Origin of the sequence: Microbacterium proteolyticum (assembly GCF_029639405.1) — a bacterium.
Classification (GTDB): domain Bacteria; phylum Actinomycetota; class Actinomycetes; order Actinomycetales; family Microbacteriaceae; genus Microbacterium.
Genome location: NZ_CP121274.1, coordinates 395,360 through 853,200, shown reverse-complemented (window position 1 = coordinate 853,200; position 457,841 = coordinate 395,360). Strand labels below are relative to the sequence as shown.

Below are 457,841 nucleotides of genomic sequence, written 5' to 3'. Positions count from 1 at the left end.
CGAACATGACGCTCGCAACCGTTCCTCCCCCGGTGGGCCGACGCGGCGAGAGCGCCGCGACGCGGCGGTGGGAGGCGTGGACCTACTGGCCGCTCACCGGCCTCGCCCTGCTGTGGGTGGTCGTCTACACCGCGCAGGTGATCGGCGACATCCGAGGGCGCTGGGAGGGCGTCACCTTCACGTTCATGCTCGCGGTGCAGGTCGTCTTCGCCGGCGACTACCTTGTGCGCCTGCTGTGGGCGCGGCCGCGGGGTGTGTGGTTCCGGGCCCATCTGCTCGATCTCGCCGTGGTGTTCGTGCCGATCCTCCGGCCGGTGCGGCTGCTGGGTGCCCTGACCCGGCTGACGAGCTTCACCCGCACGGCCGGCAGTTCGGTGCGCGCGCAGCTGATCATCTACGGTCTCGGCAGCGTGCTGCTGCTCATCTGGCAGGTCGCCCTCGTGGTGCTCCAGACCGAACGGCACGCCCCGGGGGCGAACATCCGCACGTTCGGCGACGCCCTGTGGTGGGCCGTGTGCACCGTGACCACGGTCGGTTACGGCGACTACGCGCCCGTCACGGTCGTCGGTCGACTCGCCGCCGTCGTGCTCATGGCCGGGGGAGTGGTGCTCGTCGGTCTCATCGTCGCGACGATCTCGTCGTGGGCGAGCGAGCGCGTCGCCCACGCGCACGACCGGCGTCGGGTTCAGCCCGACGACGCGGTCGATCTCGCGCACCCCGACCGGTGAGGGCCCGCGGTCCGCACCGTCGAGCGGGGTCGCGTCGTCAGGCCGGACCGAGCCGCAGCACCGTGGCCGACTCGCCCACGCGCAGGTCGTCCACGACCCGGAGCGTCCGCGCGACGTCGTCGACGGCCGCGATCACGGTGCCGAACCGCTCGCGGTCGGCGCACACGGCGGTGACCGTGACGAAGTGCGCGCCCGTGTCCCACGTGTAGGTCGCGAAGGGAGGCGTGCGCGTATCGGTGGGAAGCGGCATCGCGAGCTTCTCGCCGACCCCGAGGTGCGGGTTGGGGAACGACTCGGTGTCGTCGTACTCCATGGGCATCATCGCGCGCGCGGCGCGCAGCTGCGACGTCGCCTCCTGCAACTGCGCCATGACGACGAGCAGGTCGGGGTCGCTGCGCCACACCCACACCAGCACGCGGCCGGCCGCGCGGCGCATGAGGAGCGGCGCGGCCTGACTCGCCACCCAGGCGAAAAGCCCGCTGCCCGGGCGCTCGGTCGCGCCGACCGCGCGGTTCGCCTGCGTCAGCAGCATCCGGATCGCGGCCTTGCGATGGCGTCTGCCGCGCAGCCCGAGCGAGCCGGTGACGGGCACCCAGAGGTCGGTGGGGGCGTCTGCCTGGAGTCGGGGCATGGCTCCAGCCTACGAGTCCGGATGCCACGATGCCGGGGTCGTCGTACGCCGACGGCGGAAGCGCTCCCGCGATGTCGGAGGTTCGTGCCACTCTTGATCCGCGGTGGTCGTGCCGCCCCGATCGGACTCCCGGAGAACGTCGTGCTCGGAAAGCTCCTCATTCGGTATCTCTCGAGATACCGCTGGCTCCTCGTCGCCATCCTGGCGTTCCAGGCCGCGTCCGCCGTCGCGACGCTGTACCTGCCCCGCCTGAACGCCGACATCATCAACCTCGGCGTCGCCCAGGGCGACACCGGATACATCTGGTCGCGCGGCGCGATCATGCTCGTCATCTCGCTCGGGCAGATCACGGCATCCGTCATCGCCACGTACTTCGCCGCGCGTGCGGCGATGGCCGCCGGGCGCGACATCCGTCGCGACGTCTTCGAGTGCGTGAGCGGATTCTCGGAGCGGGAGCTCTCGCAGTTCGGTGCCGGGTCGCTCATCACGCGCAACACGAACGACGTGCAGCAGGTGCAGATGCTCGCGATGATGGGCGCGACGATGCTCGTCAGCGCCCCGCTCCTCGCGATCGGCGGCATCATCATGGCCCTGCAGCAAGACGTGGGCCTCAGCTGGCTGATCGGCGTCGCGGTGCCGGTGCTGCTGGTCCTGGTCGCGCTGATCATCGCGCGGATGGTGCCGCTCTTCCGGAGCTACCAGACCAAGCTCGACGCGGTGAACCGCATCATGCGCGAGCAGCTCACCGGTGTGCGCGTGGTCCGCGCTTTCGTGCGCGAGCGCATCGAAGAAGAGCGCTTCCGCGGCGCGAACACCGACATCCTCGTCGTGGGTCGCAAGGTCGGCTCGCTCTTCGTCCTGCTGTTCCCGCTCGCGATGCTCTTGCTGAACGTCACCGTGGTCGGGGTCATCTGGTTCGGCGGCATCCAGGTCGACGCCGGCGGGGTCGAGATCGGCACGCTCTTCGCCTTCATCCAGTACGTCGCCCAGATCCTCGGCGGCGTGCTCATGGCCAGCTTCATGACGGTGATGATCCCGCGCGCCGCGGTCTCGGCCGAGCGCATCACCGAGGTGCTCGACAGCGACTCCACCCTCCGTCGTCCCGAGAACCCCGTCGCAGCCTTCCCCGCTCCGGGAGAGGTCGTCTTCGACGACGTGGCGTTCGCGTACCCGGGGGCCGAGGCGCCGGTCGTCTCGGGCATCAGCTTCACCGCGGCTCCCGGCGAGACCGTCGCGATCGTCGGATCGACGGGAGCGGGGAAGACGACGCTCGTCTCGCTCATCCCGCGCCTGTTCGACGTAACCGACGGCGCCGTGCGCGTCGGCGGCGTCGACGTGCGGGAGGCCGACCTCGACGAGCTGTGGCGCGGCATCGGGCTCGTGCCGCAGCGTCCGTTCCTCTTCAGCGGCACGGTCGCCTCGAACCTGCGATTCGGTCGAGAAGAGGCGACCGATGACGAGTTGTGGCGCGCGCTCGAGATCGCGCAGGGCCGCGACTTCGTTCAAGAGATGGAGGGCGGCCTCGAAGCCCGCATCGCCCAGGGCGGCACGAACGTGTCCGGCGGGCAGCGCCAGCGCCTGGCCATCGCCCGCGCGATCGTGCACCGCCCGCGCATCCTGGTCTTCGACGACTCCTTCTCGGCCCTCGACCTCACCACCGACGCGCGATTGCGCAGAGCCCTGTGGGAGGAACTGCCGGACGTGACGAAGATCGTCGTGGCGCAGCGCGTCTCGACGATCACCGGAGCCGACCGCATCGTGGTGCTCGAAGACGGGCGGATGGTCGGGCTCGGCAGCCACGACGAGCTGCTCCAGACCAGTGCCACGTACCGCGAGATCGTCGAATCGCAGCTGGGGGTGGAAGCATGAGCACGCCCGACGCCCTCACCGAGGAAGAACGCGCCGAGCTCGAACTCGCCGAGCAGGCCCGCCAGGGTTCCGGCGACTGGAACAGCGTCGCACCGGGCAAGGCCGCGGCCTTCGGCCCGAGCTTCCGCCGTCTCATCGGTCTGCTGCGGCCCTACGCGTGGGCCTTCGCCTTCGTCTCGTTCCTCGGGGCGATCGGCGTGGTGCTCGCGGTGCTCGCCCCGCGCGTCCTGGGCAACGCCACGAACATCATCTTCGAGGGCGTCGTCTCGAAGTCCCTGGCCCAGGGCTTCCCCGAGGGCACCCCGAAGGACACCGTCGTCGACGCGCTCCGCTCCGCCGGGCAGGGCGACGTCGCCAACATCGTCTCCGCCATGGACAACTTCCAGGTCGGGGCCGGGGTCGACTTCGACGCGCTGCGCGTCGTCATCGTCACCGTCCTCGCGATCTACGTCGGCTCGTCGCTGCTGTCCTGGATCCAGGGCTACGTCATCAACGTGATCATGGTGCGCACCATGTGGCGCCTGCGCGAAGACGTCGAGGCCAAGATCAACCGCCTGCCGCTGTCGTACTTCGACAAGGTGCAGCGCGGCGAGCTCATCTCGCGCGTGACCAACGACATCGACAACATCACGCAGACGATGCAGCAATCGCTCTCTAGCGCCCTCACCTCGGTGCTGACGGTGGTCGGCGTGCTCATCATGATGTTCAGCATCTCGTGGCAGCTGGCCCTCGTCGCCCTCGTCTCGCTGCCGCTCATGGCGGTGATCTTCGGCGTCATCGGACCCCAGTCGCAGAAGGCCTTCGGCGAGCAGTGGAAGAAGGTCGGCCGCCTGAACGCCCGCATCGAGGAGTCGTTCTCGGGCCACGCGCTCGTGAAGGTGTACGGCCGCGAGAAGGACGCGCGCGAGAAGTTCGAGGTCGAGAACGACGAGCTGTTCGAGGCGAGCTTCAAGGCGCAGTTCCTCTCCGGCATGATCATGCCCGGCATGATGTTCGTCGGGAACCTCACCTACGTGGGCATCGCGGTGCTGGGCGGCCTGATGGTCGCCGGCGGACAGATCCGCCTCGGCGACGTGCAGGCCTTCATCCAGTACTCGCAGCAGTTCACCCAGCCGCTGTCGCAGCTGGGCGGCATGGCCGCCGTCGTGCAGTCGGGCACCGCTTCGGCCGAGCGCGTGTTCGCGCTCCTCGACGCCGAAGAGCAGGACCCGGATGCCGACGACGCCCCGGCCCATGTCGAGGGCCGCGGTGTCATCGAGTTCCAGTCGGTGCGGTTCTCGTACACGCCCGACCGGCCGCTCATCCGCGACCTGTCGTTCCGCGTCGAGCCCGGCCAGACGGTGGCGATCGTCGGGCCGACCGGCGCGGGCAAGACCACGCTCGTCAACCTCATCATGCGGTTCTACGAGCTCGACGGAGGCCGCATCCTCCTCGACGGGCAGGACATCGCCGACCTCCGCCGCGACGACGTGCGTTCGCGCACCGGCATGGTGCTGCAGGACCCGTGGCTGTTCGCCGGCACGATCCGCGACAACATCCGGTACGGACGCGAGTCGGCCACCGACGAAGAGATCGTCGAGGCCGCCGTCGCGACGCGCGTCGACCAGTTCGTCCACTCCCTGCCCGAGGGGTACGACACGGTCCTCGACGAGGATGCCGCGAACGTCTCCGCCGGCGAGAAGCAGCTCATCACGATCGCGCGCGCGTTCGTCGCGCGGCCGTCCGTGCTGATCCTCGACGAGGCGACGTCGTCGGTCGACACGCGAACGGAGCTGCTGCTGCAGCAGGCGATGGCGGCCCTCCGGGAGGGGCGCACATCGTTCGTCATCGCGCACCGCCTGTCGACCATCCGCGACGCCGACCTCATCCTCGTGATGGAGCACGGCGACATCGTCGAGCAGGGATCGCACGACGAACTGATCTCCGCGCACGGCGCTTACTGGCGCCTCTACCAGTCGCAGTTCGAGAGCGCGGCCGACGACGGCGCGCCCGTGCTCGACCCGAGCGCCGCGCGCGGCTGACGCCGCCCGCAGCGTTTGGGGCGCGTTCTGCCGTTTGGGGCGAGATTCCCGCGCCCCAAACGGAGGAACCCGCCCCAAACGAAAGGAGCGCGGAACGGGAGCGTGTGGACAGCCGACGGGCCCCGCGCGCGGGCGGCATCCGGGGTCCTCCAAAACCGCTCGGGTACAGTTGTGACGCGCATGCACCGCACCGTGCGACCCGTTCCGCCGCACAGATAGGCCTCACCACCCGTGACCACTCCTGCGACGCCCGCCCCCTCACCCTCGCCCGACCGCCCGCTCAGGGTCCTGATCGGCGCCGACACCTTCCTCCCGCACGTCAACGGCGCGGCGCGCTTCGCCGAGCGGCTCGCCGCCGGTCTCGTGGCGCGCGGACACGACGTCCACGTCATGGCGCCGAGCGACGGGCACCGCAACACCGGTGTGTTCACCGAGGTCATCGAGGGCGAACCGATGACCATGCACCGTCTTCCGTCGTGGCGCTTCCTGCCGCACGACTGGCTGACGTTCGTCCTGCCGTGGCGGGCGAAGCACTACGCCCGACGGGTGCTCGACGACGTGAAGCCCGACGTGGTGCACATCCAGTCGCACATCATCATCGGGCGCGGCCTCGCGCGCGAAGCCAAGAAGCGCGGCATCCCGCTCATCGCCACCAACCACGTGATGGCCGAGAACATCCTCGACTTCACGACGCTGCCCGACTTCCTCGACCGCATCTTCGTCAAGCTCGCCTGGGCCGACGCGAAGCGCACGTTCGCCCTCACCCGCGCGGTGACCACTCCCACGCGCCGTGCGGCGGACTTCCTCGAGTCGACGATCGACATCCACGGCGTCATCCCGGTCTCTTGCGGCATCGACCGGTCGAACTACACCGCCGACCTCGAGCCGCGCGACGCGAACCGCATCCTCTTCGTCGGACGCCTGACGAGCGAGAAGGGCATCGACGTCGTCCTGCACGCGCTCGCGCAACTCGACCCGGCCCTGAACGCCACGTTCGACGTCGTCGGCGGCGGTGACCAGCGCCGCAACCTCGAGCAGCTCGCCGCCCAGCTCGGCGTCGCCGATCGCGTGACGTTCCACGGACACGCGTCCGAGGAAGACCTCCGCTCCCTGTACACGCGGGCGAGCGTGTTCGCGATCGCCTCGATCGCCGAACTCCAGTCGATCGCGACGATGGAGGCGATGGCATCCGGTCTGCCGATCGTTGCGGCCAACGCCGTCGCCCTCCCGCACCTCGTGCACGACGGCGAGAACGGCTACCTCTTCGAGCCGGGTGACGCCGACGAGCTCGCCGCGCGCCTCACCGACGTGCTGACCGCCGAGCCCGACGAGCGTCGCCGCATGCAGCAGGCGTCGCTCGACGGGGTGCGGGTGCACGACATCGGCCGCACGCTCGACACGTTCGAGGCGCTCTACCACGGACGGCCGATCCCGGAGTGACCCCGTGCACGTGGTGATGTTCGCCGACCAGCACGTGGAGTCGCTGGGCGGTGCGCAGGTGTCGATGCGGTTGCAGCGGCGGTTCCTCGAGCGCGCCGGCCACACCGTGACGATCGTCGCGCCTCGGATGCATCGCCCGGCCCCCACCGACGCCGCGTACGTCGACCTCCCGTCGATCCCGGTCACCCTCGACCGCGAGTACGCGCTCTCGTGGCCGGGTCGCCGGACGGATCGTCTCGTGGATGCCGCGCTGGCCGGCCGCGCGCCCGTCGACGTCGTGCACGTGCAGGCGGATTTCTGGGGCGCGTTCATCGGCCACCGGTACGCCGCACGGCAGGGGCTCCCGGTCGTGCACACGATGCACAACCGCGTCGACGTCGGCATCGAGGCGACCGCCCCGTTCCCGGGGCTCGTGATGCGGGTGCTCAACGCGTGGGCGCGCCGGGCGCTTCGGCCCGCGCTGCGCGGCCGGGACGCCCGGCACGAGCCCGACGGCTGGGCCTACCTGCGCCGTCTCGCACGGCTGTCGGCCGCGGTCACGGCGCCGTCGGCGCACTTCGCGCGGCGGCTCGAGGCGCACGGCGCGGTCCCCGGCGACACCGTCCGAGGCGCCGACGACACCGCCCGCGTCGACGTCGTCTGGAACGGCATCGACGACGACATCCTGGATGCCGCGCTCGCGGCGGGATCCGCCGAGCGGCGCCCCGGCCGCCCGAGGTTCGTGTGGATCGGTCGCATGAGCCCGGAGAAGCGGCTCCTGCCCTTCCTCGAGGCCGTGGCGGCAGCGGGCATCGACGCCGAGGTCGAGGTCATCGGCGGGGGAGCGCAGCTGCGCGCGGCCCGTCGCCTCGTGGAGCGCACGCGCCCGGTGGCATCCATCCATTTCGCGGGGAGGATGCCGTACGCCCGGACGCTCGCGCGTCTCGCCGCGGCGGACGCCGTCGTGCAGACCTCGATCGGCTTCGAGACGCAGGGCATGACGGTGTTCGAGGCCGCATCGCTCGGGACTCCCGCCGTCGTCAGCGACCCCGACATCGCCGCGGAGCTCGGCGGGGGCGTCTGGAGCGTCGCGGATGCCACGGTCGCGGCGCTCGCCGAGACTCTGCGCCGCGCGGCGGCCGACATCGCCGCGGGCTCCCCGGTCGCGGTGGATCCGACGATCGGGGAGCGGTTCCGGCAGTCGTCGCGCACGGCGGCGATGGTCGAGGTCTACGCCCGGGCCGTCGCGCCGCGCTGAGCGCGCTGGACGCGGCCGGGGGTCGCGCGCCGCGACGCGTCGGCGGCCTCGGGTGCGGCGGCCCCGGTCGCAGCTGCGGCGGACGCCGCTGAGGCGGACGCGGCGGGCGATGCGGCGTCGTCGCGCGGTGCGCGGAGCTCGCTGCCGCCGGGGAGGCGGCGGGGGTCGGTGGGGACGCGGCGGTAGCCGTCGGTGCGGATCAGCCAGACGGAGGCGCCGATCCCGATCAGGGCGAGGAGGCCGAAAGCGATGAAGTATGCCATGGCAGAGAAACTACGTCTGTACGAATCATGCCTGCGAGTGGCATGATGGACGACGTTCGATGTATTTCTGCCACCCGGAGGATCCATGCGTTCCGTCGCCGTCGTCGTCCAGCCCGGCTTCGCCCCGTTCGAGTTCGGCCTCGCGTGCGAGGCGTTCGGACTCGACCGGAGCGATGACGGCATCCCGAACTTCGACTTCCGCATCGTGAGCCCCGACCCGGGCGTGGTCCCGTCGAACATCGGGTTCTCCATCAACGTCGAGCACGGTCTCGACGCCGCCGACGACGTCGACATCCTCGTCCTGGCCCCGATCCCCCGCGCGCAGTGGGAGGACGTCGACGAACGCGTGATCGACCTCGTGCGCCGTGCCGACGCCCGCGACGCGTGGCTGCTGAGCGTGTGCAGCGGCTCGTTCGTCCTCGCCGCCGCGGGCGTCCTCGACGGGCGTCGCGCCACAACCCACTGGCGCTACGCCCACACGATGGCCCGCATGTATCCCGAGATCGAGGTCGACCCCGACGTGCTGTACGTCCAGTCGGGCAACATCATCACGAGCGCCGGTACCGCGGCGGGGCTCGACGCATGCCTGCACCTGCTCCGGCAGGAACTGGGAGCCGAACTCGCCAACCGCATCGCCCGGCGGATGGTCGTCGCGCCGCAGCGCGACGGCGGGCAGGCGCAGTTCATCGCGGCCCCGATCCCCGTCGACACGTCGCTGTCGCTCGCCCCCGTCACCGAGTGGATGATGCAGAACCTGCACGCCGACCTGTCGGTCGAGCGGCTCGCGGCCCGCGCGCACATGTCGCCGCGGACGTTCGCGCGCCGCTTCAAGGCCGACTTCGGTGCGACGCCGGCCGCGTGGCTGGCGCGGCAGCGGCTGCTGCACGCCCAGCGGCTCCTCGAGGAGACCGACCTCGGCCTCGACCGCATCGCGTCGGAGTGCGGCTTCGGCTCGGCGGCGGTGCTGCGGCAGAACTTCGCCCGCACGATGGGGCTCACCCCCACCGCGTACCGCGCCCGCTTCTCGTGCTCCGACGACGTGGTCGCGCCCCCGCGGGAGGCCGTGCCGGCCTGACCTCGCCGGGCCGTCCCCGCCTCAGGCGTGCGCGGCGACGAAGGCGGCGTGGTCCGCGCGCGACACGTCGGCGTACGCGAACGCCCAGGATGCCAGTGCCTCGGTCACCGCGCGACCGGAGCCGACGTAGCCCGCCACGGCGGCGGCATCCGGAGACTGCGCGTGTGCGCGCGCCAGGGTGACCCCGCACGCCTGGGCGTATCGGCGGAACGGCTGGTCGGCGAGCTCCACCATCTCGATGCCGCCCTTCATGTCGTGGAACTGGCGCACGTAGTAGTCGGCCTCGGCGCCCCGGACGTGCCCGAGGAACGGGTCGGACACGCCCTGGAGGACGCGCTGCAGCGACACGACCCGCGCCCCCTCCCCGTCGGACGCGATGAGCGCGACCAGTGATTCCGGCTGACGGATGCCGCCGAACTGCTGCAGCACGCTGGCGCCGGCCTGTTTCCCCTGGAGGACGAAGGCGTGAGCGTCCCCGTCCTGCAGGAGCAGGAGGTAGCAGCGGGTTCCGACGCTGCCCACGCCCACCACGCGACGCGCGACGTCGGTGATGCTGTACTGCTCGAGGGTCAGGCGCACGTCGACGTTCGCCGACGTCCGGTAGGCGCCGTCGACGGCGAGGACGCGCGCGGCGAGCTCCGCGTCGACGGGGGCCATGAGCGGCGGCTGGTGCACGAACGCGAGGCGTCCCGCCCCCACGTCGGTGGTGAGGCGGCGGACGGCGCGGGCGCCGGTCCGACGTTCCGCGTCGGCCATGGCGTTCTTCAGCACGGCACGGGAGGCGCGGTCCAGCGAGTCGAGGACGTCGCGCGGCCCGAAGTGCTCGAAGTAGCGCTCGATCGGGTCGCGCTGGGCCAGTGCGCGGATCGCGCGGATGTAGGAGCCGATCGTCGCCTCGACGGCATCCCGGACGACGGACTCGTCGCGTCCGGTCTCCGCGCCGGCGAGGACGACGCTGGTGAGGAGCCTCTTGAGGTCCCATTCCCACGGCGCCCAGGCCGCTTCGTCGAAGTCGTTGAGGTCGAAGACGAGGGTGCGCTGCGGTGAGGCGTAGAAGCCGAAGTTCGCCACGTGGGCGTCGCCGCACGAGGCGACGTGGAACGGGGTGGACGGGTCGCGCGCGAGGTCGGCGGCCATGACGGCCGCGGAGCCGCGGTAGAAGGCGAACGGGTTCGCCGACATCCGCTCGATGCGCAACGGCACGAGTTCGGGGATGCGCGTCGCATTCTGCGCATCCAGGATGCCGAGCGGATCGCGGCCCTCGACGGTGAGGCGTGCGAGATCGCGCCGCGGCAATCGCTTCCGCATCTCGCGACCCTGAGCGCGGCGCTCGGTCGACGAGGGCGGCGGGTTCCACGGGATGTCGGGGCGGGGCGCGATGGCCGTACCTGTGCTCACGCGCTCACCATAGACCCGCCGATGCCGCAGCGGTGGGGGGTGTCTCGGCATCCATTGCCCTTCCGACCGGCCACTGCTAAACTTGAGTCAACGCAACTCAAGTTTGCGAAAGATTTCCAGGAGACACCATGAACGCCACACAACAGCCCGGACAGGAGGACGCGCGGAGCGCCCTCGAGCAGTTCGGCATCAACCTCACCGACCGGGCCCGGCAGGGCAAGCTCGACCCCGTCATCGGGCGCGACAGCGAGATCCGCCGGGTCAGCCAGGTGCTGACGCGCCGCACGAAGAACAACCCCGTCCTCATCGGCGAACCCGGCGTCGGCAAGACCGCCGTCGTCGAGGGGCTCGCTCAGCGCATCGTCGCGGGCGACGTCGCCGAGAGCCTCAAGAACAAGGAGCTCGTCGCCCTCGACATCTCGGCGCTCGTCGCCGGCGCGATGTACCGCGGCCAGTTCGAGGAGCGCCTGAAGAGCGTCCTCAAAGAGATCACCGAATCCGACGGCCGCATCATCACCTTCATCGACGAGCTGCACGTGCTCATGGGTGCGGGCGGCGGCGAGGGGTCCGTCGCGGCATCCAACATGCTCAAGCCCATGCTCGCCCGCGGAGAACTGCGCCTGATCGGTGCGACCACCCTCGACGAGTACCGCGAGTTCATCGAGAAGGATGCCGCCCTCGAACGCCGCTTCCAGCAGGTGTACGTCGGCGAGCCCAGCGTCGAAGACACGATCGCGATCCTCCGCGGCCTCAAGGAGCGCTACGAGGCGCACCACAAGGTCGCCATCGCCGACGCGGCGCTGGTGGCCGCGGCATCCCTGTCCAACCGCTACATCCCGTCGCGGCAGCTGCCCGACAAGGCCATCGACCTCATCGACGAAGCCGCGTCGCGCCTGCGCATGGAGATCGACTCGGCCCCGCTCGAGATCGACGAACTGCGTCGACACGTCGACCGCCTCAAGCTCGAAGAGCTCGCGCTGAAGAAAGAGAAGGACGCCGCCTCGAAGGAGCGCCTGGCGACCCTCCGCGAGACCCTCGCGGCCGAGCAGGCGAAGCTCGACGAGCTGCAGGCCCGCTGGGAGCGCGAGCGCGCGTCGCTCAACCGCGTCGGCGACCTGAAGACGCGTCTCGACGCCGCCCGCGTGGATGCCGAGCGCGCGCAGCGCGAGGGCAACCTGGAGCGCGCGTCGCGCCTGCTGTACGCCGACATCCCGGCGCTCGAGCGCGAGCTGATGACCGCGGAGCGCGAGGAGCCCGCGGGCGACCGCATGGTCAACGAGCAGGTCACCGACGAAGACATCGCGGCGGTCATCGCGGCGTGGACCGGCATCCCCGTCGGTCGTCTCCTGCAGGGCGAGACCGAGAAGCTGCTCCACCTCGAGCGCGAGCTCGGCAAGCGCCTGATCGGACAGAAGGATGCCGTGAAGGCGGTGTCCGACGCGGTGCGGCGCTCGCGCGCCGGCATCAGCGACCCGAACCGCCCGGTCGGCTCCTTCCTGTTCCTCGGCCCCACGGGTGTCGGCAAGACCGAGCTCGCGAAGGCGCTCGCCGACTTCCTGTTCGACGACGAGCACGCCATGGTGCGCATCGACATGTCGGAGTACGGCGAGAAGCACTCCGTCGCGCGGCTCGTCGGTGCCCCTCCGGGGTACATCGGCTACGAGCAGGGCGGTCAGCTTACCGAGGCCGTGCGTCGGCGCCCGTACAGCGTCGTGCTGCTCGACGAGGTCGAGAAGGCGCACCCCGAGGTGTTCGACATCCTGCTGCAGGTGATGGACGACGGTCGGCTGACCGACGGTCAGGGCCGCACGGTCGATTTCACCAACGTCATCCTGATCCTGACGTCGAACCTCGGCTCGCCGATCCTCATCGACCCGACGCTGTCGATCGAGACCAAGCGCGAGCAGGTGCAGGCCCTCGTGCGGCAGGCGTTCAAGCCCGAGTTCGTGAACCGCCTCGATGACATCGTCATCTTCCAGGCGCTCACCGAGGACGACCTCGCCCAGATCGTCGAGCTCGCGGTCGACGCGCTGCACAAGCGTCTCCGCGAACGTCGCCTGACGCTCGCGGTCACGCCCGACGCCCGGTCGTGGCTCGCCGAGCGCGGATACGACCCGGTGTACGGCGCACGTCCGCTCCGCCGCCTGATCCAGTCCGAGGTGCAGGACCGCCTCGCGATGGCGATCCTCGCGGGCGGGGTGCACGACGGCGACGTGGTGAAGGTCGACGTCGCGAGCGACGGCGAGTCGCTGGTGCTCTCGAGCGCCGGCCCCGCCGCCGAACCCGTGGCCGACGACGACGACGTGATCGAGGCCGAGATCATCGAGTAACCCGGTAGTGCCGGTCCCGGGTCCCGGGTGCCGGGTGCCGGGACCCTGGCTTCGGCTTCGGCTTCGGCTTCGGCTTCGGCTTCGGCTTCGGCTCTGGCTCCGGCTCCGGCTCTGGCGCCCGGCTCGGGCCCCCGGCTCCGGAATAAACGCGATCCACGCGTAGAAACGCGCTCTCCCCGTGTTTCTCGTCGTGGATCGCGTTTATGCGTGGGGTGGATGCCGGGAGCCGGCACCGCGTGGGGTGGAGGCCGGGAGCCGGTGGCGCGTGGGGTGGGATGCCGGGAGCGGGCGCCGCGTGGGATGCCGCGGCGCCCCGGACCCCCGCCCGCCGCTACCCTGGCCGCATGACGATCGCGACGGCCGACCTCTACGACGAGCGCGGTGAAGACCTCGACTCGCTCGCGCTGCAGCTGCTCGACCTCGGCGGCCGCGTCGCTTTCGCGGGCCCGATCCGCACGGTGCGATGCCACCGCGACAACGCCCTGGTCAAGCAGGTCCTGGCCACGCCGGGCGAGGGTTCGGTGCTGGTGATCGACGGCGGCGGTTCGCTCGAGTCGGCGCTGGTCGGCGACCTCATCGCCGCGTCCGCCGTTGAGAACGGCTGGGCGGGGATCATCGTGAACGGCGCGATCCGCGACCGCACCGCCCTGGCCGGGCTGCCCCTCGGCGTGAAGGCGCTCGGTTCGAATCCGCGCAAGAGCGCGAAGGACGGCGTCGGCGAGATCGACGTGCCCGTGACGATCGCGGGCGTCGTCTTCACCCCCGGCCGGCACGTCTGGGCCGACGCCGACGGCGTGCTCGTCGAGCGCTGAGACGCGGCATCCGGTGCCCGTCTTCTTCCTCGTCGGCATCGCCGTCATCCTGCTGTGGTCGCTGGTCGCGCACCGATTCGAACGGATCGGTGCGCTGGGCCCCGCGTTCCTCGCGCTGGCCGGGGCGGTGCTGGTCTTCGCCGACCCGGACGGCTTCTCGTCGGCTCTGGCGGGGTCGGAGGCCGAGCGCGTGGTCGAACTCGTGTTGGCGGTGCTGCTCTTCGTCGACGCGTGCGACGTCCGCGGTGGCGTGTTCGGCGGGGTGGGGCGTGCGCTCGCGCGGCTCGTGCTGATCGCCCTGCCGCTTGCGTTGATCCTCGCCGTGCTCGCGGGGTTCGCGCTGCTGCCCGATGTGAACGTGCTCGTCCTCGTGGTGATCGCGTGCGTCGTGATGCCCACCGACTTCGCCCCCGCGGCGATGCTGCTGCGCTCACCGCGCATCCCCGAGCGCGTCCGGCGGATCCTCACCGTCGAGAGCGGCTACAACGACGGCGTCGTGTCGCCGATCTTCGGCGTGTTCCTCGCGGCGGCCGTCGCGCTCCCCGCGCTCCTCGCCGCCGCCGAGTCGGGAGCCGACCTCGACGCGCAGCCCGAGCTCGTGAAGAACCTCGAGGACATGTTCGACGCCTTCTTCGGTGCGGCCCCCGCCACGATCGCGGCGATCGTGATCGGCGGGGCCGTCGGTGGTGCGATCGGCATCCTCGCCCGCTGGACCGTCGCGCGGAGATGGGCGGATGCCAGTGGCATCCGGTACGTCATGCTCCTGACGCCGCTGCTCGCCTACGGGATCGCAACCCTCAGCGACATCGCCGCGAACGGCTTCGTCGCCGCGTTCGTGGCGGGCATCGTCTATCGACTCACGCGCGCGAAGGACCTCGAGGGGCGCAACGTCCCCCATGCCGAGACGCTCCTCGTCGAGGAGGCGGGGACCCTCGCGGCCAACATCATCTGGTTCGTCATGGGGGCGGTGCTCACGGTCGTGATCCTCGACGGCGTCGATCTGCGCGTGGTGATCTTCGCGGCGCTCGCCGTCACGGTGCTGCGGGCGATCCCGGTCGGCATCGCCCTGCTGCGCTCGCCGATCTCGTGGCGCGACCGGGCGCTGATCGGGTTCGTCGGTCCGCGCGGGACGGCGACCATCGTGTTCGGGCTTCTCGCGTACAACCGCCTCCCCGAGGACACGGGCGACGTCGTGCTGTCGACCATGGTGTTCACGGTGGTGCTCAGCATCCTGTTCCACGGGGTGGTGACCCCGTTCGCGGTGCGGCGGTTGCTTCCCGAGGTGTCGGGGCGCCAGATCACGTGATGTCGCCGAGGTGACCCGGCGTGTGCGCGCCACGGCGGGTGGCTTCGCCCAGATCACGTGATGTGGCTCCCCCGGGACCCGCCGCAGACGCCTCCGCCCCCGTACCGCGAGTGCGGGTACGGGGGCGGAGGGATGCCGGGGACCGGCGGGGCGTCAGGCGTCGAGCAGCAGCGACTCGGGGACCGGCGGGGCGTCAGGCGTCGAGCAGCAGCGACTCGGCGAGGGGACGGCGCGTGCGGGGCGCGGACTCACGGGCGCGGACGGCCTCGTCGGCGGCATCCGGGTCTCCGAAGGCGCCGACGGCGATCACGGTCACGGGCGTGAAGCGGGCGTCGATGTCGAACGCGGCGCGCAGGTCGTCGGGGGAGAAGCCGCCCATGGTGTGGGTGGCGAGGCCGCGGGCGTGAGCCTCGACCGTGAAGAACGCGGCGGACTGGCCGGCGTCGTAGACGGCCCACGGGCGGGCGTTGCCCTCGTCGTCGACGGTCTCGGCCAGGACGACGAGCAGTGCGCCGGCGGACGGCGCCCAGCCCTGGTTGAACCCGACGAGCGACTCGACGACCTTCGCGTGCGCTTCGGTCCCGCGACGGGCGAGCAGGAAGCGCCACGGCTGGGTGTTGTTGGCCGAGGGCGACCAGCGGGCGGCCTCGAGGGCGGCGCGCAGCGCCTCCTCGTCGATGGGGGCGTCGGCGTCGAAGACGCGGGTGCTCCAGCGCTCGGCCAGGACGTCGAGGATCGGGACGTCGGTCTGCGCGGTGCGGTCGAGAACGTGGGACATGGGGGTACTCCTCGGGGGTGAGAACGATGCCGGGGCTCCGTCGACCCGATCCATGGAACGCGGTCGAGCCGCCGGATGTTCCCGTGTGACGGAGAAAGTCACAGCCCCCAGGACGCCGGGCCGGCCGTGCCCGCCGGGTACTCGTCGAGCGGCACCTGACCGGCGCGCCACGCGTCGATGACCGGCTGCACGATGCGCCAGCACTGCTCGGCGGCGTCGCCGCGCACGGCGAGCATGGCGTCGCCGTCCAGGATGCCGGAGAGCACCTCGCCGTACGCCTTCAGGCCGCCCTCGCCGAGGTCGGCCGCGAGGGTCACGCGTTCGAGCTCGAGCGGGTCGTCGGCGCCGTTGACGTTCAGGCCGAGACTCATCGTGTCGGGGCCGAGCGAGAACGTGAGCACGGAAGGGTCGCTCTCGCCGACGAACCCGTCGGGCAGGTGCCGCACGGGCTGGAAGGTGACGGTCACCGCCGGGTCTCCGGCATCCGGGCCCAGGGCCTTGCCCGACCGCAGCACGATCGGCACGCCCTGCCAGCGGGCGGTGCGCACCTCGACCGTCATCTCGGCGAGGGTCTCGGTCTGCCGCGCGGGGTCGACGCCGGGCTCGTCGGCGTAGGACGTGAAGTGGCGGTCGCCGATCGTGCCCTCGGTGTACCGGGCGCGGCGCGAGCTCTTCACAGGGTCGTCGCCCCACACGTGGGTCGCGCGCAGCACCGCGGAGGTGGCATCCCGGAGGTCGAGCTGGTCGAGGGAGGACGGCGGCTCCATCGTCACGAACGCCATGACCTGCAGCAGATGGCTTTGGATCATGTCGACGAGGGCGCCGGCGTGGTCGTAGTACCCCGCGCGGCCCTCGAGCCCGAGCTTCTCGGGGAAGTCGACCGTGATCGCGGCGATGTCGTCGGCCGACCACACGCTCTCGATGAGCCGGTTGGCGAAGCGGACGCCGAGGAGGTTGAGCACCGTCGACCGGCCGAGGAAGTGGTCGATGCGGAACACCTGGTTCTCGGGGACGAGCTTCGCGACCTGCTGGTTGAGCGCGTGGGCGCTGGCCTCGTCGGTGCCGAACGGCTTCTCGAGCGCGAGGATCGTGCCCTCGGGGATGGTCACGTCGGCCAGGGCCACGCACGCCTTCTCGGCGACGGCCGGCGGGACGGCGAAGTACAGCGCCGGCCGCCCCTCGGCGGCATCCAGGAGCTCCTGCAGATCGGACGCCTTCGTGATGTCGGCCTGGCTGTAGGCGGTCTCGGCGACCTTGTCGAAGGCCTCCTCGGCGCCCATCGTCGCGAACGAGGCGCGCACGGTGTCGCGCCACTTCTCGTCGGTCCAGTCCTCCATGCCCGCGCCGTGCAGCCGCACCGAGCGGTTCGGCTCGCGCGTGAGCAGCTGCCCGAGGGCGGGGAGCAGGAGACGCGAGGTGAGGTCGCCCGAAGCGCCCAGGATGATGAGGGTGGTGTCCGCCGGCATGGGGCCACCGTAGCGCCCCGGTCCGACACCGACGGGTCGCTTGCAGCCGGCCCACGGATGCCACTAGCGAGATGCACGGCCACGATGTCGGCATCCCCTGCCACAATCACGAGGGTGAGCACCGCGATCGAGGACTACGCCGTCCTCAGCAACTGCCGATCCGCCGCCCTGGTGTCCCGCTGGGGAAGCATCGACTGGCTCTGCTTGCCCCGCTACGACAGCGGATCGATGTTCGGAGCGCTGCTGGGCGACGAGTCGCACGGGGCGTGGTCGTTGCGTCCGAGCGATCCGGATGCCACGGTCACCCGCCACTACGACGCCGACACGTTCGTGCTGGTCACGCGCTGGGAGACGCCGACCGGGGTCGCCGAAGTGCACGATGCGATGCCCATCGACGAGGGCGTCGAGGCCGTGGTGCGTCGCGTCGTTGGGATCTCGGGCGAAGTCGACTTCGTCAGCGAGGTGCGCTTCCGGTTCGACTACGCCCGTGCGGTGCCGTGGGTGCGGCAGATCGGTACCGGTCGCGAGCACGCGATCCTCGCGGTGGCGGGCCCGGATGCCGTGGTGCTCCGCGGTCCGCGCCTGATCGCGGTCGACACCGCGCACCGCGCCCTGTGGACCACCGTCGCGGGCGAGAGCGTCGACTCGGTGCTGTCGTGGGGGCCGTCGTGGCAGGAGCCGCCCGCCCCGATCGACGTGGATGCCACCCTGAAACGCACCATCGAATGGTGGGCCTCGTGGGCGGAACGCGTGCAGGCGGCCGGCGAGCACGCGGACCTCGTCACGCGTTCGCTCCTGGTCCTCCGGGCGCTGACGCACGCCGAGACGGGCGGCATCGTCGCCGCGGCCACCACGTCGCTCCCCGAGGCCTTCGGCGGCGAACGCAACTGGGACTACCGGTACGTGTGGCTCCGCGACGCGGCGCTGACCCTCGTCGCGTACATCGACCACGGCTACCTCGACGCCGCGCACCGCTGGCGCACGTGGCTGCTGCGCGCGATCGCCGGAGACCCCGCCGACGTGCAGATCATGTACGGCATCGCGGGGGAGCGCGACCTCCCCGAGCGCGAGATCACGAGCCTCCCCGGGTACGACGGGGCGCGGCCGGTCCGCATCGGCAACGGGGCGGTGGATCAGTACCAGGCCGACGTGATCGGCGAGGTCATGGTCGCGCTCGACGCCGCGCGCACCGCGGGTGTGGCGGAGACCACGTTCTCGTGGGCGTTGCAGCGTGCGCTGCTCGACCAGCTCGTGCAGTGGGTCGACCGTCCCGACAACGGCATCTGGGAGATGCGCGGAGACCCGCACTTCTTCACCCACTCCCGTGCGATGGTGTGGGCGGCGTTCGATCGCGGCATCCGGGCCGTCGAAGAGAACGGTCTCGACGGCGAGGTCGACACGTGGCGGCAGCTGCGCGACCGCGTACGGGCCGATATCGACGCGCACGGCGTGCACGCCGGTGGCTGGTTCACGCAGCACGCCGACACCGACGAGGTCGACGCATCGCTGCTGATCCTGCCCCAGGTCGGGTTCTGCGCCTACGACGACCCGCGCATGCTCGCGACGGTCGAGCGGATGGAGCAGACGCTCATGCCCGACGGGTGGCTCCTGCGGTACCGCACGACGGGCGTCGACGGACTCGCGGGAGACGAGCACCCGTTCCTCGCGTGCTCGTTCTGGCTCGTCGGCCAGTACGCGCGCACGGGTCGCCGCGACGATGCCGTCGCACTGATGCGGCGGCTGACCGCGGTCGCCAACGACGTCGGCCTGTTGTCCGAGGAGTACGACCCGCGCGGCGGGCGGCAGGCCGGCAACACTCCGCAGGCGCTCTCGCACCTCGCCCTCGTGGGGGCCGCCGACGCCCTGGGGGCCACGGCTCGCTGACGACCGCCCCACCCGCCCCCCGGGCGGTTCTAGAGTCGGGGCATGAGCGACGATGACGTCGAGCTGAACCATCTGCGCGAGCGCGTGTACGGCGACACCGCGACTCCGGCGACACCGGCGGAGATCGCGCGCCTCGCCGTCCTCGAGGAGGGTGCCCGCGCGAGTCGTGCGCCGACGCCCGCGCCCGGCGGCGCACCGGCCGTCACCGCGCCGGCCGTCACCGCACCGGCCGTCACCGCGCCGGCCGCCGCCGATCCGTCCGACGCCGTCGAGCACACCCCCGTGGATGCCGTGCCTCCCCGCCACCGCGCCCTCGCGGTCATCGCCGCGGTCACGGCGGCGGGAGTGCTGCTGGGGGCGGGATACGCCGCGGGCGTGGCCTCGCCCGCCTTCGTCGGCGCGTCCGTCACTCCCTCGCCGTCGCCGTCGACGCGGTATCCCGAGCTGGCGTTCCCGCAGACCGAGGACGACGTCATCTCGGCGAGCATCATCGACGACAGCGGAATCGATCCCGCCACGACCCGGTACATCGCCGTCATGCGCGGGTTCCGGGTGTTCCTCGCTCAGGCCGAGCGCGGCGAAGGGGTGTGCGTCGTGACGCTCATCGCGGTGAATGACCAGCCGTGGTCGGCGGGATGCACGACCGGAGGACCCTTCGACGACGGCGCGGTCTTCGGCATCGACCAGCACCTGAGCATCGGCCTCGGCGACACGTCCCGCATGTCGATCCGCGGCGCCCCCGTGCGGCTGTCGGAGTCGGTCACGGCGTACGTCGTCGAGTGAGGCGGCGGCCGCGGGGGCGGCGTGCGCAAGCTCCGCGATCCGCGCAACGTCAGCCGATTTCCGTGGATGCCGCTGACCCGGCGCGGATCGCGGAGGCACGGCCGCCGCGGTGGCGCGTCACGACCCGGCGCTGAGCGCGTGCGACGCGCCTAGAGTCGTGGCATGAGCGACGTCGACGTCGAGCTGGTCCACCTGCGCGAGCGCGTGTACGGCGGACGCGGGAGTGCGCCCACCGAGGCCGAGATCGCGCGGCTCGCCGCCCTCGAGGATCGCGCGCGTGCCGGTGCCGCTCCGGCCGTGCCCGACCCCGACCCCGAGACGCCCGCCGACGACGCGCAGCCCCCGGACGACCCCGCCGTTCCCCGCGCTCCCACCCGCCCCGTCGCCCGCCGGGTGCTCACGGCCCTCGGCGCCGTGGTCCTCATCGGACTGGGCGGCGCGATCGGCTTCGCGCTGGCCCACGTTCCCACCCCGGCCGACTCGTCGGCACCACTCCTCCCCGAGCTCGCTTTCGTCCAGACCTCCGAGGACGTCATCTCCGCCGACATCCTGTCGGACAGCGGCATCGACCCGGCGAGCATCCGCTACATCGCCACCATCCGCGACTTCCGCATCTACCTCGCCGTCCCCGACGACGGCGACGGCCGGTGCATCGCGGTCTTCACCTCCACCGACAACCGGCCGTGGTCGGCGGGGTGCGCCAGCGGCGGGGAGCCCGGCGCCGCGGTGTTCGGGGTGGACGAGAACCTCTCCGTCGCCATCGGCGACCCGGCCGACGACACCGTCGCGGGCACGCCGATCCGACTGTCCGAGAGCGTCACGGCCTACGTGAGGCCGAACTAGAGAAAGGGCACGACCATGTTCCACTCCGACGGGGCGTTCTCCGGGTTCGCCGTCGACGACCTCGACGCCGCCCACCGCTTCTACGCCGACACGCTCGGCATCCGCGTGGAGGTGCTCGAGGGATCCGGCTTCCTCCGCCTCCATCTGGCCTCCGGGGGGAGCGTGCTCGTGTACGGCAAACCGCACCACGTGCCGGCGACGTTCACGGTGCTGAACTTCCCCGTCTCCGACGTCGAGGCCGCCGTCGACGACCTCCGCTCACGCGGTGTCGAGACGAAGATCTACGACGACGCGGACTTCCCCACCGACTCCCGCGGCATCATGCGCGAGGGCGGCCCGTTGATCGCGTGGTTCCGCGATCCCGCCGGCAACGTCCTGGCCGTCCTGGACGAGTGACGGCGTCCCGCGCCCGGACGCGAGAAGCGGGATGGATGCCAGAAGCCGTGGCATCCATCCCGCCGGTGACCGGGCCCGAGCCGGTCAGCCCCGCAGCGCTTCCGCCAGCTTGACGCGGGCCCCCATGCGCAGCAGGGAGTTCTGGTAGATCCGGGCGGCGATCGCGATGGCGGCGACGCAGGATGTCATGAGGATCGCGAGCGAGAGCACGGGCTCCCACCACTGGGCGTCACCGAGGTAGAGGCGCAGCGGCATCCCGACCGGTGCCGAGAACGGCACGTACGACATGATCGTCAGCACGACGGGGTTGTCGTTGAAGAAGATCACGAGGAAGTACGGCGCCATCACCAGCATCGTGATGGGCGTGGTCGTCGCGCCGATGTCCTCCTGGCGCGACACCATCGCCGCGGCAGCGGCGAACAGCGACGCCAGCAGCACGAACCCGAACAGGAAGAAGATCGCGAACCAGGCGATCGGTGCGCCGAGCGCCCCGAGCACGCCCACCTGGTCGGTCACGGCGAGCCCGATCACCGCCACGGCGGCGAGGAGGACGATCTGCGCCATCGCGAGGATCGTGTTGCCCAGCACCTTGCCGGCCAGAAGCGCCCGCACCGGGATCGCCGAGATGAGGATCTCGACGACGCGCGTCTGCTTCTCCTCCACGACGCTCTGGGCGATGGTTCCGCCGAACGTGCTCGCGGCGATGAGGAACACGATGCCGAAGCCCAACGCGATGAAGTAGCGGAGCGCATCCGCCGCCCCCGCACCGGGCTCCATCGTCTCCACCTCGGGCGTCTCGCTGAGCAGCTGCAGCAGCGCCGCCGGCACACGGTCCTTCACCACGACGGTGTAGTCGAACGCGGGGTTCGACGATCCCGACACCAGGGCGGCATCCACCGTCCCGTCCTCGACCAGCGCGCGGGCGGTCGCGTCGGAATCGGCGACGGTCGCGTCGACGCCCTCGACCCCCGACAGCGCCGACTGCGTCTGGCTCGTGACGGCGACCGGGATGCCGCTGCCCCCGGCGTCACGGGCGGCGAAACCGCCCCACAGGACCGACGCGAGGGCGGCGAGCACGAGGATCGCCGTCGAGATGACGAAGACCTTGCTGCGCAGCTTCGAGCCGATCTCGCGCTCGGCCACCAGCCAGATGCTCTGCAGTTCGCTCGGGCCCGAGGCCCGTCGCGTCGTCGCGGTGCTCACTGGATGACCTCCTTGAAGATGTCGGCGAGGGTCGGGCGCTGCGGCGCGAAGCTCGCGACGTCGCCGCGGGCTACCGCCGCGCGCAGAACGGATTGGGCCGCGGCGTCGTCGGCCGCGTCGAACACGGCGTACCCGCCGTCGAAGTCGAGCACCGTGATGCCGGGCTGGTCGCGGAGCCACCCCGCGTCGCCGCCGGAGAGGAGCTCGTAGCGGTGCGTCGCATGCTCGGCGCGGAGCGCGTCGCGACTGCCCGCCGCGCGGATCGTCCCGGCGGCGATGATCACGAGGTCGTCGCACAGTCGCTCGACCACGTCGAGCTGATGCGACGAGAACAGCACCGCCGCGCCGGTCGCGGCCTTCTCCTGGAGGACACCCGCGACGACGTCGACTGCGAGCGGGTCGAGGCCGGAGAACGGTTCGTCGAGGATCAGGACGTCGGGTTCGTGCACGAGCGACGCGGCGATCTGCGCGCGCTGCTGGTTGCCGAGCGAGAGCGTCTCGACGAGATCGTTCAGGCGCTCGCCGAGACCGAGGCGCTCGAGCAGGGCCGTCGCCTTGGCGGTGGCTTCGGCCTTGCCGAAGCCGTGCAGACGGGCGAGGTAGGCGATGTGCTCGACGACCTTCATCTTCGGGTACAGCCCGCGTTCTTCGGGCATGTAGCCGAAGCGACGCCGGTCGGCGGCGGTCAGCTCGGCGCCGTCGAGCGAGACCGTGCCGGCATCCTTCCCGAGCACGCCGAGCGCGATCCGCATGGTCGTGGTCTTCCCCGCGCCGTTGCCGCCGACGAATCCCGTCAGTCGTCCGGGAGCCACGGTGAAGGTCACGTCGTCGAGCACGCGGCGTCCGCCGTAGCTCTTGGTGATGCCGTTCAGTTCGAGCACGGTCCACCCCTTCCTGGTGATGGCGTCCACGCTACGGACCGGGGTGCACGGTGGCATCCGTCCGGGGGAGGGTTCGGGGACTCCGCCGCGCGGGGGAGCTCGGCGGCCACGCGGACACAACGAAGGAGATACATCGGCGGAGCCGGGGGATCCCGCGCAGCCGCGGCCAGCGCTGCTCGAATCTCCTGCGTTGTGTCCGCGTGGTGGCGGCCGATGGCACAGGCGCCGGGACCGCGCGGACCTTAGGTCAGGCCGTGGCGGTGTGCGAGCACGACGGCCTGGACGCGGTCGCGGGCGCCGAGCTTCTGCAGCACGTTGGACACGTGGGTCTTGACCGTGGCCTCGCCGATGAACAGGCGCGCGGCGATCTCGGCGTTGCTCAGGGCCTCGGCGACGAGCCTCAGCACCTCGGCCTCGCGGTCAGTGAGGGGTTCCGCGAGGACGAGTGGCTCCACCGCGGGCGACGGCGCTGCGACATCGCCTCCGCGCCCGGCGAACCGTGAGATGACGCGACGGGTGACCTCCGGCGCAAGGAGCGCATCGCCCGCGCCGACCACCCGCACCGCGCCCACGAGCTCTTCGGGCCCCGCGTTCTTCAGGAGGAACCCGCTCGCCCCCGCCCCGAGCGCGTCGAAGAGGTAGTCGTCGCGGTCGAACGTCGTGACGATGAGCACCGCCGCGTCCGATTTGGGATCGGCGACGATGCGCCGCGTGGCCTCGAGCCCGTCCATGTCGGGCATCTGGACGTCCATGCAGATCACGTCAGGTCGGAGCGCCGCTGCCGCAGCGATCGCCTCGACGCCCGTGCCCGCTTCCCCGACCACCTCGATGTCGTCCTCGAGCGACAGGATCGTGCGGAATCCCGCCCGCATCATGGCGTGGTCGTCGACGAGCAGGACACGCAGGTCAGGCATGCGCCACCTCGACCTCGACCAGCGGAACTCGAACCCGCACGAGATACCCGCCGCGGGAACGCGGACCCATCTCGATGCTGCCGCCGGACACCGCGGCGCGCTCCCGCATTCCGAGCTGCCCGAGCCCCGCGGTCGCTGTCCCGCGCCGGCCGGTGTTGGTCACCTCGAGCTCGACCGACGTGTCGTCGAACCGCACGCGCACATCGGCCGTCGCATCCGGTCCCGCGTGCCGGCGGGCGTTCGTCAGCGCCTCCTGGGCGATGCGGAACAGGTTCACCTGCACCAGCGGCGGCGGCTCGACGGCCGGCTCGCCGATCACGGCGAACGTCGTCGGAAGCCCCGCGGCCGACGCCTCCTCAACGAGGGCCGGGATGGATGCCAGACCGTGAGTCGTCGGGGCGGTATCGGTGCCGGGTGGGTCACCGCCGGCGGCATCCGCGGTTCGAAGGGTCTCGAGCAGCTGCCGGAGCTCGCGCAGGGAGGTGCGCGCGGACTGCTCGATCCCGCTCAGCATCTCGCGGGACTTCGCCGGGTCGCGATCCATCACCGACCGGGCGACTCCGGCCTGGACGCCCATCAGCGAGACGTGGTGCGCGACGACGTCGTGCAGCTCGCGGGCGATGCGCACCCTGTCGAGCGCGACCGCCTGCGACGCGGTGATCTCGCGCTCGGCCTCGAGCTCGGCGGTGCGCTCCTCCAGCGCGATGCGCTGCAGGCGCTGCTGGTGCGAACGCTCGCCGAAGAAGTAGGCCCCGCCGAAGAACAGGGCGTTCAAGCCCAGGCCGAGCAGCTGCGAGGCGACGAAGGGAGAGAACGCGCCCGTGCGGGAGGGGAAGCCTTCCGGCACCTGATCGACCGGCATCGTCGCATCCTGGAACATCACGACGAACAGCCACGCGAACATGCCGAGGATGATCGCCACCCGCACGATCGTGGCCCGGCGCCGGTTCGTGGACCACGCCCCGACCGTGTAGATGGCGATGAACATGGCGATGTTGCCCGCGTAGACCTCGGGGACCCGGAGCGTCACGGCCAAGAAGTACGCCACCGACACGATCACGGCCACGATGGACGGCCACCGGCGCCGGAACGCCAGGGGCACGGCCAGCACCGTGACGTACACGACCGCGAGGATGAATTCGGCCTGCTGGTCGCCGTAGATTCCCGCGACCGCGGAGAGCACGGCGCTGAGCAGTCCGCCGACGAACAGCACCGCGGCGAGCACGATGTCGCTCCGCCACTGCGCGCGCGTGAGGTTCGGCATCCTTCCACGGTAGGGGGACCCCCGACGTTCGGCATCCCCCGTCCGACGGAGTCAACCCCGACGGGGAATAGTCCGCGGAACGCAAAGCTTGCACGTGAATGTATTCGGACGTCTCGGCGTCCCCACGACACAGGAAGGATCATCGTGACCGACCACACCATCGGCTACATCGTCGGAAGCATCTCCAGCACCTCGATCAACCGTCGCCTCGCGAAGGCGCTCGAGAAGGTGGCGCCCGAGGGCGTGACGCTGAAGGAGATCCCGATCAAGGACCTCCCGTTCTACTCGCCCGACTACGACGGGAACTTCCCGCAGGTCGCAACGGACTTCAAGAACGCGATCGAGGATGCCGACGCGGTCTTCATCGTGACCCCCGAGTACAGCCGGTCGATCCCGGGCGTGCTCAAGAACGCGCTGGACTGGTCGGCGCGTCCCTACGGTGAGGCGTCGTTCAACGACAAGCCCACCGCGGTCATCGGCACCTCGCAGGGCGGCATCGCGACCGCTGCCGGTCAGCAGCACCTGCGCTCGGTCCTCCTGCACTACAACGCTCTCGTGCTCGGACAGCCCGAGGGGTACATCCAGTCGACGCCCGGCCTGTTCGACGAGGACGGCACCGTCAACGATGAGGGCACCGCAGCGTTCCTCCGCTCTATCATCGAGGCGCTCGTGACGCTCGCCGAGCGCACCGCTCCCGCGGCGGTTCCGGCGGCCTGACGCACCGTTTCTCGGTTTGGGGCGCGTTTCGTGCGTCGGGGCGTGTATTTTCGCGCCCCCACGTGCAGAACGCGCCCCAAGCCCGTAACACCTGCGCGGAGCCGCCCGCGCGCCGCGCCTCGCGCTGGTTCAGCGACCCAGCGCCTCGGCCTTCCGGCGCAGCAGCGCCGCCTCGCGCGCGTTGCGGGTGAGGCCGGCGGCCTCGACCAGCTGGGCGCGGGCCTCCTCGACGCGGCCCAGGCGCGCGAGCAGTTCGCCGCGCACCGAGGGCAGGAGGTGCGAGCCGCGCAAGGGCGTGGCATCCATCCCGTCGATGACCGCGAGCCCCTCTTCCGGGCCGGATGCCATCGACACGGCGACCGCGCGATTGAGCTCGACCACCGGGTTCGCGGCGATCCGGCCGAGCATCTCGTACAGCAGGACGATGCGGTCCCAGTCGGTGGCCTCGACGCTCGCGGCCTCGGCGTGACACAGCGCGATCGCGGCCTGCAGTTGATACGGGCCGCGGCCCTTGCCGAGGGCGTCGGCCCGGTCGAGGAGCGCGCGGCCGCGGGCGATCGCCGAGTGGTCCCAGCGGCGTCGGTCCTGGTCGGCGAGCAGCACGGCATCCCCGTTCCCGTCGACGCGGGCGGCGAAGCGGGATGCCTGGAACTCCATCAGTGCGGAGAGTCCCAGCACCTCGGGCTCGCGGGGGAGCAGTCGGTCGAGGACCCGGCCGAGGCGCAGCGCCTCGTGCGCCAGCTCGGTGCGGAGGACCGCGTCGCCCGAGCTCGCGACGTAGCCCTCGGTGAAGATCAGGTACACGACGGTGAGCACCGCCGTGCGCCGCGCGGGCCACTCCACCGGCTCGGGGACGGCGAAGGGGACGCGCGCCGCGCTCAGCGCCTTCTTCGCGCGGACGATCCGCTGCTGCATCGTCGGCACCGCGACGAGGAAGAGTCGCGCGATCGCTTCGGTGTCGAGGCCTCCGACGACCTTCAGCGTCAGCGCCACCTGCGCCTCGCGGGAGAGCACGGGGTGACAGGCCGCGAACACCAGCCGCAGGACGTCGTCGTCGATCGGCTCCCACACGTCGTCGGCCACCTCGTCGAGGTCGGCGGCGAGCAGGCGGTACTTCTCGCCGAGGCGCTGCTCGCGCCGCCAGCCGTCGATCGCGCGACGCTTCGCCACCGCCGTCAGCCACGCCCCGGGGTTCCGTGGGACGCCGTCGCGGGCCCACTGCTCGACGGCTTCGACCAGCGCGTCCTGCGCGAGGTCTTCCGCGGTGCCGAGGTCGCCGACCACGCGGGCCAGCGCCGCGACGATCCGGGCGCCCTCGATGCGCCAGATCGCCGCGACGCGGCGCGAGAGGTCGGGGTCGGGGGTCACCGACCGGAGAGCTCCTCGCGCCAGCCCTCCTCCTTCTGGATGTACTCGTTGTCGGCGAACGCCGCGAAGTCGGTCTCGTCGGTCACCCGGCGGACTTCGAGCTTGTTGCCGGCGATGAGCGGTGCGCGACGGGCCCACTCGATCGCCTCGTCGCGCGTGGACACCTCGATGATCCAGAAGCCGTTGAACAGCTCGTGCGTCTCGCCGTAGGGGCCGTCGGTGACCACGGGCTCCTCGCCGCCGAACTCGACGACGAAGTTCTGGCTCATGTCTTCGGCGAGGCCGTCGCCGGCGACGAGCACACCCGCGGTGATCATCGACTCGTTGTACGCGCCCATGTCGTTGATGATCTGCTCGAACGGGATCTGCTTGTACGCCGCGTACGCCTCGTCGGTACCGCGCATGATCAGCATGTACTTCGTCATGGTCTCTTCTCTTCCCTGCTGTCGTTCGTTCCGGGGGAGCGGATGCCTGCCCCTACTATCGCGTCGAACGGCGACGGGCGGAATCGACAGAGCGTCGGAGAAAAGTTCCCGGATGCCGTCAGCCGGATCGGATCAGGTGTCGTCCCGGCTCGAGCCATCATCTTCGGCGGGCTCGTCCTTGGCCGATGTCTCTCGGCGAAGGTGCACGAAGCCCACGGCCATGAGGGCGACGCCGGCGACGAGGATCACGATTCGCAGCACGAGGTTCACGTCGGGGAAGAGCAGGTTCGGGAGGACCAGCACGAACACCGCCGCGACGAAATACCAGACGGCGGTCGATCCCTGCGGATCCCTCGTGGATGCCATGGAGCTCCTCCCTCGCTGATCCGAGCCTACGAGCAGCTCCGACGCCTGCGCCTCCCCCACCTGACGGAGAAGAAGGATGCCGTCAGCCGAAGATCATCGGGAGGTCGTCGTCGTCCTCGCCGTGGGAGAAGTCGAGGTCGGCGACGACGGGCACGTGGTCGCTGGGCGCCTCGCCCTTGCGTTCGTTGCGGTGGATCTCGGCGCCCTGCACGGCGTCGGCGAACGCCGTCGAGCCCAGGATGAAGTCGATGCGGAGCCCCTCGTTGCGGGGGAAGCGCAGCTGCTTGTAGTCCCAGTAGGTGTAACCGGTGGGGATGAGCGGACGCACGACGTCGGTGAGCCCCGAGGACTCGAACGCGGCGAACGCGGCGCGCTCGGGCGGCGAGACGTGCGTGGTCACGCCCTCGATCACCGTGGGGTCGCCGTTGTCGGCATCCGTCGGGGCGATGTTGAAGTCGCCGGTCAGGGCCAGGGGCAGGCCGGGGTTCGCGGTCAGGGTGTCTTCGGTGTGGCGGCGGAGGGCTTCGAGCCAGTCGAGCTTGTAGTGGTAGTGCGGGTCGTCGAGCCCGCGGCCGTTCGGGACGTACAGGCTCCACACCTGCACGCCGTCGATCGTCGCGCCGAGCGCCCGCGCCTCTTTCGGCAGGTCGGGGCCTTCCTTGCCCTTCTCGAACCCGGGCATGCCGGGGAAACCGATCTGGACGTCTTCGATCGGCTCACGGCTGGCGATCGCGACGCCGTTCCACTGGTTCAGCCCGTGTGCGACGACGTGATACCCGGCCTCTTCGAACGCGGCGTACGGGAACTGCTCCGTCTTGCACTTGATCTCCTGCATCGCCAGAACGTCGATGTGCTCGCGCACGGCGAACTCGACGGTGCGGGCGACGCGGGCGCGGACGGAGTTGACGTTCCAGGTGGCCAGGCGCATGGCATCCAGCCTACTTTCGGGCGGGGACATCGCCGTTCGATGAGCTGCAGCGGGGATCCCCTACCATGCCGCGGCGAGCAGCACACCGCCCACTGCCCAGACAAGGGCGAGAGCCCCCATCGCGAACGCCCACCGCTCGCGCGGCCCCCGTTTCCGCGAGAAGGCCCCTCGGACACACAGCCCCCACCAGATCGCCAGGACGGTGATTACAGAGGAGACGGCGATCGCGTGTGCGGACGCCGGTGCGAACGCGGTCGCCGCCGCGCCGAGCGGAAGCGGGGCGGCCGCTGCCCACCACGCGATCCCCGATAAGTTTGGCGCGCTCGGGGGATCCCACGGCGCTGCGCCCAGCCGTCGTGCGACGTCGGCGACGTCTCCGGGCACGGGATCGTCGAACCTCAGGTGCGACCGCTCGGCGAGGACCGATGACGGGTCGTTGCCACCACGCGACAGGATGCTCGCCGCGTACGCATCGCGCTCCGCCTCCGTGGTCACCCCGGGAAGCGGACAGCCCCAGCGGCCCGCCTGGGCGGGGCGATTCCGTCTTCGCGCGTCTTCGACGAGCGCGCGTCGCGCTTCCGGATCGCCGTCGGCACGGACGAGCGCGCGCAGCATCACCCGTCCCTCCTGCGGTCGGCTGTCGAGGAGCTCGAGGGCGCGCCGGGTGGCGAACTCAGGGTCGGGGAGTTCGACCGGACGATCGAAGAGCCGCAGTCCCACGGCAAGCACTCCTCCACTGACGATGACCGTGATCAGTGCGGCGAGAGCGAGTTCGCCGGTGAGAGGTGACGGCGTGGAAAGGAAGGCATTCCACAGCGTGTGGGCTGTGTTCCAGAGAAGGGTGAGAAAGCCGGCGATCAGACCGATGACCGCGATGAGCATGCCAACGCACCCCAGACCCTGCGCGGGCGATCCGTCGCTTGGTCCGCGCTCGACGTACGTCGGTGAAGTGAGGTCGGCGACCACTGACGGAACGGCCTCGCCGTGAGCGAGGCGCAGGCTCTGGCGGACGAAATTGCCCCGGGTCGCCTGGCCGAGTAGCCACAGACGCATGTGGGCGACTTCTCGCGGACGGGTCCAGCCCGGGAAGACGATGCCCCACCGCCCCGCTTGCGCGCGATCTCCGATTTGCCGGTAGTGCTCCGCGAGAGCCAGGCGAAGTTCGGGCGATCGGGATGCCCGTGCCTTGGCTTCCTGGCGCGCGTCTTGCACGTCGGTCCCCGCGCCTTCGGTCGCGAGCAGCGCGACCAGGTCGGGGGTGGGCGTTTGCGGCATGCGCTCATGATGGCGGAGGCTTCGCTTTCCGCGCCGAATAGACTCGACGCCGTGACTGCCGCCTCCACTCCCGAGCTCGAAGCCGACCGCCAGGCCCTCATCGGCCTCATCAACGCCGAGGCGGTGTTCCACGGCGACTTCACGCTCTCGAGCGGCAAGAAGGCGACGTACTACGTCGACATGCGCAAGCTCACGCTCGACCACCGTGCGGCTCCCGCGATCGGTCGTCTCGTGCTCGACCTCGTGAAGGACCTCGACGGTGTCGTCGCCGTCGGCGGGCTCACGCTCGGTGCCGACCCGATCGCCAACGCCGTGATGCACGAGTCGGTGCACGCGGGCCACCCGCTCGACGCCTTCGTCGTGCGCAAGGAGCCCAAGGACCACGGCCGCGGCCGCCAGATCGAGGGCGCCGACGTCAAGGGCAAGCGCGTCGTCGTCGTCGAAGACACCTCGACCACCGGCCAGTCCGCGCTCAAGGCCGTCGAGGCTCTGCGCCGCGAGGGCGCGGAGGTCGTCGCCGTCGCGGTGATCGTCGACCGCAAGACCGGCGCGCAGGCCGCGATCGAGGCCGAGGGCCTGCAGTGGCTGGCATCCATCGACCTCGACGACCTGGGCCTGCAGCCGCAGTAATCCGCTCGCGGCCGTTCCGAGAACAGGCGCCGCGCCGGAAACAGGCCGTTTCGGCGCGGATCGCCCTGTTTCGGAGACATCGCCTGTTTCCACGACACGGACCGGATGCCGCTGCCTCGCGCGTGCGAACCGTCACCGCGCGGCACGACACGCGCCGGATGCCACCCACCCGGCGGCGCGGATCAGCCGCTGACTTCAGGACCGGATGCCATGCATTCCGGCTGAACGGGTCACTCGCCGCCGTCGCCCGGACCGTCGAACGGGTCGCGGCGGTCGCCCTTCCGCGAGCGGCGCCACTGCACGATGAAGGCGACGAGCGTGCCCGCCGTGATCAGGAACGCGGTGAGGAGCCAGAGTGTGCGGTCGTCCATGTGTCGATCCTCCCCGATCAGACCGGGCGTTTGCCCACGGCGGCGTCGGCCACGATCTTCGCGACCCGCGCCTCGCGGGTCTGCGGCCGGACGGCCATCGCGATCTGCGTGAGCCCGAACTTGCGGACCGACGGCGGGAACGCGTCCCAGTTGGCACGGGCGGCGGGCACCGCGTCGAGGGCGGCGGCGAGCTCGGGCGGTTCGATTCCCGCCTCGGGTCCGTCGAGGATCTCCCACGCACCGTTCGCGCGAGCGACCTCCAGCGCGCGGATGCCGGCCGGCCGGAGGCGCCCCTCGGCCTCGAGGCGGGCGATGCGCGCCTTGTTCGTCGCCGCCCAGCCGCTGGTCGCGCGACGCGGCGCGAACCACAGGCCCGAGCTGACCTCGTCGAACACGCGCACCGGCCCGTCGATCCAACCGAAGCACAGCGCCTCGCAGATTGCCTCTTCATACTCGACGTAACGTCCCGCGTCGGCGCCGCGCCCGCGCAGCAGCCACGCGCCCTTCGACACGGTGTGGTTCTCGTCGAGCCAGCGGCCCCACTCGGCGGCGTCGACCGCCGCGACCTTCACCCCGTCGTCGAGCGCGCCCACGTCACAGGCCTTCGGCCAGGCCCTCTTCGCCGTCGGCGAGGTCGGTCTCGACCGGCTCGTCGCGGACGAGGTCGGCGACGGATGCCAGGATCTCGTCGGGCCGGAACGGGTACTTCTCGATCTCGTTCTGATCGCTGATGCCCGTCATCACCAGAACGGTGTGGAGCCCGGCCTCGATGCCGGCCACGATGTCGGTGTCCATGCGGTCGCCGATCATGCCGGTGTTCTCGGAGTGCGCGCCGATCCGGTTGAGGGCGGAGCGGAACATCATCGGGTTGGGCTTGCCGACGATGTAGGGCTCTTTGCCCGTGGCCTTCGTGATGAGGGCGGCGATCGCGCCCGTCGCGGGCAGCACGCCCTCGGTCGAGGGGCCCGTGGCATCCGGGTTCGTGGCGATGAAACGGGCGCCGTCGCGGATGAAGCGGATGGCCTTCGTGATCGCCTCGAACGAGTAGTTGCGCGTCTCGCCGACCACGACGTAGTCGGGGTGAGTCTCGGTCATGATGAAACCGGCCTCGTGCAGAGCTGTCGTGAGCCCGGCCTCGCCGATGACGAAGGCGGAGCCGCCCGGCATCTGCGATCGCAGGAAATCGGCGGTCGCGAGCGCGGAGGTCCAGATCGAGGACTCGGGGACCACGAGCCCCGACGACCGCAGCCGGGCGCTGAGGTCGCGGGGCGTGAAGATCGAGTTGTTCGTCAGAACGAGGAACGGGGTGCCCTCGGCCCGCCACTGCGCCAGCAGTTCGGAGGCGCCGGGGACGGGGGTGTTCTCATGGACGAGCACGCCGTCCATGTCGGTGAGCCAGCACTCCACGTCGCCACGGGTTCGCATGGGTTCAGCCTATCCCCGGGGTCGGACACGGCCACCGGATGAAACGACGCACGGGCCGCCCGCCCGGAGGCTGACGGCCCGTGCGAGCGTCGCGGATTACTTGAACGAGTCCTTGACGTTCTCGCCGGCCTTCTTCGCGTCGGCCTTGACCTGGTCGGCCTTACCCTCGGCGGCGAGCTTGTCGTTGTCGGTGGCGTTGCCGATGGCTTCCTTCGCCTTGCCCACGATGTCCTGAGCGGCGTTCTTGATCTTGTCGTCGAGACCCATGAGGGGTTCCTTCCCTTGAATGAAGACGTCGCGCCGGGTGTTGGCCGCGGCGGAGCCGGTGTGCTCACTACTCAGACGCACCGACAGCGCGATTCGTCACGCCGGGGAGCGAAAAAGTTCACGAGATCGGTATTCCCGATCCGGAATGCACCGGTGACGGGGCCGAGCGATCTCGTTAGGGTCGAAGGGTGGCGCGCGACGAGTGGGACCCCCGGAACCTTCCCGACCTCTCGGGGCGCGCGTACCTCGTCACCGGGGCGACCCGCGGACTCGGCTATTTCGCGTGCGAGCAGCTGGCGGGCGCGGGTGCGCACGTCCTGCTCACCGGCCGCAACCCCAATCGCCTCGTCCTGGCGAAGGAGGCCGTCCGGCGGACGCATCCGGATGCCTCGATCGAGACGCTCCTGCTCGACACCAGCAACCTGGGCTCGGTGCGTGCTGCCGCAGCGACGGTCCGTGCGCGCGGGCGGCTGCACGGCCTGCTGATGAACGCGGGGATCGTGCACCCCCCGAAGACGCGCGAACTGGCGGGCGGCCACGAGAAGGTCTTCGCCACGAACGTGCTCGGACACTTCGCCCTCGCCGGCGAACTCCTGACGCCGCTCGCGACGGCGCGCGGTCGGATGGTCTGGGTGGGCAGCATGTCGACCTCGCTCTGGAAGCACGTCCCCACCGACCCCGAGCTCGTCGAGGGGTACACGCCGTGGCGCGCCTACGTGCAGTCCAAGGCCGCGACCACGATGCTCGCGCTCGAGGCGGACCGACGGCTGAAAGCGCACAGCGTGCCGGTCGAGAGCCTCGTCGCCCACCCCGGATACTCCACGAGCGGCCGGACCCGTGGCATCCGCGGCGTGAACGAACCCACGCGGCTGACGCGCTTCGTCGACAACCTGCAGGCCCCGATCACCCAGTCCAAGGACGAAGGGGCCTGGGCCCTCGTGCGTGCGCTGGTCGATCCGCTCGCCGAGGGCGGCGCGATGTACGGCCCCGCACGGATCGTCCGCGGCACGCCGCGCCGGGCGACTCCCGCCCGTCTCACGCGCGACGGCGGCCTCAGCACCGACCTGTGGCGCGCGTGCGAGACCGCGACGCATGTCCGGTGGCCGTTCGAGCGGGTGCGCCGCACGGCATCCTGAATCCTCCGCCGCGATGTCGCGGCGTGCGCCTACAGTGATCGCATGGAGCCCCCCACCGCCATCGAGACCGTGGCCGACGATCGCGGGCTGACCGAGGCCGAGGTCGCCGAGCGGGTCGCCGCCGGGCAGACGAACGCCTTCGTCGCCGACAGCAGCCGGTCGGCGTGGAACATCGTCCGGGCCAACGTCTTCACGCTGTTCAACGGGATCGTGGGCGCGTGCTTCCTCGTGCTCCTCCTGCTCGGTCGGTGGCAGGACGCGCTGTTCGGCGTCGCGGCGCTCTCCAACGCCGTCATCGGATGCGTGCAGGAGTTCCGTGCGAAAGCCGCGCTCGACCGGCTCGCGCTGCTCAACGCGCCGCGTGCGCGTGTGCGCCGCGACGGTGTCGACGCCGAGATCGCCCCAGCCGAGGTGGTCCGCGACGACCTGCTCGTGCTGCGCGCGGGCGATCAGGTGCCCGCCGACGCCGTCGTGGCCGCGTCGCGCGCGCTGCAGATCGACGAGTCGATGCTGACGGGCGAATCGGATGCCGTCGACAAGAGGCCGGGCGACGAGGCGTTGTCCGGGTCGATCGTCGTCGCCGGCGAGGGGACGGCCCGCGTCACGCGCGTCGGCGCCGAGTCGTACGCCAACGCGTTCGCGGCCGAGGCCAAGCGCTTCCAGCTCGTCTCGAGCGAACTGCGCACCTCGATCGACCGCGTGCTCCGGTGGGTCGGGTGGGGGATCGGGCCGATCGGCCTCCTGGTGCTGAACGCGCAGATGATGGTGGCGGGCGGCTGGGTCGAGGCGTGGCGGCAGGGCACGTGGTCACAGGCCGTCGTCAACACGATCGCGGCGCTGACCGCGATGATCCCGCTCGGCCTCGTGCTCATGACCTCGATCGCCTTCGCCGTCGGAGCCGCCCGGCTCGCGGGCAAGAAGGTGCTCGTCAACGAACTGCCCGCGGTCGAGGGGCTCGCTCGCGTCGACGTCATCTGCCTCGACAAGACGGGCACGCTCACCGCGGGGGAGATCCGCTTCGACGCGGCTCTCGAGATGCAGTCGGCCGATGGCTGGCGCGACGTGCTCGCCTGGTACGGAGCGGCCGACGACGCCAACGCCACCGCCCAATGCCTGCGCGACCCCTTCCCCGTCACGGCGCCGCTGGCGGTGGCGCACCGGATCCCGTTCTCGTCGGCGCGCAAATGGAGCGCCGTGTCGTTCGAGGGCTCCGCGCCCGGAACCTGGGTGCTCGGGGCGCCCGAGATGGTCTTCGGCGATACCGCGGCCGACGCGACGAGCGAACTGGGCGCGGCGGTGACGCGACTGGCCTCGTCCGGCCGCCGCACGCTCGTGCTCGCCCACACCGCCGACCCGCTCGGCGACGGCGACGTCGCCGCCGAACGGTTCCCCGGCGGCGCGGTCCCCGTCGCCGTCCTGACCTTCGTCGAGGCGGTGCGCCCCGACGCCGCCGAGGCGCTCGCCTACTTCCGCGCGCAGGGCGTGGGCGTCCGGGTGATCTCGGGCGACAACCCGCGCACGGTCGCGGCGATCGCCCGCGAGGTCGGCCTCGAGGTCGACGAGGGCTACGACGCGCGGGGCCTCCCCGACGACGACGTCGAGCTCGGACGCATCCTCGAGGACCACACGGTGTTCGGGCGCGTCACCCCCGACCAGAAGAAGCGCATGGTGACGGCCCTCCAGGCGCGCGGACACGTCGTGGCCATGACCGGCGACGGCGTCAACGACGCATTGGCGATCAAGACCGCCGACATCGGCATCGCGATGAACTCGGGGGCCGCGGCGACCAAGGCGGTGGCGCGACTCGTGCTGCTCGACGGACGCTTCTCGCACCTCCCGTCGGTCGTCGCGGAGGGGCGCCAGGTGATCGCCAACATCGAGCGCGTCTCGATGCTCTTCCTCACCAAGACGGTCTACGCCACGGGCCTCGCCGTGCTCTTCGGCGCCCTCGTCATGGAGTTCCCGTTCCTGCCGCGACAGCTGTCGATCACCGACGGCCTGACCATCGGCATCCCGGCCTTCTTCCTCGCGCTGCTGCCGAACACGCAGCGCTACGTGCCCGGGTTCCTCCGTCGGTCGCTGAGCTTCGCGATCCCGGCGGGCCTCGTGATCGCGATCGCGCTCACGCTCTACACGCGTGCGGCGATGGCGATGGGGCTGAGCGTCGAGCAGCTGCGGACCGGGGCCACCATCATCCTCGCGATCGTGGCGATCTGGGTGCTGACGGTGCTCTCCCGCCCCGTGACCCGCGTGAAAGTGCTCGTCATCGGGGCGATGTTCATCGCGCTCACCGCGATCTTCACGATCCCGCCGCTGGGGCAGTTCTTCCAGCTGCAGGACCCGGGCGAAGACGGCGCCTGGCTCATCACCGGGGTCGTGATCGTCGCCGTCGGCGCGATCGAGGTCGTGCGGTTCGCGCATCGGCGCTTCGTGCGGCGGATGCTCCGGATGCCGCCGGCGGGACCCCGCGACGCGCGTCCGACTCAGAGCATCGGCGAGGGCTCCCCCGCGGAGGGCGCCGCGCGGCGGAAGTAGCGTCGCGCCGTCGGGGGGATCCAGATCGCGGCGATCACCGCGAGTGCCGCGAGGAGCGCGGTGATGATCGTGGGATCGAGCTCGGTGAGCGCCAGCGCGATGCCCTGCAGGATGACCAGCAGCGACAGATACGCGGTCAGGAGCGTGCGGGCCAGTCGGCTGCCCCGGGCGAGTGACGATCCGCCGGCCACGGTGAGCAGCCCCAGCAGGATCGTCGCGGCGCCCACCAACGACACCGGCAGCACGTCGTCGGCATCCACCTGATATCGCGACAGCAGGACGAGCACCCCGAGCGCCGTGTTGGCGAACCCGCCCACGTAGACGAGCACGACCGCGACGGTGACGGGGACGGGTCGACGGACCTCGACGGTGCTGGTCATGGCTGCCTCACGCTCGGCGGCTCCGGGAGCCGATGGGGTCAGCGTAACCGGGGAGCGGGTGACGCGGGGCCCGGGTCAGCGCGTGAGCCACACCGAACCGCCGGCGCCCTCGGGCAGCGTCACCTCGACGCCGTCGGCGCGGACGACGTCTTCCGAGACGACCTCGAGCTCGTGGCCCACGTCGATGCGGCGTTCCACCAGGGCGCGCAGGAGCTCCGGGTCGCGGTCGCTCACGCGCAAGACTCGCCCGGAGTGACCGGATGCCGCGTCCCGCAGCAGCACGAAGGGTTCGCGGTGCACCGCACCCGTGGCATCCGGGATCGCATCGCCATGCGGGTCGAACCGCGGACGACCGAGCCGCTCGTCGATGCCCTCGAGGAGCCGGTCGCTGAGCGAATGCTCGAGGACCTCGGCTTCGTCGTGCACCTCGTCCCACGAATAGCGGAACTCGCGCACGAGCCACGTCTCGATCAGGCGGTGCCGGCGGATGACCGATGCCGCCCGCCGTCGGCCCGCGGGCGTCAGCGAGACGGGACCGTACGGGCGGTGGCTCACGAGTCCCTGTGCCGCGAGCTTCTTCACCATCTCGGTGACGCTCGAGGGGGCCAGGCCCAGCACACCGGCGAGCTGCGAGGGCGTGATGGGGTCGTCCTGCCACTCGGTGTGGTGGTAGATCGCCTTGAGATAGTCGTCGGCCACGGGCGATTCCACGGGCTCAGCCTAACCGCCGCTGAACACCAGCCACAGGAGAACGGCGTTCAGCCCGACCAGGAACACGGATGCCGCCACCCCCGCCACCGTCGTGAGGGTGCGATTGCGGTGTAGGCCGAGCACGTCGCGCCGGGCGGTGAGGACCACGAGCGGAATGAGGGCGAACGGGATGCCGAACGACAGCACGACCTGACTCAGGACGAGGGCCAGGGTCGGGTCGATGCCGGCCCCCAGGATCAGCAGGGCCGGGATCAGAGTCACGAGGCGGCGCGCGAGGAGCGGGACGCGGACCCGCAGCAGGCCGTGCATGATCTCGGCGCCCGCATACGCTCCGACCGACGTGGAGGCGAGCCCGCTCGCGAGCAGCCCGATCGCGAAGAGGGTCGCGACGAGAGGGCCGAGTCCGTCGCGCAAGGCCGCATACGCGCCCTCGAGACTGTCCGTGCCCTCGACGCCCGTGAGGTTCGCGGCGGCGAGCAGCAGGATCGCGAGATTCACGGTGCCGGCGACGGCGAGGGCGATCGTCACGTCCCACCGGGTCGCGCGGAGCAGCCGCGGAGTCGAGAGGCCCCGCGCCGCTTCGAGATCGGCGGCGGCGGTCGGCTCGGCGGGGGCGAAGCGGTCGCGGGTCAGCGCGGAGTGGGCGTAGATCGCGTGGGGCATGATCGTGGCGCCGAGGATCGACGCGGCCAGCAGCACCGAGGTGGCCCCGTCGAATCGGGGAACGAGTCCTCCGACCACGGCGGCCGCGTCGGGCGGGGCGAAGAAGAGTCCCGCGGTGAACCCCACCGCGATGATGATGAGGAGGCCGATCACGACGGTCTCGAACGCACGGGCCCCGCGGCGCGACTGCACCAGGAGCACCGCGATCGACACCACCCCCGTGATCGCCCCGCCCCCCAGCAGGGGGATGCCGAACAACAGGTTGAGGGCGACGGCACCGCCGATCACCTCGGCGACGTCGGTGGCCATGGCCACCAGCTCGGCCTGCAGCCAGTAGGCCCGGCGGGCCCAGGGGCGGCGGATCCGCCGGCCGAGCAGCTGGGGCAGGCTCTCGCCGGTCACGATACCGAGCTTCGCCGAGAGGTACTGGATGAGCCACGCCATCACGTTGCCCAGGACCACGACCCACACGAGCAGGTAGCCGAACACCGCCCCGGCCGTCATGTTGCTGGCGACGTTGCCGGGGTCGAGGTAGGCGACCCCCGCGACCATCGCCGGACCGAGGAGCCAGGCCGCGCGGCCGGTGGTGCGGCGCGGGAGCGTGGCATCCAGATTTTTCGGCATGCCGAAACCCTAGCGATATTTCGGGCGACCGAAAACAGCGAACGCCGCTCGAGTCCCGGCGGATAGCCTGGGGGAGTGACCCACGGCGACGCGACCCCCGACCCCCAGGATGCGCCGCCCGTCCCCACGCACGGCGTGGGTCCGTGGCCCGGCGGGCCGGACGCCTGGCCCGACGATCCGCGCTACGACCGCGAACTGCTCGCCGAGGGCGATCGGCGCAACGTCGTCGACCCGTACCGCTACTGGACGATGGACGCCATCGTCGCCGATCTCGACGCCCGGCGGCATCCGTTCCACGTGGCGATCGAGAACTGGCAGCACGACCTCAACATCGGTTCGATCGTCCGCAGCGCCAACGCGTTCCTCGCGGCGGAGGTGCACATCATCGGCAAGCGCCGCTGGAACCGCCGCGGCGCGATGGTGACCGACCGGTACCAGCACGTCCGACACCACGAGGACGTCGCCGCGTTCGTGGAATGGGCGCAGGGAGAGGATCTCCCCGTCCTCGCGATCGACAACGTCGACGGATCGGTGCCCGTCGACCGCGCCGAGCTGCCCGAGGCGTGCGTCCTCCTCTTCGGTCAGGAGGGGCCGGGGCTGTCGCCCGAGGCGCTCGCCGCCGCGACCGGCGTCGTCGAGATCACGCAGTACGGTTCGACGCGATCCATCAACGCCGCGTCGGCCGCGGCCGTGGTCATGTACGAGTGGTGTCGCCGCTGGGCATGAGAGCTTTCTCATCCGGGAGAGGGGGAGAAACGCCCCCGGGTGTCGCAGACTACCCCTGCTGCTCGAACTCCCCCCTTCGACGGATGGATCCCCTCGCCATGTCCGATTCCCCTGAAACGACCCGTTCGCCGCGCGGTGTCGCGCGTCGCTCCGTCCTGAAGGCGGGGGCGTGGTCCGTCCCGGTGGTCGCGGTCGCGGTGGCGGCCCCCGCGGTGAGCGCCAGCACGACGGCGAACCTCGCCCTGCTCCCCCCGCAGTTCGGCAGCGGGGTGCCCCTGTTCACTCCCGCCCTCACCGAACGCTACGTCGCCAGCGAGCCCGTGGGCGTCGTGGTCGGCAACTCGACGGCACAGGTCTACACCGGCCCGGTCATCCTCCGGCTGGAGGTCGATCGCCGACTCTGGGACGTGACCGGTTTCACGTACGACGCCCGCGACGGTGAGGGAGCTCGGAGCGCCGGCTTCAGCGGTCCCTCGGTCACGGGTGACCGGGCCGTCTACACCGCCACGTTCGCCGCGACGGTCGTCCCGAACGCCGATCCGTACACCGGGATCCTCGTTCGTCCGGACCTGACGTTCCTCGGCGACTACCCGGATGACACTCTCGAGCCGGCCGATTCGGTCAGCACCTGGACACTCGTCGAGCCGGCCGACCTCGACGCCTCCGACAACGTCCACGTCAACGGTCCCGGGGCGACGGAGGAGTCCTCACCGTTCGGCGCGACCGTGACGGCGGACTTCGCGCAGGTCACCTCGGGCTCGGGCTCCGCGTATCGACCGACGCAGGCGACCCTGACATCGGTGGGGCCCAATCCCACCGCGGTGGGAGACACCGTCCGCGTCACCTTCGATGCGGCACTCGGCGACCTCGTCTCCCTCGAGGGCGTCGCCCTCAACGGAACGCCCGCGCCCGATCTGGTGTCCGAGCAGAGCAACACCGTCTCCGGCGCCTTCCGGTCGGTGCTGTTCTCACTGACGTCGCCGCTGGCCTCCGGTGACGTCGTCACCTTCGCGCTGTCCTACTCGGATCCCACCGGCGCGACGCCGCAGGTGGGATCGTCGCCGCAGATCGGCTACAGCGCGGCCGTCCCCAACGACCCCGATCAGCGCGCCCTGTCGCGAAGCTACGTCAACGGCCCCCAGAGCTGAGCGAAGGCGACCCGGCATCGGGCTCGACCGCGTCGGAGCGCCCCACGCTCCCGGAGAGCTGCGGGCACTCGTCGACGACGGGCCGGCCGTGGACGCGGCCCGTCCGAAGCAGCAGGAGCGCCGCTCCGAAGAGCACGCCCGCGCTCACCAGCACCGAGACGGCGAGTACCGCGCCCGAGAAGGGTCTGTTGCGGTACACCCACGTCGACGACGCGGCATCCCACGCCTGGTACTCGACGTAGTAATAGCCGCCCGCGCAGAAGATGACCATGGCCACGATCAGCGCGACGGCCACGATCAGCGTTCCCGCCACATGCCCCCGCATGCGACCAGGATAGGGATCGCACGTGTCGGGCGTGTGAAATCGGCGGGAATCAGGTTCCCGCGCGCGGATGCACTTCGTAAACGAACACGGCCTGCGTCGGGGAGTCGACCTGCAGGGTGGCGGAGGTGGTGGCATCCCATCGGAGGGTCGTCGGCGCGGCACCGGGCTCGCCGGGGAGACCGCATGCGACGTCGGTCGACGTGCCGGCGGAGCCGCTGACCTGGACGGTGAGGGGCGCGCCCGTGGCGCTCTCGCATGCGATGACGACATCCCACGATCCGCCGACGGGCTGGAGGTCGACGCTCGCCCCGGCCGATCCGACCTCGCCGGTGCCGCGGGCGACGGCGGTGCTACCGCCGAGACCGTTCTCGGGCAGCGCGGTCGCCGCCCACTGTTCGAGCGTCGCGGCGTCGCTCGGCAGCGCTTCGCCGGGAGACGGTGCCGACGGGGAGAGCGACGGCGTGGAGGGAGGCGGGGTCGACGCCGAGGGAGCGGGCGACGCCGCGTCCGTCGACGTGCATCCCGCGAGCAGGATCAGCGCAGGGAACAGCAGGGCGGGGAGGGCCGCGCGGGCCGGGGGGTTCGACCTCATGACGGCACGGTACGCGCGAGTCCTGGGAGTCGCGTGGGCATCTCAGGCACCCGCGGTCATCCACGCCCTGCCGCGCACGCGGAGTCCCAGCGTCGTGGCGCGGGCCAGCATGTAGACCCCGAAGAACGCGGCGGCGAGCCAGGCCAGACCCGCCGGGCCGCCGCCCGCGAACAGGGCCACGAGCACGAGCGCGGGAACGTACGGCACGAGGTTGAGCAGCCCCGCGATCGCGAGGTAGCGCGCGTCGCCGGCGCCGATCAGGACGCCGTCGAGCACGAACACGAACGACGCGAGCGGCTGCGCGACGGCGAGCACGAGGAGCGCCGGCTGGATGAGGGCGGCGATCTCGGGATCGCCCGTGAACACCAGACCGAGGACCCCGGATGCCGCGGCCACGAGCGCCCCGACCGCGACGCCGAACCACAGGCCCCACGCCACCGTGCGCGAGAGCACGTGCCGCGCCCCGGCGACGTCGCCCGCGCCGAGCGACTTGCCGACGAGCGCCTGCGCCGCGATCGCGAGCGCATCGAGCGCGAAGGCCGCGGTCGAGAAGATCGTGAAGGCGATCTGCCACCCCGCCAGCTCGGCCGACCCGAGGCCGGTGGCCACCGCCACCGTCGCGAGGAACGCGGCGCGCAGGCTCAGCGTGCGCAGGAACAGCCAGCCGCCCGAGCGCGCCGTGCCGCGGAGCCCGCCGGGCTCGGGGCGCAGCGACGCCGCGTGCGTGCGGGCCAGGCGGGTCGCGATGACGACGTAGGCGCCCACCATGCCCCACTGCGCGACGACCGTGCCGATCGCGGAACCGGCGATGCCCCAGCCGAAGCCGTAGATGAAGAGGAAGTTCAGAAGCGCGTTGGCGCCGAAGCCGAGACCGGCGATCCACAGGGGGGTCACGGTGTCCTGCATTCCGCGCAACAGCCCGGTCGCGGCGAACACGACGAGCATCGCGGGGAGTCCCCACATCGAGATCGACAGGTACACGCGGGCGTTCTCGGCCACGTCGGGTGCCGCGCCGAACACGTCGACCAGCGCCGGGGTGGCGAGGACGCCCGCGGCGGCGAGGACGGCGCCGATCGTCAGGGCGAACCACATGCCGTCGATGCCGACGGACACCGCACGACCCAGTTCTCCCGCACCGAACCGGCGCGCCACGGCGGGCGTGGTGGCGTACGCCAGGAACACCATCAGCCCGACCACCGTCTGCAGGACCGCGCTGGCGATCCCCAGCCCGGCGAGCGGCGCCACGCCGAGGTGTCCCACCATGGCGCCGTCGACGATGAGGAACAGCGGCTCGGCGATCAGCGCGCCCAGGGCCGGCACGGCCAACCGCACGATCGCGCGGTTCAGCGTCGCCGGTGCGGGGGTGGTCACCGTTCGAGCCTACGGCCGCCCCCCGACACAACATGCTGAGCCCGCGTGGAGCGGAGGGATTTATCCTGTCTCCATGACCCAGACCCCCCGATCCGGTCTCGCGCTCGACGAACTGAGCGACGAGATCCGCCCCCAGGACGACCTGTTCCGCCACGTGAACGGCCGCTGGCTGGAGCGCACCGAGATCCCCGACGACAAAGCCCGATGGGGCAGCTTCCATCTCATCGCCGAACAGGCGGAGAAGGACGTCCGCACCATCGTGGAGGAGTCGCAGCAGGCCGAGCCGGGCAGCGAAGCCCGCAAGATCGGCGACCTGTTCGCGAGCTTCCTGGACACCGACCGCATCGAGGAGGCGGGAGCGGCGCCGCTGGCGGATCAGCTCGCCCGCGTCGACGCCGTGACCGACGTGCCCGGCTTCCTCCGTCTCGTCGGAGAGCTCGAGCGCGACGGTGTGAGCGGCCTGCTGACCCTGTTCGTCGAGCCCGACCCGGGCGACCCCACCCGCTACGTCCCCGTGATCTACCAGGGCGGCCTGTCGCTCCCTGACGAGAGCTACTACCGGCTCGAGAACTTCGCCGAGACGCGCGCCGCCTACCGCGCGCACATCCAGCGCATGTTCGAGCTGGCCGGGGTCGCCGAGCCGGCGGCATCCGCTGATCGTGTCTTCGCCCTCGAGACCGAGCTCGCGACCCACCACTGGTCGCGCGAAGACAGCCGCGACGCCGTGAAGACCTACAACCTGCGCACGTGGGACGAGATGGTCGGCCTCGCCGGACTCGACCTCGTGCCGTGGCGCGCGGGTGTCGCATCAGGGCACGAGGACGCCTTCGCCGAGGTCGTCGTCTACCAGCCGAGCTTCATCGAGTCCCTCGGCGCACTGCTGGTCGACGAGCGCCTCGAGGACTGGAAGGCGTGGCTGCGGTTCGCCGTCGTGCACTCCGCCGCGGCGTTCCTGTCGGAGGAGTTCGTGGCCGAGAACTTCGCGTTCTACGGCACCCAGCTCACCGGTGTGCCGGTGAACCGCGAGCGTTGGAAGCGCGGCGTCGGCCTGGTCGAGGCGGCGCTCGGCGAAGCCGTCGGCAAGGTGTACGTCGAGCGGCACTTCCCGCCCGCGGCGAAGGATGCCATGGACGTCCTCGTGAAGAACCTGATCGAGGCCTACCGCGAGTCGATCACCGCGCTGGAGTGGATGACGCCCGAGACCCGGGAGCGCGCGCTCGCGAAGCTCGACGCGTTCACGCCCAAGATCGGTTACCCGGTGAAGTGGAAGGACTACTCCGACCTCGAGATCGAGGCCGACGACCTCGTCGGGAACGTCCGTCGCGCTCACGTCTGGGAGCACGACCGGCAGCTCGCGAAGGTCGGTCAGCCGATCGATCGCGACGAGTGGTACATGACCCCGCAGACCGTCAACGCGTACTACAACCCGCTGATGAACGAGATCGTGTTCCCCGCGGCGATCCTGCAGTACCCCTTCTTCGACGCCGACCGCGACGCCGCCGCCAACTACGGCGGGATCGGCGCGGTCATCGGCCACGAGATCGGCCACGGGTTCGACGACCAGGGCAGTCGCTTCGACGGCGACGGGTCGCTGCGCGACTGGTGGACGGATGCCGACCGCTCGGCGTTCGAGGAGCGCACCAAGGCGCTCATCGCCCAGTACGAGGCGCTCGTCCCCGAGGGCCTGAGCGAGGAGCACCACGTCAACGGCGCCCTCACGATCGGCGAGAACATCGGCGACCTCGGGGGCCTGGGCATCGCGCTCCGCGCCTACCGGCTGTCGCTCGGTGCCGACGAGCCCGCCGACGGTCCCGAGGTCGACGGGTACAGCGGCATCCAGAGGCTCCTGCTCAGCTGGGCGCAGATCTGGCAGCAGAAGGGCCGGGATGCCGAGACCATCCGCCTGCTGACGATCGACCCGCACTCGCCGAACGAATTCCGTTGCAACCAGATCGTGCGCAACATCGATGCGTTCTACGACGCGTTCGAGGTCACCGAGGGCGATGCCCTGTGGCTCGACGCGGACCAGCGCGTCACCATTTGGTGAGGTCGCGTTTGTTGCTCTCCTGACCCGGAAGGAGCCACGCTCGTGGGCATGCCACCGGTTCCCGAGCCTGCCGCACCCGAGCCTTCCGGAGGGTCCGTGGAATCGTCGCGACGCGACGCCCCGGCCCTCCGGGGTTCGGCGCGGAAAGGACCCCGACGCCTGCCGCGACGGGCGGCCGCCGGTCGCCGGTCGTTCACGGCGACGCTTCGCGCGCTCGACGAGCTCGCGGCGTCCGGGGCGAAGGTGTCGGTGCGCATCGACGACCTCGACGGCGGCTCCGCGGTGCTCGAGGGCGACGATTTCGTCACGCTGCCGGTCGCCGGACTGGGCGTCGTCCCGCTGCTGGTCGAGGTGGCCGCGGCGATCGAGGCCGGCCGCGTCGAGGCTCTCGAGATCATCGACCGCGCCACGGTCCACACCGCGTCGGCCGGGGGAGTGTGGCAGCACCTGAAGGCCCCGGCGCTGCCGCTGGCGGACGTGGCGGTGCTCGCGGCGTCCGCCGGGGACGCGCTCGCCGCCAACGCTCTGCTGCAGCGCGTCGGGCTGCCCGCGGTCCGCGCGCGCATCGAGCAGCTGGGGCTGCGGCGAACCGCCCTCCTCGACCGCTTCCGCGACGACCGCGGACCCGACGACGCTCCGCACGTCGCGCTGTCCACCGCGCGCGAGATGGCTGCCGTGTTCGCCGGACTCGTCAATTCCACGGTCGTGTCGCCGGGGGTCAGCGCCCAGGTCGCGGAATGGCTGAGCCTGAACCACGACCTGTCGCTGGTGGCATCCGCGACCGGTCTCGACCCGTTCGCCCACGAGAACGACCGCCACGGTCTGCTGTTCGTCAACAAGACCGGCCGATCCGAGGGCGTGCGCGCCGAAGCGGGCGTGCTCGGCGGCCCGCGTGCGGGCGTCGCCTACGCGCTCATCGCGAACTTCGACGACCTCTCGATCGCGCACCGTCTGCGCGCGCACGACGCGTTCCGCGTGCTGGGCGTGGAGCTGATGGAGTACGTGTACTGACGGCGGGTTATCCCGCAACTCGTCCCGGAACGCAATCCCTCCGTGCGCAATGCGGCCCGGTGGGAATCTGGTGCCCCCGAACACCAGAAAGGACTGGGACGATGTCCGACACCACCGCATCCACCGACCCGTTCGCAAACTCCGCCGGCCCCGAGGGGCACTCGATCACCGACTGGACCGACCTCGGTCGCGAGATGTGGTCGTACCTCACCGGCCGCGGCGCCGCGGTCAACTACTCGTTCGTCGACATGACCGTCGAGGTGCCCCGCGACATCGGACCCGACGCCCCCCGCGCGACCTGGAAGCTCAACGGCACCCTCCGCGTCACCACGAGCGACGACACCGCGCCGGGCTCCGACCCGTACCGCGGCAACTGAGAGCGGGCGCCGTCATGGTGCGCCTCGACATCGACCTCGCCTTCTCCGAGGAGGAGACGGGGACGGATGCCGCGCTCCCCCCGTTCGAGGGCACGATCACCGCCGCGGGTTCCGAGGTGCGCGTGACCATCAGCGACCCGTCGCGGCTGCCCGGCAACGGTCGCCGCACGCTCGCTGAGCTCTCCACGGTCGCCGACGCGCTCGCCGCGCGCGGAATATCGGTGCGCGTGGAGGGGCCGGACGGCCCGATCCTGCACCTGGGCGAGGTCAAGAGCAGCCTGCTGCAGCGGGTGGTGACCGGCTCGCCGCACATCCGACTCGGGTCCGTGGCGGCGTTGGCGCCGCTGCTCACCCGCCGCAACGGGGGCCAGGCGCTCACGTTCCCGGTGCCGCCGGGGACGCCGCTGCCGCTCGTGCCGACCGTCAACCGGTTCGTGCCGCGCCGGATCACGACGACGCACTACACCCCCGGATCGGGCCGGCCGCGCCTGATTTTCGCCGTCGGCTCCTCATCGTGGGACGGATCGCGCCCGCGCGAGTTCGACCTGCTCCCGACGAAGACCGTCATCGGGTCCGGCGACGAGGCCGACCTGCGTCTGCCCGGCCTCGCGCCCGTCCACGCCGAGATCCGGCACGAGGGCGACGACGAGTACGTCCTGTACGGATTCGACGTCGTCGGCGGCGGCGGTGCCGCGGTCGAGGGGCGTCGCGGTAACGGCCGCATCCTGCGCACGGGCGCGCGGATCGAGCTCGGCGACTGGCGCCTGGCGTACTTCCGCGCGGAGTGGGCCGATCACGGCCGTCCGTACGGCGGTCGTGTCGGCGGCGAGCTCGCGCGTCAGCGCAAGCAACCGCCGCGGGGAGGCCGCGGGCCGCTCGCGCAGGCCTCCGACCCCGACTGAGCCGGCCCGGGGACGCCGAGACCGCATCCGTCGGACAGTGTCAGGCGGATGCCGTCTCGGCGGGCCCGCTCTCGGGCGCCACCACCCGCCACACGCTCCGCGTCGACGCGGCCACGAGCGTCGCCGCCACGACGAGCGCGGCGCAGGTCCACAGCACCGGGGTCGTTCCGACCGCGTGGGCAGCCGGACCGACGACCGCTTCGCCCAGGGGCACGGCGATGAACGACCCGACCATGTCGTAGGAGTAGACGCGCGAGAGCGCGTCGCGGGGGATGTGTGACTGCAGCGATTGGTCCCAGGCGATCGCGAAGAGCTCGATGGCGAAGCCGCCGAGCGCGAAGCCGACGAGCAGCACGGGCACCACGGGAGCCGCCGCGAGGGTCGCGACCGGAACCGCGGCGAACGCCATCGCGGCGACGCCGATCCCGAGGGCGCGACGGGGCCGCCAGCGCAGCGCGACCACCGCCCCCAGCGCGAGGCCCAGGGTCTGCGCGCCGATGACGAACCCCCACGCCGACCGTCCGATCGTCTCGTCCGCCACGACCGGCCCGAGCACCGCGACCGCACCGGTGAACGCGGCGTTCAGGACGGCGAACTGCAGCACGACGATCCACACCCAGGAGCGGCTCGTGAACTCGCGCCATCCCTCCCGCAGGTCCGCGATCATCGATGTCCGCGGCGCCGCGGCGCGCTCGGGCAGGCGCAGCCGGGAGAAGAACGCGGCCGCGGCCGCGAACGCGGCGGCATCCACGGCCAGTCCCCAGCCCGGTCCCACCGAGGCGATCAGGATGCCACCCGCCGAGGCGCCGAGGATCGTGCCGCCGTTGAGTCCCAGGCGCAGCAGTGCGTTGGCCGAGCGCAGTTGGTCGGGCGGGACGGTGTCGGGCACGAGCGCGGCGGACGCGGGCAGGCTCACGCCGGCGACCGCGCCGTTGAGGATGCTCAACACGATCAACGCGGGCACGGTCGCCGACCCCGTCACGACGAGGGCGGCGACACCGCCCTGCGTGAGTGCCGCCGCGACCGATGTCCCCACGAGCAGGAGGTTGCGGGGGAGGCGGTCGGCGAGGACGCCGCCGAAGAGGAGGACGGCGACGTTCGCGATCGAACGGGCCGCGACGACGAGCCCCAGATCGGCGGCCGAGCCCGTGAGATCGAGCACGGCGAAGGCGAGGGCGATCGGTGCGACGGCGTTGCCCACGATGCTCGTCGTCCGCGCCGCGAGCAGCCACCGGAAGGCGGCGTGGCGCAACGGGCCCCGGCCGCTCACGGGCGCTCCAGTCGGAAGAGCGCCGCCGTCATCGAGACCGGCTGCGTCCCGGGGCTCCGCGGCGGCCGGGCGGCGGCGTGCAGGAGGGCAGAGGCCTCGGCGACGTGGTGCACCACCCGTCGCCACACCTCGGGATCGACCCACAGCTCGGCGTCGGTCGTGACGCCGGGGCCCTCGGCGCGCCGACGTGCGCGGCGCCGCAGCTCGTCGATGAGCGCCTCGACGTAGGACGCCTCGTCCTCGGCGGGGACGCGCGGTGCCGGGGGCGCGTCGGGATCGATCCGGCGCGAGGACGACTCGTGGCGGTAGCGCTTGGCATCCCCGCCCCGGAGGCGCACGGTCTCGACGACGCGGATCAGACCCACCCGCTCGAGCACGCGGAGGTGGTAGCTCGCCGACGCCTGCGAAACGCCGAGCTCCCGCCCGACCTCGGCGGCGCTCATGGCCGCTCCGGTCAGCAGGGACAGCATTCGGAGCCGGAGGGGGTGCGCGGTGGCGCGCAGCTCGTCGATGCGGGTCATGCCCCGATGCTCGCTCGGCGGGGGCCGACCGTCAAATGTCTCTTTGGGGGTCGGTGACCCCGGCCTCAAGACGTGAAGACGATGGTGTGGTTACCGCTGCGGATGATGCGGTCCTCGGCGTGCCACAGCACGGCGCGCGAGAGCACCTGACGCTCGACGTCGGCACCGCGGCGCGCGAGCTCGGCGGCCGAGTCGGCGTGGGTGACGCGGATCGTGTCCTGCTCGATGATCGGCCCCTCGTCGAGGTCGCCCGTGACGTAGTGGGAGGTCGCGCCGATGAGCTTGACGCCGCGTTCCTTGGCCTTCTTGTACGGCTCCGCGCCGATGAAGGCGGGCAGGAAGGAGTGGTGGATGTTGATCACCGGCACCCCGATCTTCTCGAGGAAGTCGGGCGAGAGGATCTGCATGTACCGCGCGAGCACGACGAAGTCGACGTTGCCGACGAGCAGCTCGAGGATGCGGGCCTCGGATGCCGACTTGTCGGGGCCGGGGGTGGAGGGGACGTGGAAGAACGGCACGCCGAACGAGCGGACGTCCTCGGCCGAGGTCGTGTGGTTGGACACGACCATGGGGATGCTCACGGGCAGGTCGCCGCGGCGGTGGCGCCACAGCAGGTCGAGCAGGCAGTGGTCCTGCTTGGACGCGAGGATCGCCATGCGCTTCGGGGTGGCGAGGTCGGTGAGCTTCCACTCGAGCTCGAACCCGTCGCGGAGCGTGCGGTGGAGATCCGCCTGGATCTCGGGCAGGGATGCCGCGAGGTCGGGGCGGTGGAACACCACGCGCTGGAAGTACGCCCCACCGCGCGTGCCGTCGGAGTACTGGTCGAAGGCGACGATGTTGCCGCCCTGCCGGGCGATGAGAGCCGAGACCGCGGCGATGATGCCGGGGGTGTCGCTGCCGTGGACGATGAGACACGCGTGATCGGGCTGCAGGTGGGGGCTCGCGGAGACCATCGGACCATTCTGCCGTGCCCCGGTGACGGCGGTGACCACCGCCTCCGCCCTCAGCCGACCCGCGCGCGGCCGCGCGGACCGCGGTGTCGGCGCCCGCGACTAGCCTGGTGGATGCCGCTGTGTGCGGCATCCCTCCCCTCTTCTCCCAGGAACCACCGTGATCAGCAGCCTCGAACGCCCCGGCTGGCGGACGTGGACGCTGTGGGGCGTGGGCGTCCTCGCTTACGTCGTGTCGATCGTCAACCGCACGTCGCTGTCGGCGGTGGGCGTGGATGCCGCCACCCGGTTCCAGGCCGACGCGTCGGCGCTGTCGATGTTCGCGGTGATCCAGCTGTTCGTCTACGGCGCGATGCAGATCCCCGTCGGACTGCTGCTCGACCGCTTCGGCGCACGACCGATGATCGCGATCGGCATGCTGCTGATGGCGGCGGGCCAGTTGGTCATGGCGTTCGCGGACGCGGTGGGGATCGGCATCCTGGCCCGCGTCCTCATCGGCGCGGGCGACGCGATGATCTTCCCCAGCGTGCTGCGCGTGATCGCGACGTGGTTCCCGGCGCAACGGGCACCGGTGCTCGTGCAGCTGACGGGGATCATCGGTCAGCTCGGCCAGATCGTCGCCGTCGTGCCGCTCGCCGCGCTCCTGCACGCGACGAGCTGGAGCGTCGCCTTCGGCAGCGTCGCGGGGCTCGGCGTGCTGTTCGCCGTCCTCACGTACGCGATCATCCGCAACCGTCCGCCCGAGCGGCGCGACGATGCGGTCGACACGTCGGTCGACACCCAGACCGGCACGATCCGCGTCGTCACCTCGGCGGCCGATCTGCGGCAGGGTTTCCGCGAGTCGTGGGCGCACCCCGGCACACGTCTGGGTTTCTGGTCGCACTTCGCCACGCCCTTCGCCGGCACGGCGTTCATGCTGCTGTGGGGCTTCCCCTTCCTCACCGCCGGTGAGGGGCTGCCTCCCGCGACCGCGTCGGGCATCATGACGCTCTTCGTGCTGTTCGGCATCGTGAGCGGGCCGGTGATCGGAGCCCTGTCCAGTCGGCATCCGCGTCGCCGGTCTCGCTGGCTCGTGCTGCCCACCGTGGTGTTCCAGGCGCTCGTCTGGATCGTCGTCGCGGCCTGGCCGGGACCGGCGCCCCTGTGGCTGCTGATCGTGCTGATGTTCGCTCTCGCGACCGGTGGCCCGGCGTCGATGATCGCGTTCGACCACGCACGCACCTTCACGCCCAGCCATCGCCTGAGCACCGCGACCGGCATCGTGAACGGCGGCGGCTTCCTCGCCGCGCTCCTCGCGATCCTCTTCATCGGTATCGCGATGGACGTGCAGGGTGCCGGCACCCCCGACACCTACTCCCTGGATGCCTTCCGCCTCGCGTTCCTCACGCAGGTGCCGCTGTGGCTGCTCGGGGGGATCGCGATCGTTGTCGAGCGCGGTCGCACGATCCGTCACGTCGGCGGGATGCCCCCGCGCTGACCCGCCGGCTCAGCCCTGCCCGGTGATGCGGCCCCACAGGTCGCCGACGATGGGCGCCAGGTCGGACGCGCGTTCGGCCGACCCGGTGACCACGGCGACCAGCGGGAACGCCGTCACCGCCAGCGCGACCATCACGGCCAGGACGGTCCAGACGATCGCGGTCGCCGTACGGCGGCGGGTCAGGGCAGCGAGGAGGAGTCCCACGCAGACGACGACCCCGGCGAGGGCCACGAGCGTCACGCTCGCCGCCGGGAAGGGGACGAGCCCGACCGTGGATGCCGTGGCCCCGGCGAGGAACCCGACGAGCGGCAGGAACAGTCCCGCCGCGATGACGACGACGAGAACGGTTCCGATCCCCGCCGTCACGAGGACTCCGCGCGGTCGGCGGGCGGTCGTGATGCGTCCGGCTCTCATCGTGTCGTCCTCTCGTCCGGGCCCGGGCGATCCGGGGCTTCACGGATAGGACGGTGTGCGCGGGCGCTTCGTCACGCCGCGGTGCGATCCCGCGTGGCTCGGCGCGGCATCCTCGTCCCACTTCATGCGGGTTTCGGCGTGCGGGAGCAGCAAGAAGGGGGACATGATCCGCCAGAAGTGGGACGAGGGGGGGCGCAGCGTGTTCCGTGGGCAAACGGGGCGAGGCACGCGCGGGCGGCGGATGCCAGACTCGGACCATGAGCACGTCCGGCATCGACATCCGCCCGCTCGACACCCTCGAGGCCATCGTCGCCGGGGCGCAGGTGTTCGACGACGTCTGGGTGGGGGATCGCGCGACGATGCCAGCGAACATCCTGCGGGCGTTGGAGCACTCGGGCAACTACGTCGTCGGCCTGTACGACGGTGACCGGATGATCGGGGCGTCCGCGGCGTTCTTCGGACCGCCCGCGGAGCGCACGATGCACTCGCACATCACCGGCATCCTGCCCGGATACCAGGGGCGCGGTCTCGGGCGTCAACTCAAGGTGCACCAGCGCGAGTGGGCGCTCGAGCGGGGGATCGGCCGCATCACCTGGACGTTCGACCCGCTGATCCGCCGCAACGCGCACTTCAACCTCGCCGTCCTCGGCGCGAGCGCCACCGAGTACCTGGTGAACCAGTACGGCGAGATGCCCGACGACGTCAATCGTGGCGACGAGTCCGACCGGCTGATGGTGTCGTGGGCCGTGGCCGAGCCGCCCGCCCCCACGCCCGCCGGCGATGCGGTGCGGGCGGTCGTCGAGATCCCGGATGACATCGAGGCGCTCCGCCGCAGCGACCCGACCGCAGCCGCCGAGTGGCGGCACCGCGTCCGCGATGAGCTCCGAGGGCACCTGGCATCCGGTCTCCGCATCGGCGGCGTCGGCGGGCGCGGGTACCTGCTCGTTTGAGTCAGTCGCCCGAGACGGGTACGTCCTTCTCTGCGGCGGGGTCGCCCTGCCCGGGGCCGGGACGCACGGCCGCGTCGTCGCGCACGTCGATGCGGGTGACGCCGTCGTGCTTCGTGACGTCGATGCGCGGGGCCGCGTCGGCCTCCGTCGCCTTCGGGGCGCTCGTCAACTGGTCGTGACGGTTCTCTTCGAAGCTCTTCTCGTCGCTCATCGCGTCACTCCTTTCCGGCCGAACGCCACGCGTCCGACTCCATGTGCGATCCCGCCTGCGGGCCCATCTGCAGCATCCCGCCGTCGACGACCCAGCTCGCGCCGGTGACGTACGAACCCGACGGCGACGCGAGGAAACGGATCACGTCGGCGACCTCGTCCGGCTTGCCCGGGCGACCGAGCGGGATGCCGGGACGGTGGATGCGGTCGGCATCCTCGGCATCCATGTCGTTGATGGGGGTGGCGATCTCGCCCGGCGCGACGGCGTTCGCGGTGATGCCGTACTGCCCGAGCTCGAGCGCCATGGTCTTGATCAGGCCGCCGAGCCCGTGCTTCGCCGCCACGTACGGCGCCGAGCCGACGCGCGGCTGGTGCTCGTGCACGCTGGACACGGCGATGAGCCGCCCGCCGTTCCCGGCCGCGACCATGCGCTTCGCGGCGGTGTGCAGGGCGAGGAACGCGCCGTCGAGGTTCAGGGCGATGTCGGTGCGCCACGTGTCGAGGTCGAGGTCGAGGAAGGGCCCGCCGATGCCACCGCCGGCGTTGTTGACGAAGACGTCGAGGCCGCCGAGCTCGTCGGCCATGGCGTTCACCGCGCCGGGGACCGAGCCGAAGTCGGTGGCGTCGAACTGCGCGACGACGGCGCGGCCGCCGCGGGCACGCACGCCCTCGGCCGTCTCCTCGGCACCGTCCTTGTCGGAGTGGTACGTGATGGCGACGTCGAGGCCGGCCTCGGCGAGCGCGAGCGCGGTGGCCGCGCCGATGCCCGAGTCCGAACCGGTGACGATCGCGTGGCGGGGAGTGAAGTCGCTCATGCCCGCGACGCTACGCGCGGGCGCGACGACGGGGAGCGGCCTTGCCAGGCCCGGGCGGGGGCGTTACGGTCGCGCTTCGCCGCCGCGCCCCGTGCCGAACTCCGGAGAAACGTGCGTGTTCGGGCCGTCGGAGGCCCGAGGGGCCGTCGGAACGGCGAATTCTCCGGAGTGCGGCACGCCGCAGGCGCGACACCGGCCCGCCGCCGGCGCGAGCCCGGCACGTTGCGGGCGCGAGCCCGACCCGCACAGCGCCCGATACCCTGCCCTCATGCCGCCCCGCACCTCCGCCGCCCCCGTGACCCTGGATGCCGTGGAGCTTCGCGTCCTGCAGATCCCGCTGGTGTCGCCGTTCACGACGTCCTTCGGCACCGAGACGGTGCGCGAGGTCATCGTCGTCACCACCGAAACCCCCGACGGGCGCGGGTGGGGCGAGGTGGTCACGCAGGCCGAGCCGAGCCGTCGTACTCCAGCGAGTACACGCAGGGCGCGTGGGACGTCCTGACCCGCTTCCTCGCGCCGGCCCTGCTCGGGCGCCGCACGGTCGCGCCGGAGGAGGTCGCCGGCATCCTGGCCCCGGTCGTCGGGCATCGCATGGCCAAGGCCGGGCTCGAACTCGCCGTGATCGACGCGGCGCTGCGCGCCGAGGGCCGCAGCCTCGGGCAGTACCTCGGTGCCGAGAAAGACCGCGTCCCCTCGGGCGTCTCGGTCGGCATCCAGCGCGACCCCGCCGCGCTCGTCGACACCGTCGGCGGGTACCTCGACGAGGGCTACGTCCGCATCAAGATCAAGATCAAGCCCGGACGCGACATCGACGACACCGCCGCCGTGCGGGCGGCGTTCGGCGGCATTCCTCTTCAGGTGGATGCCAACTCCGCCTACACCCTCGCGGATGCCGACACGCTCCAGGGCCTCGACGCCTTCGACCTCCTCCTCATCGAGCAGCCGCTGCAGGAGGACGACCTCGTCGACCACGCGACCCTGGCGAAGCGCCTCACCACACCGGTGTGCCTGGACGAGTCGATCGTGTCGGACAAGGCCGCGGCTGACGCGCTGCAACTCGGTGCCGCGGCGATCATCAACATCAAGGCCGGCCGTGTCGGCGGCTACCTCGAGGCCCTCGCGATCCACGACCGCTGCCGTGCGGCCGGGATCCCCGTGTGGTGCGGCGGCATGCTCGAGACGGGCATCGGGCGGGCCGCCAACGCGGCGCTCGCGGCTCTCCCCGGGTTCTTGCTGCCCGGTGACATCTCGGCATCCGCCCGCTTCTACGACCGCGACATCGTCACCGAGCCCGCGGTAATCGAGGACGGGCACGTGCGCGTCCCGACGGGGCCGGGGCTCGGCGTCGAGATCGACGAGGCGGCACTCGAGGAGTTCACCGTGCACCGCGAGCGGATCACCCGATGAGCAGCGCGCGGTCGGGACTCTCGGAGACCGACCGCGACGACGTGCCCTGGGGGCGGGCGCCCGTCGGGGGCATCCCGATCCCGCCCTTCGCGGATGCCGCGGAGCACCGCACCTACCTTCGTGCCCTCCAGACGTTCCTGCTGCTGCTCGACCGGGGCGAGCCGTCGGCCGCGACGATCGCGCTGGCCGCCGCGCTCGAAGCGGAGCTCCCGCGGACCTCGGGCGAGGCTCCGACGCACCTGTCGCCGCTGGCGCTGCGGGTCAGCCTGTCGACCTTCTTCCCGGCCCCGTGGACGCCCGAGGCGCTCGCGTCGGCGCTCGACGGCTTCGGCTACGGCGTGCCCGTCCGTGGTCGGGGTGGGTGGTCCTGGGGCGGGGATCCCGACTACGCCGCGCGGCCCGCGCAGCGGGGGTGGGAGATCGAGCGGCACGAGCGCGGCTCGTTCAGCCACGCGATGATCGCGCACGAGGGCGATCTCGTGCTGCTGTGGATGGACATGTTCCGCAACCGCTTCCCGTATCCAATCGCGCACGTCGCCGACCCCGCAGCGCCGGCGCTCGACTCCCTCTCGGACGCCGCCCGCGCCACCCTGGCCGCCCACGCCACGAACGTCGCGATGCCCTATCTGCAGAACTGGATCCGCGAGCGCGACGACGCCCGAAACGGCGGGCCCGGCGCGGCGGGATCGCTTCGATAAACTGGATGCCGCGCACTCGCGCTCGCACCCACAGCTTTCCCGACCATTGGAGCCACCGTGGCCGAACAGTCCCGCCTCGACAAGGTCATCTCGCTCGCCCGCCACCGCGGGTTCGTGTTCCAGGCCGGTGAGATCTACGGCGGTTCGCGTTCGGCGTGGGACTACGGCCCCCTCGGCACCGAGCTGAAGGAGAACATCCGTCGCCAGTGGTGGCAGACGTTCGTGCGCGGCCGCGGCGACATGGTGGGCCTCGACTCGAGCATCATCCTGCCCAAGCGCGTGTGGGAGGCGTCGGGCCACGTCGCGACCTTCACCGACCCGCTGGTCGAGTGCCTCCACTGCCACAAGCGCTTCCGCTCCGACAACCTCATCGAGGACTTCGAGGCCCGCAAGGGTCGCAAGGCCGAGAACGGCCTCGCCGACATCCCGTGCCCCAACTGCGGCACCAAGGGTCAGTACACCGAGCCGAAGGCGTTCTCCGGCCTCGTGAAGACGTACCTCGGCGTCGTCGACGACGAGTCGGGCCTGTACTTCCTGCGCCCCGAAACCGCGCAGGGCATCTTCGTGAACTTCTCCAACGTGCTCACGGCATCCCGTCGGAAGCCCCCGTTCGGCGTCGGCCAGGTGGGCAAGGCGTTCCGCAACGAGATCACCCCCGGCAACTTCATCTTCCGCACGCGCGAGTTCGAGCAGATGGAGATCGAGTACTTCACGCCCCCGGCCGAGGCGCAGCAGTGGTTCGAGCACTGGGTCGAGGCGTGCTGGGACTGGTTCGTCGACCTCGGGATCGACCCCGAGAACATGAAGCGGTTCGATGTCCCCGAAGACGACCGCGCGCACTACTCCGCCGGCACGATCGACGTCGAGTACCGCTTCGGCTTCCCGGGCAAGGAGTGGGGCGAGCTCATGGGCGTCGCGAACCGCACCGATTACGACCTGAAGAGCCACTCGGATGCCTCGGGCTCGAGCCTCACGTACTTCGACCAGGCCTCGGGTGAGAAGTACACCCCGTACGTCATCGAGCCGTCTTTCGGTCTCACGCGCGCGATGATGGCCTTCCTCGTCGACGCGTACCGCGAAGAAGAGGTGCCCAACGCGAAGGGCGGCACCGACACCCGCACGGTGCTGAAGCTCGACCCGCGCCTCGCGCCGGTGAAGGCCGCCGTCCTCCCCCTGTCGCGCAACGAGCGTCTGTCGCCGCTGGCGCGCGAGGTCGCCGACACTCTGCGCGCGGCCGGCTGGAACGTCGACTTCGACGACGCCGGGGCGATCGGCCGCCGCTACCGCCGTCAGGACGAGATCGGCACGCCGTACTGCGTCACGATCGACTTCGACTCGCTCGACGACAACGCCGTGACCGTCCGCGACCGCGACACGATGGGCCAGGAGCGCATCCCGCTCGACGGCCTGCACGCCTACCTCTCCGAGCGCCTGCGCGGCGCCTGAGATCGTGACGGGCTCCGACGACTTCGTCGAGATCATCCGGGCGGCAGTCGAGGCCGACCCGGGCAACGTCGGTCTGCGCGTCGACCTCATCGAGCTGCTGCTGCAGGACCGCCTCGACGAGGCTGCGGCCGAGATCGAACAGCTCTCATCGATCGGAGCGAACGCGGCCACCGTGCTCGTGCTGCGGGCCCGGTTGGCGGCGGCGCGTCTGCGGGCGGGTCAGGTTCCGGATGCCGCGGCGCCGGTGTCCGCGGAACCCTCCGCGCCGGAGCGGCCCGCGCCCGCGCCGCCCGCTGCTCCCGCACCGCCCGCGGCATGGCCTCCGCCCGCGGCATCCGTGCCTCCCGCCGCGCACGGGTCCACGGCATCCGCCGCCTCGCCCGACGAACGGGTGGCCGGACCTTCCGCGACCTCGCAGCCCGAAGTTCCGGCCTGGGACGTGGAGCGTCCGTCGGTCACGTTGGCCGATGTCGCCGGCATGGACGAGGTGAAACGGCACCTCGAGGCGTCGTTCCTCGCGCCCATGCGCAACCCGGAACTGGCGAGCATGTTCGGCAAGCGTCCGCGCGGGGCTCTGCTGATGTACGGCCCACCGGGCTGTGGCAAGACCTTCATCGCCCGGGCCATCGCCGGAGAGCTGGAGGCGAACTTCGTCCACGCGACGGTGGCCGACCTGTTCGGCGAGCTGGTGAGTCAGACCACGGGCGCCATCCGGGCGTTGTTCGAGACGGCGCGGGCGTCGCGCCCCTGTGTCATCTTCCTCGACGAGTTCGACGCGATCGGGGGACGCCGCACCTCCGGCGGGTCGAACTCCACCGCCTGGCGGACGATCACGAGTCAGCTGCTCGAAGAGTTCGACGGGGTGGATGCCGCGAACGACGGCGTGTACGTGCTCGCGGCGACGAACCGGCCCTGGGACGTGGATCCCGCGCTGCGTCGCCCGGGACGCCTCGACCGCACCGTACTCATCCTGCCGCCGGATCAGGAGGCTCGCGAGACCATCCTCGAACGGGGCCTGCGGGACAAGCCTGTCACCGCGGTGGACGTGTCCGACATCGCCCGGCGCACGTCGGAGTACTCGGGGGCCGACCTGTCGTACCTGGTCGAGACCGCGGTCGAGACGGCGTTCATGGAATCTCTGCGCGACGGCGTACCGCGCATGATCACCACGGCCGATCTCGAGCGGGCGGCGGCGGCGTCCGTCCCGTCGACGCGGGCGTGGTTCGAGCAGATCAAGCCCGTCCTCGACTACGGGGTCGACGACGGCACGTTCGCGCAGCTCCGCGCCTATCTCAAGAAGCATCGGATCTGACCGTGCCCGAGGTCGAGCCGCTCGAGCGGGCACGGCTCTATCTGCAGGCGGGCCGACCGATCGAGGCCCGGACGCAGCTCCAGGCGATCCTCGCGGAGTCGCCGACCGATGCGCGGGCGCACCTGCTCTCCGCTCGGGCGGAGATCCTGATCGGAGATCCCCCCTCCGCCGAGGCGCATGCGCGTGCGGCGACCGCCGACCCTGACGTGCGGGCGGTGGCGTTCGGCGTCCTCTCCGAAATCGTCGGCCTCGACCCCCTTCGCAAAGCTGAGGCCGTCGACCTTGCCTCCGCCGCCGTGCGCGCCGATCCCGCAGACTGGCAACTGCGCGGCATCCTGGGGAGATCGCTGGCTCGCACCGGCGACCTCGGCAACGCGTGGGCGCAGGCCGAGGAGGGGGTGCGACTCGCGCCAAATGATCCCTCCTCGCGCGCCCGGGCACTCGTCGATCTCGCGCGCGTTCCCCTCGCCGACCGTCGCGGAGGGCAGCGGATGCGCGCGATCATGAGAGATGCTGCGGCTCTCGACCCGACCGACCCCGAGGTCGTCTCAATGCTCGCCGTCGCGCAACTCCACGCCGGACGGCGGCGGGAGGCCATCGCGACGTCGCTCGGGGTGCTTCGATCCTCGCCGACCGACCGATTTCCGGTGGTCGTGGCACGCGTGGCGATGCATGCGATCGTCGCGCGGTTCTCGCTCGTCCTCCTGGGCGTGGGGTTGCTCGCGCCGGTCGCCGCGGGCCTCGTCGCCCGTGGCACCGTGTCGGGGACTCCCGCACGGGTGGGCGGGGCTGTGGGGCTCACGGCGATCGCCGTGGCGGTGACGCTGATGGTGCGCTCGCTCACGCGTGCGATCGATCGCCGTCGCTTGTGGACCCTGGTCCGCCGGCAGGCCGGATTCTGGGTCGGTGTCGCGGCAGTCGCGATCGCCGTTGTCATCTACGCCGTCGGCCTGATCTTCGGAGTCTTCCTGCTGCCCCTGCCCCTGCTGGCGTTCCTCGTCGTCGTGCTCATCTACCGCTGGTCTTCGCCGCGCTGACCACTGATCCTCGCGGCCGTGGCCGGACTCGGAAGCGTCAGCCGCGTCCGTCGGGCGCGAGGTCGTGGGCAACGCCACCCGACACCGCGGCCAGTGCGGCGATCACGCGCGCGGCGCGCCGCTCACTCTCCCACGGCGCGACGAGATCGATCCACCACCGCTCCGCATCGGCCGGGGCATTGTCGCCGAGAAGGCGTCGGACCTCGACCGGTCGGGCGGGGACCGGGTGCACGATCGTCAGCACGGTGGCATCCCCGTCGACGAGCACGATCTGCATTCCGCCCGCATCCATGCGGTACGTCAGCGTCGGCTCGGTGGCGGCCACGGCATGGGCGACCTCGCGCAGGCCGATCACCCGCGGCGTCAGAAGGACGTATTCGTGAGGCATCAGCGGCTCCGCCACTCGTCGATATCGAGGCGGTACCCCGTCAGTTCCGCGACGCGCTCGACCCCGAGGGTCTCGGTGATCTCGACGAGCCGGTTCCACGCGATCTCAGCCGGCTCTCCCGACCGTCGCAGCGGGATCACGAGCGCCGGCGTGCGCGGTCGGCCGGCGATGCGGGCGTTGAATCGCCGACCCCAGGTCGCCGGGTCGAGCGCGAGGTCGCGCACCGCGGGAGCCCCGATCAACAGCGCGAGCGGTCTCGCCGTCGGGGCGACGAACGCCGAGGTCGTCAGGTCGGCACGACCAGGGCGCGTGAAGAGCGCCGCCATGAGGGGCCAGGGGGCGACGGCGAGTTCGTCGAGAGCCTCCACCGCGGCGTCGGCGCGCGCATCGGTAGCCGAGTCGTCCAGGCTGCCGAGCGAGACGAGCGCCTCGGTCACCTCCTCGACCCCGCGCGCCGTGCGGCGGGCGGTAAGCGTCGCGACCACGGGGCGCGCGGAATCCCCGATTGCGATGAGGCGGGTGTCGCTCGGCATCCGGGTTCTCGCGAAAGCGGTGAGGGCATCGCGGTCCCAGGCGTACTCGGCCGGTTCGTTCGGGCCCCACGCGCCAGGAGCGGCCTCGGCCGAGCGGCCCAGGATTTCGAGCGCAGCGCCCAGGCGGGTCGAGGCATCCGCCCGATGACGGACCGAGACCGACGCGACCAACTGCAGCGTGGTGGGCTGCTCGAGTTGGAGGGCGTCGGGGTGCGGGGCGGCGGAAGTGCTGTCGAACGCGGCCGCGAGGTCGTCGAGGGGACGCCACGTGAGTCCGTCGCGCAGCCCGCCGGTGGTGCGTACGACCCAGGGCACGCGGGTGGCCGTGAGGGCCGCGCGCATCGGTTCGGTCAGGCGCGTGCCGTCACCGGTGAGGAAGACGAGCGGATGCCGCGCCATCCCCGCCCGCCGAAGCAGGTCGCTGCGCGTCGCCGTCAGGGGGAGCAGCGGTGCTCGGCTCTCCGATACCGCGATCCCCCCGACGACCTCGTCGATGAGGGCATGGCTCACGATGCGCTGTGCGTCCCTCGACAGATCGACCACGTTTTCTATCATGGTCGAGGGCGAAGGCGGAGGTGGACGATGACAGGATGGCGTGTGTCCCCGGAAGGGGTGCAGCAGGTGCTCACGGGAGTCGACGCAGCAGCGACATCGATCGCGACGGCTCTCACGGGACTCTCGGACCAGCTGTCGGCGGCTGTCGCCGGCACTCGCTCAGCTGAGGTCGCCGAGGCGATGCAGGCGTTCGTCGAAGCTCAGACGGCCGATCTGACTCTCATCGAGCAGCGCATCCCGAGCGCTCGGCAGGCCGTCATCGACGCCACCAACGCGGTCACGGCGGGAGACCTCGAGATGGCGACGACGACGCAGGCGCTCGCCGCGTCGGCCTGGACTCCGGATGCCGGGGCCTTCGTGCGCCACGGCGGATCGGTGCCGTACTGATGTCGCACGGTCTGATCGATCCGGCGAAGCTACCGGGCCTCGACCTCGACCTCGCCGGGGTGGCTCAGGCGGCCACGGACATCGCCTCGCGTGCGGGCTCGATCAGCCAGGCCGGGACCGATGTGGCCTCCTCGTGGTCGGCCTTGCCGGGGTCGTACGAATCGACCGGTGCGGAATCGGTCTACGTCGCGATGAATCCCGTGCGCGACGCCTCCGACCGCGTCGGCAGCGACCTGGCCTCGGTCGCGAGCGCCCTCAGCACCTGGGCGACGACCGTTCAACCGATCCTCTCGCGCGTGGCCGACCTGCGCACGGATGCCGAGGCGTTCGTCTTCGAAGCGAACACCTTCCAGCCGCGCGTCACCGCGACGGGCAACCTCGCCGTGACTTTCCTGCCGGTCCAGGTGGACAACTGGTGGGAAGACCCCGAGATGGTCCAGCGGAACGCGGACCTCGTCGACCAGGGGCACCTCCTCGGCGAGCAGCTGCGCGTCGCGAACGAAGACCTCGCGAACGCGATCCGCCGCGCAGCGGGACTGTCCACCTCCGCGGTCGCCGGCGCCGCGACGACAGCCCCCGACAACCTCCAGACCGACTGGGGCACCGCGTCGCCGCGCGAGGAGTCGTGCGCCGAGAAGACGATCGGCTTCCCGATGCACCTCACCGGTGGCGTGCTCACCGGTGCGTGGGACATGGTCGGCGGGCTCGGGATGCTGCTGGGCGGATACGACTTCAAGAGCTGGCCACCGCCGGCTTGGGCCGTGGCCGGGGAGCTGATGTCGGGCGACCTTCAGGGCGCGATGGACCGTGGCGGTGCCTGGCTCTCGGGTTGGGCACAGTCGTGGGTCGGTCTCGGACATCTCGTGACGGGCGTCTCGATGGGTTTCCTGGCGCCGGTGATGTCGGAGGTCGTTGCCCCCGGGCAGATCGCCGACCTCAAGTCGAAGGGCGTCGACACCGGTTTTCTCGAGTGGCAGCAGCAGTGGACGCGCGACTCGTACCGGTCGTACATCGACCTGTTCGGGAGCTTCGTGGGGTACCACGCGCCGGAGGAGTGGTGGAACGCTTCGCCCGATCAGTGGGGAGAAGGCTGGTCCGATTGGGGTAAGGACCCGGGTGGTACCGCGGGGACCTCGCTCTTCAATGTCGCATCGATCTTCCTTCCCGCCAAAGGTGGCGGCGCACTCCTCGACGGGGTGCGGGTCGGGCGCGGGGCCGAGGGCCTGGGTGACGACGTCGGTCGGGTCGGGGCGGGCGAGCGCAGCCTCGATCTCGGCAGCACCCCTTTCCGCCCTGGCGGCCTCGCCGACGACCTGGCGAAGTTCGGTGGCGCGCAAGATGACCTGACCAGCACTCTCGGCCGCAGCCCGCTCGATGACGGTGGCACCCTGCTCGACGACATCCGCGGCGGAGATCACGTCGTCCGCCTGAACGCGGATTCTCCGCGCGTTCACATCGAGCCGGACGGCGAGAGCCCCGGTCCTGTGCCGACCCCGTCCGACGCGCCGCCTGGAGGGGTCTTCGGTACACACCCCGCCCCCTCCGACTCGGCGAATGCGCAGGCCTCCATGCCGCTCGGCCCGCCCTCCGATCAGGCGCGTGTCTACTCGACCCCCGACGGCGCCTCCGTCAGATCTCACTGGGCCCCGGAGCAGACGGAGGCCTGGCCGTCGGGTATCGATGAGACACGTGCGGCTCTCGAAGGAACCGGCTACACCCTCGACGACTACAACAGGCTCATTCATCAGCCGAGCGGTCCACTCGACCCAGCCGATGCGGCCCTCATCCGTCACGTGCGGGGACAGATTGCCTGGAACGATCAGACGGTCTTCCAAAAGGTCATCCCACCCGGTGAGGCGTCGCAGCGCGCGTTGGGAACGTATGCTTACGCACCCGACTCGCTCGGTGGATACGTGGCTCGTCTGCAAGACGTGACCAATCTCAGTGACTCCAAAGCCGTGTACAGCGGACTTCGTCTTGACTACCCCGACTCACCCTTCCACTCGCTTCTCGACGGGCCGATCCAGATGATCCGTTACCAACGCGCGGACGGGTCGCTGACGATTCCGTTCGACCGACACGTTTCAGGTGGCCCAAGTTCGTTTGCCGACGCCGACCCCTTCACAGGAAAGGGTTACACCTATTCCGGGATTCCTGGGCCCGACGGGAATGTCATTCCCGAGCTATACGCATCGGCGGGAACCAAGATCAAACCTGGCGCTGAGATGTGGGAAGTCACTCCAGGTGGCACGTATCGTATGCTCGCGGTCCTGAACGAGGCCGGTGGATGGACACCGGTGGGCGGGTGGAAGCCGTGATTGCGAGCGGGTTGCATCCACGGGGTCTTTTCGGCCGCATCGAAGGCCACGAGGTCCCTCTTCTCTCCCTGGGCGATGCGGGCCTCTTCGGTGCGCAGGTGGACTGGGTCTCGCTGGATCGGGGGCACCTCCCTCGCGGTGTGGCCACTCTCCCCCACTCCGGGCTTTCGGGGCCATCGACGGTCCTGGTCGCCCGCCAGCTCGTCCAAGACATCCGATCCTGGCATTGGTACGTCTTCTGTGAAGGTGAATGGTGCTGGGTAGGGAACGTCCGAGATGGCGATGTTCTCATCCACACGGACTCAGCGATCCTCGCGTCCTCGGATCCCGCGTGGGAGGGGCATCGAAACGACGGATGGCACCGGTGGGTGGCCGCGGAGGGGCTTCAGATCGAGGCTCGATCCGAGCCCATAGGCGATAGCGTGCACAGGTGACGCCGCTGCAGAAACTGCTCTTCCCGCCGACGGTACGTGCGTACCTCGAGAAGGGGGCGTCTCTGCTCGCTGGGCCGGTAGTGCGCCTCGGCGACGCGACTTCTTGGCGTACGGCCGGCGATGTCCTGCGCGCCTACGGCGTCGAGGACCGCGATGTCCGTTCGGTGGACGTTCTGCGATGCGCCCCGTCGCCGCTAGACCGGGTGGCCATCCCGCAGGCCGGGGACCCGACGACAGTCGCGGGCTACGGGGCCGGATATTTGCGCGCGGGAATGACTCCCGTCTGGGACATCGCAGCCACCGAGGTTCCGCGCGATGCCGAGATTTGGCGCATCTTCGCAGACGGCCATCAGGAACTCATCGGCGCCTACGGTGGTCCAGCGATCGGGTGGCGGGGGTCGTCGGTTTTCGCTCCGCCGACCTCGCTGGTGGGGCCGCGGGCGGTGTGGGGGGGTCGCGAATGGCGAGCCGCGTGGATTGACGACTCCCGTGTCGAGCTCGTGGCACTCAGCGAGGTGCCCCTTGAAGGGTGCGAAGAAACGCGGCCGTGGGTGTTCCGACGAGTGGTCGACGCCGCCTCTTGCGACCGGATCTTCGCATTCGAGTTCTCCGCGCAGTGGCGGGGCCTTCCCTGCGTGCTCCTCCAGAGCAACACCGCTGAGGCGGCCGTCCTGTTGCGTGTCGACCCGGAAGAGGCCGCACAGGTCGGTGCGACAGTCCTCGAGCCCGGCGTGTTCTGGCACCTCGTCCCGAGCGACGAGGTGAGCGACATTCAAGCGATCCAGCGGGAGCTCCCGCGCGGGTGAGACCGCTGCGCGAAGTGTGTGAGGAGTTGAACCATGACTGATGGTCTCGGGCGTCTGCGTGAGATCCCTACTCCGGGAGCACAATGAATTCTTCGCGGTATGTCGACGACGTCGCGATCGCCCTGTACGACTCGATGAGCTCCGAACTCCTCGCGAGTTTCGGGGGCGGCGTGAGTATTGCGAAGTTCCTGGGCGAGCTCGACGACGACGGGGCGCGGCAGTCGTGGTCGACCCGAATCTCGCGGGAGCTCGCCGAACTCCCGCCGAATGCGCTGAACAGCCTCGTCATCCATCAGGGCTCCGCGACGGTGAGCGTGTCGAATGAGGTGGTAGCGAGATTCGGGCTGGGTGAGGTGACGGTGTCTATCTCGGGAGACGATGTCTGGGAGACGGCCTTGCGTCCCGGTTTCAGCGTCGCGATCATCGTCGGTCTCGGCTGGAGCCGCTGGGGGCAACGGTGGGTGGACGAACTTCGACGTGTGGGCCTGAGGCGGGGCCCGATCGTTGATATAGGGGACGGTCGTGCGCTGCACTGGGTCGCTCAGCGTCCCGACGAACCCGGGCCGTGGACCTGTGCGCGTTCTGCGGAGGGCGCGGCTCTCATCAGTGATGCGGAGTCGCTGGGGACCCCGCGCCTGCGGGAAGTGTATGAGGAGTTGAACCGTGACTGATGGTCCTGGGCGTCTGGAAGACGCCCTCGCGAAATTGCCGATCTTCCGCGGTGTGGTGTGGAGGGGGGCGGGCTTCGAGCTGACGACGCCGTTCACCCTGCAGGCGCCTCTTCCCACGTCGAAGGATGCGCGGGTGGCGTCCGAGAACTTCCGCGCTCCCTCCCTTCACGCGATCGTCTCGGTTTCGGGACGCGAGATCGGGCCGCTCTCCCGTCACCCCGCGGAGGCCGAGGTTGCGCTCCTTCCAGGGTCCACGCTCACCCCGGCCACCGGGGTGCATCTCGTCGAGGGGTTCAGCGTGCAAGTCGTGAGGGAGGTGTCCCCGAGCGGGGAAATCGCCCCCATGGTCTCGGACGACGACCTGGCACTCATACTCGAGCCGGCTCGCTTTGCACCTCGGGTCGACATCACGAGCCCGGGCCGCTTCTTCGTCGAGTGAGCCTGCAATGGCCTGCAATGCAAAGGGAATGGGATGAGAGTGCCGGATCTCGGGCCGATGGGGAGGCTTGCTGCCGAGTTCAGTAGAGCACTCACCGCGGTGTTCGAGAAAGATCAAGAGGGGTTGATCTTCCGCGAACTCGTAGAGGGTGAGCGCCCGTCTTTGCGAGCCACATTCGTGCTGTACGACTTCTGGGAGATCGACTTCTCCTCTGAGCGCGGGATCTTCGGCTTCGGTATCCCATTCCGTGACTCCTCCGTGTCTCTGCTTCTCGGCCCCACGGATACTCTGCGACTCGATGACCTCGAGCGCCTCTTCCATGAACTGGATGAGCGAGTGCGGCTCCGAATCCCCGACAAGTACCTCGCGGCGCGCGAGGCGGGTGACGCCCCTCGAATCGACGGCTCGGCGGGAAAGGGTGCGGCAGAACATGCCCACCGGGTCGTGCGCGCCCTGCGTGACATCCTCGGAACACGGGTCAGTCGTCTCACCGTCCAGGACCTCGTGGACAGCGATGGTCACGTCGAGTTCTCGGTCGTCTTCGAGATCTACAACTACTTCCCGGTCCGGTTCAACTACGATCGCGGCAGTTTCGGATTCGCCATCGTCCACGGCGAGCGCGGGGTGTCCATCACACCCGCGGGCGGGCACTGGCCGCCCTTGTCGGAACTCCCCCTCGTGCTGAGACACCTCGACCGAGAGATCAGATCACGCATCCCGTACGGATTCCTCGAATCCCACGGATGGGCGGAGCCGGTGGCATCCGAGATCGTGCTCGATCCGGCCCTGATCACCTTCGCGGCTCAGGCGGGTTACCGCCCTCACCACGACGTCACGTCCCTCACTCTTGCCAACGCGGGCGGCGAGATCAGATACACCGTCGCGGCGGTGCCGGACGGGTACCTCCTTACCCGGGCGGACCGGGCGGGGGAGCCGGAAGAGCTCATGTGGGCGGTGACGTTGAGCTTCGTCGAAGTGTTCCTCGTCGAGCTCATGTCGCCGAGCATCAGGCATCGTCGGTTGCCGCGTATCTCGCTGCCTCACGGTTGGGACGAGGCCGCGGACGGCTTCGAGCCGTTTCGCGCGGAGGGGCGATGGACGGGACTGCGTCGCGACGGGGTCGCGCTTCCGGTGCGCCTCGTCGACCGGGACATCGTGCATCCGGTGATCGGATACTCCCACCTTCTTGGGGGTTCGCTGCGCGAGGTGATCGACTCTTTCTCGGCCCCCGACGGAGCACCCCTGCTCACGGTGTTCGTGAGGACGGCGCCTGTCGAGCGGCCCTGACAGCGTCGTGACAGCACCACCCCCGCCGTGACAGCGGCGCGACAGAGCCCGCGGCGCATCCTGTCGTCATGACCACCTCATCCACCCGCGTTCCCGCGGTGCGAGCCGAAGGGCTCGTCAAGACGTTCGGCTCGAACAGGGCCGTCGACGGCGTCGACCTCGTCGTCGAAGCCGGGACCGTCTACGGCGTTCTCGGCCCCAACGGTGCCGGCAAGACCACCACCATCAGCATGCTGACGACGCTGCTGCGTCCCGACGGCGGGCGGGCCGAGATCTTCGGCCACGACGTCGTCAAGGACGCGCACATCGTGCGGCAGCTCATCGGCCTCACCGGGCAGTTCGCCTCGGTCGACGAGAAACTCTCGGCCACCGAGAACCTCATCATCTTCGCCCGCCTGCTCGGGCTGTCGCGGGCCGATGCCCGCCGCAAGTCCACCGAGCTCCTCGAGGAGTTCGGCCTCACCGAGGCGGCATCCCGTCCGCTGGCGAAGTTCTCCGGCGGCATGCGCCGTCGCCTCGACCTCGCGGCATCCCTCATCGCCCAACCGCCGCTCATCTTCCTCGACGAGCCGACGACGGGCCTCGACCCCCGCACCCGCGGGCAGATGTGGGACACGATCCGGCGGCTGGTCTCGACCGGCTCCACCGTCGTGCTCACGACGCAGTACCTCGACGAGGCCGACCAGCTCGCCGGCCGCATCGCCGTGATCGACCGCGGACGCGTCGTCGCCGAGGGCACGGCGCTCGAGCTCAAGGCATCCGTCGGTCAGGCGTCGCTGGTGCTGCGCCTGCAGCCGGGCTCCGACCTCGAGGTCGCCCGAGCGACCATCGCGCGGGTCCTGAATGCCACGGCCGTCGTTTCTCCAGAGGCGGCGCGCCTCACGGTGCCGATGTCCGACCCCGACGAGGTCACCGATCTGCTGGTGGCCTTCCGCGCGGCCGGCGTGCACCTGAGCGAGTTCAGCGTGCAGCAGCCGACCCTCGACGAGGTGTTCCTCACGCTCACCGGCAGCGGAGTGCCGGCCGACGACGACGCGGCGCGCGAAACCGCCGCCGACCTGGAAGGAGTCCGCTCATGACCGCGATCACGATCGCCCGCGATCTGCCCCGCACCGCGGGGCTGGGTCAAACGTTCCGCAACACCCTCACCATGGCCTGGCGCGGACTGTTGAAGATCCGCCGCACCCCCGAGCAGCTCATCGACGTCACGGTGCAGCCGATCCTGTTCACCCTGATGTTCACGTACATCTTCGGCGGCGCGATCGCCGGCGACGTCGCGAGCTACCTGCCGATCATCATCCCCGGCATCCTCGTGCAGACCGTCATCACGACCTCGGTCGTGACGGGCGTGCAGCTGCGCGAGGACATGGACAAGGGCGTGTTCGACCGGTTCCGGTCGCTGCCGATCGCGCGCATCGCACCGCTGTCGGGAGCGCTGCTCGCCGACACGGTCCGCTACGCGATCGCGACGACGCTGACGTTCACGATGGGCTTCATCATGGGCTTCCGGCCCGCCGGTGGCCTCGGTGCGGTCGTGCTCGCCGGCATCCTGGTCATCGTCTGCTCGTGGGCGATCAGCTGGATCTTCGCGTTCTTCGGCGTGATCGCGCGGACCGCGTCGAGCGTGCAGGGCGTTTCGATCCTGATCCTGTTCCCGCTCACGTTCCTCTCGAACGCCTTCGTGCCCTCGAACACGATGCCCTCGTGGCTGCAGTGGTTCGTCGACATCAACCCGGTGTCGCACGTGGTCACCGCGGTCCGCGATCTCGTGAACTCCGGGACGCTCGGCTCGGACGCCGTCCTGTCGCTGGTCGGCGCGGCCGTCATCGTGGCGGTGTTCGCGCCGCTGACGGTGCGCGCCTACATGCGGAAGGCCTAGTCGAGCAGCGCCAGGAGCACGTCGGCATCCACTTCTCCCAGAGGGATGCCGGGCGCGGATGCCGGAGCCTCTCCGGTGTCCGCGCTCAGGCGTTCGTCGACCCAGCGCCGGAACGGATCGCGTTCGTCCGCCGCGCCGCGGACGGCTTCGGCCCGGGCCAGCGCTTCGCGCGCGACGTCGGGGCGGCCCGACGCGGCGCTCCATCCGGCGACGGCGACGAGGACGGCCGCGACGATCGGGTGGTCGTGCGACCGGACCGCGAGGGGCAGCGCTTCCCGGAGGGCGGCGCGGGCTTCATCGAGGCGGTCGAGGAGGATGAGCGCCTGCGCGCGCTGCGCGCCCGCCCACGCCGTGATCTGGTCGGGGAACCCTGGTTCGAGGCGGATCGCCTGCGACTGGCGCAGAGCCGCCACGCCGTCTCCCGCCGAGATCTCGACCTGGGCCGCGGCCATCCGCGCCTGGGAGAGGGCGCGGACCGAGCCGTCGGCGGCGGCGACCGCCTCCATGTCGGCCGCGCGCGTGCGTGCGTCGTCGAGCCGGCCGAGCCGGAGCAGGATGCCGACGGACTGCGCCCGCATCTGCAGGAGGTCGGACACCGACGACAGGCCGTCCACGATCCGGGCGGCGTCGTCGCTCACGACCAGCGCGTCCTCGAGTCGACCCGCGAGGATGAGCCACTCGGACCGCAGCTGACTGGCGATGCCCGTGCCCCACGGGTCTCCCACCTCGCTGAAGATGCGCAGCGCCCGCTCGCTCTCGACGCCGAGGGCCGCCGCGTCGCCGGCGTTCTGCGCGGCGCCGGCGCGCAGCATGTGGAGCGTCGCGCGCGACCACGGGGGCGCCGACGTGATCTCGTCGTCCGAGACATCGACGTGCCACGCGCGGCCGGCCGGTGAGCCGTGCGCCTGCAGCACGGTCTCGGCGAGGCGGAGGAGCGGGGCCACCAGGACGGTGACCTCGGAGGGATGACGGGATGCCGCCTGTTCGAGCGCGAGGCGCCGGGCCCGGAATCGCGCGGGATCGAACGTCGGAGTCTCGCCCGGTTCGGGGAACGCATCGGAGAACAGCGCCAGCGATTCGATCACGACGCCCGGCTCGTCGTCGAGCGGTGCGTCCGGATCGGCGAAAGCTGCGAGGGCGGGGCGCAGTTCCTCGACGCGTTCGCGCACCGCCCACGCCCAGAGCAGCGCGCGCAGCAGCCGCCGGCCCGGTCGCCGGTCCGGGCCGACCGTGCGCGTGCGCAGCGCGGACGACAGGTTCTCCTCGTTGGCGTCGAACCACGCGAGCCCGGCCCGCAGACCCGGTCCGCGCATCGTGCTCTCGCGCTCGGCGGCGAGGACGGTGAGCACGTCGGCCGCCCGCTCGCGGAACTTGGTCTCGGCGCCCTCGGCGCGCAGCCGGTCGAGCCCGTACTCGCGGACCGTCTCGAGCAGCCGGAACCGTCCGTCGCGCCGCACGAGCAGTGAGCGGTCCACGAGGGCGTCGAACACCGTGGCATCCACCCCGAAGGCGTCGGCGATCGCGTCGGCGTCACCGCTGCCGATCCCGTCGGGGAACACCGACGACGCGCGCAGGGCCACCCGCTCGGCGTCGGTGAGCGTGTCCCAGCTCCAGTCGATGAGGGCGCGGAGCGTGCGGTGACGGCCGGGGCTGAGGCGCGGACCGTTCGCGAGCAGCGCGAAGCGGTCGCTGAGGCCCGCGTCGATCTCGGCGAACGTGAGGGTGCGCGCACGGGCCGCGGCCAACTCGATCGCGAGGGGGAGGCCGTCGAGGCGCTGCACGATGCTCGTCGCTGTCTCGCGCTCGTCGGGGGAGGGCGGGATGCCGCGCGCCGAGCGGACGCGCCGGGCGAACAGCTCGTCGGCGTCGAGGGCGGGCAGGGGGCCGAGGTCGACGAACGCTTCGCCGACGACGCCCAGCGGTTCGCGGCTCGTCGCGAGGATCCGCAGGCCCGGCGTGCGGAGAAGCAGCGTCTGTGCGACTTCGGCGGCCTCGCGGATCACGTGCTCGCAGTTGTCGAGGACGACGACCACGTCGCGCCCGGCGACGGCCTCGAGCACGCGCTCGCGCGGCGACATCGGCGGGGTCGTGGTCGTCTCGTTCAGCCGGATGCCGTGTCCGACAGCGCCCGCGAGGGCAGCCCAGACCTCTCCGGCGGCGGCCGGCGCGAGCTCGACGACCAGGACGTCAGGGGTGGCGCGCACGGTCTTGAGTGCGAGCGTGGTCTTGCCGGCTCCGCCCGGTCCGATGATCGTGACGAGGCGGTCGGTGCCGAGGCGATCGCGGATCGCCCCCAGCTCGGCCGCGCGACCGACGAGCCCGGCGATCGCGGCGGGGACCCTCGCGGCCTCCGGGGCGGGGGGAGGGGATGCCACGACCAGACGTTCCGCGTGTCCGCGGTCCTGCCACAGGTCGCGCACGAGCCAGTCGAAGCCGTCGTGCGGGATCCACGGGTCGCCGGTCCACAGCGCGAGCGCGTCGCGGGCGAGCGCGGGGTCGCCGTCCGCGCGGGCCGCCGCGACGAGATCCTGGAACCGCGTGATGTCGACGGCGTCGCGCGCGAGGTCGAGCCGGTAGCCGCCCGGAACCGACGCGAGCATCCCGTCGGGGAGGGCCCGGCGCAGGCGGGATGCCAGCGACTGCAGAGCTGCGCGGGGATCATCCGGGGAGTCGGAGGGCCACACGTCGTCGGCGAGGGCCCGGTATCCGACGGTGGTCCCGGCGTCGACGGCGAGACGCAGCAGCAGCGCCTGCTGCCCGCGTCCGGGGATCGCTCCCTCGTCCGCGCCCGACGACACGGAGAGGCCGCCGAAGAACCTCACCTGCACGGTGTTCACTCTAGGTCGCGCGGCGTCCCGGCCGCGTGGCGGGGGGTCGGTCGCGGCGCCGGTCGGGGTGCCCGACCCGCGAGACTGCATCCGCGTGACGAACCCACTGCAGCGTGCAGTGGCCTTGTCAGCCGGATGCAGTCTCGGCGATTCGGCGACCGGGACCGCCCGGCGAGGTGCTGTCGCGCACGAGGAGTCGCGGCTGGACGGCGCGGACGCGGTCGTGGGGTTCGGCATCCCACACCTCCGCGAGCAGCGCGACGCAGGTCGCGCCGACGTCGCGGGGCTCGAGGTCGAACGACGTGACGCTGGGTGTGAGCAGTCCGTGCAGGGGCTCGTCGACGTACGCGGCCAGGAGCAGGTCTTCCCCGACGCGCCGGCCCGCGCGCAGGGCGGAGTCCAGGGCCGGAGCCGCAGATCCGCTCGGGACGACGACGACCGCGTCGACCTCCGCGACGGTCAGCAGGTCGTCGACGGCCGCCGTGACCTCGGCCGCCGTGGGGATGAACCCGATGCGGCGCGACAGCGGTTCGTCGCCGCGCCCCGCGGTCCACGCGACGTACGCGTCCGCCACGTCCCGGCTCCACACGGTTCCGTCCGGCGGCAGTACGGCGGCGATCCGGTGCGCGCCGGCGGCGGCGAGATGGTCGAGCAGTCGGGTCGTCGCCGTGACGTGGTCGTAGACGACGCTCCCGCTGACCCGTTCGTCGCCGCCGAGCACGTGCTCGCCGCTCACGACCGGTCGCCCCGCGTCGAGGATGCCCCGGATGCCGGCATCCTCGGTCGTGGCATCCACGACGATGTACCCGTCGACGAAGGCGGTCGGCGGGGAGGCGTCGTCGGTGTCGCGATGGGGCAGCAGGATGACGGAGAGTCCGAGGCGGTCGGCGGCATCCACGACGCCGAAGGCGAACTCGGTGTAGTACGGCAGCCGGGTCGATCCGGGCGGCAGGTACAGCCCGATCGCCCCGTACCGGGAGGTGCGGAGGCTGCGGGCGGGGACGTTGACCGTGTACCCGAGCTCGCGCGCGGCGGCGAGCACCCGGTCCTTCGTCTCGGGCGAGACGCCCGGCTTGTCGCGCAGGGCGAAGGACACCGCCGCGATCGACACGCCCGCGGCAGCGGCCACGTCGTGGAGCGTCGGCTTGCGGGGGGTCACGGGAGCCGACGCTACCCGAACCGGGAAACCCGCCCTTGCGCGATGCGCTACTTAAACGTTTAATGATCTCGAAACACGACGGGCGCGAGAACCGAAACACCCGGTCTCTAGCCTCGGCCTCATCCGGTTGCGATCGACGACGATCCGCCCGGGGCCCCATTCCACTCGCCGGTCTCCCGGCACCCTCGAAAGGTCCTCGTGTCCTCCACCACCCGCGACACCGCGACGACCGTCGCCGTCGGCTCCTCCCGCGTCCCGCTCCGATTCCCCACGGCCGGCTCGACGTTCATCGTCGGCATCGCCGGCTACCTCGGCGTCAACCTGTCGCCGTACATGATCATCGCCGTGCAGACGGGCCTCGGCGCCGACGTGCTCACCGCCAGCTGGCTCGTCACCGGCGCCCTCCTCCTCACCGCCCTCACGGGGCTGGCGGTCGCGCCGCTGTGCGCCGGTCGCTCGCGCCGCACCGTGGCGCGCGCCGGCCTCGCACTCGCGGTCGTCGGCTTCGGCCTGGCGGCGCTCGTTCCCGCGCTGCTCCTCCCCGGTCTGCTGGTCGGGGGAGTCGGCGCGGGTGGGGCGGTCGCCGCCTCCGGTGCCGCGATCGCGGCCTTCCGCAACCCCGACCGCGTCGCGGGCTTCTACGGTCTCGCCAACCGCGGCATCATCACGGTCGTCCTCGCGGTCGTGCCGCTCATCGGACTCGCCCCGATCGACGTCTTCGGCTCGATGGCGGTGTTCAGCCTCGTCGCTCTCGCACTCGTGACGTGGCTGCCCGGCGCCCCGGCGGCCCCCGTGCAAGCGGCAGCCACGGCGGGGGCGGCCGTCCCGCTCGAGGTGCCGGCCACCGGGACGCTCCGTTCGGCCGCCAAGCCCTCCCGCACGGTGACCATCGCGGGCTTCACGCTCCTGATCGTGTTCGCCCTGTGGGCCGCGAGCGAGGACTCGCTGTGGGCGATGGTCGGCGTCATGGGGGCCGACCAGGCGGGTCTCACACCCGAGGGGCTCGGCGTCGCCCTGTCGGGTGCGACGGCCGGCGGCCTGATCGCCTCGGTCGGGCTGATGATCGTCGGTGATCGTCTGGGACGCGGCATCCCGCTCATCGTTCTGCTGGTGCTCGGTGGCATCCTGAAGATCGTGCAGGGATACGTCACCGACCCTACCCTGTTCGTCGTGGTCTTCATCGTTTGGAACACCACCTACGCCCTCGTCTTCGCGTTCTTCGTCTCGACCTCGGCCGCCCTGGACGCGGACGGGCGGTGGTCGGGTCCGCTGCTGGCGACGTATCTGGTGGGGTCGGCGCTCACCCCGGTCATCGGCGCCAACCTCGCGTCCGGGCTCGGATACCAGGGCTTCACGATGACGCTCGCGATCGCGAGCTTCGTACTCGCCGTGCCGGCCGGCATCATCGGTCTGCTCTCGCGGCGGCTCGAGCGCCAGGCGGCCGAGGTGTCGGCATGACCCGCACGCTCTTCCGGGGCGGCCGGATCTTCACGGCCGACACCGACCCCACCCGACAGTGGACGGATGCCCTCACGATCGAGGGCGAGACGATCGTCGCGATCGGCGCCGACGCGGCGGTCGGCGCGGACGAGGTCGTCGACCTCGACGGAGCGCTCGTGCTCCCCGGATTCTCCGATGCGCACACGCACCTGCTCATGATGGGCCAGTCGCTCGGCCAGGTCGCCCTGACCGACGCGCGCACCCTCGACGGCATCCAGGTTCTCCTGCGCGAGGCCCGCGCCGCCGATCCTGACGCCGCGGTGCTCCGCGGACGCGGGTGGCTGTTCGATTCGGTGCCGGGCGGTGCGCCGACCGCGGCGATGATCGACGCCGTCGTCTCCGACGTGCCGGTCTACCTGGATGCCAACGACTACCACTCCTGCTGGGTGAACTCCGCCGCACTGGCCGAGCTCGGCATCACGCGCGACACCCCCGATCCCCTGGGCGGCGAGATCGGCCGCGACGCCGACGGCGAACCGAACGGGATGCTGTTCGAGACGGCGGCGGTGCAGTACGCGTGGGCGCAGCGCGACGCCTCGACCACGGATGCCGAGCGCGACGATGCCGTGGAACGGATGCTCGCCGCGTACGCCGCCGCCGGGGTGACGGGCGTTGTCGACATGGCGTTCGACGAGCACGGTCTCGCCGCGATCGAGCGGGCCGTCGAGCGGCACGGCGGGCGCCTGCCGTTGCGGGTGTCGGCGCACTGGTTGCTGGAGAACACCGGCGAGGTCGAACGCAACCTCGCTCAGCTCGACCGGGTCGTCGAGCTCGCCCGACGCCCCGCCTCGCCGTGGCTGCGGGTCGTGGGCGTGAAGCTCATCCTCGACGGCGTGATCGACGCGTGCACCGCGGCGATGGGCGCGCCGTACGCCGACGGCTCGAACGCCGATCCGATCTGGCCGCTGCGCGATCTCGCGCCGGTCGTGGCCGCCGCCGACGCCGCGGGGCTGCAGATCGCGATGCATGCGATCGGGGATGCCGCGAGCGACGCCGCCCTCACCGCGATCGAGCGGGCGATCGAGGCGAACGGCGACCTCCCGCGTCGGCACCGCCTCGAGCACCTGGAGTACGCGGCGCCCGGCACGGCCGAGCGCATGGCGCGGCTCGGGGTGACGGCATCCCTCCAGCCCGTCCACGCCGACCCGGCGATCTTCGCCAACTGGGCGGCGATGCTCGGCGACGAGCGGGTGGAACGGGCGTTCCCGTGGCCCGAGTACGAGCGGGCGGGGGCGCTCGTGGCGTTCTCGACCGACGCTCCCACCGCCCCCTACGACGCGCTGGCGAACATGTACGTCGCGGCGACGCGGGCCTCGGCCCTCGACCCGTCGGTGCCGGCCGTGCACCCCCAGTACGCGCTGCCGCTCGCCGACGCGATCGGACACGCGACCCGGGATGCCGCGGCCTCGGTCGGCGACGCCGACTGGCGCGGTCGCCTGGCACCCGGCTATGCCGCCGACCTTGTGGTGATCGACACCGACCCGTTCACCGAGGGCGCGGCATCCCTGCTCACCGCCCGACCGGTGAGGACGATGGTGGCAGGACGCGAGACGTTCGCCGCCGCACGAGAGGACACCCGATGACCTGGCGCATGCCGTCCGAGACGGCCCCGCACACCCGCACGTGGATGGCGTTCCCGAGCGAGGGTCCGACCCTCGGCGAGACGGATGCCGAGCGCGAGGCGGGCTACGCCGCGTGGACCGCGGTCGCCCACGCCGTCGCCGACTTCGAGCCGGTGTCGATGCTCGTCGACCCGTCCGAGCTCGCTCGCGCCCGCCGCCTGCTGTCGAGCGAGATCGAGGTGGTGGAGGCGCCGGTCGACGAGTTCTGGATGCGGGACTCCGGTCCGACGTTCGTCGTCGACCCCGAGCGCCCCGGCGCCCTCGGGGCCGTGGACTGGATCTTCAACGGCTGGGGCGACCACGACTGGTCGGTGTGGCAGAAAGCTGCGCACCACGGCCGGATCATCGCTGAGGCCACCGGCGCCGAGCTCGTCCCGTCGCTGCTCGTGAACGAGGGCGGCGGCATCCACGTCGACGGTGAGGGCACCGTCCTGCTCACCGAGACCGTGCAGCTCGACCCGCGCCGCAACCGGTACGCGACCCGGGAGCGGGTCGAGGCCGAGATGCTCCGCACGCTCGGCGCGACGCACGCCGTATGGCTGCCGCGCGGCCTCACCCGCGACTACGGCGACTTCGGCACCAGCGGACACGTCGACATCGTCGCGACGATCCCCTCGCCCGGCGTGGTGCTCCTCCACGACCAGCGCAACGCCGCGCACCCCGACCACGCGGTCACCCGCGAGTTGCGCGCCTTCCTCGAGACGCAGACGGATGCCGCGGGCCGTCCGTTCGACATCCGCGACCTGCCCGCGCCGGCCACCATCCGCGACGCCGAGGGCGACACGGACTGGAGCTACGTGAACCACCTCGTCGTGAACGGCGGCGTGATCGCCTGCGGCTTCGGTGAAGACGAAGCGGATGCCACGGCCCGTGGCATCCTCGAGGAGGTCTACCCGGGTCGCCGGGTCGTGACCGTCGACGCCCGCGAGATCTTCGCGCGCGGCGGCGGCATCCACTGCATCACCCAGCAGCAGCCGGAGGTGTCCGCATGATCGATGTGGTCGAGGCATCCATCGCCGATCTCGCCGCCGCCCTCGCCGAGGGGCGCACCACCGCCGTCGAGCTGGTCGAGGCACACCTCGCGCGCATCGACGCGTACGACGGCCCCGACACCGAGACGAAGCTCAACGCCGTCGTGGTTCGGAACCCCGACGCGCTCGCCGAGGCGCAGGCGTCGGATGCGCGCCGCGCCGCCGGTCACGCGCGGGGGCTGCTCGACGGCATCCCGTACACCGCCAAGGACAGCTACATGGTGCGCGGCCTCACGGTCGCGGCCGGGAGCCCGGCGTTCGCCGACCTCGTCGCGACCGACGACGCGTTCACGATCGCGCGGCTGCGCGAGGCCGGTGCCATCTGCCTGGGACTCACGAACATGCCCCCGATGGCCAACGGCGGCATGCAACGCGGGCAGTACGGCCGGGCCGAGAGCCCGTACAACGCCGACTTCCTGACATCGGCGTTCGCGTCCGGCTCGTCCAACGGCTCGGGCACGGCGACCGCGGCGTCGTTCGGCGTCTTCGGCCTGGGTGAGGAGACGTGGTCGAGCGGCCGCGCGCCCGCGGCCTGCAACGGGCTGTGCGCGTACACGCCGTCGCGGGGCATGATCTCGGTGCGCGGCAACTGGCCGCTCGTGCCGACCATGGACGTCGTCGTGCCGCACACCCGCTCGATGGCCGACCTGCTCGCCGTGCTCGACGTGATCGTCGCCGACGACCCCGAGACGCGCGGCGACTTCTGGCGCGCGCAGCCGTGGGTTGCGCTCCCCACGGTGGACGAGGTGCGGCCGCCGTCGTTCGCCGCGCTCGCCGGCCGCCCGTCGCTGAAGGGCAAGCGCATCGGCATCCCGCGCATGTTCCTCGGCGATGATCCGCTGGCGGGGACCGGAACCCGCGGCGTCGGCGGGCCGACCGGTGAGCCGATCGAGCTGCGCCCGTCGCTGCGCGAGCTGTTCGACATCGCCCGCGCGGATCTCGAAGCCGCGGGCGCGATCGTGGTCGACTGCGACTTCCCGCTCGTGAGCAACTACGAGGGCGATCGTCCCGGTGCGCCGACGATCCGGACGCGGGGTCTGGTGTCGGACGAGTTCCTGCACCGCGAGATCGTCGACCTGTCGGCGTGGGCGTGGGACGACTTCCTTCGCGCCACCGGCCACCCGGGCCTGGCCACGGTGGACGGCGCGGCGATCTTCCCGCACCCCGAGGGAGCGCTGCCCGACCGGTACACCGGTTTCGACGACGACATCCCTCTCTACCCCTCGCACGTTCGCGAGCATCCGGTCGGTTCGTTCTTCGAGATCCCAGCGCTCGCCGAGGGGGTGCGCGGTCTCGAGGAGACCCGGCGTCGCGATCTGGAGGAGTGGATGGATGCCAACGGCTTCGCCGCCGTGGTCTTCCCCACGCTCAGCGACGTGGCGCCCGCCGACGCCGACGTCAACGAGGCGTCGGCCGACATCGCGTGGCGCAACGGCGTGTGGGTCGCGACGGGCAACCTCGCGATCCGCCACTGCGGTGTGCCGACGGTGACCGTGCCGCTCGGGACGATGCCCGACATCGGGATGCCGGCGGGTGTGACGTTCGCGGGCCGCGCGTACGACGATGCGGCGTTGCTGTCGATGGCGGCGGCGTTCGAGGCGCTGCGCCCGCGGCGGACGGTGCCCCCGCGGACTCCGGCGCTGGGGTAGCGGGCTGCGAGGCCGACGCGGGTGTTGGGCGCCGCGTTCGGCGGCGTTGTCGGGGTTTGGGGCGCGATTCGCGCATTGGGGCGTGTATTGCGCGCCCCAATGCGCGGAATGCGCCCCAAACCGCGTGGGCCGCGCCCGCGCGGCGAGCCCCGTGGGTGAAGCTCAGCCCAGGTGGGCCGCCACACCCCCGCGCGCGGCGGCCGCAGCTTCGAGCAACCGCACGCCGATGACGCCCTCGGGCTCCCACGTCACGAAGCAGTCCGTCGACCAGCGGGCGTCGGTGGCCACCTCGACCGCGCCGTAGACCCGGGCGAGTTCCGCGGGGGGCGGCGTCAGTCGGGGGCGGAGGACGGTGAGAACCACGCGCTCGGCCACGACCACCTGAGCGGCTGCGCCGTCGTCGCGGGGGCGGATCTCGACCTCGGTCGCCGCAAGTTCCTCGGGAGTCAGCACCGTCGAGACCGCCTCGGCCAGGGCCTCGATGTCGACCGGTTCGCGCGTGAACGCGACGCTGTTACGGGGCACGGTTGTCTCTCCTCCGTCGGGTCAGCGGCTGGTCCTCGCCGCTCGATGCCGCTGCGGGACCCCGCGCGGCGACCACCTCGCGGGTCGCCTCGTCGACGTCGTCACTCGGCGGCGTGGCGGCAGCCGGTGCGGAAGCAGCGGCCGAGGGTGCCACCTCCCGCGTCGCCTCGTCCACGGCATCCGCCCCACCGGCATCCACCTCAGGCTCCGCCTCCGCCGGCGCGCCCACCGTCGAAGCACCCGCGGCATCACCCTCGCCGGCGACGAAGTTCGCCACCTGTACGAGGGTCGGACGCTCGCCGCGGCGCGCCAGACGGCCACGTCCGGCGATCATCGGCTCGGCATAGAGCTTGGGCAGCAGCGCGCCCTCGGAGCGGTCGCCCGACATGATCAGCGCCGTGCCGCCGGTGTCGCGGATGCCCTGCAGCGCCACGTCGAACATCGCGCGCGAGGCTCCCGCGACCGGGCGGCTCACGACGACGTTCAGCCGCAGGTCGCGCGACGACGCCAGGTACGGCAGGAGCGGGCGCAGCGGCTCGGTGCCGCCGGCGGCGAGGATGTCGAAGTCGTCGGCGATCACGAGGATCCGCGGACCCGCGTCGCGATCGTTCGCGCGCTTCTCGAGCTCGACCGCGATCGATTCGGCCAGCAGCCGCCCCTGCCGACCCGACGACGCGTGACCGCCGAGGTAGGCATCCGGGATCTCCGCCGCCAGCTCGCCGCGCGCGTCCATCAGGGCGACGACCAGCTCTTCCGCCGAATGCCGGTCGATCGCGCCCTGCACGATGCCGCGCAGCAGCGTCGTCTTGCCGCAGCGGCTGTCGCCGAGCACGAGCAGGTGCGGGTCGCGCGTGACGAGGTCGAGCGACACCGGCTGCATCGTGTCCTGACGCAGGCCCAGGGGCACGGCATCCGGTTCGTCGATCGCGTCGGGCAGCTCGGCCGGCGACAGCACCTCGGGCAGCAGCCGGATGGGCGCCGCGCCCTGACCGCCCCAGCGGGCCGCGCTCTCGCGCGCGAGCTGTTCGAGCGCCTCGCCGGTGTCGCCGTCGTCGACCTCTTCGAGCAGCGGCAGCGCGATCTGCGCGAACAGCTTCTCGTCGGTCAGCACGCGACCGGGCTCGTCGGCGCGGAGCGTCTGCGAGAGCTTCCGCGCGATCTGCGAGTCGGCGGGGTCGTTGAGCTTCAGCTCGAGGCGGGTGCCGATGAGTCCCTGCAGGTTCATGCGCAGTTCGTTCCAGCGCGACAGGGCGACGACGACGTGGATGCCGAAGCTGCCGCCGCGTTCGAGCAGCTGCCCAAGCGGTGTCTCGAGGTCTTCGAAGTCCTGCCGCAGCGCCCCGAGCCCGTCGACGAGCAGCACGACGTCGGCGCTCGGCAGGTCGGGGAGGCGGCCGTCGGCGTGCTGGCGGCGCATGTCGGCGAGCGAGTCGAGGCCCTGGTCGCGGAAAACGCGCTCGCGGACGGCGAGCATGCCGGTGAGCTCCTCGAGCAGACGCGTGAGCCGCTCGCGGTTGCCGCGCGTCGCGACGCCACCGACGTGCGGGAACGGCTCGATGCGGGCGAGCCCGCCGCCGGTGAGGTCCATGCCGTAGATGCTCACCTGGCGCGGCGAGTGCGTGAACGACAGGGATGCCGCGAGCGTGCGCAGGAACATCGAGCGCCCCGACTGCGGCGCACCGGTGATCGACACGTGGCCGCCCGAGCGCGTGAGATCGAGCATCCACGGCGACTGCGTCTGCTTCGACGGGTCGTCGAGGAGGCCCATCGGCGCGCGGAGCGTCCCGGCCCCGTCGGCCTGCGGCAGCACGCCGCCGAGGGTCAGCACGGGCGGGAGCGGCGGCAGCCACACCGGACGCGTGCGGGCGATGCCGCGCGCGAGCCTCGAGGTCGCCGCCTGCACGAGCGTGCGACCGGTGGTCGGGGTCTCGGGCTCGGCGCTGTCGAGCTGCTCGGCCTCGGGCGAATCCTCGGGCAGGTCGTACGCGGGCAGGCGCAGCACCGGCGGGGCATCGTCGTGCCGTGGACCGGACTCGACCGGGTCGGGCACCGGGCCCGACACGTACCCGGCGCGGAACCGCGTGTAGACCGACGTGTCGACCTTGAGGTAACCGAACCCGGGGATCGCCGGCAGGTGGAACGCGTCGGGGGTGTCGAGCACCACGGCCGACTCCGACTCGGAGAACGTGCGGAGGCCGATCCGGTACGACAGATACGTGTCGAGTCCGCGGAGGCGTCCGCCCTCGATCCGCTGGCTGGACAGCAGCAGGTGCACGCCGATCGAGCGGCCGATGCGCCCGATCGTCAGCAGCAGCTCCACGAAATCGGGCTCCGCCGTTAGCAGCTCGCCGAACTCGTCGATCACGAGGAACAGGTGCGGCAGCGCCGGCAGCTCGGGGCGATCGCGGCGCATCTGCCGGTAGTGACCGATGGATGCCGCGTTCCCGGCATCCTTCAACAGGCGCTGCCGGCGCACGACCTCGCCCTGGATGCTCGCGCGGGCGCGTTCGGTCAGCTGCGGGTCGTCGGCGAGGTTGTCGATGATGCCCGCGACGTGCGGGAGCCGGGAGAACGGCGCGAACGCCGCACCGCCCTTGTAGTCGACGAGGATCATGCTGAGGTCGTCGGGCGCGTGCGTGAGCGCGAGGCCCAGGATGAGCGTGCGCAGCAGCTCGCTCTTGCCCGAACCGGTCGCGCCGATGCAGATGCCGTGCGGCCCCATGCCGAGCTGCGCGGACTCCTTCAGGTCGAGCAGCACGGGGCCGCCCTGGTCGTCGACGCCGATCGGCACGCGCAGGAACTCCGCGGCACTGCGCGTGCGCCACGCGGCCGAGGTGTCGATGGCATCCACGTCGGCGACGCCGAGGAGCTGCGTCACGTCGGGGGCGAGCGCGGTGCCGGAGTCCTGCGCGGAGGTGCGCGTGAGCCGGAGCCCCGCGAGCGGGCGCGCCACGACGTCGAGCGCGGCGGGCGTCACGGGATCGATCCGGATGCCACTCACCGCCGCCTCACCCGTTCCCGGGGTCTCCACCGTCGCGGTGCCGTTCTCGACGGTCACGCGGACGGCGACCGACGTGGGCTCCTTCAGACGGTCGTCGACGAGGTGCACGACCGTGACGCCGAGGGCGGCGAGGTCGAGGGCGGCATCCAGGCGGGGAACGGGGGACGCGGCGTGATCGGCCTCGTCGACGAAGATCACCAGGCGCCCGGGCTTGGTCTTACGACCCGCGCGGCGCGACGCGGCGGCGGTCGCGACGCGGTCGCGCAACTCGTCGCGCAGCAGCGACAGCAGCTCGGGGAGGCTCGGCGCGATACGTCGGGCGGTGACCGCACCGGCGGGCGGGGTGTCTCCGGAGAGATGGGGCAGCAGATCGAGGCCGTGCCAGTCGTCGCGCTGGCCGGGCGCGATGGCCGCGGCGATGTGCACGTCGTCGGGGGAGTGGAACGCCGCGATCTGCGCCGCGAGGGCACGCGCGACGCGAAGGGTGTCGCCGCGCGCCCCGACGAGCGAGACCTGGCCGCCGCGCTCGAGGTCGACGGTCGCGGGCATGCCCTGCGCGATCCCGGCCAGGCGCACCATGCGCTCGGCGGATTCGCGCATCACGGGGTCGAACGGCTGCACGGGGTTCTGCTCGGGCGGGAGGGCCACCTCGACCGCGCGCAGGTCGCCCGTGCCGATGCGGACGCGGAGGAAATCGGCATCTCCCGGTCGACGCTCCCAGCGCCGGGCGGGGTCCGCGGCGATCTCGACGAGCGTGCCGGGGGAGGGGTGGAGCGCGAGGGCTGCGGTGCGCTGCGCGTCGGCGGTCTCGCGCACGGCCTCGCGTGTCTCCTCGAGGTAGTCGAGGTAGCGCTCGCGCTGCACGCGGCGCTGCCTCGCGGCGTTGCCGCGCTGCGTGAGGGCCATGCCGAGGCCGCCGACGAGCGCGACGACGAGGATGACCGCGCCCACCACGACCATGATCGGGTTGTTGCGCAGCAGCACGATCATCGTGATCGACGACAGGCTGCCGACGATCGGCAGCAGCGACTGCAGCGGGAAGCCCGTCGCGCCCTCGCCGATCGGCGGCGGCGGCGCGAGGATCACGTCGGCCGCGGGCTCGACGGCTTCGCTGATGCGCGCGGGCCGGTGGACGATGCGGACGGTCATGCGGTCCTCCCCGTGGCGGCGCGTGCCCGCGCGGCGCTTCCGCCGGCGGCGACGAGCGCGGCGGCCAGCTGCACGACGGCGAGCTGCGTCGCCGAGCGGCGCGCGTCACCCCCTGCGGCCAGGCCCGCATCGAACGGCACCGCCACGACCGGGTGGTCGGAGCCGGTCGCCAGGGCGCGGGCGACCCCGTCGCCCTCCCGGGCGTGATCCACCAGCGTCAGCACGACGGACGGCGACTCGGGCAGCCCCGCGATCGCGTCCATCACCGAACGTGCGTGCTCGGCCGGGGAACGGCGGGCGTCGCCCACGAGGCAGACGACATCGCACAGGGCGGCGCACGCGGCGAGGTCGACCAGCGGATGCCGCGCCCCGAAGTCGGTGACCGACACGTCGAAGAACCGGGCGATCGGCGCTGCCTCGCCGAGCCACGCGCCCACGGCGTCGTCCGCGTCGCGCGGGCGCAGTGCCACGACACCGTCGCGCACCTCGAGACCGGAGAGCGCCTCCGCCGTCGTCCGAGCCGACGCGCGGGTGTCGTCCGGCGGAACCGACCCGGCGCCGAGTCGCTCGGCGAGACCGGGCGCGCCCGAGGAGACGTCCACCGCGAGCACCGGTTCGCTGCGGCGCGCGGCGACCGCGCGCACCAACTGATGGGCGACCGTGCTCGTCCCGGCGCCGGGCGACAGCGACACCACGCCGACACGGCGCGTCGTCGACAGGCCGCCCCGGATCGCGGCATCCCACGAGGTCAGCTCGGTGCGGGCGTTCGCGCCGCTGCCGAACACCGCGGTCGCGAGCGCCCGCAGGTCGAGCACGGTCACGACCGGCCGCCGAACATCCCGAGCAGCTCGGCGTAGATGCCGAGGGTGCCCACGAGCAGCGGCAGCAGCGCCACCACCGCGAGCGTCTCGAGGACGTTGCCGAGACCCCGCAGGCGCGCGCGCACGTGCGGACGCGGCCGCACCAGCACCATCGTCGCGATCAGCGCGGCGACGACGACCGCGACGCCCGCGCCGATCCAACCACCACCGCCCACGAGCAGCACGGTGAGACCCGCCGCGGCGATCGCGCCGGCCGCCGCCCACAGCAACCAGCCCTGCCAGCGCAGCGGGAACGCCCGGGTGCGGAGCGCCGCGACCAGGAAGAACGCGAGGGCCAGCAGCTCGGTCCAGATCGTCCCCGACAGTGCGAGCACGACACCGGTCACACCCAGGACGGATGCCACCGCCCCCACGCTCCACGTCAACGACGCGTAGGCCTCGTCGATCGCGGCGAACGCCCGCGGCCGGGCGGGCGGCGAACCCGCGGCCGCGCGCTGGTCGAGGTCGGTCAGCCCCGCCGACGACAGGGCGATCCAGGGCAGCGGACCGGTGGCGAACGCGGCGACGACGCCGGCGACGGCCGAGGCCGAGACGGCATCCACCCCCGCCAGGAGAAGCCCGAGGAGGATCGAGGCGAGCACCGCGCCGAGGGCCCCGCCCGCTGCGGCGCCGCGACGGCGGTGCGCGACGCCGACGCCGAGCAGCGCGACGGTGGCTCCGGTCGCGAGGGCTGCGGCGATGCCGGCGAGGATCGACGCGTCGGTGGCGTGACCCGTCGACGACAGGGCGCCGATCGTGGCGCTGCCGACGGGGAGAGCGAGACCGGCAGCAGCCGCCGCCACGCACGTGGACAGACGCCGGAGGCCGCCCAGCCCCAGACCCGTCGCGATCGCGGCGAGCACCACGGCGGTCGCGAGCAGCGCGAACGCCGCGAGGGCCGGCGACGACCACGGCGAGAGCCACCCGGCGACCGCGAACGCCCCGGCGATCCCGGAGGCCCCGGCGATCGTGCGCGCCCGGTCGTCCCAGCGGTCGGGGCGGGCGTCGTGCGCGTCGGCGGCCGCGTCGGTGACGTCGATCACGACGGGCGGCGGGGGCGCGGCATCCAGGCGGACCAGGCGCACCAGCGTGCCGTCGGACAGGTCGAGCTGCTGCGGGGTCAGCGCGATGTCGATCTGCTCGCCGTCGGGCGCGATCACGGCGAGCGGGCGCGCCACCGTGCCGGCGGTCTCGCCGAGGAGGTCGAGCAGACGCGGGATCGCGGCGCCCACGGGCTCGCCGCTCGGGACGACGACCTCGGCCCGGCGTTCGGATCCCGCGACGGTCAGACGGGTGTAGATGCTCACGGGGTCACGGCTCCGGTGGGGGTCTGGACGGTCGAGGTCGTGGCCGCCTGCTGCGCGCGTTCGGTCAGCAGCTGCGAGACGAACGAGACGCCGACGCACGCGGCGCACGCGATTGCGGCGACGACGACCGAGCCCATCAGACGCTTCATGTGGTCGTTGACGGTGCGGCGCTCGCCGATGTGGCCGTAGACGAGCGCGGCGCCCAGGCGCATGCGCTGGATCTTCGCCTGCTCGATGAGGACGGTGTCCCGCTGGTCGGGCATCAGCGCACTCCTTCCGAGACGCGCAGCTGCGCGCGCACGTGCGGGGCGAGGTTCAGCAGCTCGCCGAGGCGTTCGGGGTCGAGGGTCGACAGGACGTCGTTGAGGCGCCCCCACCCGCCGCCGTCCGTCGAACCGAGCGGCAGCAGGACCCCTGGCAGCCGCGGGCTGCCGACCGTGGTGCCGCCGACCTCGTCGATCCACCGCTTCGCGTCGATGCCCAGCGCCCGGATGCCGACGGGCCCGATGAGCAGCGCGAGCGGTTCGGGCTGGGGGGATGCCGTGGCCCGCCGCGCCAGGTCGGGAGCCCCGATCGCGGCGAAGGAGATGCCGATGAGGGGGAGGCCGACGGTCGCGGCGCGGGCCAGGAGTTCGCGCGCCTCCGCCGTGGCCGTCGCCCCGGACTCGCGCCCGACACCCGGCACCGCCGCCCACACGCGCGTGGTCTCTTCCAGACCCTCGCTCGTGCGGCCGACCTGGACGGTCGAGAGCACCGCGCGGTCCCCGCCGCCGACCGCGACCCAGTGGCTGTCGAGCGGGACGCGCCGCCGCGACCGCTCGGTCAGATCGTCGCGGTCCCACGGCGCGAGCAGAGGCTCGACCGCACCCCACGCCGTCGGCTCGGCGCCGCTGAAGAGGGCGACCGCGGCTTCGGCGACGCCGCCGAGGCGGACCGGACGCGTCACCCGGTGCCGCGTCGACACCGTCGCCACGACCTGCAGAGTGGATGCCACCTGCGCCCGGACGAAGAGCGGATGGACGTTGTCGGTGGTCGGCGACACGGCGGTGAGCGCATCGGCGGGGGCGTCCAGGCGAACACCGGTGCGGGCGTCGTACAAGCCGTCGGTGCGCGTGCGCACGACCCAGCGGCCCTGGACGGCCGACAGCACCTGCGCTAGCGGCTGGGTCATGCGCGAGAACTCGCTCGACACGATGATCGGCCGCAGCCCCTGACTCGCGGTCTTGTGCAGGAAGTCGCTCATCGCTGTGGTGAGCGCGACGATCGGCGTACGCGTCTCGGTGCCGGCCCACCCGGGGCCGGCCGCGTCGAGGAGGGGGTGTGCAACGGTGCTCATGCGGCATCCCGGACGGTCAGGGTGCGGTCACCGATCTCGAGGACGACATCGGTGGGCACGGGCGTGCGCTGGTGGGGAAGAAGAGGAGTGGAGGCGCCCGCGCCGCGGACGAACGTGCCGTTGGTCGAGCCGAGGTCGGTGACCCACATCTGGCGTCCGTCCCACTCGAGGCGCACGTGCGACTTCGAAAGCGTGCGCGACATGTCGGCCCAGCGGTACACCTCGGCCGGCGCATCGGCCGGAGCCGACGGGTCGCGGCCGAGGACCAGCGCGGTGTCGAGCGTGAGGCGCTCGCCCGAGTCGAGCAGCAGCGTCGGCACCATGCCGCGGCGCGCGCGGCTCGGCGTCGGGGCTACGGCCTCGGGGAACTGGAACGCCGCGATCGCCGGGGCGAACGGGTCGCGGCCGCGGCGCACGTCGAACATGGCGAGCTTGCCGGATGCCAGGGCCCACAGCGCTCCGGCACCCGCAGCCGCACCGGTCGTGCGGCGGACGATCCGCGCGTCGACGGTGGCCACGCCGACCGTGCGGCCGGTTCGGCCAAGCAGCCACACCGCGACCGCGAGGAGCGCGAGCGCCGCGAGGACGAAGACCCAGCCGAGGGCGGGTTGGCCGGCGACGATGACGATGATCCCGGCCGCCAGCAGCGCCACGGGCATGACGACATCCAGTGCCACGGCTCCGACGATCTGACCTCCGCGGGCGCGCTCGGTGAACACGAGCGGATCGACGTCGGCCAGGCGCAGTGGATCGTGCGTGCTCGTCATCGGGCCCCCTCCCTCGACCTTCCACCCTATGCGGGTCGGTCCGACGGCGCCCGTTCGGGCCCTCTCTTGCGTGGATAACCCGCGGGGCGGCAGAATTATCCGCTCACCGGCGGGTCAGTGGGCTTCTGCCACGTCCGGACGCTGCTGCTGAGCGAAGCCGCGACAGGAAGTTCTCGAGCGCCGGACCTTCCTCCGTCAACTCACGGTGCCCCTGCGGGGGCGGCGAGCACTTCTTCAGGGATCACGGGACCTCCTCGCTCCGGCCGAACTCGGCGCGGATATCCGTCCACGCCAGCTGTGCGATCCAACTGAATCGAGCCGCATCCAGGTCGCTCGCAAAGCGCCAGCGGACTCGCCGGTATGTGTCGGTCAGCATGGGGAGTCGTGTCGTTTCCACTTGCACCCTCTCGACCTCGTCCGGCGACACCAGCGCCGACCATCCGCCGTTCTGATTATCCGTAGGTCCCGCCGCGATCGCGGTCGAAGGCTCGATGCCGTCGTACCGGATCATCACCATTCCACGGCTGAGGCCGCGCCTCATGCGCGCACCCATGATGGAACGGTGATCGATACTCAGTTGCTCGACCAGTGGGCCGCGCGTGCGGGCCTGGCACCTCAATGCCGTCCCGAGGCCCAGATGGCCTGGGGCGATTTCGAAGTCGCTTTCGGGATACGAGAAAAGGGTGACTGCTTCGAGGTCATTTCTGTCAACCGTGGGCATTGGGTCGTGGATGGCGCCACGTCGTCGCGAGACTCCGCCGTCGCGATGCTCCTCGCACGATTCGGTCAGCTCTGGCGATCTTTCGACGGTTTGCATGATCCCTTCCCGGCGGGGCCTGCGGCTGGCTCGCGGGTCAGCCCCGTTGCCGAGGGGCATCTCGCCCAGGTGAACGGGGAACAGGGGGTCTTCCGACGTGAAGAGGATGCCCGCGTCTTCACGCACGTCGCCGATCGACCCCACGACGATATCGCTGCACTGATGACGACCCTCTGACGCCGCGGTCAGCGCTCGCTCCCCGTCAGGCGTGCGATCCGGCCGTCGACGTCGTCGAGCGCGTCGAGGGCTTCGACCGCGGGGCCGAGAATGACCCGCGGGATGCCGTCATCCTCGGTCGAACGGGCGAGGAAGCGAATCGCGACTGCTTCCGCTTCCTCGGCGGTGAGAGGCGGCGTCTTGCCGTCCGGCGTCATACGTCCCCCTCAGTCGATGATTCGGTCGGCGGCTGTTGAGCAGACCAGCCGTGAGCAGCCAGGAACTTGTCCGGGATTCGCAGGCGAGCCGCGGTGAGGAGGTCGTCGACCGCCTTCGCGATCCGGACGCGGCCGTGGTCGAAGTGCACGTCCGTGAGCTTGAGGAGCGAAACGCGGCGAGACCCGTAGTCGACGCTGAAGCCGCCCCATCCACGGTCGTAGAAGAAAGCAACCGGCAAGAAATCGTAGAGATCGAACTCCAACGTGAGCCAGGGGGTCGGGCTGTCCCGGATCTCGGTGACCGCGGCGCCGTCCGCGACATCTCCGCGGGAACGCAACTCCAGGACGAGTCGGCGCGCCAACTGTTCCATGGAATCTCTCGTCTGTCCTTCGTCCATGCCACGTTCCTTTCCGATCCCATCCGCGGTGCGTGCTGTCGGCTCTGTCTATCCGTTGCGCAGCGCACGGAGCGCCGCCGGCGGGACCTCTATCGTTCCCGGAGCGCCGGGATTCACGGCCATCCCCACACTGTCAGCTGCGCCGTGCATCGAGGCACGGGCGGGGATGACGACCGCGGCTCGGCCGGTACTGGATTCTGCCGGGACCCGGTCGGCCGCGGCGCGTCATCGCTTCGAGCTCACGGCGGGGTCGTTGAACGTTCACGCTGTCGGTGCCTCCGCGGACGCGGTGAGCCGGGTGAGTCGCCCCTCACGCACGAGATCACGAATGCCGACCCCGGGCTCGATGACGGAGAAGCGAAGGCCGCCGCCCGGGCGTCCGAACCACGGGGCGACTCGCTGCACCTCGAACCGGATCGTCGTCGCGGTCACGAACTCGTGGAGGGGCTGATTCAGCGCCGACACGGGCAGTGAGCGTGCCTCGAAGGACGTTCCTGCGGGGAAGAGCAGGAAGCCGTCGAGTGCCCCGATGCGGTCGAGGAGGAGACCCGCGGGGGCATCGATCACGAGAGGATTCTCGGCACGCGCCAGCAGGTCGAGCACGTGGGGCGCCGCCCAGTCCAGGAGACGTTCGCGCTCGTCCGCAACGATGACCGTTGCCGGGGGGAGGGGGCTGAGGAGGTACGCGTACAGCGCCGACTGGATCTCCTCAGCAGTTGCACGTGCCAGCAACGGGCGCGCTTGGCCGTAGTCGAGCGTGTCGAGAACCCAGCCGTGCCCGGGAGTCTCGACGACGCGGAGAGCCCCCTCCCACGGCGACGTCTCGTCTCCGGGGAGCACGACGGACTCCGCGGGGATGGCTGCTTCATCGAGCCTCAGACGGACGTGGTGCCAGTCAACGGTCATGGGCGTGCCTCTCGGTCGACAGCGCGAGGTGTTCCGGCGCCGCGGGGGATGATGGATCGATGGACGGTAGCGAGACCCTCGAGATGTGGGCGCGCCGGGCCGGATTCCCCACACCGCTGCGCCCCGGTGAGGCCACACGAGGGTGGTGGAACCCGGAGACCGCGTTGGCGGTTCGCCGCACCGCCGATTCCACGTGGCACGTGGACATCGAGAATCGCGGCTCTCGGACGACGGAGGCGGTCCTCGAAACGGAGGAGGACGCGAATCGTTTCCTCCTCATGCGGTTCGGGGTGCTCTGGCGACTTGAGCAGGGACTCGAGGACTGTTTCCCCGCCCGGGCTGATCCCAGCGTCGTGATCACCGAAGAAGGCTCCGTGTACTCGGTCCGGTGGAACGGTCGGCGCGCCGCGATCGCGGGTAAACGCCAGGCGATCCGATACAGCCATGTCGTCGACGAACCGCTCGCCCTCATCAGCGCACGCCTCATGAGCTAACCGGCTGCGGCGAGGCGAGCCATCTGCGCATCGACGGGTTCTGCGCTCGACAGCGTGAAAACGGCGTCCCCGTTCTTCGGGATCACATAGGGGCCGTTGCCGGCCAGCGCCTGGAAGACATCGCCGTGAACGGCGAACGCCTCGGATTGATAGCCCTGCACCCACCACGCGCCGTAGTCGAGGGTCTCTCCCACGAGGACGCACCGCACGCCGCCGCGGTCTGCGGCGTGACGCAGGGCCTGACGCACGAGCTCACGGGCGGCCTCTGCGTCGATCATCTCAGCCTCGCCTCGTGACGTTCAGACCGGTGCTGGTGTATCGGGGAGTGGATGCCGTGGGATGCGTCCTCAGCGGCGGCGAAGCGGGACATACGTGCGGCTGGCCACCATGTCGAAGATGTCCTGGGCCGCGTCGTCGGAGATCTCCTCCAGATCGGAGTCGAGTGAGAAGCGGATAGCGCGGTCGAGCACCCCCCGGGTGTCGGGAGCCCACGTGTCGACGTCGACGAGGTACTCGTCGACCGTGCCGGTCGAGTCGGTGCGTCGGCGGAAGAGGCGAGCGGGCACGAGCTCGCCATCGATCCGCAGCTCACGCACGAAGTACCGCGGTGAGTCCGCAGGGGGCTGGGCCTGGTGTTCCGCAGCCTTCTTCTGGCGATTCTTCTCGTGCCAGGCGGCCACGCTGTTGAGCGAGCGCAGGCGAGAAAGGAAGTTCTCGAGGGCGGGTTCCTCCGACGAGAACTCGCGGCGTCCGATCGGGGTCGCGCGCTCGTCGGTCGCGAAGACGACCCATCCGTCGGAGGTCCGCTGGATCGCGATGACGTCGGTCTCGTTCGTCGCGTCCTCGAACCAGCGGTATCCGGTCAGACCCTCGGTGCGGATGGCGTCGAGGACCTCTTCGCGTGTCAACGTCACTGACGGACCTCCTTGATCAACCCGAGCCTCTCCATCATGTCGGTACTGAGCGGGAACAGGTATTGCGTCCCGCCGCCGCGCTGGCCGAAGCCCGGCGCGATCGGACCCACCTGCACGCGCAGGTCTTCGAAGGACAGCTGGTACGCGTTCATGAGGTTGCCGATCTCCTGGCGCAACTCCGCATCGGGGTGGTTGCGAACCGCCGCAGGGATGTCACTCAGATCGCCGGTGACCTCGTACTGGTGATAGTGCGCGGGGTCTTCCACGTAGGGGAGAGACCGCGACGCGTAGTCCGCCGGCCCATCCTCGCCGATCGGTGAGGTGAAACGACCGCCCGGACCGTAGCGGTCGACGAGGGTGCCGGCGGCCGGGTGGCCGTCCTCGCGGATGACGATGACCTCACCGTCGCTCCCCGTGCGCGTCGCGAATCCGTCGTGCGGGACCTGGCTCCAGTCGACCCTGTGGTTGGGGGCGAGTACCTCGGGGCCGCGGGGGATCTGGACGTCTGCAGGCCACACGCCCGTCTGCTCATAGGTCGCGTAATCCTGGGGGCGGTCGGCACGGAGATACTCGTCGAGTTGCTGGGCGTTGAGGTCGCTCCGGCCGACGACGGTGCTGAGGTCTCGTCCATTGGCATCGACGAGCGCGGGGGCGTGTCCATCCGCGACTCCGCTCGGCGAATCCGATCCCGGATCGGTCTGGAGACGCTGGGTGTCGGACGGGTCGACCGGACCGGTCGCCGAGTCGATGCCGTCCGCCGGTCGCACGTCCTGATCGGGGAGGGCGAACTGCGTCTCGGAGCCCGATCGCGGAGTGCCCCCGCCATCGTCCGCGTGCCGCGGGGAGCCGGCGAGGTCGGTTCCGTCGTGCGGATGCGCTCCTGCCGGAGAACCGAGGCCATCGTCGACAGCGGTCTTCGCAGCGGACGGGTCGACGATGTCGACGCCCTGCGGCCAACCGAGAGACGGAGCGTCGGAGGGCCGCGGAATCTGCGAGAAGATCTCCTGCTGCTGCGCCCGGAGGTCGGCCAGGGTCTCGGGGGTGTTGCCGGGCAGACGCTCCATCTCGTAGAGCGTGTGCGTCTGCATCTTCGCCGCGAAGCTCTCCTCGGTGTGGAACTGCACCTCGATGACGCGGCCGGAGGCGGGATCGACCCAGTTGCTGTTGATCCCTTGGTATCCGTCAGCGCCCCAGGTGTTCTTGAAGGTTCCGTACGGCTGGTACCCGTCCGAGGCGAGGCTGTCGATGACCGTGCGCGTGCCGGCTGCGTAGCTCTCGGTAGGCACGATCACGGTGTAGCGGACCGAGTCCTTCATGTTGCCGAGGACGGAGTCCACATCGCCTCGGACGCCCGGAAGGTCGCCGTACCCGAGGTCGGCCGACACCTTGCGATACATCGAATCGTCGCCCTTGAGGCGGAACTCGAGCCCTTCGAGACGGGCGCCCGGCTGGTCGCCCACGATACGGAGGAGGTCGTCTGTGATCCGGGGCTCCGCGGCTCGGGAGTCGGCGAGGAAATCGTCGACCGCGACCTTCTCGGGGGCGGACAGGAAGAGATCGCTCTGTTCCGTGCTCTGCCAGGCCGGGGCGTCGGGATCCTTCGGCGGGACGGCCCCGGCGTTCTCCGGATCGCCCGCGACGTCGTCGCCGAGACGGCCCGACCCGGTGTCACCGTCGTCGATGCCGTGGTGGCTCGCGCCGTCATCTGCGTTGCCGGATCCAGTGCTGTCATCGCCACGGCCCGTATCCGCGCCGTCATCGCCCCGACCCGTATTGGCGTCGTCGCCGCCGCGGCCCGCGTTCGCGTCTTCGCCGCGTTGGCCCCCGTTCGCGTCGTCGCCGCGTCCGCCGCCGTTCGCATCGTCGCCGCCACGGCCCAGACCGCCGCCGTTTCCGGTCTCCGAACCGCCCTGCCCGCCGGCGTGGCTGCTGCCGCCGCCGGTCTCGGTGGAGGGCTCGCGCACGACCGTCGACTCACCCGAGCCGTCGGTCTCCGTACGCACCGGCGCATCCTCGACGATCGAGTTCACCGGGCCGGGGCCGGCCTCGCCTCGGACACCGCCGGCCGAAACCAGCTCGGGCTCGCGCACGGGCGCCGCGACACCGGCATCCGCCCCGCCGTCGGTGCGTACCGGGACGTCGCCGCCGCGCACGCCGTCGAACGAGCCGGCGGGCATTTCGACGCGACCCGAGGGGATGGCATCCGTCGGCGGGAACTCGTACACCGGCACACCGTCTTCGATGCGTGCGGTGATGCTGTTGAGGTCCACTCCGGCGTCGTCGAGGGCGCGCAGCGCGGAGGCCGCGTCGTCGGCGACGAAAGGCATGTCGGGAGTGGTGAGGTGGAAGCCGTCGGTGGCATTCGACCCGAGGCGACCGATGATGCTGTCGAGGCTGCCGATGCCGGCGCCACCGAGGCGCAGGGCCCCGTTCATGGCGAGGGCAGCGGGGTCGACGAAGTCGGCGACCCGCGCCATCTTCGAGATGACGGATGCCGCGGTCGACGCCGTCTTCACTCCCGCGACCGCCGCGCCGCCGACGGGGATCAAGGCGGTGCCGACATTGAACACCGACTCGCCGAGCGCGGTGCCCGGGTCGTCCTGCCACTTGTCCCACGCGATGAGCGCCTTGCCGGTGTTCAGGGCGGCTTCGTCGGCCTTGGCCTTGAAGTCGCGGACCTCTTGCGGCAGGAAGCCGCCCATTCCGGTGGCCTGGGCCAGGCTGTCCGTCCAGAAGAGGGGACCGAGCATCGGCGAGTTCGCCAGACCGGAGACCGCGATCAGTCCGAGGTTGCCCCAGGCTGCGCCCCACGCGTCGCCGGAGAAGAATTCGCCGGTCTCGGGGTTGTAGCCGAGCACGAGAGTGCCGAGACCGGTGACCGTGCCCCAGACGCCACCGACGATGATGCCTTCCCAGAGGAAGTCCTTGAAGACGAAGTTCGCCGTCGCTTCGCCACAGCCCTCGGTGCGCTCCACCTCAGCGCCCCAGGGCATGTCGGTGCCCTCGGGGATCTCGGAGATGCCGTATCCGAGAGCGTCGTCCTCGGACGTGGCCGCGTGCAGCGGCTGCGCGCCGTAGAGGGCGCGGATGCGGTTGGCGCAGGCCCGCTCGGCCTCCCACAGCTTCACCTGCTGCGCGTTGACCGCCGCGATCAGCTCGTTGTTGCGGTCGACGTGGTCCTGCGACTCGTGCCACTCCTTCGTGACCGTGCGGTACTGCTCCGGCGCCGCAGCGCTCGACGACCCCGTTGTCGACGAGCCCCACGAACCCTGATACGTCGGCATCGCGGTCGCGCCGCCGTACGGCGACTGCGCCGCGGTCCAGGCGGGGTTGATCTCGCGGACCTGCACGCCGCCCTGGATCGAGTCGACGAACGCCTGCGCCTGCACGCGCAGCGAGTCCAGCTCCGCCTTGATCGGACGCACATCCGCGGCGAAAGCGATGAGGGCTGCCGACACCTCGGCCAGATTGTCGCTGACCTGGGTCGCCTGCGACGACACCGGCGCCATCAACCCCAGCAGCGTCGGCGATTCCGGAGCCTCATAGACCCCGGCCATGCCCTGCCACTTGAAGTGGACGTTCGAGCCGTGCTCGGACACCTGACCCGAGATCGTCCCGATCGTGCGGGCGTTCTCCTCGACGACCTCCGGCTTGATCTCGTCCCCCGGGATCTCACCGACCTTGATCGCGTCCGGCATCACATCACCCCATGCGGCAGAGAGGGCGGGTACACGGCGGAGACGGCTGCGGTCTGCGCGTTCGCCGCCATCTCCATGTCACCCGCGACGTAGGCTTCGGTGGCGCTGACGACGCCCTGCGCCGCCGCGCCGATGCGGGCACTCATGCCCTGGATGCGGGGGCCTTCCTCCTGCTGGAAGTAGGCCTGCACGGCTTCCGAGATCGCGCCGGAGTTGGTCGCCGTCACGGCCCCCTCGAGTGCAGGACTCAACGAGTTCAGCGCGGTGCCGAGGGCCTCGGCATCCACGTTGACGTCCTGCAGCACGGCTACGACGCCCGATGGCTGAATGCTCCAGCTCGTCATCGCCCGTCCCCCTTCATGTCGTCAGACCCGCGCGGCCCCGCGCGCGGGCACCACCGATGCCGGGTGCAGAGCGCACCCGGCATCCAGCGGCGATCGTCAGCCGATCGACTCCACCGCCGCGCGAGCCTTGCTCAGCGCGGTCTGGGCGGACTCGTCGTTGCGCTCCAGCGACGAGCGGAGCGTCTGGATGATGCCGCGCACCTCGGCGGCGGCGTTCTTCCAGCGGGTCTCCTTGCCGCGGTAGTCCTCGGACACACCGTCGGCGGAGTAGTCCGCCATCGCGGCCTGGACGTCGCGGTCGCGCTGGTCGATCAACGACTCGAGCTGCGCGGCGACGCGGTTGAAGTTGTCCTGAGCGTTCTGCGAGGCCGCGATCGAGTAGTCGCGACGGTCTCCCTGGTTCACCATGAGTCAGTCCCTTCCTATCCTCAGCGGCCGCCGAAGCGAGCGGCGTCGAACGACGACCCGGCTTCGAGGCTCGTGGTCTGGTCGACCATGGACGACTCGCCCTCCTGGAAGGAGCGGTCCATGCCCGAGATTCCGCCGAGCACGCCGTCGAGGGCCAGCTTCAACTCGGAGGAGATCGCGTCGGTGCGCGACTTGAAACGGTCGAACGCGGCACGTCCCGCGCCCTGGAACTGTCCCTCGAGCGGCTCGGCCGCCTCGAGCAGCTGGCGAACCAGCAGCGACAGCTCATCACTCGACCCCGAGGTGGCCTTACCCAGCACACCCAGAGTGTCCGAACCCATTGCGAACTTCACGAGAGCCCACCCTTCGATCGCGAATAAACCTGCAACGAACTTTGAAACCCTAACCACGGGGCAGCCGTCGCGGAACGAAGATGAGAGAACTCTCCTTTTTCTCTCACATGGTGTAGGAGGGGTCAGGAGCCCGCTTTGGCCGCGGCTTTCGCCGCGCGCTTGTGCTCGCGGACCTTCGCCAGCGAGTCGGGGCTCGTGATGTCGGCGACCGATCGGAACGACCCGTCCTCGCCGTACGGTGCCGACGCCTCACGCCATCCCGCCCCGTCGTAGCCGTACTGCTTGCCGAGCAGTGCGAGGAAGATCTTCGCCTTCTGCTCGCCGAAGCCCGGGAGCGCCTTCAGCCGCTTCAGCACCGTCGCGCCGTCGGGGTCGTCGCGGGTCCACAGCTCTGCGGCATCCCCGCCCCAGTCCTCCTCGATCGCGGTGCACAGCGACTGCACGCGCTTCGCCATGGACCCAGGGAAGCGGTGCACCGCCGGGGACTGCGAGAACGCTGCCGCGAACGCCTCGGGGTCCTCGTGCGCGAGGGTTGTGGCATCCACCGATCCGATCCGCTCCCGGATCTTCAGCGGCCCGGCGAACGCCGTCTCCATCGCGACCTGCTGGTCGAGCAGCATGCCGATCAGCAGCGCGAGGGGGTTCGTCGACAGCAGCTCGTCGGCGGCCGGGTCGTCGGTGATGTGCAGGCTCATCCGCCCATTCTCGCGCGGGTCACGCGCGCGGAGCGATCCATTTCTCGGCGAACGGCACCGCGGCGAGATAGTGCAGATCGTCGGTCACCTCGGTGAGCTGCCGCTCGAAGTCCTCGACGCTGCCGGGCTTCAGACGCGTCACGACCGACCCGTCGACCCGCCGGATCACGACCTCGCTCGTCGACGGCGCATCCGAACGTGAGTCGAGCAGGCCCATCACGATGGTGGCCGCCCAACGCAGGCCGTTGCGGGGGCGATCCTCGCCGGCGACGCGGTACACCTCGGATGCGGGAGTGCTCATGCGCACATCCTGCCCGACCGTCGAGTCCTGCGCCGTCGGTTCGCCCCGCGGGGTGGGGCGCCTGTGCCGCGGGGTGGTGCGCCTGTGCCGCGTCGGCGGGAGGCGATTCGGCGGGCGGAGGGTGGATGCCGGGGTGTCGGTGCTCCGCTCCCGGTTTCTCCTCCGCTCGCATGGCGGTCGATGCCCGCCGACGGGAGGGGATTCGGCGGAGGGAGGATGGATGCCGTAGTGCGGTCCTCCGCTCCCGGGATCTCCTCCGCTCGCGCGGGGTCAGCCGGCGCGGGCTCAGCCGGCGTCGGCGATGCGGGACGCGGGCGTCTCCGGCGCCACCTCGATGCCGAACAGCGCCGACAGGGCCGAGACGTATTCGTCGCCGCGACCGGACTCCGCCAGCTCGTGGGCGCGGGTCGTGGGGGTGTGCAGGAGCACGCCGACGAGGTGGCGCAGAGCCTGTTCGGTCTGCCCGCCCTCGTCGCCGCGGGCGCGCACGCGCTCCACCTCGGCGTCGAGGACGCCGAACACGTGGGCGCGCAGCGCGACGACGGCGGGGGTGATGTTCTTGCGCTCCCCGACCGAGGCGAACCGGCGGGCGGCGTCGCGGACCAGGTCGCGCGCGGCATCCGTCGCCTGAAGCTCCTCCAGCGGGGCGTGGAGGCGGATGGTCTCGAGGTCGAGCAGGTCGACGCCGGGGACGGTGGCGACGTCGGGATCGACGTTGCGGGGAAGGCCGAGGTCGATGACGAGGCGACGGCCGGAGTGGTCGACGGGGCAGCCGACGGACGCCGGGGCGGCGGCTTCGGCGGCCGTGCGACCCGCCGCGAAGGTCGCGGCGCTCACCACGTGGGTCTCGCTCGTGGTGCACGTGATCACGAGGTCGGCGTGGGCCACGGCGGCGGGGAAGGTCTCGGCGGACACGGCGCGCAGCCCGTGCTTGGCGGCGAACTTGGTGGCACGCCCCGAGGGGGAGTGGACCGAGATGTCCTCGGCACCCTGGTCGCGGAGGGCCGCGACGGTCGCGGCGGCGTAGGCGCCCGTGCCCACCAGCAGCACGCGCTGCGTCGACCAGTCGGCGATGCGGCTGTCGGCCAGCTCGAGGCCGAGGCGCACGAGCGAGCGGCCGGCGCGGCCGATGGCGGTGGAGTTCTTGACGCCTCGCTGCGCCTCGGACGCGCGCTGGAACAGGCGCTCGAGCTCTCCGGACGTGGTGCCCAGCTGCCGGGACTCGGTGAGCGCGCGGCGTACCTGCCCGGCGATCTCGCCCTCGCCGACGACGACGGATTCGAGACCGGATGCCACCGAGAACAGGTGTTCGGCGACGTCGCCGCCGCCCAGCACCGTGTACGAGCCCTCGAGCTCGCTCGCGGGCACGCCGGTGGCCGCCTCGATGGCGCTCAGCGTGGCTTCCACGCCCACCGCGACGGCGGCCGTGACGGGCTCGTCCATGTCGACGTAGGCCTCGAAGCGGTTGCAGGTGGCCACGACGACCGCTCCCTGCACGCACTCGTCGTGCGCGGCGATCAGGGGGGCGACGGGGGTGGTGGGTACGCTGAGCCGCTCGAGGAGGTCGAAGGACGCGGTCTTGTGACTCGCGCTCACGCAGAGCAGCACGAAGAGATTCTACGCCCGACCCTCTCCGAGTATTCCGAGTCGCCTCTCGATGTCGAGGCATCCCCCTCTCTCTCAGAAGGCGAATGGGAGGATGGATGCCATGGCCTCTCCCGACGCTCCCCTTCTCCGCGCCCTCCGTGGCGACCGCCCCGAGCGGCAGCCGGTGTGGTTCATGCGGCAGGCGGGGCGCTCGCTGCCGGAGTACCGCGAACTGCGCGTGGGCACCCGCATGCTCGACGCGTGCCTCACGCCCGACCTGGCCGCCGAGGTCACGCTGCAGCCCATCCGTCGACACGGCGTGGATGCCGCGATCTTCTTCAGCGACATCGTCGTGCCGCTGCGGCTCGCCGGGGTCGCGGTCGAGATCGAGCCGGGCCGCGGCCCGGTGTTCGCCGAGCCGGTGCGCACCGCCGACGACGTCGCGCGGGTCACCTCGATCGATCCCGCCGAGGTGGCCGCCGCCGCCGAGCCGATCCGCGAGGCCGTGCGGCTGGTCACCGCGGAACTCGACGACGCGGTGCCGCTGATCGGCTTCGCCGGGGCCCCGTTCACCCTCGCCGCCTACCTCGTCGAGGGCGGTCCGTCGAAGGAGCACCTCCGGGCCCGCGGAATGATGCACGCCGACCCCGAGTCGTGGCACCGCCTCGCGGGCTGGCTCGCCGAGGTGTCGCGGGCTTTCCTCGCCGCGCAGATCGACGGGGGCGCGCAGGCCGTGCAGCTCTTCGACTCGTGGGCCGGTTCGCTCTCGCGCGCGGCGTTCCTGGAGTACGTCGCCCCCCACTCGCGGACGGCCCTCGAGGGCATCGACGTCCCTCGCATCCACTTCGGTGTCGGTACCGGCCCGTTCCTCGCCGACATGCGCCTCGGTGGCATCGCCGACGCGGTCGGCGTGGACTGGCGGATGCCGCTGGACGAAGCGGCCGCGATCGTCGGCCCCGACACCACGCTGCAGGGGAACATTGACCCGGCCCTCCTCGGCGCGCCCTGGCCGGTGCTCGCCGCGCACGTCGACGACGTGCTCTCCCGCGGACGCGCCGCGCGCGCCCACGTGCTGAACCTCGGCCACGGAGTGCCGCCCGACACCGACCCGACGGTTCTCACGCGCATCGTCGCCCGCGCGCACGGGGAGACGGAATGAGCGATCCGCTCGAACGCCTCGCCGAGCACGCGCACGAGAGCCGTGTCGTCGTCGTCGGCGGCGGCGTCTCGGGGCTCGTCGCGGCTCTGGAGTGCGCCAAGGTCGGCATCCGAGTGACCGTGCTCGAAGCCTCGGACGCCTTCGGGGGCGTCGTGCGCTCCGCGGAGGTCGGCGGGCTCACGCTCGACGTCGGCGCGGAGAGCTTCGCGACGCGGGGCGGGATCGTCCGCGGGCTGCTCGCAGAACTCGGCCTCGCCGACCAGGTCGTGGCCCCGAACGCCGCGGGAGCGTGGGTGGCGGGCGTGCCCGGCATCGGGGCCGCCCCGTTGCCGAAGGGCGGGGTGCTCGGCATCCCGGACAATCCGTGGGCTCCGGACGTGCGGCGGGTCATCGGCTGGGCGGGTGCCTGGCGGGCGTACGTCGACCGGCTCCGGCCGCCGCTGACGATCGGCCACCAGCACAGCCTCGGCGCCCTGGTGCGCTCGCGCATGGGTGCGCGGGTGCTCGACCGGCTCGTCGCACCCGTCACGAGCGGCGTCTACTCCGCCCGACCGGACGACATCGACGTCGATCTCGCCGCACCGGGCTTGAACGCCGCGCTGACGCGGACGGGTTCGCTGAGCGGTGCCGTCGCGGAACTGCGCGCGTCGCGCGCGACCCCCGCACCGGCGGACGCTCCGGCATCCGATGTCCCGGTCGTCTCCGGTGCCGCTCCCCGCACCCCGGCGCCCGGCGGCGCGGTCGAGGGCATCGTCGGCGGGATGTCGCGGCTCGTCGACGCGCTCGTCGCGCGTCTCGGCGACCTCGGTGCGGAACTGCGCACCGGTGTCTTGGTCGAAGGCCTCTCCCGCGAGGGGAACGGCTGGGACGTCCGCACCGACGGCGACGGCCTCCACGCGGACGCCGTCATCGTGGCCCTGCCCGAGGGGGCGGCCCGCGAACTGCTCGTTCCGGTGGTCCCGAACCTCGACCCGACCGACCCGATCGCGCCCGTCGTCGAGGTCGTGACGCTCGTCGTGCACGCGCCTGCCCTGGACGCCGCGCCGCGCGGGACCGGAGTCCTGACCGTCCCCGGCAGCCACGTCGCGAAGGCGCTGACGCACTCGACCGCCAAGTGGGATTGGGTCCGGGATGCCACCGAGCCCGGCATCCATGTCATCCGGGTCTCTTTCGGAGCCCAGGGTGAAGAGCCCGCGACGGCGACGCTCGACGACGGTGCCGCGGCGGCCCTCGCGCTGTCGGAAGCGGCGACTCTGCTCGGGGTCGTGCTCGCCCCGTCCGCGCTGCGCGCCGCCCACCGCGTGCGCTACGTGCAGTCCCAGCCCGGAGCCGCGATCGGACGCGCCGCGCAGACCGCCGCCGCGCGCGCCGCGGTCCACGCCGTTCCGGGGCTCGGGGCCACGGGCGCATGGTTGTCGGGAACAGGGCTGGCGCAGGTGATTCCGGACGCCCGGGCCGAGGCCGACCGGGTGCGCAGCGCCGCCCTGTGGCGTCGCGGGTGAACCGTTCGGACCGGGATCGTCGGCGCCGAGCGCGATCCTGTCAAGGGTGGATGCCGGAACAGGAATACATCGCTATCGTGAGATCCGACCAGCACTGATCGAGCGTGAGGAGACCCCATGAGGGGCAAAGCAGCACTCGTCGTCGGACTCGTGGCGGGCTACGTGCTCGGAGCACGCGCGGGCCGCGAACGGTACGAGCAGATCAAGGCGCAGGCCGAGAAGGTCTGGGACCAGCCCGTCGTCCAGGGGCAGGTCGAGAAGGTGAAGGCGTTCGGTGTGTCCGCCCTGAAGTCCGTACCCGGCGTGGTGTGGAAGGGCGCGAAGTCGGTCACCGGCGCCGCATCGCAGTCGGGCACGGTCTCCGAGCGCGCCGAGCGTGCCGGCCGTGCTGCGAAGACCTCGGCGCACGAGGTCGCCGACGCCGTCGAGGATTCCGTCGATGACGCCGAGCACGCCGAGAAGCGCGCCACCGCGCGGGCCAAGGCGAACAAGAGCAGCTCCACGTCGTCGGAGAGCTGACGCATGACCACTCCCCGCGGTTTCCGTGACCGCGCCGATGACAGCCTGTTCACCCTCCTGGGTGACATCCCCGAGCTCGTCCGCAACCTCGTCATCGCCGAGATCAACGGGGCGAAGGCGTGGGCGGCGAAGACCGCCAAGGATGCCGGAATCGGCGCGGGCTGGTTCGTCGGCGCCCTGATCGTCGTCTTCTGGGCCGTCCCGGTGTTCTTCGCGTTCGTCATCGCCGGGCTGTCGTCGTGGTGGCCCGTGTGGCTGTCGGCGCTGGTCGTCTTCGGGGTCATGATCGTGATCACCGCGATCCTGGCGCTGCTGGGCTACCTGCGTTTCAAGAAGCTCTCGAGCCGCGAGAACCCCGGACAGGCCATCGCCCAGGACGTCCGCATCGTGAAGGAGGCCGGCGATGAGTATTGATCGTCCCGTTCCCGTGCCGAAGACCGCCGTGCCGCTCGGCATCGCCGATCCCGTCGAGCAGGCCCGCGCCGAGCTGAAGGCGGCGCTGGCCGCGATCGAGGTCAAGGCCAACGTCCCGCGTCGGCTGAGCGACGCCGTCGACGTGCGCGTCGCCGAAGTGCGAGAGTCCGCGCGGCGCAACCCCGCTGCGGCGGCCGCCGCGGTCGCCGGTGTCGCCGCCGTCGTGGGGCTCACGGTGTGGGCCCTGGTCCGCGCCTACACGCGCTGACCTCCACGTCCGTCGCGGCGTCGCCGTCCCGGCATCCCTCCGGACGGCCGGCGCTGCGTGGCGCCGAGAGCGTACGTTCCGCGCGAGCGCACACGTTGCGGTCGTTCAGAACGTACGCGTTCGACCCGAACGTGTGCGTTCGACCCACGCCGCCCGGACGCCGCCCGGACACCGCGGGTGATTCGGCGGCGAGTCAACCGGTTTGGAGGGGCGCGCCGGGAGGACGAGACTTGACGCATGGCCCACGATGACTCCTCCTCCATCTACACCCTGTGGGCGGTCCTCCGCCGCGACCCCGAGAACCCCGTCACCGAGGCCGATGCCACCGAGCTCTCCGACCTCGTCGATCTGATCGAGGCGGACGGCGTGACCGTCCGCGGGTTCTACGACGTCAGCGGACTGCGCGCCGACGCCGACCTCATGGTCTGGCTGCACGGCGCCGACCCCCAGGCCCTGCAGCGCGACCTGCGGCGCCTGCGCCGCACCGAGCTGCTGAAGAACCTGCTCCCGACGTGGAACGCCATGGGCGTGCACCGGGATGCCGAGTTCAACCGGTCGCACGTGCCCGGCTTCCTCCGCGGCATCGACGCCAAGGACTGGCTCTGCCTGTACCCGTTCGTCCGCAGCTACGAGTGGTACCTGCTGCCCGAGGCCGAGCGCCGCGAGATGCTCATCGAGCACGGCAAGAAGGGCTCCGCGTACAAGGGCGTGATCGCCAACACCGTGGCATCCTTCGCTCTGGGCGACTACGAGTGGCTGCTCCCGATGGAGGCGGACGACCTCACCGACCTCGTCGACATGATGCGCGACCTCCGCTACACCGAGGCGCGTCGCCACGTCCGCGAAGAGGTGCCCTTCTACACCGGGCGTCTCGTCACCCTCGACGAGATCCCCGAGATCCTCCAGTGAGCGCCGCCCTGCGCCTGGGCACGCGGCGCAGCGCGCTGGCGATGGCGCAGTCGCAGATGGTCGCCGATGCGGTGGCCGCGGCATCCGGTCGTCCGGTCGAGCTCGTGCCGATCGTGTCCGAGGGCGATGTCAACCGCGCGTCGCTGTCGCAGCTCGGCGGTCGCGGCGTGTTCGCCAACGGTCTGCGCGAGGCGCTGGCGGCCGACCGCTGCGACTTCCTCGTGCATTCGCTCAAGGACCTGCCCACGGTGCAGCCCGACGGTCTCGTGATCGCCGCGACGCCGTCCCGCGAGGACGCCCGCGACGTCGTCGTCACGCGCGACGGCACCGCCCTCTCGGCCCTCCCCGCCGGGGCGCGCGTCGGCACCGGGTCGCCGCGTCGCATCGCCCAGGCCCTGCGGAAGAACCCGGGCCTGGACGTCCGCGACATCCGGGGCAACGTCGACTCGCGTCTCGCGCGCGTCCGCGACGGAGACCTGGATGCCGTGATCCTCGCCGCCGCGGGCATCTCGCGCCTCGGCGGCGACCTGGGGGGCCTCGAGGCCGAATACCTGGGACTGGCGGAGTGGCCCACGGCCCCGGGTCAGGGGTCGCTCGCGATCGAGACGCGCGCCGACATCGACCCCGCGATCCTCGCGGCCCTCGTCACGCTCGACGACGTCGACACCCGCGTCGCGATCACGGCGGAGCGCACGGTCCTCTCCGTCCTGGATGCCGGATGCCACGCCCCCGTCGCCACGCACGCCGCCCTCCACGGCGGCGACCTGCGCCTCCGGGCCATCGTGTACGCGCTCGACGGCTCGCATCGGATCGGTATCGATCGGACCGTGCGCGTGGAGCCGGGGTATGGTGGGGAACCTGGCAGTGGCAACGGTGCGAATGCTGCCGACGACGGGGGACCCATCGCGCGTGCGACGCGTGCGGGCCAAGAAGCCGCGCGTCGGTTGCTCGAACGCGGGGCGGCCGACCTGGTACCACGAGAGTCGACCACATGAATGAAGGCCATCGGCACACGCCGACCCCAGAGAAGCCGCTCGCCGGCCGGCGCGTCCTCGTGCCCCGCGGCGGCCCGTGGGGCGACGGTGTCGCCGCGAGCCTTCGTCAGCGCGGGGCCGTCCCGGTCATCGCGCCGCTGATCAACTTCGCCCCCACGAATGACCAGGCGACCCTCGAGCAGGCGCTCGCCGACCTCGCCGCCGGCGCGTTCGACTGGCTCACCCTCACGAGTGCGACCACCGTCGACGTGCTCTATGCCTACCGTGCCGTGATCCCGGCGACGACGAAGGTCGCCGCCGTCGGTGAGACCACGGCGGCGGCGATGCAGGCCGTCGGCTACCGCGTCGACCTCGTGCCCGAGCGCGACAACTCCGCGCAGGGCATGGCGGAGCAGATGATCGACCTCGAGTCCGAGCCGCGCAGCGTCCTCACCCTGCGCAGCGAGATCGCCAAGCCCGTGCTGACCCGGCTGCTCATCGAGGCGGGGCACCACGTGCGCAGCGTCGTGGCGTATCGCACCGTCGGCGTTCCGGTCACCGAGAAGATCGCCACCGACGTCCACTCCGGTCGCATCAACGCCATCCTCATCACGAGCGGTTCGGTCGCCGAACAGGTCGTGGAGCAGTTCCCCGAGATCCCGGCATCCACCGTCATCGCCGCGATCGGTCCGCGCACCGCGAAGGATGCCAAGCGTGCGGGACTCACCGTCGACGTCGTCGCCGAACGGCAGACCGTCGACTCCCTGATCGACGCCGTCGCCCGCTTCACCCTCCCCCCGGAGTCCGAGACCCCCGCATGAGCTTCCCCGAGTACCGCCCGCGGCGCCTGCGCCGCACCCCCGCCATCCGACGCCTCGCCCGCGAGACGCATCTCGTGCCGTCGCAGCTGGTTCTGCCGCTGTTCGTCCGCGAGGGCATCAGCGAGCAGGTTCCCATCGGTTCGATGCCGGGCGTCGTGCAGCACTCGCTCGACTCGCTGCGGCGGGTCGTCGCCGAGGCCGCGGCTGCTCGCATCGGCGGTGTCATGCTCTTCGGCGTCCCCGAGCACCGCGACGCGGTCGGTTCCGGCGCCGACGACCCGAACGGCATCCTGAACGTCGCGACCGAGACGGTGATCTCCGAGGTCGGCGACGCCCTGGTCGTGAAGACCGACCTGTGCCTCGACGAGTTCACCGACCACGGGCACTGCGGCGTGCTGAGCGCCGACGGCTCCGTCGACAACGACGCGACCCTCGAGCGGTACACCGCGATGGGACTCGCGCAGGCGCGGGCGGGGTCGGCGATGCTGGGCCTCTCCGGGATGATGGACGGCCAGGTCGGCGCGGTGCGTCAGGCGCTGGATGCCGAGGGTTTCACCGACACGCTGATCCTGGCGTACTCCGCGAAGTACGCGGGGGCGTTCTACGGTCCGTTCCGCGAGGCCGTGGACTCGCAGCTGAAGGGCGACCGCCGCTCGTACCAGCTCGACCCCGGCAACGGACGCGAGGGCGTGCGCGAAGCGCTGCTCGACGTCGAGGAGGGCGCCGACGTCGTGATGGTCAAGCCGGCGCTGCCGTACCTCGACGTGCTCGCCGACGTCCGCGTGGCCGTCGATGTGCCGGTGTGGGCGTACCAGGTGTCGGGCGAGTACGCGATGGTCGAGGCCGCCGCGGCCCACGGTTGGATCGACCGCCGCGGAGCCGTGCTCGAGAGCCTGCTCGGCATCCGCCGCGCCGGCGCCGATGCGATCCTGACGTACTGGGCCCTCGAGGCCGCGCACTGGCTGCGCGCCGACCTGTAGGTCTGACCTTCCGGCGCGTGGTTGCCGTGCGCCCGCGCGGTCCCGCGCGTGGGCGTGAGTCGCCAAGTTTTGTCGCTTCGGCTGCCCTGTTGGCGACAAATCTTGGCGACTCGCGCACGTAGGGACGGGAGAATGGATGCCATGACAGACCTCAACGACCAGTGGTTCGCGCGCGCGAAGGACGTCATTCCGGGCGGCGTGAACTCGCCCGTGCGGGCGTACGGATCCGTCGGCGGGACGCCGCGGTTCGTGCAGTCCGCCGCGGGCGCCCGGATCACGGATGCCACGGGCCGCGAGTACGTCGACCTCGTCGCCTCGTGGGGCCCGGCCCTCCTCGGCCACGCGCACCCCGAAGTGGTCGGGGCCGTGCAGTCGGCGGCATCCAGGGGTCTGTCGTTCGGCGCGCCGACCGGCGCCGAGGTGGAGCTCGCCGACCTGATCGCCCACCGCGTGCGGGTCGGGGATCTGGCGCCCGTCGAGAAGGTGCGCCTCGTGTCGACGGGCACCGAGGCGACCATGACGGCAATCCGTCTCGCGCGCGGCGCGACCGGCCGCGACCTGCTGATCAAGTTCGCCGGCCACTACCACGGGCACTCCGACGGGCTGCTGGCCGCCGCCGGGTCGGGCGTCGCGACGCTCGCGCTCCCCGGCTCCGCCGGTGTGCCGGCGCCGATCGCCGCGCAGACGCTCGTGCTGCCCTACAACGACCTCGACGCGGTGCGCGAGGCGTTCGCGGTGCACGGCGAGAACATCGCCGCGATCATCGTCGAGGCGGCATCCGCGAACATGGGTGTCGTCCCGCCGCTGCCCGGCTTCAACGCGGCCCTCGCCGACATCGCGCACAGCCACGGCGCGCTGCTCATCATGGACGAGGTGCTCACCGGATTCCGCGTGCACCCCGCCGGATTCTGGGGCCTGCAGGCGTCGCACGGCGAGACGTACCTGCCCGACATCCTCACGTTCGGCAAGGTCGTCGGCGGAGGGATGCCGCTCGCCGCCCTCGGCGGCCGCGCCGACGTCATGGACCAGCTCGCGCCCCTCGGCCCGGTGTACCAGGCGGGCACGCTGTCGGGGAACCCGCTGTCGGTCGCCGCGGGCCTGGCGACGCTGCGGCTCGCGACGCCCGAGGTGTACGCCGCGGTCGACGCGTCGGCATCCCGCATCGCCGATGCCCTCGACGACGCCCTGACCGCGGAGGGCGTCGTGCACGCCGTTCCGCGTGCAGGTTCCCTGTTCGGCGTCGCGTTCCTCCCCGAGGCGCCGCTCGACTACGCCACGGCGCTGACGCAGCAGTCGTGGCGCTACGCCCCCTTCTTCCACGCGATGCTGGATGCCGGAGTCTCCCTGCCCCCGAGCGTGTTCGAGGCGTGGTTCCTCACCGCCGCGCACGACGACGTCGCGCTCGAGAGGGTGCTCGAGGTGCTGCCGGGTGCCGCGCGTGCCGCGGCCGGTGCGGCGGACCCGACGCTCCTCGCGCAGTAGGCGGGGCTGCCGGCGCCGCGTTCGCTGGGGCGCCGCGTTCGCTGGGGCGGCGCGGACGTCGGCGCCGCGGTTCTCGGCGCCCTCCCCGTCGATAAACGCGATCCGCGGCGAGAAACGCGCCGTCCCGTTGTTTCTCGCCGGCGATGGCGTTTATCGCTTATGGGGGGCCGCGGATCATCCCACGGGGGAAGGGCAGCATGGCCTGCCTGGACCCGGATGCCGCGGATGTGCTGTGATCAGCGCATGTGGCAGTTCGCGGGCCTCCCGCTTCACCCCCTCCTCGTCCACGGCGTGGTCGTGCTGCTGCCCCTCGCGGCGCTCATGCTCATCGTCGGCAGCGTCTGGCCGGCGGCGCGTCGGCGGCTCGGCATCCTGACCCCGATCGTCGCGATCGTCGGCGGCGGGTTCGCGCTGCTGGCGAAGGAGGCGGGCGAGGCGCTCGAACGCCAGGTGCCCTCGTCGGCGCTCGTGGAGGCGCACACGGAGATGGGCGACGGTCCCGTGATCTGGGCGTTCTTCCTGATCGTGGTCGCTGTCGCGCAGTGGGCGTGGTTCTGGTGGCGCGCTCGGCGCGCGGATCGCCCCATCGGCGGTGCGCGGGTCATCACGGCCGTCATCGCCGTCGTCGCCGTCGCGGTGGCGATCGGCACGACCGTGAACCTCGTGCTCGTGGGCGACAGCGGTGCCCGCGCGGTGTGGTCCGCGCTCGGCGGCGCCTGACGCATCGCGCCGCCTCGCCGCGGTGAAAGACTGGACGGATGCCGAATCCTCAGCCCCGCGTCGTCGTGCTCGCCGGCGGTGTCGGCGGATCGAAGTTCACCCTCGGCGTCCGCGCCGCTCTGCGGCGGCTCGGGGCGCCCGAGGCGACCGTCGTCGTCAACACCGGCGACGACCTGTGGCTCTCGGGCGTGCGGCTGCAGCCCGACGTCGACTCGATCACGTACGCGCTCGCCGGAGTCAATGACACCGTTCGCGGCTGGGGTCGCGCGGGCGACACCGAGCGCGTGAACGAAGAGCTGCAGGCGTGGGGCGCCGGGTGGCCGTGGTTCACGCTCGGCGACCTCGACCTCGGGACGCACCTCGCGCGCACGGGATGGCTGCGCGAGGGCCTCACCCCGACCGAGGTCCTCGGTCGGATGGCGGAGCGGTGGCCGCTCGGCATCCATCTGCTTCCGATGACCGACAGCGAGGTCGACACGCACGTGCACGTCGAGGACGGGCGGCGTCTGCACTTCCAGGAGTGGTGGACGCGCTACCGCGCGGCTCTGACTCCGACGCGGTTCGAGAACCCCGGGATGACGGATGCCTCTCCCGCCCCGGGCGTCGTCGAGGCGATCGCGCAGGCCGACGTGGTGCTGCTGGCCCCGTCGAACCCGGTCGTGTCGATCGGTCCGATCCTCGCTGTCCCCGGCATCCGGGAGGCGCTTCGTGCGACCTCGGCGCGGGTGGTCGGTGTCTCACCGATCATCGGTGGCCGGGTCGTGCGCGGCATGGCCGACGTGTGCCTGACGGCGATCGGCGTCGAGACGTCGGCCGCGGCCGTCGCCCGGCACTACGGCGCGCGGTCGGCCGAGGGTCTGCTCGACGCGTGGCTGCTCGCCGAGGAGGACGCCGCCGCAGCTCCCGACGTGGAGGCCGCCGGGATCCGCGCCGTCGTCGCCCCGCTGTGGATGCGCGACGAAGAGGCATCGGCCGCGATCGCCGAGGTGGCGCTCGGGGCGTAGAGCGCGTCAGGCCGCCGCGGCCGCCAGTACCGCCGCGGTACGCGGGCCCACGCCGAGGGCCACGGCCTCGGCGAGCTGCGCGGCGGTGTCGACGTCGCGGCGGAGGGACGACCCGCGCGGAACCGCGAGGTCGGTGCACCCCAGGAGGCGGTGCCGGGCTGCGGAGTCGGCGCCGAAGGCCGACACCCACACCGCACCGGGACGCGCGGTGACGAGGGTGGAGCCGGTGCCCTCGGCATCCGGGACCAGGCCCCGTTCGACCTCGCCCGCGAGCTTCAGTGCGGCGTCGAGGTCCTGCGGCGTGAGCGCGGGGACGTCGCCCAGCAGCGCCGCGCGGGGCGCCCCCTGGCCCGCCGCGTCGGCGCCCAGGGCGATGGCGGCGTCGAGGCCGCGCACGTCGCCCTCGGCGATCACGTCGACCGCGGGCCACTGCGACACGAGGGCGGACACCTCGGCGTCGTCGGTCACCACCAGCACGTGCGACACGCGCGGGGTGGCGGCGACGGCCGCGATCGTGTCGAGCGCGATCGCGCGCGCCAGGGCCTCGCGATCGGCGGTCACGGCGGTCAACCGCGTCTTGCCGAGCGCAGCGGGCTTCACCGGCACGACGATCGTCCAGCCGTCACGGATCTCAGGAATGCTCATCGGCTCCATTGTGTGCCGGACTCCGGACATTTCCGTCCGGGGGTAGCGGTGCGCCCGCGAATCGTGCTGCGAAGGCGGAGAGCCTCCGGAGCGCGGCACGCGGGCCCGCGAGGCCTCAGCTGAACCGGGCCCGCAGTCGCGGCAGGACCTCGGCGCCGTACGTGCGGAGGAACTCCTCCTGGTCGTGCCCGGGGTCGTGGAACACGAGGTGACGGAAGCCGAGGTCGACATAGTGCGCGATGCGCTCGACGTGCTCGTCGATGTCGGTCGACACGATGAACCGGGATGCCGCCCGCTCGATGGGCAGTTCGTCGGCGAGACGCGCCATCTCCAGCGGGTCGTGGACGCTCATCTTCTCTTCGGCCGACAGGGCCAGGGGAGCCCAGAAACGCGTCTTCTCGAGCGCGGTCTCGCGGTCGGGGTGGTACGAGACCTTCACCTCCATCAGCGTGTCGATGTCGTCGCGCGTGCGGCCGGCCTTCGCGAGGCCGTCGTCGAGCGCCGGCAGCAGCGTGTCGGTGTACAGGGACGGGTCCTTGCCGCTGGTGGTGATGTACCCCTCCGCGATGCGTCCGGCGAGCCGCGTCGCCGCGGGACCCGAGGCGCCGATGTAGATCGGCACCTTCTGCTCGGGGCGGTCGTAGATCGTGGCATCCTTCACCGAGTAGTAGGTGCCCTCGTACGTGACCCGGTCTTCGGTCCAGAGCTTGTCGATGAGGGTGATCGCCTCTTTGAGGCGCTGGAAGCGCTCGGGCGGCTCGGGCCACTCGAGGCCGAGGGTCACTTCGTTGAGGGCCTCGCCGGTGCCGACGCCCAGCGCGACGCGTCCGGGGAACATCACGCCGAGCGTCGCGAACACCTGCGCGATGACGCCCGGGTGATAGCGGAACGTGGGGGTCAGCACGGACGTCCCGAGGATCACGCGCTGCGTGCGGGCGCCGAGCGCGCCGAGCCACGGCAGGGCGTTCGGGGCGTGCCCGCCCTCGTGCCGCCACGGCTGCAGGTGGTCGGAGAGGAAGACCGAGTCGAACCCGACCTCCTCGGCCAGCACGCTGAAGTCGAGCAGCTCGTTCGGCCCGAACTGCTCGCTCGAGGCCTTGTATCCGAATCGCAGCGGAACGACCATGATTCTCCTTCTTCGTGACCCGCCCGTGCGGGCGATGCGTCAGCCGCGCACGGGGGTGTGCGCGGGTTCGAACTCCGACCCGTCGGTACCGGTCAGTCTCTCGTGGAACGCCTGCACGGTGCCCGGCCACAGCAGTGTCAGCCGCCCCGACCTCTCGTCCACGTACCAGTTACGGCATCCGCCGGTCATCCAGGGAGTGGATGCCGCGGCGGCGGCGATCTCGTCGGTGTAGGCCGCTTCGGCCGCGGGGCGGACGCGCAGCACGCGATCGGGGCGACGATCGCGTTCGGCCAGCGCGCGGACGACGTACGCGGCCTGCTCCTCGATCATGAGGACCGCCGAGTTGTGTCCGAGGCTTGCGTTGGGGCCGTTGAGGACGAAGAGGTTCGGGAAACCCGCGACCACCGTGGACCCGAACGACGTCATGCCCTCGGACCAGTGCTCGGCGAGCGTGCCGTCCTCGCCGCGGACGAGGTCGGCGTACGGCTGCTGCGTCGAGGCGAAGCCGGTGGCGAGCACGAGCACGTCGGCCTCGTGCTGCCGCCCACTTGCCGCGGTGAGCATCGACCCGTCGACGCGGTCGAGGGCGCTGGGTTCGAGGGTCACCCGACCGGATGCCACGGCGGGATAGAACGCGTCCGAGAGCAGCACCCGCTTGCAGCCGAAGGCGTAGTCGGGGGTGAGGGCTTCCCGCAGCGCGGGGTCGGCGACCTGGGCGTGCAGGTGCGCGAGGGCGGTGTCGCGGGCGGCGGTGGATGCCGCGACGTCGCCCGAGCGGGAGGCGAAGCGCGCCTCGCCCTCGGTGTACAGCTCGGCGCGGAGGCGCGCAAGGGCGCCGGGGTTCTCGGCGAGGCGTTCGCGCTCTGCGGCGGGGATCTCGCCGCCGCCGCGGGGCACGATCCACGCGGGCGTGCGCTGGAACAGCGTCACGTGGGCGGCGCGGCGCGCGAGCTCGGGCACGAGCTGCACGGCGCTCGCGCCGGTGCCGACGACCGCGACGCGCTTTCCGGCGAGGTCGACGTCGTGGTCCCAGCGCGCGGAGTGGAACAGCGGGCCGGCGAACGACTCGAGGCCGTCGATCGCGGGGACGTGCGGTTCGGTGAGGCGTCCGCACGCGAGGACGAGCGAGCGCGCCTGAAGGACCTCGGCGCCGGTGTCGATGTGCCATACCGAGGTGTCGGCATCCCATTCCGCCCCCACGAGCGGGGTGTGCAGTCGGATGCGCTCGCCGACGCCGGCGGCCACGTCGCGCAGGTACTGCTGGATCTCGTGGCCCTCGGCGAACGTGCGGGACCAGCCCGCGTGCGGGTGCGCCGCGTAGCTGTAGAGGTGCGCGGGAACGTCGCACGCGACCCCCGGGTACGTGTTGTCGCGCCAGGTTCCGCCGACGTCACCCGCGCGCTCGATGATCACGACGTCGTCGCGGCCCGCGCGGTGCAGGGCACCGGCCATACCGAGCCCGGCGAAGCCCGCGCCGACCACGACGACGTCGACGACGCTCACGCGGTCGCTCCGGCGGCGGTGCGAGCCGTGGGCGACACGCCGTAGTCGGTCGTGCGCAGGCGGAACGGCCGCATGAGGCTGCGGGCGAGGCGCTCGGCATCCGCGACCGGCAGTTCGAGCCCCTGCTCGATGCCCGTGTCGGGCAGCACGCGCCCGTCGTACAGCGTGCCGCCGAGGTCGTCGCCGCCGGAGCGCAGGAGGACGGCGGCGCTCTCGCGGCCGACGCGCGTCCACGGGATCTGCACGTGCGGGATCGCACCCGACAGCAGCAGCCGCGACACGGCGACCATCGCGCGGTGCTCGTCGATCGCGGAACGGCCCGGAACCAGCGGAACCTCGCCGCCGGGGAGCGGGATCGGCACGAACTCCGCGAAGCCTCGCGTCTCGGCCTGGATGCCGCGCAGCAGGCGCAGGTGCGCGATGCGCTCGGCCGCGGTCTCGACGTGGCCGTAGAACAGCACTGACGTCGAGCGGAACCCGGCGCGATGAGCGGCCGTGATGCCCTCGACCCAGCGGTCGATCTCGAGGTCGCCGGGCGCGACGAGCGCGCGCACGCGCTCGCTCAGCACCTTGACCCCCGTGCCGGGGACCGTGTCGACGCCGGCCTCGCGCAGGGCGGCGAGGGTGCCCTCGAGCCCGAGTCCGCCGCGGTCGGCGAGATCGCGCACGTCGAGCGGACGGAACGCGTGCACATGGATGCCGGGAGCCCCGCGCTTCACGGCCCGAACGAGGTCGAGGTACCCCGAGGGGTCTTCCTCGGCGGGGAGCGCGCCTTGGATGCAGATCTCGGTGGCGCCGAGGTCGGCGGCATCCGCGGCGATCGCCTCGGCATCCGCGAGGTCGAACTCGCCGGCGCCCGCGCGGCCCGCGCGCCGGAAGCCGCTCGAGGTGAGGTTGCGGTTGCGGACGAGGGTCACCGGCTCGCCGACGGTGTAGCGGCGCGCGTCGTCGGCCGCGGTGGTCAGGGCGTCGAGCTCGGCGCCGGTGGCGCGGAGCAGCCGCGTCCAGTCGGCGTCGTCGAGCGCGAGCGGGTCGGCCGCGGCGGACTCGGCGAGGCGGCGCACGCCGGGGTCGGGAGCGAGGGCAGCCGCGCCGCCGCTGGGAGCGGAGGGGATTCGGGGAGCGGAGGATGCCTCGGCACCGGACTGCCCTCCCGTCGCCGAATCCCCTCCCGTGGCCGGCCGCGCGACCCCGGGAATCACGTCGGCCGCGAGGCCCGTGGCATCCGCCAACGCCCGCACGGGGGCGTGGAGCGCGGGGTCGATCCACGTCGCCGCGTCGCTCACGTACTCGGGGTGCGCGGTGAGCCGCTCGCGGAGCGCGAACCCGCGGGCGGCGGTCTGCGCGGCGAGGTCGTCGATGTGCGGCCACGGACGCTCGGGGTTCACGTGGTCGGCCGTGAGCGGCGAGACGCCGCCCCAGTCATCGATCCCGGCCTCGATCAGCAGCCCGAGCTCGCGCGGATCGGAGAGGTTCGGCGGAACCTGGATGCGCATGTCGGGCCCGAACACGAGTCGTGCGACGGCGACCGTGGCGAGGTACTCGTGCATGTCGGCATCCGGGGCTCCCTGCATGGCGGTGCGGGGCTTCGCGCGGAAGTTCTGCACGATCACCTCTTGCACGTGGCCGTGCCGGTCGTCGAGGTCGCGCAGGGCGATGAGCGACTCGGCGCGGTCGCGGACGGTCTCGCCGATGCCGACCAGGATGCCGGTCGTGAACGGGATGCCGGCGGCCCCCGCGTCGTCGATGACGCGCAGACGCAGGTCGGGGTCTTTGTCGGGCGAACCGAAGTGCACCTGACCGGGCTCTTCGTAGAGGCGGCGCGAGGTGGTCTCGAGCATCATGCCCATCGACGGGGAGACCGGGCGCAGCGCGGCGAGCTCGTCGGGGTGCATCACGCCGGGGTTGGCGTGCACGAGCATGCCGGTCTCGGCGGTGATGAGGCGGGCGATGTGCGCGACGTAGTCGATCGTGGAGGCGAAACCGTGCTCGTCGAGCCACGCGCGGGCCTCGGGCCAGCGCTCCTCGGGGCGGTCGCCGAGGGTCAGCAGCGCCTCCTTGCAGCCGAGCGCCTGCCCCTGTCGGACGACCGTGAGCACCTGCTCGGGGCTCATGTACGCGGGCTTGCGGAGGAGCGCGAGCTGGCCCGGGGTGTCGACGAAGATGCAGTAGTGGCAGCGGTCGCGGCAGAGGGTCGTCAGCGGCACGAAGACCTTGCGCGAGTAGGTGATGACCCGCGGTCGACCGGCGCGCTTCAGCCCCTCGTCGCGGAGCAGGCCGGCCGCGCGGGACAGCACGCCGAGCGGGGCGTGCAGCAGCCGCTCGGTCTCGTCGACATCGGGCCGGTGCCCGTCGCGCACGCGGGCGAGGAGGTCGTCGATCGAGTCGCCCCGGGCCGGTGCGGCCTGCGGCGCAGCGCTGCCCGTACTCATCGCTCCAGGCTATCCCTCCGCTCCGACACGCGGGCCGAGCTGCGTCGCCCCGGATCGTTGCGCTCTCGTGAGGCGCCGGGGCGGTCGGCATCCATCGCCGCTGGCAGGATGGATGCCATGGTGACCCTGCTGCTCGATCAGGCGCAGCTCGAGGTCGTGCTCTCGCCGACCGAGCGTGCGCTGTCGTTCCGCAAGCGCAACATCGTCGTGCCGCGCGCGACGATCGACCGCGTGCAGTTGACCGATGACGCGTGGACGTGGCTCCGCGGCGTCCCGAACCCGGGCACGAACCTCCCCGTCGTCGTGGCCGCGGGCACGTGGAAGTCGGCCGGCGGCAACGACTTCGTCGTCATCCGTCGCCGCAAGTCCAGCGTCGTGATCGACCTCAGCGGCCACGACGAGTTCGAGCGGCTGGTCCTGACGACCAAGCACGGTGTGGCCCTGCTCAAGGCGCTGCGCCTCGAGGTGGCATCCGAGCCCGAGGACGTCGCCGACCTCGTGTCCTGACGCCAGGCCCCCGCCCGCCCCGCGTCAGTCGATGTCGCGGCGCCAGGTCGTGGCGAGGCCGATGAGCACCAGCACCACGGCGTAGCCGAGCAGCACGAGGCCGCCGAGCCACCATTCCAGCGGCTCGGCACCGCCGGCCCCCACGGCGCCGAAGATCGTCTTGCCGACGAGCGCGTCGCTCGCGGCGCTCGGGAACCACCGCGCGACCTCGCCGAGTCCGTCGACGACACCGGCGATCGTGCGCACGATCGGCTCGACGAACAGGGTCACCGCCAGCACGATCACGATCGCGGCGACCTGGTTGCGCACCACGGTGCCCACGCCGATCCCGACGACCGCCCACAGGGCGAACGCCAGCAGCATGCGGCCCACGAGCACCCACGTGTCCGACGAACCGAGCTCGGTGCCGAGTCCGAACGCCGCGAAGACGCCGGCTCCCGCACCGATCGCCGCGATCGACCCGAGCACGCCGTACAGGAGGCCCACGAGGATGCCGATCGCGAACTTCCCGACGAGCACCACGCCGCGGCGGGGCGTGGCCAGGAACGTCGGGGTCAGGGTCTTGTGCCGGAACTCGGTCGTGACCATGAGCGTCCCGGCCAGCAGCGGGAAGACGTACCCCACGGCGCTCGCGGAGCTGTAGACGAGGGCGGCGAGACCGTCCGTGGGCAGCGCCGGTCCGGAGGCGCCCGGCAGCTTGCCGGAGGCCACGCCCCCGAACGCCAGTGCGAGCACGCCCGCCGTGAAGCCGACGTAGACGACGAGCACGATGCCCAGCACCCACCATCCGGCGGTGCTGAACTGCTTCGTGTACTCGGAGCGAGTGGATGCCACCAGGCTCATCGCGGCACCTCCGTGTCTGCGGCGCGGGCGTCGTCGATCGGCACGATGTCGATGACCCCCGTCGAGGCGACCGCGTACGAGGAGCGGGGCTCGGGGTCGGGCTCCGCCGGAGCGGCGGCGCGCCGCGGGGCGGCGAGGACGGGGACGAGGTCGGTCGACGGTGCGGGTTCGGGCGCGGGCGCCTCGGCATCCACCGTCTCCGCTTCCGCGGGCGCGGCGGCGACCGGGCCCGCTGCGCTCGCGTGCGTCCGCACGCCGCTGACGAGCTCGAGGAAGATGTCCTCCAGGCTCGCGCCCTTGCTCTGCAGGTGCGACAGCACGATGCCGGCGCCGGCGGCGAGGGTGCCGATCTCGAGCGGTTCGACGTGCCGGATCGTGAAGCCGTTGCGGAGCAGCTGGAACGGGATGCCGCGTTCCTCGAGCAGCCGCGACAGTGCCTCGCGGTCGGGGGAGTCGACGACGGTGGAGTACTCGTCGGGGTCGGCGAGGTCTTCGGTGCCGCCCTGGAAGACGAGCGTGCCGCGCGAGATGATCAGCAGCGCGTCGACCGTCTGCTGCACCTCGGCCAGCAGGTGCGACGAGATGAGCACCGTACGCCCCTCTTCGGCGAGGTGACGGAGCAGCGAACGCATCCACCGGATGCCCTCGGGGTCGAGACCGTTGGACGGCTCGTCGAGCACGAGGACGCCGGGGTCGCCGAGCAGGGCCGTCGCCAGACCCAGACGCTGGCGCATGCCGAGCGAGTAACCGCCGACCCGGCGTCCCGCGACGTCGGCCAGACCCACGAGCCCGAGCACCTCGTCGACGCGCGACAGGGGCAGCCGGGCCGCGCGGGCGTAGGCCTTCAGATGGTTCGCCGCCGAGCGTCCCGGGTGGAAGCTGGATGCCTCCAGAGCGGCGCCCACGGTCTGCGGCGGACGGTCGATGTCGGCGTAGCGGCGGCCGCCGATCGTCGCGGATCCGGACGTCGGGCGCACGAGGCCCAGCAGCATGCGCAGCGACGTGGTCTTGCCCGCACCGTTGGGGCCGAGGAATCCCGTCACCAGGCCCGGCTCCACGCGAGCGGTCAGGCCGTCGACGGCCGACACCGCGCCGAAGCGCTTGGTCAGCCCGGAGAATTCCAGCACCTGTCCTTGGGGCATCGAGTACCTCTCGTTCGGCGGGCGTTCTCCCCATCTTCCCCGATCCGAGGCCGAAAACACATCTCGCGCCCTGTGTAACGTGGCAGCGTGAACGCACAGCGATCCGACGACGACGCGGTCTCCGCGCGAGCCTGGCGCGGAGTGGGGCACCTGACCCTCAACCGTCCCCGTGCGATCAACGCGCTCGACCTCGGCATGATCCGGCTGCTCTCGGCCGCCCTCGACCGCTGGGAGCGCGACACCGACGTCGACCTGGTGCTGCTCGACGGCGCGGGGGAGCGCGGGTTCTGCGCCGGCGGTGACGTGCGGGCGCTCTACGACTTCGTCGTCCAGGGACGCGTCGACGAGGTCCACACCTTCTTCCGCGAGGAGTACGCCCTCAACCACCGCATCGCGACGTACCCGAAGCCGATCGTCGCGATCGCCGACGGGGTGACGATGGGCGGCGGGATCGGGCTGGCCGGACACGCGCGCATCCGCATCGTCACCGAACGTTCGCAGCTCGCGATGCCCGAGACGCGCATCGGGTTCACCCCCGACGTGGGCGGGTCGTGGCTGCTCGGGCGCGCGCCCGGCCGGCTGGGCGAGTACCTCGGTCTCACCGGAGCGACGATGGATGCCGCGGATGCGCTGTACGCGGGCTTCGCCGACCATCTCGTCCCCGTCGCCCACCTCTCGGCGCTCCACGAGGCGCTGGAGTACCGCGCCGACCCCTCGAGCCCCACGGAACTGGTGCTGCTGTTCGACGAGAGCCCCGAGCGATCGAACCTCGAGACCTGGCGTCCGTGGATCGACGACGCCTTCTCGGCCGACGATCTCGACGGCATCCTGCACCGGCTCCGCCAGCGCTGGGAACCGGAGGCGCACGCGACCGCCGACCTGCTCGAGTCCTCGGCCCCGACGGCGGTGTCCGTGACGCTCGAGGCCGTCCGACGGGCGCGTGCGCTGCCGTCGCTGCACGCCGCCCTCGCGCAGGAGTACGGGCTGGTGATGTGGTTCGCCACGACGCAGCCCGACCTGGCCGAGGGGATCCGCGCGCAGTTGGTCGACAAGGACCGGTCGCCGTCCTGGTCGCCCGCGCATCGGTTCGAGCTGCCCCCGGGCCGCGTCGCCGAGGCGTTCGCCCACCAGCCCGAACCGGCTCTCTGGTAGCGGCGGCATGGGCGGGCGGAGGCGCTGGTCGTTCGGGCGATTGCTCGACGGGTTCTTCTTCGTCTTCGCTGGACTCGCCGCCGTGTGGCTCGCGTACCTGAGCTTCACCCAGACGTTCACTCTCGGCTGGGCGGGGATCGTCATGGCGATCTTCTTCTGGGGGCTCCTCGCCTACCTCGTGCTTCCGCGGCTGCATCGCATCCTGACCGCCGTCTACGTGCCCGACTACTTCATGGGACGCACCCGCACGTCCGACGGACTGCTCGGCGACCCGGTGAACCTCGCCTTCCAGGGCGAGCGTGCGCAGGTCGAGGCCGTGATGGCCGCGGCCGGGTGGATCCCCGCCGATCCCGTCGGCCTCGGCTCGTCGTGGCGCATCGTCACGTCGACCCTGCGCCGTCGCAGCTACCCGACCGCGCCGGTCAGCCCCCTGTTCCTGTTCGGCCGGATGCAGGACCTCGCCTACCAGCAGGAGGTCGCGGGGTCTCCGGCCCAGCGCCACCACGTGCGACTCTGGCGCTGCCCCGACGGGTGGCTGCTCCCCGGCGGGCGACGGGTCGATTGGCTCGCCGCGGGCACGTTCGACCGCGCCGTCGGACTCTCGCTGTTCACGCTCCAGGTCACGCACCGCATCGACGCCGACACCGACATCGAGCGCGACCACATCGTCGCGACCGTGCAGAATCTGCCCGGTGTCGCGGTCGACGTCATCCGCGACTTCTCGACCGGCTACCACGCGCGCAACGGCGGGGGCGACAGCATCACCACCGACGGCGACCTGCCGATCCTCGACGTGCGCGGGGTCCCGGATGCCACGACGGCCGGCGCCCGGGCGGAGGGCCGGTCGTGAGCGAGAGGCATCCCCGCAAGAGGGCGGCGTTCGAACCGATCGCCGCGCCGGTCGTCCGAGACTCCGCGATGCGCCGTCCGGCCGCGACCGTCGCCGGTGGGGTCCTCGTGCTCCTCCGCGCGGTCGCGGGCATCGTCTGGACCCTCACGGTCGTCTTCCCCCTGCCGCCGTGGCTGCAGGCGGTGGCCGGCGCGGCGGACGGCTCCGGCGAAGAGTCGACCCTGACCCTCTCCGACCTCGGCCTCGACGCCGGGATCTTCTTCGGCGTCCTGGGGGCCATCACCCTCGTCCAGGCGGTCTTCGGCATCCTGCTCCTGCGCGGAAGCAATGTCGCCCGTGTGATCGTCATGATCGTGTCGACGATGTCGATCGCCACGGCGTTCGCCGGGTGGTGGGAGCTGGGGCAGGAGATCACGGTCGGCACGACCCTCGTCACGGTCAGCCTCGACATCCTGGTGCTCCTCGCCCTCTCGAGCCGGGATGCCGCCGCCTATGCCCGCCGCAACGAGCGCCGCTGACGCGGGAGCCTTGGCGCCGTCAGCGAAACCTCGGGCGGATCCCGGGGGTTGCACAGACGGCGGCGGATAGCCTGAAAGGTGCCGCACCCGAGCGGCGGAACGGATGACGGACGTGTTCGACAGCCCCATGTCGGTTTCGGCCTACGAGGTGCTCCGCGTCGATGTCGACGTCGACGACGAAGGCCTCCGCCGTGCGTACCGCGTCCGACTGCGCGAGACGCACCCCGACACCGGCGGTGACGCCGCCCTCTTCGTCCAGGTGCAGCGCGCGTGGGAGCTCGTCGGTACGCCCGAGGCGCGGGCCGCCTACGACCGCGGTCGCGGACACGCGTCGGCCGAGTGGGGCGGCGGGGCGGCGGCATCCGCTCCTCCCCGTCCTGACACCCGCCCCCGCGCCCGCGCGTACGGCCAGCCCGGCGGGTGGCGGCGCGAGCGCTACCTGTCGCTGATCCGCGAGTGGGTGGGGCGCGGCGTCGACGTCGGCGATCCGTACGACCCCGCGCTGGTGCGGTCGGCGCCGCCGGAGATCCGGCACATCCTCGCCGACGCGCTCGCCGAGGAGGAGACCGCGCGCCTGGTCGCCGACCTCGGCATGGGGTACACCGTGTGGCACGACGTGTTCGCCGACCGCGACGGAGTCGACCCCGAGCAGAAGATCGACCACCTCGTGCTCGGGCCCAGCGGCCTGTACGCGATGCTCAGCGAGGACTTCGGCGGTCCGGTGGGCGTCCGCCGCGGCGAGATCAGCGGTCCGAACGTCATCGGCTCCCCGGTCACCCAGCTGGTCTCGCGGGCGCGCGTGATCGCGCGCGCCGCGGGGGTGCGCTTCAGCGGCGCGATGGTGGTGCTGCCCGACGACGCGATCCTCGACGCGGTCACCGACCTCGGCAAGGTCCGCGGAACCCCGGTCGTGCTGGTGCAGCGCAGCGCCCTCACGACGCTGCTCCGCCGCGGCATCCCGGGGGCGCGCGAGGTCGGCGGCACCGAGCTGTTCGACATCCGCACCCGGTTGCAGCAGCGGGTCCGGCACGTCTGACGCGGGCTTCGCCTCGCCGCCCGCGCGGCGACGCCCTCCCGCCCGATAACGTGTTCGCAGGGGGCTCGATGGAGGCCCGCGAAACCGGTGCTTGGGGGCTGTGGTGGAAAGCGACATTTTGGGGATCGCCGGTCTGGTCGTCCTCATCGGGGTGATTCTGGCGGTCCTCGTGATCGGCTTCTTCATCTTCCGCGCCTGGTATCAGGTGCCGCAGGCCGACGAGGCGATCGTCATCGTCGGAAAGAAGCAGCGGGGCGCCGACGGCCTCACCTCGAACATGACGGTGATCACCGGCGGCGGTGCTTTCGTCAACAAGCTGACGCAGCGGTCCGATCGGATCTCGTTGCGCTCGCGGCAGATCAAGATGGAGCCCGTCGCCCAGACCAAGAACGGCGTGACGATCCATCTCGCCGGGGTCGCGCTCGTGAAGATCGGGTCGCTGCCCGATCAGGTGCGCGCGGCCGCCGAGCGGTTCGCCTCGCAAGACCAGGCGATCGACGTCTTCACCACCGAGCAGCTCGAGGGAGCGCTGCGCGGGGTCGTGGCCAAGCTCAACGTCGAAGAGGTCATGCAGGACCGCCAGAAGCTCGGTGACGAGATTGCGGAGGGCATCAAGGGCGACCTGCTCGCGCAAGGCCTGGTGCTGGACTCCTTCGCCATCCAGGGCGTCACCGACCGCAACGGGTACATCGACGCTCTCGGCGCGCAGGAGGTCGAGCGCGTGAAGCGCGAGGCCGAGGTCGCGCGCATCGAGGCCGCCCGCGAGGTGAAGGCCCGCCAGCTCGCCACCGAGGAGGCGAACCTCGTCGAGCAGACGGCGTTCGACAAGAACACCGCGGCGTCGAAGTCCCAGATCGGACGCGCCAACGCCGAGGCCGAGCAGGCCGAGAACCTCGCCCGCGCAGAACGCGAGCAGGCGGTCCTCGTGCAGCGCGCCGAGAACCGCCAGGCCGAACTCGACGCCGACGTCAAGCGCGTCGCGGATGCCGAGAAGTACCGCAAGCAGACCGAGGCGGATGCCGAGTCGTACGCGCGCCAGAAGAAGGCCGAGACCGACCGTCAGGTCGCACAGCAGGAATCGGATGCCGAGGCCTACGCCGTCCAGCGTCAGGCCGAGGCGCGGCAGGCGTCCGCCGCCGCGGAAGCCGCCGCCGTGCGCGCACGCGCCGAGGCCGAAGCGGAAGCGTTGCGTGCCCAGTCCGGGGCGGAGGCGGAGGCCCTGCGCGCGAAGGCCGTCGCCGAGGCCGAAGCGATCCGCGCGAAGGGTGAAGCCAGCGCCGCGGCGATCAAGGCCGAAGCCGAAGCTCTGCGCGAGAACCAGGAGGCCATCCTGGGGCGCGAGCTCATCGGTCAGCTCCCCGCCCTCATGGCCGAGTTCGCCAAGGGCTACCAGAACGTGGGCAGCGTCACGCTCGTCGGCGGCGACACGGCCGGCACCCACATCGCCCGCGAGCAGGCGGCGGGTCTCGCGGCCACGTTCAGCAGCGTCAAGTCGGCGACCGGCGTCGACCTGGGCGCCATCCTGCAGGGACAGGCGTTCGGTCGCGGCGTCGCGTCCGTGGGGGACGCCGCGAACGGTCATCACGCGGCCGAGGACGGACAGCCCGCTCCGACGCGATGAGCGCGCGTCGGCGTCCGCACCGCGCGCGGCGGCCCGGACGTGCCTAGGGTGGGGGCATGAGTACTGACGAGACCCCGGATGCCACGGCATCCGACGACATGAAGCGCAAGTTCAAGGAAGCCCTGGCGAAGAAGAACGGGCAGCAGCGGTCGGGTCAGGCTCACCTGGACGGTCACTCGGCCGTGCAGGGCACCCACGGAGCCGTGACGAAGCGCGAGTTCCGCCGCAAGAGCGGCTGAGATTCCGCGGGCCGGACTCCTGAGACTCGGGCCTCTGGCGGGCATTCCAGCGCGCTGAGAAGCTCGCAACGTCGAAAACTCCGGAGTTCGGGGCGGGGGCTGTCGGTCCCTCCTATCGGGCTAGTCCGGGGTTGCGATCATCGCCACCCCTGATACGGAAGTCGGCGGGGGTGGTGCCGAGGTCGTGCACGAAGGCGCGGCGCAGCCGTTCGACGTTTCCGAAGCCGGTGAGACGAGCGATTTGTTCGATCGGAAGCTTCTGGCGGTCTCGCCGCAGGAGGTAGACCGACGCCCATCGCAGCCGCGCGCGGCGCAGTTCGAGAGAGACCGATGTATCGGCTTCGGTCAGGATCCGCTGCAGGTGCCGCACGGATACTCCGACGGCGACGGCGACGTCGGCCGTGCTCAGGTCGGCGTTCGAGTAATTCGCCTCGATGAAGGCGAGGACGTGCGCGACCCGCGCTTCCCGCCGGTCGGGCTGGGGCGGATCGTCGAGATTGTCCAGCAGCAGTCCGGTCAGAAGGTGAAGGAGCGCCTGCTGCGTCGAGACGCCGCGGGGCGTCATCGGGACCGGCAGATCTCCTGTCATCGCCGTGACGAACACGCTCACCAATGCGACGTAGGACGAGGGGGAGAAGATGCGCACATCCGTCTCGGGCGGGGGAACCCCTCGCCCCTCCAGCGCGCCGCGTTTGAGGAGCACGGTGATGATCTGGGAAGGGGAGGACACGATCACCTCGAAGGGCAGGTGCCCCGAGACGACCGCGACGGCTCCGGGCGTCATCACGTACCGATGGCCCGCCTGGACGACCGTGATGCTGCCCGAGACGAGGAAGTAGAACGTGCTGCCGACGCGCAGCGATGCCACGTGTTCCGCCGTGCGCGCGGCGGTGGACGGCGTGATGCCGGTTCGAACGATCGCGACGCTGTCGAAGACGACGAGATCCATCGTCAGACGAAATGTCGCCGGTTCGGCCGTGATGGCGGAATGCCACTTCATCGCTTCCAAGGCCTCGCGGCCCTTGAGCTTCGCGGAAACCGGACGGCGGGGGGTGAAGAAGAGCGACGATGCCTGCGATTCAGGGCCCCCCGTCATACACACAGTATGGCGGGGGCCCTGACGATCGGTGATCCGCGACATTTCATACTGCGAAAGACGCCAGGACGTCTCGCGCCCCGCAGGACGGGCCTAATTTGTGAGGGCCGGAATCGGCACGAGGGGGCACCATGGCAACGAATTCCACTCAGCGTTCCACGCCGGTGGAAGCCGCGTCGGGGCTGCCCCGTCTGATTCCCGACGACTTCCCCACGCCCACCGACGCCATGCACCTGCTGATGAAGATGGACATGGGCGGAGCCGCCACGGTGAAGGTGAAGAACACCGACGCCGAGGGGCGTCTGGTGATGTCCGACGCTCTTGTGCTCGCGGCGGAGCAGAAGCCGACCGCGATCATCGACATCGCCACGCTCACGGGAGCGGCGCTCATGGCGCTGGGGCCCTCGACGGCGGCCACGCGGGGTAACGACCAGCCGCGGGTCGACAAGGTGCTGGCCGCGGCCGCGGACGAGCCGGCGTGGCAGCTGCCGTTGGAGAAGAAGTACCGCAAGCAGCTCGACTCCGACATCGCCGGCACGATGCAGTCCGACGTAGACGATTCGTGGCGGTCGAAGGGCGCCACGGGCTACGGTGCGCGCCTGCTCGCGCGCCTCGTCGTCGACCACCCCACCAACTGATGGACCGCTTCGCTCTTCTGCGCGGAGGTCCCTTCCGCTTCGGGTTCGTCGCCACCCTGGGCGTGCTGCTCGCGCTGCTGCTCGGCGCCGCCGTGGTGTCGCTCAGCACCGCTCTGACGCTGATCTTCGTCGCCTTCTTCGTCTGCCTGGGTCTCTACCCCACCGTCCGGCGACTCGAGGCGCGGGGCTTGTCGCGCGCGGGAGCGGTCGCGACCGTCGTCGGGTGCTTCCTGCTGGTGCTGGGTCTCATCCTCTGGCTCGTCGTGCCCATCGTCGTGACCCAGCTCGGTCAGCTCTTCACCTACCTGCCCACCGGATACAACGACATCTCGCAACAGCAGTGGTTCATCGACCTCAACGCCGGGCTCGGTGGGGCTCTGACGCCGGGACTCGAATGGGCCCGCACGACGGCCAGCGATCCGAATACGTGGCTCGCCGTAGGCGGCGGGGCGTTGAAGGTGGGCTCCGGCATCGTCAACCAGATGTTCGGCGTGATCTTCGTGCTCGCCCTGACCATCTACTTCGTGGCGGGCCTGGAGGCCATGAAGTCCAGCTTCTACGCACTCGTGCCGGCCTCGCGCCGGCCCGGGGTGATCGACCTGGCCGAGACCATCATGGAGTCGGTCGGCAAGTACCTCGGCGGAATGGTCATCCTCGCCGCCATCAACGCGGTCTTCACGTTCGTGCTGCTGACCATCGCCGGGGTTCCGTTCGCGCCGGTGCTGGCCGCTCTCGCGTTCCCGATCACCCTCATCCCGCTCATCGGAAGCGTGATCAACTTCATCGTGATCACCACGGTGTCGTTGTTCACGGGGCCCGAGGCGGCGCTGGCGGTCGGGATCACCATGATCGTCTACATGCAGATCGAGGCGTACGTGCTCACCCCGCGGATCGTGGGCAAAGCCATCAGCATCCCCGCGTCGCTCGTGCTCATCGGCGCCATGGTCGGTGCCACCCTCCTCGGTCTCCTCGGTGCGCTGATCGCGTGCCCGGTGTCGGCCTCGGTGCTGCTGATCGTCAAGAAGGTGGTCGTACCCCGACAGGAGATCGCGTGAGCGGAGGGCAGGCGGAGGACGCACGCGTGAACGGATGCCGAGTGCCTCGGCGACTCTCATGACCGGGCTCGAGACGAGCCAGACCGTGTCGCTGGTGTTGATCGCCGCGCACGTCGTGCTCGGATTCATCGCCACCGTCCTGGTGTCGGCGAACCGGCGTCCGTCGGCGGCGATCGCCTGGGTCCTGACCATCGTGTTCATCCCCTTCGTCGGCGCCATCGCCTTCTTCCTCGTCGGACGAGGGCGGCTCCCGACCCGTCGCCGTGAGCAGCAGCGGGCGATGAACGCCCACTTCCTCGCGCACGCGGCGCCGTCGGCCCTGCCCCCCGATGCCACGGAGGACCCCACGTGGCTGGCATCCGTCGTGCGGATGAACACCGACCTCGGGGCGCTGCCGATGGTCGGCGGCAACGCGGTCGACATCATCGAGGGTTACACCGACTCGTTCGACGCGATGATCGCGGCGATCGATGCGGCCCGGGTGCGGGTGCACGTGGAGTTCTACATCGCTGTCCGCGACGACTCGACCGGCCCCTTCTACGACGCGCTGGCGCGCGCACGCCGGCGCGGCGTGGCCGTGCGGATGCTCTTCGACCACCTCGCGTCGTTCATGTACCCCCACCGAACGCAGACGCAGGAGTTCCTGCGCGAGGCCGGTGTCGAGTCGTTCGCGATGCTGCCCCTGCGCCCCTTCCGCGGCCAGTGGCAGCGACCGGATCTGCGCAACCACCGCAAGCTCGTGGTGGTCGACGGGGTAGTGGCGTTCACCGGTTCGCAGAACCTCATCGACGAGACCTACCTGAAGTCCTCGAACCTCGCGCGGGGACTCCACTGGGTGGAACTGATGATCCGCATCGAGGGGCCGGCGGCCCGCGAGCTCGACGCGGTGTTCCTCACTGACTGGGCCGCCGAGTCCGGTGAGATGCTGCCCTTCCTGGAGGCCGTCGCCCCGAGGGATGGCGCGGTGGCCCTCCAGACGGTTCCGAGCGGTCCGAGCTTCGACAACGACAACAACCTCAAGCTGTTCGCCGCCCTGATCCACAAGGCGGAGCGACGCATCAGCATCACGAGCCCCTACTTCGTGCCCGACGAGTCGATCCAGCTCGCCCTGCTGACCGCGGCGGCACGGGGGCTGCAGATCGAACTGTTCGTCTCGGAGATCGGCGACCAGAAGCTCGTCTACCACGCGCAGCGCTCCTACTACGAGGCGCTGCTGCGGGCGGGCATCGCCATCCACCTCTACAAGGCCCCCGCCGTACTGCACTCCAAGCACTTCACGGTCGACGACGACATCGCGATCATCGGGTCGAGCAACATGGACATCCGCTCCTTCAGCCTGAACGCCGAGGTCTCGGTGCTCGCGCACTCCCGCGAGTTCGTCGATCGCATGCGCGCCGTCGAAGACCGCTATCGCGCACGGAGCACCCCCCTGCACCTCGAGGACTGGTTGCGACGACCGGTGGGCGAGAAGACCTGGGACAACCTCGCCCGACTGACGTCGTCGCTGCAGTAGGGAGGCATGCGGTGAACACCCTCGAGATCGTCGAGATCATCGGCCTGGGCGTCGTGGTCGCGGCCAACCCCCTGCCCGTCATGGGACAGCTTGCGCTGGTGACGCGCGACGGGGGGCGGCCGACCGCCCTGGGTTTCGCGTCGGGCTGGGCGGGGACCGTGCTCCTCGTGCTCGGCCTGCTGGCTACCGGAATGGCCGCTGTGATCGGAGCGCTGTTCGGATTCGAGGCGGATGGCGAGAGGCGTGCGGGCGCAGAGGGGGGCTCCTGGGTTCCGCTCGTTCTCGGGGTGGCGTTGGTCGTGCTCGGAGTCCTGTCGTGGGTCCGCAAGCCGCGGGCGACGCCCTCTCCCCTGATGAAGACCCTCGACGCGTTGACGCCCGCGAAAGCCGTGGCGGTAGGCGCGGGCATGGCGCTGTTCAAGCCCAAGACGATCGCCGCCCTCCTCGCTGCCAGTGCGATCATCGGGGCGGAGGGGCGTCCGCTGCTCTCTTCGGTGATCCTGGTGCTGCTGGTGACGGCGGTGGGCTCGCTGGGCGTCGTCGCCCCGCTCGTGCTCGCCGTGACGGGCGGGCCTCGGATCGGGGGTGGCCTCCGCACCGCGCAGCGCACGTTGGAGCGTCATTCCTCTCGCATCACCGGTGGTCTCGTCATCGCCGTCGGGCTGGTGGTCCTCGCGTTCGGCCTCGCGGAGCCGCCGTGGTGACCTCGCCCTTCCGCTTTCGCACCGTCCCGCACACGATCGACAGGAGCATCACATGAGCGTCGTCCCACCTTCTCCGTCCGAACCGACGCCCGCACCCGTTCGCCTCGGCACGCGCACCCTCGTCATCGGGGCGATCGCGGTAGTGGTGCTGGCGTTCGGGGCCGCGTTCCTCGGTGCGCGTCTCGGAGCTCCGTCGTCCGCGGCGCCGACCGCGGTCGCCAGCGAGAGCCCGTCGCCCGAGCTCACGGAGTCGGAGCCGGTCGTGCTCCCGGCGGGCAGCGACGTTCGCGCCGGCGCGGGGACTCCGGCAGCGTCCTACGGCGCGGACGGCGACATCTACGTGGACATCGACTCGACGGCGCTGTACCTGCACCGCGATGGCGCGTGGGTGCAGGTCGGCGACCTGCGGACGGCGGCCATCGCGAACCTGACTGGCGCGCAGGGCGAAGCGGGCGCGCAGGGCGAGGCGGGCGCGCAGGGCGAGGCGGGCGCGCAGGGCGAGACAGGGGCGGCCGGACGAGACGGTGCCGACGGCACGCGCATCGCCCTGTCGGCCGGCCCGCCGAAGGGGTCGTGCGCGGGCGACGAGATCGTCGTCGATACGACGACGGTCGCGTTCTACCAGTGCGACGGCAGCGCCTGGGTGCGGTTCGGTCCCCATTGACGGCGTGTGCGGGCTCCTCGAGCAGGGAGCCCGTACACGGTCAGTTGAGCGCGCGCGACTTGAGCTCGGCGAACTCTTCGTCGGTCAGGGCGCCCGCGGTGTGCAGGGCGGCCAGACGCTCGATCTTCGCGATCACGTCGTCGGAGGGCAGCGACTTGCCTCCGGTCGCCTCAGCCGCGGGTGCAGGTGCGGCTGCGGGTGCCGGTGCAGCGGCGGCGTTCCTGCGAGCCGATCGCCCGCTCACGGCCTCGATGGTCGCCGCGGCGACCGCGGTGTGTGCTGCAGTCCGAGCCAAACGCCTGCTACGGCCAAATGCCATCGCCACCACTTCCTTAGGTCGCGATCACGGTAACCCAGCGCGCCGGCCGGTGTCCCTCCATGGCGCTATTCGCCGCATGTCGCGGCGTCGGACGACGATCCGCACGCACCCGTCCTGAGATCCGGGCCTTTTGCGTGCCCTCGGCGCGCGGCGAAGCCCGCAACGCCTGAGACTCCGGAGCCCGGCACACCTCACCGCCGCAGCGGTGCCTCGAAGAACGCCAGCTCCAACCGCATCGACCGGGCGTACGCGGCCGACATCGCGGCGCGGACGGCGGGGGAGGCCGATCGGGCTGCGGCATCCGCGATCCGGGAGGCCTCGGCGGATGACGCGGCGAACACCTCGTCGCCGTAGGCCGTGAGCCAGTCGGCGTACGCATGGTCGGGGGCGAAGGTGCCGCGCCAGCGCGCACCGATGTCGGTGTAGAGCACGAAGCACGGCAGAACGGCCGCGACCAGCACCGCGTACGATCCGCCCGCAGACACGGCGTGCAGGTGGTCGGTGTAGGCGGTGGTGTCGGGCGCGGGCTCGAGGCCGGTGGCATCCACGTGGCTCTCGTGCAGACGTGCTTCTTCGACCAGGCAGGACGCCGACGCGGCCGCCCAGAAACGCTGCTCCTTGGTGGTCGGGGCGAGAGCTGCGGCGCGGGCGAGCACGCGGGCGTACTCGCGCAGGTACAGCAGGTCCTGCTCGAGGTACCAGGTGAACGCCGCGCGATCCAGGTCGCCGGATGCCAGCCCGCGTACGAACGCGCAGTCGTCGACGTCGGCGCGCACCGGCGCCGCCTCGGCCCACGCGGCGGTGCTCCACACCGGTCCGATGTCGAGGTTCGGCCGCAGCTCGTGGAGGTGGTCGATGGGGCCGTTGCCGCGTCCCACGTGCAGGTCTCCGGCGTGCTCGAGAGCGCCGGTGAGCCACGGCTTCGCGCGCTCGAGCGCGGCGGGCCACGCGAGCCCGTGCGCGGCGAGGGTCGCCATCGCGGATGACAGCGAGCATCCCGTGCCGTGCGTGTGCGGGGTGTCGACGCGGCGGCCCGACACCGGGTGGATGCCGGCCGTGTCGACGATGGCATCCGGACTCTCCGGCCCCCGCAGGTGCCCGCCCTTCAGCAGGACGGCGACATCGGCGCGCACGGCGAGGCTCTGCGCCTGTGCGACCGCGGTGTCCCAGTCGTGGGCGACCGGTTCGTCCACCAGCACGGCCAGCTCCGGCAGGTTCGGGGTCACGAGGTCGGCGTAGCGGCACAGGCCGCGGATGGCCGCTTCGGCGTCGGCGTCGAGCAGCCGGTCGCCGCTCGTCGCGATCATCACGGGGTCGAGCACGACCGCCGGCGGTCGGACCTCGGCGAGCCACGCGGACACGACTTCGACGACCTCGGCCGACCCCAGCATCCCGATCTTGACCGCGTCGATCTCGACGTCGTCGCTGACCGCCCGCAGCTGCGCCGACAGGAACTCCGTGGGTGGCACGTGCACCTCGCGGACACCGAGGGTGTTCTGTGCGACGAGCGCGGTCACGGCCGCCATGCCGTATCCGCCGAACGCCGAGATGCTCTTCAGATCGGCCTGGATGCCGGCACCCCCGGTCGGGTCGGTCCCGGCGATGCTCAGCACACGGGGGATCATGCCCACGCCTCCCGTAGCGCGCGGGTCGCCGCCGCGGGATCCTCGGCAGCGCTCACCGCCGACACGACGGCCACACCCGCTGCCCCGGCGCGGCGGAGCGCGGCGACGTCGCCCACCTCGATGCCCCCGATCGCGACGCACGGCAGGGGAGCGGATGCCACGAGCCCGGCGAACCCGCCCACGCCGAGGGGCTGCGGGTGGTCGGGCTTCGTCGCGGTCGCGCGGATCACCCCCACACCGAGGTAGTCCACGGTGCCCTCCGGCAGGGCTGCCGCGGCGGCGAAGTGCGCCGGGGTGTTCGCCGTCCAGCCGATCAGCGCGTCGGGTCCGAGCAGTCGGCGCGCCGCGATCACGGGGAGGTCGCTCTGCCCGAGGTGGACGCCGTCGACGCGCGCGCCGGCCGCCCGCGCCGCGAGGGCCACGTCGACGCGGTCGTCGACGACGAACGCCGCGCGCCCCGCGATGACGTCGGCGAGGGCCGTCACGCGATCGAAGAGATCGTGGCCGCTCGCGTCCTTGTCGCGGAACTGCACGATGCTCGCCCCGGAACCCGCGGCGGCGTCGACGATGTCGACGACGTCGGCGAACGGCATCCGGTGGTCGGTAACGAGGTGCAGTGACAGGTCGTGCGCGCTCACGCGTCGACCCGGCCGTCGAGATCCGCCGGTTCGATCGCGGCGAGGGCGTCGAGGAACGCCACGGCGAACGATCCCGGTCCGCTCGAGGCGGCCTCGGCCCGCTCGGATGCCACGGCCCAGATCGCGCTCGCCGTCGTCGCGGCCTCGAAGCCGTCGGCCACGGACAGCAGGGCCGCCATCGCGGCGCCGAGGGCGCAGCCGCCGCCCGTGACGCGGGTGAGGAGGACGCTGCCGCCGGACACGCGCGCGACGCGGTCGGCATCCACGATCAGGTCGACCGGGCCGGAGACGGCGACCGTTCCGCCCGTGCGGATCGCGAGCGCGCGGGCGGCGTCGAGCGCGGCTTCCGGGGAATCGGTCGAGTCGACGCCGCGACCCCCGGCACCCGCCCCGGCGAGCGCGAGGATCTCCGACGCGTTGCCGCGGACGACCGTGGGCCGCGCCCCGAGCAGCTCGTGGGCCAGGGTGGTGCGCACGGGCAGCGCGCCTACGGCGACCGGGTCGAGCACCCACCGCGTGCCGGCGGCGACGGCCTCACGCGCCGCGTCGCGCTGCTCCGCGGTCGGGGTGCCGAGGTTCACCAGCACGCCTCCGGCGATGTTCGCGAAGAGCCCGGCCTCCCCGGGGATGTCGCACATCGCGGGGGAGGCGCCGAGGGCCAGCAGGGCGTTGGCGGTGAAGTTCGTCACCACCGCGTTGGTGATGCACTGCACGAGCGGCGGGGCTCCCCGCAGGTCGGCGAGGACGGTGGACGGAGACGACGACGTGCGAACGACCATTCGCGACATCCCTTCGCTAGTACGAACTAGATCAGGTTCGACGGGTGTGTTCTCAGCCCCGTGGGGCACCCCGTGTCACTGCGGGCGACGCTAGCACGGCGGACGTCGGCGCGCCGCGCGCTCAGTACCGCGCGGAGAACCCGCCGTCGGCGTGGAGGAGCTGACCGCTGATCCAACGGCCCTCGTCCGACAGGAGGAACGCCGTGATCCCGGCGATGTCGCGCGGTGTGCCCAACCGACCGAGCGGGTGGTGCGCGGTCAGGGACTCGCGGGTCTCGGCATCCATCCACCCGGTGTCGATCGGACCCGGATTCACGACGTTCGCCGAGATGCCCCGCGGTCCGAGTTCTCGCGCGGCCGAGATGACGATGCGGTCGAGGGCGCCCTTCGATGCGCCGTAGGGCAGATTGCCGGTGGTGTGGTCGCTCGTGAACGCGACGATCGCCCCGCCCGTCTCGTCGACCTGCCGGGCGAACGCCGAGATCAGGAGCAGGGTCGCACGGGCGTTGACGGCGAGGTGGCGATCGAAGCTCTCGGCGGTGGTGTCGAGGATGCCGGACTCCTCGTCGTGCGCGTGGCTCAGGACGAGAGCGTGGATCGGTCCGCGGTCGCGGGAGACGCGTTCGACGAGTTCGGTCGGAGCGGTCGGGCTCGCGAGGTCGCAGGGGTAGTCGCCGGAGCGCAGCTCGCTGGTGACGACGTCCCAGCCGTCTGCTTCCAGCCGGGGGATGATCGCGGCGGCGATGCTGTTCGGGCGCTCGGCGCCGGTGACGAGGACGAGGGGCATGCATCGAGGCTACGCGGCGCGCACGCGTCCACGCCGGACGGCGATTCGGCAGGGGGAGGGTCGAGGTCATCAGAACGGTGGCGGTGAGTCGTCCGGCTCGGGCGGAGGCGGGTCATCGGGGAGGAAGCGGACGGCGGGCGAGTACGGGAGCGGTTCGTCGGTGTAGGTGCGACCGGTCGGACTGGTCCAGCGAAGGAGACCGCCGGGGAGCTGGTCCACCCTCCAGCGGGTGAACTGCTTCTGCGTGTGGTGCCGCTGGCAGAGGTGGGCGAGGTTCGCGACGTGGGTCGCACCGCCAAGGGCATGGTCGCGGGTGTGGTCCACCTCGGCGCGGATCGCGGGAACGGTGCAACCCGGCCAGCGGCAGTGGCGGTCGCGGGCGCGGAGGTACCGGTCGATCGCTGCGGTGCGGGCGTAGACATCGGTGTGCAGAACCGCGCCGGTGACGGGGTGGGTGACGACCCGGTCCCACGGGAGCGGGGTCGTCTCGGCGAGGGCGCGGGCGGTGTCGGCGTCGATGGGACCGTGGCCGATGAGCTCGGCGGGGTCGCGGTTCTCCCTCCCCGGCCGCAGCATCGTCAACGCCGGCACGACGACCTGCACCCGGGCGCGGATCGTGCCCAGGATGCCCGGGCCGTCATCGACGCGGGTGGGGTCGGCATCGGGAGCGGCGGTCAGTAGCAGGTCGGCGAGGATGTCGGCGCGCAGCTGTGGTGCAGTGCGCTCGTCCGTGCCCGTCTCAGGAGTCTCGTTCCGCGCGTCGATGACGGCGTGGGCCTGCTGGATGAGGCGGTCGTGGATGCCCACGGCGAGGACCGTCGGCAGCGTCGCGACCAGATCGGACATGCCGTCCTGCCCGGTCACGACGCGGACGCACCGTGTATCGCGACCGCGCCGATGCCGTTCGGTCAGGGTGGTCGGCTGCAGACGTTCCGCGAGGGCGGCGAGGCGCGACCGCAGTCGGCCGGGGCTGAGCCCCTCGGCGGTCGCGACGGCGAGCAGATCGAATTCCGCGCGCGCGTCGAGGGGGAGAGGGGTCCCAACGTCGACGATCGCGTGGACGTGCGCCCGCGTGATGACCCCCGCCTCCCACGCGGCGAGGGTCTGCGGATAGTCGTCGACGAGGGTCATGGCGCGGCCGATCTGCGCCTGGACCGAGCGGTCGGACAGGTTCTCGGCGGCCGCGAGTTCGGAGGCGACCTCGCGCAGCGCCATCTCGGAGGCTCGGCCGGTCGCGCCCCGATCGGCGATCACATCGAGCGCGAGATGCCCCGCCGCGGCCAGAGCGCGCGTGCGCGCCACCTCCACCGAGGCGAGCGCGGCACCGGTGCGCAGCACCTCGTCGAGCACCGCTCGCAGGGCGGGCGGCCCGCCCGTGGGGGCTGCAGGGGAGCTGTCGGAGGACATGTGTGCATGCTAGCGAGGGCCTCCGACATGGCGCCCGTTCCGCGGGCGTATCCGGGGAGGGATCCACCCGCACGAGGGGTGTGGAGGACGGGTGCCCCCGCGCCCGCGCTCGCGAATCCTCGCCACCGGGCGGGGGCGATCGGTCAGTCGTTGAGGCCGAACAGATCGAGCGGGTGGGTCAGCCGCCACCAGGGGCTCGGCGGTTCGATGTCGCTCTGCAACTGCACGTCGACGGTGGCGGCATCCAGGGGTCCGGTCGTGATGAGCTCTCCGACGGTCTCGCCCTCGTCGCGCGCGTCGCCGAGCGTGAACGACGTGCCGGGCGTCGCGCTCGCGCCGTTCCACAGGACGTTCTGCGCGTCCGCCGCCGTGACGAGCGAGACGTCCTCGCCCCACAGCGTCGAGACCTTGCCCACGACGGTCCCCGCCGGAACCGAGGTGCGCAGCTGCACCTCTTCGGCCAGACGCGTGTACAGGTCGCGGCTGGCCTGATCGCGCTCGTCGGGGCCGGGCTGCCCGAGCACCGCCGCGTACGTGCGCACCGTGATCCCGCCGACCGTGAGGTCTTTCGCCGACAGCAGGTTCCAGGCATCCAGGGTGCCGGTCTTGATCCCGACGACCCCGGGGTCTGCGAGGAGGGGGTTGCCGTTCTTGAACGTTCCGGCTCCCGGCAGCGACATCTCGGTGGTGCGCACGATGTCGGCGATCACGGGATTCTGCAGCGCCTTCTCGGCGAGGGCGATGAGGGCCGCGGGTGTCGCGGTGTTGCCGGCCTCGATCCCGGTGGGGTTGACGATCGTCACGCCCGAGATGCCCCGGTCGCTCAGGTACCGGTTCGCCGCCGCGGCGAAATCGGCGTTCGAGGGCCAGAGATCGGATGCCAGCCGCTGGGCGTAGTTGTTGGCCGAGGCGATGAGCATGCCCTGGAGCATCTGCAGCTCGGTGAGGGTGCCGTCGACGGGCACGTCGAGCGAGGACTCGCCGCGGAAACGGTACTGCCAGTAGTCGTCGCTGTCGGCCTGCGTGAACGCGTAGGTCGGGCCCTGCTCGCCGGGAGCCAGCGGCAGCCGCTCGAGCACGAGCAGCGCCGTCACGACCTTGGTGATGCTCGCGATCGACTCGGGGGCTTCGGCCGACGACAGCACGTCGGGCATCCCCTGCACGGCGACGGCGGCCTCGCCCTGAGCGGGCCACGCGAGGGAGGCGGCCGGTGCGGCGACGGGCTGCACCACGAGCGGGGTGACGCGCGGCGCCACCGCGTTCAACGGCCACAGCAGCGTGACGGCGGCGTACACCGCGACGAGCAGCAGCAGGAGCAGCGGCGGGACGACCGTGCCGGGGCGGAGGGCCCGTCGGCGGCGGCCGGCGAGGAGGTCGGGTGGGCGCGGCCCCGCCGGGGTCAGCGCGAACTGCGGCGCGGGCCGCGGGGCGGTCGCCGACGCGGGGTCGACCCAGCCCAGCGCGATCGGCGCCCCGATGAGGACGCGCTCGGGTGCCGGGGCGGCCGGTGCGTCCGGCGCGGCGGGCGCCGGTGCGTCGGCCGGTGGGGCTGCGTCGGCGGGTGGGGCTGCATCGGTAGGCGGGGCTGCGTCGGCGGCGACCTCGTCGTCGATGGATGCCGAGGGTGCCGCGTCCGCGGCATCCGCTTCGTCGGGCGGATCGACCCGGTCACGCAGCTCGCGCCGTGTGGCCGGTGTCTGGTCGTGCACTCGCCCACGCTACCTCGGGCACCGGCCTATACTCGGGAACCACAACCACGGGAGTCCGGTGAGCCGGGCTGAGAGGAAGCGATCCACGCTTCGACCGTCGAACCTGATCCGGATCATGCCGGCGCAGGGAGGAGAAGAAATGCACACGTCCACGTCTGCCCGGACGACCCCGGTCGTCGCCACGTCCGACCGCTTCCGCTGGCGCGTCGTCGACATCGTCGTCGCCGCCGTCCTCGGTGTCGCGATCGGCCTCGTCTTCTGGGGCTGGAACACCGTCGGCGGCCTGTGGTTCGCCGCGATGGACGGGCTCACGCCCGGTCTCGGCGGGATCGCCGTCGGCATCTGGCTGCTCGGCGGTGTCGTCGGCGGCCTGATCATCCGCAAGCCCGGTGCGGCGCTCCTCGTCGAAGTGATCGCCGCGGTCGTTTCGGCCCTCATCGGCAACGCGTGGGGGATCAGCACGATCTACTCGGGCCTCGCACAGGGCCTCGGCGCAGAGCTGATCTTCCTCGCGTTCCTCTACCTCCGCTTCTCGCTGCCGGTCGCGATGCTCGCCGGCGCCGGCGCCGGTGTCGGCGCGTGGGTGCTGGAGTTCTTCACCGGCAACATCGTCAAGACCGCGGAGTTCAACCTCCTCTACCTCGGCACGCTCATCGTCTCGGGCGCGGTGCTCGGCGGCGTCGTGGGGTGGCTGCTCGTGCGCGCGCTCGCCGCGAGCGGTGCGCTCAGCCGCTTCGCCGCGGGACGCGAACGCCGCCGAGAGGTCTGATGCCGCATCCGGCCCGCGTCGAGGTCGACGGCTGGGGGTGGCGCTACGCCGGTCGACGCCTGCCCGCGACCCGCGGCGTCGAACTCACGATCGAGCCGGGGGAGCGGGTGCTGCTCCTCGGTGCGTCCGGGGCGGGGAAGTCGACGCTGCTCGCCGGGCTCGCCGGCCTCCTCGGGGGCAGCGACGAGGGTGAGGCCACGGGCCGCATCCTCGTCGACGGGCAGCCGCCCGAAGCGCAGCGCGGCCGCATCGGCCTCGTCCTCCAGGATCCCGAGTCCGGGGTCGTGCTGTCGAAGGTCGGCGACGACGTCGCCTTCGGCTGCGAGAACCTCGGGCTGCCGGCGGATGCCATCCCCTCGCGCGTCGCCGAGGCGCTGGCATCCGTGGGTCTGGATGTGCCGCTCGATCGCCCCACGAAGGCGTTGTCGGGAGGGCAGAAGCAGCGACTCGCGCTCGCCGGGGTGCTGGCGATGCGCCCGGGACTGCTGCTGCTGGACGAACCCACCGCGAACCTCGACCCCGACGGCGTGCGCGAAGTGCGCGCCGCGGTGGAACGCGTCGTCTCCCGCGACGAGACGACCCTCGTCCTCATCGAGCACCGCACCGCGGTGTGGGCGGATCTCGTCACGCGGGTGATCGTCCTGGCGCCGGGCGGCGGGCTGCTCGCCGACGGCCCGCCCGCGTGGGTGTTCGCCGAGCACGGTGAGGCGCTCGCCGCCGCGGGCGTGTGGGTGCCGGGGCGTCCGGTCGACCTGCCCGTGCTCGCTCCCGCTTCCCCGTCGATGGATGCCGCGCTCTCGGCATCCGGTCTCACGATCGGCCGCGACCGCCGCACGCCCGTGCTCGCGGGGCTCGACGTCGTCGTTCCTGAGGGGGCGGGCACGGTCGTCACGGGCCCGAACGGCGCGGGCAAGTCGACGCTCGCCCTGACCCTCGCGGGGCTCCTGCCGGAGGTCGCGGGGGAGGTCGTCGCCGCGCCGGGGCTCGCGGCGCGGGGCGTCCGCCGTCCGTCGCGCTGGCGGTCGACCGAGCTCCTTACGCGCATCGGCACCGTGTTCCAGGAGCCCGAGCACCAGTTCCTCGCCTCGACGCTGCGCGCGGAGCTCGCCGTCGGACCCCGGGCACTCCGGATGCCGGAGGCCGAGGTCGACGCGATCGTCGACGAGCTGCTCGAGCGGCTCGACCTGGCCCCCCTCGCCGAAGCCCACCCGTTCACGCTCTCGGGCGGACAGAAGCGGCGGCTGTCGGTCGCGACGGTCCTGGCATCCGCGCCCGCGGTGATCGTGCTCGACGAGCCGACCTTCGGTCAGGACCGCCGCGGCTGGAGCGAGCTGGTCTCCCTGCTGCAGCGGGAGATCGCGCGCGGACGGACGGTCGTGGCCGTCACGCACGACGTCGACGTCGTCCGCCACCTCGGGCAGCACCGCATCGAACTGCGGGGGGCCGCATGAGCGCGGCGGTGTCCGTGGCCGGACGGACCGCGGCGTGGCTCGACGGGGTCAATCCGGTCACGAAGATCCTCATCGCCCTGGTGCTGTCGGTACCGCTGTTCGCGACACTGGACCCCGTGAGCGCGTCGGTCGCGATCGTGCTCGAACTGGCGTGCGTGCCCCTGACCGGACTCTCGGTCGCGACGGTCCTGCGGCGGCTCGTGCCCGTGGTCGTGTTCGCCCCCGTCGCCGGGGTCAGCATGCTTCTGTATGCGAAGCCGGGGGGAACGGTCTACGGCCGGTTCCTGTTCGCCACCGTGAGCGACGACTCGATCGCGCTGTCGCTCGCGGTCATGCTGCGCGTGCTCGCCCTGGGGCTGCCCACCATCCTGCTGTTCGGCCGCACCGACCCGACCGAGCTCGCCGACGCGCTCGCGCAGGTCGCCAAGCTCCCCAGCCGGTTCGTGCTCGGCGTGCTCGCCGGTGCGCGCACCGTCGGCCTGTTCGTCGACGACTGGCGCACGATGACCCTCGCCCGCCGCGCCCGCGGCCTCGGCGACCGGGGAGCCGTGCGGCGCTTCCTCGGCATGGCGTTCGTGCTGCTGGTGTTCGCGGTCCGCCGCGGGACGACGCTCGCGACGGCGATGGAGGCCCGCGGCTTCGGCGCCCCGGTCGACCGCACCTGGTCGCGGCCCTCGCGCCTGCACCCGCGCGACGGCGTCGCGCTCGCCGGAGCGATCGTGATGATCGCCGCCGCGCTCACCATCGCCGTGGCGACCGGCGCGTTCCGTTTCGTCGGGGGCTGACGAGGGTCGGTCAGGTCGCGTTCCACAAGTCGCGGTAGAACGCCTGGCGCACGGGATCCGCGGCGACGCCGTACGCATCGAGAAACGGGGACTCCCACCCCGGTCCGTAGTTCCACTCCAGCGACATCGCGGTCACGGCGATGTCCGCCCACCGATCGGCCACACCGAGCGCGCCGAGGTCGACGTGCGCGGTCCACTCCCCGTCATCGTCCACGAGGGTGTTCGGGGCGCAGGCGTCGCCGTGGCAGACGACCGCACGGTCGATCGGCGGCGCGGCTCGCAGCGCCTCCGGCACGCGGATGCCGCGGACGGCGGCGTTCTCGACCCGCTCGGGCACTCCCCACGCGAAGGGGCACCGGTCGACCGGGAGGGTCTCGTGCAGCGCGCGGAGCCCGCGGCCGAGGGCGATCACCGCGCGGGCAGGATCGGCGATCCAGCGGGGATCCACCGCCGAGCGATCGGGGAGGGCGTCGGTGACGAGCCACTCGTGCGCGGCATCCCGCCCCTCGTCCCGCACCACGGGCACCGGCGTGTACGGAGCGGCCCACCGCAGCCGCTCGGCCTCCGCGCGCATGGACGTCTCGGCGTTCTGCGGCCCCCATTTGACGTAACGGATGCCGTCGGGGCCGGTCGCGCGGAAGGTCACCCCGCCGATCTTGTTCACCCACACCGCTTCGAGGTCGGCGGTTCCGGCGAGGCGGCGGACCACGTCGGGTGCCTCGAGACGGGTGTCGGGAATGCTCACAGCACCCGCTCGAAGCACAGGGAGTCGGGCATCGTCGCGACGTAGGGCTCGTACACGGGGATCGGCGTGAAGCCCGCTCCCGCATACAGCGCCAGCGACTCCGGTTGCATCCGCCCGCTCTGCAGGATGACCCGCCGAGCGCCGCCCTCCCGCGCCCGCGCGACGACCGCTCCGGTGAGCGCGCGGCCCACACCCCGTCGGCGCGCGGCCGCGGTGACGATCAGTCGCTTGAGCTCCCACTCCTCGCCGAGGCGACGCAGCATCACGTGGCCGAGCGCGGTGCCGTCGACATCCAGCGCCAGGAAGGTCGCGACCACCTCGTCCTCGTGAACCGCGAGGGCCTCTGCGCGCTCCTCGGCCATTCCGGGGGGATCGTCGGCATCCGCATCGCGGTAGCGATCGTCCAGATCGAGATCGAGGATGCCGCGCAGGGCGACGGCCCGCGGATCGTCGACGTCGACCCGTTCGAGCATGAAGTCCATCCGAAGAGCGTAGAACGAACAGCGCGGGCGACCCAGGTCAAGACCCGGGCGAGCGGCACGTGACCGTCCACCGTGCGGGCTACGCTGAATCCTCGCCTCCGGTCCGGACGGCGACACAGGGGGTGAGGGTGCCGTGGCTCTTTCGGTGACGCTGCTCGCGATCAGCATCGCCGTCGTTGCGAGCGTCCTCCTCGTCGCCATCCCCCACCTCGGCGGGCCGAGCACGATGCGGCTCTTCCTCCGGTTCACGCTCGCTTTCCTGGTCTGCGCCGTGAGCGCCTGCGTGCTCTACGTGATCTCGCGCGCCGGGGGTGGCATGGTCTTCCAGATCGTCGGCGACACAGCGATGGTCCTCGCCCCCTCCCTGCTCTTCGTCGGCCTGTGCGTGCTCACCGAACGTCGCGCGCTCGAGCCCGGTGTGCTGGCGTTCGCCCTGACGGTGACCGTCGCGGTCGTGTCCACGACCGTGCCCCAGCCGACGCCGTTGGCGGTGAAGGGCGTCGCGGTCGCGGTGGCCTGCACCGCCTGCGCCTGGGCGGCTCTGCGAGCGCCCGCGGAACCCACGCGGCCCCTCCTCGTCATCGCGATCGTCAGTGCCGGTTACGCGGTCTACTCGGTCGTGCGGATGCTGATCGGGGTGGGCGCGGGGTGGGACTCGGCCACCGTCCTGGCGGGGTTCTTCTTCGTCCCCGCGATGATCACCGGTGTCTCGGCCGCGGCCGTCGTCACCGCGTGCGCGGCCTGGCTGATCGTCGCCCGCGCGCGCCTGGACGCGGCGCGCCGCCGCGCGGCCGGCACCCTCGTGGTCGTCGGCGACTGGCGGTTGGCGACCGCCGCGTACGGTCAGGAGCGCGTCCGCACGCTCGTCGTCCAGCTCCAGGCGGCGGCGCGGGATCTCGACCCGAACGCCGTCGGCGTGCCCCGGGGCGTCGAGGTCATCCTGCCCTCGCCCGTCGCCACCCTCGGAGCCCACGTGCGCGACGCGTACGGATGGAACCCCGACGAGGTCGCGCTCCTGTCGGACGCCGTCCCCACGGGCACGGTGCGACTTCCGATCCTGCGCTCCTCCCGACCCCCTCGCATCCGTCCACCCCGAACCTGAGTCCCGGGTAGAGTGACACTGAGTTTCTGCTTCGAAGGAGAACGCATGGACATCGCGGGTGCATCCGCCCTCGTCACCGGAGGGGCCTCGGGGCTCGGTCTCGCCACCGCGCGTCGCCTGGCGGCCGCCGGCGCCCACGTGACGATCATCGATCTGCCGTCCTCCGCGGGTGCGGCCGTCGCGGACGAGTTCGGCGGCACGTTCGCGGCCGCGGACGTCACCGACCCCGCGCAGGTCGCCGCCGCCGCAGCCCGCGCCGCCGAGGCGGGGCCGCTCCGCGTCGTCGTGAACTGCGCCGGCATCGCACCGCCCGCGAAGGTGCTCGACCGGGATCTGAGGCCGACCCCGCTGGCGGACTTCGAGCGGCTCGTCCGCATCAACCTCGTGGGCACGTACAACGTGATCGCGCAGACCTCGGCGATCATGGCCGCGTCCGAGCCGGCCGAGGGCGGCGACCGTGGCGTCATCGTGAACACCGCCAGCGTCGCGGCGTTCGACGGGCAGATCGGTCAGCCCGCCTACTCCGCGAGCAAGGGCGGCGTCCACGCGATGACTCTGCCGATCGCCCGCGAGCTCGCCCGCCACGGCATCCGCGTCGTCACGATCGCCCCCGGCATCATGGAGACGCCCATGCTCAAGGGTCTGCCGCAGGCGGCGCAGGACTCGCTCGGGCAGCAGGTGCCTTACCCCTCGCGCCTCGGCGCCCCCGACGAGTACGCGCGACTCGTCCTCGCGATCGTCGACAACGGCTACCTGAACGGCGAGACCATCCGCCTCGACGGCGCGATCCGGATGGCACCGAAATGACCGACGGCATCCTGCTCTCGATCGACGCGGGGCTTGCCCGCGTCACGTTCGACCGCCCGGCCTCGCTCAACGCGATGGACTTCCCGATGGCCCGCCGCTGGCGCGAGGTCGCGCACGAGGTCACCTCCGACGCCTCCGTCGGAGCCGTCATCCTGGATGCCACGGGCCCCGCGTTCTGCGCCGGCGGCGACGTCGTGGCGATGGCGACGACCGGGGCGTCGGGTGCGGACGTGACCGAGACCGCGACGGCCATCCACGACGGCATCCGCACCTTCGTCGAAGCGCCGCGGCCGATGGTCGCGGCCGTCCAGGGGGCGGTCGCGGGTGGCGGCCTCGGCCTCATGCTCACCGCCGACTACGTCGTCGCGAGCGAGAACGCCCGCTTCGTGAGCCGCTACGCGAACATCGGTCTCACCCCCGACCTCGGCGTCTCCACCCTGCTCCCCGCGGCGATCGGTCAGCGCCGCGCGCTGCAACTGCTCCTCCAGGACCGCATGATCGACGCCGCGGAGGCCCTCGAGTGGGGTCTCGTCGCCGAGGTCGTGGCATCCACGGATCTGGCGGTGCGTGTTGAAGAGATCGCCCGGTTCTGGCTGGCCGGGGCGACCGCCGCGTTCGGTCAGGCGACGCGTCTCGTGCGCGTCGGCGCGGGGCGCACGTTCGCCGAGAACCTCGCCGACGAGGCCGCCACGATCGGCGCCGCGTTCGAGACCCCCGACGCGCGCGCCCGGGTCGCGGCGTTCGCCGCCGCCTCCGCGAAAGGACGCTCATGACCACGCTCGCCGGTAAGACCATCCTGATGTCGGGCGGCAGCCGCGGCATCGGCCTCGCGATCGCGCTGCGCGCCGCGCGCGACGGCGCGAACGTCGCACTGCTGGCCAAGACCGACACCCCGCACCCGAAGCTCGAGGGGACCGTCCACACGGCGGCCGACGCGATCCGTGCCGCGGGCGGGCAGGCGCTGCCGATCGTCGGCGACGTCCGCGACGAGGGGTCGATCACCGAGGCCGTCCTCCGAACGGTGGGCGAGTTCGGCGGCATCGACATCGTGGTGAACAACGCCAGCGTCATCGACCTGTCGGGTTCGCTCGACCTCGCGACGAAGAAGTACGACCTCATGCAGGACGTCAACGTCCGCGGGACGTTCCTGCTCTCGCGCGCCGCGGTGCCCGTCTTGAAGGACGCCGAGAACCCGCACATCCTGTCGCTCTCGCCGCCGCTGAACGTCACGCCGAAGTGGCTCGGCGCGCACACCGGCTACAGCCTCGCGAAGTTCGGCATGACGATGGCGACCCTCGGTCTCGCGGCGGAGTTCGCCGACGCCGGGATCGCGGCCAACACCCTGTGGCCGCGCACGACGATCGCGACCGCGGCGGTGCAGAACGTCATCGGCGGCGACCGGCTCATGCGGGTCTCTCGGACGCCCGAGATCTACGCGGATGCCGCGTACGAGGTGCTGACGTCCCCGTCGCGCGAGCTGACCGGGCGGACGCTGATCGTCGAGGACGTCCTCGAGGCCGCCGGTGTGACGGACTTCTCCGGCTACGCCGCGGTCCCCGGCACCCCCGACGCCGCGCTGTACCCTGACATCTTCCTGGACTGAGGCGGGGCTGTTGCCCGGGGCTGTGGGCGATGCGTGTGGCCGCGGCTCCCTTCAGCGATAAACGGCATCCACGGTAAGAAACGCGTTGTCGCGCCGTTTCTCTCCGCCGATGCCGCTTATCGGGTTGAGGGGGCGCCGCGTCAGATCAGGCCGAGCTCCGCGAAGGCGTTGTGCACGCCGTCCTCCAGCACCGACGTGGTGACACGGCCGGCGAGGCGCTGCAGCTCGGGCACCGCGTTGCCCATCGCGACGGGGGTGCCGACGACCTCGAACATCTCGACGTCGTTCCAGGAGTCGCCGATGCCGATGGCATCCGCCGGATCGAGGTCGAGCAGCGCGAGCACCTCGAGGATCGCCGACCCCTTCGTCACGCCCGCGAGCCCGATCTCGCCGTTCGAGCCGCCGGGCAGCGGGATCGACCCCGGGATGACGTGGAAGCGCTCGCCCAGTTCCGCGGCGCCGTGGGTCACGGTGTCGGCCGCGGGGCTGACGAACACCGCTTTGGCGACGCGGTCGCGGTCGATGTCGGCCAGCGGCCGGGCGCGCGGGATCGACGTCGTCGGCTCGACGTCGTGACCCAGCGCCGCGATCTCGGCGGCCCGACGGGCGAGCCGCTCGCGCACGTACTCGCGCATCATCGACTCGATGCCCGCAGAGGCGAACACCGCTTCGTGCGTCTGCAGGAAGTAGTGGATGCCGTGCGCCTGGAAGTACTGCTCGATCGCCGCCACGTCGTCGCGGTGCATCGGGTGCTGCACGACGAGTTCGCCGTCGCGCGTGGCGTAGGCGCCGCCGTTGCTGATCGCGCCGTCGAAGCCGATGGCCCGGACGTCGGGGTGGATGTCGCCGTCGGCACGCCCGGTGCACAGCCACACGAGGTGACCGTTGGCGCGAGCCTGTCGGATGGCGGTGACGGTCGAGGGGGCGATCAGCGAGCCGTGCTCGAGGATCGTGCCGTCGACGTCGAGGAAGGCGATGCGGGTCATGGTTCTCCGCGGGTCGGCCCCGAACCGCGAGGGCTCGGGGCCGACCCGATCGATGGGGATCAGCGGGTCAGGGACGCGCCGTTGGTCCGGATGACGTCGGCGTACCAGTGGAACGACTTCTTCCGGTACCGATCGAGGGTTCCGGAGCCGTCGTCGTTGCGGTCGACGTAGATGAAACCGTATCGCTTGCTCAGCTGCGCCGTGCTGGCGCTGACGATGTCGATGCAGCCCCACGAGGTGTACCCGAGGACGTCGACGCCGTCCTCGAGTGCCTCGCCGACCTGCACGAGGTGGTCGTTGAGGTAGGCGATGCGGTAGTCGTCGACGACCGTCTTCTCCCCGTCCACCTCGACGAGCCGGTCGCGCGCGCCCAGGCCGTTCTCGACGATGAACAGCGGCTTCTGCCAGCGGTCCCAGAACTGGTTCAGCACGAGCCGCAGGCCGACCGGGTCGATCTGCCAACCCCATTCGCTCGCCGGCAGCGTGGGGTTCGGCACGCCGCCCATGATGTTGCCCTCGCCGGCCGCGCGCTTCGTCGGGTCGGCGGTCTCGGCGATCGACATGTAGTAGCTGAACGACACGAAGTCGACCGTGTTCTTCAGATCCGCGCGGTCCTCGTCGGTGATGTCGAGGCTGATGCCCTGCTCGCGCAGACGGCGGAGGAAGTAGCCGGGGTACTCGCCACGGGTGTGCACGTCGCCGTAGACGAGGTTGCCGTGGTCGGCATCCATCACCGCCACCGCATCGGCCGGCGACGGCGTCAGCGGGTAGATCGGCATCGAGAGCACCATGCACCCGACCTGCGCCGCGGGCGCGACCTCGCGCGCGATGCGTGTGGCCCGGGCGGATGCCACGAGCTCGTGGTGCATGGCCTGGTACAGCTCGCCCGTGGGCACGCCGCCCTCGGGGATCGGGATGCCGCCGCTCATGAACGGGGCATGCAGGAGCGAGTTGATCTCGTTGAACGTGAGCCAGTACTTCACGCGCGAGCCGTAACGCTCGAACAGGGTGCGCGCGTAGCGCTCGTAGAACCCGATGAGCGCGCGGTTCGTCCACCCGCCGTACTGCTCGGCCAGGTGCAGCGGCGTCTCGTAGTGCGAGATCGTCACGAGCGGCTCGATGCCGTGCCTCTCGAGCTCGTCGAGCACGCGGTCGTAGAACGCGAGGCCGGCCTCGTTCGGTTCGGTCTCGTCGCCGTTCGGGAAGATGCGGCTCCACGCGATCGAGAAGCGGTAGACGCCGAAGCCCATCTCGGCGAAGAGCGCGATGTCCTCCGCGTAGCGGTGGTAGTGATCGATGCCGACGAGCTTGAGGTTGTCCGGCGTCGGCCGCTCGGTGCGCGGGCCCGAGATACCCCGGGGCATCACGTCCTGCACCGAGAGGCCCTTGCCGTCCTCGTCGTAGGCGCCCTCGATCTGGTTGGCGGCGGTCGCGCCGCCCCAGAGGAAGCCGTCGGGGAAGGGGGTGTTGCTCATGCGTGCGTCTCCTGGGGGATCAGCGGGTGGTGGACAGGGAGTCGACCGAGACGGCCCGGAACAGCGTCTCGCCGTGGGAGAGCGGGCCGGATGCCACCTCGGCGACGTCGGGGTAGAGATCGCCGTTCGTCACGATGACGGGGGTGACGAGGTCGTAGCCGGCGCGTTCGATCGCGGCGCCGTCGAACTCCAGGAGGAGATCGCCGGCCGTGACCTGCTGACCCGACGAGACCTTCAGCGAGAAGTGCTCGCCGCCGAGCTTCACGGTGTCGAGGCCCACGTGGATGAGCAGCTCCACACCGTCGACCCCGCGGAGCCCGAGGGCGTGCCCGGTCGGGAACGCGGCCACGACGGTGCCGTCGAAGGGGGCGTAGACCGCGCCCGAGGTCGGACGGATCGCGACGCCCTTGCCGAGCGAGGCATCGGCGAACGCGGCATCCGGAACCTCCGAGAGGGGGACGACGGTGCCGTCGACCGGGCTCAGCACGACCGTGTCGGTCGCCGCGGCGGGAGCCGCCGGGGCGGCGGCGTCGACCGGGTCCGTGAAGCCGACGATGACGGTGAGGAGGAACGGCACGATGATCGCGACCGCGAGACCGATGCCCAGCATGACCATGTTGCCGTTGCCGAGCAGCGCGGGGAGCGCGAGGCCCGAGGGGACGACGAACGCCTTCGAGAAGACCCCGCCCATCGCGATGAGCGCGCCACCGAGCGCACCGCCGACGATGCCGAAGGCGAAGGGGCGCTTGAGCGGCAGGTTGATGCCGTAGATCGCGGGCTCGGTGATGCCGGCGAGGAAGCCGGACAGGGTCGCGGGGGCCGCGAGCGAACGGAGGTTCTTGTTGCGCGAGCGCACGAGCACGCCGGCGACGGCGGCGGCCTGGGCGAGGACCGCGGCGAACACGGGTCCGATGAGGAGCATCTGTCCCGTGGTCTGCAGCTCGAGCTGGAACAGCGGAACGAGACCCCAGTGCAGACCGAAGATCACGAAGACCTGCCACAGGCCGCCCATGATCGCGCCACCCAGCCACGGCACGGTCTCGAAGACCCAGCCGATCGCGGCCGCGAGGCCTCCGCCGATGAGGCTCGAGATCGGACCGATCGCGAGGAAGACCAGCGGAACGGCGAGGGCGACCACGATCATCGGCGTGAGGAACCGCTTCACGGCGCCGGGCAGCACCTTCAGCAGGAACCGCTCCGCGTGGCTCTGCAGCCACACGATCACGATGATCGGGATGACGCTCGAGACGTAGCTGACCATCGTCACCGGGATGCCGAAGAAGGTGATGTCGGGCTGGCCGTTGAGCGCCACGATCGAGGGGTAGACGAGGGCGCCGGCGATCGCGAACGACGTGAACTCGGATGCCTTGAAGTACCGCGCCGCGGTGATGGCGAGGGCCATCGGGAGGAAGTTGATCAGCGCGTCGGAGAGCGCGTTGAGGATCACGTACGTGGTGCTCGTGGCATCCAGCCAGCCGAAGGTGACGGCCGCGGCGACGAACGCCTTGAGCAGGCCCGTGCCCGCGAGGGCCCACAGGATCGGCGTGAAGATCGCCGAGATCATCTTGATGAAGCGGTTGAAGAGGTTGCCCTTCGGCCCCTCCTCGGTCGGAGTCGTGCCCGCGCCGAGCTTCGTCTGGGCGTGGATCGCCGCGTAGACGTCCGGGACGTCGTTGCCGATGACGACCTGGTACTGGCCGCCCGCCTGGGCCGTGGTGATGACGCCGGGTACGGCCCGGATCGCCGTGGCATCCGCTTTGCCTTCGTCCTTCAGGACGAACCGGAGCCTCGTCGCGCAATGCACGAGGGACTGGACGTTGCTCTCTCCACCGACACCGGCGAGAACCCCCGCCGCCGTCTTCGCGTGATCCGTCATCGGAATCCGCCTGCCTTTCGCCGCTTCTGTGCGGCCTCTTCGAGATGTTCGGCGACGCTCCGAAGGGTTTCGGGCAATAAAAAAGACCCGAATCCGTTCATCGCTCGTCAGCGATGTGGATTCAGGTCTTGCCCGCTCGCGCGGTAACAATCCGGAAATCGTCGGCAGGGTGTGACGCCTGCGGTGGCGACTATAGCACCGGTGCAGAGGGGTCGCCACCGGCGTCGCCGCGGCCCATGCTCGTCGCGATCCGCTCGACGTGCACGATCAGGTACAGCACTTCCTCGTCGGTGAGCGTCGAGCTCGTCGCCGCGAGGACGTACGCCTTCACCGCCTCGGCGATGCCGAACGAACGCGGATAGCGCTGCTTGGCGAACTCGAAGAACGACGAGTCGCCGCTGGCGAGCATCGTGCGATCGACGAGCCGCTGGAGCAGGAAACGCACGTGCAGGATGAACCGCGCGTAGTCGGCGCTGTCGGTGTCGAGCGTCGTGCCGAGGCCCGTCTCCACCGTGCGGACGACGTGCTGCACTCGACGGAAGAGCAGCGCCGCCGTGCCGTTCGGTTCGTCGCGCGTCGCGTTGAGCAGGTGCATCGTGAGGAACACGCCCTCCTCGGGCGGGAGTTCGCGACCCAGGGATGCCGCGATCGAGGCGGCCATGTGCTCCGCCACGCGCGACTCGTCGGGGTGGAGGATGCGCAGCTCGGGCATCGAGGTGCCGGGGATCCGGATGCCCTGGTCGAGGCGCTCGACGACGTAGTGGACGTGGTCGATGACCGCGAGGGGGAACCGGCGGCCGAGGTCGCGCCCGAGTTCGCGCTCGGCTTCGTCGACCGCGTGCAGCACGGCCTGCACGAGCGTGTACGGCGCGTCGGTGAGGAGCTTGCGGGCGTGGGCGGTGTCGGTGGCCTGGTCGAGGACGAACGTCTTCTCGACCTTCGCGAGGTCGATCCGGCCGTCGTGCTTGAGCTGGAACCCGATGCCCCGCCCCATCAGCACCCGCTCGCGGCCGTCGGCGTCGATAGACACGACGACGTTGTTGTTCAGGAGCTTGTGAACGCCGCCGGGCGGGAGAGGGACGTCACCGGCACCGGGCATGGGATGCAGTTTAGGGCTGCCGTGTCGGAGGCTGCGCGGCATCCGGTCTCGCCCCTCCCGCAGAGCCGGTGTGTCCGTCGGATCGCCGCGCGGCCGGGCGGTGCCGCCGGCGTCCTGCGGGCAGAGCCCGCGCCCAGCCTCGCCGCAGGCGGCCGCCGGTACCCTGGAACCCATGACCGATCAGACCCCCGTGCGCGAGACCAAGCCCCGGCAGGTGCGTCCCGCGGGGGCCCCGGCCGACACCGGCATCCGCGAGACCAAGCCCCGCCAGGTGCGCCCCAAGACCGAGGGCTGGCAGCAGGCCAAGGACGAGACCGGGCGTCCGCTGCTGCAGTTCGCCAGCCCCAAGCGCGGCAAGCCGCCCGTGCACCTCGCCGACCTCACCGCCGAGGAGCGCGTCGCGAAGGTGAAGGAGCTGGGACTCCCCGGCTTCCGCGCGAAGCAGCTCGAGAAGCACTACTTCACCCACTACACGTCGGACGCGGCCGCGATGACCGACCTGCCGGCATCCGGTCGCGAAGAGCTCGTCGCGGGACTCCTCCCGCCGCTGCTGACCGAGGTGCGCCGGCTCGAGACCGACCGCGGCGACACCATCAAGTTCCTGTGGAAGCTGCACGACGGCGCGCTCGTCGAGTCGGTCCTCATGCGCTACCCCGGGCGCATCACCCTGTGCGTGTCGAGCCAGGCCGGCTGCGGCATGAACTGCCCGTTCTGCGCGACCGGGCAGGCCGGCCTCACCCGCAACATGTCGGCCGCCGAGATCATCGAGCAGGTCGTGCGGGCCAATGCCCTCATCGCCGCCGGTGGCCTCGGAGGCAAGAAGCGCGACGATCACTCGCTCGACCGCGTGTCGAACATCGTGTTCATGGGCATGGGCGAGCCGCTCGCCAACTACGCGCGGCTCATGCAGGCCGTGCGCGTCATGGTCGACAAGGAGCACGGTCTCGGGATGAGCGCCCGCGGGATCACGGTGTCCACCGTCGGTCTCGTCCCGGCGATCACGAAGCTGTCGAACGAGGACATCCCCGTGACGTTCGCGCTGTCGCTGCACGCGCCCGACGACGGCCTGCGCGACGAGCTGATCCCGGTGAACTCCCGCTGGAAGGTCGACGAGGCCCTGGATGCCGCCCGCGCCTACTTCGACAAGACCGGACGCCGCGTCTCCATCGAGTACGCGCTCATCAAGGACATGAACGACCACGCGTGGCGCGCCGACCTGCTGGCCGAGAAGCTCAACGCCCGCGGTCGCGGCTGGGTGCACGTGAACCCCATCCCGCTGAACCCGACGCCCGGCTCGATCTGGACGGCGTCGGAAGTGCCCGTGCAGAACGAGTTCGTGCGTCGCCTCAACGACGCCGGCATCCCGACGACGCTCCGCGACACCCGCGGCAAGGAGATCGACGGGGCGTGCGGTCAGCTCGTCGCGACCGAGGAAGACGAAGCGGCCGCGGCGGAGACGCCGGTCGGCTGATCCCGCGCGCTGCGGCGCACGGTCGTCAGGCCGCGACCGCGGTGACCACGAGGTTGTCGACGTAGTGGCCGCTGGCCGGGTCCCATGCCCCGGCGCACGTGACGAGCCGCAACTGCGGCGTCGGAGTGGGGGCGTAGATCGACTCGGTCGGGAAGCTGTCCTTCTCCACGGTCTGCAGGCCGGTGACGACGAAGTCCGCCGTCGAGCCGTCCGCGCGCTCGATCGCCACGGTGTCTCCCGGGGTGAGACGGGGGAGGTCGATGAACACCGCCGGGCCGGTGGGGGAGTCGACGTGGCCGGCGATCACCGCCGGGCCCACCTCGCCCGGCAGCACGCCCTTCTCGTACCAGCCGACGGCGTCGTAGTCCGCGGGCGCCTGGATCCACCCGTCCGCTCCCCGGTCGAGGCCGATGAGGTCGGTGTCCACTCCGATGGCGGGGATGGAGATGTGCACCGGGGGCGCCGTGTTGGCCGACGCCGGAGCGACGGGGTCCTGGAACCCCGCCGCGGCGCCGACTCCCGGGGCGGTCGTGCTCTTCGCAGCCGCCCCGGCGGCGTCGTCGGCGAGTGTCGGGCAGCCGCCCAGCACGTCGCCCGAGAGCATGGCCGTGGTCAGGGCGTTCCACGCGGACCCGTAGTAGGTGGGCGTGGACGCGGCGGTGTCGGCCATACGTCCCAGGTCGGCGCGGGCGTCATCGGACCGGCCGTCCGCCGCAGCCGCGGCGGCCCGAGCGGCATAGGCGACCGGGTGCTGGTCGGTGGTGCGCGACCCCGCGCCGGAGTCGAGCTCGGCGGGCAGGGTCTCATCCGTGGGCAGGGCGGACGCGATGCGCGCGGCCAGTGCGCGGTCGGCCGCGTCGCACGACTCGGCGAATCGGATCGCCGTGCGTGCCGCGTCGTAGCCGTATCCCGGTTCGCCCCCGCCCCCGGCTGAGCCGGCGATCGCCACGGACCCGTCCGCGGCCACGGTGGCCCAGTCCGTGGGCAGGGCGTTGGCATCCAGCAGCGCGGCGGTCGCCTCGCGGCTGCCCGCAGCGAGCTCCGTCCACCGGGGATCCCCCGAGGCCCGCTCGAGCACGGCGTAGGCGGCCGGCGACGCGTACGACGGGTTGTAGGCGTGGGGGGATGCCGTGGCCCACGGGCCCGGGAGCAGGATGCGCCCGAGCGAGGTCTCGGCCGTCATCTCGTCGAGAACCGCCGCACCCAGTGCGACGCCCTGCTCGCGCAGGTCGTCGCGGTCGAACGCGTCTCCGGCGAGGACCAATGCCCGCGCGGCATCCAGATCGGCATCCGAGGCGGGCTGCTCGTCGACGACGCCGCCGTCCTTCCACTGCCACGAGAGGAGGAGGTCGTCGCGCTGGAGATTCGCGGTGGTCCAGTTCCAGATGCTGTCGAACCGCGAGGCGTCGCCCGCGGCCACGGCAAGGAGCATGCCGTAGGCCTGCCCCTCGCTCACGGTGTCACCGCCCTGGTCGGTGCGGACGACGCGCCCGTCGTCGACGTAGGCGTCCAGGAACGCCGTCGCGGAGGCGGCGGTCGCATCCTCCGGTGACGTATCGGGTTCGGCAGGGGCGCTGCACGCGGCCACCGTCACGACGACGGCGGCCGCGAGCGCAGCACCGGCCAGGGCGCGGCGCGCGATGCTCACGCGCCCGCCCGCACCCGGCGACGGATCAGGACGCCGGCCACGGCGAGCAGGCCGAGCACGCCGGCGATGCCCGCCGCCGCGCCGAGAGGCGTGGTCGACGCGGACGCGGTGCCGCCACCGCCGGTGTGGATGCCGCCGAAGGGCATGTCAGCCAGCGTCGCGGAGTCGGTGATGGCCTGCGCCGTCAGCGACCCCTTCGCGTCATCGAGCACGAACACCGTCGAGACGGAACCCGCGGGCAGGTCCACGGCCGATGTCGCGGACTCCGTCGCCCCGGTGAGCGCGAGGTCCCACGAGCCACCGGGGACCGCGGCGTAACCGGTCGCCGACCCGGCCGGAACGTCGCGCGCGATGACGCGTCCCTCGGTGGTGTCGACGTCGACGCTCGATTCGACGGTGGAGGCCTGCACGACACGCACGCGTGCCTGGCCCTCCGCGGGGGCGGAGAGGTCGTCCTCGAAGACCGTGGTCTTCAGGTCGGCGTTACGGCCGTAGGCGGCGACGGTGAGCGGCTCGCCCTCGGCGATGTCGATCGACTGCTGCACCATGGGCTGGGAGCCGTCGGCGGCGTCGGACGGCACCATCGACACGACGTACGTGCCGTCGGCGAGCGGGATGTACGGGCTCACCGCGCCGTACGCGACGTCGTCGAGCTCGTACACGACGGCACCGCCGGCGAGCGCGGTCAGCTGGACGTCGACGGACTTCGTGTCGGGCGACAGGTGGGCCACGCGGGCCCATCCACCCGGTGCGGCGTCGGCCGCGTGGGCTGCGGGGGCCACCGCTGCGGCGATGCCGGCGGCGACGAGCGCGGCGGTGGCTCCCGCAGCGATCCGCGTCACGCGGCGGGGGGAGGAGGTCGTGGAGGCGAAGCGGAACATGACGGTCCTTTCGTGGGGGGAGAGGGGGATCACTCGGCAGGACGGGGGAGGAGGTCGACGGGCTCGTCGGGCGAGAAGGTGATGACCACGCCCGCATCGCTGCGCTCGACCGACACCGGCCGGAGCGGCCCGGTGAGCGATTCGTAGAAGCGCAGCAGGGCGTCGGCTCCGGCGGCATCCGCCCGGGCGTCCTGCCCGGCGTAGGAGCTCACGATCAGCTGCCGGTGGACGCCCGAGGGGTCGCCCTCGAGCTGCGTGATGTCGGCGACGTCGATGCGCCCCGAGGCCGAGAGCTGGCCGAGGGTGAGCAGGATGCGCCCGTCGACCACACCCGAGGTCAGCAGGTCCTGCTCCTCAGCGGGCACGCCGACGTCGGGGTTCTTCAGCACCTGCTGGCCGGCGACCGACCGCGCGGCGTACAGACCGTCGTCGGCGGCCTGGGCCAGGGCGGCTTGGTCGGAGTCGACCAGACGCACCTCAACCTTCTGGGCTCCCTCGCCGAACGAGGCGACGACCGCGCTGTTCTCGATCGCCTGGCGCACGGTCGGGAACTCGGTGGGGAAGGTGCGCATCGAGTCGGTCGTCACGACGTAGTCGTAATCGCGCCACCCGTCGGGGGTGAGCTCCTGCACGTCGGTGTCGGTGTCGGCCTTGTAGTACCAGACGACGTTCTCGCGCTCGAAGCCGGCGCGCACGAGGTCGACCCACATCGCGTCGTCGACGAGCATGCGCGCATCGGCGGGGGCGTTCTGCGTCATCCAGGACTCCGCGTCCCGGAGCGGCCGGTCGAGGTCGGCGAGCAGGAAGCCGCGCAACTGCGCCGCCCACAGCGGGCCCGCGGCGATGACGGCGACGACGAGACCGGATGCCACGGCGATGCCTCCGAAACGGCGGAGGACACCGTGCGTGCGGAGCGCCTCCACCGCGACCTGTCCCATGCCCGCCACGACGATCGCGGCGAACGGCAGCAGCATGATCACGTACGGGACGGGGAGGTACCCGCCGCGGAACATGAACGCCGTCAGGGCCAGCAGGGCGATGGCGAACGGGCGCAGGCGCCGCACGAAGAGGGCGGCGACAGCGGCGGCGAGGGCGGTCACGATCAGCACGGCATCGAGCTGCCACCACAGTCCCACGGTGCGCGACATGAGGCTTTCGGGGTCGAACAGCGAGCCGCTGCCCTCGCGCGACGCGAGCTGGAAGGCCAGTCCGTCCCACAGGCTCACGCGACCGGCCGCGGGCATGACCTCGCCCTTGACCGCGGCCAGGGCGACGTAGGTCAATCCGATCAGCCCCAGAACGGCGGCAGCGACCGACAGCGTGTACCGCCGCGTCGTGCGGTCCGCTCCCCGCCACATGAGCCAGGCGATGAGCGGCAGGGCCAGGAGGTAGGTCTCCTTCGTGAGGACGGCGACGCCGAACGCCGCGGCCGCGCCGATGTAGCCGGCGAGCTGCGCCCGGCGGCTCATGGCGAGCAGGAGGGCTGCCAGCAACCATGCCGTCGCGATGTTGTCCAGGTACACCTGTCGGTGGAACTGCACGGCGAGCGGCGACAGCAGGAAGAGGGCGACCGACACCGAGGCCGTGAGGCGTGCGAAGCCGATGCGGCGCACGAGGAACCACAGCAGGACCGCGGCGATCGCGCTGGCGACGAGCATCGCCTCGCGCGCGGCGACCACGGCCACGTCGTAGCGGTTCCACGCGTCGGTGAGACCGGCCCACGCCGCGATCTGGATCCAGCCGAGCGGGGGATGGTCGTACCAGTAGGTGTAGTGCGTGAGTTCGCCGAGATTGCCGATGCTCCACGCCTGCGCGGCGTAGGTCCCCTCGTCGTCGATGCGCTGGGGCGAGCCGCCGAGGTTCGCGGCGTTGACGAGGAGCCCGAGGAGCAAGGGCGGCAGCAGCCACAGAGCGTCGCCGAGGCGCGCTCGCCAGGCCGAGACGTGACGGCGCGTCTGCGGGACGGTCCGGTCGGTGCCCTGCGGGGCGGCCGGGGAGCGGTCGAGTGTCGAGGTCATCGGGTCGCCTCCGTCGCGGCTGAGACGAGCTCGCGCTCGCCGGATTCGGGGGTGGGGGCGCTCTCGCGGTGGGCGCCGGTGTGCTCGGTCTTCTCCCAGCTGCCGTCGCCGCGCAGTTGCCGGACGACCGAGCGCACGGCGGCTGCGGCGAGGAACACCTGGTACGGCACGAGTCCCAGGACGAGGCGCACGTAGTCGCGCACCCGCACCTTCTTGCCGTAGACGCGGCCGAACTCGGTGAGTCCCGCAGCCTCCGCCACGAGGGTGATGACGGTGGGCACCAGCGGCAGGAAGGTGATGAGTGCGACCGGCGTGGGGACCTTCACCAGCAGGATGAACGCGAGGGAGATGGGGATGAGCAGTCCCGTCGCGGCCTGCAGGAACGGCATGTTGAGCAGGTACCGCGCGTACATGCGCTGTCGAAGCGTCGGCAGCGCCTTCCACTCGCCCTTGCCGAGCACCTGCAGGAAGCCCTGGTTCCACCGGGTGCGCTGCTTGTACAGGGACTTCAGCGTCGGCGGGGTCTCCTCGCGCGTGACGTACTCGGGGTTGTACGCGACGACGACCTTGGCGCCGTCGCTGGACAGGCGCACGCCCAGCTCGCAGTCCTCGGCCAGGCACTGGTCGTCCCAGCCCTGGGACCATTCGAGGCGGTCGCGCGTGACGAAGACGGTGTTGCCGCCCAGGGGGATGAACTTCGAGCGCGCGTGGAAGTGCAGGCGCGAGCGGAACCAGAAGTAGTACTCGAGCACGTTGCGCAGCGACCACCAGCTCGTCTCGAAGTTCATCAGCTGAACCCCGCCCTGCACGACGTCGGCGCCGGTCTCCTGGAACTTCGAGTCGACGACGGTCAGCAGGCCCGGGTGCACCTCGTCTTCGGCATCGAACACGCCCACGACGTCACCGGTGGCGATCTGGAGGGCGCGGTTGAGCGCCTTGGGCTTGTTCTTGGGCACGCTGTCGTCGACGACGACCTTGATGAGGTCGGGATGCCGTGCCGCAGCCTGGCGGACGACCAGCTCCGTGCCGGGGTCGTCGTGGCCGACGATCGCGATGATCTCGAAGTCGGGGTGGTCCTGCTCAGCGAGACGGTCGAGCGTCTGCCCCATGACCTCTTCTTCGTGGCGGCCCGGAACCAGGAGGGTGAACCGGTGTCGCGCGGGGCGCGGCGTCGAGCTGAACTGCGTGGCCCGCAGATCATCGGCGGAACGCCAGGCGTGCAGCATCCACCACAACGTCGTCGTGGCGACGATCGTCAGGGCGAGCGCGAGGACGATGATCCCGCTGTAGCCGAGCCATTCGCCCAGCGACCAGTCGGGCAGGAAGCCGCCCGACACGGTGGTTCCGGGCTGGGCGGGGAGCGGGATATCGGTGGTTCCCGTGGATCCTTGCCCGGGGGCCGGCGCGACGGGGGTGAGGAGCGGTTCGGGGGTGGGCTCGGTGGCGGCGGTGATGGGGTGCACGTGCGGGAACGACAAAAGTCAACCTCCAGCGTCCACGTGGACGGTTCGAGGGCGGTAAGGGGGAAGTGCGGCGACCGGGGGCGAATCTCCCCGCACGGGTGGTCATCCGGGGTGGGGAGGGGGGATGGATTGGATCAGTCAGGGTTCTCCCAGGAGCCGTCGCGGAATCTCTCATGTACGGCGCGGAACGCGCTCGTGCGACGCCGCGGTCACGACGAGCCGAGCGCTCGCCCCGCCGACATGCCTGCCGCGGGGTCGCGCCGGGGCGGAAAAGAGGCGGTGGCGACCTCGACGCCGTACGCTCCGTCCATGTCATCGCGTCCCCCGGAGCTCGAGTACCTGCGCCTCATCGAGAAGCTCGCGCACGAGGTGGTCGAGCAGGCGGCGGAAGAGGGATGGCTCGAGTTCGGCGACGTCGGCCAGCAGGCTCCGACGCCTCTGCGGCGCGCGGTGAACACGCTCGCGACCGAGCTGCGCTTCCGTCACCACCCGGACGACGGGTGTCTCGAGCAGCTCGAGGAGCGAAACGCGCCGTGACCCCGGGCGGAGCCCGAAGAGCGGCGGCCCCATTGTCGATGGCCCGGGCTAGCGTGGACGCATGGTCGCTTATCGCTATCTCGGAAACAGTGGATTCAAGATCTCGGAGATCACCCTCGGCAACTGGGTGACCCACGGATCGCAGGTCGGTGACGACGCCGCTATCCAGACCGTGCACGCCGCGCTCGACGCGGGCATCACGACGTTCGACACCGCCGACACGTACGCCAACACGGCGGCCGAGACGGTGCTGGGTAAGGCCCTCAAGGGGCAGCGGCGCGAGTCGCTCGAGATCTTCACCAAGGTCTACTTCCCCACCGGCCCCATGGGCCCCAACGACACCGGTCTCAGCCGGAAGCACATCCTCGACTCGATCAACGGCTCCCTGAAGCGCCTCGGCACCGACTACGTCGACCTGTACCAGGCGCACCGCTTCGACTACGAGACCCCGCTCGAAGAGACCTTCCAGGCGTTCGCCGACATCGTGCGCCAGGGCAAGGCGCTCTACATCGGCGTCTCCGAGTGGACCGCCGAGCAGCTGCGCGAAGGTCACGCGCTCGCGAAGCAGCTCGGCATCCAGCTCATCTCGAACCAGCCGCAGTACTCGATGCTGTGGCGCGTCATCGAGGGCAAGGTCGTGCCGACCAGCGAGGAGCTCGGCATCTCGCAGATCGTCTGGTCGCCGATGGCGCAGGGCGTGCTCAGCGGCAAGTACCTGCCGGGTCAGCCGGTGCCCGACGGTTCGCGCGCGACCGACGAGAAGAGCGGGGCGAACTTCATCAAGCGGTTCCTCCGCGACGACGTGCTCGAGGCCGTCCAGCGACTGAAGCCGATCGCCGACGAAGCGGGGCTGAGCATGCCGCAGCTCGCGATCGCGTGGGTGCTGCAGAACCCGAACATCGCGGCCGCACTCGTGGGCGCCTCGCGTCCGGAGCAGCTCGCCGACACCGTCAAGGCCTCCGGTGTGACGCTTGATGCCGACACGCTCGCCGCGATCGACACGGCTCTCGGCGACGCGGTCTTCTCCGACCCCGAGAACACCTACGAGGTGTCGCCGAAGGCGCGTCTGGTCTGATCCGGCGCTGAGCGGGGCCTCGGCCAGGCCACAGGCCCCGCTCAGGAGCGAGCAGGACTCACGTCGTACCCTGTGCGAATGTCTTTTTCCGCTCACCGGCCGGGTCGCTTCGGCTCCGACGGCCGTATCGAGTTCACGACGGACGACGATCGCGAGCCCCAGTACCTCGACGACATCCTCGCCCAGCAGCGTGACGACGCCGACGCGTCGGCCGACGCCGTGACCCTCGACGACCCCACCGAGCCCTGGGGTGCACCGCCCGCCGGTGACGACGACACCGCTCCGTTCGAGTGGCCCGAGAACCTCGAGCCCGAGCCCGCCCCGGAGCCCGTGCCCGCCCCGGAGCCCGAGGCTGCCGCCGAGCCGCAGCCCGCGCCCGCGCCCGTGGAGCCCGAGCCCGAGCCCGAGCGCGTGGTGTCCGAAGCCGCGCCGTTCCCCGCGCCCGTGGCATCCGATCCCCGTCCGCCCCGGCTGCGACGTGCCGACCCCCGCCGTCCCAGCCTGTCGCTCGTGCGGCGCCTGGCGGTGCTCGGCGGCGCCGACAACGACGTGCTCGACGAGGTGCCCGAAGAGGTGCCGCGCTTCGTTCAGATGTTCCTCGTGCTGGCCGGCACGGCGCTCGTCTCGGCGCTGTCGATGATGTTCGCGCTGCTCACGGGCGTGCGGATCAGCATCTTCCTGGCGATCCCGCTCGCGCTGGTGTGGGGCCTCATCATCTTCAACCTGGACCGCTTCCTGACATCCACGATGCGGTCGACGAAGAACATCTTCCGACTGCTCGGTCTGGCCTTCCCCCGCATCATCATGGCGGCGCTCATCGGCATCGTCGTGGCTGAGCCGCTCGTGCTGCAGGTGTTCCAGAACGACATCAACCGCGAGGTGAATTCCACCAACGTCACGCAGGCGCTCACCGATCAGGATGCCGTGACGAACGGTCCAGAAAAGCAGGCCCTGGATGCCGCGAGCGCTCAGGTCGCGACCCTCGAGAACCAGGCCGCCACCGGGATCGTCGCCGGAACGTCGTCGACGTCGGCCGAAGCCGCCGCCGCCCAGCAGACCGTCGACCAGCTGACGCAGCAGCTCGCCGACCAGCAGGCCGTCATCGACCAGGCACGCGCGGTGTACCAGTGCGAACTGACCGGCCAGGGCGCCGGGGAGGTCGCCGGATGCACCGGGGTCGCCGGCGACGGCGCGAGCTCCGAGGCCGCGCAGGCGCAGCTCGCGCAGGCGCAGTCGTCGTACGACGCGCTCGCGGCGCAGCTGCAGCAGGCGCAGTCGTCGCTGGCCGCGGCCAACTCCGCCGGTGCCGACGCCGCCGCTGCGTCGGCCGACCAGAACAAGCAGCAGGCCGAGGACCAGCTTCCCGCCGCCCGGGCCCAGTACGAGGCGGCGCTCGCGGCCTACAACGAACGCGCCGCTTCCGTGGCGGACGGCAACGCGGGAGCGGTCGGTCTGCTGAGCCAGATCTCGGCGCTCGAGCGGCTGTCCGAGCGTGAGCCGACGCTCCGCTGGGCGCACTGGCTCATCGCGGCGCTGTTCTTCATGATCGAGCTGCTGCCGGTGCTGGTGAAGGTGCTCACCGGGTTCGGCGGCCCCTCGTTGTACGAGAAGGCCGAGCGCATGCGCGGTCAGATCGCGCTCGACCGGGTCACCGCCCGCACGTTCCGCAAGCGCGCCGACGTGATCGCCGACGAAGCCGCGCGCGTCCCGGCGAGCGCCTGATGGTCGCCTGGAGCGCGGGACTGCTGCTGTACCGGCGGCATCCCGCGCTCGAGGTGCTCATCGCGCACATGGGCGGGCCGTTCTGGGCCAGCAAGGACTCCGGCGCCTGGTCGATCCCGAAGGGCGAGTTCGAGCCGGGCGCCGAGGAGCCGCGGGACGCCGCTCGTCGCGAGTTCGTCGAGGAGCTCGGGCTCGAACCCCCGGCGGGGGAGTGGGCCGAGCTCGGGACCTTCGCGGCGACCTCGAGCAAGAAGCTCGTCGTGTTCGCCGGCGACGGCACCGGGTTCGAGGCATCCGGATTCGTGTTCGGCGAGTTCGAGATGGAGTGGCCGCCGCGCTCGGGTCGCACGGCCGCGTTCCCCGAGGTCGACCGGGCCGAGTGGACGGACCTGGATGCCGCCCGCGAACGCCTCGTGAAGGGTCAGCGTCCCGCACTCGACGCGCTGGAGCGCCTGCTCGTCTGAGGCCCCCGCCGCGCGCCCCGCGCCCGCCCCGAAACGACGAGTGTCCAAGACACGCCGTATGCGGGTGGGGCGTAACGGCGTGTCTTGGACACCCGGCAACGGACTGCGGCCTCGCGCGGGTTGCGCGGGGTGTGAGTGTCCAAGACACGCGGATGCCGAGCGCCGCCGTCCGCGTGTCTTGGACACTGAACTCCCCGGCGCCGCCCGGCCCGCCGGGGCCGCCAGCGCCCCGCGCCCGCCCCCGCCCCGCCCACGCCGCCCGCCCGGCGCCCGCCCCGAAACGCCGAGTGTCCAAGACACACCGTATGCGGGTGGGGCGTAACGGCGTGTCTTGGACACTCGAGCGGGAGGGGCTTACGGGCGCAGCAGCACCTTGCCGACGCGCGGCGAGAAGCTCGCGGCGGCGGCGTCGCGAACGTCCTCGAGCGCGAAGGTCGCGGCGACGGGGAGGGTCACGGTGCCGTCGGCGAGGTAGCGGGACAGCTCTCCGAACAGGGCGCCGCGGGTCTCGGCATCCATCGTCTTGCTGACGACGCTGCCCCAGAATCCCTTCACAGTCGCCTGGCGGAAGATGATGTCGCCCGCCGACAGCTCGAGCTTCGCGTCGCCCATCGAGCCGAAGATCACGAGCGTGCCGTTCTCGGACAGCAGCGACAGCACGTCGTTCGCCGCCGCGCCGCCGACCGAGTCGACGCCGGCGACGACGCGTCCGCCGTCGATGATCGCAAGGGCCTTCTCGCGCCAGTCGTCCGCATCGGTCGACACGACGTTCGTGATGCCCTGCTGCGCGAGCTCGTCGACGGCGCTCTGACGGCGGACCAGACCCAGGACATGGATGCCACGGGCCTTCGCGATCTGCGCGACCATGCGTCCCACGGCGCCGTTGGCGGTGTTCTGCACGAGCCAGTCGCCGGCCTTCAGGTCGAGCGAGTGCAGCAGGCTGATCGCGCTGAACGGCATCGAGACGAGCTGTGCGGCCATCTCGTCGGGGAGGGCGTCGGCGACGGGGATGAGGCCCGCGGCGGGGGCGACGACGTACTCGGCCCAGACGCCGAACGTTCCGCCGGTGGCGACGCGCTGGCCGACCTCGAGCCCCTCGACGCCCTCGCCGAGCGCGTCGACGACGCCGACGGCCTCGGTTCCGGCGCGGGCGGGGAGCTCGGGCTTGAAGCCGTAGGTGCCGCGGATCGTCCACAGGTCGTGGTTGTGGATCGGCGACAGGAGGATGCGCAGCCGCACCTGGCCGGGGCCGGGCTCGGGGGTCTCGACCTCGGCGACGTCGAGGACGTCGGTCGGTTCGCCGAATCGGGGGTGCACGATGGCGCGCATGTCTCTCCTTGCGTGGTTATTTTGTAACGATCGGTCTAATATAGTCCTTGACCGGGAAGAAGGAAACCCATGGGCAGGATGCCGACGTTCGACCGCCGCGCCGTCGTCGACGCCGCACGCGACGTGTTCTGGCAGCGCGGGTACGCCGAGGCGGGCATCACCGAGCTCGAGGAGGCCACCGGACTCACCCGTTCGAGCCTCTACAACGCGTTCGGCAGCAAGCGCGGGCTGTTCGACGCGGTGCTCGCGCAGTATCTCGACGACATCGTGCGCACGCGCCTCCGCCCCCTCGGCGGCGGCGACCCCGGCGCGCTCGAGGCGTACGTCGAAGACATGCGCGCCGCCATCGCCGCCGACAGCCCCCGCGCCCGCCTCGGCTGCCTGCTGCTGAACGCCGGATCGTCCCCGCTCGCGTCGGACGACGCCGAGGTGCGCACGCTGGTTTCGGGCTACACCGCCGAGATGCGCGCCGCCATCCGCGCGGCAGTGGCCGACCGGCGGCCGGATCTCGCCCCGGATGCCGTGGACTCCCTGTCCGCGGTGTGCGCATCGCTCGTCGTGGCGGCGCTGACCCTCGCCCGCGCCGATCGGGACGCGGCCGTGGCGACGCTGGCATCCGTCCCCGAGACGCTGGAGTCCTGGGGGTAGGGCCTCAGCGCTCCGGCGCCAGCTCGCGGCGCCGTGCCGCCACGCCGGCGAGCACGGCGGCGGCGACGACCGCGACCACCAGCCACACGCCGCCGCGCAGGTCGAGGGCATCGCCGTCGATGCGCGGCGCCGCCGCGAACGGGGAGACGTGGACGGCGGCATCCGAGAGTCCGAGCAACGGGCCGAACAACCCCACGACGGTCGCGACGCCGACGAGCGCCCACCCGACCGGTGTGGCCGCGCGCGGAGCGATCACGACGACCAGCGTCGCGATGACCACCAGCGTCACGGCGGCGACCACCTGCCCGGCCGCCGCCGCCGCGGCATCCCGGATGAGATCGGTCTTCGACGAATCGGTCGCGAGCTGGCCGATGGTCGCCCCCGCGGTCGCGGCGGCGAGGCACGCGAGCACGGCGCCCACGGCCACGACCAGGTACGCCCCCACCCAGCGCACCGGGCCGACTCCCGCCGCGCGCACGGGTTCGGCGAGGCCGGCGGCCTCGTCCTGCCGCGCGCGAAGGACGGTCTGGATGCCGGCGCACGCGGCGAGCACCCCGGCCAGGGTGAAGAACACCTCGATGGCTCCCTGCGCGAGCGACCCCTGAGACGCGAGGGACTGCAGCAGCGCCTGCACCGAGGGGATCGTGTCGCCGATCTGCGAGATCGCGGTCGCGAGACGCGTCGACATCACCCCGACGATGGCTCCGCCCACCGCCCACCCGAGGAGGGATCCCCGGGCTTCGCGCCAGACGAGTCCGATCGGCCCCGAGAGGGCGACGCTCGCCACCGCGCGCCCGCGGCGTGCGGGAAGGAGCGAGCCGCCCAGATCCCGGGCGCCCGAGAGCACGAACGCGAGCACGAGGGTGACGACGATCAGTCCGGCGAACGGGATCAGCGTGCCCGCCGCATCCGAGTCGTACGGGCGCGTGTTCTCGGCCCACCCGAACGGTGACACCCAGGCGAGGGGCGCGCTCGTCATTCGTCGCAGGTCGGCGCTGGGCGTTCCGAGCGCGTTGCCGAGCCCGCACGCGAGATAGGTGAGCAGCACGGCCCAGACGCCGATCGCGTTCGCCGTCCGCGCGGATGCCGCCAGCTGCGCGGCGACGAGTCCGACGCCGAGGAACGCAATGCCCGTGAGCGCCGAAGCGGCGCCCATCAGGACGCTCCCGGTCGGGGGGAACCCGATCGCGACGTACGTCAGGATCACGAGCGCGCCCAGGACGACATTGGCCAGGATGCCGTGCACCACCGTCGCGGCCAGCGGGACGGTCCGCGCCGCGGGGGTGGCGGCGATGAGCTCGGCGCGCCCGGAATCCTCGTCGCCGCGGGTGTGCCGCACGGCGAGGAACGTGCTCATGAGCGCGGCCAGCAGCGCGACGAACGGGAGGATGAGAAACGCGGTGAACGCTGCCTCGTCGGTCCCCGACGGCAGGCCGCGGAAGAGCAGCACCACCGGATTCGCCACGGCCGTCGCGAGCAGCGTCGCGCGGTCGGTCTCGGTCGGGAACGTCCCCCGCACCCCGGTGACCGCCGAGGCGGCGAGCAGCAGGGCGCCGGCGATCCAGATCGTCAACTGCACGGCATCCCGTCGCCATCGCGCCCGCAGGACGGGCCCGAAGCCGCTCACGGCTGCGTTCCGTAGTGCCGGAGGAAGAGCTCCTCGAGCGAGGCAGGTTCGATCCGGAGCGACGCGACGCGCGCGGCCCCGAGCGCGGGGAGGAGGGATGCCACCTCGGCGGTGTCGACGGTGAGGTGCACGCGCCCGTCGCGGCGTGCGACCTCGTGGGCGCCGGGGAGCACCGGGAGGTCGCCGCCGGGGTCGGCGAACGAGACCTGGGTGCGGGTGAGATGCCGGAGGTCGTCGAGGGTGCCGTCGTCGACGATGCGACCGGCGCGGATGATGCTCACCCGGTCGCACACCTGCTCGACCTCGGACAGGATGTGGCTGGACAGCAGCACGGCCGCACCGCGGTCGCGGGCGCGTCGCACCTCGCGCTGGAAGACGACCTCCATGAGCGGGTCGAGACCGCTCGTCGGCTCGTCGAGCACGAGGAGATCGGCCGGGACGGACAACGCGGCGACCAGCGCCACCTTCTGCCGGTTGCCCTTCGAATACGAGCGGCCCTTCTTGCGCGGATCGAGTTCGAACGCCTCGAGGAGCCGTGCACGCTCCGCGCGATACGCGACGGTCCGCCCGCCCCCGCGGAGGCGCGCGAGCAGGTCGATCGCCTCCCCGCCCGAGAGGCCGGGCCACAGGTTCACGTCGCCCGGGACGTAGGCGATCCGCCGGTGCAGCCGCGCCGCGTCGCGCCACGGATCGGCGCCGAACACCGCGGCCGTCCCCCCGGTGGCCCGCGCGAGCCCGAGGAGGATGCGGATCGTCGTCGACTTCCCGGCGCCGTTCGGGCCGAGGAAGCCGTGGATCTCGCCCGGACCCACCTCGAGGTCGAGACCGTCGAGGGCATTCGTGCGACCGTAGGACTTGCGCAGCCCCACCGTGCGGATCACCGCGTCCATGTGGCGGAGATTACGCCCCGCGGCGTACCGTTGCCACCCTTCCGTTCCACCCCTGGAGGATCCCCATGAAGGCCGCTCCGGCAGAGTCCCGCATCGTCCTGGTCGCGGGCGCGCGCACCCCGATCGGCTCCTTCGGCGGAGCGCTGTCCGGCGTCGACGCGCACGAGCTCGGCGCCGTCGCGGTGACCGCCGCCCTCGAGCGCGCGGGCGTGCCGAAGGATGCCGTGGACGAAGTCGTCATGGGCTGCATCGCGCAGAACGGACCCGACGCGTACAACGCCCGCCGCGTCGCGCTCGCCGCGGGGCTGCCGACCCGGGTCCCTGCCTTCACCGTGAACCGCCTGTGCGGGTCGGGGCTCCAGGCGATCTGGTCGGGCGCTCAAGAGCTCCGCTGGGGAGGCGTCGACGTCGTCGTTGCGGGCGGCGACGAGAGCATGTCGCGCACCCCGTTCCTCGACTACGGCGCTCGCGGCAACGCGCGGCTCGGCGACCGGAAGCTCCTCGACGGCACGCTCGCCATCCTCACCGACCCGTTCAGCGGCCGGCACATGGGCACGACCGCCGAGACCGTGGCATCCCGGTACTCCGTCTCGAGGGAGGAGCAGGACGCCTTCGCCGTCGAGAGCCAGCGGAGGGCCGCCCTGGATGCCAGCCGTGCGGCGTTCGCGGAGGAGATCGTGCCCGTGACCACCGGCGGCAAGCGACCGATCGAGGTGTCGGTCGACGAGCACCCGCGTCCCGGCACGACGCTCGAGGTGCTCGCGGGGCTCCGTCCCGCCTTCGCCGCGGAGGGCTCCGTCACCGCCGGCAACTCCTCGGGCATCAACGACGGCGCCGCAGCGACCGTCCTCACGCGGGAGGAGGACGTGCGCGAGCGCGGGCTCACCGGCCTCGCCACCCTCGAAGCCGTGACGACCGCCGGTGTCGACCCCGAGATCATGGGGTACGCCCCGGTTCTCGCGCTGCAACGGCTCTGGGAGCGGACCGGACTGACGCCGGCCGACGTCGACGTCATCGAGCTGAACGAGGCGTTCGCCGCGCAGGCGGTGGCGGTCATCCGCGACGGCGGCCTCGACCCCGAGAAGGTCAATCCTTACGGCGGCGCGATCGCCCTCGGGCACCCGGTCGGGGCGACCGGCGCGATCCTGACCGTCCGCGCCGCCCTCGACCTGCAGCGCCGCGACCTCGAGTACGCAGTGGTGACGATGTGCATCGGCGGCGGCCAGGCCCTGGCCGCTCTGCTGCGGCGTTTCTAGCCGGGGGAGCTCGCGCGAGTCGCCAGGAATTGTCGCCTCGGGCCGTCTCCGAGCGACAAATCCTGGCATCTCACGCGAAACGCAACGGCCCCCACCCCGGAGGGTGAGGGCCGTTGCCGGGCCGGAGGGTCAGACCGTGCGGCGCTTGCGCAGAGCGAAGGCCAGACCACCGGCGACCAGCAGGAACGCGCCGCCGAGGGCGAGGCCCCACGGAACCTCGGTACCCGTCGTGGCCAGTGCTCCCTGCGACCCGGCGCCCGCGCTCGACGACGGCGCAGGGACCGGCGTGTCGGTCGGCGTCGGCGTCGCGGTCGGGGTCGGCGTCGGGGTGGGCGTCGGCGTGGGACCGGTGCCCTCATCGATCGGCTGCGTGCCCTTCAGGTACGCGCGGCCGAGCGGCGACGGCGCGACCGTGCCCTTCGCGGCGAAGAACTCCGCCGTGGCCTGGAGGTCGATCTGGCCCGAGTCGGTCTTGCCCGTGCCCTGCGCGAAGGTGAAGAAGTTGTCTCCGCCCGCCGCGAGGAACGAGTTGGTCACGACGCGGTAGGTCGCGGCCGGGTCGATCGGCGTACCGTTCAGCGCGATGGCGCCGATGCGCGAACCCTTCGCCGCGGTCGGGTCGTACTCGAACGAGAAGCCCTTCGAGACGCCCAGCGCGAGCACCGGGCGCGACGCGGTGTCGGGCTGCCACTGCTCCTCGAGCACCGACCTCAGCTGCGCACCCGTCAGCGACAGCGTGACGAGCGTGTTGCCGAACGGCTGCACGTTCGCCGCCTCGCGGTACGAGACCGAGCCGTCGTCGGTGCCGTACAGCAGGTCGGCGCGCAGTCCGCCGGGGTTCATGAACGCGATCTGCGCGTCCTCGCCGTTGAACGAGGGGTTCTCGCTCGCGGCCCACAGGTACACGTCGGCGACGGTGTTGCCGAGCGTCGAGTAGGCGCCGCGGTCCTCGCCGCCCGAACCGTTGACGGCGCGCTTGATGTCGGTCGTGATCGTGCCGACCTCGACCTGACCCTTGACGTCGGCGGTGGCCTTGGCATCCGCCACGATCTTCGCGACCTGCGTCTGCGGGTACGCGACCCACTGGGACACGGTCGAGTCGTACAGCGCACGCACGCCCGGCGTGATCGAGACGAGCTTTCCGGCTCCGTCGAGGTCGATGTCGAGCGTGCCGAGGTTCGTGCCGTACTGGCCGGTCTGGATGACGGAGCGGCCGCCGATCTCGCACGCGTACTTCTGGTGCGTGTGCGCCGAGACGATGGCATCCACGTCGCTCGAGGCGTTGCGGACGAGGTCGCCGAAGTCTCCCGACTCCGTGGCGATCTTGGTGCAGTCGGTGCCCTCCGAGCCCTCGTGGGCGAGGAGGATCACGATGTCGGCGCCGGCGGCGCGGGCGTTCTTCGCCTCGCGGTTGGCCGCCTCGACCTGGTCGCCGAACTCGATCGACGTGATCTTCGACGGGTCGACCATTCCGGCCGTCTGCTCCGTGACGGTGCCGACGAACGCGACCTTCGTGCCGTTGACGTCCTTGATCGTGTACGGCTTCAGGGCGGGGGTCTTCGTGCCCTTCTCATACACGTTCGCGCCGAGTGCGAAGTCGCTGAACTGGTCGGCATCCGGGTCGCCCTCGTACTCGGGGATGACGCGGTCGGTTAGATCGGCGAAGCCGCGGTCGAACTCGTGGTTGCCGACCGTGCTGACGTCGAGCGTCGCGGCCGTGAGGGCCTTGATCGTCGGGGTGTCCTGGTCGATGAACGACTCGAACGCGCTCGCACCGATGTTGTCGCCGGCCGAGACGAACAGTGTGTTCGGGTTCTGCTGGCGGTACTTCTCGACCGCACCGGCGAGCACGCCCGCGCCCGCGACTCCGCCGGACTCCTGCAGCAGGCGCCCGTGGAAGTCGTTGATCGTCAGGATCTGCAGGTCGGGGGTCTTCGGCTGCGCCGGACGCACCTCGAAGACGGTGGTCGAGCCCGAGACCTCGTTGCCGGTGATCAGCAGCGGGATGCCGGTGGGCGAACGCAGCGCCGAGACGAACGTGATGCCCTCCGGGCCGAGGTCGCCCGCGGCGGCCGTCTTGACGTCGGCGGAGGCGTCGCGGTTGTTCACGTACGTGACGTACGTCGCGTTCGTCGGGTCGGTGATGTCGTAGACCATCACGCCGCCGGCCCGTTCGAGGCCGATGAAGGCGTAGGTGCGGCCGTCGACCACGCCGATGGTCACGCCCTCGGGCTCGGGGCCCTTGTCATCGCTGCGGTCGTCGACGGTGTTGTTGTCGTTCGAGACGTTGAACAGCTCGGGGGCGACCTCCTTGAGCTTCTGCTCGAAGTCGTCGCCGGAGTCGAAGACGAGCGCGCCCTTGGTGTCCCAGATCGAGAACGAGCGGCCGCCGTAGGCGTAGAGCTCGCTGTAGCAGCCGTCGGCGGTCGTGCCGAGGTCGGTGACGACCTTGAGGCGTCCGAGGTCGGCATCCGCCGAGCGACCCGCGAGCGGCGAGGTCTCGCAGATCGGGGCCAGGTCCTTCTTGCCGAGGTCCTTGATGCGGGCCTCGTCGATGAACGAGCCCCACTCGCGGCCGTCGCCCTCGTTCGCGGTGACGAGGTAGGTCGTGGCCTTGCCGGCGACGCTCGCCGAGTACGACGCGATGCCGTCGGGCATGTACAAGCCCTTCAGGCCGGCGACGCTGCGGATGTTGATCCCGCCGTCCTTGTCGCTGGTGTCCAGCGCGCTCGCGCCCCAGTCCTTGTAGCCGAGGGGGAGGATGCCGGTGACCTCGGCCTTGGTCAGGTCGACCGTCGCGATGGCGTTGGCCTCCTGCAGCGCGACATACGCGACCGTCCCGTCGACGGTGATGTACTCGGGTTCGAGGTTGCGCGAGACGCGGTTGGCCGACAGGGGCGTGGAGCCCTGGTCGGGCGCGGCGACGTCGGGGCCGAACACGCGCACCTTCGGGTCGAGCGTCTTCGAACCGCCCTGCTCGAACGCGCGGAATCCGGCGGTCTTGACGGCCGTCTGCGCGGGAGCGGTGAGGGTGGATGCCAGCGTGACGATGCTCACCGAACCCTCGGGGTCGACGGTGAAGGCGTCGTTCGGCTCGCCCTCGTTGGCGACGACGGCGTACGCGCCGTCCTTCGAGAACGTGACCATGTCGGGCAGCGCTCCGACCGTGACCTCGCCGAGCGTGGCGCTCGCCGCATCGTCCTTGTTCGCGTCGAAGAACAGGAGGTGACCGGGGGCGGTCTTGTCCGCGGCCTCGAAGGCGACGACGCCCAGGCCGTCGTCGCGCACGGCGATGGAGTTGGCGACGCCGTCCGAGGCGATGTCGTACAGCTTCGTCGGGTTCTTCGGGTCGCTGTTGTCGAGCACCGTCACGGTGCCCGCCTGTGCGTTGACGACGAACAGGCGGTCTCGGTAAGCCTGCACGATCTCCGCGGCGGACTCCTTGTACACGTTCGTGTCGTAGGAGCCCACCGGGGTCAGGCCGATGGCCGCGCCGGGCGCGCTGTCGGAGACGGGCGTGGGGACGATGGCGGCGGAAGCCGCCGTCGCGCTCGTGAGGGCGAGCGCGCACACCGCCGCGGTCGTCGCGGTGAACGCGACGGCGCGGCGAAGGAACGACGAAGGCATGGCTGTGTCCTCGGGTGTCGGGGAGAGGATCCGTGCGGGGGCGCGGATCCCCGCCACTCTGTCGATCGGCGGTGACGGTCCGGTGAACGGGGTGGGAAGACACGGGGTGCTGTGTCGCCGATCTCACCTGGCGATCCGTCCCCCCGCGCGCGGGGCTAACCTTGCGGCGTGACCGATTCGCCCGCCGGAGCCCACCCCGATGAACCGCACCGCCAGGGACTCGCCCAGCGCTTGAACTGGCTGCGTGCCGGCGTGCTCGGCGCGAACGACGGCATCGTGTCGACCGCCGCCGTGGTCGTCGGTGTCGCGGGGGCGACGAGCGAGGTCGGACCCGTGCTCATCGCCGGGTTGGCCGCTCTCGTCGGTGGGGCGATCTCGATGGCGCTCGGCGAGTACGTGTCGGTGTCGAGCCAGCGCGACAGCGAGCACGCGCTCATCCAGAAGGAGCGCCGCGAGCTCGCGGAGGATCCCGAGGCGGAGCTCGCCGAGCTCGTCGGGCTGTACGAAGCGCAGGGGCTCAGCCGCGAGACCGCGACGCGCGTGGCGACCGAGCTCACGGCATCCGATGCCCTCAAAGCCCACCTCGCCGTCGAGCTCAACATCGACGCCGACGACGTCGTCAGCCCGTGGGCGGCGGCGCTCGCCTCGGCCGTGGCGTTCACGGTCGGCGCGATCCTGCCGATGTTGACGATCCTGCTCGCGCCGGTCGAGGTGCGGGTGCCGCTCACGTTCGTCGCGGTGCTCATCGCGCTCGCCGTCACCGGATATCTCGCGGCGTGGATCGGGGGCGCGCGCCGCGGTCGCGCGATCCTGCGGACCGTGATCGGCGGTGCGCTCGCGCTCGGCGCGACGTACGCGGTCGGGGCGCTGTTCGGGGTCGCCGCGGGCTGATTCTTCGGCATCCTAGTAATTACAAGGATGTCCAACTAAAATCGCTCTCGCGACGACGACGTCGCCGAAATGGAGAGCCGCATGGACGCCACCCCTGCCCCCGCGCTCGACGCCCTGACCGCTGACGACCGCGCCGCCATCCTCGACGCCGTCCGCGAGTTCGCCGCGACCGAGCTGACCCCCCACGCCCTGGAGTGGGATGCCGCGAAGCACTTCCCGCGCGACGTCCTGCGTCGCGCCGGTGAGCTGGGCCTCGGGGGTGTCTGCGTCCGCGAGGAGTCCGGCGGCGCCGGCTTCCCGCGCCGCTTCGCCGTCGAGATCTTCGAGGAGCTCGCCGCGGGCGACCCGACGGTCACCGCGTACCTGACGATCCACAACATGGTCGCGTGGATGATCGACGCGTACGGCGACGACGCTCAGCGCGGGCGGTGGCTCCCCGGGCTCACGGCCATGGAGCAGCTCGGCGCCTACTGCCTCACCGAGCCGGGCGCCGGATCGGATGCCGCGGCGATCACCACCTCGGCCATCCGGCACGGCGACACGTTCGTGCTCACGGGGGTCAAGCAGTTCATCTCGGGTGCTGGCGAGGCATCCGTCTATGTCGTCATGGCGCGGACGGGCGAGCCCGGGGCGCGGGGGATCAGCGCGTTCCTCGTACCGGCGGACGCCGCGGGGCTGTCGTTCGGACCGAACGAGAAGAAGATGGGCTGGAACGCCCAGCCCACGCGGCAGGTCGTGCTCGACGAGGTGCGCGTGTCGGCCGAGAACCTGCTCGGCGGCGAGGGGCGCGGTTTCGGGATCGCGATGGCGGCGCTCAACGGCGGTCGCCTCAACATCGCCGCGTGCTCGCTCGGCGGGGCGCGCTGGGCCATGGAACGCGCGGTCGCGTACGTGCACGAGCGCTTCACGTTCGGCGAACCGCTCGCCGAGAAGCAGTCGGTCGTGTTCGCCGTCGCCGACATGGCCACCGAGCTGGAGGCGGCGCGGCTTCTCGTGCACTCCGCGGCGGAGCACCTGGATGCCAAAGCCCCCGACGCCGCGACCCGCTGCGCCATGGCCAAGCGTTTCGCGACCGACGTCGGCTTCCGCGTCGCGAACGAGGCGCTGCAGCTGCACGGCGGCTACGGGTACCTGCAGGAGTACGGCATCGAGAAGGTCGTGCGCGACCTGCGCGTGCACCAGATCCTCGAGGGCACGAACGAGATCATGCGGCTCATCGTCGGGCGGAGCGTGCTGGCCGCCTGAGGTCCGGAACCCCCTCGGAGATGTCGGGGGCGCGTGCGACGATGCTGGAAGGACACCACGAGGGGAGCGGCATGGCCGATCACGCCGTCGAGTACGAGACGATCCGTGTCGAGCAGCGCGGGCGGGTGGGGTGGATCACCCTCGACCGGCCCGAGGCGCTCAACGCGCTGAACACGAGGTCCATGACCGAGGTCGTGGCCGCGGCGACGGCGTTCGACGACGCCCCCGACGTCGGGGCGATCGTGGTCACGGGCTCCGAGAAGGCGTTCGCCGCGGGGGCCGACATCAAAGAGATGGAGGGCAAGTCCGGGCTCGAGATGTCGCTCTCCGACCACTTCGGGGCGTGGGGGCGCTTCGCCGCGGTGCGGACGCCCGTGATCGCCGCGGTGTCGGGATACGCCCTCGGCGGCGGGTGCGAGCTCGCGCTCATGTGCGACATCATCCTGGCCTCCGATCGCGCGAAGTTCGGGCAGCCCGAGATCCAGCTCGGGGTCATCCCCGGCATGGGCGGCACGCAGCGGCTGGTGCGGGCGCTCGGGTACTACAAGGCCGCCGAGCTGGTGCTCACCGGCCGCATGATCGACGCGGGCGAGGCCGAGCGGGTGGGACTCGTCTCGCGCGTGGTGCCCGCCGCCGACCTGCTCAACGAGGCGGATGCCGTGGCCCGGACGATCGCCGAGAAGCCCCTGCCCGCGCTGTACGCGGCGAAGGCCGCGCTCGATGTGGCACTCGAGTCGACGCTCGCCGAAGGGCTCCGGTTCGAGCGGCAGGCGTTCTTCGCGCTGTTCGACACCGCCGACCAGAAAGAGGGCATGGCGGCGTTCCGCGAGAAGCGGCCGCCGAACTTCACGAACCGCTGAGTCGCGTCACAGCGGCTCGGGCGTCGGCGACGGGTCGGCGAAGTCGCCCGCGGCCTTGCGGAATCGCGCGATGATCCGCACGAGTTCGGTCGCGTCGGCGGGGGCGAGCCCCGGGTCGCGGAAGACCGCGTTCAGTGCGTCCGTGGCGTCGTTGACGCGGCGACGGCCGGCCTCCGTCAGCACGAGCAGCGCGGCGCGCCCGTCCGTCGGGTGGGGTTCGCGCGACAGCAGGCCGTCGCGGGCGAGACGTTCGACCGTGTTCGTGACGCTGGTGGGATGAACCTGGAGTCGGGCGATGGCGCTGGCCATCGGCATCCGTCCCTCCCGTGTGAACGCCAGGAGCCGGAGCATCTCGAAGCGCGAAAACGACAGGTCCAGCGGCTTGAGAGCGTGCTCGATGGATGCCATGAGCAACTGGTGGGCGCGGATCACCGACGTCACCACGGTCATGCCATCGGCGGCGTCGTCCCAGCCGTGCGCGATCCACTGGCGCTTGGCTTCGGCGATCGGGTCGACCGGTAGGCGTCTCGGCATCCGTCCTCCTCCCGCCTCACCGTACCGGGCCTATCATCCTGCGGGTCGTCGACCAAGCGCGTGGTGCGCGCGGTCGAAGGACAGCCGGTTTCGGTATCGTCGGGAGGTCAGTCCTCGCTCCGGCCCGAAGAAGTTGATGGCGTCCACACCCCGCACCCCGCAGCGCGGGTCGTCGCGCGTCTTCGGCGCGCTGACTCCCGCGCAATGGCTCGGCTCCGTGCTGCTGCTGGGCTTCGCGGCGCTCGTGCTGGCGGTCTTCCTCGTGCTGATCGCACGGGTGCTGGTGTCGCTCGGGCCCGTCCGGGGTTTCCTCGACCTCTACCCCGGGTCGTCCGAGCTTCCCGCGGCGGCGCCCGTCGGCATCCCGGCGTGGCTCGGCTGGCAGCATTTCCTCAACAGCCTGTTCCTGCTGCTCGTCATCCGCTCGGGGCTCCAGTTCCGCCGTCAGAAGCGACCGGATGCCTTCTGGTCGCCGCGGGGCAACAAGCGGCGCCGCATCAGCCTGGCGCTGTGGTTCCACCAGGCGATCGACGTGCTCTGGATCGCCAACGGCGTGATCTACATCGTGCTGCTGTTCGCGACGGGGCAGTGGATGCGGGTCGTGCCGACGTCGTGGGACGTGTTCCCGAACGCGGTGTCCGCGGCGCTGCAGTACGCCGCGCTCGACTGGCCGACCGAGAACGGCTGGGTCAGCTACAACAGCCTGCAGCAGCTGTCGTACTTCGCGATCACGTTCGTCGCCGCCCCCCTCGCGATCGTCACGGGCGTGCGGCTGTCGGGGGTCTGGCCGAAGGATGCCGCGCGCCTGAACCGCGCGTTCCCCGCGGAGTGGGCGCGTCGCATCCACTTCCCGGTGATGCTGTTCTTCGTCGTGTTCATCGCCGTGCACGTGTTCCTCGTGCTCGCCACCGGGGCGCTGCGCAACCTCAATCACATGTACGCGGCCCGCGGCTCGGTCGACCCCGACGCCTTCGCCACCGACCCGACCGGGCTGCTGCTGTTCGCGGCATCCCTGCTGGTGATGGCGGCCGCGTGGATCGCCGCGCGCCCGAGCCTGCTGATCCCGGTGGCGCGCCTCTTCGGCGACGTGAAGCAGCGCTGACGCGGGTCTGCCCGCGCCGCCGCCGCGCCCCGCCGAGCGCCCGGCGCCGTGTCCGCCCGGACCGGCGGGCGTCGAGCGCACACGATCCGGTCGAACGCACACGCTGCGGTCGTCCCGAACGTGTGCTCTCGGCCGGATCGTGTGCGCTCGGCGAGATCACGTGAAATGGCGCAGAACGCCGCGGCCTTCGCCGGGCTGCCGTCGCGGTCCCAACGGCCGCCGTCCCGCCCCTCGTGCCGTCCCTGCCGTGCCGTGTCAGGTGCGGGCCGCGACCCGACGCCCCCGCTGCCCGCCGAGCGCACACGATCCAGTCGAACGCACACGCTGCGGTCGTCCCTAACGTGTGCTCTCGGCCGGATCGTGTGCGTTCGGCCAGATCACGTGAAATGGCGCAGAACGTCGCGGCCTACGCCGGGCGCGACGCGGACGCGTGCAGTCCGCGGTGGATGAGGTCGACGCCGAAGGCGAAGTCGGCATCGGAGACGGGGGTCGCGCCCGGGGCGACGACGCCGACGCTGTCGTACTGCAGTCGCTGCTGCTCGTGCCACACGTGCCCCAGGACGAAGTGCAGCAGCGTCGTCCCCGCGCGGGTCGCGACGTCGGGCGAGAACCCCTCGGCGGCCACCGCGGCGGTCAGGCGGTCGAGCGCCGCGGGCGAACCGAGGCCGAGCGCGAGGGTGCTGGAGACTACCTCGGCGCCGTCGCGGTAGGCGAGCAGGGCGTCGCGCAGCGCGCGTGCTTCGGCGACCACCCCCGACCCGTGCAGGAGGGATGCCGCTCGCCCGACGATCCGGTCGGAGAGCTCGGCGAGCAGCGACTGCTTGTTCGGGAAGTGCCAGTAGAGCGCGCTCGGCTGCACATCGAGCCGCGTCGCGAGCCGACGCATGGTGAGGTCGGCGAGGCCGTCGTCGTCGAGGATGCGCAGGGCGGTCCGCGCGACGTCGTCGGCGGAGTGGCCGCGGCTGCGTGCGGGAGGAGTCACGGTTCTGACTATAGTGAACACCGTTCAGGTGAACACCGTTCAGGTAAGGACCGACATGACCACTCGCACTCCGGATGCCACCGACCTCGCTCGCGTGGCCGTCTTCGCCGCACTGATCGCGGTGCTCGGCCTTCCGGGCGGGTTCTCCGTCTTCGGGGGCGTGCCCATCACCGCGCAGACGCTCGGCGTCATGCTCGCGGGTGCGATCCTCGGTCCGTGGCTCGGTGCGCTGTCGGTGACGGTCCTGCTCGTTTTGGTCGCCGTCGGTCTGCCGCTCCTGGCCGGAGGGCGCGGCGGCTTCGCGGTGTTCCTCGGTCCGTCGGCGGGGTACGCGATCGGGTGGATCCTTGGGGCGATCGTCATCGGTCTCATCGTGCACGCCGGCAATCGACGCCCGGTCTGGTGGCGCACGGCGATCGCCATGGTCGCGGGAGGGATCGTGACGATCTACGCGCTCGGCATCCCGGTCCAGAGTCTCGTGACGCGTCTGCCGCTCGCCGAGACCGCGCTGACGAGCCTCGTGTTCGTCCCGGGCGACCTCATCAAGGCGGCGATCGCGACGATCGTGGTGACGCTGCTGGTGCGGTCGTATCCGCGCGGCTTCCGCCGCCAGTGGCGGGCGCCCGCCACGGAACCGGCCACCGTCTCCGCGTGATCGCGGTCGTCGACGGCGACCGGCCCGACCTGCTCGCGCACCTGGCCGAGCTGCGGACCGCCGGTGCGGTGCCCCTCGTGACCGATCCGCGGTGGTCGGCCGAGCAGCTCGCGGCCGTTCGGCGGACGGCCGAGAGGGCCGAGATGCCCGATGACACGGCGTGGGCGGCGCTCACCTCGGGCAGCAGCGGCGCGCCGCGGATCGTGCTGCGCTCCGCCCGCTCCTGGGCGGAATCCTTCGCCGCGGTCGCCGGGTTCCTCGACGCCGGTCCCGACGCCGCCGTGGCGCTCCCCGCCCCGCCCGCCGCGTCGATCACGCTGTTCTCGCTGGCCCACGCCCTCGCGGGCGGTCCGCGTCCCGCCCGCGACGACTTCTCGGAGGCGACCTGCTTCCACGGCACGCCCGAGGCTCTGCGGGCGCTCCTCGATCGCGGAGCCCCGCCCACCCTGCGCGCCGCGCTCGTGGGCGGATCGCACCTCGACCCGGCACTGCGCGCCCGCGCCGAGTCCGCTGGCATCCGTGTCGTGTCGTACTACGGGGCCGCGGAACTCTCGTTCGTCGCGGTCGACGAGGGAGACGGACTGCGCGCGTTCCCCGGCGTCGACGTCGAGGTGCGCGACGGTGAGGTGTGGGTGCAGTCGGGGTTCGTGGCATCCGGGTATCTGGGCGACGGAGGACCCCTGCGCCGGGACGGCGCGTGGGCGAGCGTCGGTGACCGAGCGGAGATGCGCGACGGCCGCCTCGTCCTGCGCGGGCGCGCCGACGAGGCGATCCTCACCGCGTCGGCGACCGTGATCCCCGACGAGGTGGAGCGCGCGCTGCGATCGATCCCCGGTGTGCGCGACGCGGTCGTCTTCGGGATGCCGCATCCCGGGGTCGGAGCCCTCGTCGCCGCGTTCGTCGAGCTCGACGACTCCTCCGTCGGCGGCGCGCCGACGAGCGGTGCTGTCCCGGAGTCGCTGCGCGCGGCGGTCGCGCGCGGGCTCGGACCCGCGCATCGACCCCGTCGCTGGGTGATGGGTGCGCTGCCGCGCACGCCGTCCGGAAAGCCCGCCCGCGCCGACGCGGTGCGTCTCGCGACCGAGGTCCTCGACCGAGGGACCCGTCATGCTTGATCCGGTGATCGTCGCCGCCCGGCGGACGCCCCTCGCGCTGCGCGGACGGGCGCTCGCCGGTGCCGACGTCGGGGTGCTCGGGGGTGCCGTCGTGGCCGCGGTCGTCGCCGACGCCGGTCTCGCGCACGGCGGGGGCATCGCCGACGTGGTGCTCGGCAACTGCGTGGGGCCGGGCGGCAACCCCGGACGCATCGCCGCGCTCGCCGCCGGGCTCGGACCCGCGGTGCCCGGCGGCACGGTCGATCGTCAATGCGGGAGCGGGCTGGCGGCGATCCTGGATGCCGCGGCGTCCGTCCGCGCCGACGGGAGGCCGCGCGTGGCCGGGGGAGTCGAGAGCGCATCCACGGCTCCCGAGCGTTCGCGCGACGGCGTCGCCTACACGCGTGCGCCGTTCACCCCGCCCGGCTTCGCCGACCCCGACATGCTCCGCGCGGCAGAGGACCTCGCGGCGTGCGACGGAATCGACCGGGCGCGCCAGGACGCGCACGCGGCCCGCAGTCATCTCCGCGCCGCGGCCGCGGTCGCGGCTGGACGCTTCGACGCCGAGATCGTGGCGATCGGCGCCGCGCGCCGCGACGATGCGATCGCACCGAACGCGGCCGTGCGGGAACGGCTGCCCGCACTGTTCCCCGGGGGCACGGTCACCGCCGGGACGTCGACCCGCATCGGCGACGGCGCCGCCGCGGTCGTCGTGGCCGCGGCCGGATCCGGACTCGCGATCCGCGCGGGCGCCGTGGTGGGGGTCGACCCGGCGCTCCCGGGCATCGGTGCCGCGCCGGCGATCGAGGCCGTCCTGGCTGCGGCGGGGGCCTCGATCCGCGACATCGCCGCGATCGAGCTCGTCGAGGCGTTCGCCGCCCAGAGCATCGCTGTGCTCTCGCGGCTGGGGATCGCCGACGACGACCCGCGCGTGTGCGCGGACGGCGGCGCCTTGGCGCTCGGCCACCCGTGGGGAGCGAGCGGCGCCGTCGCCGTTGTGCGCCTGTTCTCGCGCCTGGTGCGCGGCGGGGCGCCGGCGGGGACGATGGGTGTCGCCGCGGCATCCATCGGCGGGGGTATGGGAGTCGCCGCGCTCGTGGAGGTGGTCCGATGACCGGGGTGCTGCGCTGCCGCGACCTGACCGTGCGGCTCGACGGACGCGCCGTGCTGAGCGGGGTCGACCTCGACCTGGACGCTCGCACGATCGCGGTGATCGGTGACAACGGGTCGGGCAAGTCGACGTTCGCGCGGGTCGTCGCCGGTCTCGTCCGACGAGACGCCGGCGACGTCGAGGTTCTGGGCCTCGACCCCGACCGGGATGCCGCGGAGCTCCGGCGTCGCGTCGCCCTGGTGCTCAGCAACCCCGACGCGCAGATCGTGATGCCGGTGGTCGGCGACGACGTCGGATTCTCGCTGCGCGCGGAGCGTCTGCCCAGAGCGCAGCGTGCCGAGCGGGTGGCGCGCGCCCTCGAGCGGTTCGGGCTCGCCGAGCTCGCCGAGCGGCCGGCGCACGACCTCTCCGGCGGCCAGAAGCAGCTGCTGGCCCTGTGCGGGGCGTTCGTCCGCGAGCCCGACCTCGTCGTCGCCGACGAGCCCACGGCGTACCTCGACGCGCGCAACGCGCGCCGCGTCGCGGATCACCTGCTCGCCGACACCGGCCACGCGCTCCTCCTCGTGACGCACGACCTCGCCCTGGCGCGGCGCTGCGACGCCGCCGTGCTGTTTGCCGACGGTGCGGTGAGCGCCGCGGGTGCGGCATCCGACGTCGTCGACGCCTACGAACGGGCCCTGCGGTGCTGACCCTGTACCGCCCCGGTGACGGGCTCCTGCACCGGATGTCGGCGGGCCCCAAGATGCTGCTGCTCGCGGTCGTCGCGGTCGGGCTGGCGGCGCTGCCGACCGCCGCGTGGGTGGCGGCCGTCTGCGCGGTGGCCGTGCTCCTCGCCTACGTCGTGTCGGGCATCGGCGTGCGGGAGCTCGGGCGGCAGGTGTGGGGGCTCCGCTGGATCCTCGCGATCACCGTGATCGGCCAGCTCGTATTCCTCGGCCCCGAACCCGCCCTGGCCAACACGGCGCGCGTCGCGGCGGCGCTCCTCGTCGCCGCGCTGCTCCCGCTCACCACCCGCGTGGACGACATGCTCGACGCTCTCGAGCGCGGCCTCGGTCCCTTGCGCCGGGTCGGGATGGATGCCGAGCGTGCCGCGCTCCTGCTGGCGGTGACGATCACGACGATCCCCGTCCTCGCGCGGCTGGCCGCCGAGGTGCGCGAGGCGCAGCGCGCCCGGGGGGCCCGCCCGTCGCTGCGGGCGGGGATCATCCCGTTCGTCGTGCTGTCGCTCCGCCACGCCGACCAGCTGGGCGAGGCGCTCGCCGCCCGCGGCGTCCGCTGAGCGGGGTCCGGCTCTCCGGTGCGCCATGTCCGCGAGGCGCGACCATGTCCGCGAGGCGCGACGATGTCCGCGAGGCGCGACCATGTCCGCGAGGCGCGACCATGTCCCACTTCAGGTCGTTCAGAGGCCCTCTCACCAGCAACTACTGGGACGCAGGCCGCCATAAGTGGGACGAGGGTGCGCTGCGCCGCCGACTGCCGAGGCTCTGTAGTCGCGAGGCCGCGCGCCGCCGCTCACGACCATGTCCCACTGCTTGTCGCTCAGCGGCCGCCTGACCAGCCAGTACTGGGACATGCGCCGCCGTAAGTGGGACGAGGGGACGCCGCCGCTCAGTCGGCGGATTCGGCAGCGGAGTCGGCCGTGGCGCGGCCCGCGGCGAACCCGGCGGCGTACGCCTCGTCGGAACCGAGGGCGAACATGTCGCGCTCCGCGGGGCGCACGATCGAGCGGGCGCCGGGGAGGTCGAGGTCACCCACCAGGTCGGCGCGGCCGCGCACGATCGCGACGGGCAGCCGCGCCGCCTTGCCCTTGACGAGGTCGGTGGCCGCCGCCAGTTCGTCGGCGACGCACGGCAGCGTCACGACGAGCGGGCGCCCCTCGGCATCCGTCGTTCCGCGCAGATCCTCGAACACGTGCACGCCCGCGGCGCCGATCGCGTGGTCGGTCTGACCCTCGCGCCAGGCGCGGCCGAGGGTGTCGGTGATGAGCACGCCGACGTGCGCGCCGGTGGCGAGGCGGAGTCCGGAGGCGATCGCGCGCGCCGACGCGTCGGGATCCTCGGGCAGCAGCAGCACCGTGCCCTCGGGGGTGTTGCTGGCGTCGACTCCGGCCGCGGCCGCCACGATGCCGAGGCGGTTCTCGACGATGCGGGTCACGTGTCCGGCGGGGGAGGTGCGGGATGCCACGAGCCGCACGGTCTCGCGGGTGATTGCGTCTTCGCGGTCGTCGGCGCGGAGGATGCGCCCCTCGGCCTTGGACACGATCTTGCTGGTGACGACGACGATGTCGCCGTCGCGGAGGGTGTCTCCGGCGGCATCCGCGATCACTTCGACCAGGTCTGTGCCCGGCGAGATCTCACCGATGCCGGCGAGGGCCCAGATCTGCAGCACGTCAGCGGACGAAACGCACCTCGGTGAGTTCTTCACCGAGGAAGGGCTCCACGTGCGAGGCGCCGTCGAGCGCGAACCCGTTGCGCGCGTAGAAGCGGTGCGCGCGGGGGTTGTCCTCGGCGACCCACAGGTACAGGCCTTCGTCGCCTTCGACGGCGGCGTCGAAGAGCTGCTGCCCGATGCCCGTGCCGTGGAACTGGTCGAGCAGGTAGATGAAGTAGAGCTCGCGCGGGCGCGGGGCGTCCTCGTCGCGGGCCGGGCCGGAGCCGACGAAGCCGACGATCTCGCCGTCGACGAGCGCCGCACTCATGCGGTAGTCATCGCCCTGGGCGGCCCAGTGGGTCCACAGCTCGGCCATGCGCTTGGGGGAGACCGCCTCCAGGGCGGCCGTGCTGATCAGGTGGTCGTACGTCTCGTGCCAGCACGTCGCGTGCACGCGGCCGAGGGCCTCGGCATCCACATCTCGCACCGGACGGACGACGATGTCGGTTCGGGGTTCCGCAGTCATGGCGCGACTCTACGCGGCCCTTCCGCCACCGGGAAATCGGCCTCGGACGACCCGGCGGTGCGGTATGACCCCGGCATCCTGCCAGGGTCGCGTGCCACGATCCCGGGCATGATCGCGCGCCCCGCCCTGACCTCGGTCGAGGCGCGCATCGACGCGTTCGCGAACCGGCTCCTGCGTTCCGCGCCGGCGACCGGCGCGCGGGCGCGGCTGGTGGAGTTCACCGTGTTCGTGCTGAAGCAGGCGTGGGCGTGCGTCTTCGGGGCGACGTTCCTCGCCGTCGTGGTCGCCGCGAAGCTCTGGTACCCCGACGATGCCGCACTGGCCCGCAACGATGCGCTGACGATCGCCGCCGTGGTGATCCAGGTCGTCATGGTGGCCGGGCGGCTGGAGACGCTGCGCGAACTGCGCGTGGTCGTGCTGTTCCACGTCGTCGGAACGGTCATGGAGCTGTTCAAGACCGACGTCGGCTCCTGGATGTACGCGGCCGACGGAGTGCTGCGGATCGGGGGCGTGCCGCTGTACAGCGGCTTCATGTACGCCGCGGTCGGCAGCTACATGGTGCGGGTGTACCGCCTGTTCGACCTGCGGTTCTCGCGCTATCCGCGGCGGTGGCTCACCGCGATCGTGGCCGCCGCGATCTACGCGAACTTCTTCACCCACCACTGGATCGTCGACCTCCGCTGGGTGCTGGTGGCGGCGGTCGTGGTCCTCTGGGGGCGCACGACGATGCGGTTCCGCTTCTTCCGGGGGACGTTCCGGATGCCGCTCCTCCTCGCGTTCGCGGGTGTCGCGGTGTTCATATGGCTCGCTGAGAACATCGCCACGTACGCCGGGGCGTGGCTCTACCCGTCGCAGGTGGGCGGGTGGCATCCGGTCGACGCGTCGAAGCTGTCGTCGTGGTTCCTGCTGATGATCGTCTCGGTCGTCCTGGTGACCTGGGTGTATCCGCCGCGCGAGCCGGACCCCGTCGCCTTGTCGGCAGCGGACAAACAAATCGCCGTTCCATAGGAAGATCACTACGCTCGCCGGTCGTGAACGTTCTGTGGCGCACCCTGCTGGTCCTCTTCCGCGCGCGGCTCCGACTGCGTCGCGAAGGCCCCCTCGATCCGAACGCGGTCGGGCGGATGCGACTGCGCGTCCTCCCCACCGACATCGACCTGCTCCGCCACCTCAACAACGGGCGCTACCTGTCGCTGTTCGATCTGGGGCGATGGGATCTGCTGACGCGCACCGGGATCGCGGGTGCGATGACGTCGCACGGCTGGTACGCCGTGGTCGCCGCCGAGACCATCACGTTCCGCCGTTCGCTGGAGTTGTGGCAGCGGTTCGAGCTCGAGACGCGGCTGCTCGGACACGACGATCGTGCCGTCTACCTCGAGCACCGTGCGGTGGTCGACGGCGAGATCTTCGCGCGGGCGATCATCCGCGCGCGCATCCTGCGGCGCTCGGGCGGAACCGTGCCGCACGAGGAGCTGTTCGCGGCGGTCGGGCGCCCCGAGGGCGTGCCCGACGTCGAGCCGTGGGTGCACGAGTGGGCCGCAGCCTCCGCGCTGCCCTCGACGAAGCGTCCCGCACCGAGCGACTGGCGCTGAGCCGCCCGTTGCGTGAGTCGCCATGATTTGTCGCCTCGGGCCACGGCCAGGCGACAAATCATGGCGACTCACGCGTGCGGGGCGTCAGCCCGAAAGGCCGAAGCGGGCGTCGAGCCACGCGACCTGACGCGCCCAGTGGCGCGAGCCCCCGCCCTCGTGGCCGTTGTACGGGTAGACCTCGATCGCGGCATCCTCGGATGCCAGCGCGTGGAACGCCGCGAACACCCCCGACGGCAGCACGATGTCATCCATCAGCGCGACCGAGAAGAACGCCGGCGCCTGGATGCGGCGGGCGAGGATCGCCCCGTCGATGTGCGACAGCGTGTGCAGCGCCGCGGCGGTGTCGTCGCGGTGGATGGACAGCCAGCGCGTGACCTCGGTGAACGGCGGCGAGGGCGTGCGCACGATGGCGTGGGGGATGTCGCACAGGAACGGCACGTCCGGAAGGACCGCGGCCACCGCGTCGCCCGACAGTGCCGCGGCGGCGATCGCGAGCGCACCGCCCTGGCTGCCCCCGGTGACGGCGATGCGCGTGGCATCCACCCCGGGGAGCTCGCGCACCACGTCGACCAGACGCGCGGCGTCGGTGAAGAGGCGGCGGTAGTAGTACTCGTGCGGGTCGTGGATGCCGCGGGTCATGACGCCGGGGTAGGCGGCGGTGGAGCCGTGCGGGTCGGGGGTGTCGCCGATGCTCCAGCCGGATCCCTGGCCGCGCGTGTCCATGATGACGTGCACGTAGCCGGCGGCCGCCCACGCGATCTTGTCGCCGGGGAGGCCGCGACCGCCGCCGTACCCGATGAACTCGACGACGGCTGGGAGCTGTTCGCCGCCGTGCGGGCGCACGACCCAGCCGCGGATCTCGTCGCCGGCGAATCCGGTGAACGTGAGGTCCTGGATCGAGAGAGCGCGCACCGGTCCGTCGACGCGCGTCAGCGTCGCGGGCCGCGCGGCGGCACGGGCTTCGGCCAGCGTGTCGGACCAGAACGCGTCCAACCCGTCGGGCTCGACGAGCTCCGGGCGGTACTCGCGCAGAAGCTCGAGGGGCATGTCGGTGAAGTTCACGGCCACGGGGTCCTCCAGGTGTCGGGGCGAATCGACAGTAGCGAATGGGGCGTCGGCGTTCGCGCGGGTGTCGCCCGGAGACGGAGAAGACCCCGGTCGCGCGGGAAGGCGCGACCGGGGTCTCTTGCGACGCGGGGTCAGCTGGTGAGCAGTTGCAGCCCGTAGGCCTGGAGGATCTCGTTCACCGGCTGGAAGTACGTCGTCCCGCCGGTCGAGCAGTCACCCGAGCCGCCCGAGGTCACGCCCTGGGCCTGGTTGCCGGCGAGGAGCGATCCGCCCGAGTCACCGGGCTCGGCGCACACCGACGTGCGGATCAGGCCCGAGACCGAGCCCTGGGAGTAGCGCACCGTGGAGTTGTAGGCCTGCACCTGACCGCAGTGCCACCCGGTGGTCGAGCCCGAACGGCAGACGGTCGCGCCCACCGCGGCGGGGGTCGAGCCCTTCACCGCGACGGTTCCGCCGGCGTAGTCGGAGACCTGACCGACGGGGGTGTGGCCGGGCGTGGCCACCCAGGCGTAGTCGTTGCCGGGGAAGGAGGATCCCTGGAACGTGCCGTAGTTCGTGCTGTCACCGGCGACGCCGCAGTGGCCCGCGGTCACGAAGCCGCCCTGCACCGCGAAGCCCACCGAGCACCGGCTCGCGTTGTTGATGTAATACGCGATGCCGCCGCGGATCGTGGCGAACGTCTCGGGGGCTGCAACGTCGGTCTGCAGCCGCACCGCGTCGGCAGGTGCCGAGAGGCTCGCGATGAAGTCGGCGGCGGTCCGCTCGCCACCGGCGACGACATCGACCACGACGTCGTTGGATTCGACATCGATCCACCACGACGGGATGACGTCGGGGACCTCGCTCGCCTCGATCCGCGCGGTCACGGCCTCGAGATCGGCGAGTGAGTGCTCGACGGACACCGGCACGGCGCCCGCTTCCGTGGCGGCGGCGCGGGCGTCGTCGGTGGTCACCGCGGCGTACACCGTGCGCGTCGACTCGTCGAGCCACGAGCCGGCGAACGCGTCGCCGGTCACGGCGGCGGTGTCGGTGGCGGTGTCGACCGCGTCGGCCTGGAAACGCAGCACGTCCCGGGCTCCGTCGAGGTCTGTGCCGAGGTCGTCGGCCATCGCCTCCAGGAGCTGTGCGTCCACGCCGTCCACGGCGGCATCCGGGGTCTGGGCCAACGCCGGAGCGGCGGCCGAGGTCGTCAGGAAGAGGCCGAGGGCAGCGATGCCGACAGCCGTTTTCGATATGCGGTTCACGGAGTGACCTTCCATCCAAGGGGGGGCTAAATGGTGGGTACCCGGTCACATGAAAGCACGGCGATGACAGAAAACGAAACACCTGTCAGGTATTTTTCCTCCGGGTGCAACAACTGCGGTCCCTGAGGGTGGGCGATGGATTCTCGCCCGCGCGGCGGGGCCGCCCGGGGCTCGCGGGCGCCGTGCCTAGGCTGTGGAGCATGAGCGAGAACGACCCGCACGCGCACGGTCCCCTGCTCTCCGCCGACGCGGTCGAGCGCGCCACGGCCCTGGCCGCGACCTTCGCCGCCTCCACCCCGACCCTCCCGTCGCCCGTCGCGTCCCCCGAGGCCCTGGACTTCCTCGCGCGCGCCGCGGACGACGTCCTGCGGCCGGAGGGCACGTCGGCCCCCGCGGCCGCGCTGCACCGGCTCGCCGGCGACGCCCCGGCGGCGCTCCCGTGGATGGTGCGCGGTGCGGTCCAGTTGGGCGGCGCGATCGCTCCCGTCCTCCCGAGCCCGGCGGTGCCCCTCGCCCGCCGCGCCCTCTCGGATGCGCTCTCGCCCCTGTCTCTCGACGCGCGCACCGATCGTCTCGGCCCCGCGCTCGCCGCGCTCGGTGCCGATGCCGTCGCCGACCTGCGGCTCACGGCACCGACCGTCCGGGGCGAGTCGGCCGCACGGCACCGGCTCGACGGCATCCGCGCCCTCGCCGCCCGCGACGACGTCGCCCGGGTCTCCGTCGCGGTGGGCGAGGTCGTCACCGGGCTCTCGCGGTGGGCGTTCGAAGCGGATGTCGAGCACGCCGCGGAGCGGCTGCTGCCGCTGTTCCGGGATGCCGCCGGCGCGGGCACGCGTGTCACGCTCGTCGCCGAGGGACGCGACGACCTCGACCTCACCGTCGCCGTCCTGACCCGTGTGCTCGAGGAGTCGAGCCTGTCGGCCGCCGACGCCGGCATCGCGCTGCCGATCGCCGTCCCCGAGGCGCTCGGCGCACTGCGCGAGCTCGCCGCCTGGGCGCGGGTGCGGGTCGCCGCCGGGGGAGCGCCCCTCGCGGTGCGCCTCGACGACGCGGTCCCGGCCACCGACGACGCGCTCCGCGCCGCGCGGCACGGCTGGCGCGCCCCCGCCGTCACCGCGACGGCCGACCTCGACGCGCTCGCCGTCGCCGCCGTGCGCGAGGCCCTCGGCCGCCGGGCCGCCGAAGGGCTGCGCGTCGCCTTCGCGACGGGCGATCCGGTGCGGGCGGCGATCGTTCGGAGCCTGGCCGACACCGCCGACGTCCCCATCGACCTCGCCCTGCCGCTCGGCGTGGCCTGGAGCGTGGAGGGTGCCCACATCGTGCTCGCGCCCGTGGTGCACCCGGACGACGCGGATGCCGTGGTGGCACCGCTCGCCGCGCAGGCGGCGGGGAGGCGCGCGTCCGACGACGACGTCCACGCCCGGGTGACGACGGCCCTCGCGACGCCCGAGCTCTCGCCGGCCCCGCCGCGCGAGCCGCAGCGCGGAACCGTCCCGACGCCCCCGATCCTGCGCGAGCCCGCCGCCGACGACTCACCCGAGCCCGGTCTGACGCAGGCCGTCCTCGGCATCGCCCGCGACGCGGCCCCCGGCGACACGCAGGCCCTCGGCCCCGACGTCCAGCAGATGCTCTTCGGCGGGCAGGCGTTCGTCGACACCGCGGTGTTCTCGGTGCGCGAGACCGCCGAGCTCTCGGGAGCCGCCCCCGGGTTCCGCAACACCTCGGCCGCCGATCCCACCGTCGCCGCGGACCGGGCCTGGGCCCATGACGTCCTCGCCGCGGTGGGCGGCTCCACCGCCGGAGACGCGACGGCCGCCGCCGGTCGCATCGACGACGAGGCCGGCCTGGATGCCGTCGTCTCGCGCGTCCGCGAGGCCGCGGAGGAGTGGGGGAGCCGGGCGGCGACCGAGCGTGCAGCGGTGATCGAGGCGGCCTCCCGCGCGCTCGCCGAACGTCGCGCGGAGCTCGTCGAGGTGCTCGCGTCCGAGGGCGGTGCGCTGTTCGCCGAGGCGGATGCCGAGGTCGACGAGGCCATCGACGCCGCCGCCTACTACGCGCTGACCGTGAAGGAGCTTGACCGGGTCGCCGGTGCGGTGTTCGTGCCGGACCGTCTCACGGTCGTCGCTCCCCGCTGGAACTCGTCGGTCGGTCTCTGCGCCGCTGAGACGCTCGCGGCGCTCGCCGCCGGATCGGGTGTCATCCTCACGCCGTCGCCGCGCGCGCGACGGGCGGGCGCGGTCGTGGCCGAGGCGCTCTGGGCGGCGGGGGTTCCGCGGGACGCCTTCGCCTACGTCGACCTGAACGAAGAGGCATCCGGTCGGGCGCTCCTCGTCCACCCCGGCGTCGACCGGGTGCTGCTCGCGGGCGCGCGGGCGACGGCCGAACGGTTCCTCGAATGGCGCCCCAGCCTGCCCCTGCAGGCGCTGACGGCCGGCCGCAACGCGGTGGTCGTCGCCCCGTCGGCCGACCTCGATCGGGCCGTCGCCGACATCGTGGCCGGGGCTTTCGCCCGAGCGGGACAGGCCGCGACCGCATCGTCGCTGGTGATCCTCGTCGGGGCCGCGGCGCGGTCGACGCGCTTCCTGGAGCAGCTGAAGGATGCCGTGGCGTCGCTGCGCGTGGGTCCTGCCGACGACCCGCTGTCCGACGTCGGACCGCTCGTCGAGGAGCCGCAGGGGGACGTGCGTCGCGCCCTCACCGTCCTCGCCGACGGGGAGCGTTGGCTCGTCGAGCCGCGCGAACTCGACCTGGGTCCCGAGACGGCGGGCCGCTTCTGGACCCCGGGCGTCCGCACGGGCGTCCACGCCGGTTCGCACCTGACCCGCACCGCTGTGGCGGCGCCGGTGCTCGGCATCCTGCACGCTCCGACCCTCGGACGCGCGATCGAACTGCAGAACGTCGTCGGGTCCGGATTCGTCGCGGGCCTCCACACCCGCGACGCCGCCGATCTCGACCTCTGGCTCGACACCGTCGATGCCGCCGTGCTGCGGGTCAACCGCCCCACGACGGGCGGGGTCGTGCAGCGCGAGCCCCTCGGCGGTCGGGGGGTTTCGGGCGTGGGCCCCGGTGCGATGTCGGGCGGCCCGAACCGACTCGTCGCGCTCGGGTCGTGGCGGCCGTCGTCGGGGGGTCCGGCGTCGTCGACGCTGCATCTGCGCGGCCTCGACACGCGCATCTCGTCGCTCATCGAAGCGGCGCAGCCGACGCTCGACTACGCCGCGTTCGAGTGGCTGCGGCGCGGTGCGCTGTCGGACGCCGTCGCGTGGGATCGCGACTTTGCACGGGTGAAGGACGCCTCGCGCCTCGGCCTCGAGCGGAACCTGCTGCGCTACCGCCCCACCGACGTCGCGATCCGCGCCACCGCCGACGCCCCGTGGCAGGCGGTGCTCCGCGTGCTCGTCGCGGCGGTGCGCTCGGGCTCGGGCTTCAGCCTCAGTACGCCGGTGGGGCTCCCCGCCGCGGTACGGCACCTGCTCGGCGAGAGCGCGGTACCCGTCTCGGTCGAGACCGACGAGGAGTGGCTGCAGCGTATGGCGGGTGGCATCCCGGATGCCGAGCCTGCCGGCGATGCGGTGATCTCTCCTCTGCCGCGACCGTCGCGCGTGCGGCTCGTCGGCACGGCCGATGCGGCCGAGACCCTGCGCGTCGCGCTGGCCGAAGCGCTCGGCGGCGACCCGTCCCTGACGGTGTACTCCGGCGAGGTCACCACCGCGGGCCGCATCGAGCTGCTGCCGTTCCTGCGCGAACAGGCGATCTCGATCGAGGCGTTCCGCTTCGGCCGCCCCGACCCTTGGAGCGCCGAGGTCATCTGACGCTCGCGGGCGCGGGGCTGGGCGGCGCGGGCGGTGCCGGCGCGGGCGGTGCCGGCGCGGGCGGCGCCGCGGCCGGTGCCGGCGCGGGTGGTGCCGCGGCCGGTGCGTCGCGGCATCCAGTTCACGTGATCTGGGCGAGCGCACCCGTCGTGGCGCGCTTGCGCCGCGTGATCTCAGCCAGGTCGCGTGATCTGGCGCCCGCCCGCCCGCCCCCCCGCCCGCCTGCCCGTCGCCGAGCGCACACGATCCGGTCGAACGCACATGGGCGGGGCGCCCGGAGCGTGCGCGCTCGTGCGGATCGTGTGCGCTCGCGGAGACCGAGCCGCCGGGCCGGCATCCAGTTCACGTGATCTGGGCCAGCGCACACGTCCTGGCGCGTTCGCGCCGGGTGATCTCGGCCAGGCCGCGTGATCTGGGCCCGCGGCCGGCCGGGTGCCCGGGTCTGCAACGTTGTAGAGTCGGCGCACAGAGGTGGGGGAGGGATGCCATGAGCGCAACGCTGCACGATGTGGCACGCGCGGCCGGGGTGTCGATCAAGACGGTCTCGAACGTGATCAACAACTATCCGCACGTGCGGTCGGCGACCCGCGAGCGGGTCGAGGCCGCGATCGACGAACTGCAGTACCGCCCGAACCAGGCGGCGCGGAGCCTCCGGTCGGGCCGGGCCGACATGATCGGGCTCATCGTCCCCGATCTGCGGAACCCGTACTTCGCCGAATTGGCGGACGACGTCATGCGCGCGGCGCGCGCGCACGGCTTCTCCGTGCTCATCGAGCAGTTCGACGCGGAGCGCGACAGCGAGCTCGCGGCCCTGCGCGGCGCGCGACGCCGAGGCCTCGACGGCGTGCTCTACTCGGTGCTCTCGCTCGGCGAGGACGACGCGGCTCTGCTCGACGAGGTCGGGATGCCGATGGTGCTGCTGGGGGAGCGGATCTTCCACTCCGCGCACGACCACGTGACCATGCGGAACACCGAAGCCGCGTACGCCGCGACGGCTCACCTGATCGCGGCGGGGCGACGGCGCATCCTCGCGCTGGGGTCCCACCCCGGTGAGGTCGTCGGCTCGGCGGGGCTGCGTCTCCGTGGTTACGAAGCCGCCCTCGCCGAGGCGGGACGCGAGCTCGACCCGCGGCTCGTCGTGCCGGTGGACCGATGGCACCGGATCGACGGCGCGGAAGCCATGCGTGCCGTCCTGAATTCGGGGGTCCAGTTCGACGGGGTCGTCGGGTTCAACGACTCCCTCGCCCTCGGCGCGATGAGGGTGCTGTTGGAGCGAGGAGTGCGCATCCCGGAGGAGGTCGCGATCGTCGGCTTCGACGACCTCGACGAGACGCGGTACTCGCTGCCCGCGTTGACGACGATCGACCCCGGGCGATCGGAGATCGCCCGGGTGGCCGTGGACCTTCTCGTCGAACGCATCACGGGTGACGCCGAGGTCGCTCCGCGGGAGTTCCTGGCTGATTTTCACCTCGTGGAGCGCGAGTCCACGCGGTCCTGAGAGCGGTGCTTGACAAGGCACGCACGCACGGGCGATCATCCATTTACAACGTTTACCTACATCGTTGTAAAAGCAGCGGCCCGGGAAACCGAGGCGAACCCGACGACGCAGTCACAGAAAGGCATCGAAGAAGATGATCAAGCGCACCGCAGCCGTCCTCGCGACGGTGGGGGCCACGGCTCTCGTCCTGGCGGGATGCTCCGGCTCCTCCACCCCCGCTGACGCGGGTCCCGTCCCGATCACGTTCTGGCACGGCTACACCGAAGCCGACGGGAAGGTCCTCGACCAGATCGTCGCCGACTTCAACGCTTCGCAGAGCACCTACGTCATCACGACCGAGACGAAGACGTGGGCGGTCATCGACGACACCCTGCTGCCGTCCCTCTCGTCGAAGCAGGGTCCCGACATCGTCGCGATGCCCGCGGAGCGACTCCCGGTCTACGCCGACAAGGGGGCCTTCGCCGATCTCAGCGACTTCTACGGCTCGAGCGACAGCAACACCGCCGACCTGGTGTCGCAGGCGAAGGACATGGTCACGGTCCAGGGCACCCCCTACGGCGTCCCGACCGGTTTCGTGCCGCTGGCGATGTTCTACAACAAGGCGCTCTTCTCCGCCGCCGGCATCACGGCCGCCCCCACCACGTGGGACGAATGGGTCGCGGATGCCAAGAAGCTCACCATCGACGAGAACTCCGACGGGACGCCCGAACAGTACGGCGTCGCCATCCCCGACCACGCGACCGTCGCGAACGGCCTCTGGCCCAGCCTCTTCCTCAGCGGAGGCGGCGACATCGTCGAGGGCGGCACCACGGCGGTCATCGACTCGCCGCAGAACGCCGCCACCCTGAAGTTCTGGACCGACGCGATCACCCAGGACAAGATCTCGCCGACCGGACTCGACGGCATCGCGGCCGACAAGCTCTTCAGCTCCGGCAAGGCGGCCATGCACGTCGGCGGTCCGTGGATGGCATCCATCGCCAAGGACAACAACATCGACTACGGCATCGCCGCGATCCCGGCCGGTCCCGCCGAACAGGCCGCCTCGGCCATCGGCGTCTCGATGGCCGTCACCGCCCAGGCGGACGATGCGAAGAAGGCCGGCGCCGAGGCGTTCTTCGCGTACTTCTTCCAGAAGGACGTCGCGACGAAGTGGTCGCTGGGGTCGGGCTGGCCTCCGCTGCGCACCGACATCCCCCTCAGCGACGTCTCGTCCAACCCGGTCGTGGCCTCGCTGAGTGAGATCGCCTCCACCGGTCGCGCGCTGCTGCCGGGCGTCGTCAACAGCGTCGACGTCATCAGCGACATCGACGAGCTGACGCAGAAGGCCGTGTCGGGCGGCGACGTGACCACCCTCCTCTCGACCGCGCAGGACGAGATCCAGAAGGCCATCGGGTGACCCAGGGCACGGGAGGGGCGCCCGCGCCGCCCCTCCCGTGTCCCCTCTCCCCGACGCCCCACGAACAGGAATTCCCATGACCACGCAAGCCCCGGGAGCGCGGACCCGCCGCCCCGGTGCGTACCGGCCGCCGGCTCCCCTCGGTGGCCGCGGACCGCTCCGCCACAGCCCCCGTCACCGACTCACGGTGATCGCCTTCCTCACCCCGGCGATCGTCATCCTCACGGTCTTCGTCGCCTGGCCGATGATCTCGGCCCTCCGTCTGTCCTTCACCGACGCGAGCGGGTTCGGGCGCGAGAAGTTCGTCGGCCTCGACAACTACGTCCGCGTCTTCACCGACGGCGACATCCTCCGGGCCATGGGCAACACCGCCGTCTACGCCGTGCTGTTCACCCCCGCGGCGATCGCTCTCGCGCTGGGGTTCGCTCTGCTGCTGAACAACCCGCTGCTCCCGTTGCGCGGACTCTTCCGTACCGCCCTGTTCACGCCGTTCATCGTGTCGCTCGCCGTCGCCGCGTTCGCGTGGTCGTACCTGCTGGACCCGCAGGTGGGCCTGCTCAACTACTGGTTGCGGGCGGTCGGCATCCAGCTCGGAAACGTCCTGCAGGATCCGAACCTCGCGATGCCCGCCGTCGTCCTCGTCGCCGTCTGGAAGAGCTTCGGCTTCTACATGGTGATCTTCCTCGCGGGCCTCCAGGACATCCCGACCAGCCTCTATGAAGCAGCGCGTGTGGACGGGGCGTCGGCTCTCCAGCGGTTCTGGAGCATCACCCTGCCGATGCTCTCCAACACCCTGGGATTCGTGGTCATCGTCGCGCTCATCGCCGCACTGCAGGCCTTCGATCAGATCTACGTGATGACCGGCGGCGGCCCCTACGGCAGCACCCAGACCATCGTCATGGAGATCTACCAGTCGGGCTTCCGCAAGCTCGACCTCGGATTCGCGTCCGCGCTGTCGTACGTGCTCCTGCTCATCACCCTCGTGCTGAGCCTCGCCCAGTTCCTCTTCTTCTCGCGTCGAGAGAAGGATGCCGCATGACCGCCCTCGCCCCCGCGCCCGCCGCCACGGCATCCCCCCGTCCGTCCCGCCGACGTTCGCCTCAGGCCCGTCGCCGCACCCTCGTGTCGATCGCGCTGCTCGTCGTCGTCGGCATCGCGACGCTGGCGCTGATGCTGCCGATCCTCATCATCGTCTTCACGGCCTTCAAGCCGATCGCGGAGGTCAACGCCTACCCGCCGACGTTGCTGCCGGGGCAGTGGACGCTCGACAACTTCGCGCGGATCTTCACCGACCTGCCGTTCGCGCGGCTGATCCTCAACAGCTTCATCTTCGCCGGCGGCGTCACGGCCTTCGCGCTGGTGTTCGACTCGCTCGCGGCGTACGCGCTGGCGCGGTTGGACTTCCGAGGCAGTCGCGTGCTGCTCATCGCGATCATCGCGAGCCTCATGATCCCGTTCCAGGCGACGCTCATCCCGATCTACCAGTTGGTGTCCGACCTCGGCTGGGTGAATTCCTACGCCGGACTGATCGCACCCCGCGCCGCCGATGCGTTCGGCATCTTCTTCCTCCGCCAGTTCTTCCTGTCGCTGCCGCGCGATCTCGACAACGCGGCGCGCATCGACGGGGCGAGCGAGTTCCGGATCTTCCGCAGCATCGTGCTTCCCAACGCCGTGCCGGCCCTGCTCACGCTCGGCATCTTCACGTTCGTGAACAACTGGAACGACCTGCTGTGGCCGCTCGTCTTCACCACCCAGTCCGAGATGGGCACGGTCACGTCGGGCCTCACGCTGCTCACCGGACCGGGCGGGATCATCCCGCAGGGCGTGATGATGGCGGGCTCCCTGATCGCCCTGCTGCCGCTCGCGATCCTGTTCCTGCTGATCCAGAGACGCTTCGTCGAGAGCGTCGGAACGTCGGGCCTGAAATGAACGAGGAATGGATGCCGAACACCCCCTGGTACCGCGATGGACGCCTGCACTTCGGTGCGGGGATCGAGAACACCTTCGTGCCGCAGGAACGGCCGGGGGAGCGCGCGATCGACGAGTACGCCCTCACCGAGCACTACGAGCAGTGGAGCGACGACCTCGACCTCGCGGTGTCCGTCGACGCGGAGTTCCTGCGGTGGGGGATCCCGTGGCACGTGGTCTCACCCGAGCGCGGCCGGTGGGACTGGTCGTGGACCGACCGCGTGCTCGAGGGCTTCGCCGAGCGGGGCCTGCGCCCGATCGTCGATCTTCTGCACTACGGCACGCCGGCCTGGATCGAGGGGGAGTTCGCCCACCCCGACTACGCGTCGTTCGTCGCGGAATACGCCGCCCGCGCCGCCGAGCGCTACCGCGGGCTCGCCACCGACTACACCCCGGTCAACGAGCCCATGCTGCACTCGCTGTTCAGCGGCGAGTACGGGTACTGGCCCCCGTACCGTACCGGCGAGGCCGGACTCGTCGAGATCGCGACCGCCATCGCGCGCGGTTTCGTCGACACGCAGCGCGCCGTCGCCGACGTCCTCGGTGAGACGGCGACGTTCGTGCACGTGGACGCCTCCATGCGCTACGCGGGCGACGTCGACGCTCCTGAGCACCGCGAGACGGCCCACCGCTACGCGCACCAGGCGTTCCTCGTGGAAGACCTCGTGACGGGCCGCGTGGGCGACGGGCATCCGCTCCTCCCGCTGCTGCGCGCCCACGGCGTCGGCGACGGCGAGCTCGCGTGGTTCCACGACAACGCGGTGCAGCCGGACGTGATGGGCGTGAACTACTACCCACGGCACTCGACGGAGCTGTTCGAGGCCGGCATCCATCACGGGGGCGGCTTCGCCGACCCGCGCCCCACGCGCGACGACGGCACCGACGGAATGGTCGAGATGCTGCGCACCTATGCGAACCGCTACGGCGCGCCGGTCATGCTCGCCGAGACCTGCGTCACCGACGACGTGCCCACGCGGCTGGCGTGGCTCGACGCCTCCGTCGCCGCGGTCGAGGGCCTCCGCACCGAGGGCGTCGATGTCGTCGGGTACACATGGTGGCCGCTGTTCGACATGTACGAGTGGACGTATCGCCACAGCGATCTGCCCCGCTCCGCGCACCTTCTGACCATGGGCCTCCACGACCTCGTGGAGACCCCGACCACCCTGGCGCGCCGGCGTAACCCGGTCGCCGACCGATTCGCCGCACACGCATCCCGAGGAGCACGATGACCACCGCACGCCTGACCGTCGACCCCCGCTTCCCCATCGGAGCCGTGCGGCGCCGCCTCTTCGGCGGCTTCGTCGAGCACCTCGGACGCCACGTCTATGACGGCATCTACGAACCCGGCCACCCCGAGGCCGACGATCAGGGGTTCCGCCGCGACGTCCTCGAGCTCGTGCGCGAGCTGGGGGTGAGCATGATCCGGTACCCCGGAGGCAACTTCGTCTCGGGGTTCCGATGGGAGGACAGCGTCGGCCCGCGCGAGCAGCGTCCGCGTCGCCTCGACCTCGCGTGGCACTCCACCGAGACGAACGAGGTCGGGCTGCACGAATTCTCCGACTGGCTCGAGAAGGCCGGCAGCGAGCTGATGCTCGCGGTGAACCTCGGCACGCGCGGGACGCTCGAGGCGATCGACCTCCTCGAGTACAGCAACCTCCCCGGGGGCACGGCCCTGTCGCAGCAGCGCATCGACAACGGACGCGCGGCGCCGTTCGACGTGCGCGTGTGGTGCCTCGGCAACGAGATGGACGGGCCGTGGCAGCTCGGCCACCGCTCCGCCGACGACTACGGCAAGATCGCCGCGCAGACGGCCAAGGGCATGCGCCAGCTCGACCCGTCCATCGAGCTCGTGGTGTGCGGGTCGTCCGGCGCCCAGATGCCGACGTTCGGCGAGTGGGAGCGCGTCGTGCTCACGCACACGTACGACGAGGTCGACATGATCTCGTGCCACGCCTACTACCAGGAGCACGACGGCGACATCGACTCGTTCCTGGCGTCGTCGGTCGACACCGACCGGTTCATCGAGGCCGTCGTCGCGACCGCCGACCACGTCGGCGCGGTCCGAGGCAGCGACAAGAGGATCGACATCTCGTTCGACGAGTGGAACATCTGGTACCAGACGCGCTTCCACGACGTCGATCAGCTCAGCGGGATCGACAACTGGCCCGTCGCTCCGCGGCTCCTCGAGGACGTGTATTCGGCGGTGGATGCCGTCGTCTTCGGCAGCCTGATGATCTCGCTGCTCACGCACGCCGACCGTGTGGCATCCGCGTCTCTCGCTCAGCTGGTGAACGTGATCGCGCCGATCATGACCGAGCCCGGCGGACCCGCCTGGCGGCAGACGACGTTCTACCCGTTCTCGATCACGTCCCGTCTCGCGCGCGGCGAGGCCCTGCGCGTGCAGATCGAGGCGGGCACGATCGACACGGCGAAGCACGGCACGGTTCCGGCGGTGGATGCCGTCGCGACCCACGATTCCGAGACGGGGGAGGCCGCGGTCTTCCTGGTCCACCGCGGACGGCACGAGGCGGTCGAGGTCGCGATCGACGTCACGGGCTTCGGGAACGTCGAACTGGTCGAGACGCACCTGCTGCACGACGACGACCCGTACGCCGGCAACACCCTCGAGCACCCCGACCGCGTGCAGCCGCGCGCGCTCGAGGGCGCGCGGATCGAGGACGGCATCCTGCGCGCGACCCTGCCTCCGATCGCGTGGGCCGCGCTGGCACTCCGCCGCGTCGGCTGACGCTGACGAGAACGCCCCTGCCTCGCGGACTCACGCGAGGCAGGGGCGTCTCTGCGACGAAGAAGCGTCAGGCCAACTGCGCCCGGCGCGCGTGCAGCTCGTCGAACGTCGCGAACGTCTCGGCGATCGGGTTGCCGGTGAAGTGGCCGACCCAGCCGTCGTCGTCGTGGAAGAAGCGGATGCTGACGAACTCGGGGGTCGTGCCCATGTCGAACCAGTGCGTGGTGTTCGCCGGCACGGAGACGAGGTCGCCCGCCTCGCAGTAGAGGGCGTGCACCTTCTCGTTCACGTGCAGGTAGAAGACGCCGGCGCCCTTGGCGAAGAAGCGGTCCTCGTCGTCGTCGTGACGGTGCTCCGACAGGAAGCGCTCGCGCGAGGCGACCTTGACCTCGTCATAGTTGTCCTGCGCGGGCGAGAGGCCCACGATGTCGACGAGCGTGTAGCCCTCGTCCTGCTTCACCTTCTCGACCTGGTCGGCGTAGAGCGCGAGCACGTCGTCGAGGGCGGCGTCGGAGGCGATCTCGTGCACGTCCCAGCGGGAGAATCGGGCGCCGAGCTCGGCGAGGGCCGCGCGGATCTCGTCCTCGTCGGTCGTCTCGAGGACGGGGCTGGTCGGGTCGGTCTCTTTCCAGACGGTCAGGAGCGTCATGGCTCCTCCTCTCGGACGGATGCGGTCGGGACGTGTCGATTGTCTCGCCCGCGGCCCGGGCCCGGGGCGTTCGCGCGGATGTGACCCGTAACAAACCGCAACCTCGGACCGTCCGGGACGGACTGCCCTGCTTGACTGCTCGACGGCCGTCGCCCCACAGCACTCGCGCGGCTTCCCGCACCCGACTCCTTTCGAAGGGGACCCCGTGTCCGTTCGCTCCCACCGTTGGGCGACCCTCGTCGCCACCGCCGGTATCGCCGCCCTCGCCCTCACCGGCTGCGCGCAGCAGAACACCGCTGCTCCCGCCGCCTCGTCCGCCCCCGTGCAGAAGGCCGAGAACCTCCCGGCCCCGTTCGACGGCGAGCCGCTCAAGGTCGCCCTCGTGCAGCAGTCCGGCGCCGGCGACTTCTTCACGGCGTGGACCGCCGGCGCCAAGGCGCAGGCCGCCGCGGTCAACATCGACCTCACCGTCTACGACGCCCGCAACGACAACGCCAAGCAGGCCTCCGACCTCGAGCAGGCGATCGCCGCCAAGCCCGACGCGATCATCGTCGACCACGGTCAGACCGACACGATCGAGCCGCGCGTGCGCGAGGCAGTGGATGCCGGCATCCCGGTCATCGTGTACGACCTGGCGCTCGAGGACACCGACGGGGTCGTCGTGACCTCGCAGTCGGACGCGTCGATGGCGCAGGGCGTCCTCGACCAGCTCGTGAAGGACAACGGCGAGGCCGCGAAGGTGGGCCTCGTCAGCGCCGAGGGCTTCGCTCCCCTGGACCGCCGCAAGAAGGTGTGGGACGAGGTCGTCGCGAAGAACGGTCTCGACCAGCTCTTCTTCACCGGCAAGGTCACCGAGTCGACCGCGACCGACAACATCCCTCTCGTCGACGCGGCCCTCAAGGCGAACCCGGGCGTGCAGGCGATCTTCGCCCCGTACGACGAGATCACCAAGGGTGTCGTCCAGGCGGTGCTGCAGAACAACCTGCAGGACAAGGTCAAGGTCTACGGCATCGACATCTCCAACGCCGACATCGAGGTCATCACCGCCGACGGCAGCCCGTGGGTCGCCACGAGCGCGACCGACCCGTCGGCCGTGGGCGCCGGTGTCGTGCGCGCTCTCGCGCTGAAGCTGGCCGGCCAGCTCACCGAGGACACCGTCCAGTTCCCCGCCGTCACCATCACGCGCGACTTCCTCATCGAGAAGGGCATCACCAACGTCGCCCAGCTGCGCGAGGCCGAGCCGTCGCTGCTGCTGAACGACACGGTGGTCGCCGACTGGCTGCCCGCCGTCTCCGGATGACGTTTCCGCTCTCTCACGCCGCCCAGGTGAACGACGCCCCCGTCGTCCGCCTGGGCGGCGTCGGCGTGCGGTTCGGCACCAACCAGGTGCTCCGCGACGTGTCGCTGGATCTGTTCCCCGGCAGCATCACCGCGCTCCTCGGCACCAACGGTGCGGGCAAGTCCACGCTGATCGGGGCGATCTCGGGGGCCAATGCCGGGTACACGGGCGAGATCGCGGTCGCGGGCAACGACGTCCGTCTGACTTCGCCGGCCCGCGCCCGTCGCGCCGGGATCGAGACCGTCCACCAGCGGATCGCCGACGGCATCGTGCCCGGCCTGAGCGTCGCCGACAACCTCGCCCTCACGGATCTCGCGACGGGCGGGCACCGTCTCGTGCGCCGGGCGGAGGCGGAGCGCGTCGCCCGTGCGGCGCTCGAGCGCCTGGGGCTGTCGTGGTCCGACGAGGTCCTGCGGGCGGATGCCGCGCGCCTGGGCACATCCGACGCCCAGCTGCTCGTGCTCGCCCGCGCCCTGCGGTCCACCCCGCGCCTGCTGATCCTCGACGAGCCGACGTCGGCGTTGACGGCCGCGGAGGCGGATCGCCTGTTCGCCGTGCTGCGGGTGCTGCGCGACGAGGGCCTGTCGATCCTGTTCGTCAGCCATCGTTTCGGTGAGATCGAGCGACTCGCCGATCGCATCGTCGTCCTCCGCGACGGACGCCTCGAGCTCGAAGCCCTCCGTCCGTTCGACTGGCAGGCGGCCCTGGAGGCGATGCTCGGCATCCCGACCGAACTGCAGCAGCACATCACCGACCCGCTCCCCGCGCACGCCGAGGTGCTCGCCGTCGACGACGCGGTCCTCCTGCCCGGGGCGGCACCGCTGGCCCTGTCGGTCGCCGCGGGCCAGGTGACCGGCATCCTGGGTCTGCTCGGGGCCGGCAAGACCGAACTCGCCGAGATCGTCGCCGGGGTGCGCCCCGCGGGCACCGCCCGCCTGCGACTCGACGGCGCGCCCTACCGCCCCGCGTCGCCCGCGGCGGCCAAGGACGCCGGGGTCGTGCTCGTGCCCGAGGATCGTCAGCGGCAGGGCATCCAGCCCGGCTGGTCGATCGGCCGCACCGTCGGGCTCCCGGTGCTGCGGCAGATCTCGCGGTGGGGCGTCGTCTCGCCGGCGCGCGAGCGCGCGGCCGCCGACGACGTGATCGACGCGTACGGCGTCGTCGCGCCCTCCGCGGACACCCGCGTCGACGACCTGTCCGGCGGCAACCAGCAGAAGGTCGTCGTGGGGCGGTGGTTGCGCACGGGCCCGCGGCTCGCCGTGCTCGACGAGCCGTTCCGCGGCGTCGACATCGGGGCGCGCCGCCGCATCGGCGACGCCGCCCGCGACCGCGCGGCCGAGGGCGCCGCCGTGCTCGTGCTCTCCAGCGACGTCGACGAGATCCTCGACGTCGCCGACCGCATCGTCGTCCTCGTCTCGGGGCGCATCGTCCTGGACACCCCCGCCGGAGTCCTCGACCGCGCGCGCATCGTCGCCGCCCTGCTCGACGACCCCGGCCACCGGAAGGAAACCGCATGACCACCGCTCTCGCTCCCGCGCGACCGAGTGCCGGATCCCGGATCGTGGATGCCATCGCGAAGTGGGGCTTCGTCGCCGTCACCGTGCTGCTCATCGCGTTCTTCGCCGTGACCCAGCCCGCGTTCGCGACGCCCGAGAACATCGTGGGGATGCTGAAGTACATCGCCCCGATCGGCATCGCCGGTCTCGGCGTGACGCTCGCGATGACCGTCGGCGGCCTCGACCTGTCGGTCGGCGCGAACGCCGGATTCGCGGTGTCGATCGCCGCCTGGACGATGGTCATCGGCAATCAGGTCGGCGGGATCGCGGTCGGCGTCGTGCTGCTCTCGGGTGCGCTCATCGGCGCGGTCAACGCCGCGCTCATCGTGTTCGCGCGCATCCCCGACCTGCTGGCGACGCTCGCGACGATGTTCACCGTCGTGGGACTCAAGCTCATCATCGTCGACGGCAAGTCCATCTCGTCGCAGATGACCCTCGACGACGGCACCACCGCTCCCGGGCGGTTCACGCCCGACTTCCTGTGGTTCGACCGCGGGTTCATCGGCCCCCTCTCGGTGCCGGTCGTGCTCTTCCTCGGACTCACGGTCGTGCTGTGGTTCGTCCTCGACCGCACCCGCTGGGGCCGTGCGCTCGCCGCCGTGGGGTCGAACCCCGAAGCCGCGCGCCTCGCCGGCGTCCGCGTCCGCGCCTACCGCGCCGCGGCGTACATCGGCTGCGGCATCCTGGCATCCATCGCCGGTCTCGTCCTCGCCGCCCGCATCGGGCAGGGCGACGTCTCGGCGGGCAACAGCCTGCTGCTGGATGCCGTGGCCGTCGCGCTCGTGGGCGTGTCGGTGCTGGGCATCGGGCGTCCGAACGCGTGGGGCACGGCCCTCGGGGCGGTGCTCGTGGCCGTGATGGTCACCGGGTTCTCGATGATGGGCCTGCCGTACTACATCCAGGACTTCGGGAAGGGCCTCGTGCTGCTCGTGGCCCTGCTGTTCAGCTTCACGTTCCGCCGTCGCAAGACCACCATCGTCGCCGGGAGCACCACCGCATCATGACCCTCCTCACCGATCAGCTGACCGTCGCCACGGTCCCCGCCTACCTCGTCGCGCGCCCGCACCTGGCGGGGCCGGTGGATCCGGCATCCATCGTGTCCGTCGAGGAGGTCGGCGACGGCAACCTGAACCTCGTCTTCATCGTGAAGGATGCCGCCGGGAGCGGCGTCGTCGTGAAGCAGTCGCTGCCGCACGTGCGCGTCGACCCGTCGTGGCCGCTGACGCGCGAGCGGGCGGCGCGCGAGGCCGTCGTGCTCGGCGTGCACGAGCGGATCGACCCGGTGCACGTGCCGGCGTTCCACGGCTTCGACGCCGAGAACCTCGCCCTGTCGATCGAGGACCTCAGCGACCACGCGGTGTGGCGCGGCGAGCTCAACGCCGGTCGGCTGCACACGTACGCCGCGGCGCAGCTCGGAGAGTACGTCGGGGCCGTCGGCTTCGCGACGAGCGCCTTCGGAACGCCCGGGCCCGAGCGCCGCCGCGCGATCGCCGCGGCGACCAACCCCGAGCTGAGCGAGATCACCGAAGACCTGGTGTTCACCGAGCCGTACGTCGACCACGAGCACAACGGGTGGCTCGCCGCGAACGACGACGACGTGCGGGAGCTGCGCGCCGACCGGGCGTTCGTGCGCGAGATCGGCCTGGCCAAGCAGCGGTTCCAGGAGAGCACGCAGAGCCTGCTGCACGGCGACCTGCACACCGGGTCGGTGTTCGTGCGCGCCGAGGGGGAGTCGGTGCGGGCGTTCGACTCGGAGTTCGGCACGTACGGTCCCACGGGCTTCGACCTCGGTGCCGTGTGGGCGAACCTCGTGATCGCCGCGGCGCGCGCGCACGTGCTCGGGCGATCCGCCGATGCCGCCACGCTTCTCGCGCTCCCCGTCGAGCTCGTCGACGCGTTCGAGACAGAGTTCCGCCGCCGCTGGCCCGACCGCGTCGACCCGCGCGTGTACGGCGACGAGGTGCTCGAGCACACGCTCGCGGTCGTGCGGTCGGATGCCGCGATCTACGGCGCCGCGAAGGCGGTCCGCCGCATCGTCGGGTTCTCCAAGGTCGCCGACATCCAGACCCTGCCCGAGCCGGAGCGCGCCGTCGCGGCGCGTTTCGTCCTGCGCGCCGCGCGCACACTGGGAACCGCGCGCCTCGACGACGCCGACCCGCGCGCGCTCACCGCGCAGACGGTCGCGCTGCTCGGCTGACGCCGGGGTCGCCGGGGCGCCGGGGGCGTGGCATCCCCGCCGAGGTCACACGTTCCGGTCGAACGCACACGCATTGGCCGACCGCAACGTGTGCGCTCGACCGGAACGTGTGCATTCGGCGCGGGGACCCGGCCGGCGCGCAGCCGACGATGGCGCTCAGCGCGTGGCGACGGTGAAGCGCAGCAGCCACTCGGCGATCTCGAGGTGGCGGCGCGCAGCGGCGATGTCGACGCCCCAGGCGTACATGCCGTGGCTCGCGACGATCAGCGCGGGGACCTCGGGCACCTCGGCGGTGGCCGGGACGTAGACCTCGTCGAAGCGGGCGGCTTCGACCGCCATGTCCTGGTCGTTCGCGATCACGGGGATCGTGACGGTCTCGTCGTGCGCGCGGTGGCCGATGCCCTTGAGCATCTCCATGTCGCGGATCTCGACGCCGCCCGGCCACCGGTGCCCCGCGACGACCGCGTCGAACGCGTGCACGTGGAACACCGCGCCCGCTCCGGTCCGCGCGGCGATGTGTGCGTGGAGCCCGGCCTCGGCGGACGGCGGCCGCGGGTCGTCGGGGTCGAGCGCCCCACCGTCGGCACCGATGAGCACGACGTCGCGATCGGTGAGCTCGGACTTGTCCAGACCGGATGCCGTGACCGCGAGCACGAGCGGATCGCGGTCGATCACGACCGAGAGGTTGCCGGACGTGCCGCGCATCCAGCCGTACCCCGAGAAGCGCGAGGCTTCCGCGGCGAGGGCGGCACCGGCCTCCTGCACGCGTGCGGTCAGGGGAAGGCTCACCGCGACAGCTCGATCTCGTTGAAGGATGACACGGACGGCGACGCGAAATCGGCTCCGTGCCACGGCTCGCCGGCGCGGTCGAGCGCGACGACCTGCCAGCCGGCGGCGAGGGCCGCGGCGACCTCGTCGGGGTGGTCGGTGAGGAACAGCGCGTGCGACGGTTCCACGCCCAGCGCCGCGGCGATGCGGTCGTACGACCCGGACTCCTTCTTCGGCCCCGCGCTGACGGTGTCGAAGAAGTCCTCGACGAGCGGCGTCAGGTCGCCCTGCGGGGCGTGCCGGAACCACGGCACCTGGGAGGCGACCGACCCCGAGGAGTACACCGCGAGCCGGATGCCGGCCTCGTGCCACGCGTGGAGGCGCGGCGGCACGTCCTCGAAGAACTGCGAGTGGATCTCGCCCGCGGCGAAGCCCTCGGCCCAGATGATCCCCTGGAGTGTCTTCAACGGCGTCGACTTCACGTCGGATGCCATGAGCCCGCGGAGCGCTTCGGCGACCTCGGCGTCGGTGGCGTCGGCATCCAGCCCGGTCTCGGCGATCGCGTCGGCGCGGGCGGCGCGCACGGCGTCGTCGTCGCGCCCGAGCACCTCGTCGAGGCGGGGGCGGGCGTAGTCGTACAGGTCGCCCAGGATGAAGCCGGCGGCACTGGTGGTGCCCTCGATGTCGAGCACGACGACGTCGGCGGAGATGGCGGTCATGAGGGGTCCTCGTCGGGGGAAGCGGTCACGGGGCGGAAGGCGACGGTGTCGGGTTGCACGGTCGCGGCGACCGGGGCGGGCTCGGCGGGGGAGCGGCGGCGCCGGAGCGCCGGGGCGGGGGCTTCGGAATCCGGATCGGTCGTGAAGTGGGCGCCGACGTCGGCCGGGGCGAACGTGCCGCGGCTCGTCGCGATGCGGGTCACCAGGCGCGGCGGGGTGACGTCGAACGCGGGGTACCACGCGTCGGTCACGAGCGGGCTGGCGGTGCGGTGCCCGAGCACCTCGAGCACCTCGCGCGGGTCGCGGTCCTCGATCACGACGTCGGAACCCGTCGGGGCGCTCGGGTCGGGGGCTTCGACCATCGCGTAGTACGGGATGCCGAACGCCGCCGCCGCGGCCGCGTGCGCGAGCGTGCCCACCTTGTTGACCACCGAGCCGTCGAGCGCGACGCGGTCTGCGGCGGTGACGACGGCGTCGATCGGTCCGGACCCCACGCCCCGGGGCGAGGCGAGCGCCGCGGCGGCCATGCCGTCGGTGATGAGCGTGACCTTCTGGTCGAGCTCGCGCAGCGAGTGCGCGGTGAGCCTCGCGCCCTGCAGGTACGGCCGGGTCTCGGTCGCGATCCACTCGATCTCGCGGCCGGCCTCGCGGGCGGCGGCGACGAGGCCGAACAGGTACGCGTCGGCCCAGCAGTGCGTGAGGATCCGCGGCGACTCGGGCAGCAGCGACAGCGTCGCGCGCCCCAGGCGCAGGCTCGCCTCGCGGTAGTCGCGGTCGACCGCGGCCGCCGTCTCGAGCGTGATCGACACCAGGGTGTCGGTGTCGTCGGCATCGCGTCCGGCCGCGAGGATCCGGGCCACGGCATCGCGCGGGTGCGCGTTGGTGGGCCGGGCGGTGGCCAGAGCGCGGCCCGCGCGACCGAGCGCCGTCCGCGCCTCACCGAGCGGCAGTCCCCTCGCCTGCAGAGCGGCGAGGCCCATGCCGGCGGTCGCGGCGTACAGCGGCCCCGAGCTCTGGGTCACCATGTCGCGGATCGCCGAAGCGACCTCGTCGGGGGTCGCGGCATCCACCCATTCCACCCGTGCGGGGAACACACGGCGATCGAGGATGCGGACGACACCCGCCGACTCGTCGAGGACGACGGAATTCTCGAGGGTGGCAGACATCGCGACGATTCTCCCACGGGCCTCCGACGTTGGTGGCGTCGGTGACGGCGTGCGACGTGCCCGGTCGGTGATCCGCGCACCCTCAGTCGGATCCGTGTGGATGCCACTGACCCGGCGCGGATCGCTGACATTCGGCTGCGGCGGCAGCGGCCGTTCACCCGGCGTTCAGCCCCGGAGGAGGGAGCGGCCCGGCGGCGTTCGCGCGGGAGCCGGATCATGCCCTCGCATGGGGGCATGGCTGTCGGACGGCGTGAGGTGGACTTCGTTCAACGCGCGGACGCGGGTCGTCGTGTGGGAGGCGGGGGAAGAGGACCCCGACTCCTTCGTGGACACCGGTCGGCTCCTGCTCGCGCTCGCCGCGTCCCGCGGATCGATCGCCTCCGCCGTGCTCGCCGCCGAGGGCATCGATCTCATGGCCTTCGCCCACCTCCTTGCTCACTCCGGCGAACGCGGTCCGCGGGGTTCGATGAGTGCCTCGGTGGTGCGGGCGGTCCGCAACGCGAGCGTCTACGCGGACACGTTCGGCGACGCCGCAGCCAGCACCGGGCATCTGCTCCTCGGCATCCTCGACGAGCTCGACGGCGTCGCGATGCTCGTGCTCGACGTTCTCGGCGTTCGGCGTCGCGGTCTCGTGACGTGTACCCGCGCGCACCTCGACGCCGCCCGGGCAGCCGGCGTCCTCGACGAGGCGGGTCTCGAGGAGGAGCTCGTGTCGTCGGGGAGCGAGACACTGCCCGTGCCTCCGTCGCGGGTACGTACCGCATTCGCGCGTCGGTCCGCGGCGGATCCGGCGATCTCGATGGCTGTCGCGCCGGATGGGGTCGTCGAGGTCGCGCGGACGCACGAGGGAGCAGGTGAGTTCGCGCTGTGCTTCCGACTGGAGGATGCAGTGGACACGACGATCGAATGGATGGTTTCCCTGCGGGTGACGGTGTACTCCTCCCGCCACCGGGAGAATCTCGTCGCCGACGCGGAATCCAAGCTCGCCGAGCGGTCGCGGCAGGTCGGCGAGCTGCTGAAGCGCTTGGTCGTGCCGGAGGGTCCGCGTCCGGATGCCGCGGAGGTGCGCCCGTGACGGCACCCACGGGTGAGGTCGTGATCGCCCTGCTGATGCTGCCCGCTCTCGCTCTCGTCACGAGATGGCTGCGGCCCAACCTGGGGGACGCGCGCCGTCAGCGACTCTGGCAGCAGATCAACTGGCCCCCGTGCGCCCTGGGCATCGCCCTGCTCCCGGTGGCGATCGCCCGCCCGCAGACGACGGATGCGTTCGCCGAGCTCATCGCCACCACCCGGGCGGTCGTACCCCTCCCCGCGCTGGGTCTCGGCATCCTGATTCCGCTCGGGCTCGTCGTCGGTGTCGGGTGGGGTCTCGCGAGGTTCCGGCCGTGGAGCGCGCGGTCGACGTGGATGCGCGTCGACCCCGTCTGGCCCGCGACGGGTCGCGCCGAACGACTGATCTTCGGGCTCTGGGGCGCACCGCTCATCGTGGTCTCGAGCGAGCTCGTCTACCGGTGGTCGGGACCCGCGTTGCTGATGCTCCTCACGCACTCCCCGCTCGTCGCCTGGGGTGTGCCGCTGATGCTCTTCGCCGTCGCGCACGCTGATCGGACGTTTCGCAGCCTCCCGATGCCGGCACTCTTCGGGCTCACGATGATGGTCCTCGTCATCGCCGAGGGCGGACTGATCTCGGCCATCGTCGCGCACGCCGTGTGCGACCTTGTGGTGGTGGTCGTCCTGCCCGAGATCGTGCGCGCTCGCCGCCTTCGTCAGTTGCGCCAGGCGCTGGCGGAGTTCCGCGCGGCCTGAGGCCCTCGGCATCCCGCCCCGCACACTCAGCGACCCGCGCAGCCTCAGTCGGATTCGGCCGGATGCCACTGACCTGGCGCGGATCACTGAGGTTCCGCCACCCCGCGCGGCCGCTCGCGCCCCCGCGCGCCGGCGTGAGACAATGGCCACGGCGTGCCCGGACCGACCTTTCCCCGCACGGCGCGACAGGCGCCGCCGGGTCGAAGGGCCACCGGGCCCCAGGACAGCGTTCCGCCGCACCTTTCCTCCCAAGGAGCAGAGATGTCCGCTACCCCCGCCGCTGCCGCCGTCGAGTCCGAGACGAACGGCCGTGTCCAGCAGCACCGTCGATACCTCATGTGTCGGCCCGAGCACTTCACGGTGAGCTACAGCATCAACCCGTGGATGGAGCCCTCGCGCCCCACCGACACGAACCTCGCCCTGCAGCAGTGGCAGTCGCTGTACGACACCTACACCGAGCTCGGCCACGAGATCGAGCTCATCGATCCCGTCGAGGGCCTGCCCGACATGGTCTACACGGCCAACGGCGGCTTCGTCATCGACGGCGTCGCGTACGGCCCGAAGTTCCGCTTCCGCGAGCGCGCCGACGAGGCCCCCGCGTTCATCGACTGGTTCGCAGCGTCCGGCTTCGAGGTCGCCGAGCCGGTCGAGGTCAACGAGGGCGAGGGCGACTTCCTGCTCGTCGGGAACACGATCCTGGCCGGCACCGGATTCCGGTCCACCGGCGACAGCCACCGCGAGGTCGGCGAGGTCTTCTCGCGCGAGGTCGTGTCGCTGACCCTCACCGACCCGCGGTTCTACCACCTCGACACCGCAATCGCCGTGCTCGACCCCGTCGAGGGCCCCGGCGGCGTCGAGAAGGCGAACATCGCGTACCTGCCGAACGCGTTCGACGAGCGCAGCCAGGCGATCCTTCGCGAGCGCTACCCCGATGCCATCCGGGTCTCGGATGCCGACGGCGCGGTGTTCGGCCTGAACTCCGCCAGCGACGGCAAGAACGTCATCATCTCCCCGCGCGCGAAGGGCTTCGAGGCGCAGCTACGCGAGCGCGGCTACACGCCCGTGCTGGTCGACCTGTCCGAGCTGCTGCTCGGCGGCGGCGGCATCAAGTGCTGCACGCTCGAGCTGCGCGGGGGCACCCGATGAGCACCACCGTCGACGACCTCGGCGCGCAGCTCATCGCCGCCGAGGGCGCGCACGTCGCGCACAACTACCACCCGCTGCCGGTCGTCGCCGCGCGCGCCGAGGGCGTCTGGGTCACCGACGTCGAGGGCAAGCGCTACCTCGACCTGCTGTCGGCCTACTCCGCGCTGAACTTCGGCCACGGGCACCCGGCGATCCTCGCCGCCGCCCGCGAGCAGCTCGAACGCCTCACGCTCACGAGCCGCGCGTTCCACAACGACCGGCTCGGTCCGTTCGCCACCGCGCTCGCGCAGCTGTGCGGCAAAGACCTCGTCCTGCCGATGAACACGGGCGCCGAGGCGGTGGAGACCGGCATCAAGGTCGCCCGCGCCTGGGGTTACCGGACGAAGGGCATCGCCCCGGATGCCGCGACCATCGTCGTCGCGAACGGCAACTTCCACGGCCGCACGACGACCATCGTCGGTTTCAGCGACGACCCGACCGCGCACGACGACTTCGGTCCGTACGCGCCCGGTTTCGTGCACGTCCCCTACGGCGACGCGGATGCCATCGCCGCGGCGATCGACGAGAACACCGCCGCGGTGCTGCTGGAGCCGATCCAGGGTGAGGCCGGTGTCGTGATCCCGCCGGACGGGTTCCTCCGCCGGGTGCGGGAGATCTGCACCGAGAACAACGTGCTGTTCATCGCCGACGAGATCCAGTCGGGCCTCGGCCGCGTGGGCGAGACGTTCGCGTGCGACCGCGAGGGCGTCGTGCCCGACGTCTACCTTCTCGGCAAGGCGCTGGGCGGTGGCATCCTGCCGCTGTCGGCGGTCGTCGCGAACGAGGACGTCCTCGGCGTCATCCGCCCCGGTGAGCACGGCTCGACGTTCGGCGGTAACCCGCTGGCGGCGGCCGTCGGCCTCCGCGTCGTCGAGATGCTGGCATCCGGGGAGTTCCAAACCCGCGCGAAGGCACTCGGCGAGCACCTCGCCCAGGGGCTCGAGTCGCTCGTCGGCCACGGCGTGACCGCGGTGCGCGTCGCCGGGCTGTGGGCGGGCGTCGACATCGACCCGGCCGCGGGCCGCGGTCGCGAGATCGCCGAGAAGCTCCTCGCCCGCGGCGTGCTGGTCAAGGACACCCACGGGCAGACGATCCGCATCGCGCCGCCCTTGACGATCCGGGCGACCGAGATCGACTGGGCGATCGAGCAGCTCCGCCACGTCCTGTCCTGACTTCACTCAGGCGTGAGGGGTCAATTTCTGTCGCTTCGGATCGCTCCAGGCGACAGAAAATGACCCCTCACGCGACGGTGAGCGTCAGCTCGTCCCAGCCCGTCGCGCCGTCGGGGGCGGGGGCGGCGCGCTGCTCCGTCTGGGTCTCGCCGGTGGCGGACGTGGCGCGGCAGCGGATCGTGTGCGTTCCCGACGTGGCATCCCACGGCACGCTCCACTGCACCCACGTGTCGGCCGAGATCGCCGTCGCCAGCTTCGCGGGGATCCACGCCCCGTCGTCGATCTGCACCTCGACGCCCGCGACGCCGACGTGGTTGTGCCACGCGACTCCGGCGATGACGGTCGAGCCCGCGGCGACACGCGCGCCGGCGCGCGGAACGTCGATCCGGGATGCCGGTTTCACCGGGCCGCGGGCCGACCAGCCGCGCGAGGTCCAGTACCCCTCGGCTACGGCGTACTGCGTCACCTCGAGTTCGGTGACCCACTTGGTGGCCGAGACGTAGCCGTACAGACCGGGGACGACCATCCGGACCGGGAAGCCGTGCTCGATCGGGAGCGGCTCGCCGTTCATGCCGATCGCGAGGAGCGCGTCGCGTTCGTCGGTCAGCGCCTCCAGCGGCGTCGAGGCGGTGAACCCGTCGATCGAGTGCGACAGCACCATGTCGGCATCCGCCGTCGGTTTCGCCCGGGCGAGCAGGTCGCGGATCGGGATGCCCAGCCAGCGCGCCGTTCCGATCAGGTCGCCGCCGACCTCGTTCGACACGCACACGAGGGTCGCGACGGTCTCGCGCTGGGGGAGGGCGACGAGGTCGTCCCACGTCACCACGACCTCTTCCTCGACCAGGCCGTGGATGCGGAGCGACCACGACGACAGGTCGACCTGCGGTACCACCAGCGCGGTGTCGATGCGGTAGAAGTCCGCCGACGGCGTGATGACGGGGGCGAGGCCGTCGATGCCCAGCTCCGCGGTCGCCGGGACGGGCGTGGTGGTCGCGGGGGTCGGCAGGCGGAGGGCGGAGCGCACCACGGTCGCGGCCTGCGCGCCTCCGCGGACGGCGGCGGATCCCACCGCGGCGAGAGCCCCGGCGACGACCGCGAGGCCGGAGAGGACGAGGACGTTGCGCCGTGTCGGCCCGGGGGTCTCGGGGGCGGTGGCGGTTCCGGCGGCGTCCGCTGGGCGGCGGAGGCGCGCGATCAGCAGCGCCCCCACGATCACGGCGACCGCGCCCGCCACGAACGAGGGGAGCGGCGACAGCACGTCGGCGTCGGCCCGCGTCATCGACACGACCGCGCCGACCACACCGAGCCCGGCCAGGATCATGCGCCCCCACGGCGGACGACGACGCTCGAGCACCCCGGCGGCAGCGGCGACCGCCAGGAGGAGGATCGCGATGCCGACCAGCAGGGCGGCCTTGTCGTTGGTGCCGAACAGGCTGATCGCGAGGTCTTTCCCCCACGGCGGTGCGATGTCGATCATCCCGCCGCCGATGACGGCGAAGGGGCTCGCCGACGGTGCGACGACGGCCGCGGTCAGCTCGCCGAGTCCGGCGCCGAGGACGGCGGCCGCCACGCCGGCGCCGGCCGCGAGCAGGTCGAGAGTGCGGGGAGCAGAGGCCACGTTCGGAGCATAAGGAGGTCGCGAGGCCCGGGGGCCGTGGCATCCCGAACTCACAGCCAACCGGAACGCGTGAGGGGTCAAGAATTGTCGCCTCGACCCGCGCGCAGGCGACAATTCTTGACCCCTCACGCGCCGAAGGCTCAGGCCAGCGTCACACCGACCAGGCGCTGCGACTCGTCCCACACGCGTCGGGCCTCGTCGAGGTCGCGGAGCGGGCGGTACAGCGCGTGGGTCGACGGGGTGCCGCCGAGGTTCATCGGGCCGCGCGGGCCGTAGAGCACGTCGCTGCGCGGGTCAGTCGTCGTCGCCGCGAGGAGCGCCGGCTGCGCGGCGGAGCGAACGGTGCCGAGCAGGATGCCGTGACGCGACATCCAGCGGATGGCGCGCACCGCGGGGACGTCGGTGGTGCGGCCGATCTCCGGCCGGGCGGCGAGGAGGTTCGACGGCGCGACGCCGGGGTGGGAGACGACGCTCCGGATGCCCCAACCGCCGTCGGTGCTGCGGCGGTCGAGTTCGCGCGCGAACAACCCCAGCGCGATCTTCGACGCCGAGTACACGCGCTGGCCGTCGTACCCGCGCTCGGCCGGGAGGTCGTCCCAGGCGATGCGTCCGCTGCGCGCGGCGATGCTGAGCTGCGTCACGACCCGCGCGCTGCCCGCGGTGAGCAGGGGCAGGATGCCGCCGACGAGCGCCACATGACCGAGGTGGTTCGTGCCGAACTGCAGTTCGAACCCGTCGGCGGTGGTCTGCCGCTCGGGCGGTGTCATGACTCCGGCGTTGTTGACGAGCAGGTGCACCGGTCGTCCGTCGGCGCGGAGGACCCCGGCGAAGTCCGCGACGCTCGCCAGTGACGACAGGTCGAGATCGTGCAGCTCGAGGCGGGCGCCGGGGACCCGCTCACGGATCGTCCGGGCGGCGCGGTCGCCCTTCGCCCGGTTGCGGACGGGGAGGACCACCTCGGCGCCCGCCGCGGCCAGACGCTCGGCGATCACGAGGCCCATGCCGTCGCTGCCGCCGGTCAGCACGGCTCGGCGGCCGGCGAGGGAGGGGAGGGGGATGTCGGTGTCGGTCATGATGTCTCCTCGGTCGGGGTGGGTCCCAGCGTGCGCCGGGAGACGGATCCGAACCAGGACCCGTCGATCCCCGGCTGAGCGGGCCGCGCCGTGCGAGAGGGGGATCGCCGCGTCCTGGATCCGTCACCGTCCGGCGGGTAGACAGGGACCATGATCGACCGAACGGCCCTCGCGGACTTCCTCCGCACCCGTCGCGAGGCGCTCCAACCCGAGGACGTCGGGATGCCACGCGGCGCGCGCCGCCGGACGCCCGGGCTCCGGCGCGAGGAGGCCGCCGCGCTCGCCCACATGTCGGCCGACTACTACGCGCGGCTGGAGCGGGAGCGCGGACCGCAGCCGTCGCCGCAGATGCTCGCGGCCATCGCGCAGGGTTTCCACCTCACGCGCGCCGAGCGCGACCACCTGTTCCGGCTCGCCGGTCACGTGCCCGACGAGCGCTCCGCCGCGGGCGAGCATGTCAGCCCTGGGCTCCTCCGCATCCTCGACCGCCTCGACGACACCCCCGCCGAGATCGTGACCGAACTGGGTGAGACGCTGCGGCAGTCGCCGCTGGGTGCCGCGCTCACCAGCGACGCGTCGCTGCGGTCGGGGCCGGAGCGGAGCCTCGGCTACCGGTGGTTCAGCGACCCCGGCGCGCGGGCGCTCTACGCGCCCGAGGAGCACGGGTTCCTCAGTCGGCTCTTCGCCGCGGGCCTCCGCGAACTCGCGGGCCGCCGCGGACCCGGCTCGCGCGCGGCGGCGCTCGCCGACGACCTGCTGGCGCGGAGCCCCGAGTTCCGGACCCTGTGGGCGGCGCACGAGGTGGGGCTGCGGCCGAGCGCGACGAAGCGGTTCGTCCATCCCGCGGTGGGATCGCTCGAGCTGCACTGCCAGTCCCTCGTCGATCCCGAGACCTCGCACTCGCTGCTCGTCTACACGGCGGTCCCCGGCAGCGAGAGCGCCGAGAAGCTGCGCCTGCTGGCGGTGCTGGGTCCGTCGGTCCCCGCCTGAGGGCGGTGACCCGCGTGAGTCGCCAAATAATGTCGCCTGGACCCGCTGTGAGGCGACAGATCTTGGCGACTCGCGCGTGGAGTGCGGGGGTACGGTGCAGGGATGGGTGAGAACGTCAGGGAGCTGCGGCGCCCGGCCGCCGGCGGGGAGCCCCCGTTCGAGCTGAGCTACGTACGCACCGGTCCGCGCACCGCGACCCCGGCCCTGATCATCCCGGGCGGCCCGGGGCTGGCATCCCTCCTGCCGTATCGGGGACTGCGTCGCCGCGCCGCCGAGGGCGGCCTCGACGTCCTGATGGTCGAGCACCGCGGCGTCGGCCGGTCGCGGCACGACCTCGCCGGTCGCGTGCTCCCCGCCGACGCGATGCGCGTCACCGCGGTCCTCGACGACCTGGCCGCCGTGCTCGACGCCGAGGGGGTCGACCGGGCGTACCTGATCGGGTCGTCCTACGGCAGCTACCTCTCCTCGAGCTTCGGGGCTCGGCATCCGGACCGCGTGGCGGGGATGCTGCTCGACTCGGCCCTGCAATCCACCGAGGATCTGGCGCTGGAGCGCGACCGCCTGCGGACCCTCTTCTGGGATGCCGACGACGACCTGTCCCGCGGAGTGCGCCGCCTCGTGTCCGACGGGATCGACGAACGCGTGGTGCTCGACGTCGTCCGGGCGGCCTACGAGCTCGCGGGCCCCGACCTCGTGCGTCCGCTCGTCCGGCACCGTCCGGGTCTCGCGTGGCACGCGCTCGCCGCGTACGCCTCCCGCGACGGCTCGGTCGCGCGAATCCCGGGCATCTACGAGTTCGACGTCGTCGGCACGATCGCGTTCCGCGAGCTGCACTACGGCGCCGCGCCCGACGGGCTTCCGCTGGACCCGGCGCTCACCTACGCCCCGCTCGCCGAACGGTATCCGGCGTTCGAGGGCGAGCCGTACGATCTGACCGCCGCGGTCGCGGCATTCCCGTGGCCGATGGTCCTCCTCTCCGGCGACCGCGATCTGCGGACGCCGCCCGAGATCGCCGAGCGGGTCGCCCGGACGGCCCCGGATGCCACCCTCGTCCGGCTCCACAACGGCCACAGCGCTCTGGACACCCACCCGATGGCCCTGCTCAACGCCACGCGACGGCTCGTCCGCGGCGAGCACCATCGCCTTCCCGCCGAGGAACCGGCGTTGGACCGCCTGCGCCGCACGGGCGTCTCGGCCCGCTTCCCGCATCTGCTGCAGACCCTGGCGCACGCCGACGCCGCGGTGCGTCCGCGGCGCTGAGCCCTGGCATCCGTTCCGCTGTCAACCCTCAGCGGAACTTTCTGAGGCGGGAAGAATCAGGGGATGAGCGACTCCGCCCATCCCCCCTTCCCCCTCCTCGCCTCCGAAGACACCGTCGGACTCGACGTCGTGCGCGGCACCCTCGCCGACGCGGATGCCGTGGACGCCCTCGGCGCCGACATCGCCGCCACGCTCGAATGGGCCGTCACGATCCCCCGCCCGTCGTCCCTCGGGGCGACGTGGGAGCTGCTGGCATCCATCGCTGCACGCGACGTCGCCGCGGCCCGCGTGGTGGAGCCGCACCTCGACGCGCTCGGCATCCTCGACGAGGCGGTCGCGGCCGGATATCCCGACGTGGACACCGCCGGCTCATGGGGTGTCTTCGCGGCCGAGGGCCCCGGGATGCGGCTGGAGGCGCGAGAGGATGCCGGCGTCTGGACGCTCCGCGGAACGAAGCCCTGGTGCTCGCTCGCCGCCGACCTCGACCGAGCGCTCGTCACGGCGTGGGTGGACGGTGATCGTCGGCAGTTGTTCGCCCTCGACCTTCGCGACCCGGCGGTCACGGCCCGCACCGGTCCGTGGCACGCGCGGGGACTCTCGCGCGTGGTCAGCGCGCCGATCGACGTCGACGACGTGGTCGCCGTTCCGGTGGGGGAGCCCGGGTGGTACCTGCGACGGCCCGGGTTCGCCCACGGCGGCGTCGGGGTCGCGGCGTGCTGGTGGGGCGGGGCGATGCCGCTGCGGTCGGCACTCGCCGACGCCGCCGGCGGCGACGGAGCCGACCAGCTCTCGCGCGTCCACCTCGGGCGCGCGGACGCCGCGCTGTGGGCCGCGCGCGCCGTGCTCCTCGAGACCGCGACCGTGTTCGGCGCGGGGACCGCGGCATCCGAGGGGCTGCGCGCCGCTCGCGCACGGACGGTCGTCGCCGACGCGGTCGAGACGGTCCTCGCCGAGACTGCGCACGCGCTCGGGCCGCTCCCGCTCGTCGCCGACGACGCCCATGCCCGGCGCGTCGCCGACCTGCAGGTGTACGTCCGGCAGCACCACGGCGACCGCGATGTCGCGAAGATCGGTGCGGCGGTCATCGAGGAGACGGACGCGTGGTGACCTTCGACCACCGCGAGCCCGGTACCGACGAAGAGGTGTGGGCCATGTCCTCGCCGCCGTCCCTGCCCCTGATCGACCTCGACGTCGACCGCGTCGTCGTGATCGCGGCACACCCCGACGACGAGAGCCTGGGCGCCGCCGGACTCCTGACGATCGCGGCCGCGCGCGGGATCGCGCTCGATCTCATCGTGGTGACCGACGGGGAGGGATCGCATCCCGATTCGCCCACGCACAGTCCGGCGACCCTCGCACTGCTGCGACGGCGAGAGCTGATCGACGCGTCCCGGATCGTGGGGCTGCGCGGCGATCCGGTCTTCTTGGGTCTCCCCGACGGCGGGACCGACGCGTACCGAGACGACATCGCCGCGGCGCTGCGCGACGCGCTCGACCGCGCCGGCGGTGAGCGGGTGCTCGTGCTGTCGCCGTGGCGCGGCGACGGTCACCGCGATCACCGGGTGGTCGGCGAGATCGCGGAGGAGGTGTGCGCTGCCCGCGGCGTGCGTTCGCGGGCGTTCCCGATCTGGCTGTGGCACTGGGGCACCCCCGAGGATGCGCCCTGGAGTCGAGCGGAACGCCTCATCCTGGACGGGCCGGCACGGGATGCCAAGACCCGGGCGATCGAGGCCCACGCGAGTCAGCTGCGACCGCTGTCGGCGGCACCCGGAGACGAACCGATGGTGCACGCGCGCATGCGGGCGCACTTCGCCCGCGACACCGAGGTGTTCTTCGCCCCCGAGCCGGCCGTCGCCGAATCCCCCGGACACCCCGCGGAGACCCTCGGCCAGGACTACTTCGACGGGATGTACGCCCGGCACGACGATCCGTGGGGATTCGACACCCGTTGGTACGAGGAGCGGAAGCGCGCCGTGCTCCTCGCGGCGCTCCCGCGCCGCCGGTACCGGTCGGTCTTCGAGGCCGGATGCTCCGCCGGCGCGCTCACCGCCCACCTCGCGGAGCGCGGCGACCGTGTCCTCGCCGTGGATCTCGCCCCCGCGGCCGTCGAGAAGGCGCAGCGACGACTGTCGGGGCGCGACCACGTCGAGGTGCGCCGGGCACGGCTCCCCGACGAGTGGCCGGAGGGCGTCTTCGATCTCGTCGTGCTCTCCGAGGTCGCGTACTACTGGGGCGACGGTGACCTGGAGCGCGGTCTCGCGGCCGGCGTCGACTCGCTCGCCGCCGACGGTCATCTCGTGGTCTGTCACTGGCGGCATCCGGTGGCGGAGTATCCCCGCAGCGGGGACGACGTGCACGCCGCGCTCGCCGCGCGATCGGACGTCTCGCGCCTGGTGCGGCACGAAGAGGCGGACTTCGTCCTCGAGGTGTTCGGCCGCCGGGGTGCGCGGTCCGTCGCCGCCGAGGCGGGGCTCGTGCCGTGAGAGCGGTCGCGGTCGTCATCCCCGCGCACGACGAGGAAGCGCTCATCGGCCGCTGCCTGTCGTCGGTGACGCGCGCCGTGGCCGTGGCGCGCGAGCGCGAGCCGGATCTCCGCGCGATCGTGGTCGTCGTGCTCGACGCGTGCGGCGACTCGACGCCCGCGCAGGTGCGGGGGTGGCCGGTCGAGACCGTCACGATCGCCGCCCGCAACGTCGGTACCGCCCGGCGCATCGGCGTCGCGCGCGCGCTCGCGAAACTCGGGCCCTCGGCCGACGACATCTGGATCGCGATGACGGACGCCGACACCGTGGTGCCCCGCGACTGGGTCACGCATCAACTCGACCTCATGGATGCCGGTGTCGACCTGGTCCTCGGGACGGTGCGCCCCGACTTCGCCGATCTCAGCGACCGCCACACGGCGTATTGGCGGGCGACCCACCACCGCGGCCGTCCGGCGGGCAATGTGCACGGGGCCAATCTGGGCGTGCGCGCGAGCACGTACACCGCCGCCGGCGGCATCCCCGACCTGAGTGAGCACGAGGACGTCGCCCTCGTCCGGGCGGCACGCGGCATCGGCGCCCGGGAGCGCCGGAGCGATGTGCATGAGGTCGAGACGTCGGGGCGGTTCATCGGACGCACTCCGGGCGGTTACGCCGCGTTCCTCCGGCGGGTGCACGTGTGGGTCGACGCCGAGCCCGCCGCGGCACCGGGTGCCTGACGAGGCTTGGGGCTCGGCATCCATTCGTCAACCACCTGGGCTGCGCCGGGCGCCGGACACAGACTGAGTCCCCCCCGGAACGAGAGGCACCACCATGAAGGCACTGACCTGGCAGGGCAAGCGCGACGTGAGCGTCGAGGAGGTCCCCGACCCGCAGATCCTGGAACCCACCGACGCGATCGTCAAGATCACCTCGACCGCGATCTGCGGCTCCGATCTGCACCTGTACGAGATCTTCGGTCCGTTCATCGACCCCGGTGACGTCCTCGGCCACGAGCCGATGGGCGTCGTCGTCGAGGTCGGCTCGGGCGTGACGAACCTCGCCGTGGGCGACCGTGTCGTCGTGCCGTTCAACATCTCGTGCGGGCACTGCTTCATGTGCCGTCGCGGGCTGCAGTCGCAGTGCGAGACCACGCAGGTGCGCGAGTACGGCAGCGGCGCGGCCCTGTTCGGCTACACGAAGCTGTACGGCCAGGTCCCGGGCGGCCAGGCGGAGTACCTGCGGGTGCCGCTCGCGGACTACAACCACATCAAGGTGGGCACCGACCTGCCCGACGACCGCTATCTCTTCCTCAGCGACATCGTGCCGACGGCGTGGCAGGGCGTGCAGTACGCGAACGTTCCGGACGGCGGCACGCTCGCCGTCATGGGCCTGGGCCCGGTCGGGCAGTTCGTCTCGCGCATCGGCGTGCACCTGGGGTACCGCGTGCTGGCCGTGGAGCCCGTGGCCGAGCGGCGCGCGATGGCCGAGCGCCACGGCGTCCAGACTCTCGACCTCACCGACAGCGTGGTCGACGAGCTGCGCGACCTCACCGAGGGCCGCGGGGCCGACGGGGTCGTCGACGCGGTCGGCATGGAGGCGCACGGCAACGGCGGGATCAAATTCGCGCAGGATGCCATCGGCCTCCTCCCGGATGCCCTCGCGCAGAAGCTCATGGACACGGCCGGCCTCGACCGCCTCGCCGCGATGCACGCCTCGATCGACGTCGTGCGCCGCGGGGGGACCGTGTCGCTCAGCGGCGTGTACGCCGGCGAGGCCGACGTCCTGCCGATGAAGACGATGTTCGACCAGCAGCTGACCCTGCGGATGGGCCAGTGCAACGTCAAGCGCTGGATCGACGACCTCCTGCCGCTGGTCGAGGACCCCGCCGACCCGCTCGGCGTCATGGACCTCGTCACGCACCACGCGCCGCTCGAGGACGCCCCCGGCCTGTACGAGACGTTCCAGAAGAAGGAGGACGGCTGCATCAAGGTCGTGCTGCGGCCCTGACTTCGCCCGCGTGAGGGGTCAAGATCTGTCGCCTCTGGCTCCGCCAGGCGACAAATCTTGACCCCTCACGCGGCTAGACGCGGCCGGCGTGCACGGCCTCCAGAGCCGCGGCGTCGGCGGGGGACATGCCCTGGATCGGCTCGCCGTTCCAGACGATGTCGTCGCCGAGGGCGGCCAGCACCTCCTTGCGCTCGCCGTGGGAGATCTTGGCGCCGTGGACGATGGTCGCGGGGCTCCACAGCATCGCGGCGTCGTCCCACCACCCGGCTCCCACATCGCGCACGTGCACGAGGTCGTGGAGCGTCTTCGGCAGATGCTGGAGCGGTTCGGTGAACGCGTCGGCGAGGACGGCGAGGGTGATCTGTCGCTGAGTCCCGGGGACGGCGACGATCGTGTGCTCGACCGTCCCCTCGATCGCGCGCGAGACGTCCTGGGCCTCGAGGAGGATCACGCCATTGGTGGGCCGAGGGTTGCACTCGATGATCTTGTAGTCGGGCGTCCCGTCGGCGCCGTGGTCGACGAAGTCGAACGAGATCTGCCCCGTGAACGTCGGGTCGAGCGTGTCGATGATCTGCTGCGTGTAGCGGAGGGTGTCGGTGCTGTCGACGGCGACGAAGGCGATCGCGGTGCTGTGCGCCCACTGCTCGCCCGCCTTGTACGTGGTGTGCGCGGTGACGCGCCCGTCCACGACGACGCTGTAGGTGCAGACCATCGGGCCGTCCACGAAGGGCTGCACGAGCCAGGGCTGGTCCGGGGTCGGAACGCAGTCCTCGATCGGCACCTTCCCCGCGAGGGGGCCCGTGTTGGTGAGCAGCCCCACGCCGCCGCGCGAGAACGCCGCGCGGGCGAAGTACCGGGGGAACGCGTCGATCGCGGTGCGCAACTCGTCGGGGGAGGTCACCACGACCGTCTCGGGGATCGGCACACCGGCATCCTGAGCCAACCGCTGGAAGCTCGCCTTGTCGTGGAGGCGCGCGAGGTCGGGGAAGCTGCCGGCGTACAGCTCGACGCCCTCGGGGAGGTCGGCGACGCGGGCGGCGAGGTAGAAGACCTCCTCGAACGTGGGGATGATCACGTCGATGTCGTGCGCGCGCACATACGCGCCGACCGTCTCGATGAAGGCATCCGTCTCGAATCGGGGAGACGGTGTGACGAGGTGCCCGGCGAGGAAGCGCGAGTGGTTGCCGACGGCGCCGTCGTACGTGTCGCTCGCGAAGACGGTGTGCCCGACGCTGCCGAGTTTTCGCACCAGATCGAGAGCGAAGGTGTTGCGGGAACTGGTGACGAGCGCGCGCATGGAGGCACCTTCGGTCGAGGCGGCGGATGTCGGGCCAGCCTAGCCACGCCGCTCTGCGCGCGGGGGAAACACCTCCGCAACACGGGCGTGGGTAGGCTCAGGGCATGGGTGACCTGTTCGACGGTTACGGCTCCACGTTGGCGCCGCGCAAGACCGTATCCGGCATCCCGGCGTTCGACGAGATGTTCGGTGTCCCGGCCACCCCCGGTGACGCGGCGCCCTCGCGCGAGGCGTATCGGGAGCTGTACCAGGCGTTGGCGCAGATGACGCAGGAGGAGCTTCGCGGGCGCACCGACTCGCTCGCCAGTTCCTACCTCGCCCAGGGCGTGACGTTCGACTTCGCGGGGGAGGAGCGTCCGTTCCCCCTGGATGCCGTCCCCCGGGTCATCGCCTACGACGAATGGTCGCGCATCGAAGCGGGTGTGAAGCAGCGGGTGCGTGCGCTCGAGGCGTTCCTCGACGACGCCTACGGCAACCAGCACTGCGTGCGCGACGGGGTGCTCCCGGCGGGTCTCATCGCGTCGTCGCAGTACTTCTACCGTCAGGCCGCCGGCATCCGCAGCGCCAACGGCGTGCGCATCCAGGTGTCGGGCATCGACCTGATCCGCGACGAGCACGGCGAGATGCGGGTCCTCGAGGACAACGTGCGCGTGCCCTCCGGAGTGTCGTACGTCATCTCCAACCGACGGGTCATGGCGCAGACCCTGCCCGAACTGTTCGTCTCGATGCGGGTGCGGCCGGTCGGCGACTACCCCAACAAGCTGCTCGCGGCTCTCCGGGCGTCCGCCCCGCCCGGGATCGACGACCCGAACATCGTGGTGCTCACCCCGGGCGTCTACAACTCGGCGTACTACGAGCACACGCTGCTCGCGCGTCTGATGGGTGTCGAGCTGGTCGAGGGCCGCGACCTGCTGTGCGTCGGCGGCAAGGTGTTCATGCGCACGACCCGTGGTCCGCAGCGCGTCGACGTCATCTACCGTCGCGTGGACGACGACTTCCTCGACCCGATGCAGTTCCGCGCCGACTCCATGCTCGGCGCTCCCGGCCTCATGCTCGCCGCGCGGCTCGGGAACGTCACGATCGCCAACGCCGTGGGCAACGGCGTCGCCGACGACAAGCTGCTCTACACGTACGTGCCCGACCTCATCCGGTACTACCTCGCCGAGGAGCCGATCCTGAAGAACGTCGACACGTGGCGGCTCGAGGACCCGGGCGCGCTCGAAGAGGTGCTCGACCGTCTGCCCGAACTCGTCGTGAAGCCCGTCGACGGCTCCGGCGGCAAGGGTCTCGTCGTCGGTCCGGATGCCTCGCCCGCCGAGCTCGAGAAGCTCCGCAAGCGGCTGCTCGCCGACCCGCGCGGGTGGATCGCGCAGCCGGTCGTCATGCTCTCGACGATCCCCACCCTGGTCGAGGACGGCATGCGCCCCCGCCACGCCGACCTGCGGCCGTTCGCCGTGAACGACGGCGACGACATCTGGGTGCTGCCCGGTGGTCTCACCCGCGTGGCCCTGCCGGAGGGGCAGCTCGTGGTCAATTCCAGCCAGGGCGGCGGCTCGAAGGACACGTGGGTCGTCGGCGGTTCCGCCCCGTCGCACGTGGAGTACGGCCAGGGCAACGGCGTCTCGGGGCTCGTGGCCGACCAGGCGGCGGTGACGGAGGCGATCCCGATCATCTACGACGGTCAGCCCGCTCCCGCCACGGCCCCGCGCGACCACCGCGTCGACCGCGACCAGCAGGAGCAGCAGCAGCAGGCCGACGCGAGCGTGCAGCACGGCCCGCAGGCGGAGCAGCAACAGCAGCAGAGCGACGGGGAGGTGTCCTCGTGCTGAGTCGCATCGCCGAGTCGCTGTTCTGGATCGGCCGTTACATCGAGCGGTCCGACGGCACCGCGCGCATCCTCGACGTCCATCTGCAGCTCCTCCTGGAAGACCCGTGGATCGACGAGGACACGGCGTGCCGGTCGCTGCTGAGCGTCATGGGCTCGGCGTTCCCCGAGAACGTCGACACCGTGCGGCGCGACGACGTCCTCGCCCGCCTCGCGGTCGACCGCATGAACCCGTCGAGCATCGCCTACTCGCTCACCGCGGCGCGTGAGAACGCCCGCCGTGCGCGCGAGATCGTCTCGACCGAGCTGTGGGAGACCCTGAACACGACGAACTCGCGGATGCCGCGGCGTCTGCAGACCGAGAAGGTGCACGAGTTCTTCCAGTGGGTGCGCGAGCGCGCCGCTCTGGCGATCGGCATCGTCGACTCGTCGACGAACCGCGACGAGGCCTGGCAGTTCTTCACCCTGGGTCGCAGCATCGAGCGCACCGACATGACGGCGCGTCTGCTCGCGACCCGGTCGCTCACCGAGGTGTCCGGTCCGTCGTGGACGACCATCCTCCGCTCGTGCGGCGCGTACGAGGCGTACCTCCGGACGTATCGCGGGATGCCGAGCGCCCGCAACGCGGCCGAGTTCCTGCTGCTGGACCGCCTGTTCCCGCGGTCGATCATCTACTCCATCCAGCGCGCCGAGGACTGCATGAGCGCCATCGATCCCCGTGCCGACCGCGTCGGCCACTCCAACACGGTGCTGCGGGCCCTCGGGCAGATCCGCAACGACCTGGAGTACCGCCCCATCAGCGACATCCTCGCCGAGCTGCCCGAGCACATGCAGCGCGTGCAGACGGTGACCCGTGAGGCATCCGAGGCCATCCGGTCGCGGTTCTTCCCGACGCAGGCCGAGCCCGCGTGGATCGGAGAGATCTCGTGAAGCGCCTGCGCATCGAGCACCAGACCGGGTTCGCGTATCCGGGCGACGTCGTCGCCTCGTACAACGAGGCCCGGATGCTGCCCGGGTCGACCGACAGCCAGTTCGTGCTGAGTTCGTCGCTGGACATCGAGCCCTCCACCTCGGTCAACCAGTACGTCGACTACTTCGGCACCCGGGTCGCCGCCTTCGACGTGCTCTCGCCCCACGCGGCGCTCACGATCACGGCGCGCTCGCTCGTGGAGGTGCGCCCGCGTCCGATCGAGCACGCCGACATCACGTGGGACGAACTGCGTGCGGAGGCGTCCCGGTCGATCACCACGGTCGAGCAGTTGACGCAGACGCGACGCACGACGCCCCACCCCGAGGTGGTCGCGCTCGCGCGCGAGATCGCGGCGGACCACGACCGGCCCGGACCGGCGGCGCACGCCATCGCCGAGGCCGTCGGCAACGCCATCGAGTACATGCAGGGCGTCACGGGCGTGCACTCCACCGCGGTGGACGCGTGGGAGGCCCGCAAGGGCGTGTGCCAGGACATCGCGCACATCACCCTCGGCGCGCTGCGCGAGGTCGGCATCCCCGCCCGCTACGTGTCGGGCTACCTCCACCCCAAGCCCTCCGCTGAAGTGGGCGAGGCCGTCACGGGCGAGTCCCACGCCTGGGTGGAGTGGTTCGCGGGGGACTGGCAGGGCTTCGATCCGACCAACAACATCGAGATCGGCGACCGGCACGTGCTCGTCGGCCGTGGGCGCGACTACAACGACGTGCCGCCGCTGCGCGGTGTGTACGCGGGTCCGGGGAAGAGCCAGCTCAAGGTGAAGGTGACGATCACCCGCGAGACGTGACGCTCACGCGGGGTGTCGACCCCGGGTGAGCGCGCGTCGCTCCTCCTGGTGGCTTCGGGCAGATGATCCCGTCGAGCGGCGAACGGCGTACATCCTCGGCGAGTCACGCCGCCAGGGTGGCGGTTCGCTACCGCCAGCCGGTCGAGCCCCGGGCCACCAGTTCGGGTGCGAACACCGTCTGGCGCGTAGGGCGGTCGGGGTCGTCGGCCTCGTCGAGCAGGATCCGCATGGCGGTGCCCCCGATGAGTGCGCTCGGTTGACGCACCGAGGTGAGGGGCACGGCCGCGGCCGCGGCGAAGGGGATGTCGTCGAAACCGACGACGGCGATCTCGTCCGGGACGAGCATGCGGCCGTCGACGACGAGTCCCTGCAGCAGTCCCAGCGCCAGCAGGTCGTTCGCCGCGAACACGGCGTCAGGGCGGTCGGTGCGGTCGCGCGTCAGGAGGCGGCGGCCAGCCTCGAAGCCCTCCTCCACCGTGAGAGCGTGGGTGGGGACGACTTCGAGTACGGCGTCGAGACCGCTGTTCTCCACGGCGCTGCGCGCGCCCGCCAGGCGGTCGGTGACCTGCCGGATGTCGAAGGGCCCCCCGACGAACGCGATGCGGCGGCGCCCCCGCTCGAGCAGGTGCTCGGCCGCGAGGCGGCCGCCGGCCACGCTGTCGACCGAGACGGACGAGAACAGCCCGTCCCCCGAGAATCGATCGATCAGCACGGAGGGGATCCCGCGGGCGCGCAGCCGCGTGAGTCGGGTCGTGACGTCGCCGAACGGGGCGATGAGCAGGCCCCGCACCATCTGCTGCTCGAAGAGGTCGATGTACAGCGTCTCGCGGGCGGCATCCTCGTCGCTGTTGCCGTGGAGCAGGGCGAGGCCGCGCGTGGTGGCCTCGTTCTCAGCGCCGCCGACGACGTCGGCGAAGAAGGGATTGCGGCCGTCGAGTGCCACGAAGCCGACGGTCGTGCTGACGCCGGCGCGCAGTTGACGGGCGGCGTCATTGCGGACGTATCCGAGTTCCTCGATCGCGTTCTGGACCCGTTGCGCCGAGGCGGCGGAGACCGTGTCGGGCCGATTGAGCACGTTGGAGACGGTGCCGACGGACACGCCCGCGAGGGTCGCGACATCGCGGATGCTCACCGTCACGCGGGCTCCTCTCGTCACGATCGGGTCTCGACGCGATCCTGACTTGACCACGTCGTCGAGGTCACCCTACAGTGACTGGCATCCCATCTGAAACGATTCAGATTCTGGGATTTCGAATCTACCCTCGATGAGGAGGCCGCATGGTTGACGCGACGAACGCGACTCCAGGTCCGCACGACCACGCGCTGGAACTGCGCCGTGTGATGAAGTCCTTCGGCCCCGTCGTCGCTCTGCGATCGGGGAGCCTGGTGCTCGACCGGGGCTCGATCCACGCGCTGATCGGCGAGAACGGCGCCGGCAAGTCGACGCTCGTGAAGATCATCGCGGGGCTCTACCGCCGCGACGACGGCGACTTCCTGCTCGACGGCGAGAGCGTCGACTTCGTCAGCACGGCCCAGTCGAAGGCCGCGGGCATCGCCGTGATCTATCAGGAGCCGACGCTCTTCCCCGACCTCTCGGTCACCGAGAACATCTTCATGGGTCGCCAGCCCACGGGGCGTCTCGGGCGCATCGACCGCGCCGCGATGCGCGCGGAGGCGACGCAGATCTTCCAGCGCTTGGGTGTCGCGCTCGACCCCGACCGCGTGACCGAGGGTCTCTCCATCGCCGACCAGCAGATCATCGAGATCGCCAAGGCCATCTCGCTCGACGCGCGGGTGCTGATCATGGACGAGCCGACCGCCGCACTCAGCGGCGTCGAGGTCGAGCGCCTCTTCGCCGTCGCGCGGAGCCTGCGCGACGAGGGACGCGCGCTGCTGTTCATCTCGCACCGCTTCGACGAGGTGTTCGCCCTGTGCGACACGGTGACCGTGATGCGCGACGGCGCCTACGTCCACACCACGCCGCTCGCCGACACCAGCGTGGACGACCTCGTGCGACAGATGGTCGGCCGAGACGTCACCGAGCTCTTCCCCAAGCTCCCCTCCACCCCGGGCGAGGTCGTGCTCGAGGTCGAAGGGCTGACCCGCGCGGGAGTGTTCCGAGACGTGTCGTTCTCTCTGCGTGCGGGCGAGATCGTGGGTCTGGCCGGCCTCGTGGGCGCTGGACGCAGCGAAGTCGCCCGCGCGATCTTCGGCGTCGACGCGTACGAATCGGGTACGGTGCGCCTGAACGGGGCGGTGCTGCCCAAGGGTAGCGTCCGGCAGGCGACCGCCCGGGGCCTCGCGCTCGTGCCCGAGGACCGTCGCAAGCAGGGACTCGTCCTCGACGAGGGCGTCTCGCGCAACATCACCCTCGCCATCCGCACGAAGCTGTCGCGCTGGGGCCTGCTCCGCACGGCCGACGAGAACCGGGCCGCCCGCGAATGGGCGAGCCGTCTCGAGGTGAAGACGGCGGCCCTGGATGCCACGACCGGCACCCTCAGCGGCGGTAACCAGCAGAAGGTCGTGATCGGCAAGTGGCTGGCGACCGAGCCCAAGGTTCTGATCGTCGACGAGCCCACCCGCGGGATCGACGTCGGCACGAAGAGCGAGGTGCACCGCCTGCTCTCCGAGCTCGCCCAGCAGGGCCTGGCGATCCTCATGATCTCGAGCGAGCTGCCCGAGGTCCTGGGCATGGCCGACCGCGTGCTGGTCATGCGCGAGGGGCGCCTCACCGGGGAATTCGCCCGCGCGGATGCCACCCCGGAGACCATCATGTTCGCCGCGACCGCCGATGCGGAGGCATCCCTGTGATCGTGCCCCGGCCCGTCGCCACCCTGACTCTCGAAGCGGAGGGCCTCCGATGAGCACCGCCACCCCCGTCCGCCCGGGCACCAGCCCCGCGGCGAAGCTCGTCTCGCACGTCGCCACGGCGCGCGAGAGCGGCATCGTCCTCGCGCTCATCCTCATCATCGTCATCGCGACGCTGAACAACTCCACGTTCGTCTTCTCGCCCGACGGTTTCCGCGACCTGCTGCTCACCCCGTCGCTGCTCCTGCTCGTGGCCGTGGGTCAGGCGATCGTGATCATCACGCGCAACGTCGACCTCTCGGTCGGGTCCGTCGTCGGGCTCACCGCCTACCTGACGGGCCGGCTGTTCATCGACGTCCCCGGCCTGCCGCTGATCGGGGTCTTCGTCGCCGGCATCCTCCTCGGCGGCATCCTGGGCTTCATCAACGGCGCGCTCGTCGCCTACGCCAAGGTGCCGGCGCTCGTGATAACGCTCGGCACGATGTACATCTACCGCGGGATCAACGTCGCGTGGGCGGGGAGCAACCGGGTGAACGCGAGCGACCTGCCCGCCGACTTCCGCGGCCTCGGCACCGGCCAGGTGCTCGGCATCCCGCTGCTGACGATCCTCGCCGTGGTCGTGCTCATCGCCGCCGCCTGGTACCTGCGGAACCTCCGCAGCGGGCGCGAGCTCTACGCCATCGGGTCCGACCCTGCCGCCGCACACCTCTACGGTCTGAAGGTCAACCGCCGCATCATCGGCGCCTTCGTCACCAGCGGCGCCCTCGCGGGCCTCGCCGGCGTCCTGTACGCCGCGCGCTACGGAACCGTCGCCTCCAACGCCGGCTTCGGCTGGGAGCTGCAGGCGATCGGTGCGGCCGTCATCGGCGGCGTCGCGATCTCGGGCGGCGTCGGCTCGGTGTGGGGCGCGGCCATCGGCGCCTACCTGCTGCTCACCATCAACCGCGCCCTGCCGATCCTCGGCATCGACGACTTCTGGCAGCGGGCCGTCGTCGGCGCACTCATCCTCGGCGCGATCGTGCTCGACCGCGTGCTCGCCGTCCGACAGTCCCGCAAGCTCACCGCAGAGAGGGAGACGGGTCGATGACCTCCACCACCGTCGACGCCCGCGCCCGCACGTACCGTGCGCACGCCCGTCCGTTCTGGCGTCGCGCGTTGCTCTCGCGCGAGGCCGCCATCATCGGCATCCTGCTGCTGGTCGTCCTGGTCTCGCTGGCGACCGTGCGAAACTTCAGCAGCCCGCTGACCGTCACCTACCTGCTGCGCGACGTCGCGCCGATCCTGCTCATCGCGTTGCCGATGACGCTCATCATCATCACCGAGGAGATCGACCTCTCGGTGGCGAGCGTGGTCGGCCTGTCCAGCGTCGTGGTCGGAGTCCTCACCCGCGACGGATGGCCGTTCGAGATCGCCGCGCTCCTCGCGATCGTGGTCGGTCTGGTGGCGGGAGCCCTCAACGGTTTCCTCGTGACGGTCGTCGGGCTCCCGTCCCTCGCCGTGACGATCGGTACGCTCGCCCTCTTCCGCGGAATCGCGGTGGGCCTGCTCGGCACCGAGGCGGTCACCGAGTTCCCCGAGACGTGGACCGACCTGGCGAAGGCGAACATCCCGGGAACGCCGCTGCCGCTCATCATGATCCCGTTCGCCATCCTCGCGATCGTCTTCGCGGTCCTGCTGCACCTGACGCCCTTCGGCCGCTCGCTCTACGCGATCGGTCTGAACAAGGAGGCCGCGCAGTTCTCCGGCATCGACGTCGCCCGCACGAAGTTCGTGCTCTTCCTCCTGAGCGGCACCGTGTCGGGATTCGCCGGGGTGTACTTCACCCTGCTGTACAGCAACGCCCGCGGCGAGAACGCCACGGGTATGGAGCTGCAGGTCATCGCGGCCGTGCTCCTCGGCGGCGTATCCATCTTCGGCGGCCGCGGCGCCCTGCACGGCGTCATCGCGGGCGTGCTGCTCATCGGCACCCTAGGATCCGCGCTCCGACTCGCTGGGGTCACCAGCGACATCATCAACGTCATCACCGGGCTGCTCCTCGTGCTCTCGGTGGTGTCCGCCAGCCTCCTCGCCTGTCTGCACACCCGTCGTGCGGCCGCCATCGGCAAGAGGAAGGGTTCTCGGCCGCTCGCTCCGGCGTCGACGGTCTGACCCCGCACCAACCACCCGCACCACGGAAGGAAACAACGATGTTCGCATTCACCCGTAAGACCCGCGTCGGCACCGCCGCCGCCGCCCTCGCCCTGGCGGTCACGCTCGTCGCCACCGGCTGCTCCGGCGGCAGCGGAGGAGGTGACGCCTCGGGCGGCAGCGGCGGCGGTGGCGGCAACCTGTCGATCACGTTCCTGCCCAAGAACCTCGGCAACCCCTACTTCGACACCTCCAACAAGGGCGGCGAAGAGGCCATCAAGGAGTTCGGCGGCACGTACGAGCAGGTCGGCCCGAGCGAGGCGACTCCGACGTCGCAGGTGCAGTACATCCAGACCGCCGCGCAGCAGGGCGTGGGTGGCCTCGTCATCTCGGCGAACGACCCCTCTGCCATCTGCGACGCCCTGGACGAGGCCCGGAGCGCGGGCGTGAAGGTCGTGACCTTCGACTCCGACACCGACGCCAAGTGCCGTGACCTCTTCATCAACCAGGCGACGTCCGAGGGCATCGCCAAGGTGCAGGTCGACCAGATCGCCAAGCAGATCGGCGACGCCGGTCAGGTGGCGATCCTCTCGGCAGCCGCCAACGCGACGAACCAGAACGCCTGGATCGAGCTGATGAAGAAGGACCTCGCGGCCAACCACCCGAACATCCAGCTCGTCGACGTCGTCTACGGCGACGACGACGACCAGACCTCGTTCGACCGCACCGCTGCCCTGCTGCAGACCTACCCCGACCTGAAGGGCATCATCTCGCCCACCACGGTCGGCATCGCCGCCGCCGGCCGCTACCTCTCGACCTCGGCCTTCAAGGGCAAGGTCGCTCTGACGGGTCTCGGCACGCCGAACCAGCTGCGCGAGTACGTCCAGGACGGCACCATCACCTCGTTCGCGCTGTGGAACCCGGCCGACCTCGGCTACCTCGCCGCGTTCGCGACCAAGGCGCTGATCCAGGGTGACATCACCGGCGCCAAGGGCGACACGTTCGAGGCCGGCAAGCTCGGAGAGTTCACCGTGGGTGACGACGCGACGGTCCTCCTCGGCGACCCGTACGTGTTCGACGCCTCGAACATCGCGGACTTCAACTTCTGAGTTCTGCTCCGTCGAGCCCCGGCCGCCCTCGTGGCGGTCGGGGCTCTCGTCGTTTCGCCCGCCCCTCTGTCGCGGCAGTGGGCGCTCGCGCTTCTCGCCCGCGCGCCGCCGTGATGACTTCCGCCATATGTACGCCCCATCACCGCCGCGGCGTACGTTCGGCCTCAGCCATGCGAGGAGGATGCGGTGCAGCCGCGGTCGAGAGAGGGCGAGGGAGATCGGTGACCTGTGGCATCTGGTCGCGCTCCCGGCGTGCGTACGGCCCAAGTCACGGGATGGGGGTGGGGGAGACTCCGCGCACGGTGCGCGTCGCGGGCAGAGGGGTCCGCGAGTGAGCGGCAGGAACTACCCGCTGGACGCGCGCACGACCAGCTCGGGCCGGAACCGCACCTGACGCGAGCCCGGGTCGAGGTCGCCGTCCAACTGCCGCAGCAGCAGGTCGACCGCGGTGGAGCCGAGGAGCTCGGCCGGCTGACGCACCGACGTGAGGGGCACGACGGTCGCGGCGGCGAAGTCGATGTCGTCGTAGCCGACGAGAGCGATGTCGTCGGGCACGCGGATGTCGCCGAGCATCGTGAGCGCCTGCAACACACCGACCGCGAGGAGGTCGTTCGCGGCGAAGACGGCGTCGGGTCGGTCGGCTCGTTCACGGAGGCGCTCGCCGGCGGCGCGGCCGGCGAGGACCGTCATGGCATCCGTCTCGATGATCTCGAGTTCGGCGCCGTCGACCTCGGTGACCGCGCGGCGCGCCCCGGTGAGGCGGTCGGCGACCTGGCGGGTCGTGAGCGGGCCGCCGACGAAGGCGAGCCGTCGTCTCCCCGAGGCGAGGAGGTGGGCCGCGGCGAGGTGCCCGCCTTCGACGTCGTCGACGGAGACCGCGCAGACGTCGTCGCCGGCGGTCTGCTCGTCGACGAGGACGACCGGTATGCCGGCGGCCGCCAGGCGCTCCACGACGTCGCCGGTGGCATCGGCGGGCGTGAGCAGCACACCGGCCACCCGCTGCTCGCGGAACTGGTCGAGGTAGAGGCGCTCGTGGTCGCCGTCGGCTCCGCTCGATCCGAGCAGCACGACGTAGCCGTCGTCGGCGGCGCGGGCTTCGGCTCCGCGCGCGACGGCCGCGAAGAAGGGGTTGCCGACGTCGAGCACGATCAGTGCGATGGACCGGCTGCGGCCGGCGCGCAGTTGGCGGGCGGCGTCATTTCGGATGTACCCGAGTGCCTCGATCGCCGCGCGCACGCGCTCGACGGCGCCGGGCGAGACGGTCTCGCGGCCGTTCAACACGTTCGAGACGGTCCCCACGGAGACTCCGGCGTGCGCCGCGACGTCCTTGATCTTGACCGCCATGATCCGACGACGATATCGCACGGCGGGACGGCATGTGCTATCGTGCGATGAAACGATTCATTGCTTCGAGGAAGAGCAGATCCCATGTCCGGACAGACCACGCGCGTCTGCTTCGAGCTTCGTGTCCGGCCCGAGCTGATCGACGAGTACGTCGCCCGGCACACGCCGGTCCGGGCGGACATGCTCGCCGAGATCGCCGCAGCCGGTCGCCGCAACTACTCCCTGTTCCTCGGCAAAGGCGGGCGTCTCGTCGGTTACTACGAGACCGACGACGATGCCGCCGCCCAGGCCTACCTCGAGACCTCTCACATCGCGGCCGCGTGGGAGGCGGAAATGGCGCCGTTCTTCCTCGGCCTCGAGGGTCGCCCCGACCAGGCCGCGACCGCCCTCACCGAGGTGTTCCACCTCGCCGACCAGCTCGCGGACGCCGAGCCCTCGGCATCCCGCTCCGCCGATCACCCCGCGGAGGCCGGCTCGTCGGCGTCCGCCCCGACCGAAAGCACCCGCCCATGACGACGTTGTCCAACGAGATCCTCGCGACCCTCGAGAGCCAGGCGATCGAGCTGCCCTCCTGGGCGTTCGGCAACTCCGGCACCCGCTTCCGCGTCTTCCCCACCGCCGGCACCCCGCGTGACCCGTTCGAGAAGATCGCGGATGCCGCCGAGGTCAACCGCCTGACGGCACTCGCCCCCACGGTGGCCCTGCACATCCCGTGGGACCTCGTCGACGACTACACGGCCCTCCGCCGTCACGCCGAGGACCTCGGCGTGAAGCTCGGGACGGTCAACTCCAACACCTTCCAGGACGAGGACTACAAGTTCGGCGCCCTCACGCACCACGACGAGCGCATCCGCCGCAAGGCCATCGACCACCACCTTGCGTGCATCGACGTGATGGATGCCACGGGCTCGCGCGACCTGAAGATCTGGCTCGCCGAGGGGTCGAACTACCCCGGTCAGAACGACATGCGCGGCCGTCAGGACCGACTGCAGGACTCGCTGGAGCAGATCTACGCGCGCCTCGCCGACGACCAGCGGCTGGTGCTGGAGTACAAGTTCTTCGAGCCGTCGTTCTACCACACCGACGTTCCCGACTGGGGGACGTCCTACGCCCAGGTCGCCGCCCTCGGAGACAAGGCGCTCGTGTGCCTCGACACCGGTCACCACGCGCCCGGGACGAACATCGAGTTCATCGTCATGCAGCTCCTGCGTCTTGGGAAGCTCGGGTCGTTCGACTTCAACTCGCGGTTCTACGCCGACGACGACCTCATCGTCGGCGCGGCCGATCCGTTCCAGCTGTTCCGCATCCTCACCGAGGTCGTCCGCGGCGGGGGCCTCAACAACCCCGACGTGGCGTTCATGCTCGACCAGTGCCACAACATCGAGGACAAGATCCCCGGGCAGATCCGCTCGGTGCTGAACGTCCAGGAGATGACCGCCCGTGCCCTGCTCGTCGACCGTGACGCGCTGACCGCCGCGCAGCAGGCGAACGACGTCCTCGCCGCCAACGCGGTGCTGATGGATGCCTTCTACACCGACGTCCGTCCCGCCCTCGCCGAGTGGCGCGCGTCGCGCGGCCTCCCCGCCGACCCGATGGCCGCGTTCGCGGCATCCGGCTACCTGCCCCGCATCGCCGCAGAGCGTGTCGGCGGCACCCAGGCCGGCTGGGGCGCCTGATCCCGACCCGCGCCGCCCGCGCCGGGCGGCCCCCACATGGCTTGAGTGTCCAAGACACGCGGATGCGCCCCGCCGGCATCCGCGTGTCCTGGACACCGAATGGTGAAAGGAACCTCCTCGCATGACCAGCTCCACCGCCGCCGACCTCGTCGCGCGCAGCAACCGCCTCGGCTCCGACCCGAAGGTCACCAACTACGCCGGCGGCAACACCTCCGCCAAGGGCACCGACATCGATCCCGTCACCGGCGAGCCGGTCGAGCTGCTGTGGGTCAAGGGCTCCGGCGGCGACCTCGGCACGCTCACCGAGAAGGGCCTGGCAGTGCTGCGCCTGGACCGCATGCGCGCCCTCGTCGACGTCTACCCCGGCATCGACCGCGAGGACGAGATGGTCGCCGCGTTCGATTACTGCCTGCACGGCAAGGGGGGTGCTGCCCCGTCGATCGACACCGCCATGCACGGACTCGTAGATGCCGCGCACGTCGACCACCTCCACCCCGACGCCGGCATCGCGATCGCGACCGCCGCTGACGGCGAGGAACTGACCGCCAAGATCTTCGGCGACAAGGTGGTGTGGGTGCCGTGGCGTCGCCCCGGCTTCCAGCTCGGCCTCGACATCGCGGCGATCAAGGCCGCGAACCCGCAGGCGATCGGCACGATCCTCGGCGGACACGGCATCACCGCGTGGGGTGACACGTCCGAGGAGGCCGAGCGCAACAGCCTCTGGATCATCGACACCGCCCAGGCGTACATCGACGCGAACGGTGCGGCCGAGCCCTTCGGCGGCGTCCGTGCGGGCTTCGCGGCGCTGCCCGAGGCCGAGCGCCGGGCGAAGGCCGCGGCCCTCGCGGCGACGATCCGCGGACTCGCGTCCACCGACAAGCCGATGGTCGGCCACTTCACCGACTCCGACGTGGTGCTGGACTTCCTGGCATCCGAGAAGGCCCCCGCCCTCGCCGCGCTCGGCACGAGCTGCCCCGATCACTTCCTGCGCACCAAGGTCAAGCCGCTGATCCTCGACCTCCCCGCCGACGCGTCGGTCGAGGACGCGATCGCTCGCCTGAAGGAACTGCACGCGGAGTACCGCGCCGAGTACCAGGCGTACTACGACGCGCACGCGGATGCCGACTCCCCGGCAATCCGCGGCGCCGACCCGCTCATCGTGCTCGTGCCGGGCGTCGGCATGTTCTCGTACGGCGCCAACAAGCAGACCGCCCGCGTCGCGGGCGAGTTCTACGTCAATGCGATCAACGTCATGCGCGGCGCCGAGGCGCTGTCGACGTACGCGCCGATCTCGGATGCCGAGAAGTTCCGCATCGAGTACTGGGCGCTCGAGGAGGCCAAGCTCCAGCGCATGCCGAAGCCCAAGACGCACCAGGGCCGCATCGCCTTCGTCACGGGCGCGGCATCCGGGATCGGCAAGGCCATCGCCACCCGCCTCGCGGCGGAGGGCGCGTGCGTCGTCGTCGCCGACCTCGACCTCGAGAAGGCCCAGGCCGCGGCCGCCGAGCTCGGCGGCACCGACGTCGCGATCGGTGTCGCGGCGAACGTGGCGGATGCCGAGGGTGTCCAGGCCGCGATCGACGCGACGCTGCTGGCGTTCGGCGGCATCGATCTCGTGGTCAACAACGCGGGGCTCTCGCTGTCGAAGCCGCTGCTGGAGACCACCGAGAAGGACTGGGACCTTCAGCACGACGTGATGGCGAAGGGGTCGTTCCTCGTGTCGAAGGCCGCCGCGAAGGCGCTCATCGCGCAGAAACTCGGTGGCGACGTCATCTACATCTCGTCGAAGAACTCGGTCTTCGCGGGCCCGAACAACATCGCCTACTCGGCCACCAAGGCCGACCAGGCGCACCAGGTGCGACTCCTCGCGGTCGAGCTCGGCGAGCACGGCGTGCGGGTGAACGGCATCAACCCCGACGGTGTGGTGCGCGGCTCGGGCATCTTCGCCGCCGGCTGGGGCGCCAACCGTGCCGCGACGTACGGTGTGAAGGAAGAGGACCTCGGCCAGTTCTACGCCAACCGCACGATCCTCAAGCGCGAGGTCGTCCCCGAGAACGTGGCCGACGCGGTGTACGTGCTCACCGGGCCCGAGCTCTCCCGCACGACGGGTCTCCACATCCCCGTGGACTCGGGCGTCGCCGCGGCGTTCCTGCGATGAGTGGCTCCGTGTCGGCCGCGGCGGTGCCCGGCGCCGTCCGCGCCGTCGCGGCCGTCGACCTCGGCGCGACCAGCGGGCGGGTGATGATCGGCCGGGTCGGCGATGACACGCTCGCGCTCGAGGAGGTCGCGCGTTTCCCGAACGGACCGGTCGAGCGCGCCGACGGCTGGCACTGGGACATCGACGCGCTGTGGGGACACGTGCGCGCGGGGCTCGCCGAAGCCCTCCGCCGCGAGCCGGCGATCGAGAGCGTGGGCATCGACTCGTGGGCGGTCGACTACGGCCTGCTGCGCGGCGGGGAGCTGCTCGCCGAGCCGTTCCACTACCGTGATGCGCGCACCGCGCGGGGAGTGGATGCCGTTCACGCGGTGATTCCGTTCGAGGAGCTCTCTCGCCGCAACGGTCTGCAGTTCCTGCCGTTCACCACGCTGTATCAGTACGCGGCCGACCCGCGCGTCGGCGAGGCGGAGGTGAGCGTCCTCATCCCCGATCTCATCGCCGAGCGCCTCACCGGGCGCGCGGTCGCCGAACGCACCAACGCCTCGACGACCGGGCTCCTTGACGTGCGCACGGGGGAGTGGGACTCGGCCCTTGCCGAGGCGCTCGGCATCCCGGCATCCGTTCTGCCTCCGCTCGTCGACCCGGGCGAGACGATCGGGGAGACCCCCGCCGAGTTCGGCGCGATCCCGGTCGTCGCCGTCGGCTCCCACGACACCGCGTCGGCGATCGTCGCCGTGCCGCTGTCCACCCCGAACGCCGCCTACATCTCGTGCGGCACGTGGGGGCTCGTGGGACTCGAGCTCGCGGAACCGATCGTGACGGATGCCGCCCGCCAGGCGAACTTCACCAACGAGGGCGGCGTCGACGGGCGCGTGCGCTTCCTCCACAACGTCACCGGGCTTTGGCTGCTGAGCGAGACCGTGCGCGCGTGGGAGGAGGAGGACGGCGCCCCGATCGACCTCCCGCTGCTCCTCGCCTCGGCCGGCGCGGTGTCGCCGCCCGCGCGCCTGTTCGATGCGAACGCCCCAGAGCTCGCGGCCCCGGGCGACATGCCCGGACGCATCGCGGCGCTGATCGGCGCCGATCGCCCGGGCCGTGCCGGGCGGCCGATGTTCGCGCGCATCATCGTGGAGAGCATCGCGGCCGCGTTCGCTCGGGCCGCGCGCACCGCGGGCGGGTTGGCGGGCCGCGAGGTCGACGTCATCCACCTCGTCGGCGGCGGCGCGCGCAACGCGCTGCTGTGCCAGGCGACCGCCGACTGTGCGGGTGTGTCCGTGCTGGCTGGGCCCGTGGAGGCCACGGCGCTCGGCAACGTCCTCGTGCAGGCCCGCGCGCTCGGGTGCTTCGGCACCGACGCGAGCCTCGAAGATCTGCGCGTGCGCGTCGCCCGCGCCTTCCCCCCTGTCCGATACACGCCCCGCGGCTCCGTCGTCGCGGAACCGGCGTAGTCTGTGGTCAGACCACACGAAAGCGAGACTCCATGGTTCAGCGCCAGCTGCCCAAGGTCGGCGAGCTCCTCGAGCTCATGCAGTTCAAGAAGCCCGAGCTCGACGCCCGCAAGCGCCGCCTCGACGCGGCGCTGACGATCGCCGATCTGCGTACGATCGCGAAGCGCCGGACGCCCAAAGCCGCGTTCGACTACACCGACGGTGCCGCCGAGGGCGAGCTCTCGCTCGACCGCGCCCGCCGCGCCTTCGAGGACGTCGAGTTCCACCCCGACATCCTGCGGCCCGCGGCGAATGTCGACACCTCGTGCGAGATCCTCGGTGGGCCCTCGGCCCTGCCGTTCGGCATCGCCCCCACCGGGTTCACGCGTCTGATGCAGACCGAGGGCGAGACCGCCGGTGCCTCCGCGGCGGCGGCCGCCGGCATCCCGTTCACGCTCTCGACCCTCGGGACGACCTCGATCGAGGGCGTGAAGGCCGCGAACCCCGTCGGCCGCAACTGGTTCCAGCTGTACGTGATGAAGCAGCGCGAGATCTCGTACGGTCTCGTCGAGCGGGCGGCTGCGGCCGGGTTCGACACCCTGCAGTTCACCGTCGACACCCCCATCGCCGGCGCTCGCCTCCGCGACAAGCGCAACGGCTTCTCGATTCCCCCGCAGCTCACGCTCGGCACGATCGTGAACGCCATCCCGCGTCCGTGGTGGTGGTATGACTTCCTCACCACGCCCAAGCTCGAGTTCGCCTCCCTCAGCACCACCGGCGGCACCGTCGGTGAGCTGCTGAACGCCGCGATGGACCCGACGATCAGCTACGACGACCTCGACATCATCCGCGGCATGTGGCCGGGCAAGCTGGTCGTGAAGGGCGTGCAGAACGTCGCCGACGCCGCCCGCCTGGTCGACCTCGGTGTGGACGGCATCGTCCTGTCCAACCACGGCGGACGCCAGCTCGACCGCGCGCCGATCCCCTTCCGCCTCCTCCCGCACGTCGTGCGCGAGGTCGGCAAGGACGCCACGGTCATGGTCGACACCGGCATCATGAACGGCGCCGACATCGTGGCATCCATCGCCCTCGGCGCGAAGTTCACGCTCATCGGCCGCGCGTACCTCTACGGCCTCATGGCCGGCGGCCGCCAGGGCGTGGACCGCACGATCGCGATCCTCCGCAGCGAGATCGAGCGCACGATGGCGCTGCTCGGCGTCTCGAGCCTGGCCGAGCTCGAGCCCCGCCACGTCACGCAGCTGACGCGCCTGGTGCCGGTCGCCGACGGAGCGGACGCCCGCGTCTGACGCGGGGCGCGCAGCGTCGGTGATTCGCGCAACCTCAGTCCGAACCGCGTGGATGCCGCTGACCCGGCGCGGATCGCTGAGGTTGTGTCGCATCCGCGGGGTGGGCGCGCAGCGTCGGTGATTCGCGCAACCTCAGTCCGAACCGCGTGGATGCCGCTGACCCGGCGCGGATCGCTGAGGTTCTGCCGCACCCGCTCAGCGGCGCGCCTGCTCCTCCTCTTCCTGGCGGCTGCCGCGCCCGCTCGCGGCGGCGCCGAGCGTGAGCGTCGAGATCAACCCGAGCGTCAGGAATCCGGCTGCGGTGAAGGCGGCGGCCTTCGTGCCGTCGCTGAACGCCGTCCGCGCGTCCGCCGCGAGGTCCTGCGTCTGCGGCGACTGCTCGAGCCCGACGATCGCGGCGCCCGCGCTGTCGACCACCTGCGACACGACCTGGTCCCGCTGCTCGGCGGGCAGCCCCCGGTCGTCGAGGGCGGAGGCGAGCACGCTCGAGGTGGTCGAGAACAGGACGGTCCCGAGGATGGCGACGCCGAGCGCCGCGCCAAGTTGGCGGGAGGTCGACTGCGTGCCCGACGCGGCGCCGCTCTCTGCGGGCGGAACCTCCGCCAAGACGACGCCCGTGAGCTGCGCGGTGGCCAGGCCCACCCCGACGCCGTAGACGAACAGGAAGGGGATGAGGGGTCCCCAGGTGGCATCCGGTCCGATCGTGAAGGCGACGCCGGCGACTCCGATGATCTCCGCGAGGAGGCCCGCGCGAACGATCCACACCGGTGCGACGCGACCGCTCAGGGCGCCGGCGATCCCACTCGCCACGAACGACCCGATGGCCAGCGAGAGCAGGAGGAGGCCGGTCTGCAGTGCGTCGAAGCCGACGACGAACTGCAGCCAGAGGGGGAGGGCGAGGATGATGCCGAACTCCCCGAGGGAGACGACCGCGGCGGCGATGTTGCCGTTGCGGAAGGACGCGATGCGGAACAGGCCGAGGGCGAGGAGTGTCGAGCGCCCGCGCCGCCGGCGGTGGACTCCCCACGCGATGAAGGCCGCCAGGGCGACCAGCGCGACCGCGAAGGCGATCGGCACGGGGGAGAGCGACCACGGCCACTGCCAGTCGCCGATCTGGAGTGTCTGGTCGACCGTCCACCAGCCGTAGGTCCGGCCCTCGATCAGACCGAAGACCAGCGGCGCCATCGTGAGCACCGACAGGAGGGCTCCGACGCCGTCGATGGTCTCGCGCCGGTCGCTGCGCGATTCCGCCACCGTGAAGAGCACGCCGATGACGATGAGGATGCCGAGGGGGATGTTGATCCCGAACGCCCAGCGCCACGAGAACGAGGTGGTCAACCAGCCGCCGAGCAGCGGCCCGACGGCCGCCATGCCTCCGATCGTGGATCCCCACACGGCGAACGCGATGCCACGCTCACGCCCGCGGAACGTCGCGTTGATGAGCGACAGGGTCGTGGGGAGGATCATCGATCCGCCGACGCCCTGGACGAGCCGCGACAGGATGAGCAGCCCGCCGGTGGGCGCGACGGCCGCGGCGATCGAGGCGACGATGAAGATCGCCACGCCGAGCAGCATGAGCCGTCGTCGGCCGAATCGATCGGCCAGGCTGCCGAACACCAGCAGCAGGGAGGCGAAGACGAGGGTGTACGCCTCCTGCACCCATTGGACCTCGGTCGAGGAGATCCCGAGGTCCTCGACGATCGAGGGGACGGCGACGTTCACGATCGTCGAGTCGACGATGATCAGCGAGACGGCGATGCTGATGAAAACGAGTCCCGCCCAGCGGCGGCCGGCCATGCGTTCGTCCATATCGCTAGCTTATCTAGCGAAAAGCCGTGCCGAAAGAGTCATTCGTGGTGCGATCCGGCCGAACCGTCCATCGTCGTGATTTAGCATCAGAAAATGGGGAGCAGGTCGTGATCGCATCGTCGTCCCTGATGAACGTCAAAGCCGTGGCGGAGCGGGTGGTCCGGGGGGTCCTCCCCACCGCTCCGGCGCCCGACGTCGCCGACCTGCGTTTCCTCGCCGATATCGAGGCCGGCCCCGCCCCCCGCGTCTGGGTGGATGCCAGCGCTCAGACGCTCGAGGGGCTGCTGATCGCCCGCGCACGGCTCGATCGCATCGACGACGGCCTCCGCCTGATCGACCGGCATTTCGCGGACGGTCGGATGCGGGCGCCGGGCCGGGTCGACGCGACGGCGCGGTCGCGCCTCTTCTCCGCCGTCGCCGAGGTCTACGCCGCGGCGGGGTGGCCGCGCCGGGCCGGGGAGTACGCCGCCTCTGCGCTCGCCTACTCCGACGACGCCGAGAGCACGTTCCGAGCCCACGCGGTGCGCAGTCTCGCCGCCGCCATCAACGGCGAGTACATCCTGGCGAGCGAGAGCCTGCGCGTGTGCGAGGAGCTGGCATCCGGGTCCGGGTGGGAGACCGTGCACCCCGACTACGATCTGCTGCTCGCGCGCATCCTCGTCGCCTCGGCAGCCCTCGATGCCGAGGCCATGGACCGGACGGCGGAGGAACTGCGCGACGGAGCGCCGCACGATCCGTACTGGCAGTACTCGGCGCGGGCCGCCCGGGCGATGAGCGCTCTCATCCACCGCGACTACGCCGAGGGGATGGTGCTGGTGGCCGCGCTGGCCGGCGGGACCGAGTCGCACTCCGGGCACAGCATGGTGCGGGGGTTCGCGCAGGGGGTGTACGCCGACCTGCTGCTCGCCCGCGGCGAGCCGCGCCGCGCGCTGGCGGTCCTGGAGGGGCGTATCTCACCGCCGGGGCACGCGCTGTGCTTCGACATGCAGCGCGCCGCCGCCCTCATCGCGCTCGGCCGTGAGCGGGAGGTGCTCGAGTCGACGGATCCGTGCATCCGCATGGGCACGCAGCACTGCGTCCGGACGCTCACGCCGCTGCTGCTGCGCCGCGCCGTCGCGCACGCGCGCCTGGGCAACGACGCTGCGGCCGACGCCGCGTTCTCCGAGGGTTTCCACCTCTCCGAGTCGTTGGGCGGTTCGCTCACGCCGTACCTCACTCTTCCCCAGGCCGACCTGCTCGTGCTGCTGGACCGCATGGCGACGCAGCACCCGGGCTCCGAGGACAGGGTCGCCCGCGTGGCGGGAATGCTCGCCCTCGTGCCCACGCACGACCACCGGCCCCCGCTTCCCAACCTGAGTCCCCGGGAGGAGCGTCTGGCGCTGGCGCTGCGCGGTCCGCGCAGCCTGCCGCAGATCGCCGAGGAACTCGACGTGTCGCTGAACACCGTGAAGTCGCAGCTCCGGTCGATCTACGCGAAGCTGCAGGTCTCGGGGCGCGAGGCCGCGGTCGCCGTTCTCGAGGCCCACGGCTTCTACGTCTGAGCGCCGCGCGGAGCTCAGGCCGAGGGGCGGGCGTGCGGTGCCGACCCCACCGGACGTCCCGGACCCGCCGGGCGTCCCGGACCCGCCGGGCGTCCCGGAGCGGAGGAGCGCGGTGAGCGCTCGGCCGGCAGCGGGATCGGCGTCGTGCCGGCGATCTCGTCGCTGAAGTCCTCCGGTTCGGGCGCGATGGTCGTGATCGGGCGCGTCTCGTCGAGCGTCAGCCGGAAGCGCTTCGTCTCGTGCTTGTGCACACGGCCCGACGCGAGCGTCCACGCGACGCCGATGCCGCACGCGAGGAACGCGACGATCGCCGCCAGGGCGATCGCGTAACGCGGGCCGAACGCCTCGGCGACCCATCCCACGATCGGTGCGCCCACGGGCGTCCCGCCGAGCAGGATCGCCATGTACAGTGCCAGCACGCGTCCGCGGAGCGCCGGATCGGTGGTGGTCTGCACGTACCCGTTCGCCGTGGTGAGCATGGTCACGACGCAGAACCCGGTGAGGACGAGCGTCGCCGCATACGTCTCGTAGCTCGGCGCGAGGACGGACAGCGTGGATGCCACGGCGAACCCGCCCGCGCCCACGATCACGACGCGCAAGCGGGCGCGTTCGCGGCGGGCCGCCAGCAGGGCGCCCGCGAGCGAGCCGATCGCGACGAACGAACTGAGGACGCCGAAGCCGTCGGCTCCGCGGCCGAACTCGAGGGCCATGGTGGAGGCGAAGATCGGGAAGTTCATGCCGAAGGCGCCGAGGAGGAACACCATCGCGAACGTGACCACGAGGTCGGGCCGCTTCGCGACGTAGCGGAATCCGTCCGCGAGTCGCGCGGGGCCCCCGCCGCGGTGGTGGGTGACCAGCTCGTGCGGGCGCATGAGGAGCAGGGCGGTGATCATCCCGAGGAAGGTCACGGCGTTGGCGAGGAAGACCCAGCCCGTTCCGACCGCGACGATCATGAGACCCGCCACGGCGGGGCCGATCAATCGCGCGGTGTTGAACGACGCGGCGTTGAGGGCCACGGCGTTGGAGGCGTTCTCCCGGGCGACCAGGTCGGAGACGAAGGCCTGCCGCGCGGGGTTGTCGAAGGCGGTGATGAGTCCGAGTGCCAGGGCGAACCCGAACATCAGCGGCAGCGTCATGACGCCGGTGAGCAGGAGGATGCCGAGCGCGATGGCCAGGAGCAGCATGGCGCTCTGCGTGCACATGATGAGCTTGCGGCGGTCGAAACGGTCGGCGACCCATCCGGTGACACCGACGAGCAGCAGGGGCGGCGCGAACTGCAGCGCCATGGTCACGCCCATCGCGGCCGCGTCGCCCGGGGTGAGCTCGGTGAGGACGACCCAGTTCTGGGCGGTGGACTGCATCCACGCGCCGATGTTCGACACGAGGGCGCCGATGAACCAGACGCGGTAGTTGTAGACCGAGAACGAGCGGAACATCGCACTCATGTGTCTGCCACCTTTCGCATGATCTCGGCCGCGGCCGCCAGTGTCCGCCGTTCGTCCTCGTCGAGGGCGGCGAGGGCCTCCTCCAGCCAGGCGTCCCGACGCCGCACGGTCTCGGCGACGACGAGGCGACCGGCATCCGTCAGCGCGATCGTCACCTTGCGGCGATCGTCGTCGTCGGGGGTGCGGGTGAGATAGCCCGCCTCTTCGAGGAGCGACACCGTGCGGTTCATCGAGGGAGCGGTCACGCGCTCACGATCCGCGAGCTGGCCGAGCGTGTGCTCGCCGTGGATGGAGAGCGCCGCGAGCACCGCGAACTGCCCGTCGCTCATGGTGTCGACCGCGCGCTGGGCGCGCAGGCGGCGGGCGAGGCGGAACGTGGCCATCCGCAGCTCGGAGGTCGGGCTGTGGAGGTCATCACGCGGGCCGGATCGGGGGGATTCGTCGACGCGTTCATTCATGATGCTCGATAGTTAGCATAGCTCATTAGTCTTGCTAAGGGTTCGTCCGATCGTTTTCCGGCCGGGATCGCGCCCCTAGACTCTGCGCATGCCCGAGTTCGTCGACGCCTACGGCATCCCCATCGTGTACGACGTCCACGAGGCGGAGTCCCCGCGGGCCGTCGTCCAGCTGCTGCACGGGGTGGGCGAACACGCCGGGCGCTACGGCGCGCTGATCGACGCCCTCGTCGCCGACGGCTACACCGTCTACGCCGACGACCACCGCGGTCACGGCCGCACCGGCCTCCGGCAGTGGAACGGCGACCACGGCAAGCTCGGACGGCTCGGACCCGGCGGGCTCGGCGCCGCCCGCGACGCGGTCTGGACCCTCACGCAGATCATCCGCGAGACCCACCCCGATCTGCCGCTGATCCTCCTCGGTCACTCGTGGGGTTCGTTCCTCGCGCAGATGCTCGTGGATCGGCATCCGGAGGCCTATGACGCCCTCGTCCTGAGCGGATCCGCGCTCCGCTGGCCCGGTGCCCTGAACTCCGGCGACCTCAACGCCCCGTGGAAGCACCTCAAGGGCACGGGGATGGAATGGCTGTCCAGCGTCGAGCAGGTCGGCCGGGACTTCCTCGCCGACCCCCTGACGACCTCGACGCCGCTGTTGCGCCTGTTCGGCCCGATCGAGACCGCGAAGCTGATCGGCAGGCCCCGGCGCGACCTCGGGCGAGACATCCCGACCCTGCTCCTGGTCGGGCGCGACGACACCGTCGGCGGCCCCCGCAGCGTGCACCTCCTGGCTGACGCGTACCGGAACCGGTCGGGCTTCACCGATGTCACGACCCTCGTCTACCCCGGCGCGCGGCATGAGATCTTCGCGGAAGCCCAGCAGGCCGAGGTGCGCGCGGATCTGGCCGCCTGGCTCGACGCGCGGTTCCCGTCGCGCGACTGAACCCGAGGTGCATCCGTGGCCCCGGTGCCGCGGTGGGTGTGCGGCATACATGTTCCGAGAACAGGGGATGCCGCGGGAACAGGCCGATTCGCGCCGGATCCGCCTGTTGCCGGCGCAGGCCCTGTTCTCGCGCCGCCGCGGAGGGTGCGGGCCCGCCGTAGGCTGGAGGCATGCACGGCGAGTACAAGGTCCCCGGGGGAAAGCTGGTCGTGGTCGACCTCGAGGAGCGCGACGGTCGCATCGCCGGCTTCCACCTCGCGGGCGACTTCTTCCTCGAGCCCGACGACGCACTGGATGACATCGACGCGGCCGTCAACGGCCTGCCCGTCGAGTCGGACGTCCCCACGATCTCCGCGGCGATCCGGGCCGCGCTCCCCGAGGGGGCCCAGCTGCTCGGCTTCACGCCCGAGTCGGTGGCCACGGCGATCCGCCGCGCGCTCGTCACGGCGCCCGGCTGGGGCGACTTCGAGTGGGAGGTCGTGCACGACGCGCCCGTGTCGCCGCGCATGAACCTCGCGCTCGACGAGGTGCTCACCGCGCGCGTGGGCGCGGGTCTGCGCAAGCCGACGCTGCGCCTGTGGGAGTGGAACGAGAACGCCGTCGTCATCGGCTCGTTCCAGTCGCTGCGCAACGAGGTCGACCCCGAGGGCGCCGCGAAGCACGGCTTCGATGTCGTGCGCCGGATCTCCGGCGGCGGCGCGATGCTCATGGCGGCCAACTCGATCGTGACGTACTCGCTGTACGTCCCCGCGTCGCTGGTCGCGGGGATGACCTTCGCCGACTCGTACGCGTTCCTCGACGACTGGGTGCTGCAGGCGCTGCGCTCGCTCGGCATCGACGCGGTCTACCAGCCGCTCAACGACATCGCCGGTCCCCACGGGAAGATCGGCGGCGCCGCGCAGAAGCGCCTGGCCAACGGCGGCGTCCTCCACCACGCGACCCTCAGCTACGACATGGACGGCCAGGTGCTCACCGAGGTGCTGCGCATCGGCCGCGAGAAGCTCAGCGACAAGGGCACCGTCTCGGCGGCGAAGCGCGTCGACCCGCTCCGCAGCCAGACGGGCCTGGCTCGGGATGCCGTGATCCAGCGGTTCATCGACACCTTCACCACTCTGTACGGGGCGACCACCGGGCATGTCACCGACGAGGAGTACGCCGAGGCCGAGGCCCTCGTGACGTCGAAGTTCGACACCGACGCGTGGCTGCAGCGCGTTCCGTGAGCGAACAGACCCTGGACGGCGTGCTCGATCACGGCACCGTCGACATCCACCACGCCGACAATCTCGCGGTAACCCCGGCCCTCGCGGACGGCTCCTTCACCCTCGTCTACCTCGACCCGCCGTTCAACACCGGGCGCACGCGTTCCAAGGCGGTCGAGTCGGCGCTCCGGGCTCCCGCGGCGGACGAGACCCCGGATGCCGAGGAACCCCTGGTCCTGGCATCCGAGCCGCCGCACGATCCGGCGATGCTCGTCTTCCCGGGCGAGGAGCCGGCGCCGGTGCCGGTGATCCACCGCGGGTTCCACGGTCGCGAGTACGCGCGGCTGCGCGGCGACCTGCGCACGTACGACGACCGCTTCGACGACTACTGGGCGTTCCTGGAGCCGCGTCTCGAGGAGGCGTGGCGTCTGCTCGCCGAGGACGGCACCCTGTACCTGCACCTGGACTACCGCGAGGTGCACTACGCCAAGGTCATGTGCGACGCGCTGTTCGGGCGCGATCGGTTCCTCAACGAGCTCATCTGGGCGTACGACTACGGCGCGAAGACCCGGCGCCGCTGGCCGACGAAGCACGAGACGATCCTCGTCTACGTGAAGAACCCGGCTGCCTACTTCTTCGACTCGGATGCCGTGGACCGCGAGCCGTACATGGCGCCGGGGCTCGTCACCCCCGAGAAGGCGGCGCGCGGCAAGCTTCCGACCGACGTCTGGTGGCACACGATCGTGCCGACCACGGGCCGCGAGAAGACGGGGTACCCCACCCAGAAGCCCGAGGGCGTGCTGCGGCGGATGGTGCAGGCATCCAGTCGTCCGGGCGACCGGGTGCTGGACATGTTCGCCGGCAGCGGCACGTTGGGCGCCGTCGCCGCTCCGCTGGGGCGACACAGTGTCCTGATCGACGACAACGCCGACGCCGTCGCGGTGATGCACCAGCGGTTGGCCGCGTTCCGCGACTGAGCGAGGTGGGCTCGGCGCCGACCGCGCGTAGGCGCCGGTGAAGTTAGGGTTGCCTAATGAGCCACGGATTCGCCCCGGAGGTCCGCCGTGCGGTCCTCGCGCACATGAACGACGACCACCGCGACGACAACGTCCTCATCGCCCGGGCGTTCGGCCCCGATCCGGCGGTGGATACGGCCGTCATGGCCGGCTTCGACGGCGACGGCGGGGAGTGGGCCGTCGGTGCCGAGGCGGTGGCGCTGCGGGTCCCCTGGCTCGGCGGGCCGATCACCGAACGTGCGGAGGTGCGGCGGGAGATCGTGGCCCTGTACGACGAGGCGTGCCGGCGTCTCGGTGTCGTCCCTCGTCCGCACTGACCGTCTCAAATAAAGGTGAGGCTAACCTAACCTTTTGCGTATGATGGCCGCATGAGCGACGTCCTCTCCTTCTCCACCGCCCTGCGCGAGCGCTCGCGCACCGCCCACTCCTCGAGCGAGGGCGCGGATTTCATGACGGACCTCATGAACGGCTCGGGCACGCGAGAGGACTACGTCGCCCTCGTCGCCCAGCACTGGTTCATCTACGAGGCCCTCGAAGCGGCCACCGAGCGCATGCGGGTCGACCCGGTGGCATCCGTGTTCCTCAGTGACAAGCTCACGCGCCTGCCCGCGCTCGAGGCCGACCTGGAGTTCCTCATCGGCGCCGATTGGCGCGAGCGCATCTCGCCGCTGCCGACGACCCAGGCGTACGTCGCGCGGATCCGCCGTGTGGCCGCCACGTGGCCGGGCGGATTCGTGGCGCACCACTACACGCGGTACCTCGGCGACCTCTCCGGCGGACAGTTCATCGGCCGGCTCATGCAGCGCCGCTTCGGCTTCGACACGAACGGCGTCCGGTTCTACCTGTTCGGCGACATCGCCGACCCCGAGGCCTTCAAGAACGTCTACCGCGAGCAGCTGGATGCCGCGCCCTGGGACGCGGACGAGAAGGAACGCGTCATCGACGAAGTGCTCGTCGCCTACCGGTTCAACACCGAGCTCTTCGTCGACCTGTCGCGCGCGAAGGCGGCTCAGTCGGCCTGAGTCGGCACGTCGCTTGCGGACACCGCGGCGCTCGCCGCCGCGTTCCGCCGTCGCCGCACGATGAGCACGGTCGTGAGCGCAGCGGCGAGGACCGTGGCGAGCAGCGCGTAGAGGCTCCACGGCGGGGCGGCGGCCGAGAACCCGGCCGTCAGCGGGGCGAGCGAAGCGGCGCCGAGGCCGACCGCCTCGGGCGTCAGCTCGACCGAGCCGCCGACCCACCCGAGGGAGAACACCGGGATCTCGCGGGCGATCTCCACAGTCGATCCGGGGAGCACTTCGGTCAGCTGAGTCGGAGCGCTGCGGGCCCCGAACAGGCCCGCCGTGGCGATCGTCTCCGAGCCCGTCAGCCGCGTGTTGCCGGTGTTCGCGAGGGTGTACTCGACCACGAGGCGGCCCGATTCGAACGGGTTCCAGGATGCCTCGTACCGCGCGGACGTCTGTGACACCACCGCCGCGGGGGCCAGCTCACCGGTGACGCGGAGGTTGATCCGGGTTCCGAGACGCCGGTCGACGGACAGGGTCGACGCGGGGTCGGTGCTCGTGAGCGAGGTGACGATGCCCGCGGCGTGATCGCCGGGGCGCGCGTCGGCGGGCACCGCGATGGTGAAGGGCACCACCGCGGACTCGCCCGGGGAGAGGGAGAGCGACGTCGCGTCGACCGATACCCACGTCCCCGCGTCGCGCGACGGCTGCCCGTCGACGAGGACGTCGATCTCGCCCGTGGATGCCGTGAAGGCGTCGGCGGCGTACACCGCGAGGGGGAGGGGCTCGGTGCCGGTGTTGACCACGGTCATGGCGTCGGAGATCACCGTTCCGGGGTCGACGACGTCGTACGTGAAGTTCGCGCGGCCCGTGCCGTGGTCGTTGTCGGCGGTCTGGACGGTCCAGGCGACGCCGCCGTCGGCAGCGGTCGCGGGTGTCGGCCCGGCGAACGCGAGGGCGAGCAGCAGGGTGCCGATGAGGGCGGTGGGAAGGGGGAGGCGTGCGAGCACGGGCGGGCTTTCTCGGGAACGGACGACGGGGACGCCGGCGCGTGCCAGCGTCCCCGTCGTGAGGGTCACTGCAGGGCGGTGATGGTGAGCTTCGCGGTGTAGTCGCCCGCGGGGGTCGTGCCGGGGATGACGAGCGTCAGGTCGGCTCCGATGGTGGCGCTGGCTGCCGCGGTCGACGACGCGAGCACCCGCGACGTTCCGAGGCCCGTGCCGCCGAGGCGGGCGGACGCGATCTCGGCACCGGCGGCGACGCTCTGTCCGGCCGTCACGACCTTGGGCTTCCATCCGAGCAGGTCACTGGCGAACGAGTCGCCCGCGGAGGAGGCGAAGTCGCCGACCTGCCCCGAGATGCTCCACGTGTACGGGGCGGTGCCTCCGGCGCGCGTGTCGGTCACGACGATGTTCGTCAGCGTCCCGGATGCCGTGAAGTTCGCGCCGTCCTGCACCGCCGTACCGAGGCTGGCCGGGGAGGAGCCGTCGAACGCCCAGCCGAACGAGCCGGTCGGGGCGTCGACCCACGCCGGCACCTCGACGATCACGTCGGAGGAGGAGGCGAACGAGATCGGCGTGAACGTCTCGAACGGGGCGTACACGGTGCCGCTGCCGGCATACGTGTAGATGCCGAAGCGTCCAGCGGCGAGGTTCTGCGCCTCGGTGGTCGTGAGGGCGAGGTCGACCGAGAACGTGCCGTCGGCCGTCAGCTCGATCGCTCCGCTGCCGGCGCCGCCGATCGTGGCCATGCTCGCGGCCGGGACCGCCCACTTCTGCGCGATCACGGAACGCGCCGACGACGCGGCCCCGGCCGAGGGCTGCCACGTGTCGGCGAACTTGCCGAACACGACGTACGTGCCGCTGAACTGTCCGGCGAGCGGGGGGCGCACCCCGTTGGTGGCGGTGCCCGACGGCAGGAACCCGCTTCCGGTGACGGTGACGGTCTCGCCTTGGGCGATGCCGGTGGCCTTGGAGACGGTGACGGTGGGCGTGGATGCCACGGGCGCTGCGGTGTAGGCGACCGAGAGCGCGCTCGCGGGCTTGCGTGAGTCGGCGGACCCGCCCGAGGAGTACCAGTACGAGCCCTGGCCGGTCGCGATCTGGAAGTCGACGAACGACTGCGGGAACGCGCCGGCGGTGCTGCCCGTGGTCACCTGCGCGACCGATCCGGCCGGCAGGGTGACGGTGCGGCCGAGGTAGTCGGGGGTCACGGTGAAGCCGGTGGGTGTGACGTCCACGCCCGTGAGGGTGGCGATGACCACGTTCGCCACCGGGGTCAGCGCCTCGAACTTGTCGGGGTCGTCCATCGAGGTGCCGTAGCCGCCGAGCGTGGCGGTGACGGTGCCGGTGCCGTCGCTCGCGACGGTCAGCTTCGGGTCGGTGATCCACGAACGGGTCATGCCCGAGTAGAACGCCGAGGTGAACGACCCGGTCCACTGGATCTCGGCGGTGCCGGCATCCACGTCGACCGTCCCGGTGCCGCCGGCGATCTCGGCGATGTGCCCCGAGTTCAGGCCGTTGCCGGTGGTGATCGTGGTGCCATTCGCGTCGGTGCGCAGACCCGCGAAGGTGGCGGCGGCGTAGCTGCCGTCCGCCTGCAGCTTCAGGATCCGCGTGTTGCCGTCGCTCTGCTTCCAGTTCGTCGCCGTGACGCGGTCGGCCGACGAGTCGGCGGTGACGATTCCGGCCGACAGCAGGTTGACCGTCCCGGGGGCGAACGCGGCCGCGTTCGCCTCGGCGTTCAGTCCCCAGCGGAAGACGGCGTCGTCGATGGTCGTCCCGACGGCGTGCGCGGGGGCGGCGACGAGCGCGCCGCCGAGGGCCAGCGCCGCCGCAGCGAGGCTGGCAGCGGTGACGCGGACGAACTGGTGTCTGTGCGTGGAGGAGTCCACGTTCGTTCCCTTCTCCGCCCTCCGACGAGTCCCGCGGGCAGGCCGCGGCGCACCCCGGTGAGGTGCTGGAAGGCAGGTTAGGGTTACCTAACCACGAAGTCGGATCTCAGGCAATGTTAAGGGTAGGCTCACCTTACTTGGAGGTTCGTTTCATGATCCGTCGAACGACGCGCGGCCCCGTCGCCCTCGCGCTCGCGCTGACCGTCGCGCTCGGCCTGAGCGCCTGCACCGCCGCTGCCGGGCACGGGCAGACCGCCGCGCCCACGCCGCCGCTGGCCGAGGTGACGCCCCTCACCGACCCGTTGACGTGGGAGGGTCCGTCGACGGCCGTCGCGGCCGCCGCGCCCGTGACACCCGTCACCGACGGAGCCCAGACGCTGCCCGTGACGCTCACCGACTCGCAGGGCGCCGCCGTGACGATCACCGACACCACGCGCATCCTCACGCTCGACATCTACGGCTCGCTCTCGCGCATCGTCTTCGAGCTCGGCCTGGGCGACCACGTCGTGGCGCGCGACGTCTCCACCGATTTCCCCGAGGCGGCGCACCTGCCCGTGGTCACCGAGAACGGCCACGACCTCAACGCCGAGGCGATCCTCGACGCCGCCCCCACGGTGATCCTGACCGACACGAGCCTCGGACCGTGGGACACCATCCTGCAGATGCGGGATGCCGGCATCCCCGTCGTGGTCGTCGATTCGCACCGCTCGCTCGAGAACATCGGGTCGCTCATCGAACAGGTCGGCGCGGCCCTCGGCGTTCCCGCGCGCGCCGCCGCGCTCGCCGCGCGCACCACCGCGGCGGTGGACGCCAAGATCGCGCAGATCGCGGACGTCGCGCCGACCGACCCCGCGCGCAAGCTGCGCATGATGTTCCTCTACGTGCGTGGCCAGTCGGGGGTGTACTACCTGTTCGGCGAGGAGTCCGGCGCCGACAGCCTGATCGAGGCGCTCGGGGGCGTCGACGTGGCGGGGGAGATCGGCTGGACGGGGATGCGGCCGATCACCGACGAGGCCCTCGTCGACGCGAACCCCGACCTGCTCATCATGATGACGAAGGGCCTCGAGTCCGTCGGCGGCGTGGACGGGCTCGTCGAGCACCTCCCCGCGGTCGCCCAGACGGATGCCGGGCGCCATCGCCGCATCGTCGACATGTCCGACACCACGGTGCTGAGCTTCGGCCCGGCCGCGGCCGACGTGCTCGACGCGCTCGCCGTGGCCGTGTACGCGCCCGAGGCCGCCGGATGACGGCCGTCGCGGCCGCGCCGGTCGCGGCGCCGCGGTCCCGGGTCTCGATCCGCGTCCCGGCCGTGTTCTCGTCGCTCGCCGTCGCGCTCGTGGTGCTCGCGGTCGTGTCGGCCGGTAGTGGGCAGCTCTCGATCCCGCCCGATCAGGTGCTGGGGGCGTTCGCGCGGGCGTGGAACGATGCCGTGCGCGCCCTGGGCGTGGGCTTCCTGTCCGTCGCGCCAGGAGCTGCCGTGGAGCACGTCAACGGCGAGGCGACGCTATGGCTCATCCGTCTGCCCCGGATCCTGATGGCGGTCCTCGTCGGGGCGACGCTCGCCACGGCCGGGGTCGTCATGCAGGGGGTCTTCCGCAACCCGCTGGCCGAGCCGGGCGTCATCGGCATCTCCTCGGGTGCGGCGGTGGGGGCATCGGCATCCATCGTCTTCGGGCTCGGCTTCCTCGGGCCCCTCACCCTCCCCGCGCTCGCCTTCGTGGGCGGGCTCGCCGCCACCGTGATCGTCTACGTCTCCGCGCGGTCGGACGGACGCACCGAGGTCGTGACCCTCGTGCTCACGGGCATCGCGGTCAACGCGGTCGGCGGCGCGGCGATCGCGCTGTTCACGTACCTCGGGTCGACGCAGCAACGTGAGCAGATCGTCTTCTGGCAGCTCGGTTCGCTCAACGGTACGCGCTGGGACGACCTCGCCGTCGTGGCGCCGTTGGCCGTCGTCGGCATCGCCGTGTGCCTCTTCTTCGCCGGCAGCCTCGACCTCCTCGCGCTCGGGGAGCGGCAGGCGGAGCACCTGGGAGTGCGGGTGGAGCGGCTCCGCGTCGTCGCGATCGTCGTGATCGCCCTGCTCACGTGCGCGGCCGTGGCCTTCTGCGGGATCATCGGCTTCGTCGGACTCGTCGTGCCCCACCTCATGCGCATGGTGCTCGGGCCGGGGCACCGGCTGCTGCTCCCCGCCAGTGCGCTCGGGGGTGCGGTGCTGCTGCTCGCCGCCGACCTGGCCGCGCGCACCGTGGTGTCAGGTTCGGAACTGCCGATCGGCATGCTCACCGCCCTCATCGGCGGGCCGTTCTTCTTCTGGCTCCTGCGCCGCACGCGTCGGCGGTCGGGAGGATGGGGATGACGGTGGTGCTCAGCGCCCGGGGGATCTCGGTCGACGTCGCGGGTCGGCGCGTGCTCGACGCGGTCGACCTCGATCTCGCCGCGGGCGAACTGGTCGTGCTCGTCGGCCCCAACGGGGCGGGGAAGTCGACGCTGCTGTCGGTGCTCGCGGGCGACCGCGTCCCCGCGGCCGGCGTCGTCGAGCTCGACGGCGCGGTGCTGGATTCCCGACCCGTCGCCGAGCGCGCCCGACGTCGGTCGGTTCTGACGCAGAGCAACGAGGTGTCGTTCCCGTTCGTCGTCCGCGATGTCGTGCGCATGGGCCGCGCGCCGTGGCGGCGGCATCCGGAGGCGTCCCGCGACGACCTCGCGGTGGCCGAGGCGCTCGCGGCCGGCGAGGTGCACGCGTTCGCCGACCGTCCGGTGACGGGGCTGTCGGGCGGCGAACGGGCCCGTACCGCCTTCGCGCGCGCGTACGCGCAGGAGTGCGCGATCGCATTGCTCGACGAACCCACCGCGAGCCTCGACATCCGACATCAGCACCGTGTGCTCGCCCGCACACGTGAGCGGGTGGATGCCGGGGGAGCCGCCGTCGTGGTTCTCCACGACCTCGGGCTCGCCGCCGCGTACGCGGACCGCATCGCCCTCCTCGAGGGCGGTCGTCTGGTGGCCGTCGGCCCACCGCGCGACGTCCTCGACCCCGAGGTGCTCACGCGGGTCTATCGGCATCCGATCGCCGTCGTCGACGGACCCCGCGGAACGCTGCTCGTCGTCGCCGACCCCGCCTCGTCGACATCCCCCACCCCCGGAGCTCTCGCATGAAACGTCTGTCCCTCCGCCTGTCCGCCGCCGCGGTCGTCCTCGCCCTGACCGCTGCCGGTGCGGTGGTCGCCGCGGCCCCGGCGTGGGCCGCCGGAACCGTGACCGTCACCGGCCCTCAGGGCACGGCATCCGCGGATGCCGAGTACGCCACCGACGTGACCGTGTCCGGGTCGGGGTTCCAGTCGATCCCGAACGGCTTCGGCGGCGTCTACGTGCTCTTCGGCTGGGTCGACGACCCCGAGGGCGGCTCGTGGCGACCGAGCGCCGGGGGCGTCGTCGGAGAGGACTACCGGTACGTGCCCGACGCGGAGTCGGCCGAGAACAACGGGTATCAGCGCTTCCTGGCCTTCCCGGGCAGTCAGACCGAGAGCGCCGCGAATGGCGTCCTCGGCGCCGACGGGTCGTGGTCGGTGACCATGGTGATCCCGGGAGCGGTGTTCGAGAGCCACGACCGCGACGGACGGGTCTCGGAGGTCGACTGCCGCACGGTGACCTGCGGCATCATCACCATCGGGGCGCACGGGGTGAAGAACGCGAACAACGAGACGTTCACCCCCGTGTCGTTCGCGGGGGCCGCGGAAGCTCCCTCCGAGGCCGCCTCCGCTCCGGCCGAGGGATCCGCCGGGGCCGTCCGGGTGGGAGTCGAGTCGGCATCGGTCGCCGCCGGCACCTCGATCGTCTTCACCGGGCAGGGTTTCACCCCCGGCGAGCAGGTCGTGGCCTCGCTCGACGGCGGCCTGACGGCCGTCGGCCCGCTCACCTCGGGCGCGCAGGGCGAGGTTGCGGCGGCGCTGCCCGTCCCGCGCGAGATCCGCGACGGAACGCACCTGCTCACGTTGCGCGGCGCGGGTTCGGGGGCGGTGGCCGAGGCCGAGGTCACGGTGAGCGGTGGAAGCGCCGCGGCATCCGTCTCCGATGAGTCGACCGCGCCCACCTGGGTTCTCGTGCTGCTGCTGGCCTGCATCGCGCTGGCGACCGCGCTGGTGGTGACGAGCATCGTCACCGCGGTCGTACGCGCCCGGTCGCGCCGACGGGCGCGGAGGGCGGAGACCGCGACTCCTGTGCCCGAGGAAGCCGCGATTCCCGTGCCCGAGCGGGCGACGGCGGGGGTGTCTTCATGAGGCCCGGGGTGCTGCTGCGGGCGGGTCTCGCGCTGGCCGTCGTGCTCGGACTCGCCGCTGCCCCCGCGGCGGCCGCCGGTCCGGACGACATCGTCGTGACCGTCCCGGGCACAGGCGACGCCGGATCCGACGGAGAGATCACCGACGCTCAGCTGCGGTGGGGGCTCAACGTCGAGGCGGGCGGGGGAGCGTTCGCCGGGGGATGCAACTTCCTCAGCGCCGGCGCCGCGGGCGATGCCGGGGGCTCCCGGGTGTGGACGGAGGGCGACGGGCTGTACCGCGCGCAGGACGCGAACGTGCGGATCGAGAAGCCGACCGCGGACGGCGGCTGGACCACGGCATCCTGGTCGACGAAGTGCCAGGACCCGACGGGTGCCCCGGTGTCGGTGTCGTCGACCGCGAGCGCCTCGGGCAACCAGGTCGTGATCGACGGCGGGACGGGCACGCGCCGCGACGGAGCCGTCGACATCACGTGGTCGGGATCGTTCACGGTCGTCTTCTACGGCGGGATGACGTACTGGAGCGTGTCCGACCCGCGACTGACCCTCGACGCATCCGGTGACGGGCGGCTCGTCGGCACCGCGAGCGGGTACGGCACCTCGATGGACGACACGACGACGTGGAACCCGATCGCGCCGCAGACCGTCGTGCTCGCCGACATCGACGGCGCGGACGTCGCCGGCGTCGGTGGCTTCACGGTCACGCCGCGGTACCTCGGCGTGACGACCACGGGCGGGGGCCAGACCGCCCGCACCGCCACCACCCAGGCGTACTGGGGGTCGTTCCCGCAGTCCTTCATCGACTTCCACCGTCAGACGGGTCAGCAGGGGTACTGGCTCACGACCGGCGGAGTCCGGGATGCCGCCAAGCCCGCGTCGCCGCTCACGGTGAGCTACTCGGCCGCGGCGCCGGTCACGGTGCCGGTCGCGACCGCGGGTGGTTCCGCCGCCGCCGCCGCCGCGCCGGTGAACGCGCTGCGCCGAGCGCCCGCCGAGATCGACCCGGCGGAGTCGGCGCGCGCGTTCTTCGCCGCGAACGCCCCGATCACGACCCAGCCGCAGGCCGCGGGTCTGGTCCCCGAGGTGAGCCGGGCGCTCTCGCCGGTGGTGCTGCCGCTGCTCGGCTCCGCCGCGGCGCTCGGCGTCGCGATCGTCGCCGTCCTGAGCATGATGCAGGCCCTGCCCTGGCAGAGGAGCTCGCCCTCGACCGGCCCGTCGCGGGTCGCACGGGCCTAGGGTGAAGCCCATGGAATTCGGCATCTTCGTCCCGCAGGGTTGGCGCTTCGATCTGGTGGGCATCGACCCCGCCGAGCAGTGGCGGGCGATGAGCTCGCTCGCCCAGAGCGCTGACGAGGGGCCGTGGTCGTCGATCTGGGTCTACGACCACTTCCACACCACTCCGGTGCCGAGCGCCGAGGCGACGCACGAGGCGTGGACGCTCATGGCCGCCTTCGCCGCGGTCACCGACCGGGTGCGCCTCGGGCAGATGTGCACGTGCATGGGCTACCGCAACCCGGCCTACCTCGCGAAGGTCGCGGCGACCGTCGACCTCATCTCGGGCGGTCGCGCCGAGATGGGCATCGGCGGCGGCTGGTACGAGCACGAGTGGCGCGCGTACGGCTACGGGTTCCCGCCGATCGCGGAGCGTCTGGGGCGCCTCCGCGAGGGCGTCGAGATCATGCACCAGGCCTGGACCACCGGTTCGGCGACGCTCGCCGGGAAGTACTACGAGGTCGACGGCGCGATCGTGCAGCCGCAGCCGCTCCAGCCCGGCGGCATCCCGCTGTGGATCGCCGGCGGCGGCGAGAAGGTCACGCTCAAGATCGCAGCGACCTACGCCTCGTACACGAACTTCGGCGGTTCGCTCGAGGAGTTCGACCACAAGTCCGACGTGCTGCGCGGGCACTGCGAGGCACGGGGTCGCGACTTCGGCGAGATCACGCGGTCCACGAACTTCAACACGATCGTTGCGGCCACCGAGGCCGAGGCCGACGAGCGTCTCGCCGCTGTCGTGGCGCGTCTCCGGCCCCACGTGGGCGACGAGCGGGCGGATGCCATCGAGGCCGACTACCGCGCCTCCGACGCGTTCGGCACCCCCGAGCAGATCGTCGAGCGCCTGCGCGCCCGCGCCGAGCACGGCCTCGGCTACGCCATCCACTACTTCCCCGAGGCCGCCTACGACACCTCCGGCCTCACGCTGTTCGAGCGCGAGGTGGTCCCCGCGCTCGCGTGAAGCGCGTGAGGGGTCAAGAACTGTCGCTTCGGCGCGCCGGAAGCGACAAATATTGACCCCTCACGCGCGGCCGCTCAGACCAGCGGGGCGACCTCGGCGTACGCGTCGGGCTCGACGGGCGGGGTGGATGCCGCGGCGCCGAACACGCGCCCGCGGCGGGTCGCGGCATCCCAGGTCGGCCATCCCGGGTCGCCGTCCCGGATGAAGCCGACCGCGGCGGCATGCATCTCGCCGGCGAGGTCAGTGGGTGGCGCGTCGCCGGCGATCGCGGTGACGCCGTCGGCGTCGAGGTGGTCGAACCAGAACGGCACGTCGAGGCAGTGGCACGCGAACCCGATCGGCGGGGACGGCCACGCGAAGCGGTACACCCACGTCGCGTCGCCACCGCGGGCGCGGGCGGTGCGCAGCACGACGGAGCGGATGACCCGGTCCGAGACGTAGCCGCCGAGCCGGGCCGCGGCACCCCGCCGTCGTGACCGCGCGAGGTAGGCCCGTGGCCGGGAGCGTCCGAGACCCAGCACCGCGAGGGCGAGCGCGACCGGGACCAGCCGCAGCGGCTTCCGCCAGCGGGCCGTGACCATCGTGAACTCGTCGTCGGTCGCGCCCACCACCAGGGGGATGCCGGCCGACGCCCCGTCGGCGAGGGCGTCTAGCGGCGGTCGCGGGAGCAGCTCCCCGTCCACCATCGGCCCGAGCGGCAGGCCGCCGTCGAGCAGCGCGGTGAGTCCGGCGAGGCGGGCGCGACGTTCGGGCTTCTGCGCCTGCCGCTGCAGCTCGAGCAGACGCTCCTCGGGCAGAGTGGCGAAGCCGTCGCGGTCGGGGCGCACGGCCGCGAGGGCCGCGAGACGGTCGGCGAACCGGCGCGCGTCGGGCGCGGCGACGGCCCCCAACGCGGGCGACAGGGCCATGGCGCGCTGGAACAGACCGGATGCCGCGGGGCTCGCCAGCAGCGCGAGCACGGATCCGCCGCCCGCCGACTGGCCCGCGATCGTCACGCGGCCGGGATCGCCCCCGAAGGCGCGGATCTCGTCGCGCACCCATTCGAGCGCCGCGATCTGGTCGCGGAGCCCGCGGTTCGACGGGGCGCCGTCGATCCAGCCGAAGCCGTCGAACCCCAGCCGGTACGAGATCACCACCGTCACCACGCCGTCGCGCGCGAACGTGTCGCCGTCGTACCAGCGGCTCGCGGGCGACCCCGACACGAATCCGCCGCCGTGGATCCAGACGAGCACCGGGAGGGCGGCATCCGGGGTCGCGTCCCGCGGCGCGAAGACGTTGACGTTCAGCGTGGCGTCGCCGGGCACGCTCGGTTCGGGGATGAGCGTGATGCCGGTGTCACCGCGCTGCGCTGTGGCGCCGTAGGTCGTCGCGGCGCGCTCGCCCTCCCACGGCTCCGGGGGTTCCGGGGCGGCGAACCGCAACCGTCCGACGGGTGCCTGCGCGAACGGGATGCCGAGGAACACCGCCGTCCCGCCGCGGGTGAACCCGCGCACGCGGCCGCGGGTGGTGGCGACGACGGGTTCCGTGGCATCCATCGCTCCATCCTGTCGCGCCACCCGCGTGAGTCGCCACGATGTGTCGCCTGGCGGGCGCTCAGGGCGACGAATCCTGGCGACTCACGCGGGGGCGTCCCACCACCGCAGGACGCGCAGCGCGAAGAACGTCAGCCACCGCGACGGCTCGCCCGCCGGCACGTCCACCGCGAACCACTCGTGGCCCTCGAGCGGGTAGGCCTGGTGCCACGTGCCGTCGGGGTCGCGGGTCGCGCGCACCCGCTCGATCGCCTCGGCGAGCCGCGGATCGGGAGCGGTTCCGTCGTGCAGGGCGGCGGCGCGGAAGTGATCGAGGGCGCGGAGCGCGCTGTAGCGGAACCGGAACGGGTACCCCAGGTGGTCCGCCCACCGGTGCTTCTCGCCGGTGGAGAGGCGGAACAGCAACCGCCGCTCGAGCAGGTACTCCTCGGCCCCGCGCCGGGCGTCGTGCAGGGCGGGGGTGCCGCCCGTGCGCCACTCGTCGTCGAGGATCCCGATCACCGAGTTGAGGGTCGAGTGGAACGACGACCGCGTCGAGCCCTCCACCCACTCGCAGTTCCAGCCCCCGTCGGGCAGGCGGTGCTCGACGAACCAGTCCCGGATGCCACTCACGTCGGCCCCGAGCCAGGCACCGCTCGCGAGGGTGAAGGAGTTGATGCAGGCATCCACTTCGCCGTCCCAGAACGGAAGATCCTCGTACTCCCAGCGGGCGTGGCGCTCGAGGAGCCCCGCGGTGTCGGGGCGGAGGGCCGTGGCATCCACGCCCCATTCGCGCAATGCCATGAGCGACCACGACGTGGCCGTCCAGGGCTGAGGGTCGTTGCCGTCGAAGTCGGCGGGGAAGTGCGCGCCGCCGGCCCACTGCCCGTCCGGGTCCTGCCGGGCGAGCAGCTGCGCGCCGAAGCCCTCGCGCGCGACCCGGGCGCGGGTCGCCTCCCACACGGCGGCGGGTGCGTCGAGCAGGTCGCGCTCGACCTTCCACTGCAGCGCGGGGTCGCTGTCGTGCAGCCAGTCGAGGACGCCGTCGTCGGATGCCATTCCCGCACGCTACGCGCCCACGGCCGTCCCGTACAGGGCCCGCGGTGCTGTCACGCCGCCCGCGTCACGCCGCGGTGCTGTCACTCCGCGGCGTCCCGCCCGCGGTGCTGTCACTCCGCGGCGTCCCGCCCGCGGTGCTGTCACTCCGCGGCGTCCCGCCCGGGGTGCTGTCCCCCCGATAAACGCGATCGGCGGCGAGAAACGGGGTGACACGGCGTTTCTCGTCGCGAATCGCGTTCATCGGGGAGGGGTGCGCAGCGTCAGCGCCCCCGCGGGGCCGCGGCCGGCGGGGTCGGCGGGGGCGGGGTCGGCGGACCAGCGCCGCCTCCGGCAGCGTCACGCGTCGCGGCGCGCGCCCTCCGACGGCGTCACCGTGAACACGTTCGGGGCGCGGAATCCGGATGCCGCGAACGCGGCCTGCACGGCGTCGGTCGCCGCGGGCACGAGCTCGGTGGGGAGGAGCGCGATCGCGGCGCCGCCGAAGCCGCCGCCGGTCATCCGGGCGCCGAGCGCTCCCGAGGCGAGAGCAGTCTCGACGGCGAGGTCGAGCTCGGGCACCGAGATCTCGAAGTCGTCGCGCATCGACGCGTGCGAGGCGGTCAGCAGGTCGCCGATCGCGCGCGGCCCGTCGGCGTCGAGGGCGGCCACGGTGTCGAGGACGCGCTGGTTCTCGGTCACGATGTGCCGCACACGGCGAAAGGTCACGTCGTCGAGGATCTCCGCGGCGCGGGGCAGGTCGTCGACGGTGAGGTCGCGCAGCGCCGGCACACCGAAGGCCGCGGCGCCCTTCTCGCACGAGGCGCGGCGCTCGCGGTAGCCGCCCGAGGAGTGCGCGTGCTCGACGAGCGTGTCCACGACGAGGATCGCGAGGCCAGCCTCCGCGAAGCCCAGGGTGACCGGTCGCGTCTCGAGCGTGCGGCAGTCCAGGAAGGTCGCGGCATCGGCTTCGCCGAGCATGGATGCCATCTGGTCCATGATCCCGGTGGGCGCCCCGACCGCGTCGTTCTCGGCGGTCCGGCCGACGCGCGCGAGGGCGACCTTGTCGAGACCTGCGCCCCACACGTCGTTGAAGGCGGAGGCCACGGCCCCCTCGATCGCGGCGGACGACGAGAGCCCCGCTCCCACCGGCACCTCCGACGCCAGGGCGATGTCGACCCCTCGAGGTGTGGCATCCGGGGCCGCCGCGCGCAGCGCCCACGCCACGCCCAGCGGGTATCCGGCCCAGTCGAGGCCGCTGGCGGCGATGCGGGCGTCGAGGTCGGCGAGCGCCACCTCGACCGCGTCGTCGGAGAAGGTGGAACGCACGCGGATCACGTCGTCGTCGCGCAGCGCGACGGCGGCGGCGGTGCGCTGCGCGATCGCGAAGGGGAGGACGAAGCCCTCGTTGTAGTCGGTGTGCTCGCCGATGAGGTTGGCGCGGCCGGGGGCGGACCACACCCCTGCGGCGGGGGTGTCGGTCAGGGTGGCGAGCAGGGCGCGGGCGTCGTCGACGGCGGTCATGCCGTCACCTCCGGAACGGTGTCGAGGGCGGCGCGCAGGCGTTCGGCCTGCGACTCGGGGGTGACGTCGCCGATCCAGGCGCCCATGGCGGCTTCGGACCCGGCGAGGTACTTGAGCTTGTCGGCCGCGCGGCGCGGCGACGTGATCTGCAGGTTGAGTCGCACGCTGTCGCGGGCCCGGGCGACGGGCGCCTGGTGCCACGCGGCGATGTACGGCGTGGGCGTGTCGTACAGCGCGTCGATGCCGCGTAGCAACCGCAGGTAGAACGGGGCGAGCTCGTCGCGCTCGGCATCCGTCGTCTCGGCGAGGTCGGCGACGTGACGGTGGGGGAGCACGTGCACCTCGATCGGCCAGCGCGCCGCGAACGGCACGAACGCCGTCCAGTGCTCGCCGCGCAGCACCACGCGGGGGCCGGATGCCTCGAACTCGAGGATCCGCGCGAACAGGTCGGGCGAGGTGCGCGAGACGGTGTCGAGCAGGCGCTGCGTGCGCGGGGTGACGTACGGGTAGGCGTAGATCTGCCCGTGCGGGTGGGGGAGGGTGACGCCGATCTCCTGCCCGCGGTTCTCGAACGGGAACACCTGACGGATGCCGGGGAGGGCCGACAGTGCGGCCGTGCGGTCGGCCCACGCTTCGATGACGGTGCGGGCGCGGGTGCGCGACAGCGTGCCGAAGGATCCCTCGTGCTCGGGGCTGAAGCAGACGACCTCGCAGCGCCCGACGGAGGTGCGGGTGCGGCCGAGTCCGAGGTGCTCGAGGTCGTCGTCGCCGCGCGGCGGGTCGACGGCGGCGGGCGCGTCGCCGTGGGCGACGTCGAGCGCGGGACCGAAGGACGGCGACTTGTTCTCGAACACCGCGACGTCGTAGCGCGACGGGATCTCCGACGGGTTGGTCGGCGTCTGCGGGGCGAGCGGATCGAGGTGCGCGGGAGGCAGGAACGCCCGGTTCTGGCGATTGGATGCCACGGTGATCCAGTCGCCCGTGAGGACGTCCTGTCGCATGGTCGCGGTGGCGGGGCGGGGGTCGAGCTCGCGGGCGTCGATCGCGCGCTCGGGGCCGAGCGTCGTGCCGGCGTCGTCGAAGTAGATCAGTTCGCGGCCGTCGGCCAGGCGCGTGGGGCGCTTGACGACTCCGGCGCCGAGGGCCACTGCGGTGGGGCTGTCCGTGTTCACGATAACACGCTACAGATCAGCCGTGATATCGTCAACACCGAGGGGGTGGCATGCGCGTATCGATGGCCGATGTGGCCGCGGCGGCCGGGGTTTCGGCCCAGACGGTCTCGCGCGTCGCGAACGGCAGTCCCCGGGTCGATCCCACCACCCGCGCCCGCGTCGAGAAGGCGATGGGCGACCTCGGCTACCGCATGCACCGCGCCGCCCGCGCGCTCCGCACCGGACAGACCTCCACGATCGGGCTGGTCGTGTCGACGCTGGCATCCGTCGGCAACTCCCGCATGCTGCAGGCGATCTCCGAGGCGGCCGCCGCGCGCGACTACGCCCTCGCCGTGGTCACGGTGGGGGAGCGCGGCATCCGGGAGGCCTTCGCCCGACTGCGCTCGCAGGGCGTCGACGGTGCCGTGGTGCTCAATGAGGCGACCGAGCTGGTGCGTGACGCCCCGCCGGCGGATCTTCACCTCGTCGTCGTCGACTCCCCGCCCGACGAGCGCTTCTCGATCGTGCAGACCGACCACGCCGGTGGCGCCCGCGTGGCCGTCGAGCACCTGCTCGGGCTCGGCCACGACACCGTGCACCACGTCGCGGGTCCCGCGCGTTCCTTCGCCGCGGCTGAGCGCGAGCGGGCCTGGCGTGCCACACTCGCCGACGCCGGTCGTCGCGTGCCCGACCTCGTGCGCGGCGACTGGACCTCGGCATCCGGTCACGCCGCCGTCTCGGCCTTGACCGATGCGACGGCGGTGTTCGTGGCGAACGACCAGATGGCGCTCGGCGCGCTGCGCGCGTTCGCCGACGCGGGTCGCCGTGTCCCCGAGGACGTCGCGGTCGTGGGCTTCGACGACATCGTGGATGCCGCGGAGTACCGCCCGCCCCTCACGACCGTGCGTCAGGATTTCGACGTTCTCGGCGCGCGGACCGTCGAGGCCCTCGTCGCCGCGATCGAGGGCGGTGTCCACGTCGCCGAAACGGTGCCGGCGCCCCTCGTCGTCCGCGACAGCGCGCGCTGAGCTCTCGCTGCTCCCAGAACAGGCGCAGTAACGGAAACAGGCCGATCCGCGCGGGATCGGCCTGTCCTCGGCACAACGCCTGTTCCGGCGACGCGGTCTACTCCTCGAGCTGTCCCAGCGAGGGCTGCGCGACGAACCGGGCCACAGGCTCCAGGGCCTGCTCCAGCTCGAGCACGACGATCTCGTTCGCGCCCGCACGCAGGACCGGTGCCGGAACGTACAGCGTCTCCTGCGGCACGTTCCGCCAGTACCGGCCGAGGAAGAAGCCGTTGACGAAGGCGAAGCCCTTGCCCCACGCCGAGGTGTCGAGGAACAGGTCGGCGGCCGCGTCGATCTCGAACGTGCCGCGGAGCAGCGCGCGGCCGAGGGGCCCGGCGCCCGCACCGGCAGCGGCGGCGAGGTCGATCGGCGTCGCCGTCCAGCCGGTCAGCGGGGCGCCGTCGAGCGTCGCGCCGCCGATCAGGCCCTTCTCCTCACCGAGGCGGTGACCGTAGTTCACGCGACCCTGGTCCTCGACGAGCACCGTGAGGCGTGAGCCCGCGGGGATCGCGAGCGCGCGCTCGTGCAGCGTGCGGGAGAGGCGCCCGACGAACGTGCCGTCGACGTGCACCCACGCGAGGTCGCGGACCTCGCCGAACGCGAGCACAGCGGGAGCGTTCGCGGGAAGGTCGACGTCGTACCGGACGAGGGGCCCGAGGTGTCCGAGCTCCTCGAACGTCGCGGGGTCGTCCGAGGCGGAGCCGGTGGATGCCGGCATCCACTCGCCTTCGCCCGTGAGCGGCACCTCGAACACCGGCGCATCCGGCCGCGGCGCGGGCTCGAGGTCGGGCACCGGGGCGTACTTCGCGATCACGTCGCGGAAGGCGTGGAACTTCGCGGTCGGGTGCCCCGCCTCGTCGATGGGGGCGTCGTAGTCGTACGAGGTGACGATGGGGTCGAAGCGGCCCTTGTCGTTAGCGCCGTTCGTCGTGCCGAAGTTCGTGCCGCCGTGGACCATGTAGATGTTCACGGATGCGCCCGCCGCGAGCAGCACGTCGAGGTCGTGGGCGGAGGCGGCGGGGTCGGTCGTGTGGTGGATGCTGCCCCACCAGTCGAACCAGCCGTCCCAGAACTCCGAGCACATGAGCGGACCGGTGGGCTGGTGCTCGCGCAGGGTCGCGAGGCGCTCGGCCGAACGAGAGCCGAACGAGCCGGTGAGGTGCAGCTCGGGAAGACTGCCGTTCTCGAGCATCCACGGCATCGGCTGATCCACGGTCGTCAGCGGCACGGTGATCCCGGCTTCGCGGGTGACGCGCACGAGCTCGCGCAGGTAGTCCTTGTCGGAGCCGTAGGCACCGTACTCGTTCTCGATCTGCACGAGCACGACGTTGCCGCCGCGGTCGATCTGCCGCGGGACGACAATCTCGTACACGCGCTCGAGGTACTCCGTGACGGCGGCGAGGTACTGCGGCTCCGACCGGCGCAGGCCGATGCCCGGAGTGGACGTCAGCCACACGGGGAGCCCGCCGTTGTGCCACTCGGCGCAGATGTAGGGTCCCGGGCGGACGATCGCGTGCATCCCCTCGGCGGCCACGAGGTCGAGGAAACGGCCGAGGTCCTTCCAGCCCGTGGCATCCCATTCGCCCCGCACCGGCTCGTGTGCGTTCCACGCGACGTAGGTCTCGATGGTGTTGAGGCCCATCGCCTTGGCCGTGCGGATGCGGTCGGCCCAGTGCTCGGGGTGGATGCGGAAGTAGTGCAGAGTCCCGGAGATGACCTGGAACGGTTCGCCGTCCAGGAGGAAATCGGTCTCGCCGATGGTGAAGGTGGTCACGTTCTCTCTCGGGTCAGGAGGCCAGCTGGACGCGCACGCGGGCCCACGCGAGCGGGGGGAGGGTGAAGCGCAGGATGCCGTCCACCACGTCGACGGCCAGGTCCGCCGGAGCCACCGGTTCGGCGTCGGCGGAATTCGTGGTGTCGCGGTCGCCGCCCTCGGGGATGGTGATGACGACGGCCTCGGCGGATGCCACGGCCCCGAGGTCGAGCTCGACCTCGGTCGCGGTGTCGAGCGAGCGATGAGCCAGGAAGACGTGGGCGGTGTCGCCGTCGACGGTGGCGATCGCGTCCACCGCGTCGACCTCGCCGTGGCGGGCGGTGGGGATGCGTTCGCCGTCGACCGCGACGGGGACGACCCGCCCGGTCGCGGCCTCGGCCGTGAGGCGGAAGGGGTGGAACGTCGTCTGCCGCCACGCGGGCCCGCCGTCGGGCTCGGTGCGGATGGGGGCGATGACGTTGACGAGCTGCGCGAGGTTCGCCATCGAGACGCGGTCCGCGCGGCGCAGCAGCGTGATGAGGAGCGATCCGACGACGACGGCGTCGGTGACGGTGTAGTCGTCCTCGATGAGGCGCGGCGCGATCGGCCAGTCGCCCGTGAAGACGCGGGGCTTGTCGACCTCGTTCCAGCGCGTCTGGTTCCAGACGTTCCATTCGTCGACGCTGATGCCGACCGGGGCGCCGTCGGGGGTGCGGGCGTCGACCTCGTCGATGATGTCGACGACCTCGCCGATGTAGCGGTCGAGGGCCGCGCCGCTGGCGAGGAAGCTCTGCGGGTCGGTGCGGTCTTCCTCGTAGTACGCGTGCACCGAGATGTGATCGACGAGGCCCGCGGTGTGCCGCAGCACGGTGCGCTCCCAGTCGCCGAACGTGGGCATCTCGTGGTTGGAGCTGCCCGCGGCCACGAGCTCGACGGTGGGGTCGATGAACCGCATCATGCGCGCGGTCTCGGCGGCGAGGCGCCCGTACTCGTCGGCGGTCTTGTGCCCGATCTGCCACGGGCCGTCCATCTCGTTGCCGAGGCACCACAGGCGGATGCCGAAGGGCTCGTCGCGCCCGTTCGCGCGGCGGCGATCGCTCAGCGCGGTGCCGGCGGGGTGGTTGGCGTACTCGAGCAGGTCGGCGGCCTCCGCGACGCCGCGCGTGCCGAGGTTCACGGCCTCCATGACCTCGAGCCCCGCGGCATCCGCCCACTCGGCGAACTCGTGCAGACCCACCTGGTTGGTCTCGGTGCTGTGCCACGCGGCATCCAGTCGCACCGGACGTTCGGCGCGCGGCCCCACGCCGTCCTCCCAGCGGTAGCCCGAGACGAAGTTGCCGCCGGGATAGCGCACGACCGTCGCACCGAGCTCGCGCACCAGGGCGAGCACGTCGGCGCGGAAGCCGGACCCGTCGGCGCTGGCGTGTCCGGGCGAATGGATGCCGTCGTACACGCAGCGGCCCATGTGCTCGACGAACGTGCCGAAGAGGCGACGCGGAACCTCGGCTCCGGGGCGGCGGGGGTCCAGCGTGATGCGGGTGGGGGAGGTCATGCGGCTCTCCTGGAGCGGGAAGGGAAGGGGCGGGTCGCTCGCTCGTGCGCGCGACCCGCCCCCGATCATCGGCTTACTTGTTGACGCTGAAGCCCTGGTCGTTGCCGTACTGGACCAGCTGGTCCTGCCACGTCGACAGACCCTCGTTCAGGTCGCCCTTGGTGGCGTAGGCCTGGCCCACGGTGTCGCCGAAGATGCTGTTGGCGTACACCTGGAAGGGCAGGTAGCTCCAGCCCTTCACGACGTCGCTCGACGCCTGGGTGAGGACCTGGTTGATCTGCTGGCCGCCGAAGTAGTCCGACTTCTTGTCGACGAAGGCGGGGTCGCTCAGCTGCGCCGTGGTCGAGGGGAAGCCGCCCGACTCCGCGAAGATCGTGAGGCTCTCGTCGTCGTTGTTCAGCCACTTGAGGAAGCCCGCGGCCAGAGCCGGGTTCTTGCTCTGCTTGGTCACGGCCTGTCCGCCGCCGCCGTTCTCGGCCGTCGCGGCCTTGCCGTCGTACGTCGGGATCGGGGCGACGGCCCACTTGCCCGCGCCGTCCTCCACGGACGACTCAAGGACGCCCGGCATCCAGGCGCCGATGACGAGCGAGGCGATCGAGCCGTCACCGAGGCCCTTGAACCACTCGTCGCTCCAGCTCGGGGTGTCCGAGAGCAGGCCGCCGTCGATGAGGCGGTTCCAGTTGTCGGCGAACTTCTTCGAGCCGGCATCCTGCAGGTCGATCGTGACGTTCGTGCCGTCGGCCTTGAACGGGGTGCCGCCGGCCTGCCAGATCATGCTGGTGGTGAAGCCCGAGTCGCCGGTGTCGGCGGTGATGTACTTGGTCGGGTCGGCGGCGTGCAGCTTCTGCGCGGCCGCGTAGTACTCGTCCCACGTCGTCGGGACGGCGATGCCGTACTCGTCGAAGACGGACTTGTTGTAGAACAGCGCCATGGGGCCCGAGTCCTGCGGCAGGCCGTAGATCTTGCCGTCGAAGTCGACCGCACCCCACGGGCCGGTCGCGTAGGCGCTCTCGAGGTCGCCGAAGCCGTACGGCGCGAGGTCGAGCAGCGAGTCCGACAGGGCGAACTGCGGGAAGGCGTAGTACTCGATCTGCACGACGTCGGGGGCGCCCGAGCCGGCCTTGATCGCGTTCTGGAGCTTGGTGTACTCCTCGGTGTTGGTGCCCGCGTTGACGAGGTTGACCTTCACGTTCGGGTACTTCTTCTGGAAGGCCGCGACCTGCGCCTCGGCCGAGGGCGTCCACGACCAGTACGTGATCTCGCCACCCTCCTGGAGCGCCTTCTCGATGTCGTCGGCACTGCCGCCGTTGCTGCCGCCGCCCGTGCTGCCGCCGGAGCAGGCGGTCAGCGCGCCCACCGTGAGCGCGGTGGCCGCCAGAGCGAAGACGGTCCGCCGCACGGCGGTGCCCTTGCGCATGAATGTCATCGGGATTCCTTCACTTCGTTGTTGTGGATTGTGTTGCGGGATTCCGGGGCAGGACGCTCCGGGTTCGGGAGGGAGTCGAGGGTCACTGCTTGACGCTTCCGGCACTCAGACCGGACTGCCAGAAGCGCTGCAGGACGAGGAACGCGGCGACGATCGGGATGATCGAGAGGAGCGCGCCGGTGATCACGAGGTTGTAGATCGGCTGGGCGCCGACGCCGGTCGCCTGCGCGTTCCACTGGTTCAGGCCGACGGTCAGGGGGTACCAGGCCGGGTCGCTGAGCATGATGAGCGGGAGGAAGTAGTTGTTCCAGGTCGCGACGACCGCGAACAGCAGCACCGTCACGATGCCCGGCGTGAGGAGCCGGATCGAGATGGTGAAGAAGGTGCGGAACTCGCCGGCCCCGTCCATCCGGGCGGCTTCCAGCAGCTCGGTGGGGATGGCATCCGTCGCGTACACCCAGATGAGGTACAGGCCGAACGGGCTGATCAGCGACGGGATGATGATCGCCCAGGGGGTGTTCGTGAGACCGAGCTGGCTGAAGAGCAGGAAGGTCGGCACGGCGAGGGCCGTTCCCGGCACCGCGATGGCGCCGAGCACGACGGCGAACACGGCCTTGCGCCCGCGGAAGTTGTACTTGGCCAGGCCGTAGCCGGCCAGGGTCGCCAGCAGGGTCGCCCCTCCGGCGCCGACGACGACGTACAGCAGGGTGTTGCCGAGCCAGCGCAGGAAGATCCCGTCGCGATAGGTCAGCGTCTGGACGATGTTGTCGCCCAGCGCGAAGCTGTCGCCGAACCACAGACCGAACGTCGAGAACAGGTCGGGCTGGGTCTTGGTCGCGTTGATGACGAGCCAGAAGAGCGGCACCAGCGTGTACAGCAGGTACAGCGCCATGACGATGCTGAGGACGATCGACTTCTTGCTCTGCGTCGGCGAGGTGCGGGCGAAGCCGCGGCGCGAGCGCGAGCGGGAGGTGGTCACGGCCACGGTGTCGGTGCGGGGTGCGGTCGCGGTGGTCATCGCGCCTCCTGACGTGAGCCGCGCAGCTGCACGACGTAGGCGATGACGGCGGTGATGACACCCATGATGATGGCGACCGTGGCCGCGTAGTTGTACTGCTGGCCCGCGAACGACAGGTTGTAGGCGTACATGTTCGGCGTGAAGAACGTCGTGATGGTGTTCGGCGCCAGGGGCTTGAGGATGTTGGGCTCGTTGAAGAGCTGGAAGCTGCCGATGATCGAGAAGATCGTCGCGATGACGACCGCGCCGCGCACCGCGGGGATCTTGATCGAGAAGATCGTGCGCCACGCCCCGGCGCCGTCGATGGATGCCGCTTCGTACAGTTCGCCGGGGATCGTCTTCAGCGAGGAGTAGAAGATCAGCATGTTGTAGCCGACGAACTGCCACGTGACGATGTTGCCGATCGAGACCAGCATCCACTCGGGCACGAACGGCTGCACGAAGGTGCCGCCGAGAAGGTCGTTGAGGTTGCGGGTGAGGCCGAACTGATCGCCGTAGATGTACCCCCACATGAGCACCGCCACGACGGCGGGGACGGCGTAGGGGAGGAAGATCACGATGCGGTAGAAGCCGGCGGCGTGCAGGCGCGCACTGTCGATCGCGAGGGCGGCCGCGAGCGCCAGGAGGAGCATGACGGGCACCTGCACGACGAGGAAGAGCGAGACGCGGCCGAGGCCGTCCCAGAACTTCCCGTCGCCGAAGACGGCGATGTAGTTGGCGAAGCCGACGAACGCGTTGCCGCCGACCAGCTGGTCGCGGAAGACGCTGAGGTAGAGCGAGTACGCGAGGGGCGCGAGGAAGACCAGCGCGAACACGATGGCGAACGGGGCGACGAACAGCCAGCCGCGGTCGTCGATACGGGCGCGTCGCTTACGGCGCGGGGGGCGCAGAGCGGGCGGGGGTGCCGCGGTGGTCGTCATCGTCCGGATGCCTCTTCATTGGTGCGCAACGCGGGCGGGTCGCCGCGATGTTGACGTAAACATAACCGGACCCCGGTTAGCATGTCAACGTCAACACCCGAGGAGGCAGACGTGAGCGAGACGACGACGGTGTCGGCCGCGGCGGGGGGCCGCGCACGGCGCCGCGAGGTGTCGATGGCCGACGTCGCTGCGGCGGCGGGGGTTTCGGGGCAGACGGTGTCGCGCGTGGCGAACGGTCGCTCCAACGTCGATCCTGACACGCGTCGCCGCGTTCTCGACGCGATGGCCTCCCTCGGCTACCGGCCGAACAGCGCCGCACGGGCCCTCCGCTCCGGACGCTTCCGCAGCATCGGCGTGATCATGTTCTCGCTGAGTTCCTACGGCAACACCCGCACGCTCGATGCGCTGGCGTCGGTGGCCGCGGCATCCGGGTACTCCATCACCCTCATCACGGTGCAGTCCGCCTCGCAGTCCGACGTGTCGGGAGCCTTCCTCCGGCTCCACGAGCACGCCGTCGACGGGATCGTGATCCTCATCGAGACGCATCGCCTCGGCGAGAACGAACTGTCCATCCCCTCGGGGCTGCCGGTCGTCGTCGTCGACTCCAGCGCCGACTACCCCTACGCCGTCGTCGACAACGACCAGGCGCAGGGGGCGCGCCTGGCCACCGAGCACCTGCTCGACCTCGGCCACGAGACCGTCTGGCACGTGTCGGGTCCGCCCGAGTCCTTCGCCGCCGAGCGCCGCCGCGACGCGTGGCGCGCCGCCCTCGAGGAACGCGGATGCCGCGTGCCGCCGCTGCAGATCGGCGACTGGACCGCCGAGTCGGGGCACCGCATCGGTGCGACGCTCGCGGAAGATCCGAGCGTGACGGCCGTCTTCGCGGCGAACGACCAGATGGCGCTCGGAGTCATCCGGGCGCTGCACGAGGCCGGACGCGCGGTCCCCGGTGACGTCAGCGTCGTCGGGTACGACGACATGCCCGAGTCGGCGAACTTCTGGCCCCCGCTGACGACGGTGCGACAGCGCTTCGAGCGTGTCGGCGAAGAGGCGATGAGCGCCCTGATCGCCGACATCGAGGGCGCCGGCGGAGAGCACGCGCGCACGCTGGTCCCCACCTCCCTCGTGGTGCGCGAAAGCTCCGGCCCGCGCGCCTGATCCCCGGCTGCTCGGGCGTGGGCCGGCGCGCTGTGCGCCCGCGGCTCGCCGTGGAGCGGAGGGGATTCGCCGGGCGGAGGACCGAAGCCGTGGCATCCGTCCTCCCCTCGCCGAATCTCCTCCGCTCGGGAGCGGGCTGAGGGCGGAGGGCGGCCCGTGCCGGACGTTGTGCCGCGGTGCCCTCCTCCGCTAGGTTCGATGTTGACGTCAACATGTTGACGTCAACATCTCCACCCACGAGACCGCGCCGATGCGGTCGGATCGGAATGACGATGAAGTCAGCTCGACTGTTGTCGATGACCTGTGCTGTCGCCCTGGCCGCCGGCGGGATCGCGGCGACGACCGCCGCCACCGCCGCAGCGCCCGCCGCTGCCGCACCCACCGCCACGGTGCGCATCACCCCCAACCCCGCCTCGGCGGCGGAGCCGTTCGAGGGATGGGGCACGAGCCTGGTGTGGTTCGCCAACGCCACCGGCAACTACCCCGCCGACGTGCGTCAGAAGCTCTTCGACGCCGTGTTCGGCGAGGACGGCCTCAACCTCAACATCGCCCGGTACAACATCGGCGGCGGCAACGCCTCCGACGTGCCGGCGTATCTGCGGCCCGGCGGTGCGGTCCCCGGGTTCTGGAACCCCGACCTCGGCGCGACCGACTCCCAGGGGGCGATCACGTCGAACTACGCCGACCGCAACCGGTACAAGGCCGCGTGGAACCCCGACGACCCGAACGCGTACGACTTCGACGCCGACTCCGCCCAGCGGTGGTGGATCGACGCGCTCAAGGGCAAGGTCACCCACTGGGAGGCCTTCAGCAACTCCCCGCCCTATTTCCTCACCCAGAGCGGCTACGTCTCCGGCGGCATCAACAACGCCACGAGCGAGCAGCTCGCTCCCGCCGACATGGACAAGTTCGCCGGCTACCTCGTGAACGTCGTCGACGAGCTCGAGAAGGCGCACGGCATCACCTTCGACACGATCGACCCGTTCAACGAGCCGAACACGAACTACTGGCAGACGCAGATCCCCAACGGCGCCCAGTGGCCCACCGGCGGGCGCCAGGAGGGTGCGCACATCGGCCCGCAGGCGCAGGATGCCATGGTCAAGGCGCTCGCGGCCCGCCTCGCGCAGCCGAGCACCACCACCGACGCCGTCATCTCGGCGATGGACGAGACGAACCCCGGGATCTTCGCCACGAACTGGAACACCTGGTCGGCGGAGTCGAAGAGCCTCGTCGACCAGCTCAACGTCCACACGTACGGCACCGGCGGACGCCAGGTCGTGCGCGACATCGCCAAGGCCGCCGACAAGCCCCTGTGGATGAGCGAGGTCGAGGGCAACTGGACCGCCGGAGGCTTCACGACCAACGACATCAACAACGGCATCGGGATGGCCGAGCACATCGTCGGCGACCTCCGCGAGCTCGAGCCGACCGCCTGGGTGTTCTGGCAGCCCGTCGAAGACCTGTACAACATGCAGAAGGTCGAGAACCTCAACTGGGGCAGCGTCTATATCGACTTCGACTGCAACGCCGAGGGCAAGTCGCTCCGTCGCATCGCCGACGGTGAAGCAGACCCCTCGTGCAAGGTGCTGACCAACGAGAAGTACAACACCGTCCGGAACTTCACGCACTACATCCACCCGGGTGACCGCCTGATGTCCACCGACAACGCCCAGTCCACGGCGGCCATCGACGCCGACGGTCAGGGTGCGACGATCGTGCACGTCAACTCCGACACGTCCGAGAAGACCGTGCAGATCGACCTGAGCGACTTCGGCACGATCGCGCCCGGTGCCACGGTCACCCCGATCGTGACCACCCAGTCGACGGTCGAACAGCCGACCGTCAACGCGCTGAAGGAGGGTGCGAAGGTCGCCGTGGACGCGGCATCCCGGACCGCCACGGTGACCGTCCCGGCGAAGTCGGTCACGACGTTCGTCATCGACGGCGTCTCGGGCGTCTCGCAGGATGCCGCCGCGTTCCGCGACGGTGAGAAGGTGCAGCTCTCCGGGGTGCAGAGCGGTCTCACCCTCGACGCCTCGTCGGGCCTCGCGATCCGCCCCAGCGCGACGACGGCCGACGCCGCCCGCGCGCAGACCTGGACCGTGCGCACCATCGACGGCGAGGGCACCAACCGCCACCGCTTCACGCTCCAGAACGGATCGGGCCAATTCCTGGCATCCGACAACGGGGGTACCGCTCTCGTCGACGCCGATCCCGCCACGGCCGCGAGCAACCCCGCGACGCAGTGGATGGCGTCGACCACGGACGGTGAGTACTACTCGCTGCTGAACGTGGCCGCCGAGCGCGTCCTCGACGTGAATCAGGCCAGCACGACCCCCGGCGCGACCGTGGGGCTGTGGACGTCCAACGGCGGTGGCAACCAGCAGTGGCGCATCGCGACGACGAGCATCCTGGGCACGGAGCCCGTGTCGGTGGCCACCGCGGTCGACGTCACCCCGCAGCTGCCGGCCAAGGCCGTGATCCGCTATGCAGGCAAAACGCTGCGCGCCGCTGACGTCACTTGGCAGCTCGACGGCGTCGACTGGTCGCGTCCCGGCACGGTGCAGGTGCGCGGCACGGGTACCGATCTCTTCGGCACGGAGTTCGAGGCCACGGCGACGGTCGAAGTCGGTGCGTTCACCGCGACGCGGCCGGCGTCGGTGACGGTTCCGGCGGGCAGCGCCCTGGATGTCGTGAAGGACCTCGCCGACCGCGACGTCCAGGCCGAGCTGACGCCCTCGGGCGGCGGCTACTGGGTGCCGGTGGAGTGGACGTGGAGCGACCTGACGGACGCCGCGTTCGCCGCGCCGGGAACCGTCACGGTGGCCGGTGTCGCGACAGGCCCCGCCGGCGAGCGTCTCGACGCGAAGCTGACGGTCATCGTCACGGCGGCGGCGGAGAACAACGTCGCCCCGCAGAGCGCGCCCTCCGCGACCTACACCGAGTCGGGCTACCCCGTCGTCAACACCATCAACGGCATCACCACCGACAAGGGATGGTCGAACTGGCGAGGCGGCACGAAGAACGACCAGGACACCCTCAGCTACGTGCTGGCAAAGCGCGAGACGCTGACGCACGTCGCGGTGCAGTTCTACAAGGACGGCGGCACCCTGAGCTGGCCGACGACGATGCGCGTCGATCACCGGGTGAGCGGCGGCGAGTGGGTGCAGGGCGACCTCATCACCGTGCCGACGCCGTCCAGCGGTGCGCCCCTGGTCGACGTGCCGGTGACGGGTACGGCCGACGAGGTGCGGGTCGTGTTGAACGCCCGGTCGCAGACGCACATGATCGTCTCGGAAGTGTCGATCTACGCGGCCTCCGCGTCGCCCGCGGGCATCGCCGATCTCGCGCGGTTGACCGTGGGTGACACGCCCGTCGCCGGTTTCGACCCGAAGACGTTCGAGTACACCGTCGCGTCGACGGGGTCCGCGTGGCCGGAACTGCACGCGGTCGCGGTCGACGAGGATGCCACGGTCCAGATCACGCAGCCGGGTGCAGGGTCCGAGACGGCCCGCGCTGCCGGAGACGCCGGGTCCGTGCGGGTGACCGCCCCCGACGGCACCGAGCAGACCTACACCGTGACGATCGAGCGCACGGTGGGGGTCGACACGCCGACCCTCGCGGGTGAGCCGCGCGTCGGTTCGACGGTGCGGGCGACGGCGACGACCGATCCCGCCGACGCGGCGCAGACGTTCGTGTGGCTGCGCGACGGTTCACCGATCCCGGATGCCACGGCCGACGCCTACGCGCTGACCGCCGCCGACGAGGGTCGGGAGATCTCCGTGGAGGTCACCGCGTCCGCCGAGGGCTTCACCGCCGGATCGGCACGCTCCGCGGCCATCGTCCCCGCAGCCGCCCCGGTCGACCCGGGCACCGGTGGCGGCGACGGGTCGGGGAACGGGAACGGCTCCGGCACCGGCGGAAGCGGTTCGGGCACCGGAAACACCGGTTCGGGATCGTCGAACGGTTCGGGCTCGAGCGGTTCGTCGACGAGCTCGTCCACGAGCTCCTCGGCGCGCGACCTCGCGGTGACGGGTCTGCAGTCGGAAGGCATCGCCGTCCTCGGGGCCGGTGCCGGTCTGCTGCTGCTCCTCGGTGGGCTGGTGCTCTGGCGCCGGCGTCGCGGGGCGGGCTCCACCGAGGGCTGACCCTTCGAGATCACGCGGCCGCGTCGATCGCCTTCGGGCATCGGCGCGGCCGCGTCGTTCGAGCGGGACTCGGGGGTGGGCGCCCTCGGCATCCGGATACCCGAAACGCACATCCGTGCAACCCCGCCCTCACCCACCCGGCGGCGCGGAATGATTGACCAGTTCGATTCCCCCTCCCCGAGGAGACCCATGCACGTCAACGCCTACGCGGCGTCGTCCGCGACCTCGCCCCTTGAACCGACGACCATCGAGCGCCGCGATGTCGGCCCGAAGGACGTCCTGATCGACATCGCCTACGCCGGCATCTGCCACTCCGACATCCACACCATCCGGGGTGAGTGGGGCGAGGTGCCCTACCCGCTGACCGTCGGCCACGAGATCGTCGGCACGGTCGCCGAGGTCGGCGCCGACGTCACGAAGCACAAGGTGGGTGACCGTGTCGGCGTCGGCTGCATGGTCAACTCCTGCCGCGAGTGCGAGAACTGCCTGGCCGGCGAGGAGCAGTACTGCCTCAAGGGCAACATCGGCACGTACGGCGCGAAGGACGTCGACGGCACGATCACCCAGGGCGGCTACAGCGAGAAGATCGTCGTCGACCAGGACTTCGTGCTGCGTGTGCCGGAGTCGATCCCGTACGAGAAGGCGGCGCCGCTGCTGTGCGCCGGCATCACCACCTACTCGCCGCTGAACCACTGGAACGCCGGTCCCGGCAAGAAGGTCGCGATCGTCGGCCTCGGCGGGCTCGGCCACATGGCCGTCAAGATCGCCCACGCCATGGGTGCCGAGGTCACCGTGCTGTCGCAGACCCTCGGCAAGAAGGACGACGGCCTCGCGATGGGCGCCGACCACTACTACGCGACGAAGGACGACGAGACGTTCTCGACGTTGAAGAACACGTTCGACCTCATCGTCAACACGGTCAGCGCCCCGCTCGAGCTCAAGAAGTACCTGGGACTGCTCGCCCGCAACGGCACGATGGTCAACGTCGGCGCCCCGCCCGAGCCGCTGCCCATCGAGGTCTTCACCCTGTTCGCCAACCGCCGCTCATTCGCGGGCTCGGGCATCGGCGGCATCCGCGAGACCCAGGAGATGCTCGACTTCTGCGCCGAGAACGGCATCGCGCCCGAGATCGAGCTCATCTCGGCCGACAAGATCAACGAGGCCTACGAGCGCGTGCTCAAGAGCGACGTGCGCTACCGCTTCGTCATCGACGCCGCGACCTTCGCCTGATCCCGGATGCCACGGCCCCGACGTTCTCCGGAGCGCCGGGGCCGCGGCATGTCCGGCCCTCTCGGTCTGCTGTTCTCCGGAGCGCCGGGGCCGCGGCCGCGGCACGTCCGGCCTCGCGGTCTCCCGTTCTCCGGGGCGCCGTCGCCGCGGCATCCCGCCGTCCTCCGCTGTCGCGCCGCAACGCGTCGCCGTACCTGCGTCGATAAACGCGATCCGCGGTGGGAAACGACGGGTCGTACTGTTTCTCGTCGCGGACGGCGTTTGTCGCTGAGCTTGCACGGCCGCCCGGGCGCGTGCGCTGGCCGTCGGCGCTCCTCGCCGTCTCCCGCCGCCGGTCCCGACGTTCGCGGGCGCGTCTCCCGCCGCCTCGCTGCACCGTCTCTACATCGATAAACGCGATGCGCGGTGACAAACGACGTGCCGTGCTGTTTCTCGTCGCGGACAGCGTTTATCGCGGGCCGGCAGGGCCGCCGTGCCCGCCGCAGCCGCCGCCCCGCAGCAGCAGCCGCCCCGCCGCCACAGCAGCCGCCCCGCCGCAGCTGCAGCACCTGCCCGGAGCGCCGGGGCCGCGGCATCCCGCCAGCCCCAGGCATAAACGCGATCTGCTCGCATAAACGCGCTGTCACCGCGTTTATGCACGCCGATCGCGTTTATGGATGCCGCGTCCCGCAGTCGCACGCCGGGCCCCGCTGCCGCAACCGCCGGCCCCGCAAGCGCCAGCGACCCCGCGGCAACCGGCACCCGTCCCCGCACGCGACAGCGGCGCCGCCCCGAGGGAGCGGCGCCGCTGGGGCGGAGGCGTTACTCGCCGAGGGCGGCGGAGACGACTGCGCGAGCCTCTTCCTGTACGGCGCGCAGGTGCTCCTCGCCGCGGAGCGACTCGGCGTACAGCTTGTAGACGTCTTCGGTGCCGGAGGGGCGTGCGGCGAACCACGCCGACTCCGTCTGCACCTTGAGGCCGCCGATCGCGGCGCCGTTGCCCGGCGCGTGCGACAGCTTCGCGATGATCGGTTCGCCGGCGAGTTCGGTGGCGGTCACGGCATCCGGCGAGAGCTTCGACAGCGTCGCCTTCTGCGCGGGCGTCGCGGGGGCGTCGACGCGCTGGTAGGCCGACGCGCCGAACTCGGTCTCGAGCTCGGCGTAGCGCTGCGACGGCGTCTTGCCGGTCACGGCGAGGATCTCCGCGGCGAGCAGGCACAGCAGGATGCCGTCCTTGTCGGTGGTCCAGACGGTGCCGTCCTTGCGCAGGAACGAGGCTCCGGCCGACTCCTCGCCGCCGAACGCGACGGAGCCGTCGAGCAGCCCCGGGACGAACCACTTGAAGCCCACCGGCACTTCGAGCAGCGTCTTGCCGAGAGCGGATGCCACCCGGTCGATGATCATCGACGAGACCAGGGTCTTGCCGATCGCGGCATCCGTCGGCCACCCGTCGCGGTGCGAGAAGAGGTAGTCGATTGCGACGGCCAGGTAGTGGTTGGGGTTCATCAGCCCCGCGTCGGGGGTGACGATGCCGTGGCGGTCGGCGTCGGCGTCGTTGCCGGTGAGGATGTCGTAGTCGGCGCGCGCGGCGACGAGCGAGGCCATCGCGGACGGAGACGAGGGATCCATACGGATCTTCTCGTCCCAGTCGAGCGTCATGAACTTCCACGTCGGGTCGACCTCGGGGTTCACGACGGTGAGGTCGAGCCCGTACACCTCGGCGATGAGCGCCCAGTACTCGACCGAGGCGCCGCCCAGCGGGTCGGCGCCGATGCGGACGCCGGCGTTCTTGATCGCGTCGACGTCGATGATGGATGCCAGATCCCGCACGTACGCGTCGCGGAAGTCGTACTGGCCCAGGGTGTCGAGGTCGATGTCGGCGTGACGAGTGCGATGCACGCCGGAAAGGCCCGCGGCGATGAGCTCGTTCGCGCGGTCGGCGATCCAACCCGTCGCGTCGGTGTCGGCGGGGCCGCCGTGCGGCGGGTTGTACTTGAAGCCGCCGTCGCGGGGCGGGTTGTGCGACGGGGTCACGACGATGCCGTCGGCGCGACCGGGGTCGTCCGCGGCGCGGTCGCGGTTGTAGGTGAGGATCGCGTGGCTGAGGGCGGGGGTCGGCACCCACGAGTCGCGCGAGTCGACGCGCACGTCGACGCCGTTCGCAACGAGCACCTCGATGGCGCTGCGCTCGGCCGGCAGCGAGAGCCCGTGCGTGTCGCGCCCGAGGAACAGCGGGCCGGTGATGCCCTGCGCCGCGCGGTAGTCGACGATGGCCTGCGTGGTGGCGAGGATGTGGTCCTCGTTGAAGCTCGTGCTCAGCGAGGATCCCCGGTGGCCGCTGGTGCCGAAGGCGACGCGCTGCTCGGGCACCGTGGCATCCGGTTTGCGGTCGTAGTAGGCGGAGATCAGTTCGTCGATGTCGATGAGATCGGATGCCTCGGCGGGCTGTCCTGCGCGACTGCTCATGCCGACAGTCTGCCCGCTGCGGAGCCGTCGTGCATGCGCACGGACGCATTCGGGGCGAAGAACATCCCGCGAATCTCCCCAGAGGCCGACTCGATCAGGTCTGCAGGGCTGCGCCGCGCTCCCGCAGGGCGCTCAGCGTCGCACGCAACGCCGGCGAGTCGGTCCGCGAGCGCCGGTGGACCGCGACGACGTCGCGGGTGGAGGCGGGGTCGATCGTCGGTATCGCGACGAGATCGGGACCGAGTGGCGCGCGCCCTAGCCGCGGGACGAGCGCCACGACGGCGCCCGTGCGGGCGAGTTCCAGGTGGTTCTCGAACTCCATCGATTCGTACACGACCCGCGGCGCGTTGCCGACCCCGTCGAACAGGCGGCGCAGCCACTGCCGGCAGATGGTGGTCTCGAAGGTCGCGACCCACGCCTCGTCGGCGAGGTCGCGTGGGTGCAGGACGTCGCGGCCGGCGAGTGGGTGGTCGCGGTGGACGATGATGTCGGCGACGTCGGTGAACAGCGGGGTGACGACGAGGTTCTCGGGGATCGCGAGCGCGACCCCGCCCCACTGGTGGGCGATGCCGAGGTCGCGTTGTCCCGAGGCGATCAGTGCGACCGTCTCCCACGGCTCGCTCTCCCGGACGAAAAGGCGCAGATCAGGGTGGGTCCGGGCGAGGTCGACGAGGAGCGGCGCGAGGAGTCCTCGCACGACCGTCGAGAACGCCGCGATCCGGACCTCGCCGCTGACGGTGCCGTCGCCGGGCGCGTTGGCCTGCAGGTCGGAGCGCAGACGCTCGAGCTCCGCGAGGATCGGCGTCGACCCGACGACGAGCTGCGTGCCCGCGTCGGTGAGCGCGACCCCGCGACCGACGCGCTCGAGCAGAGCGACGCCGGTCTCGCGCTCGAGGCGTTTGATCTGCTGCGACACCGCCGAGGGCGTGAAGCCGAGCGTCGCCGCGGCGGCGGAGACGCTGCCCTCGCGGGCCACGGTACGCAGCGAACGGACCGCTTCGAGATCGATCATGAAGAAACGCTACTGCGTTCCGTGAAGAAACGTTCGCTGGTGCTTCAAGGACGAGAGCGGTGAACTGAACCCGTGAGTCGTCGTGACATGATCCTGGCCGCCGGGGTGGCCTCCGCCTGGGGCTTCAACTTCCTCGTCATCGACTGGGGCATGCCCGGCATCCCGCCCCTGCTCTTCGTCGCGATCCGCTTCGTCGTCGTGGCGGCGTTCGCCGTGATCGTGCCGCGCCCGACGGCATCCTGGTCGACGATCGTCGGCGTCGGGGTGTTCATGAGCCTCGGCCAATTCGGGCTCCTGTACACGTCGCTGGCCCTCGGCCTGCAGCCGGGCCTGGCCGCGCTGCTCCTGCAGGCGCAAGCGGTCTTCACCGTCGTCATCGCCGCCGGGGTGCTGCGCGAACGACCGACGCTCGGGCAGGGCATCGGAGTGACCGTCGGCGTGATCGGGCTCGCCGCGGTCGCCGTCGGACGCGGGGGAGATGCGCCCGCGATCGCGGTGGTCCTGGCGCTCGCCGCCGCGCTCTCGTGGGCCGTCGGCAACGTCATCTCGCGGCGGGCCGGAGTCGTGGCCGGACGCGGGCGGCTCGGCGCGCTGTCGCTCACGGTGTGGTCGGCGCTCGTGGTGCCCGTGCCGGCGCTCGTCCTCGCCTTCGCCGTGGAGGGGCCGAGCGCGATCGCAGCCGGCCTCGCGTCGTTCGGCTGGTCGGCCGCGCTGTCGACGCTGTACACCGCGGGGCTCTGCACGCTCGTCGGGTACGCGATCTTCAACGGCCTGCTCGCGCGCAATCCGTCGGCGGCCGTCGTCCCCTGGGTTCTGCTCGCACCGGTCGTGGCGACGGCGTCCGCTGCCCTCCTGCTCGGGCAGATCCCGGCACCCGCCGAAGTCGTCGGGGGAGTGCTGCTGGTCGCGGGAGTCCTCGTGACGACCGTGGATGTCCGTCCGCGTCGTGCGGCGTCGCGCCGCGAGGCGCTGGTCGACAAGGTCTGACCGGTCGGGGCCGACCTCGACCGGATCAGCGGGAGGACTAGGCTGAGCCGGTGCTGCCCGACACCGACTCCGCGCCCGCCCGCCGTACCTACAGCTACCTGGGCCCCGCCGGAACCTTCACCGAGGCGGCGCTGGCGCAGGTCCCCGAGGCCCGCGACCAGATCTGGCGGCCCGTGCGCAACGTCGCCGAGGCGCTCGCCGACGTCATCGAGGGGCGATCGGATGCCGCGATGATCGCGATCGAGAACTCGGTGGACGGCGGAGTCTCCACGACCCAGGACGCCCTCGCGACGGTGCCGGGCCTGCGGATCGTGGGCGAATACCTCGTGCCGGTCAACTTCGTGCTCGTCGGCCGCCCCGGCACGACCCTCGCCGACGTCTCGCTCGTCTCTGCCCACCCCGTCGCCTACGGGCAGTGCCTCGGCTGGCTGCGCGACAACCTCCCCGCGCACGCGCACCTGCCGGCATCCAGCAATGTCGCCAGCGCCCTCGGGGTCCTCGACGGCTCGAGCGGGGCGGATGCCGCGATCGCGGCGCCGGGCATCGTCGCCCATCACGAGGTCGAGGTGCTCGCCGAGGAGATCGGCGACAACCCGAACGCGGTGACCCGCTTCGTCCTCGTCAGCCGGACGGTCGCGCCCGCGCCGCCGACGGGCGCTGACAAGACGTCCCTCATCGTCGAGCTGCCCGAGGACCACCCCGGTGCGCTGCTGGAGCTGCTCGAGCAGTTCGCCACCCGGGGCATCAACCTGAGCCTGTTGGCATCCCGTCCGATCGGAGACGCGCTCGGCCGCTACCGGTTCGTGATCGACGCCGACGGACACGTCCAGGACGAGCGGATGGCCGACGCCCTGATGGGCCTCCGGCGTTTCAGCCCGAAGGTGATCTTCCTCGGGTCGTACGCGCGTGCCGACCGCGCGATCGTGCGTTACCCGCAGCGGTACTCCGACGACGTCTTCGTCGAGGCCCGCGACTGGCTGCGGGGCCTGCTCAGCGGCGAGCCCGAGGCGTAAGCGGACCGGGCGGTCGCGGTCGGGCCGAGCCCAGAGCCGCGAGACTGCGCGCGCGTGAGGCGGATGCAGTCTCGACGATCCGGGCGGCAAAGCCGCCCCTGGCCGCGGCGGCGCAGCCACCCCGGGCCGCGCTCCGGTCAGGCGGCGACGGCTGCGACCCCCGCCACGAGCTCGAGCGTCTGGGCGCGGCCGTCGGCCGAGTCCAGCGGCTCGCCGTCGTACGCTCCCGCCACGGGAGACAGCATGATCTCGTCGACGTCGTAGCGTGCTGCGAACTCGGCCAGTTGCGCGCGCACATCGTCGCCGGTTCCCACGAACCACTTCTGACGGGTGGATGCCATGATCGACTCCGCCATCGCATCGAACGGGTCGGCCTTCGCCTGCTCAACGGTCTCGAGCGGGACGAGCGGACGGTTCGTCCGCAGGCGCGCCATCATCCGCAGCTGGGGCAGGGCGCGCTCCTCGGCCTCCTCGGCGGTCGGGGCGGCGACGACGTTGGCGGTGACGAAGGTCCGCGGTCCCTCACCCGAATCGTTCGGCTGGAACTGGTCCCGGTACAGCCGGAGCGCGTGCTCCAGACCTTCCCCCGAGAAGTGGTTGGCGAAGACGTAGGGCAGACCGAAGCTCGCGGCGAGCTGCGCCGAGTAGTCGCTCGAGCCGAGCAGCCACACCTGCGGCATCCCGGATGCCAGGGGCGTCGCCTTCACCTGATACTCGGTGCCGGAGGTGAACCGCACGGTCGCCCCGTCCGGGGAGGTGAGCGCGAGGATGTCGGTCACGTGGTCGGGGAAGCGGGAGACGTCGCTCGTCGCCCCCGAGCGGTGAAGCAGCTGCGTGATCACGGGATCGCTCCCGGGAGCGCGGCCGATGCCGAGGTCGATCCGGCCGGGGGCGAGGGCCTCGAGGGCGGCGAACTGCTCGGCCACGATGAGCGGCGAGTGGTTGGGGAGCATCACTCCCCCCGATCCGACGCGGATGCGCGCCGTGCGGGCGGCGGCGGCGGCGATGAGGACCGGCGGCGTCGTCGAGGCGACCGCGGGCATGTTGTGGTGCTCGGCGAACCAGTACCGGCGGTAGCCGAGCCGGTCGGCGCGCTCGACCAGATCGAGCGAGGCGGCCACCGCCTGCGCGCTGCTCTGCCCGGCGCGCACGGGGACGAGGTCGAGAACGGAGAGGGAGGGGATCGCATCGTTCACCCCAGCCCCAACCCGACAAGGGGTGGGGGTATTCCGCATCGCGCCGGAACGCAACCCCCTGCGCGGTCTCCCTCGTCCCGGCCTACCGTCGCCCGCATGAGCGGGGGTAAGACCATGATCCATACGCAGATGGCCGTCAACGACGCCGTTTTCGGGTTGGCGCAAGGACAGGACCTCGATGCCCTGAAGAAGAGGATCGAGAGCGCGGTCGCGCAGGGCGGCAGATTCGCGTCGTTCGTGGTCGTGGGCAACCGGGAGGTGAGCGTCCTGTTCTCGCCCCACACGGCGGTGGCGTTCTCGGTGGAGACGGTGGCGTTCGACGAGCGGGATGACGGTGACGCCGACGTCCCCTACGGCGGCTTCTTCGACGAGTGACGTCGGCGTCCTCGGACGCTCAGGGTTCTCTCAGCCGGAATACCGTGACGAATGGGCGCCGGGGAGCGTCTTCATTGTGACTTCGCGGAACACACGGTTCCGCAGATCACGGAAGGAAGCGCAATGGCTGAGAACACCACCACCGCCACCACCCCCGTCACCGCCACGAAGGACGGCGGCTCGACCGTCATCGTGGATGCCGTCGTCGCCAAGGTCGCCGGCATCGCTGCGGCCGAGGTCCCCGGCGTGCACGCGCTCGGCGGCGGAGCCGCCCGCGTCATCGGCAACATCCGTCAGGCCGTGGGGTCCAAGGACTACGCGCAGGGCGTGAGCGTCGAGGTCGGCGAGACCGAGGTCGCCGCCGACATCGCGATCCAGGTCGACTACCCCGAGCAGCTGCAGCGCGTGGCCTCGAACGTCCGCGCCGCCGTGCACCAGGCCATCACCGAGCTCGTGGGCATGAAGGTCGCCGAGATCAACGTCACCGTGGTCGACGTCTTCATCCCGGGCGAGGAGAACGACGACGAGACCGCCGAGACCCGCGTCAACTGACGAATCTCGCGCACGAAGGGGCGTCGGCTTCGGCCGGCGCCCTTTCGCGTGTCCGCGTTCGCGTCAGAACGACGACAGCGAGGCGCGGAAGTACTCGTCGGCGATCCGGCGGTTGTCGGCGGGATCGCGCTCCGGCGGTATGTCGTCGAAACGCGCGGCCTCCTCCAGTTGCGCGGCGACGAATCGTTCCAGCACGGCCGGCGGGGTTCCGGCACCCATCTCCCGAGTCTGCGCCTTCAGCGCGATCAGATCGTCCGCCGCCCGCCGGATCGACCGGTCGACGTCCCCCTCGGCGAGAAGGCGCGGAAGATCCATCGGCGGCAGCACGCCATCGGAGTTCGACGCGAGCCACCGCAGAGCCGCCGCCGGCCGAAGCACGTAGAAGAAGCGTTTCAGCGTGGCCGCACCCATCCTCTGCTGTCGGGCCACGTGCAGGTAGTGGCGGCCGATCGCCGCACGCTCCACGGTCGCCTCGGCGAGCGCGAGCAGTCCATCGCGGAAGCCGCTGTCGCCGGTGTAGACGATGGGTGACCGCAGCCACTCGATCGCGGTGGCGTTGCCCTTCACGACGAGTCGGACCGCTTTGGCCAGGTCCCACCCGTTGACGTCGTAGGTCTCGTCGAGCGGCGTTTCGATGACGTCGCGCGTCGGCCAGAGTGAGAGGTACGCCTCCGGTCGGCGTACGAAGAGGAATCGGCAGTCGTAGTCGCTGTCGGGCGAGGGGAAGCCCCAGGCGCGGCTCCCGCTCTCGATGGCCCAGGGGATGCGTACGTCCTGCTCCTCGCAGACCGACGCCAGCCGGTGATCGATCTCGGCGACGACCGCGGGGTCGAGAGACGAGGGAACGGCGCGCATCGGACGACGATACCCCCGCGACATCGACGGGCTCGACCGGTCAGCCGCCGTGCCGCACCTTGTCGTACGCGTCGAGCGCGCGCTGGCGCGTCTCCTTGAGGTCGACCATCGGTTCCGGCGCCCCGCCGTCGAGGTGCTCCGGAGCCCACTGCCGGATGTACTCGTCGTGCGGGTCGAACTTCTCGCGCTGCGTGTCGGGGTTGAACACGCGGAAATAGGGCGCGGCATCCGCCCCCGATCCCGCGACCCACTGCCAGTTGAACGGATTGCTCGCGGCATCCGCGTCCACCAGGCAGCCCCAGAACCACTCCTCGCCGTGGCGCCAGTCGATGAGCAGGTTCTTGGTGAGGAAGGATGCCGTGACCATGCGCACGCGGTTGTGCATGACCCCGGTGTGCCAGAGCTGCTTCATCCCGGCATCCACGACCGCGATTCCGGTCTCGCCGCGCTGCCAGGTCTCCAGGTGCGCACGGTTCAGCCGCGGCCAGGGGAACGCGTCGTATTGCTCGCGCCAGTTCTTCGTCGCGAGGTCGGGGGAGTGGAACAGGACGTGCCACGCGAACTCGCGCCAGATGACCTCCGAGAGGAAACCGGTCGCGGATTCGGCGTGCTTGCCCGATCCGCGATGCTCGATCGTGTCGTGCCAGACCTGGTACGGGCTGATCTCGCCCCAGCGCAGGCGCGGCGACAGGTTCGACGTCGCACCGCCCGCGAACGCGTCGCGGGAGAAGGCGTAATCGCCGAGGTCGTCGTCGAGGAACTCGCGCAGCCGGGCGCGCGCGGCCGGCTCGCCCGGCTCCCATGTCTCGCGCAGCCCGCCGGCCCAGTCGGGCTTCGTCGGCAGCAGCGCCCACGCGTCGAGGGCGTCGGATGCGGGCGCCTTCGCGGGACCCGGGATCTTGCGCGCCTCGGGGAGCGGCGCGCGGGGGGATGGCATCTTCTCGACCGCGCGACGGAACGGCGAGTAGACGCCGTACGGCTTGTCGGCGCCGGTGCGCACCGTCCACGGCTCGAACAGCAGGTTCGCGGCGAACGAGGCGACCGTGACGTCGTCGCCGCGCAGCTTCTCCTTCAGTCCCGCGTCGATCTCGCGTTCCGCGCCGCCGTAGCGCCTGTTCCAGAACACCGCTCCCGCGCCGGTCTCCTCCACCACGGCGGGGACGACCTCGGCCGCGCGCCCCCGGCGCAGCACGAGGGTCGAGCCGCGTTCCTCGAGCCGTTCGGCGAGGGATGCCAGCGAGTGGTGCAGCCACCACCGCGCCGCCCCACCGATCGCGCGGACGCCGTCGGACTCCTCGTCGAGCACGTACAGCCCGATCACGGGCTCATCGCGGTCGAGTGCCGCGCGCAGGGCGGGATGGTCGGTCAGCCGCAGATCGTCGCGGAACCACACGAGGGACGGAGAAGCCATGCAGCGACGCTATCCAGCCGTCGTTCCGCGCTGCCGGGCTTGACACGCCGCGGCCGCGCCTGCCGCCCGGCTCCGCTCCGGCGCCCCGTGGTGGCCCAGTGCGGTGCCAGGTCACGTGAAGTGGCCGAGATCACCCGTCGTTACGCGCCACGGCGGGTGATCTCGTCCAGATCACGTGATCTGGGCCACCGGGCAGGGCAGCACCGCGCACGGCAGCACCGCGCACCGCAGCACCGCGCACCGCAGCACCGCAGCACCGTGCAGGGCAGCACCGCGCACCGCAGCACCGCGCAGGGCAGCGCCGCCTACAGCGACGACGTGTCGTGGCCGGCGGGCAGGTTCACCTGCAGGCCGCCTTCGACGACGCGCGAGTAGATGCGGGTCGCCTCACCGAACTCGTCGCCGTCCAGCTCGATGGGCTGGGCGGGAGCCGTGGCGAGTTCGATGCCGGTGCCGCGCAGGTAGCGCACCGAGGAGTCGCGGCGACGCTCGAGCACCCGGCGGCCGGCGCGGAAGCGCCGCAGCACCGAGTTGTCCCACCAGATCTTGCGCCAGACGCCGAGCCACCCGAAGGGGCCGGTCGGCTGGATGACGGCGACGTCGAGCACGCCGTCGGCGATGGAGGCGTCGGGGATCAGGGCGACCCCGCCGGGCAGGGCGCCGCAGTTGGCGAACAGCACGCTCTGCACCTTGGCGGAGTGAAGGCGGTGGCCGTGTCCGTCGAGCTGGTACATGACGCGGAACGGTTTGGCGTTGACCAGCGACCGCGCCGCACCGTCGACGTACGCCACCCAGCCCACCGACTTCTTCAGTTCGGGGCGGGTGTTCTGGATCATCGCGGCATCCAGGCCCATGCCGGCCATGACGACGAAGCCGTGCTCCTCGACCGTCCCGTCCGCGCGGCGGATCCGGGCGATCCCGGTGTCGGTGGCGTGCACCTTGCCGTCGAACGTCGCGCGGATCATCGCGTCGGCGTCGTCGAGCGGCAGGTTGAGGTTGCGGGCGAGGAGGTTGCCGGTGCCGCTCGGGACGATCGTCAGCGGGATGCCGGTCGAGGTCAGCGCCTCGGCCACGGCGCGGACGGTGCCGTCGCCGCCGGCGACGAGCACGGCATCCACCTTCTCTTCCAGGGCGGCGCGGGTCGCGAGGTCGCCGAGGTCGTCGACGGTGGTCTCGTAGAACAGCGGGTCGGCCCATCCGGCCTCGGCCGAGAGCTCGCCGACGCGCGCGCGCAGGGCGTCGGGGTCGACCTTCGTCGGGTTGTAGACGAGCGCGGCGCGCTTCTTGTCGGTGGGCTCGGCGTCGATCGGCGCATCGTCGCCGTCGGCGGAGACCCGCACGGCCTCGCCGGACGTGTCGTCCGAGGTGTCGGAATCGACGTCGCCGGGCTCGTGGATGACGTCGTCGGGCTGGGCCGCGTCCTTGGGGTCGGGCTCGTCGGCCGCGACGGTGTCGGACTCCTCCTCCTCACGCAGGGTCGCCGCGTGGAAGTCGTCGTGCGAGCCTTCCGACGCCGCCCGGTCCTTCTCGGCCTCGGGGGAGACGGGGGCGTCCGCGTCGTCGCGCGGTTCTTGGGGGTCGGCCATGGCATCCACCATAGGACCGCCCACGCGCGCTTCCGTTCCCGCGACCGGGGGTTGACCGGGAGGCCGTGGCGGGCACTGTTCAGGATGCCGCCCTCCGCCGTTCTCCGCGCGGGTCTAGCGTTCGCCCGTGACCCTGTTCGAGCAGCCGCCGCCGCGGTCGCGGCGGCCCGTCGACACCGAGCCGTTCGCCTCGCTCGCACGGTCGCGCCGTCGTCGCCGGACCCTGGTCGGGTCCGGCATCGTGGCCGTGGCGCTGCTGCTGGTCACGATCGTCGTCGTTTCCACCGGCGCCGATCGCGCGCTGGTCGCCCAGGTCGAGGGCTGGGTCGGGCCGAGAACCCTCGCGGGCGACATCTCCGCGGTCGCCGACCGCGCGTTCCTGACCGACGACGGGCGGAAGCTGCTCACGCTCGTCGGCGCGAGGTCCGCACACGGCGACGACCTGCAGCGCTCCTGCGGGGTCACGGACACGGCGGACGATCACGCGGTGGCCGGGTGCTACAGCCTCGCGGGGATCCTCGTCTTCGTCCCGACCGACCCGCGCGTGGCCGACGCGGCCGTCACGACCCTCGCGCACGAGCTCTTGCACGCCGCGTTCGACCGGCTCGGCTCGGGGGAGGTGTGGCACGTGCGCGACATGCTGCACACAGCCCTCGACGGCGTCGCGCCCGACGACCCCGTCCGTCAGCAGATCGACTGGTCGGTCGGCGACCACGAGGAGAACCGCGACACCGAGCTGTTCGCCTACCTGGGGTCTCAGGTGCGGCCGGAGGGCGGCTTCGATCCCGAGCTCGAGGCGGTCTACGCGCGGTACTTCACCGATCGTGCCGCGCTCGTCGAGGTCGATCATCGCGTGACCGCCGAGGTGGACGGGCTCATCTCCGAGTACGAGCAGGCCGATGCGGCCCTCGTGCAGGCCATGACGGATGCCGCGACCCAGCGCGCGCAGCTCGACGCCGAGCGGGAGGCCTACGAGCGCGACCGCAAGATCTACCAACAGGATGCCGACCGGTACAACTCCCTCGCCCCCGAGGAGCGGGCGCAGTGGAGACAGGACTGGATGGGGGCGGACGGCGTCCTGCACAGCGGGACGTGGCAGGAAGCGCTGGCCGGCCGACTGGCCGACCTCGACGCCCGTCACGCCGACCTCGATCAGCGTGTCGCCGCCGTCGAGGCGGCGGACGCCGACGCCTTTGCGCGCCGTGCGGCGATCGAAGGGCAGTACGCGGACGTGCTCGCCGTGACGAAGGCGCTGGACCCCGCGGCCGCCGGGTCGTGACGCGGGAAAGTGCGGCCGGAGCCGACCGTAGGATGGACGCGTGATCGACCTGACTCTGCTGCGTGAAGATCCCGAACTGGTGAAGCGCTCCCAGATCGCGCGCGGGGAGTCGCCCGCGTCGGTCGACGAGGCGCTCGAGGCCGACCGTCAGCGCCGTCAGGCGATCACGACGTTCGAGGAACTCCGCGCCGCGCAGAACGCGCACGGCAAGAAGGTCGCCAAGGCGCCGAAGGACGAGAAGCCCGCGCTCGTGGCCGAAGCGAAAGAGCTCAGCGAGAAGGTCAAGGCCGCCCAGCACGCGGTGACCGGCGCAGAGGAAGCCGCGGAGGCGGCTCTCGCCCGGATCGAGAACATCGTGCTCGAGGGCGTCCCCGCCGGGGGCGAGGAGGACTTCGTCACCCTCCGCACCCACGGCGAGGTCCCGACGTTCGACTTCGAGCCGCTCGACCACCTGGCCCTGGGCGAGAAGCTCGGCGCCATCGACATGGAGCGCGGCACGAAGGTGTCGGGCAGCCGCTTCTACTTCCTGACCGGCATCGGCGCACGCCTCGAGCTCGCGCTCATGACCCTGGCGCTCGACCGGGCGCTGCAGGCCGGCTTCACGCCGATGATCCCGCCGACGCTCGTGCGCCCCGAGGTCATGCGCGGCACCGGATTCCTCGGCCAGCACGCCGACGAGGTCTACCACCTGCCGAAGGAGGACCTCTACCTCGTGGGAACGAGCGAGGTCCCCCTCGCCGGCTACCACATGGACGAGATCCTCGACCTGGAGCGCGGCGCGAAGCGCTACGCCGGATGGTCCACCTGCTACCGCAGCGAGGCCGGCTCCTACGGCAAGGACACCCGCGGCATCATCCGCGTGCACCAGTTCAACAAGCTCGAGATGTTCGTCTACACCGACCCGGCGGATGCCGAGGCCGAGCACGACCGTCTCGTCGCGATGCAGGAGGGCATGCTGCAGGACCTCGGGCTCGCGTATCGCGTGATCGACGTCGCCGCCGGCGACCTCGGTTCCAGCGCCGCGCGCAAGTTCGACATCGAGGCCTGGGTGCCCACGCAGGACGCGTACCGCGAGCTCACGAGCACCTCGAACTGCACCACGTACCAGGCGCGTCGCCTCGACACCCGCTTCCGCCCGGCCGACGGCGGTAAGACGCAGCCGGTCGCGACGCTGAACGGCACGCTCGCCACCACGCGCTGGATCGTCGCGCTGCTGGAGACCCATCAGCGCGCCGACGGGTCGGTGACGGTGCCCGAGGTGCTCCGGCCGTATCTCGGCGGACTCGAGGTCATGGAGCCCATCGCGTGACCGACGAGGCCGCCCTGCCCCGCATCGGAGACGTCGACGCGTCGCCGCAGGACGAGGCGGCCGAGGTCGTGGCCGACATCGCCCGCACCGCTCCCGTCGGGCGCATGCTCATCGCGCTCGACATCGACGGCACCGTCCTCCTCGAGGACGAGTCGCTCAGCCCCGGAGTCGTGGATGCCGTGCGCCACGCCCAGCAGCAGGGCCACGAGGTCATGCTCGCCACCGGCCGCAGCTGGGACAGCACCCACACGGTCATGGCGCTCCTCGGCATCCATCCCGAATACGCGGTGTGCTCGAACGGCGCGATCGTCATGCGCCGGGTCGGGGGACCGGATGCCGCGGAGTACGAGCGCGCGCACGTCGAAACGTTCGACCCGACCGAAGTCCTGACGCTGCTGGGCGAGCACCTGCACGACGCGCACTTCCTCGTCGAACTCCCCGACGGTCAGCGGCTGTTCACCGACTACCTCGACGACTGGAACCTGCAGGGCGCGAACGAGGTGAGCTTCGCCGAGCTCTCGCACCGACCGGTGTGCCGTGTCGTCGTCGTGGCTCCGGAGAAGACCGACAAGGACTTCCTCGAGTTGGTCGGGCGCATCGGCCTCAGCCAGGTGTCCTACGCGATCGGCTGGACGGCGTGGCTCGACATCGCACCGCAGGGTGTGAACAAATCGACCGCCCTCGAGCTGGTGCGAGAGTGGCTCGGCATCCCGCCCGAGAACGTCCTCGTCATGGGCGACGGCCGCAACGACATCGAGATGATGCAGTGGGCGGTGTCGCACGGTGGTCGCGCGATCGCGATGCAGCAGGGCCCCGCCGAGGTGCACGCGGCGGCCGGCGAGGTGGGGCTGTCGGTGACCGACGGCGGCGTCGCCGCGGTGCTCCGCGACCTCTAGGCGCTCCCTCGCAGAGGATGCTCCGACGGATTCACATCGAACCCGTACCCGACGCATCGTCGTTGCGCAGCCCAGCGCGATACGCCGTCGAAACGTGGCGCAACTTGTCGGACATGCTGGCCTGAAAGGGTCGGGGCACCCCCGTCGACCGCTCCGGCCACCACCCCGGCTCGCGCGTTCGTCGTCGTCCCCTCCCCGAGGAGCTTCGCCACCGCATGTCTGCACGCATCCCCGCATCACCCCCGAGAGCGACACGGCGCGTCAGCGCCGCGATCGCCGCGGCCCTGGCACTGTTCGCGCCGTTGGCGGCCGCCACCGCCGCCCACGCGGCCGAACCCGCCGCCACCTTCACGCTCGAGCTGTCGTCCTCGAGCGCCACCGAGGGCGACACCGTCCTCGCCACGGTCACCGGCGCCGACGTGAGCGACCTGTATGCCTACGATCTGGTGTTCACGGTCACCGAGGGGGCGCTCGAGTCCGCCGACGCCCCGGTCGGCCCCGACGGAGGATTCACCTCGGCCGTCGACGCCCCCGGCACCATCACCGTCTCGCACACGCGGCTCGGAACCTCGCCGGGCCTCTCCGGCACCGTCGTGCTCGCGACCGTTCCCCTACGGGCGGTCGGCTCGGGCACGGCCCGTGTCGAGCTCTCCTCCGTGCGTCTGGTCTCCTCGACCGGCGAGACCGCCGAGCAGGCCGACGTGGCATCCGAGACCGTCGAGCTCGAGGCGCTCCCCACGCCGGAGCCGTCCGCCTCGCCCAGCGACTCGGCGTCCCCGTCGCCGTCGCCCTCCACGTCGTCCGTGCCGGCGGCGAGCGGTGCGAGCGACCTCGCCACCACCGGTGTCGACGCCACCCCGTGGCTCATCTCGGGAGCCGTGGGCGTCGCCCTCATCGCGGTCGGCGCGGTGCTGGTCGCCCGTCGCCGTCAGGGGGTGCGCGAATGATCGCGTCCGCCTCTTCTGCCTCGACTCGTGAAGGATCGCCCATGACCCCCCTGTCCCGCCGCGCCCTCGCCGTCACCGCGACGCTCGGCGTCGTCGCGGCCGGCGCGTTCACCGCCCCGGCTGCGGTGGCCGCTCCCGCGCCCGCGGCCGCGTCGGCGCCGCTCCTCGCGCCGTACTACACCGAGCTCGATCTGACCGGTGACGCTCAGGTGACAACGGCCGATCTGGCCGTCCTGGCAGAGAACATCGGTGAGTCCGCGAGCGACGCAGGCTGGGCGCAGACCTCTGCCCTCGACCTCGACGAGGACGGCGCCATCACGGCATCCGACCTGGCCCTGCTCTCGGAGCGCATCGTCTACGACGACGGCCCGTTCGAGATCGTCGAGGCGGATGCCGTGGCCATGCAGGCCGCGATGAACGCCGGCGTGCTGACCTCGGTGGAGCTGACGCAGCAGTACCTCGACCGCATCGCCGCGTACGACAAGGTCGTGCGCCAGGACGGCGGTCGCCCGCTGAACTCGATCATCACCACCAGCGACGTCGCGCTGACGGCCGCGGCCGCGGCCGACGCGATCCGCGCCGAGAAAGGCATGACGAGCATGCTGCTCGGCATCCCGATCGCCCTGAAGGACAACTACAACACCGTCGACATGCCCACGACCGCGGGCTGCGGATGCTGGAACGACAACCAGACGACGACGGATGCCACGATGGTGAAGGGTCTGCGCGCCGATGGCGCGGTCATCGTCGCGAAGGCGTCGATGGACGAGTTCGCCATCAACCTGTCGTCGCAGTGGTCGGCGTTCCAGCCCGCCGGGACGGCGCTCACGGTCTCGAGCCCCTACGACACCACGCAGACCTCGGGCGGTTCCAGCGGCGGCACGGGCGCGGCCATCGCGGCGAACCTCGCCGGCATCGGCTTCGGGACGGACACCGGCGGATCGATCCGCATCCCCTCGACGTACAACCAGCTGGTGGGCGTGCGGCCCACCGTCGGTCTCGCCAGCCGCGACGGCATCGTGCCGCTCGCGCTGTCGCAGGACACGGGAGGTCCGATCGCGCGGTCCGTCCTGGACGCCGCCGTCGCCCTCGATGCCGTCGTCGGCGAGGACTCCGGTGACCCCGTCACGGCCCGCTCGGCCGGCAAGATCCCGGAGAGCTACACGGCCTACCTCGACGGAGACTCCCTGCAGGGCAAGAAGATCGGCTACATCGCCTCGATGCTGGGAACCAACGCCACGACCCAGCGCCTGTTCGCCGAGGCCCGGGCGACCTTCGAGGCGCAGGGTGCCACGCTCGTCGAGGTGGCCGCTCCCGAGGGATTCGCGGCGATCGTCGGTGAGGGCAGCGGCAGCGGGCCCGAGTTCGGGCACGACCTGCAGAACTACATCGACGCCTACCTCAACCCGGCCGTGACCACGCGGAGCCTCCTGGCCATCTCGCAGTCGCCGAACATCGTGCCGGGACGGGCGACCAACCCCTACGGCACGCGTGCCGCGGTGACCGAAGAGGCCTACCAGGCCTGGGCGGGACCGGAGGGGACGCACACCCAGCAGCTGGCGAAGGGCAAGCAGATCATGACGGCGCTCATGAACGACCAGGGCCTGGATGCCGTCGTCTACCCGACGGGCAACCCCTACAGCACCATCGGGACCAACATGCGCCTGAGCCCCAACACGGGTCTCCCCGCGGTCACGGTGCCGATGGGGCAGGGCATCGCGGGCGAGGCCTCGACGGGAGGCGTGAACCTGGAGTTCCTGGGCCGCGACTTCGCCGAGGGACCGCTGCTCGGTCTGGCCTACGGCTTCGAGCAGGCGACCCACGCTCGCACGACGCCGGCGAACTACGGCCCGCTGGGCTAGAACACCACGGCGGCGGTCCCGGACAGGTGCGTCCGGGGCCGCCGCCGTCGTCTGTGCGCGTCAGTCCGCGAGAGGGTTCCAGGCGGCGCGCACGGTGTCGCGCAGCAGCCGGGCGTCCGCCCGGTCCAGCGCGCGTCGACTGCGGGCGAACGCCGCGCGGGCGGCATCGCGGAACACGTCCGCGTGGGCGGGCGCGGTCGCAGCCAGCGAGGCGAGGCACTTCTGCAGGCGGACCTGCACCTCCACCTGCGCCGCGCCGTCGCGCGCGAGCGGGCGGAACGCGTCGGCGACGATCTCGTCGAGGGTCGCCGGGGCGATGTGCACGTGGGGGTATCGCACCGTGGAGTCGGGCTCGGTGGTCACCGCGTGGGCGAGCACCCGCTGCAGTGCCGCGATGACCTCGATCGCGGTGCCGGGGTCGTTGGTGGCCGCCGAGAGCGCACGGCTGCCGATCTCGGTGAGGGCGATGACGCCGAACCTCGGGTCCTGCTCGTACGTCCGGTGATGCTCGAGGCGGAAGGCGCCCCGAAGGGCGGCTGCGGTGGCGTCGTCCATCTCTCCCTCGACGCGGACGAGCGGCGTGCGGGCGTCGGCGAGGCGACCGGGGGCCGCGGTCACGTACACGCTCAGCCCATGGGCTTCAGCGAGCCGGTCGAGGGTGGCCACGTCGAGATGCGTCACGTAGCCGATGTCGTCGGCGTGCACGGCGCGGGCCCCCGGCGGCACCGTGGTCAGCCGGCGCGCACCGAGAGCGGGCGACGCGGCGTGCCGCTGGATGGTCAGGGTCGCGGCCTGCTCCACGCGGTCGATGACATCCGCCATCCGTCCGAACGTCGACAGGTGCGAGATCCAGCGCAGCAGTGTGAAGACGACGATCGCGATCACGACGAGCGTGCCCACGAAGAGAATCGTGCGGCCCTGCTCGGTGTAGTACCCGGTCGAGAGGGCGACGATGCCGACGAGGGAATAGGTGAACGCCCCGATGAAGGTCGAGACCGCGTTCTGCGAGGTCGTGTCGGCGATGAGCAGGGGAGTGGACCGGGGGGTAGCCGTCGTCGTGGCGGAGGAGAACGCGGTGACCATCGCCGTGACCGAGAAGGTGCTGACCGTGAGCATCGCGGTGGCGATGATCTGCAGCAGGGAGTCGACGGCGTTCTGACCCAGGTCGATCGAGATGCTGAACGGGAGCAGCGGACCCACGAGGCCCGCGACCAGGGCGATCGCGATCCCGATCACCGTGAACAGCGCCGCGCGAACCCACACCTGCCGTCCGAGTCGGAGGAAGAAGGATGCCAGCGACCCGCCGCCCGTCATCGTCATCCCTCGACGCTAGACGGTGCAGGCGTGGCGAGGTCGCCACTTGCGCCGAGCGCCGTCGGTCGGGATCACCCGATGGTCGACAGCATGATGTTGTCGGAACCTTCGGGGCTCCGGAACAACGGGGCGCAGCTCGGATCGATCGTGACCTTCGTGTCGTTCGCGCCGGGGGTGTGCCGCAGTTCCAGGGGACCCAGGTCTCCCTCCGGCAGCTTGACCGTGTAGGAGACGGTGCGCGTCGCACCTTCCGGCAGTAGCAGCGTCCGGCTCACGGCGGGGTTCTCGTGGTCGGACCCGGAGCGGTCGTGGAACGTCGAATCCCAGCGGTCGCCCTCGTCGGGATCCGTGGAGACGATCTTCCCGCCCGGCGGGGCGAAGAAGAGCACGTCGAGCATCATCGTGCGCAGGTCGATCCCGCGTTCGATGTTGCGCAGTCCGAGGGTGTAGCCGCTCGTGATGGCATCCGTGATGCTGTTGTGCAGCTCCATCGACACCGTGATCGTCCGGTCGTCGGCGTTGCACGTCGCGAACTGCGAGTACGTCAGGTGGTACTCGAGCTTGCCGATCGAGTAGTCGTTGAAGTAGATGCCCAGCTGGGTGGACGAGGTGTTGTCCTCCTGCAGGGTGCCGTCGAGGCCGTACTGGTGGGCGAGACCCTCGAGGCTCGGGTCGTCGAACCACGCGTAGATGCGCCCCTCCTGGGCGCTGCGGACGACCTGGTTCCACATCGTCCCGATGTCCCACTGGCGTCCCGTCAGTTTGGAGAACATGGCGGCGCTGATCTCGCTGAAGTAGCGGTCCATCGCGGCGTTGTCGATGCCGTACCGCTCGTACGGTTCGCTCATGAGCTTGGAGCCGGCGTTCTGGGCGTCGACCGTCTCGCCCGAGGCGAGCGTGATCGGGCCGGTCGCCTCCAGCAGGTGCGCCAGGACGATCGGATCGATCGAGAACGCTCCGTCGAATTTCGGTTTGTCGGTCCACTCGCGCGTCTTCTGGAACAGCTCGACAGCGGTCGGGAAGTCCGGGGACATGTTGAAGTTCGACGACCAGTTCGTCATCTCGGGCGGGTAGAGCTGCCGCGTCTCGGTGGGGAGGCGGAGGAGCGACCCGTTCACGGTGTCGAAGCCCCGGGACGGCAGGTCGGTGTACATGAGGTCGGTGCCGGTGTCGAGGCTGAGCATGTCGACGTTGCCGTCGTCGACCTTGAGGACGAGCCACTGCGCGACGCCGCCCCCGGTCGCCCGGATCTCGGCAGGCGTCTGGATCATGAGCTGGTACAGCATCGGACGCTCGGCGCCCGCGGCCCGGAGGATCTCGGGGAGGTGCTCCTCTACCGTCGTCAGGATCGGCGTCGCCTGCTGGATCATGCTCTGGAGCTGATCGACCGGCGCCGAGATCTGCGGGAGGACACCCGTGCGGTCCATGCCCGACGCGATCTGGGATGCCTCGTCGAAAGACGTCAGCACGGTCGGGATGACCGCCCCGGCGTGGAGGAACGGTCGCAGGTTGATCCCGCTCCCGGTGTTGTCGCCGCCCGAGGCGGCCATCATGGTCATCACCGGCGGGATCGACTGCGAGCTGATCGTGTGCGCGATGTCGGTGACGGCGCGGACGGCCAGAATGTTCGTGCGGGCGGCCGGGATCTGCGCGGCGAAGTCCCACAGCGGGTTCTGCGTGGTGTCGTATGCGCGTTGGGCGTGGGCGACGATGTCGCCGCCGGATCGTTGGATGCCATCGACGTCACCGCTCGCGGCGGCGCGGACCAGCTCCTTCGACTGCGCCACCGCCCCCTCGAGGTCGTCGCGCACCTGGATGACCTGCCACACGAAGACGCCCGCGGCGACCGCCAGGGCGAGAAGCACGACGGTGAGGGGGCCGCCGATGAGCGCCACCACGACGGAGGTCTTCCGGCGCCAGCGTTGGGGCGTGGTCTCCGCGCCGGCGTGCCGCGCGAACGGCTGCTTCGAGGTGAGTCCGTCGACTCCCCGGCGTGCGCGGTGTGTGCGCCTCCCCGTCCGCCGCGTCGCGCGCGTCTCCGCCCCCGTCTGCAAGATCACCGGCGAATCGTAACCGGGCGAGGTGACAGGTCACCGACAGGCCTGTGAACGCCGACCGTGTCGCGGCTCGCGGCGCGGCTCGGCGGGGGCTCCGCGCCGGGACGGGGGCTCGAACGCACACGTTCGGGTCGAGCGCGTACTTCCGGGGCGACCGCACGAGGAGCGCTCGACCGGAACGTGTGCGCTCGCGGTGCGGCCGCGCGCGGCTGGGTAGACTCGCACGATCGGGAGGGTTGTCCGAGCGGCCGATGGACCTGGTCTTGAAAACCAGTGGGCAGAGATGTCCCGTGGGTTCGAATCCCACACCCTCCGCAAACGTGAAAGTAAGCGACGGCATTCGAACCTCGCCCATGCGATGGCTGGGCGAGGTTCGGCCGTGCGAGGAGTTATTTGTGTCAGCAATGCCATAGAACGGCTTCGAAAAGTGAGCGGAATCTACCAGATGACTCCAAAGGGGAAAGCGCTCCATGGCGCAGCGCGCGGGATGCTCGCTCGGTCTCAAGCCTGGTTGTCGGCGCCAGCCGTCACCGGGTTTCCATCATCCTGATTCGCCGCGACGGCCGAGGTGGTCTCTGCTTTTGCATCATCGAGAGGGCCCACCTGTGCTGGAAGTGATGTGGCGCGACGGAGAGTTCGTGCCATGGACCGTGGTTTGAGTGTGTCCTTCAAGCCCTTCACTTCGCCGGCGACTGCATCGATATGCTTCGCAATTCTAAGTAGAGGATCGGCGACCGCGATGGAGCGTCGCCACGGCTCTACCTCTAGGACGAACCGATCCAGGTATTCCCTGCCCGCCGCGTCCTCATAGCGAACGTTGACTGTCCAGCTCGGAGCCTCCTCACCCTCCACGCCGAACAGTTCCTCGCCATCGAGGTAGTACTTCACAGGGCGAGCGTTGGAAAGAGAACGCAGGACTGTCGAGCCGTCTGCGAGCCGATTCAAATCTTGGATTGACTTCTTCCAGCCGTCGCTGTCGGGCGACGAGATTGGGACGAACGGCGAATCGACGTCGAGGGTCACGTTGTGGGCGGCCGTGCGTCCATCGTTCTTCACGACCACGAACACGGAAGTGCTCCCAGTGCCCCATCTAGCTGCCGCTACCTGGAACTCGAAGTCGACCACGACGTAGGGCCGCGTGAGGGCGACGTTCGACTCAGTCATTGCGTCGTTGGATGCGGCCAAGAGCTTGTTCGACGAGATCAACTCCCCTAGCTGTCTCTTCGCGATGACAAGCGCGATGATGGCGGCTACGGCCGCCAGAAGGGTTCCTACGCCTTGAACGGCAGCCCAGAAGACAACGTCGGTCATGGCTCCGTTCTACAGGTAGCGCCGGACAATCACTTCGGGGCTCACCGCCAGTGAGCGATGGTCAAGTGCATCGCTCTGAGTATCGGGCCCTTCTTCGGGTGTGGATGTCCCAGAATGCGTGGCAGTAGAGTTGACCGTTTTCGAGCACTGTCAGATCGCCCTTTATAAGTCGCCGGGCCGTTCGGAGCTCTCTGGTCGAGTCCGGAATGCGGCGTCATGTATGTGCTGGAAGGCTTCGCGTGTCTGAGGATGATCCATACCGCGAAGGTCAAGGCTCCACTGGCCATCCTGTTGCTGGAGAGTCTTGTGCAGGTACAAGTAGAAGAGGCTCACGCCCGCAGGAAGCGTTGTGTAGGGGAAGGGTTCTTCGCCGTCCGGGTCTGCGTCGTCGAGGAACCACTTGACTGCGAAGTCGACGAGTTGTGCCTCCTCCGCGGCGAGCGCGCTCGCGACCTGACCAGTCGATGTGAAGCCCACTCCGGTGAGTTCGTCCGCGCGAGTGTCAGCGTACGAACCGGTCGCAGGGGCGATGGTAGCTCCAATCCCGGCGGCAATTGCACGGTCCGTTCTCCCGACAACGCCACCGTCGGTCCGTACAAGCGCCAAGATTGAGTCACGATCGACGGCTACGTCGCCGCCCTGGTCAATTGCTTCGCGAACACGTTCCACGTGGTCTGCCACTTCGCGGCTTACCGCGTCAAACTCAGAGTCGGCCGTTTCTAGAAGCCCGGCCAGTCTCGCGAACCGTCGCTTCAGCTGTGCCGGGATGCCGGAGGTGGACTTGTATCCCAAGTCGTGCTCGATCTCGGCCCAGGCGTGTTGCAAGATCGACCTGATCTGAATCTCAAAATACACGTCTCTGAAAGGGGCCCACTCGGCGAACCCGGCCCGTACGTCGTCGAGCTTCACAACCAGGTGATAAGAGAGGTAGCCGAATCGATCCGGATCCAGACCAGACATCTTGTCGAGTGACCGCTCCTCGTCGACATCGAAGTTCGCTCGAAGGACATCGACAACCGTGTCCACGTCGCTAGCGAGGTAGGTTACGACTCTCACGCCAAGCATGTCGTGGAGATCGCCATAGGTGCCGTACTTGCCGGAGCTGCCATCAATCTTCTTCGTGGCGCTGACATTGCTCTTCACGCGGTGATTCACGCTCACGATTGTGAGACCGACCGATGAGACAAGATCCCGAATGAGGCTCTCGATCTTGATGCCCATCGGCCCGAGAACTCCGGACATTTTGTCGTAGTCGGTTGCAATTCTGCGATCCACGCTCCGATGCTAGCGGTCGCCGTGTCGGCAGGATCCTGATGTGTTGAACCTGGCGTTGCCGCGCAGGCGGCGCCGCCGAGCAGATGGTCGCACATCGAGCGCCGACGATCCGTTGCTAACGCGAACGCCCTTGCTCTGAAGCTGAATGGGGAGCGTCACGAGTGGAGCCTGACCCGCTTCTCCGGACGGGTTGTTTGTGTTGATCATGCCGCGGTGGCGGCGGGGATGTGAAGTCTCTCGAACTCCACGGGGCTGAGGTTGCCGAGGGCAGTGTGCCGGCGGGTCGGGTTGTAGAAGCCCTCGATCCACTCGAACATCGCCGACGACAGCTCCGCATTCGATGTCCAGCTCGATCGGTCAAGAAGCTCGCGCTGCATGCTCGACCAGAACGACTCGATGAGCGCGTTATCGACGCTGGAGGCGACGCGGCCCATCGAGCCGAGCAGGCCGGCTTGCCTGAGCCGGTGGCCGAAGAGCCAGGATGTGTATTGCGCTCCTCGATCGGCGCGGACCACGGTTCCGGGCTCAGGCCGGCGTCGCCAGCGAGCCATCTAGAGCGCGTCGACGGCGATCTTCGCGGTGATTCGGTCCGAGATCGACCAGCCCCCCCCACCCGGAGGCTGAACGCGTCGATGACGGCCGCGCAGTAGACCCATCCGTCCTTCGCGCGATGCTGTGTGATGTCACAGAACCAGAGCCTGTCCAGCTTGGATGGGCGGAACTGTCGCTTCACCAGATCCTCGTGCGCCGCTGTGTCCGGTTTCCAACCGCGCCGTTTGCGGCGGTGGGAGATGTCGGTGAGGCCGTCGAGGCGCACGAGGCGGGCGACTCGCTTCCTGCCGATATGAATGCCGAGCCCGAGCCGCAGCTCGGCCTGGACCCGCGGCGCACCGTAGGTGCCTCTCGAGTCGCGGTGAACCTTTCGGATCGTCGTCGTCAGCGCCTCGTCCGCGTCCATGCGCGCCGACGGCGGTCGGCTCCCCCAGTCGTAGAAGCCGGAGGTCGAGACGTTCAGGAACCGGCAGGCCACCGCGACGGGAACACCCTCCGCGGCGAGCTCCTGGACCAGCCGGAACCTCATTTTGGGGGCACGTTCTCCCTGGCGAAGTAGGCGCTGGCGCGCTTGAAGATCTCGAGCTCCATCTCCAGCACCCGATGCCGGCGCCGAAGCTCCACGAGTTCCTTGTGCTCGTCGCTCGTGACGCCGTCCTTGCGGCCGGTATCGACCGCGTCGCGGTTTATCCAGTTCCGAAGGCACGACTCGCTGATCCCGAGATCACGCGCGGTCTGGCCGATAGGGTTGCCCTGGGCAACGAGATCCAGGGCTCGACGTCGGAACCCCGGCGGGTGGGCAGCAGGCATCTCACGGACTCCTTCCGAGACGATCATCGCCTCAACTCAGGTGTCCGGAAAAGCGGGTCAGGCTCCCATGGCTGCCACTCTCTCTTCCGGCTGAGACCGTGAAAAGCTCTGTGCATAGTCGAACACCCCGCGGTACCGTGGATTGGGTGTGGGGACTCGGATCGGTCAGCTCGGCCTTCGGCGTCGACCGTTCGCCTCTCGAAATCCTTGTGAACCTGAGCGTGTTTCCTGCGAGCGTTCTATCGTTCCGCGCACGGGCAGGACAGAGCATCGCGGGGTTCAGCGTCGAGATCATGGGCGTTGACGCTCGCTTGCGCGGACAGTGGGGGGACCCGGTCACGCGCGAACCCGATCTGCTCGTGCATGGGCGCCCGGTCGATGTTTATGTGTTCATGGCCAGCACCGAATCTGGTGCGCGAGTGTCACTAGAGGGGCACGGCATCCCTACTATTGCGACGACAGAGGACTTCTTGCTCCTCGTGTCGTGGGTTGGCTGCAACGGGAACGACGTAGGCGGCGAGGTGGTTGTCTATTGGAGGGGCGCGGACCGGATCTCCGGGCGCGGACCGATAGGACTGTATGGCGCGGACGCGACGGCCATCCGCGAGTACTCGGCTGACCCGACAAACCGGCTCACCATAGCGCCGCCAGTCCGTGGCAAACGGATCAAGTCAATTCGGACGTGGGGCGGAAGCCAGCGTCAGAACGGAGGACGCAAGGTGGATCACCTGAGTGCGGTCTCACCCGCAGTGCCTGTCCGTGTATCAGGTCTGACGCTGCGCGGTCTTCGTGGATTCCGCTCGGATGCGGGGCTCCGATTGGCGCAGCCCACCGGCGTGCCGGGAAGCGGACTGACGATTGTTGTCGGTGCAAACAATGCGGGAAAATCGACGATCTGGGAAGCGTTCGACGCGTTGGCGCGAAAATCCAAATCCGATGTCTCATTCTCAGAAGGTCGCCGCAACCGATTGAGTCCAGATGGTGTACACATTCGACTCGATCGTGTCGATGGGTCGGCATATTCTCTGCGCAGTCGGAACCCCGACACTAGCGAGACTGTGGCTGAATGGATAACAATGGGTACTAGTCCCCAGCGTTTCGAGATTGTCTCAGTGCCATCAAGGCGACAGTTCAATGCCAGCTTTGGAAAGAACCTCACGAGTCAACGAGACTGGATGACGAGTGGGTCGGACTTCTCTCGCTCGCGTCAGTTTGACCAGTCATCGCAGTTCACTGGTCGGCTTTTTGACCTGCACAACGATGAAGCCAAGAAGGCGAAGTTCGACTCACTCATGGAAGACGTTCTCGGGCATGAGCTGAAGTGGATGATCGATCTCGCCGATGGTCAACAAGGTCAGTCTTACTATCTGAAGATTGCGACGGGCGATGGGTCCAACCATACGAGCGAGGGACTCGGTGACGGGATCATCAGCCTGCTCTTCATCTTGAACGCTCTGTACGATTCGGAACCAGGAACCCTCGTGACGATCGATGAGCCTGAGCTTTCTCTTCACCCCCAGCATGTCCGTCGGCTTGGGCGGCTCATTTCGCGCTTCGCCCGTGATCGCCAGATTGTCGTCTTCACCCACTCACCCGCGCTGGTCTCGTGGGATGACATCGCTGCAGGCGCTGAGATTGCCAGGGTGTTCAAGGAGGGAGGTCAGTCGCTACTCGCCCAAGCGAGCAGGTCTGCGATCGATGACATCAGCCGCGCCCGGGGCGGATGGGTCAACCCTCACGTTTTTGGTTCAGATGCCAATGCCACCCTCTTCCTTGACGATGGAGTCATCGTCGTCGAGGGGCAAGAGGACGCGGCGCTGTTGCCAACCGTGTTCGAGCAACTTGAGATTCCATTCAACGGCGCTATCTTCGGCTGGGGGTCGGGCGGCGAGAGCAATGTCGAGCGCATCCTAACTCTGCTCTTCGAGCTTGGTTTCAAGCGCGTGGCGGCCGTGCTGGATAACGATGTTCCCGAAACGAGCGAGAAGCTAAGAGTCCGATTCCCTGGGTACTTGGTGGTGGAGATCCCGGCGGCTGACATACGCGATAAGCCGGCCAAGAATTTCTCGGGCAAGGCTGGTCTAATGGATCGCAGGGGCAGACGAGTGAAGCCCGAGCTTGAAGACGCCGCGCGGGAGGTGCTTCAACAAGTGAGCGACCGGCTCGCGCCCACGCCCCGGATGTAGCATGCCATCCGTGTCGAGTCAGTTCGGTGCGCGGTGCTGCTCATGACGTTCGCCTAACCCCTCAGCCCATGAGGCGGCCGCGCATGCATCACGCGCCGAGTGGAACGCGCTGCGGATAGTTTGCGTTCGAGGGCCCTCCTTCTTGTCGGCTCGCGACCCAGTCCAGCAGCCGTTTCGACTCGCGCGAAGGGTTCGAAAGCCACCGCGCAGGTTCCGCAACCGAGAACGCGGCCCCGTGCGGTCCGCCTTCTGCGTCGTACCGGCTGATCCGCGATTCACTCCGTGAGTGACGCGCCCGGGCTGATCTCCTGCAGTGCCCAGGTGTTGGCATCCGGGTCGGAGAAGAAGGCGTAGCGCACGCCGCCGCCCATGTCGTGGATGCCGCTCACGTCGAGGCCGCGTGACACGAGGGTTGCGCGGGTCGTCTCGAGGTCGTCGACGACGAGGTGGATGTTGACGACGGGAGCACCGCCTCCCATCCCCGTTCCGAAGGCGATGGAGCAGGCCGAGCCGGGCGGGGTGAGCTGGACCACGCGCATGCCGTTGCCGGGGGAGACGTCGTGGTCGAGCGCGAAGCCCAGGATGTCCCGGTAGAACGCGATGCTCCGGTCGACGTCGGAGACGGTCAACGGGATGAGTTCGAGGCGCATGCGCATGCGAACAGGGTAGGGCGGAGCCGTGATACTTGTTATTGACAAGCGAACTTGTCTTTTGCAAGTATCACGCCATGGACACCAGCATCTTCGTCAACATCCCCACCACCGACCTCGACCGCGCCAAGGCGTTCTACACGGCTCTGGGCTGCACGATCAATCCGAACTTCACCGACGACAACGCGGCGTGCGTCGTGTGGAGCGACACGATCTACTTCATGGTCCTCAAGCGCGAGTTCCTCGCGACCTTCACCGACAAGCCGATCGTCGACCCGAACGAGAGCCTCCAGGTCGCGCTCTCGTTCAGCCGCGACTCCCGCGAAGACGTGGATGCCATCCTCGCCCTCGGCCTCGCAGCAGGCGGGACCGAGCCGCGCGAGGCGCAGGACTACGGCTTCATGTACTCGCGCGACCTCGACGACCCGGACGGCAACTCGCTCGGGTTCCTCTACATGGACCCGACGGCGGCCGCGGAAGGCCCGGCGGCCTACGAGGAGCAGGCGCAGGCGTAGTGGCCGCCCGCAACTACGGGCAGTACTGCGGCGTGACGACGGCCGTCGAGCTGATCGGCGAGCGATGGGCGATGCTCATCATCCGCGATCTGCTCGTCGGCGCCCGTCGCTACACCGACCTCAAGCAGGGCCTGCCGCGGATCCCCACGAACATCCTCGCGACCCGGCTGCGAGAACTGCAGGAGTCGGGGATCGTCCGACGCGCCCCCTACAAGGGGCGCGGGCCGATCTACGAGCTGACCCCGTACGGGCGTGCGCTCGAGCCGATCGTCCTGGCTCTCGGGCGGTGGGGGTTCGCGGCGATGGGGGAGCCCGGCGAGGGCGACGTCATCACTCCCGACTCGTTGACCATGGCGCTGAGGACGGCATTCCAGCCCGAGGTCGCCGCCGGGATGCCCGCGGTGGACTACGAACTCCACGTCGCCGACGTGTCCCTCCGCGTCCAGGTCGCGGGAGGCGGGCTCACGGTCATCCCGCTCGCGCCCGCACCACCCCCGGTCGGCGGGCGGTTGCCCGACGCCGCGCCCGACCTTGTCTTCGCCGCCGGCCCCGGCATCCGGAACGTCATCGCCGGCTCGTTGACGCCCGGGGATGCCATCGACTCCGGCGTCGTCCACGTGCTGGCGGGCGATGAGGCTCTCCTCGAGCGCTTCGCCGCCACGTTCCACATCGACACCCCCGTCGTGCCGGCCCCGCGTTCCGAGCTCGGCGCCTGAGCCGTCCGGCCTGCCCGCGGCCGCGCGTCCACTCGCCACACCGTTCGTTCACGCACTTTTCAGGTGTCGGTCCTTAAACTCGTCCCGACCTGCGCGTCGTCGCGGTCTCGGCGTGCCGCTCCGCGGCATCCGTCCTCCCGAAAGGACCCGAGTGAGCAGAACCACGACCCCGCGCGGGCGCCGGACGATCGCGCGTCACGGACGCCTGCGCTCGCTCGGCCCGCTCGGACAATTCTTCCGCGGCCTCGCCGTAGCGATGGCCGTCCTCCTCGTCGCCGGTGCGGGCGTGGCCGCCTACGCCGTGTACGACCTGTCGTCGAGCTTCACCGCAGACGCGGTCGATCTGCCCGACCAACCCGCGGTTCCGCCGGACATCGGCGAGCTCAAGGGCGGCGTGAACCTGCTCCTCGTCGGCACCGACGAGTGCGAGCCCGAGTTCGCCCAGTACTTCGGCGACCGCTGCAGCGGACCCGATTCGGAGGGCAACCTCAACGACGTCAACATGCTCGTGCACATCTCGGACGAGCCCCGCCGCGTCACCGTGATCTCGTTCCCGCGCGACCTGATGGTGCCGATCCCCTCCTGCACCGACGCCGACGGCAACGTCACCTCGGCGATGTCGAAGCAGCAGATCAACAGCGCCTTCATGTACGGCGGCCTCGGCTGTGTCGTCTCGACGATCTCCGAGCTCAGCGGACTGCAGATCCCGTTCGCGGCGAAGGTCAGCTTCGGCGGCGTCATCAACATCACGGATGCCATCGGCGGAGTCGACGTCTGCATCGCCAACGGCATCAAGGACCCGTACACCGGCATCGACTGGCCCGCCGGCATGCGCACCATCAAGGGTCTCGACGCGCTGCAGTTCCTCCGCACCCGCCACGGCGTCGGTGACGGCGGCGACCTGGGCCGCATCTCCAACCAGCAGCAGTACATGTCGCGTCTGACCTCGAAGCTCCGCAGCGAAGAGGTGCTGTCGAACCCCGCGACGCTGTACAAGCTCGCGTCGACGACTCTGCGCAACGTCGACCCGTCGACGTCGCTCACGAACCCGCTCACCCTCGTGCAGATCGCGATGGCCGTCAAGGACGTGCCGTTCGACGAGATCGTGTTCGTGCAGTACCCGACGTACACCGACCCGTCCAACGCCAACCGCGTCGTCCCCGACTCCGAAGCTGCCGACGCCCTGTGGTCGGCCCTGGCGGCGAACCAGCCGATCCAGCTGTCGGGTGCCCTCAGTGACGGCAACGGCGTCGTGGTCGACGAGAGCGCGACTCCCGCGCCCACCGCGACCGACTCCGCGGCCCCGACCGAGGGTGCGACGCCCACCCCCGACCCGTCGTCGAGCGTCATCACGCTGCCGTCGGAGATCGCCGGTCAGACCGCCGCGCAGGCCACCTGCTCGAACGGAAACGTCCGCTGACCGGTGGGGCGCGGCATCCTTCCCTCGGATTCGGATGCCGCGCCCCGACCGGTTAGTATGGTCCGGTGTGCTCGCGCCTCGGCGTAGATCACCTGGAGACGTCGCATAGTCAGGCCTAGTGCACCACCCTGCTAAGGTGGAGTCCCCGTAAGGGGACCGAGGGTTCAAATCCCTCCGTCTCCGCACGAAAAGCCCCGGTTCGCCGGGGCTTTCGTCGTTCGTGTGGCAGTTCGCTCGTCGCGGCGTCCAGGGCATGGCGTTCGTGGGCGCCGCAGGCGCTCAGCCCTGACGGATCACCGGCACCGTCAACTCCGACCCCTCGCACACGATCGTCGCGGTGCCTCCACGACTCGGCACGTAGTGGGCGGGGAAGTGGCCGAAGAGCGGGTTGCGCGGGTGGAGGTAGCGACCGCCGATGAGCAGTCGAAGGCTCTCGCCGGCGCGGAACAGGGTGGCCGACGGGCTGAGCCCGATCTCGACGTCCATCTCTTCGCCGTCCGCGACGGGGTGGAGCGTGTCGACGCCGTCGCGCAGCGCCAGTCGTAGGCGCCCCTGCGCGACGTGGTCGCGGCCGTAGCCGTACGATCCCTCGAAGCCGACTGGCCTTCCGTCGGCCCACTTCTCCACCCCGACGAACAGGCGCGGATCGGCGCAGCCCCGGGTAGCCACCCGGAGGCGCACGGTCATCGGTCCCGTGAGCTCGGTGTCGGTGTCGAAGCGGTACTCGAACGCGGCGGCGCGCCGACGAAGCGGAAAGCGGACCTCGCCCGGGATACCGGGGACCGGTGCCAGCGTGCCATCGGCGCTGAGGTGCAGCGACCGCCACTGCGTCCGCGCGAGGGGCCACTCGTTCTCGTCACGGACCTCCGAGACCGCATCGCGTCGATCGTGCACCTCGAGGCGAACCGTCGGAAGCGCGGGAACGTCCTCCTCCCGGAGGTGCCGGTCGAAGAACGCCTTCTGCGCGGTCCGGGCCTGCTCCCCGTAGAACGTCGCCCACTTGGGTCCGCGATGCGTGTACGCGTGGGGTTCGATCGACCCCGACCGTTCGAAAGCCCGCATCGAGCCGACACTGTGGAGATTGGCATCCGAGAAGCTCGTGCACACCAGCATCGGGACGGTGATCTTCGACAGGTCGGGGGTGAGGCGCTCCCACCACTCATCGCGCAGGGGATGCCGTCGGCGCCCGGCCGCGAGATCCACGTTCAGTCGTGCGACGCGCTGGGTGAGAGCCAGCCAGATACGCGCGAACCCGTTCTCGACGACGCCGCCGGGAGTGAAGAAATCGCTGTAAGCGTCGGTGAAGCCCTCCCACGGGCAGATCGCCTCGAGTCCGGGAGGTTGGAGCGCGGCGACCTTGTACTGCGACAGTGCGAGGTAGGACACTCCGAGCATGCCCACTCGCCCGTTCGACCAGGGTTGGGCGGCGATCCAGGCGATCACCTGCGCGATGTCCTCGGCCTCCTGATCCGAGAGGAGGTCTCCGCGGCCCCCGGAGTGGCCACCCCCTCGCGTGTCGAGATTCACCACCGCGTACCCTTGCTCGCTCCACCACACCGGGTCGGGAGCCTCCCAGCTCGTCTGGTCGGAGATGCGCAGCGGCTCGGACTGGTTCATGACTCGGAACTGCGGGTTCAGTGACCACCCGTTGCGGCGGGCCCGCGGGGTGCCGTCCTTGCCGTACGGATGTGCGGAGAGCAGGGTCGGCAACGGTCCGTGGGCATCCGCGGGGCGGAAGAGATTGAGACGGAGTGTCACTCCGTCGGACATCTCGACGGGGAGGTCCGCGTCCTTCCGGACCGTTCCCGGCATCCGGTAGACCTCGATCGGTGGGCGCAGGGCGTTGCGCAGGCGCGCCCGCGCGTAAGTCGCGGCGCCGGGCCTTCTCCACGGACGGTCGATGACGGCCATGACATCCTCCGATGCTTTTGAATGGCACTCTCATGCATTTGAGTGAGACTCTAGAGCATCGGATAGGATTCGTCCATGACGGAAGATCGGGATACCGCCACCGACGGCCGCAGCCGGCAGCAGCGCGTGGGCGAGGCGCTGCGAGAAGACACTCGGCGACGGATCCTGGCGGCGGCGGGTGCGGAGTTCGCGTCCCACGGATATCGCGCTGCTACGGTCGCGAAACTCGCCTCGGCGGCTGGCGTTTCGGTGCAGACGCTTTACCTCGCGTGGGGCAGCAAACGCGCCCTGCTGCGGGCATGGACCGAGGCGGCCATCGCGGGCGACGCGGCCGCACCCGACGAAGCGGCCGCGCGCTTCCGCGATGAACTCACGGCCGGGGAGCGGGTCGACCTCATCGCCGAGATCTTCATCGACGTGGCGGGGCGAGCGGCGACGGCATGGGCCGTGTACCGCGACGCCGCCGGTGTCGACCCCGAGATCGCCGACGACTGGGACGACCTGCAGCGGCGGCGGCACGGTCTGTTCATCCGGCTCGTCCACGGCATGCCGGACCTCGCCCCGGGGCTCTCACCCTCGGAAGCGGTCGACACGGCGTGGGCGATCGCGAGTCCCGAGACGTACGAGCTCCTCGTCGGTCGCCGCGGGTACACCCTCGAGGAATTCCGTGCATGGGTCTCGCGGTCGTTGAGGGCGGCGCTCCTCGGGTCGGCGACGTGACGACGCGACATCGCCGTCGACCTGGCGCCGACTCAGTAGTCGTCGTGGTTCTCGCGCGTGATGTCGAGTTCGGTCTCGTCGCCCGCCCATCCCGCAAGCGCGGAGCGCAGCTGGCGAAGGAGCCACTCGGGCGGCAGCGCGGCGTGTGCGCGCTCCAGTTCGGCCAGCAGGGCGAGGCGGTCGTCGACCGACCCGGTGAGGTCGGGAAGGGCGCTCGCGTCGCCTGCACTCATGGTCTGTCCGTCCTCTCGGGGCGGTCGCCGGACGCGCCGCCGTGTCCCGAGGCTAGGCGATGCCCCGCGGGACAAGATCCGACGGATGTCGAAGGGACGATCGGTGGACGTCCGACCCGTCCGTCCACCGCTCGGCGTAGCGTCGGTGTGGGCGGGCGCCCGCCGTGGACGACCAGAGCCGGAGGCAGAGATGAACATCGCCGAACTGATCGTGAAGACGCTCCGTCGAGCGGGGGTGGAGCGCGTGTGGGGCCTTCCCGGTGACTCGCTCAACGCCTTCACCGACGCGCTGCGGCGCGACGGGACGCTCGAGTGGATGCACGTGCGGCACGAGGAATCCGCGGCTTTCGCCGCCGCGGGCGAGGCCGCGATCACGGGTGGCCTCGCGGTGGTGGCGGGCAGCTGCGGACCGGGGAGCCTGCACTTCATCAACGGCCTGTACGACGCCCAGCGCTCGCGCGTCCCCGTCCTCGCGATCGCGTCGCACATCCCCTCCGCCGAGATCGGTTCCGGGTACTTCCAGGAGACGCACCCGCAGGAGCAGTTCCGCGAGTGCAGCGTCTACTCCGAGCTCGTCGGCAGCCCCGAGCAGATGCCGTGGGTCCTGGAGACCGCGATGCGCACGGCCATCGAGAAGCAGGGCGTCGCGGTGGTGGTCGTCCCCGGCGACGTGTTCTTCGAGAAGGCGCCGGAGCGCCGGGCGAGCGCGCCCATCGTGGCGACCCGTACGCACGTCCTCCCCGCGGACGACGGTCTCGCCGCCGCGGCCGAGGTGCTCAACGGCGCCGAGAACGTCACGATCCTCGCCGGCGCCGGGGTGGCCGGTGCGCACGCCGACGTCCTCGCGCTGGCCGAGAGGCTGCAGGCGCCGATCGTGCACGCCTTCCGCGGCAAGGAATGGATCGAGTACGACAACCCGTACGACGTCGGGATGACGGGACTCCTCGGCTTCTCGTCCGGGTACCGGGCGATGGAGCATTGCGATGCTCTGCTCCTCCTCGGCACGGACTTCCCCTACCGGCAGTTCTACCCCTCGCACGCCAAGGTCGTGCAGGTCGACATCCGCGGCGAACAGCTGGGGCGGCGGACCCCCATCGACGTGGGTTTGGTGGGGGATGCCGGAGACACCGCCCGCGCCCTCCTCCCACTGCTGCGCGAGGGGCGTGACGACCGTCACCTCCGCCGCAGCGTCGAGCACTACCAGCACGCCCGGAAGGGACTCGACGAGCTCGCGAACGACGACGGTCGGCAGCCGCTGCACCCCCAGTTCGTCGCCCGCCTCATCGACGAGCACGCCGCGGATGACGCCGTCTTCACGGCCGACGTCGGCACGCCGGTCATCTGGGCGGCCCGATACCTCCACATGAACGGGCGCCGCCGCCTCATCGGGTCGTTCACGCACGGCTCGATGGCCAACGCGATGCCGCAGGCGCTCGGCGCGCAAGCGGTCGACCGTGACCGGCAGGTCATCGCGCTCGCCGGCGACGGCGGCATCGCGATGCTCCTCGGTGACCTCCTGTCGATCCGCCAGAACGACCTGCCCATCAAGATCGTCGTGTTCGACAACTCCGCGCTGGACTTCGTCGAGGTCGAGATGAAGGCCGCGGGCATCGTCAACGCCGGCACCGACCTGAAGAACCCGGACTTCGCCGAGGTCGCCCGGGCCATCGGCATCCCGGGGTATCGCGTGACGACCGGCGAGGAGCTCCGGCACGCGCTCGCCGAGGCGTTCGACAGCCCGGGGCCCGCGCTCATCTCCGCGGTCGTGGCGCGCCAGGAGCTCGCGATCCCGCCCGCCATCACGGTGGCGCAGGCGAAGGGATTCGCCCTGTTCGCGCTGCGGACACTGCTCTCGGGTCGGGGCGACGAGCTCATCGACCTCGCCGACACCAACGTCCTGCGCCGCCTCCTCCACCGCGGCTGAGTACCCGTTCCACGCCGGCCGTATCGTTCTTCGACTCGTGTCGGAGCGGATGCCGGTTCCGAGCGCCTAGCGTTCGAGAACGTTCGGCAGGGAAAGGGAGATGCATGCGGGTTCCACGGCAGGTGTACGAGTGAGCGGGGTGCCGGACGGCGTGCAGCGGTTCACCGCACCGCTCACCGGGCACGCGATCTTCCTCGTCGTGACCGTGTCGGACCAGGCTGTCGACGGCATCCGCGATGTGCTCCGCGACCTCGGCGGTCTCGTGCAGACGGTGCGTTTCCGCGATCCCGGTGATGGGCTCTCGTGCACCGTCGGCATCGGATCGAGGATGTGGCCGACGCTCGTCGGAGGCCCGTCGCCGCGCGAACTGCATCCCTTCACGCCGGTGGTCGGCGCCGTGCACACCGCGGTGGCCACCCCGGGCGACCTGCTCTTCCACATCCGCGGCGACCGTGCCGACCTGTGCTTCGAGTTCGAGCGGCTCCTGGTCGCGGCGCTGGGCGATGGCATCCAGGTCGAGGACGAGACGTCGTGCTTCCGCTCGTTCGACCGGCGGGATCTCCTCGGCTTCGTCGACGGGACCGCCAACCCCGTCGGGACGGATGCCGCCGACAGCGTGCTCGTCGGCGACGAGGATCCGGCTTTCGCCGGTGGCACGTACATCGTGGTGCAGAAGTACCTGCATCCGCTCGACCGATGGCAGGCCCTGCCCACCGAGGCACAGGAGCGCATCATGGGCCGCACGAAAGCCGACAACGTCGAGTTGGACGACGCCACATCCGGCCAGAAGTCGCACAAGACGCTCGCGACGATCGTCGACGATGCGGGCGTCGAGCACGACATCATCCGCGACAACATGCCGTTCGGTCGTCCCGGTCACGCGGAGTTCGGCACGTACTTCCTCGGACAGTCGCGGGCGCTGTGGGTCATCGAGACGATGCTGCGCCGCATGTTCGTCGGCGACCCTCCCGGCGTGCACGACCGGCTCCTCGACTTCTCGGTGCCGAAGACCGGCTCCACGTTCTTCGCCCCGTCGGCGGGGCTGCTGTCGACGCTCGGCGACGCCGTCGATGCGCCCGCCGCCGCCTCGCCGATCGTCGAGGCATCCCCTACGTCACTCGGCATCGGCGCCAACCGCGCCCCCGTCTCCCAGGAGGTTTGATGGACCATCTCACTCGCCCGCTCGCCCCGATCACCGACGAGACCTGGGACGCCCTCGACGACGAAGCCCGCACGCGCTTGCAGCCGGTCCTCGGCGCGCGCCGCCTCGTCGATTTCGCCGGCCCCCTGGGTTGGCAGCACTCATCGACGAACACCGGCCGCGTCCGCCCCGTCGGCGACGACGCCGGACTGCGGGCGCGGCAGCGGGTCGTGCTGCCGCTCACCGAGGTGCGCGCCGACTTCGCCCTGGCGCGGACCGAGCTCGACGACACCGCGCGCGGCGCGGTCGACACCGACCTCTCCGCCCTCGACGAGGCGGCGCACCGGCTCGCTGTGCGCGAGAACGCGGCGATCCTGACGGGGTGGCCGGAGGTCGGATTCGCCGGTATCGTCCCGAGTTCGCCGCATTCCCCGATCGATGGGTCGGGGGATGCCACGGGGCTCACACGTCGCACCGCGGAGGCCGTCCGACGCCTCGGTGACGCCGGGGTCGGCGGTCCCTACGGCATGGCGGTCGGGTCCAGCGAGTGGGTCGAGGTGCTCGGCGGGAACGACGCCGGCGGACAGCCGCTCCGTCGCCATATCGAGAGGATCCTCGGCGGCGACGTCGTGTGGACCCCGGGCATCCAGGGGGCCGTCGTGATCAGCTTGCGCGGCGGCGACTTCCTGCTCGAGATGGGTCAGGACGTCGCCCTCGGATATTCGGCGACGACCGAGGACCGGGTCCAGCTGTACCTCGAGGAGTCGTTCAGCTTCCGCATCGCGACCCCGGAAGCGGCGATCGCGCTGTTGCCGGGAACGGACGACGACTGACCCCCGTGGGGGAGCGGGCTCAGTTCTGCCGTCCGAACACCATGGTCGCCTGGATGCGGTCACCGCCGCCCGAGTCTGGCGGCATCCCTCCGGCGGTCAGGCCGAGCCCAGGGCGCGGCCGAGGACGAGACCCGCGCCGCCGGCGAGCGCGGAGGCGGCCAGCATTCCCATGGCGGAGACCACCGCGGCAGCCCGACGTCCGCTCGCGAGGAGCTCAGCGGTTTGGACGCAGGCGGTGCTGAACGTCGTGTACCCGCCGAGCAGTCCCGCCGCGATGACCGTCGCCGCGGGGAGGGCGAGCAGAGTGGGCATGATTCCCGTCACGACCCCGAGGGCGAGAGCCCCCGAGACGTTCACGGTGAGCGTGCCCCAGGGAAGGCGCCCGCCGACCCGCCGAGTCACGGCGGCGTCGATCGTGAAGCGCAGCACCGCGCCGCACCCACCGGCGAGGCAGGCGAGCAGCACCGTGAGCGCGTTCACGCTCGCGCCCGTTCCCGCGCGCGGGTGGCCGCGCGCTCGCCCACGAAGGCCGCCGCGACCCCGAGCGCGAGTGTAGCCGAGGCCACCAGCGCCCCGGCCCAGGGATCATGGGCGAGCACCAGTCCGTCGGCGTCGACGACGAGCGTCCCGTACGTGGTGTATCCGCCCAGCAGACCCGTGCCGAGTAGCAGGCGGCGGCGCGCGGAGCGCGCGTCACCGGGTGGAGTGAGACCGTAGAGGATGCCGAGGAGCGCGGCGCCGGTGACGTCCACCGCGACGGTTGCCAGGATCGAGGCGCCCGGTCCCATCACGATCGTGCCGAGCATCAGTCGGATCGCCGTGCCGAGGCTTCCGCCGAGGAAAACGAGGAGCGCGCGGGTCACCGCGCTGTCCGCTCGGTGGTCCCTCTGCCCTGTCGTCATGGACCGACTCTTGCAAAGCCGACATGTCGTCGGAATCGACAGATGACGGAAGCTGCGTCGGCACGCGTTCCGTCGGCGTCGAGGTGTTACCCCCGCCGCACCTCGAGGGCGTCGATGCCCGGCATCCCGAACCAAGACCGCCCGCCGGCGGCGTCCACGATGGTCAGGAGCACGGCGTCGCACGACCGGCATCGGGCGACGGCCCCCATCGCGCTCGCGTAGACCGCGACCCGCCCCACGGTCCCGCCGTCGCCGCAGGATCGGCAGCGGACGAGCGAGTCGGTGGCATCCCACCCGAGGAGGTCGGCCAGCCGACCGGCGAGCGCATTGCCGTCGAGAACGTCCATCACGAGCCTCCGAATCGCTCAGTGCGGATGTCGCCGGGCCGGTGCCCGGCGGCCAGGAGCCAGCGCGACACGGCCTCGACGAACGGGGTCGGACCGCACACGTACACGCGCGGGACGCGGTCGGCGGGGACGACCGCGTCGCGCAGGCGCTCGGCCGTCAGACGACCGGGAGGCGCAGATGCCGCGGGCGGCGCGGCGCGCGTGTAGACGAGGTCGAGGTCGACCGCCCCCGACGCCGCCAGCGCGGCGATCTCGTCCGCGAAGAAGACGTCATCGGGGGTGCGCACCGAATACAGCAGGCGGAACTCGCTCGCGTCGCCGGCGGTCGCGTGCGCCTGCGCCATGGCGAAGAGCGGCACGACCCCCGAGCCGCCGGCGATGAGCTGCACCGGCCGCGGCGACGCCTCGGTCGGGGGCGTCCACACGAAGAACGCGCCGAGCGGTCCGTGGACCTCGATCTCGTCTCCGACGCGAAGATCGTGGACGAGGAAGGGCGAGACCTCGCCGTCGGGCACCTCGTCGACCGCCAGGAGGACGCGCGTGCCGTCGCCCGACGACGCGATCGAGTACGACCGCGATGCCTGGTAGCCGTCGGGTGCCGTGAGCCGCAGGTCGAGGTGCGCGCCCGCGTCGTTGCCCGGCCAGGTGGGCACGTCGAGCTCGATGCGCTGCGCCGTGGGGGTCTCGGCTCGGATGTCCGCGACCGTCGCGGTGTGCCAGGCGGTCGGGCGGTGCGTCACCAGTACCGCTCCTCCTGCCAGGGGTCTCCGTGCAGGTGGTAGCCGTTCTGCTCCCAGAATCCGGGATCGTCGTCGGGCATCGTCACGAGCCCGCGCACCCACTTCGCGCTCTTCCAGAAGTACAGGTGCGGCACGAGCAGTCGGGCGGGGCCGCCGTGCTCGGCGGTGAGGGGCTCGCCGTCGGCTTCGAAAGCGATCCAGCTCTTGCCGTCGAGGAGGTCTTCCAGGGGCACGTTCGTGGTGTATCCGCTGTAGGAGTGCGCCATCACGAAGTCGTGGGCCGTCTCCACCTCGTCGAAGATGCGGTCGAGCGACACTCCGCGCCACGGCATGTCGAGCTTCGTCCAGTGCGTGACGCAGTGGATGTCGACGGTGATGTCCTCCATGCCGAGCGCCTGCAGCTGGGCGGTGTTCCACCGGTGGTCGCCGTTCTCGGTCCGCACGACGAACTCCCACTCGTCGGCGTCGATCTCGGGCGTGGGACCGGCCGACAGCACGGGCCAATCACCCACCAGCGTCTGACCGGGGGGAAGGCGCGGATCGCGTTCGGCGCGGCGTCCGGAGAACCCTCGAGTGATGAACGACATGGATGCCTCTTTCCTCCCGAGCGGGGACGAGTTTCACCCTAGCCAGGTCGCCCATAGCGCGACAGGGACGATTGTCGGATCCGCTGTCGCCGCACCCGTCAGTTCGTCGCGGAGCCCTCGTCGGGGTGCGAGTCGCGCGCTTCGGCGGCCGCTGCGAGCACGGTGCCGACCAGCGTCGCCGTCTCGTCGCCGCCGACGGCGATCGGCTGCAGCACGTCGCCCGAGGTGGTCAGCAGCACCCCGACCGGGCGGTTGCCCGGGATGCCGAGCGCCCGGGCGAACTCTCCGGAGGGGTCGACGTGCAGACCCTCGTCGGCCGCGCCCAGGGACATGTCGTCTCCGATCGGGACGATGAGTCGCACGTCCACGAGGGTCTCGAGCAGCTCCCGGTCCCACGTCATCCGGTCGATGAGGTTCTCGCACGAGGTGCACCCGCGCCGTACGAAGAGCAGCAGCTGCGCGCGCCCGCGCAGGGCGCGTTGACGGGGGACGACGACGCCGCCGTCCGGGGTGATGAGCGCTGCGTCGGGCACTCCTGCGGGAGTGGTCGCGGCGCGTTCCCCCGAGGGGTGCAGGGTGGCTCCCACGACCGCGATCGCCGCGACGCTGAGCAGCAGCGCGCCGCCGAGCAGAGGGAAGAGGACGAGGCGGACGGCCAGCGCCGGCGCGGTCGGCTCCATCAGGGCGCCGACCAGGGCGAGCCCGGCGAGCGCGATGAGGGCCGTGTTGCGCGCCGTCATGGCGGGACCCACCCGAGTGGATGCCAGCCGCCCGAAGCATCCGCACTCGTCCGTCGACGCGCGGGTCTGCGCGCGCACCCCGACGGCGAGGAAGACGATCGACAGCGCGACGGCAGCACCGGCCGCGGTGACGGCGACGACTCCGCTGCCGAGGAGGAGCCCGCCGGCGACGGCGAGCTCGATGACGGCGACGCCGCCGACGACGGTGCGCGGCGGAGGGCCCGACAGGCGCAGAGCGCGAAGGGTGGCGGGGGCTGTGTCGAGGTCGAGGAGCTTGCCCACGGCGCTGAGGACGAACACGGCGGTGACGACGAGGGCGGGGAGGCTGAAGGGCCCGAGCATCCCGTCAGAGTCCCACCCCTCGCGTCGGCGGCGCGGTGTGCGGCGTTCGATCTCCGGCGGGTGAAGGCCCTGGGCGTCCCGCTCCACCCGGGACGGATAAGGTCGCTGTGACGACTCCGTCACTGCGCGCGGCTCGCGCGGCAGCCGCCCACCCAGGAGAATCGCCCATGTCCGTCGGTCTGCTCGCCGTGGTGGATGACATCCTCAGCGCCGCGCTCAAAGCCAGCGCGAAGACCGCGGGCGTCGTCATCGACGACGCGGCCGTGACGCCCCAATACGTTCAGGGGATCACGCCCGCCCGGGAGCTGCCCGTCGTCTGGAAGATCGCCCTCGGCAGCATCATCAACAAGTACGTGATCATCATCCCGATCGCGCTCCTGCTGACCGCGTTCGCGCCGGGGGTGCTGCCCTTCCTGCTGATCATCGGCGGCGGATTCCTCTGTTACGAGGGTGCCGCGAAGGTGCTCGAATGGTTCGGCGTCGCTCACGGTCACGGCGACGACGACGGCCCCCGCGACGAGCGGAAACTGGTGCTCGGAGCCGTGCGCACCGACCTCATCCTCAGCACCGAGATCATGCTCATCGCCCTGTCGAGCTTGGATCCCGGGTTCGGCATCTGGATGACGCTCGGTGCGCTGCTCGTCATCGGACTCGCCATGACCGTGGTCGTGTACGGCGCGGTCGCGCTCCTGGTGAAGATCGACGACATCGGGCTGCGGTTCATGAAGAGCCCCACGCGCGCCGTCCGGCGGTTCGGCGCCCGGGTCGTGGCATCCATGCCGGCCGTCTTCCGGGTGATCAGCGTGATCGGGACGGTCGCGATGCTGTGGGTCGGCGGTCATCTGGTGGTGCAGAACCTCGGCGAGACGCTGTGGGCGGGGCCGTCCGACCTCCTCCACGCCGTCGAGCACGCGATCGAGGCCACGGGACCGGTCGTCGTGTGGATCGTCGACACCGCGATCTCCGCGGTCTTCGGCCTGATCCTGGGCCTCGTCATCGTCGCCGTGGTGACCGGCGTCCGCCGCGTGTTCCGCCGCGAGGCCGCCGCGCACTGACCGGAGGCAGGCCCCAGATCACGTGACGTGGTCGAGGACGCCCGTCGTGGCGGGTCGGTGGCGTGTGCGCTCGGCGATGTCACGTGAAATGGTCGACGGCACCCGCCGTGGCGCGTCGGCGGCGTGTGCGCTCGGCCAGATCACGTGAGCTGGCCGAAGGCGCCCGCCGTGGCGGGTCGGTGGCGTGTGCGCTCGTCCGGATCACGTGAACTGACGGCGGGGAGGCAGGCGGCGGGGGCGCGGCTCCCGGGACGAGAACTCAGTCGAGGCGGGAGTGCTCGCCGAGGCGGTGCCACGTGCGGTTGTGGTAGACCAGCGCGGAGCCGGGCTCACCCGGCTCGAGGTCGCGCTCGACGTCGACCTGCAGGGCCTGGGCGGCGATGACGGTCGAGCCGCCGGCATCCATCCGGCTGACGACGGCGCACCGCAGCCACGCCCGGACGCCGTGGTACACCGGCTCGCCCGTGGCCAGGCGCGACCAGGTGGACGTGTCGGCGAAGCGGTCCAGTCCGCTCGTGGCGCCGGCGCGGGCCAGGACGATGTCCTCGGCGTCGAGCAGGTGCACCACGATCGTCGACGCGGCCACGATCGTCGGCGTCGCCGAGGACAGGCTCGAGACCGAGAAGATCAGCAGCGGCGGGTCGGCCGAGACCGACGACACCGACGAAGCGGTGAGGGCGACGGGGCCGTGCTCGCCGTACGCCGTGATGACCGCGACGCCGCCAGGGTGGCCTCGGAACGCGCGCTTGAAGTCGTCCGCGGTGACGGACGTGCCGATGGTCGGCGTGTGCTCGGGGCGCTCCTGCGGGAGAGAAGTCATGTCTCGACGGTAACCCTCGCGACGGAGCCCGGCGCGGGATGCCGAAACGCGGCGACACACGTGATCCGCGAACGCGCCGACGTTGTGAGGCTTCACATCGTCCTCACCGTCACGTTCCCGGCGCGATTGACTCTTGACAGGGCCGCAAGTGTGAGCGCTAACATTCAGGAGTCAGCCCGCCCGAGGGGGCTGCATCACATGGCCCGGCGACGCAGCCGGCGAAACGAGGAGGTTTCAACATGAAGGCGAAGAAGACCCTCGCCGGACTCGCGCTCATGGGCGCGATCGCTCTCACCGCGACCGGCTGCGCCGGCGGTGGCTCGACGGCCGGCGGAGGCGGCGACGACAAGGTCATCACCGTCGGTTTCGCCCAGACCGGCTCCGAGAGCGGCTGGCGCAGCGCCAACACCGAGTCGATGAAGACGGCGTTCTCGACCGAGAACGGCTTCAACCTCATCTTCAACGCGGCCGACAACAAGCCGGAGGCGCAGATCGCCGCCGTCCGCAGCTTCATCAACCAGGGCGTGGATGCCATCGTGCTCGCCCCGATCGTCACCGACGGGTGGGACGACGTGCTGAAGGAGGCCAAGGATGCCAACATCCCGGTGATCCTCGAAGACCGCACGGTGTCCGCGTCGGAAGACCTCTACGCCAGCTGGGTGGGCCTGGACTTCAAGAAGGAGGGCGAGACGGCAGGGAAGTGGGTCGCCGAGAACTTCGGGAAGACCCCGACCAACCTCGTCGTGCTCGAGGGCACCACGGGGTCGTCGGCCGCCACCGACCGCGCGACCGGCTTCAACGACGCGATCGCGGGCACCGACATCACGCTCCTCGACTCGCAGACGGGCAACTTCACCCGTGCCGAGGGCAAGACCGTCATGGAGGGCTTCCTCCAGAAGTACGGCTCGCAGATCAACCTGCTCTTCGCCCACAACGACGACATGGGTCTGGGTGCCCTCGACGCGATCAAGGCTGCGGGTCTCACGCCCGGCACCGACATCAAGATCGTGACGATCGACGCGGTCAAGGACGGCATGACGGCCCTGGCCGACGGCGAGTTCAACTACATCGTCGAGTGCAACCCGCTGCTCGGTGAGAAGGTCGCCGAGGTCGTCAAGAAGGTCGTCGCCGGCGAGTCCGTCGACAAGCAGTACATCGTCGAGGACCAGGCGTTCGACCAGGAGCAGGCCAAGGCCGCTCTGCCCGACCGCAAGTACTGACCCCCGCGGACGCGTCCGCGTCCGTCAGTCCTCGGGTGTGCGGGGCCGAACCGGCCCCGCACACCCTCCGCTCACCCCCTGAGAAAGCGATCGAGCATGACATCCGAACGCGCTGCCGTCGTCGCGATGCGCGGTATCAGCATCTCCTTCCCCGGAGTGAAGGCGCTCGACGGAGTGGACTTCACCCTCTACCCCGGTGAGGTCCACTCCCTCATGGGAGAGAACGGCGCCGGCAAATCCACTCTCATCAAGGCGCTCACCGGCGTGTACGGGATCGACTCCGGCACGATCCGCGTCCAGGGCGAGGAGCGCCTGTTCCGCTCCACCGCGGACGCCCAGTCGTCCGGCATCGCCACCGTCTATCAAGAGGTCAACCTCTGCCAGAACCTGTCGGTCGGCGAGAACGTGATGCTCGGCAACGAGATCCGCCGCGCGGGCCTGGTCGACTGGCGCGCCACTCACGCCGCGGCCGCCGCGGCGCTCGCCGAGCTCGGCGTGCACATCGACACCCGCTCGATCCTGGCGAGCCACTCCATCGCCGTCCAGCAGCTGGTCGCCATCAGCCGCGCGATGGTCGTGGACACCACGGTCCTGGTCCTCGACGAGCCGACCTCGAGCCTCGACCGGGGCGAGGTCGAGCAGTTGTTCGGCGTCATCCGGGATCTGCGCGACCGCGGCGTCGCGATCCTCTTCGTCTCGCACTTCCTCGACCAGATCTACGAGATCTCCGATCGCCTGACGGTGCTGCGCAACGGCACGCTCGTGGGCGAGTACCCGATCGCCGAGCTGACCCGTGAACAGCTCGTCGCGAAGATGATCGGCCGTGAGCTCGGCGAACTGGATGCCATCTCGGCCAGCGCCGAGCGTCCGATCGACCGTTCCGGAACCCCCGTGCTGAAGGCCGTCTCGTTGGCCCGCAAGAACGCCCTCGAGCCCGTCGATCTCGACGTCTTCCCGGGGGAGATCGTGGGCCTCGCGGGGCTGCTCGGCTCGGGCCGGACCGAGTTGGCCCGCCTCATCGCCGGCGCCGACCGCGCCGACCAGGGGCAGGTCGAGGTCGGCGGATCGCCGTCGCGGCTCGGTTCGCCGCGCCACGCCCTCGACCGCGGCATCGCCTTCTCGTCGGAGGACCGCCGCGCGGAGGGGATCGTCGGCGACCTCACCGTGGCCGAGAACATCATCCTCGGCGTGCAGGCCCGCCGCGGCGCACTGCGCAAGCTCGGCGCCGCCGAGGTGCAGGCGATCGTCGACGAGTACATCACCGCGCTCGGGGTGCGCCCCGCGAACCCGAACGCGCTCATCCGCAACCTCTCCGGCGGCAACCAGCAGAAGGTCCTCCTGGCCCGCTGGCTCGCCACCGCCCCGGAGCTGCTCATCCTCGACGAACCCACCCGCGGCATCGACGTCGGCGCCAAGGCCGACATCCAGCGCAAGGTCGCCGAACTCGCCGAGAAGGGCCTCGCGGTGGTGTTCATCTCCTCCGAGCTCGAGGAGGTGCTCCGCATCGCGCAGCGCGTGGCCGTGCTGCGCGACCGTCGTAAGATCGGCGAGCTGGCCACCCAGGACGTCGACCTCGACGGCCTCGTCGCCTACATCGCCGAGGGGCAGCCCGAGACAACGTCGTCCGATCGGGAGAAGATCGCATGAAGAAGTTCCTTTCGCACCGCCTCGTGTGGCCCATCGCGGCACTCGTCGCCCTCATCGCCGTCAACACGATCTCGCGGCCGTCGTTCCTCAGCATCACGGTGCAGAACGGGCAGCTGTACGGGTCGCTGATCGACATCCTGCGCAACAGCGCCCCGCTCATGCTCGTCGCCCTCGGCATGACGCTCGTCATCGCCACGCGCGGCATCGACCTGTCGGTCGGCGCGATCATGGCGGTCTCGGGCGCCGTGGCGCTGACGATCATCGAGGCCTCGCCCGAACCGGGCAACCTCGGCGTCGTCATGATCGCCATCGCCGCGGCCGTCGGCAGCGCACTGCTGCTCGGCGTCTGGAACGGCTTCCTCGTCGCGGTGCTCGGCATCCAACCCATCATCGCCACGCTCGTGCTCATGCTCGCCGGCCGCGGCGTCGCCCTGCTCATCACCAAGGGCTTCATCACGACCATCAACAGCGACCCGTACCAGTTCATGGCGCAGGGATACGTCCTGGGTCTCCCCTTCGCCTTCTACGTATCGATCGCCGCGGTGATCGTCGTCGGGATCGTCGAGCGGCGCACGGCGCTCGGCATGCTCACCGAGGCCGTCGGCATCAACCCCGAAGCGAGCCGGCTCGCCGGCGTCCGCTCGCGCGGCATCATCTGGGGCGCCTACATCGCCAGCGGCACGCTCGCGGGCATGGCCGGCATCCTCTACAGCTCGAACATCATGGCCGCCGACGCGAACGCCGCGGGTCTCTACATCGAACTGGATGCCATCCTCGCGGTGGTCCTCGGCGGCACCTCGCTCGCCGGCGGCAAGTTCAGCCTGGCCGGTACGGTCGTCGGCGTCTTCACGATCCAGACCCTGAAGAGCACGATCACGTTCCTGGGCGTCCCGCCCGCCGTCAGCCCGGTCTTCATGGCCGCGGCCGTGCTGATCGTCGTGCTGCTGCAGTCGCGCCGGTTCCGCGCGTTCTTCCAGACCGCGGGCCGTTCGGCCGTGCGTCCCCTCACCCGACGTCCCGACGCAAAGGTGCTGTCCTGATGGTCACTCTCACCGCCGAGCGCGGCTCCGCCGCCCCGACCACGTACCGCCGATTCCTCAGCCGCCACGTCTCGTGGATTCCGGTGTTCGCCGCGATCGCGATCCTCCTGATCATGATCGCGGGGTCGATGGCGTATTTCCCGAACTTCCAGCTGCCCCGGATCCTGTCGTCGATCCTGCTCGACAACGCGTACCTGCTGGTGCTGGCCGTGGGCATGACCTTCGTCATCCTCACCGGCGGGATCGACCTCTCCGTCGGCGCGGTCATGGCCTTCACCGGCATCCTGTGCGCCAGTCTGCTGTCGCAGGGGGTCCCGGTCGCGGTCGCGGTTCCCGCGATGATCCTGATCGGCGGGGCGATCGGGCTGCTGATCGGCGTCCTCGTGCAGTTCTTCGACGTGCAGCCGTTCATCGCCTCGCTGATCGGCATGTTCCTCGCCCGGGGCCTGGCCTTCGTGGTGAGCCTGCAGTCGATCAAGGTCGACGATGCGGGGCTGCTGTGGCTGCAGTCCACGCGCTTCTCGTTCGCCGGGTGGTACATCACCCCGACCGGGATCATCGCGCTGCTCACGGTCGCCCTCGCCGCCTTCGTCCTGCGGTTCACGCGCTTCGGACGCACGGTCTACGCCGTGGGCGGGAACGAGCAGTCGGCGCGACTCATGGGCCTTCCCGTCGTGCGCGCGAAGCTCTCGGTCTACGTCATCAGCGGGGTGTGCGCGGGGCTCGCGGGAATCGTCCTGACGGCGTACTCCGGTGCCGGCTACCCCCTCAACGGCGTCGGAACCGAGCTCGACACGATCGCCGCCGTCGTCATCGGCGGCACGCTGCTCACCGGCGGCAGCGGGTTCGTGCTCGGCTCGATGATCGGCGTCTTCGTCTACGGCCTCATCCGCACGATCATCTCGTTCTCGGGAGCGGAGCAGTCCTGGACCCGGATCACCGTCGGCGCCCTGCTGCTGGTGTTCGTCGTGGTGCAGCGGATCATCGTCTCGCGGTCCGCGCTCTCCAAATGACGCGCCTGCCGGGGATGCGCGCGCGGCGACCGTCGCGCGGGCATGATTGACCCCATGTCCACCGTTGCCCCGCCCCTCCTCGAGGTCCGCGGGGCGACGGTGCGTTTCGGTGTCGAGTCCGCTCTCGCCGACGTCGACTTCCGCCTGCGCCCCGGCGAAGTGCACTCGCTCATGGGCGAGAACGGTGCGGGCAAGTCGACGCTGATCAAGGCCATCACCGGAGCGCTGCGGCTCGACCAGGGCGAGATCCTCCTCGGCGGTCGCCCGATGCACTTCTCCGCCCCAGCGAACGCCCAGGCGGTCGGGATCTCGACCGTGTACCAGGAGATCGACCTTCTCCCGAACCTGACCGTCGCCGAGAACATCTCGCTCGGTCGCGAGCCGCGTCGGTTCGGCATGATCGACCACCGCGCGATGCGCGATCGCGCGGCCGACGCCCTGTCCTCCCTCGGGGTCGACGTCGACCCGTCGTCGGTGCTGTCCACTCATCCCCTCGCCATCCAGCAGCTCGTCGCGATCGCGCGCGCGGTCTCGGTCGACGTGAAGGTGCTCGTGCTCGACGAGCCGACCTCGAGCCTGGATGCCGACGAGGTCGCCGAGCTCTTCCGCGTCATCCGCGATCTCAAGACGCAGGGGATCGCGATCGTGTTCGTCTCGCACTTCCTCGACCAGGTCTATGAGATCTGCGACCGCGTCACGGTCCTCCGCGGTGGGCGCCTGGTGGGGGAGTACGGCACGCGGGAGCTCCTGCGCATCGACCTCGTCGAGAAGATGCTGGGTGCCGCCGCCGACGCCCTCGCGCCGCTCGGGCAGCGCTCGCCGGAGCCCGCGGACGGTCCCTCGATCGTGAGCGCGCGGGGACTGGCATCCGGGTCCCGCCTGCGCGACGCGGACGTCGACATCGCCGAGGGCGAGGTCATCGGGGTCGCGGGTCTCCTGGGGTCGGGGCGCAGCGAGCTGGCGCGGGCGCTGACCGGAGTCGATCACCCGGACGGCGGCGAGGTCCGCATCGACGGCGAGCCGGTGAGGCTCGGGTCGCCGCGCGAGGCGATCCGTCGGCGCGTGGCCTACTCGTCGGAGAACCGACGTACCGAGGGCATCATCGGCGACCTCAGCGTCCTGGACAACATCACGCTCGCCCTCCAGGCGCAGCGCGGGATCTTCCACCGACTCAGCACGGCGCGGCGCCGGGAGCTCGCGACGAGCTGGGTGGAGGCGCTGCACATCCGACCCGCCGACATCGATCGCCCCGTCGCGACGCTCTCCGGCGGCAACCAGCAGAAGGTGCTCCTGGCGCGGCTCCTCGCGCTCTCGCCCCGGGTCATCGTGCTCGACGAGCCGACGCGCGGCATCGACGTCGGCGCGAAGGCCGAGATCCAGCGCCTGGTGGGGGAGCTGTCCGACAACGGCCTCGCGATCGTCTACATCTCCGCCGAGCTCGACGAGGTCCTGCGCGTCGCGCATCTCGTCGCCGTCATGCGCGACGGCGTGCTCGCGCAGATCCTCCCCGCCGCCGAGCTCACCTCCGACGCCCTCCTCGCCCTCGTGGCCAAGCCCGCCGCGGGGGAGGAGGGCGTCTCCGATGGCTGACGAGAAGGCATCCCGGACCGCCAACATCTTCGACGTGGCCCGTCTCGCGGGCGTGTCGCACCAGACCGTCTCGCGGGTCCTCAACAACATGCCCAACGTCCGTCCGGCGACCCGGGCGCGCGTCGAGCAGGCCATCGCGCAACTGCGGTACAGCCCGTCGCCGGCGGCGCGGGCCCTCGTCACGCGGCGCACCCGGACGATCGGCCTGGTGACGCCGGGCACCGTCGACTACGGCCCCACGTCGATCGCGACGAACTTCAACTTCGCGGCTCGCGCCGCCCGGTACAACGTCGACGCGATCAGCTCGTCCCAGAGCGACGTGGCCGCCGTCCGTGCGGCGATCGACGGGCTGCTGAAGCAGCGCGTCGATGCCATCGTGCTCATCGTCGTCGATGTCGAGGTGCTCGCGGCGGTGCAGGCGATCGAGATCGACGTCCCGATCGTCGCCGCGGCCACGACCAGCCGGCCCCACCCGCGTCTGGTCGCGATCGACCAATACCGCGGTGCCCGTGCGGCCGTCCGGCACCTGCTGGAGTCGGGGTACACCACCGTCCGTCATATCGCCGGTCCTGCCCGCAACCCCGACGCGGTGGAGCGTCTGCGCGGCTGGCGCGAGGAGATCGCCTCCGCCCGCGCGCAGTCGACGCCGCCGGTGCACGGGGACTGGTCCGCGGCGAGCGGGTACCGCATCGCGACCGAGACCGACCTCACCCCCGGTGAGGGGATCTTCGTCGCCAACGATCACATGGCGATCGGTGTCCTGTCGGCGCTCCGCGAACGCGGGCTGCGGGTGCCGGAGGACATCGGGGTGGTCGGGTTCGACGACGTCCCCGAGGCGCCGTTCCTCTTCCCCTCGCTCACCACCGTGCGCCAGGACTTCGCTGCGCTGGGGGAGATCCTCATGCAGAAGGTGTTGCTGATGGTGGAGGAGCCCGACACCGTCAGTGAGAGCACCCCGCTGCCGACGCGACTCGTCGTCCGCGACTCGGCGCCCCTGCGCCCCTGACGCGCGCGTAGCCGTCGGCGGGCTCATCGCCGCGGAAACTCGGTGTTGACGTCAACAGGTGTGTGAGCGCTAACATTCGGGTAGTCGTCGCCGCCGACGGCTCATGCAATGTCGCATTCACGAGAGGATCCGCACCCCCGTGCCTACACTCCCCCGGACGGCGCTCCCCCGCCGTCTCCCGTCCTGGACGCTCGCCGTCCCGGTCGTCGCCGCGCTCGTCGCGGCGCCGATCACCGTCCCCTTAGCCGCGACCGCGGCCACCCCCACGAGCGGGCTGGTCGTCTCGTACCCGCTCGACGAGACCTCGGGGACCGTCGCGCACGACGACTCCGGCAACGGTCGGGATGCCGCCTACGTCGGCGGTCCCTCGCTGACCGGTGCGAACGGGGTCCGCCTCGACGGCGCCGACGACTATGTGAGCGTTCCCAACAACATCCTCGCGGGTCTCTCGTCCGTCACCGTCAGCACCGACGTGCTCGTGCGCCCGGAACAGTCGGGCAACTACTTCATCTGGGGTCTCGGCAACACCACGGACTGGTACGGAAACGGCTACCTCTTCGCCACGGGCAACCCGGCCCGTACCGGCATCGCCAGCGGCAACTGGTCGACCGAGCAGGAGACCCGCGGCTCGGCGAACCTCGATCGCGGCGTCTGGAAGACTCTCACCTACACGCTCGACGCGGGCAGCAAGACCTCGCGCCTGTACCTCGACGGCATCCAGGTCGCCGAGAACACCAACACCACGACCACCCCCGGCTCGATCGGCGGCGGCACGACCACCGCCAACTACCTCGGCCGCTCGAACTACACCGGCGACAAGCGTCTCGCCGGGAGCCTCCGCGACTTCCGCCTCTACGACCGGGCCCTCTCCGCCGATGAGGTGGCGACGCTCGTCGCCACCGACGCGCAGCGCGTCGCGCGCGACGCGGCCGCCCTCGGCCTCGGCGACCTGAGCGCCGTCACCGCGGACATCGCCCTGCCCGCCGGTGGCACGAACGGGTCGAGCATCTCGTGGGCGTCGTCGAACCCCGCGGTGGTGTCGTCGACGGGCGCGGTCACCCGCCCCGCCGCCGGGCAGGCGGACGCGGAGGTCACGCTGACGGCCACCGTCACCCGTGGCACCGCGACGCAGAGCATCGGCTTCACCGCCACCGTACGGGCCGTCCCCGATGACGCGGGTGCGGCGCAGCGGGCCGTCGACGCGATCGCGGTGGTCAACGCCGACGATGCGCGCGGCAACCTGACGCTCCCGACGACGGCGGAAGAGCTGCCGGTCACCTGGACGAGCTCGAACCCCGCGGTGGTCTCCCCCACGGGTGTCGTCGCGCGCCAGGAGGCCGACACGACCGTGACGCTCACGGCATCCGTGACGAAGGGCTCGGCGACCCGCACGCGCGACATCGTCGTGAACGTCCGCAAGGCGGTGCACCTCGGTGCCTTCGAGGGGTACACCTTCGCGTACTTCACCGGGAACACGATCGAGGGCGAGAACATCTACTTCGCCGCGAGCAACGGCAACGACGCGCTGTCGTGGACCGAGCTCAACGGCGGCAAGCCCGCCCTCACCTCGACCTACGGGGAGAAGGGTCTCCGCGACCCGTTCATCATCCGCTCTCCCGAGGGCGACACGTTCTACCTGATCGCCACCGACCTCTCGATCGGCGGCGGCACCTCGTGGGGCGACTCGCAGACGGTCGGCTCGAAGTACATCGAGGTGTGGGAGTCGCACGACCTCGTGAACTGGAGCGACCAGCGGCACGTCCGGGTCTCGCCCGACACCGCCGGCAACACCTGGGCGCCGGAGGCGTACTACGACGAGAGCCTCGGCCAGTACGTGGTGTTCTGGGCCTCGAAGATCTACCCGGCGGATGACCCGAACCACACCGCCAACGTGCCCAACAGCATGATGTACGCCACCACGCGCGACTTCGTGACCTTCAGCGAGCCGCAGGTCTGGCAGGGCGGGATCTCCCGCATCGACTCCACCGTGATCAAGGCGGACGGCGTCTACCAGCGCTTCACGAAGGACGAGGGCGCCGGGACGACCGGATGCAGCGACATCATCCAGGAGAGCTCGACGGTGCTCACCGCCCCGCTGAAGGACTGGACGCAGGTCACCTCGTGCATCGGCAAGAACGCCGGCACGGGTGCGGTGGAAGGCCCGAGCATCTTCAAGTCCAACCCGGGCGACGTCAACGGCGACAAGTACTACCTGTTCGTCGACGAGTACGGCGGGCGCGGGTACATCCCGCTGGCCACCACCGACATCGCGAACCCGAACTGGCAGGTTCCGGCGAGCTACACGCTGCCCAGCAGCCCGCGCCACGGCACCGTCATGCCCGTGACCGCGGAGGAGCTCGCGGCTCTGCGGGAGAACATCGTCACCGAGCCCGGCGTGACCCCGGTCACGGCGAACGAGAAGGGCGAGGTGCTGCGGTACGACTTCACCGACGGTTCGGGCGCGACGCTGCACGACCGCTCCGGGGCGGGCCGCGATGCGCAGGTCCAGGGCGGAGCGACGTTCGCGGACGGTGCGCTGACCTTCGACGGCAGCAACGACTACGTCGACCTGCCCGACAACGTGCTCGCGGGTGTCACCGACTTCACCGTCGACACCGAGGTGCGGATCGACGCGGCGCAGAAGAACCCGTACTTCCTGTACGGCTTCGGCAACACCGGCAGCGACGGGAAGGGCAACGGGTACCTGTTCTCGACCGGCAACGGCCAGTACCGCGGCGCGCTCACGACGGGCAACTGGACCGGCGAGCAGAACGCGTCCGCCGCCAGCGCCCTGCCGCGCGACCGCTGGGTGCACCTGACCTACACGTTGAGCGGGAGCACCGCGCGACTGTACCTCGACGGCCAGAAGGTCGCCGAGAACACCAACGTGACCGTCCGGCCGGGGGACATCGGAAAGGGCACGACCCTGGCGAACTACCTCGGCAAGTCCGTGTACAACGACGACAACCTCTTCCACGGTCAGATGCGCGAGTTCGCGCTCTACAACCGCGCGTTGAGCCCGGACGAGGTCGCGGCCCAGAACCCGGGGCTGCTCACCGAGGTCAGCCTTCAGGATGCCGCGGCGCTCAAGGTCGCCCCGATCGTCGACGCCGAGAACCGCACGGTCCTGTTCCCCGTCGTGCCGGGCACCGACCTGACGAAGCTGCGGCCCACGTTCGCAACCGCGAGCGGCACGACGGCGACCCCGGCGTCGGGCACGGTCCGAAACCTCAGCACGCCGGTCACGGTCACGCTGAAGACCGACGGGCAGGCCGACGTGGTCTGGACACTGAAGGCGGTCCAGATGAAGAGCCCGGTCCTGCCGGGTCTGTACGCCGACCCGAACATCGCGGTGTTCGGTGACACGTACTACATCTACGCCACGACCGACGGCGTTCCCGGGTGGGGCGGCAACACGTTCTACGTGTGGAAGTCGAAGAACCTCGTCGACTGGACGCGGTCCGACACGCCGTTCCTGACGCTGGACGGCGCGAACGGCAACGTTCCGTGGGCGACCGGCAACGCGTGGGCTCCGACGATCATCGAGAAGGACGGGAAGTACTACTTCTACTTCAGCGGTCACAACCCGCAGGACGACCGCAAGGAGATCGGCGTCGCGGTGGCCGACAGCCCCGAGGGCCCGTTCACCGCCGAGGCGCAGCCGATGATCACCAACGGTGAGAGCGTCCACAGCGGACAGGCGATCGACCCGGCGGCGTTCCACGACCCGAAGACGGGGAAGTACTACCTGTTCTGGGGCAACGGCAACCCGGTCTACGGCGAGCTGTCGGATGACATGAAGAGCATCAGGCCGGGCACGATCAAGACGATCTCGGGTCTGAACGACTTCCGCGAGGGGACGTTCGTGAACTACCGCGATGGTCTGTACCACCTGACGTACTCGATCGACGACACCGGTTCGGCCGACTACCGCGTCGGCTACGCCACGTCGACGAGCATCGACGGCCCGTGGACGTACCGCGGCGTGATCCTCTCGAAGGACACCTCGCAGGGCATCCTCGGGACGGGGCACAGCTCGATCATCACCGTGCCGGGCACGGACGAGTGGTACATCGCGTACCACCGGTTCGCGATCCCGGGCGGCGGGGGGACGAACCGCGAGACGACCATCGACCGCCTCGAGATCGGTCCGGACGGGCTGTTCCAGACCGTGAAGCCGACGCTCACGAGCGTCGCTCCGCGCGAGGTGCCCGACACGACGGAGCCGACCCCGACGCCGACGCCGACCCCGACGGCCACGCCGACGGCGACCCCCACCGCGACGCCCACCGCCACGCCGGAGCCGACGACCGAGCCCACGGGCACGCCGACCCCGACGGCCTCGCCCACGAGCACCCCGGATGCCACCCCGTCGGTGTCGGTCTCGACCACCACGGTCGAGCGCGGCGGGATCGTGCGGGTGACGGTGACGGGTCTCGCCGCGGGCGAGCAGGTCACGGCCGAGCTGCGCAGCGACCCGATCCGTATCGCCGGCATCCCCGCCGCCGATGCGAGCGGCCGCGTCACGTTCGACGTGCAGATCCCCGGCGACCTCGCCGCGGGCAGCCACACGATCGTGGTCTACGCAGCCGACGGCTCGGTGATCCGGAGCGTGCCGATCACCGTCGTCGCCGCGGGCCAGCTCGCCGCCACGGGAGCCCAGGCTCCGCTCGGGGCGGCACTGCTGGCATCCTTCCTGCTGGTCGCGGGGGGAGTGGTGTGGACGCTGCGTCGCCCGCGCCGCACCGTGTCGTAGCGCTCTGAACGCAGAGGACCCCGGATGCCGCGGCATCCGGGGTCCTCTGCGTGGTCGCGTGAGGGGTCAGAATCTGTCGCTTCGCGGGGCGCCAAGCGACACTTCTTGACCCCTCACGCGCGTGTGTCGAGGCTCAGCCGAGGAGCGGGACCGCCCCGACCAGCACGCCGACGCCGAGCATCACGAGCGAGACGATCGTCGCGCGCCACAGCACCTTCTTGTGGTGGTCGCCGAGGTTGACGCCGGCGAGCGAGACCAGCAGCAGGATCGCGGGGACCAGCGGGCTCTGCAGGTGGACCGGCTGGCCCGTGATCGAGGCGCGGGCCATCTCGACCGGGGTGATGCCGTAGTTCGCGGCGCTCTCGGCCAGCACCGGCAGGATGCCGAAGTAGAACGCGTCGTTCGACATGAAGAAGGTGAACGGGATCGACAGCACGCCCGTGATGACGGCGAGGAACGGCCCCATCGAGGACGGGATCACCTGGGTGATCCAGGCGGCCATCGCCGTGACCATCCCGGTGCCGTTGAGCACGCCCACCAGGACGCCGGCGGCCAGCACCATCGAGACGACACCGACGATGCTCGGGGCGTGGGCGACGATCTCGTCGGCCTGTCCGCGCAGCTTCGGGAAGTTGACGATGAGCGCGAGCGCCGCACCGACCATGAACACGAACGCCAGCGGGAAGAGGTCGAGCACCAGCAGCACCATCACGGCCACGGTCAGTGCGAGGTTGAACCAGATGAGCTTCGGTCGGAGCGTGGCGCGGTTCGGGTCGAGCATCGTGTCGGCCATCGCGGTGTCGGCCGCCTGGACCAGTTCGGGGGCGGCGACGGCGCCGCGTCCTCCGCGGACGGTGACGATGTTGCCGGTGCGCAGCGACGCGAGCGCGCCGGGCTTCGACTCGGCGCCGCGGAACAGCTTCGGAGCCCCCAGTCGACCGAAGACACCGGGGGTGTCGAGCTTGGAGGTGTCGACGGAGCCGGCGAGACGCTTGCGCTCCGAGAGGCCCAGGAACCACGCGAACGCGAGCGCGACGACGAGACCGGCGAGCAGCGAGGGGAGCATCGGCACGAAGACGTCGGTGGGCTGCAGGCCGAGGGCGGTGGCCGCGCGGACCGTCGGGCCACCCCACGGGACGATGTTGAGCGTGCCGTTCATCAGACCCGCGACGCACGTGAGGACGACCGGGCTCATGCCCAGACGCAGGTAGATCGGCAGCATCGCCGAGGTGGTGATGATGAAGGTCGTCGAGCCGTCACCGTCGAGCGAGACGGCGCCGGCGAGGATCGCCGTACCGAGCACGACCTTGGCGGGGTCGTCGCCGAGGAAGCGCGTGATCACGCGGATCAGCGGATCGAACAGCCCGACGTCGATCATGATGCCGAAGTACATGATCGCGAACAGCAGCAGCGCGGCGGTCGGCGCCATCTTGCCGATCGCGTCGATCACCATGTCGCCGAGGCCGAACCCGGCGCCCGCGATCAGGCCGAAGATCGTCGGCACCACGATCAGCGCCACCATCGGTGTGAGTCGCCGCGTCATGATCAGCGCCATGAACGACAGCACCATGAGGAAGCCGAGAGCCACGAGCACGCCGTCCGCGGGCGTGTACGCCACGGCGTAGTCGGCTGTCTCGGCCGTGAGGATGTGGGGGGTCATCGCGACTCCTTCGTCGTGGATGCCGGCACGCGGTGCGCCGGGGAATGGGCCGAGGCTACGGATCGCGATGCCGCGGCGCGCGCTTGCTCGCATTGAGCGGCGTTGTGCGCGTAGCGTGTGTTCTGCGCATTTCGCGCACGACGGCGTACGGAGGTGCCATGCGATTCGCCACCCGGACCCTGCTCGTGCAGATCGCCACGATGGTCGCCGTCGTGGCCGTGTGCACCGCGGTGTTCGCGTGGCTCGGCATCCAACAGCTCCGCTCCGAAGCCGACTCCTCCGCCCTCAACATCGCCCGGTCCGTCGCCGAGGCGCCCGAGGTGCGCGAACTCGTCGCCGAGTACTCGGCCGACCCCGGAACCCCGGATGCCGCGTCCCTGCGCGGCGGGACGCTCGAGCGCTACGCCTCCGACGTCACCGCGCGGACGGAGGGGCTGTTCGTCGTGATCACCGACGACCACGGCATCCGGCTCGCCCATCCCGATCCCGACCGGCTCGGCGAAGTGGTCAGCACGAGCTTCGCCGACGCGCTCGCCGGGCGCGAGGTCGTGACCTGGGAGACGGGGACGCTCGGGGAATCCGCGCGCGCCAAGGTGCCGGTCTATCCGCCCGGGGGAGGCGACCCCGTGGGCGAGGTGAGCGTCGGGTTCGAGCGCGCGAGCGTGTTCGACGACCTGCCCGCCCTGCTGATCGGCATCGGCGTCGCGGTGGTCGTGGCCGTGGGGCTCGGCGTCGCGGTCGCGCTGCTCATGCGCCGACGCCTCGAGCGCCTCACGCTCGGCCTGCAGCCCGAAGAGCTCGTCGCCCTCGTGCAGACGCAGACGGCGGTGCTGGAGAGCGCCGACGAGGGTGTCGTCGCCATCGACGACACCGGCGTCGTGCGCGTGTGCACGACGCCGGCCGAGACCCTGCTCGGGGTGTCCGGCGCGGTGGGGCGCCGCCTTGACGAGCTCGCTCTGCCGGTCGCCGTGGCATCCGCGCTCGCCGGATCCGGAGCCCCGAACGGGATGCCGATCGGCGAACGCGTCGTCTTCATCGACGTCCGGCCGGTCCGGCGCGGGACGCGAACTCTTGGCCGCGTCGCCGTGCTGCGCGATCGCACCGACGTCCTGGCGCTGTCCGACCGGCTCGACAGCGTCCGTGCGCTCGGCGACGCGCTGCGGGTGCAGCGCCACGAGAACGCCAATCGCGTGCACGCCGCCGTCGGGCTGCTCGACGCCGGACGGACGGCGGAGGCGCGCGCCTTCCTCGCCGACCTCGTCGACCGGGGCTCGGTCGACTGGGCCGTACCCGGGCTCGACCTCGTCGGCGACGCGATGCTGGGTTCGTTCCTCGGGGCGAAGGGACTGTCGGCGCGCGAACGCGGGGTGACGCTCCGGGTGTCGGAGGACACGTGGCTCCCCTCGACCGTCGCCGACGTGGAGGACGTCGTCGCCGTGCTCGGCAACCTGGTCGACAACGCCGTGAGCGCGGCGGCATCCGGGGGCGAGCCCCGCGAGGTCGAGGTCGCGGTGCTCGGCGACGGCGCCGACGTCGTGCTGACGGTGGCCGACACCGGCGGCGGGATCGCCGACGTCGACGCCGCCTTCGCCCCGCGCGAGCGCACCGACGATCCGGCCGCCGTGCACGGGCTCGGGGTCGGGCTGCCGCTGTCGCGGGAGTTCGCCCGGCGCCGCGGCGGAGACGTCTGGATCGTGGATGCCGGAGGCGCGGGCCGCGGTGCCGTGGTCGCCGCGCGACTGCCCGGCGTGCTGCACGTCGGCACCGAGGAGGAGAGATGACCGATATCCGCGTGCTCGTCGTCGACGACGACTTCCGGGTGGCAGGGCTCCACCGCGACGCCGTCGACGCGCGCCCCGGCTTCGCCGCCCTGGAACCGGCGCGCACGGTCGGTGAGGCGCGGGCGGCGGTCGCCGCGCACGCCCCCGATCTGCTGCTCGCCGACGTGTACCTGCCCGACGGCGACGGGATCGAACTGGTCCGCTCGGTCGGCCTCGACGCCTTCGTGCTGTCGGCGGCGACGGATGCCGCGACCGTGCGGCGCGCGTTCACGGCCGGGACGCTGGCGTTCCTCGTGAAGCCGTTCGACACACGCGTGCTCGCCGAACGCCTCGACCGGTACGCGCGGTACCGGAACCTGCTGGCGTCCTCTCGGCCGCTGACCCAGGACGACGTCGACCGCGCGGCCGCCGTCATGCGGGGGGAGCGCGACGGCGCCTCGCTCGCCCGCTCGGCGACCGAGCAGACGGTGCTCGCAGCCCTCGGCGACGACGAGGCGTCGGCGTCGGAGGTCGCGGAGCGCATCGGCGTGTCCCGGGCGACCGCGCAGCGCCACCTCACCGCTCTGGCCGAGCGGGGTCTCGTCTCGGTCGGCCTCCGCTACGGATCGACGGGTCGCCCCGAGCACCGCTTCCGGAGCGCGTGAGTCGCCAGGATGTGTCGCTTCCTGCCGTCGGCAGGCGACACATCCTGGCGACTCACGCCTCGAGGACCGCCCAGCCGCGGGGCGGGAGCTCCGCGCGGGAATCATGCAGCATCGCCTCGCCGGCGACCACGGTCCGGGCGTCGGCGGCGGGGAGCGACGCGGGGGAGTCGCCGATGTTCAGCGCGACGATGACCGCCTCGGCATCCACGGCGGTGCGGAGCACCAGGGTGGCGTTCGTGACCTCGACGACGTCGGTGCGCGCGCGCCAGAGCCACGGATGCCGCCGGCGCAGGGCGACGAGCGCCCGATGCGCGTCGAGGATGCGCTCGTCGACGTCGGTCACGTCCGCCGGGGTGGCCGGGAACTCCGGCCGCACCGCGTCGTCGCCGCCCTCGCGCTCCTCCTTCACCGCGGTCCAGCCGAACTCGTCGCCCGCGTAGACCGACGGGGTGCCGCCCACCGTGAACAGCACGGCGAGAGCATGCGGGACGAGGTCGGGCCCGACCGCCGAGGCGATCCGGGTGACGTCGTGGTTGCCGACGAAGGTCTGCGGCACGAAGGTCGCGAGCAGCTCGTCGTGGCGCTCGATCGCGTGACTCAGCTCGAAGAAGTTGCCGTCGGCGATGCCGTGCCAGATGCCCTGCCACAGCTCGTACTGGGTCAGCGAGTCCATCGTCGACGCGTGCACCATCGCGGGGCCGTCGCCGTGGATCACCTCGCCGAGGAACCACGCCTCGGGGAAACGCTCGCGCACGCGGGGGAGCACCTGCGCCCAGAACTCCGGCGGCACCGCGTAGGCGGCATCCAGTCGCCACCCGTCGATCCCGCGCGCGAGCCAGTGGCACATGACGTCGACCACGAGATCGGCGGTCGCGTCGGAGGAGTGGTCGAGGGCGACGAGGGCACCGTGCCCCTCGAAGACCTCGGGCTCGAACCGGCCGTCGACCCGGGTGCCGCGGAAGAGCGTCGCGTCCCCGCCCGCGAGCACGGCCTGGAACGCCGGATGTCCCCGCCCGACATGGTTGAACACGCCGTCGAGGAGGACCCGGATGCCGCGCTCCCGCGACGCTGCCAGTAGTCGGTCGAGGTCGCTGTCGTCGCCGAGCCGCGGGTCGACGCGGAAGTGATCGACCGTGTCGTACCCGTGCGTCTCCGACGCGAAGATCGGCCCCAGCAGCAGGCCGTTCAGACCGAGCTCGATGACGTGGTCGAGCCACGGCTCGATGCGCTCGAGGCGGTGCACCGGTTCCGCGTCGGGGTCGACGCCGTCGCGGATCGGCGCGCCCACGAACCCGAGCGGGTAGAGGTGCCACCAGAGGACGTGCGAGGGCCAGTCGGGCATGCCCCGAGGCTATCCGCCGGTGTTCCGTCCAGCCACGGGTTGCGCCCGCGCACCGGTTGCGTGAGTCGCCAAGAATTGTCGCCTGTGCCGTCGCGTAAGCGACGAATTCTGGCGACTCACGCTCGAGACGCGGGGCTCAGGCCCGCGCGCGGTCGGCGGGGAGGGCGAAGGGCGCCAGGTCGATCGCTCGGGAGCGCGTGGCCTCGAGGGCCGCGGCGACGGCGCCGACCGACACGATGTCCGCGCCGAGCGGGGAGGCGACGATCTCCGGCGGCGGCAGGTGCAGCGCGGCGGGGAGGGCCTCGGCCGCGGCGGCGATGATCGGGCCTGCGCCGGCGGCGATCGCGCCCGAGATCACGACCCGGCGGACGTCGAACAGGCTGCCGAGGAGCCCCGTCACGATCGCGAGCTGGCCGCCGACCTCGGCCGCGACGGCCAGGGCCCCCGGGTCGCCCTCGGCGGCGAGGTCGAGCACGGTCTTGGCATCCAGGTCGTCGTCCGGCACGTCGGCCAGCGCGCTGCCGGCGGGCAGGGTGCCCGCGGCGATCGCCGCCCGCGCGGCGTCGACGCACCGCGGCGCCAGGCCGTACGCGCTGCCGACGCCCTCGACCCGGTCGAACGCGACCGTCTCTCCGGCTCCGCCGTGCGCGCCGCGGAGGAGGCGCCCGTCGAGCCACAGTCCGGCACCGAACCGCTCGCCCGCGAGGAGGGCGACGAAGTCGTCGTAGCCGACGGCGGCACCCTGCGCGTGTTCGGCGACCGCGGCGAGCGAGGCGTCGTTCTCGACTCGGACGACCGGCGCCCACGAGGCGAAGGTGTCGACGAAGTCGGGGTTCATGCGCTGCCAGAAGCCGTCGTGGTGCGCGGGGGAGCGGCCCGCGCGGTCGACGGGGGCGGGCACGCCGAGGCATATCGCGACGAGATCGTCGCGCGAGGCGCGTGCCCGGGTCAGGGTGGCGTCGACCACCTTCTCGGCGGCGCGGCGGCGGCGCTCGGGCGAATCCCGCTCCGGGTCGATCGACAGGCGCGAGGTCGCCACGGGAACCCCGCGGAGGTCGGCGACGGTCGCCGTGACGTGTCCGCGGCCGGCATCCACGCCGACGACGAGTCCGGCGTCGGCGCGGAGCGCGAAGCGGCGCGCCGGTCGTCCCTTGGAGTATTCGCCCACGGCCCGGGCGTTCGGCATCTCGATCAGCAGCCCGCGGGCGACCAGCTCGTCGAGCACGTCGATCGTCGTCGACCGGGTCAGTGCGACCGCGGCCATGACGTCGCTCGCCGTGAATGCCTCGGCGTCCCACGCGTAGGCGAGCACGGCGTCGAGGCTGTGGCGGCGGAGCGAGGGAACCGAGGGTGTGGCATCCGTCATCGGATCTTGACCCCCTTCGTGTCTCCTGCAATACTGCCCTCAACACATTGATTTGACGAGTAGATTTAATCTACGATTCAAAATCGCAAGGATGCGAGGAGGACACGTGTCGAGGAAGACGGCGACGGTGCGACGAGCAGTCGCGGCGCTGACGGTGACGGGCCTGGCGGCAGCGATGCTCGCCGGATGCTCCGCCGACGGGCGCGAAACGATCCGCTTCACGTTCAGCAAACGCGAGGCCCTCGCGTTCATGAACCAGGTGGTCTCCGACTACAACGCGTCGCAGGACGAGGTGCGCGTCGAGATGGACGCCTCGGGTGTCGACGTCGTCTCGGCGAGCTTCGTCCGCGGCAATCCGCCCGACATCATGCTCGCGAACTACAACTACGAGGTCGCGCGGTTCGTGCAGCGGTGCGCGTTGACCGACCTCTCCGGCACGGCCGCCGCCGCCACCGTTCGCGACGACCTGCAGCCCCTCATGGACCAGTACGGCTCGTGCGCCGGGCGCACCAGCGCGCTGCCCTACTCGGTCATGGCATCCTCGGTGATCTACAACAAGGAGATCTTCGATCGGCTCGGGCTCGCGGTCCCGACGACGTGGGACGAACTGATCCAGACCGCCGAGACGCTGAAGGCCGACGGTGTCACGCCGTTCTACGGCACCTTCAAGGACGACTGGACCATCGGCCAGGGCTGGTACGACTACGCCGTGGGCGGGTCGTTGAACGTCCTCGACTTCTTCGACGGCCTCGCCGCCGAGGGCGACGGCGTCGGCCCCGACTCCGCGGTGTCGTTCCAGAAGGACCTCGCCGAGCCCATGCAGCGCATGACCGAGCTGTCCTCGACCTACACCAACCCGGATGCCGCCAGCCGCGGCTACGGCGACGGCAACCTCGCCTTCGCGCAGGGGCAGGCCGCGATGTACCTGCAGGGGCCGTGGGCGCTCGGCGAGATCGCCAAGACGTCGCCCGATCTCGCGGTCGGCACCTTCCCGCTCCCGATGACGAACGACCCGGACGACCTCGCGGTGCGCGTCAACATGGACCTCGCGGCCATGATCCCCGAGGGATCGAAGCACCAGGATGCCGCACGCGACTTCCTGGAGTACCTGTACCAGCCGCAGATCATCGAGGCGTACAACGAGTCGCAGCTCGGGTTCGCGCCCACCACAGACGCTCCCGCCCCCAGCGACCCGCGTGTGGCGGGGATGATCCCGTACTACGACGAGGGGCGCATCTACCAGGGCGCGTCGGTGCTGGTGCCCAAGACCATCCCGGTCTTCAGCTACGCGCAGGCCATGATCCTCGGAGCCTCGACCGAGGGGACCCTCGGCACCCTCGATCAGGACTGGTCGCGCCTGGCGTTCCGCCAACCCGTCGCCTCGACCACCGAGTCCGCCGCCGAAGGAGCCGCGCGATGACCACCACCACCACGATCGTCACCGGCGGGAAGACGGCCGCGCGCCGCAGCACCCGCCGCGTGGAACCGATCTACTACCTGTTCCTGCTGCCCACCCTCGCGCTGTTCACCCTCGCGATCACGCTGCCGGGCATCATCGGCATCTTCTTCAGCTTCACCGACTCGATCGGCATCGGGCAGTGGAACTTCGTCGGGCTGACGAACTACATCGCGCTCTTCAGCGACCCGGCGATCCTCCAGGCCTACCTGTTCACCTTCGGGTTCTCGGTGGCGACGGTCATCGTCGTCAACATCGCGGCGTTCCTGCTCGCGGTCGGCCTCACCGCGCAGATCCGCTTCAAGAAGGCGCTGCGCACCGTCTTCGTCATCCCGATGGTGATCTCGGGCATCATCATCGCCTACGTCTTCAACTTCCTCTTCAGCAACTCCCTCCCGCAGGCCGGAACCGCCCTCGGCATCCCTTGGCTGGAGACGTCGCTGCTGGCGAACCCCGACCTCGCGTGGCTCGCGATCGTGATCGTGACCGCCTGGCAGGCCATCCCCGGCACGCTGCTCATCTACATCGCGGGGCTGCTGTCGGTGCCCGGCGACGTGTACGAGGCGGCGGGCCTGGACGGCGCGACCAAGACGCAGCAGCTCCTGCGGATCACCCTCCCGCTGGTCGCCGGCTACGTCGTCATCAACGTCATCCTCGGCTTCAAAGGCTTCCTCAACGCCTACGACATCATCGTCGGTCTCACCAACGGCGGGCCCGGCACCTCGACCCGCAGCGTGGCGATGTCGATCATCCTCGGCTTCAACGGCGGCGACTACGCCTACCAGATGGCCAACGCGGCCCTCTTCTTCCTCGTCGCCGTCGCCATCTCGCTGCTCCAGCTCTCGCTCACCCGGGGAAGGAACACCCTCTCATGACCGCCGTGAACCAGCCCGCGCTCGCCTTCGAGCAGGCAGAGCTCTCCGTCCCCTCGCGCCGACGCACCGGCATCCGGCGGGTGGGTACCGAACGCATCAACTGGTCGGCGACCACCGTCCTGATCCTGTGCGCCGTCACGGTGCTCCTGCCCCTCTACGTCTCGATCACGATGGCGGTGAAGACCGGGGCGCAGGTCGTCGACGGCAACGCCTTCTCGTTCCCGACGCCGATCAGCTTCGACGGGTTCGTGCAGGCCTGGACGCTGACGAAGTTCCCGGTGGGCCTGGCGATCTCGTTCCTGGTGACGGCCGGCACAGTCGCCGCCACCATCGTCCTCGCGGCCTTCGCGTCGTACGCGATCGCCCGCAACTGGGATCGCAAGCTCTTCCGGTACTCGTTCTTCTACCTGCTCGCGGCGATGTTCATCCCGTTCCCCGTCGTCGCTCTGCCGCAGATCCAGCTCACCGGCCGCCTCGGGCTCGACAACCCGTTCGGCGTGATCATCCTCGCCACGATGTTCCAGCTGAGCTTCAGCGTGCTCCTGTTCACCGCATTCCTGCGCTCCATCCCGCTCGAACTCGAGGAGAGCGCGCGCATCGACGGCGCGACGACCTGGCAGACGTTCTGGCGGCTCATCTTCCCGCTCCTCGCCCCGATGAGCGCGACCGTCGGCATCTTCGCGTTCCTGTACGCCTGGAACGACTTCATGATGCCCTCGCTCATCATCAGCGATCCGGCCTTGCAGACGCTGCCCGTGCGCCAGAACCTGTTCCAGACGCAGTTCAGCAACAACTACAACGTCGCCTTCGCCTCGTACCTCATGGCCATGGCCCCCGCGATCGTCGCCTACCTCTTCACCCAGCGATGGGTGATGGCCGGCGTCACGCAAGGCGCCGTCAAGGGCTGACCGACCCCCACCCCCGAAAGGACCCTTCCGTGACCACCGCCGCACCCTCCGTGCACGCCCGCGAGCTCTCCGACGCCCCCGACTGGTGGCGCCAGGCCGTGGTGTACCAGGTGTATCCCCGCAGCTTCGCCGACAGCAACGGCGACGGCCTCGGCGACATCCCCGGCATCACCTCGCGGGTGCCGTACCTGGCCGAACTGGGCGTGGATGCCGTCTGGCTCAGCCCCTTCTACCCCTCGGCGCTCGCCGACGGAGGGTACGACGTCGCCGACTACCGCGACGTCGACCCGCGCCTGGGAACCCTCGCCGACATGGACGAGCTCATCGCGCAGCTGCACGCCCACGGCATCCGTGTCGTGGTCGACATCGTGCCCAACCACACGTCCAACGACCACGCCTGGTTCCAGGAGGCGCTCGCCGCCGGTCGCGGCTCCGCCGAGCGCGACCGCTACATCTTCCGCGAGGGCACGGGTCCCGACGGCAGCGAGCCGCCGACGGACTGGCAGTCGGTGTTCGGCGGCTCCGCGTGGGAGCGCGTCGCCGACGGGCAGTGGTACTTCCACAACTTCGACGTGTCGCAGCCCGACCTCAACTGGGCGAACCCCGAGGTGCGGGCCGACTTCGTGACCACGCTGCGCTTCTGGAGCGACCGGGGCGTCGACGGGTTCCGCATCGACGTCGCGCACATGCTGACCAAGGACCTCAGCGAGCCACTGCCCTCGGCCGCCGAGCTCGCCGCGTTGCCGCAGGACGGGAACCACCCCCTTCTCGACCGCGACGACGTGCACGAGGTGTACGCCGAGTGGCGCGCGGTGTTCAACTCCTACGACCCGCCCCGCACCGCCGTCGCCGAGGCGTGGGTGCACCCCTCGCGCGTGCCGCTGTACGCGAGCATCGAGAGCCTGGGGCAGTCGTTCAACTTCGACCTGCTCGAGGCCGACTTCGACGCGGGCCAGTTCCGTCGCATCGTCGCCGACAACCTCGCGCTCGCCGCCGAGTCGGGGTCGTCGACGACGTGGGTGCTGTCGAACCACGACGTCGTCCGGCACGCCACGCGTTACGGGCTGCCCGACGCGGAGCGCACCGAGGACGGCCGTCCGACGCGCAAGCACGGCAACGAGTGGCTGCTCTCCGGCGGCACCTCGCCCGCGCTCGACACCGCGCGGGGGGAACGCCGCGCCCGCGCGGCGGCGCTGTTCGTGCTGGGGCTGCCGGGCTCGGCGTACCTGTACCAGGGCGAGGAGCTCGGCCTGCACGAGGTCGCCGAGATCCCCGACGCCGCCCGTCAGGACCCGACGTTCTTCCGCAGCCCGGGCGTCGACATCGGGCGGGACGGATGCCGCGTCCCGCTGCCGTGGGCGGCCTCCGACGCCGCGTTCGGTTTCGGTGGGGGCGGGGCGCACCTGCCGCAACCGGAGTGGTTCACGACCTACGCCGTCGACCGCCAGGACGGCGATCCCGCCTCGACGCTGTCGCTCTACCGTCGCGCGCTCGACCTCCGGCACGACCTGCAGACCGCAGAGGAGCTGGAGTGGCTCGACCTCGGACGGGACGACGTGGTGGCCTTCGCCCGCCCCGACGGCTGGACCGTGGTGACGACTTTCGGCACCGAACCGGTGAAGCTCCCCGCGGGCGAGGTGCTGCTGTCGAGCGCTCCCGTCGAGTCGGGGACGCTCCCCGGCGAGGCGACGGCCTGGCTGCGGAGCGCGTAGCCCGCGGCATCCCTCATTCCAAGGCGTGAGGTGCCAGAATTTGTCGCTTCGGACACCGCCGAAGCGACAATTCTTGGCACCTCACGCGACTGCGGAGCGTCAGGGGAGGGACGCGCGGATCACCACGGGCATCTCCACCAGGTGCTCGCCGGGGGGAGGGCCGTCGGGAGCGAGCAGTAGCTCGACCGCGCGCCGCCCCATCGCCTCGTGCGGAAGGCCGATCGTGGTGAGGCCGGGGCGCAGGTACGCCGCCAGCTCGTCGTTGTCGAACGAGACCAGTGCCACGTCGTCGGGCACCCGGAGCCCCGCTTCGCCGAGAGCCTGAGAGGCGCCGAACGCGAGGCGGTCGTTGAGGCACACGATCGCCCGCGGAGGCGGACCGGATGCCAGCACCCGCGCCGTGACGTCGTGCCCGTGGTCGGGCTCCCAGAGCCAGATCGACTCCTCGCGGGAGAAGCTCATGCCCTCGCGCGCCATCGTGTCGTAGATCCCGCGGACCCGCGCCGCGACGGTCGCCGAGCGGAACAGGTCGCGCTCCGCGTCGGCGTCGTAGCCCAGCAGCAGGATGTCGTCGTGGATGCCGGCATCCCGAAGCAGTTCGATCGCCCGCTGTCCGCCGGTCTCCTCGTCGGGCAGCACGCTGCAGACGTGCGTCTCGCTGGTGGCGTTCAGCATCACCGCCCGCACGCTCGAGGGGATCGGCGGGACGAGGATCTCGCGCGCGCGCATCGAGGCGAAGATCACCCCGTCGACCTGCCGGTCCAGCAGCGCCGAGACGGCCTCGGCCTCGCGCTCGGGCTCGCCGCCCGTCTCGGCGACGAGCACGACGTGGCCGGCGGCCTCGGCGGCGCCGAGCGCGCCCTTGATGAGGCCGCTGGCGAAGCGGGTGGTGGCGACGAGGTCGGAGACGAAGCCGATCGTGTGCGAGGTGCTCGTGCGCAGAGCCCGCGCGGCGACGTTGGGGCGGTACCCCAGTTCCGCGGCCGCGGCGAGGACGCGGTCGTGGGCGTCGCGGGAGAGTCGGGTGTCGGGGCGACCGTTGAGGATCATGGATGCCGCGGAGGGGGAGAGTCCGGCGAGACGTGCGACATCGGTCAGCGTGACGCGCTTGACCATCCGCACCTCCTGGGTCATCGGCTCCCGCGCCGACGGTAACGATCCTGACAGTGAATCTTGACAGGGCCGGAATCGTCTGAGCAAATATCCCTGCTAAATCCTTTCAGCACTGTACCGCAGCAAGGATCGCACCAGAAGACCCGCATCCTGGGTACCCGCAGCACTGACGAAGGAGTCGACATGTCCACCCGTACCCCGCGCACGCGCACCCGTCGCGTCGCGCCCCTCGCGCTCGCGGCGATCGCCGGGCTCACCGGCGCTCTGCTGGCCGGCTGCGCTCCCGGCGCTGCGGCACCGCAGACCGCCGCCGCCACCGACGTGAGCACCGAACTCACCAGCGACCCGGTCCAGCTGACGATCGCCGACGAGACCGGGTTCCCGGTCACCGACAAGCTGACCGAGGAATTCACCAAGCAGCACCCGAACGTGACGTTCAACATCACCCGCGACACGTTCCAGAACCTCACGGCCAATGCCCCCAAGCTCCTCGCGAGCGACACCCCGCCCGACCTGATCCGCCTCCCCACGCTCGGCGACACGGTCAAGGACGGCCTCGTCGCCAACCTCGACCCGTACTTCGACGCGTACGGATGGGACGCCTGGCCGGCATCGCAGCTCGCGCCGCTGCGCATGAGCGAGGACGGCATCCGCGGCTCGGGCTCGCTGTACCAGCTCGGCCTCGGCTACAGCATCACCGGCATCTACATGAACGACACCCTCGCCTCGCAGCTGGGCATCACCGCCCCGCCGCAGACCCTCGCCGAGCTCGAGGCCGACATGGCCAAGGCGAAGGCCGCCGGCATCCTGCCGATCATGGCCGGCGACAAGGACGGCGTGGTGAACTTCGTGGTCCAGGCCGCGATGAACCAGTACGTCGACAAGGACCAGTTCCTGTCGTGGATGTTCAACGAGCCGGGCGCGCGCTACGACGAGCCGGGCAACGTCCAGGGCGCGGAGCTCGTCCGCAAGTGGGCGGATGCCGGGTACTTCCCGTCCGACATCAACGCGATCGACTACTTCACCTTCACGAGCCGCTTCTCCGCGGGTGAGGGCCTGTTCACCTTCAACGGCAACTGGGAGGCCGCGAACTACCAGAAGGCGCTCGGCGACAACGTCAGCTTCTTCCTGGTGCCGCCGGCCGAAGAGGGCGCCGGTCACGTCGCGATGGGCGCGGCCAACTCGTTCTCGGTCGCGGCGAAGTCGAAGCACCTCAACGAGATCGTGTACTTCCTCAACTGGGTGCACACCGACCCGGCCGCGCGACAGATCATCGTCGACGTCACGGGCGCCTCGCCCGGCGGCGACCCGAGCCTCGAGCTGCCGACCGTCCAGGCCGGCTCGCTGATCGAGAACGCCCTGGAGATGTCGGCGCAGATCGGCGCCGAGAACGGCCAGGTCGACTTCATGGCCAACACCACCGCCGGCATCTACGCGGGCTCGATCATCCCCGAGTCGCAGCTGCTGGTGACCAGCCAGATCACCGGCCAGGAGTTCGTCGACCGCGTGCAGAAGTTCTACGAGAGCGAGGTCGGCTGACCATGACCGATCGTGCGGTCGCCGTCGCGGCGGCCCCCCGAAAAGACGCCGCCGACCCGGCGACGACGACCGCACCCGTTCGCCGGGCCGCTGCACGCGCAGTGGCCCGGCGGGCGACCCTCGCCGGATGGCTGCTGCTCGTCCCCGCGCTCGGTTTCTACATCGGGTTCGTCATCTGGCCCCTGTTCCAGGGTGTGCAGTACTCGTTCTACGACTGGAACGGCATCGGCGTGGCCCGGTGGGTGGGGTTCGAGAACTACCTCACGGTGTTCACCGACCCCGACCTGCTTGGCGCGATCCGCAACGCCTTCGTGCTCATCGCGTTCTTCACGTTCATCCCGGTGGGGCTCGGACTGGTGCTCGCGACCCTGATCCGCGGCATCCGGAACAAGGCTTTCGCCGCCACCGCTCAGACGGTGCTGTTCCTCCCGCAGATCATCCCGCTGGCCGCCGCCGGTATCGCGTGGTCCTGGATGTACGCGCAGACCGGCGCCGTGAACCAGATCCTCGGATGGATCGGGTTCGGCTGGATCACCCGGCCGTGGCTCGCCGACTACGGCACCGCCCTTCCCGCGGTGGGTCTCATCGGGTCGTGGGTCCTCACGGGACTGTGCACCGTGCTGCTGCTCACCGGGCTCGGCAAGATCGACGTCTCGCTGTACGAGGCGATCCGGCTCGACGGCGCGGGCTGGTGGCGCGAGTTCTTCACCATCACGCTGCCGGGCCTGCGGCAGGAGATCGCGGTGCTCGTGACCGTCACCGTCATCGCCGCCCTGTCGAGCTTCGACATCATCTACACCTCGACGCAGGGCGGCCCCGGGCGGGCGACCCTCGTGCCCGGCCTGTCGATCTTCCGCATCGGCTTCACCCAGAGCGACGTGGGCCTGGCATCCGCCTTCGGCATCGTGCTCATGGTGCTGGTGCTCGTCGTGGTCCTCCCCATCCAACGCCTCTCGAGAGCGAGTGACTCGTGATCGCCAGCCGCACCGAGCGCGTCCTCGGAACCGTCCTCCTCGCCGTCGCGGCGATCGTGACGCTGCTGCCCCTGATCAGCATGTTCTCGGCGGCGCTGCAGCCCGCCGACCGCAACCCGACCGGGCTCACCTGGCCGACCGACCCGCAGTGGGGCAACTTCGCCACCGCGTTCGAGACCGGACACGTGTGGCAGCTCATGGGCTCGAGCCTCGTGATCGTGCTCGGCGTCGTGCCCGTCAGCCTCGTGGCCGCGACCCTCGCCGGGTTCGCGCTCGGGTCGCTGCAGGTGCGGTTCGGTCGCGGAGTGCTCGTCTTCTTCGTGCTCGGCCTCACGATCCCGTTCGAGGCGCTCATCATCCCGCTGTACTACCAGGCGCAGTCGATGGGCACCGTGAACACCCCGTGGGCCGTGATCTTCCCCCTCATCGGGCTCTTCATGCCGTTCGGCGTGTTCTGGATGCGCGCGCACTTCATCAACGTCCCGCGCGAGCTGTCCGAGGCCGCGCGCGTGGACGGGGCGTCGCTGTGGCGCGAGTTCCGCAGCATCCAGCTGCCGTTGGCGGCGCCGGCGCTCTCGGCGCTCGCGATCCTGCTGTTCATCTGGACCTGGAACCAGTTCCTGCTCCCGGTCGTCCTCATCGCCGACCCGCTGCAGCGCACGGTCGCGGGTGCCCTGACCTTCTTCCAGGGGCAGTACTCGCTCAGCATCCCCCTGCTCAACGCGGGCGCCCTCATCATCATCACGCCGGCCGTCCTGCTCTTCCTCGTCTTCCAGCGCCAGTTCATCCGGGCGCTGGTGCAGGGCGCGGTCAAGGGCTGACCGCTCGACCCCTCCATCGAAACGGACATCATGACGTTCACGCTGCCCGACCACTGGGTCTGGGACTTCTGGCTCGCCCGCGACGGCGACACCCACCACATGCTCTTCCTGCAGGCGCCGACCAGTCTCGGCGACCCCGACCTGCGCCACCGCAACGCCACGGTGGGGCACGCGACCTCGAGCGATCTGCGCTCGTGGACCGTGCACGGCACGGTGCTCGAGCCCACCGGGGGAGAGGCTCCGGATGCCACGGCCACCTGGACCGGCAGCATCGTCGAGGCGGCGGCGGGGTGGCGCATGTTCTACACCGGGTCGCGGTTCCTGGAGCCGGGGCGCATCACCAACGTCGAGACCGTGCTCGCGGCCACGTCGGACGACCTGACGGAGTGGGTCAAGGACCCCGGCGTCGTGGTGGCCGCCGACCCGCGCTGGTACGAGACGCTCGCGGCCGGCACCTGGCACGAGGAGGCGTGGCGCGACCCGTGGGTGTTCGCGGACCCCGACGGCGACGGCTGGCACATGCTCGTCACCGCCCGCGCCGTCGACGGTCCGGGGCGCGATCGCGGGGTCGTCGGCCACGCGTGGTCGCCCGACCTCGTGCGGTGGGAGGTGCGGCCCCCGCGCAGCACCGCCGGTGCGGGGTTCGCGCACCTCGAGGTGCCGCAGGTCGTGCAGGTCGAGGGTCGCTGGGTGCTCGTGTTCTCGTGCGATTCGGCGCACCTCGCCGGTCACCGGGAGGGCGAGCGCGGTGGCATCTGGGCGGTCGCGCTCGACGATCCGCGGGGCCCCTACGACGTGCGTCGCGCGACGTTGGTCGCCCCCGAGAACCTCTACAGCGGTCGGATCGCCGAGGACGCCGACGGCCGGCCGGTGCTGCTGGCGTTCGAGAACGTGGCCGCCGACGGGGCCTTCATCGGCACACTGTCCGACCCGCTCCCGGTCCGGTGGGACGGCGACCGTCTCATCGTGACGGAGGACGTCCGATGACCGCGGTGCAGGGCTCCGTGGCATCCGGGTTCGCCCCGGTCGCGGATGCCTTCCGCGCGGCATTCGAGAGCCACCCGGGCATGGGCGGCGCGCTGTCGGTGCGGGTCGACGGGCGCGAGGTCGTCGACCTGTGGGGCGGTATCGCCGACTCGCGCGACGGCCGCCCGTGGGAGCGGGACACCCCGACGGTGGTGTTCTCGTGCACCAAGGGGCTCATGTCGATCCTCGCGGCTCGGCTCGTGGCATCCGGTCGCCTCGACTACGACCGTCCGCTCGCCGAGCTGTGGCCGGAGTTCGGCACGTGGGGCAAAGACACCGTCACCGTCGGCGACGCCCTCGCGCACCGGGCCGGTGTCTCGGCGCCGCGGGTCGACGTCAGCCGCGCCCAACTGCTCGACTTCGACGCCGTCTCGGCGATCATCGCGGCGCAGCGGCCGCTCTGGGCCCCCGGCGAAGGATGGGCGTACCACGCGCTCACGCACGGCTGGATCTCCGGCGAGATCGTGCGGCGCGCCGGGGGAGTCGGGATCTCCGCCGCCTTCGCCGAGATGGCGGACGCGGTCGGCGGCGGGGCATGGCTCGGGATGCCGGCGGAGATCGCGGCATCCGTCGCCCACCTCGAAGTGGGGCCGACCCTCGCCGCGGGCGTCGCCGCACAGGCCGCCGCACGCGACCCGCACGGCGTCGACTGGCTCGACCGCGCGATGACCCTGGGCGGCGCGCTGCCGCCCACGCTCGTCACCGAGCACGACGGCTTCAACGCCGACGACGTCCGCGCCGCGGTGATCCCCGGCGCCGGGGGGATCAGCACCGCCCGCGCGCTCGCCGCGATGTGGTCGGCGACCGTGGCCGAGACCGACGGCGTCCGGCTCCTCGACGACGCGACGGTCAGTGCCGCCGGGGCCCTGCGCACGAGCGGTGCTCCGGTGTTCGACGCTCCGGCGCCGTGGCCGGAGTGGGGCGCCGGGATGCAGCGGGATTCCGCCGCGCGCCGCTACCTCGGACCGGGCAGTGTCGGGCACGACGGCGCCGGCGGACAGGTCGCGTTCGCCGACCTCGACGCCCGCGTGGGCTTCGCGTTCGTGACCAACCGCATGGAGTCCGAGGACCCCCGTGCGACCCGCATCGTCGAAGCGCTGCGGGAGGCGCTGGGCTGAGCCTCCAGCGCGTGAGGTGCCAGAATTCGTCGCTTCGGGCGTGCCCGAAGCGACAATTCTTGGCACCTCACGCGCCCGGGAGACGCACCCACAGCTCGCCGCGGCGCTCGATCGCGCCGGCGGCGGCGAACGCCTCCAGCCACCCGCCCATCGGCCAGACGCCCCAGCGGCGATGGAACGCGGAGCCGTTGCGGAGGATGTCGTCGAGGTGCCGCCAGGGCGGCGAGGACACCGGATGCCACTGGTGGTACGCATCCGCCCCGCCCGTCCACACGAGGGGAACGCCGGAGGCCCGCGCCGTCCACGCGAGGTCGGTGTCCTCGGCGCCGTAGCCCTCGTACGCGCCGTGGAAGCCGCCGAGGCGTTCCCAGGTCGCCGGGGTGACCGCGAACGACAGCGACCAGAAGAGGTCGTACTCGTCCGGCTCGGCGGTCCGCGTCTCGCCCGGGGGAAGCGCGGGGCGCGCCCGGTGCGGGCGTGTCACATGCGGCAGGTCGGCCACGGCCGGACGCTGCACGCTCGCGAGGTAGGTCACGGGTCCGGCGAGCAGCGCGTCGGGATGTGCCGCGGCGGCCTCGGTGTACCGCGCGACGAGATCGGCACCCGGCAGGCAGTCCACGTCGAGGAAGACGAGCAGTTCCGCACCCTCCGCGATCGCGGCGGCGGCCGCGGTGTTCCGGCCCGCGCCCACGCGGAGTCCGTGCGGCCCGGGCGGGACGTGCCGCGTCAGGACGTCGGCATCCCGGATGCCGTCCGGCGGCGTCGCATCGAGGAAGACCTCCGCGCGGAGGGCCTCGGGGGCCACCGCGGCGAGTACCTCGCGCTGCCGTTCGAGGTGGGCCCGGCGGGCCGCGGAGGCGACCGTGAGGACCGCGACCTTCACGGGAGCATCGCCTCGATGGCCTCGGCGGCGCGCTCGGCGGCGCCGGTCACCTGCCAGCGCGTCCAGTCGGGGTCGTCGGTCGCCGCGGCCTCGACGAGCGCCACGATCCCCTCGGCGTCGATGTCGTCGGGGGCGACCCGGGCGAGGCCCCACCGGTGCAGCGCGCACGCGGTGTGCCGCTGCTCGTCGAAGGGGCGGTCCTGCGCGACGACGACCGCGCGCGCTCCCGCCGCGGCGAGGTCGGCGACACTGTTCTGCCCGGCCGCGCTGACCACGACGGTGTGCGAGGTCAGAAGCGGCCAGGGGTCGTCGAGGCGCGACGACGCGTCGTGTCCGATCGCGCGCGTGCGCCAGCCGGCGGCGGACAGCCGATCCTCGGCGTCGCGGCGCACGTCGTCGGCGAGCACCTGACCGAGGAAGAGCACCGATCGCTCGGCATCCCCCCCTTCCGGGGTCCGTCCGTCGTAGCGCGAGATCCCGCCCGTCCACACGACCCGGTCGGTCCGGGTGGTGAGCGCTCCGGGCGGGACCGCTCCGTGCGCCCACGGGGCGAGGATGCGGTCGGCCAGGTCGTAGGCGAGGGCGTGCGCCGCGTCGGTGCGTTCCCCGGGCTGCGTCACCGCGAGCGTCCGCAGGCCCAGCAGCCGCGCGAAGGCGACGACCTCGGCGCTGACGTCGACGACGATCGCCCGGAGGTCGGCGGCGCTCCGCGCGAGGAGCGTGAGGCGTGCGCGGTGCCCGGGATGGTCGTGCGGCGCCCAGTGCAGCGCTCCCCGGACGGTGGGGTCGGCCGTGCCGGGGTCGAACACCGTGCCGTCCTCGTACTCGATCGCGTCGGCGTCGTGGGGGAGGACGATCCATTCGACGTCGTCGCCGAGTCCGGTCGGACGGGGCAGCGACGAGAACGCGCGCACCTTCTCGCGCAGGTGGGGCTGCACCGCGAGGAAGCGGGCGACGTGCCCGTACCCGTGGTGATGGATGTACCAGCCGATCACCACGACACCGCCGGGATGCGACGTTCGGTCGCCGGCTGCGCGGTGTGGGCGAGCACCCGCTCGACCTCGCGGTAGCGCCGGCTGAGGGCGTGCTCGCGCACCGCGGCGCGGCGGGTCCAGACGCGCGTGAGCGGTTCCCGGTGGCCCGCGGAGGCGAGGTCGCGCGCCGCGTGGGCGAGCGCCGTGACGTCGCCGGGCATGACGGCGGCCGTCCCCGGCATCCCGGCGAGGACCTCGGAGACCCCGCCGATGTCGAACGCCGCGACCGGTGTGCCCGTCGCGAGCGCTTCGGCGATGACGAGACCGAACGGCTCCTCCCACATGGGGGTGACCAGGGCCACGGCCGAGGATCCCACGAGGCGGCACAGGTCGGGCTGGTGCAGCGCGCCGACGTAGCGCGCATGCCCGCCGAGGCGAGGCGCCACCTCCTGCTGGAAGTAGTCGACGTCGCCGATGCGTCCGGCGACGACGATCTCGGCGTCCACGGCCCGGGCGGCCTCGATGGCGAGGTGCGGCGCCTTCTCGGGGACGATGCGTCCCGACCACACCCACCGCGGCCCGCCGGGACCGCGCGTCCACCGTTCGGTGTCGATGCCGTTGGGGAACACGAACGCGTCGACACCCTCCACCGACCACGCGCGCGCCGTGGCCTGGCTCACCGCGACGAAGCGGTGCGCGCTGCCGCGCACGTACGCGGCGGCCTGGAGCATCGGTTCGAGCGGGGGCGTGTGAAGCGTCGTGACGACCGGGATGCCGGCATCCCGGCTCCACCGGATCGGGGCGGGGTGGAGGCTGTGGTTGTCGATGACGTCGACCTCGTGCCGGCCGGTCCGGAGCCGCTCCAGGAGCACGTCGTGCGCCGCGTCGGTCGCGGCGGCGTACCCCTCGGGATAGCCCGTGTCCGAGGAGTCCTCCACGCGCGACCAGGTCGGTGCGGGCAGGGCGAAGCCGGGGGAGTCCTCGAGGAAGTCGGATCCCTCCGCGGCGCACAGCGTGACCTGGTGCCCGCGGTCGCGCAGCCATCGGACGCGGTCCCACACGGTCGCCTCGAGACCACCGGCGTGCGGCTGGCGCAGCGGGTAACGCGACGGGGCGACGACCAGCACCCGCAACGGCTTCGGCGCGCGGGTCATGCCGCGTGCTCCGTCCGCATCGACCGGCGGTACACCGCGACGTGGGCCTGGCGCACCCGCTCGCGTTCGTCGAGCCGATCGACCCGGCGACGCGCGACCTCCGCACCGCGCGCATCGGACCCGGCGACCGACCAGCCCCCGGCCGTGGCATCCACGATCGCCCGTTCCAGCGACACGGGGTCGCCGATGCGGAACGCGTGGAAGTCGGCGGGATGCTGCGCGGCGACATGGCCGACGCGCGTGCCGACGACGGGCACGGCGAGGTCGTAGCAGAGCTCCGCCCACCCCGAGTGCGTGCCGTGCGAGTAGGGGAGCAGGCAGACATCGAGGTCGGCGAGCCACGCGGCGAGGGCGTCGTCGTCGAGCCGTGCCGCGCGCTCCACGGTCACGCCGTCGGTGCCGTCGGCGAGGGCGTGGATGGATGCCGCGGCGTCGGGGTCGCGCACGTTCTCGTTCAGGCGCACGACCGCCTCGATGTCGGTGCCCCGGGCGCGCAGGTCGGCGACGGCGCGGACGAGCGTCGCCACCGTCCCCACGCCGTCGATGTTGGGGCGGAGGTCGCGCAGGTGGACCCCGACACGGGTCCCGGCGTGCGGGCGGCCGACGGGAAGGGCGGTGCCGTCGGCGAGCGTGGGGTGGGGGATCACGACGCTGACGCGGCCGTAGTCGCGCTCGACCTCGGCCGCGGTCGGCGCGGTCAGCGTGGTCACCTCGTCGGCTCCGGCGAGGAGCACGGCCAGCGCGGCGCGGTGCGCCCCCTGGTCGGTCAGCTGCGGGTTCTCGAGGTCGTGGACGGTGTAGACGAGCGGGAGGCCCAGCCGGCGGAGGGCGGAGACCGTCGCCGACAGCTCCTCGGTCGAGGAGGACTCGCTGCCGAAGTGCACGTGGACCACGTCGATCTCGTCGGCGTGCGCGTCCAGCCACTCGGGCAGCAGCACCTGCGGCGGCCACCACTGGCCGGGGGCGGCCCCCGGGGGCGGCGGGTCGGCGCGCAGATCGACGAAGCGTTCGTCGGTGATGGCCCGTGTGTACGGGTGCCCGGCGGGCACGGCGGCGACCCGGATCCGGCGAGGGGCGGTGGCGTCGATCGGGGGTCCTCCTGGAGTGCGGCGATGGGGGGCGTATCGCATCAGGAGAGGAGTCGCAAGGCAACGGGACCGTTGCGAAGGCGACGGCACCGACGGCGTACGTTCACATCATGCGCGGCAGAGAGAGCGGTTCCGAGAGCCTTGCGGACGAGGATGCGGCGGTGATAGCGCGCCGTCGGCACTACGCCGAATTCTTCGGCGACGCCCCCGCGCCCGAGGGCTACGGCGTCGTCGTGGGCAACTGCCAAGCCGAATCGATCCGGCTGGTCGTGTCGAACGACACCCACCCCGGGGTGCGGGTCCCCGCGGTGCACGAGATGGATGCCGCCGACGCCGAACGCCTGCACCGGCTGCTCGCGGGGGCGTCGTTCCTCGTCGTGCAGCCGATCCGTGACGACTATCGCGGTCTGCCGCTCGGCACCGCGCAGCTGCGCGCGGCGCTTCCCGCCCACGCCCGGACCGTGGTCGTGCCGTCCCTCCGCTATGGCGGGCTGCAGCCGTTCCAGGCCGCGATCCGGGTCCCCGGCGTCGACGAGGACCCGCCGCTCGTGGCGTACCACGACGTCCGGCTGCTCGCGGAGGCCGCGGGGCTCCCGGTGGCCTCCGTGCTCCCGCCGGACGCGGTGCGGGCCGTGGCCGAGGACTCCCTCGCGGAGCTTCGCCGCCGCGAGGACCTCGGCGTCGACGTCGTGGCATCCGATCTCTACGCCCCGGTGGTGGCCGACCTCGCCCGGACGGTCAACCATCCCGGCAACGCGGTGTTCCTGCCGCTGGGGGAGCGCATCGTCGCGGCCCTCGGCGCGCCCGGGAGCGCGGTCGACCCCGGGCGTCCGATCCTCGCCGGCGTGCGGGCACCGCTCGAACCGTGGGTCGTCGAGGCGTGGGACCTGGATGCCGAGCCCCGCCCCGAGTGGATCGTCGGCGGCGAGACGCTCGATGCGCGCACCGTCGCCGAGGCGCACCGCGGGTGGTACGCCGCGCATCCGGAGTTCGTCACGGCCGCGGTCGAGCGCCTCGCCCCGCTGCTGCGCCGGTGGCGCGCCGTATGAGCATGCGACCGGTCCTTCTCGCACCCGCCGGGCCGCACGGGGTCGCGGTGTACGCGCGCGCCGTCGCGGACGACGTGCGTGCTCTCGACCCTTCGTTCCGCGTCGCGACGGGCCCCGATCTCGACGCCCTGGCCGCCGGGACGCCGCTGCACGTCCACGTCACCGAGCGTCTGTGGGGGCCCTCGCCCGAGGAGGCGACCGAACGGCTCACCGCCCTGGCCCGGCGGCATCCGCTCACCGTCACCCTGCACGATGTGCCGCAGGCCTCGGACGGCGAACGCAACCGTCCGCGCCGCCGTGCCTTCTACGCCGCCGTGACGCGGGCCGCTCACGCCGTCGCCGTCAACAGCGCCCACGAGCGCGCCCTGCTCGCCGAAGAGGGCGTGTGGGACGGGCCCGTCGAGATCGTGCCCCTGCCGGTGCCCGCGGTGGCCCCCGGACCGCGTCCGCGGCCGGACGGCACCGCCGGCGTCCTCGGGTACTTCTACCCCGGCAAAGGGCACGACGAAGCGCTCGCCGCCGCCGTCGCGGCGGACGTCGGGCGACTGACGATCCTGGGCCGCGCCTCCGACGGACACGCCGCCGACCTCGACGCGTTCGTTCGCCGTGCCGCTGACGCGGGCGTCGCCGTGGCGGTGACCGGGTGGCTCGACGACCGCGAGATGGCCGAACGCGCCCGCGCCGTGTCGGTCCCCGTGATCGCGCACCAGCACGTGTCGGCGTCGGCGTCGCTGACGTCGTGGATCGGGTGGGGGCGCCGCCCGATCGCCCTCCGCAACCGGTACGTCGACGAGATGGCCGCGCTCCGGCCCGGGACCCTGCTCCCCGTCGAGCCGTCTGCGCTCGCGGCGGCGGTGCGCGCGGCGGTGGAGGATCCGGATGCCACCTGGCACGGCATCCACCCCGTCCCCCTCGGTCCTGCCGACGTCGCCCGCGCGTACCTGGCGTGGTGGGCCGCCCTGCCCGCGCCCGACGGCGTGCCCGCCGCGTCCGCGTCCGCCGAGTGTCCAAGACAAGCCGATGCGCCGTACCCCGATGCGGCGTGTCCCGGACACTCGACGCCCGCCGACGCGCCGTGGGTCGTCGGGAACCGCTGGGACCTCGTCGCGGGGCGCGAGCCGGAGCCGCCGCGGGTCAGCGTCATCATCACGCACTACGACCAGCCCGCGGAGCTCGCCCGCACCCTCGCGGCCCTCGCGCAGCAGGACCACCCGGCCGATCGCCTCGAGATCGTGGTCGCCGACGACGGCTCGCCCGAGGCTCCGGTCGTGCCAGACGGCGTGCGGCTCGTGCGGCAGGACGATCGCGGCTTCCGGGCGGCGGCCGCCCGCAATCTCGGCGTCGCGGCGAGCACCGGGGACGTCCTGTGCTTCCTGGATGCCGACACGACCCCCGAACCCGGATACGTCCGGGCCCTCACGCGCCTGCCCGCCCTCCTGCCCGAGGCCGTGACGGTGGGGCGGCGCCGGCACGCCGACTTCGCCGGGGTCGGCACCGACGTCCCGGTCGCCGAGGCGGGGCCGGAGCGGGAACTGCCCGAGCCCTCGTGGCTGCGCGAAGAATACGCCCGGACGGGCGACCTGCTGCGGGCCGACGACCGCTCGTACCGGTTCGTCATCGGGGCGGTGTCGGCCTGCTCGCGGCGGTTCTTCGACGAGGTCGGCGGCTTCGACGAGACGTTCACCGCGTACGGCGGCGAGGACTGGGAGTGGGTGCACCGGGCGTGGCAGGCCGGCGCGATCCTCGCCCACGTCCCCGGGGCCGTCGCCTGGCACGACGGCCCCGACTGGTCGGGCCGCGACATCGACCGCACCCGCGAGGGCAATCGTCAGACGCTGCGCCTCGCCGCCGACATCCCCGTCGCCGGGTCAGCCGGGCGGGGACTGCTTCCCGCGGCCCCCGACCTCGTGGTGCACCTGGCGGGGGAGCATCCCGAGGCCGCCGTGTTCTTGTGCGTGGATGCCGTGCTCGCGGCGTTCCCGCGCGCGACCGTCGTCCTCGACGCGCCGCCGACGCTCGCCGCGCTCGCCGCGGACCCCCGCGTGAGGTCGGGCGCGGTGCCCGACGCGCGTGTCGTGTGGCACCTGGACCTGCCGGTGCTGCTCGACGGCGTGGACGCGCTCGCCGAACGGCTCGCTCAGCTCGGCCAGGGCGCCGAGGGGCGGCTTCGCGTGAGCGCCGCCGACGGGACGATCGTCGGCACCGCCGTTTCGCGACGGGCCCGGCGCCGCGCCGAGCGGTGGGGCGCCGAGGTCGGGTTCGATGGCGGCGAGATCGTGGCATCCGGTGTTCATGTCCTGCGCGACGAGCCGCATCTCGAGGCGTGGGTGGGCGGCTGGGGCGGCCTCGAACGCTTCACCTGAGGAGCTGCCGCGCGCGCTTCCCTTCGCGATAAACGCGACTCGCGGCGAGAAACGTCTTGTCGCCCCGTGTTTCGCCGTGGATGCCGTTTCTCGCGCCGGGGCGGGGCGGGGCGGGGCGGGGCGCCGCGTGGGGCGGGGCGCCGCGCGCCGCTGCCACCCCTGGGACAATGGAGGGATGACCGCCACGCTCGTCGCCCAGGTACTCGCCGGAGGCTACGGTCACCGCACACTGTTCGAGGGTGTCGACCTCACGGTCGCCCCGGGCGATGTCGTCGGCGTGGTCGGGGCGAACGGCGCGGGCAAGTCGACGCTACTCCGGCTCCTCGCGGGGGTCGACGAGCCGCTCGCGGGCACGATCGCCCTCGCTCCGGCCGACGCCTTCGTCGGGTGGCTGCCGCAGGAGCATGAGCGCATCGACGGCGAGACCGTCGCGCAGTACATCGCGCGCCGCACGGGCTGCGCCGAGGCGACGAGAGAAATGGATGCCACGGCCGCGGCCCTCGGCGACCCCGAGGCCGTGGGCGCCGCCGACGCCTACGCCACGGCCCTCGAGCGCTGGCTCGCCAGCGGTGCGGCCGACCTCGACGAACGGATGCCGGTGGTGCTCGCCGACCTCGGGCTCGAGGTGGGCGCCGACGCGCTGATGACGGGGTTGTCGGGCGGGCAGGCGGCGCGCGTGGGGCTGGCGGCACTGCTGCTCTCGCGCTTCGACATCGCGCTGCTGGACGAGCCCACGAACGACCTCGACCTCGACGGCCTCGAGCGTCTCGAGACGTTCGTCGCGGGCCTCCGCGGCGGGGTGGTGCTGGTGAGTCACGACCGCGAGTTCCTGGCGCGGTCCGTCACCCGCGTCCTCGAACTCGACCTCGCGCAGAACTCGCACCGCGTCTACGGCGGAGGGTACGACGCGTACCTCGAGGAGCGGGCGACGCTGCGCCGGCAGGCGCGCGAGAAGTACGAGGAGTTCGCCGAGACCAAGGCCGACCTCGTCGCCCGTGCGCGGACGCAGCGCGAGTGGTCGAGCCAGGGCGTCCGCAACGCGATGAAGAAGTCGCCCGACAACGACAAGATCCGCCGCAAGGCGTCGATGGAGTCGAGCGAGAAGCAGGCGCAGAAGGTCCGGCAGATGGAGAGCCGCATCGCGCGACTCGACGAGGTCGAGGAACCGCGCAAGGAATGGAAGCTCGAATTCACGATCGGCGCCGCGCCGCGATCGAGCGCGGTCGTCTCGACGCTCTCCGGCGCGGTCTTCCGGCAGGGCGACTTCACTCTCGGACCCGTGTCGTTGCAGGTGAACGGGGGCGAGCGGATCGGCATCACCGGACCGAACGGTGCCGGGAAGACGACGTTGCTGCGCGGCATCCTGGGCCGTCAGAGTCCGGACGAGGGCTCGGCGTCGCTCGGATCGAGCGTCGCGATCGGGGAGATCGATCAGGCCCGGTCGCTGCTCGTCGGTCAGCGGCCGCTCGCCGATGCGTTCGAGGGGCTCGTGCCCGAGATGAGCGCGGCCGACGTGCGCACGCTGCTGGCGAAGTTCGGGCTCAAAGCCGACCATGTCACCCGTCCCGTCGACGGGCTGTCGCCGGGGGAGCGCACGCGCGCCGGGCTCGCACTGCTCCAGGCGCGCGGCGTCAACGTGCTCGTGCTCGACGAGCCCACGAACCACCTCGATCTGCCCGCGATCGAGCAGCTCGAGCAGGCGCTGGAGTCGTACACGGGCACCCTGCTCCTCGTCACGCACGACCGCCGGATGCTGGATGCCGTCCACACCGACCGCCACTGGCGCGTCGAGGCTGGGCGGGTCGCGGAGCTGTAGCGTCGTCGCGTCGCGTCGCGTCGCGTCGCCGTCACCTCGACAAACGCGATCCGCGACGAGAAACGCCCTGCCGTCCCGTTTCCGGTCGTGGATGCCGTTTATGGCCAGGGGGATCGCTCACGGTGGCACGGCACACCGCCGGGCTCGGCTCACGCCCCGCGCCGGAACGCGTCAGCGGCCCTGGCGCTTCTTGTACGGCTTGGGCTGGCCCTTGACGATGGGGGCGCGGCCCTTGCCCTTGGATGCCTTGGCCTTCCCGCCCTGAGCCTTCGGTGCTGCGGTCGCCTGCGGCGGGGCGTCGGCGATGCGCGCTCGCGCCTCGTCGAGGAGCAGCACGCCCGCCGGAGTCAGCGTGGTCGGCGGGGTGCGCGACACGAGCGGCTGCCCGACCTCCTCCTCGAGCTTGTCGACCGTGGTGTACAGCGAGGCGAGCGGGATGCCGAGCTTCTCGGCGGCGCGCGGGAAGTGCAGCTCCTCGGCGAGGGCGGTGAACCGGACGAGGTGTGCGAGCTTCATGGCATCCATTCTCTCCCGGGGTGCGTTCGGAACCCGTGTCAGCCCACACGTTCGGGCCGAGCGCATACGTTCGGGACATCCCCGACGTGTGCGTTGGACCCGAACGTGTGCGCTCGGCGGCCGGGCCTGCCCCGGGTCTACGCGGATGCCAGGAACCGGTCCGCCGTCCGCAGCGACAGCGCCATGATCGTCAGGGCGGGGTTCGCGGCGAGGGCCGAGGGGAAGACGCTGTTGTCGCAGATCCACAGGTTCGGGACCTCGTGCGAGCGCCCGTCGCCGTCGACCACGCCGTCGGCGGGGTCGGTCGACATGCGGGCCGTCCCGATCGTGTGCGCGGAGCGGGCGAGCACGAACGTCTCACGCGCGCCCGCGGCCTCCATCACCCGCAGCAGGAAGGCCGTCGCGTGCCGGTCGAGGGCCTTCTCGTTCGGCCCCGCGGTGAACGTCACCCGCGCGCGGGGGATGCCGAACTCGTCGGTCTCGTCGGAGAGCTCGAGGCGGTTGTCGTCCGACGGCAGGCAATCGCCGTTGATGCCGATGCCCGCCATGGACTGCGCCTGATCGAGGCGCGCCATGAGCTCGCGGCCCCACAGCCCGCCGCCGCGCGCGAGCGTCGTGGCGAAGGTGAGCGGCATCACGCCGAGGCTCTGCACGAGGTAGCCGCCGGCGAAGTCCGCGTCGGCGGGACGCATCATGTCCTCGGTGATCAGCGACGACGGGTAGCCGCGGTGCCCGCGCACGGGCTCGTCGAAGCGTCCCCACACCTGCGTCGCACCGTGCGCGAGGAAGTTGCGGCCGACCTGCCCCGACCCGTTCGCCACACCGGTGTGCAGCAGTAGACGCGGCGTCTCCACCCCGCCGGCCGCGAGCACGAGCGACCGGCACCGCTGGCGGACGTCCACGCCGTCCTGCCGGTACACGACCGCGGCGACATGCCCCCGCGCGTCGAGCTCGATGTCGTGGACCATCGCGCCGGTGCGGATCTCCGCCCCGGCGGCGACGGCGGCCGGGAGGTAGGTGTTGGCGGTGGTGGCCTTGGCATCCACCCGGCATCCCTGGTGGCAGGCGCCGCAGTTGATGCACGCGCGGCGTTCGCCGTGATGGTCCTGGAGCCGCGCGCGGGTGAGCACCGCGGCCGGAGCGTCGGCGTACCGGATGCCGAGCGCCTCGCACCCGCGGGCGACCAGGTTCGCGGGCGCGTTGCGCGCGGCCGCACCGTACGCGTACGAGCGGTCGGGATCCCACGGGTAGGGCGTCGGGCCGGAGACGCCGATGTCGCCCTCGACCCGCGCGACGTACGACAGCAGCTCGGCGGGGTCGAGCGGCCAGTCGCGTCCCTCGCCCGTCTCGGTGCGCAGCCGCAGATCGCGCGCGTCAGGGCGGGGGGTGAACGCGCCCCAGTGCAGGGTCGACCCGCCCACCCCGCGGCCGCTGTTATTGGGGCCGAAGGCGGTGGGGTCGTCGCCGCCGCTCAGGCGCTCCGACATCCAGTTGATCTCGACGGCCTCGGTCTCGTCGGGCGTGAGGTCGTCGAGGGCGAAGTTCCGTCCCGCCTCGAGCGCCACGACCGTGAGCCCGCGCCGCGCGAGCTCCGCCGTCAGCGGGGCGCCGCCCGCGCCGGTCCCGACCACGACGACGTCGACGATGTCGTCGGTCCCGTGCGTGCGCATGCCGTCGAGGTTCATGCGGCGTCTCCCGTCGCGATCGTGCCGCCGACGCCGGCGGGTTCCCAGTCCTCGCGCCGCCCGAGGGTCAGCTCGACATAGCCGCGGATCGGTGCGCGGCCGCCGGTGGCGAAGCCGTCGAACCCGGTGCGGGCCATGCTCGCGGGGTGCGAGAGCCACTGCCGCACCAGGTCGACGCGCGCGTCTTCGAGCCAGGCCGCGAGCAGGCCGGCATCCAGGGGTCCGCCCGTCGGGCCGTTCCCCTCGATGGCCGCGCCGAGGACCGTCTCGCGCTCGGCCGGGTCGGTGGGCCAATGCGCGGCGAGGGTGTCGAGCCCGGCGCGGTAGGCCTCGGGGTCGGGTGGAAGTCCGTCGCGACGCCACCCGTCGCCGTCGCCGCGGGCCAGCTGCGCGTCGACGCGCGCGGCGATGTCGATCGCCGGGCCGTCCTGCGGCACGACGAGATCGGCGATCTCGCGCAGCAGCGTGAGCTGCGCGAGGTCGAGCACGCGCGGCGCGTACCCGCGGTCGTCGGGCACCGCCCGGCGGTTCAGGATGCCGCGCACCCGGTCGTCCACGCGGTCGCCGGCGATGAGCCGCGCCCACTCCTCGGGCACGACCGGCCCCGCGAGCACCTCGTCGGCGACGAACGCGGCGATCGCGTCCGCCGCCTCGGTCGCGCGCTCGAGCGGGATCATGTGGCCGGTGTCGGCCAGCGCGTGGAACCTCGCGCGCGGATAGACGCCGGCCAGGAGCCCCGGCTGCGCGGCGGCACCGAGGTCGGCGTCGTCCTCGCCCGCCAGCACGAGCACGGGGAGGTCGAGCGTGCCGACGTCGGCGCGCGCATCGACACGGCTCCCGGTCTCGAGCCACGCGCGCCACGCCGTCGGCGACGTGCGGCGGAGGTCGGTGAGCGCGAGGCTCTGCGCGCCGGGGTCGAGCGGCCGCGCGGTGTTCTGGTCGATGAAGGTCTCGGCATCCGGTTCGGAGATCGCCCCGTCGTTCACCCACGAGAGCATGAGCGCGCGGCGCTCCTCGTCCATCGGCTCGGGGCGCGGCGGCGACGGCGCGAGCAGCACCATCCCCGCGAGCCCGGTCAGCGGCGCGGTGCCGTTCAGCACACGGGATGCCACGAGCGCGGCGATCTTCCCGCCCATGCTGTGACCGCCGAGGATCCAGCGACCGCGGGCCTTCTCGTTCAGGATGCCGACGACGTGCGCGACGGTGGCGTCGAGCGACGTGTCGGAGGCGGCGGTCTCCGACCCGAAGCCCGGCAGATCGATGCCCTGCACGTCCACGCGGCCCGCGAGCGCGTCACCGAGCCGGCGGAACGATCCCGCGCTCGCCCCGAGGGCGTGCAGCAGGTACAGGGTGGGGACGTCGTTCGGGCTCGGCATGTCCTCACGCTTTCGCACCCCGGGGCCGACAACGGGTCGCTTGCGCCCCGCGACGTTTTAGGCAAGGCCGCATGCCCCCCCCGGTTCTACATCCCGCGTGAGTTGCCAAGAATTGTCGCCTGGCCGCCGGTGGAAGCGACAGATTCTGGCGACTCACGCGACGGGAGTTACGGCGTGACCATGCCGCCGTTGACGTTCAGCGTCTCGCCCGAGACGTAGCTGGCCTCGGCGGAGGCCAGGAACACGAACGCGGGCGCGATCTCGGCGGGCTGCCCCGCGCGCTGGTACGTGCTCTCGTCGTCGAAGTGCTCCATCTGGTCGTCCGAGACGCCGTCGCTCACCTGGAGCGCCGACCACGTCGGGCCGGGGGCCACGACGTTGACTCGGATGCCACGGGGAGCCAGCTGCTGCGCGAGCCCCTTCGACAGGTTGTTGATCGCGGCCTTCGTGGCGGCGTAGTCGAGCCGGTCGGGGGCGGGGACGTACGCCTCGAGCGAGGCGGTGTTGATGATCGCCGCGCCCTCGGGGAGGTGCGGCAGGGCGGCCTTGGTGATCCAGAACGGCGCGAAGACGTTGGTGCGGAAGGTCTGCTCGAACTGCTCGTCCGAGAGGTCGTCGACTCTCTCGACCATGATCTGCTTCCCGGCGTTGTTCACCACGATGTCCAGGCCTCCGAGCGCCTTGACGGCCTCGGCGACGAGGGCACGGCACGCGGCCGGGTCGGTGATGTCGACCGGGATCGACACGCCGGTGCGGCCGGCATCCCGGACCTGCTCCAGGACGTGATCGGCGTCGCGCTGCTCGGCGGGCAGATGCACGATGGCGACGTCTGCGCCCTCGCGCGCGAACGCGATCGCGACGGCGCCGCCGATGCCCGAGTCTCCGCCGGTGATGAGCGCTTTCCGGCCCGTGAGGCGCCCCAGTCCGCGGTACGTCTTCTCGCCGAGGTCGGGGACGGGCGTCATGTCGGCCTGCACGCCCGGTTCGGGCTGGTGCTGCACCGGCGGTTCGACGCGGGCGTACCGCGTGACGGGGTTGTCGAAAGTGAGCTGGTCGCGATCAGTGGTCATGCGGGCGACGCTACGCACGGTGCCGGCGGTGCGAGACCGGGTTGACGGCGCAGCGCGGGCTGTTCCTCAGCGGAGAGGTCACCCGCGGCGCGGGCGCGGAGGCGGCCGAGGAGCTCTTCTTCTCGACGCCTACCGTGGCCGCGTGCCTTCCCCAGACGTCCCACCGACGACCCCGCGCGTCGTCCTCCATCTCGTCGATCGCGCGACGGGAGGGGTGCCGGTCGCGGTGCGAGGTTACATCGAGAACTCCCCACCGGGATTCCGTCACATCGTCGCGTCGCCGCACGGGCCGGACGGCCCGGCGGCTGTCTGGGCGGAAGGGTCGCGCGTGCTCGACGCGCGCCACGTGGACTGGGACGTCGCGCACCCGCTCGCCGCGATCTCCGGCGTCCGCGCCCTCGTCTCCCGGTTCGCTCCGGACGTCGTCCACGCCCACTCCAGCTTCCCGGGCGTGTACGCCCGCGCGGCGCTGCGCGACGGCCCGCGGCGGGTCTACACGCCGCACTGCTTCGCCTTCGAGCGCCGCGACGTGGGCAGGGTCGCGCGCTCCGCCTATCGCGGGATCGAGCGCGCGCTCCGCGGACGTGCCGACCTGCTCGCCGCGGCCGGTCCGGGCGAGGCCGTCGCCGCCGCGCGGCTGGGATACCCGGCGGCACGGATCAGGGTCATCCCGAACGTGCCGTCGGTGCGGCGGGTGTCGCCTGTCCCACCCGCCCCGACGGATGCCGAGACCCTGACCGTCGGGATGCTGGGGCGCTGGGCGCCGCAGAAGGATCCCGACCTGTTCGTGGATGCGGTGAGACGCCTGCGTGCGGACCTTCCGGGCCTCCGCGTCCATGGGCGGTGGATCGGCGGCGGGGAGGGCGCCGACGCCGCACCCGAAGACATCGAGGTCACGGGCTGGCAGGCCCCCGACTCCGTCGCGGCGCAGCTCGGCGGACTCGACGTGTACCTGCACTCGGCCGCGTGGGAGGCGGCCGTGGCGATCGCGATCCTGGATGCCGTGGAGTGCGGGGTCCCGGTCCTCGCGCGCCCGCTCGCGGCGATGCCCGGCCTGCCGTCCGCGGTGCAGTGGGACGTCGGGCTGGGAACGCTCGTCGCCGCGGTGCGCGCGGGGAGCCTGGCCCGGTGGCAGGACGACAACCGGGCCCGGTGGGCCGAGTATCTCGGCGGGACGTTCACCGCGGAAGCCCAACGCGCGGCCCTGCGCGCCGTGTGGGCGTGAGCGCGCGCTCCGTCAGGCTCCGCGGAGCGATCGCCGCACGTCGCGGATGACCTCTTCGACCCGGTCGACGGCGGCATCCCAGGAGAAGCGCGCCTCGTTCTCGCGTCCGGCGCGCGACAGACGCTCGCGGAGCCCCGGATCGGCGTCGAGGCGCTCGATCCCCCGTCGGATGTCGGCCACGTCGGTGGGATCGACCCACAGGACGCTGTCGCCGAGCACTTCGGGTAGCGAGGCCGCGCGCGCCGCGAGCACGGGCGTGCCCATGCGCTGGGCCTCGAGAGGGGGGATGCCGAATCCCTCGTACAGCGAGGGGAAGGCGAAGGCCGCCGCTCCCCGGTACAGGGCCATCAGCTCGGCGTCGTCGACGCGGCCGAGGAATTCGACACGGTCCCGCTCCCGCGCCCCGCGCGACTGGAAGGCGCGCGCCTGGTCGCCGACGATCAGCAGTCGACGGACGGTGGAGGTCCGGGCGGTCTCGAACGCCGTCATGAGCGCGTCGAAGTTCTTGTGCCGGTTCGGCGACGACACCGCCAGCAGATAGGGCTCGCCCGCGTCGTGGCGGGGGCCCTCCGGACGGAAGTCGGGGCCGACGGCGGCGTGCACCACGGTGATCTTCTCGGGGGGCAGCCCGAAGTGCGCGTGCAGCTCGCCGGCGGAGAAGGCGCTCACCGTGAGCACCCGTTCGCTGCGGCGCAGCAGCCCGGGGACGAGCGCGCCGTAGAGAAGACGGAACGACCGGGCGAAGCTCTCGGGATGCCGCACGTAGATGATGTCGAGGTGCGAGGCGATCTGGGGGCGGTAGAGCGTGGGACCCGTGTTCGCGAGTCCCAGGAGGAGCGGCGAACCGGAGGCTCGGAGGAAACGGGGGAGCGACCACTGCTCCCATGCGTGGCCCCGCAGCCGTCCCACTCGGAGGATCGGTGCACCGAGGTCGGGCTCGATGAGGTCTTCGGGGGGCACCGCCACGAGCACCGGCATCCGGTCCGCGAGCCCGCGCGTGATCTCGCGCGCCCAGCGCTGGACCCCGGTGGGGGTATGGGTGAGGAAGCGGCCGTTGATGACGACGGGGGCGAGGGGGGAGGTCATTCGGGGTCCTTCGTGCGTGGGGGGCGATGCCGCGTCGGGGGAGGGGTCGACACGATGCTGGGTCATGCGGACATGTCGATCATTCGCCGAGCGCGCGCAGCGCAGCGGGTGAGTCTCCGGGTGAAGGTGGGGAGCACGTCCCTGCCCGGCGGGGGCGGGTCGCCCGTCCTCCCTCCGCCCGGGCGGCACCATGGCGAGGAACCGCGTCGACCGTCGACGTGCCCGGGGAGGCGGCCATGGCCCACATCGTTCTCGACGCGCGCGGATACTTCACCACGACGGGGCGCTACATCCGGAAGCTGGTGGAGGGTCTCTCCCGCCTCGAGGACGATCACCGCTACACCCTCGTGCTCCCCGCGGACCGGCTCGAGGACTGGTCGCCGCCGTCCGAGCGGTTCCGGGCCGTCGGTTCGTCCGCGCCGTTCTTCTCCTTCGCGGAGCAGGTGGGCCTCGCCCGCCAGATCCGGGCGCTGCGACCCGACCTCGTGCACTTCTGCATGCCCCAGCAGCCGGTGGTCCTCGGCATTCCAAGGGTCACGACGTTCCACGACATGACCCTCCTGAAGATCCGCAACGCCAAGAAGTCGCGCGTCGTCTCGTGGTCGCGGCGCGCCGTCGGCCGAGTCGCGTTCACCGCCGCCGCGCACGTGGGGCGGGCCAACATCGTCGTCAGCCGCTTCAGCGCCGAGGATCTCCGTCGCTTCACCGGGGCTCCGCGCCGCAGCATCGTCCTGACGTACGAGGCGGCGGATGCGATCACGGACGCCGCCGAGACGGTTCCCGTGCCGTTCGAGCGATTCGTGCTGTTCGTGGGCAACCAGGTTCCCTACAAGAACCTCGAGCGCCTCTTCGACGCGGTCCAGGACCTCGCTCCGACCCACCCGGGGCTGGGGCTCGTCGTCGCGGGGCGGATCGACGACGACGGCCGCCGGATCCTGCAGAGGCGGCCCGACATCGCCCGGGGCGCGCACTTCACCGGCTACGTCTCCGACGGCGGCCTGCGCTGGTTGTACGAGAACGCCGCCGTCTTCGCCTTCCCCTCGTTCCTCGAGGGCTTCGGGCTGCCGGGGTTGGAGGCGATGCGTCACGGCTGCCCCGTCGCGAGCAGCACCGCCACCTGCCTCCCCGAGATCTACGGCGACGCGGCGATCTACTTCGCGCCTGACGACCGGGGAGCGATGGCATCCGCTCTCCGCCGGGTGATCGAAGACCCCAAGGTCGCGGCGAGCCTCGTGCGCCGGGGGCGCCGCCGTGTCGAGGACTTCTCGTGGGAGCGGATGGCGGACGAGACGCGGGCGGTCTACGAGCGGGCCCTGCGCGCCCGGGATGCCGTGACCACGGACCCCGTAGAGGCCGGGCGGCCGCCGGGCAACGGATAGCTTTCGCCGAGCCGGCCGCGGAGCCCCGCGAGGCACGCCGCGACGATGAGTCCCGCCGCGCGCAGCCGGAGGGTCAGCAGCCCCGCCGCGAGCAGGAGCCCGAGGCGCACCACGACGTTGACCGCGAGCCGGAGCTGCGCCGCGACCGATCCGCGCGCCTGCTCCGCACTCAGGTACGCGGCGTTGCGGTTCTGGTAGCGCACCCGCCACAGATCTTCGCGGGCGGTGCGGAGAACCCGCGGGACCCGCAGCCGCCGCCGCGGGGGCTCGGAGCTCTCGCGCCAGTCGACGGTGTCGTGGATCTCGACGTCCAGGCACAGCAGGATCTCGCACCCGGCGGCCCGCAACTCCGCCGAGAAGGCGTTGTCGTCGGCGTAGAGCACGAGAGCGGTCGGCGGCTGGAGACCCCGCGCCGCGATCGGGGCGGGGAGGTACAGACCGCCCCACATGCTGTTGGGGAGGGGCGCCACCCGGACGGCGCCGACGCGGGTGTCGACCACACCGCGCGGATCGGCGGTCTGCCGGTGCCGAGCGAAGACGTCGGTGCTGAGGAACGCTCCGGGGCGGAGCTCGGAGAACAGGTCGTCGGGGGAGGCCCCCTCGCGCAGGAGCCGGTAGACGGGGTTGACGGCGCGGAAGCACGCGAGCGCCGTCGGCGGGGCGCCGCGCGACTCCAGGGCGCAGGTGGTCGCCTCGAGGACACTCAGTGCCCCGGGCGGGAGCGGGTTGTCGTCGTCGAGGAGCAGCACCGCCGTCCCGCGCCGGTAGGCGGCGGAAAGGCCCGCCGCGAACGCGGGGGCGGATCCCCGGTTCCGGCCGAGATCGATCACCGCGATCCGACCGGACGATCGCGCGACGGCGTCATCCAGGCGCGCCGCGGAGTCGGGCGCCGTGCCGTTGCTGACGACGATGAGGTCGGCTCGCGGTTCGGCGAGCACCGAGGCGATGGTCGCGGACAGACCCGCGTCCCACCGGTCGGCGTAGGTCACGGTGACGACGGTCAGGCGTGGGGGAGCGGCGGGTTCGGCATCCACTCGCCCTTTCTTACGGCGACCGCGGCGGGCGCGGAGTCTCGCGCGGCGGGCGGACGCGGTCGTGAGAAGACCGCGCGACGTGGCCCGGCGCGTGTGCTCCCGTGCGCCCGGGTGCGGACCCTGTCGACGGGTCCGCCCGAAGAATCACCCGTGGGGCCTTACCACCTCACCTCTCGAGGGGCGGATCCGACCCGACGCAGCCCCGGGAAGCAGCCGGACAGGATCGCACGGTGACCTCCCGCCCCCGCGACTCTTCCGCATGAAGGTCCTCCTCGGGCGCCTCGCGGGCTTTGGCTCGCTCCCGCTCCTCGCCTCGCTCGCCCCTCTGCTCCTGCTGGGGGTCGTCTCCCGCGCCTCCACGCTCGACCAGTGGGCGGGACTCAACATCGGCCAGGCGATCGGCTCCTTCGCCACGGCGGTGACGATGTTCGGCTGGCAGGTCGTCGGCCCCCCGATCGTGGCGCTCGCCCCGAGCGACCGCCGTCGACGGATGACCTACGCGGCGTCGTGGTGGCTCCGGCTCGGGGTGTTCGCCGTGGTCACGCCGGCGGCGGTCGCGCTGTCGGTGGTGACCTCGCCCGGCGGCACGGGGGCGCTCGCCGCGCTCATGTGCGTCGCCGCGGCGCTGTCGGGGATGTCCATGACCTGGTACGCCATCGGTGTGGGGCGGGCACGTCTCATCACCGCCTTCGAGGTGGTTCCGCGCATGCTCGCTCTCGCGGTCGGTGCGGGCCTCGTCGCGGCGACGGGGGAGCCGTTGTGGTACCCGGCGTGCATCGTCGCGGGGATCGTCGTGGCGCTGAGCATGTTCCATCGGCGGTACTTCTCGTGGACGATCCCGCCCTGGCCGGGTGCGGACGCGCTGCGCTCAGCGGCGCGGTCGAGCGCTCCCGGCGCCGGCGTCCTCATGCTGGCCGGGGTGCGGTCGGCCGCCCCGGTCCCCGCCGCGACCGTCGTGCACGCCCCCGGTTCGGTGGTGTTCCTCGCCTCGGCCGATCGCCTCTACCGGTACTCGCTCTTCAGCGTCTCCGCGCTCGGCGACGCTCTGCAGAACTGGGTGCTGGAGCAGGGGACCCGCGGTCGGCGACAGCGCGTCGCGCTCCTGCTGCACGGAATCCTCGGCGCGGGCGGAGCGCTCGGGCTCGCCCTGCTCGGGCCGTGGACCACCGGCGTGCTCTGGGGGGCGCACGTGGCATCCACCCCCGAATTCGTCCGGGGATACGCCGCCGCCTTCTTCTTCGTCTCGGTCGGGACGCCGCTCGTGCGCAACGTCCTCGTTCCCCGCGCGCGCACGGGATGCGTGCTCGTCTCGGACGCGGCCGGTCTCGTCTGCGGTGCAGCTGCGGCGTTCCCCCTCGTCGCGACCCTCGGTGCCCCCGGCATCCCGTGGGCTCTGGCCGTCGCCGAGGGGGTGAGCGTGATCGGCTACGTCTCCGCGGTGATCGCCGTGCGCCGGGTGTCCGACGGGGGATGAGACGCCCCGTCGCTCGCATCGAGGGCATCGCTGCGACGCGAGACCGTGCCGAACGCGCGCGGCAGCAGAGCGCAGAAGGCCAGCAGGATCAGGACGATCTGCCACTGCTGCTCGTCGAACGAGAAGCCCATGACCCCGAGGAACGTCGCGCCGCCGATCGCCAGCGCGCCGCCGAAAAGCGCGCGCCCCAGCACCGCGCAGAACAGGACGAGCGCGACGAGTCCGGACAGGGCGAACAGCGACACGTAGGCGTTGTCGAAGTAGAGGAGGTTGCTCGCCCCGCGCACGATGCCCGCGCGGAAGAGTTCCGCACTCGCCCCCGCCCCCGAGCCGAATACGACCGCGGCCTCGCCGCGCGCCCACAACGCGTCCCACGACCCGACCACGAGCGAGCGGTGGATGTACGACACCGAGGACTCGAACCGTCCGTCGAGGGCGAGGAGGGTCGGCAGGTCGACCAGGAGTGCGGCGATCGCGAGCACTCCCGCCCCGGCGATCATGACCAGCAGCCGCCGCCACCGCAGATTGGCGAGCCCGTACGCCAGGAGCGCCGCGAGGAGCGCGACGACGGCGCTCCGGGTGCCCGACAGGGCGAGGGCGGCCGCCGCGACGACGGCCCCGCCCGCATACCGCCAGCGCCGTGTCTGCGCGGTGGCGTGGATCAGCACGAGCGCCGCGACGCTGGCGAAGACGGCGAACGGGATCGGGTGCCCGAAGGTGCTCTGCGATCGGCCGGTGAGGGCGGGGATGAGCACGTTGGCCCGATCGTCGATGTTCTCCAGCGATTCCACCCGGAGGGGCCAGATCGCGTCCACGGTGCCGGTCTGTTCGAGAGCGGCGTAGGCGGTGTGCGCGAGGACGAGCCACAGGAACGTGTCCGCCACAGCGGGGAGGTCTTCCTTCCGCAGCAGCGGGACGACGAAGGCCAGCGCCATCGCGGAGGCGAGCATCCCCGCCTGCAGCAGCGTGGACGCGGCAGAGAACTGGCCGAGGATGCGGAGGATCAGCCAGAGGCCGAACGCGGCGAACAGGCACGCCCCCCACAGCGGCGGCCACGGCGTCGAGGCGTCGCGCCGGACCACGGCGAACAGACCCAGCAGGACGATCGTGGCGAGCGCCGTCATCGCCATCGTCTGATCCCGGACCGATCCGACGGGGACCAGGGTCGAGATCACGATGATCGCCGCGACCGCGCGGGCCGGCGCCGCCGACGCCGGGGCGCGGAGCACCACCCACACGCTGATCGCGCAGGCCGAGATCAGAACCAGGGAGCCGATCGTCATGGTGTCCTCTCGGAGTGGCGGAGCGACGGGGAGGTCGGCATCCGCTCGCGGACCGTCCGACGCCCACGCACCCACGCGCGCAGGCCGCGCGCCAGCCGCCGCAGGCGGGCGCGGCGCGGGTCGTCGGTGGGGTCCCCGGCGCGGCGTGCCGAGGCGAGCGCGACGTCGTCGTCGGGCCACAGCAGACGCACGAGCGCCCGCGGGCGCCGGAGGATCGGCAGGGTCCGAAGCGCCGCGAGGTACGCGTGCGCCGTGTCGGGACGCCCCCGCCAGTGCCAGTCCCTCGGAGTCGAGGCCGCCGACCCGGCCGTCGCCTCGGCGCCGAACACCTCGGTCAGCTCGCGCCGCAGAGCCGGGACGGCTCCGAGCGCGCGGGCGCTCCCGAGGGTGCCGCCGGCCGCGGTGAGCATCCGCACGGCGGCGGTCGACGCGTCCACCGAGCGCCCGCGCTCGCCGATCGCCGGCCGGACGACGTTGACCGCGGCGAGCACCGCGTGCACGTCGCGCGAGGGGATCCGAACCTCCGTCCCCGCGTACTCCATCGTCATGCACGACGCCGAGACGGCCTCGAACGCCGACGCGTCGTCGAGGGTCAGGCCGGGAACGCGGCGATGCACGTCGATCTCGCATCCCCAGGTCTCGGGGCTCATCGTCGTGCTGTGCGGAACCGGCGTTCCGAACCACGGATCGGGGGAGCGGCGCCAGCCCCAGGCGGCGAGAGCGCGGACGAGCTCCTCCGCCCGAGCCGGCTCGCACCAGACGTCGACGTCCGCGGAGTGTTCCCGCTCGCGGAGCCCCTGGCGGTGGAGGCTGGGCCCCTTGATGAACACGGTGCGGACACCGAGCTCCGCCGCCACGTGGGCCGTGACGGCGTACACGAGCTCGTGCAGGGGCGACGAGAGCACGGCCCGCTTCAGGTGATGCGCCCGCGCGGGGTGGTTCGAGCCGAACGCGGCGATGCCCAGCCGGCGCCACTGCGCGAGGACGTCGAGGTCGGCGTCGTCGAACGCGGCGCTCGGAATCGGACCCTCCCGGATCAGCCGGCGCCACAGATCCGCGCCGTGCGACACGAGGCACAGTGCGGGCCCGGGCAGCGTCGGGACGAGGAGGATCTCGGCCTCGGCGGCGAAGCCCGGCGCGCCGGCGACGTCGAGGGCGCCGAAGGCGGTCGGCATCCAGCCCTCGGCGAGGGGGGAAGAAGGCATGGGCACTCCTGGGGGCGCAGCGGGGCGACCTCACAGTGTCGCCCGCGCCCCGCCCGGCGGCCCGCCGCTCGCGCGCCGTTCAGGCCGCCGTCGACACCGAGATCACCCGATGTGCCTCCGCACCGGTGCCCGCGGTCACCCGGTCGTGCGTCGAACCGCCCGCGTCCTCACAGCCCGAGCGTGCGCTCCAGGAACGCATTGCGGAAGACGCCCCGCGGGTCGGTCTCCCGCGCCGCGGCCAGGAAATCCTCGACGTGCGGGAGGGTCGCGCGGATCGTCTCCCCGGGCATCGTGAACGCCTTGCCCCAGTGAGGGCGGGCGTCGAAGGGGGCCAGCGCGGCCTCGATGGCGGGCAGCACCGCCGCGACCCCGGCGTTGTCGTTGCGCCACGTGAAGTGGATCGCGAGGACGTCGCGCCGGTATGCGGGGCTGAGCCACAGGTCGTCGGCCGCGACGGTCCGCAGCTCCGTCACGAGCAGCACCGGATCGATGTCGGATGCCACGGCCCGCACCGCCGCGAGCGCGTCCGCCGCGGCATCCAGGGGGACGAAGTACTCGGACTGGATCTCGTCGCCGTCGCTGGGCAGGGCTTCGGCGCGGAAGTGGGGGAGGCGGGTGTGCCACGGGCCGGGCGTCCCGCGCTCGGTCGTGTTGCCCACGGTGCGGATGCGACCGAGGTGCAGGTCGTCGCCGATCGGGCGGCCGCCCAGGTCGGTCACGTAGCCGGCTTCGGGATCGGCATCCGTCGTCTTGACCCAGACGAGATCGTGGGCGGGGTCGCCCCACGTCGTGAAGACGCTGACGCTGTACGCGCTCGCGAACAGACGCCGCGGGTCGGCCACGATGTCGTCCCACGCGACGCCCGTGTAGGCCTCGGCCGTCACGGTGTAGGTCGGGACGGTGCGGAGCTCCACGGCCGTCATGACACCGAAGGCGCCGAGACCGAGCGCGGCCGCCGGGAACCACGGGTGCTCGCCGTGGACGAAGTGGTGGTCGCCGGCGGCATCCATGATCTCCAGGGCGGTCACGGCGCTCGAGAGGTTGCCGTTGCGGGTGCCGGAGCCGTGGGTGCCGGTCGCGGCGGCGCCGGCGACGGAGATGTGGGGGAGCGAGCCGAGGTTGTGGAGGGCGCGCCCCTCGGCCTCGAGCACGGGTGCGAGCTGCGCGAACGTCACCAGCCCCTCGACGCGGACGCGCTCGCCGTCGACCTCGATCCGCGCGGGCAGGTTCTCGAGCGAGATCAACGACCCGTCGGTGTCGCCGACATCGGTGAACGTGTGGCGGGTGGCCTGGACGCGGAGCGAATCCGCGGCCGAGACCGCCGCCGCGAGCTCGTCGAGGTCTGTGGGCAGCAGTGTCTCGGCGGCGCGGTAGCGGTGGTTCCCCGACCAGTTCGTGCCGGAGGAGCGGGTGAGCGTCATGCGGTCCATCCTGCCGCGCGAGGACCGCGCCCGGGCCCGCGGGTCAGGGAGTCGGGAAGAGCTCCGCCTCGAACACCGCCTCGGCCGCCCCCACGAGCAGGCGGTTCTCGCCCAGCGCGGCGACGCGCAGCCGCAGGTCCTCGGCGCACGCGGGCATGGTCTGCGCGCGCACCGCGGCGTCGAGGCCGTCGAGGTCGAGCGCCGCCAGCGTCGCGAGGAAGCCGCCCAGCACGATCACCGCGGGGTTGAGGACGTTCGCGGCGTTCGCGAGCGCCGTGGCGAGGATGCGCCGCTGCCGTGCCGTCTCGGCGTGCGCTCCCGGATCGTCGGTGGATGCCAGGGCCTCGGCGAGCACCGAGTCGTCGACCGCGTCGAGGTGCAGAGCCGCGAGGAGCCGCGCGCGGCTCACCTCGTCCTCGAGCACACCGTCCGCAGCGCGGCGGTCGGCGGCATCCACGATCCCCGGACGGTTCTGCCCGAACTCGCCCGCGTAGCCCCCGGCCCCGCCGAGTGGTGTCCCGCCGACGATGACGGCGCCGCCGATGCCGCTCGCCCCGCCGTTGAGGTACACGACGTCGTGCGCGCCGCGGGCGGCGCCGAAGAGGTACTCCGCCAGCGCGCCGAGGGCGGCGTCGTTGCCCACGCGGGCCGGCAGCCCCGTCGCTTCCGTGACGAGGGTGCCGATCGCGGCATCCGTCCACTCCAGGTGCGGGGCGGTGCGGACGAGGCCGTCGGCGGCGCGCACCGGCCCCGGGACGGCGACGCCCACCCCGACCGTACGGCGTCCGCGCAAGGGGCCGTCGGCCCACGCGGCCAGGCGTTCGCCGACGAGCTCGGCGGTGCGCTCGGGGGTCAGCAGCCCGGTCTGCGGGAGGCGTTCGCGCGCGACCGCCGTGCCGTCGAGGGCGAACGCTCCGATGTCGAGCGCGTCGACCTCGGGGTTCACGCCGATCGCGACCACGCGCGGATCCGGGGAGACGGTCGGCGAGGGGCGGCCGACGCGGCCGACCGGGTCGGGGGCGCGCTCGACGACGAGGCCGTCACCCACGAGCTCGCCCACGAGGTCGGCGATCGTCGAGCGGTTCAGACCCGTCGCCTCGGTCAGTGCGGCGCGCGAGCGCGGACCCTCGCGGTGCACGGTGCGCAGCACGAGCGCGAGGTTCGCGCGGCGCATGCCGTCGCCCCTGCTCGCGGTGACCATCCGACCACTGTGCCACGGCGGCGGGGTCCGTGCGGGGAGCGGCCCCGCGTGCGCCCATCGCCCGTCGTTGCGACAAAGGCCGCGGCGCGCTGTGCCGTCCCCCGCCGCCGCGACAGGGGCCGCGGCGCGCGGTGCCGCCCCGTCGCCCCCCCCGCATCCGCCCCGCCCCCGCCGCCGCCGCATCCGCCGTCGCCGCATCCGCCGTCGAGTTCGCCAAAAACGCGATCCGCGGCCATAAACGCGACGGCAGCGCGTTTCTGCGCGCGGATCGCGTTTATGGGGAATCGAAGCCCACCCATAGCGCCCGGTGCCAAGATCGGAGCATGGACCTGTCCGGCATCCCGATCACCACCATCCGTGGCGAGCAGACCACCTTCGGTGCCCTCACCGAGGGCAAGGCGGCGCTCGTCGTCAACGTCGCCTCGCGCTGCGGCCTCGCGCCGCAGTACGAAGCGCTCGAAGCTCTGCACAAGAAGTACGCCGACCGCGGGTTCACGGTGATCGGCTTCCCCAGCAACCAGTTCCTGCAGGAGCTCAGCGACGAAGAGAAGATCGCCGAGTACTGCTCGGTGACGTGGGGCGTGACCTTCCCGATGTCCGAGAAGGTCAAGGTCAACGGGCGCAGCGCCCACCCGCTCTACCAGGAGCTCACGCGGACCCCGGATGCCGAGGGCAAGAAGGGCCGCATCTCGTGGAACTTCGAGAAGTTCGTCGTCTTCCCCGACGGCCGCGTCGTCCGCTTCAGCCCGCGCACCCTGCCCGACGCCCCCGAGGTCGTCTCCGCGATCGAAGAGGCGCTGCCGCACTGACGCGCGTTGACCGAGTGTCCAAGACACGCCGCATCGACGACGGTGCGGACGGCGTGTCTTGGACACTCAACGCGGATGCGCGGCTCGATAGCCTGAGCGCATGACCGATGCCGTCGTCCTCGTCTCCGGCGGCGCCGCCGTCACCCCGTACACCGACCCGCAGCACGCGGCTGCGACCGGCCTGGCGGCGGGCAACACGATGACCGCCCTCCGCGCGCACTTCCTCGCCCGTGGCATCCGGGTCTTCACGGCTCCCGCCCGCATCGGTACGGGGGAGGTGCGGGAGGATGCCGGATGGCAGGGCTTCTCGGACGTTCCCGTCGTCCTGCCCGCCGGGGTCACGATCAACGCCGTCGGCCGCGTCGACGACGCCGGTGTCGCGCTCGCCGGGTTCCTCCGGCATCTCGCCGCCGAGGAGGACGTCGCCAGCGTCGCGCTCGTCGGCCACTCGATGGGCGGGCTGTTCTCGCGCGCGGCGATCCGCGAGCTGGGCGGCGACGGTCCGCTCGTGGAGCGTCTCGTCACGCTCGGAACCCCGTGGGACGGGTCGGTGCTCGGCGACCTGCTCGACGACGAGATCACCGAGGCCGACGCCCACGGCGACCCGGCGACGCTGCAGATCTTCGCCGAGGCGCGTCCGTATGCGGATGCCAACTCCCAGGGCGCCGCGGCCGAGGTGTCGCGGCGATTCCTCCGCGGTTGGAACGACGCGCAGGCGGGTGTGCTCGACGGCATCCCCGTGACCGCGATCGGCGCCGGCTACTTCGCCGCGGCGGCCGATCCGGTGCAGCTGTGGCCGCACGACGGCCTCGTGTCGATGACCAGTGGACGCGCGGACGAGGTGCCCGCCGCGGTGCTGCCCGAGGTCGACCGGCACTCGTTCCCCGACCACGTGCACAGCATCTTCTTCGCCGAGGGATTCGGTCTCCCGTGGGAGCGGGCGCTGACGTGGGGCCCCGAGGTGTTCGCCGTGGTGGACGGAGCGCTCGGACTCTGACGCGGGGGCGTCAGAACGTCGAGGAGACGAACTCGTGAGCGAGGTCGCTCACAGCGGCGATGTGGTCGAAGTCGTGGTCGGCGCTGAGGATGGTCGCCTCGTTGGCGATCGCGTACGCGGCGATCAGGATGTCCACCGCGCCCGCCGCACGCACGAGGCCGGCATTCCAGAGTGCGGATTGGATGCCGACGGCGAGTGACTCGTCGGGCGCGCGTTCGAGGGGGAAGCCGAGCGACATCTGCTCGAGGTAGTGCGCGTGCTCCTCGGGCGTACGGGCGCTGTGGCAGAACTCCAACACCTGGGGAGGGCACGTGACGAAGAGGTCCGACGGTGAGCGAGCGATCTTGTCGAGCCGCGTCCGGATGGCGGGGTCGCCCGAAGCCAAGCGTGCCCAGACCGATTTGTCGACCAGGTAGTCCGTCACGGGGTCGGGGCGGTGACGGGCGAGTCCAGTTCGGCTTCGAGGTCGGTGAGGCCGGCGATTCCGGCGATCATCGCGTCCTTCTGCTTCGATGCGATGAGGCGACGGAGAGCGAGGTCCAGGACCGCGCGGTTGGAAGGCTCGCCGGTGAGGATGCGCGCGCGTTCGATGAGTCGTGGATCCAGATCGACGCTGGTGAGTGCCATGGGAAGCCCCCTTCGATATATAAGTCAGTATATGCCCCGAGCGGCCCGCCGTGGGGCTGGACGCCGTGGCATCCGGGGTATATGTTGTGAGAACCAACAAAACCTCGTGCGGCGGCGAACCACCGTGCGCATCCATGCGAAGGAGCAGGAATGCCCACCCCCACCCGTGACGACAAGTTCTCGTTCGGCCTCTGGACCGTCGGCTACAACGGCACCGACCCGTTCGGCGGCCCCACGCGCAAGCCGCTCGATGTCGTCCACGTCGTCGAGAAGCTCGCCGAGCTCGGCGCATACGGCCTGACGTTCCACGACGACGACCTCTTCGCCTTCGGCTCCACCGACGCCGAGCGCCAGACGCAGATCGACCGCCTGAAGGGCGCGATGGATGCCACGGGCATCATCACCCCGATGGTCACCACCAACCTCTTCTCGGCCCCGGTCTTCAAGGACGGCGGCTTCACCTCCAACGACCGCCAGGTGCGCCGCTTCGCACTCCGCAAGGTGCTGCGCAACCTCGACCTCGCCGCCGAGCTCGGCGCGAAGACGTTCGTGATGTGGGGTGGCCGCGAGGGCGCCGAGTACGACTCCGCGAAGGACATCCGCCAGGCGCTCGAGCGCTACCGCGAGGCCGTCAACCTCCTCGGCGACTACGTCACCGACAAGGGCTACGACATCCGCTTCGCCATCGAGCCGAAGCCCAACGAGCCGCGCGGCGACATCCTGCTGCCGACCCTCGGCCACGCGATCGCGTTCATCGATTCGCTCGAGCGCCCCGAGCTCGTCGGCCTCAACCCCGAGGTCGGGCACGAGCAGATGGCCGGCCTGAACTTCGCCGCGGGCATCGCGCAGGCGCTGTACCACGGCAAGCTCTTCCACATCGACCTCAACGGACAGCGCGGCATCAAGTACGACCAGGACCTCGTGTTCGGTCACGGCGACCTGCACAACGCGTTCGCCCTCGTCCACCTGCTCGAGAACGGCGGCCCCGGCGGCGTTCCCGCGTACGACGGTCCCCGCCACTTCGACTACAAGCCCTCGCGCACCGAGGACGAGTCGGGCGTGTGGGACTCGGTCTCGGCCAACATGAACACCTACCTCCTGCTCAAGGAGCGGGCCGCGGCGTTCCGCGCCGACCCCGAGGTGCAGGAGGCTCTGGAGGCTGCGAAGGTCCTCGAGCTCGCGCAGCCGACCCTGAACGAGGGCGAGTCGTACGACGACCTGCTCGCCGACCGCTCGGCCTACGAGGACTTCGACACCGACGCCTACCTCGGCGGCAAGGGCTTCGGCTTCGTCCGTCTGCAGCAGCTCGCGACCGAGCACCTGCTCGGCGCACGCTGATCCCGGGAGGGGCCTGGATGCCACGGCATCCGGGCCCCTCTTTCCGTCAAGTGTCCAAGACACGCCGCATCGCCCCCGCGCGAGTCGGCGTGTCTTGGACACTGAACGGGATGCCGCACCGCTGCGGCGCGAACAGAGGGAGTGGGCATGGCGCTCGTCATGGGAGTCGATTCGTCGACGCAGTCGTGCAAGGTCGTCGTGGTCGACGCCGAAACCGGGCGGGTGGTCCGCGAGGGGCGCGCGTCGCATCCGGCCGGAACGTCGGTCGATCCCGAGGCGTGGTGGATCGCGCTCCAGGATGCCATCGCGCAGGCGGGCGGCCTCGACGACGTAGCGGCGGTCTCGATCGCGGGCCAGCAGCACGGCATGGTCGCGCTCGACGCGGAGGGGCGTGTCATCCGCGACGCGCTGCTGTGGAACGACACCCGCTCGGCGCAGGCCGCGGCCGACCTCATCGCCGAGGTCGGCGCGGAGACGTACGCGGAACGCACGGGCGTGGTGCCCGTGGCATCCTTCACGGCCACGAAGCTCCGGTGGCTGCGGGACGCCGAACCCGACAACGCCGCGCGCGTGGCCGCGGTGGCGCTGCCGCACGATTGGCTGACGTGGCGGCTCCGCGGCTTCGGTCCGGGTAACGCCGACTTCGCCGAGCTGACGACCGACCGCTCGGATGCCTCGGGCACCGCCTACTGGGGCGCCGACGGCTACGACCGCGAGCTGCTCGTGCGCGCTCTGGGGCACGACGCGGTGCTGCCCCGCGTGCTCGAGCCGTGGGAGAGCGCGGGGAGACTCGCCGGTGGCGCGCTGGTCGGTCCGGGAGCCGGGGACAACGCCGGTGCCGCGCTCGGTCTGGGGGCGGGGGTCGGCGATGTCGTGGTGTCACTGGGTACCTCCGGCACCGTCTTCGCCGTCACCGATCATGTCGTCCGCGACACCTCCGGTGCCGTCGCCGGATTCGCGGATGCCACGGGCCGATTCCTGCCGCTCGTGGCGACGCTCAACGCCGCCCGCGTGCTCGACGCGTTCGCCGGCCTCCTCGGCGTCTCGCACGACGAGCTCGGTGCGCTCGCGCTGCAGGCCGAGCCGGGCGCCGACGGCGTGGTGCTCGTGCCGTGGTTCGAGGGGGAGCGCACGCCCAACCTGCCGCACGCGCAGGCATCGCTGACGGGCCTGACCCTGGCATCCACGACCCGGCCGAACTTCGCCCGCGCGGCGATCGAGGGGATGCTGAGCGGCCTGGCCGTGGGGCTCGAGGCGATCCAGGCGCAGGGCGTCGAGGTGCGCCGCGTGCTGCTCATCGGTGGGGCCGCCGCGAACGAGGCCGTCGCGCGGATCGCCGCGCAGGTGTTCGACGCCGAGATCGTCGTCCCGGCCGCGGGGGAGTACGTCGCACTCGGTGCGGCGCGCCAGGCCGCGGGCGTGCTCGCCGGCGGTCCGGTGGACTGGACGGTCGCGACGGCCCGCGCCGTCGACCCGGACTTCCGGCCCGCGATCCGCGCCCGGTACGACGAGGTCGCCGCGCTCCGCGCGCGGGAGTAGGCCGCGGGAAGAGGTTTCGGGGCGGGTGCGCGCCGCTACTGTGAAGGACCATGAGCGGCGACGGCGGGATCAGGCGCACGGGCATGCGCGACGTCGCCGACGCCGCCGGCGTTTCGACGCAGACCGTCTCGCGGGTGCTGAACGGGTATCCCGGCATCCGGGATGCCACCCGCGAACGCGTGCTCGCGGCGGTCGCCGCCCTCGACTACCGCGTCAACAACGCCGCGCGCGCCCTCGGCACGAGCCTCACCCGGACCGTCGGGGTCGTGGCATCCGATGCCGTCCTGCACGGGCCGTCGGCGGGCATCGCGGCGCTCGAGCGGGCCGCGCGGGTGCGGGGTCGGTGGATCTCGACCGCGTACACCGACTCCGACGACCCGGCCGACATCGACGCCGCCGTCCGTCACCTGCTCGACCAGGGGGTCGATGGGATCGTGCTCGTCGCGGCGCACCGAGCCACTCCTCTCGAGGGGTACGACGTGCCGATCGTGCCGCTGTACGGCGAGCGGGGGATCCGCCAACGCCACGCGGCCGCCCTCGTCGTGGATCATCTCGCCGACCTCGGACATCGCCGCATCGTCGAGGTCGCCGGTCCGGCGGACTGGCGCGAAGCCCTCGCCCGCACGGCCGGCGTGGCCGACGCCGTGACGCGCCGCGACCTTTCGCGGGAGGGGCGCGTCGAGGGGGACTGGAGCGCGGCGTCCGGTGCGGCCGCCGCCGCCGCGGTCGCCGCGCACGTGCGCGCCGGCGCCACCGCGGTGGCCGTCGCCAACGACCAGATGGCCCTCGGACTCATGGCGGGGCTCGCCGCGCGGGGGCTCAAGGTTCCTGCCGACGTCGCCGTCGCCGGTTTCGACGACAACCCGGATGCCGCCTTCTACGCGCCCTCGCTCACCACGGTGCGCCTCGACGTCGAGGGCGAGGCCGCGGAGGCCGTGGCGACCGTGCTCGGCGAGGACGCCGCTCCTCCGGCGGATCCGGTTCTGGTCCCGCGGGCGTCGACCGCTGTACCGCGCTGACGCTCGGGCTCGCGCCACCGGGGTCGGCCGTGCCGCGGGCGAAACTCCTGAGATTCCGCATCGCCGCAGCGCGAACGCCGCGGAAGAGCGCGCAACTGCCCGCTCGGAGGTCGACATCTCGGGAGTTCGGCCCGCGCTCGACCACCGCCGGAGCCCGGGGCCGGTCGCTGGGGAGGTGGCCACCCCGGGTTGCTTCGGCCGGATTCGAGCCCGTCCTCAGCGCACCGATGCCGCGAGCGGGCCCGACAGCCAGCGCTCCACCTCGCGCGTCGAGCGCAGCCGCACGATCGGCAGCTCGGGGCGCTGGGCCGCGACGGCGGGGAGGCGTTCCCGGTACTTCCCGCGCGTGGAGATCGACCAGCGGACGATGTGCTCAGGGTCGGTGAAGAACGTGTGCAGCGGCGGCTCGATGTTCCCGTTCCACAGGGGCTCGCGGCCGAGGCGGCGGCGGAGCGTGCGGACGATGACGCGGGGGAGCGTGACCGTCACGAAGGGCAGGTCGAGCCACACCAGCAGATCCGCGCGCGCCGTCAGGAGGGGCCTGGCATCCGAGTACTGCCACTCCGTCACCCAGGTATCGCTGTCGACGAAGGCGTGGACGTCCGGGAGGAACGTGAGCCGCGGCGTCCAGTCGGGGCCGTGGTACAGCGCGTCGATCTCGATGTGCGGAGCGCCGGTGACGGCCGAAATGCGTCGCGACAGTGTCGTCTTGCCGACCCCCGAAACCCCGGCGACCGCGATCCGCCGCGGGCGGTGCGGGAGGGAGTCGTCGAAGCCGAGCACCCGCCGATGCTACGCGGGCTGCGCCGGTCCGGTCCCGCGCCCCGGCCGGCTCGGCCGTGCCCCGTGCGAAACTCCGGAGATTTCGCACCCTCCGCCTACGTGCCCCGCGGAAAACCGCGGACGGGCCCGCCCGCCCGCTCGAAATCTCCGGAGTTCGGCACGCGCGCGGGCCGAGACTGCGACATCCACCTCTCGCGAACGAGCGATGTTACCGGTAACATATGACGCGCAACCCGCCACCGACAGAGTCGAAGGAGACCCCGCGTGTCCGATGCCGTCACGTTCACGCCCGAGGTGCAGGAGGCGATCGACGCCGTCCGCGCCGACGTCGCGAAACTGCACGCCGAGCTCGTGCGCTACAACCTCATCGTCTGGACCGGCGGCAACGTCTCGGGTCGTGTCCCCGGGGCCGACCTGTTCGTCATCAAGCCCTCGGGCGTCTCGTACGACGACCTCGCCCCCGAGAACATGATCCTCTGCGACCTCGACGGCACCGCGATCCCCGGCATCCCCGGCTCCGAGCGCAGCCCCTCCAGCGACACCGCGGCGCACGCCTACGTGTACCGCAACATGCCCGAGGTCGGCGGCGTCGTGCACACGCACTCCACCTACGGCGTCGCGTGGGCGGCCCGCGGCGAAGAGATCCCCTGCGTCATCACGGCGATGGCCGACGAGTTCGGCGGCCCCATCCCCGTCGGCCCGTTCGCGATCATCGGCGACGACTCGATCGGCCGCGGCATCGTCGAGACCCTGCGCGGCCACCGCTCGCGCGGAGTGATCATGCAGAACCACGGCCCCTTCACGATCGGCACGAACGCCAAGGATGCCGTGAAGGCCGCCGTCATGCTCGAGGACGTCGCCCGCACCGTGCACATCGCGCGCGAGGCCGGCCCCCTCATCCCGATCCCGCAGGACAAGATCGACGCCCTCTACAACCGCTACCAGAACGTCTACGGACAGAGCACGGACGACCGCCGATGAACGCCCTGATCACCGACGGCCGCGCCTCGCTCGGCATCGAGCTCGGCTCCACCCGCATCAAGGCGTGCCTCATCGGCTCCGACGCCGAGGTGCTCGCGACGGGCTCCCACGAGTGGGAGAACGTCTACGCCGACAAGCTGTGGACCTACTCGCTGGATGCCGTGTGGGCGGGCCTCCGCGCCGCGTACGCCGAGCTCGTCGCCGACGTGCAGCAGAAGCACGGCGTCACCCCCGAGCGGTACGCCGCGATGGGCGTGTCGGCGATGATGCACGGCTACCTCGCGTTCGACGCCGACGGGGAGCTGCTCGCCCCCTTCCGCACCTGGCGCAACACCAACACCGGTGTCGCCGCGGCCGAGCTCACCGGGCTCCTGGGCGTGAACATCCCGCTCCGCTGGTCGATCGCGCACCTGCATCAGGCGGTCGTGGATGCCGAGCCCCACGTGCCCGAGATCCGCTTCCTCACCACACTGGCCGGGTACGTCCACTGGAAGCTCACCGGCGAGAAGGTGCTGGGCGTCGGCGACGCGTCGGGCGTGTTCCCGACCGACTCCGCCACCCGTGACTACGACGCCGACCTCGTCGCGCGCTATGACGGCCTCGCCGCCGGACGCGTCCCCGCGCTCGCCGATCTGCTGCCCGAGGTGCTCGTCGCGGGTGCCGCGGCCGGCAGCCTGACCGACGACGGGGCACGGCTCCTCGACCCGACCGGAACCCTGCGTCCCGGCATCCCGTTCGCCCCGCCCGAGGGCGACGCCGGAACGGGCATGGTCGCCACGGGTGCGGTCGCGCCGCGCACGGGCAACGTCAGCGCCGGCACGAGCATCTTCGCGATGGTCGTGCTCGAGCGGCCGCTCAGCGAGGTCCACCACGAGCTCGACCTCGTGACGACGCCCTCGGGCGACGCCGTGGCGATGGTGCACTGCAACAACGGCGCGAGCGAGCTGGCGGCGTGGGCGAACGTGTTCACCGCGTTCTCAGCCGCGGCCGGCGTGACGCAGACCCCGGATGCCACCTACGCGGCGCTCTTCGCCGCGGCGCTGGAGGGCGAGGCCGACGCCGGCGGGCTGCTGGCCTACAACCACCTCGCGGGGGAGCCGATCGCGGGGCTCGACGAGGGGCGCCCGCTGGTCGTCCGCACCCCCGACAGCCGCCTGACGCTGCCGAACTTCATGCGCGCGCAGCTGTACGGCGTCTTCGGGACGCTCGCGCTCGGCATGGACGTCCTCCACCGCGAGGGCGTCGGCCTCGATAAGATGTACGCGCACGGCGGCATGTTCCGAACCGCCGGGGTCGCGCAGCGCTTCCTCGCGGCGGCGCTCGACGCGCCCGTCGCCGTCGCCGAGACCGCGTCGGAGGGCGGGGCGTGGGGCATGGCCGTGCTCGCGGCGTACGTCGCCGACGGCGCCGGCCGCGACCTCGACACCTACCTCGCCGAGGCCGTCTTCGCCGACGCGCCGATCACCACCGCCGACCCCGATCCGGCCGACGTCGCCGGATTCTCGGCCTACCTCGACCGTTACCGCGCAGGCCTCGCCGTCGAGGCGACCGCCGTGGCATCCCTCTGATCACCCGAAAAGGAACAGTCATGACCCGCACGAAGCTCAAGAACGACCTCGACGGCTACGAGGTCTGGTTCGTCACCGGCAGCCAGAACCTCTACGGCGAGGAGACCCTGAAGCAGGTCGCCGAGCAGTCGCAGGCCGTCGTCGAGGGCCTCGCCGGCCTCCCGGTGAAGGTCGTCTGGAAGCCCGTGCTGAAGGACTCCGACAGCATCCGTCGCATGGCCCTCGAGGTCAACGGCCGCGACGACGTCATCGGCGTCATCGCGTGGATGCACACCTTCAGCCCCGCGAAGATGTGGATCGCAGGGCTCGACGCGCTGCAGAAGCCCCTGCTGCACCTGCACACGCAGGCCAACGTCGAGCTGCCGTGGAACGACATCGACTTCGACTTCATGAACCTGAACCAGGCCGCCCATGGCGACCGCGAGTTCGGCTACATCCAGACGCGACTCGGAGTCGCCCGCAAGACCGTGGTCGGCCACGTGTCCAACCCCGCCGTCCGCCGGCAGATCGAGGACTGGGAGCGCGCCGCCGCCGGCTGGACCGCCGCTCGCACCCTCAAGCTCGCGCGGTTCGGCGACAACATGCGCTTCGTCGCCGTCACCGAGGGCGACAAGACCGAGGCCGAGCTGCGCTTCGGCGTGCAGGTCAACACGTGGGGCGTCAACGAGCTCGTCGAGGCCGTCGAGCAGGCGACGGATGCCGACATCGACGCGCTCGTGCAGGAGTACATCGACAGCTACGACGTCGTGGAGGAGCTCCTCCCCGGCGGGGCGCGCCACCAGTCGCTGCGCGACGGCGCCGCGATCGAGCTGGGCCTGCGCTCGTTCCTGGAGGAGGGCGGCTTCGGCGCCTTCACCACCTCGTTCGAAGACCTCGGTGCGCTCAAGCAGCTCCCGGGTCTCGCGGTGCAGCGCCTCATGGCCGAGGGCTACGGCTTCGGCGCCGAGGGCGACTGGAAGACGGCGATCCTCGTGCGCGTCGCGAACGTCATGGGCGCGGGTCTCCCCGGTGGCGCGTCTCTCATGGAGGACTACACCTACGACCTCGTCCCCGGCAACGAGCGCATCCTCGGCGCCCACATGCTCGAGGTGTCGCCGTCGCTCACGACGAAGAAGCCGCGCCTCGAGATCCACGAGCTCGGCATCGGCGGCAAGGACGACCCGGTGCGCCTGGTCTTCACAGCCGATCCGGGTCCGGCGCTCGTCGTCGCGATGAGCGACATGCGCGACCGTTTCCGGCTCGTGGCCAACGTCGTCGAGAACGTCGACGCCCCCGACCTGCCGAAGCTCCCCGTCGGCCGCGCCGTCTGGAAGCCGGCGCCGGACTTCGCGACCTCGGCCGGCTGCTGGCTCGCCGCCGGTGCCGCCCACCACACCGTCATGACGACGGCCGTGGGCATCGAGGTGTTCCGCGACTTCGCCGAGATCGCCAAGACCGAGCTCGTCGTCATCGACGACGACACCACGGTCCGCGGCTTCCAGAGCGAACTGCGCTGGAACCAGGCGTACTACCGCCTGGCCCAGGGCCTCTGATCCCCGCCGCCCCGGGCGCCCTTCGCCGGCCCCGGGGCGGTGCGGCACGTACGCGTCCCGTTCGGGGCGCGTCCCGTGCTCCGGTTCTCCGGCGCACGAACCGTGCCCCGGGTCCGCGTCGGTGGTGGGACGCCCGCGGATCCGGGGCATTCGTGCGTCCGGGGGTCTCGTCCCACTTACGGCGGGGCGTGTCCCGAAAGGTGCGGTTCTGGGCTGCCGTGGGCAGCACGAAGTGGGACATGGGCGCCGCGCGGGCGGCGCCGGGCGGATGCCGTGGCATCCCCGACCTCGTCCCACTTACGGCGGGGCGTGTCCCGAAAGGTGCGGTTCTGGGCTGCCGTGAGTCGCACGAAGTGGGACATGGATGCCGATCATGCGGCGGTGGGCGGGACGTGTCCCCCCTTGTGCGGCTTTGGGGGCGCGGCTTCGCACGAAGTGGGACATGGATGCCGTGGCATCCCCGACCTCGTCCCACTTCTGGCCGGGCGTGTCCCGAAATGTGCGGTTCTGGGCTGCCGTTGGCAGCACGAAGTGGGACATGGATGCCGTGCGGGCGGCGGAGCGACGGGCGGTCAGGCGTCAGCGGGGCATGACCGTGCTGTGCCAATAGGCGGCGGTCTGGCTGCCCTGACGGATGATCGCGTCGGCGCGCGGGTCGTCGTCGGGCCACAGGCACAGCTCGTAGCGGTCCGGCGCCGGCTCGTCCTCCAGCACGGTGTCGACGTCCCTTCCCGCCTGCATCGCCGTCGCCGACCACCGCGCCCGGTAGCTGCGAAGCGGGAGCGAGATCTCCTCCCCGTCGTGGAAGGCGACGAGCATCAGGACGGATTCGGTCGGACGGAAGGAGACGCCCACGATGTCCTCCGCGTCGCCGAGGGGCGGTGGCTCGTCGACGACGACGACCCGCAGGGGTACCGCTCCGGTGTGCAGCCCGGTGCGCATGCTCAGGATGCCGGGGAGCGCGGCGCCGCAGAGGCCGTTCGCCTGACCCTGGAAGGGATCGAGGTCCGCGAGCTCGTCGAATCGCCCCTCGGGGTAAAGCCAGATGAAGCCGTAGTGCACGTGCATCGGCCGGTCGAAGATCACGGTCTCCACGGGTCCTCCTCCTGTGGCCGGTTACAGCCGCTGGCCCAGCGACCACAGGCGGTCGGCGCGGCCGGAGATCGCCTCCGACAGCGTGAACGCCTGGGCGTCGGTGAGGGATGCCACGTAGTCCACGATTCCGCGGGAGCGCGCGAGCGTCTCGGCCTCCGCATCCGTGGGGCGACGTTCGGCGGGAAGCGCGGCGTACTGCTCACGGGCGAGAGCGATGAGCTCGCGCAGGCGACGCGGGGTGCGCGCACGGTCGAGGTCGTCGTCGAGCCACTCGCCGAGCGCCCGCACGGAGCGCGCGAGGATGCGGCTCATGCCGCGCTGCTGGATCGCGAGGTCGGGGCGGCTCAGGACGAACCGCTTGTGCACGAACTTCAGCACCTCGACGTGGTGCCACGCCCACGGCGACAGCGCGACCGGCCCCGACCGCGGGGTGTCGAGCGGGCGGAGCTGCGCGGAATCCTGGAATCGGCGGATCCACCGGTCGGTGAACGACGCCAGACGTCGCTCGGCCGTCAGCGACCCGTCGAACGGTCGCGCGAGCAGGTCGGTGACGAGCTCGGCATCCACGTCGCTCACCGCGGCGAGGAACGCCTCGTCGTCCGCGACCCAGGGGTCGTCGCGGCGCATCTTGCGGCGCAGGCGCTCGAGCGCGGCCCCGGGCACGAGCTCGGCGCGCACCTCGGCGTCGTCACGGGTGCGCCACTCCAGAACGTCGTCGAGCCAGCCGCGGAACTCCGCCGCGATCGGCGCGTGGTCGAGGATCCCGGCGCGGTAGAAGTCGTCGACGTCGTGCACCGAGTACGCGATGTCGTCGGCGAGGTCCATGACGGCGCCCTCGATCGTCTGGCGGAGGGGCTCGGCATCCATCCCCTCCCGCGCGTGGGCGAGATCGTCGGCGTCGATGTCGTACACGGAGTACTTGTGCACCCGGTACGCGCCGTCCGGAGCGCGACGGATGCCACGGGGCGGGCCGATCCGCTCGATCTCAGCCGCGGACACCGACGGCGACCAGGGGTACTTCGCCGACGCGGCACGCACCGCGGCGGTGAGATTCAGCCCGCGCGGAGCGTTCTCGACGACGTCGAGCGCGGTGAGGATGCGGTACGTCTGGGCGTTGCCCTCGAAGCCGTCGGTCAGGCCCAGCTCGGTGCGGGCGAGGCGGTCGAGCGTCGTCTCGCCGAGGTGCCCGAACGGCGGGTGGCCGAGGTCGTGCGCGTAGGCCGCGGCCTCGACGACCGTGGGGTTGCAGACGTCTCGGCCGGCGCGGGTGTTCAGCTGCAGCGCGACGACGCGGGCGATCGCGCTGACCTTGAGCGAGTGCGTGAGGCGGTTGTGCACCGGAGCGCCCGAGATCGAGGGCGACACCACCTGCGTCACGGCCGAGAGCCGCGAGAAGTACGGCGAGAACTGGATCCGCTCCAGGTCGATCGACCACGGGTCGGCACCCTCGGTCTCGCGTTCGTCGTACACGCGGGAGGCGGTGGGGAGCGTCATCCGTCCACGCTATCCGGCGCGGGCCTCGCTCGCTTTCGGTCGAGTGTCCAGGACACGCCGCTCGGGCGGGGCCGCTCACGGCGTGTCTTGGACACTCGGGCGTGGCGGGGGCGATGCCGGGGCGATGCCGGGGCGTTCAGTGTCCAAGACACGCGGATGCCGCGCCGTGCGGTCCGCGTGTCTTGGACACCGAAGCGCGGCAGGGGCGTTTCCCGCAGAGCCGCTGTCCGCGGCACCCGCTTCCGGTCCCCGGTCAAGGTCGAGTGTCCAAGACACGCCGCGTTGGCGAGGCGGCCAACGGCGTGTCTTGGACACTGAGCTTCCCGCGGACGCCCCATCCCGTACCCGTGCCGCCCGAGGCGTTCGGTGTCCGAGACACGCGGATGCCGACGGACGCGGTCCGCGTGTCTTGGACACTCAACGGGAGGAGGAACCCCGCGGTCAGCCCCGGCGCAGCTCGACGCCGACGATCCGCTCGTCGTCGGGACGCAGCTCGTACGTCGCACCCGTGAGCCGCACGGTCGCGGCCTCGTCGACCTCGGCGCACGACGGCCCCACGCGCAGCTCCACCTCGCCGGGTTCGACGATTCGGCGGAGCGTCCGGTCGCTGTACGCCAGGCGGGATGCCGGGATCGTGAACCGCACCTCGGCGGTCTCGCCGGGCTCCAGCTCCACGCGGGCGTACGCCACGAGCTGCGCGACCGGCCGGGTCACGCTCGCGACCGCGCGGTGCGCGTACACCTGCACGACATCGGCTCCGCGGACGGATCCCGTGTTCGTCACCCGCACCGACGCCGCGAAGGCATCGCCCGCGCGCACCTCGGCGTCGACGGCCAGGCCCTCGCGGACGAACGTCGTGTACGACAGCCCGAACCCGAAAGGCCGCACGGGCGTCGGATCGGCGCTGGTGATCTCGGTGGCGCCGCCGAGGATGGGGTGCAGGTACGAGTACGGCTGCGCACCGGCCGAGCGGGGGATCGAGACGGGCAGCCGCCCCGAGGGCGTGGCATCCCCGGCCAGCAGCGCGGCCAGCGCGGGCCCGCCCTCCTCACCCGGGAAGAACGCCTGCACGACCGCGGCGGGTCCGGACGCGGAGTCCAGCGCCCACCCGAGCGCGTACGGACGTCCGGTGAGCAGCACCATCACGACGGGGGTGCCGGTGGCGACGACCTCCTCGACGAGCCGGCGCTGGAGCCCCGGCAGCTCGAGGGAATCGGCGTCGTTGCCCTCGCCGACGGTGCCGCGGCCGAAGAGCCCGGCGCGGTCGCCCACGACGACCACGGCGACGTCGGCCGACCGGGCGAGCTCGACCGCGGCGGGGATGCCGTCGGCATCCGTCCCCTCGACCGTGACCCCGTCGGCCCGCACCACGTCGCGGAATCGCGCCGCGAGCGACTCCCGCACCGTGGGGATCTCGAAGCCCATCGGGAAGTCGGGGTGGTGGGCGAGCACGTGGTTCGCGAACGAGTAGCAGCCCATGAGCGCCTCGGCGCTGTCGCCGTTGGGCCCGATGACCGCGATGCGTCCGGGCTCGGCGGACAGCGGCAGCACCCCGTCGTTACGCAGTAGGACGGCGCTCTCGAGCGCGAGCCGGTACGCCAGAGCGCGATGCTCCGCGTCGTCGAGGTCGACACTCCGCGGGGGCGTGGAGAAGTCGGCATCCAGGAGTCCCAGGTCCTCCTTCTCCGCCAGCAGGCGCGCGACGGCCCGGTCGATCACGGCCTCGGGAAGGTCCCCGGATGCCACCCGCGCGGCCAGGTGCGGGAAGGCGTCGGCGCCGGGGAGCTCGACGTCGATCCCGGCCTCGAGCGCGATCTGCGCGGCCTCGCCGGGAGTTGCGGCGACCCCGTGCATCGAGCGGAGGAAGTCCACGGCGAAGTAGTCCGACACGACGGTGCCGTCGAAGCCCCAGCGTCGGCGCAGCAGGTCGGTGAGCAGGTCGGCGGATGCGGCGACGGGCACACCGTCGATCTCGGCGTACGAGTTCATCACCGAGCGCACCCCGCCGTCGCGGACCGCCATCTCGAACGGCGGCAGGAACACGTCCTGCAGCTCGCGGGGACCCGCGTGCACGGGGGCGTGGTTGCGTCCGGCTTGCGAGCCCGAGTACCCGACGAAGTGCTTGAGCGTCGCGTGCACCCCGGCGGACTGCAGCCCCCGGACGTACGCGGTGCCGATCGTGCCGACGACGTACGGGTCCTCGGCGATGCACTCATCGACCCGCCCCCACCGCGGGTCGCGCACGACATCGAGCACGGGCGCGAGGCCTTGGTGCACGCCGACGTCGCGCATCGAACGTCCGATGGCGGATGCCACGAGCTCGACGGTCTCGGGATCGAACGACGCGCCCCACGCGAGCGGGGTGGGGAAGGTCGCAGCCTTCCACGCCGCGAAACCGGTGAGGCACTCCTCGTGCACGAGCGCCGGGATACCCAGGCGCGTCTCCGTCTGGAGGCGCCGTTGCTCGCCCCACAGCCATTCGGCGCGCTCGATCGGGTCGACGGGCCGGGTGCCGTAGACGCGCGTCAGGTGGCCGAGGCCGTGGACCGTGGCATCCGCGTAGCCGGTCGAGGTGACCTTCTCGCCGGAGAGGGGGGCGACGACCTCGTCGCCCTGGTCGACCCAGTAGCCGACGAGCTGCGCGAGCTTCTCGTCGAGCGTCATCTCGGCGACGAGCGACTGCACCCGCTCCGAGACGCCGGGGACCTCCGGTGCGCCGACGTCGGTCTTGTGGATGGTCATGCGGATCAGCCCTTCACAGCGCCGGTCAGGCCGCCGACGATCCGTCGCTCGAACAGGCTGAAGAACACCAGAGCGGGGATCATCGACAGCGAAGTGAACGCGAGCACGCGCGCGGTGTCGACGGAGTACTGCGACGCGAACGCCTGCGTCCCGAGGGGCAGGGTGTACGCCGCTTCGTTGTTGAGGATGAACAGCGGGAGCATGTACGAGTTCCAGCTGTTGACGAAGGCGAGGATGCCGACGGTCACGACGGCGGGGACGGCGAGCGGCAGCACCATGCGCCAGAAGAACCCGAGCCGGCCGAGCCCGTCGATCGACGCGGCCTCCTGCAGCTCGCGGGGGATCGCCGAGAGGAACGGCGACAGGATGATCACCGTGATCGGCAGCGCGAACGCGATCTGCGGGACGATCACTCCCGCGAGGGAGTTCATGAGCCCGAGGTTGCGGACGAGGATGTACAGCGGCGTGATCGCGACGGTCATGGGGAACATCAGCCCCGCGGTGAACAGCGCGTAGATCGCGCCGCGTCCGCGGAAGCTGTAGCGCGAGAGCGCGTACGCGGCCATGAGTCCGAGCGCGACCACGAACAGGGTCGTGGCGATCGCCGCGATGGTGGAGTTGGCGACCTGGCCCCAGAAGGTGCCGCTCGCGAGCACCTCGGTGTAGTTCTCCCAGTTCCAGCGCGTGGGGAACCCGGCCGGGTCGACGGTGATCTCGGAGTTCGAGCGGAAGCCGCCGAGGATGATGTAGATCACCGGCCCGAGCATCAGCGCGATGAGCACGAGCGCGATGAAGCCGACGACCACCGACGAGAAGCGGCTCGAGCCGGCGGGACGACGCGGCGTCTTCGCCGCGCGCGGGGCGACGAGGGTGGCGGTGGCGGTCATTTGGTGCCTCCCGTGAGGGCGCCGGCGGTGTCGCGGCGGAGCACGAAGCGTTGATACATCAGCGCGACGGCGAGCGAGATGAGGAACATGACCACGGCCACCGCGCTGCCGTAGCCGAAGCTGCCGGCGTTGCGGCCGTTGGCCACCATGTACGTGGCCATGGTCGAGGTGCCGGCGGTCGAGGCGACGTACTGGCCCCAGATGATCCACACGAGGTCGAACAGCTGCAGCGACCCGATGATCGACAGGAACGCCCAGATGCGGATCGTGGGTCCCATGAGCGGCAGCACGATGTGGCGCTGGATCTGCCAGTACGACGCACCGTCGATGGCGGCGGCCTCCGACAGCTCCTCGGGGATGCCCTGGAGTCCGGCGAGGAAGAGGATGACGGCGAAGCCGATGTACTTCCACGTGATGATGATGAGGAGCGTCCAGATCGCGAGCGCCGGGTCGGAGATCCAGTCGGCGCGGAGCGCCCCGAGACCGATCTTGTCGAGGGCGCCGTTCAGCGCCCCACCGGACTGCAGCATGAGGCCCCAGCCGAGGCCGACGACGACCTCGGAGATGACGTACGGCACGAAGATCAGCACGCGGATGAGCGACTGGAACCGCATCTTGCGGTTCAGCAGCAGCGCGAGACCGAGGGCGAGCGGCCCCTGCAGGACGAGCGAGCCGACGACGATGAAGGCGTTGTGGCCGAGGGCCTCGTGGAAGGCCGGGTCGGTGAGGATCGTGACGTAGTTGCGGATGCCGACGAACTCCGTCGGCGTGCCGAAGCCCGACCAGCTGTAGAAGCCGTAGAAGGCCGCCAGGGCCACCGGCAGGATGACGAACGAGACGAACACCACCAGGGCGGGGCCCAGGAGGATCGCCAGTTCCCCGCGGATCCGCCAGTTCTCGCGGCGCCGCCGCACGGGCGACCGCCCGGCCGAGGAGGAGCGGGGAGCTCCGTCCTCGGCCAGGCGGCGACCGGCGGCGTCGTCCGACGCGGTGGCGACGGGGTGACGCACGGTGGTCATGTCGGTGTCCTCAGGAGCGTGCGGCGGCGGCGTTGACGGCGTCGACGATGCCCTGCGGGCTGCCCTTGCCGGCGAACAGGTCGACGACCGCGACGTTCAGCGCGTTGCCGACGTTCTGGCCGTACAGCGTGTCGAGCCAGACCGAGACGTACGGCGCCTTCGCGTAGGCCTCGAGGACCGACTGCAGGGCGGGGGTGGTGACGGCATCCGTCGCCTCGGAGGAGGCGGGGAGCGTCTGGAAGGCCTTCGCGTAGGCCTCCTGGTTCTCCTTGTTGACGAGGAAGTTCAGGAAGTCGGTGCACTGCGCGGGGGCGTTGACCCAGCACGAGTACCCGTCGACGCCGCCCATCATGGCGCCGGGCTCGCCGTCGCCACCGGGAACCTCGGGGAAGGGGAACCAGCCGAGGTCGGCGAGCGGCTGCTGGTCGGGGGTGAGCGAGGCGATCACGCCCGGGTCCCACGCGCCCATGAGCTCCATCGCGGCCTGGTGGTTGGCCAGGAGTCCGGCAGACGACCCCGCGCCCTGCTGCGCGGCGGTGGTCAGGAAGCCGTCGTTGAACGGCTCGGTCTTCAGGAACGACTCCAGGTCCTCGCCGGCCTTCAGCCAGCACGGGTCGTCGAAGCTGCGGCTGGCCGCGGCGGAGTCGAGGACGTCCTTCGTGCAGGCGCGGAGCGCGAAGTTGTAGTACCAGTGCGCGGCGGGCCAGGCGTCCTTCGCGCCGACGGCGATCGGGGCGACCCCGGTCGCCTTGATCTTGGTGTTGGCGGCCTCCAGCTCGTCGATCGTCGTCGGCGCGGTCGTGACACCGGCCGCGGTCAGCAGGTCCTGCGACGTGAAGATGCCCGAGGGGAGCACCGCCACCGGCATCCCGTAGTTCTTCCCGTCGATCTCGAACGCCGACAGCGACGAGCCGAGTGCGGTCTTGGCATCCGCGGACACCTTGTCGGTGAGGTCCATGACCTGGCCGGCCTTGACGATGTCGGCGAGCTTGCCGCCGCCGCGGGCCATGAACAGGTCGGGGGCGTCGCCGGAGTTCAGTGCGGTCTGGAGCTTGCCGTCCATCTCCTCGTTCTGCACCGCCTGGATCTCGATCGTGACCCCGGGGTTGGCCGCCTCGAAGGCTGCGGCGGTGTCCTCCCAGTACTTCTTGCCGTCGCCGGTGGTGGAGTTGTGCCAGAGGGTGAGGGTGACGCTGCCGTCGGCGTTCTGTCCGCCACCGCCGGCGGCGCAACCGCCGAGGGCGAGGGTGCCGGCGACCGCGAGGGCCGAGGCGGCGAGGAGTTTCCTCGTGTTCATGTGATTTCCCGTTTCTCTTCGTCGAGGTGCGTCCCGTGCGGGAGGCTCCGGTTGTCGGCATCGGTGCCGGTCGTTCACGTCCGGGTGTGCGGCCCGGGTGGCAGCAGTGTCACCTGGACGCACGACGTCGTCAAACGTTTTCGAAAATGATTTCCACGCTAGGGTCGGATGCCATGACCCGGCGTGTCACCATCCACGACGTCGCCGCGGCGGCCGGCGTCTCGGTCGCCACGGTGTCCAAGGCCGTCAACGGCCGCTACGGCGTGTCGCCCGAGACGGTCAGCCGCGTCCTCGACGCGGTCCGCGCCCTCGGCTACGAGTCCAGCCTCGTCGCCAGCAGCATGCGCTCGCGCAGGACGGGGGTGATCGGCGTGCTCGTGGCCGACATCGAGCCGTTCTCGGCCGAGATCCTCAAGGGCGTCGGGGGAGCGCTCTCGGGCACGGGGTACGACCTGCTCGCGTACACCGGTGCGCGGCGCGACGGCGAGGGGTGGGAGCGCCGTTCGCTCAGCCGCCTGAGCGGCACGCTCATCGACGCCGCGATCCTCGTGACCCCGACGGTCGTCAACGTCGCCGCCGAGGTGCCCATCGTCGCGATCGACCCGCACACCGGCCGCGCCGACCTGCCGACGGTCGAGTCCGACAGCTTCACCGGCGCGCAGCAGGCCGTCCACCATCTCGTGCAGCTCGGCCACCGCCGCATCGGTTTCATCGCGGGGCGCCCCGATCTGCGGTCGGCGGTCGCCCGTGCCTCGGGGTACCGCGAGGCGCTGTCGGCCGCCGGCATCCCGTTCGATCCGGCCCTCGTGGGGCAGGGGCACTACGAGCAGGACGTCGCCCGCGAGGCCGCGCACGCGATGCTCGCCCTGCCCGACCCGCCCACCGCAGTCTTCGCCGCGAACGACCTCTCGGCGCTTTCGATCGTGGAGGTGGCGGCCGCCCGCGGGTTGCGCGTGCCGGACGACCTGTCCGTCGTCGGGTTCGACGACGTGCCCGAGGCCGCGCGGGCGCAGCCGCCGCTGACGACGGTGCGTCAGCCGATGAAGATCCTCGGCGCCGAAGCCGTGCGGATGGTCCTGGCGCTCCTCGCCGGCGAGGAGCTCCCCGAGACCCACCTGCAGCTCGCGACGCGCCTCGTCGCCCGCGGGACGACGGCCCCGCCGCCGCGGCGCTGACCGCGCCGTCGGTGCCGCGCGGTGCGCGGCGCCCCGTCCCACGTTGAGTGTCCAAGACACGCCGTTGGGCACCGGGTGCATACGGCGTGTCTTGGACACTGAGCGGGCGATGGAGCCGCTGCCGGCGCCCCTGCCCCGTCCCCGCTCCGTTCCTGGGTTCAGTGTCCAAGACACGCGGATGCCGAGCGGCCCTGTCCGCGTGTCTTGGACACTCAACCCCTGGCGCGGCGGAGCGGGGCGGAGCGGAGCGGGCGGAGCGGCGCGGGCCGGGCCGGGCAGCGCGGGGCGGCACGGGCGGAGCGGCGCGGGATCCGGGCGGGGGCGCGGCGGGCGCCGCGGTAGGGTCGGCGCGTGACGCGCGTGCTGTTCGCCCCGGACGGGTTCAAGGGATCCCTGTCGGCCGTGGCGGCGGCGAGAGCGCTCGCCGCGGGATGGCGCTCCGTCCGCGGTGACGACGAGACCGTCGAGCTCCCCATGGCCGACGGCGGCGAGGGCACCCTCGACGCGTTCCTCGTCGCCGTGCCCGGAGCGCGACGGATGCCGGTCACGGTCACCGGTCCTCACGGCCGCGAGGTCGCGGCATCCTGGGTGCTTCTTCCCCCGACGGTCGAGGCGCCGGAGGGGACCGGCGTGGTCGAGCTCGCATCCACCTCGGGTATCGAGCTCCTCGACGGCGACCTCCGTCCTCTCGACGCCGACACGCGCGGGTTCGGGCAGGCGATCGCCGCCGCGCTCGACCACGGTGTCTCGCGCCTCGTGCTCGCGATCGGGTCGAGCGCGTCGACCGACGCCGGCTTCGGCGTCCTCACCGCCCTCGGTGCACGGATCACGGATGCCGAGCGCCGCGACGTCGCGCCCGGGCTGCGCGGCGTGCGCACCGCCGTGCGCATCGACGTCGACGGGCTGCGCGCGCTCCCCGCCGGTGGGGTGCTCGTGCTCACGGACGTCCGGAGTCCGCTGACCGGTCCGGCCGGGGCGGCCGCGGTGTTCGGCCCGCAGAAGGGCCTCGGTCCCGACGACATCGCGGACGCGGATGCCGCCCTCGCCCGCGCCGCCGAGCTGCTCGACACCGACGCCGCCCACCCGGGCGCCGGGGCTGCCGGGGGGACGGGGGCAGCGCTGCGCGCGTGGGGCGCCGAGCTCGTCCCCGGTGCCGAGCGGATCGCCGAGCTCGTCGGCCTCGCCGCGGCGGTGACGGCCGCCGACGTCGTCGTGACGGGCGAGGGATCGTTCGACGTCAGCTCCGCCACGGGGAAGGCCCCCGCTCGGGTCGCCGCGCTCGCCCGGGCCGAAGGGCGCCGCGCGGGTCTAATCGCGGGACGCATCGCCCCGGATGTCGACACGTCGGGGTTCGACGCCGCGGTCGCCCTCGTCGCGCTCGCCGGGTCGGCGGAGGCGGCGCTCGGCGACCCCACGCGATGGCTGACAGTGGCCGGCGCGGAGCTCGCCCGGCGCCTGGGCTGAGTGCCGCCGCGCGCACGGCGGGGTGCGCGGACGAGGCTCCGAAGCGCCCCGCGCGCGCCGCCCCGCCGCGGCAACCCGCCGCCGCGCGCGCCGCATCCCCTCTCGGCTCCGGTACCGTCGAGGTGTGTCCACTGTCTCCAGCAACAAGGACGATGAGGTCGATCTCCTCATCGACGCCTGGTCGCAGTTGCTGCCCGAGGTCGACCTGACACCCCTGGACGTCATGTCGCGACTGCGGCGCGCGGCGTTCCATCTGTCGAAGCTGCGCGCCCGCGCCTTCGCCAGCGCCGACATCGCCGTGTGGGAGTTCGACGTCCTCGCCGTCCTCCGCCGCGCCGGCACCGAGCTCAGCGCCACGCGCCTGATCTCGGCGACCATGATCGGCAGCGCGGCGATGACCAACCGTCTCGACAAGCTCGCCGACCGCGGGCTCGTGAACCGCCGCCCCAATCCGTCGGACGGCCGCGCGATCCTCGTCGCGATCACGCCCGAGGGCATCGAGCGTGTGGATGCCGCGATGACCGAGCTGGTCCGGCTGGAGGCCGACGCCCTGCGGGACGTGAGCCGTACCGATCAGGCCCTCCTCGCCCGGGCGCTGCGGGTCCTCGCCGCCGGCGAGACCCACGAGGCGTGATCGATCTCGTCACCCGCCCCCTCCTCCTCGACGGAGGGCTCGGCACGCTGCTCGAGAGCCGCGGCAACGACGTGTCGTCGTCGCTGTGGTCGGCGCGCGTGCTGCGCGACGACCCCGACGAGGTGCGCGCGGCCCACGCCGAGTTCGCGGCCGCGGGCGCGGACGTCCTGATCACCGCCTCGTACCAGGTCGGTTTCGGAGGCGAGATCCCGGATGCCGACGTCGACATGCTGCTGCGGCGGTCGGTGTCGCTCGCGCGCGACGCGGGCGACGGTCTGGTCGCGGCATCCGTCGGTCCCGTGGGCGCGCTGCGCGCCGACGGCAGCGAATACACGGGCGACTACGGTCTCGACCTCGCCCGGTTGCGCTCCTCTCATCGTCGCCGACTCGCGGTGCTCGCCGACGCGGGGGCGGATCTACTCGCAGTCGAGACGATCCCCTCACCTCTCGAGGTCGAGGCACTCGCCCTCGAACTCGCCGACCTGGACGTGCCGGCGTTCGTGAGCCTGTCGGCCGACAGCACCGGATACGCCGAGGCCGGTGCGCTCGCGGCGGCCCTGCGAGTGTCGGCATCCGTCCCGGGGGTCGTGGCGGTCGGGGTCAACTGCTGCGCACCCGAGAGCGTCGGACCGGCGCTCGCCACAGCCCCCGCGGTTCCGCTCGTGGCCTATCCGAACACGGGGGAGCGGTGGGATGCCGCGACCCGCACGTGGCACGGCGGCACCGCAGCTCTCGCCGACGCCGCACCGTCGTGGGTGGCGGCGGGAGCGCTGCTCGTCGGGGGATGCTGCCGCTCGACCCCCGCGGACATCGCCGCGATCGCGCTCGCCCTGGGGTGACCCGCGGCGGTCAGTGGCGGTTCGTCCGCCCGCGCCGACCGTCGCCTTCCACCAGCAGCGCGATCTCCTCGGGGCTCCACCCGAAGCCGTTCTGCATCTGCTCGCCGAGCGCCGGCAGCGCAGAGGGCATCGCCGTCGCCACCCCGTTGCGGACATCGACCGCGTGGTCGTCGAGCGCGTGAGCGGCCGCGCGCAACTCGTTCACGAGCGATCGCAGCCGGTCGGAGCCGAACGCGCTCGCGACGAGCTGGGCATCGCCGATGACGACGACCGAATGCTCGCGGGGCTCGCCGTCGGAGACCTGTCCCGAGGTGCGGAGGGCCAGCACGATGCCGAGCCCGCAGACCAGGACGGTGGTGATCGCGACCGCGGAACCGATCTCCAGCGAGCGGAACACCGCGCCCACCGGTCCCGCCCATCCCGTCGTGACCCCGACGAGGGCGCGCGCGGCGGAGTAGACGGTGTACAGACCCATGGCGGCGGCGATCAGCAGCGCGGGTCGCCTCGGTGCGACGGGGGAGCGGGCCGCGGCGAGGGTGCACACGCCGCACACCACGGTGAGGACGGCGGCCTTGATCATCAGCGACACGTCCTCGCTGGTCGCCGCCGTGCTCGCGCCGACGGCGATCGCCGTCGCGGCCACGAGCCCGAGGGCCGCCCGACGACGGCCCACCGCCAGTCCCGCGAGCCCGACCGCCATGGTGCCCGCGGCGAGGACCATCGTCGCATCGCCGACGACGAGGGCCAGACGCGCGCCGTCGTACCGGTTGACGACGTACATCACCGTCGAGCCGATCGAGAAGATCCCGGCCATGACGGCGTACTGGATGAACGTGGTGAACGGCACGGGCGCCGAGGCCCGCGGCAGGGCGATGGCGACGACGCCGAAGGCGACACCGATGCACATCACGGCGAGCCCGATCGTCAGCAGCACGAATCCCCCTCGCCGGTGCGGTGGTCTGCGGTTTCCGACACCCTATCGGCGGACGGGCGGCCGCTCAGTCGAAATCGGCCGCGAGCGCGTTGCGGTGGTACTCGAAGATGATGCTCGTGCGCGTGGATGCCACGCTGTGCCGGGCCGAGAGCTGATCGACCACGAACCGGCGCACGGAGGAGGAGTCGTCGACCGCGATGTGGACGAGGAAGTCGTCGGCGCCGCCGAGGAAGAACAGCTGGATCACGTCGGGGTGCCGCCGGATCTCCTGGGCGAAGGCGCGGATGCTCTCGTGCCGCTGGCCGGGCCGGAGGGTCACGCCGACGATGGCCTGCAGTCCGCGCCCCAGACGGCTCTGATCGACCGCGGCGTGGAAGCCGGTGATGAGCCCGCGGTCGACGAGCCCGCGGACGCGGGTGTGAGCCGTGGATGCCGCGACGCCGAGCGCGTCGGCGAGGGCGGCGTTCGTCATGCGGGCGTCCGCCGAGAGGAGCTCGATGATGCGCGCGTCGAGCGGGTGCAGGTCGTCTTCGGGCATCGCAGATCCTTCGGCGCGGCAATCGGGTGGGACGGCTCCGGTCCGACGATACCGGTGGAAATGGCATCCATGCCGAAGGATCTGCGGGTTAACGCCACGGAAACACGGATTCCTGCGATCCTTCCTGCCACGACCACTCAGAGGAGAGACCGATGCGCGTCGCCGTGCCCACCGAGATCAAGAACAACGAGAACCGCGTCGCCATGACACCGGCGGGCGTCGACGCTCTCGTGCACCGGGGCCACGAGGTCCTCGTCCAGGCCGGTGCCGGTGAGGGCAGCGGATTCTCGGACGACCAGTACCGCCTGGCCGGCGCCGAGATCGTCGCGACGGCCGACGAGACCTGGGCGCGCGCGGAGCTCCTCGTCAAGGTGAAGGAGCCCATCGCTCCCGAGTACGGGCACCTGCGCGCCGACCTCACCCTCTTCACGTACCTGCACCTCGCCGCCGACCGCCCGCTCACCGACGCCCTGGTGGCGGCGGGAACGACGGCGGTGGCGTACGAGACGGTGCAGACCGCGGACCGCGCCCTGCCGCTCCTCGCCCCGATGAGCGAGGTCGCCGGACGCCTCTCGATCATCGAGGGTGCCCATCACCTGCTGCGCGCGTCGGGCGGTCGGGGCCTGCTTCCCGGCGGGGTGCCCGGCACGCCCAAAGCCAAGGTCGTGGTGATCGGCGGCGGCGTCGCGGGGGAGCACGCCGCGGCGAACGCGCTCGGTCTCGGCGCGAACGTCACCGTCATCGACATCTCCCTCCCCAAGCTCCGCCAGCTCGAGGAACGGTTCGGCGGCGCGATCCAGACGCGGGCGTCCACCCGCCTCGAGATCGCCGAGCAGCTGGCCGACGCCGACCTCGTCATCGGGTCGGTGCTGATCCCCGGCGCTGCGGCGCCCAAGCTCGTCACCGACGACATGGTCGCGGCGATGAAGCCCGGCTCGGTGCTCGTGGACATCGCGATCGACCAGGGCGGATGCTTCGAGGGGTCGCGGCCCACCACCCACGACGCCCCCACGTTCCGGGTGCACGACTCGCTGTACTACTGCGTGGCGAACATGCCCGGCGCCGTGCCGCACACCTCCACGCGCGCGCTCTCCAACGCCACGCTGCCCTACATCACCCGCATCGCCGACGCGGGCTGGGAGGCCGCGGCATCCGCCGATCCCGCCCTCGCGAAGGGCCTGAACGTGCGCTCGGGCGTCGTGGTGAACGAGGGCGTGCGGGCGGCGTTCGACCTCTGACGCGGGTCTGCTCGGGGTCTCGCGGCGGCGCCACTTCACGTGATCTGGGCGAGGTGACGCGGCGTTCTACGCCGGGAGGGCGCAGTCCAGTGTCCAAGACACGCGGATGCCAGGACGCGCCGTCCGCGTGTCTTGGACACTGAACGGGGCAGGGACGCCGTTGGATCGGCGCGGAGACCGCGACGGCGCCGCCGCGTCAGGCGCGGACCCAGGCGTAGGTGATCTCGGGGCGGCCGGGGCCGCCGTAGCGCGGTTCGCGGCGCACGCGGCCGACGTCGGCGAGGTGCTCGAGATACCGGCGGGCGGTGACGCGCGACATGCCCTCGCGCTCGCCGACCTCGGTCGAGGACACGGCGCCGGATGCCGTGCGGACGCGCTCCGCGACGGCCTGCAGCGTCTCCTCGCTCAGGCCCTTGGGTAGCGTGGGCGCCATGGTCCGCAGCGACCCGAGCAGCGCGTCCACCTCGGACTGCGTGGCGTCCCCGGCCGCACGGTCCAGGCCCTCGGCGTACGCGCGGTAGGCCTCGAGACGTTCGCGGAACGCGGCGAACGTGAACGGCTTGATCAGGTACTGCACGACGCCGGTCGACACCGCCGCGCGGACGGTTGCGGCATCGCGGACCGCGGTCACGGCGATGATGTCCACACCCGCGCCCATCGCGCGCACGCGCCGGGCGACGTCGAGGCCGCCGCCGTCGGGCATGGTCATGTCCAGCAGCACGAGGTCGATGGGGCGGGCGGGATCGGCGATCGCGGTCAGCGCCGCGCGGGCTCCCGCCGCCTGCCCGACGACCTCGAACCCGGGCAGGCGCTCCACGTATGCGGCGTGCAGTTCGAGCGCGAGCGCGTCGTCGTCGACCACGAGCACGCGGATCACGCGGGCACCGCCTCGACCGGAGCCGGCAGGACGACGCGCACGGTCGTGGGCGCGTCGGTGACGTGCAGCGTGCCGCCGTGGGCCGACACGATGTCGCGGACGAGCGCGAGCCCCACACCGCGACCGCCGGGAGCCGCGGCCGGCTTCGTCGAGGCGCCGAACGCGAACGGGTCGGCGAGGGTCGGATCGAACCCCGGCCCGCTGTCGCTCACCTCGATCGCGACATCGGGTCCTCGGCGCGTGAGGGACACGCGCACCCAGCGCGGATCGGGGCCGGCGGTGGCGGCATCCATCGCGTTGTCCACGAGGTTGCCCACCACCGTCACCGCCTCGGCCGGGGCCAGCGGCAGCGCGGGAGTGGGTTCCTCCACGTCGAGGTCGAGGGCGACACCGTGCTCGGCGGCCTCGTCGAGCTTCCCGAGCAGCAGAGCGACGACGACGGCGCCGTCGTTGCCCGAGACGATGCGGTCGGCGAGATCCTGACGGTCCTCCGTGGATGCCGCGATGAGCTGCCGCGCGTCGTCGACACGTCCGAGCTCCAGCAGTGCCAGCAGGGCGTGCAGCCGGTTGCCGTGCTCGTGCGTCTGCGAGCGGAGGGTGTCGGTGAGCGTCCGCACCCCCTCGAGCTCGCCGAGCAGGGCCTGGAGCTCGGACCGGTCCCGGAGGGTCATGACCCGACCGCGTTCCGGCGCGCGCCGGCCGGTGAGGTCGCGGGCCTCCTCCTGGTTCACCAGCAGCACGCGGTCGCCGGTGGCCACGGTCTCCTCGACCATGCGGCGCCCGGTGGCGATCGCCTCGGCGAGGGCGGCATCCATGTCCGTCTCACGCGGGTCCAGACTCGTCTGCCCCTGCGTCGCCGGCGGGAGGCCGAGGAGGTCGGCGGCTTCGTCGTTGTACAGCACGATGCGGCCGTCGCTGTCGGTGACGACCAGGCCCTCGCGCAGCGAGTGCAGCACCGTCTCGTAGCTCTCCACCAGTCGGGCGAGCTCGCGCGGGGTGTACGAGCCGGTGACGCGACGGGCGCTCCGGCGGACGTACAGGGCCCCCAGGATGCCGATGCCCACGATGCCGGCCGCGGCGGCGACGATCAGGGGCACACGGGCGGCCAGATCCGCCTGAACGGCCCCCAGGGTGACCCCGACCGAGACGAGGCCCACGATCTCGCCGTCGTCGGCACCGCCGGCGCGGACGGGCGCGATGGTTCGCACGGACGGGCCGAGCGTGCCCTCGTAGACCTCGGTGTAGGTCGCCCCGGCGAGCGCCTCTTCGCGCGAGCCGATATAGGGCTGGCCGATCTGAGAGGGATCGGGGTGGGTCAGCCGGATGCCGTCGGGCGTCATGATCGTGACGAACGACAGGTCGGCATCGGAGAGGATCGCCGCGACCATCGGCTGCAGCGTCGCCGAGTCCTGCGCGCGGACGAGCGCGGCGACGTCCGGTTCGTGCGCGAGCGTCTCGGCGACCGAGCGCGTGACCTGCTCCGCCTGGCGCTGTCCGGAGTCCGACAGCTGCACGGACATGAGCGCCGCGAGCACGCCCGCGACCAGCACGACGACGCCGAGCGACACCATCGCCAGTCGTCCGCCCACGCTCAATCGCATGCCGTGCCCTCTCCGGTCCGTTCCGGTCTGCCGTGAACAATACGACCACAAATCGCCCCGGGCTCTGCGCTCCCGCAAAGTCGTCACATCTCCGGCGGCCCCGCCGGACTCAACAAAGACGTTAGAAAAAGGGGAAGTCGCGAATGTCTCTCTCACTCCGCACCACGCGCGACGGTCGTCCGCGCAAGAAGATCGACCGCAACCATTGGCTCTACATCGCCGTCATCGTCGCCGTCGCGGCGGGCATCATCGTCGGCCTCGTCGCCCCGCAGTTCGCCACCGGCCTCGAGCCGATCGGTAAGGGCTTCGTCAGCCTCATCAAGATGATGATCGCCCCGGTGATCTTCTGCACGATCGTCGTCGGCATCGGATCGATCGCCAAGGCCTCCACGGTCGGCAAGATCGGCGGCCTGGCGCTGCTGTACTTCGTCGTGATGTCGACCTTCGCGCTCGGCATCGGCCTGTTGGTGGGCAACATCATCCACCCCGGCGAGGGCCTCAACATCGCCAGCGCGTCGTACGACGCCGTGCCCGAGGCGACCACCACGCAGGACTTCATCCTGGGCATCATCCCCACGACGTTCTTCTCGGCGTTCACCGGCGGCAGCATCCTGCAGGTGCTCTTCATCGCCCTCCTCGTCGGCTTTGCGCTGCAGGGCATGGGCGAGCGCGGGGCGCGCATGGTCGAAGGCATCCGCAACTTCCAGGTGCTGGTCTTCCGCATCCTCGGCATGATCCTGTGGCTCGCCCCCATCGGTGCGTTCGGCGCCATCGCGGCGGTCGTCGGCAAGACCGGCTTCGGCGCGGTCATCAGCCTCGGCATCCTGATGGGCTCGTTCTACCTGACCTGCTTCCTCTTCATCACGGTGGTCCTGGGGACGCTGCTCTACGTCGTCACGCGGGTCAACATCTTCTCGCTGATCAAGTACCTCGGCCGCGAGTACCTCCTGATCGTCGGCACCTCGTCGTCCGAGGCCGCGCTTCCGCGCCTCATCGCCAAGATGGAGCACCTCGGTGTCTCGAAGCCGGTCGTCGGCATCACCGTCCCGACCGGATACTCGTTCAACCTCGACGGCACCGCGATCTACCTGACGATGGCCTCGCTCTTCATCGCCACCGCCATGGGTGCGCCGATGTCGGTTCCCGAGCAGATCGGTCTGCTGGTCTTCATGATCATCGCGTCCAAGGGCGCCGCCGGTGTCACCGGTGCCGGTCTCGCGACCCTCGCCGGCGGTCTCTCCGCCTACCGTCCCGACCTCGTCAACGGCGTCGGCGTCATCGTCGGCATCGACCGGTTCATGTCCGAGGCCCGCGCGGTCACGAACTTCACCGGCAACGCCGTGGCGACCCTGCTCATCGGAGCGTGGACGAAGCAGTACGACCGCGAGCGCGTCGGCGAGGTCCTGGCGGGTCGCATCCCGTTCGACGAGACGCTGCTCACCGGTCACGACCACTCCGCCACTCCGGCCGCGGATGCCAAGGAAGAGGCGTCGGCCGTCGCCGGCACCGGTCCGGCGTCGGTGGACACGCAGGCGCTCAACGCCTTCCGCGCTCAGGCGGAGGCGGAGGCGGCGGCTCGGAGCCGTTCGTGAGCTTGACGCACTCCCCGGCGGGGGCGGCTTCGGCCGCCCCCGCCCCCGCGCGCGTGGACCTCGCCCGCACCTGGCTGCTGCGCTCGCCGCTCGCGGCCGGTGGGGAGACCGCGGCCGACGTGCTCGTCCTCGACCTCGAGGACGGGCTGCCCGCCGCGCGCAAGACCGAGGGGCGCGAGCGCGCCCGCCGCGCCGCCGAGACCGCACCGGTGTGGCTGCGCATCAGCGCCGCGGGCACCCGGGACGGCGAGGCCGACCTGGCCCTCGGCCGCGAGCTCGGCGACCGCCTCGCCGGCGTCGTCCTCGCGATGTGCGCCGGGCCGGCCGATGTCGCTCACGTCGCGGCATCCCTCCCCTCCGGCGTGGCGATCGTGGCGATGATCGAGTCGGCTGCGGCGTTGTTGTCGGCACCGGCGATCGCCGCCCACCCCGCGACCCGTCGGCTGGCGTTCGGCACCGGCGACTTCCGCCGCGACACCGGCATGGCGGCCGACCGCATCGCGCTGTCGTGGCCGCGCGCGCAGCTGGTCGTGGCGTCGGCGGCGGCGGGGATCGCGGGACCGATCGACGGCCCGTGCGGTCCGATCGAACACGCCCGGGATGCCGCCGAGCACGCGGCCACGATGGGCTTCACCGGCACTCTCGCGTTGCGGGATGCCGCAATCGCGGGGGCCCACGCCGGCTTCGCGCCGAGCGCCGCCGAGGTCGCGGCCGCCCGCGCGGTGCTCGCGGAGGTTCCCGACGGCCCGGTCGACGGCTCGTACGCTCCCACGCTCGCCCGCGCCCGCGACCTGGTCGCCCGCGCCGAGGCGCTCGCGCGGCTCTGACGCGCCGGCGGGGCCGCGGCGGCGCGGTGGCCGTGGCCAGGGAGGCCGTCGAGAACACACGTTCCGTGCGACCGCACACGTTCCGGCCGCACCGTACATGTGCGCTCGACCCGAACGTGTGCGCTCGCGGAGGTCAGCGCCGGAACCAGCGGCGGCGCGGCGGCGGCGGCGCGGGTGCCACTGCGGTCTCGCGCGCGCGGCGGCGGGTCGCCCACGCCGACACCTCGGCATCCACGTCCACCGTCGGCGTCACGACGGGCGGGCCGCCGAGCAGCTGCCGACGGGCCTCGATGACGCGGCGATTGAAGTCCTGGAGCGCTTCCCGGACGTCGCCCTCGCGCGACAGGGCGTCCAAACGATCGGCGAGTTCGGCGTGCTCGACCCGCAGGGTGAGCGCGGGCGGCCCGAGGCCCGAGAGCTTCTCGGTCTCGATCTTGCGGCGGATCCACCAGTCGGGGTCGTGGCTGCCGCCGAGGTCGGGGAGCGGCTTCCCGGCACCGGGGAGGTCGTCGAACTCTCCGCGCCGGATGGCCTGCTGGATCGAGGTCTCCACGAAGGCGGCGCGCTCGGCCGCAGTCGACCCCCGCGCCGGCGACGGTGCGGATTCGGGTTCCAGCCCGGCATCCCGCAGCCGCCGGTCCAGGCGATAGCGCTCCGCCGCCTGCCTCGGATCGTCGCTCATGCCGCCTCCGCCGTGTGCTCGGGTGCTTCCAGGCTACGTCGGTGGGGAGTGGGTGGCGCCGGAGCCTCCGCCGAGGGGAGGGATGCCACGTCGCCGTGCCGTGCCGCTCGAGTGTCCAAGACACGCCGATCCTGCGCGGGCGCGTCGGCGTGTCTTGGACACTTCACGGGAGGCGACGCGCGAACCCGGCCCGGCGCTACAGCCCCAGGCGGCGCAGTCGCAGCCGCGCCATGTCCTGCGCGCGCGGGCCGGATCCGAGCGCGCGCTCGGTGATCCGCAGGATCAGCCGGGTCGTGGTCTTCACCGGCAGCCACGAGCGGCGGACGCCCAGCATCTTGCGCACCCGCGGCGGGAAGGTCGCGACCGCGGCGGCGAACAGCACGCGGTAGGCCACGCCCATGAGTCCCGTGAACGGGGGCTTCCGCAGGAAACGGACGACGTCGTCGACCCGCTCGTCGCGGCGCAGCTCGCCACGGTCGAGGAACCCCTCGAGCTCGGCGCGGAGGGCGGCCTCGGTGAGCGGCGGATCGGGCAGGCGCATGAGCCGACCCGCCGTCGCCCAGTCGGCGACGTACGCGTCGGCGCCGCCGGGGATCGGGCCGCCGTAGGCCTGATGGCTCCGCAGGAACGCGTCGGTGAAAGCGATGTGGACCCACCGGACGAGGTCGCGGTCCTCGGCGGTGTAGCCGCGCGCGTCTCCGTCGCCGCCGACGTACGTCCCCCGCACGCGCTGGTGGAAGCGGCCCACGCGGGCGGTCTCGGCATCCGCCTGCGTTCGGGATCCGTACGTGAGGGTGATGACCCAGCGCACGGTGCCGGTGAGGCGACCGATCGGGTCCTCGCGGTAGCGCGACCAGTCGTGGACCCCCGCGAGCGCTCCGGGGTGCAGCGCCTGCAGGAGAAGGGCGCGGATGCCGGCGACGAGGGTGCCCATTCCGGCATGGACGGTCCACGCGGGACCGTTCTCGACGAAGTAGCCGCCGTCCTCGCCTTCGGCGATCGCGCGGACGTACGGCGCCATCCCGGTCGGATCGCCCGCGAGGGCGGTGAGGAGCTTGGCGCGCAACCGCGCGATCGGCGCCGGGACCGGGGGTGAGGACGTCACTGTTCCAGCGTGCCATCCCGCGGGAGGCGGAAGGGCCGGATCAGTGACCCTCGTGCGTGATGACGGGGACGCTGCCGTCGTCGCGGATCAGCACCGCATCCTGCGTCGCCCCCAGAGCGGGGGTGACGACGACGGCGATGATCGACGCGGCGAGCAGGAGCCCCCACACGCTCATCGGCTGCGCGGTCCGCGGGGCTGCATCCTCGCGTCCGCGGCGCCGGACCTGCACCGCGACGGCCGCGCCGACCACGATGAGGAGGAACGTGGCGGCGGTGACCGCGACGATGCTGGTGTGCGTCGGCAGGACGAACATCAGGGCGGATGCCGCGAGGACTCCCGCCAGGACTCCCGCCAGCGTCGTGCGCGGGGCGACGAACCGACCCAGGGAGAGCACGGCTCCACCCCAGACGAGCGCGGCCACCCCGAGGACGACCAGACCCGCTCCGAGACCGCGCGAGGCGATCCCGGAGCTGGGTCCGACGATGGCGCCCGCACCGAGGGCGGCGAGGATCAGGCCTGCCCCCCATGCGGACACGGAGGGCCACGACCGGACGAAGGTCGCGGCGTTCACGCTCAGACCGCCGCGGTGCGGGGGACGTTGCGCTCGGTGCCGAGGCCGACACCCAGGAGCACGACGGCGCTCGCGAGGTGGAGGAAGTGGTCGGGCACGTTGAGGGCGAGGATGTTGGCCGGCCCGGTGAGGAAGAAGCCGACGATACCGAGGAGCAGGTAGACCGCACCGACGGTGGTGTTGACGCCCTTGGCGGCGCGCGCGTTGGCGAGACCGGCGATGAGCAGCGCGGCACCGATCAGGAGGTGAGCGATGTTGTGGAGCGGGTTGACCTCGAAGATGCCCAGCAGCAGGCCACCCTCGTTGCTGATGAAGCCGACGCCGCCGGTGACGGCGAAGCCGAGCAGACCGACGAGCAGGTAGACGGCGCCGAAGACGGTCGCGACGATGCGGTTCGGTGACGAGCTCATGATGAACCTCCCAGAGTTCTGACAGCGACCATTCGGTCGCCTTTCACACATCTTCGGAGACACTGTGTGTTTCGGATTGGCCTTTGCACGCAGGGGATGCCATGCGGTAAGGCGCGGTGCGCCTCAGGGCAGAACGATCCTCGCCCAGCCGGAACGCTCCAGCCGGACCGAGGTCGACCCGCCCGGGGTGCGTATCTCGAGGTCGCGGGCCCGGTCGCCGAGGTTCGCGAGCAGCACGACGGCGCCCGACGGGGTGAGCGCCCCGACCGCCCAGACGGACCCGTCCGGCGAGTCGCCCGTGAGCGCGGGGTGACCGCCGAGCTCCGCGAGGGCGGCGATCGCCACGGCCACCGGTCGGTCCGTGCCGTCCGGCCTCCGGATGCCGCGCGCCCCCCACTCCTCGAAGTAGGTCAGCGATCGCACGCCCGGCACGATGAGGGCTGCGGCGCTCGCGATGGTCCAGGCGGCGAGCTCGACGGCATCCTGGCGCGGGTCGGTGGAGGGGAGGAGCGCCGGGCCGTAGCCGTCGCGCAGATCGGGCTGCGACGGTCGCGGCTCGGCGGTCGTCGCGACGGCGTTCACGTGCGGGAGCAGTCCGATCGGGCCGATGTCGACGGGGATCCCGCCGGACAGCCGGACCGCCTGCTCCGCCACCCGTCTCTGCATCGCGACCGACTCGACCAGCTGCGCGGTGCTGACGTCGTGGAAGAGCGGGGTGATCGCGAAGCCGAGGCCGTCGAGCCCGGCCGGGAGGCGGTGGTGTTCGCGGTTGAGTTCTGTGAAGTGCGTCCGCACACCGCCCGCGACGGGCGCCCTCAGCCCCGCGCGCCCGCTCGCCGCGCGGAGGGCCGCCACCGTCTCGGCGTCGGAGACGTGTCGGGCGGGGCCGTTGGCCCGGAAGGCGGCCACGCGGCGCACCTCGATCCCCGCGAGCGCGTCGACGCCGTCCTGCAGGGCGTCCGGCCGCTGCTCGTCGACGACGAAGCGGACGTCGAGCGGGAGCCCGGCGCGCTGCGCGCGGGCGAGCGCGGCGCGCCACGCGGGCGAGGCCAGGTCGAGCTCGACGAGCACCGTGTCGACGGGGAACGCTCGGTCACCGACTCCCTCGACGGGATCGGGGGCGGTGCTCGCGGCGATGCCGAGGGAGGGCGCGGTTCCCTCGGTGCGCAGGTCGATGACCGCCGGACCTGTCGGCTCGGGGGGCGGCACGGGACCGACGCGCTCGATCGTCACGGTCTGCGCGACCCGTTCTCCGGCTGCGAGACGGACCGGGAAGGGCAGCGCGAGGGGCCGGCTGTACGTCTTGAACGACGCGTCGGTCCAGTTGCGTTGATCCTCCATCTCGAAGACGTCCCCCGAGAACGTCATCCGCATCTCCCCGGCATCCGAGGTCCATCGGAGTGCGACGATGTCCGTCGCCGGCTGGTGCGGGCTGATCCCGTCGGGGAAACGGGTGGCCTCGGACGAGCCGTCCGGATGGTCCACCCCGAGCGCGCGGCCGCTCACCCGCGGCGGGTGCAGCACCACGAGTCCGGTCCGGTTCGTCTCGAACGCCGCGGTGCAGATCAGGTCGACCGCGATCTCGAGCCGGTCGCCCTCCGCCCGCGCCACGAGCTCGCCCTCGAGGCCTCCGGGGTCGGCCGACGCGCGAACGCCGAGGCGGAGGCATCCGGGCTCATCGCGGACCTCGTCGACGGAGAGCGGGAGGGTGTTCCAGTCCCGGTCGCGGACGGCGAGGCGGACGCTGCGCAGCACCCGGCGGCCGTGGAACGCGATGTCGGCGAACTCGTCGCCCCTTCGCCGGACCAGCGTCCACCCGCTGCTCGACCACGCGGCCTCGTCGTCGTTCCAGGTCATGTCAGAGCGTGGTCATGCCGCCGTCGACGACGAAGGTCGCGCCGGTGGCGAACGCCCCCTCGTCGCTGGCGAGGTACACCATGATGCCGGTGACGTCGTCGGGCGTTCCCGCGCGACCGACGGGGATGCGCCCGACGATGGCGGCGCGCGCCTGGGGATCGTCGGTGATCGCGGCCACGAGCGGGGTTTCGGTGTACGCGGGCTGGACGGTGTTCACGCGGATGCCGTCGGCGGCATATGCCGCAGCGACCGTGCGTGCCAACCCGTGCACGCCGGCCTTGGAGGCGCTGTAGGCGGTGAAGTCCTTGCCCTCGCCGTTCACCGCGGTGGGGCTGCCGGTGAGGATGATCGATCCGCCGCCGCCGCGGAGCATCGATCGCACCGCGTACTTGACGGTGAGGAACGCCCCGGTGAGGTTGATGTCGAGCGTCCGGCGCCACACGTCGAGGTCGAGTTCGGCGGCGGGGGCGTCTCGACCGAACAGCTGCACCCCGGCGTTGGCGACGACGACGTCGGGCTCCCATCCCGCGCTCTGCAGTTCGGCGAACCCGGCGGCGACGGACTCCTCGTTCGAGATGTCCATCGCAAGCGCCCGCGCGTCCGGACCCAGGCCCTCGGCCGCGGCGCGGGCGCCGGCGGCATCCACGTCCGCGATCACGGCGCGCGCACCCTCGGCGACGAAGCGGGCGGCGACGGCGAAGCCGATGCCCTTGGCGGCGCCCGTGACCAGAGCGGTCTTCCCGGTGAGTCTGCTCATGGTCGTCTCCTCAGCGTGTGATCCGGTCGAGGTGGAGCATCCGGGCGAGGTTCTTGTCGAGCTCGTCGTCGCGGAAGATCTTCTTCCAGTCTTCCTTGATGATGCTCTCGCGGCCGTAGTCCATGGCGATGAGGCACGCGTCGCTGAAGGGGTTGTCGCCGCGGAGTCCGTTCGCGAGCGCCACCTGCGTGTGGCCGTAGAGGATGCTGCGGGCCGCCGCCTCGGGCACGCCCATCGTGTGGACGGCCTCGTCCAGCGCTTCGTTCAGGAGCGAACCGATCATGCACGCCACCGTCTCCACCAGCGTGGGCTCGAGTTGCGCGAGCTGCTTCACGGTGACCCAGTGCACGTCGATGACGGGGGCGTAGATCGCGCGGACGGTCGCCTCGACGATCGCCCGCTTGACGGGGTCGTCGGACTCGATCGCGGCGATCGCGTCCTGCGGGGCGGCGATGCCGCCGAAGGTGTCGGCCCACTCCTCCTTCGTGGTGCGCTCGAGGAAGACCGACGGGTGGCACGGGTGGGCCACCGCCTGGATGACGTCCGCGCGCGTGGTGAGCAGGCCCGCGTAAGCGGCGGCGGGGTCGAGCGTCAGCACGATCGCCCCTGACTTCAGCTGCGGAACGAGCTCGGCCGTGACCGCGCCGAGGGCGAGGTCGGGGACGGCGAGCACCACGATGTCGGCGTCGGCGACCGCGGTGGCCGCATCGGTGAGCTCCCGGCCCGCGGCGATCGTGCGCTCGCGACCGGCGGGGGAGTTCTCGACGTAGGCCACGGGGTGGGCGGTGCGCGCGAGGTTGTTCGACACGCGCATCCCCATCTTCCCGCCCGCGCCGATGACGGCGATCGAGTGGAGGTCGGTGGTGGTCTCGGTCATGGGGTGCTCCTGAGGTAGTCGATGGCGGTGCGGGTCCATTCCCGCTCGAGGCGGACGGTGGTCTCGGCATCCCCCTGCCAGGGGAGCCAGTGCTCGACGATCTCGTCGATGCCGCGCTCGCGCGGTCGGACGGTGTCGAGGAGGTGGGGGTAGTCGTGCAGTCCCGAACCCATCGGCGCGCCGGTGTACTCGAAGCCGACCCAGCCGTCGCGGCGCTGGAAGGCGAAATCCTTGACGTGCACGTTGGCGACGAGTTCCGTGCACACCTCGACGCAGGCGGCCGGCTGCTCGAGGCGGGCGACGACGTTCGCGGGGTCGAGGCAGATGCCCAGGCTCTCGCTCGACAGCGACCACACCACGTCGACGAGGTCGACCGTGGCGACCTGCTCGTAGGTCTCGAGGGCCAGGGTCACCCCGGCGTCCTCGAACGAGGGCAGGGTGTCGGCGAGCCAGAGCTCGGCCTGCCGGAGGGTCGGAGTGCCCTCCGGGCCGCTGAGCATCGAGCGGACGAGGCGGGCGTCGAAGACCTCGGCGAGGCGCAGGAAGCGCTGGAGCCGCTCGGGAGTGAGGCCCTTCGTGCCGAGCTGCACGACGACCCCGAGATCACGTGCGGCGGTCGCCGCCTCGGCCAGCTCGCGATCGCCCATGTGCTCCAGAGGGGCGTAGTCGCAGATCTGGAACAGCCCCACATCGAGCGCCCGAGTGGCCTCGAAGGCTCCGCGGAGCGTCAGTGGTTCGGGAGCGAGGGCGGAGTGCTGCCAGAAGAACGCGTAGGTTCCCAGGCCGATCACGCGCTCACCCCCGCGCGGGCGGCGGCCTCGTCGAGGACGCGGCGAAGCTGCGCGGGGTCATGGGCGAATCGGCCGAGGAACAGGCCGTCCACCGCCCCGCCGAGGTCGGTGAGCAGGCCCGGCCCCGCCGACCCGCCGTACACCACCGTGCTGCCCGCGCGCTCCGGCAGGGCGTCGAGCGCCGCGCGCAGCGCCCGCGCGACGGGGACGATGTGCGCGAGGGATGCCGGGGACTCCGCGCCGATCGCCCACACCGGCTCGTAGGCGACGGTGACCGCGCCCGCCGGTGCACCCTCGAGATCCGCGTGGAGCTGGGCCACGACGGTCGCCGCAGCGATCTCGGGGGCGGTTCTCTCGGTCTCGCCCAGGCAGAGGAGCGGCGTGAGACCCGCGGTCAGCGCGGCCGCGGCCTTCGCCGCCGTCTCCGCGTCGGTCTCCCCGAACAGGCGTCGACGCTCGGCGTGACCGATCTCGGCGAACGCGACGCCGATCTCCGCGAGCTCGGCGGCCGTGATCTCGCCGGTGAAGGCGCCGGACGGGTGTGCGGAGACATCCTGGGCACCCACCCGTACGTCCGTTCCGGCGAAGGCCGCGAGCGCCGCGGGGATCTGCAGGTACGTGGGGACGACGACGAGCCGCACCGCGCCGGAAGCGATGGCGGGTGTCTCACGGGCGATACCGGCGACGTCGTCCAGCCACGCGAGGGCGCGGGCGTGTCCGAAGTACGTCTTCAGGCTCACCCCGACCCACACCGGTGCGGTCATCAGCAGGATCCGGCGTTCTCGTACGCGGTGAGGACGGCGACCTTCTCGGCGCTCGCCGAGGAGTCGTCGAAGCGGTAGGTCAGCCACTCGCGCACGAGCCGTCGCGCGAGCTCGATCCCGACGACCCGCTGGCCCATGGTGAGCACCTGCGCGTTGTTGGACAGCACCCCGCGCTCGACCGAGAAGGAGTCGTGCGCGGTGACCGCGCGGATGCCGGGGACCTTGTTGGCCGCGATCGCCACGCCCAGTCCGGTTCCGCAGATCAGGAGCGCCCGGTCGGCTTCGCCGTTGGCGACGCGGGAGGCCGCCTCGATCGCGACCGTCGGGTAGGGCGTGTGGCCGTCGGCATCCACGCCCACATCGGTGACCGCGAGGACGCCTTCGTTCGCCTCGAGGTCGCGCTTGAGGATCTCCTTGTAGTCGAAGCCGGCGTCGTCGGAGCCGATCACGATGCGCAGGGGAGAGGTCATGAGGGGGTTCCGTTCTCGGAGGCGGTCGCCAGCACGGGGGCGATCGCGGCGGTGATGAGCGCGAGGGAGACGGCGCCCGGGTCGGGGGTTCCCACGGCGTGTTCGCCGTGGGTGCGGGCGCGGCCCTTGCGGGGCAGCAGATCGGCGGTCGCCGCGGCGGCCCGCTCGGCCGAGTCGGCCGCGGACGCCCAGGCGGAGGCGAGCGAGGCGCCGCCGTCGACCGCGTGGGCGAGGGTCGCGGCGAAGGGCACGAGAGCGTCCACGAGCGTCTTGTCGCCCACTTCGGCCTTCCCGTAGTCGGTGACCGCGCGTGCGGCGGCGGACACCCCGCTCGCGACGTCGGCGGTCGTCGGTGCACCCGTGTCGCCCAGCGTGCGGGCGATCGCGCCGAGGATCACTCCCCACAGCGCGCCGGACGTCCCGCCCGCGCGGTCGGCCCACGCGTCCGCGGCGCGCCGCAGCGTGGTGGCGGCCCCCGCGCCCGCGGCGGCGGCGTCGTCCGCCGCGGCTCGCGCCGCGTGGGCGCCGCGCTGCATCCCGATGCCGTGGTCGCCGTCGCCGGCGACGGCATCCAGGCGTCCGAGCTCGTCGACGTGCGCGTCGATGGTGTCGGCGATCGCCTCCACCGCGAGCCGCACCGTCTGCGCCGTCGCGCGCGAGGTGTCGTCGGCATCCGGGATCTCGTCGGCGGTCTCCGTCTCGGTCACCGGCGCCGACAGGCGCTCGGTCGCGGCGACCGCTCCTCGCCGGTAAGCGGGGGTGTCGACCGGGTGCTCCCAGAGCGCCGCGAGTTCGTCGTCGAGCCAGTAGAGCGTCAGCGACGTGCCGGCCATGTCGAACGAGGTGCAGTACTCGCCCACGTGCGGGTCGACGATGTCGATCCCGGCGTCGTCGAGGAGCTGGGCGATCCGCCGGTACACGACGAACATCTCCTCGTACTTGAGCGAGCCGAGCCCGTTCAGCACCGGCACCACGCGGGCGCCGGAGACGGATGCCACGCCGTCGGGGACCTCGGCGGGGTCGAGGAGCGCCGCCACCAGCATCTCGGCGAGTCCGTCGGCGGTCGGGATCGCGGTCTCGTCGATCCCCTGTTCGCCGTGGATGCCGAGCCCCACCGCCATGCGCCCCTCGGCGACGCTGAACAGCGGGTCCTGAGCGCCGGGGAGCGTGCAGCCCGTGAACGCCACGCCGAAGGAGCGGGTGCGCTCGTTGGCGAGGGCGGCGACGCGGGCCACTCCGTCGAGGTCGTCCCCCCGTTCGGCGGCGGCCGCGGCGGCGCGGAAGACCGTGAGATCGCCCGCGATGCCCCGCCGCCGGTGGCGTTCGGCGGGAGGTGCGGAGGAGATGTCGTCGGTGACGGTGACGGTCTGCGCGTCGATGCCCTCGCCGCGCAGCCGCTCCTGTGCCGCGTCGAAGTTCAGGACGTCGCCGGCGTAGTTGCCGTAGGCGAAGAACACCCCGCCGCCGTTGTCAGCGGTCCGCGCCGCGCTGTACACCTGCTGCGTCGACGGGGAGGCGAAGAGATTGCCCATCGCCGCCGCGTGCGCCAGGCCCGGGCCGACGAGACCGCCGAAGGCCGGATAGTGGCCGGACCCGCCGCCCACCACGACCGCGACCTGCCCGCTCGGCGAGGTCGTCGCGCGCGCGACGCCTCCGGGGATGCGGCGGACGTAGCGGCCGTTGGCCGCGACGAAGCCGTCGATCATCTCGTCCGCGAACGCGGCCGGCTCGTTCCAGAGACGGGTCACCGAGCCGTCTCCTCGACGTCGATGGCCTCGGGCGTCGGCGCGGGTGCGGCTGCCGTCCGGCGGGCGAGGACGACCATGAGGATCGCGGAGACCAGCATCACGGCGCCGACGATGAACATCGGAACCTCGTAGCCGCCCGTCCAGTCGTGCACGGCACCGGTGACGTACGGCGCGCTGAATCCGGCCAGGTTGCCGATCGTGTTGATGAGCGCCACTCCAGCGGCGGCGGCGGCGCCGGTGAGGAACTTCGTCGGCAGGGTCCAGAAGTTCGGCAGCGCGGCGAAGATCGCCATCGCGGTCAGCGTGATCACGGCGATCGTCAGGGCGGGGGAGCCCGCGAACAGGGCCAGGGGGATGCTGACTGCGCCCACGAGCGCGGGGACCACGATGTGCCACGTACGCAGGCCTCGTCGAGAGGCGTCGCGCGACCAGAAGTACATCGCGATCGCCGCCGGGACGTAGGGGATGGCGGTGATGAGGCCCTTCTGGAACACGTCGAAGGAGGCCCCGGTCTGCTCCTGGAACCCGTTGATGATCGTCGGCAGGAAGAAGGCAAGGGCGTACAGGCCGTAGATGAAGCCGAAGTAGATGAACGACAGCATCCACACGCGCCCGCTGCGGAAGGCGAAGCGCGCGGAGACGTGCTTCTGGCTCGCCGCGGTCGCGGCCGATTCCTTCGCGAGCGCGGCGGTCAGCCACTCCTTCTCGTCGGCGGCGAGCCAGTTCGCATCGGCGGGCTTGTCCTTGAGGTAGAACCACGCGATGACGCCCACCACGATCGCCGGGATCGCGACGCCGAAGAACATGAAACGCCATCCCTCGAGGCCGAAGAACGTGCCGTGCTGCTGGATGAGAGCTCCGGCGAGAGGGGCCCCGATCACGGTCGTCAGGGGCTGGGCGAGGTAGAAGAGCATCAGGATGCGACCGCGATGCGCCGCGGGCACCCACAGGCTGAGGAAGAGGATCGCCCCGGGGAAGAACCCGGCCTCGGCCACACCCAGCAGGAAGCGCAGGATCACGAGCTGCTCGAAGTTCTGCACCCACGTGAACAGCAGCGCGACGATGCCCCAGGTCACCATTATCCGGGCGAGCCAGCGGCGGGCGCCGAAGCGGTGCAGGGCGAGGTTGGAGGGCACCTCGAGAAGGATGTAGCCGACGAAGAAGACGCCGGAGGCGAAGCCGAACTGCGCGGCGCTGAGAGCGAGATCGTCGTTCATCCCGTTCGGGGCGGCGAAGCCGATCGCGGTGCGGTCGAGGTAGTTGATGAAGAACATCAGGGCGACGAAGGGGACCAGTCGCCAGGCCACTTTGCGGATGGCTCGACGCGCGACGTCGGGTTCCGCCGCGAGGGGAGTGGAGGTGTCCACGTTGACTCCGTTCGATTCGGGCGCATCGGCGCGCTCGTCTATATTGGCCAACCGGTTGACCAATTGCAAGCGCGACTTCGGCGGCGCGCTAGGTTGAAGGCGTGCCCGCCTACCCCGCCGACCGCAGCCACGAGATCGCGGCCGCACTCGAGGCCCTCCCCGCGGGGTCGCCGGTCAGCGAGGTCGCCCGCCGCTTGCTCGATCTCTTCACCACGGGCTCTATCGCCCCGGGCACCCGCTTGCCCGCCGAGCGTGCGCTCTCCACGACGCTCGGCGTCGGGCGCTCGGCCGTCCGCGAGGCGCTCGCGGCGCTCGAGATCCTCGGCATCGTCGACGTCCGGCCCGGCTCGGGCACGTACCTGCGCGGCACCGCGAGCTCACTGCTGCCGCAGACGCTGCGCTGGGGACTGCTCCTCGGCGACACCGACACCGCTGAACTCCTCGACCTCCGCGCGGGGCTGGAGATCTACGTCGCCCGCCTGGCCGCGGACCGCGCCGACGAGGCCGCGCGAGAACGCATCGCGGCGACGCTGGCCGAGATGACCCGGTCGCGTCACGACCTCGGCGCGTTCGCGCGAGCCGACCGCGACTTCCACGACGCCCTCGGCCACGCCGCCGGCAACGCCCTCCTCGTCGACCAGCTCAACGTCGTCCGATCGCTGCTGCAGGTCTACGCCGACCGCGCGGTACAGAGCGCCGACGACGCGGCCCGGGCCATCGCCGAACACGATGCCGTCGACCGCGCGATCCGCGCGCGGGACGCCGACGCCGCGGCATCCGCGATGGCCGTGCACATGGCGACGGCGTCCGCGCGTCTCGTCGGGGAGTGAGTTGCCTTCCTCAGAAGGCACGCGCCTAATTTTATGAGATAGTGCCTTAAGTCATAAAATTTTGGGGACTTCTTATGAGTTCTGCGGAATTGCCGCCGCCCGACCACGCTTCCGCGAGCGAATCGGGGGAGCAGCCCGACTCGTCCTGGCCGGCGATCGATCACGAGAGACGGGAGTGGGTGCCGGCCGCCGCCATGGGGGTCCGCGCCGCACGCGCGGGTCGCGCGAGCGTCGCCTACGACGCGTCCGTGCCGCCGATGATCGCCTCGCGTCATCCCGTGCTGCTCCCCGAGGTCGCCGCCGACGCCGATGAGGCGGCGGCTGAGCTCGCGCGATTCGACGCGGAACTCGGGAGCCGGGTCGCCGGGTTCGCCCCGGTTCTCCTTCGTTCGGAGGCCGCGTCCTCGTCGCAGATCGAGAACCTGACGGCATCCGCGCGCGCGATCTTCTCGGCCGAGCTCGGGGCCAAGGGGTCTCGAAACGCCGAGCTGATCGCCGCGAACACGCGCTCACTTCAGGCGGCTCTCGACCTCGCGGAACAGATCACGCCCGCGAGCATCGCGGCGATGCATCGGGTTCTGATGGAATCGCAGCCCCGACACACTCCCGGCGAGTATCGCCGCGAACAGAACTGGATCGGAACGCGAGGGGACTCGCCCGTCGGAGCCGAGTTCGTCCCGCCTCATCATGAACGCGTTGCGGCCCTCATCAACGACCTCGCCGAGTTCGCGGCGCGCTGGGACGTACCCTCGCTCACCTCCGTCGCGATCGCCCACGCGCAGTTCGAGACGATCCACCCCTACACCGACGGCAACGGTCGGACGGGCCGAGCCCTCGCACAATCGATGCTTCGCTACCGCGGCGTCACTAGGAACGTCGCTGTTCCCGTCTCCGCGGGTCTCCTGGCGGATGTCGACGGGTATCACTCCGCGCTGACCGCCTACCGTGCGGGAGACCCCAACCCGATCGTCCGCGCCTTCGCGTCCGCCGCTTTCCGCGCCGTGTCCAACAGCCGAGAGCTCGTCTCCGACATCGACACGGTTCGCGGGTCCTGGAACGATCGGCTGACCGCCCGTCGTGACTCGAGCGCCTGGCGTCTCCTGGACATCTTCGCGTCCCGACCCGTCCTCGACTCGGCGACGGCCGCCGGGGCGCTGGGGATCGCCCAGCCCAACGTGTACCCGCCGCTGAAGGCGCTCGTCGACGCGGGTATCGTCCGCTCCAAGGCCGAGCACAAGCTGGGACCGTTCTGGCGAAGCGAAGAGATCCTCGAAGCTCTCGACGCGTTCGCGGCGCGGGCGGGGCGTCGCCAGCGCGTCTGACCGTCGGAATGACGGGACGAGTCACGGCGCGAACGCCCCCGCACCGCAGCGAAGCGCGTCAGACGCGCGACACCCGCAGCGCCACGAACTGCCGCCCCGGCAGGGTGACCCGGACGGTCCCGGAATGGATGCCGTCGACCCGGTCGATCGTCATGTTCCAGGTGTCGACGACGTCGATGACCCAGTCGCCCTCGCCGAGCAGGACGGAGCGGAACCGCGGGCGGTTGAACCCGAAGTACGCCACGCGCACCGTCCCATCCGGCGACTGCGCCCACGGCACGTCCCAGTCGGATGCCGCGGGCTCGAGCACGCCGTCGGGGACCGCGGCCAGGAACCGCTCGAGGAAGGCGATCCGCGCGGGGGAGGACCCGTGCAGGACGCCGCCCTTCGCCCACCACAGCACCTCGTCGTCGGAGCCGGCGGACGCGGGCATGACCGCCTCGCCGACCGGCGCCGGCAGGTAGGTCTCGCCGTGGCCCACGTACCCGCCGCGGACGGCACCCTCCCAGAATCGGCGGGTCATCTCCTCGCCGGTGATGTTGCCCCAGCCCTGGTCGATGTCGCCCTCGTACGCGCACTCGTCGATGACGACGGGCTTGCCCCAGCGCTCGCGCCATTCGTCGGTGTTCTCGGCGGTGCGGTAGACGTCGACGCGCTGCATGCTCGCGTGCGTGATCCACGGCCGGGTGTAGTCGTAGAACGGGCGGCAGTTGTGGATCGAGATGAGGTGGCCGAACGGGTCCTCCTCGCCGACGATGGCGGCGATGCGCTCCCAGTCGTCCTCGTCCTTGCCCCAGACGAGGTCGTACTCGTTGGCGAGCGACCACCACACGTTCGAGAACGCCGCCAGCCGTCGCACGAGGTAGCGGACGTACCGGTCGTCGACCGCGGGGCCGAGGTCGGCGAACCCCCAGCGGTCGTAGGCGTGGAACAGGATCAGGTCGGCTTCGACGCCGATCTCGCCGAGCTGGGCGATGCGGCGCTCGAGACGGCGGAAGTGCGCCGGGTCGAAGCGCTCGAGGTCGAACCCGTCGGCCAGCGACCCGGGGAAGACGAAGTCGTCGGGCTCGTTGGCGTTGAACAGGTACGACTTCGGGAACAGGCACATGCGGAGTTTGCGGAACGCGCCCTCGGCGAGGGTCGCGAGCGTCTGCTCCTGGAGGGCTTCGGGCTGGTGGGTCCAGGCGTACGCCGTCGTCCCCAGCGGTCGGTGCCGGGTGCCGTCGGCGTGCCGGAAGTGGAAACCGTCCACGCGGACCGGACCGTGGGCCCCGGATGCCGCGGGACCGACGTCCGCGGTTCCGGTGAGGCCGTCGAGCGACGGGGTGGTGGCATCCGTCTCGAACGACCAGGTGCCCTCGGCATCCGCGAGCGCCCGGAACACCCACTCGCCGTCGCCGTCGTAGAACCCGCCGACCCGGACGGGCGATCCGTCGGGACGACGGAACGTGGCGTGCGCGTCGACGTCGACGAAGGGGTTCCCGTGCGCGGGGCCGTCGACGCGGACTTCCAGCACGCCCCACATCGTGGTCGCGGCGGCCGGGCGGACGCGCGCGCTCGCCCGCGGGACGTCCTCGCCCTCGTACGTCGCCGACGGCGCGATCGCCGGGGCGTAGGGCGGTCGCTCGTCGCCGTCGCCGATCTCGGCGAGCGCTTCCCAGAACCGCGCGCGGTGGTCGAGGTCTTCGAGGCTCGGCACGATCGCGACGAGCTGCCCGAGGCGGCCGCCGCGGAACTGCGTGGCCATGGGCGACGCGGCGACGCCGGGCAGGAAACGTTCCAGCACGGCGCGGGCGCCGGGGTGGTCGAGAGCGTCGCCGAAGGTCGAGCGGCGGTCGAACATGGGGGTCTCCGGTTCAGGGTCAGACGGCGCCGGTGGCCGCGCGGACGGCGCGGTCCACGCGGTCCAGGACGTCGGGCGGGGTGAACATGAGGGCGCTCGCGAGCGGACGCCCCGCGGCCCACACGGTGTCGTCGCGGACGGCACCGAGACGTTCGGGGGCGACCTCGGTGAGCGTGTCGAGGAGCGCGGCGTACGCGCGCGGGTCGTCGATGACGGCGGCCAGCGACGCCTCGAGCCCCGGGAGCGGGGGAGCGGTCGGGGCCGTGGGCACGGTCACCGTCCACTCGTGCGTTCCCGATCCCACGGTCGCCGGCGCGGTCGTCCCGTCGGCGGGGATGCCGGGGAGATCGACCTCCGCGGTCGTGTTCGGCGGCACCACGGCGGTGATGCGGACCGCGTCGCCCTCGCGTCGCCACCCCACCGAGGTCGTGCCGTAGGGCGTCTCGTGCCGCGCGGAGGCATGCTCCAGCGTCGCGAGCGGGCGCGGCGCGATCCGGAGGCGACGGTAGCCCGGCGTCGCCGGGGCGAGGCCGGCGACGGTGCGGTGCAGCCAGTCGGCCACGGCGCCCAGGGCGTAGTGGTTGAACGAGGTCATCTCACCCGGGTTCACCGACCCGTCGGGCAGGAGGCTGCCCCAGCGCTCCCAGACGGTGGTGGCGCCCATCGTGACCGGGTACAGCCAGGACGGGCACTCGGTCTGCAGCAGCAGCCGTTCGGCGGCGGCGAGATGGCCGCCGTCGCTCAGCGCGTCGGCGACGAGCGGTGTGCCGACGAAACCCGTGCCGATGCGGTACCCGCCCTCGCGGACGAGGGCCGCGAGGCGGCCGGCCAGGGCGCGGCGGGTCTCGGGGTCCTCGACGAGGTCGAACGTGAGAGCGAGCGCGTACGCCGTGGGGGCGTCGCTCATCATGCGGCCCGCGGGCGTGACGTACTCCGCCACGAAAGCGCGGCGGCTGCGCTCGGCCAGGTCGCCGTACCGCTTCGCCTCGGCGTCGTGCCCGAGGAGGGCGGCGGCGTCGGCCACGAGCCGCAGCGACCGCGCGAAGCACGCGGTGGCGACGATGTCGGCATCCACCTTCGCCTGGCCGGGCTTGTCGGGCGGGGCTGCCGGGTCGAGCCAGTCGCCCAGCTGCATGCGTCCGGCCCACAGTCCGCTGTCTCCGGCGTCGCGGTGAACGGCCTCGACCCACGCACGCATGCTCGGGTACTGCGCGGCGAGCACCGCGCGGTCGCCGAAGCGTTCGTGCAGCACCGACGGCACGACGGTGGCCGCGTCGCCCCACGCGGCGACGGGGCCGCCACCGGCGAAGGACGGCAGCGCCGCGGGGATCACGAGCGGGACGACGCCGTCGTGGCGCCCCTGCTCGAGGGCGAGGTCGCGCAGCCACGACGTGAGGAACCCGGCGCTGTCGAACAGGAAGCTCGCGGTGGGCGCGAACACCTGCAGGTCACCGGTCCATCCCAGTCGCTCGTCGCGCTGCGGGCAGTCGGTCGGGATCGACAGGAAGTTGCCGCGCATGCCCCACACGACGTTCTCGTGGAGCCGGTCCAGCAGCCCGTGCGACGACGAGAACCAGCCGGTGCGCACCAGGTCGCTGTGCAGCACGACGGCGTCGACATCGGTGTCGGCGACATCGATGCCCTCGATCTGCGCGTAGCGGAAGCCGTAGAAGGTGAAGCGGCTCTCGAGCACGTCGTCTCCGCCGGACAGGACGAAGGATGCCTCGGCCCGGGCGTTGCGGAGGGGACGCAGGGCCAGTTCGCCGGCGTCGAGCACCTCGGCGTGGCGGATCGTGACGCGCGTTCCGGCCGCGCCGCGGACGCGGAGGCGGAGGCGTCCGACGAGGTTCTGTCCGAAGTCGAGGATCGTGCCCCCGGACGGCGTGGGCAGGCGCGCGGCCACCGGCAGCGACTGGATGCGCCGCACCGGCGGAGCGATGCGCGCCTCGGGCGTCGGCACCGTTTCGTACCCCGGGCGGGCGACGGCGCCGACGCGGGCGGGGGCCCAGCTCGCGCCGTCCGCGACGGTCTCGCCCGTGCGGCCCAGGTCCTGCTCCTCGCCGGCGTAGATGCCGCTCGCGCGGACGGGGCCGTCCGGCGAGGCCTCCCACCCGGGGCCGGTGGCCGCGACGGTCTCGGTCGTGCCGTCCTCGTACGTCACGCGCAGCTGCGCGAGGAACGACGGCTGGTCGCCGTAGACACGGTCGGTGAAGGTGAAGAACCCGTACTTCTCGGTGTACCAGGCGCCGGCGAGCGTCGCGCCGAGCACGTTCTCGCCGACCCTGAGCAGCGCCGTGACGTCGACGGTCTCGTGCACGAGCCGGTCGCGGTACGAGGTCCATCCGGGCGAGAGCACGTCGTCGCTCACGGGCGTCGCGTTGATCTCGGGCTCGGCCGCGCCGAGCGCCGTCCAGAACAGCAGCGCCCGGCGCACCGGACGCTCGAGCCGGAAGGTGGTCCGCATCAGGGCGGGCTGGGCCGCGGTCACGGGGTCGGAGAGCCCGACGGGCGCCGCGATCCACTCGTCCGTGTCCAGGAAGCCCGCGGCGACGGCGAGCGGCGGGCTCCACGGGCTGATCGCGCCGGCGGTGTCGGTGACGCGCACGCGCACCTCCCGCTCCTCGCCCGCGGTCAGCGGGCGGAACGGCCAGTCCACGAGCACCGACTCCCCGCCCGCGAGCGCGACCGTGTCGACGCCGTCGGTGAGCTCGGCGCCGCTCTGACGCCAGTCCGACGTCGCGGTCCGTACGCGCCACGAGAGGCGCGGGAGCGCCGTCGCGACGAACGGGCCGTCGTCGCGCAGCTCGGCTCGGACGGTGACCTCGACCGCGCTCATGCGTCGTCCCCCTCGGAGGTCCAGTGCGCGGCATCCACTCGGCCCTCGCGGGCGTAGACGCCCACGACCCGGCCCGTGAAGGATTCCGCCGTCTCCGACGACAGGAACCGACCGTCGACCTCGGCGAGATCGATGCGCCGGCCGTCGACCGTGGCGGCGAGGTGGAAGACGTCGCTCGTGCGGGCGAATCCGCGCTCGACGTCGGGGCGGCGCGACTCGATGTGCAGGGTGACGCGGTCGGAGTCGACGGATGCCGCCCACTCCTGCACGAGACCGGCGACGTTCGCGCGGGCGACGATGCGCCCCGCGCCCGCCTCGACCTCGACGTGGAAGCTCTCGTCGTAGCGCACGGCGAGGCCGCCCACCCCGGCGGTGCAGTCCAGGTCGAGCGAGGTCGACTGGGTCAGGTGCTCCTGGCGGCGACCGACGAACACCGGGCGCGGGTCGTCGAGGCTCGAGCCGTCGGCCCGCAGTACCAGCCACCCCGGGCGGGTGGTCAGGTCGGCGAGCTCGGTCGGCAGTCGGCGCGGCGTGATCCACTCGCCGTCCAGCGGAACCTCCGGCGAGAACGTCACGTCCACGCGCGTGCCGGAGCGCGGGTTCAGGGTGACGGGTTCCATCGTGGGCCAGCCGTCCGCGTGCCACTGCACGCGGGTGACGAACGTCTCGCGACCGAGCGCCGAGAACGCCCGCGTCATGCTGCGCGGGCGGACACCGAGCAGCACGCACAGCCACTCGCCGTCGGGACCGATGACGAGATCGCCGTGACCGGTGTTCTGGACCGGGCGGATCGTGGATCGCGCCGACACGATCGGGTTGGCGGGGCCGGTCTCGAACGGGCCTTCGGGACGATCGGCGCGGGCGATCGACACACCGTGTCCGCGCTCGGTGCCGCCTTCGGCGATGAGCAGGTACCAGCGCCCGTCGATCTCGTACAGGTGCGGAGCCTCGGGGAACTGCCCACCGGTGCCGGACCACAGTGACCGCGGTTCCTCGAGCGCGCGGTGCGTGTCGAGGTCGACCCGGGCCTGCAGGATGCCGAGGTGACGCCCCGCCCCCTCGCCGCCGAGGATCAGGCCCGAGTACGTGATGATGGCGACGCCGTCGGCATCCCACGCGATGTCGGGGTCGATGCCGTCGAGCGAGGCCCGGCCCTCGGAGTCGGTGATCAGGTCGCCGTCGCTCCAGGGCCCCGCGGGGTCGGTCGCGGTGAAGTGCAGCATGCCCCGGCCCATGGCATCCGTCACGACGAGGTGGAACACGCCGTCGCGGTGCCGCAGGGTCGGCGCCCACGCGCCGCCCGCGGTGCGGACGTCCTCGACGCCGAGCTGCCCCGGACGAGTGGCGACGTGGCCGATGAGCTCCCACGTCACGAAGTCGGTCGAGCGGTGGATCGGGATGCCGGGCAGGTACTCGAACGTGGAGGTCGCGAGGTACCAGGTGTCGCCGACGCGCACCGCGGAGGGGTCGGGGTGGAAGCCGGGGACCAGGGGGTTCGGGTAGTCGGTCATGCGCCTGTCCCCAGGATGCGGCCGATCTCGGCCGCGAGGGAGACGGCGCGGGGGTCGCCGCCGCCCGGCCAGGGGCCGCGCACGATCGTCCATGCGAACGCGACCCCGCTGTCGGGATCGACGCACGCGAAGCAGCCCGCCGCGCCGTCGTGCCCGAAGGCCCGGGGTCCGCCGAACGGCATCGCGGCGGACGGCTTCTGGAAGACGATCGCGTGGGCGCGGTCCGGCTGGCCGAGGACCTCGTCGAATCCGCGGACCTGCTGCTGCCCGATCGCCGCGACCGTCTCGGTGGACAGGAACGGTGCACGCCCTTCGACGCCGGTGACCGCGGCGGCCAGCAGCCGTGCGATCCCGCGGGCGCTGCCGGTCGCAGACGTCGCCGGGTGGCCGTAGCCCCAGCTGCGGCGGTCGTTCGCCATGTCGACGCTGGAGCGTCCCGGGCCGAAGACGAGCGCTCCCAACGGCGTCGTCTGCCGCTCGCCCGGACCCGTCGCGGGCGGAACCATCGGCAGGACGTCGACGCGGCGCGGTTCCTGGTCGGCGGGGAGGCCGAGGAAGAAGTCGATGCCGTGCGGGGCGCGGATCTCCTCCTCGTAGAAGGCGTGCAGGCTCCGGCCCGTCACGCGCTGCACCAGCTCGGCACCGAGCGTGCCGATCGTCACGGCGTGATACCCGAAGGCGCTCCCCGGATGCCAGAACGGCACGCTCGCGGCCAGGCTCGCGGCGGCCGCGGGCTGGTCGAGCAGGTCGAGGAAGTCCAGGGCCGGCGTCGCCTGGGGGAGGCCCGCCTGGTGCGACAGCAGCTGACGCACCGTCACCGTCGCCTTGCCGGCCGCGGCGAATTCGGGCCAGTACTCCGCGACGGGCGCGTCGAGATCGAGGAGCCCCCGTTCGACCAGGAGGCCCGCGGTGATCCCGATCGTGTTCTTCGACACCGAGTACGGCACGAGGACGCTGTCCTCGCGGAGGTGCGGTCCGCCCCACACATCCAGCACGGGGGTGCCGTGGTGGAACGCCGCGGCCTGGAACGACAGGTCGGGGTCTGCGGCGAGGGCCGCCGCCAAGCGGTCGCCCGCTGCGGTGAGCCGCGGGTCGACGTGACCCCGCAGGAGTCCCGTCACGCGCCCGCCTCCCACTCGACGCTCAGCGGTGTCTCCACGACGGAGGCGCCGACGCGCAGCGTGAACACGCCGGACTCGACCTCCCAGCCGCCGTCCCAGTGCGCGAGTCGTCGCGCGGGAACACCGACGCGGACCGTGGCGGTCTCCCCGGCCGTCGCGCGGACGACGCCGAAGCCCACCAGCCATCGCGCGGGGCGGTCGACCGCGGAGTCGGCGCGCTCGGCGTACACCTGCACGACCTGGCTGCCCGTGCGGGCACCCGTGTTGGTGAGGGTGACGACGAGATCGTCACCGTCGCGATCGACGGCGTCCCACGACCACGTCGTGTACCCCAGGCCGTGGCCGAAGGGGAACGCGGGGCGGACCTCGGAGCGCAGCCACGCGCGGTACCCGATGTGGATGCCTTCGCTGTAGCGCAGCACCCCCTGGTCGGGTGTCACGTCGAGCACGGGGACGTCTGCGAGCGCCGCCGGCCACGTGGTGGGGAGGCGTCCGCCCGGCTCCGCGGCGCCGGTGAGGACGTCGGCCAGTGCCGTGCCGAACTCCTGGCCGCCGAAGTAGCCCTGCACGATCGCGGCGACGTCGTCCGCCCACGGCAGCACGACCGGAGAACCGGCGTTGATGATCACGACGGTGCGGGGGTTGGCGGCCACGACCGCGCGGACGAGGTCGTCCTGGCGCCCGGGGAGGTCGAGGTTCTCGCGGTCGTAGCCCTCGGACTCGACCTTGGAGTTCGTGCCGACCACGACCACCGCGACATCGGCTCGGGCGGCGGCGGCGGCCGCGCGGGCGATGAGCTCATCGGCATCCGTGTTCTCGGGGGCGATGCCGAGCGTGACGCTCATCGCCCCGGGGATGCCGCCCTCGGCGCGGTCGAACTCGGCGCGGACCGCGATCTCCCGTCCCGCTTCGACCCGCACGGGCGCGGTCAGCGACGGCGGGTTGAGGAACGCGGCACCCAGGTCGGTTCCGTCCACGACGGGGGAGTCGTCGAGGACGAGCTCCCCGTCCACGAAGAGGCGGCCGGGATTGGCTCCGGCGAAGCCGAGCTCGATGTCTCCGGTCGTCTCGGGGGTGTAGACGGTCTCCAGGACGACGGTGCGCGACTGCGCGATCGGGGCGTCGCCGCCGAACCACACCAGCGCGGTCGCCCGGCGGTCCTCGGCGTACAGCTCCCCGTCGTCGCCGAGGAACGTCACCCGCATTCCGGGTCCGCCGGTCACGGGGTTGCGCAGCTGCGCGAGCGGGATCTCGGCCACGCCCTCCTGCACGACGGCGCCGAGCTCGTACGTGACGCGGTCGGGTCCGTAGACGCGACGCAGACCCTCGAGCGGCGAGACGATCCGCTCGGGGACGACCGTCGCGCTGCCGCCGCCCTGCGTGCGGGCGTCCCGCGCGTTCTGCCCGATGACCGCGAGGGATGCCACGGCGGCGGGTTCGAGGGGGAGGATGCCGTCGTTCGCCAGCAGCACCGTGCCGGCGACCGCCGACTCGCGCGCGAAGGCCGTGGCATCCAGGGGAGCGGGCTCGATCGCGGGGGCGTCGCCGAGGGCGCCGACGCGCTCGGCGAGGAGCAGCATGCGCAGCACCTTGCGGTCGAGGTCGGCCTCGGGGACCCGCCCGTCGCGGACGGCGTCGGCGAGATCCGCCCACGCGGGGGCGGGGCCGGGCATCGCGAGGTCCTGCGACGCGGTGGCGGCATCCAGCGACCGCACCGCGGTCCAGTCGCTCATGACGACGCCGTCGAAGCCCCACTCGGAGTTCAACGGGGTCTCGAGCAGGTCGTTCTCTGTCATGGTCACCCCGTCGACGGAGTTGTACGCGCTCATGATCGACCAGGCGCCGGCTTCCACGGCGCGTTCGAAGGGGGCGAGGTAGAGCTCGCGCAGCGCGCGCTCGTCCACCTGCACGTCGACGGTGAAGCGGTCCGTCTCGGAATCGTTCGCGACGTAGTGCTTCGGGGTGGCGGCGACGCCGTTGTCCTGCAGTCCGCGGACGTACGCGGCGCCGAGCTCGGCGGAGAGCTCCGGATCCTCGCTCAGGCACTCGAAGTGCCGGCCGCCCAGCGGCGAGCGGTGCAGGTTGATGGTCGGGCCGAGGACGACGTCGACGCCCTTGCGCCGCGCCTCGGCGGCGGCCGCCGCGCCGTAGCGGTAGGCCAGTTCGACGTCCCACGACGCGGCGAGGGCCGAGCCGGAGGGCATGTTCAGCGAGGGCTCGCGCTCGTCCCACCGGGGGCCGCGCACCCCGGCGGGGCCGTCCGACAGGGTCATGGCCCGCAGGCCGATCTCGGGCAGCGGAACGGTCGTCCAGAAGTCGGCGCCCTGCACGAGGGCCGCCTTCTGGTCGAGGGTCAGCTTCTCCAGGAGGGGGAGGAGGTGGGCGGTCGCGGGCGCGTCGACAGAGGGCAGGGTCACGATGATCTTTCCGGGTGCGAGAGGGACGACGGTCAGGATGCCGAGGAGGCCAGGAGCGCGCGACGGGCGGCGCGACGCTCCTCCTGCCGGTCGGGGTCGGGGACGGGTGCGGCCATGAACAGGCGCTGCGTGTACGGGTGCTCGGGTCGCGAGGTCACGCGCTCGGCAGGGCCGGTCTCGACGATCTCGCCCTTGTACATCACGGCCACACGGTGACTGATGTGGCGGACGACCGCGAGGTCGTGCGTGACGAACAGGTAGGCCACCCCGGTGCGGTTCTGGATGTCGATGAACAGGTCGAGCACGCGCGCCTGCGTCGACAGGTCGAGCGCGGAGACGGGCTCGTCGCACACGATGAGCTTCGGCCGGAGGGCGAGCGCCCGGGCGATGGCGATGCGCTGACGCTGGCCGCCGGAGAACTCGCGGGGGAGGCGGCTGCGCGCGTCGGAGGGGAGTCCCACCTGATCGAGCAGGTCGCGCACGCGGGAGCGCGCCTCGGATCCCGCGACCCCCGACGCCGTCAGCGGCTCGGCGAGGATCTGCTCGATCGTCATCGAGGGGTTGAGCGACGAGTACGGGTCCTGGAAGACGACCTGGATCTCGGAGCTCAGCGCGCGGCGCTCGGCGCGGCCGAGGTGCGAGATGTCGCGCCCGTCGTAGGTGACCGTGCCGCCGCTGACCGGGGCGAGCCCGAGGACCGCGCGACCCAGCGTCGTCTTGCCCGAGCCGGACTCGCCGACCAGGCCCATCGTCTCGCCGGGGAGGATGTCCAGCGACACGCCCTTCAGGGCGCGGAAGGGCTGGGCGCGGAATCCCTTGCCCGGGTACTCGACGACCAGGTCGTCGACCGTGAGCAGCGGAGCGGTCATGCCCGCACCCCTTCCTCGGCGCCCAGCGGCGGCCGTGCCGGACCCTCGTCGAGGATCGCGTCCAGCAGCGCCCGCGTGTACGGGTGCTGCGCTTCGGTGAAGATCGCCCGGACCGGGCCCTGCTCGACGAACACGCCGTTCTGCATCACCGTCACGCGGTCGCAGAGGTCGGCGACGACGCCGAAGTTGTGCGTCACGAGCAGCATCGCCATGTGCCGCTCCTTCTGGAGGTCGCGCAGCAGCTCGAGCACCTCGGCCTGCACGGTGACGTCGAGGGCGGTGGTCGGCTCGTCGGCGATGATCAGTTCGGGATCGGTCGAGACGGCGCCGGCGATCAGCACGCGCTGCGCCATGCCGCCCGAGACCTCGAACGGGTACGCGTCGAAGGTCCGGGCCGGGTCGGGGATGCCGACGCGGGCGAGCAGCGCGAGGGCGCGGTCGCGCGCCTCCTTCTTCGACAGCCCGAGGTTCTTGCGCAGGGGCTCGACGAGCTGGCTCCCGATCGTGAAGGCCGGGTCGAGATTGCTCATCGGCTCCTGCGGGATGTAGGCGATGCGCTTGCCGCGCACGCCCGCGTAGACCTTCTCGTCGGCGTCGGCCAGTTCGGTGCCGTCGAAGAGGATCGAGCCCGCCGTGACCGATCCGCCGCGGGGGAGGAGGCCAAGGACGGCGAAGGCCGTCTGCGACTTGCCGGAACCGGACTCGCCGATCAGGCCGTGGACCTCGCCCTTGCGGACGTCGAGCGAGACGCCGTGGACGACCTCGATGTGGGAGCCGTCCGCCTGGTCGTACCCCACGTGCAGGTCGCGGACGCGCAGGAGCGTGTCGGTCGCCTTGCTGCGGGTGTCGTCGGCGTGCACGATCACGTCGCTCTCCACGATCGGGAGCTCGTCCGGGTCGAGGACGTCGCCGCCGCTGAGCGAGACGGAGGTGGTGACGGCGGCGATCGAACCGGTCCGGCTCGACACCGCACGACGGCGCCGGCGGCGGACGGTGACGGTGCGCTCCAGCTCGTCGCGGAGGACGTTGGCCAGGAGAGTGAGGGCGATGCAGGTGAGGGCGATCGCGAGCGAGGGCCAGACGAGGCCGGCCGGGTTCTTGTAGATGTTCTTGAACGCGTCGGTGAGCATCGAGCCCCAGGTCGGGACGTTGGCGTCGCCGAGGCCGAGGAACTCGAGTCCGGACTGGATCGCGATCGCGATGCCCGAGACGATCGCAGCCTGGATGATGATCGGCGCCCGCACGACCGACAGCACGTGCCGCCCGATGATGCGCGTGTCGCTGAGGCCGGAGACGCGGGCCGCGTCGACGTAGAGCTCGCCGCGGACGGCGGTCACCGAGGCGAAGACGAGACGGAAGAAGCCGGGGGAGAGCAGGATGCCGAAGATCACCATCGACAGCCACACGGAGGGGCCGAGGACGGCGCGCGCCGCGAGCAGCACCACGATGCCCGGGAGGGCCATGGTCAGTTCCGTGACCCAGGTCGCGACGGTGTTGAACCAGCCCTGGTAGTACCCGGCGATGAGGCCGCTGACCACGCCGATCAGCACGGCCACGACGACGGCGACGAGGGCGGCGGCGATGCTCGTCTGCGTGGCGGCCAGGAGGCGCGACAGCACGTCGCGGCCGCTGCCGTCGGTGCCCAGGAGGTGCGCGGAACTCGGCCCCGACAGGATGTTGCGGATGTCGGCGAAGTTCGGATCCTGCGGGGCGATGAGCGGGCCGATGAAGGTCAGCACGGCGACGATCGCGAGGAAGATCAGCGAGACGAGCCCGACCGGACGGCGCACGAGCCGGCGGAACAGGGCGACCCGGACCGGGGCGACGGGGACGGCGGGAGGGACGGCGATGGCGGTCATGCGAGTCGCACCTTCGGGTTGAGGGCCGCCTGGGCCAGGTCGATCAGGAGGTTGACGACGACGACGATGATCGCGAAGGCGATCACGAGCCCCATGACGACGGGGATGTCGCCGAGGGTCGTCGCCCGGACGCTCAACTGACCCATGCCGGGGATGGCGAAGATCTGCTCGACGATGACGACGCCGCCGAGGAGCCCGACGAACTGCACCGCGAGGACGGCGAGGGCGGGGCCGCCGGCGTTGCGGAGCACGTGCTTGTAGACGACGGAGCGTTCGCTCAGGCCGCGCGAGCGGAGGGTGCGGACGTAGTCGCGGGAGGTGGCGTCCAGGACGGAGCCGCGGACCTGCTGCGCCACGGTCGCGATCGCTCCGATCGAGAGCGCCGTGATGGGGAGGATGACGGAGGAGAGCCAGCCGCTCAGGGAGGTCGTGAGCGGCGTGAAGCCCGTGGCCTTGAACCAGCCGAGGTTCACGGCGAAGACGAGGACGAGGACGAGGGCGATGAGGAAGCCCGGGACGGCGAAGCCGACGAGCGAGAGGAACTGCACCGTGGCATCCACCGCTCCTCCGCGGCGCGCGGCGAGGACGCCCAGCAGCACGGAGAGGATGGCCGACACGAGCGTGGCGCCGATGACGATCGAGAGCGTCACCCCGAGGCGGCCGGAGACGCTCGTCGAGACGAGCTCGCCGTTGAACCAGCTCCGACCCAGGTTCCCGGTCAGGGCGGAGGTCACCCAGTCGGTGTACTGCGTCCACAGGGGTCGATCGAGCCCCAGTTCCGCGGTCTTCTTGGCGACGGTCTCGGCGGTGGCCTGCTCACCCAGGATGCGGCGGGCGATGTCGCCGCCCGCGGCATAGAGGAGCGTGAAGGCCAGCAGGGAGATGACGGCGACGAGGACGACGCCGGACAGCAGCCGGCGCACGATGAATGCAAGCATGTGTGGTCCCTCGGGGCGGACCGGGCCCACCCGGTGAGTGCGGGTGGGCCCGGTCGGCGGGTCAGTTCTTCGGCGAGAAGTCGAAGATCGACGGGTAGGCGTTGGTCGGCCAGAACTCGAGGTTCGTGTTCGGGTCGGTGGCGAAGGTGCCCTGGACGCGGAAGAACGGGGCGAACCAGGCCTGGTCGACGAGGTACTTGTTGAGCTCCTTCAGCGCGGCGTCGGACTCGGCCTGCGAGCCGGTCTGGATCGTCGAGATGAGCGCGTCGACCTTCGGGTCCTCCGACTTGAAGGGGTTGAAGGTGGCGTTCGGCGCGATCATGAAGTTGATCAGCTGCCAGTCCGGGTTCTGCTCCAGCGCCATCCAGGTTGCCGGGAACTTCGGCGCGAGCATGTCGGCGATGAAGTTGGCCGCGCCGGGGTCGGTGTAGTTCACCGTGATGCCGATGTCGGACAGCTGCTGGGCGACCAGGTCGAACGTCTGCTGGAACGCCGGGGTGGTCGGCATGTTCAGCGTGAAGCCGTTCGGGTAGCCGGCCTCGGCGAGAAGCGCCTTCGCGCCGGCGGGGTCGTAGGCGTAGGTCGAGTCCAGCGACGCGTCGTAGGCGACGGAGGTCGCGGGGAACACCTGCTCGGTGACGGTGCCGTAGCCGGTCTGCAGCGACTGCAGCAGGGCCGGGCGGTCGAAGGCCATGTTGATCGCCTGGCGCACCTTGACGTCCGCCAGCTCGGGCGCCATCGTTCCCGCGCGGTCGAGCAGGAGGAGGCCCTGGAAGTCGAGTTCGTTGGACTCGATCGTCCAGCCCGCGCCCTCGACCTCGGTGATCGTGTTGTTGTCCGCGATCTTCGCGCCGTTGAGCTCGCCGGCCTTGATGGCGTTGATGGTCGCCGTGACGTCGTCGAAGACGTTGATGGTGAGCTTGTCGTACTTGACGGCGTCCTTGTTCCAGTAGTTCGGGTTCGCCGTGTAGTTGTACGTCGTCCCGGTCACCGAGGAGGCGGTGTCGAGGATGTAGGGCCCCGAGCCCACCGGGTTGGTCGACACGTCGGGGTTGTCGAACGAGGACGGAGCCTCGACGAGACCGGGGGCGATGGACAGCAGGTTGATCAGCGAGGGGTCCGGAGCCGTCTGGGTGATGGTGACCGTCGTGGCGTCGGGGGCCGCGAACGTCTTGCCGGCCAGGGTCGCCGCCTGCGGCGAGGTGCCGTCGCGGAACCGCTCGAGGCTCGCGACCACGGCGTCGGCGTCGAGCTTGGTGCCGTCCGAGAACGTCACGTCGTCGCGCAGAGTGAGGGTCAGAACGGTGTTGTCGTCGTTGTACTCCCAGGCGGTGGCGAGCCACGGCTCGATCTCGCCCTGGGAGTTCTTCTGCAGGATCGTGTCGAACACGGCCTGGAAGAACGGGCTGCGGTTGCCGTACTCGGCGCCGGCGCCGATGTCGTAGCTGGTCGGTGCGGCGATGGCACCGAGCGTCAGCTGCGCGCCTGCACCGTCGCCGCCGCCCCCGGTGTTGTCACCGGCGCATCCGGTCAGTGTCAGCGCTGCAGCGACGGCGAGGGCTGCTGTGGCCTTCCATCGGAACATCCTTGTCCTCTTCTCTCTGGCGGGGCTCGGGTGAGTGGCCCTGCGGCGAGAAGCTAACACCAAATCCGAGTGCCCGCTAGATTTTTGCAGCAAAAAACTAGCGACTACTAGAAATTCGTTGTAGAACGGTTCGTGAGAGGGCTCCCACCCGACGATCGGTCCGATGGGCGTTACGGTGATGCGATGACGGAGACGACGCAGACTCCCCGCCGGCAGCGGGGCGAGTATGCGAAATCCGAGGCGACCCGGCAGGCGATCCTGGATGCCGCGCTCGAGGTCTTCGCCGAGGCCGGCTACCGCTCGGGGTCGCTGCGCGAGATCGCGCAGCGGGTCGGTATGAGCGAAGCCGGTCTCCTCCATCACTTCCCGCGCAAGAGCGCGCTCCTGCAGGCGGTGCTCGACCACCGCGACGAACTCGCCCGGTCGATCGTGGACTTCACGAAGGACGACGGGGTCGAGACCCTGCGCAACCTCGTCGACCTCGCGCGACACAACGCCTCCGTCCCCGGGGTGGTCGAGCTGTACTGCACGGTGTCGGCGGAGGCCACCGCGCCGGATCACCCGGCCCACGACTACTTCCGCCGCCGCTACGAGCAGGTGCGCCAGAGCACGCGCGAGGCGTTCGAACGCATCCAGGCCGCCGGACGGCTCGCCCCGGGGCTCGACCCCCGCCGCGCGGCCGTCGCCACGATCGCCCTCATGGACGGCCTGCAGGTGCAGTGGCTCCTCGACCCCGCATCCACCGACATGGCCGAGGCGCTCGCCGAGTACTTCCGGGGCTCGATCCGCGGGTTCGATCTGACCGCACTGGAGGACCTGCTCGACACGGTGGCCGAGGACGCCCCGTGATCCGCGAGCCCCTGCTCCACGGCTGGACCGTGGGGCCGAAGCTCGGCGCGTTCGAACAGCGCGACGCAGCCACCGCGTTCGTCCCGGTCACGCTCCCGCACGACGCCCTGCGCGACCTCCCGCGCGATCCGGGCAGCCCGCAGGGGGTGACGTCGGGGTACTACCCGGGCGGTGTGTTCGAGTACGTCCACGAGCTCGTGGTCCCCGAGGAATGGCGCGAGAAGACGGTGCTGCTGGAGTTCGAGGGCGTCTACCGCGACGCCGTCGTGTTCGTCGACGGCGACCGCGCGGCGCACGAGGCGAGCGGCTACGCCGCCTTCACCGTCCGGCTGGACGCGTACCTGCGCTTCGGCCGCACGAACCGGATCACCGTCGAGGCCCGCGTCCACAAGGACTCACGGTGGTACACGGGAGCCGGCATCCACCGTCCGGTCCACCTCGTCGTCGCCGATCCCGTCCACCTGGCCCTGGATGCCACGCGCATCGTCACGTCCGATGTCGACGACGAGCGCGCGATCGTCGCCGTCTCGTCGGTGGTCGAGAACGAGACCCGCCACACGCGGACCGTCCGGGTCCGGTGGGAGGTGACCGCGCCCGACGGCGCCGTCGTCGCCACCGGCGACTCGCCCGTCTCGGTGCTCCCGGGCGAGCGCGCGACGGCGCGCCAGCGCCTCACGGTGCGCGATCCGCGCCGCTGGGGGATCGACGACCCGCAGCTGTACGGTCTGCGCACGACGCTCGTCGAGGAGGGCCGCGAGACGCCGCTCGACGCGGAGACGCGGGTGTTCGGCATCCGGACCCTCCGGCTCGACCCCGTGCACGGTCTGCGGATCAACGACGAGAGCGTGACGCTCCGGGGCGCGTGCGTGCACCACGACAACGGGCCGCTCGGGGCCGTGGCGATCCCCGCGGCCGAGGACCGCCGGATCCGGTTGCTGAAGCAGGCCGGGTTCACCGCGATCCGCAGTTCCCACAACCCCGTGAGCCGGGCGATGCTCGACGCCTGCGACCGGCACGGCATGGTCGTCATGGACGAGCTCGGCGACGTGTGGACACGGGCGAAGACCGGTTTCGACCACTCCGTCGGGTTCGCCGATCACTGGCGCCGCGACGTCGAGGCGATGGTGACGAAGGATGCCAACCACCCCAGCGTCGTGCTGTACTCCATCGGCAACGAGATCCTCGAGCTCGCCGGTGCTCACGGCGCGATCTGGAGTCGGCGCCTCGCCGAGGCCGTGCGCGAGCTCGACGGCACCCGCTTCGTGACCAACGGCATCAACGGGATCATCGCGAATCTCGACCGCATGGGTGAGGCGATGGCCGAGGCGCAGGCTTCGGACCCCAACAGCCTGATGGCGACCATGGGCGAGCAGATGGCGCTGCTGAACGCGTCGGACCTCGTGACCGAGTCGATCGAGGAGTCCGCGGCCGTTCTCGACGTCGTGGGATTCAACTACGCCGACTCGCGGTACGCGCTGGATGCCGATCTGTTCCCGAACCGCGTGATCGTCGGCTCGGAGACGTTCCCCGAGCGCATCGGCGCGTTGTGGCCGCTCGTGTCGAGCCAGCCCCACGTGATCGGCGACTTCACCTGGACCGGCTGGGACTACCTCGGCGAGGCGGGGATCGGACGCGTGGACTACGCGGACGAACCCGGGTACACCGACACCGGCACCGCGGGACCGTACCCGTACCTCGCGGCCGAGTCCGGCGACCTCGACATCACCGGTCACCGCCGGACCGTCTCGTTCTTCCGCGAGATCGTCTACGGTCTGCGCCGAGAACCGTTCATCGCGGTCCATCCGCCCCGCCACCACGGTCGGCCGACGGCGGTGACGCCGTGGTCGTGGGACGACACGGTCGCGTCGTGGACCTGGGGCGTCGCCGCGGGCGCGCCCGTGAGCGTCGACGTGTACGCCGACGCCGACGAGGTCGAACTCTTCCGCGACGGCGCGTCGGTCGGCGTCGCTCCCGTCGGAGCGGTGCGCGAGTACACCGCCCGCTTCGAGACCGAGTACGTTCCGGGCGAGCTCGTCGCGGTCGCTCGACGCGGCGGCGTCGACGTCGGTCGGACGTCGCTGCGCACGGCGGCGCCCGAGGTCGCGCTCACCGCCCGGGCGGAGGTCGACACGATCGCCGCCGATCCCGACGCGTTGGGGTTCGTGCGGATCGCCCTGGAGGATGCCGCGGGCATCGTGCCGTGCGATCGCGACGTGCGCGTCACCGTCGAGGTCGACGGTCCCGCGGTGCTCGCCGGCCTCGGAACCGGCCGCGCGGCGACGGAGGAACCGTTCTCCGCGGCATCCGTGACGCTCTTCCACGGCCGTGCACTCGCGATCGTCCGGCCCACCGGCCCCGGGGAGATCCGCATCCGGGTCTCGGCCGAGGGGTATCGCGACACCGCGGTCGGCGTCCGAGCCGAGTGACCCCGGATACGACAGAAGGCCCCCGAGTACTCTCCGAGGCCCTCCGCAACGCATCCGACCCTATGGAGACGAACGGTTCGTGACCCGGGGATTGCCAAACCGGCGCTGTTGGCCTAAGCGAGTCTCTGCCACACTCGCCGAATGAGGTTCGAGACGACGCTGCTGCAGATGGGCAACAACACCGGCATCGAGGTGCCCCCCGAGGTGGTCGAGGGGCTGGGCGGCGGCAAACGCGCCGCGGTCACCGTCGACGTCAACGGGTACGTGTACTCCAGCACGATGGCCGTGATGGGCGGACGCCAGCTGATCCCCTTCTCGGCCGACAAACGCAAGGCGACGGGCCTCGCCGGTGGCGACGCGATCACGGTGGAGCTGACGCTGGACACCGCCGAGCGGACGGTGGAGCTCCCCGACGATCTGGCCGCGGCGCTCGCCGAGGCCGGCGTGCGTGCGGCGTTCGATGCGCTGGCCCCGAGCACGCGCAAGGCGCACGCGGGAAGCGTGGCCGAGGCGAAGGCGCCCGAGACGCGCGCCCGCCGCATCGGGAAGATCGTCGCCGCTCTGACCTGACCGCGGACTCGGCCGCGCGCCTCGGACGGTAGCCTGGAGCGGGAGGTCGCGTGGGCCGGACGAAGGATGCCATCGCCGAAGGGCTGTCGATCGCGACGGCCGCGGCGCGGCTCACCGTACGCAACCGCATCCTGGTCGAGACGATCGCCCGCGGGGGACACTTCGACGGCGAGGTCTTCGCCGAATTCGCCCGCGAGACCCTCCGTGCCCTCGCCACCGAGCAGGACCAGGCCGCCGATCGCGTGACCCAGCAGCGCAAGCGCGCCTGGGGACGTTTCTCCGACTCGTCGGGCACGCACGACTACCGCGACCGCGACACCCGCAACCTCCGGCGCCGCGCCCGTCAGTCGCACGGTGTCGCGAAGGAGCTGCGCGCGTTCGCCGACGACCCCGAGCGCGTCGACGCCCTCGTCGCCGCGGCCCGCGCGGCCGCGTGGGGCGATGTCGAGGCGAACCTCTCGAAGCGGCTCGACGTCGAGGGGATGACGGCGGATGCCGATCCTGACTACGCCACGATGCGTCGCGCGCGCATGGACGCGCTGCGCATGGTCGACCTCGCGCGTCTCGCCTCGCAGGCGAAGAAACGGGCGAAAGAGCAGTCCGCGGCGGCCGGTGACGAGGCGGAGGCTCCGGCACCGAAGAAGAAGAAGTCGACCTCGGCCTGAGCCCGCGGCGTCCCGCCCGCGGTCAGCTCGCAGCGAGTGTCCGGATGTAGCTCTCCAGGCCTCGGGCGGCGGCATCGAACGGGTCGATGGCGCGCTGGGCCCGGCTGAGGACCACCGCCCCCTCGCTGCCCGCGATGAGCAGGGTCGCCGCGCCCTGCGCGGCATCCGCGGGGATCCCGCCGTCGGTGAGGAGTGACGCCAGGGTGTCCGTCCACTCGCGGAAGACGTTCGAGGCGGAGTCGAGGAGATCGGTCGAGACGGTGGCCACCGTCACCGCCGTCGCGGAGCACCCGATGCGGAAGTCCGCCTCGACGAGCAGGTGCCGCCACATGGCCAGGAAACCGGCGGCGACCTCTTCGGCGGGGCGCCCGCGGAGCTGCTCGAGGCGCGCGCGCAACCGGTCTCCGGCGGCTTCGACCGCGTGACGGACCAGTTGATCCTTGCCCTCCGGGAAGTGGTGATAGATCGAGCCGCGCGGGGCGCCGGTGAGTTTCAGGACCTCGGAGAAGGACGTCTCCTGCAGCCCGCGCTCGGCGAGCAGGCGCGCGGCGCCCCCGATCATCGCCTCTCGCGGACTCTCTTTCCCCCTGTCGACCACCTTGAGAGTATAGGTCCGCGTCTTGACTATGACGGTCGTCATACATAACACTGGCACCGCACCAGTTCCCCGAGCCAGGAGATGACCCATGCCCATGATCGACGTGTACGCGACCGCCGGAACCTTCCCCGATGCGCACGCGCTGGCGCGGACCCTCGCGACGACGCTGATGCGGATCGAACAGGTCCCCGACATTCCGATGTTCCGCGAGAACACCGCCGCGTTCGTCCACGAGCTGACCGCCGGCCGTCTCTCCAACGTCGAGGGGGAGTCCGCCTACGTGCGCGTCCAGGTGCTGACGAACGCGGGCGCGCTGGACCGCGACAAGCAGATCGCGGTGGTCGAGCAGTTCACGCGGATCGTGGCGGATGCCGCGGGAGACCCGTCGCTCACGGCCCGGACATGGGTCCTGTTGACCGAGGCCGTCGACGGCGGGTGGGGGTTGGGGGGTCGTGCCCACACGAACTCCGAGCTCATCGACGCGGCGCGCGCGCAGATCGCGCAGCTGCAGGCCGGTGGTCCCGCCTGACGGCACGGATCACGACGGCCGCGCCGCGCCGCCGAATCCGATGTCGTCCAGAAGAAGGATCAGCTCGGTGCGGGAGCGCACCCCGGCCTTGCGGTACACGGCGCGGGTCTGGGTCTTGACGGTGTTCACGGACACGTGCAGCTCGATCGCGATCTCGCGCATCGTCGTGCCCGCGAGCAGTGCGCGAGCCAGGACCTCTTCTCTCGGGCTGAAGGCGGGGATGGCCCGTGCAGCGCTTCGTGGGGCCGGGGTGAACGTCCGGGCGTCCCGGACACGCTGCGACAGACCCGCCGCCGCTTCCCCCGCCCGGGAGAACAGGGCGTCGGTCTCGCCCGGGGGGAGCAGGAGCAGGTCCACGATCGATCCCGTGCTCAGCGCCGTGTGGACACCGTCCGCGAACATCGCGTCGGCCGCCGGCGCGTGGCCGAGCCGGTGCAAGGCGACGGCGCGGTTCAGCGACACCGAGGTGAGGGTCCGCAGCGCGTGCTGATGGCCCATCCGCAGACATCCGTCGGTGGCGCGGAGACATTCGCGCCACCATCCGATCCCGAGGTACGCGGAGGCCCGGACCGACTCGAGACACACCACGTGGCCCGCGGGGGAGGACCGCTCGTGAAGCACCGTCAGCGCGCGCAGGTGGTCGCCGCGCGCGATGAGCGTGCGAGCGGTGAGCGTGGCCGCCAGCGCCCGCAGGATCGGAGGGAATCGGTCGTACGCCGTCGCATGCAGGATGCTCGTGGCTTTCGCCGACGCCTCGTCGACGCGGCCGTCGAGGAGTCGAGCGAGCGCGGCCATCAGGGTCGCGGCGGCTTCGGCGGTGTCGTGGACGGGGGATCGTCGACGCAGCGTCTCGGCACAGTCGCTCAGAACCCACGCGTCGGCCTCGGCGGCGGCGAGCACGGCGCGGGTGTAGACGACGAGTCGTTCGACGCGGGCCGGCGGGCCCGGCGAGGCGCCTTCGATGAAGCGTCGGGCGTGGGCGGACTCCCCGTTGAGGGCGCGCGCCAGTGCAGCGAGGGCGACCGCCTCCTGCTGCATGATCTCGTCGGGGTGCTCGCCGAGCGCCACGCGGGCATTCTCCGCGGCGTTCAGAGCGCGGCGCAGCGAACCGCCGGCGAGGGAGATCTCAGCGACGATGAGCCAGCCCCAGGCGCGGGCCCGGGGTTCGATCCCCGCGTGGGTGGACAGCGTCTCCCACGCGACCGCGGCGAGGACCGACGCGGCGGCGTCGTAGGACGCAGCCGAGGCGCGGGCGCCGGCGATGGCTGCGGCCGCGTACCACCGTTCGGCGCCGGAGAGCCGCGCGATCACCGAGGTCGGGGTCCGCGCGAGGGTCGCGATGACGGCTGCCGGGATCCGGTCCGGATCGTGGCGGAGTGCGAAGACATGACGGGATGCGACGACGACGTCGCGGAGGTCGGTGTGCGTCGCGCCGGAGGGGGACACGTGAGGGTCCATTGGCTCGGACAGTGACATCGGCTCTCCCTTCGGGTCGACGGGGCCGGCATGCGGGAGCCCCGTCACCACAGGGGAGTGCGGTCGGCACCGAAGGTGACGCGGCGACGGCGAATCCGTGTCCGACATTGCGTATCACCCACGAATTCACCCGCTCCGACCGACAAAGGGGCCCCGGTGGGCCGACTCGGCCGGATGGTCGCGTGTAGCTTGCTGTCGCTGCGTGTCGAACGCGCCGCCGCTGGAGCCGCGTCCTCGGGCGGTGATCACTCCCCGTTCCGGAGGACCCCGATGACATCCGTCTCCGTTCCCCTCGTCGTCCAGCGAGCCGTCGACGCCATCAACGCCGGCTCCTGGCGCAGTCACGTGTTCACGGGGGAGTCCAGCGCCATCGTGACCGCCGTGGGCGACCGCATCGGTTCGTTCCGCATCCCGCCGCACGCATGAGCGGCTCGATCCTGGCCCGCGCCGGCCTGGTGCGGATGACGGGGCGCGACCCGCATCAGCATCACCGGGTGGCCAGCCCTCTCGAGCTGTTCTTCGACCTCGTCTTCGTCGTCGCCGTGTCGCAGGCGTCGCAGAACCTCCACCACGGTGTCGTGGAGGGGCACGCGGCGTCGGCGACCCTGACCTACGCGATGGTGTTCTTCGCGCTGTGGTGGGCGTGGGTCAACTACACCTGGTTCGCCTCGGCTTTCGACACCGACGACTGGCTGTACCGGGTGATGACGATCGTGCAGATGGGCGGCGTCCTGATCCTCGCCGCGGGTGTCCACGACGCGATGGTCGAGGGGCGCTGGGACACCGTCACCTGGGGCTACGTGGTCATGCGTCTGGCCATGGTCGGGCAGTGGGTGCGGGTGGCCCTGTCGGATCCGTCTCGGCGGAGGGTCGCGATCCGCTTCGCGGTGGGCATCTCGATCGTGCAGCTGCTGTGGGTGGCGCGCATCGCGTTCCCTCCCGAGGTGCAGTTCTGGACGTTCTGGCCGGTCATGATCCTGGAGTTCCTCGTGCCGGTGTGGGCGGAGCGCGTGCAGGGGACGCCGTGGCATCCGCACCATGTCGCGGAGCGCTACAGCCTCTTCACGCTGATCGTGCTGGGGGAGAGCCTGCTGGCGTCGGCGAACGCGATCATCGACGCGCGCAACGCCGAGGGGCACTCCGGCGATCTCGCCGTCCTCGCGATCGCGGGTGTCGTGCTGGCGGCGGGCATGTGGTGGACCTATTTCTCGCGCGAGCAGGGCGACGGGCTCGGTGCCGGGCGTCGGGCGTTCACGTTCGGGTACGCGCACTACTTCGTCTTCGCCGCCGCCGGTGCGGTGTCGGCGGGGATCGAGGTCGAGCTCGACCTGATCACCGGAGCCGCGGAGCACCTGGATGCCGGTACCGCCTCGCTCGCGCTGACGATCCCGGTCGCGGTGTTCCTGGTGGCCAGGTGGGCGGTGCTCCTGCGCGGGCGGATCCCCGCTTCCGCCTCGGCGCTGTTCCTCGCCGCCGCGGCGCTCGTGCTCGCCTGCGCCCTCCTGCCCGTGGTCACGGTCGTCGGCACCGCCGTCGCGGTCGTTCTCGCGGTCGTCGTGCTCGAGTACCGGCGCAGCCGCGACCGGCTGAGCCGCCCCTGAGCGGATCCGCGCCGATAATCGAGCGTGGGCATTTCCGCGGAAGACCGGCGTCGCGCGAGCGTCGTCGTCATCGGCGCGGGTCAGGCGGGGCTCTCCGCGGCCTACCACCTCGCCCGCGCCGGATTCGTGAGCGCGCTGGACCCCTCGCGCGACGGGGACGCGCCGTCGTTCGTGGTGCTGGATGCCGAACCCGCGGCGGGCGGCGCCTGGCGGCACCGATGGGAGTCACTGACGATGGCGACCGTGAACGGGATCTTCGACCTCCCCGGCTTCCCGAAGCCGCCGATCGATGAGTCGGCGCCGAGCCGCGACGCGGTGCCCGCCTACTTCGCCGCGTACGAGCAGCACCTGCGGCCGCCGATCCTGCGCCCGGTGACCGTGAGCGCGGTGCGCTACGCGGATGCCGACCCCGACGGCGACCTGATCGTCGAGTCGACGTCGGGGGTGTGGGAGACGCGTACGGTCATCAACGCGACCGGGACGTGGAACAACCCGCTGCTCCCGCACTATCCCGGCCAGGAGACCTTCCGCGGTCGGCAGTCGCACACCCGCGACTACGTGTCGCTCGAGGAGTTCGCGGGTCTCCGTGTGGCGATCGTGGGCGGAGGCATCTCCGCGGTGCAGCAGCTCGAGGAGATCTCCCGGGTGGCGACGGTGTTCTGGTACACGCGGCGGGAACCCGTGTTCTGGGAGGGGGACTTCACCCCCGAGACGGGGCGGGAGGTCATCGCGAAGGTCGTCGCCGACGTCGAGGCGGGAAACCCCTCGGGAAGCGTCGTCTCGTACACCGGACTGTCCTGGCTGCCGTACGCGGTCGCGGCTCGGGAGCGCGGCGCCCTCGTGCGTCGCCCGATGTTCACCGCGATCGAACCCGACGGGGTGCGGGAGGCCGACGGGTCGTTCGCCCCGGTCGACGCGATCCTCTGGGCGACGGGGTTCCGTCCCGACCTCGCACACCTCGATCCGCTCGGGCTGCGGAACGAGCGCGGGGGAATCCAGCTGACGGGAACCCAGGTCGCCGTCGAGCCGCGCGTGCACCTCATCGGGTTCGGACCGTCGCAGTCCACGGTGGGAGCCAACCGGGCCGGCCGCGACGCGGTCCGCGCCCTGCGGAAACGGCTGATCACCGCCGACGCGATCTGAGTCCGCCCGCTACCAGGACGCCGGTTGCCTCGCTATGGTGCGCGGCCGGAGGGCATTCCCGCGGCGACTTCTACGCGCGCAGCAACCCGGCTTCCCCGAACCGTGTCGCGAACAGCTCGCCGCGAGGTCGTCGGTGCGACAACTCGCGCCGCGTCAAGCCCACTCGGTCGGCGCCACCTGTCCGTATCGTCGTCACCGTCGCGCGAGGCTGAGGGGGCGGGGTGGATGCCGCCATGACATGGGTCTGGGTGGCGAGCGCGGTGATGGGGCAGAGCGTGTACATCGCCGGGATGCTCGTTTTTCACCGACGGAATCCGACCGATCGCGTTCCGTTCTTTCACCGCCCCGAGAAACGCTTGCGGGCATTCTTCGTGGTGGGAATCGGCTTCACGGTGTTCGGAGGAGTGATACTCGCCCACGGCGTCGAGAACGGCTGGCTCAGGGCCCTGACCGTATTCGCCTGCTTCGTGCCTTCGCTCCTCGCGCAGGTGGGTGTGAATCTTCGGGTGGCCACGCTCCGCCGGCGCTGATCACGCGACCGTAGCTCGCGACCGCGTCCAGGATCCGTGCCCATGTGCAGTCCGAGCGTGCAAGATGGAGACAACAACGGCCCCCGCCGAAGCGGAGGCCGTTGTTTCACTGTCTCAACACAGTGTGCGCCCGAAGGGACTCGAACCCCTAACCTTCTGATCCGTAGTCAGATGCTCTATCCATTGAGCTACGGGCGCAGGGCCTCCGCGCGAAACGGCGCGCAGGCCGTGGTCCAGCATAGACGGAGAAGCGGTGGAGGTCTAATCGGCGCCGACGGCACGGCATCCCGGGCGTGGCGAGCCGGTGTCCGGACGGTGACGGGGGCGCGACGTACGCTGTTCCCATGAGCGCCTACGTCTCGGCGTTCGAGTTGTTCTCCATCGGAGTAGGACCCTCGAGCTCCCACACGGTCGGCCCCATGAGGGCCGCCGCAGAATTCGCCGCACGCCTGCGTTCCACCCGGACGCTCGATCGGGTGGCATCCGTCTCCTGCGCCCTGTACGGATCGCTCGGCGCGACCGGCATCGGGCACGGAACCCCGGATGCCGTGGTCGCGGGCCTCCAGGGGCTCGAACCCGAGAGGGTGGATCCGGATGCCGTGCGCCGGGCGTGGTCGGACTGGCCCGACGGCCAGGAGCTCGCCCTGGCCGGGAGCCATGGCATCCCGTTCTCGAAAGCCGACATCGTGCTCGCGCCGCGCACGCGCCTGCCCGGCCACCCGAACGCGATGACGCTGTTCGCGCGTGACGCCGACGGCGCGATCCTCGCCGACGAGACCTACTACTCGGTCGGCGGCGGGTTCATCCGCCGGGAGGGCGAGCCGCCGCGGGTCGCCGCCGCTCCCGTGCCGTTCCCCTACACCGACGCCGCGTCGCTGATCGCGCTGTGCGACGAGCACGGCATCACGATCGCCGAAGCCGCGCGCCGCAACGAGGAGGCACTGCGCTCCGACGAGGAGATCGCCGAGGGACTGGACCGGATCTGGGATGCCATGGCCTCCTGCGTCAACGCCGGTCTGCAGCACGACGGTGTGCTCCCCGGCATCCTGAAGGTCAAGCGCCGGGCGTCGGTCATCCGCGGACAGCTCGAGGCGATCGAGGCGGAGGGGCACCGCGAACTCCCGGGGGAGTGGCTGGGTGCGTTCGCCCTCGCGGTGAACGAGGAGAACGCCGCCGGAGGGCGCGTGGTGACCGCCCCCACCAACGGTGCAGCGGGCATCCTCCCCGCGGTGGCGATGTACTGGTGGCGGTTCCTCGCGGATTCCGGACTCGGTGTGGGCAACGCCGTCACCCCGCACGGCGAGCTGGTCGGGAGCGCGCTGCTCGGCTTCCACGGTCACGCCGCCACGCGGGACGAAGCCGCCGGGTGGGACGACGCGCAGGTGGCCGAGGCCAATCGCCGCCGTGGCATCCGTCGCTTCCTCCTGACGGCGGCGGCGCTGGGGTCGCTGTTCAAGAACAACGCGTCGATCTCGGGTGCCGAGGGTGGATGCCAAGCCGAGGTCGGCTCCGCGTGCGCCATGGCCGCGGGCGGACTGACGGCGGTGATGGGCGGCACGAACCGGCAGATCGAGAACGCGGCCGAGATCGCGATGGAACACCACCTCGGTCTCACGTGCGACCCGGTCGGCGGTCTCGTGCAGATCCCGTGCATCGAACGCAACGCGATCGCGGCCTCGACGGCCGTCACCGCCGCGCGCCTCGCGCTGCGCGGCGACGGCACGCACTACGTGTCGCTCGACACCGTCGTGGAGACGATGCGGCAGACCGGCATCGACATGTCGACGAAGTACAAGGAGACGAGCGAGGGCGGCCTCGCGGTCAACGTCATCGAGTGCTGACGCGCGGGCGGTCGGCGTCGTCCCCGGGCTTCAGTGTCCAAGACACGCCGATGCCATCGGCGCCGAACGGCGTGTCTTGGACACTCAACGGCGGAGCGGGACGGAGCGGGGCACGGTGCGGCCCCGCGGTGTCAGCGTGCGTCGCGGAGTTTCGCGGTCAGCGAGTGAAGCTGGGCGAGCTCGGCGTCGTCGAGGCGGGCCATGCGGTCCGCGATCGAGGTCGCGTGCGCGGCGGCGAGACGGCGGAAGGCGACGGCGCCGGCCTCGGTCGCCGTGACGAGCGACCCGCGGCCGTCCTCGGGGTCGGCGCATTTGGTGAGCAGCCCGCGGGCGACCATGCGCTCCACCAGGCGCGAGACGCTGGGCTGGCTGATGAGCATGTTCGCCGTGACGTCGCGCAGACGCGCGGTCATTCCGCGGCGACGGGTCACCGTCAGGAGCACGTCGTACTCGGCCTGCGACAGCTCGGAGCACTCGAAGTCGGTGCGCAGATCCTCGAACACCTCGTGCTGCGCACGGAACAGGCTCTCCCATGCCTGGACGGCGAGGCGACGATCGGTCATGGACTCAGGGTAGGGCGTCCCGACCCGACGGGGGCGGTGCCACGTCCATGTCGGTGAATACAGGAAGGGCCGGTCGAAGCGGCATCCGACCGGCCCTCTGCACCAAGAGTGTCCTGCAATCACATGTCGATAACCGCCACAGCAAAACGGTTACCGTGCGATGACTCTATAACGGTGAGGTAACGGAAGGGAAGAGGTTTCCGTGATCTTTTCGTGATGAGAGAGGCATCGTTCGAGCCGCTCAGGGCTCGGTCAGGTCGAAGGTCATCTCCTCGGGGGAGGGGCCCCACGGATCGAAGATGATGTCGGGGTCGTAGACGTCGACGGCGCGCTCCGTGCCGGGGCCCCAGCGACCGTCGCCGTCCACCACGCGGAACGTGAGGTAATACCAGCCTCGCGCCGCCATCACGAGGCGTTTGCGGGCGTGCCCGTCGCCGTCGAGCGAGAACTGCACCGCGTGGCCGGTCATGCTGACCGCGAGCACCGTGGCATCCGGTGGGCCGTCCACCTCGATCACGAGACCGGTCGTGGATGCTTCGTCCACGGTCATGTCCTGGATGCCTGCGAGACCCTCGAAGCCGCGAACCCCGAGACTCACGATCGTGAAACTGCCCGCTCGTGTCGAAACCGTGCCGTCGGTCGAGGAGCTCGTCACGGCGTACGGGTAGGTGCCCGCGGGAAGGGAGAGGCGGCGGGCGTCGAAGGTCCAGCTGCCGTCCGGCGTCGTGTCGGCGGCGTACCGCGATCCGTCCACGTCGACCGTGACGGTGTCGCCCGGTCGACCGCGGCCGGTCAATGCGGGCGCGAGGTACCCCGTCGTCGCAGCGGCGGGATCGGGGGTCGGACCCGCGGACGAGGTCGGAGCGGGTGTCGGCGTGGCGGTGCCGCTCTGCGCGAGCGGGGTGGGCCGGTCGGACGGAGGGAGGGGGAGCGTCGCGGGATCGAGGACGAGAGCCGCCTCCGTGAGGTTCGGATCCTCGACCCCCCTCCCCACGCGGGGGGCGGTCGTGGCCTCGGGGGCGGGGGTGGTGGGTGCGGCCTCTGTCGGCGCGGTATTCTCCGCCGCCGGGAGCACCGGTGATCCTGCGCTCACGACGGGCGGCGGCGCGGGCGGAGCCGCCGCGTCGGCCGCATCGGGGGCCGCTGTGCCGAGGAGGGGCGCGAGCAGAAGAAGGGATGCCGTGACCCCGCCGACGGCGAGCACGCTGAGGGCGCCGACGGTCGCGCCGACGCCGACGCCGACGCCGACGCCGACGCCGGCGCCGGCGGCGACTCCGGCGGCCGCGGATCCGCCCGCCGTCGACGAGGCGACGCCGGCGGCCGCGGATCCGCCCGCCGTGGAGGACCCGGTGCCTCCCGAGGCGAGTGAGCCGAGGCCGAGGGCGGTGACCGTCCCGCCTCCCGTCGAGGCGGCTGCCGCCGCGGCCCCCGATCCCGTCGCCGAGCCGATCAGGATCAGGGCGAGCGTGCGCTGGGTGCGAGACGCCCTGCTGCGGAGGGCGTGGAGGAGGTCGGCGCACGACCCGCAGGTCGCGATGTGGGCACGGACGGCGGCATCCGTCCGGGGGTCGGTGGCCCGGTTGACGTAGTCGGGCAGGATGCGGGCGGCGTGCGTCGGATCGTCTCGGAGGAGCGGGGGAATCTGCTGGGCGAGCCAGGTGCGCGCGAGCCCCGACGTCGCCCGACGGCGGAGAGCGGAGACGGCATTGGCCGAGATCCCGAGTTCCTCGGCGATCTTCCGGCGGTCCGCTCCCTCCACCTCGGTCAACCACAGCAGACGCCGCCAGCGAGGCGGGAGACCCTCCAGGGCTGCGGACAGATCGGAGCGCTCGTCGTCGCGCTCGACGAGGGTCAGCGCATCCAGGGAGGTGCCGATCTCCTCGACGGGACGATCGCTCAGGTCGACCTCCGCGCGTCGCCACCGGAGGGCCGTGTTGCGGATCACGGCCTTCAGGTAGGGGCGGAACGCGTCCGTGGGGCCGGTGGCCGTCGTCGTGACCTGCTGGTAGATCGCGAGGAAGGCCTCGGAGACGAGGTCGTCCACCCGCGAGGGAAGCGCCCGCCGCGCGTACCTCGCCGCGGCCTCGCGGTGGCGCGTCCACAGCTCTTCGAAGGCCGTGGTCTCACCGCTTCGAACGGCGGTGAGGAGCTCACGGTCGCCGCGGACGTCGGCCATGCGTCCCCCTCCCCCCGGAACGGTTCTCCTCGTCGTCGTCGGGTGCGGCGGCGAGTCCCCGTGGCCAGAGCATAATGGGCGACTCGCGCAAGGGGCGGCGGTCCTCCGCCCGCGGCGGAGGTCACGGCCGGGTCAGCGCCCGCGGACGTGATTCCACTGCGTGATGACCTCGGAGCCGTGCTCGAACCCGAGCTCGCTCACCGCGGAGGTGCCGAGCACGAAGTAGCGTCCGCCCGCGGCGGTGAGGCCCAGCCAGACACCGGCCAGGGCGCGGAGGAAGTGCGCGTGGGAGAAGAGCAGCACCTGCTCGCCGGCGCGGACGCGCGGGCGCAGTTCGTCCAGCAGTGATTCCGCGCGGGCCGTGACCTGCTCGACCGTTTCGCCGGGCGTCGCGCCGGCGGGGGCACCGGCCTGCCAGATCGTCCAGGGCCGGCCGAGGCGCGCGTCGATCTCGGGCGTCGTGAGGCCCTCGTACGCGCCGTAGTCCCACTCGACCAGGCGCGGTTCGAGCTCGGCCTGCGGGTAGCCCGCTCGGGCGGCGGTCTCGACGGCGCGGTGCAGGGGGCTGGACAGCACGAGGTCCCAGTGGCGGGTGGCGAGCAGGGTGCCGGCGAGCTCGGCCTTGTAGGCGCCGGTCTCGGTGAGGGGGATGTCGGTCAGCCCGGTGTGGCGGCCGGTGCGGCTCCACTCGGTCTCGCCGTGGCGGACGAGCACGAGGCGCCCGTCGGGGTCGGTCAGATCCTCGTCTTTCACGTCCCCATCCTCCCGCGTTCGGCCGGATCGGTCGTGGATCGGGGCCGAGAACGGACGAAGGGCCGGTCGAGGAGTCTCGACCGGCCCTTTCCCTGCACCAGAGTGTCCTGCAATCACATGTCGGTAGCTGCCACAGCAAAACAACTACCGTGCGATGACTCTATAACGGTGAGGTAACGCCAGGGAAGAGGATGCCGTTACCTTTTCGTGATTCATAGCTTCCTCATCACCGGCTCATCAGACGGCGACGACCGCACGCGAGCGGCCTCGTGCTCGGCTCGCGAGGGGTGTCCGGGCGAGCTCACGAGTCGGAGAATGGGCGGCAGATGACCCCGCGCGACTCCGCTTCCGTTCGGATCGGACGTCTCCGGAAAAGTCGGACGACATGCGGGTGACATTCCCGGATCGGAATGCGTCCTCCGAACTCCGCGTCGGCGAGTCCGAGGAAACCCAGATCAGGGGCATCATTTGCGAAACCCTCGCAGAGCGGTGGTGACGATTGCTGCCGGTCGCGCGACCGGAGAGTGGCCGGAATGTCGACGGAGGGTGAATTCTTCCGTCTCGCGCTCCTTTACAGTCACCAGAACGACGACGGCGTGCGACCGCCCGAGGTCGCCCGCCGTTCAGGCTGGGGGGGCCGTGTCACGCGCTGCGTCAATGCGCTGTTTCGCTGTACCCCCTTTACCCGAGGGGAATGGCGATGGCCCGACACCCAGAGCGCCGGCGGAACGTCCACCGGCGCACGCACCGCACATCATCCAGCCGGATCTCGGCCGGATCCGAGATCTTCCGCGACGGCACGGTGCAATCGCCGTCGCTGATCCTGCTCGTCGTCCTCGCGACGATCGGGTGCCTGCTGTACGCGGCGTTCCTCCTGAACCCGGCGAACGTCGGCGATCCGCTTCCCTACACGATCGTCGTCGTCTGCGAGAGCTTCCTGATCCTGCAGATCCTCCTGAGCCTGTGGACCGCGCTCTCCTCCACGCACAATCCCCGAGGGTTCGCCTACCACGCGGCGCGTGCGAGCCTGTTCACGGGCGACCCGGAGAACCCCGACGTGCAGGTTCACGATGTGCGCGTCGGCATCGACGTGCTCATCCCGACCTACGGCGAATCCCTCGTGGTGCTCGAGCGAACGGTCCGCGCGTGCGTCGCGCTCCGAGGTGCCCACCGGACGTGGGTCCTGGACGACATGCGTCGCCCGGAGGTCGCCGAACTGGCCGCGCGGCTGGGGGCGGGATACCGCACCCGCGAGGGGAACGAGGGCGCCAAGGCGGGCAACATCAACGCGGCGCTCCAGCAGCTCGACGGTGGCTACTTCGCGATCTTCGACGCGGACTTCGTGCCGGAACCGAACTTCCTCGAGGAGACGATGCCGTTCTTCGCCGACGACCGGGTCGCGTTCGTGCAGACCCCGCAGGTCTACGGCAACATCGACGGATTCATCGCTCGTGCGTCGGCCTACATGCAGACGGTCTTCTACGCGCTCGCCCAACCGGGGAAGAACCGCTTCAACTCGGCGTTCTGCGTGGGAACCAACGTCGTGTTCCGCCGTGCGGCCGTCGACAGCATCGGGGGATTGCACGCGGCGTCGAAGTCGGAGGACATCTGGACCTCGATCCTCCTGCACGAGGCCGGGTGGTCCTCGGTGTACATCCCGCTGCACCTGGCGACGGGAGAGACGCCCGACCGCATCGAGTCCTTCAGCAAGCAGCAGGTGCGCTGGGCCACCGGGGCGTTCGAGATCCTGCTCACGCACAACCCGCTGTCGCCGCGCCGCACGCTCACGATGGACCAGCGGCTGCAGTACTTCGCCACGGCCACGTTCTACTTCAACGGGGTCATCCCGTTGGCGCTCCTCCTGCTGCCGCCGCTGCAGATCTTCCTCGACATCACGCCCATGTCGATGGGAGTTCCCCTGGGGCAGTGGATCCTCTTCTACTGCGGCTTCTACGTCATGCAGGTGGTGATGGCGTTCTTCACGATCGGCGCGTTCCGCTGGGAGACCCTCCTGCTGTCGTCCGTATCGTTCCCGATCTACACGAAGGCGCTGTTCAACGCCGTCACGGGCCGTGCCGGGACGTGGCACGTCACCGGGGCGGGCGCGCGGACCTCGCCCTTCCTCTACATCCGCGTACAGAGCCTCTTCTTCCTGTTCCTGCTCGCGACCACCCTCGTCGGCGTCTGGAAGTTCGACTGGACGGGGCAACTGTCCGTCGCCCTCTTCTGGAACGTCGTGAACACCGTCGCCCTGGGCGGTCTCATCATCGTGGCGTTCCGCGAGCAGCAGCAGGACCGCCGCCGCGCCCGCAACCGTCGCCAGCTGCAGACCGCGCCGCGGCGTCGAACCTTCGACCCCCTGGAGGTGGTCTCGTGAAGTTCCTCCGCATCGGCGGCTTCATCCTGTCGTCCGTGATCGTGCTGGCCGTCGCCCTCGGCGGACTGATGTACGCCAACCAGCGGGCACTGAGCGTCGGCGCATCGGAGGCGACCCTCGTCTCCGACACCTACAGCGTCGGGACCGCCTACGCCGGGTTCGTGGCATCCATGTCCATCCAGCCGGGCACCCCCGTGGTGAAGGGACAGGAGCTGCTGCGGCTGCAGAGCTCCACCCTGCAGCAGTCGCTGCAGACCTCGCGGCTCAACCCCGAGGGCGTGGGCTACCGCGTCGAGGGAGACGACGTGCTGGTGTTCACCGCCGTCGCCGACGGCATCGTCCGCGACGTCGAGGCCAACATCGGGTCGTTCGTCCCGGGCAACTCGATCATCGCCGTCGTGGGCATCTCGAACACCCTTCACCTGGAGGCGTCCTTCCCCATGAACGCCCGGGACTACGCCCGGATGCAGGTCGGCGGCGACGTGGACGTCCGGATGCCGGACGGGACCTCGCGCACGCTCGCTCTGACGGAGTTCCACGTCGGCGAGGAACGCGACGGACAGCCGCAGGTCGTCGTCGTGGCGCGGGACGAGAGCCTGGGCGGCGCGTCGGTGGCGTTCGCGGGCGCGCCCGTGGCCGCGGCCCTCGAGCTGCGCGGCGACGAGGACCTCGGATCCTGGGTCGTGCGCCAGGTCGGCAAGCTCTTCGTCCCCGGGGGGTTCCGGTGAGTCGGCGCCTCCGGACGGTCGCGGCGGCCGCGATCCTCGTCGCCGTCGGGCTGACCGCGAGCGGGTGCGTCCCGGAGGTGCCGGAGTCCCCGACCGTCGACGCCACGCCCGCCCCGGCGTGGGCGACGGACGCGGCGCAGGTGGCCGCCGATCTCCCCCGACTGCCCGGTCCCTACGCCGGTGACACACGTCTCGCCGAGGGGGTGGCGCCGCCGACCAACTCCTGGGTCGGTGCGGCGGTCTTCGGCGGCGGCGAACGTCCGGTGTACACGGGGGTGCTGGCGGTGCGTCCGACCGCGTCCTCCTTCGAGGTGGGGCTGCCGCGCGTCGCGGTCACGCCCTCGTCGGTGTTCGGTTCGTTCGTCGCCGACCTGCGGTTCGACGTGTCGGGGTCATCCACGGTGCTGTCGCGGATCGACGCGCTGTCGGCCGATTTCCGTTACAGCACCGCAGACGCGGAGGTCGGCACGCTGACCCTCGCCCAGGGGTGGCCCTACGCGTTCTACCGCGCGACGACGGCGCAGGAGATCGGGCTGGGGGGCGCGACGCCGACCGAGACGTCGTCCGGAGTGTGGCGGACCGAGGTGAACGGGGTGGCGTACCTCGTCGTCGGCACCGACGCCGTGCTCGGGGGCAGCGGATTCTCCGTCGCGGCGGGCGGGACGCTCGCGGTACTCGCGCTCCCCTCCGGCGCGAGCTCGGACGTGATCGATCGGCTCGTGGCCGGTGCCGTCCCGCTGGCGGGGACCGAGGCGACCACCCGGGTCGAGAGCGAGTCGGTGGTGACGACCTTCCATTTCGACGTCGACCAGGACACCGTCTTCGCCGCCCGCCCGCATCAGCAGATCTCGACGGGACTCCTCGGGGCCGCGTACGACACCATCTACGGCCCGTCGACCCTGGTGGGTGGGCGGGACTTCACGTTCGAGGTCCCGCGCGTCGACCCCGTCGCGGGGCTGGATGTCGACTCGTTGACCGACGACGAGAAGGACAGCGTCCGCGCGCAGATCGCCGTGGACGCCGAGCGCCCGTTCGTGGCGACGGACTCCTACTCCGGGGGCAAGGAGCTCTACCGGGCGGCGATGCTCTACCGTCTCGCCGTCGACCTCGGGCAGGACGATGTCGCGGCGACGCTCAAGTCCGGGATCGAGCAGGAGCTGGACCTGTGGCTCGACCCCCGTGGATGCCAGGGGCGCAGCGACCGCTGCTTCGTGTACGACCCGGTGCTCGGCGGGATCACGGGGCGTGCCCCGGCGTACGGATCCGACGAGTTCAACGACCACCACTTCCACTACGGATACTTCCTCTACGCGCTCGGCGTCGTGGCGCAGGGTGATCCCGACCTCGTCGAGAGGTACCGGCCGATGGCCGACGTCATCGCGCTCGACCTCGCGGCGCCGGTGGCCGTTCCGGGATTCCCGGCACGGCGCGTGTTCGATGAATACGAGGGTCACTCCTGGGCCTCCGGCACGGTGCCGTTCGTCGACGGGAACAATCAGGAGTCGGCCTCGGAGGCGGTGAACGCCTGGGCGGGACTCGCGCTGTGGGCGGAGGTATCCGATCAGGACGACCTCCGCGCCGAGGCCGAGGCGCTGCTGAGCGTCGAGACCGAGACGGCCCGTCGATACTGGCTCGGTGCGGAGATGCCGACCGGCATGACGGCCCCGTTCTTCGCGCTCAACTGGGGTGGCAAACGTGACTACGCGACGTTCTTCGACGCGTCGCCGTCGGCGATCCTCGGGATCGAGCTCATTCCGATGTCTCCTTCGACGGCGTTCCTCCCGGACGCCGAGCGCCGCGCCGCACTGGTGTCGGGGGTGATGGATGCCGGAACCCTCGAGCTGCCGCTCATCGACTACGTCATCATGCTCCAGGCCACCGTCGATCCCGCCGCCGCACTCCAGAACGCGCGTGACCTCCCCGACGCGCGCATCGATTCCGCGAACTCCCGCAGCTACCTGCTCGCGTGGATCCTGACCCACGACTGACCCCATCCCGTCCACTCGAACGAGAGGCCACACCATGATCACGAAGGCCGTCATCCCCGCCGCCGGACTCGGCACCCGGTTCCTGCCGGCGACCAAAGCCATCCCGAAGGAGATGCTGCCGGTCGTCGACAAGCCCGCGTTGCAGTACGTGGTCGAAGAGGCCGTCGCGGCCGCGCTCGACGACGTCCTGGTCATCATCGGACGCAACAAGAACGCCATCAGCAACCACTTCGACGCGGTTCCGGAGCTGGAGCACACCCTCTCCACCAAGAACGACGCCGTCAAGCTCGAGCACGTGCAACGCTCCTCCACTCTCGCCGACGTGCACTTCGTCCGGCAGGGCGAGCCGCGCGGCCTCGGCCACGCTGTCCTGCGAGCTCGGCGACACGTGGGACACGAGCCGTTCGCGGTGCTGCTCGGCGACGATCTGATCGGCGAGGGCGAAGGGTTGCTGTCCCGCATGATCGCGGTCGCCGAGCAGCGTTCCACCTCGGTGATCGCGTTGATGGAGGTGCCCGCGGAGCAGATCCACCTCTACGGCTGCGCGGCCGTCGAACCCACCGCGGACGCCGACGTCGTCCGTGTCACCGGTCTCGTCGAGAAACCCGACGCGGAAACCGCGCCCTCCCTATACGCCGTCATCGGCCGGTACGTGCTGCAGCCCGCCGTCTTCGACGTCCTCGAGGACACGCCGCCGGGCAAGGGCGGGGAGATCCAACTGACCGACGCCCTCCAGGTCATCGCCGCCGAGGGCGACGAGGAGGTCGCGGGCGGCGTCTACGGCGTGGTCTTCTCCGGCGCGCGCTACGACACGGGAGACAAGGTGGACTACGTCAAGGCGATCCTCCAGCTCGCCTCCGCACGCGATGATCTGGGACCTGCACTTCGGCCATGGATCCGAGAGTTCGCCGCGAGCCTCTGAGGCGGCGACGACACGATTCCGAACGATCGACGGGGCGAGGGCATGACAGGACTTCGAGGCCAGGACTCCGTGGCGCGGTTGGCGTCCGATCTGCGGCTGCTGCGCGTGTCCGCCGGCAACCCGACACTCTCGCGATTGCAGTCCGAGAGCGGGGTGTCGCGCACCGTGCTCTCGGACGCGTTCCTCGGTCGCGGTCTGCCCTCGGTGCGCACCCTGGCCTCCATCGTGCAGACGTGCGGCGGCGGGCCGGTGGACCCGTGGTTGGAGCGCCGCGACGCTCTGACCCGTCTCGGTGCGGATCATCGGACGCCGGACGGGACGCGGGAGTTCGGGGGCCGGGAGGGCGTGATCGTCGCGACGGCGCTGGGAGTCGGTGCGGTCGTGGCGATGGT

404 protein-coding genes, 3 tRNA genes, 2 pseudogenes and 2 riboswitches (1 of these 411 cut by a window edge) are annotated in these 457,841 nt (G+C 71.5%); of the genes and pseudogenes, 217 read left to right on the top strand and 192 right to left on the bottom strand.

Annotated elements, in window-relative coordinates:
- The first annotated feature begins 5 nt into the window (after window positions 1-5).
- Entirely contained in the window at window positions 6-728 is a 723-nt protein-coding gene (locus tag P8R59_RS04770) for a potassium channel family protein (protein ID WP_278102969.1), read from the top strand.
- A gap of 37 nt (window positions 729-765) precedes the next feature.
- Here the strand turns inward: P8R59_RS04770 and P8R59_RS04765 are convergent, their stop codons facing one another.
- Window positions 766-1,359: a hypothetical protein gene (locus tag P8R59_RS04765; RefSeq protein WP_278102968.1), complete on the bottom strand. Its 594-nt coding sequence runs from the start codon at window positions 1,357-1,359 to the stop codon at window positions 766-768.
- 141 nt (window positions 1,360-1,500) lie between these two features.
- On the opposite strand from P8R59_RS04765, the gene P8R59_RS04760 reads away from it, so the two are divergent.
- The 4 genes from P8R59_RS04760 to P8R59_RS04745 all read left to right on the top strand — a co-directional run bounded on the left by P8R59_RS04760 (window position 1,501) and on the right by P8R59_RS04745 (window position 7,926).
- Complete coding sequence (locus P8R59_RS04760) at window positions 1,501-3,228, top strand: ABC transporter ATP-binding protein (protein ID WP_278103790.1); 1,728 nt, start codon at window positions 1,501-1,503, stop codon at window positions 3,226-3,228.
- Window positions 3,225-5,249: an ABC transporter ATP-binding protein gene (locus P8R59_RS04755; protein ID WP_278102967.1), complete on the top strand. Its 2,025-nt coding sequence runs from the start codon at window positions 3,225-3,227 to the stop codon at window positions 5,247-5,249. The genes P8R59_RS04760 and P8R59_RS04755 overlap by 4 nt, the downstream gene beginning before the upstream one ends.
- 231 nt (window positions 5,250-5,480) lie before the next feature.
- Window positions 5,481-6,689 carry a glycosyltransferase gene (locus P8R59_RS04750; RefSeq protein WP_278102966.1) on the top strand — a complete coding sequence of 403 codons (1,209 nt, stop codon included), beginning with the start codon at window positions 5,481-5,483 and terminating at the stop codon, window positions 6,687-6,689.
- A gap of 4 nt (window positions 6,690-6,693) precedes the next feature.
- Window positions 6,694-7,926 (top strand): glycosyltransferase family 4 protein, encoded by a 1,233-nt coding sequence (locus P8R59_RS04745; RefSeq protein ID WP_278102965.1) that lies wholly within the window; start codon window positions 6,694-6,696, stop codon window positions 7,924-7,926.
- Here the strand turns inward: P8R59_RS04745 and P8R59_RS04740 are convergent.
- A complete protein-coding gene (locus tag P8R59_RS04740; RefSeq protein WP_278102964.1) occupies window positions 7,899-8,189 on the bottom strand; it encodes a hypothetical protein in 291 nt (96 codons plus the stop codon). The two genes, P8R59_RS04745 and P8R59_RS04740, sit on opposite strands and share 28 nt — an antisense overlap.
- Window positions 8,190-8,274: 85 nt before the next feature.
- Here P8R59_RS04740 and P8R59_RS04735 point away from each other — a divergent pair, with 85 nt between their 5' ends.
- Window positions 8,275-9,264, top strand: a complete 990-nt coding sequence (locus P8R59_RS04735) for a GlxA family transcriptional regulator (protein WP_278102963.1) — start codon at window positions 8,275-8,277, stop codon at window positions 9,262-9,264.
- A 21-nt stretch (window positions 9,265-9,285) separates the two neighbouring features.
- On the opposite strand, the gene P8R59_RS04730 is transcribed toward P8R59_RS04735, so the two are convergent.
- Entirely contained in the window at window positions 9,286-10,662 is a 1,377-nt protein-coding gene (locus tag P8R59_RS04730) for a DUF2252 domain-containing protein (RefSeq protein WP_278102962.1), read from the bottom strand.
- Window positions 10,663-10,790: 128 nt separating this feature from the next.
- On the opposite strand from P8R59_RS04730, the gene P8R59_RS04725 reads away from it, so the two are divergent.
- The 3 genes from P8R59_RS04725 (at window position 10,791) to P8R59_RS04715 (ending at window position 15,110) form a co-directional block, all read left to right on the top strand.
- Complete coding sequence (locus tag P8R59_RS04725; protein ID WP_278102961.1) at window positions 10,791-12,992, top strand: ATP-dependent Clp protease ATP-binding subunit; 2,202 nt, start codon at window positions 10,791-10,793, stop codon at window positions 12,990-12,992.
- Between the two features lie 344 nt (window positions 12,993-13,336).
- Window positions 13,337-13,804, top strand: coding sequence for a ribonuclease E activity regulator RraA (rraA, locus tag P8R59_RS04720; protein WP_077051261.1), 468 nt, complete (start codon window positions 13,337-13,339; stop codon window positions 13,802-13,804).
- 13 nt (window positions 13,805-13,817) lie between these two features.
- The gene (locus tag P8R59_RS04715) at window positions 13,818-15,110 is read left to right on the top strand and encodes a cation:proton antiporter (protein WP_278102959.1); all 1,293 of its coding nucleotides are present in this window, start codon (window positions 13,818-13,820) and stop codon (window positions 15,108-15,110) included.
- Between the two features lie 193 nt (window positions 15,111-15,303).
- Here P8R59_RS04715 and P8R59_RS04710 read toward each other — a convergent pair whose 3' ends face one another.
- The gene (locus P8R59_RS04710) at window positions 15,304-15,888 is read right to left on the bottom strand and encodes a nitroreductase family protein (RefSeq protein WP_077051263.1); all 585 of its coding nucleotides are present in this window, start codon (window positions 15,886-15,888) and stop codon (window positions 15,304-15,306) included.
- Window positions 15,889-15,986: 98 nt separating this feature from the next.
- The gene (locus tag P8R59_RS04705; RefSeq protein ID WP_278102958.1) at window positions 15,987-17,354 is read right to left on the bottom strand and encodes a glucose-6-phosphate dehydrogenase; all 1,368 of its coding nucleotides are present in this window, start codon (window positions 17,352-17,354) and stop codon (window positions 15,987-15,989) included.
- An 84-nt stretch (window positions 17,355-17,438) separates the two neighbouring features.
- Here P8R59_RS04705 and P8R59_RS04700 point away from each other — a divergent pair, with 84 nt between their 5' ends.
- From P8R59_RS04700 to P8R59_RS04685, 4 genes are all read left to right on the top strand, one after another.
- The gene (locus tag P8R59_RS04700) at window positions 17,439-19,238 is read left to right on the top strand and encodes a glycoside hydrolase family 15 protein (protein WP_431606879.1); all 1,800 of its coding nucleotides are present in this window, start codon (window positions 17,439-17,441) and stop codon (window positions 19,236-19,238) included.
- A gap of 42 nt (window positions 19,239-19,280) precedes the next feature.
- Window positions 19,281-20,021 carry a hypothetical protein gene (locus P8R59_RS04695; RefSeq protein ID WP_278102956.1) on the top strand — a complete coding sequence of 247 codons (741 nt, stop codon included), beginning with the start codon at window positions 19,281-19,283 and terminating at the stop codon, window positions 20,019-20,021.
- Window positions 20,022-20,183: 162 nt separating this feature from the next.
- Window positions 20,184-20,864: a hypothetical protein gene (locus tag P8R59_RS04690; RefSeq protein ID WP_278102955.1), complete on the top strand. Its 681-nt coding sequence runs from the start codon at window positions 20,184-20,186 to the stop codon at window positions 20,862-20,864.
- 15 nt (window positions 20,865-20,879) lie between these two features.
- The gene (locus tag P8R59_RS04685; RefSeq protein ID WP_077051267.1) at window positions 20,880-21,260 is read left to right on the top strand and encodes a VOC family protein; all 381 of its coding nucleotides are present in this window, start codon (window positions 20,880-20,882) and stop codon (window positions 21,258-21,260) included.
- An 84-nt stretch (window positions 21,261-21,344) separates the two neighbouring features.
- On the opposite strand, the gene P8R59_RS04680 is transcribed toward P8R59_RS04685, so the two are convergent.
- The 4 genes from P8R59_RS04680 to P8R59_RS04665 all read right to left on the bottom strand — a co-directional run bounded on the left by P8R59_RS04680 (window position 21,345) and on the right by P8R59_RS04665 (window position 25,522).
- Window positions 21,345-22,463, bottom strand: a complete 1,119-nt coding sequence (locus tag P8R59_RS04680; protein ID WP_278102953.1) for an ABC transporter permease — start codon at window positions 22,461-22,463, stop codon at window positions 21,345-21,347.
- Window positions 22,460-23,344: an ABC transporter ATP-binding protein gene (locus P8R59_RS04675; RefSeq protein ID WP_278102952.1), complete on the bottom strand. Its 885-nt coding sequence runs from the start codon at window positions 23,342-23,344 to the stop codon at window positions 22,460-22,462. Before P8R59_RS04675 ends, P8R59_RS04680 begins: the two co-directional genes overlap by 4 nt.
- 242 nt (window positions 23,345-23,586) lie before the next feature.
- On the bottom strand, window positions 23,587-24,258 hold the full coding sequence (locus tag P8R59_RS04670) for a response regulator (protein WP_278102951.1): 672 nt from the start codon (window positions 24,256-24,258) through the stop codon (window positions 23,587-23,589).
- The gene (locus P8R59_RS04665; protein WP_278102950.1) at window positions 24,251-25,522 is read right to left on the bottom strand and encodes a sensor histidine kinase; all 1,272 of its coding nucleotides are present in this window, start codon (window positions 25,520-25,522) and stop codon (window positions 24,251-24,253) included. Before P8R59_RS04665 ends, P8R59_RS04670 begins: the two co-directional genes overlap by 8 nt.
- Window positions 25,523-25,666: 144 nt before the next feature.
- On the opposite strand from P8R59_RS04665, the gene P8R59_RS04660 reads away from it, so the two are divergent.
- A complete protein-coding gene (locus P8R59_RS04660) occupies window positions 25,667-26,239 on the top strand; it encodes an NADPH-dependent FMN reductase (RefSeq protein ID WP_278102949.1) in 573 nt (190 codons plus the stop codon).
- A gap of 129 nt (window positions 26,240-26,368) precedes the next feature.
- Here P8R59_RS04660 and P8R59_RS04655 read toward each other — a convergent pair whose 3' ends face one another.
- The 5 genes from P8R59_RS04655 to P8R59_RS04635 all read right to left on the bottom strand — a co-directional run bounded on the left by P8R59_RS04655 (window position 26,369) and on the right by P8R59_RS04635 (window position 30,601).
- Window positions 26,369-27,607: an RNA polymerase sigma factor gene (locus P8R59_RS04655; RefSeq protein ID WP_278102948.1), complete on the bottom strand. Its 1,239-nt coding sequence runs from the start codon at window positions 27,605-27,607 to the stop codon at window positions 26,369-26,371.
- The gene (locus P8R59_RS04650) at window positions 27,604-28,032 is read right to left on the bottom strand and encodes a YciI family protein (RefSeq protein WP_278102947.1); all 429 of its coding nucleotides are present in this window, start codon (window positions 28,030-28,032) and stop codon (window positions 27,604-27,606) included. Before P8R59_RS04650 ends, P8R59_RS04655 begins: the two co-directional genes overlap by 4 nt.
- A gap of 132 nt (window positions 28,033-28,164) precedes the next feature.
- On the bottom strand, window positions 28,165-28,398 hold the full coding sequence (locus P8R59_RS04645; RefSeq protein WP_278102946.1) for a hypothetical protein: 234 nt from the start codon (window positions 28,396-28,398) through the stop codon (window positions 28,165-28,167).
- Between the two features lie 82 nt (window positions 28,399-28,480).
- Entirely contained in the window at window positions 28,481-29,326 is an 846-nt protein-coding gene (locus tag P8R59_RS04640) for an exodeoxyribonuclease III (RefSeq protein ID WP_278102945.1), read from the bottom strand.
- Window positions 29,327-29,386: 60 nt separating this feature from the next.
- On the bottom strand, window positions 29,387-30,601 hold the full coding sequence (locus tag P8R59_RS04635; protein WP_278102944.1) for a hypothetical protein: 1,215 nt from the start codon (window positions 30,599-30,601) through the stop codon (window positions 29,387-29,389).
- A 51-nt stretch (window positions 30,602-30,652) separates the two neighbouring features.
- Between P8R59_RS04635 and pyrE the strand changes: the two genes are divergently transcribed.
- Entirely contained in the window at window positions 30,653-31,231 is a 579-nt protein-coding gene (gene pyrE, locus P8R59_RS04630; RefSeq protein ID WP_076493192.1) for an orotate phosphoribosyltransferase, read from the top strand.
- 230 nt (window positions 31,232-31,461) lie between these two features.
- Here pyrE and P8R59_RS04625 read toward each other — a convergent pair whose 3' ends face one another.
- From P8R59_RS04625 to P8R59_RS04610, 4 genes are all read right to left on the bottom strand, one after another.
- Entirely contained in the window at window positions 31,462-31,602 is a 141-nt protein-coding gene (locus tag P8R59_RS04625; protein WP_278102943.1) for a hypothetical protein, read from the bottom strand.
- Between the two features lie 17 nt (window positions 31,603-31,619).
- Window positions 31,620-32,195 (bottom strand): YdeI/OmpD-associated family protein, encoded by a 576-nt coding sequence (locus tag P8R59_RS04620; protein WP_278102942.1) that lies wholly within the window; start codon window positions 32,193-32,195, stop codon window positions 31,620-31,622.
- A 1-nt stretch (window position 32,196) separates the two neighbouring features.
- Window positions 32,197-33,027, bottom strand: coding sequence for an HAD-IIA family hydrolase (locus P8R59_RS04615; RefSeq protein WP_077051279.1), 831 nt, complete (start codon window positions 33,025-33,027; stop codon window positions 32,197-32,199).
- Window positions 33,028-33,123: 96 nt separating this feature from the next.
- Window positions 33,124-33,294, bottom strand: a complete 171-nt coding sequence (locus P8R59_RS04610) for a CsbD family protein (RefSeq protein ID WP_077051280.1) — start codon at window positions 33,292-33,294, stop codon at window positions 33,124-33,126.
- 188 nt (window positions 33,295-33,482) lie between these two features.
- Between P8R59_RS04610 and P8R59_RS04605 the strand changes: the two genes are divergently transcribed.
- Window positions 33,483-34,430 (top strand): SDR family NAD(P)-dependent oxidoreductase, encoded by a 948-nt coding sequence (locus tag P8R59_RS04605; RefSeq protein WP_278102941.1) that lies wholly within the window; start codon window positions 33,483-33,485, stop codon window positions 34,428-34,430.
- A 42-nt stretch (window positions 34,431-34,472) separates the two neighbouring features.
- A complete protein-coding gene (locus P8R59_RS04600; RefSeq protein ID WP_278102940.1) occupies window positions 34,473-36,965 on the top strand; it encodes an HAD-IC family P-type ATPase in 2,493 nt (830 codons plus the stop codon).
- On the opposite strand, the gene P8R59_RS04595 is transcribed toward P8R59_RS04600, so the two are convergent.
- From P8R59_RS04595 to P8R59_RS04585, 3 genes are all read right to left on the bottom strand, one after another.
- Window positions 36,914-37,345, bottom strand: a complete 432-nt coding sequence (locus P8R59_RS04595; protein WP_278102939.1) for a hypothetical protein — start codon at window positions 37,343-37,345, stop codon at window positions 36,914-36,916. The two genes, P8R59_RS04600 and P8R59_RS04595, sit on opposite strands and share 52 nt — an antisense overlap.
- A 75-nt stretch (window positions 37,346-37,420) precedes the next feature.
- Complete coding sequence (locus tag P8R59_RS04590; protein WP_278102938.1) at window positions 37,421-38,056, bottom strand: metal-dependent transcriptional regulator; 636 nt, start codon at window positions 38,054-38,056, stop codon at window positions 37,421-37,423.
- Window positions 38,057-38,065: 9 nt separating this feature from the next.
- A complete protein-coding gene (locus tag P8R59_RS04585; RefSeq protein WP_278102937.1) occupies window positions 38,066-39,343 on the bottom strand; it encodes an Nramp family divalent metal transporter in 1,278 nt (425 codons plus the stop codon).
- A 75-nt stretch (window positions 39,344-39,418) separates the two neighbouring features.
- Here P8R59_RS04585 and P8R59_RS04580 point away from each other — a divergent pair, with 75 nt between their 5' ends.
- Window positions 39,419-40,069, top strand: a complete 651-nt coding sequence (locus tag P8R59_RS04580; RefSeq protein WP_278102936.1) for a TrmH family RNA methyltransferase — start codon at window positions 39,419-39,421, stop codon at window positions 40,067-40,069.
- A 98-nt stretch (window positions 40,070-40,167) separates the two neighbouring features.
- On the top strand, window positions 40,168-41,217 hold the full coding sequence (locus P8R59_RS04575; protein ID WP_278102935.1) for a hypothetical protein: 1,050 nt from the start codon (window positions 40,168-40,170) through the stop codon (window positions 41,215-41,217).
- Here P8R59_RS04575 and P8R59_RS04570 read toward each other — a convergent pair.
- The 3 genes from P8R59_RS04570 to P8R59_RS04560 are packed head-to-tail and all read right to left on the bottom strand — an operon-like array spanning window position 41,198 to window position 43,505.
- Window positions 41,198-41,542, bottom strand: a complete 345-nt coding sequence (locus P8R59_RS04570) for a hypothetical protein (protein ID WP_278102934.1) — start codon at window positions 41,540-41,542, stop codon at window positions 41,198-41,200. The genes P8R59_RS04575 and P8R59_RS04570 overlap by 20 nt on opposite strands.
- 49 nt (window positions 41,543-41,591) lie before the next feature.
- The gene (locus P8R59_RS04565) at window positions 41,592-42,134 is read right to left on the bottom strand and encodes a hypothetical protein (protein WP_278102933.1); all 543 of its coding nucleotides are present in this window, start codon (window positions 42,132-42,134) and stop codon (window positions 41,592-41,594) included.
- Window positions 42,135-42,176: 42 nt separating this feature from the next.
- Window positions 42,177-43,505, bottom strand: coding sequence for an MATE family efflux transporter (locus P8R59_RS04560; protein ID WP_278102932.1), 1,329 nt, complete (start codon window positions 43,503-43,505; stop codon window positions 42,177-42,179).
- Window positions 43,506-43,578: 73 nt separating this feature from the next.
- Between P8R59_RS04560 and P8R59_RS04555 the strand changes: the two genes are divergently transcribed.
- From P8R59_RS04555 to P8R59_RS04540, 4 genes are all read left to right on the top strand, one after another.
- Entirely contained in the window at window positions 43,579-45,552 is a 1,974-nt protein-coding gene (locus P8R59_RS04555; RefSeq protein WP_278102931.1) for a M13 family metallopeptidase, read from the top strand.
- Window positions 45,553-45,600: 48 nt separating this feature from the next.
- The gene (locus P8R59_RS04550) at window positions 45,601-46,563 is read left to right on the top strand and encodes a serine hydrolase (RefSeq protein ID WP_431606878.1); all 963 of its coding nucleotides are present in this window, start codon (window positions 45,601-45,603) and stop codon (window positions 46,561-46,563) included.
- A gap of 101 nt (window positions 46,564-46,664) precedes the next feature.
- On the top strand, window positions 46,665-46,940 hold the full coding sequence (locus P8R59_RS04545) for a hypothetical protein (RefSeq protein WP_278102929.1): 276 nt from the start codon (window positions 46,665-46,667) through the stop codon (window positions 46,938-46,940).
- 14 nt (window positions 46,941-46,954) lie between these two features.
- Window positions 46,955-47,842, top strand: coding sequence for an FHA domain-containing protein (locus tag P8R59_RS04540; RefSeq protein WP_278102928.1), 888 nt, complete (start codon window positions 46,955-46,957; stop codon window positions 47,840-47,842).
- Window positions 47,843-47,882: 40 nt separating this feature from the next.
- On the opposite strand, the gene P8R59_RS04535 is transcribed toward P8R59_RS04540, so the two are convergent.
- From P8R59_RS04535 to purU, 3 genes are all read right to left on the bottom strand, one after another.
- Window positions 47,883-49,112 carry an MFS transporter gene (locus tag P8R59_RS04535; protein ID WP_278102927.1) on the bottom strand — a complete coding sequence of 410 codons (1,230 nt, stop codon included), beginning with the start codon at window positions 49,110-49,112 and terminating at the stop codon, window positions 47,883-47,885.
- On the bottom strand, window positions 49,109-49,633 hold the full coding sequence (locus P8R59_RS04530; RefSeq protein WP_278102926.1) for an ArsR/SmtB family transcription factor: 525 nt from the start codon (window positions 49,631-49,633) through the stop codon (window positions 49,109-49,111). Before P8R59_RS04530 ends, P8R59_RS04535 begins: the two co-directional genes overlap by 4 nt.
- 65 nt (window positions 49,634-49,698) lie before the next feature.
- Entirely contained in the window at window positions 49,699-50,586 is an 888-nt protein-coding gene (gene purU / locus P8R59_RS04525; RefSeq protein ID WP_077051419.1) for a formyltetrahydrofolate deformylase, read from the bottom strand.
- 157 nt (window positions 50,587-50,743) lie between these two features.
- Between purU and P8R59_RS04520 the strand changes: the two genes are divergently transcribed.
- The gene (locus P8R59_RS04520; protein ID WP_278102925.1) at window positions 50,744-52,060 is read left to right on the top strand and encodes an MFS transporter; all 1,317 of its coding nucleotides are present in this window, start codon (window positions 50,744-50,746) and stop codon (window positions 52,058-52,060) included.
- 9 nt (window positions 52,061-52,069) lie between these two features.
- Here P8R59_RS04520 and P8R59_RS04515 read toward each other — a convergent pair whose 3' ends face one another.
- Window positions 52,070-52,474 (bottom strand): MFS transporter permease, encoded by a 405-nt coding sequence (locus P8R59_RS04515; RefSeq protein ID WP_278102924.1) that lies wholly within the window; start codon window positions 52,472-52,474, stop codon window positions 52,070-52,072.
- Between the two features lie 257 nt (window positions 52,475-52,731).
- Between P8R59_RS04515 and P8R59_RS04510 the strand changes: the two genes are divergently transcribed.
- Window positions 52,732-53,424, top strand: a complete 693-nt coding sequence (locus P8R59_RS04510; RefSeq protein ID WP_278102923.1) for a GNAT family N-acetyltransferase — start codon at window positions 52,732-52,734, stop codon at window positions 53,422-53,424.
- A gap of 1 nt (window position 53,425) precedes the next feature.
- On the opposite strand, the gene P8R59_RS04505 is transcribed toward P8R59_RS04510, so the two are convergent.
- Complete coding sequence (locus P8R59_RS04505; protein ID WP_077051299.1) at window positions 53,426-53,635, bottom strand: multidrug transporter; 210 nt, start codon at window positions 53,633-53,635, stop codon at window positions 53,426-53,428.
- 4 nt (window positions 53,636-53,639) lie between these two features.
- Window positions 53,640-54,449: an SDR family oxidoreductase gene (locus P8R59_RS04500; protein ID WP_278102922.1), complete on the bottom strand. Its 810-nt coding sequence runs from the start codon at window positions 54,447-54,449 to the stop codon at window positions 53,640-53,642.
- Window positions 54,450-54,717: 268 nt separating this feature from the next.
- Here P8R59_RS04500 and menC point away from each other — a divergent pair.
- The 5 genes and pseudogenes from menC to P8R59_RS04475 all read left to right on the top strand — a co-directional run bounded on the left by menC (window position 54,718) and on the right by P8R59_RS04475 (window position 60,349).
- A pseudogene (gene menC, locus P8R59_RS04495) lies at window positions 54,718-55,856 on the top strand (o-succinylbenzoate synthase).
- The gene (locus P8R59_RS04490; RefSeq protein ID WP_278102921.1) at window positions 55,853-56,554 is read left to right on the top strand and encodes a hypothetical protein; all 702 of its coding nucleotides are present in this window, start codon (window positions 55,853-55,855) and stop codon (window positions 56,552-56,554) included. The pseudogene menC and the gene P8R59_RS04490 overlap by 4 nt, the downstream one beginning before the upstream one ends.
- 57 nt (window positions 56,555-56,611) lie before the next feature.
- The gene (locus tag P8R59_RS04485; RefSeq protein WP_278102920.1) at window positions 56,612-58,000 is read left to right on the top strand and encodes a glycine--tRNA ligase; all 1,389 of its coding nucleotides are present in this window, start codon (window positions 56,612-56,614) and stop codon (window positions 57,998-58,000) included.
- 4 nt (window positions 58,001-58,004) lie between these two features.
- Window positions 58,005-59,312, top strand: a complete 1,308-nt coding sequence (locus tag P8R59_RS04480) for an ATP-binding protein (RefSeq protein ID WP_278102919.1) — start codon at window positions 58,005-58,007, stop codon at window positions 59,310-59,312.
- A 2-nt stretch (window positions 59,313-59,314) separates the two neighbouring features.
- Window positions 59,315-60,349 (top strand): tetratricopeptide repeat protein, encoded by a 1,035-nt coding sequence (locus tag P8R59_RS04475; RefSeq protein ID WP_278102918.1) that lies wholly within the window; start codon window positions 59,315-59,317, stop codon window positions 60,347-60,349.
- A gap of 37 nt (window positions 60,350-60,386) precedes the next feature.
- Here P8R59_RS04475 and P8R59_RS04470 read toward each other — a convergent pair whose 3' ends face one another.
- Window positions 60,387-60,737: a hypothetical protein gene (locus P8R59_RS04470; RefSeq protein WP_278102917.1), complete on the bottom strand. Its 351-nt coding sequence runs from the start codon at window positions 60,735-60,737 to the stop codon at window positions 60,387-60,389.
- Window positions 60,737-61,780, bottom strand: coding sequence for a DUF6177 family protein (locus tag P8R59_RS04465; RefSeq protein ID WP_278102916.1), 1,044 nt, complete (start codon window positions 61,778-61,780; stop codon window positions 60,737-60,739). The genes P8R59_RS04470 and P8R59_RS04465 overlap by 1 nt, the downstream gene beginning before the upstream one ends.
- Between P8R59_RS04465 and P8R59_RS04460 the strand changes: the two genes are divergently transcribed.
- From P8R59_RS04460 to P8R59_RS04425, 8 genes are all read left to right on the top strand, one after another.
- Entirely contained in the window at window positions 61,772-62,212 is a 441-nt protein-coding gene (locus tag P8R59_RS04460) for a DUF6507 family protein (RefSeq protein ID WP_347404955.1), read from the top strand. The genes P8R59_RS04465 and P8R59_RS04460 overlap by 9 nt on opposite strands.
- The gene (locus tag P8R59_RS04455) at window positions 62,212-64,530 is read left to right on the top strand and encodes a hypothetical protein (protein ID WP_278102914.1); all 2,319 of its coding nucleotides are present in this window, start codon (window positions 62,212-62,214) and stop codon (window positions 64,528-64,530) included. The genes P8R59_RS04460 and P8R59_RS04455 overlap by 1 nt, the downstream gene beginning before the upstream one ends.
- Before the next feature lie 430 nt (window positions 64,531-64,960).
- Entirely contained in the window at window positions 64,961-65,770 is an 810-nt protein-coding gene (locus tag P8R59_RS04450) for a hypothetical protein (protein WP_278102913.1), read from the top strand.
- Between the two features lie 83 nt (window positions 65,771-65,853).
- The gene (locus tag P8R59_RS04445; RefSeq protein ID WP_278102912.1) at window positions 65,854-66,441 is read left to right on the top strand and encodes a hypothetical protein; all 588 of its coding nucleotides are present in this window, start codon (window positions 65,854-65,856) and stop codon (window positions 66,439-66,441) included.
- A complete protein-coding gene (locus P8R59_RS04440; protein WP_278102911.1) occupies window positions 66,434-66,880 on the top strand; it encodes a hypothetical protein in 447 nt (148 codons plus the stop codon). The genes P8R59_RS04445 and P8R59_RS04440 overlap by 8 nt, the downstream gene beginning before the upstream one ends.
- A 33-nt stretch (window positions 66,881-66,913) precedes the next feature.
- The gene (locus P8R59_RS04435) at window positions 66,914-68,167 is read left to right on the top strand and encodes an Imm61 family immunity protein (RefSeq protein ID WP_278102910.1); all 1,254 of its coding nucleotides are present in this window, start codon (window positions 66,914-66,916) and stop codon (window positions 68,165-68,167) included.
- Window positions 68,168-68,235: 68 nt separating this feature from the next.
- Window positions 68,236-69,246, top strand: a complete 1,011-nt coding sequence (locus P8R59_RS04430; protein ID WP_278102909.1) for an ATP-binding cassette domain-containing protein — start codon at window positions 68,236-68,238, stop codon at window positions 69,244-69,246.
- The gene (locus P8R59_RS04425) at window positions 69,243-70,046 is read left to right on the top strand and encodes an ABC transporter permease (RefSeq protein WP_278102908.1); all 804 of its coding nucleotides are present in this window, start codon (window positions 69,243-69,245) and stop codon (window positions 70,044-70,046) included. The genes P8R59_RS04430 and P8R59_RS04425 overlap by 4 nt, the downstream gene beginning before the upstream one ends.
- Here the strand turns inward: P8R59_RS04425 and P8R59_RS04420 are convergent.
- Both P8R59_RS04420 and P8R59_RS04415 read right to left on the bottom strand, forming a co-directional pair.
- Entirely contained in the window at window positions 70,043-72,874 is a 2,832-nt protein-coding gene (locus tag P8R59_RS04420; RefSeq protein WP_278102907.1) for an ATP-binding protein, read from the bottom strand. The genes P8R59_RS04425 and P8R59_RS04420 overlap by 4 nt on opposite strands.
- Window positions 72,875-73,001: 127 nt before the next feature.
- Window positions 73,002-74,033, bottom strand: a complete 1,032-nt coding sequence (locus P8R59_RS04415; RefSeq protein WP_278102906.1) for a LacI family DNA-binding transcriptional regulator — start codon at window positions 74,031-74,033, stop codon at window positions 73,002-73,004.
- A gap of 198 nt (window positions 74,034-74,231) precedes the next feature.
- Here P8R59_RS04415 and P8R59_RS04410 point away from each other — a divergent pair, with 198 nt between their 5' ends.
- The 4 genes from P8R59_RS04410 to P8R59_RS04395 are packed head-to-tail and all read left to right on the top strand — an operon-like array spanning window position 74,232 to window position 79,835.
- Window positions 74,232-75,491 carry an MFS transporter gene (locus P8R59_RS04410; RefSeq protein ID WP_278102905.1) on the top strand — a complete coding sequence of 420 codons (1,260 nt, stop codon included), beginning with the start codon at window positions 74,232-74,234 and terminating at the stop codon, window positions 75,489-75,491.
- Window positions 75,488-77,116 carry an amidohydrolase gene (locus tag P8R59_RS04405; protein ID WP_278102904.1) on the top strand — a complete coding sequence of 543 codons (1,629 nt, stop codon included), beginning with the start codon at window positions 75,488-75,490 and terminating at the stop codon, window positions 77,114-77,116. Before P8R59_RS04410 ends, P8R59_RS04405 begins: the two co-directional genes overlap by 4 nt.
- Window positions 77,113-78,147, top strand: coding sequence for an agmatine deiminase family protein (locus P8R59_RS04400; RefSeq protein WP_278102903.1), 1,035 nt, complete (start codon window positions 77,113-77,115; stop codon window positions 78,145-78,147). The genes P8R59_RS04405 and P8R59_RS04400 overlap by 4 nt, the downstream gene beginning before the upstream one ends.
- The gene (locus P8R59_RS04395; protein WP_278102902.1) at window positions 78,144-79,835 is read left to right on the top strand and encodes an amidase; all 1,692 of its coding nucleotides are present in this window, start codon (window positions 78,144-78,146) and stop codon (window positions 79,833-79,835) included. Before P8R59_RS04400 ends, P8R59_RS04395 begins: the two co-directional genes overlap by 4 nt.
- Before the next feature lie 162 nt (window positions 79,836-79,997).
- Here the strand turns inward: P8R59_RS04395 and P8R59_RS04390 are convergent, their stop codons facing one another.
- The 11 genes from P8R59_RS04390 to P8R59_RS04340 all read right to left on the bottom strand — a co-directional run bounded on the left by P8R59_RS04390 (window position 79,998) and on the right by P8R59_RS04340 (window position 91,275).
- A complete protein-coding gene (locus P8R59_RS04390; protein ID WP_278102901.1) occupies window positions 79,998-80,360 on the bottom strand; it encodes a hypothetical protein in 363 nt (120 codons plus the stop codon).
- A complete protein-coding gene (eccCa, locus tag P8R59_RS04385; RefSeq protein ID WP_278102900.1) occupies window positions 80,350-84,510 on the bottom strand; it encodes a type VII secretion protein EccCa in 4,161 nt (1,386 codons plus the stop codon). The genes P8R59_RS04390 and eccCa overlap by 11 nt, the downstream gene beginning before the upstream one ends.
- A complete protein-coding gene (locus P8R59_RS04380) occupies window positions 84,507-85,331 on the bottom strand; it encodes a hypothetical protein (protein ID WP_278102899.1) in 825 nt (274 codons plus the stop codon). The genes eccCa and P8R59_RS04380 overlap by 4 nt, the downstream gene beginning before the upstream one ends.
- Window positions 85,328-86,677, bottom strand: a complete 1,350-nt coding sequence (locus P8R59_RS04375) for an EsaB/YukD family protein (RefSeq protein WP_278102898.1) — start codon at window positions 86,675-86,677, stop codon at window positions 85,328-85,330. Before P8R59_RS04375 ends, P8R59_RS04380 begins: the two co-directional genes overlap by 4 nt.
- On the bottom strand, window positions 86,674-86,940 hold the full coding sequence (locus P8R59_RS04370) for a hypothetical protein (protein ID WP_278102897.1): 267 nt from the start codon (window positions 86,938-86,940) through the stop codon (window positions 86,674-86,676). Before P8R59_RS04370 ends, P8R59_RS04375 begins: the two co-directional genes overlap by 4 nt.
- The gene (locus P8R59_RS04365; protein ID WP_278102896.1) at window positions 86,940-88,013 is read right to left on the bottom strand and encodes a DUF6177 family protein; all 1,074 of its coding nucleotides are present in this window, start codon (window positions 88,011-88,013) and stop codon (window positions 86,940-86,942) included. Before P8R59_RS04365 ends, P8R59_RS04370 begins: the two co-directional genes overlap by 1 nt.
- Window positions 88,010-88,780, bottom strand: a complete 771-nt coding sequence (locus P8R59_RS04360; RefSeq protein ID WP_278102895.1) for an FHA domain-containing protein — start codon at window positions 88,778-88,780, stop codon at window positions 88,010-88,012. Before P8R59_RS04360 ends, P8R59_RS04365 begins: the two co-directional genes overlap by 4 nt.
- Before the next feature lie 241 nt (window positions 88,781-89,021).
- Window positions 89,022-89,741, bottom strand: coding sequence for a hypothetical protein (locus tag P8R59_RS04355; protein WP_278102894.1), 720 nt, complete (start codon window positions 89,739-89,741; stop codon window positions 89,022-89,024).
- A gap of 41 nt (window positions 89,742-89,782) precedes the next feature.
- Entirely contained in the window at window positions 89,783-89,971 is a 189-nt protein-coding gene (locus tag P8R59_RS04350) for a hypothetical protein (protein WP_278102893.1), read from the bottom strand.
- The gene (locus P8R59_RS04345; protein WP_278102892.1) at window positions 89,968-90,369 is read right to left on the bottom strand and encodes a hypothetical protein; all 402 of its coding nucleotides are present in this window, start codon (window positions 90,367-90,369) and stop codon (window positions 89,968-89,970) included. Before P8R59_RS04345 ends, P8R59_RS04350 begins: the two co-directional genes overlap by 4 nt.
- A gap of 261 nt (window positions 90,370-90,630) precedes the next feature.
- Window positions 90,631-91,275 (bottom strand): TNT domain-containing protein, encoded by a 645-nt coding sequence (locus P8R59_RS04340; RefSeq protein ID WP_278102891.1) that lies wholly within the window; start codon window positions 91,273-91,275, stop codon window positions 90,631-90,633.
- Window positions 91,276-91,334: 59 nt separating this feature from the next.
- On the opposite strand from P8R59_RS04340, the gene P8R59_RS04335 reads away from it, so the two are divergent.
- The gene (locus tag P8R59_RS04335) at window positions 91,335-91,769 is read left to right on the top strand and encodes a hypothetical protein (RefSeq protein WP_278102890.1); all 435 of its coding nucleotides are present in this window, start codon (window positions 91,335-91,337) and stop codon (window positions 91,767-91,769) included.
- On the opposite strand, the gene P8R59_RS04330 is transcribed toward P8R59_RS04335, so the two are convergent.
- The 9 genes from P8R59_RS04330 to P8R59_RS04290 all read right to left on the bottom strand — a co-directional run bounded on the left by P8R59_RS04330 (window position 91,766) and on the right by P8R59_RS04290 (window position 100,090).
- Window positions 91,766-92,047: a YrhB domain-containing protein gene (locus tag P8R59_RS04330; protein ID WP_278102889.1), complete on the bottom strand. Its 282-nt coding sequence runs from the start codon at window positions 92,045-92,047 to the stop codon at window positions 91,766-91,768. The two genes, P8R59_RS04335 and P8R59_RS04330, sit on opposite strands and share 4 nt — an antisense overlap.
- Before the next feature lie 69 nt (window positions 92,048-92,116).
- Window positions 92,117-92,683 carry a hypothetical protein gene (locus P8R59_RS04325; protein WP_278102888.1) on the bottom strand — a complete coding sequence of 189 codons (567 nt, stop codon included), beginning with the start codon at window positions 92,681-92,683 and terminating at the stop codon, window positions 92,117-92,119.
- Complete coding sequence (locus P8R59_RS04320; protein WP_278102887.1) at window positions 92,680-96,381, bottom strand: glycohydrolase toxin TNT-related protein; 3,702 nt, start codon at window positions 96,379-96,381, stop codon at window positions 92,680-92,682. The genes P8R59_RS04325 and P8R59_RS04320 overlap by 4 nt, the downstream gene beginning before the upstream one ends.
- Entirely contained in the window at window positions 96,381-96,725 is a 345-nt protein-coding gene (locus P8R59_RS04315) for a DUF6507 family protein (protein ID WP_077049835.1), read from the bottom strand. Before P8R59_RS04315 ends, P8R59_RS04320 begins: the two co-directional genes overlap by 1 nt.
- A 96-nt stretch (window positions 96,726-96,821) precedes the next feature.
- Window positions 96,822-97,133: a pore-forming ESAT-6 family protein gene (locus tag P8R59_RS04310; RefSeq protein WP_076493299.1), complete on the bottom strand. Its 312-nt coding sequence runs from the start codon at window positions 97,131-97,133 to the stop codon at window positions 96,822-96,824.
- A 20-nt stretch (window positions 97,134-97,153) separates the two neighbouring features.
- Window positions 97,154-97,474 carry a hypothetical protein gene (locus P8R59_RS04305; RefSeq protein WP_202401056.1) on the bottom strand — a complete coding sequence of 107 codons (321 nt, stop codon included), beginning with the start codon at window positions 97,472-97,474 and terminating at the stop codon, window positions 97,154-97,156.
- A gap of 134 nt (window positions 97,475-97,608) precedes the next feature.
- Entirely contained in the window at window positions 97,609-98,181 is a 573-nt protein-coding gene (locus P8R59_RS04300) for an HhH-GPD-type base excision DNA repair protein (RefSeq protein WP_278102886.1), read from the bottom strand.
- A 19-nt stretch (window positions 98,182-98,200) separates the two neighbouring features.
- Window positions 98,201-98,482: a hypothetical protein gene (locus tag P8R59_RS04295; RefSeq protein ID WP_278102885.1), complete on the bottom strand. Its 282-nt coding sequence runs from the start codon at window positions 98,480-98,482 to the stop codon at window positions 98,201-98,203.
- A 285-nt stretch (window positions 98,483-98,767) separates the two neighbouring features.
- Window positions 98,768-100,090, bottom strand: coding sequence for a glutamyl-tRNA reductase (locus P8R59_RS04290; RefSeq protein WP_278102884.1), 1,323 nt, complete (start codon window positions 100,088-100,090; stop codon window positions 98,768-98,770).
- Window positions 100,091-100,190: 100 nt separating this feature from the next.
- On the opposite strand from P8R59_RS04290, the gene hemE reads away from it, so the two are divergent.
- From hemE to cofD, 12 genes are all read left to right on the top strand, one after another.
- On the top strand, window positions 100,191-101,228 hold the full coding sequence (hemE, locus tag P8R59_RS04285; RefSeq protein ID WP_278102883.1) for a uroporphyrinogen decarboxylase: 1,038 nt from the start codon (window positions 100,191-100,193) through the stop codon (window positions 101,226-101,228).
- Window positions 101,225-102,730 carry a protoporphyrinogen oxidase gene (gene hemG, locus P8R59_RS04280; protein ID WP_278102882.1) on the top strand — a complete coding sequence of 502 codons (1,506 nt, stop codon included), beginning with the start codon at window positions 101,225-101,227 and terminating at the stop codon, window positions 102,728-102,730. The genes hemE and hemG overlap by 4 nt, the downstream gene beginning before the upstream one ends.
- 117 nt (window positions 102,731-102,847) lie before the next feature.
- On the top strand, window positions 102,848-103,249 hold the full coding sequence (locus tag P8R59_RS04275) for a hypothetical protein (RefSeq protein ID WP_278102881.1): 402 nt from the start codon (window positions 102,848-102,850) through the stop codon (window positions 103,247-103,249).
- A gap of 3 nt (window positions 103,250-103,252) precedes the next feature.
- The gene (locus P8R59_RS04270) at window positions 103,253-103,663 is read left to right on the top strand and encodes a phage holin family protein (protein WP_278102880.1); all 411 of its coding nucleotides are present in this window, start codon (window positions 103,253-103,255) and stop codon (window positions 103,661-103,663) included.
- The gene (locus P8R59_RS04265; RefSeq protein ID WP_077049826.1) at window positions 103,653-103,931 is read left to right on the top strand and encodes a hypothetical protein; all 279 of its coding nucleotides are present in this window, start codon (window positions 103,653-103,655) and stop codon (window positions 103,929-103,931) included. The genes P8R59_RS04270 and P8R59_RS04265 overlap by 11 nt, the downstream gene beginning before the upstream one ends.
- Before the next feature lie 237 nt (window positions 103,932-104,168).
- The gene (gene hemQ, locus P8R59_RS04260; protein WP_278102879.1) at window positions 104,169-104,840 is read left to right on the top strand and encodes a hydrogen peroxide-dependent heme synthase; all 672 of its coding nucleotides are present in this window, start codon (window positions 104,169-104,171) and stop codon (window positions 104,838-104,840) included.
- Entirely contained in the window at window positions 104,837-105,835 is a 999-nt protein-coding gene (gene hemC, locus P8R59_RS04255) for a hydroxymethylbilane synthase (protein ID WP_278102878.1), read from the top strand. The genes hemQ and hemC overlap by 4 nt, the downstream gene beginning before the upstream one ends.
- Entirely contained in the window at window positions 105,832-106,635 is an 804-nt protein-coding gene (locus P8R59_RS04250; RefSeq protein ID WP_077049823.1) for a uroporphyrinogen-III synthase, read from the top strand. Before hemC ends, P8R59_RS04250 begins: the two co-directional genes overlap by 4 nt.
- Window positions 106,632-107,615, top strand: coding sequence for a porphobilinogen synthase (gene hemB, locus P8R59_RS04245; RefSeq protein ID WP_278102877.1), 984 nt, complete (start codon window positions 106,632-106,634; stop codon window positions 107,613-107,615). Before P8R59_RS04250 ends, hemB begins: the two co-directional genes overlap by 4 nt.
- Before the next feature lie 141 nt (window positions 107,616-107,756).
- Complete coding sequence (hemL, locus tag P8R59_RS04240) at window positions 107,757-109,097, top strand: glutamate-1-semialdehyde 2,1-aminomutase (RefSeq protein WP_278102876.1); 1,341 nt, start codon at window positions 107,757-107,759, stop codon at window positions 109,095-109,097.
- A gap of 243 nt (window positions 109,098-109,340) precedes the next feature.
- Entirely contained in the window at window positions 109,341-109,817 is a 477-nt protein-coding gene (locus tag P8R59_RS04235; protein WP_278102875.1) for a DUF2231 domain-containing protein, read from the top strand.
- Window positions 109,818-109,855: 38 nt separating this feature from the next.
- Entirely contained in the window at window positions 109,856-110,821 is a 966-nt protein-coding gene (gene cofD, locus P8R59_RS04230; RefSeq protein ID WP_278102874.1) for a 2-phospho-L-lactate transferase, read from the top strand.
- Window positions 110,822-110,827: 6 nt separating this feature from the next.
- On the opposite strand, the gene cofC is transcribed toward cofD, so the two are convergent.
- The 4 genes from cofC to cofG all read right to left on the bottom strand — a co-directional run bounded on the left by cofC (window position 110,828) and on the right by cofG (window position 116,527).
- The gene (cofC, locus tag P8R59_RS04225; protein WP_077049817.1) at window positions 110,828-111,466 is read right to left on the bottom strand and encodes a 2-phospho-L-lactate guanylyltransferase; all 639 of its coding nucleotides are present in this window, start codon (window positions 111,464-111,466) and stop codon (window positions 110,828-110,830) included.
- 115 nt (window positions 111,467-111,581) lie between these two features.
- On the bottom strand, window positions 111,582-112,592 hold the full coding sequence (gene fgd, locus P8R59_RS04220) for a glucose-6-phosphate dehydrogenase (coenzyme-F420) (RefSeq protein WP_278102873.1): 1,011 nt from the start codon (window positions 112,590-112,592) through the stop codon (window positions 111,582-111,584).
- A gap of 39 nt (window positions 112,593-112,631) precedes the next feature.
- Window positions 112,632-114,095 (bottom strand): flavin-containing monooxygenase, encoded by a 1,464-nt coding sequence (locus tag P8R59_RS04215; protein WP_278102872.1) that lies wholly within the window; start codon window positions 114,093-114,095, stop codon window positions 112,632-112,634.
- Window positions 114,092-116,527 (bottom strand): 7,8-didemethyl-8-hydroxy-5-deazariboflavin synthase CofG, encoded by a 2,436-nt coding sequence (gene cofG / locus P8R59_RS04210; protein WP_278102871.1) that lies wholly within the window; start codon window positions 116,525-116,527, stop codon window positions 114,092-114,094. Before cofG ends, P8R59_RS04215 begins: the two co-directional genes overlap by 4 nt.
- A 117-nt stretch (window positions 116,528-116,644) precedes the next feature.
- On the opposite strand from cofG, the gene P8R59_RS04205 reads away from it, so the two are divergent.
- Window positions 116,645-117,034, top strand: coding sequence for a hypothetical protein (locus P8R59_RS04205; RefSeq protein ID WP_077049815.1), 390 nt, complete (start codon window positions 116,645-116,647; stop codon window positions 117,032-117,034).
- A gap of 24 nt (window positions 117,035-117,058) precedes the next feature.
- Here the strand turns inward: P8R59_RS04205 and P8R59_RS04200 are convergent, their stop codons facing one another.
- Together P8R59_RS04200 and P8R59_RS04195 are read right to left on the bottom strand one after the other, a co-directional pair.
- The gene (locus P8R59_RS04200) at window positions 117,059-117,877 is read right to left on the bottom strand and encodes an ABC transporter permease (protein WP_278102870.1); all 819 of its coding nucleotides are present in this window, start codon (window positions 117,875-117,877) and stop codon (window positions 117,059-117,061) included.
- Complete coding sequence (locus P8R59_RS04195; protein ID WP_278102869.1) at window positions 117,874-119,019, bottom strand: ATP-binding cassette domain-containing protein; 1,146 nt, start codon at window positions 119,017-119,019, stop codon at window positions 117,874-117,876. Before P8R59_RS04195 ends, P8R59_RS04200 begins: the two co-directional genes overlap by 4 nt.
- 87 nt (window positions 119,020-119,106) lie before the next feature.
- On the opposite strand from P8R59_RS04195, the gene P8R59_RS04190 reads away from it, so the two are divergent.
- From P8R59_RS04190 to P8R59_RS04165, 6 genes are all read left to right on the top strand, one after another.
- Window positions 119,107-120,171, top strand: a complete 1,065-nt coding sequence (locus P8R59_RS04190; protein ID WP_278102868.1) for an enoyl-CoA hydratase/isomerase family protein — start codon at window positions 119,107-119,109, stop codon at window positions 120,169-120,171.
- A 7-nt stretch (window positions 120,172-120,178) separates the two neighbouring features.
- Entirely contained in the window at window positions 120,179-121,021 is an 843-nt protein-coding gene (locus P8R59_RS04185; RefSeq protein WP_278102867.1) for an LssY C-terminal domain-containing protein, read from the top strand.
- Entirely contained in the window at window positions 121,018-121,539 is a 522-nt protein-coding gene (locus P8R59_RS04180) for a hypothetical protein (protein WP_077049810.1), read from the top strand. Before P8R59_RS04185 ends, P8R59_RS04180 begins: the two co-directional genes overlap by 4 nt.
- A 112-nt stretch (window positions 121,540-121,651) precedes the next feature.
- Window positions 121,652-122,575, top strand: a complete 924-nt coding sequence (locus P8R59_RS04175) for a DnaJ domain-containing protein (RefSeq protein ID WP_278102866.1) — start codon at window positions 121,652-121,654, stop codon at window positions 122,573-122,575.
- A gap of 103 nt (window positions 122,576-122,678) precedes the next feature.
- Window positions 122,679-124,196 carry an SPFH domain-containing protein gene (locus tag P8R59_RS04170; RefSeq protein ID WP_278102865.1) on the top strand — a complete coding sequence of 506 codons (1,518 nt, stop codon included), beginning with the start codon at window positions 122,679-122,681 and terminating at the stop codon, window positions 124,194-124,196.
- Between the two features lie 56 nt (window positions 124,197-124,252).
- Window positions 124,253-124,435, top strand: a complete 183-nt coding sequence (locus tag P8R59_RS04165) for a DUF5302 domain-containing protein (RefSeq protein WP_076493352.1) — start codon at window positions 124,253-124,255, stop codon at window positions 124,433-124,435.
- Between the two features lie 112 nt (window positions 124,436-124,547).
- Here the strand turns inward: P8R59_RS04165 and P8R59_RS04160 are convergent, their stop codons facing one another.
- Window positions 124,548-125,531, bottom strand: coding sequence for an AraC family transcriptional regulator (locus P8R59_RS04160; RefSeq protein ID WP_278102864.1), 984 nt, complete (start codon window positions 125,529-125,531; stop codon window positions 124,548-124,550).
- A gap of 131 nt (window positions 125,532-125,662) precedes the next feature.
- Here P8R59_RS04160 and P8R59_RS04155 point away from each other — a divergent pair, with 131 nt between their 5' ends.
- From P8R59_RS04155 to P8R59_RS04135, 5 genes are read left to right on the top strand one after another with little or no spacing between them, the layout of a single operon-like run.
- Window positions 125,663-126,169: a hypothetical protein gene (locus P8R59_RS04155; RefSeq protein WP_341210545.1), complete on the top strand. Its 507-nt coding sequence runs from the start codon at window positions 125,663-125,665 to the stop codon at window positions 126,167-126,169.
- Window positions 126,169-127,224 (top strand): AI-2E family transporter, encoded by a 1,056-nt coding sequence (locus P8R59_RS04150; protein ID WP_278102863.1) that lies wholly within the window; start codon window positions 126,169-126,171, stop codon window positions 127,222-127,224. Before P8R59_RS04155 ends, P8R59_RS04150 begins: the two co-directional genes overlap by 1 nt.
- A gap of 58 nt (window positions 127,225-127,282) precedes the next feature.
- Window positions 127,283-128,737, top strand: a complete 1,455-nt coding sequence (gene cls, locus P8R59_RS04145; RefSeq protein WP_278102862.1) for a cardiolipin synthase — start codon at window positions 127,283-127,285, stop codon at window positions 128,735-128,737.
- An 11-nt stretch (window positions 128,738-128,748) separates the two neighbouring features.
- Window positions 128,749-129,441, top strand: coding sequence for a GAP family protein (locus P8R59_RS04140; RefSeq protein WP_278102861.1), 693 nt, complete (start codon window positions 128,749-128,751; stop codon window positions 129,439-129,441).
- 52 nt (window positions 129,442-129,493) lie between these two features.
- Window positions 129,494-130,105 carry a hypothetical protein gene (locus P8R59_RS04135; protein ID WP_278102860.1) on the top strand — a complete coding sequence of 204 codons (612 nt, stop codon included), beginning with the start codon at window positions 129,494-129,496 and terminating at the stop codon, window positions 130,103-130,105.
- A gap of 40 nt (window positions 130,106-130,145) precedes the next feature.
- On the opposite strand, the gene P8R59_RS04130 is transcribed toward P8R59_RS04135, so the two are convergent.
- From P8R59_RS04130 to P8R59_RS04100, 7 genes are all read right to left on the bottom strand, one after another.
- Entirely contained in the window at window positions 130,146-130,349 is a 204-nt protein-coding gene (locus tag P8R59_RS04130) for an SHOCT domain-containing protein (RefSeq protein WP_278102859.1), read from the bottom strand.
- Window positions 130,350-130,615: 266 nt separating this feature from the next.
- Window positions 130,616-132,049: a bifunctional hydroxymethylpyrimidine kinase/phosphomethylpyrimidine kinase gene (gene thiD / locus P8R59_RS04125; RefSeq protein WP_278102858.1), complete on the bottom strand. Its 1,434-nt coding sequence runs from the start codon at window positions 132,047-132,049 to the stop codon at window positions 130,616-130,618.
- Complete coding sequence (gene thiE / locus P8R59_RS04120; RefSeq protein WP_278102857.1) at window positions 132,046-132,687, bottom strand: thiamine phosphate synthase; 642 nt, start codon at window positions 132,685-132,687, stop codon at window positions 132,046-132,048. Before thiE ends, thiD begins: the two co-directional genes overlap by 4 nt.
- The gene (gene thiM / locus P8R59_RS04115; protein WP_278102856.1) at window positions 132,684-133,466 is read right to left on the bottom strand and encodes a hydroxyethylthiazole kinase; all 783 of its coding nucleotides are present in this window, start codon (window positions 133,464-133,466) and stop codon (window positions 132,684-132,686) included. The genes thiE and thiM overlap by 4 nt, the downstream gene beginning before the upstream one ends.
- A riboswitch (TPP riboswitch) is annotated at window positions 133,458-133,549 on the bottom strand. (Overlaps the previous gene by 9 nt.)
- A 38-nt stretch (window positions 133,550-133,587) precedes the next feature.
- On the bottom strand, window positions 133,588-134,253 hold the full coding sequence (locus tag P8R59_RS04110) for an SDR family oxidoreductase (protein WP_278102855.1): 666 nt from the start codon (window positions 134,251-134,253) through the stop codon (window positions 133,588-133,590).
- Between the two features lie 69 nt (window positions 134,254-134,322).
- Window positions 134,323-135,660, bottom strand: coding sequence for an HNH endonuclease (locus P8R59_RS04105; protein ID WP_278102854.1), 1,338 nt, complete (start codon window positions 135,658-135,660; stop codon window positions 134,323-134,325).
- Window positions 135,661-135,803: 143 nt separating this feature from the next.
- Window positions 135,804-137,369, bottom strand: coding sequence for a D-alanyl-D-alanine carboxypeptidase family protein (locus P8R59_RS04100; protein ID WP_278102853.1), 1,566 nt, complete (start codon window positions 137,367-137,369; stop codon window positions 135,804-135,806).
- 37 nt (window positions 137,370-137,406) lie between these two features.
- Window positions 137,407-137,516: riboswitch (TPP riboswitch) on the top strand.
- On the opposite strand from P8R59_RS04100, the gene P8R59_RS04095 reads away from it, so the two are divergent.
- The 3 genes from P8R59_RS04095 (at window position 137,509) to P8R59_RS04085 (ending at window position 140,374) form a co-directional block, all read left to right on the top strand.
- The gene (locus P8R59_RS04095) at window positions 137,509-138,138 is read left to right on the top strand and encodes an ECF transporter S component (protein WP_077049805.1); all 630 of its coding nucleotides are present in this window, start codon (window positions 137,509-137,511) and stop codon (window positions 138,136-138,138) included. (Overlaps the previous riboswitch by 8 nt.)
- Entirely contained in the window at window positions 138,138-139,589 is a 1,452-nt protein-coding gene (locus P8R59_RS04090) for an ABC transporter ATP-binding protein (protein WP_278102852.1), read from the top strand. The genes P8R59_RS04095 and P8R59_RS04090 overlap by 1 nt, the downstream gene beginning before the upstream one ends.
- Window positions 139,586-140,374: an energy-coupling factor transporter transmembrane component T family protein gene (locus P8R59_RS04085; protein WP_278102851.1), complete on the top strand. Its 789-nt coding sequence runs from the start codon at window positions 139,586-139,588 to the stop codon at window positions 140,372-140,374. The genes P8R59_RS04090 and P8R59_RS04085 overlap by 4 nt, the downstream gene beginning before the upstream one ends.
- A 10-nt stretch (window positions 140,375-140,384) precedes the next feature.
- On the opposite strand, the gene P8R59_RS04080 is transcribed toward P8R59_RS04085, so the two are convergent.
- Together P8R59_RS04080 and P8R59_RS04075 are read right to left on the bottom strand one after the other, a co-directional pair.
- Window positions 140,385-141,119, bottom strand: a complete 735-nt coding sequence (locus P8R59_RS04080) for an aminoglycoside 3'-phosphotransferase (RefSeq protein ID WP_278102850.1) — start codon at window positions 141,117-141,119, stop codon at window positions 140,385-140,387.
- A complete protein-coding gene (locus P8R59_RS04075; protein ID WP_278102849.1) occupies window positions 141,116-141,601 on the bottom strand; it encodes a GNAT family N-acetyltransferase in 486 nt (161 codons plus the stop codon). Before P8R59_RS04075 ends, P8R59_RS04080 begins: the two co-directional genes overlap by 4 nt.
- Before the next feature lie 133 nt (window positions 141,602-141,734).
- On the opposite strand from P8R59_RS04075, the gene P8R59_RS04070 reads away from it, so the two are divergent.
- From P8R59_RS04070 to P8R59_RS04055, 4 genes are read left to right on the top strand one after another with little or no spacing between them, the layout of a single operon-like run.
- Complete coding sequence (locus P8R59_RS04070) at window positions 141,735-142,703, top strand: hypothetical protein (protein WP_278102848.1); 969 nt, start codon at window positions 141,735-141,737, stop codon at window positions 142,701-142,703.
- Window positions 142,704-142,748: 45 nt separating this feature from the next.
- Window positions 142,749-143,510, top strand: coding sequence for an SDR family NAD(P)-dependent oxidoreductase (locus tag P8R59_RS04065; protein ID WP_278102847.1), 762 nt, complete (start codon window positions 142,749-142,751; stop codon window positions 143,508-143,510).
- Window positions 143,507-144,283: an enoyl-CoA hydratase/isomerase family protein gene (locus P8R59_RS04060; protein ID WP_278102846.1), complete on the top strand. Its 777-nt coding sequence runs from the start codon at window positions 143,507-143,509 to the stop codon at window positions 144,281-144,283. Before P8R59_RS04065 ends, P8R59_RS04060 begins: the two co-directional genes overlap by 4 nt.
- Entirely contained in the window at window positions 144,280-145,113 is an 834-nt protein-coding gene (locus tag P8R59_RS04055) for an SDR family oxidoreductase (RefSeq protein WP_278102845.1), read from the top strand. The genes P8R59_RS04060 and P8R59_RS04055 overlap by 4 nt, the downstream gene beginning before the upstream one ends.
- Window positions 145,114-145,253: 140 nt before the next feature.
- On the opposite strand, the gene P8R59_RS04050 is transcribed toward P8R59_RS04055, so the two are convergent.
- From P8R59_RS04050 to P8R59_RS04035, 4 genes are all read right to left on the bottom strand, one after another.
- On the bottom strand, window positions 145,254-146,099 hold the full coding sequence (locus P8R59_RS04050; protein ID WP_278102844.1) for a Cof-type HAD-IIB family hydrolase: 846 nt from the start codon (window positions 146,097-146,099) through the stop codon (window positions 145,254-145,256).
- Window positions 146,100-146,158: 59 nt separating this feature from the next.
- The gene (locus P8R59_RS04045) at window positions 146,159-147,574 is read right to left on the bottom strand and encodes a glycoside hydrolase family 1 protein (protein WP_278102843.1); all 1,416 of its coding nucleotides are present in this window, start codon (window positions 147,572-147,574) and stop codon (window positions 146,159-146,161) included.
- 19 nt (window positions 147,575-147,593) lie between these two features.
- Window positions 147,594-149,450 (bottom strand): beta-glucoside-specific PTS transporter subunit IIABC, encoded by a 1,857-nt coding sequence (locus P8R59_RS04040; protein WP_278102842.1) that lies wholly within the window; start codon window positions 149,448-149,450, stop codon window positions 147,594-147,596.
- A 190-nt stretch (window positions 149,451-149,640) separates the two neighbouring features.
- Complete coding sequence (locus tag P8R59_RS04035; RefSeq protein WP_278102841.1) at window positions 149,641-150,549, bottom strand: PRD domain-containing protein; 909 nt, start codon at window positions 150,547-150,549, stop codon at window positions 149,641-149,643.
- A 172-nt stretch (window positions 150,550-150,721) separates the two neighbouring features.
- On the opposite strand from P8R59_RS04035, the gene rlmN reads away from it, so the two are divergent.
- A complete protein-coding gene (gene rlmN, locus P8R59_RS04030; RefSeq protein WP_175627539.1) occupies window positions 150,722-152,020 on the top strand; it encodes a 23S rRNA (adenine(2503)-C(2))-methyltransferase RlmN in 1,299 nt (432 codons plus the stop codon).
- A gap of 25 nt (window positions 152,021-152,045) precedes the next feature.
- On the opposite strand, the gene P8R59_RS04025 is transcribed toward rlmN, so the two are convergent.
- The 4 genes from P8R59_RS04025 to P8R59_RS04010 are packed head-to-tail and all read right to left on the bottom strand — an operon-like array spanning window position 152,046 to window position 158,045.
- Window positions 152,046-153,668: a class F sortase gene (locus tag P8R59_RS04025; RefSeq protein ID WP_278102840.1), complete on the bottom strand. Its 1,623-nt coding sequence runs from the start codon at window positions 153,666-153,668 to the stop codon at window positions 152,046-152,048.
- The gene (locus P8R59_RS04020; protein WP_278102839.1) at window positions 153,665-154,549 is read right to left on the bottom strand and encodes a DUF4397 domain-containing protein; all 885 of its coding nucleotides are present in this window, start codon (window positions 154,547-154,549) and stop codon (window positions 153,665-153,667) included. Before P8R59_RS04020 ends, P8R59_RS04025 begins: the two co-directional genes overlap by 4 nt.
- Before the next feature lie 29 nt (window positions 154,550-154,578).
- Window positions 154,579-156,567: a hypothetical protein gene (locus P8R59_RS04015; RefSeq protein ID WP_278102838.1), complete on the bottom strand. Its 1,989-nt coding sequence runs from the start codon at window positions 156,565-156,567 to the stop codon at window positions 154,579-154,581.
- Window positions 156,564-158,045 (bottom strand): glycosyltransferase, encoded by a 1,482-nt coding sequence (locus tag P8R59_RS04010; protein WP_278102837.1) that lies wholly within the window; start codon window positions 158,043-158,045, stop codon window positions 156,564-156,566. The genes P8R59_RS04015 and P8R59_RS04010 overlap by 4 nt, the downstream gene beginning before the upstream one ends.
- Window positions 158,046-158,339: 294 nt before the next feature.
- Between P8R59_RS04010 and P8R59_RS04005 the strand changes: the two genes are divergently transcribed.
- The 4 genes from P8R59_RS04005 (at window position 158,340) to P8R59_RS03990 (ending at window position 161,828) form a co-directional block, all read left to right on the top strand.
- Window positions 158,340-158,567: a hypothetical protein gene (locus P8R59_RS04005; RefSeq protein WP_278102836.1), complete on the top strand. Its 228-nt coding sequence runs from the start codon at window positions 158,340-158,342 to the stop codon at window positions 158,565-158,567.
- Between the two features lie 61 nt (window positions 158,568-158,628).
- Complete coding sequence (locus P8R59_RS04000) at window positions 158,629-159,642, top strand: aldo/keto reductase family protein (protein WP_278102835.1); 1,014 nt, start codon at window positions 158,629-158,631, stop codon at window positions 159,640-159,642.
- A 78-nt stretch (window positions 159,643-159,720) separates the two neighbouring features.
- Window positions 159,721-161,364 carry a DUF4407 domain-containing protein gene (locus P8R59_RS03995; RefSeq protein ID WP_278102834.1) on the top strand — a complete coding sequence of 548 codons (1,644 nt, stop codon included), beginning with the start codon at window positions 159,721-159,723 and terminating at the stop codon, window positions 161,362-161,364.
- A complete protein-coding gene (locus tag P8R59_RS03990) occupies window positions 161,364-161,828 on the top strand; it encodes an NUDIX domain-containing protein (RefSeq protein WP_278102833.1) in 465 nt (154 codons plus the stop codon). The genes P8R59_RS03995 and P8R59_RS03990 overlap by 1 nt, the downstream gene beginning before the upstream one ends.
- A 354-nt stretch (window positions 161,829-162,182) precedes the next feature.
- On the opposite strand, the gene P8R59_RS03985 is transcribed toward P8R59_RS03990, so the two are convergent.
- Window positions 162,183-163,157, bottom strand: coding sequence for a zinc-binding dehydrogenase (locus P8R59_RS03985; protein ID WP_278102832.1), 975 nt, complete (start codon window positions 163,155-163,157; stop codon window positions 162,183-162,185).
- A gap of 69 nt (window positions 163,158-163,226) precedes the next feature.
- Between P8R59_RS03985 and P8R59_RS03980 the strand changes: the two genes are divergently transcribed.
- Window positions 163,227-163,805, top strand: coding sequence for a TetR/AcrR family transcriptional regulator (locus P8R59_RS03980; protein ID WP_278102831.1), 579 nt, complete (start codon window positions 163,227-163,229; stop codon window positions 163,803-163,805).
- Window positions 163,806-163,809: 4 nt separating this feature from the next.
- On the opposite strand, the gene P8R59_RS03975 is transcribed toward P8R59_RS03980, so the two are convergent.
- Entirely contained in the window at window positions 163,810-165,432 is a 1,623-nt protein-coding gene (locus P8R59_RS03975; protein WP_278102830.1) for an ABC transporter permease, read from the bottom strand.
- Window positions 165,429-166,322, bottom strand: coding sequence for an ABC transporter ATP-binding protein (locus P8R59_RS03970; protein ID WP_278102829.1), 894 nt, complete (start codon window positions 166,320-166,322; stop codon window positions 165,429-165,431). Before P8R59_RS03970 ends, P8R59_RS03975 begins: the two co-directional genes overlap by 4 nt.
- A gap of 65 nt (window positions 166,323-166,387) precedes the next feature.
- Between P8R59_RS03970 and P8R59_RS03965 the strand changes: the two genes are divergently transcribed.
- On the top strand, window positions 166,388-167,578 hold the full coding sequence (locus tag P8R59_RS03965) for a thiolase family protein (RefSeq protein ID WP_278102828.1): 1,191 nt from the start codon (window positions 166,388-166,390) through the stop codon (window positions 167,576-167,578).
- Window positions 167,579-167,707: 129 nt separating this feature from the next.
- Here the strand turns inward: P8R59_RS03965 and P8R59_RS03960 are convergent, their stop codons facing one another.
- Window positions 167,708-171,205 carry a choice-of-anchor I family protein gene (locus tag P8R59_RS03960; RefSeq protein WP_278102827.1) on the bottom strand — a complete coding sequence of 1,166 codons (3,498 nt, stop codon included), beginning with the start codon at window positions 171,203-171,205 and terminating at the stop codon, window positions 167,708-167,710.
- A 168-nt stretch (window positions 171,206-171,373) separates the two neighbouring features.
- Between P8R59_RS03960 and P8R59_RS03955 the strand changes: the two genes are divergently transcribed.
- The 3 genes from P8R59_RS03955 to P8R59_RS03945 all read left to right on the top strand — a co-directional run bounded on the left by P8R59_RS03955 (window position 171,374) and on the right by P8R59_RS03945 (window position 174,201).
- The gene (locus tag P8R59_RS03955; RefSeq protein WP_278102826.1) at window positions 171,374-172,096 is read left to right on the top strand and encodes a VIT1/CCC1 transporter family protein; all 723 of its coding nucleotides are present in this window, start codon (window positions 171,374-171,376) and stop codon (window positions 172,094-172,096) included.
- A gap of 81 nt (window positions 172,097-172,177) precedes the next feature.
- Entirely contained in the window at window positions 172,178-173,341 is a 1,164-nt protein-coding gene (locus P8R59_RS03950) for an acyl-CoA dehydrogenase family protein (protein WP_278102825.1), read from the top strand.
- Between the two features lie 71 nt (window positions 173,342-173,412).
- On the top strand, window positions 173,413-174,201 hold the full coding sequence (locus tag P8R59_RS03945; RefSeq protein WP_278102824.1) for an enoyl-CoA hydratase-related protein: 789 nt from the start codon (window positions 173,413-173,415) through the stop codon (window positions 174,199-174,201).
- A gap of 6 nt (window positions 174,202-174,207) precedes the next feature.
- Here the strand turns inward: P8R59_RS03945 and P8R59_RS03940 are convergent, their stop codons facing one another.
- The gene (locus P8R59_RS03940; RefSeq protein ID WP_278102823.1) at window positions 174,208-174,735 is read right to left on the bottom strand and encodes a MarR family winged helix-turn-helix transcriptional regulator; all 528 of its coding nucleotides are present in this window, start codon (window positions 174,733-174,735) and stop codon (window positions 174,208-174,210) included.
- A gap of 136 nt (window positions 174,736-174,871) precedes the next feature.
- Here P8R59_RS03940 and P8R59_RS03935 point away from each other — a divergent pair, with 136 nt between their 5' ends.
- Window positions 174,872-175,837: a cytochrome b/b6 domain-containing protein gene (locus tag P8R59_RS03935; RefSeq protein ID WP_278102822.1), complete on the top strand. Its 966-nt coding sequence runs from the start codon at window positions 174,872-174,874 to the stop codon at window positions 175,835-175,837.
- Between the two features lie 406 nt (window positions 175,838-176,243).
- On the opposite strand, the gene P8R59_RS03930 is transcribed toward P8R59_RS03935, so the two are convergent.
- On the bottom strand, window positions 176,244-176,819 hold the full coding sequence (locus P8R59_RS03930) for a TetR/AcrR family transcriptional regulator C-terminal domain-containing protein (protein ID WP_278102821.1): 576 nt from the start codon (window positions 176,817-176,819) through the stop codon (window positions 176,244-176,246).
- A gap of 55 nt (window positions 176,820-176,874) precedes the next feature.
- Here P8R59_RS03930 and P8R59_RS03925 point away from each other — a divergent pair, with 55 nt between their 5' ends.
- From P8R59_RS03925 to P8R59_RS03905, 5 genes are read left to right on the top strand one after another with little or no spacing between them, the layout of a single operon-like run.
- Window positions 176,875-177,474, top strand: coding sequence for a biotin transporter BioY (locus tag P8R59_RS03925; RefSeq protein WP_278102820.1), 600 nt, complete (start codon window positions 176,875-176,877; stop codon window positions 177,472-177,474).
- The gene (locus tag P8R59_RS03920) at window positions 177,471-178,589 is read left to right on the top strand and encodes a class I adenylate-forming enzyme family protein (RefSeq protein WP_278102819.1); all 1,119 of its coding nucleotides are present in this window, start codon (window positions 177,471-177,473) and stop codon (window positions 178,587-178,589) included. Before P8R59_RS03925 ends, P8R59_RS03920 begins: the two co-directional genes overlap by 4 nt.
- Window positions 178,582-179,682: a thiolase family protein gene (locus P8R59_RS03915; RefSeq protein WP_278102818.1), complete on the top strand. Its 1,101-nt coding sequence runs from the start codon at window positions 178,582-178,584 to the stop codon at window positions 179,680-179,682. Before P8R59_RS03920 ends, P8R59_RS03915 begins: the two co-directional genes overlap by 8 nt.
- Window positions 179,679-180,368, top strand: a complete 690-nt coding sequence (locus P8R59_RS03910) for an energy-coupling factor ABC transporter ATP-binding protein (RefSeq protein ID WP_278102817.1) — start codon at window positions 179,679-179,681, stop codon at window positions 180,366-180,368. The genes P8R59_RS03915 and P8R59_RS03910 overlap by 4 nt, the downstream gene beginning before the upstream one ends.
- A complete protein-coding gene (locus tag P8R59_RS03905) occupies window positions 180,362-180,958 on the top strand; it encodes an energy-coupling factor transporter transmembrane component T family protein (RefSeq protein ID WP_278102816.1) in 597 nt (198 codons plus the stop codon). The genes P8R59_RS03910 and P8R59_RS03905 overlap by 7 nt, the downstream gene beginning before the upstream one ends.
- A 329-nt stretch (window positions 180,959-181,287) precedes the next feature.
- Here the strand turns inward: P8R59_RS03905 and cofE are convergent, their stop codons facing one another.
- Window positions 181,288-182,067, bottom strand: a complete 780-nt coding sequence (gene cofE, locus P8R59_RS03900; RefSeq protein WP_278102815.1) for a coenzyme F420-0:L-glutamate ligase — start codon at window positions 182,065-182,067, stop codon at window positions 181,288-181,290.
- Window position 182,068: 1 nt separating this feature from the next.
- The gene (locus tag P8R59_RS03895) at window positions 182,069-182,575 is read right to left on the bottom strand and encodes a GNAT family N-acetyltransferase (protein ID WP_278102814.1); all 507 of its coding nucleotides are present in this window, start codon (window positions 182,573-182,575) and stop codon (window positions 182,069-182,071) included.
- Between the two features lie 108 nt (window positions 182,576-182,683).
- Between P8R59_RS03895 and P8R59_RS03890 the strand changes: the two genes are divergently transcribed.
- Both P8R59_RS03890 and P8R59_RS03885 read left to right on the top strand, forming a co-directional pair.
- Window positions 182,684-183,583, top strand: coding sequence for a DUF817 domain-containing protein (locus tag P8R59_RS03890; protein WP_278102813.1), 900 nt, complete (start codon window positions 182,684-182,686; stop codon window positions 183,581-183,583).
- A 23-nt stretch (window positions 183,584-183,606) separates the two neighbouring features.
- Window positions 183,607-184,167: an acyl-CoA thioesterase gene (locus tag P8R59_RS03885; RefSeq protein ID WP_278102812.1), complete on the top strand. Its 561-nt coding sequence runs from the start codon at window positions 183,607-183,609 to the stop codon at window positions 184,165-184,167.
- Window positions 184,168-184,251: 84 nt separating this feature from the next.
- On the opposite strand, the gene P8R59_RS03880 is transcribed toward P8R59_RS03885, so the two are convergent.
- Both P8R59_RS03880 and P8R59_RS03875 read right to left on the bottom strand, forming a co-directional pair.
- A complete protein-coding gene (locus tag P8R59_RS03880; protein ID WP_278102811.1) occupies window positions 184,252-185,229 on the bottom strand; it encodes an acetylxylan esterase in 978 nt (325 codons plus the stop codon).
- A gap of 137 nt (window positions 185,230-185,366) precedes the next feature.
- Window positions 185,367-186,479, bottom strand: a complete 1,113-nt coding sequence (locus P8R59_RS03875) for a S1 family peptidase (protein WP_278102810.1) — start codon at window positions 186,477-186,479, stop codon at window positions 185,367-185,369.
- A gap of 200 nt (window positions 186,480-186,679) precedes the next feature.
- On the opposite strand from P8R59_RS03875, the gene P8R59_RS03870 reads away from it, so the two are divergent.
- The 7 genes from P8R59_RS03870 (at window position 186,680) to P8R59_RS03840 (ending at window position 197,899) form a co-directional block, all read left to right on the top strand.
- On the top strand, window positions 186,680-190,291 hold the full coding sequence (locus tag P8R59_RS03870; RefSeq protein WP_278102809.1) for a proline dehydrogenase family protein: 3,612 nt from the start codon (window positions 186,680-186,682) through the stop codon (window positions 190,289-190,291).
- Between the two features lie 487 nt (window positions 190,292-190,778).
- Window positions 190,779-191,789 carry a LacI family DNA-binding transcriptional regulator gene (locus P8R59_RS03865; RefSeq protein ID WP_278102808.1) on the top strand — a complete coding sequence of 337 codons (1,011 nt, stop codon included), beginning with the start codon at window positions 190,779-190,781 and terminating at the stop codon, window positions 191,787-191,789.
- Window positions 191,790-191,922: 133 nt separating this feature from the next.
- The gene (locus tag P8R59_RS03860) at window positions 191,923-193,185 is read left to right on the top strand and encodes an ABC transporter substrate-binding protein (protein ID WP_278102807.1); all 1,263 of its coding nucleotides are present in this window, start codon (window positions 191,923-191,925) and stop codon (window positions 193,183-193,185) included.
- 76 nt (window positions 193,186-193,261) lie between these two features.
- On the top strand, window positions 193,262-194,224 hold the full coding sequence (locus P8R59_RS03855) for a carbohydrate ABC transporter permease (protein ID WP_278102806.1): 963 nt from the start codon (window positions 193,262-193,264) through the stop codon (window positions 194,222-194,224).
- Window positions 194,221-195,114 (top strand): carbohydrate ABC transporter permease, encoded by an 894-nt coding sequence (locus tag P8R59_RS03850; protein ID WP_278102805.1) that lies wholly within the window; start codon window positions 194,221-194,223, stop codon window positions 195,112-195,114. The genes P8R59_RS03855 and P8R59_RS03850 overlap by 4 nt, the downstream gene beginning before the upstream one ends.
- Before the next feature lie 11 nt (window positions 195,115-195,125).
- Window positions 195,126-196,382, top strand: a complete 1,257-nt coding sequence (locus tag P8R59_RS03845) for a family 1 glycosylhydrolase (protein ID WP_278102804.1) — start codon at window positions 195,126-195,128, stop codon at window positions 196,380-196,382.
- The gene (locus P8R59_RS03840) at window positions 196,379-197,899 is read left to right on the top strand and encodes an alpha-N-arabinofuranosidase (RefSeq protein WP_278102803.1); all 1,521 of its coding nucleotides are present in this window, start codon (window positions 196,379-196,381) and stop codon (window positions 197,897-197,899) included. Before P8R59_RS03845 ends, P8R59_RS03840 begins: the two co-directional genes overlap by 4 nt.
- A gap of 67 nt (window positions 197,900-197,966) precedes the next feature.
- Here the strand turns inward: P8R59_RS03840 and P8R59_RS03835 are convergent, their stop codons facing one another.
- A complete protein-coding gene (locus P8R59_RS03835) occupies window positions 197,967-198,548 on the bottom strand; it encodes a 1,2-dihydroxy-3-keto-5-methylthiopentene dioxygenase (protein WP_278102802.1) in 582 nt (193 codons plus the stop codon).
- 205 nt (window positions 198,549-198,753) lie between these two features.
- On the opposite strand from P8R59_RS03835, the gene P8R59_RS03830 reads away from it, so the two are divergent.
- From P8R59_RS03830 to mtnK, 4 genes are read left to right on the top strand one after another with little or no spacing between them, the layout of a single operon-like run.
- The gene (locus P8R59_RS03830) at window positions 198,754-199,848 is read left to right on the top strand and encodes a substrate-binding domain-containing protein (protein WP_278102801.1); all 1,095 of its coding nucleotides are present in this window, start codon (window positions 198,754-198,756) and stop codon (window positions 199,846-199,848) included.
- Between the two features lie 26 nt (window positions 199,849-199,874).
- On the top strand, window positions 199,875-201,404 hold the full coding sequence (locus P8R59_RS03825; protein WP_278102800.1) for a sugar ABC transporter ATP-binding protein: 1,530 nt from the start codon (window positions 199,875-199,877) through the stop codon (window positions 201,402-201,404).
- The gene (locus tag P8R59_RS03820; RefSeq protein ID WP_077049743.1) at window positions 201,401-202,447 is read left to right on the top strand and encodes an ABC transporter permease; all 1,047 of its coding nucleotides are present in this window, start codon (window positions 201,401-201,403) and stop codon (window positions 202,445-202,447) included. The genes P8R59_RS03825 and P8R59_RS03820 overlap by 4 nt, the downstream gene beginning before the upstream one ends.
- Window positions 202,444-203,640, top strand: coding sequence for an S-methyl-5-thioribose kinase (gene mtnK, locus P8R59_RS03815; protein WP_278102799.1), 1,197 nt, complete (start codon window positions 202,444-202,446; stop codon window positions 203,638-203,640). The genes P8R59_RS03820 and mtnK overlap by 4 nt, the downstream gene beginning before the upstream one ends.
- 156 nt (window positions 203,641-203,796) lie before the next feature.
- Here the strand turns inward: mtnK and mtnB are convergent, their stop codons facing one another.
- From mtnB to P8R59_RS03800, 3 genes are read right to left on the bottom strand one after another with little or no spacing between them, the layout of a single operon-like run.
- Window positions 203,797-204,429: a methylthioribulose 1-phosphate dehydratase gene (gene mtnB, locus P8R59_RS03810; RefSeq protein ID WP_278102798.1), complete on the bottom strand. Its 633-nt coding sequence runs from the start codon at window positions 204,427-204,429 to the stop codon at window positions 203,797-203,799.
- Window positions 204,426-205,127, bottom strand: a complete 702-nt coding sequence (mtnC, locus tag P8R59_RS03805; RefSeq protein ID WP_278102797.1) for an acireductone synthase — start codon at window positions 205,125-205,127, stop codon at window positions 204,426-204,428. Before mtnC ends, mtnB begins: the two co-directional genes overlap by 4 nt.
- The gene (locus P8R59_RS03800) at window positions 205,124-206,293 is read right to left on the bottom strand and encodes a hypothetical protein (RefSeq protein WP_278102796.1); all 1,170 of its coding nucleotides are present in this window, start codon (window positions 206,291-206,293) and stop codon (window positions 205,124-205,126) included. The genes mtnC and P8R59_RS03800 overlap by 4 nt, the downstream gene beginning before the upstream one ends.
- Window positions 206,294-206,543: 250 nt before the next feature.
- Here P8R59_RS03800 and P8R59_RS03795 point away from each other — a divergent pair, with 250 nt between their 5' ends.
- The 4 genes from P8R59_RS03795 (at window position 206,544) to rocD (ending at window position 210,456) form a co-directional block, all read left to right on the top strand.
- Window positions 206,544-207,368: a Clp protease N-terminal domain-containing protein gene (locus P8R59_RS03795; RefSeq protein WP_278102795.1), complete on the top strand. Its 825-nt coding sequence runs from the start codon at window positions 206,544-206,546 to the stop codon at window positions 207,366-207,368.
- Window positions 207,365-208,099 carry a CPBP family glutamic-type intramembrane protease gene (locus tag P8R59_RS03790; RefSeq protein WP_278102794.1) on the top strand — a complete coding sequence of 245 codons (735 nt, stop codon included), beginning with the start codon at window positions 207,365-207,367 and terminating at the stop codon, window positions 208,097-208,099. The genes P8R59_RS03795 and P8R59_RS03790 overlap by 4 nt, the downstream gene beginning before the upstream one ends.
- Before the next feature lie 261 nt (window positions 208,100-208,360).
- Window positions 208,361-209,245, top strand: coding sequence for a dimethylargininase (gene ddaH, locus P8R59_RS03785; RefSeq protein WP_077049737.1), 885 nt, complete (start codon window positions 208,361-208,363; stop codon window positions 209,243-209,245).
- Window positions 209,242-210,456 (top strand): ornithine--oxo-acid transaminase, encoded by a 1,215-nt coding sequence (gene rocD, locus P8R59_RS03780; protein ID WP_278102793.1) that lies wholly within the window; start codon window positions 209,242-209,244, stop codon window positions 210,454-210,456. Before ddaH ends, rocD begins: the two co-directional genes overlap by 4 nt.
- A 67-nt stretch (window positions 210,457-210,523) precedes the next feature.
- Here the strand turns inward: rocD and P8R59_RS03775 are convergent, their stop codons facing one another.
- Complete coding sequence (locus P8R59_RS03775) at window positions 210,524-212,074, bottom strand: molybdopterin-dependent oxidoreductase (RefSeq protein ID WP_278102792.1); 1,551 nt, start codon at window positions 212,072-212,074, stop codon at window positions 210,524-210,526.
- Between the two features lie 140 nt (window positions 212,075-212,214).
- Window positions 212,215-213,147 carry an SDR family oxidoreductase gene (locus tag P8R59_RS03770; protein WP_278102791.1) on the bottom strand — a complete coding sequence of 311 codons (933 nt, stop codon included), beginning with the start codon at window positions 213,145-213,147 and terminating at the stop codon, window positions 212,215-212,217.
- A gap of 150 nt (window positions 213,148-213,297) precedes the next feature.
- Between P8R59_RS03770 and P8R59_RS03765 the strand changes: the two genes are divergently transcribed.
- The 6 genes from P8R59_RS03765 (at window position 213,298) to P8R59_RS03740 (ending at window position 219,866) form a co-directional block, all read left to right on the top strand.
- Entirely contained in the window at window positions 213,298-214,137 is an 840-nt protein-coding gene (locus tag P8R59_RS03765; RefSeq protein ID WP_278102790.1) for a helix-turn-helix transcriptional regulator, read from the top strand.
- A 102-nt stretch (window positions 214,138-214,239) separates the two neighbouring features.
- Window positions 214,240-215,397 carry an alpha/beta fold hydrolase gene (locus P8R59_RS03760; protein WP_278102789.1) on the top strand — a complete coding sequence of 386 codons (1,158 nt, stop codon included), beginning with the start codon at window positions 214,240-214,242 and terminating at the stop codon, window positions 215,395-215,397.
- A 63-nt stretch (window positions 215,398-215,460) separates the two neighbouring features.
- On the top strand, window positions 215,461-216,504 hold the full coding sequence (locus P8R59_RS03755; protein WP_278102788.1) for an acyl-CoA dehydrogenase: 1,044 nt from the start codon (window positions 215,461-215,463) through the stop codon (window positions 216,502-216,504).
- Window positions 216,498-217,880, top strand: a complete 1,383-nt coding sequence (locus tag P8R59_RS03750) for a bifunctional PIG-L family deacetylase/class I SAM-dependent methyltransferase (protein ID WP_278102787.1) — start codon at window positions 216,498-216,500, stop codon at window positions 217,878-217,880. The genes P8R59_RS03755 and P8R59_RS03750 overlap by 7 nt, the downstream gene beginning before the upstream one ends.
- Window positions 217,877-218,596, top strand: a complete 720-nt coding sequence (locus tag P8R59_RS03745; RefSeq protein ID WP_278102786.1) for a glycosyltransferase — start codon at window positions 217,877-217,879, stop codon at window positions 218,594-218,596. Before P8R59_RS03750 ends, P8R59_RS03745 begins: the two co-directional genes overlap by 4 nt.
- A 94-nt stretch (window positions 218,597-218,690) precedes the next feature.
- Window positions 218,691-219,866 (top strand): alcohol dehydrogenase catalytic domain-containing protein, encoded by a 1,176-nt coding sequence (locus tag P8R59_RS03740; RefSeq protein WP_278102785.1) that lies wholly within the window; start codon window positions 218,691-218,693, stop codon window positions 219,864-219,866.
- Between the two features lie 73 nt (window positions 219,867-219,939).
- On the opposite strand, the gene P8R59_RS03735 is transcribed toward P8R59_RS03740, so the two are convergent.
- Window positions 219,940-221,163 (bottom strand): carbamoyl-phosphate synthase large subunit, encoded by a 1,224-nt coding sequence (locus P8R59_RS03735; protein WP_278102784.1) that lies wholly within the window; start codon window positions 221,161-221,163, stop codon window positions 219,940-219,942.
- Between the two features lie 104 nt (window positions 221,164-221,267).
- On the opposite strand from P8R59_RS03735, the gene P8R59_RS03730 reads away from it, so the two are divergent.
- The 3 genes from P8R59_RS03730 to P8R59_RS03720 are packed head-to-tail and all read left to right on the top strand — an operon-like array spanning window position 221,268 to window position 224,760.
- Window positions 221,268-222,992 carry a circularly permuted type 2 ATP-grasp protein gene (locus tag P8R59_RS03730; RefSeq protein ID WP_278102783.1) on the top strand — a complete coding sequence of 575 codons (1,725 nt, stop codon included), beginning with the start codon at window positions 221,268-221,270 and terminating at the stop codon, window positions 222,990-222,992.
- A complete protein-coding gene (locus tag P8R59_RS03725; RefSeq protein WP_077049729.1) occupies window positions 222,986-223,918 on the top strand; it encodes an alpha-E domain-containing protein in 933 nt (310 codons plus the stop codon). Before P8R59_RS03730 ends, P8R59_RS03725 begins: the two co-directional genes overlap by 7 nt.
- On the top strand, window positions 223,915-224,760 hold the full coding sequence (locus tag P8R59_RS03720; protein WP_077049728.1) for a transglutaminase family protein: 846 nt from the start codon (window positions 223,915-223,917) through the stop codon (window positions 224,758-224,760). The genes P8R59_RS03725 and P8R59_RS03720 overlap by 4 nt, the downstream gene beginning before the upstream one ends.
- A 127-nt stretch (window positions 224,761-224,887) precedes the next feature.
- Here the strand turns inward: P8R59_RS03720 and P8R59_RS03715 are convergent, their stop codons facing one another.
- Window positions 224,888-225,898: a LacI family DNA-binding transcriptional regulator gene (locus P8R59_RS03715; RefSeq protein WP_278102782.1), complete on the bottom strand. Its 1,011-nt coding sequence runs from the start codon at window positions 225,896-225,898 to the stop codon at window positions 224,888-224,890.
- Between the two features lie 140 nt (window positions 225,899-226,038).
- Here P8R59_RS03715 and P8R59_RS03710 point away from each other — a divergent pair, with 140 nt between their 5' ends.
- The 4 genes from P8R59_RS03710 to rhaS are packed head-to-tail and all read left to right on the top strand — an operon-like array spanning window position 226,039 to window position 230,804.
- Window positions 226,039-227,571, top strand: coding sequence for a sugar ABC transporter ATP-binding protein (locus P8R59_RS03710; protein ID WP_278102781.1), 1,533 nt, complete (start codon window positions 226,039-226,041; stop codon window positions 227,569-227,571).
- A 49-nt stretch (window positions 227,572-227,620) separates the two neighbouring features.
- Window positions 227,621-228,655: an ABC transporter permease gene (locus P8R59_RS03705; protein WP_278102780.1), complete on the top strand. Its 1,035-nt coding sequence runs from the start codon at window positions 227,621-227,623 to the stop codon at window positions 228,653-228,655.
- Complete coding sequence (locus P8R59_RS03700) at window positions 228,652-229,716, top strand: ABC transporter permease (protein WP_278102779.1); 1,065 nt, start codon at window positions 228,652-228,654, stop codon at window positions 229,714-229,716. Before P8R59_RS03705 ends, P8R59_RS03700 begins: the two co-directional genes overlap by 4 nt.
- 38 nt (window positions 229,717-229,754) lie before the next feature.
- A complete protein-coding gene (gene rhaS / locus P8R59_RS03695) occupies window positions 229,755-230,804 on the top strand; it encodes a rhamnose ABC transporter substrate-binding protein (RefSeq protein WP_278102778.1) in 1,050 nt (349 codons plus the stop codon).
- 345 nt (window positions 230,805-231,149) lie between these two features.
- Here rhaS and P8R59_RS03690 read toward each other — a convergent pair whose 3' ends face one another.
- Window positions 231,150-232,148: a LacI family DNA-binding transcriptional regulator gene (locus P8R59_RS03690; protein ID WP_278102777.1), complete on the bottom strand. Its 999-nt coding sequence runs from the start codon at window positions 232,146-232,148 to the stop codon at window positions 231,150-231,152.
- Between the two features lie 84 nt (window positions 232,149-232,232).
- Here P8R59_RS03690 and P8R59_RS03685 point away from each other — a divergent pair, with 84 nt between their 5' ends.
- The 5 genes from P8R59_RS03685 (at window position 232,233) to P8R59_RS03665 (ending at window position 238,716) form a co-directional block, all read left to right on the top strand.
- The gene (locus P8R59_RS03685; protein WP_278102776.1) at window positions 232,233-232,661 is read left to right on the top strand and encodes an L-rhamnose mutarotase; all 429 of its coding nucleotides are present in this window, start codon (window positions 232,233-232,235) and stop codon (window positions 232,659-232,661) included.
- Window positions 232,658-233,824, top strand: a complete 1,167-nt coding sequence (rhaI, locus tag P8R59_RS03680; protein WP_278102775.1) for an L-rhamnose isomerase — start codon at window positions 232,658-232,660, stop codon at window positions 233,822-233,824. The genes P8R59_RS03685 and rhaI overlap by 4 nt, the downstream gene beginning before the upstream one ends.
- Before the next feature lie 121 nt (window positions 233,825-233,945).
- On the top strand, window positions 233,946-235,982 hold the full coding sequence (locus tag P8R59_RS03675; protein ID WP_278102774.1) for a bifunctional aldolase/short-chain dehydrogenase: 2,037 nt from the start codon (window positions 233,946-233,948) through the stop codon (window positions 235,980-235,982).
- Window positions 235,979-237,430, top strand: coding sequence for a rhamnulokinase (locus P8R59_RS03670; protein WP_278102773.1), 1,452 nt, complete (start codon window positions 235,979-235,981; stop codon window positions 237,428-237,430). Before P8R59_RS03675 ends, P8R59_RS03670 begins: the two co-directional genes overlap by 4 nt.
- Before the next feature lie 32 nt (window positions 237,431-237,462).
- Complete coding sequence (locus tag P8R59_RS03665) at window positions 237,463-238,716, top strand: alpha-hydroxy acid oxidase (RefSeq protein WP_278102772.1); 1,254 nt, start codon at window positions 237,463-237,465, stop codon at window positions 238,714-238,716.
- 195 nt (window positions 238,717-238,911) lie between these two features.
- Here the strand turns inward: P8R59_RS03665 and P8R59_RS03660 are convergent, their stop codons facing one another.
- Entirely contained in the window at window positions 238,912-240,525 is a 1,614-nt protein-coding gene (locus P8R59_RS03660) for an MFS transporter (protein WP_278102771.1), read from the bottom strand.
- Between the two features lie 107 nt (window positions 240,526-240,632).
- Here P8R59_RS03660 and P8R59_RS03655 point away from each other — a divergent pair, with 107 nt between their 5' ends.
- Window positions 240,633-242,066: a helix-turn-helix transcriptional regulator gene (locus P8R59_RS03655; protein ID WP_278102770.1), complete on the top strand. Its 1,434-nt coding sequence runs from the start codon at window positions 240,633-240,635 to the stop codon at window positions 242,064-242,066.
- Window positions 242,067-242,080: 14 nt separating this feature from the next.
- On the opposite strand, the gene P8R59_RS03650 is transcribed toward P8R59_RS03655, so the two are convergent.
- Together P8R59_RS03650 and P8R59_RS03645 are read right to left on the bottom strand one after the other, a co-directional pair.
- Window positions 242,081-243,511 carry an MFS transporter gene (locus P8R59_RS03650; RefSeq protein WP_278102769.1) on the bottom strand — a complete coding sequence of 477 codons (1,431 nt, stop codon included), beginning with the start codon at window positions 243,509-243,511 and terminating at the stop codon, window positions 242,081-242,083.
- Window positions 243,508-243,969 (bottom strand): MarR family winged helix-turn-helix transcriptional regulator, encoded by a 462-nt coding sequence (locus tag P8R59_RS03645; protein ID WP_431606877.1) that lies wholly within the window; start codon window positions 243,967-243,969, stop codon window positions 243,508-243,510. The genes P8R59_RS03650 and P8R59_RS03645 overlap by 4 nt, the downstream gene beginning before the upstream one ends.
- Window positions 243,970-244,057: 88 nt before the next feature.
- On the opposite strand from P8R59_RS03645, the gene P8R59_RS03640 reads away from it, so the two are divergent.
- The 5 genes from P8R59_RS03640 (at window position 244,058) to P8R59_RS03620 (ending at window position 248,143) form a co-directional block, all read left to right on the top strand.
- Window positions 244,058-244,906 carry an alpha/beta fold hydrolase gene (locus tag P8R59_RS03640; protein WP_278102768.1) on the top strand — a complete coding sequence of 283 codons (849 nt, stop codon included), beginning with the start codon at window positions 244,058-244,060 and terminating at the stop codon, window positions 244,904-244,906.
- Window positions 244,907-245,076: 170 nt separating this feature from the next.
- Window positions 245,077-246,126, top strand: coding sequence for a lipoate--protein ligase family protein (locus P8R59_RS03635; RefSeq protein ID WP_278102767.1), 1,050 nt, complete (start codon window positions 245,077-245,079; stop codon window positions 246,124-246,126).
- Entirely contained in the window at window positions 246,123-247,082 is a 960-nt protein-coding gene (locus P8R59_RS03630; protein WP_278102766.1) for a DNA-methyltransferase, read from the top strand. Before P8R59_RS03635 ends, P8R59_RS03630 begins: the two co-directional genes overlap by 4 nt.
- 56 nt (window positions 247,083-247,138) lie before the next feature.
- Window positions 247,139-247,438, top strand: a complete 300-nt coding sequence (locus P8R59_RS03625) for a DUF2470 domain-containing protein (RefSeq protein WP_278102765.1) — start codon at window positions 247,139-247,141, stop codon at window positions 247,436-247,438.
- A 51-nt stretch (window positions 247,439-247,489) separates the two neighbouring features.
- Window positions 247,490-248,143, top strand: a complete 654-nt coding sequence (locus P8R59_RS03620) for a heme oxygenase (biliverdin-producing) (protein ID WP_278102764.1) — start codon at window positions 247,490-247,492, stop codon at window positions 248,141-248,143.
- On the opposite strand, the gene P8R59_RS03615 is transcribed toward P8R59_RS03620, so the two are convergent.
- Both P8R59_RS03615 and P8R59_RS03610 read right to left on the bottom strand, forming a co-directional pair.
- Complete coding sequence (locus P8R59_RS03615; RefSeq protein WP_278102763.1) at window positions 248,131-249,135, bottom strand: DUF916 domain-containing protein; 1,005 nt, start codon at window positions 249,133-249,135, stop codon at window positions 248,131-248,133. The genes P8R59_RS03620 and P8R59_RS03615 overlap by 13 nt on opposite strands.
- 65 nt (window positions 249,136-249,200) lie before the next feature.
- A complete protein-coding gene (locus P8R59_RS03610) occupies window positions 249,201-251,018 on the bottom strand; it encodes a hypothetical protein (protein ID WP_278102762.1) in 1,818 nt (605 codons plus the stop codon).
- A 152-nt stretch (window positions 251,019-251,170) separates the two neighbouring features.
- On the opposite strand from P8R59_RS03610, the gene P8R59_RS03605 reads away from it, so the two are divergent.
- From P8R59_RS03605 to P8R59_RS03580, 6 genes are read left to right on the top strand one after another with little or no spacing between them, the layout of a single operon-like run.
- Window positions 251,171-252,265: a heme/hemin ABC transporter substrate-binding protein gene (locus tag P8R59_RS03605; protein WP_278102761.1), complete on the top strand. Its 1,095-nt coding sequence runs from the start codon at window positions 251,171-251,173 to the stop codon at window positions 252,263-252,265.
- On the top strand, window positions 252,262-253,377 hold the full coding sequence (locus P8R59_RS03600) for a FecCD family ABC transporter permease (RefSeq protein WP_278102760.1): 1,116 nt from the start codon (window positions 252,262-252,264) through the stop codon (window positions 253,375-253,377). Before P8R59_RS03605 ends, P8R59_RS03600 begins: the two co-directional genes overlap by 4 nt.
- Window positions 253,374-254,177, top strand: coding sequence for a heme ABC transporter ATP-binding protein (locus tag P8R59_RS03595; RefSeq protein WP_278102759.1), 804 nt, complete (start codon window positions 253,374-253,376; stop codon window positions 254,175-254,177). The genes P8R59_RS03600 and P8R59_RS03595 overlap by 4 nt, the downstream gene beginning before the upstream one ends.
- Window positions 254,174-255,298, top strand: a complete 1,125-nt coding sequence (locus P8R59_RS03590) for a hypothetical protein (protein ID WP_278102758.1) — start codon at window positions 254,174-254,176, stop codon at window positions 255,296-255,298. The genes P8R59_RS03595 and P8R59_RS03590 overlap by 4 nt, the downstream gene beginning before the upstream one ends.
- Entirely contained in the window at window positions 255,295-256,533 is a 1,239-nt protein-coding gene (locus tag P8R59_RS03585) for a hypothetical protein (protein WP_278102757.1), read from the top strand. Before P8R59_RS03590 ends, P8R59_RS03585 begins: the two co-directional genes overlap by 4 nt.
- 10 nt (window positions 256,534-256,543) lie before the next feature.
- Window positions 256,544-257,530 (top strand): LLM class F420-dependent oxidoreductase, encoded by a 987-nt coding sequence (locus P8R59_RS03580; protein ID WP_278102756.1) that lies wholly within the window; start codon window positions 256,544-256,546, stop codon window positions 257,528-257,530.
- Window positions 257,531-257,604: 74 nt separating this feature from the next.
- On the opposite strand, the gene P8R59_RS03575 is transcribed toward P8R59_RS03580, so the two are convergent.
- The 4 genes from P8R59_RS03575 to galT all read right to left on the bottom strand — a co-directional run bounded on the left by P8R59_RS03575 (window position 257,605) and on the right by galT (window position 262,772).
- Window positions 257,605-259,065 carry a carboxylesterase/lipase family protein gene (locus P8R59_RS03575; protein ID WP_278102755.1) on the bottom strand — a complete coding sequence of 487 codons (1,461 nt, stop codon included), beginning with the start codon at window positions 259,063-259,065 and terminating at the stop codon, window positions 257,605-257,607.
- Window positions 259,066-259,146: 81 nt separating this feature from the next.
- On the bottom strand, window positions 259,147-260,100 hold the full coding sequence (locus P8R59_RS03570; RefSeq protein ID WP_278102754.1) for a squalene cyclase: 954 nt from the start codon (window positions 260,098-260,100) through the stop codon (window positions 259,147-259,149).
- 336 nt (window positions 260,101-260,436) lie between these two features.
- A complete protein-coding gene (galK, locus tag P8R59_RS03565; protein WP_278102753.1) occupies window positions 260,437-261,600 on the bottom strand; it encodes a galactokinase in 1,164 nt (387 codons plus the stop codon).
- Window positions 261,597-262,772, bottom strand: a complete 1,176-nt coding sequence (gene galT / locus P8R59_RS03560) for a galactose-1-phosphate uridylyltransferase (RefSeq protein ID WP_278102752.1) — start codon at window positions 262,770-262,772, stop codon at window positions 261,597-261,599. Before galT ends, galK begins: the two co-directional genes overlap by 4 nt.
- A gap of 50 nt (window positions 262,773-262,822) precedes the next feature.
- On the opposite strand from galT, the gene P8R59_RS03555 reads away from it, so the two are divergent.
- Entirely contained in the window at window positions 262,823-263,779 is a 957-nt protein-coding gene (locus P8R59_RS03555; RefSeq protein ID WP_278102751.1) for a LacI family DNA-binding transcriptional regulator, read from the top strand.
- Window positions 263,780-263,876: 97 nt separating this feature from the next.
- Here P8R59_RS03555 and P8R59_RS03550 read toward each other — a convergent pair whose 3' ends face one another.
- The 5 genes from P8R59_RS03550 to P8R59_RS03530 form a co-directional block, all read right to left on the bottom strand.
- On the bottom strand, window positions 263,877-265,592 hold the full coding sequence (locus P8R59_RS03550; RefSeq protein ID WP_278102750.1) for a glycoside hydrolase family 35 protein: 1,716 nt from the start codon (window positions 265,590-265,592) through the stop codon (window positions 263,877-263,879).
- A 13-nt stretch (window positions 265,593-265,605) separates the two neighbouring features.
- Window positions 265,606-267,123 (bottom strand): alpha-N-arabinofuranosidase, encoded by a 1,518-nt coding sequence (locus P8R59_RS03545; protein ID WP_278102749.1) that lies wholly within the window; start codon window positions 267,121-267,123, stop codon window positions 265,606-265,608.
- 73 nt (window positions 267,124-267,196) lie between these two features.
- Window positions 267,197-268,549, bottom strand: coding sequence for an ABC transporter substrate-binding protein (locus P8R59_RS03540; protein ID WP_278102748.1), 1,353 nt, complete (start codon window positions 268,547-268,549; stop codon window positions 267,197-267,199).
- An 82-nt stretch (window positions 268,550-268,631) separates the two neighbouring features.
- The gene (locus P8R59_RS03535; RefSeq protein ID WP_202400988.1) at window positions 268,632-269,567 is read right to left on the bottom strand and encodes a carbohydrate ABC transporter permease; all 936 of its coding nucleotides are present in this window, start codon (window positions 269,565-269,567) and stop codon (window positions 268,632-268,634) included.
- Entirely contained in the window at window positions 269,564-270,487 is a 924-nt protein-coding gene (locus P8R59_RS03530) for a carbohydrate ABC transporter permease (protein ID WP_278102747.1), read from the bottom strand. Before P8R59_RS03530 ends, P8R59_RS03535 begins: the two co-directional genes overlap by 4 nt.
- Before the next feature lie 174 nt (window positions 270,488-270,661).
- Between P8R59_RS03530 and P8R59_RS03525 the strand changes: the two genes are divergently transcribed.
- From P8R59_RS03525 to P8R59_RS03515, 3 genes are all read left to right on the top strand, one after another.
- A complete protein-coding gene (locus P8R59_RS03525) occupies window positions 270,662-271,645 on the top strand; it encodes a LacI family DNA-binding transcriptional regulator (protein ID WP_278103789.1) in 984 nt (327 codons plus the stop codon).
- A 296-nt stretch (window positions 271,646-271,941) separates the two neighbouring features.
- On the top strand, window positions 271,942-275,793 hold the full coding sequence (locus P8R59_RS03520) for an RICIN domain-containing protein (RefSeq protein WP_278102746.1): 3,852 nt from the start codon (window positions 271,942-271,944) through the stop codon (window positions 275,791-275,793).
- Between the two features lie 189 nt (window positions 275,794-275,982).
- Window positions 275,983-277,023: an NAD(P)-dependent alcohol dehydrogenase gene (locus tag P8R59_RS03515; RefSeq protein WP_278102745.1), complete on the top strand. Its 1,041-nt coding sequence runs from the start codon at window positions 275,983-275,985 to the stop codon at window positions 277,021-277,023.
- A gap of 801 nt (window positions 277,024-277,824) precedes the next feature.
- Here the strand turns inward: P8R59_RS03515 and pgm are convergent.
- Together pgm and P8R59_RS03505 are read right to left on the bottom strand one after the other, a co-directional pair.
- The gene (gene pgm / locus P8R59_RS03510; RefSeq protein WP_278102744.1) at window positions 277,825-279,468 is read right to left on the bottom strand and encodes a phosphoglucomutase (alpha-D-glucose-1,6-bisphosphate-dependent); all 1,644 of its coding nucleotides are present in this window, start codon (window positions 279,466-279,468) and stop codon (window positions 277,825-277,827) included.
- A gap of 94 nt (window positions 279,469-279,562) precedes the next feature.
- Entirely contained in the window at window positions 279,563-280,480 is a 918-nt protein-coding gene (locus tag P8R59_RS03505; protein ID WP_278102743.1) for a LysR family transcriptional regulator, read from the bottom strand.
- A gap of 72 nt (window positions 280,481-280,552) precedes the next feature.
- Here P8R59_RS03505 and P8R59_RS03500 point away from each other — a divergent pair, with 72 nt between their 5' ends.
- Entirely contained in the window at window positions 280,553-281,467 is a 915-nt protein-coding gene (locus P8R59_RS03500) for an EamA family transporter (protein WP_278102742.1), read from the top strand.
- Window positions 281,468-281,517: 50 nt separating this feature from the next.
- Window positions 281,518-282,480 carry a prephenate dehydratase gene (gene pheA / locus P8R59_RS03495; RefSeq protein WP_077049695.1) on the top strand — a complete coding sequence of 321 codons (963 nt, stop codon included), beginning with the start codon at window positions 281,518-281,520 and terminating at the stop codon, window positions 282,478-282,480.
- 137 nt (window positions 282,481-282,617) lie between these two features.
- On the opposite strand, the gene P8R59_RS03490 is transcribed toward pheA, so the two are convergent.
- Window positions 282,618-283,715, bottom strand: coding sequence for an LLM class flavin-dependent oxidoreductase (locus P8R59_RS03490; protein ID WP_278102741.1), 1,098 nt, complete (start codon window positions 283,713-283,715; stop codon window positions 282,618-282,620).
- 57 nt (window positions 283,716-283,772) lie between these two features.
- Between P8R59_RS03490 and P8R59_RS03485 the strand changes: the two genes are divergently transcribed.
- Both P8R59_RS03485 and P8R59_RS03480 read left to right on the top strand, forming a co-directional pair.
- The gene (locus tag P8R59_RS03485) at window positions 283,773-284,051 is read left to right on the top strand and encodes a hypothetical protein (protein ID WP_278102740.1); all 279 of its coding nucleotides are present in this window, start codon (window positions 283,773-283,775) and stop codon (window positions 284,049-284,051) included.
- A 123-nt stretch (window positions 284,052-284,174) separates the two neighbouring features.
- Window positions 284,175-284,603: an Asp23/Gls24 family envelope stress response protein gene (locus P8R59_RS03480; RefSeq protein WP_278102739.1), complete on the top strand. Its 429-nt coding sequence runs from the start codon at window positions 284,175-284,177 to the stop codon at window positions 284,601-284,603.
- Window positions 284,604-284,666: 63 nt separating this feature from the next.
- Here P8R59_RS03480 and P8R59_RS03475 read toward each other — a convergent pair whose 3' ends face one another.
- From P8R59_RS03475 to P8R59_RS03465, 3 genes are all read right to left on the bottom strand, one after another.
- Window positions 284,667-285,458 carry a nucleotidyltransferase domain-containing protein gene (locus P8R59_RS03475; RefSeq protein ID WP_278102738.1) on the bottom strand — a complete coding sequence of 264 codons (792 nt, stop codon included), beginning with the start codon at window positions 285,456-285,458 and terminating at the stop codon, window positions 284,667-284,669.
- 40 nt (window positions 285,459-285,498) lie between these two features.
- Complete coding sequence (locus tag P8R59_RS03470) at window positions 285,499-286,869, bottom strand: cryptochrome/photolyase family protein (protein ID WP_278102737.1); 1,371 nt, start codon at window positions 286,867-286,869, stop codon at window positions 285,499-285,501.
- Between the two features lie 305 nt (window positions 286,870-287,174).
- A complete protein-coding gene (locus P8R59_RS03465; protein ID WP_278102736.1) occupies window positions 287,175-288,455 on the bottom strand; it encodes a diacylglycerol/lipid kinase family protein in 1,281 nt (426 codons plus the stop codon).
- A gap of 127 nt (window positions 288,456-288,582) precedes the next feature.
- On the opposite strand from P8R59_RS03465, the gene P8R59_RS03460 reads away from it, so the two are divergent.
- From P8R59_RS03460 to P8R59_RS03440, 5 genes are all read left to right on the top strand, one after another.
- Window positions 288,583-289,734: a hypothetical protein gene (locus P8R59_RS03460; RefSeq protein ID WP_278102735.1), complete on the top strand. Its 1,152-nt coding sequence runs from the start codon at window positions 288,583-288,585 to the stop codon at window positions 289,732-289,734.
- 40 nt (window positions 289,735-289,774) lie between these two features.
- The gene (serS, locus tag P8R59_RS03455) at window positions 289,775-291,043 is read left to right on the top strand and encodes a serine--tRNA ligase (RefSeq protein ID WP_278102734.1); all 1,269 of its coding nucleotides are present in this window, start codon (window positions 289,775-289,777) and stop codon (window positions 291,041-291,043) included.
- Window positions 291,040-291,939: an HAD family hydrolase gene (locus tag P8R59_RS03450; RefSeq protein WP_278102733.1), complete on the top strand. Its 900-nt coding sequence runs from the start codon at window positions 291,040-291,042 to the stop codon at window positions 291,937-291,939. The genes serS and P8R59_RS03450 overlap by 4 nt, the downstream gene beginning before the upstream one ends.
- A 215-nt stretch (window positions 291,940-292,154) precedes the next feature.
- The gene (locus tag P8R59_RS03445) at window positions 292,155-292,886 is read left to right on the top strand and encodes a cohesin domain-containing protein (protein ID WP_278102732.1); all 732 of its coding nucleotides are present in this window, start codon (window positions 292,155-292,157) and stop codon (window positions 292,884-292,886) included.
- A 41-nt stretch (window positions 292,887-292,927) separates the two neighbouring features.
- Complete coding sequence (locus P8R59_RS03440) at window positions 292,928-294,748, top strand: amidase family protein (protein ID WP_278102731.1); 1,821 nt, start codon at window positions 292,928-292,930, stop codon at window positions 294,746-294,748.
- Window positions 294,749-294,808: 60 nt separating this feature from the next.
- On the opposite strand, the gene P8R59_RS03435 is transcribed toward P8R59_RS03440, so the two are convergent.
- Window positions 294,809-296,068, bottom strand: coding sequence for a DUF2254 domain-containing protein (locus P8R59_RS03435; protein WP_278102730.1), 1,260 nt, complete (start codon window positions 296,066-296,068; stop codon window positions 294,809-294,811).
- A 65-nt stretch (window positions 296,069-296,133) separates the two neighbouring features.
- Window positions 296,134-298,122: a DUF4012 domain-containing protein gene (locus tag P8R59_RS03430; protein WP_278102729.1), complete on the bottom strand. Its 1,989-nt coding sequence runs from the start codon at window positions 298,120-298,122 to the stop codon at window positions 296,134-296,136.
- Between the two features lie 227 nt (window positions 298,123-298,349).
- Between P8R59_RS03430 and P8R59_RS03425 the strand changes: the two genes are divergently transcribed.
- Window positions 298,350-298,434, top strand: a tRNA-Ser gene (locus P8R59_RS03425).
- Window positions 298,435-298,620: 186 nt separating this feature from the next.
- Here P8R59_RS03425 and P8R59_RS03420 read toward each other — a convergent pair.
- From P8R59_RS03420 to P8R59_RS03405, 5 genes and pseudogenes are all read right to left on the bottom strand, one after another.
- Entirely contained in the window at window positions 298,621-299,430 is an 810-nt protein-coding gene (locus P8R59_RS03420) for a hypothetical protein (protein ID WP_278102728.1), read from the bottom strand.
- 162 nt (window positions 299,431-299,592) lie between these two features.
- On the bottom strand, window positions 299,593-300,705 hold the full coding sequence (locus tag P8R59_RS03415) for a GTP pyrophosphokinase (protein WP_278102727.1): 1,113 nt from the start codon (window positions 300,703-300,705) through the stop codon (window positions 299,593-299,595).
- 203 nt (window positions 300,706-300,908) lie between these two features.
- Window positions 300,909-301,139, bottom strand: coding sequence for an integrase core domain-containing protein (locus tag P8R59_RS03410; RefSeq protein ID WP_278102726.1), 231 nt, complete (start codon window positions 301,137-301,139; stop codon window positions 300,909-300,911).
- Between the two features lie 353 nt (window positions 301,140-301,492).
- Window positions 301,493-301,663: pseudogene (locus P8R59_RS19240) on the bottom strand (transposase); the annotation flags it as partial.
- A 119-nt stretch (window positions 301,664-301,782) separates the two neighbouring features.
- The gene (locus P8R59_RS03405) at window positions 301,783-302,067 is read right to left on the bottom strand and encodes a helix-turn-helix domain-containing protein (RefSeq protein WP_278102725.1); all 285 of its coding nucleotides are present in this window, start codon (window positions 302,065-302,067) and stop codon (window positions 301,783-301,785) included.
- A 146-nt stretch (window positions 302,068-302,213) separates the two neighbouring features.
- On the opposite strand from P8R59_RS03405, the gene P8R59_RS03400 reads away from it, so the two are divergent.
- Window positions 302,214-304,253, top strand: coding sequence for an ATP-dependent nuclease (locus tag P8R59_RS03400; RefSeq protein ID WP_278102724.1), 2,040 nt, complete (start codon window positions 302,214-302,216; stop codon window positions 304,251-304,253).
- A 275-nt stretch (window positions 304,254-304,528) separates the two neighbouring features.
- On the opposite strand, the gene P8R59_RS03395 is transcribed toward P8R59_RS03400, so the two are convergent.
- Complete coding sequence (locus P8R59_RS03395; RefSeq protein WP_278102723.1) at window positions 304,529-304,909, bottom strand: VOC family protein; 381 nt, start codon at window positions 304,907-304,909, stop codon at window positions 304,529-304,531.
- A gap of 71 nt (window positions 304,910-304,980) precedes the next feature.
- Here P8R59_RS03395 and P8R59_RS03390 point away from each other — a divergent pair, with 71 nt between their 5' ends.
- The 4 genes from P8R59_RS03390 (at window position 304,981) to P8R59_RS03375 (ending at window position 307,737) form a co-directional block, all read left to right on the top strand.
- Window positions 304,981-305,418, top strand: coding sequence for a VOC family protein (locus tag P8R59_RS03390; protein ID WP_278102722.1), 438 nt, complete (start codon window positions 304,981-304,983; stop codon window positions 305,416-305,418).
- Window positions 305,418-306,134, top strand: a complete 717-nt coding sequence (locus P8R59_RS03385; RefSeq protein WP_278102721.1) for a winged helix-turn-helix transcriptional regulator — start codon at window positions 305,418-305,420, stop codon at window positions 306,132-306,134. The genes P8R59_RS03390 and P8R59_RS03385 overlap by 1 nt, the downstream gene beginning before the upstream one ends.
- A gap of 151 nt (window positions 306,135-306,285) precedes the next feature.
- Entirely contained in the window at window positions 306,286-307,554 is a 1,269-nt protein-coding gene (locus P8R59_RS03380; RefSeq protein WP_278102720.1) for an LCP family protein, read from the top strand.
- Window positions 307,555-307,648: 94 nt separating this feature from the next.
- Window positions 307,649-307,737: transfer RNA gene (locus P8R59_RS03375), tRNA-Ser, on the top strand.
- Between the two features lie 96 nt (window positions 307,738-307,833).
- Here P8R59_RS03375 and P8R59_RS03370 read toward each other — a convergent pair.
- The gene (locus P8R59_RS03370; protein ID WP_278102719.1) at window positions 307,834-309,465 is read right to left on the bottom strand and encodes a CocE/NonD family hydrolase; all 1,632 of its coding nucleotides are present in this window, start codon (window positions 309,463-309,465) and stop codon (window positions 307,834-307,836) included.
- A 75-nt stretch (window positions 309,466-309,540) separates the two neighbouring features.
- Between P8R59_RS03370 and P8R59_RS03365 the strand changes: the two genes are divergently transcribed.
- Entirely contained in the window at window positions 309,541-310,185 is a 645-nt protein-coding gene (locus P8R59_RS03365) for a TetR/AcrR family transcriptional regulator (RefSeq protein ID WP_278102718.1), read from the top strand.
- A gap of 32 nt (window positions 310,186-310,217) precedes the next feature.
- Here P8R59_RS03365 and P8R59_RS03360 read toward each other — a convergent pair whose 3' ends face one another.
- Entirely contained in the window at window positions 310,218-310,418 is a 201-nt protein-coding gene (locus tag P8R59_RS03360) for a hypothetical protein (protein WP_278102717.1), read from the bottom strand.
- Window positions 310,419-310,608: 190 nt separating this feature from the next.
- Between P8R59_RS03360 and poxB the strand changes: the two genes are divergently transcribed.
- The 3 genes from poxB to P8R59_RS03345 all read left to right on the top strand — a co-directional run bounded on the left by poxB (window position 310,609) and on the right by P8R59_RS03345 (window position 314,316).
- Window positions 310,609-312,342, top strand: a complete 1,734-nt coding sequence (poxB, locus tag P8R59_RS03355; protein WP_278102716.1) for a ubiquinone-dependent pyruvate dehydrogenase — start codon at window positions 310,609-310,611, stop codon at window positions 312,340-312,342.
- A 130-nt stretch (window positions 312,343-312,472) separates the two neighbouring features.
- Window positions 312,473-313,504, top strand: a complete 1,032-nt coding sequence (locus tag P8R59_RS03350; RefSeq protein ID WP_278102715.1) for a Dyp-type peroxidase — start codon at window positions 312,473-312,475, stop codon at window positions 313,502-313,504.
- Window positions 313,504-314,316, top strand: a complete 813-nt coding sequence (locus tag P8R59_RS03345; RefSeq protein WP_278102714.1) for a family 1 encapsulin nanocompartment shell protein — start codon at window positions 313,504-313,506, stop codon at window positions 314,314-314,316. The genes P8R59_RS03350 and P8R59_RS03345 overlap by 1 nt, the downstream gene beginning before the upstream one ends.
- Window positions 314,317-314,412: 96 nt before the next feature.
- On the opposite strand, the gene P8R59_RS03340 is transcribed toward P8R59_RS03345, so the two are convergent.
- The 6 genes from P8R59_RS03340 to P8R59_RS03315 all read right to left on the bottom strand — a co-directional run bounded on the left by P8R59_RS03340 (window position 314,413) and on the right by P8R59_RS03315 (window position 317,974).
- Window positions 314,413-314,796 carry a fluoride efflux transporter FluC gene (locus tag P8R59_RS03340; RefSeq protein WP_278102713.1) on the bottom strand — a complete coding sequence of 128 codons (384 nt, stop codon included), beginning with the start codon at window positions 314,794-314,796 and terminating at the stop codon, window positions 314,413-314,415.
- Entirely contained in the window at window positions 314,793-315,218 is a 426-nt protein-coding gene (locus P8R59_RS03335) for a CrcB family protein (protein ID WP_278102712.1), read from the bottom strand. The genes P8R59_RS03340 and P8R59_RS03335 overlap by 4 nt, the downstream gene beginning before the upstream one ends.
- A gap of 86 nt (window positions 315,219-315,304) precedes the next feature.
- A complete protein-coding gene (locus tag P8R59_RS03330) occupies window positions 315,305-315,565 on the bottom strand; it encodes a DUF6510 family protein (RefSeq protein ID WP_278102711.1) in 261 nt (86 codons plus the stop codon).
- Entirely contained in the window at window positions 315,565-316,305 is a 741-nt protein-coding gene (locus tag P8R59_RS03325) for an FAD-binding oxidoreductase (protein ID WP_278102710.1), read from the bottom strand. Before P8R59_RS03325 ends, P8R59_RS03330 begins: the two co-directional genes overlap by 1 nt.
- On the bottom strand, window positions 316,302-316,892 hold the full coding sequence (locus P8R59_RS03320) for a molybdopterin-dependent oxidoreductase (protein WP_278102709.1): 591 nt from the start codon (window positions 316,890-316,892) through the stop codon (window positions 316,302-316,304). The genes P8R59_RS03325 and P8R59_RS03320 overlap by 4 nt, the downstream gene beginning before the upstream one ends.
- A 98-nt stretch (window positions 316,893-316,990) precedes the next feature.
- Window positions 316,991-317,974 (bottom strand): MauE/DoxX family redox-associated membrane protein, encoded by a 984-nt coding sequence (locus tag P8R59_RS03315; protein WP_278102708.1) that lies wholly within the window; start codon window positions 317,972-317,974, stop codon window positions 316,991-316,993.
- A 167-nt stretch (window positions 317,975-318,141) separates the two neighbouring features.
- Here P8R59_RS03315 and P8R59_RS03310 point away from each other — a divergent pair, with 167 nt between their 5' ends.
- Window positions 318,142-319,029, top strand: coding sequence for a DUF808 domain-containing protein (locus P8R59_RS03310; RefSeq protein ID WP_278102707.1), 888 nt, complete (start codon window positions 318,142-318,144; stop codon window positions 319,027-319,029).
- Between the two features lie 259 nt (window positions 319,030-319,288).
- Here P8R59_RS03310 and P8R59_RS03305 read toward each other — a convergent pair whose 3' ends face one another.
- Window positions 319,289-319,849 (bottom strand): flavin reductase family protein, encoded by a 561-nt coding sequence (locus P8R59_RS03305; RefSeq protein WP_278102706.1) that lies wholly within the window; start codon window positions 319,847-319,849, stop codon window positions 319,289-319,291.
- Between the two features lie 239 nt (window positions 319,850-320,088).
- Here P8R59_RS03305 and P8R59_RS03300 point away from each other — a divergent pair, with 239 nt between their 5' ends.
- The 7 genes from P8R59_RS03300 to P8R59_RS03270 all read left to right on the top strand — a co-directional run bounded on the left by P8R59_RS03300 (window position 320,089) and on the right by P8R59_RS03270 (window position 332,121).
- On the top strand, window positions 320,089-321,069 hold the full coding sequence (locus P8R59_RS03300; RefSeq protein WP_160897506.1) for an ABC transporter substrate-binding protein: 981 nt from the start codon (window positions 320,089-320,091) through the stop codon (window positions 321,067-321,069).
- Window positions 321,070-321,165: 96 nt separating this feature from the next.
- Window positions 321,166-322,716, top strand: a complete 1,551-nt coding sequence (locus P8R59_RS03295) for a sugar ABC transporter ATP-binding protein (RefSeq protein ID WP_278102705.1) — start codon at window positions 321,166-321,168, stop codon at window positions 322,714-322,716.
- A complete protein-coding gene (locus tag P8R59_RS03290) occupies window positions 322,713-323,756 on the top strand; it encodes an ABC transporter permease (protein WP_077049657.1) in 1,044 nt (347 codons plus the stop codon). Before P8R59_RS03295 ends, P8R59_RS03290 begins: the two co-directional genes overlap by 4 nt.
- The gene (locus P8R59_RS03285; RefSeq protein ID WP_077049656.1) at window positions 323,756-324,769 is read left to right on the top strand and encodes an ABC transporter permease subunit; all 1,014 of its coding nucleotides are present in this window, start codon (window positions 323,756-323,758) and stop codon (window positions 324,767-324,769) included. Before P8R59_RS03290 ends, P8R59_RS03285 begins: the two co-directional genes overlap by 1 nt.
- Window positions 324,770-324,823: 54 nt before the next feature.
- Window positions 324,824-326,359: a sugar ABC transporter ATP-binding protein gene (locus tag P8R59_RS03280; RefSeq protein ID WP_278102704.1), complete on the top strand. Its 1,536-nt coding sequence runs from the start codon at window positions 324,824-324,826 to the stop codon at window positions 326,357-326,359.
- Complete coding sequence (locus P8R59_RS03275; RefSeq protein ID WP_278102703.1) at window positions 326,352-327,365, top strand: LacI family DNA-binding transcriptional regulator; 1,014 nt, start codon at window positions 326,352-326,354, stop codon at window positions 327,363-327,365. The genes P8R59_RS03280 and P8R59_RS03275 overlap by 8 nt, the downstream gene beginning before the upstream one ends.
- 139 nt (window positions 327,366-327,504) lie before the next feature.
- Window positions 327,505-332,121 (top strand): family 43 glycosylhydrolase, encoded by a 4,617-nt coding sequence (locus P8R59_RS03270; protein WP_278102702.1) that lies wholly within the window; start codon window positions 327,505-327,507, stop codon window positions 332,119-332,121.
- Between the two features lie 133 nt (window positions 332,122-332,254).
- On the opposite strand, the gene P8R59_RS03265 is transcribed toward P8R59_RS03270, so the two are convergent.
- Window positions 332,255-333,781, bottom strand: a complete 1,527-nt coding sequence (locus P8R59_RS03265; protein ID WP_278102701.1) for a CitMHS family transporter — start codon at window positions 333,779-333,781, stop codon at window positions 332,255-332,257.
- Between the two features lie 158 nt (window positions 333,782-333,939).
- Between P8R59_RS03265 and P8R59_RS03260 the strand changes: the two genes are divergently transcribed.
- Together P8R59_RS03260 and P8R59_RS03255 are read left to right on the top strand one after the other, a co-directional pair.
- Window positions 333,940-335,562, top strand: a complete 1,623-nt coding sequence (locus tag P8R59_RS03260) for a sensor histidine kinase (RefSeq protein ID WP_278102700.1) — start codon at window positions 333,940-333,942, stop codon at window positions 335,560-335,562.
- Entirely contained in the window at window positions 335,559-336,206 is a 648-nt protein-coding gene (locus tag P8R59_RS03255; protein ID WP_278102699.1) for a response regulator, read from the top strand. Before P8R59_RS03260 ends, P8R59_RS03255 begins: the two co-directional genes overlap by 4 nt.
- A gap of 52 nt (window positions 336,207-336,258) precedes the next feature.
- Here the strand turns inward: P8R59_RS03255 and P8R59_RS03250 are convergent, their stop codons facing one another.
- Window positions 336,259-337,548, bottom strand: coding sequence for an alpha-amylase family glycosyl hydrolase (locus P8R59_RS03250; RefSeq protein WP_278102698.1), 1,290 nt, complete (start codon window positions 337,546-337,548; stop codon window positions 336,259-336,261).
- A gap of 136 nt (window positions 337,549-337,684) precedes the next feature.
- Window positions 337,685-338,914, bottom strand: a complete 1,230-nt coding sequence (locus P8R59_RS03245) for an ROK family protein (RefSeq protein ID WP_278102697.1) — start codon at window positions 338,912-338,914, stop codon at window positions 337,685-337,687.
- Window positions 338,915-339,020: 106 nt separating this feature from the next.
- Between P8R59_RS03245 and P8R59_RS03240 the strand changes: the two genes are divergently transcribed.
- The 4 genes from P8R59_RS03240 to P8R59_RS03225 are packed head-to-tail and all read left to right on the top strand — an operon-like array spanning window position 339,021 to window position 343,865.
- Window positions 339,021-340,334, top strand: a complete 1,314-nt coding sequence (locus P8R59_RS03240; protein ID WP_431606876.1) for an ABC transporter substrate-binding protein — start codon at window positions 339,021-339,023, stop codon at window positions 340,332-340,334.
- A complete protein-coding gene (locus tag P8R59_RS03235; protein WP_278102696.1) occupies window positions 340,331-341,245 on the top strand; it encodes a carbohydrate ABC transporter permease in 915 nt (304 codons plus the stop codon). Before P8R59_RS03240 ends, P8R59_RS03235 begins: the two co-directional genes overlap by 4 nt.
- Window positions 341,242-342,153 carry a carbohydrate ABC transporter permease gene (locus P8R59_RS03230; RefSeq protein ID WP_278102695.1) on the top strand — a complete coding sequence of 304 codons (912 nt, stop codon included), beginning with the start codon at window positions 341,242-341,244 and terminating at the stop codon, window positions 342,151-342,153. The genes P8R59_RS03235 and P8R59_RS03230 overlap by 4 nt, the downstream gene beginning before the upstream one ends.
- Before the next feature lie 29 nt (window positions 342,154-342,182).
- Window positions 342,183-343,865, top strand: coding sequence for a glycoside hydrolase family 13 protein (locus tag P8R59_RS03225; RefSeq protein WP_278102694.1), 1,683 nt, complete (start codon window positions 342,183-342,185; stop codon window positions 343,863-343,865).
- 99 nt (window positions 343,866-343,964) lie between these two features.
- On the opposite strand, the gene P8R59_RS03220 is transcribed toward P8R59_RS03225, so the two are convergent.
- Window positions 343,965-344,981: a LacI family DNA-binding transcriptional regulator gene (locus P8R59_RS03220; protein ID WP_278102693.1), complete on the bottom strand. Its 1,017-nt coding sequence runs from the start codon at window positions 344,979-344,981 to the stop codon at window positions 343,965-343,967.
- Window positions 344,982-345,161: 180 nt separating this feature from the next.
- Between P8R59_RS03220 and P8R59_RS03215 the strand changes: the two genes are divergently transcribed.
- The 5 genes from P8R59_RS03215 to P8R59_RS03195 are packed head-to-tail and all read left to right on the top strand — an operon-like array spanning window position 345,162 to window position 350,456.
- A complete protein-coding gene (locus tag P8R59_RS03215) occupies window positions 345,162-346,517 on the top strand; it encodes an ABC transporter substrate-binding protein (protein WP_077049644.1) in 1,356 nt (451 codons plus the stop codon).
- 2 nt (window positions 346,518-346,519) lie between these two features.
- Window positions 346,520-347,491: a carbohydrate ABC transporter permease gene (locus tag P8R59_RS03210; protein ID WP_278102692.1), complete on the top strand. Its 972-nt coding sequence runs from the start codon at window positions 346,520-346,522 to the stop codon at window positions 347,489-347,491.
- Entirely contained in the window at window positions 347,488-348,312 is an 825-nt protein-coding gene (locus tag P8R59_RS03205) for a carbohydrate ABC transporter permease (protein ID WP_077049643.1), read from the top strand. The genes P8R59_RS03210 and P8R59_RS03205 overlap by 4 nt, the downstream gene beginning before the upstream one ends.
- 30 nt (window positions 348,313-348,342) lie before the next feature.
- Window positions 348,343-349,299 (top strand): glycosyl hydrolase family 32, encoded by a 957-nt coding sequence (locus P8R59_RS03200; protein ID WP_341210401.1) that lies wholly within the window; start codon window positions 348,343-348,345, stop codon window positions 349,297-349,299.
- Complete coding sequence (locus P8R59_RS03195) at window positions 349,296-350,456, top strand: serine hydrolase domain-containing protein (protein ID WP_278102691.1); 1,161 nt, start codon at window positions 349,296-349,298, stop codon at window positions 350,454-350,456. Before P8R59_RS03200 ends, P8R59_RS03195 begins: the two co-directional genes overlap by 4 nt.
- A 67-nt stretch (window positions 350,457-350,523) precedes the next feature.
- Here the strand turns inward: P8R59_RS03195 and P8R59_RS03190 are convergent, their stop codons facing one another.
- Genes P8R59_RS03190 through P8R59_RS03175 form a run of 4 tightly spaced genes read right to left on the bottom strand, consistent with a single transcriptional unit; the run spans window position 350,524 to window position 354,597 of the window.
- Complete coding sequence (locus P8R59_RS03190; RefSeq protein ID WP_278102690.1) at window positions 350,524-351,339, bottom strand: glycosyltransferase family 2 protein; 816 nt, start codon at window positions 351,337-351,339, stop codon at window positions 350,524-350,526.
- A complete protein-coding gene (locus P8R59_RS03185; RefSeq protein WP_278102689.1) occupies window positions 351,336-352,334 on the bottom strand; it encodes a glycosyltransferase in 999 nt (332 codons plus the stop codon). Before P8R59_RS03185 ends, P8R59_RS03190 begins: the two co-directional genes overlap by 4 nt.
- On the bottom strand, window positions 352,331-353,467 hold the full coding sequence (locus P8R59_RS03180) for a glycosyltransferase (protein ID WP_278102688.1): 1,137 nt from the start codon (window positions 353,465-353,467) through the stop codon (window positions 352,331-352,333). The genes P8R59_RS03185 and P8R59_RS03180 overlap by 4 nt, the downstream gene beginning before the upstream one ends.
- Entirely contained in the window at window positions 353,464-354,597 is a 1,134-nt protein-coding gene (locus P8R59_RS03175) for a glycosyltransferase (protein WP_278102687.1), read from the bottom strand. The genes P8R59_RS03180 and P8R59_RS03175 overlap by 4 nt, the downstream gene beginning before the upstream one ends.
- Window positions 354,598-354,665: 68 nt before the next feature.
- Between P8R59_RS03175 and P8R59_RS03170 the strand changes: the two genes are divergently transcribed.
- The 3 genes from P8R59_RS03170 (at window position 354,666) to P8R59_RS03160 (ending at window position 359,783) form a co-directional block, all read left to right on the top strand.
- Window positions 354,666-355,604: a WcbI family polysaccharide biosynthesis putative acetyltransferase gene (locus P8R59_RS03170; protein ID WP_278102686.1), complete on the top strand. Its 939-nt coding sequence runs from the start codon at window positions 354,666-354,668 to the stop codon at window positions 355,602-355,604.
- Entirely contained in the window at window positions 355,601-357,967 is a 2,367-nt protein-coding gene (locus tag P8R59_RS03165) for a glycosyltransferase (protein ID WP_278102685.1), read from the top strand. Before P8R59_RS03170 ends, P8R59_RS03165 begins: the two co-directional genes overlap by 4 nt.
- Before the next feature lie 175 nt (window positions 357,968-358,142).
- Entirely contained in the window at window positions 358,143-359,783 is a 1,641-nt protein-coding gene (locus P8R59_RS03160; RefSeq protein ID WP_278102684.1) for an ABC-F family ATP-binding cassette domain-containing protein, read from the top strand.
- A gap of 171 nt (window positions 359,784-359,954) precedes the next feature.
- On the opposite strand, the gene P8R59_RS03155 is transcribed toward P8R59_RS03160, so the two are convergent.
- The 4 genes from P8R59_RS03155 to P8R59_RS03140 all read right to left on the bottom strand — a co-directional run bounded on the left by P8R59_RS03155 (window position 359,955) and on the right by P8R59_RS03140 (window position 364,430).
- Window positions 359,955-360,299 (bottom strand): LysR family transcriptional regulator, encoded by a 345-nt coding sequence (locus P8R59_RS03155; RefSeq protein WP_278102683.1) that lies wholly within the window; start codon window positions 360,297-360,299, stop codon window positions 359,955-359,957.
- Between the two features lie 137 nt (window positions 360,300-360,436).
- A complete protein-coding gene (locus tag P8R59_RS03150; RefSeq protein ID WP_278102682.1) occupies window positions 360,437-361,969 on the bottom strand; it encodes a GMC family oxidoreductase in 1,533 nt (510 codons plus the stop codon).
- Between the two features lie 11 nt (window positions 361,970-361,980).
- Window positions 361,981-363,360, bottom strand: coding sequence for an alpha/beta hydrolase (locus P8R59_RS03145; RefSeq protein ID WP_278102681.1), 1,380 nt, complete (start codon window positions 363,358-363,360; stop codon window positions 361,981-361,983).
- A gap of 167 nt (window positions 363,361-363,527) precedes the next feature.
- Window positions 363,528-364,430, bottom strand: a complete 903-nt coding sequence (locus tag P8R59_RS03140) for an SDR family oxidoreductase (RefSeq protein WP_278102680.1) — start codon at window positions 364,428-364,430, stop codon at window positions 363,528-363,530.
- A 142-nt stretch (window positions 364,431-364,572) separates the two neighbouring features.
- Here P8R59_RS03140 and P8R59_RS03135 point away from each other — a divergent pair, with 142 nt between their 5' ends.
- Window positions 364,573-365,655: a glycosyltransferase family 4 protein gene (locus P8R59_RS03135; protein ID WP_278102679.1), complete on the top strand. Its 1,083-nt coding sequence runs from the start codon at window positions 364,573-364,575 to the stop codon at window positions 365,653-365,655.
- 12 nt (window positions 365,656-365,667) lie between these two features.
- Here P8R59_RS03135 and P8R59_RS03130 read toward each other — a convergent pair whose 3' ends face one another.
- Window positions 365,668-366,741: a glycosyltransferase family 4 protein gene (locus P8R59_RS03130; protein ID WP_278102678.1), complete on the bottom strand. Its 1,074-nt coding sequence runs from the start codon at window positions 366,739-366,741 to the stop codon at window positions 365,668-365,670.
- Between the two features lie 236 nt (window positions 366,742-366,977).
- Here P8R59_RS03130 and P8R59_RS03125 point away from each other — a divergent pair, with 236 nt between their 5' ends.
- Entirely contained in the window at window positions 366,978-368,120 is a 1,143-nt protein-coding gene (locus tag P8R59_RS03125) for a glycosyltransferase family 4 protein (RefSeq protein WP_278102677.1), read from the top strand.
- Here the strand turns inward: P8R59_RS03125 and P8R59_RS03120 are convergent.
- Window positions 368,042-369,154 (bottom strand): glycosyltransferase family 2 protein, encoded by a 1,113-nt coding sequence (locus P8R59_RS03120; protein WP_278102676.1) that lies wholly within the window; start codon window positions 369,152-369,154, stop codon window positions 368,042-368,044. The two genes, P8R59_RS03125 and P8R59_RS03120, sit on opposite strands and share 79 nt — an antisense overlap.
- 259 nt (window positions 369,155-369,413) lie before the next feature.
- Here P8R59_RS03120 and P8R59_RS03115 point away from each other — a divergent pair, with 259 nt between their 5' ends.
- Entirely contained in the window at window positions 369,414-370,628 is a 1,215-nt protein-coding gene (locus P8R59_RS03115; RefSeq protein WP_278102675.1) for a hypothetical protein, read from the top strand.
- Here P8R59_RS03115 and P8R59_RS03110 read toward each other — a convergent pair.
- The 4 genes from P8R59_RS03110 to P8R59_RS03095 all read right to left on the bottom strand — a co-directional run bounded on the left by P8R59_RS03110 (window position 370,580) and on the right by P8R59_RS03095 (window position 375,738).
- Entirely contained in the window at window positions 370,580-371,911 is a 1,332-nt protein-coding gene (locus P8R59_RS03110; RefSeq protein WP_278102674.1) for an O-antigen ligase family protein, read from the bottom strand. The genes P8R59_RS03115 and P8R59_RS03110 overlap by 49 nt on opposite strands.
- Window positions 371,908-373,116 (bottom strand): hypothetical protein, encoded by a 1,209-nt coding sequence (locus tag P8R59_RS03105; protein WP_278102673.1) that lies wholly within the window; start codon window positions 373,114-373,116, stop codon window positions 371,908-371,910. The genes P8R59_RS03110 and P8R59_RS03105 overlap by 4 nt, the downstream gene beginning before the upstream one ends.
- A 167-nt stretch (window positions 373,117-373,283) precedes the next feature.
- On the bottom strand, window positions 373,284-374,537 hold the full coding sequence (locus P8R59_RS03100; RefSeq protein WP_278102672.1) for a D-arabinono-1,4-lactone oxidase: 1,254 nt from the start codon (window positions 374,535-374,537) through the stop codon (window positions 373,284-373,286).
- A gap of 43 nt (window positions 374,538-374,580) precedes the next feature.
- A complete protein-coding gene (locus P8R59_RS03095) occupies window positions 374,581-375,738 on the bottom strand; it encodes an ROK family transcriptional regulator (protein WP_278102671.1) in 1,158 nt (385 codons plus the stop codon).
- A 323-nt stretch (window positions 375,739-376,061) separates the two neighbouring features.
- Between P8R59_RS03095 and P8R59_RS03090 the strand changes: the two genes are divergently transcribed.
- Complete coding sequence (locus P8R59_RS03090) at window positions 376,062-376,547, top strand: glutathione peroxidase (RefSeq protein WP_278102670.1); 486 nt, start codon at window positions 376,062-376,064, stop codon at window positions 376,545-376,547.
- 100 nt (window positions 376,548-376,647) lie between these two features.
- Complete coding sequence (locus P8R59_RS03085; RefSeq protein ID WP_278102669.1) at window positions 376,648-377,544, top strand: esterase/lipase family protein; 897 nt, start codon at window positions 376,648-376,650, stop codon at window positions 377,542-377,544.
- Window positions 377,545-377,554: 10 nt separating this feature from the next.
- On the opposite strand, the gene P8R59_RS03080 is transcribed toward P8R59_RS03085, so the two are convergent.
- Window positions 377,555-377,968, bottom strand: a complete 414-nt coding sequence (locus tag P8R59_RS03080; protein ID WP_278102668.1) for a PIN domain-containing protein — start codon at window positions 377,966-377,968, stop codon at window positions 377,555-377,557.
- A complete protein-coding gene (locus tag P8R59_RS03075; protein ID WP_278102667.1) occupies window positions 377,965-378,171 on the bottom strand; it encodes a type II toxin-antitoxin system VapB family antitoxin in 207 nt (68 codons plus the stop codon). The genes P8R59_RS03080 and P8R59_RS03075 overlap by 4 nt, the downstream gene beginning before the upstream one ends.
- Before the next feature lie 150 nt (window positions 378,172-378,321).
- Between P8R59_RS03075 and xylA the strand changes: the two genes are divergently transcribed.
- The 3 genes from xylA (at window position 378,322) to P8R59_RS03060 (ending at window position 382,067) form a co-directional block, all read left to right on the top strand.
- Window positions 378,322-379,509, top strand: coding sequence for a xylose isomerase (xylA, locus tag P8R59_RS03070; RefSeq protein ID WP_278102666.1), 1,188 nt, complete (start codon window positions 378,322-378,324; stop codon window positions 379,507-379,509).
- 147 nt (window positions 379,510-379,656) lie between these two features.
- Window positions 379,657-381,048: a xylulokinase gene (xylB, locus tag P8R59_RS03065; RefSeq protein ID WP_278102665.1), complete on the top strand. Its 1,392-nt coding sequence runs from the start codon at window positions 379,657-379,659 to the stop codon at window positions 381,046-381,048.
- A 50-nt stretch (window positions 381,049-381,098) separates the two neighbouring features.
- A complete protein-coding gene (locus P8R59_RS03060; RefSeq protein ID WP_278102664.1) occupies window positions 381,099-382,067 on the top strand; it encodes a LacI family DNA-binding transcriptional regulator in 969 nt (322 codons plus the stop codon).
- Window positions 382,068-382,283: 216 nt separating this feature from the next.
- Here P8R59_RS03060 and P8R59_RS03055 read toward each other — a convergent pair whose 3' ends face one another.
- Entirely contained in the window at window positions 382,284-382,850 is a 567-nt protein-coding gene (locus tag P8R59_RS03055) for an AAA family ATPase (protein ID WP_278102663.1), read from the bottom strand.
- Window positions 382,851-383,114: 264 nt separating this feature from the next.
- Here P8R59_RS03055 and P8R59_RS03050 point away from each other — a divergent pair, with 264 nt between their 5' ends.
- From P8R59_RS03050 to araA, 3 genes are read left to right on the top strand one after another with little or no spacing between them, the layout of a single operon-like run.
- On the top strand, window positions 383,115-383,831 hold the full coding sequence (locus tag P8R59_RS03050; protein ID WP_278102662.1) for an L-ribulose-5-phosphate 4-epimerase: 717 nt from the start codon (window positions 383,115-383,117) through the stop codon (window positions 383,829-383,831).
- A complete protein-coding gene (locus P8R59_RS03045; RefSeq protein ID WP_278102661.1) occupies window positions 383,828-385,399 on the top strand; it encodes a xylulokinase in 1,572 nt (523 codons plus the stop codon). The genes P8R59_RS03050 and P8R59_RS03045 overlap by 4 nt, the downstream gene beginning before the upstream one ends.
- Window positions 385,400-385,419: 20 nt before the next feature.
- Window positions 385,420-386,931, top strand: coding sequence for an L-arabinose isomerase (gene araA / locus P8R59_RS03040; protein WP_278102660.1), 1,512 nt, complete (start codon window positions 385,420-385,422; stop codon window positions 386,929-386,931).
- A gap of 579 nt (window positions 386,932-387,510) precedes the next feature.
- Here araA and P8R59_RS03035 read toward each other — a convergent pair.
- The 6 genes from P8R59_RS03035 to P8R59_RS03010 form a co-directional block, all read right to left on the bottom strand.
- Window positions 387,511-388,026, bottom strand: a complete 516-nt coding sequence (locus P8R59_RS03035; protein ID WP_278102659.1) for a hypothetical protein — start codon at window positions 388,024-388,026, stop codon at window positions 387,511-387,513.
- A gap of 21 nt (window positions 388,027-388,047) precedes the next feature.
- Window positions 388,048-389,520, bottom strand: a complete 1,473-nt coding sequence (locus P8R59_RS03030; protein ID WP_278102658.1) for a deoxyguanosinetriphosphate triphosphohydrolase family protein — start codon at window positions 389,518-389,520, stop codon at window positions 388,048-388,050.
- A gap of 441 nt (window positions 389,521-389,961) precedes the next feature.
- Entirely contained in the window at window positions 389,962-392,262 is a 2,301-nt protein-coding gene (locus tag P8R59_RS03025; RefSeq protein WP_278102657.1) for a beta-glucosidase family protein, read from the bottom strand.
- A 5-nt stretch (window positions 392,263-392,267) separates the two neighbouring features.
- Window positions 392,268-393,149: a carbohydrate ABC transporter permease gene (locus P8R59_RS03020; protein WP_278102656.1), complete on the bottom strand. Its 882-nt coding sequence runs from the start codon at window positions 393,147-393,149 to the stop codon at window positions 392,268-392,270.
- The gene (locus tag P8R59_RS03015) at window positions 393,146-394,168 is read right to left on the bottom strand and encodes a carbohydrate ABC transporter permease (protein WP_077052506.1); all 1,023 of its coding nucleotides are present in this window, start codon (window positions 394,166-394,168) and stop codon (window positions 393,146-393,148) included. Before P8R59_RS03015 ends, P8R59_RS03020 begins: the two co-directional genes overlap by 4 nt.
- Before the next feature lie 10 nt (window positions 394,169-394,178).
- Entirely contained in the window at window positions 394,179-395,465 is a 1,287-nt protein-coding gene (locus P8R59_RS03010; RefSeq protein WP_278102655.1) for an extracellular solute-binding protein, read from the bottom strand.
- 173 nt (window positions 395,466-395,638) lie between these two features.
- Here P8R59_RS03010 and P8R59_RS03005 point away from each other — a divergent pair, with 173 nt between their 5' ends.
- The 4 genes from P8R59_RS03005 to mmuM all read left to right on the top strand — a co-directional run bounded on the left by P8R59_RS03005 (window position 395,639) and on the right by mmuM (window position 399,577).
- Window positions 395,639-396,640 (top strand): LacI family DNA-binding transcriptional regulator, encoded by a 1,002-nt coding sequence (locus tag P8R59_RS03005; protein WP_077052504.1) that lies wholly within the window; start codon window positions 395,639-395,641, stop codon window positions 396,638-396,640.
- A 351-nt stretch (window positions 396,641-396,991) separates the two neighbouring features.
- Window positions 396,992-398,104 (top strand): glycerate kinase, encoded by a 1,113-nt coding sequence (locus P8R59_RS03000; protein ID WP_278102654.1) that lies wholly within the window; start codon window positions 396,992-396,994, stop codon window positions 398,102-398,104.
- Between the two features lie 124 nt (window positions 398,105-398,228).
- A complete protein-coding gene (locus P8R59_RS02995; RefSeq protein WP_077052502.1) occupies window positions 398,229-398,738 on the top strand; it encodes a MarR family winged helix-turn-helix transcriptional regulator in 510 nt (169 codons plus the stop codon).
- Window positions 398,735-399,577 (top strand): homocysteine S-methyltransferase, encoded by an 843-nt coding sequence (mmuM, locus tag P8R59_RS02990; protein ID WP_278102653.1) that lies wholly within the window; start codon window positions 398,735-398,737, stop codon window positions 399,575-399,577. The genes P8R59_RS02995 and mmuM overlap by 4 nt, the downstream gene beginning before the upstream one ends.
- A 10-nt stretch (window positions 399,578-399,587) precedes the next feature.
- Here the strand turns inward: mmuM and P8R59_RS02985 are convergent, their stop codons facing one another.
- Both P8R59_RS02985 and P8R59_RS02980 read right to left on the bottom strand, forming a co-directional pair.
- Window positions 399,588-400,511: a hypothetical protein gene (locus tag P8R59_RS02985; RefSeq protein WP_278102652.1), complete on the bottom strand. Its 924-nt coding sequence runs from the start codon at window positions 400,509-400,511 to the stop codon at window positions 399,588-399,590.
- Between the two features lie 64 nt (window positions 400,512-400,575).
- Window positions 400,576-401,049, bottom strand: coding sequence for an Lrp/AsnC family transcriptional regulator (locus P8R59_RS02980; RefSeq protein ID WP_077052499.1), 474 nt, complete (start codon window positions 401,047-401,049; stop codon window positions 400,576-400,578).
- 152 nt (window positions 401,050-401,201) lie between these two features.
- Between P8R59_RS02980 and ald the strand changes: the two genes are divergently transcribed.
- Window positions 401,202-402,287, top strand: a complete 1,086-nt coding sequence (gene ald / locus P8R59_RS02975; protein ID WP_077052498.1) for an alanine dehydrogenase — start codon at window positions 401,202-401,204, stop codon at window positions 402,285-402,287.
- Between the two features lie 196 nt (window positions 402,288-402,483).
- Here the strand turns inward: ald and P8R59_RS02970 are convergent, their stop codons facing one another.
- Entirely contained in the window at window positions 402,484-403,164 is a 681-nt protein-coding gene (locus P8R59_RS02970; RefSeq protein ID WP_278102651.1) for a response regulator, read from the bottom strand.
- A complete protein-coding gene (locus P8R59_RS02965) occupies window positions 403,161-404,765 on the bottom strand; it encodes a sensor histidine kinase (protein WP_278102650.1) in 1,605 nt (534 codons plus the stop codon). The genes P8R59_RS02970 and P8R59_RS02965 overlap by 4 nt, the downstream gene beginning before the upstream one ends.
- Window positions 404,766-404,908: 143 nt before the next feature.
- On the opposite strand from P8R59_RS02965, the gene P8R59_RS02960 reads away from it, so the two are divergent.
- A complete protein-coding gene (locus tag P8R59_RS02960; RefSeq protein ID WP_077052495.1) occupies window positions 404,909-406,357 on the top strand; it encodes a cation:dicarboxylate symporter family transporter in 1,449 nt (482 codons plus the stop codon).
- A complete protein-coding gene (locus tag P8R59_RS02955; protein ID WP_278102649.1) occupies window positions 406,354-407,184 on the top strand; it encodes an aldolase/citrate lyase family protein in 831 nt (276 codons plus the stop codon). Before P8R59_RS02960 ends, P8R59_RS02955 begins: the two co-directional genes overlap by 4 nt.
- 133 nt (window positions 407,185-407,317) lie before the next feature.
- Here the strand turns inward: P8R59_RS02955 and P8R59_RS02950 are convergent, their stop codons facing one another.
- The 12 genes from P8R59_RS02950 to P8R59_RS02895 all read right to left on the bottom strand — a co-directional run bounded on the left by P8R59_RS02950 (window position 407,318) and on the right by P8R59_RS02895 (window position 418,583).
- Window positions 407,318-407,866: a DUF1992 domain-containing protein gene (locus P8R59_RS02950; RefSeq protein WP_278102648.1), complete on the bottom strand. Its 549-nt coding sequence runs from the start codon at window positions 407,864-407,866 to the stop codon at window positions 407,318-407,320.
- Window positions 407,867-408,062: 196 nt separating this feature from the next.
- On the bottom strand, window positions 408,063-408,887 hold the full coding sequence (locus tag P8R59_RS02945; protein WP_431606886.1) for an oxygenase MpaB family protein: 825 nt from the start codon (window positions 408,885-408,887) through the stop codon (window positions 408,063-408,065).
- Between the two features lie 124 nt (window positions 408,888-409,011).
- Window positions 409,012-409,542 (bottom strand): hypothetical protein, encoded by a 531-nt coding sequence (locus tag P8R59_RS02940; RefSeq protein ID WP_278102646.1) that lies wholly within the window; start codon window positions 409,540-409,542, stop codon window positions 409,012-409,014.
- Window positions 409,543-409,544: 2 nt separating this feature from the next.
- Complete coding sequence (locus P8R59_RS02935) at window positions 409,545-409,952, bottom strand: DUF4383 domain-containing protein (RefSeq protein WP_278102645.1); 408 nt, start codon at window positions 409,950-409,952, stop codon at window positions 409,545-409,547.
- A gap of 123 nt (window positions 409,953-410,075) precedes the next feature.
- Window positions 410,076-411,809, bottom strand: coding sequence for a hypothetical protein (locus P8R59_RS02930; protein ID WP_278102644.1), 1,734 nt, complete (start codon window positions 411,807-411,809; stop codon window positions 410,076-410,078).
- Between the two features lies 1 nt (window position 411,810).
- Entirely contained in the window at window positions 411,811-412,566 is a 756-nt protein-coding gene (locus P8R59_RS02925) for an SDR family NAD(P)-dependent oxidoreductase (RefSeq protein ID WP_278102643.1), read from the bottom strand.
- A gap of 10 nt (window positions 412,567-412,576) precedes the next feature.
- Window positions 412,577-413,443 (bottom strand): phosphogluconate dehydrogenase C-terminal domain-containing protein, encoded by an 867-nt coding sequence (locus P8R59_RS02920; RefSeq protein ID WP_278102642.1) that lies wholly within the window; start codon window positions 413,441-413,443, stop codon window positions 412,577-412,579.
- Window positions 413,440-414,234 carry a sugar phosphate isomerase/epimerase family protein gene (locus P8R59_RS02915; protein WP_278102641.1) on the bottom strand — a complete coding sequence of 265 codons (795 nt, stop codon included), beginning with the start codon at window positions 414,232-414,234 and terminating at the stop codon, window positions 413,440-413,442. Before P8R59_RS02915 ends, P8R59_RS02920 begins: the two co-directional genes overlap by 4 nt.
- Window positions 414,231-414,998, bottom strand: a complete 768-nt coding sequence (locus P8R59_RS02910) for a triose-phosphate isomerase family protein (protein ID WP_278102640.1) — start codon at window positions 414,996-414,998, stop codon at window positions 414,231-414,233. The genes P8R59_RS02915 and P8R59_RS02910 overlap by 4 nt, the downstream gene beginning before the upstream one ends.
- The gene (locus P8R59_RS02905; RefSeq protein ID WP_278102639.1) at window positions 414,998-415,468 is read right to left on the bottom strand and encodes a ribose-5-phosphate isomerase; all 471 of its coding nucleotides are present in this window, start codon (window positions 415,466-415,468) and stop codon (window positions 414,998-415,000) included. The genes P8R59_RS02910 and P8R59_RS02905 overlap by 1 nt, the downstream gene beginning before the upstream one ends.
- Window positions 415,465-417,216: a dihydroxyacetone kinase family protein gene (locus P8R59_RS02900; RefSeq protein WP_278102638.1), complete on the bottom strand. Its 1,752-nt coding sequence runs from the start codon at window positions 417,214-417,216 to the stop codon at window positions 415,465-415,467. The genes P8R59_RS02905 and P8R59_RS02900 overlap by 4 nt, the downstream gene beginning before the upstream one ends.
- Complete coding sequence (locus tag P8R59_RS02895; RefSeq protein WP_077052741.1) at window positions 417,213-418,583, bottom strand: MFS transporter; 1,371 nt, start codon at window positions 418,581-418,583, stop codon at window positions 417,213-417,215. The genes P8R59_RS02900 and P8R59_RS02895 overlap by 4 nt, the downstream gene beginning before the upstream one ends.
- A 101-nt stretch (window positions 418,584-418,684) precedes the next feature.
- Between P8R59_RS02895 and P8R59_RS02890 the strand changes: the two genes are divergently transcribed.
- The gene (locus P8R59_RS02890) at window positions 418,685-419,413 is read left to right on the top strand and encodes a FadR/GntR family transcriptional regulator (protein ID WP_278102637.1); all 729 of its coding nucleotides are present in this window, start codon (window positions 418,685-418,687) and stop codon (window positions 419,411-419,413) included.
- Window positions 419,414-419,487: 74 nt separating this feature from the next.
- Window positions 419,488-420,735: a Fic family protein gene (locus tag P8R59_RS02885; RefSeq protein WP_278102636.1), complete on the top strand. Its 1,248-nt coding sequence runs from the start codon at window positions 419,488-419,490 to the stop codon at window positions 420,733-420,735.
- A gap of 58 nt (window positions 420,736-420,793) precedes the next feature.
- On the opposite strand, the gene P8R59_RS02880 is transcribed toward P8R59_RS02885, so the two are convergent.
- From P8R59_RS02880 to P8R59_RS02840, 9 genes are all read right to left on the bottom strand, one after another.
- Complete coding sequence (locus tag P8R59_RS02880; protein ID WP_278102635.1) at window positions 420,794-422,578, bottom strand: DUF5605 domain-containing protein; 1,785 nt, start codon at window positions 422,576-422,578, stop codon at window positions 420,794-420,796.
- A 19-nt stretch (window positions 422,579-422,597) separates the two neighbouring features.
- The gene (locus tag P8R59_RS02875) at window positions 422,598-425,414 is read right to left on the bottom strand and encodes an alpha-L-rhamnosidase (protein ID WP_278102634.1); all 2,817 of its coding nucleotides are present in this window, start codon (window positions 425,412-425,414) and stop codon (window positions 422,598-422,600) included.
- Entirely contained in the window at window positions 425,411-426,925 is a 1,515-nt protein-coding gene (locus P8R59_RS02870; protein WP_278102633.1) for a glycoside hydrolase family 43 protein, read from the bottom strand. The genes P8R59_RS02875 and P8R59_RS02870 overlap by 4 nt, the downstream gene beginning before the upstream one ends.
- A complete protein-coding gene (locus P8R59_RS02865; protein ID WP_278102632.1) occupies window positions 426,922-428,046 on the bottom strand; it encodes a serine hydrolase domain-containing protein in 1,125 nt (374 codons plus the stop codon). The genes P8R59_RS02870 and P8R59_RS02865 overlap by 4 nt, the downstream gene beginning before the upstream one ends.
- Complete coding sequence (locus P8R59_RS02860; protein WP_278103786.1) at window positions 428,043-430,319, bottom strand: beta-glucosidase; 2,277 nt, start codon at window positions 430,317-430,319, stop codon at window positions 428,043-428,045. The genes P8R59_RS02865 and P8R59_RS02860 overlap by 4 nt, the downstream gene beginning before the upstream one ends.
- A gap of 176 nt (window positions 430,320-430,495) precedes the next feature.
- Window positions 430,496-431,332 carry an ATP-binding cassette domain-containing protein gene (locus P8R59_RS02855; protein ID WP_278102631.1) on the bottom strand — a complete coding sequence of 279 codons (837 nt, stop codon included), beginning with the start codon at window positions 431,330-431,332 and terminating at the stop codon, window positions 430,496-430,498.
- Window positions 431,329-433,191, bottom strand: a complete 1,863-nt coding sequence (locus P8R59_RS02850) for a dipeptide/oligopeptide/nickel ABC transporter permease/ATP-binding protein (RefSeq protein ID WP_278102630.1) — start codon at window positions 433,189-433,191, stop codon at window positions 431,329-431,331. The genes P8R59_RS02855 and P8R59_RS02850 overlap by 4 nt, the downstream gene beginning before the upstream one ends.
- Window positions 433,188-434,129 (bottom strand): ABC transporter permease, encoded by a 942-nt coding sequence (locus P8R59_RS02845; RefSeq protein ID WP_278102629.1) that lies wholly within the window; start codon window positions 434,127-434,129, stop codon window positions 433,188-433,190. Before P8R59_RS02845 ends, P8R59_RS02850 begins: the two co-directional genes overlap by 4 nt.
- 61 nt (window positions 434,130-434,190) lie before the next feature.
- Window positions 434,191-435,714: an ABC transporter substrate-binding protein gene (locus tag P8R59_RS02840; protein ID WP_278102628.1), complete on the bottom strand. Its 1,524-nt coding sequence runs from the start codon at window positions 435,712-435,714 to the stop codon at window positions 434,191-434,193.
- 183 nt (window positions 435,715-435,897) lie between these two features.
- Between P8R59_RS02840 and P8R59_RS02835 the strand changes: the two genes are divergently transcribed.
- The 4 genes from P8R59_RS02835 (at window position 435,898) to P8R59_RS02820 (ending at window position 440,224) form a co-directional block, all read left to right on the top strand.
- Complete coding sequence (locus tag P8R59_RS02835) at window positions 435,898-436,563, top strand: TetR/AcrR family transcriptional regulator (protein WP_278102627.1); 666 nt, start codon at window positions 435,898-435,900, stop codon at window positions 436,561-436,563.
- On the top strand, window positions 436,560-438,989 hold the full coding sequence (locus tag P8R59_RS02830; RefSeq protein ID WP_278102626.1) for a glycoside hydrolase family 2 TIM barrel-domain containing protein: 2,430 nt from the start codon (window positions 436,560-436,562) through the stop codon (window positions 438,987-438,989). Before P8R59_RS02835 ends, P8R59_RS02830 begins: the two co-directional genes overlap by 4 nt.
- 141 nt (window positions 438,990-439,130) lie before the next feature.
- Window positions 439,131-439,559, top strand: a complete 429-nt coding sequence (locus P8R59_RS02825) for a YdeI/OmpD-associated family protein (protein WP_278102625.1) — start codon at window positions 439,131-439,133, stop codon at window positions 439,557-439,559.
- 50 nt (window positions 439,560-439,609) lie between these two features.
- Window positions 439,610-440,224 carry an asparagine synthase gene (locus P8R59_RS02820; protein ID WP_278102624.1) on the top strand — a complete coding sequence of 205 codons (615 nt, stop codon included), beginning with the start codon at window positions 439,610-439,612 and terminating at the stop codon, window positions 440,222-440,224.
- Between the two features lie 22 nt (window positions 440,225-440,246).
- On the opposite strand, the gene P8R59_RS02815 is transcribed toward P8R59_RS02820, so the two are convergent.
- Window positions 440,247-440,822 (bottom strand): TetR/AcrR family transcriptional regulator, encoded by a 576-nt coding sequence (locus tag P8R59_RS02815; RefSeq protein WP_278102623.1) that lies wholly within the window; start codon window positions 440,820-440,822, stop codon window positions 440,247-440,249.
- A gap of 88 nt (window positions 440,823-440,910) precedes the next feature.
- Between P8R59_RS02815 and P8R59_RS02810 the strand changes: the two genes are divergently transcribed.
- A complete protein-coding gene (locus P8R59_RS02810; protein ID WP_278102622.1) occupies window positions 440,911-441,351 on the top strand; it encodes a tautomerase family protein in 441 nt (146 codons plus the stop codon).
- A gap of 9 nt (window positions 441,352-441,360) precedes the next feature.
- Here the strand turns inward: P8R59_RS02810 and P8R59_RS02805 are convergent, their stop codons facing one another.
- On the bottom strand, window positions 441,361-442,797 hold the full coding sequence (locus P8R59_RS02805) for a helix-turn-helix transcriptional regulator (RefSeq protein WP_278102621.1): 1,437 nt from the start codon (window positions 442,795-442,797) through the stop codon (window positions 441,361-441,363).
- 300 nt (window positions 442,798-443,097) lie between these two features.
- Between P8R59_RS02805 and P8R59_RS02800 the strand changes: the two genes are divergently transcribed.
- The 4 genes from P8R59_RS02800 to P8R59_RS02785 all read left to right on the top strand — a co-directional run bounded on the left by P8R59_RS02800 (window position 443,098) and on the right by P8R59_RS02785 (window position 446,101).
- The gene (locus P8R59_RS02800) at window positions 443,098-443,253 is read left to right on the top strand and encodes a hypothetical protein (RefSeq protein ID WP_278102620.1); all 156 of its coding nucleotides are present in this window, start codon (window positions 443,098-443,100) and stop codon (window positions 443,251-443,253) included.
- On the top strand, window positions 443,250-444,428 hold the full coding sequence (locus P8R59_RS02795) for a low temperature requirement protein A (RefSeq protein ID WP_278102619.1): 1,179 nt from the start codon (window positions 443,250-443,252) through the stop codon (window positions 444,426-444,428). The genes P8R59_RS02800 and P8R59_RS02795 overlap by 4 nt, the downstream gene beginning before the upstream one ends.
- Window positions 444,429-444,458: 30 nt before the next feature.
- Window positions 444,459-445,571, top strand: a complete 1,113-nt coding sequence (locus P8R59_RS02790) for a flavin-containing monooxygenase (RefSeq protein WP_278103785.1) — start codon at window positions 444,459-444,461, stop codon at window positions 445,569-445,571.
- A gap of 221 nt (window positions 445,572-445,792) precedes the next feature.
- The gene (locus P8R59_RS02785) at window positions 445,793-446,101 is read left to right on the top strand and encodes a hypothetical protein (protein WP_278102618.1); all 309 of its coding nucleotides are present in this window, start codon (window positions 445,793-445,795) and stop codon (window positions 446,099-446,101) included.
- 125 nt (window positions 446,102-446,226) lie between these two features.
- On the opposite strand, the gene P8R59_RS02780 is transcribed toward P8R59_RS02785, so the two are convergent.
- A tRNA-Arg gene (locus P8R59_RS02780) sits at window positions 446,227-446,299 on the bottom strand.
- A 146-nt stretch (window positions 446,300-446,445) separates the two neighbouring features.
- Between P8R59_RS02780 and P8R59_RS02775 the strand changes: the two genes are divergently transcribed.
- A complete protein-coding gene (locus P8R59_RS02775; protein WP_278102617.1) occupies window positions 446,446-447,942 on the top strand; it encodes an L-serine ammonia-lyase, iron-sulfur-dependent, subunit alpha in 1,497 nt (498 codons plus the stop codon).
- 131 nt (window positions 447,943-448,073) lie between these two features.
- On the opposite strand, the gene P8R59_RS02770 is transcribed toward P8R59_RS02775, so the two are convergent.
- From P8R59_RS02770 to P8R59_RS02760, 3 genes are all read right to left on the bottom strand, one after another.
- Window positions 448,074-448,505, bottom strand: coding sequence for a MarR family winged helix-turn-helix transcriptional regulator (locus tag P8R59_RS02770; protein ID WP_278102616.1), 432 nt, complete (start codon window positions 448,503-448,505; stop codon window positions 448,074-448,076).
- A 241-nt stretch (window positions 448,506-448,746) separates the two neighbouring features.
- Window positions 448,747-450,681 carry a sigma-70 family RNA polymerase sigma factor gene (locus tag P8R59_RS02765; RefSeq protein ID WP_278102615.1) on the bottom strand — a complete coding sequence of 645 codons (1,935 nt, stop codon included), beginning with the start codon at window positions 450,679-450,681 and terminating at the stop codon, window positions 448,747-448,749.
- 132 nt (window positions 450,682-450,813) lie between these two features.
- Window positions 450,814-451,434 carry a histidine phosphatase family protein gene (locus P8R59_RS02760; protein ID WP_278102614.1) on the bottom strand — a complete coding sequence of 207 codons (621 nt, stop codon included), beginning with the start codon at window positions 451,432-451,434 and terminating at the stop codon, window positions 450,814-450,816.
- A 700-nt stretch (window positions 451,435-452,134) separates the two neighbouring features.
- On the opposite strand from P8R59_RS02760, the gene P8R59_RS02755 reads away from it, so the two are divergent.
- The 5 genes in view from P8R59_RS02755 to P8R59_RS02735 are tightly spaced (at most 42 nt apart) and all read left to right on the top strand, a layout consistent with a single transcriptional unit that may run on beyond the window.
- Window positions 452,135-453,811 carry a glycosyltransferase family 2 protein gene (locus tag P8R59_RS02755; RefSeq protein ID WP_278102613.1) on the top strand — a complete coding sequence of 559 codons (1,677 nt, stop codon included), beginning with the start codon at window positions 452,135-452,137 and terminating at the stop codon, window positions 453,809-453,811.
- Window positions 453,808-454,539, top strand: a complete 732-nt coding sequence (locus P8R59_RS02750) for an HlyD family efflux transporter periplasmic adaptor subunit (RefSeq protein ID WP_278102612.1) — start codon at window positions 453,808-453,810, stop codon at window positions 454,537-454,539. The genes P8R59_RS02755 and P8R59_RS02750 overlap by 4 nt, the downstream gene beginning before the upstream one ends.
- The gene (locus P8R59_RS02745) at window positions 454,536-456,527 is read left to right on the top strand and encodes a glycosyl hydrolase (protein ID WP_278102611.1); all 1,992 of its coding nucleotides are present in this window, start codon (window positions 454,536-454,538) and stop codon (window positions 456,525-456,527) included. The genes P8R59_RS02750 and P8R59_RS02745 overlap by 4 nt, the downstream gene beginning before the upstream one ends.
- A 34-nt stretch (window positions 456,528-456,561) precedes the next feature.
- Window positions 456,562-457,449 (top strand): UTP--glucose-1-phosphate uridylyltransferase, encoded by an 888-nt coding sequence (locus tag P8R59_RS02740; RefSeq protein ID WP_278102610.1) that lies wholly within the window; start codon window positions 456,562-456,564, stop codon window positions 457,447-457,449.
- A 42-nt stretch (window positions 457,450-457,491) separates the two neighbouring features.
- Window positions 457,492-457,841, top strand: the 5' portion of a protein-coding gene (locus P8R59_RS02735) for a hypothetical protein (protein ID WP_278102609.1). Its footprint extends 46 nt past the window's final position; the window shows 350 of its 396 coding nt (coding positions 1-350); it begins with the start codon at window positions 457,492-457,494; its stop codon lies off the right edge, out of view.

Excerpts from the sequence above, each read along its gene's own strand:
- P8R59_RS04770 (WP_278102969.1), top strand. The coding sequence starts at position 6 with ATGACGCTCGCAACCGTTCCTCCCCCGGTGGGCCGACGCGGCGAGAGC.
- P8R59_RS04765 (WP_278102968.1), bottom strand. The coding sequence starts at position 1,359 with ATGCCCCGACTCCAGGCAGACGCCCCCACCGACCTCTGGGTGCCCGTC.
- P8R59_RS04755 (WP_278102967.1), top strand. The coding sequence starts at position 3,225 with ATGAGCACGCCCGACGCCCTCACCGAGGAAGAACGCGCCGAGCTCGAA.
- P8R59_RS04740 (WP_278102964.1), bottom strand. The coding sequence starts at position 8,189 with ATGGCATACTTCATCGCTTTCGGCCTCCTCGCCCTGATCGGGATCGGC.
- P8R59_RS04735 (WP_278102963.1), top strand. The coding sequence starts at position 8,275 with ATGCGTTCCGTCGCCGTCGTCGTCCAGCCCGGCTTCGCCCCGTTCGAG.
- P8R59_RS04725 (WP_278102961.1), top strand. The coding sequence starts at position 10,791 with ATGAACGCCACACAACAGCCCGGACAGGAGGACGCGCGGAGCGCCCTC.
- rraA (WP_077051261.1), top strand. The coding sequence starts at position 13,337 with ATGACGATCGCGACGGCCGACCTCTACGACGAGCGCGGTGAAGACCTC.
- P8R59_RS04710 (WP_077051263.1), bottom strand. The coding sequence starts at position 15,888 with ATGTCCCACGTTCTCGACCGCACCGCGCAGACCGACGTCCCGATCCTC.
- P8R59_RS04705 (WP_278102958.1), bottom strand. The coding sequence starts at position 17,354 with ATGCCGGCGGACACCACCCTCATCATCCTGGGCGCTTCGGGCGACCTC.
- P8R59_RS04700 (WP_431606879.1), top strand. The coding sequence starts at position 17,439 with ATGTCGGCATCCCCTGCCACAATCACGAGGGTGAGCACCGCGATCGAG.
- P8R59_RS04695 (WP_278102956.1), top strand. The coding sequence starts at position 19,281 with ATGAGCGACGATGACGTCGAGCTGAACCATCTGCGCGAGCGCGTGTAC.
- P8R59_RS04690 (WP_278102955.1), top strand. The coding sequence starts at position 20,184 with ATGAGCGACGTCGACGTCGAGCTGGTCCACCTGCGCGAGCGCGTGTAC.
- P8R59_RS04685 (WP_077051267.1), top strand. The coding sequence starts at position 20,880 with ATGTTCCACTCCGACGGGGCGTTCTCCGGGTTCGCCGTCGACGACCTC.
- P8R59_RS04670 (WP_278102951.1), bottom strand. The coding sequence starts at position 24,258 with ATGCCTGACCTGCGTGTCCTGCTCGTCGACGACCACGCCATGATGCGG.
- P8R59_RS04665 (WP_278102950.1), bottom strand. The coding sequence starts at position 25,522 with ATGCCGAACCTCACGCGCGCGCAGTGGCGGAGCGACATCGTGCTCGCC.
- P8R59_RS04650 (WP_278102947.1), bottom strand. The coding sequence starts at position 28,032 with ATGACGAAGTACATGCTGATCATGCGCGGTACCGACGAGGCGTACGCG.
- P8R59_RS04645 (WP_278102946.1), bottom strand. The coding sequence starts at position 28,398 with ATGGCATCCACGAGGGATCCGCAGGGATCGACCGCCGTCTGGTATTTC.
- P8R59_RS04640 (WP_278102945.1), bottom strand. The coding sequence starts at position 29,326 with ATGCGCCTGGCCACCTGGAACGTCAACTCCGTCCGCGCCCGCGTCGCC.
- P8R59_RS04635 (WP_278102944.1), bottom strand. The coding sequence starts at position 30,601 with ATGCCGCAAACGCCCACCCCCGACCTGGTCGCGCTGCTCGCGACCGAA.
- P8R59_RS04625 (WP_278102943.1), bottom strand. The coding sequence starts at position 31,602 with ATGGACGACCGCACACTCTGGCTCCTCACCGCGTTCCTGATCACGGCG.
- P8R59_RS04615 (WP_077051279.1), bottom strand. The coding sequence starts at position 33,027 with ATGCGAACCCGTGGCGACGTGGAGTGCTGGCTCACCGACATGGACGGC.
- P8R59_RS04610 (WP_077051280.1), bottom strand. The coding sequence starts at position 33,294 with ATGGGTCTCGACGACAAGATCAAGAACGCCGCTCAGGACATCGTGGGC.
- P8R59_RS04600 (WP_278102940.1), top strand. The coding sequence starts at position 34,473 with ATGGAGCCCCCCACCGCCATCGAGACCGTGGCCGACGATCGCGGGCTG.
- P8R59_RS04595 (WP_278102939.1), bottom strand. The coding sequence starts at position 37,345 with ATGACCAGCACCGTCGAGGTCCGTCGACCCGTCCCCGTCACCGTCGCG.
- P8R59_RS04585 (WP_278102937.1), bottom strand. The coding sequence starts at position 39,343 with ATGCCGAAAAATCTGGATGCCACGCTCCCGCGCCGCACCACCGGCCGC.
- P8R59_RS04575 (WP_278102935.1), top strand. The coding sequence starts at position 40,168 with ATGTCCGATTCCCCTGAAACGACCCGTTCGCCGCGCGGTGTCGCGCGT.
- P8R59_RS04570 (WP_278102934.1), bottom strand. The coding sequence starts at position 41,542 with ATGCGGGGGCATGTGGCGGGAACGCTGATCGTGGCCGTCGCGCTGATC.
- P8R59_RS04565 (WP_278102933.1), bottom strand. The coding sequence starts at position 42,134 with ATGAGGTCGAACCCCCCGGCCCGCGCGGCCCTCCCCGCCCTGCTGTTC.
- P8R59_RS04555 (WP_278102931.1), top strand. The coding sequence starts at position 43,579 with ATGACCCAGACCCCCCGATCCGGTCTCGCGCTCGACGAACTGAGCGAC.
- P8R59_RS04550 (WP_431606878.1), top strand. The coding sequence starts at position 45,601 with ATGCCACCGGTTCCCGAGCCTGCCGCACCCGAGCCTTCCGGAGGGTCC.
- P8R59_RS04545 (WP_278102929.1), top strand. The coding sequence starts at position 46,665 with ATGTCCGACACCACCGCATCCACCGACCCGTTCGCAAACTCCGCCGGC.
- P8R59_RS04540 (WP_278102928.1), top strand. The coding sequence starts at position 46,955 with ATGGTGCGCCTCGACATCGACCTCGCCTTCTCCGAGGAGGAGACGGGG.
- P8R59_RS04530 (WP_278102926.1), bottom strand. The coding sequence starts at position 49,633 with ATGACCCGCATCGACGAGCTGCGCGCCACCGCGCACCCCCTCCGGCTC.
- purU (WP_077051419.1), bottom strand. The coding sequence starts at position 50,586 with ATGGTCTCCGCGAGCCCCCACCTGCAGCCCGATCACGCGTGTCTCATC.
- P8R59_RS04515 (WP_278102924.1), bottom strand. The coding sequence starts at position 52,474 with ATGAGAGCCGGACGCATCACGACCGCCCGCCGACCGCGCGGAGTCCTC.
- P8R59_RS04510 (WP_278102923.1), top strand. The coding sequence starts at position 52,732 with ATGAGCACGTCCGGCATCGACATCCGCCCGCTCGACACCCTCGAGGCC.
- P8R59_RS04505 (WP_077051299.1), bottom strand. The coding sequence starts at position 53,635 with ATGAGCGACGAGAAGAGCTTCGAAGAGAACCGTCACGACCAGTTGACG.
- P8R59_RS04500 (WP_278102922.1), bottom strand. The coding sequence starts at position 54,449 with ATGAGCGACTTCACTCCCCGCCACGCGATCGTCACCGGTTCGGACTCG.
- P8R59_RS04490 (WP_278102921.1), top strand. The coding sequence starts at position 55,853 with ATGAGCAGCGCGCGGTCGGGACTCTCGGAGACCGACCGCGACGACGTG.
- P8R59_RS04470 (WP_278102917.1), bottom strand. The coding sequence starts at position 60,737 with ATGCCTCACGAATACGTCCTTCTGACGCCGCGGGTGATCGGCCTGCGC.
- P8R59_RS04460 (WP_347404955.1), top strand. The coding sequence starts at position 61,772 with ATGGCTCACGATGCGCTGTGCGTCCCTCGACAGATCGACCACGTTTTC.
- P8R59_RS04455 (WP_278102914.1), top strand. The coding sequence starts at position 62,212 with ATGTCGCACGGTCTGATCGATCCGGCGAAGCTACCGGGCCTCGACCTC.
- P8R59_RS04445 (WP_278102912.1), top strand. The coding sequence starts at position 65,854 with ATGAATTCTTCGCGGTATGTCGACGACGTCGCGATCGCCCTGTACGAC.
- P8R59_RS04435 (WP_278102910.1), top strand. The coding sequence starts at position 66,914 with ATGAGAGTGCCGGATCTCGGGCCGATGGGGAGGCTTGCTGCCGAGTTC.
- P8R59_RS04430 (WP_278102909.1), top strand. The coding sequence starts at position 68,236 with ATGACCACCTCATCCACCCGCGTTCCCGCGGTGCGAGCCGAAGGGCTC.
- P8R59_RS04425 (WP_278102908.1), top strand. The coding sequence starts at position 69,243 with ATGACCGCGATCACGATCGCCCGCGATCTGCCCCGCACCGCGGGGCTG.
- P8R59_RS04405 (WP_278102904.1), top strand. The coding sequence starts at position 75,488 with ATGACCCGCACGCTCTTCCGGGGCGGCCGGATCTTCACGGCCGACACC.
- P8R59_RS04400 (WP_278102903.1), top strand. The coding sequence starts at position 77,113 with ATGACCTGGCGCATGCCGTCCGAGACGGCCCCGCACACCCGCACGTGG.
- P8R59_RS04395 (WP_278102902.1), top strand. The coding sequence starts at position 78,144 with ATGATCGATGTGGTCGAGGCATCCATCGCCGATCTCGCCGCCGCCCTC.
- eccCa (WP_278102900.1), bottom strand. The coding sequence starts at position 84,510 with ATGACCGTCCGCATCGTCCACCGGCCCGCGCGCATCAGCGAAGCCGTC.
- P8R59_RS04370 (WP_278102897.1), bottom strand. The coding sequence starts at position 86,940 with ATGCCCGACCAGCGGGACACCGTCCTCATCGAGCAGGCGAAGATCCAG.
- P8R59_RS04365 (WP_278102896.1), bottom strand. The coding sequence starts at position 88,013 with ATGAGCACCGTTGCACACCCCCTCCTCGACGCGGCCGGCCCCGGGTGG.
- P8R59_RS04360 (WP_278102895.1), bottom strand. The coding sequence starts at position 88,780 with ATGACGAGCACGCACGATCCACTGCGCCTGGCCGACGTCGATCCGCTC.
- P8R59_RS04350 (WP_278102893.1), bottom strand. The coding sequence starts at position 89,971 with ATGACGCCGGACGGCAAGACGCCGCCTCTCACCGCCGAGGAAGCGGAA.
- P8R59_RS04345 (WP_278102892.1), bottom strand. The coding sequence starts at position 90,369 with ATGGACGAAGGACAGACGAGAGATTCCATGGAACAGTTGGCGCGCCGA.
- P8R59_RS04340 (WP_278102891.1), bottom strand. The coding sequence starts at position 91,275 with ATGACCGTTGACTGGCACCACGTCCGTCTGAGGCTCGATGAAGCAGCC.
- P8R59_RS04335 (WP_278102890.1), top strand. The coding sequence starts at position 91,335 with ATGGACGGTAGCGAGACCCTCGAGATGTGGGCGCGCCGGGCCGGATTC.
- P8R59_RS04330 (WP_278102889.1), bottom strand. The coding sequence starts at position 92,047 with ATGATCGACGCAGAGGCCGCCCGTGAGCTCGTGCGTCAGGCCCTGCGT.
- P8R59_RS04320 (WP_278102887.1), bottom strand. The coding sequence starts at position 96,381 with ATGCCGGACGCGATCAAGGTCGGTGAGATCCCGGGGGACGAGATCAAG.
- P8R59_RS04315 (WP_077049835.1), bottom strand. The coding sequence starts at position 96,725 with ATGACGAGCTGGAGCATTCAGCCATCGGGCGTCGTAGCCGTGCTGCAG.
- P8R59_RS04310 (WP_076493299.1), bottom strand. The coding sequence starts at position 97,133 with ATGGTGAACCAGGGAGACCGTCGCGACTACTCGATCGCGGCCTCGCAG.
- P8R59_RS04305 (WP_202401056.1), bottom strand. The coding sequence starts at position 97,474 with ATGGGTTCGGACACTCTGGGTGTGCTGGGTAAGGCCACCTCGGGGTCG.
- P8R59_RS04300 (WP_278102886.1), bottom strand. The coding sequence starts at position 98,181 with ATGAGCCTGCACATCACCGACGACCCGGCCGCCGACGAGCTGCTGTCG.
- P8R59_RS04295 (WP_278102885.1), bottom strand. The coding sequence starts at position 98,482 with ATGAGCACTCCCGCATCCGAGGTGTACCGCGTCGCCGGCGAGGATCGC.
- hemE (WP_278102883.1), top strand. The coding sequence starts at position 100,191 with ATGGCCTCTCCCGACGCTCCCCTTCTCCGCGCCCTCCGTGGCGACCGC.
- hemG (WP_278102882.1), top strand. The coding sequence starts at position 101,225 with ATGAGCGATCCGCTCGAACGCCTCGCCGAGCACGCGCACGAGAGCCGT.
- P8R59_RS04275 (WP_278102881.1), top strand. The coding sequence starts at position 102,848 with ATGAGGGGCAAAGCAGCACTCGTCGTCGGACTCGTGGCGGGCTACGTG.
- P8R59_RS04270 (WP_278102880.1), top strand. The coding sequence starts at position 103,253 with ATGACCACTCCCCGCGGTTTCCGTGACCGCGCCGATGACAGCCTGTTC.
- P8R59_RS04265 (WP_077049826.1), top strand. The coding sequence starts at position 103,653 with ATGAGTATTGATCGTCCCGTTCCCGTGCCGAAGACCGCCGTGCCGCTC.
- hemQ (WP_278102879.1), top strand. The coding sequence starts at position 104,169 with ATGGCCCACGATGACTCCTCCTCCATCTACACCCTGTGGGCGGTCCTC.
- P8R59_RS04250 (WP_077049823.1), top strand. The coding sequence starts at position 105,832 with ATGAATGAAGGCCATCGGCACACGCCGACCCCAGAGAAGCCGCTCGCC.
- hemB (WP_278102877.1), top strand. The coding sequence starts at position 106,632 with ATGAGCTTCCCCGAGTACCGCCCGCGGCGCCTGCGCCGCACCCCCGCC.
- hemL (WP_278102876.1), top strand. The coding sequence starts at position 107,757 with ATGACAGACCTCAACGACCAGTGGTTCGCGCGCGCGAAGGACGTCATT.
- P8R59_RS04235 (WP_278102875.1), top strand. The coding sequence starts at position 109,341 with ATGTGGCAGTTCGCGGGCCTCCCGCTTCACCCCCTCCTCGTCCACGGC.
- cofD (WP_278102874.1), top strand. The coding sequence starts at position 109,856 with ATGCCGAATCCTCAGCCCCGCGTCGTCGTGCTCGCCGGCGGTGTCGGC.
- cofC (WP_077049817.1), bottom strand. The coding sequence starts at position 111,466 with ATGAGCATTCCTGAGATCCGTGACGGCTGGACGATCGTCGTGCCGGTG.
- fgd (WP_278102873.1), bottom strand. The coding sequence starts at position 112,592 with ATGGTCGTTCCGCTGCGATTCGGATACAAGGCCTCGAGCGAGCAGTTC.
- cofG (WP_278102871.1), bottom strand. The coding sequence starts at position 116,527 with ATGAGTACGGGCAGCGCTGCGCCGCAGGCCGCACCGGCCCGGGGCGAC.
- P8R59_RS04205 (WP_077049815.1), top strand. The coding sequence starts at position 116,645 with ATGGTGACCCTGCTGCTCGATCAGGCGCAGCTCGAGGTCGTGCTCTCG.
- P8R59_RS04200 (WP_278102870.1), bottom strand. The coding sequence starts at position 117,877 with ATGAGCCTGGTGGCATCCACTCGCTCCGAGTACACGAAGCAGTTCAGC.
- P8R59_RS04195 (WP_278102869.1), bottom strand. The coding sequence starts at position 119,019 with ATGCCCCAAGGACAGGTGCTGGAATTCTCCGGGCTGACCAAGCGCTTC.
- P8R59_RS04185 (WP_278102867.1), top strand. The coding sequence starts at position 120,179 with ATGGGCGGGCGGAGGCGCTGGTCGTTCGGGCGATTGCTCGACGGGTTC.
- P8R59_RS04165 (WP_076493352.1), top strand. The coding sequence starts at position 124,253 with ATGAGTACTGACGAGACCCCGGATGCCACGGCATCCGACGACATGAAG.
- P8R59_RS04160 (WP_278102864.1), bottom strand. The coding sequence starts at position 125,531 with ATGACGGGGGGCCCTGAATCGCAGGCATCGTCGCTCTTCTTCACCCCC.
- P8R59_RS04155 (WP_341210545.1), top strand. The coding sequence starts at position 125,663 with ATGGCAACGAATTCCACTCAGCGTTCCACGCCGGTGGAAGCCGCGTCG.
- P8R59_RS04150 (WP_278102863.1), top strand. The coding sequence starts at position 126,169 with ATGGACCGCTTCGCTCTTCTGCGCGGAGGTCCCTTCCGCTTCGGGTTC.
- cls (WP_278102862.1), top strand. The coding sequence starts at position 127,283 with ATGACCGGGCTCGAGACGAGCCAGACCGTGTCGCTGGTGTTGATCGCC.
- P8R59_RS04135 (WP_278102860.1), top strand. The coding sequence starts at position 129,494 with ATGAGCGTCGTCCCACCTTCTCCGTCCGAACCGACGCCCGCACCCGTT.
- thiD (WP_278102858.1), bottom strand. The coding sequence starts at position 132,049 with ATGATCCCCCGTGTGCTGAGCATCGCCGGGACCGACCCGACCGGGGGT.
- thiM (WP_278102856.1), bottom strand. The coding sequence starts at position 133,466 with ATGGTCGTTCGCACGTCGTCGTCTCCGTCCACCGTCCTCGCCGACCTG.
- P8R59_RS04110 (WP_278102855.1), bottom strand. The coding sequence starts at position 134,253 with ATGCCCCTCGTCCTCGTCACCGGCGCCGAGCGCCCGAACAGCATCGCC.
- P8R59_RS04105 (WP_278102854.1), bottom strand. The coding sequence starts at position 135,660 with ATGTCCTCCGACAGCTCCCCTGCAGCCCCCACGGGCGGGCCGCCCGCC.
- P8R59_RS04095 (WP_077049805.1), top strand. The coding sequence starts at position 137,509 with ATGCACACGTCCACGTCTGCCCGGACGACCCCGGTCGTCGCCACGTCC.
- P8R59_RS04090 (WP_278102852.1), top strand. The coding sequence starts at position 138,138 with ATGCCGCATCCGGCCCGCGTCGAGGTCGACGGCTGGGGGTGGCGCTAC.
- P8R59_RS04085 (WP_278102851.1), top strand. The coding sequence starts at position 139,586 with ATGAGCGCGGCGGTGTCCGTGGCCGGACGGACCGCGGCGTGGCTCGAC.
- P8R59_RS04075 (WP_278102849.1), bottom strand. The coding sequence starts at position 141,601 with ATGGACTTCATGCTCGAACGGGTCGACGTCGACGATCCGCGGGCCGTC.
- P8R59_RS04065 (WP_278102847.1), top strand. The coding sequence starts at position 142,749 with ATGGACATCGCGGGTGCATCCGCCCTCGTCACCGGAGGGGCCTCGGGG.
- P8R59_RS04060 (WP_278102846.1), top strand. The coding sequence starts at position 143,507 with ATGACCGACGGCATCCTGCTCTCGATCGACGCGGGGCTTGCCCGCGTC.
- P8R59_RS04055 (WP_278102845.1), top strand. The coding sequence starts at position 144,280 with ATGACCACGCTCGCCGGTAAGACCATCCTGATGTCGGGCGGCAGCCGC.
- P8R59_RS04050 (WP_278102844.1), bottom strand. The coding sequence starts at position 146,099 with ATGACCCGCATCGCCTTCCTCGACGTCGACGGCACGATCCTCGAGCAC.
- P8R59_RS04045 (WP_278102843.1), bottom strand. The coding sequence starts at position 147,574 with ATGAGCAACACCCCCTTCCCCGACGGCTTCCTCTGGGGCGGCGCGACC.
- P8R59_RS04040 (WP_278102842.1), bottom strand. The coding sequence starts at position 149,450 with ATGACGGATCACGCGAAGACGGCGGCGGGGGTTCTCGCCGGTGTCGGT.
- P8R59_RS04035 (WP_278102841.1), bottom strand. The coding sequence starts at position 150,549 with ATGCCCGGTGCCGGTGACGTCCCTCTCCCGCCCGGCGGCGTTCACAAG.
- rlmN (WP_175627539.1), top strand. The coding sequence starts at position 150,722 with ATGACCGATCAGACCCCCGTGCGCGAGACCAAGCCCCGGCAGGTGCGT.
- P8R59_RS04020 (WP_278102839.1), bottom strand. The coding sequence starts at position 154,549 with ATGTTCCGCTTCGCCTCCACGACCTCCTCCCCCCGCCGCGTGACGCGG.
- P8R59_RS04015 (WP_278102838.1), bottom strand. The coding sequence starts at position 156,567 with ATGACCTCGACACTCGACCGCTCCCCGGCCGCCCCGCAGGGCACCGAC.
- P8R59_RS04005 (WP_278102836.1), top strand. The coding sequence starts at position 158,340 with ATGTCATCGCGTCCCCCGGAGCTCGAGTACCTGCGCCTCATCGAGAAG.
- P8R59_RS04000 (WP_278102835.1), top strand. The coding sequence starts at position 158,629 with ATGGTCGCTTATCGCTATCTCGGAAACAGTGGATTCAAGATCTCGGAG.
- P8R59_RS03995 (WP_278102834.1), top strand. The coding sequence starts at position 159,721 with ATGTCTTTTTCCGCTCACCGGCCGGGTCGCTTCGGCTCCGACGGCCGT.
- P8R59_RS03990 (WP_278102833.1), top strand. The coding sequence starts at position 161,364 with ATGGTCGCCTGGAGCGCGGGACTGCTGCTGTACCGGCGGCATCCCGCG.
- P8R59_RS03985 (WP_278102832.1), bottom strand. The coding sequence starts at position 163,157 with ATGCGCGCCATCGTGCACCCCCGATTCGGCGAACCGACCGACGTCCTC.
- P8R59_RS03980 (WP_278102831.1), top strand. The coding sequence starts at position 163,227 with ATGGGCAGGATGCCGACGTTCGACCGCCGCGCCGTCGTCGACGCCGCA.
- P8R59_RS03970 (WP_278102829.1), bottom strand. The coding sequence starts at position 166,322 with ATGGACGCGGTGATCCGCACGGTGGGGCTGCGCAAGTCCTACGGTCGC.
- P8R59_RS03965 (WP_278102828.1), top strand. The coding sequence starts at position 166,388 with ATGAAGGCCGCTCCGGCAGAGTCCCGCATCGTCCTGGTCGCGGGCGCG.
- P8R59_RS03960 (WP_278102827.1), bottom strand. The coding sequence starts at position 171,205 with ATGCCTTCGTCGTTCCTTCGCCGCGCCGTCGCGTTCACCGCGACGACC.
- P8R59_RS03950 (WP_278102825.1), top strand. The coding sequence starts at position 172,178 with ATGGACGCCACCCCTGCCCCCGCGCTCGACGCCCTGACCGCTGACGAC.
- P8R59_RS03945 (WP_278102824.1), top strand. The coding sequence starts at position 173,413 with ATGGCCGATCACGCCGTCGAGTACGAGACGATCCGTGTCGAGCAGCGC.
- P8R59_RS03940 (WP_278102823.1), bottom strand. The coding sequence starts at position 174,735 with ATGCCGAGACGCCTACCGGTCGACCCGATCGCCGAAGCCAAGCGCCAG.
- P8R59_RS03935 (WP_278102822.1), top strand. The coding sequence starts at position 174,872 with ATGGCGTCCACACCCCGCACCCCGCAGCGCGGGTCGTCGCGCGTCTTC.
- P8R59_RS03925 (WP_278102820.1), top strand. The coding sequence starts at position 176,875 with ATGACCACTCGCACTCCGGATGCCACCGACCTCGCTCGCGTGGCCGTC.
- P8R59_RS03915 (WP_278102818.1), top strand. The coding sequence starts at position 178,582 with ATGCTTGATCCGGTGATCGTCGCCGCCCGGCGGACGCCCCTCGCGCTG.
- P8R59_RS03910 (WP_278102817.1), top strand. The coding sequence starts at position 179,679 with ATGACCGGGGTGCTGCGCTGCCGCGACCTGACCGTGCGGCTCGACGGA.
- P8R59_RS03895 (WP_278102814.1), bottom strand. The coding sequence starts at position 182,575 with ATGACTGCGGAACCCCGAACCGACATCGTCGTCCGTCCGGTGCGAGAT.
- P8R59_RS03890 (WP_278102813.1), top strand. The coding sequence starts at position 182,684 with ATGATCGCGCGCCCCGCCCTGACCTCGGTCGAGGCGCGCATCGACGCG.
- P8R59_RS03870 (WP_278102809.1), top strand. The coding sequence starts at position 186,680 with ATGAGCGAGAACGACCCGCACGCGCACGGTCCCCTGCTCTCCGCCGAC.
- P8R59_RS03865 (WP_278102808.1), top strand. The coding sequence starts at position 190,779 with ATGAGCGCAACGCTGCACGATGTGGCACGCGCGGCCGGGGTGTCGATC.
- P8R59_RS03860 (WP_278102807.1), top strand. The coding sequence starts at position 191,923 with ATGATCAAGCGCACCGCAGCCGTCCTCGCGACGGTGGGGGCCACGGCT.
- P8R59_RS03855 (WP_278102806.1), top strand. The coding sequence starts at position 193,262 with ATGACCACGCAAGCCCCGGGAGCGCGGACCCGCCGCCCCGGTGCGTAC.
- P8R59_RS03850 (WP_278102805.1), top strand. The coding sequence starts at position 194,221 with ATGACCGCCCTCGCCCCCGCGCCCGCCGCCACGGCATCCCCCCGTCCG.
- P8R59_RS03845 (WP_278102804.1), top strand. The coding sequence starts at position 195,126 with ATGCCGAACACCCCCTGGTACCGCGATGGACGCCTGCACTTCGGTGCG.
- P8R59_RS03840 (WP_278102803.1), top strand. The coding sequence starts at position 196,379 with ATGACCACCGCACGCCTGACCGTCGACCCCCGCTTCCCCATCGGAGCC.
- P8R59_RS03835 (WP_278102802.1), bottom strand. The coding sequence starts at position 198,548 with ATGACGCTCCTGACCGTCTGGAAAGAGACCGACCCGACCAGCCCCGTC.
- P8R59_RS03820 (WP_077049743.1), top strand. The coding sequence starts at position 201,401 with ATGACCACCGCTCTCGCTCCCGCGCGACCGAGTGCCGGATCCCGGATC.
- mtnK (WP_278102799.1), top strand. The coding sequence starts at position 202,444 with ATGACCCTCCTCACCGATCAGCTGACCGTCGCCACGGTCCCCGCCTAC.
- mtnC (WP_278102797.1), bottom strand. The coding sequence starts at position 205,127 with ATGACCGCCATCTCCGCCGACGTCGTCGTGCTCGACATCGAGGGCACC.
- P8R59_RS03800 (WP_278102796.1), bottom strand. The coding sequence starts at position 206,293 with ATGTCTGCCACCCTCGAGAATTCCGTCGTCCTCGACGAGTCGGCGGGT.
- ddaH (WP_077049737.1), top strand. The coding sequence starts at position 208,361 with ATGTCCGCTACCCCCGCCGCTGCCGCCGTCGAGTCCGAGACGAACGGC.
- rocD (WP_278102793.1), top strand. The coding sequence starts at position 209,242 with ATGAGCACCACCGTCGACGACCTCGGCGCGCAGCTCATCGCCGCCGAG.
- P8R59_RS03770 (WP_278102791.1), bottom strand. The coding sequence starts at position 213,147 with ATGACCGACACCGACATCCCCCTCCCCTCCCTCGCCGGCCGCCGAGCC.
- P8R59_RS03765 (WP_278102790.1), top strand. The coding sequence starts at position 213,298 with ATGATCGACCGAACGGCCCTCGCGGACTTCCTCCGCACCCGTCGCGAG.
- P8R59_RS03760 (WP_278102789.1), top strand. The coding sequence starts at position 214,240 with ATGGGTGAGAACGTCAGGGAGCTGCGGCGCCCGGCCGCCGGCGGGGAG.
- P8R59_RS03755 (WP_278102788.1), top strand. The coding sequence starts at position 215,461 with ATGAGCGACTCCGCCCATCCCCCCTTCCCCCTCCTCGCCTCCGAAGAC.
- P8R59_RS03740 (WP_278102785.1), top strand. The coding sequence starts at position 218,691 with ATGAAGGCACTGACCTGGCAGGGCAAGCGCGACGTGAGCGTCGAGGAG.
- P8R59_RS03735 (WP_278102784.1), bottom strand. The coding sequence starts at position 221,163 with ATGCGCGCGCTCGTCACCAGTTCCCGCAACACCTTCGCTCTCGATCTG.
- P8R59_RS03730 (WP_278102783.1), top strand. The coding sequence starts at position 221,268 with ATGGGTGACCTGTTCGACGGTTACGGCTCCACGTTGGCGCCGCGCAAG.
- P8R59_RS03710 (WP_278102781.1), top strand. The coding sequence starts at position 226,039 with ATGGTTGACGCGACGAACGCGACTCCAGGTCCGCACGACCACGCGCTG.
- P8R59_RS03705 (WP_278102780.1), top strand. The coding sequence starts at position 227,621 with ATGAGCACCGCCACCCCCGTCCGCCCGGGCACCAGCCCCGCGGCGAAG.
- P8R59_RS03700 (WP_278102779.1), top strand. The coding sequence starts at position 228,652 with ATGACCTCCACCACCGTCGACGCCCGCGCCCGCACGTACCGTGCGCAC.
- rhaS (WP_278102778.1), top strand. The coding sequence starts at position 229,755 with ATGTTCGCATTCACCCGTAAGACCCGCGTCGGCACCGCCGCCGCCGCC.
- P8R59_RS03690 (WP_278102777.1), bottom strand. The coding sequence starts at position 232,148 with ATGGCGGTCAAGATCAAGGACGTCGCGGCGCACGCCGGAGTCTCCGTG.
- P8R59_RS03685 (WP_278102776.1), top strand. The coding sequence starts at position 232,233 with ATGTCCGGACAGACCACGCGCGTCTGCTTCGAGCTTCGTGTCCGGCCC.
- rhaI (WP_278102775.1), top strand. The coding sequence starts at position 232,658 with ATGACGACGTTGTCCAACGAGATCCTCGCGACCCTCGAGAGCCAGGCG.
- P8R59_RS03675 (WP_278102774.1), top strand. The coding sequence starts at position 233,946 with ATGACCAGCTCCACCGCCGCCGACCTCGTCGCGCGCAGCAACCGCCTC.
- P8R59_RS03670 (WP_278102773.1), top strand. The coding sequence starts at position 235,979 with ATGAGTGGCTCCGTGTCGGCCGCGGCGGTGCCCGGCGCCGTCCGCGCC.
- P8R59_RS03665 (WP_278102772.1), top strand. The coding sequence starts at position 237,463 with ATGGTTCAGCGCCAGCTGCCCAAGGTCGGCGAGCTCCTCGAGCTCATG.
- P8R59_RS03660 (WP_278102771.1), bottom strand. The coding sequence starts at position 240,525 with ATGGACGAACGCATGGCCGGCCGCCGCTGGGCGGGACTCGTTTTCATC.
- P8R59_RS03650 (WP_278102769.1), bottom strand. The coding sequence starts at position 243,511 with ATGAGTGCGATGTTCCGCTCGTTCTCGGTCTACAACTACCGCGTCTGG.
- P8R59_RS03645 (WP_431606877.1), bottom strand. The coding sequence starts at position 243,969 with ATGAATGAACGCGTCGACGAATCCCCCCGATCCGGCCCGCGTGATGAC.
- P8R59_RS03640 (WP_278102768.1), top strand. The coding sequence starts at position 244,058 with ATGCCCGAGTTCGTCGACGCCTACGGCATCCCCATCGTGTACGACGTC.
- P8R59_RS03635 (WP_278102767.1), top strand. The coding sequence starts at position 245,077 with ATGCACGGCGAGTACAAGGTCCCCGGGGGAAAGCTGGTCGTGGTCGAC.
- P8R59_RS03625 (WP_278102765.1), top strand. The coding sequence starts at position 247,139 with ATGAGCCACGGATTCGCCCCGGAGGTCCGCCGTGCGGTCCTCGCGCAC.
- P8R59_RS03620 (WP_278102764.1), top strand. The coding sequence starts at position 247,490 with ATGAGCGACGTCCTCTCCTTCTCCACCGCCCTGCGCGAGCGCTCGCGC.
- P8R59_RS03605 (WP_278102761.1), top strand. The coding sequence starts at position 251,171 with ATGATCCGTCGAACGACGCGCGGCCCCGTCGCCCTCGCGCTCGCGCTG.
- P8R59_RS03600 (WP_278102760.1), top strand. The coding sequence starts at position 252,262 with ATGACGGCCGTCGCGGCCGCGCCGGTCGCGGCGCCGCGGTCCCGGGTC.
- P8R59_RS03595 (WP_278102759.1), top strand. The coding sequence starts at position 253,374 with ATGACGGTGGTGCTCAGCGCCCGGGGGATCTCGGTCGACGTCGCGGGT.
- P8R59_RS03590 (WP_278102758.1), top strand. The coding sequence starts at position 254,174 with ATGAAACGTCTGTCCCTCCGCCTGTCCGCCGCCGCGGTCGTCCTCGCC.
- P8R59_RS03585 (WP_278102757.1), top strand. The coding sequence starts at position 255,295 with ATGAGGCCCGGGGTGCTGCTGCGGGCGGGTCTCGCGCTGGCCGTCGTG.
- P8R59_RS03580 (WP_278102756.1), top strand. The coding sequence starts at position 256,544 with ATGGAATTCGGCATCTTCGTCCCGCAGGGTTGGCGCTTCGATCTGGTG.
- P8R59_RS03575 (WP_278102755.1), bottom strand. The coding sequence starts at position 259,065 with ATGGATGCCACGGAACCCGTCGTCGCCACCACCCGCGGCCGCGTGCGC.
- P8R59_RS03570 (WP_278102754.1), bottom strand. The coding sequence starts at position 260,100 with ATGGCATCCGACGACGGCGTCCTCGACTGGCTGCACGACAGCGACCCC.
- galK (WP_278102753.1), bottom strand. The coding sequence starts at position 261,600 with ATGACCGCCGTCGACGACGCCCGCGCCCTGCTCGCCACCCTGACCGAC.
- P8R59_RS03555 (WP_278102751.1), top strand. The coding sequence starts at position 262,823 with ATGCGCGTATCGATGGCCGATGTGGCCGCGGCGGCCGGGGTTTCGGCC.
- P8R59_RS03545 (WP_278102749.1), bottom strand. The coding sequence starts at position 267,123 with ATGACCTCCCCCACCCGCATCACGCTGGACCCCCGCCGCCCCGGAGCC.
- P8R59_RS03540 (WP_278102748.1), bottom strand. The coding sequence starts at position 268,549 with ATGACATTCATGCGCAAGGGCACCGCCGTGCGGCGGACCGTCTTCGCT.
- P8R59_RS03535 (WP_202400988.1), bottom strand. The coding sequence starts at position 269,567 with ATGACCACCGCGACCGCACCCCGCACCGACACCGTGGCCGTGACCACC.
- P8R59_RS03530 (WP_278102747.1), bottom strand. The coding sequence starts at position 270,487 with ATGACGACCACCGCGGCACCCCCGCCCGCTCTGCGCCCCCCGCGCCGT.
- P8R59_RS03525 (WP_278103789.1), top strand. The coding sequence starts at position 270,662 with ATGGCCGACGTCGCTGCGGCGGCGGGGGTTTCGGGGCAGACGGTGTCG.
- P8R59_RS03520 (WP_278102746.1), top strand. The coding sequence starts at position 271,942 with ATGACCTGTGCTGTCGCCCTGGCCGCCGGCGGGATCGCGGCGACGACC.
- P8R59_RS03515 (WP_278102745.1), top strand. The coding sequence starts at position 275,983 with ATGCACGTCAACGCCTACGCGGCGTCGTCCGCGACCTCGCCCCTTGAA.
- pgm (WP_278102744.1), bottom strand. The coding sequence starts at position 279,468 with ATGAGCAGTCGCGCAGGACAGCCCGCCGAGGCATCCGATCTCATCGAC.
- P8R59_RS03505 (WP_278102743.1), bottom strand. The coding sequence starts at position 280,480 with ATGATCGATCTCGAAGCGGTCCGTTCGCTGCGTACCGTGGCCCGCGAG.
- P8R59_RS03490 (WP_278102741.1), bottom strand. The coding sequence starts at position 283,715 with ATGCGGAATACCCCCACCCCTTGTCGGGTTGGGGCTGGGGTGAACGAT.
- P8R59_RS03485 (WP_278102740.1), top strand. The coding sequence starts at position 283,773 with ATGAGCGGGGGTAAGACCATGATCCATACGCAGATGGCCGTCAACGAC.
- P8R59_RS03480 (WP_278102739.1), top strand. The coding sequence starts at position 284,175 with ATGGCTGAGAACACCACCACCGCCACCACCCCCGTCACCGCCACGAAG.
- P8R59_RS03475 (WP_278102738.1), bottom strand. The coding sequence starts at position 285,458 with ATGCGCGCCGTTCCCTCGTCTCTCGACCCCGCGGTCGTCGCCGAGATC.
- P8R59_RS03470 (WP_278102737.1), bottom strand. The coding sequence starts at position 286,869 with ATGGCTTCTCCGTCCCTCGTGTGGTTCCGCGACGATCTGCGGCTGACC.
- P8R59_RS03465 (WP_278102736.1), bottom strand. The coding sequence starts at position 288,455 with ATGGCCGACCCCCAAGAACCGCGCGACGACGCGGACGCCCCCGTCTCC.
- P8R59_RS03445 (WP_278102732.1), top strand. The coding sequence starts at position 292,155 with ATGTCTGCACGCATCCCCGCATCACCCCCGAGAGCGACACGGCGCGTC.
- P8R59_RS03440 (WP_278102731.1), top strand. The coding sequence starts at position 292,928 with ATGACCCCCCTGTCCCGCCGCGCCCTCGCCGTCACCGCGACGCTCGGC.
- P8R59_RS03435 (WP_278102730.1), bottom strand. The coding sequence starts at position 296,068 with ATGACGATGACGGGCGGCGGGTCGCTGGCATCCTTCTTCCTCCGACTC.
- P8R59_RS03420 (WP_278102728.1), bottom strand. The coding sequence starts at position 299,430 with ATGACCGACGTTGTCTTCTGGGCTGCCGTTCAAGGCGTAGGAACCCTT.
- P8R59_RS03410 (WP_278102726.1), bottom strand. The coding sequence starts at position 301,139 with ATGGGCCGCGTCGCCTCCAGCGTCGATAACGCGCTCATCGAGTCGTTC.
- P8R59_RS03405 (WP_278102725.1), bottom strand. The coding sequence starts at position 302,067 with ATGCCTGCTGCCCACCCGCCGGGGTTCCGACGTCGAGCCCTGGATCTC.
- P8R59_RS03395 (WP_278102723.1), bottom strand. The coding sequence starts at position 304,909 with ATGCGCATGCGCCTCGAACTCATCCCGTTGACCGTCTCCGACGTCGAC.
- P8R59_RS03390 (WP_278102722.1), top strand. The coding sequence starts at position 304,981 with ATGGACACCAGCATCTTCGTCAACATCCCCACCACCGACCTCGACCGC.
- P8R59_RS03370 (WP_278102719.1), bottom strand. The coding sequence starts at position 309,465 with ATGGCCGTCATCGACCGTCCGTGGAGAAGGCCCGGCGCCGCGACTTAC.
- P8R59_RS03365 (WP_278102718.1), top strand. The coding sequence starts at position 309,541 with ATGACGGAAGATCGGGATACCGCCACCGACGGCCGCAGCCGGCAGCAG.
- P8R59_RS03360 (WP_278102717.1), bottom strand. The coding sequence starts at position 310,418 with ATGAGTGCAGGCGACGCGAGCGCCCTTCCCGACCTCACCGGGTCGGTC.
- poxB (WP_278102716.1), top strand. The coding sequence starts at position 310,609 with ATGAACATCGCCGAACTGATCGTGAAGACGCTCCGTCGAGCGGGGGTG.
- P8R59_RS03345 (WP_278102714.1), top strand. The coding sequence starts at position 313,504 with ATGGACCATCTCACTCGCCCGCTCGCCCCGATCACCGACGAGACCTGG.
- P8R59_RS03335 (WP_278102712.1), bottom strand. The coding sequence starts at position 315,218 with ATGACGACAGGGCAGAGGGACCACCGAGCGGACAGCGCGGTGACCCGC.
- P8R59_RS03330 (WP_278102711.1), bottom strand. The coding sequence starts at position 315,565 with ATGGACGTTCTCGACGGCAATGCGCTCGCCGGTCGGCTGGCCGACCTC.
- P8R59_RS03320 (WP_278102709.1), bottom strand. The coding sequence starts at position 316,892 with ATGTCGTTCATCACTCGAGGGTTCTCCGGACGCCGCGCCGAACGCGAT.
- P8R59_RS03315 (WP_278102708.1), bottom strand. The coding sequence starts at position 317,974 with ATGCTCGGGCCCTTCAGCCTCCCCGCCCTCGTCGTCACCGCCGTGTTC.
- P8R59_RS03310 (WP_278102707.1), top strand. The coding sequence starts at position 318,142 with ATGTCCGTCGGTCTGCTCGCCGTGGTGGATGACATCCTCAGCGCCGCG.
- P8R59_RS03305 (WP_278102706.1), bottom strand. The coding sequence starts at position 319,849 with ATGACTTCTCTCCCGCAGGAGCGCCCCGAGCACACGCCGACCATCGGC.
- P8R59_RS03300 (WP_160897506.1), top strand. The coding sequence starts at position 320,089 with ATGAAGGCGAAGAAGACCCTCGCCGGACTCGCGCTCATGGGCGCGATC.
- P8R59_RS03295 (WP_278102705.1), top strand. The coding sequence starts at position 321,166 with ATGACATCCGAACGCGCTGCCGTCGTCGCGATGCGCGGTATCAGCATC.
- P8R59_RS03290 (WP_077049657.1), top strand. The coding sequence starts at position 322,713 with ATGAAGAAGTTCCTTTCGCACCGCCTCGTGTGGCCCATCGCGGCACTC.
- P8R59_RS03285 (WP_077049656.1), top strand. The coding sequence starts at position 323,756 with ATGGTCACTCTCACCGCCGAGCGCGGCTCCGCCGCCCCGACCACGTAC.
- P8R59_RS03280 (WP_278102704.1), top strand. The coding sequence starts at position 324,824 with ATGTCCACCGTTGCCCCGCCCCTCCTCGAGGTCCGCGGGGCGACGGTG.
- P8R59_RS03275 (WP_278102703.1), top strand. The coding sequence starts at position 326,352 with ATGGCTGACGAGAAGGCATCCCGGACCGCCAACATCTTCGACGTGGCC.
- P8R59_RS03265 (WP_278102701.1), bottom strand. The coding sequence starts at position 333,781 with ATGACCCCCCACATCCTCACGGCCGAGACAGCCGACTACGCCGTGGCG.
- P8R59_RS03260 (WP_278102700.1), top strand. The coding sequence starts at position 333,940 with ATGCGATTCGCCACCCGGACCCTGCTCGTGCAGATCGCCACGATGGTC.
- P8R59_RS03255 (WP_278102699.1), top strand. The coding sequence starts at position 335,559 with ATGACCGATATCCGCGTGCTCGTCGTCGACGACGACTTCCGGGTGGCA.
- P8R59_RS03250 (WP_278102698.1), bottom strand. The coding sequence starts at position 337,548 with ATGCCCGACTGGCCCTCGCACGTCCTCTGGTGGCACCTCTACCCGCTC.
- P8R59_RS03245 (WP_278102697.1), bottom strand. The coding sequence starts at position 338,914 with ATGACGGATGCCACACCCTCGGTTCCCTCGCTCCGCCGCCACAGCCTC.
- P8R59_RS03235 (WP_278102696.1), top strand. The coding sequence starts at position 340,331 with ATGACCACCACCACCACGATCGTCACCGGCGGGAAGACGGCCGCGCGC.
- P8R59_RS03230 (WP_278102695.1), top strand. The coding sequence starts at position 341,242 with ATGACCGCCGTGAACCAGCCCGCGCTCGCCTTCGAGCAGGCAGAGCTC.
- P8R59_RS03220 (WP_278102693.1), bottom strand. The coding sequence starts at position 344,981 with ATGGTCAAGCGCGTCACGCTGACCGATGTCGCACGTCTCGCCGGACTC.
- P8R59_RS03215 (WP_077049644.1), top strand. The coding sequence starts at position 345,162 with ATGTCCACCCGTACCCCGCGCACGCGCACCCGTCGCGTCGCGCCCCTC.
- P8R59_RS03210 (WP_278102692.1), top strand. The coding sequence starts at position 346,520 with ATGACCGATCGTGCGGTCGCCGTCGCGGCGGCCCCCCGAAAAGACGCC.
- P8R59_RS03200 (WP_341210401.1), top strand. The coding sequence starts at position 348,343 with ATGACGTTCACGCTGCCCGACCACTGGGTCTGGGACTTCTGGCTCGCC.
- P8R59_RS03195 (WP_278102691.1), top strand. The coding sequence starts at position 349,296 with ATGACCGCGGTGCAGGGCTCCGTGGCATCCGGGTTCGCCCCGGTCGCG.
- P8R59_RS03180 (WP_278102688.1), bottom strand. The coding sequence starts at position 353,467 with ATGACCCGCGCGCCGAAGCCGTTGCGGGTGCTGGTCGTCGCCCCGTCG.
- P8R59_RS03175 (WP_278102687.1), bottom strand. The coding sequence starts at position 354,597 with ATGCGATACGCCCCCCATCGCCGCACTCCAGGAGGACCCCCGATCGAC.
- P8R59_RS03170 (WP_278102686.1), top strand. The coding sequence starts at position 354,666 with ATGCGCGGCAGAGAGAGCGGTTCCGAGAGCCTTGCGGACGAGGATGCG.
- P8R59_RS03165 (WP_278102685.1), top strand. The coding sequence starts at position 355,601 with ATGAGCATGCGACCGGTCCTTCTCGCACCCGCCGGGCCGCACGGGGTC.
- P8R59_RS03160 (WP_278102684.1), top strand. The coding sequence starts at position 358,143 with ATGACCGCCACGCTCGTCGCCCAGGTACTCGCCGGAGGCTACGGTCAC.
- P8R59_RS03155 (WP_278102683.1), bottom strand. The coding sequence starts at position 360,299 with ATGAAGCTCGCACACCTCGTCCGGTTCACCGCCCTCGCCGAGGAGCTG.
- P8R59_RS03150 (WP_278102682.1), bottom strand. The coding sequence starts at position 361,969 with ATGCGCACGCACGGGACCGACGACATCGTCGACGTCGTCGTGGTCGGG.
- P8R59_RS03145 (WP_278102681.1), bottom strand. The coding sequence starts at position 363,360 with ATGCCGAGCCCGAACGACGTCCCCACCCTGTACCTGCTGCACGCCCTC.
- P8R59_RS03140 (WP_278102680.1), bottom strand. The coding sequence starts at position 364,430 with ATGACCACTGATCGCGACCAGCTCACTTTCGACAACCCCGTCACGCGG.
- P8R59_RS03130 (WP_278102678.1), bottom strand. The coding sequence starts at position 366,741 with ATGACCTCCCCCCTCGCCCCCGTCGTCATCAACGGCCGCTTCCTCACC.
- P8R59_RS03125 (WP_278102677.1), top strand. The coding sequence starts at position 366,978 with ATGGCCCACATCGTTCTCGACGCGCGCGGATACTTCACCACGACGGGG.
- P8R59_RS03115 (WP_278102675.1), top strand. The coding sequence starts at position 369,414 with ATGAAGGTCCTCCTCGGGCGCCTCGCGGGCTTTGGCTCGCTCCCGCTC.
- P8R59_RS03110 (WP_278102674.1), bottom strand. The coding sequence starts at position 371,911 with ATGACGATCGGCTCCCTGGTTCTGATCTCGGCCTGCGCGATCAGCGTG.
- P8R59_RS03105 (WP_278102673.1), bottom strand. The coding sequence starts at position 373,116 with ATGCCTTCTTCCCCCCTCGCCGAGGGCTGGATGCCGACCGCCTTCGGC.
- P8R59_RS03100 (WP_278102672.1), bottom strand. The coding sequence starts at position 374,537 with ATGACGCTCACCCGCTCCTCCGGCACGAACTGGTCGGGGAACCACCGC.
- P8R59_RS03095 (WP_278102671.1), bottom strand. The coding sequence starts at position 375,738 with ATGGTCACCGCGAGCAGGGGCGACGGCATGCGCCGCGCGAACCTCGCG.
- P8R59_RS03090 (WP_278102670.1), top strand. The coding sequence starts at position 376,062 with ATGGACCTGTCCGGCATCCCGATCACCACCATCCGTGGCGAGCAGACC.
- P8R59_RS03085 (WP_278102669.1), top strand. The coding sequence starts at position 376,648 with ATGACCGATGCCGTCGTCCTCGTCTCCGGCGGCGCCGCCGTCACCCCG.
- P8R59_RS03075 (WP_278102667.1), bottom strand. The coding sequence starts at position 378,171 with ATGGCACTCACCAGCGTCGATCTGGATCCACGACTCATCGAACGCGCG.
- xylA (WP_278102666.1), top strand. The coding sequence starts at position 378,322 with ATGCCCACCCCCACCCGTGACGACAAGTTCTCGTTCGGCCTCTGGACC.
- xylB (WP_278102665.1), top strand. The coding sequence starts at position 379,657 with ATGGCGCTCGTCATGGGAGTCGATTCGTCGACGCAGTCGTGCAAGGTC.
- P8R59_RS03060 (WP_278102664.1), top strand. The coding sequence starts at position 381,099 with ATGAGCGGCGACGGCGGGATCAGGCGCACGGGCATGCGCGACGTCGCC.
- P8R59_RS03045 (WP_278102661.1), top strand. The coding sequence starts at position 383,828 with ATGAACGCCCTGATCACCGACGGCCGCGCCTCGCTCGGCATCGAGCTC.
- araA (WP_278102660.1), top strand. The coding sequence starts at position 385,420 with ATGACCCGCACGAAGCTCAAGAACGACCTCGACGGCTACGAGGTCTGG.
- P8R59_RS03030 (WP_278102658.1), bottom strand. The coding sequence starts at position 389,520 with ATGACGCTCCCCACCGCCTCCCGCGTGTACGACGAACGCGAGACCGAG.
- P8R59_RS03025 (WP_278102657.1), bottom strand. The coding sequence starts at position 392,262 with ATGACCATCCACAAGACCGACGTCGGCGCACCGGAGGTCCCCGGCGTC.
- P8R59_RS03020 (WP_278102656.1), bottom strand. The coding sequence starts at position 393,149 with ATGACCGCCACCGCCACCCTCGTCGCCCCGCGCGCGGCGAAGACGCCG.
- P8R59_RS03015 (WP_077052506.1), bottom strand. The coding sequence starts at position 394,168 with ATGACCACCGTGCGTCACCCCGTCGCCACCGCGTCGGACGACGCCGCC.
- P8R59_RS03010 (WP_278102655.1), bottom strand. The coding sequence starts at position 395,465 with ATGAACACGAGGAAACTCCTCGCCGCCTCGGCCCTCGCGGTCGCCGGC.
- P8R59_RS03005 (WP_077052504.1), top strand. The coding sequence starts at position 395,639 with ATGACCCGGCGTGTCACCATCCACGACGTCGCCGCGGCGGCCGGCGTC.
- P8R59_RS02980 (WP_077052499.1), bottom strand. The coding sequence starts at position 401,049 with ATGCCCGAAGACGACCTGCACCCGCTCGACGCGCGCATCATCGAGCTC.
- ald (WP_077052498.1), top strand. The coding sequence starts at position 401,202 with ATGCGCGTCGCCGTGCCCACCGAGATCAAGAACAACGAGAACCGCGTC.
- P8R59_RS02965 (WP_278102650.1), bottom strand. The coding sequence starts at position 404,765 with ATGCGATTGAGCGTGGGCGGACGACTGGCGATGGTGTCGCTCGGCGTC.
- P8R59_RS02960 (WP_077052495.1), top strand. The coding sequence starts at position 404,909 with ATGTCTCTCTCACTCCGCACCACGCGCGACGGTCGTCCGCGCAAGAAG.
- P8R59_RS02950 (WP_278102648.1), bottom strand. The coding sequence starts at position 407,866 with ATGAGCGACGATCCGAGGCAGGCGGCGGAGCGCTATCGCCTGGACCGG.
- P8R59_RS02945 (WP_431606886.1), bottom strand. The coding sequence starts at position 408,887 with ATGGCGCCGTACGTCCGCGCGATCGCCGAAGGCGAGGACGGCGGCTAC.
- P8R59_RS02935 (WP_278102645.1), bottom strand. The coding sequence starts at position 409,952 with ATGAGCTCGTCACCGAACCGCATCGTCGCGACCGTCTTCGGCGCCGTC.
- P8R59_RS02930 (WP_278102644.1), bottom strand. The coding sequence starts at position 411,809 with ATGACCTGGAACGACGACGAGGCCGCGTGGTCGAGCAGCGGGTGGACG.
- P8R59_RS02925 (WP_278102643.1), bottom strand. The coding sequence starts at position 412,566 with ATGAGCAGACTCACCGGGAAGACCGCTCTGGTCACGGGCGCCGCCAAG.
- P8R59_RS02920 (WP_278102642.1), bottom strand. The coding sequence starts at position 413,443 with ATGACCGAGACCACCACCGACCTCCACTCGATCGCCGTCATCGGCGCG.
- P8R59_RS02910 (WP_278102640.1), bottom strand. The coding sequence starts at position 414,998 with ATGACCGCACCGGTGTGGGTCGGGGTGAGCCTGAAGACGTACTTCGGA.
- P8R59_RS02905 (WP_278102639.1), bottom strand. The coding sequence starts at position 415,468 with ATGACCTCTCCCCTGCGCATCGTGATCGGCTCCGACGACGCCGGCTTC.
- P8R59_RS02885 (WP_278102636.1), top strand. The coding sequence starts at position 419,488 with ATGAGTTCTGCGGAATTGCCGCCGCCCGACCACGCTTCCGCGAGCGAA.
- P8R59_RS02880 (WP_278102635.1), bottom strand. The coding sequence starts at position 422,578 with ATGTTCGACCGCCGCTCGACCTTCGGCGACGCTCTCGACCACCCCGGC.
- P8R59_RS02875 (WP_278102634.1), bottom strand. The coding sequence starts at position 425,414 with ATGAGCGCGGTCGAGGTCACCGTCCGAGCCGAGCTGCGCGACGACGGC.
- P8R59_RS02870 (WP_278102633.1), bottom strand. The coding sequence starts at position 426,925 with ATGACCGACTACCCGAACCCCCTGGTCCCCGGCTTCCACCCCGACCCC.
- P8R59_RS02860 (WP_278103786.1), bottom strand. The coding sequence starts at position 430,319 with ATGACCCTGTCGGACGGCCCCGCCGGGGTGCGCGGCCCCCGGTGGGAC.
- P8R59_RS02855 (WP_278102631.1), bottom strand. The coding sequence starts at position 431,332 with ATGACCGCTCCGCTGCTCACGGTCGACGACCTGGTCGTCGAGTACCCG.
- P8R59_RS02850 (WP_278102630.1), bottom strand. The coding sequence starts at position 433,191 with ATGACCGCCATCGCCGTCCCTCCCGCCGTCCCCGTCGCCCCGGTCCGG.
- P8R59_RS02845 (WP_278102629.1), bottom strand. The coding sequence starts at position 434,129 with ATGCTTGCATTCATCGTGCGCCGGCTGCTGTCCGGCGTCGTCCTCGTC.
- P8R59_RS02840 (WP_278102628.1), bottom strand. The coding sequence starts at position 435,714 with ATGTTCCGATGGAAGGCCACAGCAGCCCTCGCCGTCGCTGCAGCGCTG.
- P8R59_RS02835 (WP_278102627.1), top strand. The coding sequence starts at position 435,898 with ATGACGGAGACGACGCAGACTCCCCGCCGGCAGCGGGGCGAGTATGCG.
- P8R59_RS02825 (WP_278102625.1), top strand. The coding sequence starts at position 439,131 with ATGAGGTTCGAGACGACGCTGCTGCAGATGGGCAACAACACCGGCATC.
- P8R59_RS02810 (WP_278102622.1), top strand. The coding sequence starts at position 440,911 with ATGCCCATGATCGACGTGTACGCGACCGCCGGAACCTTCCCCGATGCG.
- P8R59_RS02800 (WP_278102620.1), top strand. The coding sequence starts at position 443,098 with ATGACATCCGTCTCCGTTCCCCTCGTCGTCCAGCGAGCCGTCGACGCC.
- P8R59_RS02795 (WP_278102619.1), top strand. The coding sequence starts at position 443,250 with ATGAGCGGCTCGATCCTGGCCCGCGCCGGCCTGGTGCGGATGACGGGG.
- P8R59_RS02775 (WP_278102617.1), top strand. The coding sequence starts at position 446,446 with ATGAGCGCCTACGTCTCGGCGTTCGAGTTGTTCTCCATCGGAGTAGGA.
- P8R59_RS02770 (WP_278102616.1), bottom strand. The coding sequence starts at position 448,505 with ATGACCGATCGTCGCCTCGCCGTCCAGGCATGGGAGAGCCTGTTCCGT.
- P8R59_RS02765 (WP_278102615.1), bottom strand. The coding sequence starts at position 450,681 with ATGGCCGACGTCCGCGGCGACCGTGAGCTCCTCACCGCCGTTCGAAGC.
- P8R59_RS02755 (WP_278102613.1), top strand. The coding sequence starts at position 452,135 with ATGGCCCGACACCCAGAGCGCCGGCGGAACGTCCACCGGCGCACGCAC.
- P8R59_RS02740 (WP_278102610.1), top strand. The coding sequence starts at position 456,562 with ATGATCACGAAGGCCGTCATCCCCGCCGCCGGACTCGGCACCCGGTTC.